General features: G+C 70.4%; 398 protein-coding genes, 1 tRNA gene and 3 pseudogenes (2 of these 402 running past the window's edge). 213 read left to right on the top strand and 189 right to left on the bottom strand.

Features of this window, described 5'->3' with window-relative positions:
* Positions 1 to 285 carry the 5' portion of a helix-turn-helix domain-containing protein gene (locus FZO89_RS07825; RefSeq protein WP_149104089.1) on the bottom strand. 24 nt of this gene lie to the left of the window's left edge, so only the first 285 of its 309 coding nucleotides appear in the window; its start codon is at positions 283 to 285; its stop codon lies beyond the left edge, outside the window.
* A gap of 482 nt (positions 286 to 767) precedes the next feature.
* Between FZO89_RS07825 and FZO89_RS19040 the strand changes: the two genes are divergently transcribed.
* The 4 genes from FZO89_RS19040 to FZO89_RS07845 all read left to right on the top strand — a co-directional run bounded on the left by FZO89_RS19040 (position 768) and on the right by FZO89_RS07845 (position 4,622).
* Positions 768 to 965, top strand: a complete 198-nt coding sequence (locus tag FZO89_RS19040; RefSeq protein WP_149102725.1) for a carbon storage regulator — start codon at positions 768 to 770, stop codon at positions 963 to 965.
* Positions 966 to 1,256: 291 nt separating this feature from the next.
* The gene (locus tag FZO89_RS07835; protein WP_187471086.1) at positions 1,257 to 2,963 is read left to right on the top strand and encodes a caspase family protein; all 1,707 of its coding nucleotides are present in this window, start codon (positions 1,257 to 1,259) and stop codon (positions 2,961 to 2,963) included.
* A 1-nt stretch (position 2,964) separates the two neighbouring features.
* Positions 2,965 to 3,861, top strand: a complete 897-nt coding sequence (locus tag FZO89_RS07840; RefSeq protein WP_149102727.1) for a lipase family protein — start codon at positions 2,965 to 2,967, stop codon at positions 3,859 to 3,861.
* Between the two features lie 11 nt (positions 3,862 to 3,872).
* Positions 3,873 to 4,622 carry a hypothetical protein gene (locus FZO89_RS07845; protein WP_149102728.1) on the top strand — a complete coding sequence of 250 codons (750 nt, stop codon included), beginning with the start codon at positions 3,873 to 3,875 and terminating at the stop codon, positions 4,620 to 4,622.
* A gap of 526 nt (positions 4,623 to 5,148) precedes the next feature.
* On the opposite strand, the gene FZO89_RS07850 is transcribed toward FZO89_RS07845, so the two are convergent.
* A complete protein-coding gene (locus FZO89_RS07850; RefSeq protein WP_262378701.1) occupies positions 5,149 to 6,270 on the bottom strand; it encodes an IS3 family transposase in 1,122 nt (373 codons plus the stop codon).
* 412 nt (positions 6,271 to 6,682) lie between these two features.
* Here FZO89_RS07850 and FZO89_RS07855 point away from each other — a divergent pair, with 412 nt between their 5' ends.
* The gene (locus tag FZO89_RS07855) at positions 6,683 to 7,663 is read left to right on the top strand and encodes a DNA cytosine methyltransferase (protein ID WP_149102730.1); all 981 of its coding nucleotides are present in this window, start codon (positions 6,683 to 6,685) and stop codon (positions 7,661 to 7,663) included.
* Position 7,664: 1 nt separating this feature from the next.
* Here FZO89_RS07855 and FZO89_RS07860 read toward each other — a convergent pair whose 3' ends face one another.
* The 5 genes from FZO89_RS07860 to aceE form a co-directional block, all read right to left on the bottom strand.
* On the bottom strand, positions 7,665 to 8,831 hold the full coding sequence (locus FZO89_RS07860; RefSeq protein ID WP_149102731.1) for a restriction endonuclease: 1,167 nt from the start codon (positions 8,829 to 8,831) through the stop codon (positions 7,665 to 7,667).
* On the bottom strand, positions 8,831 to 9,256 hold the full coding sequence (locus tag FZO89_RS19025) for a very short patch repair endonuclease (RefSeq protein WP_149102732.1): 426 nt from the start codon (positions 9,254 to 9,256) through the stop codon (positions 8,831 to 8,833). The genes FZO89_RS07860 and FZO89_RS19025 overlap by 1 nt, the downstream gene beginning before the upstream one ends.
* 24 nt (positions 9,257 to 9,280) lie before the next feature.
* Entirely contained in the window at positions 9,281 to 10,411 is a 1,131-nt protein-coding gene (locus tag FZO89_RS07870; protein WP_149102733.1) for a response regulator, read from the bottom strand.
* 14 nt (positions 10,412 to 10,425) lie between these two features.
* Positions 10,426 to 12,681, bottom strand: a complete 2,256-nt coding sequence (locus FZO89_RS07875) for a sensor histidine kinase (RefSeq protein ID WP_149102734.1) — start codon at positions 12,679 to 12,681, stop codon at positions 10,426 to 10,428.
* Positions 12,682 to 12,918: 237 nt separating this feature from the next.
* Positions 12,919 to 15,612, bottom strand: coding sequence for a pyruvate dehydrogenase (acetyl-transferring), homodimeric type (aceE, locus tag FZO89_RS07880; RefSeq protein ID WP_149102735.1), 2,694 nt, complete (start codon positions 15,610 to 15,612; stop codon positions 12,919 to 12,921).
* A 283-nt stretch (positions 15,613 to 15,895) separates the two neighbouring features.
* Here aceE and FZO89_RS19045 point away from each other — a divergent pair.
* The 6 genes and pseudogenes from FZO89_RS19045 to FZO89_RS07905 all read left to right on the top strand — a co-directional run.
* Positions 15,896 to 17,761, top strand: a pseudogene (locus FZO89_RS19045) (SpoIIE family protein phosphatase); the annotation flags it as partial.
* Between the two features lie 96 nt (positions 17,762 to 17,857).
* Entirely contained in the window at positions 17,858 to 18,292 is a 435-nt protein-coding gene (locus FZO89_RS18645; protein ID WP_222928146.1) for an ATP-binding protein, read from the top strand.
* Entirely contained in the window at positions 18,289 to 18,678 is a 390-nt protein-coding gene (locus FZO89_RS07890; protein ID WP_149102736.1) for an STAS domain-containing protein, read from the top strand. The genes FZO89_RS18645 and FZO89_RS07890 overlap by 4 nt, the downstream gene beginning before the upstream one ends.
* A 199-nt stretch (positions 18,679 to 18,877) precedes the next feature.
* Positions 18,878 to 20,686 (top strand): sensor histidine kinase, encoded by a 1,809-nt coding sequence (locus tag FZO89_RS07895; RefSeq protein ID WP_149102737.1) that lies wholly within the window; start codon positions 18,878 to 18,880, stop codon positions 20,684 to 20,686.
* Positions 20,683 to 21,123 carry a response regulator gene (locus FZO89_RS07900; RefSeq protein WP_149102738.1) on the top strand — a complete coding sequence of 147 codons (441 nt, stop codon included), beginning with the start codon at positions 20,683 to 20,685 and terminating at the stop codon, positions 21,121 to 21,123. The genes FZO89_RS07895 and FZO89_RS07900 overlap by 4 nt, the downstream gene beginning before the upstream one ends.
* A 6-nt stretch (positions 21,124 to 21,129) precedes the next feature.
* Positions 21,130 to 21,519, top strand: coding sequence for a response regulator (locus FZO89_RS07905; protein ID WP_149102739.1), 390 nt, complete (start codon positions 21,130 to 21,132; stop codon positions 21,517 to 21,519).
* 488 nt (positions 21,520 to 22,007) lie between these two features.
* Here the strand turns inward: FZO89_RS07905 and FZO89_RS07910 are convergent, their stop codons facing one another.
* From FZO89_RS07910 to rsgA, 3 genes are all read right to left on the bottom strand, one after another.
* Positions 22,008 to 22,508, bottom strand: a complete 501-nt coding sequence (locus FZO89_RS07910; protein WP_149102740.1) for an REP-associated tyrosine transposase — start codon at positions 22,506 to 22,508, stop codon at positions 22,008 to 22,010.
* 248 nt (positions 22,509 to 22,756) lie between these two features.
* Positions 22,757 to 25,099, bottom strand: a complete 2,343-nt coding sequence (locus FZO89_RS07915; protein ID WP_425480431.1) for an NADP-dependent malic enzyme — start codon at positions 25,097 to 25,099, stop codon at positions 22,757 to 22,759.
* Positions 25,100 to 25,190: 91 nt separating this feature from the next.
* Positions 25,191 to 26,327, bottom strand: a complete 1,137-nt coding sequence (gene rsgA, locus FZO89_RS07920; protein ID WP_262378573.1) for a ribosome small subunit-dependent GTPase A — start codon at positions 26,325 to 26,327, stop codon at positions 25,191 to 25,193.
* A gap of 280 nt (positions 26,328 to 26,607) precedes the next feature.
* Here rsgA and FZO89_RS07925 point away from each other — a divergent pair, with 280 nt between their 5' ends.
* From FZO89_RS07925 to FZO89_RS07935, 3 genes are all read left to right on the top strand, one after another.
* On the top strand, positions 26,608 to 27,876 hold the full coding sequence (locus FZO89_RS07925; protein WP_149102742.1) for an aminotransferase class I/II-fold pyridoxal phosphate-dependent enzyme: 1,269 nt from the start codon (positions 26,608 to 26,610) through the stop codon (positions 27,874 to 27,876).
* 217 nt (positions 27,877 to 28,093) lie between these two features.
* A complete protein-coding gene (locus FZO89_RS07930) occupies positions 28,094 to 28,750 on the top strand; it encodes an SGNH/GDSL hydrolase family protein (RefSeq protein ID WP_149102743.1) in 657 nt (218 codons plus the stop codon).
* A complete protein-coding gene (locus tag FZO89_RS07935; RefSeq protein ID WP_149102744.1) occupies positions 28,743 to 29,438 on the top strand; it encodes a class I SAM-dependent methyltransferase in 696 nt (231 codons plus the stop codon). The genes FZO89_RS07930 and FZO89_RS07935 overlap by 8 nt, the downstream gene beginning before the upstream one ends.
* 123 nt (positions 29,439 to 29,561) lie before the next feature.
* Here FZO89_RS07935 and FZO89_RS07940 read toward each other — a convergent pair whose 3' ends face one another.
* Complete coding sequence (locus tag FZO89_RS07940) at positions 29,562 to 30,332, bottom strand: polysaccharide deacetylase family protein (RefSeq protein WP_149102745.1); 771 nt, start codon at positions 30,330 to 30,332, stop codon at positions 29,562 to 29,564.
* 99 nt (positions 30,333 to 30,431) lie between these two features.
* On the opposite strand from FZO89_RS07940, the gene grxD reads away from it, so the two are divergent.
* Positions 30,432 to 31,358 (top strand): Grx4 family monothiol glutaredoxin, encoded by a 927-nt coding sequence (gene grxD / locus FZO89_RS07945; RefSeq protein WP_149102746.1) that lies wholly within the window; start codon positions 30,432 to 30,434, stop codon positions 31,356 to 31,358.
* Between the two features lie 285 nt (positions 31,359 to 31,643).
* Here the strand turns inward: grxD and FZO89_RS07950 are convergent, their stop codons facing one another.
* Positions 31,644 to 32,189: a DUF924 family protein gene (locus tag FZO89_RS07950; RefSeq protein WP_149102747.1), complete on the bottom strand. Its 546-nt coding sequence runs from the start codon at positions 32,187 to 32,189 to the stop codon at positions 31,644 to 31,646.
* Between the two features lie 413 nt (positions 32,190 to 32,602).
* Positions 32,603 to 33,379 carry an AMP nucleosidase gene (locus tag FZO89_RS07955; RefSeq protein ID WP_149102748.1) on the bottom strand — a complete coding sequence of 259 codons (777 nt, stop codon included), beginning with the start codon at positions 33,377 to 33,379 and terminating at the stop codon, positions 32,603 to 32,605.
* Positions 33,380 to 33,485: 106 nt separating this feature from the next.
* On the opposite strand from FZO89_RS07955, the gene FZO89_RS07960 reads away from it, so the two are divergent.
* The 4 genes from FZO89_RS07960 to FZO89_RS07975 all read left to right on the top strand — a co-directional run bounded on the left by FZO89_RS07960 (position 33,486) and on the right by FZO89_RS07975 (position 37,669).
* Positions 33,486 to 34,871, top strand: a complete 1,386-nt coding sequence (locus FZO89_RS07960; RefSeq protein ID WP_149102749.1) for an amidohydrolase — start codon at positions 33,486 to 33,488, stop codon at positions 34,869 to 34,871.
* Complete coding sequence (locus FZO89_RS07965; RefSeq protein ID WP_149102750.1) at positions 34,868 to 36,172, top strand: amidohydrolase family protein; 1,305 nt, start codon at positions 34,868 to 34,870, stop codon at positions 36,170 to 36,172. Before FZO89_RS07960 ends, FZO89_RS07965 begins: the two co-directional genes overlap by 4 nt.
* 153 nt (positions 36,173 to 36,325) lie before the next feature.
* Entirely contained in the window at positions 36,326 to 37,267 is a 942-nt protein-coding gene (locus FZO89_RS07970; RefSeq protein WP_149102751.1) for a DegV family protein, read from the top strand.
* Positions 37,268 to 37,327: 60 nt separating this feature from the next.
* A complete protein-coding gene (locus tag FZO89_RS07975; RefSeq protein WP_149102752.1) occupies positions 37,328 to 37,669 on the top strand; it encodes a hypothetical protein in 342 nt (113 codons plus the stop codon).
* 19 nt (positions 37,670 to 37,688) lie between these two features.
* On the opposite strand, the gene FZO89_RS07980 is transcribed toward FZO89_RS07975, so the two are convergent.
* Both FZO89_RS07980 and FZO89_RS07985 read right to left on the bottom strand, forming a co-directional pair.
* On the bottom strand, positions 37,689 to 38,582 hold the full coding sequence (locus FZO89_RS07980) for a helix-turn-helix domain-containing protein (RefSeq protein WP_149102753.1): 894 nt from the start codon (positions 38,580 to 38,582) through the stop codon (positions 37,689 to 37,691).
* Between the two features lie 23 nt (positions 38,583 to 38,605).
* Positions 38,606 to 40,051: a ThuA domain-containing protein gene (locus FZO89_RS07985; RefSeq protein ID WP_149102754.1), complete on the bottom strand. Its 1,446-nt coding sequence runs from the start codon at positions 40,049 to 40,051 to the stop codon at positions 38,606 to 38,608.
* A gap of 131 nt (positions 40,052 to 40,182) precedes the next feature.
* Between FZO89_RS07985 and FZO89_RS07990 the strand changes: the two genes are divergently transcribed.
* A complete protein-coding gene (locus FZO89_RS07990) occupies positions 40,183 to 40,875 on the top strand; it encodes a Dph6-related ATP pyrophosphatase (RefSeq protein WP_149102755.1) in 693 nt (230 codons plus the stop codon).
* 12 nt (positions 40,876 to 40,887) lie between these two features.
* On the opposite strand, the gene FZO89_RS07995 is transcribed toward FZO89_RS07990, so the two are convergent.
* From FZO89_RS07995 to FZO89_RS08020, 6 genes are all read right to left on the bottom strand, one after another.
* Entirely contained in the window at positions 40,888 to 42,678 is a 1,791-nt protein-coding gene (locus FZO89_RS07995; protein WP_149102756.1) for a methyl-accepting chemotaxis protein, read from the bottom strand.
* A 114-nt stretch (positions 42,679 to 42,792) separates the two neighbouring features.
* A complete protein-coding gene (gene fghA / locus FZO89_RS08000; protein ID WP_149102757.1) occupies positions 42,793 to 43,629 on the bottom strand; it encodes an S-formylglutathione hydrolase in 837 nt (278 codons plus the stop codon).
* Between the two features lie 121 nt (positions 43,630 to 43,750).
* Positions 43,751 to 44,860 (bottom strand): S-(hydroxymethyl)glutathione dehydrogenase/class III alcohol dehydrogenase, encoded by a 1,110-nt coding sequence (locus tag FZO89_RS08005; protein WP_149102758.1) that lies wholly within the window; start codon positions 44,858 to 44,860, stop codon positions 43,751 to 43,753.
* Between the two features lie 15 nt (positions 44,861 to 44,875).
* On the bottom strand, positions 44,876 to 45,151 hold the full coding sequence (gene frmR, locus FZO89_RS08010) for a formaldehyde-responsive transcriptional repressor FrmR (protein ID WP_149102759.1): 276 nt from the start codon (positions 45,149 to 45,151) through the stop codon (positions 44,876 to 44,878).
* Positions 45,152 to 45,442: 291 nt separating this feature from the next.
* Positions 45,443 to 48,160, bottom strand: a complete 2,718-nt coding sequence (ppc, locus tag FZO89_RS08015) for a phosphoenolpyruvate carboxylase (RefSeq protein WP_149102760.1) — start codon at positions 48,158 to 48,160, stop codon at positions 45,443 to 45,445.
* A gap of 251 nt (positions 48,161 to 48,411) precedes the next feature.
* Positions 48,412 to 49,776, bottom strand: a complete 1,365-nt coding sequence (locus FZO89_RS08020; RefSeq protein WP_149102761.1) for a glutamate--cysteine ligase — start codon at positions 49,774 to 49,776, stop codon at positions 48,412 to 48,414.
* A 287-nt stretch (positions 49,777 to 50,063) separates the two neighbouring features.
* On the opposite strand from FZO89_RS08020, the gene FZO89_RS08025 reads away from it, so the two are divergent.
* Complete coding sequence (locus FZO89_RS08025) at positions 50,064 to 50,759, top strand: VIT1/CCC1 transporter family protein (protein ID WP_149102762.1); 696 nt, start codon at positions 50,064 to 50,066, stop codon at positions 50,757 to 50,759.
* A gap of 3 nt (positions 50,760 to 50,762) precedes the next feature.
* Here FZO89_RS08025 and FZO89_RS08030 read toward each other — a convergent pair whose 3' ends face one another.
* The gene (locus FZO89_RS08030) at positions 50,763 to 51,335 is read right to left on the bottom strand and encodes a hypothetical protein (RefSeq protein ID WP_149102763.1); all 573 of its coding nucleotides are present in this window, start codon (positions 51,333 to 51,335) and stop codon (positions 50,763 to 50,765) included.
* A gap of 81 nt (positions 51,336 to 51,416) precedes the next feature.
* On the bottom strand, positions 51,417 to 52,022 hold the full coding sequence (yihA, locus tag FZO89_RS08035; RefSeq protein WP_149102764.1) for a ribosome biogenesis GTP-binding protein YihA/YsxC: 606 nt from the start codon (positions 52,020 to 52,022) through the stop codon (positions 51,417 to 51,419).
* A gap of 148 nt (positions 52,023 to 52,170) precedes the next feature.
* On the opposite strand from yihA, the gene FZO89_RS08040 reads away from it, so the two are divergent.
* From FZO89_RS08040 to FZO89_RS08055, 4 genes are all read left to right on the top strand, one after another.
* Positions 52,171 to 53,067, top strand: coding sequence for a c-type cytochrome (locus FZO89_RS08040; RefSeq protein WP_149102765.1), 897 nt, complete (start codon positions 52,171 to 52,173; stop codon positions 53,065 to 53,067).
* Between the two features lie 54 nt (positions 53,068 to 53,121).
* Positions 53,122 to 53,748 carry a thiol:disulfide interchange protein DsbA/DsbL gene (locus tag FZO89_RS08045; protein ID WP_187471088.1) on the top strand — a complete coding sequence of 209 codons (627 nt, stop codon included), beginning with the start codon at positions 53,122 to 53,124 and terminating at the stop codon, positions 53,746 to 53,748.
* A gap of 62 nt (positions 53,749 to 53,810) precedes the next feature.
* On the top strand, positions 53,811 to 54,659 hold the full coding sequence (locus tag FZO89_RS08050) for a thiol:disulfide interchange protein DsbA/DsbL (RefSeq protein ID WP_149102767.1): 849 nt from the start codon (positions 53,811 to 53,813) through the stop codon (positions 54,657 to 54,659).
* Between the two features lie 34 nt (positions 54,660 to 54,693).
* Complete coding sequence (locus FZO89_RS08055) at positions 54,694 to 55,434, top strand: endonuclease/exonuclease/phosphatase family protein (RefSeq protein ID WP_149104091.1); 741 nt, start codon at positions 54,694 to 54,696, stop codon at positions 55,432 to 55,434.
* A 126-nt stretch (positions 55,435 to 55,560) separates the two neighbouring features.
* Here the strand turns inward: FZO89_RS08055 and FZO89_RS08060 are convergent, their stop codons facing one another.
* Complete coding sequence (locus tag FZO89_RS08060; protein ID WP_149102768.1) at positions 55,561 to 58,449, bottom strand: TonB-dependent receptor plug domain-containing protein; 2,889 nt, start codon at positions 58,447 to 58,449, stop codon at positions 55,561 to 55,563.
* A 220-nt stretch (positions 58,450 to 58,669) separates the two neighbouring features.
* On the opposite strand from FZO89_RS08060, the gene plsB reads away from it, so the two are divergent.
* Positions 58,670 to 61,294: a glycerol-3-phosphate 1-O-acyltransferase PlsB gene (plsB, locus tag FZO89_RS08065; protein WP_149102769.1), complete on the top strand. Its 2,625-nt coding sequence runs from the start codon at positions 58,670 to 58,672 to the stop codon at positions 61,292 to 61,294.
* A gap of 29 nt (positions 61,295 to 61,323) precedes the next feature.
* On the opposite strand, the gene FZO89_RS08070 is transcribed toward plsB, so the two are convergent.
* Positions 61,324 to 61,530 carry a YdcH family protein gene (locus tag FZO89_RS08070; protein ID WP_149104092.1) on the bottom strand — a complete coding sequence of 69 codons (207 nt, stop codon included), beginning with the start codon at positions 61,528 to 61,530 and terminating at the stop codon, positions 61,324 to 61,326.
* Between the two features lie 148 nt (positions 61,531 to 61,678).
* On the opposite strand from FZO89_RS08070, the gene bamE reads away from it, so the two are divergent.
* Positions 61,679 to 62,260, top strand: coding sequence for an outer membrane protein assembly factor BamE domain-containing protein (gene bamE, locus FZO89_RS08075; RefSeq protein ID WP_149102770.1), 582 nt, complete (start codon positions 61,679 to 61,681; stop codon positions 62,258 to 62,260).
* Positions 62,261 to 62,351: 91 nt separating this feature from the next.
* Here the strand turns inward: bamE and adhP are convergent, their stop codons facing one another.
* Positions 62,352 to 63,380: an alcohol dehydrogenase AdhP gene (adhP, locus tag FZO89_RS08080; RefSeq protein ID WP_149102771.1), complete on the bottom strand. Its 1,029-nt coding sequence runs from the start codon at positions 63,378 to 63,380 to the stop codon at positions 62,352 to 62,354.
* Positions 63,381 to 63,520: 140 nt separating this feature from the next.
* On the opposite strand from adhP, the gene ttcA reads away from it, so the two are divergent.
* The 4 genes from ttcA to FZO89_RS08100 all read left to right on the top strand — a co-directional run bounded on the left by ttcA (position 63,521) and on the right by FZO89_RS08100 (position 67,089).
* Entirely contained in the window at positions 63,521 to 64,456 is a 936-nt protein-coding gene (gene ttcA / locus FZO89_RS08085) for a tRNA 2-thiocytidine(32) synthetase TtcA (RefSeq protein WP_149102772.1), read from the top strand.
* Positions 64,457 to 64,606: 150 nt separating this feature from the next.
* Complete coding sequence (locus FZO89_RS08090) at positions 64,607 to 65,512, top strand: recombination-associated protein RdgC (protein ID WP_149102773.1); 906 nt, start codon at positions 64,607 to 64,609, stop codon at positions 65,510 to 65,512.
* Between the two features lie 113 nt (positions 65,513 to 65,625).
* Positions 65,626 to 66,408 carry a M48 family metallopeptidase gene (locus FZO89_RS08095; protein ID WP_149102774.1) on the top strand — a complete coding sequence of 261 codons (783 nt, stop codon included), beginning with the start codon at positions 65,626 to 65,628 and terminating at the stop codon, positions 66,406 to 66,408.
* Positions 66,409 to 66,570: 162 nt separating this feature from the next.
* Entirely contained in the window at positions 66,571 to 67,089 is a 519-nt protein-coding gene (locus FZO89_RS08100) for a hypothetical protein (protein WP_149102775.1), read from the top strand.
* A 75-nt stretch (positions 67,090 to 67,164) separates the two neighbouring features.
* On the opposite strand, the gene FZO89_RS08105 is transcribed toward FZO89_RS08100, so the two are convergent.
* Both FZO89_RS08105 and hemH read right to left on the bottom strand, forming a co-directional pair.
* Complete coding sequence (locus tag FZO89_RS08105) at positions 67,165 to 68,034, bottom strand: alpha/beta fold hydrolase (protein ID WP_149102776.1); 870 nt, start codon at positions 68,032 to 68,034, stop codon at positions 67,165 to 67,167.
* Entirely contained in the window at positions 68,034 to 69,026 is a 993-nt protein-coding gene (gene hemH, locus FZO89_RS08110) for a ferrochelatase (RefSeq protein ID WP_149104093.1), read from the bottom strand. The genes FZO89_RS08105 and hemH overlap by 1 nt, the downstream gene beginning before the upstream one ends.
* Positions 69,027 to 69,174: 148 nt before the next feature.
* Here hemH and FZO89_RS08115 point away from each other — a divergent pair, with 148 nt between their 5' ends.
* The 5 genes from FZO89_RS08115 to FZO89_RS08135 all read left to right on the top strand — a co-directional run bounded on the left by FZO89_RS08115 (position 69,175) and on the right by FZO89_RS08135 (position 72,563).
* Positions 69,175 to 70,092, top strand: a complete 918-nt coding sequence (locus FZO89_RS08115; protein ID WP_149102777.1) for a lipid-binding SYLF domain-containing protein — start codon at positions 69,175 to 69,177, stop codon at positions 70,090 to 70,092.
* Between the two features lie 128 nt (positions 70,093 to 70,220).
* Positions 70,221 to 70,463, top strand: coding sequence for a Sec-independent protein translocase subunit TatA (tatA, locus tag FZO89_RS08120; RefSeq protein WP_149102778.1), 243 nt, complete (start codon positions 70,221 to 70,223; stop codon positions 70,461 to 70,463).
* A 24-nt stretch (positions 70,464 to 70,487) separates the two neighbouring features.
* The gene (tatB, locus tag FZO89_RS08125; protein ID WP_149102779.1) at positions 70,488 to 71,099 is read left to right on the top strand and encodes a Sec-independent protein translocase protein TatB; all 612 of its coding nucleotides are present in this window, start codon (positions 70,488 to 70,490) and stop codon (positions 71,097 to 71,099) included.
* A complete protein-coding gene (gene tatC / locus FZO89_RS08130; protein ID WP_149102780.1) occupies positions 71,083 to 71,853 on the top strand; it encodes a twin-arginine translocase subunit TatC in 771 nt (256 codons plus the stop codon). Before tatB ends, tatC begins: the two co-directional genes overlap by 17 nt.
* Positions 71,850 to 72,563 (top strand): RDD family protein, encoded by a 714-nt coding sequence (locus tag FZO89_RS08135; protein ID WP_149102781.1) that lies wholly within the window; start codon positions 71,850 to 71,852, stop codon positions 72,561 to 72,563. The genes tatC and FZO89_RS08135 overlap by 4 nt, the downstream gene beginning before the upstream one ends.
* A gap of 333 nt (positions 72,564 to 72,896) precedes the next feature.
* On the opposite strand, the gene FZO89_RS08140 is transcribed toward FZO89_RS08135, so the two are convergent.
* Both FZO89_RS08140 and tfpB read right to left on the bottom strand, forming a co-directional pair.
* On the bottom strand, positions 72,897 to 73,814 hold the full coding sequence (locus tag FZO89_RS08140; RefSeq protein ID WP_149102782.1) for a hypothetical protein: 918 nt from the start codon (positions 73,812 to 73,814) through the stop codon (positions 72,897 to 72,899).
* 134 nt (positions 73,815 to 73,948) lie between these two features.
* Positions 73,949 to 75,760, bottom strand: a complete 1,812-nt coding sequence (gene tfpB / locus FZO89_RS08145) for a type IV pilus assembly ATPase TfpB (protein WP_425480434.1) — start codon at positions 75,758 to 75,760, stop codon at positions 73,949 to 73,951.
* Positions 75,761 to 75,844: 84 nt separating this feature from the next.
* Between tfpB and glyQ the strand changes: the two genes are divergently transcribed.
* The 5 genes from glyQ (at position 75,845) to FZO89_RS08170 (ending at position 85,411) form a co-directional block, all read left to right on the top strand.
* On the top strand, positions 75,845 to 76,753 hold the full coding sequence (gene glyQ, locus FZO89_RS08150) for a glycine--tRNA ligase subunit alpha (RefSeq protein WP_149102784.1): 909 nt from the start codon (positions 75,845 to 75,847) through the stop codon (positions 76,751 to 76,753).
* Complete coding sequence (locus FZO89_RS08155) at positions 76,750 to 77,403, top strand: glutathione S-transferase family protein (protein WP_149102785.1); 654 nt, start codon at positions 76,750 to 76,752, stop codon at positions 77,401 to 77,403. The genes glyQ and FZO89_RS08155 overlap by 4 nt, the downstream gene beginning before the upstream one ends.
* Entirely contained in the window at positions 77,400 to 79,532 is a 2,133-nt protein-coding gene (gene glyS, locus FZO89_RS08160; protein WP_425480435.1) for a glycine--tRNA ligase subunit beta, read from the top strand. Before FZO89_RS08155 ends, glyS begins: the two co-directional genes overlap by 4 nt.
* Before the next feature lie 163 nt (positions 79,533 to 79,695).
* Positions 79,696 to 81,480: an autotransporter assembly complex protein TamA gene (locus tag FZO89_RS08165; RefSeq protein WP_149102786.1), complete on the top strand. Its 1,785-nt coding sequence runs from the start codon at positions 79,696 to 79,698 to the stop codon at positions 81,478 to 81,480.
* Position 81,481: 1 nt separating this feature from the next.
* Complete coding sequence (locus FZO89_RS08170; protein ID WP_262378574.1) at positions 81,482 to 85,411, top strand: translocation/assembly module TamB domain-containing protein; 3,930 nt, start codon at positions 81,482 to 81,484, stop codon at positions 85,409 to 85,411.
* A 286-nt stretch (positions 85,412 to 85,697) separates the two neighbouring features.
* Here the strand turns inward: FZO89_RS08170 and FZO89_RS08175 are convergent, their stop codons facing one another.
* The 12 genes from FZO89_RS08175 to oleC form a co-directional block, all read right to left on the bottom strand.
* Positions 85,698 to 86,267, bottom strand: coding sequence for a type 1 glutamine amidotransferase domain-containing protein (locus tag FZO89_RS08175; protein WP_149102787.1), 570 nt, complete (start codon positions 86,265 to 86,267; stop codon positions 85,698 to 85,700).
* A gap of 161 nt (positions 86,268 to 86,428) precedes the next feature.
* Positions 86,429 to 89,041, bottom strand: a complete 2,613-nt coding sequence (locus FZO89_RS08180; RefSeq protein WP_262378575.1) for a TonB-dependent receptor plug domain-containing protein — start codon at positions 89,039 to 89,041, stop codon at positions 86,429 to 86,431.
* Between the two features lie 251 nt (positions 89,042 to 89,292).
* A complete protein-coding gene (locus FZO89_RS08185; RefSeq protein WP_149102788.1) occupies positions 89,293 to 90,384 on the bottom strand; it encodes a toxic anion resistance protein in 1,092 nt (363 codons plus the stop codon).
* 4 nt (positions 90,385 to 90,388) lie between these two features.
* Positions 90,389 to 91,144, bottom strand: coding sequence for a hypothetical protein (locus FZO89_RS08190; RefSeq protein ID WP_149102789.1), 756 nt, complete (start codon positions 91,142 to 91,144; stop codon positions 90,389 to 90,391).
* Entirely contained in the window at positions 91,141 to 96,480 is a 5,340-nt protein-coding gene (locus tag FZO89_RS08195) for a DNA repair ATPase (RefSeq protein WP_149102790.1), read from the bottom strand. Before FZO89_RS08195 ends, FZO89_RS08190 begins: the two co-directional genes overlap by 4 nt.
* Before the next feature lie 110 nt (positions 96,481 to 96,590).
* A complete protein-coding gene (locus tag FZO89_RS08200; protein WP_149102791.1) occupies positions 96,591 to 98,573 on the bottom strand; it encodes a flotillin family protein in 1,983 nt (660 codons plus the stop codon).
* Positions 98,574 to 98,615: 42 nt separating this feature from the next.
* Entirely contained in the window at positions 98,616 to 99,233 is a 618-nt protein-coding gene (locus FZO89_RS08205) for a hypothetical protein (protein ID WP_149102792.1), read from the bottom strand.
* A 368-nt stretch (positions 99,234 to 99,601) separates the two neighbouring features.
* A complete protein-coding gene (gene ubiB, locus FZO89_RS08210; protein ID WP_149102793.1) occupies positions 99,602 to 101,278 on the bottom strand; it encodes a ubiquinone biosynthesis regulatory protein kinase UbiB in 1,677 nt (558 codons plus the stop codon).
* Positions 101,275 to 101,925, bottom strand: coding sequence for a ubiquinone biosynthesis accessory factor UbiJ (locus FZO89_RS08215; protein ID WP_149102794.1), 651 nt, complete (start codon positions 101,923 to 101,925; stop codon positions 101,275 to 101,277). The genes ubiB and FZO89_RS08215 overlap by 4 nt, the downstream gene beginning before the upstream one ends.
* A gap of 102 nt (positions 101,926 to 102,027) precedes the next feature.
* Entirely contained in the window at positions 102,028 to 102,186 is a 159-nt protein-coding gene (locus tag FZO89_RS08220) for a DUF1328 domain-containing protein (RefSeq protein ID WP_149102795.1), read from the bottom strand.
* Positions 102,187 to 102,833: 647 nt separating this feature from the next.
* Positions 102,834 to 103,829, bottom strand: a complete 996-nt coding sequence (gene oleD / locus FZO89_RS08225; protein WP_149102796.1) for a 2-alkyl-3-oxoalkanoate reductase — start codon at positions 103,827 to 103,829, stop codon at positions 102,834 to 102,836.
* Positions 103,826 to 105,595: an olefin beta-lactone synthetase gene (gene oleC / locus FZO89_RS08230; protein ID WP_149102797.1), complete on the bottom strand. Its 1,770-nt coding sequence runs from the start codon at positions 105,593 to 105,595 to the stop codon at positions 103,826 to 103,828. The genes oleD and oleC overlap by 4 nt, the downstream gene beginning before the upstream one ends.
* 116 nt (positions 105,596 to 105,711) lie before the next feature.
* Here oleC and FZO89_RS08235 point away from each other — a divergent pair, with 116 nt between their 5' ends.
* Positions 105,712 to 106,131 (top strand): YkgJ family cysteine cluster protein, encoded by a 420-nt coding sequence (locus FZO89_RS08235; RefSeq protein WP_149102798.1) that lies wholly within the window; start codon positions 105,712 to 105,714, stop codon positions 106,129 to 106,131.
* A 159-nt stretch (positions 106,132 to 106,290) separates the two neighbouring features.
* On the opposite strand, the gene FZO89_RS08240 is transcribed toward FZO89_RS08235, so the two are convergent.
* A complete protein-coding gene (locus FZO89_RS08240) occupies positions 106,291 to 107,223 on the bottom strand; it encodes an alpha/beta fold hydrolase (RefSeq protein ID WP_425480436.1) in 933 nt (310 codons plus the stop codon).
* 70 nt (positions 107,224 to 107,293) lie between these two features.
* On the opposite strand from FZO89_RS08240, the gene FZO89_RS18485 reads away from it, so the two are divergent.
* Together FZO89_RS18485 and FZO89_RS08245 are read left to right on the top strand one after the other, a co-directional pair.
* Positions 107,294 to 107,920, top strand: coding sequence for a biliverdin-producing heme oxygenase (locus tag FZO89_RS18485; protein ID WP_187471090.1), 627 nt, complete (start codon positions 107,294 to 107,296; stop codon positions 107,918 to 107,920).
* Positions 107,917 to 109,644 (top strand): GAF domain-containing protein, encoded by a 1,728-nt coding sequence (locus tag FZO89_RS08245; RefSeq protein WP_187471091.1) that lies wholly within the window; start codon positions 107,917 to 107,919, stop codon positions 109,642 to 109,644. The genes FZO89_RS18485 and FZO89_RS08245 overlap by 4 nt, the downstream gene beginning before the upstream one ends.
* 22 nt (positions 109,645 to 109,666) lie before the next feature.
* Here FZO89_RS08245 and FZO89_RS08250 read toward each other — a convergent pair whose 3' ends face one another.
* Positions 109,667 to 110,689, bottom strand: coding sequence for an NAD(P)-dependent oxidoreductase (locus FZO89_RS08250; RefSeq protein ID WP_149102801.1), 1,023 nt, complete (start codon positions 110,687 to 110,689; stop codon positions 109,667 to 109,669).
* Between the two features lie 94 nt (positions 110,690 to 110,783).
* Between FZO89_RS08250 and FZO89_RS08255 the strand changes: the two genes are divergently transcribed.
* The 7 genes from FZO89_RS08255 to cobA all read left to right on the top strand — a co-directional run bounded on the left by FZO89_RS08255 (position 110,784) and on the right by cobA (position 120,485).
* A complete protein-coding gene (locus tag FZO89_RS08255) occupies positions 110,784 to 111,359 on the top strand; it encodes an ANTAR domain-containing response regulator (RefSeq protein WP_149102802.1) in 576 nt (191 codons plus the stop codon).
* Positions 111,360 to 111,364: 5 nt separating this feature from the next.
* Positions 111,365 to 112,435, top strand: a complete 1,071-nt coding sequence (locus tag FZO89_RS08260) for a CmpA/NrtA family ABC transporter substrate-binding protein (protein WP_262378576.1) — start codon at positions 111,365 to 111,367, stop codon at positions 112,433 to 112,435.
* Positions 112,436 to 112,880: 445 nt separating this feature from the next.
* The gene (locus tag FZO89_RS08265; RefSeq protein ID WP_187471186.1) at positions 112,881 to 114,050 is read left to right on the top strand and encodes a nitrate/nitrite transporter; all 1,170 of its coding nucleotides are present in this window, start codon (positions 112,881 to 112,883) and stop codon (positions 114,048 to 114,050) included.
* A gap of 13 nt (positions 114,051 to 114,063) precedes the next feature.
* Positions 114,064 to 116,520, top strand: a complete 2,457-nt coding sequence (gene nirB / locus FZO89_RS08270; RefSeq protein ID WP_149102805.1) for a nitrite reductase large subunit NirB — start codon at positions 114,064 to 114,066, stop codon at positions 116,518 to 116,520.
* Positions 116,521 to 116,522: 2 nt separating this feature from the next.
* On the top strand, positions 116,523 to 116,891 hold the full coding sequence (gene nirD, locus FZO89_RS08275) for a nitrite reductase small subunit NirD (protein ID WP_149102806.1): 369 nt from the start codon (positions 116,523 to 116,525) through the stop codon (positions 116,889 to 116,891).
* Positions 116,891 to 119,659: a nitrate reductase gene (locus FZO89_RS08280; protein ID WP_149102807.1), complete on the top strand. Its 2,769-nt coding sequence runs from the start codon at positions 116,891 to 116,893 to the stop codon at positions 119,657 to 119,659. The genes nirD and FZO89_RS08280 overlap by 1 nt, the downstream gene beginning before the upstream one ends.
* Before the next feature lie 79 nt (positions 119,660 to 119,738).
* Complete coding sequence (gene cobA / locus FZO89_RS08285) at positions 119,739 to 120,485, top strand: uroporphyrinogen-III C-methyltransferase (RefSeq protein WP_187471188.1); 747 nt, start codon at positions 119,739 to 119,741, stop codon at positions 120,483 to 120,485.
* Positions 120,486 to 120,513: 28 nt separating this feature from the next.
* Here cobA and FZO89_RS08290 read toward each other — a convergent pair whose 3' ends face one another.
* Entirely contained in the window at positions 120,514 to 120,759 is a 246-nt protein-coding gene (locus FZO89_RS08290; protein ID WP_149102808.1) for a hypothetical protein, read from the bottom strand.
* A gap of 219 nt (positions 120,760 to 120,978) precedes the next feature.
* Here FZO89_RS08290 and FZO89_RS08295 point away from each other — a divergent pair, with 219 nt between their 5' ends.
* Positions 120,979 to 121,719, top strand: a complete 741-nt coding sequence (locus FZO89_RS08295) for a UPF0149 family protein (protein WP_149102809.1) — start codon at positions 120,979 to 120,981, stop codon at positions 121,717 to 121,719.
* Positions 121,720 to 121,800: 81 nt separating this feature from the next.
* Here the strand turns inward: FZO89_RS08295 and FZO89_RS08300 are convergent, their stop codons facing one another.
* The 3 genes from FZO89_RS08300 to FZO89_RS08310 all read right to left on the bottom strand — a co-directional run bounded on the left by FZO89_RS08300 (position 121,801) and on the right by FZO89_RS08310 (position 126,585).
* Positions 121,801 to 122,817, bottom strand: coding sequence for a 3-oxoacyl-ACP synthase III (locus tag FZO89_RS08300; protein WP_149102810.1), 1,017 nt, complete (start codon positions 122,815 to 122,817; stop codon positions 121,801 to 121,803).
* A gap of 459 nt (positions 122,818 to 123,276) precedes the next feature.
* Positions 123,277 to 123,585 carry a DUF4156 domain-containing protein gene (locus tag FZO89_RS08305; protein ID WP_149102811.1) on the bottom strand — a complete coding sequence of 103 codons (309 nt, stop codon included), beginning with the start codon at positions 123,583 to 123,585 and terminating at the stop codon, positions 123,277 to 123,279.
* Positions 123,586 to 123,729: 144 nt separating this feature from the next.
* Positions 123,730 to 126,585, bottom strand: coding sequence for a M16 family metallopeptidase (locus FZO89_RS08310; protein WP_149102812.1), 2,856 nt, complete (start codon positions 126,583 to 126,585; stop codon positions 123,730 to 123,732).
* A 132-nt stretch (positions 126,586 to 126,717) separates the two neighbouring features.
* Here FZO89_RS08310 and FZO89_RS08315 point away from each other — a divergent pair, with 132 nt between their 5' ends.
* From FZO89_RS08315 to FZO89_RS08325, 3 genes are all read left to right on the top strand, one after another.
* The gene (locus FZO89_RS08315; RefSeq protein ID WP_149102813.1) at positions 126,718 to 127,440 is read left to right on the top strand and encodes an SDR family oxidoreductase; all 723 of its coding nucleotides are present in this window, start codon (positions 126,718 to 126,720) and stop codon (positions 127,438 to 127,440) included.
* Between the two features lie 16 nt (positions 127,441 to 127,456).
* Positions 127,457 to 127,960 (top strand): tRNA (cytidine(34)-2'-O)-methyltransferase, encoded by a 504-nt coding sequence (locus FZO89_RS08320; protein ID WP_149104098.1) that lies wholly within the window; start codon positions 127,457 to 127,459, stop codon positions 127,958 to 127,960.
* A gap of 448 nt (positions 127,961 to 128,408) precedes the next feature.
* A complete protein-coding gene (locus FZO89_RS08325; RefSeq protein ID WP_149102814.1) occupies positions 128,409 to 128,972 on the top strand; it encodes an OmpO family porin in 564 nt (187 codons plus the stop codon).
* 314 nt (positions 128,973 to 129,286) lie between these two features.
* Here FZO89_RS08325 and FZO89_RS08330 read toward each other — a convergent pair whose 3' ends face one another.
* The 5 genes from FZO89_RS08330 to FZO89_RS08350 all read right to left on the bottom strand — a co-directional run bounded on the left by FZO89_RS08330 (position 129,287) and on the right by FZO89_RS08350 (position 132,635).
* A complete protein-coding gene (locus FZO89_RS08330) occupies positions 129,287 to 130,327 on the bottom strand; it encodes an NAD(P)H-dependent glycerol-3-phosphate dehydrogenase (protein WP_149102815.1) in 1,041 nt (346 codons plus the stop codon).
* Between the two features lie 3 nt (positions 130,328 to 130,330).
* A complete protein-coding gene (gene secB, locus FZO89_RS08335; RefSeq protein WP_149102816.1) occupies positions 130,331 to 130,864 on the bottom strand; it encodes a protein-export chaperone SecB in 534 nt (177 codons plus the stop codon).
* A 55-nt stretch (positions 130,865 to 130,919) separates the two neighbouring features.
* Entirely contained in the window at positions 130,920 to 131,357 is a 438-nt protein-coding gene (locus FZO89_RS08340) for a rhodanese-like domain-containing protein (protein WP_149102817.1), read from the bottom strand.
* A 328-nt stretch (positions 131,358 to 131,685) separates the two neighbouring features.
* Entirely contained in the window at positions 131,686 to 132,102 is a 417-nt protein-coding gene (locus FZO89_RS08345; RefSeq protein WP_262378577.1) for a hypothetical protein, read from the bottom strand.
* Between the two features lie 65 nt (positions 132,103 to 132,167).
* On the bottom strand, positions 132,168 to 132,635 hold the full coding sequence (locus tag FZO89_RS08350) for a YiiD C-terminal domain-containing protein (protein ID WP_149102818.1): 468 nt from the start codon (positions 132,633 to 132,635) through the stop codon (positions 132,168 to 132,170).
* A gap of 71 nt (positions 132,636 to 132,706) precedes the next feature.
* On the opposite strand from FZO89_RS08350, the gene FZO89_RS08355 reads away from it, so the two are divergent.
* From FZO89_RS08355 to FZO89_RS08370, 4 genes are all read left to right on the top strand, one after another.
* Positions 132,707 to 133,510 carry a uroporphyrinogen-III synthase gene (locus FZO89_RS08355; RefSeq protein WP_149102819.1) on the top strand — a complete coding sequence of 268 codons (804 nt, stop codon included), beginning with the start codon at positions 132,707 to 132,709 and terminating at the stop codon, positions 133,508 to 133,510.
* A gap of 14 nt (positions 133,511 to 133,524) precedes the next feature.
* Positions 133,525 to 134,499, top strand: a complete 975-nt coding sequence (locus FZO89_RS08360; RefSeq protein WP_149102820.1) for a uroporphyrinogen-III C-methyltransferase — start codon at positions 133,525 to 133,527, stop codon at positions 134,497 to 134,499.
* A 91-nt stretch (positions 134,500 to 134,590) separates the two neighbouring features.
* A complete protein-coding gene (locus tag FZO89_RS08365; RefSeq protein WP_149102821.1) occupies positions 134,591 to 135,844 on the top strand; it encodes a heme biosynthesis protein HemY in 1,254 nt (417 codons plus the stop codon).
* A 140-nt stretch (positions 135,845 to 135,984) separates the two neighbouring features.
* Positions 135,985 to 137,235, top strand: a complete 1,251-nt coding sequence (locus FZO89_RS08370; RefSeq protein ID WP_149102822.1) for an MgtC/SapB family protein — start codon at positions 135,985 to 135,987, stop codon at positions 137,233 to 137,235.
* Between the two features lie 122 nt (positions 137,236 to 137,357).
* On the opposite strand, the gene FZO89_RS08375 is transcribed toward FZO89_RS08370, so the two are convergent.
* Both FZO89_RS08375 and FZO89_RS08380 read right to left on the bottom strand, forming a co-directional pair.
* Positions 137,358 to 139,229 carry an ATP-binding cassette domain-containing protein gene (locus tag FZO89_RS08375; RefSeq protein ID WP_149102823.1) on the bottom strand — a complete coding sequence of 624 codons (1,872 nt, stop codon included), beginning with the start codon at positions 139,227 to 139,229 and terminating at the stop codon, positions 137,358 to 137,360.
* Between the two features lie 62 nt (positions 139,230 to 139,291).
* Positions 139,292 to 140,569 carry an acetyl-CoA C-acetyltransferase gene (locus FZO89_RS08380; RefSeq protein WP_149102824.1) on the bottom strand — a complete coding sequence of 426 codons (1,278 nt, stop codon included), beginning with the start codon at positions 140,567 to 140,569 and terminating at the stop codon, positions 139,292 to 139,294.
* Positions 140,570 to 140,651: 82 nt separating this feature from the next.
* Here FZO89_RS08380 and FZO89_RS08385 point away from each other — a divergent pair, with 82 nt between their 5' ends.
* Entirely contained in the window at positions 140,652 to 141,551 is a 900-nt protein-coding gene (locus tag FZO89_RS08385) for a hypothetical protein (RefSeq protein ID WP_149102825.1), read from the top strand.
* Between the two features lie 106 nt (positions 141,552 to 141,657).
* Here the strand turns inward: FZO89_RS08385 and FZO89_RS08390 are convergent, their stop codons facing one another.
* The 8 genes from FZO89_RS08390 to FZO89_RS08425 all read right to left on the bottom strand — a co-directional run bounded on the left by FZO89_RS08390 (position 141,658) and on the right by FZO89_RS08425 (position 150,328).
* Positions 141,658 to 142,287 (bottom strand): superoxide dismutase family protein, encoded by a 630-nt coding sequence (locus FZO89_RS08390; RefSeq protein WP_149102826.1) that lies wholly within the window; start codon positions 142,285 to 142,287, stop codon positions 141,658 to 141,660.
* A 49-nt stretch (positions 142,288 to 142,336) separates the two neighbouring features.
* Positions 142,337 to 142,921 (bottom strand): superoxide dismutase family protein, encoded by a 585-nt coding sequence (locus tag FZO89_RS08395; protein ID WP_149102827.1) that lies wholly within the window; start codon positions 142,919 to 142,921, stop codon positions 142,337 to 142,339.
* Between the two features lie 443 nt (positions 142,922 to 143,364).
* On the bottom strand, positions 143,365 to 144,771 hold the full coding sequence (gene ntrC, locus FZO89_RS08400) for a nitrogen regulation protein NR(I) (protein ID WP_149102828.1): 1,407 nt from the start codon (positions 144,769 to 144,771) through the stop codon (positions 143,365 to 143,367).
* 9 nt (positions 144,772 to 144,780) lie between these two features.
* Positions 144,781 to 145,857, bottom strand: coding sequence for a two-component system sensor histidine kinase NtrB (locus FZO89_RS08405; RefSeq protein ID WP_149102829.1), 1,077 nt, complete (start codon positions 145,855 to 145,857; stop codon positions 144,781 to 144,783).
* Positions 145,858 to 146,060: 203 nt separating this feature from the next.
* Positions 146,061 to 146,615 (bottom strand): Csu type fimbrial protein, encoded by a 555-nt coding sequence (locus FZO89_RS08410; protein WP_187471092.1) that lies wholly within the window; start codon positions 146,613 to 146,615, stop codon positions 146,061 to 146,063.
* The gene (locus FZO89_RS08415) at positions 146,612 to 148,996 is read right to left on the bottom strand and encodes a fimbria/pilus outer membrane usher protein (protein ID WP_149102831.1); all 2,385 of its coding nucleotides are present in this window, start codon (positions 148,994 to 148,996) and stop codon (positions 146,612 to 146,614) included. Before FZO89_RS08415 ends, FZO89_RS08410 begins: the two co-directional genes overlap by 4 nt.
* Positions 148,984 to 149,754, bottom strand: a complete 771-nt coding sequence (locus tag FZO89_RS08420; RefSeq protein ID WP_149102832.1) for a fimbrial biogenesis chaperone — start codon at positions 149,752 to 149,754, stop codon at positions 148,984 to 148,986. The genes FZO89_RS08415 and FZO89_RS08420 overlap by 13 nt, the downstream gene beginning before the upstream one ends.
* Before the next feature lie 49 nt (positions 149,755 to 149,803).
* Complete coding sequence (locus FZO89_RS08425; protein ID WP_187471093.1) at positions 149,804 to 150,328, bottom strand: Csu type fimbrial protein; 525 nt, start codon at positions 150,326 to 150,328, stop codon at positions 149,804 to 149,806.
* A gap of 397 nt (positions 150,329 to 150,725) precedes the next feature.
* Between FZO89_RS08425 and FZO89_RS08430 the strand changes: the two genes are divergently transcribed.
* Together FZO89_RS08430 and FZO89_RS08435 are read left to right on the top strand one after the other, a co-directional pair.
* Positions 150,726 to 151,181, top strand: coding sequence for a hypothetical protein (locus FZO89_RS08430; protein WP_149102834.1), 456 nt, complete (start codon positions 150,726 to 150,728; stop codon positions 151,179 to 151,181).
* Between the two features lie 171 nt (positions 151,182 to 151,352).
* Positions 151,353 to 153,092, top strand: coding sequence for an EAL domain-containing protein (locus FZO89_RS08435; protein ID WP_149102835.1), 1,740 nt, complete (start codon positions 151,353 to 151,355; stop codon positions 153,090 to 153,092).
* Here FZO89_RS08435 and FZO89_RS08440 read toward each other — a convergent pair.
* The 4 genes from FZO89_RS08440 to flgA all read right to left on the bottom strand — a co-directional run bounded on the left by FZO89_RS08440 (position 153,086) and on the right by flgA (position 155,785).
* Entirely contained in the window at positions 153,086 to 154,339 is a 1,254-nt protein-coding gene (locus FZO89_RS08440; protein WP_149102836.1) for an ATP-binding protein, read from the bottom strand. The two genes, FZO89_RS08435 and FZO89_RS08440, sit on opposite strands and share 7 nt — an antisense overlap.
* On the bottom strand, positions 154,336 to 154,683 hold the full coding sequence (locus FZO89_RS08445) for a flagellar protein FlgN (protein ID WP_149102837.1): 348 nt from the start codon (positions 154,681 to 154,683) through the stop codon (positions 154,336 to 154,338). Before FZO89_RS08445 ends, FZO89_RS08440 begins: the two co-directional genes overlap by 4 nt.
* Position 154,684: 1 nt before the next feature.
* Positions 154,685 to 154,990 (bottom strand): flagellar biosynthesis anti-sigma factor FlgM, encoded by a 306-nt coding sequence (flgM, locus tag FZO89_RS08450; RefSeq protein ID WP_149102838.1) that lies wholly within the window; start codon positions 154,988 to 154,990, stop codon positions 154,685 to 154,687.
* A gap of 87 nt (positions 154,991 to 155,077) precedes the next feature.
* Positions 155,078 to 155,785, bottom strand: coding sequence for a flagellar basal body P-ring formation chaperone FlgA (gene flgA, locus FZO89_RS08455; protein WP_149102839.1), 708 nt, complete (start codon positions 155,783 to 155,785; stop codon positions 155,078 to 155,080).
* A gap of 664 nt (positions 155,786 to 156,449) precedes the next feature.
* On the opposite strand from flgA, the gene FZO89_RS08460 reads away from it, so the two are divergent.
* The 50 genes from FZO89_RS08460 to FZO89_RS08705 all read left to right on the top strand — a co-directional run bounded on the left by FZO89_RS08460 (position 156,450) and on the right by FZO89_RS08705 (position 204,603).
* On the top strand, positions 156,450 to 157,370 hold the full coding sequence (locus FZO89_RS08460; protein ID WP_149102840.1) for a chemotaxis protein CheV: 921 nt from the start codon (positions 156,450 to 156,452) through the stop codon (positions 157,368 to 157,370).
* Between the two features lie 79 nt (positions 157,371 to 157,449).
* Positions 157,450 to 157,812, top strand: a complete 363-nt coding sequence (gene flgB / locus FZO89_RS08465; protein WP_149102841.1) for a flagellar basal body rod protein FlgB — start codon at positions 157,450 to 157,452, stop codon at positions 157,810 to 157,812.
* Between the two features lie 22 nt (positions 157,813 to 157,834).
* On the top strand, positions 157,835 to 158,242 hold the full coding sequence (flgC, locus tag FZO89_RS08470) for a flagellar basal body rod protein FlgC (RefSeq protein WP_149102842.1): 408 nt from the start codon (positions 157,835 to 157,837) through the stop codon (positions 158,240 to 158,242).
* 26 nt (positions 158,243 to 158,268) lie between these two features.
* Positions 158,269 to 158,940 carry a flagellar hook assembly protein FlgD gene (locus FZO89_RS08475; RefSeq protein ID WP_149102843.1) on the top strand — a complete coding sequence of 224 codons (672 nt, stop codon included), beginning with the start codon at positions 158,269 to 158,271 and terminating at the stop codon, positions 158,938 to 158,940.
* 50 nt (positions 158,941 to 158,990) lie between these two features.
* The gene (gene flgE, locus FZO89_RS08480) at positions 158,991 to 160,211 is read left to right on the top strand and encodes a flagellar hook protein FlgE (protein WP_149102844.1); all 1,221 of its coding nucleotides are present in this window, start codon (positions 158,991 to 158,993) and stop codon (positions 160,209 to 160,211) included.
* Between the two features lie 103 nt (positions 160,212 to 160,314).
* Positions 160,315 to 161,061 (top strand): flagellar basal body rod protein FlgF, encoded by a 747-nt coding sequence (locus FZO89_RS08485; protein WP_149102845.1) that lies wholly within the window; start codon positions 160,315 to 160,317, stop codon positions 161,059 to 161,061.
* A gap of 23 nt (positions 161,062 to 161,084) precedes the next feature.
* Positions 161,085 to 161,870 carry a flagellar basal-body rod protein FlgG gene (gene flgG / locus FZO89_RS08490; RefSeq protein ID WP_149102846.1) on the top strand — a complete coding sequence of 262 codons (786 nt, stop codon included), beginning with the start codon at positions 161,085 to 161,087 and terminating at the stop codon, positions 161,868 to 161,870.
* 8 nt (positions 161,871 to 161,878) lie between these two features.
* Positions 161,879 to 162,643: a flagellar basal body L-ring protein FlgH gene (locus tag FZO89_RS08495; protein ID WP_149102847.1), complete on the top strand. Its 765-nt coding sequence runs from the start codon at positions 161,879 to 161,881 to the stop codon at positions 162,641 to 162,643.
* 151 nt (positions 162,644 to 162,794) lie between these two features.
* A complete protein-coding gene (locus FZO89_RS08500; RefSeq protein WP_262378705.1) occupies positions 162,795 to 163,841 on the top strand; it encodes a flagellar basal body P-ring protein FlgI in 1,047 nt (348 codons plus the stop codon).
* A gap of 232 nt (positions 163,842 to 164,073) precedes the next feature.
* Positions 164,074 to 165,162 (top strand): flagellar assembly peptidoglycan hydrolase FlgJ, encoded by a 1,089-nt coding sequence (flgJ, locus tag FZO89_RS08505; protein WP_149102848.1) that lies wholly within the window; start codon positions 164,074 to 164,076, stop codon positions 165,160 to 165,162.
* A gap of 3 nt (positions 165,163 to 165,165) precedes the next feature.
* Positions 165,166 to 167,049, top strand: a complete 1,884-nt coding sequence (flgK, locus tag FZO89_RS08510) for a flagellar hook-associated protein FlgK (RefSeq protein ID WP_262378579.1) — start codon at positions 165,166 to 165,168, stop codon at positions 167,047 to 167,049.
* A 9-nt stretch (positions 167,050 to 167,058) separates the two neighbouring features.
* Positions 167,059 to 168,261, top strand: a complete 1,203-nt coding sequence (gene flgL, locus FZO89_RS08515; protein WP_149102849.1) for a flagellar hook-associated protein FlgL — start codon at positions 167,059 to 167,061, stop codon at positions 168,259 to 168,261.
* 156 nt (positions 168,262 to 168,417) lie between these two features.
* Positions 168,418 to 169,554 carry a flagellin gene (locus FZO89_RS08520; protein ID WP_149102850.1) on the top strand — a complete coding sequence of 379 codons (1,137 nt, stop codon included), beginning with the start codon at positions 168,418 to 168,420 and terminating at the stop codon, positions 169,552 to 169,554.
* Positions 169,555 to 169,860: 306 nt separating this feature from the next.
* Complete coding sequence (gene fliD / locus FZO89_RS08525) at positions 169,861 to 171,201, top strand: flagellar filament capping protein FliD (RefSeq protein WP_149102851.1); 1,341 nt, start codon at positions 169,861 to 169,863, stop codon at positions 171,199 to 171,201.
* A gap of 1 nt (position 171,202) precedes the next feature.
* A complete protein-coding gene (gene fliS / locus FZO89_RS08530) occupies positions 171,203 to 171,595 on the top strand; it encodes a flagellar export chaperone FliS (protein WP_149102852.1) in 393 nt (130 codons plus the stop codon).
* Positions 171,592 to 171,873 carry a hypothetical protein gene (locus tag FZO89_RS08535; RefSeq protein WP_149102853.1) on the top strand — a complete coding sequence of 94 codons (282 nt, stop codon included), beginning with the start codon at positions 171,592 to 171,594 and terminating at the stop codon, positions 171,871 to 171,873. The genes fliS and FZO89_RS08535 overlap by 4 nt, the downstream gene beginning before the upstream one ends.
* On the top strand, positions 171,870 to 172,430 hold the full coding sequence (locus tag FZO89_RS08540) for a PilZ domain-containing protein (protein ID WP_149102854.1): 561 nt from the start codon (positions 171,870 to 171,872) through the stop codon (positions 172,428 to 172,430). The genes FZO89_RS08535 and FZO89_RS08540 overlap by 4 nt, the downstream gene beginning before the upstream one ends.
* A gap of 89 nt (positions 172,431 to 172,519) precedes the next feature.
* A complete protein-coding gene (locus FZO89_RS08545) occupies positions 172,520 to 173,152 on the top strand; it encodes a response regulator (protein ID WP_149104102.1) in 633 nt (210 codons plus the stop codon).
* A gap of 202 nt (positions 173,153 to 173,354) precedes the next feature.
* Positions 173,355 to 174,746 (top strand): RNA polymerase factor sigma-54, encoded by a 1,392-nt coding sequence (gene rpoN / locus FZO89_RS08550; protein ID WP_149102855.1) that lies wholly within the window; start codon positions 173,355 to 173,357, stop codon positions 174,744 to 174,746.
* Positions 174,746 to 175,150, top strand: coding sequence for a response regulator (locus FZO89_RS08555; RefSeq protein ID WP_149102856.1), 405 nt, complete (start codon positions 174,746 to 174,748; stop codon positions 175,148 to 175,150). Before rpoN ends, FZO89_RS08555 begins: the two co-directional genes overlap by 1 nt.
* Complete coding sequence (locus FZO89_RS08560) at positions 175,147 to 176,613, top strand: sigma-54 dependent transcriptional regulator (protein ID WP_149102857.1); 1,467 nt, start codon at positions 175,147 to 175,149, stop codon at positions 176,611 to 176,613. Before FZO89_RS08555 ends, FZO89_RS08560 begins: the two co-directional genes overlap by 4 nt.
* 83 nt (positions 176,614 to 176,696) lie before the next feature.
* Positions 176,697 to 177,047: a flagellar hook-basal body complex protein FliE gene (gene fliE / locus FZO89_RS08565; protein ID WP_149102858.1), complete on the top strand. Its 351-nt coding sequence runs from the start codon at positions 176,697 to 176,699 to the stop codon at positions 177,045 to 177,047.
* Between the two features lie 135 nt (positions 177,048 to 177,182).
* Positions 177,183 to 178,859, top strand: a complete 1,677-nt coding sequence (fliF, locus tag FZO89_RS08570) for a flagellar basal-body MS-ring/collar protein FliF (protein WP_149102859.1) — start codon at positions 177,183 to 177,185, stop codon at positions 178,857 to 178,859.
* Between the two features lie 19 nt (positions 178,860 to 178,878).
* Positions 178,879 to 179,865 carry a flagellar motor switch protein FliG gene (gene fliG, locus FZO89_RS08575; protein WP_262378706.1) on the top strand — a complete coding sequence of 329 codons (987 nt, stop codon included), beginning with the start codon at positions 178,879 to 178,881 and terminating at the stop codon, positions 179,863 to 179,865.
* A 53-nt stretch (positions 179,866 to 179,918) separates the two neighbouring features.
* Positions 179,919 to 180,500 carry a FliH/SctL family protein gene (locus tag FZO89_RS08580; RefSeq protein ID WP_187471189.1) on the top strand — a complete coding sequence of 194 codons (582 nt, stop codon included), beginning with the start codon at positions 179,919 to 179,921 and terminating at the stop codon, positions 180,498 to 180,500.
* Positions 180,497 to 181,897: a flagellar protein export ATPase FliI gene (gene fliI / locus FZO89_RS08585; protein ID WP_149102861.1), complete on the top strand. Its 1,401-nt coding sequence runs from the start codon at positions 180,497 to 180,499 to the stop codon at positions 181,895 to 181,897. The genes FZO89_RS08580 and fliI overlap by 4 nt, the downstream gene beginning before the upstream one ends.
* Positions 181,898 to 181,901: 4 nt before the next feature.
* A complete protein-coding gene (gene fliJ, locus FZO89_RS08590) occupies positions 181,902 to 182,354 on the top strand; it encodes a flagellar export protein FliJ (RefSeq protein ID WP_149102862.1) in 453 nt (150 codons plus the stop codon).
* The gene (locus tag FZO89_RS18770) at positions 182,351 to 183,553 is read left to right on the top strand and encodes a flagellar hook-length control protein FliK (protein WP_262378581.1); all 1,203 of its coding nucleotides are present in this window, start codon (positions 182,351 to 182,353) and stop codon (positions 183,551 to 183,553) included. The genes fliJ and FZO89_RS18770 overlap by 4 nt, the downstream gene beginning before the upstream one ends.
* 606 nt (positions 183,554 to 184,159) lie before the next feature.
* Positions 184,160 to 184,657 (top strand): flagellar basal body-associated FliL family protein, encoded by a 498-nt coding sequence (locus tag FZO89_RS18490; protein ID WP_187471094.1) that lies wholly within the window; start codon positions 184,160 to 184,162, stop codon positions 184,655 to 184,657.
* Complete coding sequence (fliM, locus tag FZO89_RS08605) at positions 184,657 to 185,661, top strand: flagellar motor switch protein FliM (RefSeq protein WP_149102864.1); 1,005 nt, start codon at positions 184,657 to 184,659, stop codon at positions 185,659 to 185,661. Before FZO89_RS18490 ends, fliM begins: the two co-directional genes overlap by 1 nt.
* A complete protein-coding gene (gene fliN / locus FZO89_RS08610; protein WP_149102865.1) occupies positions 185,658 to 185,990 on the top strand; it encodes a flagellar motor switch protein FliN in 333 nt (110 codons plus the stop codon). Before fliM ends, fliN begins: the two co-directional genes overlap by 4 nt.
* Positions 185,991 to 186,205: 215 nt before the next feature.
* A complete protein-coding gene (gene fliO, locus FZO89_RS08615) occupies positions 186,206 to 186,592 on the top strand; it encodes a flagellar biosynthetic protein FliO (protein ID WP_425480462.1) in 387 nt (128 codons plus the stop codon).
* Positions 186,589 to 187,431 carry a flagellar type III secretion system pore protein FliP gene (gene fliP / locus FZO89_RS08620; protein WP_149102866.1) on the top strand — a complete coding sequence of 281 codons (843 nt, stop codon included), beginning with the start codon at positions 186,589 to 186,591 and terminating at the stop codon, positions 187,429 to 187,431. Before fliO ends, fliP begins: the two co-directional genes overlap by 4 nt.
* A gap of 9 nt (positions 187,432 to 187,440) precedes the next feature.
* Complete coding sequence (locus FZO89_RS08625) at positions 187,441 to 187,710, top strand: flagellar biosynthetic protein FliQ (RefSeq protein WP_149102867.1); 270 nt, start codon at positions 187,441 to 187,443, stop codon at positions 187,708 to 187,710.
* Between the two features lie 7 nt (positions 187,711 to 187,717).
* A complete protein-coding gene (fliR, locus tag FZO89_RS08630; RefSeq protein ID WP_425480437.1) occupies positions 187,718 to 188,506 on the top strand; it encodes a flagellar biosynthetic protein FliR in 789 nt (262 codons plus the stop codon).
* Between the two features lie 4 nt (positions 188,507 to 188,510).
* Positions 188,511 to 189,683: a flagellar biosynthesis protein FlhB gene (gene flhB / locus FZO89_RS08635; RefSeq protein WP_149102868.1), complete on the top strand. Its 1,173-nt coding sequence runs from the start codon at positions 188,511 to 188,513 to the stop codon at positions 189,681 to 189,683.
* Positions 189,680 to 191,755, top strand: coding sequence for a flagellar biosynthesis protein FlhA (gene flhA / locus FZO89_RS08640; RefSeq protein ID WP_149102869.1), 2,076 nt, complete (start codon positions 189,680 to 189,682; stop codon positions 191,753 to 191,755). Before flhB ends, flhA begins: the two co-directional genes overlap by 4 nt.
* A gap of 432 nt (positions 191,756 to 192,187) precedes the next feature.
* The gene (locus tag FZO89_RS08645; RefSeq protein WP_149102870.1) at positions 192,188 to 194,056 is read left to right on the top strand and encodes a flagellar biosynthesis protein FlhF; all 1,869 of its coding nucleotides are present in this window, start codon (positions 192,188 to 192,190) and stop codon (positions 194,054 to 194,056) included.
* On the top strand, positions 193,968 to 194,936 hold the full coding sequence (locus tag FZO89_RS08650; protein WP_425480438.1) for a MinD/ParA family protein: 969 nt from the start codon (positions 193,968 to 193,970) through the stop codon (positions 194,934 to 194,936). The genes FZO89_RS08645 and FZO89_RS08650 overlap by 89 nt, the downstream gene beginning before the upstream one ends.
* The gene (locus FZO89_RS08655; protein WP_149102872.1) at positions 194,933 to 195,700 is read left to right on the top strand and encodes an RNA polymerase sigma factor FliA; all 768 of its coding nucleotides are present in this window, start codon (positions 194,933 to 194,935) and stop codon (positions 195,698 to 195,700) included. Before FZO89_RS08650 ends, FZO89_RS08655 begins: the two co-directional genes overlap by 4 nt.
* Positions 195,701 to 195,746: 46 nt before the next feature.
* Positions 195,747 to 196,139 (top strand): chemotaxis response regulator CheY, encoded by a 393-nt coding sequence (cheY, locus tag FZO89_RS08660; protein WP_149102873.1) that lies wholly within the window; start codon positions 195,747 to 195,749, stop codon positions 196,137 to 196,139.
* Positions 196,136 to 196,762 carry a protein phosphatase CheZ gene (locus FZO89_RS08665; RefSeq protein ID WP_262378582.1) on the top strand — a complete coding sequence of 209 codons (627 nt, stop codon included), beginning with the start codon at positions 196,136 to 196,138 and terminating at the stop codon, positions 196,760 to 196,762. The genes cheY and FZO89_RS08665 overlap by 4 nt, the downstream gene beginning before the upstream one ends.
* 4 nt (positions 196,763 to 196,766) lie before the next feature.
* Complete coding sequence (locus tag FZO89_RS08670) at positions 196,767 to 198,596, top strand: chemotaxis protein CheA (protein WP_149102874.1); 1,830 nt, start codon at positions 196,767 to 196,769, stop codon at positions 198,594 to 198,596.
* A gap of 7 nt (positions 198,597 to 198,603) precedes the next feature.
* Positions 198,604 to 199,344, top strand: coding sequence for a flagellar motor protein (locus tag FZO89_RS08675; protein ID WP_149102875.1), 741 nt, complete (start codon positions 198,604 to 198,606; stop codon positions 199,342 to 199,344).
* 5 nt (positions 199,345 to 199,349) lie between these two features.
* A complete protein-coding gene (gene motD, locus FZO89_RS08680) occupies positions 199,350 to 200,369 on the top strand; it encodes a flagellar motor protein MotD (RefSeq protein WP_149102876.1) in 1,020 nt (339 codons plus the stop codon).
* A gap of 1 nt (position 200,370) precedes the next feature.
* Entirely contained in the window at positions 200,371 to 201,144 is a 774-nt protein-coding gene (locus FZO89_RS08685) for a ParA family protein (RefSeq protein WP_149102877.1), read from the top strand.
* Positions 201,141 to 201,827 (top strand): chemotaxis protein CheW, encoded by a 687-nt coding sequence (locus FZO89_RS08690; RefSeq protein WP_149102878.1) that lies wholly within the window; start codon positions 201,141 to 201,143, stop codon positions 201,825 to 201,827. Before FZO89_RS08685 ends, FZO89_RS08690 begins: the two co-directional genes overlap by 4 nt.
* 58 nt (positions 201,828 to 201,885) lie before the next feature.
* Positions 201,886 to 202,236 (top strand): STAS domain-containing protein, encoded by a 351-nt coding sequence (locus FZO89_RS08695; RefSeq protein ID WP_187471095.1) that lies wholly within the window; start codon positions 201,886 to 201,888, stop codon positions 202,234 to 202,236.
* Positions 202,233 to 202,601, top strand: a complete 369-nt coding sequence (locus tag FZO89_RS08700; protein ID WP_149102880.1) for a response regulator — start codon at positions 202,233 to 202,235, stop codon at positions 202,599 to 202,601. Before FZO89_RS08695 ends, FZO89_RS08700 begins: the two co-directional genes overlap by 4 nt.
* Position 202,602: 1 nt before the next feature.
* On the top strand, positions 202,603 to 204,603 hold the full coding sequence (locus FZO89_RS08705; protein ID WP_149102881.1) for a chemotaxis protein CheA: 2,001 nt from the start codon (positions 202,603 to 202,605) through the stop codon (positions 204,601 to 204,603).
* A 1,052-nt stretch (positions 204,604 to 205,655) separates the two neighbouring features.
* Here the strand turns inward: FZO89_RS08705 and motB are convergent.
* Positions 205,656 to 206,519 carry a flagellar motor protein MotB gene (gene motB, locus FZO89_RS08710; RefSeq protein ID WP_149102882.1) on the bottom strand — a complete coding sequence of 288 codons (864 nt, stop codon included), beginning with the start codon at positions 206,517 to 206,519 and terminating at the stop codon, positions 205,656 to 205,658.
* Between the two features lie 12 nt (positions 206,520 to 206,531).
* Entirely contained in the window at positions 206,532 to 207,392 is an 861-nt protein-coding gene (motA, locus tag FZO89_RS08715; protein ID WP_149102883.1) for a flagellar motor stator protein MotA, read from the bottom strand.
* Positions 207,393 to 207,596: 204 nt separating this feature from the next.
* Between motA and FZO89_RS08720 the strand changes: the two genes are divergently transcribed.
* The 13 genes from FZO89_RS08720 (at position 207,597) to FZO89_RS08780 (ending at position 226,804) form a co-directional block, all read left to right on the top strand.
* Positions 207,597 to 208,115, top strand: a complete 519-nt coding sequence (locus tag FZO89_RS08720) for a chemotaxis protein CheW (protein ID WP_149102884.1) — start codon at positions 207,597 to 207,599, stop codon at positions 208,113 to 208,115.
* Between the two features lie 59 nt (positions 208,116 to 208,174).
* On the top strand, positions 208,175 to 210,475 hold the full coding sequence (locus FZO89_RS18985; protein WP_149102885.1) for a methyl-accepting chemotaxis protein: 2,301 nt from the start codon (positions 208,175 to 208,177) through the stop codon (positions 210,473 to 210,475).
* A 149-nt stretch (positions 210,476 to 210,624) separates the two neighbouring features.
* Complete coding sequence (locus tag FZO89_RS08730) at positions 210,625 to 211,773, top strand: OprO/OprP family phosphate-selective porin (RefSeq protein ID WP_149102886.1); 1,149 nt, start codon at positions 210,625 to 210,627, stop codon at positions 211,771 to 211,773.
* 173 nt (positions 211,774 to 211,946) lie between these two features.
* A complete protein-coding gene (locus FZO89_RS18990) occupies positions 211,947 to 214,193 on the top strand; it encodes a methyl-accepting chemotaxis protein (protein WP_149102887.1) in 2,247 nt (748 codons plus the stop codon).
* 478 nt (positions 214,194 to 214,671) lie between these two features.
* Positions 214,672 to 216,873 (top strand): methyl-accepting chemotaxis protein, encoded by a 2,202-nt coding sequence (locus FZO89_RS18995; protein ID WP_149102888.1) that lies wholly within the window; start codon positions 214,672 to 214,674, stop codon positions 216,871 to 216,873.
* 150 nt (positions 216,874 to 217,023) lie between these two features.
* Entirely contained in the window at positions 217,024 to 219,183 is a 2,160-nt protein-coding gene (locus FZO89_RS08745) for a putative bifunctional diguanylate cyclase/phosphodiesterase (protein WP_187471096.1), read from the top strand.
* Positions 219,176 to 220,051 (top strand): CheR family methyltransferase, encoded by an 876-nt coding sequence (locus tag FZO89_RS08750; RefSeq protein ID WP_149102890.1) that lies wholly within the window; start codon positions 219,176 to 219,178, stop codon positions 220,049 to 220,051. The genes FZO89_RS08745 and FZO89_RS08750 overlap by 8 nt, the downstream gene beginning before the upstream one ends.
* Positions 220,048 to 220,638, top strand: a complete 591-nt coding sequence (cheD, locus tag FZO89_RS08755; RefSeq protein WP_149102891.1) for a chemoreceptor glutamine deamidase CheD — start codon at positions 220,048 to 220,050, stop codon at positions 220,636 to 220,638. The genes FZO89_RS08750 and cheD overlap by 4 nt, the downstream gene beginning before the upstream one ends.
* A gap of 1 nt (position 220,639) precedes the next feature.
* Positions 220,640 to 221,680: a protein-glutamate methylesterase/protein-glutamine glutaminase gene (locus tag FZO89_RS08760; protein ID WP_149102892.1), complete on the top strand. Its 1,041-nt coding sequence runs from the start codon at positions 220,640 to 220,642 to the stop codon at positions 221,678 to 221,680.
* A 64-nt stretch (positions 221,681 to 221,744) separates the two neighbouring features.
* The gene (locus tag FZO89_RS08765) at positions 221,745 to 222,923 is read left to right on the top strand and encodes a methyl-accepting chemotaxis protein (protein ID WP_149102893.1); all 1,179 of its coding nucleotides are present in this window, start codon (positions 221,745 to 221,747) and stop codon (positions 222,921 to 222,923) included.
* Positions 222,924 to 222,980: 57 nt separating this feature from the next.
* Positions 222,981 to 224,795 carry an ATP-binding protein gene (locus FZO89_RS08770; RefSeq protein WP_149102894.1) on the top strand — a complete coding sequence of 605 codons (1,815 nt, stop codon included), beginning with the start codon at positions 222,981 to 222,983 and terminating at the stop codon, positions 224,793 to 224,795.
* Between the two features lie 130 nt (positions 224,796 to 224,925).
* Positions 224,926 to 225,990, top strand: a complete 1,065-nt coding sequence (locus FZO89_RS08775) for an HDOD domain-containing protein (RefSeq protein WP_187471097.1) — start codon at positions 224,926 to 224,928, stop codon at positions 225,988 to 225,990.
* Between the two features lie 52 nt (positions 225,991 to 226,042).
* Positions 226,043 to 226,804 carry an isocitrate lyase/PEP mutase family protein gene (locus FZO89_RS08780; RefSeq protein WP_149102896.1) on the top strand — a complete coding sequence of 254 codons (762 nt, stop codon included), beginning with the start codon at positions 226,043 to 226,045 and terminating at the stop codon, positions 226,802 to 226,804.
* Between the two features lie 18 nt (positions 226,805 to 226,822).
* Here FZO89_RS08780 and FZO89_RS08785 read toward each other — a convergent pair whose 3' ends face one another.
* Genes FZO89_RS08785 through FZO89_RS08795 form a run of 3 tightly spaced genes read right to left on the bottom strand, consistent with a single transcriptional unit; the run spans position 226,823 to position 229,439 of the window.
* Positions 226,823 to 226,954: a DUF2474 domain-containing protein gene (locus tag FZO89_RS08785; protein WP_149102897.1), complete on the bottom strand. Its 132-nt coding sequence runs from the start codon at positions 226,952 to 226,954 to the stop codon at positions 226,823 to 226,825.
* The gene (gene cydB, locus FZO89_RS08790) at positions 226,954 to 227,955 is read right to left on the bottom strand and encodes a cytochrome d ubiquinol oxidase subunit II (protein ID WP_149102898.1); all 1,002 of its coding nucleotides are present in this window, start codon (positions 227,953 to 227,955) and stop codon (positions 226,954 to 226,956) included. Before cydB ends, FZO89_RS08785 begins: the two co-directional genes overlap by 1 nt.
* A complete protein-coding gene (locus tag FZO89_RS08795; protein WP_149102899.1) occupies positions 227,952 to 229,439 on the bottom strand; it encodes a cytochrome ubiquinol oxidase subunit I in 1,488 nt (495 codons plus the stop codon). Before FZO89_RS08795 ends, cydB begins: the two co-directional genes overlap by 4 nt.
* A 466-nt stretch (positions 229,440 to 229,905) precedes the next feature.
* Between FZO89_RS08795 and FZO89_RS08800 the strand changes: the two genes are divergently transcribed.
* The 6 genes from FZO89_RS08800 to FZO89_RS08825 all read left to right on the top strand — a co-directional run bounded on the left by FZO89_RS08800 (position 229,906) and on the right by FZO89_RS08825 (position 235,715).
* Positions 229,906 to 230,124 carry a hypothetical protein gene (locus tag FZO89_RS08800; protein WP_149102900.1) on the top strand — a complete coding sequence of 73 codons (219 nt, stop codon included), beginning with the start codon at positions 229,906 to 229,908 and terminating at the stop codon, positions 230,122 to 230,124.
* Positions 230,121 to 230,624 carry a hypothetical protein gene (locus FZO89_RS08805; RefSeq protein WP_187471098.1) on the top strand — a complete coding sequence of 168 codons (504 nt, stop codon included), beginning with the start codon at positions 230,121 to 230,123 and terminating at the stop codon, positions 230,622 to 230,624. Before FZO89_RS08800 ends, FZO89_RS08805 begins: the two co-directional genes overlap by 4 nt.
* A 112-nt stretch (positions 230,625 to 230,736) precedes the next feature.
* Positions 230,737 to 233,454 (top strand): DNA ligase D, encoded by a 2,718-nt coding sequence (gene ligD, locus FZO89_RS08810; protein WP_149102901.1) that lies wholly within the window; start codon positions 230,737 to 230,739, stop codon positions 233,452 to 233,454.
* 68 nt (positions 233,455 to 233,522) lie between these two features.
* Positions 233,523 to 234,443, top strand: coding sequence for a non-homologous end joining protein Ku (gene ku, locus FZO89_RS08815; RefSeq protein WP_149102902.1), 921 nt, complete (start codon positions 233,523 to 233,525; stop codon positions 234,441 to 234,443).
* Between the two features lie 17 nt (positions 234,444 to 234,460).
* A complete protein-coding gene (locus FZO89_RS08820; RefSeq protein ID WP_149102903.1) occupies positions 234,461 to 235,471 on the top strand; it encodes an SDR family oxidoreductase in 1,011 nt (336 codons plus the stop codon).
* A 22-nt stretch (positions 235,472 to 235,493) separates the two neighbouring features.
* Entirely contained in the window at positions 235,494 to 235,715 is a 222-nt protein-coding gene (locus FZO89_RS08825) for a PspC domain-containing protein (RefSeq protein ID WP_149102904.1), read from the top strand.
* 73 nt (positions 235,716 to 235,788) lie between these two features.
* On the opposite strand, the gene FZO89_RS08830 is transcribed toward FZO89_RS08825, so the two are convergent.
* The 5 genes from FZO89_RS08830 to glnA form a co-directional block, all read right to left on the bottom strand.
* Entirely contained in the window at positions 235,789 to 236,586 is a 798-nt protein-coding gene (locus tag FZO89_RS08830) for an N-acetylmuramoyl-L-alanine amidase (RefSeq protein WP_149102905.1), read from the bottom strand.
* Between the two features lie 845 nt (positions 236,587 to 237,431).
* The gene (locus FZO89_RS08835; RefSeq protein ID WP_149102906.1) at positions 237,432 to 238,820 is read right to left on the bottom strand and encodes an ammonium transporter; all 1,389 of its coding nucleotides are present in this window, start codon (positions 238,818 to 238,820) and stop codon (positions 237,432 to 237,434) included.
* Positions 238,821 to 238,842: 22 nt separating this feature from the next.
* Positions 238,843 to 239,181 (bottom strand): P-II family nitrogen regulator, encoded by a 339-nt coding sequence (locus FZO89_RS08840; RefSeq protein ID WP_149102907.1) that lies wholly within the window; start codon positions 239,179 to 239,181, stop codon positions 238,843 to 238,845.
* A gap of 36 nt (positions 239,182 to 239,217) precedes the next feature.
* On the bottom strand, positions 239,218 to 239,922 hold the full coding sequence (locus FZO89_RS08845) for a TorF family putative porin (protein ID WP_149102908.1): 705 nt from the start codon (positions 239,920 to 239,922) through the stop codon (positions 239,218 to 239,220).
* A 429-nt stretch (positions 239,923 to 240,351) separates the two neighbouring features.
* Complete coding sequence (gene glnA, locus FZO89_RS08850) at positions 240,352 to 241,761, bottom strand: type I glutamate--ammonia ligase (RefSeq protein WP_149102909.1); 1,410 nt, start codon at positions 241,759 to 241,761, stop codon at positions 240,352 to 240,354.
* A 343-nt stretch (positions 241,762 to 242,104) separates the two neighbouring features.
* Here glnA and FZO89_RS08855 point away from each other — a divergent pair, with 343 nt between their 5' ends.
* From FZO89_RS08855 to FZO89_RS08870, 4 genes are all read left to right on the top strand, one after another.
* Positions 242,105 to 242,899, top strand: coding sequence for an undecaprenyl-diphosphate phosphatase (locus FZO89_RS08855; RefSeq protein WP_149102910.1), 795 nt, complete (start codon positions 242,105 to 242,107; stop codon positions 242,897 to 242,899).
* Positions 242,900 to 243,121: 222 nt separating this feature from the next.
* Positions 243,122 to 243,484 carry a DUF1428 domain-containing protein gene (locus FZO89_RS08860; protein WP_149102911.1) on the top strand — a complete coding sequence of 121 codons (363 nt, stop codon included), beginning with the start codon at positions 243,122 to 243,124 and terminating at the stop codon, positions 243,482 to 243,484.
* 45 nt (positions 243,485 to 243,529) lie between these two features.
* Positions 243,530 to 243,916, top strand: coding sequence for a VOC family protein (locus FZO89_RS08865; RefSeq protein ID WP_149102912.1), 387 nt, complete (start codon positions 243,530 to 243,532; stop codon positions 243,914 to 243,916).
* Positions 243,917 to 243,974: 58 nt separating this feature from the next.
* Complete coding sequence (locus FZO89_RS08870) at positions 243,975 to 244,571, top strand: YceI family protein (protein ID WP_149102913.1); 597 nt, start codon at positions 243,975 to 243,977, stop codon at positions 244,569 to 244,571.
* Positions 244,572 to 244,586: 15 nt separating this feature from the next.
* Here the strand turns inward: FZO89_RS08870 and FZO89_RS08875 are convergent, their stop codons facing one another.
* Genes FZO89_RS08875 through FZO89_RS08880 form a run of 3 tightly spaced genes read right to left on the bottom strand, consistent with a single transcriptional unit; the run spans position 244,587 to position 246,530 of the window.
* The gene (locus FZO89_RS08875; protein WP_149102914.1) at positions 244,587 to 245,858 is read right to left on the bottom strand and encodes an RNA polymerase sigma factor; all 1,272 of its coding nucleotides are present in this window, start codon (positions 245,856 to 245,858) and stop codon (positions 244,587 to 244,589) included.
* A 48-nt stretch (positions 245,859 to 245,906) separates the two neighbouring features.
* A complete protein-coding gene (locus tag FZO89_RS18495) occupies positions 245,907 to 246,083 on the bottom strand; it encodes a hypothetical protein (RefSeq protein ID WP_187471099.1) in 177 nt (58 codons plus the stop codon).
* 48 nt (positions 246,084 to 246,131) lie between these two features.
* On the bottom strand, positions 246,132 to 246,530 hold the full coding sequence (locus FZO89_RS08880; protein WP_149102915.1) for a VOC family protein: 399 nt from the start codon (positions 246,528 to 246,530) through the stop codon (positions 246,132 to 246,134).
* A 153-nt stretch (positions 246,531 to 246,683) separates the two neighbouring features.
* On the opposite strand from FZO89_RS08880, the gene FZO89_RS08885 reads away from it, so the two are divergent.
* Entirely contained in the window at positions 246,684 to 247,493 is an 810-nt protein-coding gene (locus tag FZO89_RS08885; RefSeq protein ID WP_149102916.1) for an META and DUF4377 domain-containing protein, read from the top strand.
* A gap of 135 nt (positions 247,494 to 247,628) precedes the next feature.
* Here the strand turns inward: FZO89_RS08885 and FZO89_RS08890 are convergent, their stop codons facing one another.
* The 10 genes from FZO89_RS08890 to FZO89_RS08935 all read right to left on the bottom strand — a co-directional run bounded on the left by FZO89_RS08890 (position 247,629) and on the right by FZO89_RS08935 (position 255,573).
* Positions 247,629 to 248,243 (bottom strand): YbhB/YbcL family Raf kinase inhibitor-like protein, encoded by a 615-nt coding sequence (locus FZO89_RS08890; RefSeq protein ID WP_149102917.1) that lies wholly within the window; start codon positions 248,241 to 248,243, stop codon positions 247,629 to 247,631.
* 57 nt (positions 248,244 to 248,300) lie between these two features.
* A complete protein-coding gene (locus FZO89_RS08895; RefSeq protein WP_149102918.1) occupies positions 248,301 to 249,308 on the bottom strand; it encodes a YheT family hydrolase in 1,008 nt (335 codons plus the stop codon).
* Positions 249,305 to 250,039: a lysophospholipid acyltransferase family protein gene (locus FZO89_RS08900; protein WP_149102919.1), complete on the bottom strand. Its 735-nt coding sequence runs from the start codon at positions 250,037 to 250,039 to the stop codon at positions 249,305 to 249,307. Before FZO89_RS08900 ends, FZO89_RS08895 begins: the two co-directional genes overlap by 4 nt.
* A gap of 165 nt (positions 250,040 to 250,204) precedes the next feature.
* Positions 250,205 to 250,621: a hotdog fold thioesterase gene (locus FZO89_RS08905; protein ID WP_149102920.1), complete on the bottom strand. Its 417-nt coding sequence runs from the start codon at positions 250,619 to 250,621 to the stop codon at positions 250,205 to 250,207.
* 11 nt (positions 250,622 to 250,632) lie between these two features.
* Positions 250,633 to 251,253 carry a YkvA family protein gene (locus FZO89_RS08910; RefSeq protein WP_149102921.1) on the bottom strand — a complete coding sequence of 207 codons (621 nt, stop codon included), beginning with the start codon at positions 251,251 to 251,253 and terminating at the stop codon, positions 250,633 to 250,635.
* 130 nt (positions 251,254 to 251,383) lie between these two features.
* A complete protein-coding gene (locus tag FZO89_RS08915) occupies positions 251,384 to 251,566 on the bottom strand; it encodes a hypothetical protein (RefSeq protein ID WP_149102922.1) in 183 nt (60 codons plus the stop codon).
* A gap of 270 nt (positions 251,567 to 251,836) precedes the next feature.
* Positions 251,837 to 253,825 (bottom strand): phospholipase D family protein, encoded by a 1,989-nt coding sequence (locus tag FZO89_RS08920; RefSeq protein WP_149102923.1) that lies wholly within the window; start codon positions 253,823 to 253,825, stop codon positions 251,837 to 251,839.
* On the bottom strand, positions 253,822 to 254,409 hold the full coding sequence (locus FZO89_RS08925) for a YceI family protein (RefSeq protein WP_149102924.1): 588 nt from the start codon (positions 254,407 to 254,409) through the stop codon (positions 253,822 to 253,824). Before FZO89_RS08925 ends, FZO89_RS08920 begins: the two co-directional genes overlap by 4 nt.
* A 5-nt stretch (positions 254,410 to 254,414) precedes the next feature.
* On the bottom strand, positions 254,415 to 254,891 hold the full coding sequence (locus tag FZO89_RS08930) for a SixA phosphatase family protein (RefSeq protein WP_149102925.1): 477 nt from the start codon (positions 254,889 to 254,891) through the stop codon (positions 254,415 to 254,417).
* 46 nt (positions 254,892 to 254,937) lie between these two features.
* Positions 254,938 to 255,573 carry a ParA family protein gene (locus FZO89_RS08935; protein ID WP_149102926.1) on the bottom strand — a complete coding sequence of 212 codons (636 nt, stop codon included), beginning with the start codon at positions 255,571 to 255,573 and terminating at the stop codon, positions 254,938 to 254,940.
* 252 nt (positions 255,574 to 255,825) lie between these two features.
* Between FZO89_RS08935 and FZO89_RS08940 the strand changes: the two genes are divergently transcribed.
* From FZO89_RS08940 to FZO89_RS08960, 6 genes are all read left to right on the top strand, one after another.
* Complete coding sequence (locus tag FZO89_RS08940; protein ID WP_149102927.1) at positions 255,826 to 257,313, top strand: AAA family ATPase; 1,488 nt, start codon at positions 255,826 to 255,828, stop codon at positions 257,311 to 257,313.
* Positions 257,314 to 257,458: 145 nt separating this feature from the next.
* A complete protein-coding gene (locus FZO89_RS08945; protein WP_262378586.1) occupies positions 257,459 to 258,136 on the top strand; it encodes an ABC transporter ATP-binding protein in 678 nt (225 codons plus the stop codon).
* Positions 258,117 to 259,088: an HlyD family secretion protein gene (locus FZO89_RS18805; RefSeq protein WP_262378587.1), complete on the top strand. Its 972-nt coding sequence runs from the start codon at positions 258,117 to 258,119 to the stop codon at positions 259,086 to 259,088. Before FZO89_RS08945 ends, FZO89_RS18805 begins: the two co-directional genes overlap by 20 nt.
* Positions 259,085 to 260,080: an HlyD family secretion protein gene (locus FZO89_RS18810; RefSeq protein ID WP_262378588.1), complete on the top strand. Its 996-nt coding sequence runs from the start codon at positions 259,085 to 259,087 to the stop codon at positions 260,078 to 260,080. Before FZO89_RS18805 ends, FZO89_RS18810 begins: the two co-directional genes overlap by 4 nt.
* Complete coding sequence (locus tag FZO89_RS08955; protein WP_187471100.1) at positions 260,077 to 261,387, top strand: efflux RND transporter periplasmic adaptor subunit; 1,311 nt, start codon at positions 260,077 to 260,079, stop codon at positions 261,385 to 261,387. Before FZO89_RS18810 ends, FZO89_RS08955 begins: the two co-directional genes overlap by 4 nt.
* Positions 261,384 to 262,634: an ABC transporter permease gene (locus FZO89_RS08960; RefSeq protein ID WP_149102928.1), complete on the top strand. Its 1,251-nt coding sequence runs from the start codon at positions 261,384 to 261,386 to the stop codon at positions 262,632 to 262,634. Before FZO89_RS08955 ends, FZO89_RS08960 begins: the two co-directional genes overlap by 4 nt.
* Positions 262,635 to 262,686: 52 nt before the next feature.
* On the opposite strand, the gene FZO89_RS08965 is transcribed toward FZO89_RS08960, so the two are convergent.
* The 3 genes from FZO89_RS08965 to FZO89_RS08975 form a co-directional block, all read right to left on the bottom strand.
* Entirely contained in the window at positions 262,687 to 263,712 is a 1,026-nt protein-coding gene (locus FZO89_RS08965) for a hypothetical protein (protein WP_149102929.1), read from the bottom strand.
* A gap of 55 nt (positions 263,713 to 263,767) precedes the next feature.
* Complete coding sequence (ggt, locus tag FZO89_RS08970; protein WP_149104109.1) at positions 263,768 to 265,465, bottom strand: gamma-glutamyltransferase; 1,698 nt, start codon at positions 265,463 to 265,465, stop codon at positions 263,768 to 263,770.
* A 92-nt stretch (positions 265,466 to 265,557) separates the two neighbouring features.
* Positions 265,558 to 266,211 (bottom strand): tetratricopeptide repeat protein, encoded by a 654-nt coding sequence (locus tag FZO89_RS08975; protein ID WP_149102930.1) that lies wholly within the window; start codon positions 266,209 to 266,211, stop codon positions 265,558 to 265,560.
* 448 nt (positions 266,212 to 266,659) lie between these two features.
* On the opposite strand from FZO89_RS08975, the gene FZO89_RS08980 reads away from it, so the two are divergent.
* Both FZO89_RS08980 and FZO89_RS08985 read left to right on the top strand, forming a co-directional pair.
* A complete protein-coding gene (locus tag FZO89_RS08980; protein ID WP_149102931.1) occupies positions 266,660 to 268,246 on the top strand; it encodes a Tle-like phospholipase domain-containing protein in 1,587 nt (528 codons plus the stop codon).
* A gap of 129 nt (positions 268,247 to 268,375) precedes the next feature.
* Positions 268,376 to 269,041, top strand: a complete 666-nt coding sequence (locus FZO89_RS08985; protein WP_187471101.1) for an ankyrin repeat domain-containing protein — start codon at positions 268,376 to 268,378, stop codon at positions 269,039 to 269,041.
* A 324-nt stretch (positions 269,042 to 269,365) separates the two neighbouring features.
* Here the strand turns inward: FZO89_RS08985 and aceA are convergent, their stop codons facing one another.
* Positions 269,366 to 270,703, bottom strand: a complete 1,338-nt coding sequence (aceA, locus tag FZO89_RS08990) for an isocitrate lyase (protein WP_149102933.1) — start codon at positions 270,701 to 270,703, stop codon at positions 269,366 to 269,368.
* A gap of 123 nt (positions 270,704 to 270,826) precedes the next feature.
* Positions 270,827 to 272,476 (bottom strand): malate synthase A, encoded by a 1,650-nt coding sequence (gene aceB / locus FZO89_RS08995; RefSeq protein WP_425480439.1) that lies wholly within the window; start codon positions 272,474 to 272,476, stop codon positions 270,827 to 270,829.
* Between the two features lie 102 nt (positions 272,477 to 272,578).
* On the opposite strand from aceB, the gene FZO89_RS09000 reads away from it, so the two are divergent.
* The 3 genes from FZO89_RS09000 to FZO89_RS09010 all read left to right on the top strand — a co-directional run bounded on the left by FZO89_RS09000 (position 272,579) and on the right by FZO89_RS09010 (position 275,318).
* Entirely contained in the window at positions 272,579 to 273,547 is a 969-nt protein-coding gene (locus FZO89_RS09000; protein WP_149102935.1) for a LysR family transcriptional regulator, read from the top strand.
* 128 nt (positions 273,548 to 273,675) lie between these two features.
* Positions 273,676 to 274,776: a hypothetical protein gene (locus tag FZO89_RS09005; protein ID WP_149102936.1), complete on the top strand. Its 1,101-nt coding sequence runs from the start codon at positions 273,676 to 273,678 to the stop codon at positions 274,774 to 274,776.
* A 38-nt stretch (positions 274,777 to 274,814) separates the two neighbouring features.
* On the top strand, positions 274,815 to 275,318 hold the full coding sequence (locus FZO89_RS09010) for a hypothetical protein (RefSeq protein ID WP_149102937.1): 504 nt from the start codon (positions 274,815 to 274,817) through the stop codon (positions 275,316 to 275,318).
* A gap of 138 nt (positions 275,319 to 275,456) precedes the next feature.
* Here FZO89_RS09010 and FZO89_RS09015 read toward each other — a convergent pair whose 3' ends face one another.
* Positions 275,457 to 276,641, bottom strand: a complete 1,185-nt coding sequence (locus FZO89_RS09015) for a phospholipase effector Tle1 domain-containing protein (protein ID WP_187471102.1) — start codon at positions 276,639 to 276,641, stop codon at positions 275,457 to 275,459.
* On the opposite strand from FZO89_RS09015, the gene FZO89_RS18500 reads away from it, so the two are divergent.
* Positions 276,634 to 276,849, top strand: a complete 216-nt coding sequence (locus FZO89_RS18500; protein ID WP_187471103.1) for a hypothetical protein — start codon at positions 276,634 to 276,636, stop codon at positions 276,847 to 276,849. The two genes, FZO89_RS09015 and FZO89_RS18500, sit on opposite strands and share 8 nt — an antisense overlap.
* Here the strand turns inward: FZO89_RS18500 and FZO89_RS09020 are convergent.
* From FZO89_RS09020 to FZO89_RS19000, 3 genes and pseudogenes are all read right to left on the bottom strand, one after another.
* Positions 276,843 to 277,484 (bottom strand): hypothetical protein, encoded by a 642-nt coding sequence (locus FZO89_RS09020; RefSeq protein WP_149102939.1) that lies wholly within the window; start codon positions 277,482 to 277,484, stop codon positions 276,843 to 276,845. The two genes, FZO89_RS18500 and FZO89_RS09020, sit on opposite strands and share 7 nt — an antisense overlap.
* A gap of 139 nt (positions 277,485 to 277,623) precedes the next feature.
* Positions 277,624 to 278,604, bottom strand: a complete 981-nt coding sequence (locus tag FZO89_RS18815) for an isoaspartyl peptidase/L-asparaginase family protein (RefSeq protein WP_262378708.1) — start codon at positions 278,602 to 278,604, stop codon at positions 277,624 to 277,626.
* 462 nt (positions 278,605 to 279,066) lie between these two features.
* Positions 279,067 to 279,567 (bottom strand): annotated as a pseudogene (locus FZO89_RS19000) (cyanophycinase); the annotation flags it as partial.
* Positions 279,568 to 279,672: 105 nt separating this feature from the next.
* Between FZO89_RS19000 and FZO89_RS09030 the strand changes: the two are divergent.
* The 3 genes from FZO89_RS09030 (at position 279,673) to FZO89_RS09040 (ending at position 284,452) form a co-directional block, all read left to right on the top strand.
* Entirely contained in the window at positions 279,673 to 280,251 is a 579-nt protein-coding gene (locus FZO89_RS09030) for an RNA polymerase sigma factor (RefSeq protein ID WP_149102940.1), read from the top strand.
* Between the two features lie 4 nt (positions 280,252 to 280,255).
* Positions 280,256 to 281,314, top strand: a complete 1,059-nt coding sequence (locus tag FZO89_RS09035) for a FecR family protein (RefSeq protein WP_262378589.1) — start codon at positions 280,256 to 280,258, stop codon at positions 281,312 to 281,314.
* Positions 281,315 to 281,392: 78 nt separating this feature from the next.
* Complete coding sequence (locus tag FZO89_RS09040) at positions 281,393 to 284,452, top strand: TonB-dependent receptor domain-containing protein (protein ID WP_343195894.1); 3,060 nt, start codon at positions 281,393 to 281,395, stop codon at positions 284,450 to 284,452.
* A 66-nt stretch (positions 284,453 to 284,518) separates the two neighbouring features.
* Here FZO89_RS09040 and FZO89_RS09045 read toward each other — a convergent pair whose 3' ends face one another.
* From FZO89_RS09045 to FZO89_RS09060, 4 genes are read right to left on the bottom strand one after another with little or no spacing between them, the layout of a single operon-like run.
* Positions 284,519 to 285,121, bottom strand: a complete 603-nt coding sequence (locus FZO89_RS09045; RefSeq protein WP_149102942.1) for a lysophospholipid acyltransferase family protein — start codon at positions 285,119 to 285,121, stop codon at positions 284,519 to 284,521.
* Positions 285,122 to 285,155: 34 nt separating this feature from the next.
* Positions 285,156 to 285,560, bottom strand: a complete 405-nt coding sequence (gene arfB / locus FZO89_RS09050; RefSeq protein WP_149102943.1) for an alternative ribosome rescue aminoacyl-tRNA hydrolase ArfB — start codon at positions 285,558 to 285,560, stop codon at positions 285,156 to 285,158.
* Positions 285,557 to 286,333 (bottom strand): pseudouridine synthase, encoded by a 777-nt coding sequence (locus tag FZO89_RS09055; RefSeq protein WP_149102944.1) that lies wholly within the window; start codon positions 286,331 to 286,333, stop codon positions 285,557 to 285,559. Before FZO89_RS09055 ends, arfB begins: the two co-directional genes overlap by 4 nt.
* A 22-nt stretch (positions 286,334 to 286,355) precedes the next feature.
* Positions 286,356 to 287,669, bottom strand: a complete 1,314-nt coding sequence (locus FZO89_RS09060; protein WP_149102945.1) for a sialidase family protein — start codon at positions 287,667 to 287,669, stop codon at positions 286,356 to 286,358.
* 210 nt (positions 287,670 to 287,879) lie between these two features.
* On the opposite strand from FZO89_RS09060, the gene FZO89_RS09065 reads away from it, so the two are divergent.
* From FZO89_RS09065 to FZO89_RS09075, 3 genes are all read left to right on the top strand, one after another.
* A complete protein-coding gene (locus tag FZO89_RS09065) occupies positions 287,880 to 288,257 on the top strand; it encodes a putative signal transducing protein (protein WP_187471104.1) in 378 nt (125 codons plus the stop codon).
* A gap of 102 nt (positions 288,258 to 288,359) precedes the next feature.
* Complete coding sequence (locus FZO89_RS09070; protein WP_149102947.1) at positions 288,360 to 290,717, top strand: Tex family protein; 2,358 nt, start codon at positions 288,360 to 288,362, stop codon at positions 290,715 to 290,717.
* Positions 290,718 to 290,886: 169 nt separating this feature from the next.
* Positions 290,887 to 291,060, top strand: a complete 174-nt coding sequence (locus FZO89_RS09075; protein ID WP_149102948.1) for an oxidoreductase-like domain-containing protein — start codon at positions 290,887 to 290,889, stop codon at positions 291,058 to 291,060.
* Between the two features lie 7 nt (positions 291,061 to 291,067).
* On the opposite strand, the gene FZO89_RS09080 is transcribed toward FZO89_RS09075, so the two are convergent.
* Genes FZO89_RS09080 through FZO89_RS09095 form a run of 4 tightly spaced genes read right to left on the bottom strand, consistent with a single transcriptional unit; the run spans position 291,068 to position 292,594 of the window.
* Complete coding sequence (locus FZO89_RS09080) at positions 291,068 to 291,430, bottom strand: carboxymuconolactone decarboxylase family protein (protein ID WP_149102949.1); 363 nt, start codon at positions 291,428 to 291,430, stop codon at positions 291,068 to 291,070.
* A 53-nt stretch (positions 291,431 to 291,483) separates the two neighbouring features.
* On the bottom strand, positions 291,484 to 291,852 hold the full coding sequence (locus FZO89_RS09085; protein WP_149102950.1) for a rhodanese-like domain-containing protein: 369 nt from the start codon (positions 291,850 to 291,852) through the stop codon (positions 291,484 to 291,486).
* Positions 291,849 to 292,202 (bottom strand): ArsR/SmtB family transcription factor, encoded by a 354-nt coding sequence (locus FZO89_RS09090; RefSeq protein ID WP_149102951.1) that lies wholly within the window; start codon positions 292,200 to 292,202, stop codon positions 291,849 to 291,851. Before FZO89_RS09090 ends, FZO89_RS09085 begins: the two co-directional genes overlap by 4 nt.
* 2 nt (positions 292,203 to 292,204) lie before the next feature.
* The gene (locus tag FZO89_RS09095; RefSeq protein WP_149102952.1) at positions 292,205 to 292,594 is read right to left on the bottom strand and encodes a rhodanese-like domain-containing protein; all 390 of its coding nucleotides are present in this window, start codon (positions 292,592 to 292,594) and stop codon (positions 292,205 to 292,207) included.
* 106 nt (positions 292,595 to 292,700) lie between these two features.
* On the opposite strand from FZO89_RS09095, the gene FZO89_RS09100 reads away from it, so the two are divergent.
* The 6 genes from FZO89_RS09100 (at position 292,701) to trxC (ending at position 299,568) form a co-directional block, all read left to right on the top strand.
* The gene (locus FZO89_RS09100) at positions 292,701 to 293,969 is read left to right on the top strand and encodes an NAD(P)/FAD-dependent oxidoreductase (RefSeq protein ID WP_149102953.1); all 1,269 of its coding nucleotides are present in this window, start codon (positions 292,701 to 292,703) and stop codon (positions 293,967 to 293,969) included.
* A 26-nt stretch (positions 293,970 to 293,995) separates the two neighbouring features.
* Positions 293,996 to 294,199, top strand: coding sequence for a YgaP family membrane protein (locus FZO89_RS09105; RefSeq protein WP_149102954.1), 204 nt, complete (start codon positions 293,996 to 293,998; stop codon positions 294,197 to 294,199).
* 19 nt (positions 294,200 to 294,218) lie between these two features.
* Positions 294,219 to 295,289 carry an efflux RND transporter periplasmic adaptor subunit gene (locus FZO89_RS09110; RefSeq protein WP_149102955.1) on the top strand — a complete coding sequence of 357 codons (1,071 nt, stop codon included), beginning with the start codon at positions 294,219 to 294,221 and terminating at the stop codon, positions 295,287 to 295,289.
* A gap of 1 nt (position 295,290) precedes the next feature.
* Entirely contained in the window at positions 295,291 to 298,536 is a 3,246-nt protein-coding gene (locus FZO89_RS09115) for an efflux RND transporter permease subunit (protein ID WP_149102956.1), read from the top strand.
* Positions 298,537 to 298,654: 118 nt separating this feature from the next.
* Positions 298,655 to 299,131, top strand: coding sequence for an OsmC family protein (locus FZO89_RS09120; protein WP_149102957.1), 477 nt, complete (start codon positions 298,655 to 298,657; stop codon positions 299,129 to 299,131).
* Positions 299,128 to 299,568, top strand: a complete 441-nt coding sequence (trxC, locus tag FZO89_RS09125) for a thioredoxin TrxC (protein ID WP_149102958.1) — start codon at positions 299,128 to 299,130, stop codon at positions 299,566 to 299,568. The genes FZO89_RS09120 and trxC overlap by 4 nt, the downstream gene beginning before the upstream one ends.
* A gap of 73 nt (positions 299,569 to 299,641) precedes the next feature.
* Here the strand turns inward: trxC and mnmG are convergent, their stop codons facing one another.
* Positions 299,642 to 301,579, bottom strand: a complete 1,938-nt coding sequence (gene mnmG / locus FZO89_RS09130; RefSeq protein WP_149102959.1) for a tRNA uridine-5-carboxymethylaminomethyl(34) synthesis enzyme MnmG — start codon at positions 301,577 to 301,579, stop codon at positions 299,642 to 299,644.
* Between the two features lie 470 nt (positions 301,580 to 302,049).
* A complete protein-coding gene (locus FZO89_RS19005) occupies positions 302,050 to 302,736 on the bottom strand; it encodes a hypothetical protein (protein ID WP_149102960.1) in 687 nt (228 codons plus the stop codon).
* Positions 302,737 to 302,860: 124 nt separating this feature from the next.
* Here FZO89_RS19005 and FZO89_RS09140 point away from each other — a divergent pair, with 124 nt between their 5' ends.
* From FZO89_RS09140 to FZO89_RS09155, 4 genes are all read left to right on the top strand, one after another.
* Positions 302,861 to 303,826 (top strand): pyridoxal-phosphate dependent enzyme, encoded by a 966-nt coding sequence (locus tag FZO89_RS09140; protein WP_149102961.1) that lies wholly within the window; start codon positions 302,861 to 302,863, stop codon positions 303,824 to 303,826.
* Positions 303,823 to 304,440: a YdcF family protein gene (locus FZO89_RS09145; RefSeq protein ID WP_149104112.1), complete on the top strand. Its 618-nt coding sequence runs from the start codon at positions 303,823 to 303,825 to the stop codon at positions 304,438 to 304,440. The genes FZO89_RS09140 and FZO89_RS09145 overlap by 4 nt, the downstream gene beginning before the upstream one ends.
* Positions 304,441 to 304,560: 120 nt before the next feature.
* Positions 304,561 to 304,986: a ketosteroid isomerase-related protein gene (locus FZO89_RS09150; RefSeq protein WP_149102962.1), complete on the top strand. Its 426-nt coding sequence runs from the start codon at positions 304,561 to 304,563 to the stop codon at positions 304,984 to 304,986.
* A gap of 40 nt (positions 304,987 to 305,026) precedes the next feature.
* The gene (locus tag FZO89_RS09155) at positions 305,027 to 306,073 is read left to right on the top strand and encodes a glycoside hydrolase family 16 protein (protein WP_149102963.1); all 1,047 of its coding nucleotides are present in this window, start codon (positions 305,027 to 305,029) and stop codon (positions 306,071 to 306,073) included.
* Here the strand turns inward: FZO89_RS09155 and FZO89_RS09160 are convergent.
* From FZO89_RS09160 to bioB, 6 genes are all read right to left on the bottom strand, one after another.
* Entirely contained in the window at positions 306,070 to 306,666 is a 597-nt protein-coding gene (locus tag FZO89_RS09160; protein WP_149102964.1) for a hypothetical protein, read from the bottom strand. The two genes, FZO89_RS09155 and FZO89_RS09160, sit on opposite strands and share 4 nt — an antisense overlap.
* Positions 306,667 to 307,317: 651 nt before the next feature.
* Positions 307,318 to 308,262 carry a malonyl-ACP O-methyltransferase BioC gene (gene bioC / locus FZO89_RS09165; RefSeq protein ID WP_149102965.1) on the bottom strand — a complete coding sequence of 315 codons (945 nt, stop codon included), beginning with the start codon at positions 308,260 to 308,262 and terminating at the stop codon, positions 307,318 to 307,320.
* Positions 308,259 to 309,035, bottom strand: a complete 777-nt coding sequence (gene bioH / locus FZO89_RS09170) for a pimeloyl-ACP methyl ester esterase BioH (RefSeq protein ID WP_149104113.1) — start codon at positions 309,033 to 309,035, stop codon at positions 308,259 to 308,261. Before bioH ends, bioC begins: the two co-directional genes overlap by 4 nt.
* A gap of 8 nt (positions 309,036 to 309,043) precedes the next feature.
* Positions 309,044 to 310,045, bottom strand: a complete 1,002-nt coding sequence (locus FZO89_RS09175; protein ID WP_149102966.1) for a multidrug resistance efflux transporter family protein — start codon at positions 310,043 to 310,045, stop codon at positions 309,044 to 309,046.
* A complete protein-coding gene (gene bioF, locus FZO89_RS09180) occupies positions 310,042 to 311,391 on the bottom strand; it encodes an 8-amino-7-oxononanoate synthase (RefSeq protein ID WP_187471105.1) in 1,350 nt (449 codons plus the stop codon). The genes FZO89_RS09175 and bioF overlap by 4 nt, the downstream gene beginning before the upstream one ends.
* Complete coding sequence (gene bioB, locus FZO89_RS09185) at positions 311,279 to 312,385, bottom strand: biotin synthase BioB (protein WP_149102967.1); 1,107 nt, start codon at positions 312,383 to 312,385, stop codon at positions 311,279 to 311,281. Before bioB ends, bioF begins: the two co-directional genes overlap by 113 nt.
* 49 nt (positions 312,386 to 312,434) lie before the next feature.
* Between bioB and FZO89_RS09190 the strand changes: the two genes are divergently transcribed.
* Positions 312,435 to 313,172: a ComF family protein gene (locus tag FZO89_RS09190; protein WP_149102968.1), complete on the top strand. Its 738-nt coding sequence runs from the start codon at positions 312,435 to 312,437 to the stop codon at positions 313,170 to 313,172.
* Positions 313,173 to 313,716: 544 nt separating this feature from the next.
* Here the strand turns inward: FZO89_RS09190 and ubiA are convergent.
* Both ubiA and FZO89_RS09200 read right to left on the bottom strand, forming a co-directional pair.
* Positions 313,717 to 314,619, bottom strand: coding sequence for a 4-hydroxybenzoate octaprenyltransferase (gene ubiA, locus FZO89_RS09195; protein ID WP_149102969.1), 903 nt, complete (start codon positions 314,617 to 314,619; stop codon positions 313,717 to 313,719).
* Between the two features lie 51 nt (positions 314,620 to 314,670).
* Positions 314,671 to 314,883, bottom strand: a complete 213-nt coding sequence (locus tag FZO89_RS09200; RefSeq protein ID WP_149102970.1) for a hypothetical protein — start codon at positions 314,881 to 314,883, stop codon at positions 314,671 to 314,673.
* Positions 314,884 to 315,168: 285 nt separating this feature from the next.
* Here FZO89_RS09200 and FZO89_RS09205 point away from each other — a divergent pair.
* Both FZO89_RS09205 and FZO89_RS09210 read left to right on the top strand, forming a co-directional pair.
* Positions 315,169 to 315,245 (top strand) — tRNA-Arg (locus tag FZO89_RS09205).
* 72 nt (positions 315,246 to 315,317) lie between these two features.
* A complete protein-coding gene (locus FZO89_RS09210) occupies positions 315,318 to 315,545 on the top strand; it encodes a hypothetical protein (protein ID WP_149102971.1) in 228 nt (75 codons plus the stop codon).
* A 588-nt stretch (positions 315,546 to 316,133) separates the two neighbouring features.
* Here FZO89_RS09210 and FZO89_RS09215 read toward each other — a convergent pair.
* From FZO89_RS09215 to FZO89_RS18830, 6 genes and pseudogenes are all read right to left on the bottom strand, one after another.
* Positions 316,134 to 316,661, bottom strand: coding sequence for an outer membrane beta-barrel protein (locus FZO89_RS09215; protein WP_149102972.1), 528 nt, complete (start codon positions 316,659 to 316,661; stop codon positions 316,134 to 316,136).
* Between the two features lie 411 nt (positions 316,662 to 317,072).
* Complete coding sequence (gene pdeM / locus FZO89_RS09220; protein ID WP_149102973.1) at positions 317,073 to 317,711, bottom strand: ligase-associated DNA damage response endonuclease PdeM; 639 nt, start codon at positions 317,709 to 317,711, stop codon at positions 317,073 to 317,075.
* Positions 317,704 to 320,520 (bottom strand): annotated as a pseudogene (locus FZO89_RS09225) (ligase-associated DNA damage response DEXH box helicase); the annotation flags it as partial. The gene pdeM and the pseudogene FZO89_RS09225, both read right to left, overlap by 8 nt.
* An 80-nt stretch (positions 320,521 to 320,600) precedes the next feature.
* On the bottom strand, positions 320,601 to 322,325 hold the full coding sequence (locus FZO89_RS09230) for a cisplatin damage response ATP-dependent DNA ligase (protein ID WP_149102975.1): 1,725 nt from the start codon (positions 322,323 to 322,325) through the stop codon (positions 320,601 to 320,603).
* On the bottom strand, positions 322,325 to 323,314 hold the full coding sequence (locus tag FZO89_RS09235) for a ligase-associated DNA damage response exonuclease (RefSeq protein ID WP_262378590.1): 990 nt from the start codon (positions 323,312 to 323,314) through the stop codon (positions 322,325 to 322,327). The genes FZO89_RS09230 and FZO89_RS09235 overlap by 1 nt, the downstream gene beginning before the upstream one ends.
* A gap of 14 nt (positions 323,315 to 323,328) precedes the next feature.
* The gene (locus FZO89_RS18830; protein ID WP_262378591.1) at positions 323,329 to 323,496 is read right to left on the bottom strand and encodes a hypothetical protein; all 168 of its coding nucleotides are present in this window, start codon (positions 323,494 to 323,496) and stop codon (positions 323,329 to 323,331) included.
* 54 nt (positions 323,497 to 323,550) lie between these two features.
* Here FZO89_RS18830 and FZO89_RS09240 point away from each other — a divergent pair, with 54 nt between their 5' ends.
* The 5 genes from FZO89_RS09240 (at position 323,551) to putP (ending at position 329,376) form a co-directional block, all read left to right on the top strand.
* The gene (locus tag FZO89_RS09240) at positions 323,551 to 324,831 is read left to right on the top strand and encodes a putative DNA modification/repair radical SAM protein (protein ID WP_149102977.1); all 1,281 of its coding nucleotides are present in this window, start codon (positions 323,551 to 323,553) and stop codon (positions 324,829 to 324,831) included.
* Between the two features lies 1 nt (position 324,832).
* Complete coding sequence (locus FZO89_RS09245) at positions 324,833 to 326,368, top strand: UdgX family uracil-DNA binding protein (RefSeq protein WP_262378592.1); 1,536 nt, start codon at positions 324,833 to 324,835, stop codon at positions 326,366 to 326,368.
* 302 nt (positions 326,369 to 326,670) lie between these two features.
* On the top strand, positions 326,671 to 327,060 hold the full coding sequence (locus FZO89_RS09250) for a YciI family protein (protein WP_149102978.1): 390 nt from the start codon (positions 326,671 to 326,673) through the stop codon (positions 327,058 to 327,060).
* Between the two features lie 97 nt (positions 327,061 to 327,157).
* The gene (locus tag FZO89_RS09255; RefSeq protein WP_149102979.1) at positions 327,158 to 327,589 is read left to right on the top strand and encodes a DUF1801 domain-containing protein; all 432 of its coding nucleotides are present in this window, start codon (positions 327,158 to 327,160) and stop codon (positions 327,587 to 327,589) included.
* Positions 327,590 to 327,888: 299 nt separating this feature from the next.
* Positions 327,889 to 329,376 carry a sodium/proline symporter PutP gene (putP, locus tag FZO89_RS09260; protein ID WP_149102980.1) on the top strand — a complete coding sequence of 496 codons (1,488 nt, stop codon included), beginning with the start codon at positions 327,889 to 327,891 and terminating at the stop codon, positions 329,374 to 329,376.
* Positions 329,377 to 329,699: 323 nt separating this feature from the next.
* On the opposite strand, the gene FZO89_RS09265 is transcribed toward putP, so the two are convergent.
* From FZO89_RS09265 to FZO89_RS09280, 4 genes are all read right to left on the bottom strand, one after another.
* Complete coding sequence (locus FZO89_RS09265) at positions 329,700 to 330,776, bottom strand: DUF5694 domain-containing protein (RefSeq protein ID WP_149102981.1); 1,077 nt, start codon at positions 330,774 to 330,776, stop codon at positions 329,700 to 329,702.
* A gap of 291 nt (positions 330,777 to 331,067) precedes the next feature.
* Entirely contained in the window at positions 331,068 to 331,850 is a 783-nt protein-coding gene (locus FZO89_RS09270) for a hypothetical protein (protein WP_149102982.1), read from the bottom strand.
* Positions 331,851 to 332,125: 275 nt separating this feature from the next.
* Positions 332,126 to 334,276, bottom strand: coding sequence for an NHL repeat-containing protein (locus tag FZO89_RS09275; RefSeq protein ID WP_262378593.1), 2,151 nt, complete (start codon positions 334,274 to 334,276; stop codon positions 332,126 to 332,128).
* The gene (locus tag FZO89_RS09280; RefSeq protein ID WP_149102983.1) at positions 334,273 to 335,442 is read right to left on the bottom strand and encodes a class I SAM-dependent rRNA methyltransferase; all 1,170 of its coding nucleotides are present in this window, start codon (positions 335,440 to 335,442) and stop codon (positions 334,273 to 334,275) included. Before FZO89_RS09280 ends, FZO89_RS09275 begins: the two co-directional genes overlap by 4 nt.
* A gap of 247 nt (positions 335,443 to 335,689) precedes the next feature.
* Between FZO89_RS09280 and FZO89_RS09285 the strand changes: the two genes are divergently transcribed.
* From FZO89_RS09285 to FZO89_RS09305, 5 genes are all read left to right on the top strand, one after another.
* Positions 335,690 to 336,649: a TerC family protein gene (locus FZO89_RS09285; protein WP_149102984.1), complete on the top strand. Its 960-nt coding sequence runs from the start codon at positions 335,690 to 335,692 to the stop codon at positions 336,647 to 336,649.
* A 93-nt stretch (positions 336,650 to 336,742) separates the two neighbouring features.
* The gene (locus FZO89_RS09290; RefSeq protein WP_149102985.1) at positions 336,743 to 337,534 is read left to right on the top strand and encodes a rhomboid family intramembrane serine protease; all 792 of its coding nucleotides are present in this window, start codon (positions 336,743 to 336,745) and stop codon (positions 337,532 to 337,534) included.
* Between the two features lie 330 nt (positions 337,535 to 337,864).
* Positions 337,865 to 339,028, top strand: a complete 1,164-nt coding sequence (locus tag FZO89_RS09295; RefSeq protein ID WP_187471106.1) for a glycoside hydrolase family 18 protein — start codon at positions 337,865 to 337,867, stop codon at positions 339,026 to 339,028.
* 219 nt (positions 339,029 to 339,247) lie between these two features.
* A complete protein-coding gene (locus tag FZO89_RS09300) occupies positions 339,248 to 340,246 on the top strand; it encodes a serine hydrolase domain-containing protein (protein ID WP_425480463.1) in 999 nt (332 codons plus the stop codon).
* Positions 340,247 to 340,486: 240 nt separating this feature from the next.
* Positions 340,487 to 341,389 carry an SDR family oxidoreductase gene (locus FZO89_RS09305; protein ID WP_149102988.1) on the top strand — a complete coding sequence of 301 codons (903 nt, stop codon included), beginning with the start codon at positions 340,487 to 340,489 and terminating at the stop codon, positions 341,387 to 341,389.
* 188 nt (positions 341,390 to 341,577) lie between these two features.
* Here FZO89_RS09305 and FZO89_RS09310 read toward each other — a convergent pair whose 3' ends face one another.
* The 9 genes from FZO89_RS09310 to FZO89_RS09350 all read right to left on the bottom strand — a co-directional run bounded on the left by FZO89_RS09310 (position 341,578) and on the right by FZO89_RS09350 (position 354,267).
* Complete coding sequence (locus FZO89_RS09310) at positions 341,578 to 341,883, bottom strand: antibiotic biosynthesis monooxygenase family protein (protein WP_149102989.1); 306 nt, start codon at positions 341,881 to 341,883, stop codon at positions 341,578 to 341,580.
* Positions 341,884 to 342,006: 123 nt separating this feature from the next.
* The gene (locus FZO89_RS09315; RefSeq protein WP_149102990.1) at positions 342,007 to 344,298 is read right to left on the bottom strand and encodes a phosphoketolase family protein; all 2,292 of its coding nucleotides are present in this window, start codon (positions 344,296 to 344,298) and stop codon (positions 342,007 to 342,009) included.
* A 77-nt stretch (positions 344,299 to 344,375) separates the two neighbouring features.
* A complete protein-coding gene (locus tag FZO89_RS09320) occupies positions 344,376 to 344,570 on the bottom strand; it encodes a hypothetical protein (RefSeq protein ID WP_149102991.1) in 195 nt (64 codons plus the stop codon).
* Between the two features lie 55 nt (positions 344,571 to 344,625).
* Positions 344,626 to 345,861 carry an acetate/propionate family kinase gene (locus FZO89_RS09325; RefSeq protein WP_149102992.1) on the bottom strand — a complete coding sequence of 412 codons (1,236 nt, stop codon included), beginning with the start codon at positions 345,859 to 345,861 and terminating at the stop codon, positions 344,626 to 344,628.
* Positions 345,858 to 348,605 (bottom strand): heavy metal translocating P-type ATPase, encoded by a 2,748-nt coding sequence (locus FZO89_RS09330; protein ID WP_222928104.1) that lies wholly within the window; start codon positions 348,603 to 348,605, stop codon positions 345,858 to 345,860. Before FZO89_RS09330 ends, FZO89_RS09325 begins: the two co-directional genes overlap by 4 nt.
* Positions 348,602 to 349,123, bottom strand: coding sequence for a heavy metal-responsive transcriptional regulator (locus tag FZO89_RS18835; RefSeq protein ID WP_425480464.1), 522 nt, complete (start codon positions 349,121 to 349,123; stop codon positions 348,602 to 348,604). Before FZO89_RS18835 ends, FZO89_RS09330 begins: the two co-directional genes overlap by 4 nt.
* Before the next feature lie 305 nt (positions 349,124 to 349,428).
* Entirely contained in the window at positions 349,429 to 350,841 is a 1,413-nt protein-coding gene (locus FZO89_RS09340; protein ID WP_149102994.1) for a bifunctional enoyl-CoA hydratase/phosphate acetyltransferase, read from the bottom strand.
* Positions 350,838 to 353,600, bottom strand: a complete 2,763-nt coding sequence (locus FZO89_RS09345; protein ID WP_222928105.1) for a cation-translocating P-type ATPase — start codon at positions 353,598 to 353,600, stop codon at positions 350,838 to 350,840. The genes FZO89_RS09340 and FZO89_RS09345 overlap by 4 nt, the downstream gene beginning before the upstream one ends.
* Positions 353,593 to 354,267, bottom strand: a complete 675-nt coding sequence (locus FZO89_RS09350; protein WP_149102995.1) for a hypothetical protein — start codon at positions 354,265 to 354,267, stop codon at positions 353,593 to 353,595. Before FZO89_RS09350 ends, FZO89_RS09345 begins: the two co-directional genes overlap by 8 nt.
* A 280-nt stretch (positions 354,268 to 354,547) precedes the next feature.
* Between FZO89_RS09350 and FZO89_RS09355 the strand changes: the two genes are divergently transcribed.
* Positions 354,548 to 356,248: a M28 family metallopeptidase gene (locus FZO89_RS09355; RefSeq protein WP_187471107.1), complete on the top strand. Its 1,701-nt coding sequence runs from the start codon at positions 354,548 to 354,550 to the stop codon at positions 356,246 to 356,248.
* Between the two features lie 302 nt (positions 356,249 to 356,550).
* Here FZO89_RS09355 and prpF read toward each other — a convergent pair whose 3' ends face one another.
* From prpF to prpB, 6 genes are all read right to left on the bottom strand, one after another.
* Positions 356,551 to 357,735, bottom strand: a complete 1,185-nt coding sequence (prpF, locus tag FZO89_RS09360; protein WP_149102997.1) for a 2-methylaconitate cis-trans isomerase PrpF — start codon at positions 357,733 to 357,735, stop codon at positions 356,551 to 356,553.
* Positions 357,736 to 357,855: 120 nt separating this feature from the next.
* On the bottom strand, positions 357,856 to 358,257 hold the full coding sequence (locus FZO89_RS09365; RefSeq protein ID WP_149102998.1) for a rhodanese-like domain-containing protein: 402 nt from the start codon (positions 358,255 to 358,257) through the stop codon (positions 357,856 to 357,858).
* A gap of 377 nt (positions 358,258 to 358,634) precedes the next feature.
* A complete protein-coding gene (locus tag FZO89_RS09370) occupies positions 358,635 to 359,099 on the bottom strand; it encodes an SRPBCC family protein (RefSeq protein ID WP_149102999.1) in 465 nt (154 codons plus the stop codon).
* A 242-nt stretch (positions 359,100 to 359,341) separates the two neighbouring features.
* Positions 359,342 to 361,960 carry a Fe/S-dependent 2-methylisocitrate dehydratase AcnD gene (gene acnD / locus FZO89_RS09375; RefSeq protein WP_149103000.1) on the bottom strand — a complete coding sequence of 873 codons (2,619 nt, stop codon included), beginning with the start codon at positions 361,958 to 361,960 and terminating at the stop codon, positions 359,342 to 359,344.
* A 165-nt stretch (positions 361,961 to 362,125) separates the two neighbouring features.
* Positions 362,126 to 363,283: a bifunctional 2-methylcitrate synthase/citrate synthase gene (prpC, locus tag FZO89_RS09380; protein WP_149103001.1), complete on the bottom strand. Its 1,158-nt coding sequence runs from the start codon at positions 363,281 to 363,283 to the stop codon at positions 362,126 to 362,128.
* A 192-nt stretch (positions 363,284 to 363,475) separates the two neighbouring features.
* The gene (prpB, locus tag FZO89_RS09385; RefSeq protein WP_149103002.1) at positions 363,476 to 364,375 is read right to left on the bottom strand and encodes a methylisocitrate lyase; all 900 of its coding nucleotides are present in this window, start codon (positions 364,373 to 364,375) and stop codon (positions 363,476 to 363,478) included.
* 110 nt (positions 364,376 to 364,485) lie between these two features.
* Here prpB and FZO89_RS09390 point away from each other — a divergent pair, with 110 nt between their 5' ends.
* From FZO89_RS09390 to FZO89_RS09420, 7 genes are all read left to right on the top strand, one after another.
* Positions 364,486 to 365,730, top strand: a complete 1,245-nt coding sequence (locus FZO89_RS09390) for a citrate synthase family protein (protein ID WP_149103003.1) — start codon at positions 364,486 to 364,488, stop codon at positions 365,728 to 365,730.
* Positions 365,731 to 365,999: 269 nt separating this feature from the next.
* Positions 366,000 to 366,794, top strand: coding sequence for an ABC transporter ATP-binding protein (locus tag FZO89_RS09395; protein WP_425480465.1), 795 nt, complete (start codon positions 366,000 to 366,002; stop codon positions 366,792 to 366,794).
* Complete coding sequence (locus FZO89_RS09400; protein ID WP_149103004.1) at positions 366,794 to 367,543, top strand: MlaE family lipid ABC transporter permease subunit; 750 nt, start codon at positions 366,794 to 366,796, stop codon at positions 367,541 to 367,543. The genes FZO89_RS09395 and FZO89_RS09400 overlap by 1 nt, the downstream gene beginning before the upstream one ends.
* 277 nt (positions 367,544 to 367,820) lie before the next feature.
* A complete protein-coding gene (mlaD, locus tag FZO89_RS09405; protein ID WP_149103005.1) occupies positions 367,821 to 368,375 on the top strand; it encodes an outer membrane lipid asymmetry maintenance protein MlaD in 555 nt (184 codons plus the stop codon).
* Positions 368,372 to 369,043, top strand: a complete 672-nt coding sequence (locus tag FZO89_RS09410; RefSeq protein ID WP_149103006.1) for an MlaC/ttg2D family ABC transporter substrate-binding protein — start codon at positions 368,372 to 368,374, stop codon at positions 369,041 to 369,043. Before mlaD ends, FZO89_RS09410 begins: the two co-directional genes overlap by 4 nt.
* A complete protein-coding gene (locus FZO89_RS09415) occupies positions 369,043 to 369,330 on the top strand; it encodes an STAS domain-containing protein (protein WP_149103007.1) in 288 nt (95 codons plus the stop codon). The genes FZO89_RS09410 and FZO89_RS09415 overlap by 1 nt, the downstream gene beginning before the upstream one ends.
* A 36-nt stretch (positions 369,331 to 369,366) precedes the next feature.
* Positions 369,367 to 370,464 carry an MlaA family lipoprotein gene (locus tag FZO89_RS09420; RefSeq protein ID WP_149103008.1) on the top strand — a complete coding sequence of 366 codons (1,098 nt, stop codon included), beginning with the start codon at positions 369,367 to 369,369 and terminating at the stop codon, positions 370,462 to 370,464.
* Between the two features lie 18 nt (positions 370,465 to 370,482).
* Here FZO89_RS09420 and FZO89_RS09425 read toward each other — a convergent pair whose 3' ends face one another.
* Positions 370,483 to 371,628: a M23 family metallopeptidase gene (locus FZO89_RS09425; protein ID WP_149103009.1), complete on the bottom strand. Its 1,146-nt coding sequence runs from the start codon at positions 371,626 to 371,628 to the stop codon at positions 370,483 to 370,485.
* A gap of 97 nt (positions 371,629 to 371,725) precedes the next feature.
* Complete coding sequence (locus FZO89_RS09430; RefSeq protein ID WP_149103010.1) at positions 371,726 to 373,054, bottom strand: DNA recombination protein RmuC; 1,329 nt, start codon at positions 373,052 to 373,054, stop codon at positions 371,726 to 371,728.
* A 140-nt stretch (positions 373,055 to 373,194) separates the two neighbouring features.
* Between FZO89_RS09430 and FZO89_RS09435 the strand changes: the two genes are divergently transcribed.
* The gene (locus tag FZO89_RS09435) at positions 373,195 to 374,322 is read left to right on the top strand and encodes an alpha/beta hydrolase (protein ID WP_262378594.1); all 1,128 of its coding nucleotides are present in this window, start codon (positions 373,195 to 373,197) and stop codon (positions 374,320 to 374,322) included.
* Positions 374,323 to 374,427: 105 nt separating this feature from the next.
* Here FZO89_RS09435 and FZO89_RS09440 read toward each other — a convergent pair whose 3' ends face one another.
* The 7 genes from FZO89_RS09440 to FZO89_RS09470 all read right to left on the bottom strand — a co-directional run bounded on the left by FZO89_RS09440 (position 374,428) and on the right by FZO89_RS09470 (position 379,112).
* Positions 374,428 to 374,910, bottom strand: a complete 483-nt coding sequence (locus FZO89_RS09440; RefSeq protein ID WP_149103011.1) for a GNAT family N-acetyltransferase — start codon at positions 374,908 to 374,910, stop codon at positions 374,428 to 374,430.
* Positions 374,911 to 374,967: 57 nt separating this feature from the next.
* Positions 374,968 to 375,498, bottom strand: coding sequence for a GNAT family N-acetyltransferase (locus tag FZO89_RS09445; RefSeq protein ID WP_149103012.1), 531 nt, complete (start codon positions 375,496 to 375,498; stop codon positions 374,968 to 374,970).
* Positions 375,499 to 375,677: 179 nt separating this feature from the next.
* Complete coding sequence (locus FZO89_RS09450) at positions 375,678 to 376,043, bottom strand: hypothetical protein (RefSeq protein ID WP_222928106.1); 366 nt, start codon at positions 376,041 to 376,043, stop codon at positions 375,678 to 375,680.
* Between the two features lie 209 nt (positions 376,044 to 376,252).
* The gene (locus FZO89_RS09455) at positions 376,253 to 376,813 is read right to left on the bottom strand and encodes a YdeI/OmpD-associated family protein (RefSeq protein WP_149103014.1); all 561 of its coding nucleotides are present in this window, start codon (positions 376,811 to 376,813) and stop codon (positions 376,253 to 376,255) included.
* A 195-nt stretch (positions 376,814 to 377,008) separates the two neighbouring features.
* Complete coding sequence (locus FZO89_RS09460) at positions 377,009 to 377,803, bottom strand: alpha/beta fold hydrolase (protein ID WP_149103015.1); 795 nt, start codon at positions 377,801 to 377,803, stop codon at positions 377,009 to 377,011.
* A 224-nt stretch (positions 377,804 to 378,027) separates the two neighbouring features.
* On the bottom strand, positions 378,028 to 378,489 hold the full coding sequence (locus FZO89_RS18515; protein WP_187471108.1) for a GNAT family N-acetyltransferase: 462 nt from the start codon (positions 378,487 to 378,489) through the stop codon (positions 378,028 to 378,030).
* Positions 378,490 to 378,695: 206 nt separating this feature from the next.
* On the bottom strand, positions 378,696 to 379,112 hold the full coding sequence (locus FZO89_RS09470) for an OsmC family protein (RefSeq protein WP_149103017.1): 417 nt from the start codon (positions 379,110 to 379,112) through the stop codon (positions 378,696 to 378,698).
* Positions 379,113 to 379,303: 191 nt separating this feature from the next.
* On the opposite strand from FZO89_RS09470, the gene FZO89_RS09475 reads away from it, so the two are divergent.
* Complete coding sequence (locus tag FZO89_RS09475) at positions 379,304 to 379,651, top strand: hypothetical protein (protein WP_149103018.1); 348 nt, start codon at positions 379,304 to 379,306, stop codon at positions 379,649 to 379,651.
* A gap of 48 nt (positions 379,652 to 379,699) precedes the next feature.
* Here the strand turns inward: FZO89_RS09475 and FZO89_RS09480 are convergent, their stop codons facing one another.
* The 9 genes from FZO89_RS09480 to FZO89_RS09530 form a co-directional block, all read right to left on the bottom strand.
* A complete protein-coding gene (locus FZO89_RS09480) occupies positions 379,700 to 380,065 on the bottom strand; it encodes a hypothetical protein (RefSeq protein ID WP_149103019.1) in 366 nt (121 codons plus the stop codon).
* Between the two features lie 404 nt (positions 380,066 to 380,469).
* Positions 380,470 to 380,898 (bottom strand): hypothetical protein, encoded by a 429-nt coding sequence (locus FZO89_RS09485; RefSeq protein ID WP_149103020.1) that lies wholly within the window; start codon positions 380,896 to 380,898, stop codon positions 380,470 to 380,472.
* 564 nt (positions 380,899 to 381,462) lie between these two features.
* Positions 381,463 to 381,777, bottom strand: coding sequence for a hypothetical protein (locus tag FZO89_RS09490; RefSeq protein ID WP_149103021.1), 315 nt, complete (start codon positions 381,775 to 381,777; stop codon positions 381,463 to 381,465).
* A gap of 58 nt (positions 381,778 to 381,835) precedes the next feature.
* Positions 381,836 to 382,156: a hypothetical protein gene (locus tag FZO89_RS09495; protein ID WP_149103022.1), complete on the bottom strand. Its 321-nt coding sequence runs from the start codon at positions 382,154 to 382,156 to the stop codon at positions 381,836 to 381,838.
* Positions 382,157 to 382,690: 534 nt separating this feature from the next.
* Positions 382,691 to 383,383 carry an alpha/beta fold hydrolase gene (locus FZO89_RS19050; RefSeq protein ID WP_149103023.1) on the bottom strand — a complete coding sequence of 231 codons (693 nt, stop codon included), beginning with the start codon at positions 383,381 to 383,383 and terminating at the stop codon, positions 382,691 to 382,693.
* A gap of 1,325 nt (positions 383,384 to 384,708) precedes the next feature.
* The gene (locus FZO89_RS09505; RefSeq protein ID WP_149103024.1) at positions 384,709 to 385,032 is read right to left on the bottom strand and encodes a hypothetical protein; all 324 of its coding nucleotides are present in this window, start codon (positions 385,030 to 385,032) and stop codon (positions 384,709 to 384,711) included.
* A gap of 4,412 nt (positions 385,033 to 389,444) precedes the next feature.
* Positions 389,445 to 389,855: a DUF6228 family protein gene (locus tag FZO89_RS19055; RefSeq protein ID WP_222928107.1), complete on the bottom strand. Its 411-nt coding sequence runs from the start codon at positions 389,853 to 389,855 to the stop codon at positions 389,445 to 389,447.
* A gap of 840 nt (positions 389,856 to 390,695) precedes the next feature.
* Positions 390,696 to 390,956, bottom strand: a complete 261-nt coding sequence (locus FZO89_RS09525) for a hypothetical protein (protein ID WP_149103027.1) — start codon at positions 390,954 to 390,956, stop codon at positions 390,696 to 390,698.
* A 74-nt stretch (positions 390,957 to 391,030) separates the two neighbouring features.
* Positions 391,031 to 391,405: a DUF4180 domain-containing protein gene (locus tag FZO89_RS09530; RefSeq protein WP_149103028.1), complete on the bottom strand. Its 375-nt coding sequence runs from the start codon at positions 391,403 to 391,405 to the stop codon at positions 391,031 to 391,033.
* Between the two features lie 1,419 nt (positions 391,406 to 392,824).
* Between FZO89_RS09530 and FZO89_RS09535 the strand changes: the two genes are divergently transcribed.
* Entirely contained in the window at positions 392,825 to 393,832 is a 1,008-nt protein-coding gene (locus tag FZO89_RS09535) for an integron integrase (RefSeq protein WP_149103029.1), read from the top strand.
* A gap of 300 nt (positions 393,833 to 394,132) precedes the next feature.
* On the top strand, positions 394,133 to 395,077 hold the full coding sequence (locus tag FZO89_RS09540) for an SMP-30/gluconolactonase/LRE family protein (RefSeq protein WP_149103030.1): 945 nt from the start codon (positions 394,133 to 394,135) through the stop codon (positions 395,075 to 395,077).
* Here FZO89_RS09540 and FZO89_RS09545 read toward each other — a convergent pair.
* Positions 395,040 to 395,516, bottom strand: coding sequence for an Lrp/AsnC family transcriptional regulator (locus FZO89_RS09545; RefSeq protein WP_149103031.1), 477 nt, complete (start codon positions 395,514 to 395,516; stop codon positions 395,040 to 395,042). The two genes, FZO89_RS09540 and FZO89_RS09545, sit on opposite strands and share 38 nt — an antisense overlap.
* A gap of 156 nt (positions 395,517 to 395,672) precedes the next feature.
* Between FZO89_RS09545 and phhA the strand changes: the two genes are divergently transcribed.
* The 4 genes from phhA (at position 395,673) to FZO89_RS09565 (ending at position 401,635) form a co-directional block, all read left to right on the top strand.
* The gene (phhA, locus tag FZO89_RS09550; protein WP_149103032.1) at positions 395,673 to 396,563 is read left to right on the top strand and encodes a phenylalanine 4-monooxygenase; all 891 of its coding nucleotides are present in this window, start codon (positions 395,673 to 395,675) and stop codon (positions 396,561 to 396,563) included.
* A 319-nt stretch (positions 396,564 to 396,882) separates the two neighbouring features.
* A complete protein-coding gene (locus tag FZO89_RS09555; protein WP_149103033.1) occupies positions 396,883 to 398,085 on the top strand; it encodes an amino acid aminotransferase in 1,203 nt (400 codons plus the stop codon).
* A 611-nt stretch (positions 398,086 to 398,696) separates the two neighbouring features.
* Positions 398,697 to 400,859 (top strand): TonB-dependent receptor family protein, encoded by a 2,163-nt coding sequence (locus tag FZO89_RS09560; protein ID WP_149103034.1) that lies wholly within the window; start codon positions 398,697 to 398,699, stop codon positions 400,857 to 400,859.
* Between the two features lie 56 nt (positions 400,860 to 400,915).
* Positions 400,916 to 401,635 (top strand): 2OG-Fe(II) oxygenase, encoded by a 720-nt coding sequence (locus FZO89_RS09565; protein WP_149103035.1) that lies wholly within the window; start codon positions 400,916 to 400,918, stop codon positions 401,633 to 401,635.
* 180 nt (positions 401,636 to 401,815) lie between these two features.
* Here FZO89_RS09565 and FZO89_RS09570 read toward each other — a convergent pair whose 3' ends face one another.
* The 3 genes from FZO89_RS09570 to FZO89_RS09580 all read right to left on the bottom strand — a co-directional run bounded on the left by FZO89_RS09570 (position 401,816) and on the right by FZO89_RS09580 (position 404,531).
* Positions 401,816 to 402,256, bottom strand: coding sequence for a response regulator (locus tag FZO89_RS09570; protein ID WP_149103036.1), 441 nt, complete (start codon positions 402,254 to 402,256; stop codon positions 401,816 to 401,818).
* Positions 402,253 to 403,251: a sensor histidine kinase gene (locus FZO89_RS09575; protein WP_149103037.1), complete on the bottom strand. Its 999-nt coding sequence runs from the start codon at positions 403,249 to 403,251 to the stop codon at positions 402,253 to 402,255. The genes FZO89_RS09570 and FZO89_RS09575 overlap by 4 nt, the downstream gene beginning before the upstream one ends.
* 173 nt (positions 403,252 to 403,424) lie before the next feature.
* The gene (locus FZO89_RS09580; protein ID WP_149103038.1) at positions 403,425 to 404,531 is read right to left on the bottom strand and encodes a PA0069 family radical SAM protein; all 1,107 of its coding nucleotides are present in this window, start codon (positions 404,529 to 404,531) and stop codon (positions 403,425 to 403,427) included.
* Positions 404,532 to 404,594: 63 nt separating this feature from the next.
* On the opposite strand from FZO89_RS09580, the gene cls reads away from it, so the two are divergent.
* The 3 genes from cls to FZO89_RS09595 all read left to right on the top strand — a co-directional run bounded on the left by cls (position 404,595) and on the right by FZO89_RS09595 (position 407,332).
* The gene (cls, locus tag FZO89_RS09585) at positions 404,595 to 406,034 is read left to right on the top strand and encodes a cardiolipin synthase (RefSeq protein WP_149104121.1); all 1,440 of its coding nucleotides are present in this window, start codon (positions 404,595 to 404,597) and stop codon (positions 406,032 to 406,034) included.
* A 237-nt stretch (positions 406,035 to 406,271) separates the two neighbouring features.
* Positions 406,272 to 406,547: a hypothetical protein gene (locus tag FZO89_RS09590; RefSeq protein WP_149103039.1), complete on the top strand. Its 276-nt coding sequence runs from the start codon at positions 406,272 to 406,274 to the stop codon at positions 406,545 to 406,547.
* Positions 406,548 to 406,579: 32 nt separating this feature from the next.
* Complete coding sequence (locus FZO89_RS09595) at positions 406,580 to 407,332, top strand: pyridoxine 5'-phosphate synthase (RefSeq protein ID WP_149103040.1); 753 nt, start codon at positions 406,580 to 406,582, stop codon at positions 407,330 to 407,332.
* 9 nt (positions 407,333 to 407,341) lie between these two features.
* Here FZO89_RS09595 and FZO89_RS09600 read toward each other — a convergent pair whose 3' ends face one another.
* The 11 genes from FZO89_RS09600 to dnaA form a co-directional block, all read right to left on the bottom strand.
* Entirely contained in the window at positions 407,342 to 407,752 is a 411-nt protein-coding gene (locus tag FZO89_RS09600) for an ExbD/TolR family protein (RefSeq protein ID WP_262378595.1), read from the bottom strand.
* Between the two features lie 314 nt (positions 407,753 to 408,066).
* A complete protein-coding gene (locus tag FZO89_RS09605) occupies positions 408,067 to 408,483 on the bottom strand; it encodes an ExbD/TolR family protein (RefSeq protein WP_149103041.1) in 417 nt (138 codons plus the stop codon).
* Positions 408,484 to 408,498: 15 nt separating this feature from the next.
* The gene (locus tag FZO89_RS09610) at positions 408,499 to 408,927 is read right to left on the bottom strand and encodes an ExbD/TolR family protein (protein WP_149103042.1); all 429 of its coding nucleotides are present in this window, start codon (positions 408,925 to 408,927) and stop codon (positions 408,499 to 408,501) included.
* Between the two features lie 29 nt (positions 408,928 to 408,956).
* Positions 408,957 to 409,703 carry a MotA/TolQ/ExbB proton channel family protein gene (locus FZO89_RS09615; protein ID WP_149103043.1) on the bottom strand — a complete coding sequence of 249 codons (747 nt, stop codon included), beginning with the start codon at positions 409,701 to 409,703 and terminating at the stop codon, positions 408,957 to 408,959.
* Between the two features lie 73 nt (positions 409,704 to 409,776).
* Complete coding sequence (locus FZO89_RS09620) at positions 409,777 to 410,445, bottom strand: energy transducer TonB (RefSeq protein ID WP_149103044.1); 669 nt, start codon at positions 410,443 to 410,445, stop codon at positions 409,777 to 409,779.
* A 137-nt stretch (positions 410,446 to 410,582) separates the two neighbouring features.
* Positions 410,583 to 411,779, bottom strand: a complete 1,197-nt coding sequence (locus FZO89_RS09625) for a tetratricopeptide repeat protein (RefSeq protein ID WP_149103045.1) — start codon at positions 411,777 to 411,779, stop codon at positions 410,583 to 410,585.
* Positions 411,780 to 411,854: 75 nt separating this feature from the next.
* Positions 411,855 to 412,646 (bottom strand): M48 family metallopeptidase, encoded by a 792-nt coding sequence (locus FZO89_RS09630; protein ID WP_149103046.1) that lies wholly within the window; start codon positions 412,644 to 412,646, stop codon positions 411,855 to 411,857.
* Positions 412,647 to 412,807: 161 nt separating this feature from the next.
* A complete protein-coding gene (gene gyrB, locus FZO89_RS09635) occupies positions 412,808 to 415,255 on the bottom strand; it encodes a DNA topoisomerase (ATP-hydrolyzing) subunit B (protein ID WP_149103047.1) in 2,448 nt (815 codons plus the stop codon).
* Between the two features lie 148 nt (positions 415,256 to 415,403).
* A complete protein-coding gene (gene recF, locus FZO89_RS09640) occupies positions 415,404 to 416,537 on the bottom strand; it encodes a DNA replication/repair protein RecF (RefSeq protein WP_149103048.1) in 1,134 nt (377 codons plus the stop codon).
* Positions 416,538 to 416,658: 121 nt separating this feature from the next.
* Positions 416,659 to 417,759: a DNA polymerase III subunit beta gene (dnaN, locus tag FZO89_RS09645; RefSeq protein ID WP_149103049.1), complete on the bottom strand. Its 1,101-nt coding sequence runs from the start codon at positions 417,757 to 417,759 to the stop codon at positions 416,659 to 416,661.
* Between the two features lie 653 nt (positions 417,760 to 418,412).
* Positions 418,413 to 419,735, bottom strand: coding sequence for a chromosomal replication initiator protein DnaA (dnaA, locus tag FZO89_RS09650; protein WP_149103050.1), 1,323 nt, complete (start codon positions 419,733 to 419,735; stop codon positions 418,413 to 418,415).
* A 204-nt stretch (positions 419,736 to 419,939) separates the two neighbouring features.
* Between dnaA and rpmH the strand changes: the two genes are divergently transcribed.
* The 5 genes from rpmH to FZO89_RS09675 all read left to right on the top strand — a co-directional run bounded on the left by rpmH (position 419,940) and on the right by FZO89_RS09675 (position 425,534).
* Complete coding sequence (gene rpmH, locus FZO89_RS09655) at positions 419,940 to 420,080, top strand: 50S ribosomal protein L34 (RefSeq protein ID WP_149103051.1); 141 nt, start codon at positions 419,940 to 419,942, stop codon at positions 420,078 to 420,080.
* Positions 420,081 to 420,133: 53 nt separating this feature from the next.
* A complete protein-coding gene (rnpA, locus tag FZO89_RS09660) occupies positions 420,134 to 420,568 on the top strand; it encodes a ribonuclease P protein component (RefSeq protein ID WP_149103052.1) in 435 nt (144 codons plus the stop codon).
* Between the two features lie 13 nt (positions 420,569 to 420,581).
* Positions 420,582 to 422,318 carry a membrane protein insertase YidC gene (gene yidC / locus FZO89_RS09665; protein WP_149103053.1) on the top strand — a complete coding sequence of 579 codons (1,737 nt, stop codon included), beginning with the start codon at positions 420,582 to 420,584 and terminating at the stop codon, positions 422,316 to 422,318.
* A 648-nt stretch (positions 422,319 to 422,966) separates the two neighbouring features.
* The gene (gene mnmE, locus FZO89_RS09670) at positions 422,967 to 424,307 is read left to right on the top strand and encodes a tRNA uridine-5-carboxymethylaminomethyl(34) synthesis GTPase MnmE (RefSeq protein WP_149103054.1); all 1,341 of its coding nucleotides are present in this window, start codon (positions 422,967 to 422,969) and stop codon (positions 424,305 to 424,307) included.
* Between the two features lie 171 nt (positions 424,308 to 424,478).
* Positions 424,479 to 425,534, top strand: a complete 1,056-nt coding sequence (locus FZO89_RS09675) for a TonB family protein (protein WP_149103055.1) — start codon at positions 424,479 to 424,481, stop codon at positions 425,532 to 425,534.
* Between the two features lie 98 nt (positions 425,535 to 425,632).
* Here the strand turns inward: FZO89_RS09675 and FZO89_RS09680 are convergent, their stop codons facing one another.
* From FZO89_RS09680 to FZO89_RS09710, 7 genes are all read right to left on the bottom strand, one after another.
* Positions 425,633 to 426,802, bottom strand: a complete 1,170-nt coding sequence (locus FZO89_RS09680; RefSeq protein ID WP_149103056.1) for an ABC transporter permease — start codon at positions 426,800 to 426,802, stop codon at positions 425,633 to 425,635.
* A complete protein-coding gene (locus tag FZO89_RS09685) occupies positions 426,799 to 427,557 on the bottom strand; it encodes an ABC transporter ATP-binding protein (protein ID WP_149103057.1) in 759 nt (252 codons plus the stop codon). The genes FZO89_RS09680 and FZO89_RS09685 overlap by 4 nt, the downstream gene beginning before the upstream one ends.
* A 127-nt stretch (positions 427,558 to 427,684) precedes the next feature.
* Positions 427,685 to 429,202, bottom strand: coding sequence for an alpha/beta fold hydrolase (locus FZO89_RS09690; RefSeq protein WP_149103058.1), 1,518 nt, complete (start codon positions 429,200 to 429,202; stop codon positions 427,685 to 427,687).
* A complete protein-coding gene (locus tag FZO89_RS09695) occupies positions 429,199 to 429,399 on the bottom strand; it encodes a helix-turn-helix transcriptional regulator (RefSeq protein ID WP_149103059.1) in 201 nt (66 codons plus the stop codon). The genes FZO89_RS09690 and FZO89_RS09695 overlap by 4 nt, the downstream gene beginning before the upstream one ends.
* Positions 429,396 to 429,992 carry a hypothetical protein gene (locus FZO89_RS09700; protein ID WP_149103060.1) on the bottom strand — a complete coding sequence of 199 codons (597 nt, stop codon included), beginning with the start codon at positions 429,990 to 429,992 and terminating at the stop codon, positions 429,396 to 429,398. Before FZO89_RS09700 ends, FZO89_RS09695 begins: the two co-directional genes overlap by 4 nt.
* 152 nt (positions 429,993 to 430,144) lie before the next feature.
* Positions 430,145 to 431,335, bottom strand: a complete 1,191-nt coding sequence (locus tag FZO89_RS09705; protein ID WP_149103061.1) for a hypothetical protein — start codon at positions 431,333 to 431,335, stop codon at positions 430,145 to 430,147.
* Positions 431,336 to 431,413: 78 nt separating this feature from the next.
* The gene (locus FZO89_RS09710; protein WP_262378596.1) at positions 431,414 to 432,178 is read right to left on the bottom strand and encodes a ferredoxin--NADP reductase; all 765 of its coding nucleotides are present in this window, start codon (positions 432,176 to 432,178) and stop codon (positions 431,414 to 431,416) included.
* Positions 432,179 to 432,266: 88 nt separating this feature from the next.
* Between FZO89_RS09710 and FZO89_RS09715 the strand changes: the two genes are divergently transcribed.
* The 4 genes from FZO89_RS09715 to FZO89_RS09730 all read left to right on the top strand — a co-directional run bounded on the left by FZO89_RS09715 (position 432,267) and on the right by FZO89_RS09730 (position 436,799).
* Positions 432,267 to 433,226 (top strand): ABC transporter ATP-binding protein, encoded by a 960-nt coding sequence (locus FZO89_RS09715; protein WP_149103063.1) that lies wholly within the window; start codon positions 432,267 to 432,269, stop codon positions 433,224 to 433,226.
* A gap of 91 nt (positions 433,227 to 433,317) precedes the next feature.
* Positions 433,318 to 434,118, top strand: a complete 801-nt coding sequence (locus FZO89_RS09720; protein WP_149103064.1) for an ABC transporter permease — start codon at positions 433,318 to 433,320, stop codon at positions 434,116 to 434,118.
* Complete coding sequence (panE, locus tag FZO89_RS09725; protein ID WP_149103065.1) at positions 434,118 to 435,056, top strand: 2-dehydropantoate 2-reductase; 939 nt, start codon at positions 434,118 to 434,120, stop codon at positions 435,054 to 435,056. The genes FZO89_RS09720 and panE overlap by 1 nt, the downstream gene beginning before the upstream one ends.
* A gap of 177 nt (positions 435,057 to 435,233) precedes the next feature.
* Complete coding sequence (locus FZO89_RS09730; protein ID WP_149103066.1) at positions 435,234 to 436,799, top strand: OmpA family protein; 1,566 nt, start codon at positions 435,234 to 435,236, stop codon at positions 436,797 to 436,799.
* An 89-nt stretch (positions 436,800 to 436,888) separates the two neighbouring features.
* Here FZO89_RS09730 and FZO89_RS09735 read toward each other — a convergent pair whose 3' ends face one another.
* Positions 436,889 to 438,058, bottom strand: a complete 1,170-nt coding sequence (locus tag FZO89_RS09735) for a hypothetical protein (RefSeq protein WP_149103067.1) — start codon at positions 438,056 to 438,058, stop codon at positions 436,889 to 436,891.
* Between the two features lie 142 nt (positions 438,059 to 438,200).
* On the opposite strand from FZO89_RS09735, the gene FZO89_RS09740 reads away from it, so the two are divergent.
* The 5 genes from FZO89_RS09740 (at position 438,201) to FZO89_RS09760 (ending at position 445,171) form a co-directional block, all read left to right on the top strand.
* A complete protein-coding gene (locus FZO89_RS09740; RefSeq protein WP_149103068.1) occupies positions 438,201 to 438,728 on the top strand; it encodes a hypothetical protein in 528 nt (175 codons plus the stop codon).
* Between the two features lie 85 nt (positions 438,729 to 438,813).
* A complete protein-coding gene (locus FZO89_RS09745; protein WP_149103069.1) occupies positions 438,814 to 439,353 on the top strand; it encodes an ECF-type sigma factor in 540 nt (179 codons plus the stop codon).
* Positions 439,354 to 439,357: 4 nt separating this feature from the next.
* The gene (locus tag FZO89_RS09750) at positions 439,358 to 442,186 is read left to right on the top strand and encodes a serine/threonine-protein kinase (RefSeq protein ID WP_149103070.1); all 2,829 of its coding nucleotides are present in this window, start codon (positions 439,358 to 439,360) and stop codon (positions 442,184 to 442,186) included.
* 127 nt (positions 442,187 to 442,313) lie between these two features.
* Positions 442,314 to 442,835: a copper resistance protein NlpE gene (locus tag FZO89_RS09755; protein WP_149103071.1), complete on the top strand. Its 522-nt coding sequence runs from the start codon at positions 442,314 to 442,316 to the stop codon at positions 442,833 to 442,835.
* A gap of 383 nt (positions 442,836 to 443,218) precedes the next feature.
* Positions 443,219 to 445,171 carry a YadA-like family protein gene (locus FZO89_RS09760; RefSeq protein WP_149103072.1) on the top strand — a complete coding sequence of 651 codons (1,953 nt, stop codon included), beginning with the start codon at positions 443,219 to 443,221 and terminating at the stop codon, positions 445,169 to 445,171.
* A gap of 82 nt (positions 445,172 to 445,253) precedes the next feature.
* On the opposite strand, the gene FZO89_RS09765 is transcribed toward FZO89_RS09760, so the two are convergent.
* The gene (locus FZO89_RS09765) at positions 445,254 to 446,057 is read right to left on the bottom strand and encodes a TatD family hydrolase (RefSeq protein ID WP_149103073.1); all 804 of its coding nucleotides are present in this window, start codon (positions 446,055 to 446,057) and stop codon (positions 445,254 to 445,256) included.
* Positions 446,058 to 446,247: 190 nt separating this feature from the next.
* On the opposite strand from FZO89_RS09765, the gene hrpB reads away from it, so the two are divergent.
* Together hrpB and FZO89_RS09775 are read left to right on the top strand one after the other, a co-directional pair.
* A complete protein-coding gene (hrpB, locus tag FZO89_RS09770) occupies positions 446,248 to 448,761 on the top strand; it encodes an ATP-dependent helicase HrpB (RefSeq protein WP_149103074.1) in 2,514 nt (837 codons plus the stop codon).
* Between the two features lie 476 nt (positions 448,762 to 449,237).
* The gene (locus FZO89_RS09775; RefSeq protein ID WP_149103075.1) at positions 449,238 to 449,597 is read left to right on the top strand and encodes a hypothetical protein; all 360 of its coding nucleotides are present in this window, start codon (positions 449,238 to 449,240) and stop codon (positions 449,595 to 449,597) included.
* A gap of 105 nt (positions 449,598 to 449,702) precedes the next feature.
* On the opposite strand, the gene FZO89_RS09780 is transcribed toward FZO89_RS09775, so the two are convergent.
* From FZO89_RS09780 to FZO89_RS09795, 4 genes are all read right to left on the bottom strand, one after another.
* A complete protein-coding gene (locus FZO89_RS09780) occupies positions 449,703 to 450,803 on the bottom strand; it encodes a hybrid sensor histidine kinase/response regulator (protein WP_187471111.1) in 1,101 nt (366 codons plus the stop codon).
* A 61-nt stretch (positions 450,804 to 450,864) separates the two neighbouring features.
* On the bottom strand, positions 450,865 to 451,467 hold the full coding sequence (locus tag FZO89_RS09785; protein ID WP_149103077.1) for a pseudouridine synthase: 603 nt from the start codon (positions 451,465 to 451,467) through the stop codon (positions 450,865 to 450,867).
* Positions 451,468 to 451,672: 205 nt separating this feature from the next.
* On the bottom strand, positions 451,673 to 452,563 hold the full coding sequence (locus tag FZO89_RS09790) for a class I SAM-dependent methyltransferase (protein ID WP_149103078.1): 891 nt from the start codon (positions 452,561 to 452,563) through the stop codon (positions 451,673 to 451,675).
* A gap of 66 nt (positions 452,564 to 452,629) precedes the next feature.
* Entirely contained in the window at positions 452,630 to 453,529 is a 900-nt protein-coding gene (locus FZO89_RS09795) for a LysR substrate-binding domain-containing protein (RefSeq protein WP_149103079.1), read from the bottom strand.
* Between the two features lie 99 nt (positions 453,530 to 453,628).
* Here FZO89_RS09795 and FZO89_RS09800 point away from each other — a divergent pair, with 99 nt between their 5' ends.
* Complete coding sequence (locus FZO89_RS09800; RefSeq protein WP_149103080.1) at positions 453,629 to 453,844, top strand: hypothetical protein; 216 nt, start codon at positions 453,629 to 453,631, stop codon at positions 453,842 to 453,844.
* A 186-nt stretch (positions 453,845 to 454,030) separates the two neighbouring features.
* On the opposite strand, the gene FZO89_RS09805 is transcribed toward FZO89_RS09800, so the two are convergent.
* Positions 454,031 to 455,154, bottom strand: partial view of an NADP-dependent isocitrate dehydrogenase gene (locus FZO89_RS09805; protein ID WP_149103081.1) — the 3' portion only. It continues 1,111 nt past the right edge of the window; 1,124 of the gene's 2,235 nt are visible here — the last part of the coding sequence; its start codon lies beyond the right edge, outside the window; its stop codon occupies positions 454,031 to 454,033.

Here is a 455,154-nt window from a genome sequence, read left to right on the forward strand (position 1 = left end):
TTTCAGCCGGCTTGCCAACTCCTTCCGCTCCTTGGGCGAAAGTTGCGAAAGTGCAAGCACGATGTCAGCTGTTGGCTCATCTTCCGCGACCAGGAAAGCCATCGGCACCCTCAGAGTTTCCGCCAGCTGAGCGAGCCCGTCCAGATCAACCCCACTGGCCTGTGTCTCGTAGCGATTGATCCGGCTGCTGCCTCGCTCTTTCGTGAGCCCCATCAGAGCACCCAGCGCACGCTGACTACGGATTCCGCGCAGGTCGCGAGCCTGCTTGATCCGAGCAGAGAAGATGGCGCGGGGCGAAGCCTTCGGCACGGGCAGAGTAGCCTTCTGATCAGTCGCAACAGCATGCCCTCGTCCCACTCCTCGCGGCAGACTCTTCATGAAATGTAGCACTTCTAGCGGCAGCTGCCGTGGAGCGCCAGTACGCGCATCCGTCAGTTCGCTGTGGCGCCTATGTGCCCACTTTCCGAATCAGAAAAGTCCTACGGTTCACTGGCCGAACGCCCGATAGAAGTTCAATGGGGCTTGGAACAAGCTGATCCTGCCCCGGCAGCACGGCCTTTGCACCGGCAACGGATGCCGCTCAGCGAGGAATAAGGCCGCCGCCTTGAGCAAGCGGTAAAGCTGGGCCGGGGCATCTTTCTCCTTGTCGTCTTTCGTTCGTGATCGAACACCAGCCCATCCGTTTCTGAGGGCAGCGCGGACCACGCTCCCTAGATTTTCCGCACTACGTCGGTACACTCATAGCTCTTGTGGACCAAGGAGTGGTCATGCTCATCCTGACGCGTCGAGAGGGCGAAGCGATCCAGATCGGAGATGGCATCCGTCTGCAGGTCACTTCTGTCAGAGATGGCAAAGTACGGATTGGAATCGAAGCGCCGCCCGACGTACTTGTCCTACGCGAGGAGCTACTACCTATCTCTGGGGATCAGGACGACGGACTCTTGAGCAACTGCGCCACCAAGTAGGGGCTCTTCGGGACGGCAGCGAAGAACTGCGCTTTGTGAATCAGTGTGGCGTCTGTCGCGCCCGCACCACGCCTGTGGTTTGACTTGGTCAACCAGTGGCTTCTTTCGGCCAAAAGCGGTCATCTGGTTACGTGCCCCGAAACGTCGGTGAGGCGGCGCGCCCAAGGCTTCGCGTCAACGGTCAGACACCGCCAGCAGCGACATGGCATGCGTTCGGAGAACCCGGGCGCTTCGGCCGCTGCCCCTCTCGCTTTCCGTTTGCTTCCATGCAGGCATTCAGGGAGATCAAGGATGGGTCGAGCCATTGTACTGATAGGAGTCAGCCGGACGGCCAATCCTGGTCAGTTCCCTGATCTTCCCGGTGTTCGAGACGCCATCAGGCGAATGCGGGAGTGGGCGCAAGGCCAGCAGTTCGAAGCGATCGAGGAAGTTACAGAGGAAACAGTGGGCCGCGTCACCGCCATCGCCATCAACGACACGATCGACGAAATTATTCGCAGCGACCAGAACCTCGAACAACTCGTCATCTACTTTTCAGGTCACGGAATCATCAACGCGACCAACGAGTACTGGCTTCTTTCACTGGCCCCAAGCAATAGCAACGAAGCCGTCAACGTCAGTGGCAGCCTGTTGCTCGCAGAAGCCGGGCACATACCGCACGTAGTCTTCATCTCCGACGCCTGCCGGACACCTGCAAGCACAACTCAGCTTGGCCGCATCACCGGTAGCCTGATCACGCCGAATCGACCGAACCCAGACACCCAGCAGTACGTCGACGTCTTCTATGCGACTCGGCTGGGAGCGCCAGCGATCGAAATCGCAGCCGAAGCGGCATCCTACGTGGCGGTCTATACGTTGGCTTTGGAGATGGCGCTCGGCGGGGGCGTCCCTCAGCTGATCGAGCAAGGGTACGTTCGCCCGCGGCCATTAGGCGACTGGCTCAAGACGAACGTGCCGAGACTTCTCGCCAGAATGAAGCCAAGAAGCCTCCTGTCCCAAGGCCCCGAGGCTCGGATCTGTTCGCCGCCAGAAGCGTGGGTGGCGCAATTCACCGGGTCAGCCGCGACAGGACGGAAGTTCGAAGCGGCGGAGTACTTGGCCGCCATCTCTTACGAGCTAGAACTCGCCGAATCCTCGATGGCAGCGGTAACGCCGCGGAGAACGCCAGGAAAGCCCGCATCCGTCGCCGCTTTCGAACTCATGCGATCGCTCACCGGCCTTCGTGCACACGAACTCAATGCATGGGACCCAAAAGATTCAGGCGTGGTGGTCATTGGCGATCTCCTGCACAGCGTGACCTGTGCCGCCAGGGACGTGCAACTCACGATGACGCAATCTGATTCGGTCTTTGCCGCACGTGGTACGAGGCAGGGCCAACTGCTGGTGGAGTTCGCGGACGGCAGCGGCGTGCTAGTCCCGTTGATCAACGGCTATACCGGTGTGGTCCGCATCGAAGGCGGGTGCCTGCGCGAAGTCCATTACGAGCCCGCAAGCAGGTCGATGGTGCGAGCCAGCCGAGAAGAACTACAGTTGCCGCGCTCGATCCTCTATCGGGCTGTCGCAAGTGGAGAGCTCAACCTGGACGAGGAAGCAACCCTCACCGTATCGCGCCTGCTGACTTCGTCGACTTTCTTTGATCCCGCATTATCGGCGTGTGCGGTGTATGCGTATCAAGGTGCCTCGAAACTGACGCATATCCGAAAGCTGCAACGTCACCTTCTGGATCGCGGGGCGGGTATATTCGATCTGGCCATGATGGCGAGGGACCTGCTGAAAGCAGACGAGTCCCCGAACATGAGCCTTAGCCTGCCCATGTTGTCGCAAGGGTGGGCTTACCTGGACGCATTGGTGCCGCGCTTCCCGGGGGCATTGCGGCGTCTCCAAGAACACACTAGGGATTCGCTGTGGTGCCACTACGAGCGACAGGGCGTGAGCGCGATCAGATGCTGGTTAGACCGCGAGGGATACCACACGCACATGCCTTCTGAAGGAGCATGAGATGAAGCGATTGATCTTGATCCATGGGAGATCCCAGGAGGACAAAGACGCACTGGAGCTGAAGACGATTTGGGTGACGGCATGGCAAAATGGGCTGGCGAAAAGCAATCTTGCGCTTCCGATCTCCGAAGACCGCATTCGCTTCATTTACTACGGGAACACCCTGAGGGACATGTGTGAAGGACTACCCGCGTCGAAGGCCGCTGATGTGATCTATCGTGGCGCGAACGCAGGCGCCGACGATCGGGAACGGCTTCAGGAGCTTCTTCTGGCGTACCTGACAGGGCTGGGGATCGAACCTGCACAGGTCGATGCAGTGCAACGAAGGGTGACCGGCAACGAAGTAGTTGAGCGCGGGCCGCAGAACTGGGCATGGGTCCAGGCCGTCATTCGGACGATCGACGCACATGTACCCGGCGCGGGTACTCTGATCGCCATGATCACCAATGATGTTCATCAGTATTTGAGCAAGGATTCCTTCCGATCAGTGATCGAGGACGGGATCATTGCTGCGCTATCGGAAGAAGAGGAGAGCGTGATCGTTGCGCACTCGCTGGGAACGATCGTTGCCTACAAGCTATTGCATCGGTTGAGCCAAAGCGGGGCATGGAAGGTGCCAGTTTTTGTTACCCTCGGCTCCCCCTTGGCGATCAATGCGATTCGTGAGCGCCTTAGACCCATCAGGCATCCTTCCTGCGTCAGTCAGTGGTACAACGCGCGCGATCCAAAAGATGTCGTGGCCTTGTATCCGTTGGATCGCGATCATTTTAAGGTAACTCCTGAAGTAGATGACAGTAGCCATGTCAGCAACTGGAAGAACAACCGGCATGGAATTGAGGGATACCTAGACGACGAACGTGTGGCGCGTCGCATCGTCGACGCACTGAGCGAAGGGTAGGCTCGCCGACGATGACGGGTCTTGATCGCTCGGAGGCGAAGTTGGTGCTGTCCGAGGACGCGTGTGATCTATTGCGCAGCCTAGAGCGAAATGGAATAGCCCCTTCCCTAGCGATCCGTTTGGCCGCGGCCATTCAGGGCATTCGCGACGAGTTCCCGGAACCGGATCAGGTCGCTATTGACGAGGGAATTGGGGTCGTCGTGAAGCTCATGTGGGCCAATCAACATTGGCAGTTGTTCTTCGGAGCGCCGGCGTCCGACGAGATTGCCGATCGCCTGCAAGTGACATCCCGACGAGCAGTCGAAGGCCTGCTTCAGACGGGTTTGTGGTCGTTGCTGTGCTACATACTGTGGGTGTGCAACCTCTCTCTCGGGCCAAGGGACGGCAATAGAACCGACGCCACGCATTGGGCGTACTATTTGGAGAAGATCAATACCCGTATCTTCAAGGCCGGCACGTCGATTCCTACGCCAGATGAGCTCGGTGCAGCACTTGATCTGCTTTTCATGGTGTTCGATCCGCTAGATGCGGAAGCGCTTGGCAATGACGATCTGAGACGCTTGGTCCAAGCGCGCGAGGAGATCACTGGTTTCCAATCGCCAACGGCAACCCTCTTCGACTGGATTCGCGAGACTCGTCCGCGTACGGGAATAGCGGCCGAAGACATTGCAATCGTGACGCAGCGACTCATTCAAGATATCAACAGCTTGGGCTCGCAGATGTCCGAGACAGGGCACGCGACTGGCGCACCAGACAGCTGAAGGCGGGTTTGCGGGGGCAGAGGTCCCTCCCCGTTGACGGTCTCGCATGACATTCGACCATGCAGCCGTAGCGTCAAAGCACCTGCGTTCGGCCACCCCGACCTCGCTCTTCGGCAAGGGTCGTGGCCGATGGCTTTCGTTACCGGATCTAGATGCTCAATGAGGCCGCGAATGGAGTCGTAGGATGCCGTCGTTGAGGTGGCAAAATCCACTTCACCGTTGCCATCCTTCTCGACCCGCTCGTGCGCCCGCACGAACAGCGCGCCTCCGGTCCACAGATCAAACTGCGGTAGGGGCCGGACCAGCCCAATAGCCGAGAGCGTCCGCTTGGGGTCGAAATCTGCCGTTCGTCGGCAATCCGGAAATCTGAAATGCGTACCGAAGTAGTCGCGATTCTTCGATCTGAGCGAGCTCGGACGCGGTGGTTACAAGACCGAACCAGTCGTTAGAGCCCGCGTTCTTCGACCGGACGTCAAGAAGAACTCATCTGCGCGGCCGGCACCGTCCGGCAAGCACGCATTGGCGTCTACTTAATCGAGTGCAGTTCGGCGAACTGTAGTGGAGAAAGCCCCTGCAAGCTCGTGTGGGGGCGGCCAAAGTTGTACCTGACACGCCAATCGTCCAGCATCCGCTGTACCTCAGCGAGGCTCCGGAACTTGTAACAGTCAAGGACCTCTCGCCTCAGCGTTGCGTTGAAGCTCTCGGCAATGGGGTTGTCTTCGCAATGTCCCGGGCGGGAGTAGCGCCGGCGGACTTGGTAACGATCAGTCCAGTGCAGATAAGTGGCACTTTTGAACTGTCCCCCGTTGTCGCTTCGGATCGTGCCGGGCACGCGGCCCTGTAGTCTGGCCAGCTCCAGGGCTTCTACTGTCGCTGTTGCCGTCGCCTTCGGCAGAACGCGACAGATCACACCCTCGCGGCAGTAGTCATCAAGGGCGGAAAACACAAAGAACCGCCTGCCAGATGGCAGTACGTCCATCAGGAAGTCCATTGACCAGATCTGGTCGCGGTGGCCGGCCGGCTTGATCTTCCTGACAACTCTTTCAGGAAGTGGAGCGGGCTTCTTGCGCCACCGCCGCTGCAGCATCGCCTGGTAGTAGAGCATTCGGGCATGTCCTCGCGTGCAGTTCTCGTCGCGAAGCAGCACGTGGAACATTCCCCGGAATCCGTCTCCCGGGTTCTCCGCCAGGTATTTTCGCATAACGGCCACTAGCCGCTTGTCGCCCTCTTGTGCCACGCCCTGATGGCCAACAGAATGGGCAAGACCGCAAGCAGCGTTGGCGTCGGTTCGAGATAGATTGAAGACAGCCTGCAGAGATGCCGAGTACAGGGACCGTCGCTTGCGACGAGTCTCCAGACTCCTTATGAGCTTGGTCGTCGCGCGAAGCTTATGTTCGAGTTGCAGGATTCGACGGTTTAGGTAGTCGTTCTCCTGCTCAAGACCACGGACGTGAGCCAGCCACTTGGCTGTTAGACCGACGTACGGTTTCCAATGAGTGAACGCCCCAGCGGATATGTCGTATCTTCTGGCGACGGAGGCCATGGACTCTCCGCAATCGTAGTCCAGCAGCATTCGTGCAACCTTCTGATGGCTCAGCTTCTTGAAACGACCCACCTTGGCTGGTCGACGCACGTTCGTTGGGGTCATGATGAACACCTCTGCACCTAGCTGCGGTTCCACCCGAGCGTGCGCCTTGGAGCCGGCGAATGCCAACCGCCCTACTCTTTCCCGACTGACTTGCCTCACACAGACGCCGATTCGCGCGGTCCCGGCATGGTCGGCGATGCGGCCCCAGACGACCGTCCCGACCGTGGTGCCGGGCACGCAGTCCGGAGGGGGGGGGGGGCTGTGCTCCAACCAAAGTTTGTCCTCTACCCCTTTTCGCCGGCTCAGTCGGGGGTATGATGCCGGCCGAGACCGCAAACACCACGCCAGAATCTCTATTTCTGATGTGTCCGCTTGACGGGAGCTTACCTACCCGTGTCTCTCCCGGGTTAGGACCTGGCGGGTTCGGAGCAAACTCATCCATACTTGCGTACTGGCTAGCAGGGTAGTGGATATGGCGACTTTTGTGGATCTATTCTGTGGTGCAGGCTTCGGGGCACGCGGTGCGGTGCGCGGAGGTGGTGTCCCTCTACTTGGTCTCGACGCCTGGAGTCTCGCCACGCAGACCTATAAGGCCAACTTTCCGCAGGCAGATGTTCTTACTGAGAAGATCGAGATCGTTTCAGCCAGTGAACTTGGAACGAAGTACAGACCTGATGTCCTGCTGACCTCGCCAGAGTGCACCTCGCACTCAATCGCCCGTGGCGCAAAGCCCGCTTTGGAGAAGAGCCGAGAGACCGCTATTGGCATTGTCCCGTGGGCCAAGGCAATGAAGCCACGCTGGGTGATCGTGGAAAACGTCAATCGGATGAGAAAGTGGGATCGTCATGATGAGCTCGTGCAGAGCATCGAGGCGCTCGGCTACTCGGTCAGTGATCTGTTTCTGAACTCCGCCGACTTCGGTTCTGCGCAAGCTCGCAAACGCATGTTCCTCGTATGTGACAAGGATGGAACCAAGGTGACCCGGGAGGATCTTCTCGGATTAGTGAAGCCTCAGCGAAAGACCGCTGAGAGCGTCATCAACTGGAATGCCAACTATCCGGTCGCGCCACTGCGGAAGCCCGGACGGGCCAAGGCCACGCTGGAACGGGCAGAGCGGGCCATCAAGAAATTAGGTCGCGGCGTCCCCTTCCTCATCGTCTATTACGGATCCGACTACGCTGGAGGCTGGCAAGCGTTGGACGTTCCGCTTCGCACAGTTACCACCGTGGATCGCTTTGGCCTTGTGACGTGGCAAGGCAGAACCGCTTACATGAGGATGCTTCAACCCGACGAATTGCTCGCCGCGATGGGAGGTTCAACAGACCATGTTCTTCCGCATGGCAACCGGCGGGAGAAGGTCAAGCTTTGTGGCAATGGTGTGTGCTCCGACGTGATGACTCCGATTTTTCTATGGATTTCGCAGAAGCAAGCCAAGCGAACGGAATTCCACTGAGTCAGTTGGTCGAGGCGATGCCGTCTAGCCAAGCGTCTACCTGCACCGGGGTTTGCAGCCCAGCATTACGCAGCAGGGCAACGATGTCCCTCCCTGCGGTGAGAATCACCGGGTGGCCATCATCAACGACCTCCTGGTATGCCTGCCGATCTACATGAGAGGTCGTTATCAACACACCGAACTCACGATGCTTGATTCTACTTATCAGGCGTGACACTTCCCTGACCCCAACTGCATTCGTCGCCCCGTAGCATTTCGCTTCGAGCGCAAAGTCCACGTGTATCGAAGCTGCGCCACAGCCTAGCCGTAGCTGTCCTATCCCGTCACGACCGCCATCCCTCCATGGCCGCGTCAGATCCAGTCGCGACACGCTTGGCAACAAGAACCGCGTCAGTGCACCGGCGCATGCTTCGAAGCCAAGAGGATTGTTCTTGTAGCGCTTGCGTATGACTTCGAGCAGAGTTTGATCGTCGGCGGTTCTGGGGAGCTGCTCCGCTCTACTGCGGACAATTGCGGAGCGGGGCGCCATCAGCGGCCTGATGCCACCCGTCGCAAGCCAAGCACTCCAGGCCGTTGGCGCCATTCCATTCATGCTGCCTTGGCCTGCTGCATGGACCCATGCACGCGAAATCACTGCCTCATCCAGGATAGTAAAGACCGCCTTGTAGTTCTGGAATCGCTGCCCTTCTGATGTCTTCCATAGTGCAACGAGGTCTTCGGTCGCCTCCATAACAGGGCTTCCCGGTACCGCAAGTCCGCGAAATCGGAAGGCTCTTCCAGTTGCTTCCGTGGTGAAGACTAGTATCGGCGGCACCAAGTGGCGCTGGCCAAGATGCGCCCAATCGAAAATCTGGCGCAACAACTGGTTTCCAAATCTGGGCGTCTCGTGCAGTAGCTGACCGGGATGGCGATTGTCACCGTAATAGATAAAAGTACCGGTCTCCTCATCCAGCTGATCTGGCCATTCCGGCTCAGCCAAGTTCGATGTCAATACAAGAACAGTAGGGCGGGCCCTGGTGCCTCTATAACGGAAGCCACCCTGCCGGCTCACACCCACCAGCGGGACCAATGGATCTGCCATACCGCCGCGGTCGGTCTTGTAGCCTGCGTAGACGGCATCAACGATCAGGTCAACTTGACTCAACTGTGCGCCGCTAAAACCGGTCATTAGTCAGCTCCCCTTACGTTGCCTAACAACACAGCGATACGGTTTGCACATTCCGCGGGTGAGGCTTCGATCTCATGTTCCCAAAAACGCAGCACACGCCAGCCGCATGCTTCGAGCCATGCCGCCTGCTCTGCATCACGTTCGCGATTGCGATCGAGCTTTTGCTTCCAGAAGTCTCCGTTGTTCTTAGGAATTGTTGAATGGCGGGGACAGCCATGCCAGAAGCAACCGTCCACGAAGACCGCGAGTCTTGACGCAATGAAAACCATATCCGGCCTAGTGTGGCCAATCCTGTAATGCAACCTGTAGCGGAGGCCATGTGACCAGGCCGCGCGTCGAAGAGCAATTTCGGGGGCCGTGTTCTTTCCCTTTATGCGGGACATTAGTCGCCGTCGTTGACTAGTGGTGGACAACACGGCTGGCATCCTAGTTCTGCACCGTAGCGCCTCTCACTCAGGCGTAATCCGCGTAAGGAATCTTTGCAGCGCGAGATCCGCGTCGACGTCTGGAGTCCCGATCCTCCCCATATACCTTACTAATTTCGCCTGCAACGATTCAGCAAAAGGACTGTCCAAAGAGGCAACCCTTTCGTACTCACATGGCTCCCCAGTCATTACCTCAGGCGCTACGGCAATGAGCGCTTGAAGATCAATAAGTAGATCTGGAAGAAAGCTAGTACCCGGGAGATACTTGAATCGATCCACCGGGCTCGAATTGTCTCGGATATACTTAGTCAGCTTACCTTTCACTCCGTTTGAAATGCCCAGCTTTTCAGCGAGAGCTGCCGCGGCGCCTTCACCGGCTTGCGTATCAGCCAACTTTTCGCATCTAGCGAGAAGAATATGCTCGGCTTTATCCTGAGCATGATCACAGGACGGCGTAAGAGCGACATAATACTCGGCGTCGCCATTACGGCTCTTCTGAAAAATGTCTCCGAAGAGAAAATCTGTTGAAATAGGCGGGTAGATGTACAACTCAACTGCATGAATAGTATCGATCTTCGGGGCGCCATTGGCCCCTTCGATCTCCAAGAACTTTCGAACAACGTCGCCAGATAACAGGTTCGCAAGCCTGCGCGCCAACAAGAAAACTAAATCAGCAGCGTTATCCTTATCTAAATCATTAATCCATATTTTTTCCGCGGATTCCCACATGAACACACGCTGCTCTTCTTCAATGTGTCTAATCAAGCTCGGAAGCTTAGTTGCCAGAACTTCTCTAATCATCTGCCGAAGATGTTCCCACTCTGACCTGGTAACGACTTTAACGAAGGGAGATGTTAGTTCTTTTACTTTATGAGGATACCCTGTGTGGAAGATCACCGGCATGAAGCGACACTTCTTCAGCTCTTCAAAAACCCTTTCTCCCGCGAGTGATTCTTGATTGGAGGCAGCATCATCTTTTAGATCGAGGATTACGAGATCAAATCTCTCCTTCTTTAGAAGGTCTACGGCCTCAGAGAAACTGCTGCATGGAATACAGCTAATGAAGTCTGGTTCTGCAACTGTTTTGTTCCCCTCGATCACCTCCCTGACATCGTCTGCCTCTAAGTCATCAACAATTAGCACCCTCCATTCCATGGCAACCTCTCTAGTCAGACGCGCTTTGTCAGAGTAATTCGAAAAGCAGCCCCACCCTTCGCAGATGAATCGAGTAGCTCTAGCTCGCCACCGTAGTAGTCTTTTATTATCTCGCCAACGATCGCAAGGCCAAGCCCCATTCCATCCTTTTTGGTTGAAAAGTAAGGGTCAAAAATGTGCACCCTGTCTTGCTCTGAGATTCCTGGACCTGTATCAGAAAATATGATCTCAACGCAGTCCTGCGCAGTACGTGTTACTGAAACTTCAATCTTTCGTTGATCTGCACTTACAAACTGCAACCAGTAGATACTGTTCTGCAGCAAATTCACAATCACTTCTTGCATCTCGGCCTCATCGACCCGGACGAGAGTTTGCGTTTCAGGAAGCGACGTCACAACACCTAGTCCTGCAAGCTGGCTGGCACACACTCCGAATGCGTCTTCAATAATCTTCTCGAGATAGAGCTGCTTTGGACGTCCGCGCTTGCGACCACCGAAAGGCTCAATGCGCCGAAACACAGTCGCGAGCACATCACTTTGCGCGGCAATTACGCTGAGCCGTGCTGCCAGCTTCTCGAGAAGGGATTTTCCGGTCAGACGCCCCTCGGCAATATCTTCTTGCGCAAGCAGCGCCTCCTTCCTGATCTTGGCTAGCGGAAGTCTCCCGTCATGGAGCAGAACATCAATCAGTTGCCCTAGAGTTGCGAGCGCGTGATATCTGGCAACAACCGCTTTCAACCCTTCGACCTGCTCATTGAACGTCCGCTCGACAGTATCAATTAGCTCTTTGGCCACCTCATCCCTCGGGCTGACATTATCTAGGTGCTGCCGGATAGGGGCGAGGTCAAGAGGAGCAAACAAATTCTGAGATGATTCGCTGCTATTTCCTGTGTTTGTTGATCTCTTGGATCTCCTTCGAAGATCTTCGATCTTGGTAAGAATTGTCTTCATTACCTCTCGAAGATCTGCATAGCTTTGATTCTCGTCGAGCCCTTCTCGGTTAGATTGATCTTTAAGGCCAGGATTTTGGTCCCCAGTAATGGATATGTGTCCGACAATTTGGTTGTTTGACAGTCGCTTGGTTGGATTTTGAACTCGACGAATGTCGAGTCGCAGCCAGTCATTATTGGGCTCTCCGTAAGGCAAAACCCGGAAACCGTCGCGATAAATGTTTATCCCTGCAAATGCATCGAGATCAGCGCGTATGTTCTGCAAGTTCAACTTAGTTTGCTGGACAACATTTCCAAGATCATTACGATCCCAGACCCTGATTTCGATCTGAAGCGGGCCGCATACAGGCAACCTTCTGGTCCAGTCATCGTCTCCTGAGGTTTGAGCGCTCTGCGTCGCAGCCCTCGTTTTTTTATAAGCGTCTTCGTCCAGATACTGAAGACCGTTGGCTCCTTGTCTGACAAAGCCGCCGGTGAGAATAACTGTCTCTCCAGTCGCTTTTACTTCGAGCCTAAGATTGCACCGGCCTTCAGCATCCACCTCGCCTTTCACGATGTAATGCGGATAGTTCAATGCAGATGGAGGTGTAATCTCTGCGGAGAACTCGGAGAACCCATCAGGGGCTTGAAGAAAGATCTTAAAATCCTTGCTCTCCTTGAAAGGTGAGATCAATCGTGACAACCCGCGTTGAACCAAACGAAATCGTTGCACATCCCATGCGTGAGATAGGAAGTTCATTCTAAGCAGAGTGCCCTGATCTGAAGGGGGGCATTCAAGCGGGACTTCATGCTCAGGCCAAACCGCATCAAGACCCACATCGCTTCGAATTAGTTCGGGATCTCGCTCCTCTGTGAGGATTAGTACTTCATCGAGATACTTCTGCTCGTCTTCGAACTGGGTCCAATCGAAGATTCCATAGATCTCTCGGCTTGATCCCTGAGCCCGCGTTATTAGCTCTAGCTCTGAAGCAAGTCTCATCGCAGCAAAGCGACCAATTCCTTTCTCGCCGAGCACCCTGCGGCTCTTTAATCCAGAGTTCGTCACCTGCCGCTTTCCAGCGGTTGCAGGCTCCATCCAGGCCCCTCGCACCACGTCCAAGCTCATGCCCAATCCATCGTCGAATATTTCGATTCGACCTTCCCCAGGCAGTAGCGGCCCAACGAAATTGATGAGTACTCGACTGGCCTCAGCGTCATAAGCATTCTTCACAAGCTCGATCACTGCCACCGCGTCATTGCTGATGAGCTCGCTACCTAGAGTTTTCATAATCCGCGCCCGGGGGCGGAATGATGACTCGTGAGGTTTAGTGACGTCTTCCATTTCCTCTCCTTACCTACCTACCCTAGGTGCGGGAAGTGACTACCTAAAAGTATTCGAGCTGGACAGTTGCCCTCACTACCTCATGCGGTGCTAAGCCATCAAGCTTCGCGCCATAGCTCTGGAGGATGCGACAACAAACAAGGTGCACCCTACTCCTACGCCCAAAGTCGAAATTCGGGCAGTTGTCCTCTATCCCGATAAAAAAGGCGACCTTGCAGTCGCCTTTTCTATCTGGGCTTAGACTCCCAACGGATTCGGCTTCTCCTGATCCAGCTTGTACAGCTTGATCGCCCTGGCCGCATCCTTCGCCGTCATCTTCCCGTCCTTCGCCAGCGCATCGATCGCGGCGTGGGCGATGTAGTAGCGGTCCACCTCGAAGTGGCGGCGGAGATTCGCGCGGGTGTCGCTGCGGCCGAAGCCGTCGGTGCCCAGCACGGTGTAGGTGCGCGGGATGAAGGCGCGCACCTGGTCGGTGAAGTTGCGCACGTAGTCCGTCGCGGCGATCACCGGGCCGGCGGGGCGGCTTTCGATGCACTGCGTGACGTAGGCCTTGCGCGGCTTGTCCTCGGGGTGCAGGCGGTTCCAGCGCTCGGTGTCGTAGCCGTCGCGGCGCAGCTCGGTGAAGCTGGGGCAGCTCCAGATGTCGGCGGTGACGCCGAAGTCCTTGTCCAGCAGTTCGGCCGCGGCGATGGCCTCGCGCAGGATGGTGCCGCTGCCCATCAGCTGCACGCGCAGCTCGCCCTTCTTGGGCTTGGCGCCGGCGTCCTTGAGCAGGTACATGCCCTTTATCACGCCCTCGGCCGCGCCTTCGGGCAGGTCGGGGTGGCTGTAGTTCTCGTTCATCAGGGTCAGGTAGTAGTACTCGTCCACCTGCTCCTCGATCATGCGCTTCATGCCGTGCTGCAGGATCACCGCCACTTCGCCGGCGAAGGTGGGGTCGTAGCTGCGGCAGTTGGGGATGGCGCCCGACAGCAGGTGGCTGTGGCCGTCCTCGTGCTGCAGGCCTTCACCGTTCAACGTGGTGCGGCCGGCGGTGCCGCCGAGCAGGAAACCGCGCGCGCGCATGTCGGCCGCCTGCCAGGCGGCGTCGCCCACGCGCTGGAAGCCGAACATCGAGTAGTAGATGTAGAACGGCAGCAGCTGCAGGTTGTTGGTGCTGTAGCTGGTGGCGCAGGCCATCCACGAGGCGAACGCGCCGGCCTCGGTGATGCCTTCCTGCAGCACCTGGCCGGTGGCGTCCTCGCGGTAGTACATCAGCTGGTCGCGGTCGACCGGCTTGTACTTCTGCCCGGCCGGCGCGTAGATGCCGATCTGGCGGAACAGCCCTTCCATGCCGAAGGTGCGCGCCTCGTCGCAGACGATGGGCACGGTGCGCGGGCCCACCTGCTTGTCGCGCAGGATGATGTTGAGTGACTGCACGAAGGCCATGGTGGTGCTCATCTCGCGCTCGCCGGTGCTCTTGGTGAGGCGTTCGAACACCTCGAGCTTCGGCGCCACCAGCGACTCGTCCGACTTGCGCCGGCGCTGCGGCACGAAGCCGCCCAGGGCCTTGCGGCGCTCGAGCAGGTATTGCACCTCGTCGGACTTCTCGCCCGGGTGGTAGAACGGGATGTTGCCGTCCTTGAGCAGGTCGTCGTCGACCGGGATCTTGAAGCGGTCGCGGAACGCGCGCACGGCCTCGTCGTCGAGCTTCTTGGTGTTGTGGGTGGGGTTGAGCGCCTCGCCGGCGCTGCCCAGGCCGTAGCCCTTCACCGTCTTGGCCAGGATCACGGTGGGCTGGCCCTTGGTCTGCATGGCGTTGGTGTAGGCCGCGTAGACCTTGTGCGGATCGTGGCCGCCGCGGTTGAGGCGCCAGATGTCGTCGTCGGAGAGGTTGGCCACCATGGCCGCGGTCTCTTCGTACTTGCCGAAGAAGTTCTCGCGCGTGTAGGCGCCGCCGAAGGCCTTGCAGTTCTGGTACTCGCCGTCGACGGTCTCCATCATCAGCTTGCGCAGCAGGCCCTGGTGGTCCTTGGCCAGCAGCGGATCCCAGTAGCTGCCCCAGATGGTCTTGACCACGTTCCAGCCGGCGCCGCGGAACTGGCTTTCCAGCTCCTGGATGATCTTGCCGTTGCCGCGCACCGGGCCGTCGAGGCGCTGCAGGTTGCAGTTGACGACGAACACCAGGTTGTCGAGGCCTTCGCGGCCGGCGATCGAGAGCGCGCCGAGGCTCTCGGGCTCGTCGGTCTCGCCGTCGCCGATGAAGCACCACACCTTGCGGTCGGTCTTGGGCATCAGGCCTCGCGATTCGAGGTACTTCCAGTTGCGCGCCTGGTAGATGGCGGCGATCGGGCCCAGGCCCATCGACACCGTGGGCACCTGCCAGAAATCAGGCATCAGCCACGGGTGCGGATACGAGGAGATGCCGCGGCCGTCGACCTCCATGCGGAAGTGGTCGATCTGCGATTCGCTGATGCGGCCCTCGAGGAAGGCACGGGCGTAGATGCCGGGCGAGCTGTGGCCCTGGGTGGCGATGAGGTCGCCGGGGTGGTCGCCCTCGGGGCCGCGGAAGAAGTGGTTGAAGCCGACGTCGTAGAGCGTGGCCGAGCTGGCGAAGCTGGCGATGTGGCCGCCGAGGTCGCCGGGCTTGCGGTTGGCGCGCACCACCATCGCCATGGCGTTCCAGCGGATGATCGAGCGGATCTTCCACTCCAGCGTCTGGTCGCCGGGCATCTTCGGTTCGAGATGCGTGGGGATGGTGTTGATGTATTCGGTGGTGGGCGCGAACGGCAGGTGGGCGCCGGCGCGGCGGGTGAGTTCCACCATGTCCTGCAGCAACTGGTGGGCGCGCTCGGGGCCGGTGTGGTCGATGACCGCCTTGAGCGATTCGATCCACTCGCGGGTCTCGGTGGGATCGGGGTCGTTCTGCAGCACGTCGTTCAGCCAGTTCATCGCTTGCTCCGCCGCGGCCCGCTGGCCGCGCTGTGTTTTGGGGGAGTTAGAGTCCCGATTCTAGCAGCCGGCCCCGGCGCGCCCGTGGCCGGCGCAGCGGGCGCGGGCGGGGCGGGAGGCCGCTTCGGCGGGCGCCGGCGGACGGGTGCGTACGGACCGCCGCGGCGGGCGCGGCGCGGACTATGATCGGCGCCACGGGCATCCGCCGGAGGACCCGGGCATGGACAGCGAGCACCCCCGCGGCACGGACCCGTTGCGCTGGCACCACAGCCTGCGCACGCGGATGTCGCTGTGGTCGGGCCTGCTCAACGCGGTGCTGGTGCTGGCCACCACGCTGGCCTTCTACGCCGGGGCGCGGCTGCTGATCGTGCACAACGCGCGGATCGAGGCGCGGGCGCTGACCGGGCAGACCGCGCGCAACCTCGAGGCGATCATCGAGACGGTGCAGGTGAGCGGGCGCACGCTGGCCGCCGGCGCCACCGGCATCGGCCGCGAGCCGCTGCACCTGCGCTCGCTGCTGCTGGCCAGCCTGGCCGGCGATCCGGACATCGCCGGGGCGATGGTGATCGTCGAGCCGGGGCGGCTGACGGGCGAGGATCCCGGCTTCACCTGGTACATCCGCCGCGAAGGCGCGGGGGTGGTGGAACAGTCGGTGGAATCGCTGGGCTACGAGTACGCCACGATGCCGTGGTTCGTGCGCACGATGGCCGCGCCGCAGCCGTGGTGGTCGGAGCCGTACGCCAACGAGGCCACCGCCGGGGTCGACTTCACCACCTACAACCTGCCGCTGCGCCTGCCCGGCGACAGCGGCGTCGCGCCGGCGCTGGGCATGGTGAGCCTGGACGTGCCGGTGTCGCGCCTGCTGCGCGACATCCTCGACGGCCTGCCGGAGACCGCGGGCATCGTGCCGATGCTGTTCTCGCCCGAAGGGCTGGCGGTGGTGCACCCGCGCGACGACGTGCGCATGCGCATGTCCCTGCGAACGCTGGTCGCGCAGGGCCGCGCCGACCTGGCGCCGCTGGTGGAAGCGCAGGAGCGGCGGCAGCCGGTGGAGTTCGAGCACCGCGACGCAAGCGGCGAGGACTTCATCACCTTCGGCATGCCGGTGGGCGACAGCGGCTGGACCTTCGCCACCTCGGTGTCGGAGCTCTACATCCTGCGCCAGCTCAAGCAGATCGCGCTGTGGGTGGCGCTGATCGGCCTGCTGGCGTTGCTGCCGGCGCTGGTGCTGGTGCGCCGCTATACCGGGCGGCTGCTGCAGCCGATCGAAAACCTGACCGAGTCGGCGCGGCACTTCGCCAGCGGCGAGTTCGACTACCCGCTGCCGCATACCGGTCGGCGCGACGAGGTCGGGGTGATGGCGCGCGCGTTCAACGTGGCGCGCGGATCGATCAAGCGCCAGCTTCGCGAGATCGAGGACATGGCGGGGGCGCGGCAGAAGGTGGAGAGCGAACTGGGGATCGCGCGCCAGATCCAGCAGGCGATGCTGCCGCCGCCGCGGCTGTTCGAACGCGACGGCGTACGCGTCGACGTGCACGGCGTGCTGGAACCTGCGAAGGCGGTGGGCGGCGACTTCTTCCACTACGGCGATTTCTACGGCGTGCTGTGGTTCGCGATCGGCGACGTCTCGGACAAGGGCGTGCCGGCGGCGCTGTTCATGGCCCGCACCGCCACCGTGCTGGAAGGACAGGTGCGGCGCCACGCCTCGCCGGCCGCGCTGCTGGCCTCGGCCTCGCGCCGACTGGTGCATGGCAACAACACCTGCATGTTCGCCACGGTGCTGTGCGGCCGCCTGGACATCGCCAGCGGGCACTGCGTGCTGGCCAGCGCCGGGCACGATCCGCCGGTGCTGCTGCACGCGGACGGGCGCGCCGAGCCGCTGGCGCTGGAGACCGGGCCGCCGCTGGGCTTCGAACCCAGCCACGAGTACCCGCAGTACGCCTGCCGGCTGCCCGAGGGCGCGACCCTGCTGGCGTACACCGACGGCGTGACCGAGGCCTTCGACGCCAACGACGAGGCCTACGGCAGCGAACGCCTGCTGCAGGCGCTGGCGCCGGGCGAGGACGCCGCGCACACCTGCCGTCGCCTGCTGGCCGATGTGCAACACTTCGCCGGCGACGCGGCCCAGTCCGACGACATCACCGTGCTGGCGATCCGGCGCACGCGCGTTTCCGCCGCGACCACCACGCCGACGGAAGGGGAGACGGCGACCGCGGCGGATGCACCGCCCGCCACCCCGAAGGACCTGCCCTTGGACAAGACGATCGCCGCCGATCCCGCGCACATCGCCGAACTGACCGCGGCGGTGGAATCGACCCTCGCCGAGGCCGGGGTGGACGACGCCCGCATCCACGACGCGCGTCTGATCGTCGAGGAACTGGCCTGCAACGCGCTCACCCATGGCGCCGTGGAGACGGAGCCGCAGCTGCGCCTGCGGCTGCAGCTCGAGGCGGCGCGGCTGGTGCTGGAACTCGACGACAACGGCCTGCCGTTCGATCCGACCACGGCCCCGCCGCCGGACCTGGATGCCGACCTCGACGAACGTCGCGTCGGCGGCCTCGGCCTGCACCTGGTGCGGCAGCTCGCCGACAGCCTCGACTACCAGCGCCGCGAGGACCACAACCTCGTGCGCGTGACCCTGCGGCTGGACGCCGCGCCCGACCGCGAGGATCCCGCATGAGCACCCTGAACATCCGCATCGACCCGGCGCGCCGGGACGTGCAGACCGTCGCCGTCGGCGGGCGCCTCGACACCCACACCTACCTGCAGCTGGACGAGGCGCTGGCGCCGCTGCTGGAGGATCCGGCGATCCTGTCGCTGGTGCTGGACCTGCACGGGCTGGAGTACATCTCCAGCGCCGGCGTGCGTTCGATCTTCCGCGCGCGCAAGGCGCTGGCCGGGCGCGCCGGCCGGGTGCTGGTGGTCAACCCGCAGCCGCAGATCCAGAAGGTGTTCGACCTGGTCAAGGCGGTGCCGCTGCACGAGATCTTCTCCTCGGCCGCCGAGGCCGACGCCTATCTCGATGCGATGCAGCGCAAGGTGCTCGACGGCGACGACGACGCCTGAGCGGCGGGCGTCTTCGCGTCGCCTATACGCCCGCATGGGCAGGATGGCCGGCTTTCCCGGGCTGGCGCGTGGTCCCGTCCCGCTCCCGGCACCTGCTTGCCCTCCCGCACGGCCTCGGCAATGATCCCCGGCACAGGGGAGCGAGGCGCCAGGGTCGGTGCCCGGGCCCCGTGTGCCCGCCCCGATCCCACTCCATCCGATGCCCGCTTCCGTATTGCCGCAACCGCTGTCGAACTGGCGCCTGCCTGCGCTGGGCCTGGTGATCGTGGCGATCGTGGTCACGCCGTTCCTGATCCTGCGCAAGGCGGCCGACGACATCGATGCCGCCTGGGAGATGGTGGTGCACACCCACCAGACCGAAGCCAGGGTGCATGCGCTGGCCGGCGACATGCGCAACATGGAAGCCGGCGCGCTGTCGCTGGCCGCCGGGGTCGACAACGCGATGCTGCGCGCCCGCGTCAACCAGAGCCGTGCCCGCATCCTGCCGACCCTGCAGCAACTGCAGGCGCTGACCAGCGACAACCCCGGGCAGCAGGAACGCATCGCCGAACTGCAGACCAGCATCCTGCTGCGCAAGGCGCACGCCGACCGGATCATCGATGCCGAGGTGGAGGACGTGACCGCCGCCGACATCGACGCGATGGTGGGGCGCTATCCGATCCACGACCTGATCGACGGCATCGTGGCGGAGGAACAGCAACTGCTGGCCACCCGCCAGGCGCGCGCGGAGCACGTCGAACGGCGCGCACGGCTCGCGACCTGGGCGGCGATGGCCGGCCAGTTGCTGCTGCTGGGCGGCGTGCTGGTGTACTCGGCGCGCCAGATCGCGCACCGGCTGCGCGCGGAAACCGATGCCCAGCGCGCCAGCGCCCGCGCCAGCGTGGTCCTCGACACGGTACGAGAGCCGATCGTGGCGATCGATGCCGCGCAGCGCGTGGTCATGCACAACGTCGCGTTCGCCGAACTCTACGGCGTGCAGGGCGAGGCGCGCGGCCAGCCGCTGACCACGCTCGGCGATGGTGCGTGGAACGACGAGCGCACGCTGCGGCGGCTGGCCGACGTGCTCGCGCGCGGCCGCGAACTGTGGGACCACGAGCAGCTGCAGCGCACCGCCGACGGCATCGAGCGCACCATGGTGATCAACGCCCGGCGCATGCCGCTGCCCGACAGCGACGACGCGGTGGTGCTGGTCACCGTGAGCGACATCAGCGTGCAGAAGGCCAGCGATCGCCAGATCCGCGAGCTCAACCGCCAGTTGCAGGGCAAGATCGAGCAGGTCTCGGACGTGAACCGCGAGCTCGAGGCCTTCAGCTACTCGGTCTCGCACGACCTGCGCGCGCCGCTGCGCCACATCGCCGGCTTCGGCGACAAGCTCGGCCGCCACCTCGGCGACGACATCGACGACAAGTCGCGCCATTACATCGACGTGATGGTGTCCTCGGCCAAGCGCATGTCGACGCTGATCGACGACCTGCTGGTGTATTCGCGCCTGGGCCGCAGCGCGCTGCGGTTGCAGACGGTGGACATGCAGTCGCTGGTGGCCGAGACCCGGGCGATGCTCGACGCCAACAACGCCACCGAGGCCCCCGATCACCGCATCGAGTGGCGCATCGCCCCGCTGCCGGTGGTGGTGGGCGACGAGAACATGCTGCGCCAGGTGTGGCTGAACCTGCTGGGCAACGCGGTGAAGTACAGCCGCGGCAGCGAGCCGGCGCGGATCGAGATCGGCTACGGCCGCGACGACGACGACGCGCACCACTTCCAGGTGCGCGACAATGGCGCCGGCTTCGACATGCAGTACGCCGGCAAGCTGTTCGGCGTGTTCCAGCGCCTGCACGCGGCCAGCGAGTTCCCGGGCACCGGCATCGGCCTGGCCAGCGTGCGCCGCGTGCTCACCCGCCACGGCGGTCGCGCCTGGGCCGAGTCCGAACCCGGCCAGGGCGCCACCTTCCACTTCACCCTTCCCGCCGCGGGCGACCAGCCCGCTTCCAACGAGAGCAAGCCATGAGCGAACTGCGCACCATCCTGCTGGCCGAGGACAGCCCCCACGACGCCGAGATGGCGATCGACGCGCTGCGCGAGGCGCACCTGGCCAACCCCATCGTGCACGTCGAGGACGGCGTCGAGGCGCTGGACTACCTGCTGCGCCGTGGCAAGTGGGCCGACCGGCCCGACGAGGACCTGGCGGTGCTGCTGCTCGACATCAAGATGCCGCGCATGGACGGCCTGGAAGTGCTGACCGAGCTGCGCAAGACCGACCGCTTCAAGGCGTTGCCGATCGTGGTGCTGTCGTCCTCGCGCGAGGAAAGCGATCTCGCCCGCAGCTGGGACCTGGGCGTGAACGCCTACGTGGTCAAGCCAGTGGACGTGGACCAGTTCTTCGACGCGGTGCGCACGCTCGGCCGGTTCTGGGCGGTGCTCAACGAGCCGCCGCGGAAGGGCTGAGCGCCGATGGCGGCGGTTCCCGGCCCCGGCCCGGACGGATGGCGCGTGCTGCTGGTCGACGATTCGCGCGACGATGCCGAGCTGGCCGAATTCGCGATGCGCAAGGGCGGGCTGGCGGTGGATTGCCGCCGCGTGCACGGCGCGGGTGCGCTCGCCGACGCGCTGCGTGCGTTCGTGCCGCACGCGGTGGTGTCGGACGTGAACCTGCCCGGGTTCTCCGGCGCGGAGGCGCTGGCGCAGGTGCGCGCGCACGATCCCGCGCTGCCGTTCGTCTTCCTCACCGGAGGGCTGGCGCCGGGCGACGAGGCGCCGGCGGCCGACGGGATGCTGCTGAAGGACGATCTGGACGCGCTGCCGGGCGTGTTGCGGCGTTTGCTGGGACTCACGGCTTCGTAGGCGCCGCCGGCCTGCGCAAGCCCGCGGTGCGGCGCGATGGCCCCGGGTGCGCTGCGCTTACCCGGGCTACGACATCCGGGCCACGACTCATCGCGTAGCCCGGATAAGGCCAAAGGCCGCATCCGGGGGTGAAGTGACACGGCGTGAATCATCGCCCCGACAAGGTGGAACTGCCGATTCCCGGGTGCGCTGCGCTTACCCGGGCTACGACATCCGGGCCACGACTCATCGCGTAGCCCGGATAAGGCCAAAGGCCGCATCCGGGATCGGCGGAAACGCGACCCCGCCACCCTGCCCGAGCTGGCTCGATCGCCCGCAAGAGCACGCGGGGACCGCCCCCCGGGTGCGCTGCGCTTACCCGGGCTACGCACCGATTGCGTAGCCCGGATAAGGCCAAAGGCCGCATCCGGGGGTGAAGTGACACGGCGCGAATCATCGCCCCGACAAGGTGGAACTGCCGATCCCCGGGTGCGCTGCGCTTACCCGGGCTACGGGTCGTGTTCTCCCATGTGGGCCGGCGTATCGGGTTTGCCGCCCCAGTCTTCGGGCAAGCGCCCGAGCCGCACGTGGCGGTGGAAGCTCGAATGCGGCCACTCGGCGACGCGTGCGACCAGCCCGTGCTTCAGCGGGTTGGCATGCACGTAGTCGACGTGTGCCGCCAGGTCCCGCTCGTCGCGGATGGTGTGTTCCCAGAAGCGCGCCTGCCACGGCGTGGATGTCGCCGCGAGACCTTGCGTGAATCCCTTCTTGATCTCGCGCCACAGGCCGGAATAGTCGCCATCCCCGTCGCGCATGGTGATCACCGCATGCAGGTGGTCCGGCAGCACGGCCACCGCGACAACTTCGTGCGCGATCCGCTCGCGGGCCCTGCGCCAGGACGCCCCGAGGAGATCGATGTGGCGCACCAGCAGATCGCCCCGCCGGTCGCGCAAGGTGACCGTGAAGAAGAAGGTTCCGCCCGGGATGCGATTGCGGCGATAGCGCACCATGCATCCACGCTCGCATGGCCTCGGGGCCACGTGCATCGCGCGATGCGTGCCCGGTCGGTCGGGTTTTGGCCCGTGATCGGGTCGGAGATTTCCCCGGGTGCGCTGCGCTTACCCGGGCTACGATCGCCGCGTAGCCCGGATAAGGCCGAAGGCCGCATCCGGGGTTGCGGTGATGCGGCACGCTGATTCGACGCGATGCGGTGGGACCGGCGGGTCCCGGATGCGCTGCGCTTATCCGGGCTACGGGGCTACGGGCCGCGTTCGGCGAGCATCTGCTTGCGGATCTGTGCCTCGACCGCGGCGATGGCGGTCATGTTGACCACGCGGCGCGGGGTGGAGGTCTGGGTCAGCACGTGCGCGGGCTTGCTCATGCCCATCAGGATCGGGCCGAGGGCGACGCCCTCGGTCATCATCCGGATCATGTTGTAGGTGATGTTGGCCGCGTCCAGGTTCGGCATCACGAACAGGTTGGCGCGCCCCTCGAGCGTGGTGTTGGGGAAGATGCGGCGGCGCAGGCCATCGTCCCAGGCGGTGTCGCCCTGCATCTCGCCGTCCACCTCGAGCTTCGGCGCGCGCCGCAGCAGGATCTGCCGCACCTCGCGCATCTTGCGCGCGCTCGGGTCGTCGTGGCTGCCGAAGTTCGAATGCGACATCAGCGCGATCTTCGGCTCGATCCCGAACAGCTTGAGCCGGTACGCGGCCTGGATGGTGCTCTCGGCGATCTGCTCCGGCGTCGGGTCCGGCTGCACGTGGGTGTCGACGAAGAACCACAGGCCGCGGTCGTTGACCACGCCGGTCATCGCCGAGGTGCTCTGCACGCCCGGGTCGAGCGGGAACACGCTGCGCAGGTAGCCGAGCTTCTTGTGGAAGCGGCCGACCAGCCCGGTGATCATCGCGTCGGCCTCGCCGCGGTCGACCATGATCGCGGCGATCAGGGTGGTGCGCGAACGCAGCATCGCCTTGGCCGCGTCGGGCGTCACGCCGCGGCGCTCGGTGAGCGCGTGGTAGTGGCGCCAGTAGTCGTTGAAGCGCGGGTCGTCGTTGACGTTGGTGATCTCGAACTCGTCGCCCTCGCGCAGGCGCAGGCCGAGGCGCTCGATGCGCATGGCGATGACCTCCGGCCGGCCGACCAGGATCGGGAACGCCAGGCCCTCGTCGACCACGGTCTGCACCGCGCGCAGCACGGTCTCCTCCTCGCCCTCGGCATAGACCACGCGCTGGCGGTCGCTGCGCGCGCGGTCGTAGACCGGTTTCATCACCAGGCCGGTGCGGTAGATGAACTGGCCGAGCTTCTCGCGATAGGCGGTCATGTCCGCGATCGGGCGGGTGGCGATGCCCGACTCCATCGCCGCCTGCGCCACGCACGGCGCCAGCTGCATCAGCAGGCGCGGATCGAACGGGCGCGGGATCAGGTAGTCGGGCCCGAAGCTCGGGATCTCCTCGCCGTAGGCGGCGCCGAGGTCGCTGGCCTCGCTCTTGGCGAGCGCGGCGATCGCGCGCACGCAGGCGAGCTTCATCGCCTCGTTGATGCCGGTGGCGCCGACGTCGAGCGCGCCGCGGAAGATGTAGGGGAAGCACAGCGCGTTGTTGACCTGGTTCGGATAGTCCGACCGGCCGGTGGCGATGATGCAGTCCGGGCGCACGGTCTTGGCCGCCTCGGGCAGGATCTCCGGGTACGGATTGGCCAGGGCGAGGATGATCGGTTTGTCCGCCATCGCCGCCAGCATCTCCGGCTTGAGGATGCCGCCGGCGGACAGGCCGAGGAACACGTCGGCGCCTTCGACGATCTCCGCCAGCGTGCGCTTGTCGGTATCGCGCGCGTAGCGCGCCTTGTCGGGGTCGAGGTTGGGGCGACCGCTGTGGATCACGCCGTCGCGATCGTAGGCGAGGATGTTCTCGGGCTTCAGCCCCAGCGCGACCAGCATGTCGAGGCAGGCGATGCCGGCGGCGCCGGCGCCGGCGGTGGCGAGCTTCACGTCCTCGATCCGCTTGCCGGCGATCTCCAGCGCGTTGACCACCGCCGAGCCGACGATGATCGCGGTGCCGTGCTGGTCGTCGTGGAATACCGGGATGTTGAGCCGCTCGCGCAGCTTGCGCTCGACGATGAAGCACTCGGGCGCCTTGATGTCCTCGAGGTTGATGCCGCCGAAGGTCGGCTCGAGGCTGGCGATGATGTCGACCAGCTTGTCCGGATCCTTCTCGTCGACCTCGATGTCGAACACGTCGATGCCGGCGAACTTCTGGAACAGCACGCCCTTGCCTTCCATCACCGGCTTGCCGGCGAGCGGGCCGATGTCGCCCAGGCCCAGCACCGCGGTGCCGTTGGAGATCACCGCCACCAGGTTGCCGCGCGCGGTGTAGTCGCTGGCCTTGCTGGGATCGGCGGCGATCTCCTCGCAGGCGTAGGCCACGCCCGGCGAGTAGGCCAGCGCCAGGTCGCGCTGGGTGAGCATGGGTTTGGTCGCGACCACCTTGATCTTGCCGCGCGGCGATACGCGGTGGTAGTCGAGCGCGGCCTGGCGGAATTCCTGCTCGCTTTCGGTATTGCGTGACTGCTCGTCGGACATCTTGGCGGGCCGTGTGCGGAACATGGATTCTAGCCGCTCGGGGCAGAGGCGGCCGGACGCGGCGCGCGCTGGCTCGTTGTGCGGTGCAATGCCGCCTGGCGAACGCTGCGCCTGGTCAGTGCCTGCCGGACCTGTCGCCCGGACCCTTGCCCGGTTTCCTGCCCGGCCCGCGCGTTTCGGCCTGCTGCGCCAGTCGCGACGCCAGGCGGTCGGCGGCGCCAGCCACCTCGTCGCGCAGCTTGAGGTAATTGGCCAGGCGCGCGGCGTCGAGCGTGCCGGCCTCGACCGCGGCGCGCAGCGCGCATCCGGGTTCGCGCTGGTGGCGGCAGTCGCGGAACCGGCACTGCTGCGCGAGTGCCTCGATGTCGCCGAAGCCGCCGTCGGCCATCGCTTCCTCGCCGGTGGGCTTGAGTTCGCGCATGCCGGGGGTGTCGATCAGGCACGCGCCGGAGGGCAGCGCGATCAGCGCGCGATAGGTGGTGGTGTGGCGGCCGCGCGCGTCGTGCTCGCGCACCTGCGCGGTCTTCATCTTCTCCGCGCCGAGCAGGGTGTTGGTGAGCGTGGACTTGCCGGCGCCCGACGAGCCGACCAGCACCGCGGTCGCGCCCGGCGACAGCCAGGGATCGAGCGCGGCGACGCTGGCCGGGTCCTTGGCGTTGACCACCACCACCGCCGCGTTCGCCGAACCGCTGGTGGACGCGTGCTGGGTGGCGATGCCGGCGAGCGCGGCGAGCGCGGCGTCGACGTCGGCGCCGGGCAGGTCGGCCTTGGTCAGCACCACCACCGGCGCCACGCCCTCGGCCTGCACCAGCAGCAGGTAGCGCTCGATCCTTCGCGGGTTGAAGTCGCCGTCGAGCCCGCACACGATGAGCATGGCGTCGATGTTGGCGGCGATCAGCTGCTGGCCGTAGTGCTCGCCGGCCACGCCGCGCTTGATCGCGCTGCGCCGCGGCAGCAAAGCGACGATGCGCTTGCCCTCCTCCACCAGCACCCAGTCGCCGACCACGGGCCGGTCTTCGGCCGCGATCCGGCCCTTGCGGTAGCCCGAGGGGCGTTGCCACTCCGGCAGCGATTCCACGGGAAACGCGCGGTCGGTTGCGTCCGCAACCACGTAGCCGGAGCGATGCTGCTCGATCACCCGCGCCGGCCGCGCCTGCGGATGCGCCGCCATCGCGTCCGCCCAGGGGCCCGGCCCGGGCGCGCCGACCCACGGCCAGCCGATCGCGCGCAGCGCGTTGGCGGCGGGAATCAAGCGCGGGCGCGGCGGATCGTCATGGCGCGATTCTAGGGCGTGGGCCGCGGATTGGCGTGACAGGTAGGCGCGCCGCGCCGGATTCTTCGCCACCGGAAAAAGCGGACCGCACCGCGACATGCCGGCGGTGCCCGGGGAGCGCTCGCTCCTGAACGCCGCGATACGGTCACCTGCCCGGGTCCTGCGCGCGCGGTCACGGAATGGGCCGCCGCACGCCCGGGACCGCACGACGGCGTATGATCCGCGGTTTCGCGGCCTGCCGCCGCCCACGTGCCGTGCCATGTCCGCCCCGAGCCTGCCCACCCGCGAACGCCTGTCCGAAGTCCGCTACGAGATCCGCGGAGAGCTGGCCCGGCGCGCCCGCGAGCTCGAGACCCAGGGCCGCACCCTGATCAAGCTCAACATCGGCAACCCCGGCGCGTTCGGGTTCCGCGCGCCGGAGCACCTGCAGCGCGCGATCGCCGACCACATCCACCAGACCGATCCCTACACCCACCAGCAGGGCCTGCCGGAGGCGCGCGAGGCGATCGCCGCGCACCACGTCGCGCGCGGCACGCCCTACGCCTCGCCCGAGCGCGTGTTCGTCGGCAATGGCGTCAGCGAGCTGATCGACATCTCGCTGCGCGCCCTGCTCAACCCGGGCGACGAGGTGCTGGTGCCCTCGCCGGACTACCCGCTGTGGTCGGCGGCGACGATCCTCAACGATGGCCGGCCGGTGTTCTACCGCTGCCACGAGGGCAACGGCTTCCTGCCCGATCCGGTGGAGATCGAGGCGCTGGTATCGGCGCGCACCCGCGCGATCGTGCTGATCAATCCGAACAACCCGACCGGCGCGAACTATCCGCGCGAGCTGCTCGAGCGCATCGTCGCGATCGCGGCCCGGCACAACCTGCTGCTGCTGTGCGACGAGATCTACGATGGCGTCCTCTACGACGACCACGCGTTCGTGCCCGTTGCGCCGATCGCGGGAGACGTGCCGTGCCTGTCGTTCGGCGGCCTGTCCAAGGTGCACCGCGCCTGCGGCTGGCGCGTGGGGTGGGCGGTGCTGTCGGGCGATCCGAAGCGCAGCGCCGAGTTCCGCCACGCCATGGACCTGCTCGGCGCGCTGCGGCTGTGCGCGAACGTGCCGGGGCAGTTCGCGATCGAGGCCGCGCTCACCGGCGCCGACACCATCACTCCGCTGTGCCGTACGGGCGGGCGCCTGTACGAATCGCGCCGCGCGGTGATCGACGCCTGCGCGGCCAGCGCGCACCTGAAGCTGGTGGCGCCGGCGGGCGCGCTGTACGCGTTCCCGGGCGTGGTGGGCGATGCCGCGCAGGGGTTCGACGACCACGCCTTCGCGCTGGAGATGCTGGAGGGCGAGGACGTGCTGATCGTGCCGGGCGGAAGTTTCAACGTGCCCTACCGCAACCACTTCCGGGTCACCCTGCTGCCGCAGCCGGACGTGGTGCGCGAAGTGTTCGCGCGCATCGACCGCGTGCTCGAGCGACGCGCGCAGGCCCACGCAAGGGTGGTGCCGCTGAAGAAGAAGGCGCGGCCGGCGGCGTGAGGCTGGTCCGGCTCCCTCTCCCGCTTGCGGGAGAGGGCTGGGGTGAGGGCCCGGCAGCACCGTGTTTCTTCCGGCTCGCCGTGCCTGATTGGGTTGGCGGGCGCGCAAGGACGGCATCGTGCGGCGGACGGCCGGCTTCCGGCCGACGCTACAATCGCGGTCCGTAGCTACTCCCGCCAGACCAGGGTGGGATGCACCCGACCGACCGGCTTCCCGCATGATCGACCAGCCAGTTTCGCCGCAGACCCGGGATGCCGCGCCGCTGCGATATCTCGCATTGGGCGACAGCTACACCATCGGCGAGGGCATCGACGAGGCCGGTCGCTGGCCGGTGCAGCTGGCGCGCGCACTGCGCGACGACGGCATCGCGCTCGCCGACCCGCTCCTCGTCGCCGCCACCGGCTGGACCACCGACGAGCTCGACGCGGCGATCGATGTCGCTGCCCCGTCGGACACGTACGACCTCGTCTCGCTGCTGATCGGGGTGAACAACCAGTACCGCGGTCGCGGCGTCGGGGAATTCCGTGCGCAGTTCGACGCCCTGCTCGCGCGCGCGACCGGGTTCGCCGGGGACCGCGCCGGACGCGTGCTGGTGCTGGCGATCCCGGACTGGGGCGTGACCCCGTTCGCGATCCAGTCGGGCCGCGACCGCGACGCGATCGCGGGCGACCTCGATGCCTTCAATGCGGCCGCGGAGGAGGCCTGCGCGGCCCGCGGCATCGCCTTCGTCGACATCGCCCCGATCAGCCGTGAGCGCGGCGGCGAGGTGGAGATGCTCGCCGACGACGGCCTGCACCCCTCGGCCGCGATGTACGCGCACTGGACGCGGCTGGCGCTGCCGGTCGCGCGTCGGTTACTGTCCGCGCATGGATGACCACGACGTGCGGCCGCTCGACGCCGCCACCGCAAAGGGAATTGCGCGCGCGTTCCTGCCGCAGCGCACGCTCGGCAACCGCCACGACTACTACTACACGCTGGCCAAGCTGCGCACCGATCCGCTTTATCCCGGCGTGCTGGCCGCGTTGCGCGGCAGCCGCGCACCACTGCTCGACCTCGGCTGCGGCCTGGGCCTGCTCGCCCACGCGCTGCGCGGCGACGGCCAGGCGATGCCGTACGTGGGGGTCGACATCGACGCGCCCAAGATCGAGCAGGCGCGACGCATCGCCAGCCGCACGGGACTCGCCGACGTGGCCTTCGACGTGGTCGACCTCGCCGCCGGCTATCCGCCGCACGCGGGCAGCGTGGCGATCCTCGACGTGCTGCAGTTCCTCACCCGCGAGCAGCAGGCGACCCTGCTCGACGCGGCGATCGCGATGCTGGTGCCCGGCGCGACCCTGGTGATGCGCGCCGCGCTCGACGACGGCGGCGCGCGCATCCGCCGCACCCGCGCCGGCGACCGCTTCGCCGCGCTGGTCGGCTGGATGCCCGACCGGCCCAAGCACTACCCGGAGGTCGGGGAGCTGCGCGCGCGGTTCGATGCCGCCGGCCTGTCCGCCGACATCCGTCCGTGGTTCGGCAATACCCCGTTCAACAACTGGCTGGTCGTCGCCCGCCTTCCGTAGGCGCGGATCCGGCTGCATCCCGACGCGGACGCAGGCTCCCGGCGGGATGCACGCTGGCCCGACACCGGCAGGTTGCGCACGGGCGCGATTCCCCCCCTGCCGCGGTTGCGCCTGGAGGCGCTCCTACGGGTCGGGCAGCACGGTCCGGTAGCCGCGCGCATCCAGCCGCTGCAGCAGTTGCGCGATCATCCCAGGGTTGCGTCCGTGCGCCGCGCCCTCGTGCAGCAGCACGATCGCGCCGGGCGCGAGGTCGCGTTCGATCTTGCCGAGCACGCGTTCTACGTCGCCATCGAGCGCATCGAATCCGCGTGCGCTCCAGCCCACGCGTGCAAGGCCCGCCTCGTGCAGCGGCGCCGACACGAACGGGTTGGCATGCCCGACCACGGCGCGGAACCAGCGCGGCGCCGTGCCCGTGATCGTCGCCAGCGCCTGCTGTCCGCCTTCGATCTCGGCGCGCATCCGCCGCGGGCCCAGCGCCCAGAACCGCGCCTGCGGATGGGTCAGGCTGTGGTTGCCGATGCCGTGGCCGCGCGCGACGATCTCGCGCACCAGGCCGGGCCGCGCGGCGGCGCGTTCGCCGACCAAAAAGAACGTGGCCTTCGCGCCGTGCGCATCGAGCAGGTCGAGGATCGCCGCGGTGTCGTCCGAGGGGCCGTCGTCGATGGTCAGCCACACGGATCTGTCGGCCGTCGGCAGCCGCGAGAGCACCGGCCCGTACAGGGCCACGTTGGGTGCCAGCACGCCCCACAGGCAGATTCCGTGCGAGGCGAGCATCAGCGGCAGCCCCAGCGGCCAGCCCCAGCGCCACCACGCCCACGCCACCAGCAACTGCGAGAGCAGCAGCAGGGGCAGCCAGGCATGCGGGTGGCGCGGCGGGCGGTGCGGGACGTCCATGCGCGGATGATGCCACCCCGCGCCGCGCGCAACGCCGTGTTGCGGCCGTCGCCTGCGCGATCGCGTTACCATGGTCGACCCCGCGCCAAGGATTCCGCCATGTCCCTCGACCCCGCCGTGCGTGCCCGCATCGATGCGCTGCTGCAGGCCAATCGCGCCGTGCTGTTCATGAAGGGCGACCCGTCCGCGCCGCAGTGCGGTTTCTCGGCCAAGGCGGTGTCGGCGCTGGAATCGCTGGGCGCGGAGTTCACCCACGTGAACGTGCTGGCCGATCCCGAGATCCGCGAAGGCATCAAGGCCTACGGCGACTGGCCGACGATCCCGCAGCTGTACGTCGATGGCGATCTGGTCGGCGGCAGCGACATCATCGGGCAGATGGTCAACAGCGGCGAGCTGCATACCGCGCTCGGCCTGCCCGCGCCCGACCGCACCCCGCCGTCGATCACGATCACACCGGCCGCGCTGAAGATGCTGCGCCAGGCGATCGACGATGCCGGTGGCGAAGTGGCGCTGCAGGTCGACATCGACCGCGCGTTCCGCACCCGCCTCAACCTCGCCCCGGCCGATGCCGATGCCGTGGCCCTCGACGTCGAGGGCGTGCGCGTGCAGTTCGACCTGGCCGGCGCGCGTCGCGCCGAAGGGATGACCATCGACTTCGCCGACGACATGCGCGGCAAGGGCCTGGTGATCGACAACCCGAATGCGCCCAGGCCGGTGTCCCGCATCTCCCCGGCGGAAGCGGATGCGAAGATCCGCGCCGGCGAACTGCTGCTGGTCGACGTGCGCCCGCCGGAAGAACGCGCGATCGCCTCGGTCCCGGTGCCGTTCCGCACCTTCGACGACGGCCGCGCCGCGATCGAGGCGCTGCCGAAGGACACCGCGATCGCCTTCCTCTGCCACGGCGGCACCCGCAGCGGCCACGCCGCCGAGGAATTCCAGGCGCTGGGCTTCCGCAACGTGCACAACGTCGAGGGCGGAATCGTGGCGTGGTCGCGGACGGTCGACGATTCGATCCCCGAGTACTGATCCGCCGGTATCCGGGGCGGCGTCGGCTGCGGCCGGCGGCCGTGTGAGCGTGCGCTCTGCGTGTGCCTGAAGGCGTACTGCAAGACTGTTCTATTGTGCGGCTTCAGCCGCGATCCTGCGACGCTGCATATCCGGACGGTGGCGGCGCGGCCACCCGCGGCGTGGCGCCCCTGCGGGCGCTTGTGCTGGACATCCCCGCAGAAGCGGCTCCAGCTCGACGCCTGCATTCGAAATGGTCGAGTCCGGTAACGCTCCGGCACCGGCCTCGCGCAGGAACCCGGCGTGTCAGAACCCGCCGCCGGCATCCAGCCAGGCCTGCTCCTGCGGCGTATTGATCCGACCCAGCACGTGGTTGCGATGCGGAAAGCGGCCGAAGCGCTCGATCACCTCCAGGTGCGCGCGCGCGTACTTCGCGTAGCCGGCGTCGCCCAGCGCGTCGAACAGGGCGACCGCGCGGTGCTGGTCGTCGAGCGCCTCGGAATGTTCGAACGGCAGGTAGACGAAAGCGCGCAGTCCGGCATCGACCTGCGCGTCGAGCCCCGCGTCGACCGCACGGCGGGCGTAGTGCAGCGCCAGCGGATCGGTCGCGAACGCGTGCGCGCTGCCGCGGAACACGTTGCGCGGGATCTGGTCGAGCAGGATCAGCAGCGCCAGCGCCCCTTCGCCGCTTTCCATCCAGTCGTCGTGTTCGCGGCGCGCGGCGGCGAAGTGCGCGTCGAGCAAGCGTTCGCGGCACTGTCCGTCGAACGCCGCACCACCGTTGAACCACCTGTCGTAGCCGGCCTCGCGCCAGAAGGCGATGACCTGCGGGATCCCGTTCGCGTTGTCCATGCGGCGATGATAGCGGCGACCGGCCGGAGGCGCGCGACCGCCCGGCGCGGGACCGCGCCGCGGGCGCTTCGGGCACCGGCTTCCGGTCCCGGGTGCGCTTCGCTTGCCCGGGCCACGCGTCGAACCGTAGCCCGGATAAGGCCGAAGGCCGCATCCGGGAACCACGCATCGAGGCCGGCTTCCTGCGTCCCGGGTGCGCTTCGCTTACCCGGGCTACGTGTCGAACCGTAGCCCGGATAAGGCCGAAGGCCGCATCCGGGAACCGCGCATCGAGGCCGGCTTCCGGTCCCGGGTGCGCTTCGCTTACCCGGGCTACGCGTCGAACCGTAGCCCGGATAAGGCCGAAGGCCGCATCCGGGAACCGCGCATCGGGGCCGGCTTCCTGCTCCCCGGGTGCGCTTCGCTTGCCCGGGCTACTCGTCGAAGCGCAGGTGCCGCACGGACTTGCCGTGGCGGCGGATCAGGCGCAGCGCCTCGATCCCGATCTGGATGTGGCGCTCGACGAACTCGGCGCTGACGATCGCGTCCGAGGCCTCGGTCTTGACCCCTTCCGGCACCATCGGCTGGTCGCTCACGAGCAGCAGCGCGCCCGAGGGAATGCGGTTGGCGAAGCCGGCCGCGAAGATCGTCGCGGTCTCCATGTCGATCGCCATGCAGCGCATCGCGCGCAGGCGCTTCTTGAACGCGTCGTCGTGTTCCCAGACCCGGCGGTTGGTGGTGAACACGGTGCCGGTCCAGTAGTCGTGGCCGAGGTCGCGGATCATGGTCGAGACCGCGCGCTGCAGGGCGAACGCCGGCAGCGCCGGCACCTCAGGCAACAGGTAGTCGTTGGAGGTGCCCTCGCCGCGGATCGCCGCGATCGGCAGCACCAGGTCGCCGAGCTGGTTCTTGCGCTTGAGCCCGCCGCACTTGCCCAGGAACAGCACCGCCTTGGGCCCGATCGCCGACAGCAGGTCCATCATGGTGGCCGCGTTCGGGCTGCCCATGCCGAAGTTGATCATGGTGATGCCGTCGGCGGTCGCGCTCGGCATCGGCCGGTCGGTGCCGACGATCTGCGCGCCCGTGAGCCGGCTGAAATGCCCCAGGTAGCCGCCGAAGTTGGTCAGCAGGATGTGTTCGCCGAACTCCTCGAGCGGCACGCCCGTGTAGCGCGGCAGCCAGTTGCCGACGATGTCCTGCTTGTCTTTCATGCGCGCCTCCCTTTTTGCGGCATTCTGTCACGCACCATGACCTTTGGCGGCTTGGCTCGCGCCGCGCGAGCCGCTACCGTCGGACGATTCTCCCGGGGACCCCAGCATGATCCGACCCTTGACCGCCGCGCTGTGCGTGGCCCTGTTCGCCGGCTGCGCCACGACGCCTTCGGGCGACGCGCCATCGCCGGCTGCCGAAGCGCGACCCGGCTCCGGCCAGGAAGCCTACGCCAGCACCTATCGCCCGATCGCGGCCCCGCCGGTGCTGATCACCGGCGCGACCGTGCTCACCGGCGACGGTCGCCGCCTCGAGGGCGCGGACGTGCTGATGCAGGACGGCCGGATCACGGCGGTTGGCAGCGGGCTGACGGCGGGCGCCGATGCGGTACGCGTGGACGGCAACGGCAAGTGGGTGACCCCGGGCCTGATCGACGTGCATTCGCACCTGGGCGTGTATCCCAGCCCCGGCGCCAGCGCGCACAGCGACGGCAACGAGGCCACCGCGCCGGTCACCGCCCAGGTCTGGGCCGAACACTCGGTGTGGCCGCAGGACCCGGGCTTCGGCGCGGCGCTGGCCGGCGGCGTCACCGCGCTGCAGATCCTGCCCGGTTCGGCGAACCTGGTGGGCGGGCGCGGCGTGACCCTGAAGAACGTCGCCGCCACCACCGCGCAGGGCATGAAGTTCCCCGGCGCCCCGCACGGGCTGAAGATGGCCTGCGGCGAGAATCCCAAGCGCGTGTACGGCCAGAAGGGCGGCCCGGCGACGCGCATGGGCAACGTCGCCGGTTACCGCGCGGCCTTCATCGACGCCCAGGACTACGCGCGCAAGCGCGGGAAGGACGCCGCGACCAAGCGCGACCTCAAGCTCGAGACCCTGGCCGGGGCGATGGACGGCGACATCCTCGTCCACATCCACTGCTACCGCGCCGACGAGATGGCGCAGATGCTGGACCTGGCGAAGGAGTTCGACTTCAAGGTCGCCGCCTTCCACCACGGCGTGGAGGCCTACAAGCTCGCCGACCGGCTCGCCGCCGACGGCGTGTGCGGCGCGCTGTGGGCCGACTGGTGGGGCTTCAAGATGGAGGCCTTCGACGGCATCCAGGAGAACATCGCCCTGGTCGACCGCCCCGCGAACGGCTGCGCGATCGTGCATTCGGATTCGGACGAGGGCATCCAGCGGCTCAACCAGGAGGCGGCGAAGGTGATGGCCAATGCGCGCCGCGCGGGCATCGAGATCGCGCCCGAGCGCGCGATCCGCTGGATCACGCAGAATGCGGCGAAGTCGCTGGGCGTGCTCGACCGCACCGGTACGCTCGAGGCCGGCAAGATGGCCGACGTGGTGCTGTGGAACGGCAATCCGTTCTCCGTGTACGCGCATGCCGAGCAGGTGTACGTCGACGGCGCGCGCCTGTACGACCGCGCCGATCCGTCGCTCAAGCCGACCACCGACTTCATGCTCGGCCAGCCCACCGCGCAGGGAGGTGTGCGATGAACCGCCTCGCCATGCTGTTCGCGCTGCCGCTGGCCTGCGCGCTCGCCGCGCCGGCCGCGTCCGCCCAGGACGTGCTGATCCGCAACGCCACCGTCCATACCGCGACCGAACGCGGCACCCTGCAGGGCACCGACGTGCTGGTGCAGGGTGGCCGCATCGCCGCGATCGGCAGCGGCCTGGCCGCGGGATCGGCGCAGGTGGTCGATGCCGGCGGTCAGCCGCTGACGCCGGCGCTGTTCGGCGGCATCACCGGCATCGGCATCGAGGAAGTCTCGGGCGAGGCGTCGACGCGGGATGCGTCGCTGGCCCTGGGCGAGAACGCCAAGGACATGACGGTGCGGCCGGAATTCGACGTCACCCTGGCCTACAACCCCGAATCGATCCTGCTGCCGGTCGCGCGGGTCGAAGGCATCGGCTTCACCTTGCTCACCGCCGGCAGCACGGCAGGCGGCTCGATCATCGGCGGCCAGGGCGCGGTGGTGCGACTGGACGGCAGCCCCGACCCGGCCGGGCCGAAGCTGCTGTTCGTCTCGCTCGGCGCCGGCGCGTCGAACCTCAGCGGTTCCTCGCGCGCAGGGCAGTGGATGCTGCTCGACCAGATGGTCGACGAGGCCCGCGGCCGACTGTCCGGCGACTCCGGCTTCGCCCTGCTGACGCCGGCCGGCCGGGCCACGCTCAAGCGTTACCTGGACGGCGACGGCCGCATCGTGGTCGAGATCGACCGCGCCGCGGACATCCGCCAGCTGTTGCGCTGGTCGCGCAGGCACTCGCTGAAGATCGCCATTTCCGGTGGCGCCGAGGCGTGGAAGCTCGCCTCCGAGCTCGCCGCCGCGGACGTGCCGGTGTTCGTCGATCCGCTGGTCAACCTGCCGGGGAATTTCGACCGCCTCGGCGCCACCCTGGAAAACGCGGCGCGGCTGCGCGCCGCCGGCGTCCAGGTCGGCTTCACCCAGTCGGGCGACGCCTCGCACAACGCGCGCAAGGTACGCCAGCTGGCCGGCAACGCGGTCGCCAACGGCCTGCCCTGGGAAGACGGCCTGGCCGGACTGACCCGCGTGCCGGCGCAGGCCTTCGGCGTCGGCGACCGGCTCGGCACGATCGCGGTGGGCCGCAGCGCCGACCTGGTGCTGTGGACCGGCGATCCGCTCGACGTCGCGCATACCGCGCGCCAGGTGTGGCTGGGCGGCCGTGCGATCCCGATGCGTTCGCGCCAGACCGAACTGCGCGACCGCTACCTGCGCGCCGAGCCCGCGGCGGAAGCCGGAGCGTTGCCGCGCGCATACCCGGCGCGGGTGGAATAGAAGCGCGCGCCGCGACCGGCGCACCGAACCACGGCGGCCCCGCGCGAAGCGGGGCCCGACCGCGGGGGCGCGCCGGGGCTTCTTCCGCCCTTCAGCCCGGCCCTGAGACAATCCGCGCAGGCACGCTGGCCCTGATGGGCCGTAGGAGGACGCATGCGCATCGGGATCGTCGTCGACTCGACCTGCGACCTGCCGCCCGCCTACCTGGCGTCGAACGACGTCGGGATCCTGCCGATCTCGGTCCGGATCGGCGACGAACTGCGGGTCGACTACCGCGACGAGGCCGACACCCTGGCCTTCCTGCATTCGCACATCGCCGAACGCGGCGCCAGCGCCGAGACCATTCCCTTCGGCGTCGAGCAGATCCGCGACCTGTTCCTGCAGCGCCTGGTGGTCGACTACGACCACGTGTTCTGCATCACCGTGACGAAGACGCGCAGCCAGATCTTCGAGAACGCGCAGCAGGCCAGCTACGCCATCCTCAACGACTACAGGCCGGTGCGTTCCGCCGCCGGCCACAACACCCCGTTCGCGCTGCGCGTGATCGATACCCAGAACCTGTTCTCGGCACAGGGCGTGCTGCCGGTGGAGGCGGTTCGCCTGCGCGCGGCCGGCGACGGCCCCGGCCGCATCCGCGCGCGCCTGGAGAACCTCGCGCTGCACACCTACGGCTACCTGGTGCCGCGCGACCTGTACTACATCCGCAACCGCGCCCGGCACAAGGGCGACCGCAGCGTCAGCCTGTTCAGCGCCGCGCTCGGCACCGCGCTCGACATCAAGCCGGTGCTGCGCGGCTGGCGCGGCGACACCGGGCCGGTGGCGAAGCTCAAGGGCTTCGACCCGGCGGTGCGCGCGTTGTTCGAGTTCGCCGCGCGGCGCGTGTCGGCCGGCCTGCTCACGCCGACGCTGTGCCTGTGCTACGGCGGCGAACTGGACGAGATGCGCGCGATGCCGGCCTACGAGGCGCTGCGCGCGGCCTGCGCCGACCGCAACATCGAGGTGTTCGAGAGCGTGATGAGCCTGACCGGCATGGTCAACGTCGGCAAGGGCGCGGTCTGCGTCGGCTTCGCCGCGGAACCGCACGAATTCGGCTGACACGCGGCGTCCACGCTGCCGGCTGCTAGCCTGAGCCCCTTCCCGCCGCAACGAGACGCCATGGCCATCCGTTACCACATCCGACTGCCCGAACCCGACAGGCTCGGCGCCAGCGGCGAATTCGCGTTCCGCTCGAAGGGCGCGGAAGGACTGGCCGAGGAACTGCAGGCCGCCCTGCGCAGCGATGCGCTGTTCCAGCGCTGGCGCGCGACCCAGGAGGACCCGGATGCGGTGGATCCGGCGCTGGGGGCGGTCGACCCTGCGGCGAAGGTAAGCGGCGAGCAGCACGACCTGCACATCGACCTCACCGCCGAGACCGCGATCGCGGGCAGCGTATTCAGGCAGCGCATGCGCCTGCTCGCCGGCAGCGGGTGGGAGCTGCGCAACGTCACCGCGGGTTGAGCGCTGGGCTCAGTGCGCGTCAGGCGGCCCGGTGCGTCTGGCCGGACGCACGGTAGTTGCACAGGTACGCCCGGCTCGCGTCGTCGACGAAGAATTCGTTCAGCGGCGCCTGCGCGCGCTTCCAGTCCGTCGGCGCCATACCCGCGAAGCGACGGAATTCGTGGTTGAAGTGCGCCTGGTCGTAGTATCCGCAGGCCAAGGCGATTTCAGCGAGCGGACGTCCCGCTCGCAGCGGCGGCAGGCTGCGCTGGAACCGGACCATGGACGCCAGCTGCTTCGGGCTCAGCCCCGTCAGGGCGCGGAAGCTGGCCTGCAGCTGCCGCGGTCCCACGCCGAGGTCCTCGCAGGCCTGCGACAGGCGGCCGTCGCCCGGACCGCGGAAGATCGCGGCCACGACCCGGTCGACCACCGCGAAGGCACGGCTGTCGCGACGCTTCTCGTGCAGGCGGGCACCGAGGAAGGCCTCCATCTCCGCGACGAAACGGTCGAAGCAGCGCGTGTCCTGGATCCGCGCTTCGACCGCATGGAACGCCGTACCGAACAGCAGGCGCACGTCGATCGACTGGTCGCGCAGCGTGTCGATCGGCTCGCGGGTGAACACCGAGAACCCGTGCGGATGGAACTTGATGCCGAAGTACAGCGGCTCGCCCTCGGTGACGACGTCGTACGGTCGCGTCATCTGGCCGATGAGTTCGGTCGCCGGATTGCGGTGGTAATCGACCCCGTTCCCGCTGCGCAGCACCGCGCCGCCCAGGTTGAAGACGATCTCCTGGCAACCGTCGGGAAAGGTCCGGTCCTGGAGCCGCTGCGGCACGGGCGAGCGCAGGCACCAGTAGCAGGCCACGAACGGCGCCAGCCGCCGCCCGGGCAGCGCCTCGACATACTGCAGGCCGACCGCGGGGGCTTGGGACACGCAGGCACCGGATGCGACGGGACCTAGCGATTGTAGACCGCCAGTTCGTACAGCGAATATCCCCATTGCGGCACCTTGCGCCGGTGCCCGAGCATGCGCACATGGCGCGCTTGCACAGTCGGAAACCGGATCTCGTCGTGCCCGCCGTCGCCGTCGGACTCGGTGAACACCGTGCGCCAGCCGCGCGCGGGATCGTCGCTGACCTGGATCTCGTAGCGGGTGGCGAACGCCTCGTCCCAGTGCAACGCGACCGTGTTGAACGCGAGCGTCCGCCCCAGGTCGACCATGGCCCACGACGGATCGACCGACGCGCTCGCCCAGCGGGTGGCCGGATCGCCGTCGACGAGGTGGCCCGCGTCCTTGACGTCGTCGCGCGCCTCGACCGACGACACCTGCGCGCGCACGCCGTGGTAACGGGCGAGGTCGCCGTGCCGCCGCGCGTCGACCGCCACCTTGAACGCGACCGTCGACGCCAGCCCACGCGAACCACGCACGGCGACGGTCACGGTCGCGACGCCTTCGCGCCCGCGCACGTCCAGGTCGAGCCGCCCCCGCCGGTCCAGGTGCACGTCGACCACGTCGTCGCCGTCCACGCCCGCGAGCGAGAATTCCAGCGGCCCGGTCTCGCGGTCTGCGGCCAGTCGCGCCAGGTCCAGGGCGCCCTCCACGCGACCCGCGTCGGCATCCACGCGCATGTCGCGAACCGGCTGCACGACCGGATAGCCCGCCAGCCAGCGCACGCCGTTGCGCAGCAGCGCACGGTAGCCGGGGTTCCGCTTGGCGCGCAGGTCGTGTCCCAGCACCAGGCTCATGACGCGACCGCTGCCCCAGCGACGCTCCCACATCACGGGATGGTTCTCCGCCCGCGCGATGACCTGGAGGTCGCGGTCGCCCGGCTGGAAGTAGTACAGCTCGTCGGTGGCCTCGAAGTCGCCGAGTGCGGCCGAAACAGGATGACGCCGCGCGGGCCTGAACGCGTAACCGTAGTACCAGAATTCCATGTTCTCGGTCACCACGTCGAAGGTCCCCGGGTCCTTGGTCGGGCCACCGATGAACAGGCCGCCGATCATCTCCTCGTAGAAGTCCGCATTGAGGAAGCTCAGGATCCCGCTGTGCAGCGTCAGCAGCGCCTTGCCGCCGGTGACATGGTTGCGCAGCGCCTCGAGCTGCGCAGGCGTGGGCGTAAGGAACAGGGAGTTTGAAACCACCACCTCGTACGGAGCCAGGCGCGCCTCGTCCAGCACCGACAGGTCCCCGACCACGTCCACATGGACGCTGTCCTCCAGGATCCGTGCGACTTCCTCGTTCTGGAATTCATGCACCCAGGGCGGGTACTGCTGGGCATGCGGCAGGCTGGGCCCGCTGCCGGTCAGCACCAGCACTTTCGGCCGCGTGTCCGCGGCGCGCGCCTGCGACAGCGCCAGCAACGCGAGCAGGGCAAGCATCATCGGGCGCTTGAAGGGGGACATGGATTCGGGGGATAAGGGCGCATGGCCCGACAACCTTGCACATCCCCACGCACGCGCGCTTGTAGGAATGCGCAGGCAAGCGCTGCGCGCCGTCCCGGCGACCGCCGCGGGGCCCTCATGGCGGTCGCTGCATGGTGACGGCCTCGGGACCACGCGTCCTGCTCGCCTGGAGCGGCGGCAAGGATGCAGCCTGGACCCTGCACGCGCTGCGCCAGCGCGGCGACGTGGAGGTGGTCGGCCTGCTGAGCACGCTCACGCGCGACGACGATCGCGCCTCGATGCAGGGCATCCGCCGCGACGTGCTGCGGGCGCAGGCGCGGGCGTGCGGGCTGCCGCTGCTCGAGGTCGACCTGCCGGCGGCCTGTCCGAACGAGGCCTACGAGGCCGCGATGACCGGCGCGCTGGCGGAGGCGTCCAGGCGCTGGCCGGACCTGCGCACGGTGGCCTTCGGCGACCTGTTCCTGGCCGACATCCGTACCTGGCGCGAGCAGCGCATGGCGCGCATCGGCTGGCGGATCGAGACGCCGCTGTTCGGACGCGACACGGCCACGCTGGCGCGGGAGATGATCGATGGCGGACTGCATGCGACGTTGTGCTGCGTGGATACGCAGCAACTCGACGCGTCCTTCGCCGGGCGTGCATTCGACAAGGCCCTGCTGCTGGCCCTGCCGGCCGGCGCCGATCCGTGTGGCGAACGCGGCGAATTCCACACCTGCGTGCACGCGGGACCCATGTTCAACGCGCCGCTTGCGCTGGCGCAGGGGGCCACCGTCGCGGTCGACGGACGCTTCGCGCGCACCGACTTCCGCCTGGCGAACGATTGACGCCTGCGGGCTTCAGTCCAGCGTGTAACCCACGCGGAAGCCGCCCCAGTGGCGCCCGCCGACGAACACCGGCACCGACAGGTCGAACATGATCTGCCCGGTGTCGCGGCGATACACCTGCAGCCGGTAGGGATCGGTATGCGCGCCGACGCTGCGGCCGACGCGGTCGGAGAAGATGCGCTTGGTGCGGTTGCCGACCAGGTCGCGCGCCGGGTCGCCGGTGAGCGGTTGGCAGAAGCGGTCGTTGTGGGTGGGCACGTAGCCGTCGGGATTGGCGCTGATCGCGAACACGATCCACGGATGCGCGGCGGCCACCGCTTCCTGCAACGGCGGCAACAGTTCGTCGCAGAGTTCGTCGAACGCGGTTTCGTACTTCGCGGGCTCGACCCCCGCGATCGGCACGTATTCGCGCGAGAACAGGGCCTCGTCCCCGATCCAGCCCTCGGCCACCGCGTCCTCGAAGGTGGCGCCGATCGCGGCGGCGGCGTCGCGCGCGAGTTCCAGCACGCGCGCATGGCGGGGCTCGCGCAGCGGATCGGGCGGCAGCCGGAACAGTCCGACGCAGTCGTGCAGCGCGCCGGCGCCGGCACCCAGCGCCTCGCTGCGTTCGGCCACCTTGGCCGCATGGTCGAGGTTGCTGCGGCCGAGCTCGGCGACCCGTCCGACCGCGCGGTCGATGTCGGCGATCGCCACGCCCTGCTCGGCGATGCCGCCGGCGACCGTCTCGATCGCGGCACTGGCGCGACCGAGCAGTTCGCCGATGCCGCCCAGGACCTGCTCGGTGCGACGCGCGGAGGCGGCGCCCTCGCCGAGGGCCTCGCCGTTCTCGCCGATGATCCGGCGCACGTCGCGGGCGGCCTCGGCGGCGCGTTCGGCAAGGCGCCGGATCTCGGTCGCGACCACCGCGAAGCCGCGTCCGGCGGGGCCGGCATGCGCGGCCTCGATGCTGGCGTTGATCGACAGGATGTTGGTCTGGAACGCCACCATGTCGATGACTTCGATGACGTCGTTGGCGCGCGAGGAACTGAGCTGCACCGCGGCCATGGCTTCGGCCAGCGCGTGCGCCGCGGCCGCGCCCTCGCGCGCGCTGTCGTCGGCGCTGGCCGCGACCGAGGTCACCGCGCGCAGGTCGCCGCCGATGCGGTCGAGCCCCTCGAGCAGTCCGCGCGTGGAGGCGACCACGGTGTCGAGCGCGTCCACCTGGGCCTTCGACTGGCGCACCAGTTCGTCGTTCTCGGCCACCACGTGCGGAACGTCTGCCGCCACCTGCAGCGACAGGCCCACGGCCTGGCGGATCGCCTCGGCCAGGTTGCCGAAGCCGGCGGCGAGCCGGCGGGCCTCCGGTTGCCCGGCATCGGCGGCGTCGACGGCCAGTTCCAGTTCGCAGGCGGCCAGACGGTCGCCGACCAGGGCCAGCAGCTGCGCGGAGCGGGCCTCGTCGCCAGCGGGTGGCGGGGCGGTGGCGCGGACGGAGCGTTCGCGCCACAGCGCGGCCGAATCTGCATCGGGCAGGGAGAGCATCCAGCCGCCGCCGTCGCGATCGTGCTGGTAGCAGACCCGGCGCGCAGGATCGGCGCCGGGCGCCACCCAGACTCCTTCGTCGCCGGTCAGGTCGCCCGGCGCCAGGCCCCAGACGCAACTGCAGGACAGCGTATCGAGGTCCACGCCGGCGAGATCGAGCAGGTCGATGGCGGCACGGTTGAGCGCCTGCACGCGGCCGTCGCGGTCGAGCCGGATCAGCGCGACGGGCGCGTCGGGCAACACCGGCAGGCAGGCGACGCTACGGTCCTCGAACGCTGGCATGTCCCCTCCGGAGGTTGCACCCTGCCGGTAACGGCCGCCGGCCGCCGGAGTTGAGGTTGCCCGCCGGAGCGCGGCGGGCGGGCCGCTTCCCGTGAACCCTGTCCAGGGGGCGGCTCAGGCCTGCAGCGCCCTCGCGTGGTGGGCCAGATGCTCGCCGACGAAGCTGGCGATGAAGTAGTAGCTGTGGTCGTAGCCCGGGCGCATGCGCAGGGTGAGCGGATGGCCGGCGGCCTCGGCCGCCGCCTGCAGCAGTTGCGGGCGCAGCTGGGTGTCGAGGAATTCGTCGCCGCCGCCCTGGTCGATCAGCAACGGAAGCTTCTCCGGCGCCGACTTCACCAGTTCGGTGGCGTCGTATGCCTTCCAGGCCTCGCGGTCGGGGCCGAGGTAGGCGCCGAACGCCTTCTCGCCCCAGGGCACCTGCGTGGGCGCGACGATCGGCGAGAACGCCGAGACGCTGCGATAGCGCCCGGGGTTTCGCAGGGCGGCGACCAGGGCACCGTGCCCGCCCATCGAATGCCCGCTGATCGAACGGCGGTCGTCCACCGGCAACTCCGCCTCGACCAGCGCCGGCAGTTCGTGGACGACGTAGTCGTACATGCGGTAGTGGCGCGCCCAGGGCTGCGCGGTGGCGTTGACGTAGAAGCCGGCGCCCTTGCCGAGGTCGTAGCCCTCGGCATCGGGCACGTCGTCGCCGCGCGGGCTGGTGTCGGGCGCTACCAGGATCACGCCGTGCTCGGCCGCATACCGCTGCGCGCCGGCCTTGGTGATGAAGTTCTGCTCGTTGCAGGTCAGGCCCGAGAGCCAGTACAGGACCGGCAGCCGCGCGCCGGGCCCGTCCGCCTGCGGCGGCAGGTACACGGCGAAGTCCATCGTGCAGCCGAGCACCTGCGACCGGTGCCGGTACACGTCCTGCCAGCCGCCGAAGCAGGCGCGGTGTTCGATGCGTTCCATGGGATTGGGGATTGGGGTTTGGGGTGGGGTTTGGGATTGTGCGCCCGATGCAAGGGACCCGGAGAAGGTCGGGCTTCGCGTGCCGAATCCCGAATCCCCAATTCCGAATCCCCTCGGTCGTTCAGTAATGAACGACCGACCGGATCGACTTGCCCTCGTGCATCAGCTCGAACGCGTCGTTGATCCCGTCGAGCGGCATGGTGTGGGTCACGAACGGCGCCAGTTCGATCTCGCCCTTCATCGCGTCCTCGACCATGCCGGGCAGCTGCGAACGCCCCTTCACGCCGCCGAACGCGGTGCCCATCCACTTGCGCCCGGTCACCAGCTGGAACGGGCGGGTCGAGATCTCCTGGCCGGCGCCCGCGACGCCGATGATCACGCTCTGGCCCCAGCCGCGGTGCGCGCACTCCAGCGCCGCGCGCATCACGTTGACATTGCCGATGCATTCGAACGAATGGTCGACGCCCCAGCCGGTCATCTCGACGATCACCTGCTGGATCGGCTGGTCGAAGTCCTTCGGATTGACGCAGTCGGTGGCGCCGAACTGCTTCGCCATGTCGAACTTGGACGGGTTGGTGTCGATGGCGATGATGCGCCCGGCCCTGGCCTGGCGCGCGCCCTGGATCACCGCCAGGCCGATGCCGCCCAAGCCGAACACCGCGACCGAATCGCCCGGCTGCACCTTGGCGGTGTTGTGCACCGCGCCGATGCCGGTGGTCACGCCGCAGCCGAGCAGGCACACGTGCTCGGGATTGGCGTCCGGGTTGACCTTCGCCAGCGAGACTTCGGCCACCACCGTGTATTCGCTGAAGGTCGAACAGCCCATGTAGTGGTACAGCGGCTGGCCCTCGAAGGAGAAGCGCGAGGTGCCGTCGGGCATCACGCCCTTGCCCTGGGTGGCGCGCACCGCGGTGCACAGGTTGGTCTTGCCGCTGGTGCAGAACAGGCACTGGCCGCACTCGGCGGTGTACAGCGGGATCACGTGGTCGCCCGGCGCCACGCTGGTCACGCCCTCGCCCACCTCGACCACGATGCCCGCGCCCTCGTGTCCGAGCACGACCGGGAACAGGCCCTCGGGGTCCTCGCCCGACAGGGTGAACGCGTCGGTGTGGCAGACGCCGGTGTGGGTGATCCTGACCAGCACCTCGCCGGCCCTGGGCGGGGCGACGTCGATCTCGACGATCTTCAGGGGTTCGCCCGCGGCGAAGGCGACGGCGGCACGTGATTTCATGGAGATCTCCTGCGGCTACTTCAGATAGGAACGGACCAGCGCCACGGCGGCATCGATGCCCGCCTCGCGTCGCTTGCCCGGCGTGTCCGGCTGCGCGAATTCCTCGCGCAGGTGGCTTTCCAGCACCTCCGACATCAGGCCGTTGACCGCGCCGCGCACGGCGGCCAGCTGCTGCAGCACCGGCGCGCAATCGGCGCCGGATTCCAGCGCGCGCTCGAGCGCATCGAGCTGCCCGCGGATGCGACGCACGCGGGTCAGGGCCTTCTTCTTTTCCGCGGGGGAATGCGGCACGCGAGCAACCGGGCGCTATAGTGGGGGGTAGTATATCAGGCTGGCCGGTACATGCAGCTTCCGGCTGTCCGTGGGCGCGCCGACGCACGGGACGAGGCACGGGACGAGAGGAGAATCGGGTGGACGGCTTGCGCGCATAAAGCGCCCGGGCAGGCGCAGCGCAGCCGGTGAACCGCTTCGCAGCGCCGTTACGGCCACGGTCGCGCCGGATGGGGTGGAGCGGCGGGCACATCCATCCCGGATGCGGCCTTCGGCCTTATCCGGGCTACGCGGATCGACACGCGTCACGCATCAACCGGTGTTCTGGACCCCTGCCGAAATGCCGTTGACCGTCGACACCAGCGCGCGCAGCAGGCCCTCGTCCTCGCGACCGCCGTCACGCCAGCGCTGCAGCAGTTCCACCTGCAGCAGGCTCAGTGGATCGACGTAGGGATTGCGCAGGCGGATCGACAGCCGCAGGCGGTAGTCGTCGGCGAGGATGCGGTCGCGCTGCTTGAGCAACAGGATCGCGTCGCAGGTGCGCAGGAACTCCTCGGCGATGCCGGGGTGGAAGGTGTCGTGCAGCGGGCCGGCGAGTTTCGAGTAGCGCTCGAAGATCGCGAGGTCGGACTTGGCCAGCAGCATCTCGACATCGTCGAGCACCGCGGCGAAGAACGGCCAGTCGCGCGCCATCTCGGCCATCGCGTCCTGGCCATGGCGCTGCACGCCCTGGCACAGCGCATGGCCGATCCCGTACCAGCCGGTGAGGCCCGATCGGTTCTGCGACCAGGCGAACACCCAGGGGATCGCGCGCAGGTTGTCGATGCCGCCGTCGCGGCGGCGCGAGGGACGCGAGCCGATCTGCAGGCGCTCGATCACGTCCACCGGGGTGGCGGCGCGGAAATAGTCGGGGAATTCCGGATGCTCGTGCACCAGCGCGCGGTAGTGCGCGCGCGAGGTCTCGGCCAGCGACCTGGCCATCTCGCGCCAGGCGTCCTCGCGCGGATCGCGCGGGCGCGGACGCAGGGTGGCGCGCAGCACCGCGCCGGTGGTCTGCTCGAGGTTGCGCAGCGCCAGCGCGCGGATGCCGTACTTGCGGTGGATCACCTCGCCCTGTTCGGTGACGCGCATCGAGCCGTTCACCGAGCCGCGCGGGGCGGCGATGATCGCGCGCTCGGTCTTGCCGCCACCGCGGCTGACCGAACCGCCGCGGCCGTGGAAGAACATGATCCGTACGCCGAAGCGGTTGGCCAGTTCGGTCAGTTCCACCTGGGTGCGCTGCAGCGCCCAGCGCGAGGCGAACAGGCCGCCGTCCTTGGCGCTGTCGGAGTAGCCCAGCATCACCGTCTGCTCGTCGCCGCGCGCGGCCAGGTGGGCGCGATAGGCCGGATCCTCGAACAGCGACTGCATCACCGCCGGCGCGGCCTTGAGGTCGTCGACGGTTTCGAACAGCGGCGAGACGTCCAGGGGCACGATGCCGTCCTCGACGCAACCGGCCACGCGTGCCAGCGCCAGCACCGCCAGGGCGTCGGCGGCGCTGCGGCTCATGCTGATGATGTACAGGCCGATCGCGGCGACGCCGTGGCTGCCCCGCAGCTCGAGCACGGTGCGGAACACGTCGAGCGTGGACGCCAGCACGTCGCCTGGCGCCGAAGGCGCGGAGGGCGGCTTGTCGAGCAGCGCCTGCAGGCGCGAGGTGCGGTCCGAAGCCTCGCGCGCGGCCCAGTCGGCGTCGCCCAGCAGGTCGGCGAGCGCCGCATCGTGGACCGCGGAGTCCTGCCGCAGGTCGAGCGCGGCGAGATGGAAGCCGAAGGTGCGCGCGCGCCAGAGCACGCGCTGCAGGGCGAAACGTCCGGCGTGCTCGCCGCGGTGGTGCAGCAGGCTGGCGTCGATCAGTTCGAGGTCGGCGATGAACTCCTGCGCGCCGGCATATCCGGCCGCGTCCGATTCGGCGGTCAGCGCGAGGCGCGCCTTCATCAGGTCGATCAGGCGCCGGTACGGCATGTCGGCCAGGCGCGGCCGCAGCCTCGCCGCCGCCTGCGGCAGCCGGGCGACGTAGTGGTCGATGCGCGCGAGCACCGCGGCATCCACCTCCACCCGGCCCAGCGACTGGGTGAGCATGTTGCCCAGCGCGCGCAGGTCGGCGCGGTATTGCGCGATCGCCTGCGCCCGCTGCGCGTCGAGCGCGGCGCGGATCGTGCCGGCGTTGACGTTGGGGTTGCCGTCCATGTCGCCGCCCACCCAGGTGCCGAAGCGCAGCACCTGCGGCAGGCTGATGCGCCGGCCGTATACCGCCTCGACCGCGTCGGCGAAAGCCTCGTAGTACACCGGCACCACGCGGTAGAGCATGCGGGCCAGGTAGTAGCCGACGTGTTCCACCTCGTCGGCGACGGTGGGCTTGTGCGCGGGCGTGTCGCTGGTCTGCCAGCCGGCGGTGAGCGACAGGCGGATGCGCTCGATGTCAGCGCGGCGCTCCACCGGCGTACGCGTGCGATCGATGTCGTCCACCAGCCGCTCGACGATCTCGCGTTCCTTTTCCAGCATCACCCGGCGTACGGCCTCGGTGGGGTGCGCGGTGAACACCGGCTCGACCCACAGCCGCGGCAGCGTGGCGACGAGTTCCTCGAAGCTGACGCCGTCTTCGCGCAAGCCGCGCAGCACCGCCTCGAAGCCGCCGGGCTGCGGCTGGTCGCTGCTGCGCTCGTAGTCGCGGCGACGGCGGATGCGGTGCACGCGCTCGGCCAGGTTGATCGCACCGAAGTAGGTCGAGAACGCACGCACCACCGCCTCGGCATCGGCCAGCGGCACCCTGGCCATCTCCGCGGCCAGCGCATCGACCGGCAGGCCCTGCTCGCGGCGCGCGATCGCGGCGCGGCGGATGCCTTCCACCTCGGCCAGCAACGCAGGCGACCCCTGCTCGGCCAGCACCTCGCCGACCAGCGTGCCCAGCTGGCGCACGTCGTCGCGCAGCAGGGCATCGGTCTCGGCGAATTCGAGTTGGTCGCGCAGCGGGCCGTCTGGGATATTCATCCGCAAGACGTTAGCGCGTTTCCTGCCGCAGTGCAGCATCCGTTGCCGGCGCAACCGTCTGCCATGGCCTGGTACAGCGCCTGCAAGGACGTGTCATCCCGCTCTGTCGGTCATCCGATCTGCGTCATCCCGAGCGCAGGGAGGGATCCGGTCTCCGGTTGCCCTGTCGCCGAACACGAGATCACTCGCTGCGCCCGGGATGACATCCTTTCCGGTTTCCGGAGCGACTCCCTGCCAAACTGCGCGCGTGATCAGTACGCGAACTCGCGGAACACGTGGTCGATGTCGCCCTGCCATGGCCCGTGGAACAGCGCCAGCTTGCGCTCGGCCGGGGTCTGCCCGGCGTCGACCACTTCCAGCAGCGGCGTGAGGAACTCGCGTTCGTCCTCGCCGCCGGCGTTGCGGCGCGCGCGACGCGCGAGGCCGGCGGCGGCGATCTCCAGCGCCGCGCGCGACAGATCGCGCACGCTGCCGCCGCGGAACGGCAGGCCCAGCGCATGCCGGGGCACGCCGTCGCGCAGGGCGTGGCGCTCCTCGCGGCTGAAGTCCTTGACCAGGTCCCAGGCGGCGTCGAGCGCGGCATCGTCGTAGAGCAGGCCGACCCAGAACGCGGGCAGCGCGCACAGCCGGTTCCAGGGCCCGCCGTCGGCGCCGCGCATCTCCAGGTACTTCTTCAGCCGCACTTCCGGGAAGGCGGTGGTCATGTGGTCGTTCCAGTCGCGCAGGTTCGGCAGCACGCCGGGGAGCACGTCGAGCCTGCCGGCGAGAAAATCGCGGAACGACTTGCCGGCGGCGTCGATGTATTCGCCGTCGCGGTAGGAGAAGTACATCGGCACGTCGAGCAGGTAGTCGACGTAGCGCTCGTAGCCGAAGCCGTCCTCGAACACGAAGTCGAGCATGCCGGTGCGGTCGGGATCGGTGTCGGTCCAGATGTGCGAGCGGTAGCTGAGGTAGCCGTTGGGCCGGCCTTCGGTGAACGGCGAATCAGCGAACAGCGCGGTGGCGATCGGCTGCAGCGCGAGCGAGACCCGGAACTTCTTCACCATGTCCGCCTCGTCCGCGTAGTCGAGGTTGACCTGGACCGTGCAGGTGCGGGTCATCATGTCGAGGCCGAGCTTGCCCACCTTCGGCATGTAGTCGCGCATGATCCGGTAGCGGCCCTTGGGCATCCACGGCATGTCCGCGCGTGCCCACTTGGGCTGGAAGCCCATGCCGAGGAAGCCAAGGCGCAGTTCGTCGGCCACCGCCTTGACCTCGCGCAGGTGGCTGCCGACCTCCCGGCAGGTTTCGTGGATGTCCACCAGCGGCGCGCCCGACAGCTCGAGTTGTCCTGCCGGTTCGAGCGTCACCGAAGCACCGTCCTTGAGCAGGGCAATGGTGTGGCCGTGTTCCTGCACCGCCTGCCAGTCGTACCGGGTCAGGCCCTCGAGCAACGCCTCGATGCCGCGCTCGCCCTCGAACGGCGGCGGCCGCAGGTCGTCGAAGCGGAAGCCGAACTTCTCGTGCTCGGTGCCGATGCGCCAGTCCCCGAGCGGCTTTTCGCCCGATGCGAGCACCGCGACCAGCTGGTCGCGGTGGGTGATCGGCGTGTCGCCTGCGTGGCTGGGACTCGACATGGGGCGCTCTGGCGGGAGGAGGCGCCCGGCCCGGACGGCCGGCGTTCGCGAGGCGGCACTATAGAACGCCGTTGCGCCGCGCGGCGTACCGGCGCTGGAACGCAGGCGCGCCACCGATGGGCGCGATGCGGCGCGGCACGCTGCGCCGCAAGCAGCCTTCGCGACAGGCTCTGACTCGACCGGCGCGACCTGGCGCTGCGCATGCGGATGCATGCGCTTCGCATTCCGTCGCGGCGCGGCCGGATGCGACAGAATCCGGTCTCCGCCGCGAGCGCCGGAGCGCCACGATGACCAGCCGCCACCCCGAACGCCATCGCAGCCACCGTGCCGGCTGGCTGCGCGCGGCGGTGCTCGGCGCCAACGACGGCATCGTCTCCGTGGCCGGCGTCGTGGTGGCCGTGGCCGCCGCGGGCGCGCTGCACGAGACGGTGCTGATGACGGGGGTGGCCGCCACCGTCGCCGGCGCGATCTCGATGGCAGCGGGCGAATACGTTTCGGTGCAGTCGCAGGCCGACACCGAGGCCGCCGACATCGCGGTCGAGCGTCGCGAACTGCGCGACGAACCCGCCGCCGAACTGGACGAGCTGGCGGCGATCTACCGGCGAAGGGGGCTGGAGCCCGCGCTCGCTCGGACCGTGGCCGAGCAGCTCACCCGGCACGACGCGCTCGCCGCGCATGCACGCGACGAGCTCGGCATCACCGAGACCTTGCGCGCGCGTCCGCTGCAGGCGGCGTTGTCGTCGTCGGTCGCTTTCTGTGCGGGCGCGGCACTGCCGGTGCTCGCGGCGCTGCTGGCACCGCCCTCGCGGGTGCAGCCGGTGGTGGCGGCCGCGACCCTGGTCGCGCTGCTGCTGTCGGGCGCGACCGCCGCCCGGCTCGGCGGCGCGCCGGCGGCGCGTGGCGCGTTGCGCGTCGGTTTCTGGGGCGCACTGGCGATGGTCGCGGCGGCGCTGATCGGGCAGTTGTTCGACGCACGCGCCTGAGCCCTACAGCGGCCGCAGGAACACCTGGAACGCGAGGTCGCGGGTGCCGCCGGCGTCGAACAGTTCGATCCAGCCGGGCGGATTGTCCGAGGCGATGAACCAGGCCTTGGCGGCGGGATAGGGGTCGCCGTGCGGACCGGGCAGGACCCCGCAGTCGTACTTGCCCTTCACCCGCAAGGTCACCGCGTAGGTCCCCGGACCGACCAGCGGCGGATTGGTGAATTCGACCATGCGCATGCCCACTGTGGGCGTGGGGATCGAGTCGAACAGATATCCCGGCAGTTCCTCGTAGGCCACCACGGACCCGTCCGGCATGCCGCCGGCAGTCTTCTCCAGGGTGACGCGAACGTCGGCCTTCGGCTGGCAACTCAGCGGCAGCATGACGTGGCTGATGTAACCCGTCTGCACCACTTCGAACGACTGCGCCAGTCGCTGCTGCACCGAGCCGCCCAGGGCCAGCCATCCGCCGGCGACGTCGAGATTCACCTGTTCGGCCTCCAGTTCCGGCGGCGCCGCCACCGCCGCCGTCGTGACCGCCAGCCATATCGCCAGCATCATCGCGGTTCGCCTGAGCATGGGTTTCCTCCGCGGCGGCGACAGGCCGCCTCGTCCCTACATACGCAGTCGGGTGCTCCCGGATGCCAGGGGAACGACCGGCTAGAGCTCCAGCCAGCCCGCGACCACCGCCCGCAGCTCGTCGACACCGGCCCGGGTCTCGCCCGAGAACGCCTGCACGCCGATGCTGTCGCCGTAAGCCGCAGCCAGCTGCCGCCGCACCGCCTGCACGGTATTGCCCGCGGCCCCGCGCGAGAGCTTGTCGGCCTTGGTCAGCAGCGCGTGCGCCGGCAGCCCGCGGCGCATGGCGTAACCGAGCATCTGCAGGTCGTAGTCCTTGAGCGGGTGGCGGATGTCCATCACCACCACCAGCCCGCGCAGGGCGAAGCGGTCCTGGAACCACTGGTCGATGAACGCCTGCCAGTGCTCGCGCAGGGCCAGCGGCACCTTGGCGTAACCGTAGCCGGGCAGGTCGACCAGGTACTTGCCCTCGTGCGGCGGCAGCGCGAAGTACACCAGCTGCTGGGTGCGGCCCGGGGTCTTGGACACCCGCGCCAGCGCGTTCTGCTGGCACATCGCGTTGAGCGCGCTGGACTTGCCGGCGTTGGAACGGCCGGCGAACGCAACCTCGGCGCCACCGTCGGGCGGCAACTGCTTCGGGGTGTGGGCAGCCAGCAGGTAGCTGGCACGCGCGAACGGGTTCGACATCGGCGTCCATGGGGCTCGGGGCCGGCATAGCTTCGCACGGGCACCGCGCCGACGCGGTTTGACCGCCCCGGTGGCGCGCCGCGATAATCCCCGGCCTTGTGGCCGCGCGTATCCGGGCCGCACTCCCCGATTCTCCGGAGCCCAGCCAATGCGCCACGCTCGCGCCTACGGTTTCGCCGGTCTCGTCGCCCTTGCGGCCGGCGCCGTCGCGTTCGCCCAGTCCGTCGTCGAACCGCTGCCGGAGAACCCGCCGGTGGAGGTCGCGCCGCTGGATGCCAGTGCGCTGGCCGCCCTGGCCAAGACCCGGGCCGGCGACGCCGAGCGTGGCGCCACCCTGGCCGGCACCTGCGCCGCCTGCCATGGCCTCGACGGCAACCCGCCGGAAGGCCTGCCGTATCCGCGCATCGCCGGCCAGAGCGAGCGCTATGTCTCCCAGCAGCTGGCCCTGTTCAAGAGCGGCGAGCGCAACACCGGCCTGGCGGCGGCGATGATCCCGTTCGCCACCCCGCTCTCGGCACAGGACATGCGCGACCTGGGCGCGTTCTTCGCCACCAAGGCCGCCGGTGCCGGCATCGCCGACGACGCGGCCGTGGCCGAGGGCCCCTACCAGGGCATGAAGTTCTACGAGATCGGCGAGCGCCTGTACCGCTCCGGCGACGGCGCGCGTGGCATCCCGGCCTGCATGGCCTGCCACGGCCCGGCCGGTGCCGGCAATCCGGGCCCGGCCTACCCGGCCGTCGCCGGCCAGGAGGCCGCCTATGTCGACCGCCGCCTGCAGGAGTACCGGGCCGGCACGACCAGCCAGCAGGACCGTCACCTGTTCGACATCATGGCCGCGATCGCCGCGCCGCTGACCGACCAGGAGATCCAGGCCCTGGCCAGCTACCTGCAGGGCTTGCACGAACGCCCCGACGCCGCCACCCTGGCCGCGATCGAGGCCGCGGGCCCGGTCGCGCCCGCGGCGCCGGCACCGGCTCCCGCGGAAGCGCCTGCCGACGAAGGCGTCGAGGCCCCTGCGCCCGAGGCCGGCGCGCAGGGCTCCTGAGTCCGGGGCCGGCGCCGCCGCCAGCCCATGCCACGCCCCCCTCCCCGCCCCGCCATGCTGCGTCGCCTGCTCCTGCTGTGCCTTTGCGCGCTGCTGCCGTTGTCGGCGCTGGCGCAGGCTCCGGTGGAAGGCACCGACTACGTCCGGATCGCGGACGGCGCACGCTGGAAGCCCGCGCCGGGCACGGTCGAGGTGGTGGAGATCTTCGCCTACCCCTGCGGCCACTGCGACCAGTTCCGGCCGATGCTCGCCGCCTGGAAACGCGGTGCCGGCAAGGACGTGCGCCTGCATCACCTGCCCGCGGCCTACGATCCCGGCAACGCCTACGCGCGCGCCTACTTCGCGCTCGAGGCCCTGGGGCGGGCGGCCGAACTGCATCCGCGACTGTTCGACGCGATCCACCGCGAGGGCAGCCTGCCGGCGCGCGGCGCCTCGACCGGCGAGATGGTGGCGTTCCTGGCCGCGGAAGGACTCGACCCGGAACGGGTGGCAGCGGCGATGGCTTCGCCCGCGACTGACGAAAAGATGAACGCCGCACGCGCGTTCGCCGTGCGCAGCGGCCTGCAGGGCACGCCGACCCTCATCATCAACGGCAAGTACCGCGTGCAGGCGCGCACGCTGCGCGACAGCCTGCGCATCGCCGACGCCCTGATCGCGATGGAACGCGCAATTCCGCGCTGAACGCCGCGTCCGTCACGGCCTGCGCTGTACGCTTCGTCCTCCACGTGCCAGGAAAACCGCCGATGAACCTTCGCGCCGCCTCCCGCCTCGTCCTGATGCCTGCCGCCCTGGGGTGGCTGCTCGCCGCCTGCCAGCCGCAGGCGCCGGAGGAAGCCGCTGCCGCACCGGCGGCGCAAGCGCCCGCCGCGTCCGCCGAGGCAGTCGCCGACGAGCCCGCGCTCGACCCGGCGGCGCCCGCCGACCAGGCGACCGCCGATGCCGCACCCGAACAGCCTGCCGAGACCCCCGCGCCCGGCGAGGCGCCGGCTGCGCCCCCCGCACCCGCCGCGGGCGGAGTCCGCTTCGCCACCGAGGGCGAGCACTACGACCTGATCCCGGGCGGGCAGCCGTTCGAACCGCTCGAAGGCAAGATCGAGGTGGTCGAGGTGTTCAACTACGTCTGCCCGGCCTGCGCGATGTTCCAGCCGCTGGTGAACACCTGGAAGGCGCGGCTGGGGCCCGACGTACGCTTCACCTACGTGCCGGCGCCGTTCGGCGGCAACTGGGATCCGTACGTGCGCGCGTACTACACCGCCGAAGCCATGGGCATCGCCGACAGGTCGCACGACGGCATCTTCAAGGCGATCCATGTCGACCGCAGCCTCAAGGGCGAGCGCGGCACCGATTCGGCGCAGGACATCGCGAAGGTCTACGCCCAGTACGGCGCCGACCCGGCGCAGTTCGCCAGCACCATGGCCAGCTTCACCGTGAACGCGAAGTTCGGCCGCGCCAAGCAGTACATCGCCCAGCAGCGCGCGAACTCGACCCCGACGATGATCGTCAACGGCCGCTACCGCATCAAGGCGCGCAACTTCGAGACAATGCTGGAGAACACCGACCGCGTGATCTCGCAGGTACGCGCCGGCGGCTGATGTCCCCAATCGCATGTCGACGCAACTGCTGAAGCTGCTCAGCGCGAACATCCAGGCAGGCTCCAGCACGCGCCGCTACAGCGACTACGCCACGCGCAGCTGGTCGCACGTGCTGCCCGCCGGCGGCAAGCGCACCTCGCTCGACGCGATCGCGCAGCTCGCCGGCGAGCACGACATCGTCGGCCTGCAGGAAACCGATCCGGGCAGCTGGCGGTCGGGTTTCACCAACCAGACCCACTACCTGGCCGAGCGCGCCGGCTTCGACTACTGGAGCCACCAGCCCAACCGTCGCGTCGGCAGCGTCGCGTCCAGCGCCAACGGGCTGCTCAGCCGGCTCGAGCCAGTGGAGGTGGTGGACCACTCGCTGCCCGGCAGGATCGCCGGGCGCGGGGTGCTGCTCGGCCACTTCGGCAACGGCCGCGAGGGCCTCACGGTGGCGGTCGCGCACCTGTCGCTGGGCGCGCAGTCGCGCAAGGTCCAGCTCGACTTCATCGCCGAACTGCTGCAGGACCACCCCAACGCGGTGCTGATGGGCGATTTCAACTGCGTCATCGACCGCCCGGAGATGGCCCACCTGTTCCGCAGCACGCGCCTGCAGCCGCCCGCCTGCGCGGTGCACACCTTCCCGAGCTGGAAGCCCCAGCGCGCGATCGACCACATCCTGGTCACCGATACCCTGCGCTGCGAGGGACTGCGCGCGGTGCCGGCGGCCTTCTCCGACCATCTCGCGCTGTCGGTGAACCTGGAAGTGCCGGAGTCGGCGCTGCAGCGTTGAGCGGGCGCCACGCGGCGTCGGCCGGTCGCGACTGGCGGCGCTGGCGCCGCCAGCTGCGGGATGCGCGGACCGGAGAAGGAGGGCGGCGATCGGCGCCGCCGCCCTCCCCGTTCGCGGCGCGCCGCGTCAGAACCCGAAGCCCACCCGCGCGTACCAGAAGCGCCCCGGCAGGTCGTAGGTCGAGGCGTCGTAGCCGTTGAGCGAGCAGCTCAGGCAGATCGGCGGATCCTTGCCGAAGACGTTGTTGACCCCGAGGGTGATGCGGAAGTCCTTCATCCACGCGTCGGTCGCCCACGCCAGCTGGGCGTCGTGGTACGTGGTCGAGCCCAGCGCGTTGGTGTCGCTGGCGCTGTCGTCGCAGATGTCGAAGCCGTTGGCGCCGCCGCACGATTCGGTCAGCCGGTCGATGTAGCGCGCGCTCCAGGCCGCCGACCAGCCGCCCCGGCTCCAGTTGGCCGACAGGGTGGAGGTGCGTTCCGGGATCGCGCTGTTGTTGATCTCCACGCCCGGCGCGCGCGGTTCCGCCTGCCCGGCCTCGTTGACCAGTTCGTACTTCGTCACCCAGGTGGTCTTCCAGTCGAATCCGAGCCGGCCCCAGGCCTGTTCCGGCAGGCGCCAGCCGACGTCGAAGTCCCAGCCGTCGGTCCGGATCGTGCCGACGTTGCCGAGGATGTTGTCGAAGCGGACGATCTGGCCGCGATCGTTGCGCTCGTAGAAGCCGCACGAGACCGGATCGCGGCCGAAGATGCAGCGCTCGAGGATGGTCTGCGCGTCCAGCGCCTGGATCGCGCCGTCGATGGTGTGGCGGTAGAAGGTCACGCCCAGGTCGAGCCGGTCCGACCAGGCCGTAGCGTCGGCGAACGACGGACTCCACACGCCGCCCAGCATCAGGCTGCGGCTGGTTTCCGGTTCCAGTTCCGCATTGCCGGAGGTGATCACCGAGATCTGCGGGTTGCTCTGCTCGTAGCCCGGGGGCACGCCGTCGGCCACGCATTCGGGCGTGGTCGAGGCGGCGTTGTTGCACGGATCGACCAGGGTCGCATCGAAGCGGCTCAGGGTGCCGTAGAGCTCGCCGATCGACGGCGCGCGGAAGCCCTCGGCGAACGAGCCGCGCAGCAGGAACTCGTCGGCCACCTGCCAGCGCAGGCCGATCTTGCCGGTGTTGGTGCCGCCGAAGTTCGAATAGTCCGACCAGCGGCTGGCGAGGCTGAGGTCGAGGCTCTTGCCGAGCCAGCCGTCGCGCACCAGCGGCACCAGGAACTCCACGTAGGCCTCGCGCACGTCGTACTCGCCGCTGGTCGGGCCCGAGGGCACGCCGTTGTACTCGCCGGCCACGGTCAGCGGATCGGGCCGGTACTCGCCCTCGTATTCGCGGTACTCGACGCCGGCCGCGAACGAGATCGCGCCGGCCCAGCCGTCGAACATCTCGCCGGTGAGGTTGGCCGAGAACAGGCTCAGCGCGTTGCTGCTCCGGTCGCGCACCACCGGCTGGATCCACGCCAGCATGTCCGGCGTGATCGTGCCCGGCCCGCCGAACAGGTTGAGCGGCACGCAGCCGCTGATCGCCGCGCAGGCGGCCGGGTCGCCGAGCGCCTCGTTGATGCGGCGGATGTTGTAGCTGCCGGTGTTGGTCTGGTCGGCCTTGCTCTCGCTGCGCATCACGTTGACGTCCCAGTCCCAGGACCTCGCGCCGACGTCGAACAGGCCGTTGAGGCCGGCCGAGGCGTACCAGGTCTCGACCTCCTGCTCGAACCGGCGCGGGCCGCCTTCGACCGGCCGCCGGCCGAGCAGGAACAGGTTCGGCGCGTCGCCCATCGTGGTCAGGTCGAAGCCGAAGGGGTTGTAGGGATTGGCCGCGGAGATCACCAGCGTGCGTTCGGCGTAGTCGTTGTAGACGCCGGCATCGGTGCCGAGGAAGAACGGCTCGGGCGCGGCCTGGTTGGCGGACTCGCGCTCGTTGTAGAGCACGCGCACGTAGCCGCCGAGGGTCGGGGTGAAGTCGAACTGCGCCTGGCCGAACACCGACTTGCGCTCCGACGGCGTCAGCAGCAGGTTGTAGGGCGAGAAGTTGAAGCGGTCGGCGGTGCCGAAGCAGTGGAAGCCGTCGGTGCGTTCGCAACCGGTCTGGGTGGGATCGAAGGCCGGATCGGTGTCGCCGGTGTTGGGGGTGAGGTCGTACACGACGCCGGTATTCGGATCCTGGAACACGAAGCGCCCGGTCGGCGTGGCGGAGCTGCCGTTGGCCAGCCCGGTGCCCGGCACCGGCACGCCGGCCGGCCCGTACTCGATCGAGGAGATCTCGTCCTGCCGGAAGTACGAGGCGCCCACGAACCAGCGCGCGCGTTCGCTGCTGCCGCCCCAGCCCAGGTCCGCGCCCCAGGTGTCGCCCCCGGCGAGGTCGGAGTAGTCGCCGTAGTGCAGCTGCACGCTGGCGCCGTCGACGTCCTTGCGGGTGATGATGTTGACCACGCCCGCGATCGCGTCCGAGCCGTAGATCGACGACGCGCCGTCCTCCAGCACCTCGATCCGCTCGATGATCGACAGCGGGATGGTGTTGAGATCAACCGCCGAGCCCACGCCCGAGGCCGAGGATTCGTTGACCCAGCGGATGCCGTCCACCAGCACCAGCACGCGCTTGGCGCCGAGGTGGCGCAGGTCGACCGTGGCCGCGCCGGCGCCGACGCCGCCGCCGTCGGGCGGGAAGCCGAAGTTGCCGGAGGAATTGAACTTGGTGTTGAGCGCGGCGCCGCTGGCGGTGAGGTTCTGCACCACCTCGGCCACGGACGAGAAGCCGCTGCGGTCGATATCCTCGCGGGTCAGCACCTGCACCGGCACCTGGCCCTCCATCTCGGCGCGGCGGATGCGGGTGCCGGTGACCTGGACGGTGTCGAGGGTGCGTGCGCCGGGTTCGGGTTCGGGTGGCGGCGCGTCCTGCGCGGCGGCACACAGCGGAAGGGCGGACAACAGCAGGCACAGCCGCACGCAGGCGGCCAGCGGGTGGCGTTGGGGCGACATCGATCTCTCCTTGAAAGTGGTGCAACGGAACAACCGGAAGACCGCACGCCCCCTCGTGCGATGCGCTGGTTGTAAACAAACCGTAAACACCAGCAAACCGCTTCGTGCGGACTTGCGGATGCGCATCACGTTTTGCGGCCCGCTGCCGGAGATCCATTCAGCTGCCCTTGACATCGCCACCCCTCGCCGCGGTGCCGACCCCACCCCGCGCACGGGCATAATGAAAACGATGCCCACGCAGCCGAACCTGTTCGAGGCCCCGCCCCCCGGCGGCGACGGCCCCTCCCCCGGCGACCAGGCGGCCGCCGCGCGCGCCGTGCCGCCGCGCGTGGCCGCGCTGCGCAGTGGGCGGCCGTGGTGGGCGAAGCTGGCCGGCTGGGTGCTCAGGCCCTGGATCGCGCTGAAGATCGAGCCGCAGTCGCCGCCCGACCTGGTCGACCCGCGCCCGGTCTGCTACGTGCTCGAGGACTACGGCCTGTCGAACGCGCTGATCCTCGACCGCGCCTGCCGCGAGACCGGCATGCCCGGGCCGCTGCGGCCGCTGCCGGGGGACCCGCTCGGGCGCAAGCGTGCCTACGTGGCGCTGTCTCGGCGCAACGCCGGCGGCGCACTGGCGCTGGCCACCGGCCAGGCGCCGCCGAAGAAGACCCATTCCGAATCGCTGGCGCGCCTGCTGGAGGCGCACCGCGAGGATCCGGCACTGGACGTGCAGCTGGTGCCGGTGTCGATCTTCGTCGGGCGTTCGCCGGACAAGGCCAGCGGCTGGTTCTCGGTGCTGTTCTCGGAGAACTGGGCGATCGTGGGCCGCTTCCGCCGGCTGTTGTCGATCCTGCTCAACGGCCGCGACACCCTGGTGCAGTTCGCCACCCCGGTGAGCATCCGCGACCTGCTGGCCGAGGACCTGCCGCCCGAACGCACGGTGCGCAAGCTCTCGCGCGTGCTGCGTACCCACTTCAACCGCCTGCGCGAGGCGATCATCGGTCCCGACCTGTCGACCCGGCGCCTGCTGATCGACAAGGTGCTGGCGTCGCAGCCGGTCAAGGAGGCGATCGCAGACAAGGCGCGACGCGACGGCAGCTCGCCGGAAGAGGCGTGGAAGGCCGCGCACGCGATGGCCTACGAGATCGCCGCCGACTACTCGCACCCGGTGGTGCGCTCGGCCTCGTTCCTGCTGACCGCGGTGTGGAACCGGATCTACCGCGGCGTGCTGGTGCACCACCTCGACCAGCTCAAGGCGGTGGCGCCCGGCAACGAGGTGGTCTACGTACCCAGCCACCGCAGCCACATGGACTACCTGCTGCTGAGCTACCTGCTCTACACCAAGGGCATCGTGCCGCCGCACATCGTCGCCGGGATCAACCTCAACCTGCCGGTGATCGGGCCGCTGCTGCGCCGCGGCGGCGCGTTCTTCATCCGCCGCTCGATCCGCGGCTCGGCGCTGTACTCGGCGGTGCTGGCCGAGTACGTGGCGCAGCTGATCGCCGGCGGCTATTCGATCGAATACTTCGTCGAGGGCGGGCGTTCGCGCACCGGCCGGCTGCTCCAGCCCAAGGGCGGCATGATCGCGATGACCCTGCGCGCCTACCTGCGCCAGCCCTCGCGCCCGGTGCTGTTCCAGCCGGTGTACATCGGCTACGAGAAGCTGATGGAGGGCAACAGCTACCTCGACGAACTCAGCGGCAAGCCCAAGGAGAAGGAATCGATCTGGGCGTTGCTGTGGAGCATTCCCAGGGTGCTGCGGCAGAACTACGGCCAGGTGGTGGTGAACTTCGGCGAGCCGATCCCGCTGGCCGCCCTGCTGGCCGAGCATGCGGCCGACTGGGACGGGCAACCGCTCGACGACGAGGACAAGCCCGACTGGCTGTCGCACACGGTCGACGCCGCCGCGCAGCACATCCAGGTCAACATCAACCGCGCCGCCGACGTGAACCCGATCAACCTGCTGGCGCTGGCGCTGCTGTCCACGCCCAAGCACGCGATGGGCGAAGGTGACCTGCTGGCGCAGATCGAGCTGTCGAAGACGCTGCTGGCCGAGGTGCCGTATTCGGAACGGGTCACCGTGACCCCGCATTCGCCGCGCGAGATCGTCGCCCATGGCGAGGAGATCGGCGTGCTGCGCCGGGTGGCGCATCCGCTGGGCGACGTGTTCAGCGTCGGCGACGACGACGCGGTGCTGCTGAGCTATTTCCGCAACAACGTGCTGCACCTGTTCACCGCCTCGGCGTGGATCGCCTGCTGCTTCCAGCACAACCGCCGGATGTCGCGCAACACGCTGCTGCGGATCGGCCGCGCGGTGTATCCGTTCCTGCAGGGCGAGCTGTTCCTGCCGTGGGACGAGGACGGCTTTGCTGCGCGCATCGACCGCACCATCGAGGTGTTCGTGCGCGAGGGCCTGCTCGAGCGCGCGAGCGAGGACGACGGCGGCATCCTGGCGCGCAATGCCGGCCAGTCCGACGAGGTGTTCCGCCTGCGCGCGCTCGGGCACCCGCTGCAGCAGGCGTTCGAGCGCTACTACATCGCGATCTCGGTGCTGGCCAAGAACGGCCCCGGCGCGCTCGGCGCCGGCGAGCTCGAGAGCCTGTGCCAGCTCGCCGCGCAACGGCTGAGCCTGCTGTACGCGCCGGCCGCGCCGGAGTTCTTCGACAAGAGCCTGTTCCGCGGTTTCATCCAGAAGCTGCGCGAGCTGGAGCTGGTGAAGCTGGACCAGAACAGCAAGCTGGTGTTCGACCAGCGGCTGGAATCCTGGGCCAAGGACGCGAAGGTGATCCTCGGCCGCGAACTGCGGCACACGATCGAGAAGGTCAGTCCGGAAGCGGCGAAGCCGGAGCCAGACGCAGGCACGTAGGCGGAATACCGGGCCCGATCGGGCCAGTGCTACGCGGGCTCGTCGGGAATCAGCGCGCTTTCCAGGCGGGCGATCGCGTCCTTGAGCTGGAGCTTGCGCTTCTTCAGCCGCTTGATGGTCAGCTCGTCGCTGACGATGGTCGCCTGCAGGGTGGCGATGGCGGTATCGAGGTCGCGGTGCTCCAGCCGCAGGTCGGCCAGCTTGCGGGACAGTTGGGCGGGATCGGCAGGCTGCATCGCCACGGAAGCTTACACGCCCGTGTGGCGCGACGCCGCAGCCGCGGGCAGAATGGGCCCGCGCGTCGGGGGCAACGCGCGCAGGGAGGATCCCGAACCCCTGGCCACGCATCGCGGCGGGCCCGGCCGCCATGGACGGAGCAGACGAATGGACAACAACGCAAGGCGCAACGGACTGTGCACACTGGGCCTGATCGCGCTACTGGCCGCGGGCGGCGCGTTCGCACAGGACAGGTTCGACGGCTATCTTTGCTGCAACATGCGCAGCGACGGCAGCTGGATCAGCGACAGCAACTACGCGGAGAACGGCAAGCGGGTGATTCCCGCAGGCACGCCGGTGAAGGTGACCGGTTACGGCCGCTACCGGGTGAAGGTCGAGATCGACGGCGAGCGCCAGGCGATCGGCAACGACTACAGCCGCGACCTCGACAACGCCGGCTTCGCGCGCCGCTACGTGGTGGTCGAGGACCCGAAGCCGACCATTGCCGGCTGGCCACCCAAGGTGCGCGAGGCGGTGCAACGCTCGAAGGTGACGCCGGGCATGACCCGCGCGCAGGTGCTGGCCTCGCTGGGCTATCCGATCAGCAGCGAGAACCCGGACCTCGACGCCGATCTGTGGCGCTATTGGCTCGACAGCTTCAGCGAATTCCAGCTGCATTTCGACGCGAAGGGAAGGGTCAGCGGCATCACCACCGACCCGTCCACGCAGAACCGCGTCTGGACGCCCTGACCTGGCATCGGCGCTGACCTGGCGCCCCGCCCGACCACCGTGGCGGGGCGGCTGTCGGGCCGGGTTTCGCACCTGGAGCGTCGGCGCCCGCTCAGGCCGCCATGTCCAGCACGATGCGGCCCTCGATCTCGCCCTTGTGCATGCGCGCGAAAATGTCGTTGATGTTCTCGAGCCGGTCCGCGGCCACGGTCGCGCGGACCTTGCCCTGCGCCGCGAATTCCAGCGATTCCTGCAGGTCGAGCCGGGTGCCGACGATCGAGCCGCGCACGGTGATGCCGTTGAGCACCATGCCGAAGATGTCGAGCGGGAAATCGCCGGGCGGCAGGCCCACCAGCGACATCGTCCCGCCCCGCCGCAGCATGCCCGCTGCCTGGGCGAAGGCGCTGCGCGAGACCGCGGTGACCAGCACCCCGTGGGCGCCGCCGATCTCCTGCCTGAAGAATGCCGCCGGGTCGGTGTCGCGGGCATTGACGGTGACCGTGGCGCCCAGGCGTTCGGCCAGCCGCAGCTTGGCGTCGTCCACGTCCACCGCGGCGACGTTCAGGCCCATGGCCTTGGCGTACTGCACCGCCATGTGGCCGAGTCCGCCGATACCGGAGATCACCACCCAGTCGCCGGGCCGGGTGTCGGTGACCTTCAGGCCCTTGTAGACGGTCACGCCGGCGCACAGCACCGGCGCGATCTCGACGAAGCCGATGCCGTCCGGCAGATGGCCGACATAGCCGGCATCGGCCAGCACGTATTCGGCGAAGCTGCCGTTGACCGAGTAGCCGGTGTTCTGCTGCGACTCGCACAGCGTCTCCCAGCCGCCGAGGCAGTGGGTGCAGTAGCCGCAGGCCGAATGCAGCCAGGGCACGCCGATGCGGTCGCCCTCCTTCACGTGGACCACGCCGTCGCCGACCGCGACCACGTGGCCGACGCCTTCGTGGCCGGGGATGAACGGCGGGCTGGGCTTCACCGGCCAGTCGCCCTGCGCCGCATGCAGGTCGGTGTGGCAGACGCCGCAGGCGGCCACCTTCATCAGCACCTGGCCGGCGCGCGGACGCGGCACCTCCACTTCCTCGATGACCAGCGGCCGGTCGAAGGCGCGCACCACCGCGGCTTTCATGGTCCTGTCCATTGCGCACTCCGATGTCCGGGAGGGTCAGCCTGCGCGTGCGGCCTCGCGAACGCCTTGATTCGGATCAAGAAAGCCCGGCAAACGCGCCGCGCGGCGGTTTCGTACAGGCGTGGCGGGGCAGGCACCGGTAAAATCGCGCCATGAGCACCGTCCTTCCCCTGCCCACGCCGACCCTGCGCCATGCCGGGCGCCGCGACGCGCACGAGGTCAACAAGCTGGCCAAGCGCCTGCGCCACCAGGTGGGCAAGGCGATCGCCGATTTCGGCATGATCGAGGACGGCGACCGGGTGATGGTGTGCCTGTCCGGCGGCAAGGACAGCTACACGATGCTCGACATCCTGCTGCAGCTGCAGCGCAAGGCGCCGGTGTCGTTCTCGATCGTCGCGGTCAACCTCGACCAGAAGCAGCCCGGTTTTCCGGAGCACGTGCTGCCCGACTACCTGCGTTCGCTCGGCGTGGACTTCCATATCATCGAGCAGGACACCTACTCGGTGGTCAGCCGGGTGGTCCCGGAAGGCAGGACCATGTGCTCGCTGTGCTCGCGCCTGCGGCGCGGCGCGCTCTACACCTGGGCGGCGGAGAACGGCATCACCCGGATCGCGCTGGGCCACCACCGCGACGACCTGGTGGCCACCTTCTTCCTCAACCTGTTCTTCCACGCAAAGCTCTCGGGGATGCCGCCGAAGCTGCTCTCCGACGACGGCCGCCACGTGGTGATCCGGCCGCTGGCCTACGTGCGCGAGGACGACATCGCCGCGTACGCGCAGGCGAAGGCGTTCCCGATCATCCCCTGCAACCTGTGCGGCTCGCAGGAGAACCTGCAGCGCAGGCAGGTGCAGAGGATGATGGCCCAGTGGGAGCGTGAAACGCCCGGACGGATCGAGACCATCGCCCGCGCCCTGGGCGCCATCCGTCCCTCGCAGCTGAGCGATCCGAACCTGTTCGACTTCCTCTCCCTGGGCGGCCGCGACGGCGCCGCGCGAGCCGATGCGCGCGCGTGGCTGACGGGCGAGCCTCGAGCCACGTCCGACCCTGGCGACGCCCAGGCCATGCCGGCATCGACGTCGTCATCCTGACGCAAGCCGGAGTCCGGCGCCGCCCGTACCTGCTGCAGTCACGATCCCCACAGCACTATCCCCGGGCTCGGCGTTGCCGGAGCGACGGCACCGGGCTTCCTGGCGCCCAATCACCAATCACGAATCACCAATCACGAATCACGGATATCCATGTTCTTCAGAAACCTCACGCTGTTCCGCTTCCCCACTTCGCTCGACCTTTCGAAGCTCGATGAACTGCTCGCCGACCATCCGCTCAAGCCGGTCGGCGCGCTGGAACTGTCCTCGCGCGGCTTCGTCTCGCCCTTCGGGCGCGAGGGCGAGGCGTTCTCGCACCGCATCGGCGATGCGGTCTGGCTCACCGTCGGCGGCGAGGACCGGCTGCTGCCGTCCTCGGTGGTCAACGACATGCTCGCCAAGCGCCTGGCCGAGGTGGAGGAAAAGCAGGGCCGCCGGCCCGGCAGCCGGATGCGCAAGCAGATGAAGGACGACCTGGTGCACGAACTGCTGCCGCGCGCCTTCGTGCGGCCTTCGCGCACCGACGCCCTGCTCGACCTCGACCACGGCGTGTGCGCGGTGGACACCTCCAGCCGCAAGGCCGGCGAGGCGGTGGTCTCGGAGATCCGCCACGCGCTGGGCAGCTTCCCGGCGCTGCCGCTCAACGCCGAGGTCGCGCCTCGCAGCGTGCTGACCGGCTGGATCGCCGGCGACCCGCTGCCCGACGGCCTGTCGCTGGGCGAGGAATGCGAGCTCAAGGATCCGGCGGAGCACGGCGCGGTGGTCAAGTGCCAGCGCCAGGAGCTGCAGAGCGACGAGATCTCCAAGCACCTCGAATCGGGCAAGCAGGTCACGCGGCTGGCGCTCACCCTCGACGACCACGTCTCGTTCGTGCTCGGCGAGGACCTGGTGGTGCGCAAGTTCAAGCTGCTCGACGGCGCGGTGGACCAGCTCGAATCGACCGAGCGCGAGGACGTGCGCGCCGAACTCGACGCGCGGTTCGCGCTGATGGCGGCCGAGTTCGCGCGCCTGTTCACGGTGCTGGAGAAGGCACTGAAGCTGTCGAAGGCCGACGCGTGAGCCACCCGGGCGCGACCGACCCTGCGCAACCGGCGCTGGAAGAGGAGCCACCGGCGCGCACCGGATCCTCGACCGTGCGTGTGCGACGCGTCCGCAACCGCTAGCATTCGCCCATGCTCTCCCTGTTCCGGCTGTCGCCTCCCGCACCCCGCAAGCCGTCGGGGCTGCAGCGCGACACCGTCGCCTTCGTGCTCTCCGACGGCCGCCGCATCGACGTGCTGCGCGTGCGCGATCCGCGCGCCAAGCGCCTGCGCCTGAGCGTGGGCGAACGCGGCGCGCGGCTGACCCTGCCGATGCGGGCGAGCCTGGTGTCGGGCGAGCGCTTCCTGCACGAGCACCGCGACTGGCTGACCGAACAGCTGATGCAGCTGCCCGGCGACGCGCTGCCGCTGGTGCGCGGGGAAACGGCCACGTTGCCGTTACGCGGCGGCCGGGTGGCGCTGCACTGGGAAGACGGTCGCGTCGCCCGCGTGGTCCGCGAAGGCGATGCGGCGACGATGCAACTGCCGGCACGCGCCGGCAGCGCCGCGATCAGCCGCGCGCTGCGCGATTTCTACGAAGCCGAGGCCCGCGCCGACATCGGTGGCTGGCTGCCGGCCTATCTGCCGGGCCTGCCGCGACCACCGGCGCGGATCCGGCTGCGGGTGCTGTCCTCGCAGTGGGGCTCGCTGGCGCCCGACGGCACGCTGACCCTGGACCTGGCGCTGGTGCTCGGGCGTCCGTCGGCATTCCGCTACGTGCTGGTGCACGAGCTGTGCCATCTGGTCCACGCCGACCATTCGCGCGCGTTCTGGCGGGAGGTGGAGGCGCGGTGCCCGGACTGGAGGGAGGAGCGCACCTACTTCCATGCCGAAGGTCGGCGGCTCAAGGCGGCGCTGCACACCCTGCTGGGCTGATACCCGCCGCGGCCGTTGTGCCCGGTCCGCGCGCGCTGCAGGCTTGCCACAGGCTAGCGGCTGCTGGTGAACGGCGGCGCGGCGCGGTTGGCCGCCCTGCCGCGTCCTCGCCGTTAACCGCCATGACCCGAGGCGCCTGCCGCAGGGCGCAGAGGGGGTGCGATGAGCGTTGTCCGGAACCGTGTGACCCGCCTGTGCACGGCCATGCTGGCCGTGGCCTCGCTGCTGCCCGGGTGCCAGCGGGCCGGCAATTCGATCGCGGAGACCGCGATCGAGCGCGCCACCCGGGGATACGGCGACGCCGCGGACACGGCGCCGGGCCACAGCGGCGTCCGCGCCCCGGCGGGCGCCGATTCGCTGGCGCTGCCCGGCCACTTCCCCGAGGATGTCTACCTGCCGGACGGCTACCGCGTGAACAGCGTGATGGACCTGCAGGACGTCAGCGTGCTCAGCCTGAGCGCCCCGGGCGAGGTCGGGCCGCTGTTCGTCGCTGCGCGCGACGCGATGCAGGCACAGGGCTGGACGCAGACCCTGGCGGCGCAGCACTCGGTCGATACCGCGATGCTGGCCTTCGAGAAGGACGGCGGCGACGGTGCCCGCAGCGCAACCCTGTCGTTCAACCGCAACAACGGCGACGAGCGGGTGATCGTCGGCGTGCAGTTGCGGCAGCGCCGGCACTAGCGGCCAGGCCCGCGCCCCTGCCTCCGGAGCCAGGGGCGTCCGATCCCGCACCCGGCCCGAATGCCGGCAGGCGACTCAGTCGCGCCGCAGCAGGAAGTCCCCGATCGCCGCGGCCACCGCCTGCGGCTGCTCCATGTGCAGGTGGTGCCCGCCCGGCAGGACCACCAGTTCGCCACGCGGCAGCAGGGCGGCGTGCTCGCTGCGGCGGGGCTCGGGCAGGTAGGGCTGGGGCGGATCGGCGTGGATCACCCGGGTCGGGCATTCGATCCCGGCGATCAGGGCGCGCACCTGGGCTTCGGTCATGCGCAGCATGGTCGGCAGGGTCAGGCGCGGATCGCTGCTCCATTCCCATCCGGCACGGGTGTCGTCGACCAGCACCTCGCGCACGCCGCGTTCGACCAGCAACCGCGCCGAGGCCTCGTCCATCGCGCCGGTCAGCGCCAGCGTACGCGCGCGCACCGGCGCATCGAGGTCGGTGAACACGCGCAGGCGCTTGCCCGCCAGGGCCCGCCCGGCGGCGACCGCGTCGCGCAGGCGTCGCACCGTGTTCTCCGGGAGATCGGGCAGTGCCCCCAGCGCCTCGATCGCGACCAGCCGTTCGACCCGCTGCGGGCAAGCCGCCGCCACCAGGCTGGCGATGCCCGCGCCCATCGAGTGGCCGAGCAGGGCGAAACGCTCCCAGCCCAGCGCATCGGCGGCATCGAGCACGCTGTGGACCGCAGCGGCGAACGAATAGTCGGCGCCCGGCGGCAGGTGCGCGCTGCGGCCGTGCCCGGGCAGGTCGATCGCGACCAGTTCGAGGCCGGGCAGGTGCGCGGCCAGCGGTACGAAGCTGGCGGCGTTGTCGAGCCAGCCGTGCAGGGCGAGCACGCGCGGCTGGCCGGGCTCGCCCTGGCGCAGGCCGTGCAGGCGCCCGAGCGGGATCTCGAGGGTGGTTTCGCGCATCAGGCCGCGGCGTCCCGCCAGGCGGCGAGCTCGCGCCGCACCAGCGCGGCCAGCGCGTCGGCATGCGCCGGGGCATCGTTGAGGCAGGGGATGTAGCGCATCGCGCGGCCACCGGCCTCGACGAAGACCGCGGCGTTCTCCATCGCGATTTCCTCCAGCGTCTCCAGGCAATCGGCGGCGAAGCCCGGGCAGACCACGTCGACCTCGCGCACGCCCTCGCCCGCCAGCGCGCGCAGGGTGTCGTCGGTCGCCGGTCCCAGCCAGCGTTCGCGGCCGAAGCGCGACTGGTAGGCGAGCAGGTATTCGTGTGGCGCGAGGTCCAGCGCGCGCACGAGTTCGGCGGTGCTGGCCTCGCATTGCGCCTGATAGGGATCGCCCGCGTCCACCAGCCGCTGCGGCAGGCCGTGGAACGAGAACAGCAACCGCTGGCCCCGGCCGTTCGCCTGCCAGTGCGCGCGGATGGAATCGGCGACCGCGGACACCCAGCCCGGGTCGGTGGCGTATTCGCGCACCACCCGTGCGGCCGGCGCACCCGGGGTCGCTTCGACCAGGGCCGCCACGGTACCGGTGGTGGTCGACGAATACTGCGGGTACAGCGGCAGCACCAGCACCCGGCGCACGCCTTGCGCGCGCAGTTCGCGCAGGCGCGCGGGCAGCGCCGGCTCGCCGTAGCGCATCGCATGCGCCACCGCGAACTCCGGCAGCCGCGGCTGCAACGCGGCCGCCAGCCGGCGCGTGTGCACGCCCAGGGGCGAACCGCCCTCCATCCAGATCTCCGCGTACTTCTTCGCCACCCGCTTCGAACGCAGCGGCAGGATCACGCCGTAGAGCAGCGGCCACCACAGCAGCTTCGGGATCTGCACCACGAAAGGATCGGAGAGGAATTCGCCCAGGTAGCGCTTCACCGCCGGCGCCGTCGGCGCTTCCGGCGTGCCGAGGTTGACCAGGAGCACGGCGGTATCGGGCGCGGCGGCGGCGGCGGAGGTCGTCATCGCCATAGGATGGCAGGCCGCGCCGCGCTTGGCACCGTCGGCCGCCATGACGCAGCGATCCGCCGGCACAACTCATCCGCGATTCATCGCCCCGTCACTAGCCTGAGCCGTCGCCGCGACGCGGTGTCCAAGCCCCCCGGAGTTGCAGATGCCTCGTTCCCGCCCGACCCGTACGCCGAGCAAGACACCGATCGCCGCCGTGCTGCTGCTGACCCTGTCGCTGGCCGCCGGTGGCGCGGTCGCCGGCCCGGAGGAAGACGCGCGCGCGCAGAACGCGCTGCGGGTGCTGACCGAGGTGCAGGCGATCCCCGAGTCGGCGATTCCCGACAAGCTGCTCGACGAGGCGCGGGCGATCGTCGTCATCCCCGACACGCTGAAAGTCGGCCTGGTGCTGGGCGGTCGCCGCGGCCACGGCCTGCTGTCGGTGAAGTCGCCCGACGGTACCTGGTCCAGCCCCAGCTTCGTCAAGATCACCGGCGGCAGCATCGGCTTCCAGGCCGGCGTGCAGTCGTCCGACGTGGTGCTGGTGTTCCGCAACGACCGCAGCCTGGAATCGATCGTCAACGGCAAGGTCACGCTCGGCGCCGATGCCGGCGTGGCGGCCGGTCCGGTGGGCCGCAACGCCGCCGCCGCCACCGACGGCCAGCTCAAGGCCGAGATCTGGTCGTGGTCGCGGGCGCGCGGCCTGTTCGCGGGGGTGGCGCTGGACGGCGCGGTGCTGCAGATCGACAACGACGCCAACCGCGAGGTCTACGGCGACAACACCACGCCGCGGATGATCTTCGAGGGTCGCGCGCAGCAGCCGCCTTCGGATGCGGTGGTCGCCTTCCGCGACCAGCTCGAGGAAGCCACCTCCGCGGCCCGCGCCGCGCGCGGCACCGAAGGGGCGCCGGCGACCACTGCCACCGCCTCCGCCACGGCCGCGGCCACGGCACCCGCTCCCGGCGACGGCGTCCAGACCGCTCCGATCGTCGACGACACCGCCCCGCGGGACCCGCAACCGCAGCCGTTCGTGCCGGTCGACGACAACCCGGCCCTGGTGGAGCCGCTGCCGGAAACGCCCTGAGCGCGTATCGGCGCTGAACCGGAAACGCCCTGGACGCACGCTTCGGGCCTGAACGCGCACCCGCGCACGACCGCCGCAGTCGGCGTGGAGTATCCTGAGCGTTCCTCACGGTTTCCCGGGAACAGGCAATGGGTAGTTTCAGCATCTGGCATTGGCTGATCGTGCTGGTCGTGGTGCTGCTGGTGTTCGGCACCAAGCGCCTGCGCGGCGCCGGCCGCGACCTCGGTGAGGCGGTGAAGGGCTTCAAGAAGGGCATCTCCGACGAGGACAAGCCGGCCGGCGAACTCGACCACCAGTCGACGTCCGAGCCGCAATCACGCGAAGACACCGTGTCGGGCAAGCCCCGGCAGGACGACACCGTCTCGCGCTGACGCCGCGGATCCGCGGCTGCCGCCATGTTCGACATCGGATTCACCGAACTGCTGCTGATCGCGGTGGTCGCACTGGTCGTACTCGGTCCCGAGCGCCTGCCGAAGGCAGCGCGCTTCACCGGGTTGTGGGTGCGGCGCGCGCGCGCGCAATGGTTCTCGGTGAAATCCGAACTCGAGCGCGAACTGGCCGCGGAGGAACTCAAGCGCAGCCTGCATGACGCGAAGCAGGCCGCCGCGCGGCTGCAGGACACGATGCGCGAAACCGAGGACGAGGTGCAGGCCAAGGTCCGCGAGGCCGAAGCCGAGGCGCGGCGCGAGATCGAGAGCCTGCGCCGCCAGACGAGCGCTGCTCCCCGCTCCTCGGGCGGCGCATCGTCGTCGTCGGACCCGGCGCTGGAAGATGCACCCGCGCGCCGTTTCGACGCACCGCCCGGCACGGCGGAGCTGCCGGCCCCGCAGGACGCCGCAGACGGTGCCACGCCGGCCCCGCCCCCCGCGGACGCATCGCCCACCGCAGCGGATTCGCCCCACGCTTCGTCCGCATCCGCGCCACCGGCCGATGCGCCGCGCCAACCCGACCTGCCCGGCGTCACGCCGGCCACCGAGACGGACCCGGACGATGGCCGCCGACGCTGAACACGACGACGGCGGCAGCAGCCTGATCGAGCACCTGGTCGAGCTGCGCTCGCGCCTGCTGCGCGCGATCGTCGGCCTCGGGATCGCGCTGGTCGCGCTGCTGCCGTTCGCCAACCGGCTCTACGGCTGGTTCGCGCAACCGCTGCTGGACAAGCTGCCAGAGGGCGCGCAACTGATCGCGGTGGAAGTGGCCTCGCCGTTCTTCGCGCCGCTGAAGCTGGCGTTCTTCGCCGCGGTGATGGTGACCATGCCGTGGCTGCTGTACCAGGCCTGGGCCTTCGTCGCGCCCGGCCTGTACCGGCGCGAGAAGAAGCTGGCGCTGCCGCTGCTGGTGTCGGCGGTGGGACTGTTCTACGCCGGCTGCGCGTTCGCGTTCTTCCTGGTGTTGCCGACGGTGTTCGGGTTCCTCACCGCGGTCACGCCGGACGGCGTGGAGATGATGACCGACATCAACGCCTACCTGAACTTCGTGCTGGTGATCTTCCTCGCCTTCGGCATCAGTTTCGAGCTGCCGGTGGCGCTGGTGATCCTGGCGCTGCTGGGGTGGGTGACGCCGGCGCAGCTGAGCGAGTGGCGTGGCTACGCGGTGGTCGGCATGTTCGTGCTGGCGGCGATCATCACCCCGCCCGACGTGGTCTCGCAGCTGATGCTCGCGATCCCCATGTGCCTGCTGTACGAGGCCGGGATCATCGCCGCACGCATGGTCGCACCGAAGCCGGATCCCGACACCGCCGATACCGCGGACGACGCATGAGCGCGGAGCCGCCGCGGCTGTCGGTCGCGCCGGCCGCGTTCCTGCAACGCTACGCGGCGTGGTCGCTGGACATGGCGCTGCTGCTGGCGGTGGCGATCCTGGCGTGCGGCACGCGCATCCGCGACGGCGCCGCGCGCATCGACACCGCGTTCGATGGGATCGTGCGTTCGATGGCCCAGGCCATGGCCGACCTGCTGCTGCACGGCGCGACCCCGCTGGACCTCGCGCGCGGCTGGCTGGACGATCCGCGCCAGCGCGCCGCGATCGCCGCGCTGTCCGACGCCGTCGCCGCCACCGTGTTCCCGCCGCTGCTGCTGGCCGCGCTGCTGGCGCTGGCCTGGTTCGCGGCATTCGAGGCCTCGGCATGGCAGGCCACGCCCGGCAAGCGCGCGCTCGGCCTGCGCGTGGTGGACACGGGCGGCAGGCGCATCGGCATCGCGCGCGCGGCCGGGCGCCACCTCGCCGGCGCGCTGTCGTGGATCACGCTCAACCTCGGCCACCTGCTCGCGCTGGTGCCACCGCGACGCCAGGCCCTGCACGACCGCGTCGCAGGCACCCATGTGACGCGGAATGCGAACATCGGCGAACGGCTGCCGGCGTGGGCGATCGCGTGGCTGGTCCTGCAGGTGGTGGCGACCGTCGCCGTTACGGCGTGGCTGCTGCTCGCCGCACAGGCATCGATGCAGCGCGCCTTCGAGGCGTTGCTGTAGGCACTGCTCCAGGCCCGGCCGGTGTCCTCCCGCAGCGCGCAGCTTGACCGGCATGGCCGCTTGCCCTCACCCCGACCCTCTCCCGCAAGCGGGAGAGGGGGCAGGAACCCCACGGACCGCAAGGACCGCAAGGATGCTGTTGATTTCCTTCTCCCGCTTGCGGGAGAAGGTGCCGAAGGCGGATGAGGGCGCGCCAGCGGCGCGGCACCTCGCTTCGCCGCCTCCCTCCGTGCCCGCAGCCGCGGAAGCCGGATCACCAGGCCAGGGCCACGGCCTCTCGTCCCGCCAGGCCGCGCTTCGGGCAAGCCGGCCACGCGTCCCGATAATGCCAGCTCAGAGTTCGACCTGGTTGTCCGGCAGCGGCGGCGGCGCCACCGGCTCGGCGCAGATGTCGCGCCACATGTGGTACATCACGCCGAACATCACCACGTACATCAGCATGATCATGCCCAAGTAGACCGGCGCCACCAGCAGCATCGCCAGCACCGGGTGCACCAGGCCGCCGACCAGCGCCAGCAGTCCGCCGACCAGCGCCACCACCAGGATCAGCGCGAACAGCGCCACGATCGACAGCACCGCCATCACCACGATCGGCAGCAGGTTCTTGAGCGAACCGGCAAGACCGTCGCCGACCGCCGCCAGCACGCCGCGACCGCCGAGCGCGACCTGGCCGAACCCGATCGCGTAGGCGCCGCCGAGGAACAGACCGGCCAGCAACCCGAGCGCCATTACCATGCCCAGGCCGGAGGGCGGCGCGGGGATGTCGTCCGGCTGCACCGGCTTGCCACCCGATTCCATGCTCAGCTGCATCAGCTCCATGTACCACGCCGGCAGGCCTTCGCCGAAGGCGCCGACGATCGCGCCGAAGACCAGCAGGTAGAGCACCGTCATCAGCAGTCCGAAGCCGATCAGCCGCAGCGCCCCGCCACCCGCCTGGAACGCTCCGAAGACCGACATCGCACCCACCGGCCGGCCGTGTTCGGCGGCATCGATCACGCGCAACACGCCGCCGATCAGCAGCGGGAACACGATCATCGAAGCGAGCGTGGTCAGTCCCATCACGGTCAGCAGCGCATCCGGGCCGGCGCCGAACAGCGACGGCGCGGCCAACTGCACGACGCTCGGTATCAGCGCCACCAGCGCCACCAGCGCGATCGCGCCGATCACCGCCTTCGGGTTGTTGCGCCCGAGGTTGACCGCCCGTGCCAGCCACGACCAGCCGTATCCCGGTCCCATCGTCCGTGTCGACATGACTACCCGTTCCGAACTCGATGTGGCGCGCGCCACGACGGCGACATGCTACTGCATCGCCAAGCGTCGCCGAGCTCGCCGACGCCAGGAACCGCCCGGCGGCCCGTCGCGTCGTGCCCGGAATGCCGCCGCACTCATTCCTGCGGCGGCAGCACCGTCAGCACTTCCTCGACCGTGGTCACGCCCTGTGCCACCTTCTCCGCGCCGGCCATGCGCAGCGTACGCAGCCCCTCGCCAACGGCTGCGCGGGTGAACGCGGCCAGCTCCATGTCCGGGCGGATCAGCGCACGCAGCAGCGGTGTGACCGGCATGAGTTCGTAGATGCCGACGCGGCCCAGGTAGCCGGTGTTGCGGCATTCCAGGCAGCCCACCGGGCCGTTGACCGTGGTCGGCACCGGCGGCGCGTGCGGCCCGGGCAGCAGCGAATGCCAGGCCTCGGGGCTGAGCTTCTTCGGCGCCTTGCAGTGCGGGCACAGCGTACGCAGCAGGCGCTGGGCGAGGATGCCGTTGAGTGTGCTGGCGATGAGATAGTGCGGCAGGCCGAGGTCGAGCAGGCGGGTGATCGCGGACGGCGCGTCGTTGGTGTGCAGGGTCGAGAGCACCAGGTGGCCGGTGAGCGAGGCCTGCACCGCCATCTGCGCGGTGTCGAGGTCGCGGATCTCGCCGATCATGATGATGTCGGGGTCCTGTCGCAGCAGGGTGCGCACGCCCTGGGCGAAGGTCAGGTCGATCTGGTGGTGCACCTGCATCTGGTTGAGCTCGACCGCGATCATCTCGATCGGGTCCTCCACCGTGCACACGTTGACGTCGCTGGTGGCCAGTCGCTTGAGCGTGGAGTACAGGGTGGTGGTCTTGCCCGAGCCGGTGGGGCCGGTGACCAGGACGATGCCGTGCGGGCGGTTGGTGAGTTCGTGCCAGGTCTCGGCTTCGTCCTGGTCGAAGCCGAGCTGCTCGATGCTCTTGAACGCGGTATCCGGGTCGAAGATGCGCATCACGCACTTCTCGCCGAACGCGGTGGGCATGGTGGACAGGCGCATCTCCACCTCGCGCCCGCCGGGCGAGCGGGTCTTGATGCGCCCGTCCTGCGGGCGCCGGCGCTCGGCCAGGTCCATGCGCCCGAGCACCTTGATGCGGCTGACCACCGCGGTCATCACCGGCGGCGGCATTTCGAACACCTTGTGCAGCACGCCGTCGATGCGGAAGCGCACCCGGCCCACGTCGCGCCGCGGCTCGAGGTGGATGTCGGAGGCGCGCTGCTCGTAGGCGTACTGCAGCAGCCAGTCGACGATGTTGACGATGTGGTGGTCGTCGGCGTTGACGTCGCCGGCGCGGCCGAGTTCGACCAGCTGCTCGAAACTCGGCGCCTGCGACGACTTCTCGCCGCCACCGTCGGCCTGGGCGCCGCGCACCGAACGCGTGACGCCGTAGAACTCCATGGTGTAGCGGTGCAGGTCGAGCGGGTTGGCGACCACCATCTCGATCTCGCGCCGCAGCAGGCGCTGCACGTCCGCCAGCCAGTCCAGCGCCATCGGCTCGCTGGTGGCGATGCGGGCGCGGTCGGGCGTCACCTCGACCGGCAGGATGCGGTGGCGCCGCGCGTAGGCATGGGACACCAGCTCGGTGACCTCGGCGACCTTGATCTTGGTCGGATCGATGCGCAGGTAGGGTTTGCCGCTGGCCCGCGCCAGCCACTCGGTCAGCGTTTCCAGCCCCAGCTCGCTGCCCGGCCGCTGCGCCGAGGGCAGCTTGAGGTTGGCCAGCAGCACCAGCGGGTGCACCGCATCGAGCCCGCGCACGTGGCGCGCGCTGGCGCGGGCATGCTCGGCATCCTTCGGAGCGAGCATGCCGTCGGCGAGCAGCGCCGCGATCACCGCCTCCAGCGCCAGCTTGCCCGGAGGCAGGCGCGAGGTTGGCGGGACTGGGCGCGTGGCGAGCGGTTCGTTCAACATGGCTCCGTGCCGGAAAGCCCGGCCGCTGCGAGGTCCGCCGCTATACTAGCGCGCCCGCGAAAGCCCGGATCCGACGCCCCGATGACCGGCCCCACGTTCCAGGAACTGATCACCCGCCTCAACGCGTACTGGGCGGCGCAGGGCTGCGTGCTGATCCAGCCGCTGGACCTCGAGGTCGGCGCCGGCACCTTCCATCCCGCCACCTTCCTGCGCGCGCTCGGGCCCGAGCCATGGAACGCGGCCTACGTGCAGCCCTCGCGCCGCCCCACCGACGGCCGCTACGGCGAGAACCCCAACCGCCTGCAGCACTACTACCAGTACCAGGTGGCGATGAAGCCCAACCCGGACAACATCGTCGAGCTGTACTTCGGCTCGCTGAAGGAACTGGGCATCGACCCGCAGCTGCACGACCTGCGCCTGGTCGAGGACAACTGGGAATCGCCGACGCTCGGCGCCTGGGGCCTGGGCTGGGAGGTCTGGCTCAACGGCATGGAAGTCACCCAGTTCACCTATTTCCAGCAGGCTGGCGGGCTGGAATGCAAGCCGGTGCTGGGCGAGATCACCTACGGCCTCGAGCGGCTGTGCATGTACCTGCAGAACTGCGACAACGTCTACGACCTGGTGTGGACCGTCGGCCCGCAGGGCGCGGTGACCTACGGCGACGTGTTCCTGCAGAACGAGCGCGAGCAGAGCGCCTACAACTTCGAGCACGCCGACGTGGCCGAACTGTTCCACCGCTTCGATGCCTGCGAGGCCGAGGCGTTGAAGCTGGTCGAACTCGGGCTGCCGCTGCCCGCCTACGACCAGGTGTGCAAGGCCAGCCACAGCTTCAACCTGCTCGACGCGCGCCGCGCGATCTCCGTCACCGAACGCCAGCGCTACATCCTGCGCGTGCGCAAGCTGTCGCAGGCGGTGGCGCAGGCCTATTTCGAGCAGCGCGAGGCGCTCGGTTTCCCGGGCCTGAAGCAGCACGCGCAGGCCGCGACATGATCCTGATCGGCATGTACGACTCCTCGTACACGCGGCGCGTGGCGATCGCCATGTCGCTCTACGGCATCGCGTTCGAGCACCGCGCCTGGTCGGTCGGCCGCGACTTCGACCGCATCCGTGAATACAACCCGCTAGGTCGCGCGCCCACGCTGGTGCTCGACGACGGCGAAGTGCTGACCGAGTCGGCGATGATGCTGGACTACCTGGACGACCGGGTCGGGCCGGCGCAGGCGCTGATGCCGGCCACCGGCCGCCCGCGTCGCGACGCGCAGCGGCTGATCGCGCTGGCCACCGGCGCGATCGACAAGGCGATCCTGATCGCGCTCGAGCGCATCTTCCGCCCCGAGGAGATGCACAGCGCCGCCTGGCTGTCGCGCTGCCGTACCCAGGTGGAAGGTGCGCTGGGGGAACTCGAGAAAGCCTGCGCGGCACGCGTCGACCATCCCTGGCTGGTCGGCGAGGCCATGACCCACGCCGACGTGGCGGTGGCCTGTTACGCCACCCACGTGCGCGAGGCGATTCCGCTCGACCTCGCGCCATGGCCGGCGTTGCGCGCGCACGTGGAGCGCTGCGAGGCGCTGCCGGTGTTCCGCGACCATTACCTCCCGTTCGACGCTCCCGTCCCGACATCGCAGGCCACCACCGCATGACCACCGCGCAGATGGCAACGCTGCTGATCGAACTGGGCACCGAGGAACTGCCGGTCAAGGCACTGCCGGGCCTGGCGCAGGCGCTGTTCGACGGCGTGCTCTCGGCGCTGGAAAAGCGTGGCGTGGCGGTCGAGCGTGGCGCGGCGAAGCCGCTGTACACGCCGCGGCGGCTCGCGGTGCTGCTGCCGGGCGTGGCGGTCGAGCAGCCGCAACAGGCCTCGGAGGTCTTCGGCCCTTACGTGAACATCGCGCTCGACGGCGACGGCCAGCCGACGAAGGCACTGCTGGGCTTCGCGGCGAAGGCCGGCGTCGAGTGGACCGCACTCGAACGCGCCACCGATGCCAAGGGCGAGCGCTTCGTGCATCGCGCGGTGACCTCCGGCGCGCAGACCGCCGCGTTGCTGCCGGAGATCCTGCGCGAGGCGATCGCCGGCATGCCGATCCCCAAGCCGATGCGCTGGGGCGGCCACGATTTCGCCTTCGCGCGGCCGGTGCACTGGCTGGTGATGCTGCTGGGCAAGGACGTGGTCGACGGCGAGGCGTTCGGCATCCGTGCCGACCGCTTCAGCCGCGGTCACCGCTTCCTGCACGACAGACAGGTCTGGATCTCCACGCCGGACGACTACGTCGAGGCGCTGCGCGGGGCGAAGGTGCTGGTGGACGCGCAGGAGCGGCGCGCGCGCATCGTCGCCGAAGTGGAGGCGGCGGCGAAGGCGGCCGGTGGTTCCGCGCGCATCGACGCCGACAACCTGCAGCAGGTGGTGTGCCTGGTGGAGTGGCCGAAAGCGGTGTCCTGCGCGTTCGAGGAGGAATTCCTCGCGGTGCCGCAGGAAGCGCTGGTGGCGACCATGGAAGCCAACCAGAAGTTCTTCCCGGTGCTCGACGACGCCGGCCGGCTGACCTCGCGCTTCATCGGCATCGCCAACATCGAACCGAAGGACGATTCGGAGATCCGCAAGGGCTACGAGCGCGTGATCCGCCCGCGCTTCGCCGATGCGAAGTTCTTCTTCGTCGAGGACATGAAGCAGGGCCTGGATTCGATGAACGCGGGCCTGGCGAGCGTGACCTACCAGGCGAAGCTGGGCACGGTGGCCGACAAGGTCGCGCGCGTGGCGGCGCTGGCGGAAGCCATCGCGCCCCAGGTCGGCGTGAACGCGGCGCTGGCCCGGCGCGCGGCGCTGCTGTCGAAGGCCGACCTGCAGTCGCGGCTGGTCAACGAGTTCCCCGAACTGCAGGGCATCGCCGGACGCCACTACGCGATGCAGGATGCCTCACTGTCCGACCTGTCGCACGAGGACCGCGTGGCCGTGGCCAACGCCCTCGACGAGGCCTGGCAACCGCGCTTCGCCGCCGACGACATCGCGCTCTCTGCGCTGGGCAAGGTGCTGGCGATCGCGGAGCGGCTCGATACGCTGGCGGGCGGTTTCGCCGCGGGACTGAAGCCGACGGGCAACAAGGATCCGTTCGCGTTGCGGCGCAATGCGCTGGGGTTGGCGCGGACGGTGATCGAGAGTGGGCTCGAACTCGACATCGTGCAACTGATCGACCGGGCCGTCGATCACTTGCCCGAGTCAGCAAAGTCAGAGCCTGCTTCCGGCACGGAGAGAATGGCGCCGACCCTCTACATTTACGACTTCATTCTCGACCGGCTGAAAGGTTATTACGCCGAAAAGGGCGTGCCCGTGCAGCAGTTCAATGCCGTCGCTCAGCTGGAGCCAAGATCGCTCTACGACCTGGACCGCCGCATCGACGCCATCGGCATCTTCGCCCAGCTGCCCGAGGCCGAGGCGCTGGCGGCGGCCAACAAGCGCATCCTCAACATCCTGCGCAAGGCGGACGAGGAGATCCCTGCGATCGAGGACAAGGCGCTGCTTCAGGAGCCCGCCGAACTCGCGCTGGCCGAGGCGGTGGAAGCCGTGTACGCCGAGACCGGCCATGCGCTGGCGAAGGGCGACTACGTCGACGCGCTCGCCCACCTGGCGCGGCTGCGGCCGCGGGTCGACGCATTCTTCGACGCGGTGATGGTCAATGTCGAGGACGCGGCCCTGCGCAGCAACCGCCTCGCCCTGCTCAAGCGCCTCGCCGACCGCCTCGGCAGCGTCGCCGCGATCGAGCACCTGTCCGCCTGAGCCGACGCGGGCGGGAGGGCCGCGCAGGTCCGTAGATCGAAGGCTCCCTCCTGTCAAGACGCGACACGCACCGGCGCACCGGCCAATGCGTGCAATGCCTGGACAGTCGCAGCGACGACCCTCGTTAATCGGACCTTGACCGTGGCTCCGGTATCCTCCGGCGATGCGCCTCCCCCACCGCATCCTCGCCATCGCCGCGCTGTGTCTGTTCGCGGCCGGAACGGCACGGGCGGTCGAGGTCGGCACGGTGGAGATCCTCGGCCTGGACGAGGAGATGACGCAGAACGTGCGCGTCTCGCTGTCGCTGGTGGAGGCGGCGGGCCAGGACCTCAGCGGCCGCCGCATGGCCTACTTGGTGCGCGAGGTGGAGGACGAAACGCGCGAAGCGCTGGAACCGTTCGGCTTCTATTCGCCCACGATCGAGGTCGAGCGCAGCCGCGCCAACGGCAGCGTCTCGGTGACGGTCCGGGTCGATCCTGGCGAGCCCGTGCGGGTGCGCAACTCGGACATCGCGATCCTCGGCGAGGGCGGAAGCGACCGCTACCTGCAGGCCGATGTCGACGAGTTCATCCCCTCGCCCGGCGCGATCTTCAACCATGCCGACTACGAGGCCAGCAAGATCCGCATCAGCCGCCGCCTGACCGAGCGCGGCTACTTCGACGCCGACTTCTCCTCGCGCCGGGTCGAGGTGACGCGCGCCGAACAGGCCGCGGACATCGAGCTGGTCTGGACCAGCGGCGACCGCTACGACATGGGCCCGACCATCTTCGAACAGGAACGCACCATCGTCGGCGACGACCTGCTGGAGAATCTGGTCTACTGGGAAGAAGGCGAGTACTACCACCAGGGCCGCCTCGACCGGCTGCGCACCTCGCTCACCCGGCTCGACTACTTCGGCAACATCGAGATCACGCCCGATCCCGCCAACGCGGTCGACAAGCGGGTCCCGGTGACGGTCAGGCTCACCCCGGCCAAGCGCAGCATTTATACCGCCGGCCTGAGCTACGGCACCGACAGCGGCGCGGGCGTGCGCCTGGGCGTGGAACGACGCTACGTCAACCTGCGCGGCCACAAGGCGCTGGCGCAGCTGGACTACGCGCAGAAGCGAAAGACGCTCACGCTGCAGTACCGCATCCCGGCCTTCGCCTGGCGCGACGGCTGGTACACCTTCAGCGCGCAGGCCTACGACGAGCAGACCGACTACATCGACACCCGCCGGGTCGAGTTCGTCGCCAGCCGCAGCGGCCAGTTCAACCGCTACCTGAACCTCGTCGCCTCGGTGCACGCGCTGCGCGAGCGCTGGCTGTACGCGGAGGTCGGCAGGGACGGCCTGCAGGAGGCGCCGGACTACCGCTATGCCACGTTCACGTTCCCGTCGCTGCGCGCCGAGTACGTCAACGTCGACGACCGGGTCTTCCCGCGCAGTGGCGTCGGCGGCTCGCTGACCCTGCGCAGCGGCGTGGAAGGCGCCGGCTCCGACGCCAATTTCGCGCAGTTGCATGCCCGCGCATCGACCTTCAAGGGCATCGGAGAGAACAGCCGCCTGATCATCCGCGGCGAGGCGGGATACACCTGGACCGATGCGCTGGTGGACCTGCCGCCGAGCCTGCGCTTCTACGCGGGCGGCGATCGCAGCATCCGTGGCTACGAATGGCGCGAGGTCGGCCCGCGCATCGACACCGACGAGGGCCGCTACGCGATCGGCGCGAAGAACGTGGTGACCGCGAGCATCGAGTTCGAACACTATTTCCTCGGTCCCTGGGGAGCGGCGGTGTTCGTCGACGGGGGCAGCGCGTTCGACGGCACCTCGCCGGACTGGCACACCGGCGTCGGCATCGGCGCTCGCTGGCGCTCGCCTGTGGGGCCGCTGAAGATCGACCTCGCGCGCGGCCTCGACCAGCCCGACTCGCCGTTCACCGTCGGCCTCAGCATCGGCGCGGAGTTCTGACGTGGCCTTCCGCCGCAGGCCACGACTGCCCGACGACATGCCGCCCGAGGAACGCGAGGCGCGCATCGCCGAGTTGCGCGAACGCCGGCGCAGGCGCATGCGCGTGCTGGCGATCCGCAGCGCGATCGGGACGGGCGCGCTGGTGCTGCTCGTCGCGGCCCTGCTGTACTGGCTGCTGTCGACGTTCGGCGGTCGCGATTTCCTGCTCGCGCGCATCGCCGCCGCCCTGCCCGAAGGGACCGAGCTGACCTGGTCGCGCGCGGAAGGTCCGGCGTCCGGCCCGCTGGTGATGCACGACGTGCGCTACGTGCAGCGCAGCTGCCCCGATGTCGATGGCGAAGCCGTGGCCTACGGCCGGTGCGCCGTTCCTTCGGTCCTGACCTTCACCGCCAGGCGCGTGGTGCTCGATCCCGAAATCACGCCGCTGATCGGCAAGCGCCTGCGCCTGGACGCGCTGGACGTCGAAGCCGCCACCCTCGACCTGCCGCGCAGCGACGAGCCTTTCGAGATGCCGACCTGGCCGGAGGTGCTGCCGCGGATCGAGCTGCCGCTGTCGCTCGAATCGGACGCGATCCGGGTCGACGGGCTGCGCGTGAGCAGCGCCGGCGCGCCGGTGATCGACATCGCCACGATCCGCGGCGGGCTCGATGCGCGCCCGGGCGAACTGATGGTGCGCGAACTGGTCGTCGACAGCGATCGCGGCCGCTTCACCGTCGATGGCGACTACGCACCCGACGACCACTACCGCACCGATCTCACCGCCAGTGCCCTGCTGCCGGCGCCGTTCCCGCGCCCGCGGCCGCGCATCGGCCTGGTCGCGCGCGGCGATCTCGATGCGATGGACGTGGCCGTCGTCGGTCACGTGCCCGACCCGCTGCGCGCCAACCTCACCCTGCGCGGCAAGCGCTGGACGCTGCGCGCGGACTCGGATGCGCTCGACCCCGGCCTGCTCTCGGGCGCCGGCGAGCCGGGCACGCCGATCGCATTCTCGCTTTCCGTCGACGGCAACGGTGGTGCCGCCGACCTCGAGGGCGAGTTCACCCAGGGCACGCTGCACGCGGTGCTGCAGCCCTCGAAGCTGAGGCTCGAAGACCAGGTGCTGGACCTGCAGCCGCTGGTGGTCGACATCTTCGAGGGGCGCATCACCGCCAATGGCCATGGCGATTTCCGCGAACCGCGCGCGGCCAGCTTCAAGCTCGCGGTCAATGCGCGCGACCTGCGCTTCGGTGGCGCTCCCGGCACCGCGGACCCCGAGCCGGCCACGCCTGCGCCGGTGATCGGCGTCGATGCCGACTTCGGCATCGCCGGCCGCAGCGACGACTGGACCGCCACCGGCCAGGCGACGATCGCGCGTGATGCGCTCGATGCGACCGTCGATTTCACCGGCCGAGGCGACCTGGAGCAGATCGCGGTCGAAACCCTGCGCGCCAGCATGCCGACCGGCACGCTCGATGCCGCCGGGGAAGTTGCCTGGGCACCGGCGCTGGGCTGGGACATGGAGGCGGTGCTGGCCGGCTTCGATCCCGGCTATTTCGCCCCGGGCTGGGACGGCGCGGTCGACGGCAGGCTCGAAAGCACCGGCGTCACCCGCGACGACGGTGGCCTCGATGTCGCGGTCGAGGCGCGCGAACTGGGCGGCACGCTGCGCCGCCGTCGCCTCGGCGGCAACGCGATGTTCGCGATGCAGGGCCCGGCGACCGGCCGGACCCGCACCGACTACGAAGGCGAGGCCGCGCTGACGCTCGGCGACAGTCGCGTCGATGCGAGCGGGTTCCTGCGCGACACGCTCGAACTCGATGCGCGTTTCGCTCCGCTCGATCTCGCCGACCTGCTTCCCGACGCCGCCGGCACCCTGCGCGGCGCCGTGCGGGCGCGCGGACCGCGCAACGCACCGGACATCGAGGCGGACCTCACCGGCAACGGCCTGCGCTGGGGCGGTTACGCCTCCACCACGCTGCGCGCGCAGGGGCGGATGCCGTGGTCGGGCGGGAACGGCGCGCTGGTGGTGGACGGCAGCGGCGTCGAGGCCGGCATCGCGCTCGACACGGTGCGCATCGAGGCGAGTGGCGCGGTCGAGGACCTGCGGCTCGATGCGCGGGCGCGCAGCGAGGCGCTCGGATCGCTCGCACTGCAGGGCAGCGCGCGCCGCCGCGGCGCGAACTGGAGCGGCGAACTGACGACCCTGCAACTGGAGCCGACGCGTGGCGCGAGCTGGCGACTCCAGGCGCCTGCCCGCTACGCGCAGGACGGCGGCAACTGGACGCTCTCGCGCAGCTGTTTCGGCGCGTCCGACGGCGGCTCGCTGTGCGCCCAGGCCGACTGGCCGCGACGCGGGGTCAGCTTCGCGGGCACGCAACTGCCGCTGGCGCTCGCCACGCCCTACCTGCCCGAGCGCGAGGGCGGCCGCCCCTGGCTGCTGCGCGGCGAGATCGCTCTCGATGGCCAGCTGCGACCGGCCGGCGGCGCCTGGCAGGGCAACCTCGCCGTGCGCTCGGCCGAGGGCGGGTTGCGCAACAGCGAACGCGCGCGTCGCGACCTGCTGCAATACCGCAACCTGCGGCTCGATGCCGACTTCACGCCGGCGCGCATCGAGGCCTCGCTGGCCACCGTGCTCAACGAGGACGGCCAGGTCCGCGCGCGCATCGCCACCGGCTGGGACGCGACCTCCCCGCTGTCGGGCGAGATCGTCGCCGACACGGACGAACTGACCTGGCTGGAACTGTTCTCGCAGGACATCGTCGAGCCCACCGGGCGTCTCGAAGCCAATATCGACCTCGCCGGTACGCGCGCGCAGCCGGTGCTGGGCGGGCAGGCGCGGCTGAGCGCATTCAGTACCGAAGTGCCTTCGCTCGGCATCGTGCTCGAGCAGGGTGACGTGCGCCTGCTGGCGCAGCCCGACGGCAGTGCGCGCATCACCGGCAGCGTGCGTTCCGGCGATGGTCTGCTCGCGATCGAAGGCGGGCTCAACTGGCGCGACACCTCGGCGCCGCTGCTGCTCGAACTCACCGGCGAGGACGTGCTGCTTTCGGACACCCGCGACCTGCGCATCGTCGCCGATCCCGACATCGAACTGCGCTATGCCGCCGCGCAGCCGCTGTCGGTGTCCGGCACGGTCACGGTCACCAGCGCGATGCTGGAACTGGAGCGGCTCGACCAGGGCGCGTCGATCTCGCCCGACGTGGTGGTGCTCGATCCGGTGGACCCGGAAGCCACAGGCGCCTCGCCGTTGCTGCTCGACCTGACCCTGGCGATGGGCGACGACGTGCGGCTGCGCGGCTTCGGCCTCGATGGCACACTCGGCGGCAGCATGCGCGTGCGCGCGCAGCCCGGGCGCGAGATGACCGGCAGCGGTACGCTCGAAGTCGGTGGGCGCTACAGCGCCTACGGCCAGAAGCTGGAGGTCACCCGCGGGCGGCTGAGCTTCAACGGACCGGTATCGGACCCCCTGCTCGACATCCGCGCAGAACGCGAGATCGAGGCGCAGGACATCACCGCCGGCATCAACGTCACCGGGCGGGCCTCGGCGCCGCAGGTGCAGGTCTGGACCGACCCGGCCACCGACGAATCGCAGGCGCTGTCCTACCTCGCGCTGGGTCGCCCGCTGTCAAACCTGTCGAGCAACGAGGGCCGCCAGCTGGATGCGGCTTCCGCCGCGCTCACCGCCGGCGGCAGCATGCTGGCCGGGCAGCTCGGCTCGAGGCTGGGACTCGACAATGCCGGCGTGTCGGAATCGCGCGCGCTCGGTGGCAGCGTGCTCGGTATCGGCAAGCAGCTCTCGCCGCGGCTGTACGTCGGCTTCGGCGTCTCGCTGCTCGGCACCGGGCAGGTGCTCACCCTGAAGTACCTGCTGCGCAAGGGTTTCGACGTCGAGATCGAATCGAGCACGCTGGAGACGCGCGGCTCGGTCAACTACCGGCACGAGCGCGACTGAGCGCAGCGACGCGCAAGGCATGCCTTGCGGTCGTGCGAGCGCGACCTGCCCGTTGTCCGGGACGTCGAATCATGCTCCCCCCGTGGCGGGGCGCCATCCACGCAACCCCGGACGACGGCAGCCCGGACGCTATGCATTCGTACCCGGCGCAGCCGACTCGCGATCCAAGTCCACGCTGGCCGACGTCGCTACCAGGCGATATGCGCAGCAAACGGCAGCCGCGCAAGCGGCCGCCGTTCGTTCGGCGAATCAGGCAGGCGCCGCCGCACGGCGCCACCCTGCGGGTTCAGGCGGCGGAGCGCTGCTGTCCGCGGTGCTTGCCCTCGTCGATCTCCTCGATGAGCTTGGCGCAGAACGCCGGCAGGTCGTCGGGGGTGCGGCTGGTGACCAGCCCCTGGTCGACCACCACTTCCTCGTCCGTCCACTTCGCGCCGGCGTTCTCGAGATCCTTGCGGATGTTGGGGACCGAGGTGACGGTGCGACCCTCGAGCACGCCGGCATTGGCCAGCACCCAGGGCCCGTGGCAGATCGCGGCCACCGGCTTGCCGGCCTTGAAGAACTCGCGGGTGAAGGCGAGCGCCTTTTCGTCGATGCGCAGCGTATCGGGATTGAACAGTCCGCCCGGGATCACCAGCGCGTCGTACCGACCGGCCTCGGCGTCGGACAGCTTCACGTCCACCGCGACCTGTTCGCCCTTCTCGAAGTGCTTGAACCCCTGCACCTTCCCGGCCTCGGGCGAGACGACGTCGACGGTCGCGTCGTGCTCCTTCAGCGCGCGCATCGGTTCGAGCAGTTCGGACTGTTCGAAACCATCGGCGGCGAGGATGGCGACGCGCTTTCCGGTGAGATGACTCATGTTCGTGCTCCGTTGGGGGATGGAACCCGAAAGGCTAGTCGCCAGGGCGCTCACGCGACGCGAAGGAAGCGTGCACGACAGGTCAACGCGCCGGCGCGGATCGCGGATGCGCGCGGCGGCCGCTGGAACGCGGACCGCCGCCGCACCCGCGTGCTGCCGTGTCAGAACCTCCAGCCCACGCGCGCGTAGTAGAAGCCGCCGTTGAATCCGTAGGGCGAATGCACCGGATAGGCCGCGCCGGCGATTCCGCCCCAGGGGTTGTCGTCCGGGGTCTCGTCGAACAGGTTCTGCGCGCCGACGTTCAGGTACACGCCGTTGGCGAACTTCCAGCCGACCTCGGCATCGACGATCACGGCGCTGTCCCCGTCGATCGGCAGCCCGCCGTCCTCGGCGCTGATCACGCCGCTGTCGAGGTGGTCCTCGAACCAGGCGCCGTAGTAGCTCAGACGCAGGTTGGCGTGGAACACCTCGCGCTGGTGCAGCACGCTGAAGTAGCCCTTGGTGGTGGGCAGCGATTCCTCGATCTTGTACACCCGCGCCTCGTCGATGAAGTCCGGGTTGTAGCGGTCGACCTCTGTGCGGTTCCAGTTGGCGGCCAGGGAGAAGGTCGTGGCCGCGCCGAACAGTTCGCTCTGGTAGCTGGTCACCACGTCCAGGCCGGTGGTGGTGGTGTCGAAGGCGTTGCCGAAGTAGGTCACCTCGCTCAGCGAGGCGGCTTCGGGCGCGCCCGATTCCACCAGCTGCTCGCGCTCCTCGTCGGTGAGGGCGAAGTAGCGGCTCAGCGCGATCCGGTCCTCGGTGCGGATGCGGTAGGCGTCGGCGGTGAACAGCCAGGGCCCGCTGTCGAAGACCAGGCCCAGGGAGAGGTTGGTCGATTCCTCCGGCGCCAGCGGTTGCGCGCCCTTGAGCTGGGCGATGATGTTGGTCGGCGGCAGGGTGGCGACGTCGCGCAGCTCGGTGCCGACGAAGGCGGTGGTGATCTGGCTGACGTTGGCCTGGCCCGGCGTGGGCGCGCGGAAGCCGGTGCTGGCCGCGGCACGCAGGGCGAACACGTCGCTGACGTCGTAGCGCGCGGTGAGCTTGCCGTTGGTGGTGGTGCCGAAATCGTCGAAGTCCTCGTAGCGCAGCGCCGCGGCAAGCAGGAAGCGGTCGGTGAGCATCGCCTCGAGGTCGACATAGGCGGCCCAGTTGCTGCGGCTCCAGGTGCCGGCGGTGCGCGGACTGAAACCGTTGAAGCCGTTGGAACCGATCGCGAAGCCCTGCTCGGTCAGCGGGCCGATGGCGGTCGAAGGCGCGTCGCCGGCGCGGGTCTCGAACTCCTCCTCGCGCCACTCCAGGCCGGCGGCCAGCCGCAACGGCTCGCTGGTGAAGCCGGTAGCGATGTCCTTGCCGATGTCGAAGTTGAGGCCGGTTTCGGTCTGGACGTTGCCGCCGGGACGGAAGAAGTAGCCGGCGGGCTGGTCCGGGCCGAGCGAGGCGTTGACCGAGTTGTAGATGTAGAAGTCGATCTCGTTCCTGCCATAGGTCGCGCTCACGTCCCACGACCAGCCATCGCCCCACATGCCGCGCAGCCCACCCACCACCGACATGTCCTCGAGTTCACCGCCGAAGCGCGGGGTGAAGCCGCCGGGGAACAGCGACAGGAACGAGAAACAGTCGCCCGGCAAGGCCCCCACCGCCGCGCTCACTGCGGTGTACGGCACCAGGTTGCCGTCGGGATCGCGCAGGGCGATGGTCGGGCAGGTCGCGCCGCTCGGCGATCCGACCAGCAGCGTCTGCCCGCCGTCGTTGGTGTAGACGCCGGAGCGGCCGGTCGGGCTGCGGTAGTAGAAGCCACCATCGATCTCGCGCTGCGCGTAGTTGCCGAACAGGTAGGCCTCGACGCTCTCGCCGGTGATCCCGAGGTTGGCGACGAACTTGGCGTCCTCCTTGACCTCGGGCGAGCCCCAGATCTGCGCCGGCACCGGCACGCCCGGGTAGCCCGCGGCGATCGCCTCGGCCGCATCGTCGCGCTGCACGCTGCGCGAGGTGGGATCGGCCTGGCGCCATTCCGCGGTGAGCGTGGCGAAGCCGCTGGCCGTCAGCGGCAGGCCGATCTGCGCGCTGTAGACCTGCGAGAAGCCGTCGCCCTCGTAGTACTCGCCGGCGAACGCCTCCACCGCACCGCCCTCGTCGAGACGCTTGAGGCTGAAATTGAGCACGCCGGCGATCGCGTCGGATCCGTACTGCGCCGCCGCGCCATCGCGCAGCACCTCGACCTGCTCCAGCGCCAGCGGGGGGAAGACCGAGATGTCCGGCCCCTGCGAGCCATCGGAAAGGCCGTGCCCGAGGAAGGTGATCACCGCCGAGCGGTGGAAGCGCTTGCCGTTGACCAGCACCAGGGTGTTGTCGGGCGGCAGGCCGCGCAGGTTGGCCGGACGCACCAGGCTTGCGGCATCGTCGATCGGAATGGTGCTGACGTTGAACGAGGGCACCACCACGCGCAGCTGGTCGAGCGCGTCGGTCGCGCCCTGGTTGCGGAATTCCTCGCCGCCGATGATGTCGATCGGCACGGCCGAGGACGAGACCGTGCGCGGCTTGTTGCGCGAGCCCAGCACCGAGACGGTGTCGAGCGTGGTCGCTTCGGATCCGGCGGCGCCCTCGTCCGGCGGCGGCGGAGTCTGCGCCAGGGCGGTGCCGCCGGCGGCCAGGGTGGCGAGAACCAGGGCCGACCGGACTGCGGCGGCGAGAACGGTGGTCGGAATACGCGGCTTGCACTCTCCTGCGAGCATCATGGGCAGTGTCCTTGAGCGTGTGTGGCGTCCCTGCCCCCCCGACCGGGACGGGAGGCCACGACGGCCTCCGGCTCAAGCATTAACGAGATTGCAACATTCCGATGCGGTGGGCATCACGCTTCCACCGGACGCTCCGGGTCCATATCGTCTGGTTCTCTGTCTGCCCCTGGCCTGGCTGCTGAAATGGGCGGCCACTGCGACGGCCAATCAGGAGGGTGTGCCGTGCGGTCAGGCCGGCGCTAGGCGCCCGCCTACGCCGGACCCGCCAGCCGCTTCTGCACGTCCTCGCGCAACTGCGCCAGCTCCACCTCGGCCTGCCGGCGCTGCTGCATGCCCTCGCGGTGGATGTTGCGGACTTCCTCGACCGTCTGGATCAGCTGCTCGTGCACGTGCCGCAGGGTCGCGACGTCAATCACCGCGCGCTGGTTGGCCTTGGCGGTCTCGACCGACGTCTGCCGCATCAGGTCCGCGTTCCTGCGCATGATCTCGTTGGTGGCATCGTCGATGGCGTTGGACAGTTCCACCGCGTTCTTCTGTTCGTCGAGCGAGAGCTGGATCGCGAACTGGCGCTTCCACGACGGGATGGTGATGTTGCGCACCGCGTTGAACTTCTCGATCAGCTGGATCGCATTGGCCTGGATGATGCGGATCATCGGCAGCGACTGGTCGGCCGCGTGCTGCATCACGGCCAGGTCGCCGACGCGCTTGTCGAGCAGGCGGATCGCGTTCTCGATCTCGGCGCGGCGGGTGCGCGAATCGGGATCCTCGAGGCCGGCGAGCTTCTGCTGCTCCTCCACCAGTTCCGCCAGCCGCAACTTGCCGGCGGCGACGTGCAGCCCGAGCGCACGGCGTTCGTCGAGGACGATGTCGTACATGCGGTCGAACTCGCCCACGCGCTGGCCCTGCGTGCCCTGCTGGCGGGCGACGTCCTGTAGCAGCTGCTCGATCTGCCGGTTGGTGTCGCTGAACTTCTGCACCAGCCCGCCCTTGGACACGCGCAGCCGGTCGATCAGTCCGCCGATCACCGGCAGCTTCGACTTGCCGGCGAAGCTGTCGAGGTTGAGCGAACGCGCGATCCGCACCACTTCACCGAGCTTGTCGCCGGCCGCGTCGAGGTCGCGGTTGCGCACCTGGTCGAGCAACTGGCTGGAGAACGCCGAGGTCTTGCTGGCGGCGTCGCGGCCGAAGACGTGCAGGTTGCCCGGGGTGATGTCCTGCAGCGACTTGCCGATCTCGGCGATCGCGCCGCGGTCGGCTTCGACCAGGCCCAGGCCCTTGAGCGTGGATTCGTCGAGCACGGCGGAGGCGGGCACGAGGGCGCCGGCGGAGGGATCCTGGTTCATGCGTCTACTCCCGTGCTTGCGGTGGTGCGGGTTGGGGATCGAGTGTACCGGCCATCGCCGCGACTTCGGACTCGATGGCGGCCTGGGCGTCGGCCGCCGCGAGCGCGCGGCGGCCGCCGGCGAGCGCGGCGTCGCCCAGTGCGTGCTGCCGCCAGGCGGGCAGCAGCACGTCCCGGATGCGCTGGTAGCGCGCCAGCAGCTCGAGGGACTGGTCGCGCAACAGCGCGAGCTGGTCGGCGCCGATGGACCAGGACGCCTGCACGGTGTCCAGCTGCTGCAGGCGTTGCTGCAGGCGCTGTCGCGGAGAGGCCACGATGCCCTGCGTCGCGCCGGCGTCCGGATGCGCGTCGAGCCATCCGCGCGCGGTCGCGATGGTGGCGTCGATGCGGGCGACCGCCTGGCGCACCTCGGACTGCAGCGCCTTCTGCATGACCACGCGGTTGCGCAGCGCGCCCGCCTCCCGGTCGGCCTGCGCAAGCAGCACGCCGAGGCGGTCGCGCAGCTGCGCGGCTTCCGTTTCGGCATGCACGTCACGCCCCATCAGGCGCCCGATCAGGCCGATGCCGCGACGCGACGCGCGCGGATCGTCCGCGAGCATCGCCCGCCGCAGTTCTTCCAGACGCATCACCAGCGCTGCCGCGGGCGCATGGTCGAGCGCATCGGCCAGGCGCGCTTCCAGCGCCTGGTCCAGCGCGGCGGCGCCATAGCCGACCACGGCCAGCGCATCTTCCAGGTCGACCGGCGGCGCGTCTGCGCTCACGAGGCGTCCGGCTTGCCGTCGGCGCGGAAGCGCAGCTGGCGCAACAGCTCCTCGAGTTCGATCTCCTGCGCGCTCTTCGCCCGCGGACGCCTGCCCACCGGCACCGGCGCTTCGGCGAGCTTCGCGCGCAGCAGGTCCAGGATCCGCACCAGCGCCGAGTTGAGCTGGGCCTGGTGTTCCTGTCCCTGCGAGAGATGGACCAGCACCGGTTCGAACGCGCCGCGCATGGCATCGGGCAGCGCCTGCAGCCATTGGCCCGCGTCGACGCCGTCCGCGTCGGCGCGGCGGCGGACCGCGATACCCTCGCGCAGCGAAGCCAGCAACTGCTCCCACGGCACCTCCGGCGCCGTCTGCGGCGGCGCATGGGCAGGCGCGTCCCGCAACGCCGACAGCCCCTCGGCGATGTCGGCCAGCTGTGCCACCACGCGCGCACCGGTGTCGGCATCCTCGCCGCCCATCGCCTTGTTGCGCAGGAAGTCGCGCTTGATCGCCGCCCAGCGCGCCGCCTGCGCCTCGTCCAGGGTGCCGCGCAGTTCCGCGAGCTTGAGCAGGTTCTCCTCGGCGCCGGTGGTCAGCAGTTGCGCCTCGCCGACATAGTGGTCTGCGATCAGCTGCTGCAGCTCGGCGGCGTTCATCACCGGCGAGATCTTCTCCGCCAGCTTGTTCATGTTGCGGTAGCTGCCCTGCAGCCGGAACGGTGGCTCGCTGCGGTAGCGATCGGCCTGCGCCGCGCTGGCGATGTATTGCTGGTTGACCTGGTAGACCACGTCGCGCACCTGCATCAGCCGCTGTAGGGTGGCCACGATCTCGTTGACCTCGGCGCCGCTGTAGGCGTGGCCGAGCGTGCTGGTCGACACCTCCTTGCCCAGCGCCCTGTCGACCAGCAGGTAGAGGTCGCCCAGGTCGCGGGTGGCCAGCGGCGCCAGCACCGGGTTCGAGGTCAGGCTGTTCTCGATGTAGCTCAGGCGGAAGGCCTCCTCCATGCCGCCGAGCACGTCGCCGAGGTTGTAGATGTCGGCGCGGTTGGCGAGCATGTCGGGGATCTTGAACACCTCGCCCGACTCGGTGTACGGATTGCCGGCCATGACCACGCAGAACTTCTTCCCGCGCATGTCGTAGGTCTTCGTGCGCCCCCTCCACACGCCTTCGATGCGCCGGGTGCCGTCGCACAGCGAGATGAACTTCTGCAGGAACTCCGGGTGGGTGTGCTGGATGTCGTCGACATACAGCATGGTGTTGCTGCCCATCTCCAGCGCCAGGTTGAGCTTTTCCAGCTCCTGGCGCGAGGTCGCGTCGGGCGCCTGCGCGGGATCGAGCGATCGCACCGCGTGGCCGAGCGCGGGACCATTGATCTTCATGAAGACCAGCCCGAGCCGGCTGGCGACGTATTCCATCAGCGTCGTCTTTCCGTAGCCGGGCGGGGAAATCATCATCAGCAGGCCCATCAGGTCGCTGCGCTTGTCTTCGCCCACCGTGCCCATCTGCTTGGCGAGGTTGTCGCCGATCACCGGCAGATAGACCTCGTTGATCAACCGGTTGCGCACGAACGAGCTCAGCGGCCGCGCCCGGAATTCCGACAGCCGCAGCGCCTCGCGCTCGCGCGTGGCGATCGCGTGGCGCACGGCCTGGTAGCGTTCGAAGCCGGGCACGAACGTCTCGCGGTGCGCCCGCCAGCGGGCGAGGAACCCGTCGATCGACACGGTCTGCACGCCGCCCTCGACGAGGGGATGCTCGCCCAGCAGGCCATCGACCTTCGCGACCAGGATCGCGTCGACGACGCGGTGGCGCAGTTCGTGCCCGGCCAGCTTCAACGCGATCGCCTCCGGCACGTAGCCCGACAGGGCGGCGAGTGCCGGATCGCGCACCATCGCCTGCAGCCATTGCGCGACCAGCGCCCATTGCGCGGCGGGACGCCCGGCCTGCTGCCGCAGCGACCGCTCGAATCCTTCCGCCATGCCAGCCGACTGCAGCTGTTCGTCCAGCGCGCCGAGCAGACTGCGCGCGTAATGGCTGAAGGCGAAGGTCGGCTCGCCCTCGCGCAGTTCGGCGAGCAGGTAGTCGGCGCCGGCCTGCCCCGATGCGCCGGCGAGCGGCAAGCCGGCTTCCGCGACGAAGGCATCGAGCGCCGCGGCGATCTCGCCGCGCAACGCGTCCAGCCCGTCGCGCGTGCCGAAGATCCTGCGCACGGCTTCGGCGCCGACGGTGCGCTCCGGCCACTGCAGCGCGTCCTCGTGCCCGCGGTGCCGCTGCCAGAACAGCAGCGCCAGCGCGCGTGCCGCAGGCGCGTGCGCCAGGGTGCCCGCGCCGGTGTACAGCGGCACCAGAGCGCGCAGCAGCCGGACGGCATCGTGGTCGTGGATGCCCTTCTCGTAGCCCTCGCGATAGCGCGGCGCGGCGAAATCGCGCACCAGCCTGTCGAGCGCAGCCGGATCGGCCAGCGCGTGCTCCAGCGACGCCAGGTCGAGGCCGTCGCGTCCGTGCACGGCGGCGTCCAGGATCAGGCCGGCCAGGTACTCGGCGCGCGACAGCGCCGGCGACTCGGAATCGAGCGAGACCTGCCACCAGTCGCGGGCCGCCTCGAGCTCCGGGTCGTGCAGGGCCTCGTAGTAGTCGGTGCCGGTCAGGTGCAGCGCCATCGCATCCCCGCGCGGCAGCAGGGTCAGGTCCAGCTGCTGGGTGTTGACGCTGAAGCGGTGGCGCGGGCCGAGCCGGATGACGTGGCCACCATCCTCGAACAGGTCGCTGCGGTCGCGCAGCGCGCGCACCGCCTGGTCGCGCACGCCCTTGAGCCGGGCCTCGACGTCGTCGGCCTTGACGCTGTCGCGATGCTGGCGCAGGCGCCCCGCCAGTTCGCGCAGCTTGAGGATCAGCGGGTCGCCGGCGAAGAAGGCGTTGAGCTCGTCGAGCGTCTCGAAGCGCTCGGTGCGGCGGCCGAGTCCGTCGAGGATCCGCATCGCGGCGTCGTGCACCGCCTGGGCCCTGCGCTGGCGTTCGTCGAGCAGCGCCTGCTTGCGGGCCTCGAACGCTTCCAGCAGTTCCTCGCGCTTGGCGATGATGTCGCCGAGGAACTGTTCGTGCTCGCCGAACTGCCCTTCCAGTTCCTCCAGCTGCACCAGCAGCCGCGAGAGCTGCTCGTCGGCGCGCTCGGGGTCGGTCGCCAGACCCAGCGCGCTGGCGATCGACTGCGAGAACAGCGAGAACTGCGCCCCGAACTGGGCGACGGCCTCGGCCGATCCAAGCGTGCGCCGCTTCTGCTCGGCGCGCGCCCGGGCCTGGTTGAGCCGGGCGTAGATCGCCGAGATCGCCTCGACCACGCGCGTGCGCTGGTTCGCATCGTCGACCTTGAGCCCGGCCATCAGCTCCGACAGCAGGTCGAGCTCGGCCGACATCGCCTGCATGTCCCGGATCTGTTCGGACAGCAGTTTCGCGGTCTGCGCCTGCTGCACGGCCGAATCGAGCGCCTGCAGCCGCTGGTTGAACGGCGCCAGCGCCTTGTCGCCGCCGAGGAACTCGCCGGTCGCGGTCCCGATCCGGTCGCGCTCGCGTTGCAGCGCCTCGCCCATCGCATCGATGGCGGGCACGTCGACATAGCGGTACTCGCGCAACGTGAGCAGGTGGCCGCGCTGCCGCGCGATCTCGCCCAGCGCGCCGGTGAACTCGTCGATCGCAGTCCAGTTCTCCGGCTGCAGCCGCGCCAGCAGCGCCCTGTGCGCCGATACCGCCTCCGCCATCGCCGCCGCGGACTGGCGGCGGATACCCTCGACCTTCTCGTACTCGTCGAGCACCGATTCGCCGGTGGCGCTGATCTCGTACAGCAGGCCGGCGACGCCATCGCAGTGCGCGTCGTCGATCCAGTGGTGCGCGTCGAACAGGCGCCGGGTGCCGTGCACCAGCAGCTGGTAGCGCTGTGGCGAGACGCGCGGGTTGTCGATCTCGCGGCTGAGCTCGAACAGGTCGGAAATGCCGCGCACCAGCGCCGCATTGCCGATCCGCCCCATGAAGCTGGTGCCCGGCGGCCGCTGCGCCGCGAACTCGTCGCTGCTGAACGGCGTGCGCCAGACCTGCATCGGGTGGATCCGTGTGGGCGCATCGCCCTCGGCATGGAACAGCACCATGCCGCCATCGCGCAGGAACGCGTAGCCGTGGCCGAACAGCGGGTTCTGCAGTTCGCGGCGGATGGTGTTGTAGACGAACAGCGCCGAGCGCCCGGCCTCGCGCTCGTAGAACACGTACATCACGTCCTCGCCGTTGGGCGAGCGGATCGCGCGCTTGTAGCGCATGCCCTGCATCGCGGCGTCGAAGGCCTTGTGCTCACCGTTCTGCAGGTAGTAGCCGCCGGGGAAGATGATCCCGTGGTCCTCGGGCAGCTGCACGCAGGCCTGGACGATGGCGTCGTTGCGCACGACCGTGCCGGTGAGGGTGTTGAAGATCAGCCCGCGCCACGCGCTTTCGCGGTACGGCAGGATCTTCAGCAACAGCAGGCTGCCGACCCGGGCGAAGTCCACCACCGCGTCGTCGAGCGACTGGGTACCGTCCTCGACCGGCTCGCTGAACACGCCCTGCCCGGTCTCGGTGTTGTTCTCGACCTTGATCGTCAGGTCGCCGCCCGTGGTCTCGACGAACACCGTGTCGAGGATGTTCAGGTGCGGGAAGCGTCCGGTGACCATCAGGTCGCGCGTGGCGCGGGTCCATTCGAAGTCGAACGGTGGCGGCAGGCTGATGTCGCGCTCGCCGCGCGAGTCGATCCAGGTGAGCTCGCCCGCATTGGAGATCGCCCAGCGGAACACCCGCACGTCGTCGCTGCGCTCGCCGATCTGGAATGCCGCCAGCAGCTTGCCGTCGCGCTTGATCAGCTGCAGCAGGCGCGCATGCTTGTAGTACGCGTAGAGCTCAGTGAAATCGCGGACGAAACCCGGATCGGCGAGGAAGCTGCCGGCGTGGTCGACCGGGGCGACGTCGAAGCCTTCGCCACCTTCGACCAGGCGGTACAAGCCGAACACGTCCTCGATCCGGGTGGTCGTCTTCAGCCCGATGTAGACGTTGTAGCCGAACAGCAGCAGGTCGTCGCCGATCTGGACGATGTCGCGGCCGACGCAGTTGTTCTCGGTACGCACGCGGAAGCGGCCCACCACCTCCATGCGGCTGTCGCCGAACTCCTGCAGGCGCTTCGCATTGAGGCCGTCGGCGATCGCGCGCAGGCGCGCGCCCTGCTCGACCAGGCGCCGGCGCAGTACCTCGTAGGCGCCGCCGCGCGCGACCGCCTCGTCGACCGCGGTGGCGGCGCTTGTTGCGGCGACGTCTGTCGCCGCCTGCTCATCCTGCGTGGGATCGGTCATCACCGCGGGTCATCCTGCCTGTGGTCGCGCGGCACGCGTGCGTCCTCCGCGTGGCAGGGGCGCGCCTGCCTCGGCCGCAGCGCGTCCGCGCCGTTCATCGCCAGCGTGGCTCATTCGCCGGACACGGTCGCGGCGCCCTCCGTCTTCGACGCCTTGCCGCGGTCGATCCCGAGGTACTTCTGCATCAGTTCCTGCACCACCGGGCTCTTGTCGGCGAGGCCCTCGATCGACTTGCCCAGCGAGATCGCCCGCACCAGGCTGTCGAACATGCCGCCGTCGCCGCCGACCATGTCGATGTCGGCGTTGCGCAGCGCGGTGGCGATGATTTCGGCGTTCTCCTTGGAGATCTCCTTGCCGGCCTCGATCGACGCCAGCGCCTGCTTGAGGCTGGTGTCGAGCGCCATCCGGTACTCCTCGTGGCCGCGCGCGTCGTCGCTGAGCGCGTCCAGGGCCTGGAACTTCCGGGTCAGGCCTTCGGCCTCGGCGAACAGCTTCTTCCCGACCACGGTCGCTTCCGCCAGGCCGATCGATTCGGTGGCGGCCGCCCGGGCGCGGCCCATCTGCTCCTCGCCCTGCGCCTGCGCGCCGAGCTTTTCCGCCAGCACCTTGGCCTCCGTGGCGCCCTGCTTGAGGTTGGCGTCGGCCATCGCATCCACCACGCGCGCCTCGGCGATGCCGACCTTCTCGATCGCCACCGCGCCGGCCTCCTTGACCTGCGCATCCGCCAGGCCCGGCGCCGCGCGTTCGGCGCGCACGCCTTCGGCCAGCAGCTTCTTGGCCTCGGCCTGGCGGTTGGCCGCTTCCAGTTCCGCCTGGGCCAGGGTGGTGACCTCGACCGCCCTGTGCCGGGCCGCGGTCTCGCCCGCTTCGGCCCGCTTGACCTGCTCCAGCAGCGCCTGCTGCGCCTTGGCCTCGGCCTCGAGGATCGCGATCTGCTTCAGGCGGTCGGCCTCGGATACCTCGCGCACTTCCTTGATGCGCTCTTCCTCCTGCGCCACGGTCTTGTCGATCGCGATGCGTTCGCGGGTGATGTTGGCCACGTCCATCTTGCCCTGCTCGACCACCTTGTCGCGCTCCACGCCCTGCAGCTGCACTTCGCGGTCGGTGGTCACCTGCTCGAGCTGGCGGGCGCGGGCAACGCGCTCGGCCTCGATCGCGACGGCGCGCTGCCGGTTCTGCTCGGCCACCTCCACCTCGCGCATGCGGTTCTGGTCGCGGATGTCGATCAGCTGCTGGGCTTCGATGCGGGCGGCCTCGGCCAGCTGGCGCTGCTCTTCCTGCACCTTCTGGGTTTCGGCGGTCTCGCGCGCTCGGATGGTCTCGATCTCGCGCTGCTGGCGCGCCTCGGCCTCGGCCTGCTGGCGTTCCAGCGCCAGCGTCGCCTCGCGGGTCTCGACGTTCTTCTTGGTGATCGCCAGGTGCTCGTTCTGCGACAGCTCGTTGGTGATCACGTTCTGCGACGCGGTCAGCTGGGTGATCTTGCGGATGCCCTCGGCGTCGAGGATGTTGCTCGGGTCGAGCAGCGACTTCGGGGTCTGCTCGAGGTAGTCGATCGCCACGTCCTCGAGCACGTAGCCGTTGAGGTCGTTGCCGATGACCTTGATGATCTCGTCGCGGAACTCCTGGCGCTTCTCGAACAGGTCGGTGAAGTCGAACTTCTTGCCGACCGTCTTCAGCGCCTCGGAGAACTTGGCGTTGAACAGTTCGTTCACGGCGTGCTTGTCCGAGGCGCGGTCGGCGCCCAGCGCCTTGGCCACGCGCAGCACGTCGGCCTGGGTCTCGTTGACCCGCAGGTAGAAGGCGACGGCGATGTCGGCGCGCATGTTGTCGCGGCAGATCAGGCCTTCCTTGCCGCGACGGTCGACCTCCAGCGTGATCAGGCTGATCCGCATCAGCTCGGCGCGGTACAGCACCGGGATGATCAGCGCACCGGTGAAATGCACCTTCGGCTCGGAGCTCATGTCGTTGACGATGAGCGCCGTGCCCTGGTCGACCTTCTTGTAGAAGGACTTGAAGATGATCGCCAGCACGACCAGCAGGAAGACGACGCCGATCGCGCCGATCAGGAAGGGGCCCAGCAGTGCGAGTTCCATCGGTGCAGCTCCAGTCGGATCGTGTCCGGTTGCGTTGTCGGGTTACGGATTGCGGTAGTCGCGCTCGGCCACCACCCGCCAGGTGTTGGTCGGCGCATCGTGTTCGATCAGCACCACGCGATCTCCACGGGAGATTGGCGCGTCGCCCTCGTGGCGTACCTGCAGGACCAGCCCTGCGCCGCCGTCGTCCAGGTCGGCCATGCCGTGGACCGCGTCCACCGTCGGGGTACGCACGGTGGCGATCCGCCCGGCCAGGGACGCCTGCGGCGCCGGACGCAGCCGCAGCACGAAGCGCCGCAGCGGGCGCAGCACGAACGCGGTGAGCAGGATCGCCGGCACCGGCGCCAGCAGCAGCACGCCGGTACCGAGGCCGTAGCGCAGCAGGTCGGGCAGCGGCGTCAGCAGCAGCAGGTGGACGAAATAGGTGATGATCCAGGCGAAGAACGCCAGCACGCTCAGCACCAGCAACGACGGCAGGCCGTCGAGGCCCAGCCTGGACACCATGCCGCCGGCTTCGCCGCCGTCGCCGAAGTCCAGGTCCAGCGTGTCCATCCCGGCGATGCCGATCGCCGCCACCACCCAGAACAGCGCCAGGCCGCCGAGCAGGATGCTGTAGGCGAGCGTGGGATAGCCCAGGCTGGTTGTCAGGAAAAGCGTCACGTCCCCGGTCCCCCATGTGCCGCGGCATTCGATGCCGTCCGGCGTCCCTTCCGTCGGTACCGCATGCCGTCTAGCGGCGCGGTCCGGCCATGCATGATGCCAGTTTCCGCCGTCGTTCGATCCCATGACGCGGCGTGGGACCGGATGTGACCGGATCCGGGGAACAACCAGCGCGTGGCGCCGCAGCGCGTGGCGAAACCAACGCGCGACGCCGGTCGCCCCGTTGCACGGGGTACGGCCGGGGCCGCGCGGCGGGTGGGGTGGGCACGCATTCGCCCGGGCACGTTCCTTACGCAGGGCGGATGTCGCCCGACGGCGACCCTGGCCGCCCGGCGACGCCCGCTTGACGGCCCCGCGGGGATCCCGCTCTAGCGCCTTCGCGGCAACGCCGCCAGGATGGCCCAGAGGCCACCGATGCCGGCCACCCAGGACGACAGCGGGACCCCGCCCAGCGACGGGCCGCCGGCTTCGAGCGCGAACAGCACCGCCGCGGTGATCAGCAGGCCCACGCCGAGGATCGCGGCGACCACGCGCCGCTGCATCGCCTCGAGCGTGCGCGTGATCGCGACGATGTCCTGCGAGCGCATCTTCAGTTCGTGCCGGCCCTCGACCTGCTGCTGCAGCCAGGCATGCAGCAGCCGCGGCACCTCGGGTGCGCGGGTGACGATCTCCGGCAGCCGCTTGCGGAATTCCGAAGCGAGTTTCTGCGGGCTGTAGCGTTCGACCAGGATCCGTTCGAGCACAGGCCGCGCCACCGCCCAGATGTCGATCTTCGGGTCGAGCAGGCGTCCGATCCCTTCGATCGTCAGCAGGGTCTTCTGCAGCAGGATCAGTTGCGGCTGCAGGGTCAGTTCGTAGCGCTGCGCGGTGCGGAACAGCTTGCCGAGCACCTCGCCCAGCGAGATCTCCGACAGCGGGCGGGTGAAGTACGGCTCGCACACCGCGCGCGCGGCGGCTTCCAGCTCGTCGATGCGGATCGTCGCCGGCATCCAGCCGGCCTGCACGTGCAGTTCGGCGATGCGGCGGTAGTCGCGGTTGAAGATCGCCATGAAGTTTTCGGCGAGGTAGTACTGGTCCTCGCTGGAGAGCTGGCCCATGATCCCGAAGTCCAGCGCGATGAAGCGCGGGTTGGCGCGGCGCGCGGGGTCGGTATCCACCCAGATGTTGCCGGCGTGGGCGTCGGCGTGGAAGAAGTTGTCGCGGAACACCTGGGTGTAGAACACGCGCACGCCTTTTGCCGCGAGCGCCTTGCGATCGATGCCCGCGGCGTCGAGCGCGACGATGTCGTCGCTGTTGATGCCGCGCACGCGCTCGAGCGTGAGCACGCGCTGCGCGGTGTGGGTCCAGATCGGTTCGGGCACGTAGAGGTCGGGCGAATCGAGCCAGTTGCGGCGCAGCACCGAGGCGTTCGCGCCTTCGCGCTGCAGGTCGAGCTCGGCGGCCAGGGTGTTCTCGATCTCGGCCACGATCTCGCGCGGGCGGATCTTGTCGGCGTTGGGATGGGTGCGGTCGACCAGGCCGGCGAGGCTGCGCAGCAGGGCGATGTCGCCCGCGATCTGCTTCTCGATGCCGGGCCGCAGCACCTTGACCACCACCTCGCGCGCGGGCGCGTCGGCCACCGGGTGCAGGGTGGCCGCGTGCACCTGCGCGATCGAGGCCGAGGCCAGCGGCACGGTCTCGAACGAGGCGAACAGCGTGGCGACCGGCGCATCCAGCTCGTCCTCGACGATCGCGCGCGCGGCGTCGCCGTCGAACGGTGCGACCTGGTCCTGCAGCAGCGCCAGCTCGTCGACCATGTCGGGCGGCAGCAGGTCGCGGCGGGTGGAGAGGATCTGGCCGAACTTGACGAAGATCGGTCCGAGCTCCTGCAGCGCCAGGCGCAGGCGCGCGCCACGCGACTGCGCGGCGATGGCCGCGGACGCGCGCGGCACGAACGGCCGCATCAGCTTGAGCCAGCGCTCGGCCGCGGTGTCGTCGAGCAGGTCGTCGAGCCGGTAGCGCAGCAGCACGCGGCCGATGCGCGCGGCGCGCAGGACGGTGTTCAAGCCGCCGCCCCGGTCCGGCCGGCGATGCGGGCCACGCGCGCGGCAAGGCGGTCGACGTCGTCGCGCATCGCGTCGACATCGTCGAGGAAGGCGTCGATCTCGGCCCGCGCCACCACGTCGCGCGATTCCTCGGTCACGTACTCGGCGGCGCTCTGCGCGAGGTTGCGGCCAAGCACGCGCGCCTGCGCCAGCGCGCCGCCGAACGCGCTGGCCACCTGCACGCCGATGACATCGCCGAAGACGGCGACGAACGGTTGCTGCCAGTCGGGATCGAAACGCTCGGCCAGCCGCTGCAGCTGGCGCGCCAGTTCCGCATCGCCCGACACGCGCACCTTGCCGATGGCGGGCGCGTCGTCGCGGCGCAGGAACGGCAACTGCGAGAGCACGCCGGCGATCGTCGCCCGCACCGCGAGGTCGGGCTCGGCCGCGGCATCGACCGGGCCGACCGCGAGGCGTTCGCCCTGCACCCGCAGCTGCAGCGCGAGCGGCGGGGACTCCAGGGTGAGCTCGACGCGGCGACCATCGAGCCGGGCCAGCGCGTCGCGCATGTCGGGGTCGAGCGCGAGGGCGCGATTGAGCGCCGCTTCCAGCGCGCGCCCGGCGATGGGCTTGATCGCGTCGAAGGGGGAGGGCGGGAACGAGGCCATGCGGCATTGTAGCGGCAGGGTCGAGGCGGCGAAGCAACAAGAAGGCCCGCCGATCGGCGGGCCCTTCTGTGTCTCGCTGTGTCTCGCCTGCGTGGCGTCGGGCTATACCCGCTTGCCGCGCAGCAGCGACACGATCGCCAGGATCACGAACACCACGAACAGGATCCACGCGATGTTGGTGGCGGCGCCGGCCACGCCACTGAAGCCGAGCACGGCGGCGATGAGCGCGATGACGAAGAAGATGACGGCGTATCTGAGCATGGAAGCGGTCTCCGTGGCGACGGCCGGGGGCCGGTTGGATTGAGGGTGCGGGGGAACGCTACGCGAGCCCCGGTCGCGGCCGGGTGAGCGCCGGGTGAGGTCATCGTGAAAGCAGGCACATGCGCGAGACGGGCCGCGACCGCTGCGGGGCCTGCTCGAACGTCACCGTCGGCACGAAGCCCGAAGTCGCGCGTCGCCGGTTCCATCGCGTATCGCGCCAGGTTGGATCCTGCATGCAACGCCGGAACGCGCCGCCGCGCGCGAAGAACCCGATGCGCGTGTGGTCCGGGTCACTCCCGCTGCAGGGATGCCCACAGGCGTTGCAGGCCTTCGGCGATCGTCACCCGCGGCACGTAACCGAAGTCGCGCGTGGCGGGTGCCATGGAGTACCGCGCCAGGCTGGATCCCGCTTGCGACGCCGCAGAACGCGCCGCCGCGCGCGAAGAACCCGATGCGCGTGTGGTCCGGGTCACTTCCGCTGCAGGGATGCCCGCAGGCGTTGCAGGCCTTCGGCGATCGTCACCCGCGGCACGTAGCCGAAGTCGCGCGTGGCGGGTGCCATGGAGTACCGCGCCAGGCTGGACCCGCTTGCGACGCCGCAGAACGCGCCGCCGCGCGCGAAGAACCCGATGCGCGTGTGGTCCGGGTCACTTCCGCTGCAGGGATGCCCGCAGGCGTTGCAGGCCTTCGGCGATCGTCACCCGCGGCACGTAGCCGAAGTCGCGCGTGGCGGGTGCCATGGAGTACCAGTGCGTCGTACTCAACTGCTCGGCCAGGAATCGCGTCATCGGCGGTTCCCCGCCCAGCCGCAACAGCGGCCACAGCGCCTCGCAGGCGGCGCCGACCGCGTACGCCACACCGAACGGGATCGAACCGTCCACCTGCGGCGCGCCCGCCGCGGCGAGCAGCGCGTTGACGATCTCGCGCGTCGGCTTCGGCTCGCCGTTGCTGATGAAGTACGCGCGTCCCGCGCACGCAGCGCCGGGGGCGAGGTGCTCGAACGCATCGAAATGGGCCTGCGCGGCATTGTCGATGTAGGTGGTATCGATCAGGTTGTGGCCACCGCCGACGAAGCGCAGCCGCCCCGCTTTCGCACGCTCGACCAGCCGCGGCAGGATCTGCTGGTCGCCGGGGCCCCAGATCAGCCGCGGACGCAGCGCGACCGTGGCCAGGTCGGCATCGTTCGCCGCCAGCACCGCTTTCTCGGCGATGGTCTTGGTTTCCGCGTACGGGGCCTTGAAGCCCTCGCCGTAGGGCACGGTGTCGGCGGTGCCGCCTTCGACCGGATGCGTGGCGCGATGGGTGACGCTCGGCGTGGACGTGTACACCAGCTTGCCGATCCCGTGTGCGCGACAGGCGTCGAGCACGTTCTGCGTGCCGGTGACGTTGGCCGAGTAGTAGCTGTCGCGGCTTCCCCAGGCACCGGCTTTCGCGGCGTTGTGGAAGATCGCATCGACCCCGGTCGCGGCGGCGAGCACGGCATCGCGATCGGCGAGGTCGCCGCGCAGCTGGTGCACGCCGAGCGCATCGAGCGCGGGGTAATGGCCGCGGTTGAAGCTGGCGACCTCGTGGCCGCGTTCGACCAGGCCGCGGCACAGCGCCTGGCCCAGGAATCCGCCGCCTCCGGTGACGAGGATCTTCATCGTGCGCTCCGGGCAGCGGCCCATGCCGCGAGCTTCTCGCGGCCGATCTTGGCGTTGTGGCGGATGTCGACGGGAAAGCCCGGATGGAACGCGAAGGCATCGATGCGCGCCGTATGCGCGAATCCCGCACCGATCGTCCGCAACTCGCGCTCGATGCGCGCATGCTGCGCGGCGGCGATGCCGGCGGCGACCTCGACGCAGAGCACCGCGCGCTGCGCGCCATGCGCGCCGATCCCGACCAGCGCGGTGCGGCGTACGTCCGGATGGGTGTTGAACACCGGCTCCACCTGCTCGGTGTACAGCGGCCCGTCAGCGGTCTCGACCCGCTGCGACTTGCGGCCGCAGAACCAGAGGCGGCCCTCGGCGTCGAAGTAGCCCAGATCGCCCATGCGGTGGACGACGCGGGCGGTCGCCACCGCATCGACGCCACCCCCGCCGCCAGGCGAGGACGACGGCGTCTCCCGGATCTTCGCCAGCCGCGTCTGCGCATCGCGGTTGAAGTACTCGTCGGTGGCGCTCGGCCCCGCGACGGTGATTTCCCCGACTTCGCCCGGCGCCGCCGGCAGCGCGTCCGACCAGGCCTCGATCGGCCCGTCGTCGATGGCGATGATGCGCACCTCGTTCGGCGGCACCGGTCGGCCGACGCATGTCCCCGCGCCGCGCTCGGTGCGCTCGCGCAGCGCCAGCAGTTCCCGGCCTTCGATCACCGCCACCGGCAGGCATTCGGTCGCGCCGTAGGGCGTCCAGAAGCGCGCCTCCTCCGGCAGCAGTTCGAGCATCCTCGCCACCACCTCGGGCGGCACCGGCGCGCCGGCCGAGGTCACGCGCCGCAGCGTCGGCAGCGGCACGCCGTGGTCGGCCAGCACCCGCATCAGCGCCGGGGAGCCGAACAGCTGGTCGACGCCGAAGCGCGCGATCGCCGCGTGCAGCTTGCGCGGATCGGCCTGCGCCGGGCGGGTGGGATCCATGTCGGGGATGATCGAGGTCAGGCCGAGCGCGGGATCGAACAGCGCGAACGGCGGGAAGGTCGGGAAGTCGATGCCACCGGCCGCGATCCCGAACGCGTCGCGCAGCATCTCGATCTGAGCGACGAAATGGCGGTGGCGGTAGACCACGCCCTTGGGCACGCCGGTGGAGCCGCTGGTGAACAGGATCGCGGCGACGGCGTCGGGTTGGGTGTCCACCCGTTGCGAAGCGCGCCCCGCACCCTCGCGCTCGATCCGCGCCAGCGTCGCGTCGGCCAGCAGCGCGAACCGGCCGGTGGTGATGCGTACCCGCGCCGACCGCGCCCAGCCCAGCAGCACGCGCGCGAGCTGCGCCAGCGGGATGCCGACGAAGGCCTCCGGCCGCGCCTCGTCCAGGCACTGCTTCAGCGCGCGCCGGTCGATGCCCGGATCCACCAGCACCGGCACCGCGCCGGCCTTGAACAGGGCGAACATCAGCACGAAGAACTCGGGGGTCGGCCGCACCATCACGACCGTGCGGGTGCCGGCGGCGATCCCGCGCGCAGCCAGGCCGGCGGCGATCGCATCGCTGCGCGCGTCCAGTTCGCCGTAGGTCAGCGAGACTGCGTAGCGGCCGTCGCGGCCGGGGCAGCGCATGGCGACGCGGCCCGGCGCCTGCGCCGCCAGCCGCGGCAGGGCGGCAGCGATGTTGCAGGGCGGGGGCGCGGACCCGGCCGATGCCCGGTCGACATCAGGCGCCGACGCCACGGCTCTCCCGGGGGGCGCCGGGCCGGTCGAGCCGGCGATCTGTTCCTGCACCATGCGCGGGTTCCGCGTTCGCGAAAGGCACATTATCGCCCCGGGGCCCTTGCGCACGGCCGCGGCGCCGGGACAATGGCGCACCCTCCCCGCTCGCGCCGCGCAAGGCCCGGCTTCCCATGCACCCCTGCCTGACCTGTGGCGCCTGCTGCACGCAGTACCGCGTCGCCTTCCACTGGATGGAATCGGACGAGGCCGGCGACGGCGGCGTGCCTGCGGCGCTCACCGAGCGGCTCGACGGGCATCGCCTGTGCATGCGCGGCACCTATTCCGATCCGATCCGGTGCGTGGCGCTGGACGCGCAGATCGGCGTGTACTCGCGTTGCACGATCCATCCGCACCGGCCGTCGGTCTGCCGCGAGGTCGATGCCTCGTGGGAACACGGACGCGCCAGCGACCAGTGCGACCGGGCGCGCCTCGCGCACGGCCTTCCGCTGCTGGGTGCCGACGACTGGCGCTGGCGCGATGCGGCCGGCGGGGGCCGGGATCCTGACGACGGCAACGCGCCGACCGTCGACCTGCCGCCGCTCGCCGCTTGACCCGCCGCGCGTCTGCGCGCCCTGCGCTGCCTCAGGGGCCGGCAGCCGCCATGCCCGGGCGCGACCCACGCAGCCGGCAAGGCCGTCTGCGGTCGCGGCCGCCATCGATCCGACTGCTGGATCCTTCGCGCGCGCAGGGGCTTGCGCCAGCGGGCGCGCCTACAGGGGATTGCGATCGAGGAAGGCGCGGATCGCGGGCACCAGCACCTCGTGCCTGTCTTCGAGCACGTAGTGGCCGGCGTCCTCGAAGGCATGCACCTCGGCCTGCGGCAGCGCACGACGGAAACGCTCGAGGAAATCGCGGTCGAACACGAAGTCCTTCAGGCCCCAGCCGAGGAATGCGGGACGGTCGGCGTACTCGCCCAGGCGCCGGCCGGACTCGGCCACCAGCGGCCAGGCCCGGTCTTTTTCCGACAGGGGGATGTCCTGCATGAAGCGCACGGTGGAAATGCGGTGCTTCCAGTTGTCGTAGGGCGCGACATAGGCGCGGCGTACCTCGCGCGGCATCGTCCGCTCGACCCCGAACCGGGCCGCGCCTGCGGAGAAGGCGTTGAAACCGCGGATCAGCAGTTCGCCGACGTGGTAGTCGCGGCCGAGCGCGATCTGCCACGGCATCGGCTTGCCCGCCGGCATCGGGAACCCGGCGGTGTTCAGGACGACCAGGCGCCTGACCTGCGCCGTGTGCGACAGCGCCCAGCCGAAGCCGATCATGCCGCCCCAGTCGTGCACGGCCAGCGTCATCGGCCCATCGACGCCGAGATGGTCGAGCAGCGCCGCCAGGTCGTCGACGCGCGACTGCAGGGTGTAGTCGTAGCGCGGCAGCGCGTCGGCATCGTCGTCGGGCTTGTCCGAGAGCCCCATGCCGACATGGTCGGGCACGATCACCCGGTAGCGGTCGCGCAGCCCGTGGACCAGGTGACGCCAGTAATAGCCCCACGACGGATTGCCGTGCAGCGCGACCACCACTTCGCCGCCGCGCGGACCCTCGTCCAGGTAATGCAGGCGGATCCCGGGACGGACCTCGAAACGATGGCTGGCGAAGTCGTAGTCGGGGAAGGACACGGCGCGGGACAGGTTCGTGAAGACGCGCATTGTAGCGATGGCGAGGATTCGGGCGCCGTGCTCATCTTCCTGAACACGTTGCGAAGGGCGCGGCGCGTCGATGCGCGGTTGGGCCGGTATCCTGCGCCGCATCATCGGATCGAGCGCCCCGGGCACCACCCCCACATCGGACCAGGGCACGGCGCGGATGCGCCTGCGCGAGGCCACCGCCGACCTGCACGCACGGGTGGACGCGCTGTTCCCGCGCGGCCTGGATTCGGTCGCCACCTACCGCCGCTACGTGCTGGGCATGCACCGCTTCGCCACCGACTTCGAGATCGCAGTCGCGGCGCGCCCGCGCCATTCGGAATGGCTGGCCCGCGACCTGTCGTCGCTGGCGCTGGCGCCGCTCGCGGCCGAGGGCGTGCGCGGTCCGGCCTCCGGCGCGGCCACCCGGCTGGGATGGTGCTACGTGATGGCCGGCAGCGGCATGGGCGCGCGCGTGCTGTTGCGCGATGCCCGGCGGCTCGGCTTCGACCGCGGGCGCGGCGCCGGCTTCCTGGCGCGCCACGCGGTCGCGGAGGACTGGTCCGCGCTGCAGGCGCGGTTGTCGGCGCTCGATGCCGACGACGCGCCACGCATGGCCCAGGCCGAGCACGGCGCGCGGACCGCCTTCGCACTGGTCCGTGCCTGTTTCGAGCGCAGCTTCGACCTTGTTCCCGTTGCCGCCGACAAGGAGCACGCATGACCCCCGAACTCGAACGCGCGCTCGACGCCTGCGCCAGCGAGCCGATCCACCTGCCGGGCGCGATCCAGCCGCACGGATACCTGATCAGCTGCCAGCTGCCGGACTGGTCGATCCACCATGTGTCGGCCAACATCGAGGCGCTCACCAGCGCGCCGCCGGAAGACATGCTGCGTCGCTCGCTGCGCGAGTTCATCACCGACGACGTGATCCAGACCATCGCCGAGACGATCGGGTTCGCCGAACCCGGCGCGCAGGCGCAACGCGCGGCGGTGGCGAACATCGGTCCGATGGCCGCGCTGTGCGAGGTCAGCGTGCACGTCGCGCAGGGACTGGTGCACATCGAGATCGAACCGCACGTGCGCGGCGCCGGGGAGCGCTCGCCGACCGTGGTGGCGCAGGCGATGATCACCCGGGTCGCGCAGGGCGGCGACGACGAAGGCTTCCACCAGCGCGTGGCCGAGCAGGTGCGCCTGCTCACCGGCTACGACCGGGTCATGGTGTACCGCTTCCGCCACGACGATTCCGGCGACGTGGTGGCCGAGTCGCGCGACTCCGCGATGCCGGCCTACCTCGGCCTGCGCTATCCCGCCTCGGACATTCCGCCGCAGGCGCGCCGGCTGTACCTGCACAACCGCATCCGCGTGATTCCCGATGCGAACTACACGCCGGTCCCGGTGCTGCCGGACCGCAGCGCGCGCGGCGAGCCGCTCGACCTGGGTCAGCTGTCGCTGCGCAGCGTGTCGCCGGTGCACCTGGAATACCTGGCCAACATGGGGGTTGGCGCGTCGATGTCGATCTCGATCATCGCCGGCGGCCGCTTGTGGGGGCTGGTCGCCTGCCACCATCGCGGCGTGCGCCATCTCTCGCCCGGCGTGCGCGCCGCCGCCGACCTGTTCGGCCTGTTCGTCTCGATGCGCGTCGCCGCGCGCGAACAGCAGGAAGCGGCCGCGATGGAGGACGGCGCGCGTGCCGTGCGCGACACCCTCGCGCTGCGCCTGGCGCACGCCAGCGACCCGCGCCTCGCCATCGCCGCCGAGCTCGACCTGCTGCGCCGCGCGGTCGCCTGCGATGGCGTGGCCCTGCTGCAGTCCGGCCGCTGGTATGGCGCCGGACGCACGCCGCCCGCCGAGCGTATCCCCGACCTGCTGGCCTGGCTGGCGCGCGAGGCGCATCCGGCGGCCCCGGCGATGACCGACCGCGCCGAGGACTGGAGCCCGGGCCCCGAGGCCGCCGACGGCATCGCCGGGGTGTTCGCCCTGCCGCTCGATCCAGGCAGCGACGAGTGGCTGCTGTTCTTCCGCTGCGAGCAGATCGAGGACGTGCGCTGGGCCGGCCGCCCGGACGAACCGTTCGTGGTCGCGGGCGACGGCAGTCGGATCGGTCCGCGCGCGAGCTTCGCCGCGTGGCGCGAGACCGTGCGCGGCAGCAGCGCCCCCTGGAGCGACGCCGACGCGCGCATCGCCCGCCGCCTGTGGCTGGTGCTGCGCGAGCACTACCGCCGCCCCGGTCCGCACGCGGAGGTCGGCGACCTGCGCGGCCACCGCAGCCGGCTCGACGTGCGCGACCACGGCAAGCGGCTGCTGCAGCTGTCGGAACTGCTCGACGGGCTGGTGCACGTCAGCCCGGTCGAGACCGCACGGCTGTCGGCACGGATCGCGAAGCTGGAAGAGGAATTGCAGGGGCTGGTGTCGTCCGCGAACCTGGCGGGCAGTTCCAGCCGCTAGGATCCCGACGACCGCACGGCGATCACGCGCCCGCGGGTCGGCTTGCGCCCGGCGCGTCGCCGTCGTCGGCGGCGACGCCGGCATGGAGCTCGCACGGCCATTCCATCCCCTGCAGCGCCTGCGCGAATCGCGCGGAAGCGGGCTCGCGGAAGCCGTCGCCCGGACGCAGCCACACCACGTGCCTGCCGGCGCGCGCATGCGCGGCCACCCACGACAGGCAATCCGCCGGATCCGGCTGCGCCGGCTCGCGCGGCGCATCCTTGCGCGCCAGCGCCAGCACCGCCTCGCCGACGCCGGCATCGACCAGCAGCACGTCGGCCAGGTTCATCGCCCGCAGCGCGCCGAGGGTGAGCCGGGCGGGATCGCCCGGCCCGGTGCCCACCAGGCTGATGCGGCCGCCGACCGGGGCGATGGCTGCCGGATCGAGCATCGCCGCGAAGGCCCGCTCCGCCTCCTCCGCGCGGCCGGCGCGAAGCAGCGCGGGCACGGCGCCGTCGATCACCGCATCGAACCAGCGCCGGCGCCGGTTCAGGTCGGGCAGCCGTTCGCGGATGACGTCCCGGTGGCGCGCGAACAGCCCGGCCAGCGCGCCGAGCGAGGGATCGAGTTCGATCTCGAGCCGCTCGCGAAGGCGCCGCGCCAGCATCGGCGCCGCGCCGCCGGAGGAGATCGCCAGCTGCAGGGGCGCGCGGTCGATCACCGCCGGTACCTGGAAGCTCGACAGCCGCGCGTCGTCCACCACGTTGGCGAGCGTGCGCCGCGCGGTGGCCTGCGCCGCCAGCGCGGCGTTGAAGGCGCCGTCGTCGGTGGCGACCACGAGCAGCCAGGCGGCGTCGATCCAGGCCGGGTCGAATTCGCCCTCGGCGCACTCGATGCGCCCCTCGGCCTCCCAGCCCCGGAGCGTGGGATGCAGTGCGCGGGCATGCACCCGGACCCTGGCACCCGCGTGCAGCAGGGCCTCGATCTTGCGCACGGCGACCTCGCCGCCGCCCACGACCAGCACCTCGCGTCCGGCGAGATCGGCGAACAGGGGGTAGAGCGGCATTGCGTCTCCCTTGGCAAACCTCGGCGCCAGCGCTTATGTTGCAAGGCAACATAGCGCCAACCCCTCCCCGCCGCCAGCCAGCCGCCGCCCGGGCATGCCACGGATCCTGCTGATCAACGACACCGCCAAGCCGATCGGCGACCTGCGCGACGCGCTGGTCGACGCCGGCCACGAGGTGCTGGGCGTGGTCGACGGCGTGAGCGCACTGCTCAAGGCGGTGGAGGCCCACCTGCCGGACGTGGTGATCCTCGACGTCGATTCGCCGTCGCGCGACGCGCTGGAGCAGCTGGCGATGCTGCACCGGCACGCGCCGCGCCCGGTGGTGATGTTCTCGGCCAACGGCGACGAACAGCTGATCCGCGCCGCGGTCGGCGCCGGCGTCGCCGCCTACGTCGTCGATGGGCTCTCGCCATCGCGGCTGCACCCGATCATCCAGGTCGCGCTGGCGCGCTTCGAGCAGGAATCGCAGCTGCGCCAGCAGCTCGAGGGCGTGCAGCAGCAGTTGCAGGACCGCAAGCTGATCGACCAGGCCAAGGGCCTGCTGATGGAGAAACGCGGCATGAGCGAACGCGATGCCTACGCCGCGCTGCGGCAACAGGCGATGCGGCAGAACCTGAAGCTGGCCGACGTGGCGCGGCGGATCCTGTCGATGGCGGACCTGCTGGGATGACGTCCATGACCACCGCAACCCCCCGCCCGCTGCGCATCGGCTTCATGCCGCTGGTGGACTGCGCGCCGCTGGTGGTGGCGGTGCGGCTCGGGATCGACCGCCGCCACGGCCTGCGGCTGGAACTGCGGCGGCAGGGCTCGTGGGCGGCGGTGCGCGACAAGCTGCTGTCCGGCGAACTCGATGCCGCGCACGCGCTGGCCGGCATGGTCTACGGGATCGAGACCGGCATCGGCGGGCCGCAGGAGCAGATGGCGGTGCTGATGGTGCTCAACCAGAACGGGCAGGCGATCGTGCTCGCGCCCGAAGCCGCGCAGCGGTTGCGCGCCGGCGTGCCGCTGCGCGAGGCGCTGGACGTGCCCGCGCGACGACCGGTGCTGGCGCAGACCTTCCCCACCGGCACCCACGCGATGTGGCTGTACTACTGGCTGGCGGCGCAGGGCGTGGACCCGCTGCACGAGGTCCAGGCCGTGACCCTGCCGCCGCCGGAAATGCCCGCGGCGCTCGCGCGCGGCGAGATCGAAGGCTATTGCGCCGGCGAACCGTGGGCGGCCCAGGCCGAAACCCTGGGCGCCGGCGCGCGCGTGATCCGCAGCGGCGAACTCTGGCCCGGGCACCCGGAGAAGGTGCTGGCCTGCCGGCGCGCGTTCGCCGCGCTCGAACCCGACACCGCCACCGCGCTGACCGCGACCGTGCTCGAAGCCTGCCGCTGGCTGGACGAGGATCCGCGCCATCGCGCGCGGGCCGCGCAGTGGCTGGCCGACGACGGCGCCATCGACCTGCCCGTCGCCTGCCTGTCCGACTGCCTGCTGCTGCCGACCGGCGACGACCGCGCCAGTCGCCTGCGTTTCCACGGCGACGGCGAGGTCAACTTCCCCTGGCTGTCGGACGGGCGCTGGTTCCTGCACCAGTTCCGCCGCTGGGGCTGGCTGCCGCCCGACGCCGGCGGCGACGACGCCCTGCTGGCCGAGATCCACCGGCTCGACAGCTACCGGCTGGCCGCGCTGCAGGTCGGGGTGCCGCTGCCACGGGGCGATACGCGCGCGAGCCTGCTGTTCGACGGGATGCGCTGGGAGTAGGGGCTCCCCACTGAAGCGGGGCGCGGCCGAGTCGCGTTTGCACCAAATTGGTGTTTACATAGCACCATGTCGGTGCGCCGCATCTCCCGCAGGTCTGGTGCCCGCCAGGGCGACCTCGCACGGCACCGGGTCAAGTCATTGATCTGACACATTTCCCGCCCGACGGCCCGCCCCGGACCTCGATTGGCACGCATGTTGCGTTGCAATAACCGTCGGGCGCAAAGCCGCGTCCACGACAACCCGATTACGACCCGAGGCCAACGGCGGCCGAAGGTCGCCGACAACGGCGTCTCTCCGGCCCCCACCGGAGGACGCCGTTTTTCGTTTTCGCCCTTCCTTTTCCGGCGGCCCGCGCGGGTGTGGTTGTACCCGGCAACGGCGGCCTCCTCCCACGGAGAGTGCGCGGATGAATCGTTCCTTCTGGCAGGCCGGGCACACGCCCACGCTGCTGTCGGCCTTCCTCTATTTCGACCTGAGCTTCATGGTCTGGTACCTGCTCGGACCGATGCAGGTGCAGATCGCCGGGGCGCTGCTGCTCGACACCCAGCAGCGCGCGCTGATGGTGGCGGTGCCGATCCTGTCGGGCGCGGTGCTGCGCCTGTTCCTAGGCCTGCTGGCCGACCGCATCGGCGCGAAACGCACCGGCCTGCTGGCGCAGGCGCTGGTGATCGCGGCGCTGATGGCGGCATGGACGCTGGGCGTGCACAGCTTCGGCCAGGCGTTGCTGCTGGGACTGATGCTGGGCGTGGCCGGCGCCTCGTTCGCGGTGGCGCTGCCGCTGGCGTCGCGTTGGTATCCGCCCGAGCACCAGGGCACGGCGATGGGCATCGCGGGCGCCGGCAATTCCGGCACCGTGCTCGCCGCGCTGTTCGCACCGCTGCTGGCGACGATGTTCGGCTTCCGCAACGTGTTCGGCCTGGCCTGCATTCCGCTGCTGGTGGTGCTGGTGGTGTTCGCGGTGTGCGCGAAGGACGCGCCGGTACCGGTCGCACGCAAGAGCCTTCGCGACTACGCGCACGTGCTGGTCGGCAACCGCGACTCGTGGTGGTTCATGTTCTTCTATGCGATCACCTTCGGCGGCTTCGTCGGCTTCGCCAGCGCGTTGCCGGGCTACTTCCACGACCAGTTCGGCTTCGAGCCGAAGATCGCCGGCTGGGCCACCGCGGCCTGCGTGCTGGCCGGCTCGGTGATGCGCCCGATCGGCGGCGTGATCGCCGACCGCATCGGCGGCACGCGCACGCTGCTGGCGGTGTACCTGTCGGTGGCCCTGCTGGTGGGCGGCGCGGCGCTGGGGCTCGGCGGCACCGCCGGCGTGGTGCTGCTGTTCGTCCTGACACTGCTGTGCCTGGGCGCCGGCAACGGCGCGGTGTTCCAGCTGGTGCCGCAGCGCTTCGGCCGGGAGATCGGTCTGATGACCGGACTGATCGGCATGGCCGGCGGCGTCGGCGGCTTCGTGCTCGCCGCGGGGCTTGGCGTGATCAAGCAGCACGGCGGCAGCTACGCGCCGGGACTGTGGCTGTTCGCCGGCATCGCCCTGCTCGCCTGGGGGCTGCTGCGCAGCGTCACCCACCAGTGGCGCAGCCGCTGGATGGCGCTCGGCACCGCACGCATCTGACCGGGATCCCACGATGAAGAAGCCACGCCTGGTGGTGGTCGGCAACGGCATGGCCGGCATCCGCACGCTCGAGGAACTGCTCAAGCTGCAGCCGGACATGTACGAGATCACGGTGTTCGGTGCCGAGCCGCACCCGAACTACAACCGCATCCTGCTCTCGCCGGTGCTGGCCGGCGAGCAGGACTTCGACGAGATCGTGCTCAATCCGCTGTCGTGGTACGCGGACCATGGCATCACCCTGCACCTGGGCAAGGAGGTCACGCGGATCGACCGCGTGCGCCGCAAGGTCATCGCCAGCGACGGCACGCAGGCCGAGTACGACCGCCTGCTGCTGGCGACCGGCTCGGTGCCCTTCATCCTCCCGGTGCCCGGCAAGGACCTGAAGGGCGTGATCGGCTACCGCGACATCCACGACACCCGCACCATGATCGATACCGCGAAGGTGAAGACGCACGCGGTGGTGATCGGCGGCGGCCTGCTGGGGCTGGAAGCGGCGAACGGGCTGAAGTTGCGCGGCATGCAGGTCACCGTGGTGCACCTCGCGGGGTGGCTGCTGGAACGCCAGCTCGACCCGGTGGCCGGCGCGCTGCTGGAAAAATCGCTGTCGCAGCGCGGGCTCGATTTCCGGCTCAACACCTCGACCACCGAGATCCTCGGCAACGGCACCGGCGAAGTCGTCGGCGTGCGCTTCTCCGACGGGGAAGAGGTCCCCGCCGACCTGGTGGTGATGGCCGCCGGCATCCGCCCCAACACCACGCTGGCGCAGGCGGCGGGCATCCACTGCAACCGCGGCATCGTGGTCAACGACACCCTGCAGACCTTCGATCCGCGCGTGTACGCGGTGGGCGAATGCGCCGCGCATCGCGGCATCGCCTACGGGCTGGTCGCGCCGCTGTTCGAGCAGGCCAAGATCTGCGCCAACCACCTGGCCACCTACGGCATCGGCATCTACAAGGGCTCGTCGGTATCGACCAAGCTCAAGGTCACCGGCATCGACCTGTTCTCGGCCGGCGAGTTCATGGGCGGCGACGGCACAGAGGAGATCGTGCTCTCCGATCCGGCCGGCGGCCTGTACAAGAAGCTGGTCATCCGCGACGACAGGCTCATCGGCGCCTGCCTCTACGGCGACACCGGCGACGGCGCCTGGTACTTCCGCCAGATCAAGGACGGTAGCCCGATCGGCGATCGGCGCGACACGCTCGCCTTCGGCGAGACCGCGCTGGGCGACAGCGGCACCGGCGGCCAGGACCGTGCCGCGAGCATGGCCGACGCCGACGAAGTCTGCGGCTGCAACGGCGTGTGCAAGGGCACGATCGTCAAGGCGGTGCGCGAGCAGGGCCTGTTCACCGTCGACGAAGTGAAAAAGCACACCAAGGCCGCGAGTTCCTGCGGCTCGTGCACCGGCCTGGTCGAGCAGATCCTGATGAACTGCCTGGGCTCGAACTTCCAGGAAACACCGAAGACCAAGGCGGTGTGCGGCTGCACCGACCGCACCCACGCCGAAGTGCGCCAGGCGGTCCGCGAGCACCACCTGGTGAGCCACGCGCAGGCCTACGCCTTCATGGAATGGCGCACGCCCAACGGCTGCGCGACCTGTCGGCCGGCGATCAACTACTACATGCTCTCGACCTGGCCGCGCGAGGCGGTGGACGATCCGCAAAGCCGCTTCATCAACGAACGCGCGCACGCCAACATCCAGAAGGACGGCACGTTCTCGGTGATCCCGCAGATGAAGGGCGGGGTGACCAATGCGTCCGAGCTGCGCCGCATCGCCGACGTCGCCGACAAGTACGCGGTGCCGATGGTCAAGGTCACCGGCGGCCAGCGCATCGACCTGCTGGGGGTGAAGAAAGAAGACCTGGTGGGCGTGTGGAAGGACCTCGGGATGAAGTCCGGCCACGCCTACGGCAAGTCCATCCGCACGGTGAAGACCTGCGTGGGCAGCGAGTTCTGCCGCTTCGGCACCCAGAACAGCACGCAGATGGGCATCGACCTGGAAACGATGCTGGCCAACATGTGGAGCCCGCACAAGGTCAAGCTGGCGGTGTCGGGCTGCCCGCGCAACTGCGCCGAATCCGGCATCAAGGACGTAGGCATCATCGCGGTGGATTCGGGCTGGGAACTGCACGTCGGGGGCAACGGCGGAATCAAGACCGAAGTCGCGCGCTTCCTGTGCAAGGTCAGGACCGCCGAGGAGGTGAAGGAATACACCGGCGCGTTCCTGCAGCTCTATCGCGAGGAGGCCTACTACCTCGACCGCACCGTGCACTACATCGAGCGCGTCGGCCTGGACTACGTGAAGCAGAAGGTGGTGGAGGACGCGGCCAACCGCCGTGCCCTGTTCGAGCGCCTGCTGTTCGCACTCGAAGGCCTGCCCGATCCCTGGGCGGCACGCATCGCCGGCAGCACGCCGCGCGAATACGCGCCGCTGAAACTCGCGCGGCCGATCGCCGTCGCACTGGAGGACTGAGCATGGCCGGCATCGACGCCTGGGTGCGCGTGTGCGCGATCGACGAGATCCCCGTGCTCGGCGCGCGCGTCCTGCAGTGCGAAGACGGCGACGACATCGCCCTGTTCCGCCCCGCCGCCGACCGCGTGTTCGCGCTGGCCGACCGCTGTCCGCACAAGGGCGGCCCGCTGTCGCAGGGCATTGTGTCCGGCGACAGCGTGACCTGCCCGCTGCACGGCTGGAATATCGCGCTCGACAGCGGCCAGGCCTGCGCGCCGGACGTGGGCTGCGCGCGGCGCTACGCGGTGGAACTGCGCGACGGCGTCGTGTGGCTGTCGCTGGTGTCGATGGCGCAGGTCGACGCCGGCGCCGCCGAGGCGGCCGCCGCCTGATGGACGGCACCGGCGCCGCGGGCCTGCCGGTCGAACGCCGCAGCACGCGTTCGACCTGCTGCTACTGCGGTGTCGGCTGCGGCGTCATCGTCCACAGCGAACACGACGCGTCCGCTAGCGAACGCATCGTGTCGGTGGAGGGCGATCCACGGCATCCCGCCAACTTCGGCCGCCTGTGCAGCAAGGGACTGGCGCTGGCCGACAGCGCCCGCAGCGTGCAGGGCCGCGTACTGCAGCCGCAGCTGCGCGGCACGCGTAGCGAACCGCGCCGCCCGGTCGACTGGGGCCTGGCGCTGGACACCGTGGCCGAGCGCCTGTCGCGCATCGTCGAACGCCATGGCCCCGATTCCGTCGCCTTCTATCTCTCCGGCCAGTTGCTCACCGAGGACTACTACGTCTTCAACAAGCTGGCCAAGGGCCTGCTGCGCACCAACAACATCGACACCAACTCGCGCCTGTGCATGTCCAGCGCGGTCACCGGCTACAAGCTCGCGTTCGGCGCCGACGGCCCGCCCACCTGCTACGAAGACCTCGAACACGCGAAGACCGTGCTGTTCGCCGGCAGCAATGCCGCCTACGCGCATCCGGTGCTGTTCCGCCGGCTGGAAGAGGCGAAGGCGCGAGATCCTGGCGTGCGCTGGATCGTGGTCGACCCGCGCCGCACCGACACCGCGGCGATGGCCGACCTGCACCTGGCGATCCAGCCCGGCACCGACGTGGCGCTGTTCAACGGCATGCTCCACCACCTGGTGTGGGAAGGGCTGCTCGACCAGGGTTTCATCGACGCGCACACCACCGGTTTCGGCGAGCTCAAGGCGCTGCTGCGCGACTACACGCCGCGCATGTCGGCCGAGATCTGCGGCGTGCCGGCGCAGGACCTGGTCACCGCCGCGGAGTGGTTCGGCCGCAGCCCGGCGGCGCTGTCGCTGTACTGCATGGGCCTGAACCAGTCCGCGCACGGCACCGACAAGAACCTGGCGCTGATCCACCTGCACCTGGCCACGCGCCAGCTCGGCCGCCCGGGGGCCGGACCGTTCTCGCTCACCGGGCAGCCGAACGCGATGGGCGGGCGCGAGGTCGGCGGCATGGCGACGATGCTGGCCGCGCACCGCGAGATCACCGATGACGCGCATCGCGCCGAGGTCGAAACGTTGTGGCAACTCGCGCCGGGCAGCCTCTCGCCGCGTCCGGGGCTGGCGGCGGTCGAGTTGTTCGACGCGCTGCACAGCGGCAAGGTCAAGGCGGTGTGGATCGCCTGCACCAATCCCGCGCATTCGATGCCGGACATCGCCCGCGTGCGCGAGGCGCTGCGGCGCGCCGAGTACGTGATCGTGCAGGAGGCGTTCGCCGACACGGATACGGTGCCGTTCGCCGACGCGCTGCTGCCGGCCGCCACCTGGGGCGAGAAGGACGGCACGGTGACCAATTCCGAGCGCCGCATCTCGCGCGTGCGCGCGGCCGTCGCGCCGCCCGGCCAGGCGAAACCGGACTGGTGGATCGCGCGCGAGGTCGCGCGCCGGATCGAGGCGCGGCTGGCCGCGCCGGGCGCCGCGCCGCTGTTCGAGGCCGACGCGCCCGAGCGGCTGTTCGACGAGCACCGCGCGCTGACCGTCGGCCGCGACCTCGACATCGGCGGGCTCGACTACGCGCGACTGGAACACGACGGCCCGCAGCAGTGGCCGTTCCCCGCGGGACACGCGACCGGCGAGGCGCGCCGCTACGCCGACGGTCTGTTCGCCACCACCGATGGTCGCGCGCGCTTCCACGCCACGCCCTACAAGCCGGTGGCCGAACAGACCTCGGCGCGTTTCCCGCTGCGCCTGCTCACCGGCCGCCTGCGCGACCAGTGGCACGGCATGTCGCGCACCGGACGCGTGCCGCAGCTGTTCGCGCACAGCCCCGAACCCGGCCTGCGCATGCATCCGGACGATGCCGCGCGGCGTGGCCTCGAGGCCGGCGCGCTGGTGCGCATCGCCAGCAAGCGCGGTGAACTGGTGCTACCGCTGGAGCTGTCCGACGAAGTCGGCTCGGGCACGGTGTTCGCGGCGATGCACTGGAGCGGGCAGCACCTGTCCAGCGGCGGCATCAACGAGGTCAGCCTGCCCGCGGTGGACGCGCGCTCACGCCAGCCCGAGCTCAAGCACGCGGCGGTGCGGGTGGAAAAAGCGGAGTTCGGCTGGCACCTGCTGGCTGCGCGCCGCGGCGATGCGCTGGCGATGCGCGCGGCGCTGCAGCCGTTGCTGAAGGACTGCGGCTACGCCGGCGTGTCGCTGCACGCGGATCCCGCATCACAGGACGGCAGCGCGTGGCTGGTCATGCGCGCCGCGGCGACGGAGGCGATGCCGTCGGCATGGATGGAATCGCTGGAAAACGCGCTCTCGCTCACGCCGGGTGCGGACACGCTGGAATACCGCGACGCGCGCCGCGGCCTGCTCAAGCGCGTGGCCTGGCGCAGCGCGCATGAGGCGAACCTCATCGACGGCCTGCTCTGGGCCGATGCGCAGCCCGGTGGCGAGGCGCTGCTGCGCGCCGCGCTCGCCGGCGGCCCCTGGCAGGGGCCGCGGCTGGCTGCGTTCTCCGCATCGGCCGCCTTCGCGCGCGACCCGGTGGTGTGCGTCTGCCGCCAGGTCACCGAGTCGGCGATCCGCACTGCCGTGCAGGGCGGCGCCGACGTGCCTGCGCTCAAGGAGCGGCTCGGCTGCGGCACGGTCTGCGGCTCCTGCCTGCCGCAACTCGCGCGCCTGGCACGCGAATCGACCCATGCGTGACGTCCCGTCCACCCCGGAGACCCCGATGAGCATGCCCGCCAGCAACGACCCGCACGCGCCGCGACGCATTCCCGCCGACGTGGTGCTGCTGTCGGCAGGTCCCGGCGATCTCGAACTGCTCACCCTCAAGGCGGTGCGCGCACTGCAGGCGGCCGAAGTACTGCTGCTCGACGAACTGGTCGATCCGGGCATCGTCGAACTCGCGCCGCATGCGCGCGTGGTGCGCGTGGGCAAGCGCGGCGGCTGCCGCTCCACGCCGCAGGCCTTCATCTGCCGGCTGATGCGCCGCTACGCGCTGCAGGGCCTGCGCGTGGTGCGGGTGAAGGGCGGCGACGCGCTGCTGTTCGGCCGCGCCGGCGAGGAGATCGCATTCCTGCGCGCCGCCGGCGTGCCGGTGACGATCATCAACGGCGTCAGCGCGGCGTTCGCCGCCGCCGCCGCGCTGGGCGTCTCGCTCACCCATCGCGAACACTGCCACGGCATCAGCTTCGTCACCGCCCACACCGCCGACCATGGCGAACCCGACTGGGCCGCGCTGTGCGCCACCGGCACCACACTCGCGATCTACATGGGCATGCGCCGCATCGGATCGCTGGCCCGATCGCTGCTGCGGCACCTGCCGTCAGACACGCCCGCGGCAGTGGTCCTCGCCGCGAGCCAGCCCGGCGAACGGCGGCTGCTCACCACCTTGCGCGAGCTCGCCGCCGAAGCCGCCACCCTCGCCTCCGGACCGCCCGGCGTGATCCTGGTCGGCGCTGCACTGGGCGAAGCGGTGCCCGTGGCGCTGCCGGTCGACCCGTCACGCCACGCTGCCCGCCTGGCGTGACACGGCACCGCCGCGTCCGGCCGACAGGTCAGGTGCCGAGATGCTCGCGGCGGATCCCGGCGATCCTCGTCGCCACCTCGCTGTCGACGCCGTCGGCCTCGGCGCGGTCGAGCACATTCGCCAGCACCCGCTTCTCGTCCTCGTCGAGCCGGTGGTCGGCCAGCGCCATGGCCAGCAGCGACTCGAGCTCGGCCAGGTCCAGGCGCCCGTCATTGCTGAACACGGGCGTCGTGGCCAGCGCGAGCTGCAGGTGCGGCGGAAGACGTTCGGGCATTGCAGGCATCCTTGTGCGGTTGGACAGGCGGAGGCGAACTTAGCACGTGCCATGCGGAAGGCGCCGCGATCCGGAGCGCGGGCACGCAGGGACCGCGACCCGGCGACGAGCCACCCTCCCGCGCCGCGGATACGTTGCCCGACCTGTACGCATCGACGGGGGCCCGGGTCCACGGTCGCCAGGGACTACCATGCACGCCTGTCCCCAACGGCACCCGCCATGTCCACCTCCGCCCCGCCCCCGCCCTTCCTCGACGACGACCGGATCGAGCGCCTGTCCGAACTGCTCGAGCAGCGCGCGGTGCCGTTCAAGGGCTTCAACCTCGAGGCACTGGACGGATTCCTCTCGGCGCTGGTGGTCTCGCCCTCGCCGGTACCGCAGGACGAATGGGAACCGGTGGTGTGGGGCGGCAAGCCGCCGCGCTGGGACAGCCCCGAGGAGGCCACGCAGGTGCAGCAACTGCTCGCGGCCCACTGGAACATGTGCGCCGCGCGCGTGCGCCACGACGACGACAGCCTGGCCGACCACCTGGCGCCATTGATGTGGCTGCCCGAGGATCCGGAGCTCACCGGCGAGGAGGCCCTGCATGAGGACGAACTCGACGTCGGCCACGACTGGGCGCTGGGCTTCTTCGAAGGCGTGGCGCTGCGCGAGTCCGAATGGGACCGCTGGCTGGACGACAACGACTGGATGGAGGAGATCTTCGACTTCCTCGACCGCCTCGCCAGCGGCGACGTCATGGATCCGGACGACCCGACCGCCGCGGCCACGCCGCTCGCCTACCGCGAACGCCTGTCGATCGTTTCCAGCCTGCCCGGCATGCTGGCCGACCTCAACCACCACCGGGTGGACGCGCTGACCCCGCGCGAGCCGATCCGCCGCGACCCGGCGCCCGGCCGCAACGACCCCTGCCCCTGCGGCAGCGGCAAGAAGCACAAGCGGTGCTGCGGGGCGCATTGAGGCGACCGGCGACGGCCCCTCCCGCATAAGACAAGGGCCGGACAGGCCGGCCCTTGCATCAGACCATCATGGCCAGCGGTCCTACCAGACCACTTCGGCCATCGAGCAGTTCAGGCCGGAGCCGATGCCCAGCAGGGCCACGCGGTCGCCCTTCTTCAGCCGCCCCATCTCGCGCAGCTTGCTGAGCACGATCGGCACCGAGGCCGGGCCGATGTTGCCGTGCTCGCCGAAGATGGTCATGACCTTCTTCGGGTCGATGCCGATGGCCTTGGTGAAGGCGGCGGTGTGGACCTTGCTCACCTGGTGGATCACGAACTGGTCGAGTTCCTCCACCACCCAGCCCAGCGCCAGCTTGGCGGCGCCGAAGGTCTTCTGCGACAGCTTGATGCCCTCGATCAGCAGCATCCGGGTGTCGGTGACCATGCCGTCGAGGTTGCCGCGGCACAGCTTGTTCCACTCGGTCGCGGCGCGGGTCACGCCGCCGCGGTAGCGCGGCGCGCCAGGCGCGAGTTCGGCGCGGGCCAGCACCATCGCCGCGGCGCCGGAGCCCAGGGTGAGCGTGGCCAGTTCGTTGCGGAACTGCTCTTCGGTGGCCTCGGCGCTGGTCAGGCGCTCCAGGGTCTTCTCGTAGGCCAGGTCCGCGGTCTCGCCGTCGACGATCAGGGCGTAGTCGATCTCGCCGCGCTCGATCATGCGGCTGGCGATGTCCATGCCGTTGATGAAGGCCAGGCAGGCGTTTGCGACGTCGAAGTTCTGGCAGGTGTCGGGCAGGCCGAGGTTGCCGGACACGATGCTGGCCGTGGACGGCTCCAGGTAGTCGCGGCTGACCGAGGTGTTGACCAGCAGGCCGACCTTGTCCGGGTCGATGCCGGCATCGGCCAGCGCCTTGACGCCGGCGAGCGTCGCAACCTCGGACGCCTGCACGCCTTCGTCCCACAGGTAGCGCGAATGGATGCCGGCGATGTCGCCCAGCACGTCGGTCTTGATGCCGAGGCGGTCCAGGGTCGGCTTCAGGCGGGCGTTGATCTCCGCGGAGGAGAGCCGACGCGGCGCGTCGATGTGGGCCAGGCCGGCGATCGCGACGTGTTGGAAGAGCATGGGCGTGGCGCCGGGGGACAAGACGGAGCCGTATAGATTAGCGCCTTCGGGACCTCGGCGCATGGAACTGGCTGAACCGGATGCCGGGCAGGCCGGAACGGCCGGTTCAGGAGCGCGGTCGGGGTCGCGGCGACTCCGACCCTCCCCCCATCCCTCTCCCGCAAGCGGGAGAGGGAGTTACACCCGATGCCCTGTCCTTCCCCCGCTTGCGGGACATTGCGCCTTACGGGTGCAAGGTGCCGAAGGTAGATGGGTGCGCGCCGCAGGCGCGACCGGTATCGCAGCGGCTCTGGGCCCTCACCCCAGCCCTCTCCGAGCGGGAGCAGGCGGGGTCCCGCTTTTCCTTTCCCCGCTTGCGGGGGGAAGGTGCCGAAGGCGGATGGGGGACCGCGCCGCAGGCGCGGTGCGGGATCGCAGCAGCTCCCCGCCTCTATACCCCAAGCCCTCTCCCGGCAGCGGTCAGCGGGCGCAGCGCCAGGCGGCGAAGCGCTGGCTGCCGCCGGCCGGCTCGGCCAGCGGATGGATGGTGTCGGCCTGCAGGCCCGGGGCTTCGTTGCGGGCCAGGGTCTCGAGCTCGTCGCGAACCTTGATCGGGTTGCGCTCGATGAAGGCGATGCTGTGCTTGACCGACACCTCCACTTCGCCCTGCTTCTCGCAGCCGGTCGGCGGGCCGGAGACCACCTTCACGGCGCTGGCGCCGGGGGCCATGTGCACCCAGGTGCAGGCGGACAACGCGGACAGCAGAACGGCGGACAACAGGACGCGCATCGGGATCACCTCGGTGGGGTAGGCGCTACGCCCGCCATTGTGGCGGGCATGGCGGCGGGGCGGTGCGGGTCGCGACAAGCGGGTAACACCTCCATTCATTCTCCCGGGCCGCGCGCGCGGCCTGTTTGTCGTCGCAGCCTTGGGTCACTCGCCGACGGGCTTGCCGTCGGCGTCGATCACCCGGGTTTCGCCCAGGTCCAGCGCGCGCACCGGCGCCTCGATCTGCTCCAGGTCGCCCACCACCACCCAGGTCAGGGCCTGCGGCCGGATCGTCCTGGCGGCTTCGGCCACCTGCGCCGGGGTGATCGACTCGACCTCGGCCTTGCGCCGGAACACGTAGTCGTCCGGGCGGTCGAAGCGGACGATGCCGCCGATGGTGTTCATCACCGACCACGCGGTTTCGTAGGCGCCGGGCAGGCTCAGGGTCTGGATCGCGCGCACGCGTTCGACCTCGGCCTCGCTCGGAGGCTGCGCCCCGCTCGCGAACTGCGCGACTTCTCGCTGGATCTCGGCCAGCGACTCGCCGGTCTTGTCGATCTGCACCGGCGCCGAGACCATCCAGCGGCGTTGCCCCAGCGCGCCGCCCAGCGAGCTGCGGGCTCCGTAGGACCAGTGCTTGTCCTCGCGCAGGTTCATGTTCAGGCGCGCGGTGAAGTCGCCGCCGATCACGCCGTTGGCCATCTCCAGCCGCACCGCATCCGGATCCTTGGTCGACGGCACCACCTGCGCGGCGAAGATGTTGGCCTGCACCGCGCCCGGCTGGTCGATCAGGAACACCCGCGGCGCCTCCGGCAGCGCGACCTGCGGCAGGTCCACCGCCTCCGGCGCGACGCCGTCACCCGTCCAGTCGCCGAAATGGCGCTCCAGCGCCGGCACGATCTCGGCCAGCGTGGTGTCGCCCACGACGATCAGGGTGGCGTGCTCCGGGCGCACCCACTGGCGATGGAAGGCCAGCAGGTCGTCGCGACCGAGCGCGGCGATCGAGGCTTCGGTGCCGCTGCCGGGCGCGCCGTAGGGGTGGGTTTCGCCGTAGAGCAGCGCCGGCAGCACCCGCATCGCCATGCCCGCCGGCTGCGCCTTCTGCTGGCGGATGCCGGCGATCCAGGTGGCGCGGATGCGTTCGATCTCGGCCGGGTCGTAGTTCGGCCGCCGCACCATGTCCGCGAACAGCGCCAGCGACGGGTCGAGGTTTTCCTTGAGCGCCGACAGGTAGGCATTGCCGCCGTCCTGCGAGGCGCCAGCGCCGAGGCTGGCGCCGAGCGCTTCGGCGCGGCTCGCGAACTCCAGCGAGCCGATCCCCGCCGCGCCCTCGTCGAGCAGGTCCATCGAGAAATCGGCCACCCCCTCCTTGCCGGCTGGATCGGAGGCGTAGCCGCCGTTGAACTCGTAGCTGACCTGCACCACCGGGATCTCGTGGCGCTCGGCGAGGATCACCCGGGTGCCGTTCTCCAGGCTCGCGCGCTGCAGCGGGGGGAACTTGAGCTCGGGGAAGCGGGTGGTCTTCGGCACGCCGAGGCTGCGGTCGACCACGCTCGGCGTGGTGGCGTACTTCGGATCCGGATCCGGGAGGTCGAACGGCGCCGGCGTGACGGCCGGCTCCTCGGCCAGCGCGGTGCGCTCGCCCGGTTCGACGACGATGGTGTGGCTGCCCTCGCCCAGCCAGTGCGCCCCCACCGCCATCAGGTCGCGGGCGCTGGCCGCCTCGACGTTGGCCAGCTGCTCGCGGAAGCAGCCCGGATCGCCTTCGTACACGGTGCATTCGGCCAGCACGTCGGCCTTGCCGCCGAAGCCGCCGATGCGCTCGATGCCGCGGATGAAGCCGGCACGGATCATGGTGCGGGCGCGCTCGAGCTCGTCGGCGCTGGGGCCATGCGCGACCAGCCTGGCGATCTCCTCGTCGATGATCGCCTCCACCCGTGCCGGGTCGACGCCCTGCTTGACCGTGGCGACGATGTAGAAGTTCGAACCCAGTTGCGAAGGCCCGGCCATCGCGCTGATGTTGTCGACCAGTTTCTCGCCGTGCAGCAGGCGCGTGTCCAGCCGCGAGGATTTCGCGCCGCCGAGCACGTAGCCCAGCATCTGCAGGTGGTCGAGTTCGACGCTGCCGGCCGGCGGCACGTTCCAGACGCGGTAGATGCGCGGCTGCGGCACCTTGTCCTGCATCACCTCGCGGGTGGTGGCCGCGCGCTTGCCCACGTCGGTGTCGGGCTGGGCCATCGTCGGGCCCGCGGGGATGTGGCCGAAGTACTTCGCCACCTTCTCCTTCGCGGTCGCGACGTCGATGTCGCCCGCCAGCACCAGCACCGCGTTGTTGGGGCCGTACCACGCGTTGAACCACTGCTTCACGTCGTCCAGCGACGCCGCGTTGAGATCGTTCATCGAGCCGATCACGCTGTGGCCGTACGGATGCGTGGCCGGATACAGCGCGCGGGTCAGCTTCTCCCAGACCTGGCCGTAGGGCTGGTTCTCGCGCTGGCGCTTCTCGTTCTGGACCACGCCACGCTGTTCGTCGAGCGCGGCCTGGTCGATCGCGCCGAGCAGGTGGCCCATGCGGTCGGATTCCATCCACAGCGCCATGTCCAGCGCGGTGGTGGGCACGTTCTGGAAGTAGTTGGTGCGGTCGGTGTTGGTGGTGCCGTTCTGGTCGGTGGCGCCCACGGCGCGGAACGGGTCGAAGAACTCGCCGTCGTGATGCTCGCTGCGCTGGAACATCAGGTGTTCGAACAGGTGGGCGAAGCCGCTGCGGCCGGCCGGCTCGTCCTTGCTGCCGACGTGGTACCAGATGTTGACCGCGACGATCGGCGCCTTGCGGTCGGTGTGCACCACCACCCGCAGGCCGTTGGGCAGGGTGAAGGTTTCGAAGGGGATGTCGACCGAGGTCTCGTTCGCCGCGGCGACGACCGGAAGGGCGGCCAATCCGCCGCCCAGCGCCAGGCCGAGGGCGATCGACAGCAGGGCGCGGCGCGCGGGACGGCGGAACGAGGCGAGGACGGTCGGCATTCGGGAAATCCTGATGCGGTTGGATGCATGGCATGGTAGTCGAGCCGGCGCAGCCGCCCCCGGGCCGAAAGTCCCGGCAACGGCCGCCCGGCGATGACGCCACCTGCACCCGCGCCGACGGAGACTGCGCCCATGCCCGACCGCCACGCCCTCGTCACCGGCGCCAACCGCGGCCTCGGCCTGGAGTTCGTCCGCCAGTTGCTCGCCGCGGGCGATCGGGTGGTCGCCGCCTGCCGGCGCCCGGGGAAGGCGACCGCCCTCAACACCCTGGCCGGCGAACATCCCGGGCGGCTGCACGTACTGCCGCTGGACGTGGCCGACCCGAAGTCGCAGCTGGAGCTCGCGCGCGAACTGCCGCTGGTGCTGGGCGAGGACGACGCCGGCGCGCCCGGTCGCCTCGATCTTTTGATCAACAACGCCGGCGTGCTGCACTCGGGCGAGCGCTTCGGCGCGCTGACCGCGGCGAACTTCGAGGACAGTTTCCGCACCAACGCCCTCGGCCCCCTGCTGCTGACCCAGGCGCTCGCGCCGCTGCTGTGCGACGGGGCGAAGGTCGCGAACCTGTCCTCGGAACTCGGCTCGATCGCCTCGACCAGCCGCTTCGGCACGCCCAGCTACAACCTCAGCAAGGCCGCGCAGAACATGGCCACCGTGCTGCTGGCACGGGCCCTGGCCGAACGCGGGATCATCGTGGTCGCGCTGCATCCCGGCTGGGTCCGCACCGAGATGGGCGGAGCCGGGGCCGAACTGGAGCCGGCCGAAGCGGTCGCAGGCCTCCTGCGGACCGTCGCCGGCGCGACCGCCGCCGACAGCGGGCGCTTCCTCGACCGGAGCGGTGCGCCGGTGGAATGGTGATCCTGCCCGCGGGTACCTGCGCGAGAATGCGCGCAACGCCGCCACCCGCCACCCCGTGTTCGACCTGCTGCTCCACCAGCCCGAAATCCCGCCCAATACCGGCAACGTGATCCGCCTGTGCGCCAACACCGGCGCCCGGCTCCACCTGGTGCGGCCGCTGGGCTTCGATCTCGACGACCGCCAGTTGCGCCGCGCCGGGCTCGACTACCACGAGTACGCCACGTTGCGGGTACACGACTCGCTCGAGGCGGCGCTCGCCGCGATCGCCCCGCCGCGCCTGTTCGCGCTGAGCGCGCGCAACAGCATGCGTTACGACGCACCCCGCTACGCGGCGGGCGACGCGTTCCTGTTCGGCTCCGAGACGCGCGGCCTGCCCGACGGGGTGCTCGCGCGCATCGCGCCGGAGCGGCGGCTGCGCCTGCCGATGCAGCCGGGAAACCGCAGCCTCAACCTGTCCAACGCGGTGGCGGTGGTCGCGTTCGAGGCCTGGCGGCAACTCGGTTTCCCGGGCGGGACCTGAGCCGGCCGACTCGATCGCGCAGCCCGGAGCTCCGACCCCGCGATCCTGCGACGCCGACTTCCGGGGACGGAGGGGCTCTCCACGCGGGGCGTTCCGCGAGCGGCCACCCGGGTCATGGGTCGGATCGCAACGCCGCCAAGCCTGCCGTTGCGCACGCTCGCATCAGCGGGGCCGGGGGCCGACCTGCTTCCGGTCGCAGCGCCCCGACCGCGCCTGCCCGTGGCGCCAGCCTGGGACGGCAGTCCGCCCGACTCCTTCGGCGCAGCTCCGGACCAGATCGAACCGGAAAAGTTCCTGAACCTGCCAGTACAGTATTCAGTCCCGGTTGCGCCGGGTTGTCGAGAATGCGCGTGCCGCCCCGGGTGGAACCGTTTTCCCCGACGGTGAGCCCCCTCCCTCTCCACCCGGGCGGCTCCTCACCTACAAGAAACCAAAAGGCATTTCCCCGATGAAGCGCGTGTCCCTCCTGGGCCTGGCCATTGCCGCTGCCCTGCCGTTTGCCGCCTCCGCCGCCGAAGGCGTGTCCTACAACTACGTCGAGGCCGGCTATGCGGCCACCAACCTGAGCGACGGCCTGCCCGACGCCGACGGCTTCGGGGCCCGGGCCTCGATCGCGTTCCATCCCAATTTCCACGTGTTCGGCGATTACACCAACCAGGAATTCGACGACACCGGCTTCGACGCCGACCAGTGGCGCGTCGGTTTGGGCTACAACCACGAGATTTCACCGCGCGCCGACCTGCTGACCCGCGTGGCCTACGAGAAGGTCGATTTCGGCAGCGCCGGCGACGCCGACGGCTGGAGCGTCGAGGCCGGCGCCCGCGGCGCGTTCACCAGCAATTTCGAGGGCTACGCCCTGGCCGGCTACCAGGACGGCGACGAGATCGACGGCGACTTCTACGGCCGCCTCGGCGCCACGGTGAAGTTCAACCGGAACTGGGGCCTCAACGGCGACGTGAAGGTCAGCGACGGCGACACCGCCTGGTTCGTCGGCCCGCGCTTCACCTGGTAAGGCTGGAAAGCATCGCTGTCCGACCCCATCTCCACAGCGCAAGACGCGACGTCGTCCCTCCCCTCTCTCCCGACGTCGCGACATGGCCCGGCCGGCAACGGCCGGGCTTTTTTTTGGTCCTTGTCCAATGTGAGGGGGCCTGGCCCGGTTGTCGGCAATTTGGCACGGGCTTGCGGCCGGGGTCGTTCCGGGCCGGGTAGCAATCCCCGGGCATCCGGGCGCGGCGTCCATCCGAAGTCCCGACCGGGACATCTCCATCGCGGACCATTTCTCCCTCACGTGGGAGAAGAACCTTTCCTATGGTCCGCTGCCTGCTAGGCGGCCGGGGCGGAGTCGAACAGGGCCTGCGGGTATTCCGCCTTGCGCTGGCGCGCCATCAGGCGGACCAGCCCCTCGGCCGGGGTGATGTCGCCGTGCAGCACGGCGCGGACGCTGCTCGAGATCGGCAACTCGATGCCGTGGCGCTCGGCCAGGCGCATCACCTCGTCGGCGGTCTGCACGGACTCGACCACCTGCCCGATCTCGCGCACCGCCTCGTCCACGCTCTTGCCGCGGCCCAGGGCCAGGCCCAGGCGCCGGTTGCGCGAGAGGTCGCCGGTGCAGGTCAGCACCAGGTCGCCGAGGCCGGCCAGGCCCATCAGGGTCTCCGGGCGCCCGCCGATCGCGGCGTTGAGCCGCAGCATCTCGTTCAGGCCGCGGGTGATCAGGCCGGTGCGGGCGTTGAGGCCGAGTTCCATGCCGTCGGCGACGCCGGTGGCGACCGCCAGCACGTTCTTCATCGCGCCGCCGAGTTCGGCGCCGCGCATGTCGCTGCCGGTGTAGGCGCGGAACTCCGGGCCGTGCAGCACGTCGGCGACCTGCTGCACGAAGGCCGCATCGTCGCCCTGTACGGTCAGTGCCGTGGGCAGGCACTGCGCAACCTCCTTCGCGAACGAAGGACCGGTCACCACCGCCAATGGGACGTCGTCGCCCAGCACCTCGGCCGCGACCTCGTGCAGGAACCGTCCGGACCCCGGTTCGAAACCCTTCGCCGCCCAGGCCACGCCGGCATGCGCCGGGCGCAGCGGCGCCAGCGCGTGCAGGGTCTGCGTGAAGGCGTGCGAGGGCACCACCACCAGCACCAGGTCGGCACCATGCAGGGCGGCGGCGAGGTCGGTGGTGGCGCGCAGCGACGCCGGCAACGGAATGCCGGGGAGGTAGCGCGGATTCTCGTGGCGCCGGTCGATCGCCTCGACGATCGCGGCGTCACGGCCCCACAAGGTGGTGGGAAAGCCGTGACGCGCGATCAGCGCCGCAAGCGCGGTGCCCCAGGAACCGGCACCAAGGACCGCGACCGAATCGGCCGGGGTCGTCATGGCTCAGGCGTTGCCGGCCGTCTCGCTGCTGGCCAGGTCGCCGTTGCCGGCGCCCTGCTGGGCCTGGCGCTGGCGCAGCCCTTCCGCATACAGCGCGTCGAAGTTGATCGGCTGCAGCAGGAACGGCGCGAAGCCGCCGGACTGGATCAGGTCGCCGATCAGCTGCCGCGCGTACGGATACAGCACGTTGGGGCACTGGGTGCCGAGCAGCGCATCGGTCACGTTCGGCTCGAAGCCGGTCAGGCCGAACACGCCCGCCTGCTGTACTTCGACCATGTACACCGAATTGCCCTCGCCCTCGCCCGCGGTGCAGGTCAGGGTGACGCCCAGCACCACCTCGAACACGTTCTCGCCCAGGCGCTGGACGCGCTGGTTGAGGTTCATGTTGATCTGCGGCGCGTTCTGCTCGTTGAACACGTGCGGCGCCTTGGGCGACTCGAACGAGACGTCCTTGACGTAGATCTTCTCGACGCTGAACTGCGGGCCATTGGGCTGTTGCGCGGGCACGGCGCCGCCGTTGGGGGCTTGCTCGGACATCCTGGGACTGCTCCGGTATCTGGTTCGGAAAGAGGGCGATTATCGCACTTCGGGCTCAGCCACGCCCCTTGGCCAGCGGCAGGTCGGCCTGCTGCCAGCCGCCGATGCCGCCGTCGAGCACGAAGACCCGCTCGAAACCGGCCTTCTTCAGCCGCTTGGCGGCGTCGCCGGCGGTGAACCCGGTCTTGCACACCAGCACCACCGGCAGCGCCCTGGCCGCGGCGAGCTTCTTGTTCTCGGGATCGAACTGGCTCATCTGCACGTTCTTCGAGCCGGGGATGTGGCCCTTGTCGAAATCCGCGATCGGGCGCAGGTCCACCACCAGCGCGTTGTCGCGGTTGACCAGCGCGGTGACCTCGGCCGGGCGCACCGTCTTGAACGGACGCAGCAGGCCGAAGATCTCGTTCAGGATGATGCCGCCCGTGAGCCCGACGAAGATCAGCGACAGCATCTGTTGGCGGCCGGCGAAGGCCAGCAGTTCCTGGAAGTCCACGGCGGATCGGGGTGCGGGAGGGGACGGGATTGTCGCACAGGGGCGGGGGTTGGGCGGCGTTGGCCGCTCCCTCGGCGGCCGGATGCGTCGCGCCCGGTCCGAACTGGTCGCCGGTGTCTTTCGACACGCCTTGCCTGGGCATGCCATGGGAATCAAGAGCTTCCGTCCGCCTCCGGCGGCCGGGTTCATTTCTTTTGATAAGCGTCAAAAGAAATGAACCCGCTCGCCTGCGGCGAGCGGAAGCTCTTACCGTTCAATCCTTTGGACCGATCTGATCCGGCGACCGCCGCCTCGATCGAAAGAGAACGCGATCAGCCCGTCGACCCGCTCACTCCCCCGCCCAGAAATCCGGCAAACCCCCGGTGATCCACCACGCCTTCTTCTCCGCGTCGTAGCGCCACTGTTCGGTGTAGCGCATCGTGCGCTCGGCCATGGTGTGGCGGTTGACGACGCCGATCTCGATCTCGCGCAGCGCCTCGGTCTCGCCCGGACTGGAAGCGAGGTCGCGATAGTGCGACACCTGGATCTGCTTGTAGCGTTCGAACTCCAGTGCGCTCATCGGGTTCGCATCGCGAAACGCGGGATCGACCAGGTTCCACGCGCCCTCGAAGTCGCCCCAGCGGATCGCCGCGGAAAAGTTGTACTGGGCACGCTCGAGCGCCGACATCTGGCTGCCGGTGCTGGCGCAGCCCACCAGCAGCAGCGCGATCGCGCAGGCCATCCACCATTGTCGCGATTGCCGCATCGACCTGCTCCCCGGTTTCGATGACGCCATGCTAGCAGTCCGCCGGAAGTACCGCGGCCAGCGCCTCAGGCCGGCCTGAGGATCGCGGCATAGCGCGAGCGTGCCCGGGTGGCGATGCCGCCGTCGGGCAGCAGAACGTGCGAGTCCAGCGTGGCCCGTGCCCGGCCGCGGCTGCGCAGGGTGGCCAGGAAGACGTCCCAGGACGCGTCGCCGTCGAGCCACGCCTCGGCGCGCAGGTCCGCGAGCAGGGGGGTGAGGTAGCGCACCTGGGAGTCGGCGACATAGACATCGGCACGCAATCCCGCCTGTTCGATCTTCATCGCGGTCAGGCCCCAGGCGGCGAGCGTCATCAGCGACACCAGGCTGCCGCCGAAGGCGCTGCCCTTGTCGTTGACGTTGGCCGCGAGCGGCGCCTCGAGCCGCAGGCGGTCGTGCGTGCAACCGGTGATGCGCAGCCCGATCGCGCGCGCCGGCGGCATGGCGAGGAGTTGCGCTTCCATGGCGCGCAGGGCGTCGTCCGGGAGTTCGGTCATGTGCGGAAGCATCGTCAGGAGGGGGAGCGGGCCGCTTGCGGCGTGCGGGGCCAGGCACCAAGCTGGCGAACATGTCGCCGGATGCCGCCACGCCGAAGCTGCGCGAATGCTACGTGATCTCGCTGCGTCCCGTCGGCGGCCACGCGCCGATGCGTCGGGCCGCCGCCGCGCACGGCGCGCGCGTGCTGGCGCTGTCGCCATGGCGGATCGAGCCGCGCCGCGATGCCGTCGCGCGCGCGGCCCTGCGCGAGGCACTGCAGGGCGACATCGTGCTGTTCACCAGTCCGTCGGCAGTGCGCGCGGCGGCCTCGCTGCAACGCCTGCGTGCACGGCGCGGACAGGCCTGGCTGGCGGTGGGCTCGGGTACGGCCGCGGCGCTGCGACGCGTCGGCATCGCCGACGTGGCCGCACCTTCGCGCATGGACAGCGAAGGCCTGCTGGCGCTGCCCGCGCTCGGCGCGGTGCGCGGACGCAGCGTCGGCCTGGTCACCGCGCCGGGCGGACGCAACCTGATCGCGCCGACGCTGGCGCGGCGCGGCGCGCGCGTGCTGCGCGCCGAGGTCTATGCGCGCGTGCCGCTGACGCCCACGCCGCGGTCGCTTGCGCGCCTGCGCGCGCTGGAGGCACCGGTCTGGCTGGCGCTGAGCAGCGGTGAAGCCCTGCAACGCCTGCTCGATGCGCTCCCGGTGGACCTGCTGTCCCGGCTCCGGCGTGCGCGTGTATTGGCGGCCAGCGAACGGCTGGCGCAACTGGCGCGCGCCTCGGGCTTCGCCGACGTGCGCATCGCCGCCGACGCGCGCCCGCGTTCGCTGCTGGCGGCCGGGGCCGGCCCCGCACGACGTTCCAAGGCATCGGATAGCATGCGCAGCTCCTGACGTCCCCCGTGTCGATGAGCGATACCCCCACAGTTCCCGCCGCATCCCGCAGACGCACCGGATCCGCCATCGCGTGGGTGCTGGTGCTGGCCCTGCTGGGGGCGGCCGCGTTCGCCGGCTGGCAGCGCTGGGAGGCGGTGCGTGAGGCCGGCATGCGGGCGGCCGACGCGGACCGCCAGCGCATCGGCTCGCTCGAGGAGCGGATCGCCACCCTGCGTCGCGACCAGCGCGCGCAGACCGCCCGGTTGCAGCAGGCCGAGGCGACCAACCGGCTGTTGCGCGAGGAAGTGATCGGGCTCGGCCAGCGCGCGGCCCTGGTCGAGGAAAGCGTGCAGCGCCTCGCCGATCCCGAACGCGATGCCGCGCAGGCGCTGCGCCTGGACGAAGTCGAACTGCTGCTGGCGCAGGGCCAGCAACGCCTGCAGCTCGCGGGCGACCTCGACGGCGCCCGCCAGGCCTACGCGCTGGCCGCGCAACTGCTCGACGGGATCGCCGATCCTGCCTGGCTCGACCTGCGCCAGGCGCTGACCCAGGAACGCGCGGCCCTGGACGCGCTGGGTGAAGACCCGAAGGCCGTGGCCGCCGGCCGGCTCGAGGCGTTCGCGGCGGCGCTGCCGTCGCTGCCCCGGGAGGCGTCGGCGGCCAGGGCGGCGCCGGCATGGTGGGAGCGCGCGTTCTCGAAGGTCGTCGACGTGCGACCCAGCGCCGCAGCGGTCGCGGTCGATCCGGCTGATCGCGCGGCCGGCCTGGCCGCGCTGCAACTGGAACTGACCCTGGGCCAGGCCGCGATCGAGCGTCGCGACGAGGCCGGCTATCGCGCAGCGCTGTCCCGCGTCGATGGCTGGCTGCTGCGGCTGTGGCCGGATTCCGCCGAGCGCGCAGATCGGCGCCGGGCGCTGCAGGCGCTGCGCCAGCGCCCGCTGAGGGTCGAACTGCCCGCGCTCGGTTCCACGCTCACCCAGCTGCGGCAGCAGCGCAGCGCCCGCTGAGCGCGCGTTCAGCCACTGCACACGGCCTCAACGCCGTCCGCGCGAGGCTGGGGCACGGGCCGACGGGGCCAGCCGAACGAAGGAGCCCACGATGAACCTGTTCCGCAACCTGCTGCTGTGGCTGGTGCTGGCCCTGGCCGGCGCCCTGGTGGCGCAGCTGCTGCTGTCCCAGGACCCGGGCTACGTGCTGGTGCGCTGGCGCGGCTACGACTACACCACCACCGTGCTGGTGGGCATGGCGCTGCTGTTCGCCGCGGCGTTCGCGCTGTGGCTGCTGTGGACGCTGCTGTCGCTGCCGTTCCGCGCCTGGGGCAGGCACCGCGACACCCGGGCGCGCACCCGCGTCGGCGACGGTTTCGACGCCCTGCACCAGGGTCACTGGTCGCGCGCCGAGAAGCTGCTGGCGCAGGCGGCCGAAGACGAGCGGGTGGAGGCGGCCGCGCGCATCGGCGCCGCGGAAGCCGCACTGGCGCGCGGCGACGCGGCCGCCGCGCGCGCGCACCTGGAAGCGTTCGGCGAGCGCCACCCCGCGTCGCGCGCGATCGCGACGGCCGAACTCGCGCTGCGCGACCAGCGCCCGACCGATGCGCTGGTCGCACTCGACGCGCCCGCCGCGCAACCGCTGCCGCCGCGGGGACTGGCCCTGCGCGCCGAGGCGCTGGGCAGCAGCGGGCAGGCGGCGCAGGCCTGGGGTCTGCTCGGCGCGTTGCGCCAGCAGCATGCCTGGCCCGAGGCGGTGCTGGCCGAACGCGAACTGGCCTGGGCGGAAGCTTCGTTGCGCGAGGCGCCGGATGCCAATGCGCTGGCCGAGCGCTGGGACGCGCTGCCCAAGCCGCTCAAGGCCGAACCGGCGGTGGTCGGCGCCTACGCATCGCGCGCCGCGGCGTTCGGCTGGGATGACGCGGCAACGAAGAGCATCGAGCACGCGCTCGACACCCGCTGGGACGAGGCGCTCGCCACCCGCTACGGCCTGCTGACGGTCGGTCGCATCGAGCACCGTCGCGCCCAGGCCGAAACCTGGCTCAAGGCCCACCCCGCGAGTCCCGCCCTGCTGCTGACGCTTGCTCGCCTGGCGCAGGCCAGCGGCGACTGGCCGCGATCCGAAGCCTACCTCCACCGCGCGCTGGCGCAGGGCGGTGGCGCGGACGCCTGGGAAGCGCTCGGCCATGGCTATGCCGCCGCCGGCGACGACGCCCGCGCCCGCCAGTGCCATGCGAACGCGCTTGCGGCCGCGCGCAGCGAAGCGGTGACGCCGCTGCCGGCGCGCGATCTGCACCAGCAGATCGCCGACGAAGCGGTGTTCGAGGACCGCGACGAACATGGCGTGCCGAGGCTGCGGGGCTGAGCCTGCCGCCCCCGATGCCGCGGCAGGACGACGTCGCGCGTCCTGCCCGGTAAACGCGGGCCGCCACGCCCGTGCATCGCACGGGACAGGCCGCGTCCCGCTGCCCGCGAACGCATCGGGGGCCATGGCATAGTGCGGCGATGCCCGAGGCCGCCGACCTGCCCCTGCTGTCCCTGACCACTGCGCTCGGCGCCGGCCTGCTGATCGGCCTGCTGTACGAACGCCGCAAGGACGGCGACCCGGCGATCGCGGCAGGCCTGCGTACGCACACGCTGGCCGCGCTGGCCGGCGCTATCGCGCTGTGGATCGGGCTGCCCGCATTCATCGCCATCCTGCTGCTCGCGGGTACCTTCGCCGCGCTGAGCTACCTGCGTACCAGCCAGACCGATACCGGCATCACCGCCGAGATCGCGCTCCTGTGCAGCGTGCTGCTGGGCGGCCTGGCGATGCGCGAACCCGGGGCCGCGGGCATGCTCGCGGTGCTGATCGCGATCCTGATCCAGGCCAAGGCGCGATTGCACCACTTCAGCCGCGAGGTGATCAGCAACCGCGAGATCGCCGACGGCCTGGTGCTGCTCGCGTTCGCGCTGATCGTGCTGCCGCTGCTGCCGGACGAGCCGATCGGGCCCTACGGCGCGCTCAACCTGGCCACGGTGTGGAAGCTGGTGGTGCTGGTGATGGCGGTCGGTGCGCTCGGCCATGTCGCGCTGCGCCTGATCGGCAGCCGCTGGGGCCTGCTGCTGTCGGGTTTCTTTTCCGGCTACGTGTCCTCGACCGCGGCCACCGCCGGCTTCGGCCAGCGCGCGAAGTCCGAGCCGGCGCTGCTGCATGCCGCGACCGGGGCGACGATGCTGGCCAACCTCGCCTCGCTCAGCCTGTTCGTGCCGATCCTGCTCGCGGTCGCGCCCGCGCTGCTGCCGGTCGTCGCCCTGCCCCTGCTCGCGGCGGGCGCCGTGCTGGTTGCCGGTGCGCTGCTGGGCGTACGCCGCAACGGCCGCAGCGAAGCGCCGCCGCCCTCCGCGGAGACGCGCATGTTCCGTATCGGCCAGGCGATCGGACTGGCGGCACTCATCGCCGGCGTGCTGGTGGTCTCGCACGTCGCCGCGCACTGGCTGGGGCCGAACGCGGCGCTGGCCACCGCGTTCCTCACCGCGTTGGCGGAGCTGCAGGCCGCCACCGCGACCGTGGCCACGCTGTTCCGCGACGGCACCATCGACACGCGCCAGGCGCAGTGGGCGGTGGTCGGGCTGGTCGCCGCCAGCTCGATCGCCAAATCGGTGGTCGCCTTCGTCAGCGGTGGCCGCGCGTTCGGCCTGCGCATCACCGCCGGATTGCTCGCGGCCACGGCCGCGGCGGCCGCGGTGGCGCTGCTCGACGTGTTTCCTTCCTAGACGGTGCGGCAGTCGCCCCGACGCCGTAGCCCGGATAAGCGCAGCGCATCCGGGGAGTGCGCGCGGGGTCCCGGATGCGCTGCGCTTATCCGGGCTACGGGACGGCTACGGCGGGCACAACCTCATTCGGCCTCGAGTTCCTGCCATCGCGCATAGGCGGCGTCGAGTTCCACCTGCAGTTGCGCGAGCGCCAGGTTCGCGGCGGTGATCGCGCCGCCATCCTGCTGGAAGAACGCGGGCCGGGCCATCGCCGCGGTGCGCGAGGCGATCTCGCCTTCGAGCTGCTCGATGCGCGCCGGCAGCTGCTCGAGTTCGCGCGCCTGTTTGAACCCGAGCTTGCGCCGGGCCGGCGCGGGCGCGGCCGAAGAAGCGGCGGCTTGCGCCACTGCCGCATCGGGGGCGATGGATTGCGTGGCCGCGGTCGGCCGCTGCCGCAACCAGTCGGCATAGCCACCGACGTATTCGCCCAGCCGGCCCTCGCCCTCCAGCACCATCGTGCTGGTCACCACGTTGTCGAGGAAGTCGCGATCGTGGCTGACCAGCAGCAGGGTGCCGCGGTAGTCGGCCAGCAGTTCCTCCAGCAGTTCGAGCGTCTCCACGTCGAGGTCGTTGGTCGGTTCGTCCATTACCAGCAGGTTCGACGGCTGCGCGAACAGCCGCGCCAGCAACAGGCGGTTGCGCTCGCCGCCGGACAGGCGCGTGATCGGCGCGCGCGCGCGCTCGGGTGTGAACAGGAAATCCTGCAGGTAGCCGACCACGTGCCGGCGACTGCCGTTGATCTCGATGAAGTCCTGCCCTTCGGCGACGTTTTCCAGCGCGTTGCGGGTGTCGTCGAGCTGGCTGCGGTGCTGGTCGAAATATGCGACCTGCAGACCGGTGCCCAGCCTCACCTCGCCATGTTGCGGCACCAGTTCGCCGAGCAGGATCTTGAGCAGCGTCGACTTGCCCGAGCCGTTGGGGCCGATGATGCCGATGCGGTCGCCACGCAGGATCGTGGTGGACACGTCGTCCAGCAGCACACGCCCGTCGTAGGACTGGGTCACATGGCTGGCCTCGATCACCTTCTTGCCGGAGTTGCGCGTGCTGGCGACTTCCATCCTCACGTTGCCCGACAGCTCGCGCCGCTGCGCGCGCTCGCGACGCATCGCCTTCAATGCGGTCACCCGGCCCTCGTTGCGGGTGCGGCGGGCCTTGATGCCCTGGCGGATCCACACTTCCTCCTGCGCCAGCAGCTTGTCGAAGCGCGCGTTCTCCTGCGCCTCGGCATGCAGGCGCTCCTCGCGGCGGCGCAGGTAGTTGTCGTAGTCGCCCGGCCAACTGGTGACGCGGCCGCGGTCGATCTCGACGATGCGCGTGGCCAGCGCGCGCAGGAAGCTGCGGTCGTGGGTGACGAACACGATGCTGCCGGCGAACGACTTGAGGAAGCCCTCGAGCCAGGCGATCGCCTCGATGTCGAGGTGGTTGGTGGGTTCGTCCAGCAGCAGGATGTCGGGGTTTCGCACCAGCGCCTGCGCCAGCAGCACGCGGCGCTTCATGCCGCCCGACAGCGCGCCGAAGTCGGTCTCTTCGGGCAGTTCCAGCCGCGCCAGCACCTGCTGCACCCGGCTGTCGAGGTCCCAGCCGTGCTGCGCCTCGATCTGCGCCTGAGCCTCGCCCATCGCCTCCATGTCGCCGTCGTGCAGCGCATGGTGGTAGCGCGCGAGCAGGCGCCCGAGGTCGCCCAGGCCGAGCGCGACCACGTCGAACACCGTGCCCTGCGTGTCCTGCGGCACTTCCTGCGCCATGCGCGCGACCACCACGCCGCCCTGAACCCGGATCTCGCCGTCGTCCGGCCGCAGTTCGCCGGCCATCAGCCGCATCAGCGTGGACTTGCCGGCACCGTTGCGACCGACGATGCACACCCGTTCGCCGGGTTCGATGGTCAGGTCGACGTGTTCGAGGAGGAGCGGCCCGCCGACGCTGAAGTCGACGCGCTGGATCTGGAGGAGAGGCATGACGCCATTCTACCGGCGCGGGGATACGCCCCGCGCCGGGTACGTGTACGGAGCGCGGCGCGTCAGCGCTCCAGAATCGCCACCACGCCCATGCCGCCCGCGGTGCAGATCGACACCAGGCAGCGGCCGCCGCCGCGTTCCTTCAATTGCTTGGCCGCGGTGGCGACGATGCGCGCGCCGGTGGCGGCGAACGGGTGGCCGGTGGCGAGCGAGGAACCGAGCGGGTTGATCTTCGCCGGATCGATCCGGCCCAGCGGCGCCTCCAGGTGCAGCCGGCTGCGGCAGTAGTCCTCGCTCTCCCAGGCGCGCAGCGTGCACAGCACCTGCGCGGCGAAGGCCTCGTGGATCTCGTAGAAGTCGAAGTCCTGCAGCGACAGGCCGTTGCGCGCCAGCATCTCGGCCACCGCCACGGTGGGCGCCATCAGCAGGCCTTCGCCGTGCACGAAGTCGACCGCGGCCACCTGCACGTCGCGGATGCGGCACAGCACCTCGTGCCCGTGCGCGGCGGCCCAGTCCTCGCTCGCCAGCAGGCAAGCGGCGGCGCCGTCGGTGAGCGGGGTGGAGTTGGCCGCGGTCAGCGTGCCGCGGCCGGAGGCCTTGTCGAACGCGGGCTTGAGCGTGGCCAGCTTTTCCAGCGACGTGTCCGGGCGCAGGATGTTGTCGCGCGAGACGCCGCGGAAGCTCACCACCAGGTCGTCGAAGAAGCCGCGTTCGTAGGCCGCGGCCAGCTTGTGGTGCGAGGCCACGGCGAGTTCGTCCTGCGAATCGCGCGAGATGTTCCATTCCTTGGCCATGTCCTCGCAGTGCTCGCCCATCGACTTGCCGGTGCGCGGCTCGGCCACGCCGGGGAAATCGGGCTTGAGCTCGCGCAGGCGGAAGCCCTTGAACGCAGCGATCTTGTCCTTCGTGGTCTTCGCCGCATTGGCCGCGAGCAGGCGCCGGCGCAGCGACTTGCCGTAGACGATCGGCACGTCGGAGGTGGTGTCCGAGCCGCCGCCGATGCCGGACTCGATCTGGCCGGTGGCGATCTTCGTGGCGATCAGGTTGACGCTGTCGAGCGAGGTGCCGCAGGCGCGCTGCAGGGTGATGCCGGGGGTGAGCGCGGACAGGCCCGACGAGAGCGCGGCCTCGCGGCCGAGGTTCCAGTCGCTGCTGTGCTTGATCACCGCGCCCATCGCCACTTCGCCGAGCTGCTGCCCGTGCAGGCCGAACTTCTCGACCAGGGCGCCGAGGGTGCGCACCGACATGCCGAGGTTGCCCACGTCCGAATAGGCGGTGTTCTGGCGGCAGAACGGAATGCGGACGCCACCCAGCACGGCGACGGGACGACCTTGCAGCATCGCGGGAACCTCTTTGTCCGGTGCGGCCCGTCACGCACGACGGGCATAATCGCGAGTCTAACGTACCGTTGCGAATGGCCCGATGAACGAGGATCACAGTGCCGCCGCTGCCGTGCGCCCCGACGCGGGCAACGTCGCCGGCGTCCTCGCGCTGGAACTCGCGCCTGGCAGCGCGCCCGCGGTCGATGCGCTGCCGCAGGCCCAGGCCGCGCGGGTGGTCGCGCTGCTGGGCCGCGACCTGGCCGCGCTGGTGCCCGGGGTGCGCACGCTCGACCTGTGCCTGGCCGCGGCGCACTTCGATCCGGCCGAGGCCCTGCGTCCCGGCTGGCCGCTGCACCGACGGCTGTTCGAGCTGCAGCAGCGCGCGCCGGGCGGCGATGGCGCGGCGCGGTTGATCGCGTTCGGTGCCGATGCCGGTGGCGCGATCCCGCAGCCGCTGGCCGCCGATGCGTCGCTGCGCGGCGGCAGCCTGCGCGTGCTGCCGTTCCTGCTGCGTGGCGATGCGGGGGTTGCGCAGGCGGTCGGGGAGGCGTTCGAGGCGCGGCTGCTGGACAGCGGCATGGCCCGGGCCGACACCGCGCTGCTGCTGCAGGACGCGTTCGGCGCGAGGATCGAACACGCGCGCTGCCTGACCGTGCACGACCTCGCGGCGATGGTCGCGCTGCAGTACGAACACCTGGGGCTCGACCCGCTGTGGCCGCTGATCGAGACCGCGCTGCTGTCGCCGGAGCGCGAAGCGGTGCTCGATGCGCCGCCCGAGCCGCTGGCGCGCTACGTCGGCGGCGAGGTGCGGATCGCACTGTTCGCACCCGCGGCCTGGCGGGTGCGCCAGCGGCCTGGCACGGACGACCACGACCGCCTGCGGCGACTGTTCGCACAGTTCGAGTCGCGCCAGCGGCAGTTCGCCGCGGTGCTGGGCGCGCACGGCATCGACGTGACCTTCGTCGATGCCGCCGCGGACGTGGACGCCGCGACGCTGTAGAAGCGCAGGAGCGGTTCGGGCCTCGACAGGCTGCGTCAGGCCGCGTCGGCGAGACCCCGGCATGCGGGATCTCGCCAGCAGGCGCGCCCGGCGGAACGCGCCGGGCCTAGGTCCCGAAGATCACCCCGCAGGCCAGGCGCGCGCCGGCGTTGCCGGTGGGCTGGGTGGCGTAGTCGTCCGGATCGGCATGCACGATCACGCCGCGGCCGATGACCTCGGTGGATTCGCCGTCGCCCAGGGTCGCACCGCGCAGGAGGGTGTCGACCGCGGCCACGCCCTGGTCGTTGGCGACGATGTTGTCGCTGTCGCCGGCATGGTGCTCGCCTTCGCCGACGCGGCCGTGCGCGGTAGAGGCCGGATTGAAGTGGCCGCCGGCGCTGCTGCCGTCCGGGGCGCTGCAGTCGCCGTTCTCGTGGACGTGGAAGCCATGCTCGCTGCCCGGCGCGAGGCCGCTGACCTCGCCGGTGATGCGGATGCCGCCGTCGACGATGGCGAACTCCAGGCGGCCGGCGACCTCGTTGCCTTCGGTCGGCGCCAGCGTGGCGCTGGCCGTGGTCGAGACCATGTTGTGTACTTCGCCCGGCGGCGTGGTGTCGGTGGCCTCCATGCCTGCCGCCGGAGACTCGGGCGCCGGCGCCGGTGATGGCGTGGCGGCGACTTCGTCCTCGGGGGCCTGCGGCTGGCAGGCGGCGAGCAGCAGGGCGGCGGGCAGGATCAGCAGCTGGGCCTTGCGCATGACGCGTGTCTCCTCGTGGGGCTCGAGGGTCCGCAGCCTAGTGGGCGCTTCATTCACCCGCGGTGATGATGCCGCATGCCACGCGTGCGCTGATCGCACCCGGGGTGGCGCCCAGCACCAGCAGCGAGCGGCGCAGGATGTCGTTGTCGGCGCCGCTGCCGAGCACCGCGCCGCGCACCAGCAGGTCGACCGTGGCCACGCCGTCGGGGCCGGCGACGATGCGGCCGGGTTCGGCGCCGACCGCGCCATCCTGGCGGGCGCCGGCCAGCGGATCGTAGTAGCGCCCCGCGCTGCGCGCGTCGACCGCGCTGCAGTCGCCGCGTTCATGCACCTGCAGCCCGTGGGCGCCGTTGCGCACCAGCCCGCCGACCTGGCCGCGCACGCGCACCCCCTCGGCGGCCTGGGTGAGCAGCATGCGGCCGCTGACCAGGCTGCCGGAAGCCGAGGCCAGGTTCGCGACCGCCTTGGACACGGTGCCGGTCTGCGCGATCTCGCGCGGCGGCGGGGCCGACGCAGGCGTGGGCCCTGCCGCTGAGCGCGGCGCGGACGCGCACGCGGACAGCAGCAGCGCAGCGGCCATCGCGAGCGCGGCGGAACGGGATCGAACGGACGTCGCGTGGATGGTGTCGGGCATGGGGGGTCGGTCGGCCCGGGACGCGCGGATTTCACGGCGTCGGGCACGCAATGCGTGGGCGTTGGAGCGTAGCGGGGAATCCGGGGCCGGCCAAGGCGCGCGGCGTGGCGACGGTTTGGCTGGATGCAGGTTTCTCTACGAGTGCGCGCGGTCGCGGACGCACGGCGCATTTGCTAGACATGCGGGCCTGGTCGGGTTGCGATGGTCCCACGTGCGGACAGGCGGTGGCGTAGCCCGGGTAAGCGAAGCGCACCCGGGGAGCTGCGGGCCTGCGGGCCGTCCCGGGTGCGCTGCGCTTACCCGGGCTACGTGTGAAGGTCGATGCCAGCCCGCGGTCGCGATCCGCCATGTCTGTGTCGGGGCGACGTCACGACGCATCGGGCCGGATTGCCGCGCGTCCCGGGTGCGCTGCGCTTACCCGGGCTACGGTGAAGGGTCGTCGCTCAGCCGCGGCGCGGGCGGCGGCTGGCGCCGAGCTTGCGGGTGACGGTGTTGCGGCCGAGCCCGAGCCGGGTCGCGGCTTCTGTGCGGCGGCCGCCGGTGTGTTCCAGCGCGGCCTCGAGCAGGGCGTGGTCGAAGCGCTCGCGGGCGCGGGCGTGCAGGTCGGCCGTGCCCGCGGCCAGCTGTTCGCGGGCCCAGGCCTTGAGCGCGCCGTCCCAGTCGGCGCTGGCCTCGTCGCCGGCCTGGAGCATGCCGTCGAGGTCGGAGGTGGTGATGGTGTCGGCCGGCGCCAGCGCGGCCAGGCGCCAGCACAGGTTCTCCAGTTCCCGCACGTTGCCCGGCCAGCCGTGCTGCAGCAGGCGATCGAGCGCAGCCTTGCCGAAACGCTTGGGCGGCGCGACGAATTTTTCCGCGGCCTCGTGCAGGAAGCGTTCGGCCAGCGCCGGCACGTCGCCGCGGCGCTCGCGCAGCGGCGGCAGGCGCAATCGCACCACGTCGAGCCGGTGCAGCAGGTCGGCGCGGAAGCGGCCTTCCTGCACCAGCGTTTCCAGGTCCTGGTGGGTGGCGGCGATCACGCGCACGTCGACCCGGATCAGCTCGCGCCCGCCGACGCGGAAGAACTCGCCCTCGGCCAGCACCCGCAGCAGCCGGGTCTGCAGCGAGGCCGGCATGTCGCCGATCTCGTCCAGGAACAGGGTGCCGCCGTGCGCCTGTTCGAAGCGGCCGATGTGGCGGCGGGCCGCGCCGGTGAACGCGCCGGCCTCGTGGCCGAACAGTTCGCTTTCCAGCAGTTCGGCCGGGATCGCGGCGGTGTTGAGCGCGACGAACGGTTGCCGGGCGCGCGGCGACTCGCGGTGCAGCGCGCGCGCCACCAGTTCCTTGCCGGTACCGGTCTCGCCGGTGATCAGCACCGTCAGCGGCGCCTGCGCCAGGCGCCCGATCGCGCGGAACAGCTGCCGCATCGCCGGCGAGTCGCCGACCAGCACGTCGCCCGCGGGCTCGACCTCCGGCGCCATGCCGGCGGCGGCCTCGGCGCGCTCGCCGAGCACGCGCGCGGCCAGTTCCACCGCCTCGTCGAGGTCGAAGGGCTTGGACAGGAATTCGTGCGCGCCGCCGCGGAACGCGCCGGCGGTGCTGGCCACGTCGGTGTAGGCCGACATCACCACCACCGGCAACTGGGGATGCGCCTGCTTGATCTTCTCCAGCAGTTGCAGGCCGTCGTCGCCGGGCATGCGCACGTCGGTGAACAGCAGCTGCGGCGCCGGCCGCGACCTGAGCGCGTCGAGCGCCGCCTGCGCCGAATCGAAGCCCGACACCTCGTAGCCCGCGTCGCTGAGCGCGGTCGCCAGCACGAAGCGCACCGAGCGGTCGTCGTCGACCACCCACACCGAAGCAGCGTCATCCGACATCGATCCTCCTCATGGCGTCGTCCCGGTGGTGGCGGTGCCGCCCGCGGCAGCGCCTTCGTCCTCGGCCAGCGGCAGCAGCAGGGTGAACACGGTATGCCCCGGGCGCGAACGGTAGGCGAGCGAACCGCGATGCTCGCGCGCGACCTGCTGCGCCATCGCCAGCCCGAGGCCGCTGCCGTCGGCGCGACCCGACACCAGCGGCAGGAAGATCTGTTCGGCCAGCGCCTCGGGCACGCCGCGGCCGTCGTCGACGATCTCCATCCGCAGCGCCAGCGGATGCACCTGCTCGCCGATGCGCACCCCGAACTCGGCGCGCGTGCGCAGGCTGACGTTGGCCGCGCCGGCCTGGATCGCGTTGCGCACCAGGTTCCACACCGCTTGGGTGAGGCGGTCCGGGTCGCCGCCGAGCAGCGGCAGGCTGGGGTCGTAGTCGCGCACCAGGCGCACCGCCCAGCCGGCTTCCTGTTCGGCCAGTCGCACCACCTGCTCGAGCACGCCGTGGATGTTCAACGGCTGGTGCGGCTGCGGCGGCGCCGGCGACATCAGCTGGTCGACCAGTTGGGTGAGCCGCTGCACCTCCGACGCGATCAGCGCGACCAGTTCGCGCGAGTCCGCGTCGGCGGCGCGGCGGCCGAGCAGCTGGGCCGCGCCCTTGAGCCCGGCCAGCGGGTTGCGGAGCTCGTGCGCCAGGCCCTTGAGCGCGGCCGACAGCGCCAGCGGCAGCGCGCGCGTGGGATCCTCGCCGGGGAACTCGTCGACCGGGTGGGCCTCGAGCAGCAGGCCGCCGTCGGCCTCGCGGCTCAGCCAGACGTCGGCGAAGCGCGGCTCGCCGCCGAGGAAGGCCAGCGCCACCCGCCGCAACCGACGCGGTCCCTCGACATCGTCCTTCGCCTGCAGCGCCTGGCGCAGGCTGTCGCCTTCGGCCTCCAGCGCCACCAGCGGCTGGTCGGGCAGGCGCTTCTGGCTGACCCCCAGCCAGCGCGCGAACGCCTGGTTGCAGACCGTGACCCGGCCGTGGCGATCGGCCCGCAGCACCGGCGTGACCAGGGCGTCGAGGGCGGGATCGAAGGCGATGGGCGGCGACATTGCACCAATATAGTGCAACTTGCGCCGCGCCGGCAGTGCGCCGCGGTCGGCGCTTCCGCGGCGGCCCCCGCCTCGCATCAGGCTTGCGACGGCGACCCGGCGCGGCCGCGCGCCGATAACGCAAGCGCGGCGACGGTGTCGCGCCACCCGAGGCTGGCCCGGAACCGCGGTGACCGGCCGCCACCCGGGCGCCGCGGTGGTCTTCAGAACACCACGGCCACGGTGATCGTGTCGCTGTGCAGGCCGAGGTGGGGATCCTGCCCGGCCGGGATCCGGCCGTACACGGGGAAACTGCGCGGCGTCGGCTGCCCGCTGAAGATCCCGCCCACGCCGCCGCCGACGGTCTGGGTGCCGCCGCTGCCGTTGCCCCAGACGGTGGCGCGCGCGGCGGTGGTGTACAGGTTGTACTGCAGGATCGAGGCCGGCGCCTGCCGCAGCGTGCGCGCCGCGTACGTGCCCGAACTGCCCTGGCTGAGCGAGATCGTGACGAACACGCCGAACAGCGCCTCGCCGAAGGTGGTCGGGTCGCAGTCGACGCGGATGCTGCCGCTGCTGTCGATCGGCGTGGCGGTGGTGATCGGATCGTAGGGGCCAAAGCTGATCGGCGTGGCCGAGATCATGCAGTCGCCGGCCTGCGCGGCGCCCGCGCCGGCCAGCAGCACGGCCAGCAGCGCAGTACGCGCAGCGCGCTCGGGTGCGCCACGCGTGCGACGCGATGCGGCGCGGCAGCGGAGATGGGCGACGTCGATCCTGCTCATGGTTCCCCTCGTGTCGTCGGCGTGCATTCGATGACCCCCAGATCGCGGATGCCGGCGCCGCTTGGCGGGGGGATCTCGATCCGGCACCACGCGCGCGCGCCATCGCTGTCGACGCTGGCCCGGTAGCGGCCGGGCGGCAGCCGTTCGAAATAGAAGCGCCCTTCCGAGCCCAGCGGGCTGCGATGCTCGGCGCCCTCGTGCTCCAGTTGCAGCAGGCCGAAGGCGACCGGGCGCGTACCCTGCGCATCGCGCACCGCGATCCGTCCGGACACGGCGTGCAGCGGACGCGCCTCGAGGGTCGCCACGCTGCCGGTGTTGCGGAACACGGACAGGCTGCCCGCCTCCCGCACGATCTCGTAGGCCAGCGGCACCTGCGCCGGATCGAGCGCGATCCGGTTGGCGTAGTAGGGAATCAGGCCGCGCACCAGCAGGTCGCCGCGCGCATCGGTGCGGCCGACCTCCAGGTTCTCGCGCAGGATCGGCACCCCGGCGACGTCCGGCACGCGCACCAGGGCGAACCCCGTCTCCAGCGGCGGCGTGGCGTAGGCGCGCCCGCCGATGGCGACCAGGGCGCCGTTGGCCAGCAGGCGGCCACCGGTGCGGCCGCCGAAATGGTCCATCTGCAGGGCGTAGCGGCCATGCCGTCCCTGGTACTCGACCTGGCCGAAGCCGCTGTCGCCGAATCCGTCGTGCTGCAGGCTGACGTCGTAGCCCCAGCCGGTGTCGACCGGCCGCGAGCGACGGGCGTCGATGCCGTAGCCCCGGTTGCGGCTGTCCGCGGCGCCGTCGATGCCGCGCAGTCGCTGGTCGCGGACGTTGAACGCCAGGCTGTCGCGGGCCAGCGCGATGTTGAGGCTGAGCAGGGCGGAGGTGTCCTCGAACAGCCCCTGGCTCCGCTGCACCATGAACAGCATCTGCACCCACGAGGACACCCGCCATGTGGCGCCGAAGCTGGTGTTGCGCTCCGCGCCCAGCCCCTCGCGCCGCTGCCGGCCGTGCCCCAGCTGCAGCGACAGCTGCGTCAGCGGCGACCAGGACAGGTTGGCGTAATCGTCTTCCCGCAGCCGCGCACCGAGCAGGTCGAACGGCGAGCCGAGGTTGCGGTACGCGGCGCTGAAACGGCGCGCGCCCAGCGACAGGCCCATGCGCGGGCCGCCATAGCTGTAACTGAGCGAGACGCCATCGCCGGCGCCGGCCACCTCGTCGCGGCTGCGCGCCAGCGCGACGCCGAACTCGCCGAGGTCGGTGCGCAGGGTCGCGTCGACGCCGACGTTGGCGAAGGCGTCGTCGCCTTCGCTGCGCGCCCCGAGCGTGAGACGGTCGCTGACGCCGCGCCGGTACCAGCCCTGCCATGCGGGCGTGTCGCCGTAATCGTCGTCGAGGCCGCCGCCGCCCCGCACCACGCCCAGGCGCAGGGCGTAGTCCGACAGCCCCGGCGCCAGCAGCGCGCTGCCGCCGTAGTAGGTCGCGGTGGACAGCTCGCGACGGTTGCCGAAGGGATCGCGGATCACCACCCGCACGTCGCTGCGCCCCGGCGGCACGCCGAGGTTCTGCAGGTTGATCGGCCCGGCCCCGACCTCGCGGCGCCCGATCAGCGCCCCGTTGGCGTACACCTCGACCACCCCCGGGGTCTCGATCACGCCCTGGTAGAACGGCTGCGGGAAGGTCACCAGGTAGGGATCCTGGTCGAACGCCCGGGCCACGCCGATGCCGCCGAGCAGGGTCCCGCCGCCGAGGGGATCGCCCGCCACCGCGACCTGGTCGCCGAGGGTCCAGCGCCGCAGATGCGCGGTCTGGTCGAGCTCGATCCGGCTCAGGCCCCGGCGCCAGCCGTTGTCGGGATCCCAGAACGCGGTGCTGCGCAGCGCCGCCGGGCCGCGCCCGGCCGCGGCGTCGAGGAACACGCTCTCGAGGCCGGCATCGCGCCCGCCCTGCGCGTCGCCGACGCCGACCGCGTAGTTCACGAAGGCCGTCCATGGCTGCGCCGCGGGATCGGCGCGATCGCGCGTGCGCAGGTCGAGGGTCTGCGCCGGCATGTCCTCGGCGCGCTGGGTCAGGTCCACGCGCAGGTTGTCGCGGTCGACCCTCACATCGATGCCGCGACCCAGCGCCGCGGCCTCCACGAAGCCGCGGCCGCCGACCTGCTCGGCCGCCAGGGCGGTGGGGTCCAGGCCCGCGGCCAGCAGCGCCTCGCGGTCGATCAGGACCCGCCCGTCGCGGATTATCACCGCGGCGACACCGCTGCAGCGGGTGTTGAGGCACAGGTCCAGCAGCAGGATTTCGTCCTGCGCCTGGGCCCGCGCGCCCGCGGCCGACGCCCACAGGAGCACGAGGGCGAGGGATGTCAGCCGGTGGTGGCGGCCCGCGCTCAGCCGCCGCATCGCCGGGGGCTGGCCGGCAGCGGCGCGACGACGGTGGCGTCGGTTTCCGGGAGGTGCAGTTCGACCCGCGCCGCGCGCGCGCAGGCCTGGCCGGGAACCGGGTGCACCGGCAGCGGCAGTTGCGCCCCCGCCAGCACGTATCCCACCGCCAGCGGGGTTTCCTCCAGCGTCCGCCCTGCGGCATCGAGCAGGCGCAACCGGGCTTCCTGCGGCGGCAGGTAATGAGCGCCGGTGTTGGCCAGGGTCAGGCGCAATCCGTCGGCACCGAACGAGGCGCCTTCCAGTGTCGCGGCGGTCGCCGGCGTCGGCGCCGGCGGTCGCACGAACACCGGCACGCTGAGCCTGGTCAGCACTTCGACCTGCACCCCGTCGGTGCCGCCGCCGGGCAACTGCTGCAGTTCGATGCGGTAGGCGCGCTCGGTCGCGGTCTCGGGTTCCAGCGTGCCCACCCGCAGCCGCGCCTGCTCGCCCGGCTGGACGGTGAAGACCAGCGGATGCACGACCAGATCGTCGCTGGGCTGCAGTTGCCAGCTGCCGTCCGCGGCCATCGCCCACTGCTGGACCGAGGCTTCGAAGCTCAGCGGCCGCGTATCGGCGTTGCCGAGCACGAGGGTCTCGATCGAGCGCGCCCGGTCGAGATGGACGCGGGTCGGGTTCAGGGTGAACTCGGCCGCCGCCGCGCTGCCGGCGGCCATGACGGCGAGCGCCATGCAGGCACGCGCAAGCGCGCGCCGGGCGCGGAATGGATGCAAGCTCAACGACGACCCTCCCGCAACGACGCGGGGCTGCCGGGCAGCCCCGCGGGGTTCAGAACGTGACCGAAACCTGCACGGTGTCGGTGTAGCTGCCGATCGCGGCGTCCTGGCCGGCGGGGATACGGCCGTAGGTGGTCAGCGTCACCGGCGTCAGCGACGAGGTGAACGTCGGCACCGCCTGGCTGTTGGTGGCGTCGCAGCCCCAGGCGGTGGCGCGCCCGGCGTCCTGGTAGATGTCGTAGCGCAGGCGCAGCGTGGCGCCGCCGGTCATCTGCCGCAGCGGACTGGCGCAGGTCGAACCCGTGGCCGGGTTGGCGCCCTGGTTGAGCGCGGCGACCGCGGTCGAGGTGCCGCGCGTGCAGCGGACGCTGACGCTGCCGTTGGCGTCCCGCGGCGCGGTGGCGTTCGCATCGGCCGGATCGTAGGCGCCGAACGCGATGTTGGTGGCGCTGACCGTGCAGCTGGAGGCCACGTTCGCGGTCACCTGGAAGTTGGCCGTCTGCGGCGACGGGCCGGCGAAGGCGCTGCCGGCGGCAAGGGTGCAGCACAGGGCGACGGACAGGCGGGTCTTGGACATGGGCATGGTTCGCACTCGGATAGGAAGGAAACGGACCGGCGGCGCACCACCGGCGTCTTCGGACATCGCCGGGACACCGGAGCAAATTCAATGCCAAACCCCACGATAACGGCCGCCCCAGGCCTGGATGGAGCCATCAAACTGTGACGGACCACCCGCATTCGTTGTAACCCAGTCGCCATCGAATGGGAAGGCCGAGGGCACAGACTTTAGTAGACGACGGTCACACGAGGGACTTTCACGTCGCTTGCTGACGCCATGCGTCAGCATCGCCACAGCGCCCGACGCGCTCTCTGCAGCGGTCATGCTGCCCCGCCGGACGTGACGCCCCGCCCAGTTCCGGGCGCGGGCCGGTGACCAGGCAACAGCCTGCGCGAGTGCGGCCGTTATGCAGGACATGCGCCCACACCTCACCCTGACGGTCGTCCTCGCCATGGCCGGCCTCGCCGTGCTCGCCCACGCCCGCGACGGCAGCTTCGCCGTCGGCGTGCAGGTGGTGGACCGCCGCGCCGTGCCCGCCCTGCTCGATGCAATCCCCGTGCCGCCGCGGGCGCAGGAGTTCGCCGCGGGCGAGCACGGCCGCAGCTACGCCTATCCCGGCACGGCCGGGTCCGCCGCGGCGTTCTACGAGACGGCGATGGCGCAGCGCGGCTACCGGTTGCTCGCCAGGCGCAGCGAAGGCGGGGGGGTGCGGCAGGTCTGGGCCGACCAGCGCACGCGTGTCTCGGTCGACCTGGACCAGGCGTTCGGCGCCTCGCCCCTCACCCGGATCCGGATCGGCGCCTCCGCCGCCGCGGGGACGGTCGCGGCGGAAGCCCCGCGACTCGCGACGGCTCCCGCGGACCGTCCCTGAGGTCCGACACCGCACGCGGGCGCGCCGCAACCATCGCAGTGCCCGCCGGCCGGGACCTGTGCCGGCCCGACCGATGCCGCGCGGCCAAATCGCGACCGTGGCCGCATTCGCCTGCACGGGCTCGCGACGCCGTGCAGTGAAGCGTCGCAGTCGACGGGATACCCTTCGGCCATGAATGTCGGCTACCACGAACCCAGCGGCGTCCCGGTCGACCCGGTGACCTCGCTGTACCGGCTCGGCGCCGGCGGTCCCAGCCTGACCGCCGCGCTGGCCGCCGCGCGCGCCAGCCGGCGCAGCGTCGCGCTGCTGCACGTGGACATCGACATGCTGCAGCTGGTCAACGTCAACATGGGCGAGGCGGTCGGCGACCAGGTGCTCGCCGCGGTCGCGCAACGGCTGCGCAAGGCGATGCCGCAGGCGGCCTCGTTGTGGCGGCTGTGCAGCGACGAGTTCATCGCCTGCATCCCCTATCGCGAGGGCGAGCCGAACGGCGAGGCGCTGGCCGACCTGTTCCGCGACGCGCTCGAGGGGCCGCTGTCGATTCCCCCGTACACGCTGCCGGTGACGGTCTCGATCGGCATCGCGGTGTTTCCGGAACACGGCGCCGACGCCGCCGCGTTGCTGGCCAGCGCCGAGCGCGCGCTGCGCCAGAGCAAGCGCGCCGGGCACAACAACGTCGGGCTCTACTCGGGGACCCAGGCCAAGGCGGCGTCCGAGGGCGGGTTCGCCGACCGCTTCGTGCAGGCGCTCGAGAACGACGAACTGCGCCTGTACTACCAGCCGCAGGTCGCGGCCCAGGATGGCGGCCTGGTCGGATTCAGCGCGTTGCTGCGCTGGGATTCCACCGACAACGGCCTGCTGCGCCCGAACCGCTTCCTCGGCAGGGTCGAGCGTGCGGGCCTGTCGAGCCGGCTCGGGCTGTGGGTGGTCGACGCGGCGATGCAGCAGCTGGTGTCCTGGCGCGAGCGCGGCCTGGACTATCTGGCGCTGTCGATCCACCTCGACGGCATGCTGCTGGCGCGCGCCGACTGCCTCGACGCGATCGGCGAACGCCTGCACCGGCACCAGCTGCGGGCGAGCTCGTTCGAGTTCGAACTGCCCGAGGGCGCGCTGGCGCTCGATGCGTACCGCATCCACGACACCCTCACCGGCCTGCGCGCCCTGGGCGCGACCCTGACCGTGCAGGACTTCGGCAAGGGCGGCCTGGGTTTCGCGGCGCTGGCGCAGTATCCGCTCGACCGGCTGCAGATCGGCCGCAGCTTCATCCGCAACGTCGCCAGCGATCCGCGCAGCGCCGCGATCGTGCGCGGCATCATCGCCATGGGCCATCGCCTGGGCATGAAGCTCACCGCCAAGGGGGTGGAGACCGAGGCCGAACTGGGCTTCCTGCGCCGCAACCACTGCGACTTCTTCCTCGGCCACCTGTTCAGTCCGCCGCTGCCGGCGGAGGTGCTCGATCCGCTGGTGCAGCGCCGGTTCCTGCTGCCGTCCGCATTCGCCGACACCCATCCCGAGCGCACCCTGCTGCTGCTCGACGACGAGGACAACGTGCTGCGTTCGCTGGTGCGGCTGTTCCGTCGCGACGGCTACAAGGTGCTGACCGCCAACAGCGTGCGCGAGGCCTTCGACCTGCTGGCCAGCAACAGCGTGCAGGTCATCGTCTCCGACCAGCGCATGCCCGACATGAGCGGCACCGAGTTCCTGGCCAAGGTGCGCGACCTGTACCCGGATACGGTGCGCATGGTGCTGTCGGGCTACACCGACCTGGCCACGATCACCGAGGCGATCAACCGCGGCGCGATCTACCGCTTCCTGACCAAGCCCTGGAACGACGACGAACTGCGCGGCCACATCGAGGCCGCGTTCCGCTCGCACGAGCGCAATGCCGAAGGCGACTATCCCGGCTACTGATCCTGCGCGTCGGCGGCGACCGGCTGCACCACCGGCAGCACCACGCGGAACGTGCTGCCGACGCCCACTTCGCTGGCGACCTCGATGCGGCCGTGGTGCTTGGACACGATGCGATAGGCGATGGCGAGGCCGAGCCCGGTGCCGCGGCCGATCGGCTTGCTGGTGTAGAACGGATCGAAGATGCGCGGCAACGCCTCCGGCGGGATGCCGCAGCCGCTGTCGGCGATGCTGATCCAGGCCTCGCCGTCCTCGGCGCCGGTGGCGATGTCGATGGTGCCGCGGTTGTCGATCGACTGGCCGGCGTTGATCAGCAGGCACATCAGCACCTGGTTGATCTCCGACAGGTGGCATTCCACCAGCGGCAACTCGCCGTAGTGCTTTTCCACCCGCACCTTGTACTTGAGGTCGTTCCAGACGATGTTGAGGGTGGACTCGAGGCCCTTGTGCAGGTCCGACGGACGCATCGGATCGCCGCGGCCGAGATAGGAGAACTCCTTCAGGTCCTGCACGATCTTGGTCACGCGCTCGATCCCCTCGCGCGACTCCGCCAGCAGCTTGGGCAGGTCGCCGAGGATGAAGTCGATGTCCAGGCGCTCGCGCTGGGCGCGCACGTCCTCGCGGGCGGCGGCCGGGTCGGCGGACTGGAGCGCCGCGTCCTGCGCTTCGATCAGCGCGAACAGCGCGCCGATGTATTCGTGCAGCGTGCCGAGGTTGGAGTGGACGTAGCCGATGGGGTTGTTGATCTCGTGCGCGACGCCGGCGGCGAGCAGGCCGATCGAGGCCATCTTCTCCGACTGCAGCAGCTGTTCCTGGGCGCCGGCCAGCCGGTGATGCGCGGCCTGGAGTTCGTCGTGGCGCTGCTGCAGTTCCGCCTGGCGCGCGTTGCGCTGGCTGACGTCGTCGAAGGTCACGAGATGGAGGGCGACGCCGTCGCCCATGCCGAGGCCGTTGCGCACCACGATCTCCAGCACGATGCCGGAGGGCACGGTGACCTCGCCGGCCCACCGGCCGCTGTCGCGCGCCTGGTCCCAGGCGCCCGCGGGCAGCAGCGCCAGCAGTTCCCCGGCGCCCTGGCCCGGCAGCGCGCGCTCGGCCAGCGCCCGGGCGGACGGATTGGCATGGAGGATCCGGCGCTCGCCGTCGAGCAGGATCACGGCATTCTCCGTGGTGCGGAACGCCCAGTGGATGTCGCCGTCGCCGGACGGTGCGGTGTGCTCGCCTTGCCTGTCGTTGCCCTGTGCGCTCATCCCACTCCCAGACAGCGCGCCTGGGATCTGGCGCCCGGCTGTCCACGCGAATCGTACACGCCGGTGGATTCGACGCGGCCGATGTGGCGCAGCGCCCAGCCCACCTCGCGGCGGCGCCGCGACAGCAGCACGCCATTGGCCTGGTTCTGCAGGCGCAGCGCCTCCAGGCGTTCGGCGGCGATCACCCCGGGCTGCGCCGACTCGGCGCGCCGCAGCGCGCTGAGCTTGTCGGCCGTCGATGCCAGCAGGGCGTCGACGTCGTTCTCCAGCAGGGCCCTGCGCTCCGCGTCCAGCGCCCGTTCCAGCGCCTCGAGCGGATGGTCGGTCGCGACGGCGGCGTTCATGCTAGCCCCCGAGCTGGCGCTCGAGATCCAGCATGCGGGTCGCCACCGCCTGCGCGTCGACCTGGTAGCTGCCGTCGGCGATCGCCGCGCGCAACGCGTTCACGCGCGCAAGGTCGATGCCGGCCGGGCCGGTGCCGAGCTCGCGCTCCAGCGCCTGCAGTCCTTCGGCCTCGCCGGTGAGGCGGATGCTCTCGGCAGCGGCCACGGGGGCGCTGCGTTCGGCGCCGGCGCGCGCCGCGGGAAGCGGCCGGCTGGCCGTCTCGGGTGGTCGCGCGATCGGCCCGGTGCCGTCGATCTTCTGGGTCATGGCGTGCTCCTGGGGATGCCTGTTCGAGCACTGTAACGGCACCCCCCGGAGGAACTTGAACCCGGTCGCACATTGGCCTTTCGAGGGTCATGGCAGCAGTTCGACCACGCCCTCGGCGACCAGCCGCCCGCGCAGGACCCGGCGCGAGGAGACGTTCTCCACCCCGATCCGGCCCCCGGCCTGCGCCGGTCCCAGCGCCCGGCCGGGCATCCGCACCTCGACGCCGCCGGTGCGCGACACCAGCACCACCGGATCGCCGCGGCGCAGCGGGGTTCCCAGCGACAGGTCGTCCTCGGTCGGGACCACGCCGGGACCCATGGCCCGGCTGGGCACGCGGCCGACAAGGGTCGCCGGGTCGACGAAGGTGGCGCCGCCCTCGGCGCCGATGTCGCGCCGCTGCACCACCAACTGGTCGGCGGTGATCGGCACGCCGGCGGCCGCCGGACTGCGCAGCACCACCACCTCGGCCTCGCGGCGGACGCGCACCGGCACGTACAGTTTCCAGCCCGGGCTGTCGTCGCAGCGGACCTGGGCGGTGGTCGGGCCGGTGGCCACCGCCTGCAGCGGCTGCTGGCAGCGCCTGAGCCGCAACGAATGCGCCAGCACTGCCTCGGCGGATTGCGCGTCGCCTGCCCCGAGCGCGTTGATCGCCGCTTCGGAAATCGAATCCAGCGACTGCATGTCCTGCGCGGCGCCCGGCGCAGGCCAGGCGGCCCACGCGAGCGCCAGCACGATCGCTACCCACACAAGGCGGGGTGCGGCGACTCGTGACGGATGGGACTCGGCGACGGGCATGGTCACTCCTGTGGATCAGCTCTTATCAGGGGGGGGTGCAAGTGCCGTGCCTTAAGCGATTCGTCGCTTCGGAAGGGCGCCGTAGCCTGGCGCCCGGAGATCGCTCTTCCCTCGGTCAGGGCCGCTTTGCGGTCCGGCCCGGCGCAGTGCGCCGGGCGTTCGCGCGGATGCGCGGCATGCCGCGCATGCCATCCACGCTCACCCTGCCCTGACTCGGGCGCGCGCCATCCATGGCGCGCTCGTCGCGACCACCGGCCGCCGAGGTTCGGCTCGCCAATCCGTGCTTTCCCGCCTTCGGCAAGAAGCCCCCTTGCTCATCTCGGCCCCGCCAGGCGCGGATTTCCGTCCTGGCGCACGTGCCCGAAGGCGGAGAGCTGCAGCCTCCAGCCGCAGGGACGCGGGGGGAGATGGCGCAAGCGGCACATGGATGTGCCGCGGCCGCGAGTGCGGACATGGATGTCTGCCCGAGCGGTGCGCCATCTCCCCCCGTGGCACTGCGGCCCATCCGGAGGCAGTCAGCCCCACGGCCCCAGCCCCCCGGGGGAACACTGGATCCCTGCGTTCGCGGGGATGACTCGGCTTTCGGTGGTGGGCCGGCGAACCAACGGGATCCCGGATCCAGACACCCCTCAAGATCCGCGCGCCGCGGCCGACACCCTGTTCCATGAGCCAGGACCTGCTTGACCGTATCGACCAGCGCACCCGGCTGGCCGGCCACAACCGGCTGGCGCTGCTGCTGTTCCGGCTGGGGAGCCGTCAGCTTTTTGGCGTCAACGTGTTCAAGGTCAAGGAAGTGCTGCAGCGGCCGCCGCTGTTCACCCTGCCGCAGTTGCCGAAGGCCTTCGCCGGCGCCGCCGACGTGCGCGGGCGCAGCGTGCCGGTGCTGGACCTCGCGCGCGCGATCGGGCACGACGGCGAAGGCGCCGGCGAACCGCATTACCTGGTGGTCACCGAGTTCAACCGCTCGGTGCAGGGTTTCCTGGTGGCCGGGGTCGACCGCATCGTCAACATCGCGGTCGAGCACATCCAGCCGCCGCCCGAACTCGGCGGCGACTGCAACTACCTCACCGGCGTCGCCCGCCACCAGGGCGAGCTGATCCAGCTGATCGATGTCGAAAGCGTGCTGGCCGAATCGGCCCCGCGCGGCAGCGACCTGGGCACGCTCGGCCCGCTGCCTGTGACCGGCGGCCCGCGCGAGGTGCTGGTGGTCGACGACTCGCGCGTGGCCCGCAACCAGATCCGCACCGTGCTCGAGCAGCTCGGGCTGGAGGCGGTGCTGCTGTCCGACGGCCGCCAGGCCCTGGACCACCTGCAGGCGCTGGCCCGCAACGGCGAACCGCCGGGCGAGCGCTATGCGATGGTGATCTCCGACATCGAGATGCCGGCGATGGACGGCTACACCCTGACGACGGAAATCCGTCGCGACCCGGCCCTGCGCGGGATGTTCGTGCTGTTGCACACCTCGCTGTCCGGGGTGTTCAACCAGGCCATGGTCGAGCGCGTGGGGGCCGACGATTTCGTGCCCAAGTACTCGGAAAACGAGCTGGCGCAGCGCGTGACCGCGCGGATCAACGCCCTGCGCTAGGCCGGCAGGGCCGGTTCCGGGGCGCGGCTGGCACGCCGCTTGCCTGCCTTCCAGGGCGTATCCGCCCCCGGAGGGCTCCATGTCCGATTTCCTAGGCATCCACGGCACCGCGCTCGCCCTGCGCGAGCAGCGCCTGCAACTGCTCAGCGCCAACATCGCCAACGCCGACACCCCGGGCTACAAGGCCCAGGACCTCGACTTCAACAGCGCGCTGGCGTCCGCCCTGCACCCCGGCACCGCCGCGGGCGGCGACGCCATCACCACCGCCGCCGAAGCGGCGCGCTACGCCCGCCTCTCCACCCAGCCGAGCCTGGACGGCAACACCGTCGACGGCGACCGCGAGAACGCGGTCTACGCCCAGGCCACGCTCGAGTACCGGGCCTCGATGTCGTTCGTCGAGTCCAAGGTGCGCGGAATGCTGACCGCGATCACCGGCCAGTGACCGCCGTGAACGGAGCCCGCCCATGAGCAACCTCCCGATCTTCGACGTCGCCGGTTCGGCGATGAACGCGCAGTCGGTGCGCCTGTCCACCATCGCCTCCAACCTGGCCAACGCCAATTCGGTCAGCGGCAACCCCGACGAGGTGTTCCGCGCCAAGCAACCGGTGTTCTCGGCCACGCCGATCGACGGCAACCCGGCGCTCGCGGGCGTGCGCGTGGATGCGGTCAACGACAGCACCGCGCAGCCGCTCAAGCGCTACGAACCCGGCCATCCGCTCGCCGACGCCGAAGGCTACGTGTACGCGCCCGACATCGATCCGGTGGCGCAGATGGTGGACCTGATCTCCGCCTCGCGCAGCTACCAGGCCAACGTCGAGGTCTTCAACAGCGCCAAGGAACTCGCCATGGCCACCCTGAACATGGGCCGCTGAGTGCGCGCCCGCCACGAGGACACCCGATGACCACGATCGCCAACGGCACCGACTACGCCTCGCTCGGCCTCGGCCAGCAGCAGGCGCCGCGCAGCACCGCGCTGGGCCAGGCCGACTTCCTGCACCTGATGACCGAGCAGCTCAAGAACCAGGATCCGCTCAAGCCGCTGGACAACAACCAGTTCCTCGGCCAGCTGGCGCAGTTCTCCACCGTGCAGGGCATCGAGGGGATGCAGGGCGCGATGGCGGCGATGGCCAGCGTGATGGAATCCGACCAGACCCTGCGCGCGGCCGCGCTGGTGGGCCGCGAGGCGCTGGTCGGGATCGAATCGGTCGACCTGGCCGCCGGTGCCGGGCTGCGTGGCGAGATCTCCGCGCGCTCGGCCGGACCGGTGACCCTGGACGTGGTCGACGCCAACGGCAACCGCGTGCGGCGCATGACCCTGGAGGCCGGCGCCGCCGGCGCCACGGCCTTCGAATGGGACGGGCGCGACGAAGCCGGCAATGCGGTCGCCGCCGGTACCTACAGCTTCCGCGCCGTCACCGGCGGCAGCGATCCGTCGGCCGTCGACGCCGACCTGCTCGACGTGCGCGCCAGCGCGCGCGTGGACAGCGTCTCGATCGAACCCACCGGCCTGTTCCTCAACCTCGCGGGCATGGGCGGCGTGCCGCTCTCCGCGGTCCATCGCATCGGCTGACCCCGGCACCGCCCGTCCGCGCGCATGCCGGACCTTCCCAGGAGCACACCATGAGTTTCCTCATCTCGCTGAGCGGCATGAACGCGGCCTCGGCCGACCTCAACATCACCTCCAACAACATCGCCAACGCCAACAGCACCGGCTTCAAGCAGTCGCGCGGCGAGTTCGGCGACGTGTTCGCGGTGTCCGGCTACGGCCTGTCGAACAACGCCATCGGCGCCGGCACCCGTCTGCAGCGCGTGGCGCAGCAGTTCGCCCAGGGCAACGTCGACTACACCGGCAAGTCGCTGGACATGGCGCTGAGCGGCGAGGGCTTCTTCACCCTGTCCGGCGGCGCCGGGCTGTCGTACACCCGCGCCGGCAATTTCGGCGCCGACCGCGAGGGCTACGTGGTCAATCCCACCGGCCAGCGGCTGCAGGTGTTCCTGCCCAACGCCAGCGGCCAGGGCTTCGACACCGGCCGCATGTCCGACCTGCGCCTGGCCACCGGCGACGCCCCGCCGCGCGCCACCGGCCAGGTCGATGTCGGCCTCAACCTGCCCGGCAATGCCAGCCCGCCGGCGGCGACTCCGTTCGATCCGAACGATCCGGAGAGCTACAACCACACCACCTCGTTGACGGTGTACGACTCGCTCGGCGCCTCGCACTCGCAGTCGATGTACTTCGTGCGCACCGCCAATCCGAACGAGTGGACCGTGCACACCCAGATCGACGGCGTCGACGTCGGCGCCCCGCAGACCCTGCAGTACTCCGATACCGGCGCCCTGGTCGTGCCCGCCGACGGCGAGATCGCGCTGCCGGCGTTCACCCCGCCCGGCGGCGCGGCGGCGATGGACATCACCCTGGAATTCGACGGCTCCACCCAGTACGGCGACCGCTTCGGCGTATCGGCGCTGGTCCAGGACGGCCATGCCACCGGCCGCCTGAGCAGCATCGAGATCTCGGAGGAAGGCGTGGTGAGCGCGCGCTACAGCAACGGCGAGTCGAATCCGCTGGGCCAGGTGGCGCTGACCAACTTCGCCAACCCACAGGGCCTGCAGCCGATCGGCGACAACGCCTGGGCCGAGACCTTCGGCTCCGGCCAGGCGCTGCGCGGCGCCGCCGGCACCGCCGAGTTCGGCCAGATCCAGGGCGGCGCGCTGGAGGCCTCGAACGTCAATCTCACCGAGCAGCTGGTGAACATGATCACCGCGCAACGCAACTTCCAGGCCAACGCACAGATGATCCAGGCCCAGGACCAGCTGACGCAGACCGTCATCAATATCCGCTGACGCGGCGGGATTCGGGAGACGGGATTCGGGATTCGGACAGGCGCATCGACGCGCCCCGGAGCCCCCCAAATCCCGAATCCCGTCTCCCGAATCCCGGATCCTCATGGACAAGTCCCTCTACATCGCGATGACCGGCGCCAGCGCCACCCTGCGTGGCCAGGCCGCGGTCGCGCACAACCTCGCCAACGTCGACACCACCGGCTTCCAGGCCACGCTCAGCGGCACGGTCGCCTCGCCGGTCGAAGGCCCGGGCTTCGCCTCGCGGGTGGCGACGGTGCAGCGCACGCTGGGCGTGAGCGATGCCCCCGGCGCGCTCACCACCACCGGCAACCCGCTCGACGTCGCACTGCAGGCCGGCCACTGGCTGGCGGTGCAGGACCGCAACGGCGGCGTCGCCTACACCCGCGCCGGCGACCTCCAGCTCAACCAGAACGGCCTGCTGACCACCGCCAGCGGGCTGCAGGTGCTCGACGCCGGCGGCGCGCCGATGGCGCTGCCGCCCTCCGATGCGATCGAGATCGGCGGCGACGGCACCGTGTCCGTGGTGCCGCAGGGCCAGCCGATGGCGACCATGGCCGAGGCCGGCCGCCTGCAGGTGGTCGCGGCCGCGACCCGCGACATGGTCCGCGGCGACGACGGCCTGATGCGCCCAGCGCCCGGCGTCCAGCCGCCAGCACCCGCCGCCGGCAGCGTGCTGACCGCCGGGGTGCGCGAGGGCAGCAACGTCGATGCGGCCGGCAGCCTGGTGTCGATGATCGAGCTCGCCCGCCAGTTCGAGATGCAGGTACGGGTCTTGCACAGCGGTGACGAGACCTCACGCGCCGCCAACACCCTGCTGTCCTCGCGCTGACGCGCCCACCGGAGTAACCCGCCATGACCCAGGCTCTATGGATCGCCAAGACCGGCCTCGACGCGCAGCAGACGCGCATGGCGGTCATCTCCAACAACCTCGCCAACACCAACACCACCGGCTTCAAGCGCGACCGCGCCAGCTTCGAGGACCTGCTGTACCAGACCACCCGCCAGCCCGGCGGCGCCACCTCCGAACAGACCACCCTGCCCACCGGGCTGTCGGTCGGCACCGGCGTGCGCGTGGCCGCGACCTCGAAGGAGTTCGCCCAGGGCAGCCTCGGCCAGACCGGCGGCGCGCTGGACGTGGCGATCAACGGCCGCGGCTTCTTCGAGGTGCTGCTGCCCGACGGCAGCACCGCCTACACCCGCGACGGCAGCTTCCAGATCAACGCCCAGGGCGAGCTGGTGAACAACTCCGGCTTCCCGATCCAGCCCGGCCTGCAGCTGCCCGAAGGCGCGCAGGCGGTGACCATCGGCGCCGACGGCACCGTGAGCGTGCAGCTCGCCGGCCAGCCCGAGGCGGTGCAGGTGGGCGCGCTGACCATCGCCGACTTCGTCAATCCCGCCGGCCTACAGGCCAAGGGCGAGAACCTCTACATCGAGACCGGCGCCAGCGGCCCCGCGCAGAGCGGCGCGCCCGGCGAGAACGGCATGGGCCTGCTGGTGCAGGGTTCGCTGGAAGGCTCGAACGTCAACGTCGTGCAGGAGCTGGTCTCGATGATCGAGACCCAGCGCGCCTACGAAACCAACGCCAAGGCGATCTCGACGATCGACTCGATGCTGGGCTTCCTCAACAACAACCTGTGAGCACGCCGATGAAAGCGCTCCTGATCCCGTGCATCGCGCTCGCCCTGGCAGGATGCGCCACCGCGATGGGCGATGCGCGCCCGTTCGCCGCACCCGTGGTGGCCGCCGGCTACGCGCCCGGCTACGCGGCGCCTGCGCACGGCGTGGCGGGCCAGCCCGGCCATCCCGGCGCGGCGTCGACGACCGTCGCGGCCAGCGGCGACGGCGGCGGCTCGATCTACGCCAGCGCCAATGCCGGCGGCGGCAGCCAGCGCGGCCTGCGTCTGTTCCAGGACAGCAAGGCGCGCGGCGTCGGCGACCTGCTGACCATCGTGCTGGTGGAGAACACCCGCGCCAAGACCAATGCCCGCACCTCGGTCACCAAGGACAGCGGCGTCGGCATGGCCGCGCCGACCCTGTTCGGCCAGAGCGTCACCTACAACGGCCGGCCGCTGCTGCAGGCCGAGATCGAAGGCTCGCGCGACTTCGCCGGCGCCGGCGACAGCGCCCAGAGCAACCAGCTCGCCGGCGACATCACCGTCAGCGTGGTCGAGGACCTCGGCAACGGCAACCTGCGCGTCGCCGGGCAGAAGCAGGTGCGCCTGAACCAGGGCGACGAGCTGGTCCAGATTCAAGGCCTGGTGCGGATGGCCGATATCGGTCCGGACAACCGCATCACCTCCGACCGCGTCGGCGAGGCCCAGATCCTCTACGGCGGCCGCGGCACCCTGGCGCGTTCGAACGCGATGGGCTGGCTCGGCCGGTTCTTCAATTCCGCTGCATTCCCGTACTGAGGGCCGCGCCATGTTCCGGTTGGATTCGATGAAGGCGTGGTGGGGGCAGGCGGGCGCGCATGTTGCGCCGCGTCGGTGGAGAAAGGCCCCGGATGCGGCGTTTGGCCTTATCCGGGCTACGGTCGCGGGGCTCGCACTGCTGGTGTTCGCGATGCCGGCGCAGGCGGAGCGGATCAAGGACTTGGCCCAGGTGGCCGGGGTGCGCGGCAATCCGCTGGTCGGCTACGGCCTGGTGGTGGGACTGGACGGCAGCGGCGACCGCACCAGCCAGACGCCCTTCACGGTGCAGAGCCTGAAGACCATGCTCGACCAGCTCGGCGTGACCCTGCCTCCGGGCGTGAACCCGCAGCTGAAGAACGTGGCCGCGGTCGCGATCCAGGCCGAGCTGCCGCCGTTCGCCAAGCCCGGGCAGACCATCGACATCACCGTGTCGTCGATCGGCAACGCCGGTTCGCTGCGCGGCGGCAGCCTGCTGATGGCACCGCTCAAGGGCGCCGACGGCCAGGTCTACGCGATCGCCCAGGGCACCCTGGTGGTCAGCGGCTTCGGCGCCTCGGGCCGCGACGGCTCGCGCATCTCCACCAACGCGCCCAACGGCGGCAGCATTCCCAACGGCGCGATCGTCGAGCGCGCGGTGGCGGGCGCCGCGCCGACCGGCGTGGTCACGCTCAACCTGCACGATTCCGACTTCACCACCGCCGCGCGCATCGTCTCGGCCATCGACGGCGCCTTCGGCCCCGGCCGCGCGCGCGCGCTCGACGGCGTCACCATCGAGGTCACGCCGCCGGCCGGCGACCGCATCGCCTTCCTCTCGCGGCTGGAGACGCTGGACGTCAGCCCCGGCGCCGCCGCGGCCAAGGTGATCGTCAACGCCCGCACCGGCACCGTGGTGATGGGCGGCGAGGTCACGGTGATGCCGGCGGCGGTCTCGCACGGCTCGCTGACGGTCTCGGTCACCGAGAGCGTCCAGGTCAGCCAGCCCGGGGCGTTCGGCCGCGGCGGCACCGTGGTCGCGCCGCAGTCCACGCTCGAGGTCAGCCAGGACGGCGGCCGCATGTTCCTGTTCGAAGGCGGCTCGTCGCTGGAGTCGATCGTGCGCGCGGTCAACGCCGTCGGCGCGGCGCCGGGCGACATCGTCGCGATCCTCGAGGCGCTCAAGCGCGCCGGCGCGCTGCGCGCGGAGCTGGAAGTCATATGAAGCCGGGAATCGGGAATGGGGAATCGGGAATCGGCAAGGGGCCGGTTCCCGTTCGCATTTCCGACGCGTGGCCGGGGCACGGCGCTTGCATCCGTGCCCACATGCACTGGTCCGCCGCCATCTCGACCGCACTCAGCCGGAAACCGGTGGCCGCCGGTAGCCCGCTTTTCCGAATCCCGAATTCCGGCTTTCAACAGACGAACGTCTGGTCATCCCGAATCCCGGCCTTCTGATGCGCCTGCCCGCCGCCACCGCGATCGAACTCTCGCCCTCGCAGGCCACGCCGCGCGCGGGCATCGAGAAGGCCGCGCGCGAGCTGGAAACGCAGTTCGCGCAGATGCTGATCAAGACCATGCGCAGCGCCTCGCCCGACGGCGGCCTGGGCGGCGATACCCGCTACCGCGACATGTACGACCAGCAGCTGGCGCGCGAACTGTCGAAAGGCCGCGGCCTGGGCCTGGCGCCGATGATCATGCGCCAGCTCGAGCGCAGCGCCGGCGGCACTGAACCCGCGCCTGCGGCGCCGGCGGCGATGCCGCTGCGGATCCACGGCCAGCCGCCCGGGATGCTGCCGCTGTCGGGCGCGTCCGGCATGCTGCCGCTGGCGCCGACGCGCAGCGGCGTCTCGATGCCGGGCCTGGACGTGCAGGCGTACGCGCCGCCACGCCCGGCGCAGCCCGACCCCGCTTTCGACCTGTCTTCCGCGGCCGCGGTGGCCGACGCGCCGCTCGACGCCAGCTCGCCCGAGGCCTTCGTGCAGTCGATCTGGCCGCAGGCGCAGAAGGCCGCGGCCGAACTCGGCGTGCCGGCCAGGGCGCTGGTGGCGCAGGCCGCGCTCGAGACCGGCTGGGGCCGCCGCTTCGCCGGCCGCGAGAACACCTCGTCGCTCAACCTGTTCGGGATCAAGGCCACCGGCGGCTGGCAGGGCGAGCGGATGAGCGCGCGCACCCACGAATTCGTCGGCGGCAAGCGCGTGGACGAACGCGCCGACTTCCGCGCCTACGGCTCGGTCGCCGAGAGCTTCGCCGACTACACCCGGCTGATCGGCCGCGACCGCTACGCCGCCGCGCGCGGCACCGGCGACGACGTGCACCGTTTCGCCAGCGCGTTGCAGAAGGCCGGCTATGCCACGGATCCATCGTACGCGGCCAAGATCACCGCGATCGCCAACGGCGCCACCCTGAACCGCGCGCTGGCCGCGATGCCGGCGCGCCAGCCGTCGCCGGTGCAGTACGCAAGCGCGGCGCCGGCGCCCGCCGCCGACCGGTCCGATGCCGTCACCACCACCGCCTCGGCCGCCGCCGCGGGCACCAGGGGATAAGCCATGACCGGGATGCTCAGCTCCGGCACCTCCGCGCTGCTCGCGTTCCAGCGCGCGCTGGGCACCGTCAGCCACAACGTCGCCAATGCCTCGACCCCGGGCTACAGCCGCCAGCGGGTCGAGCTGGCCGCGCGCGCCGGCCATCCCGAGGGCAGCAGCTGGGTCGGCCAGGGGGTCGACGTGGCCGGCCTGCAGCGGCTGGCGGACGGCCTGGTGTTCGCGCGCCAGGTCGACAGCAGCGGCGAACTCGGCCGGCTGGGGCAGCTGTCCTCGCTGTCCGCGCGCGTCGACGCGCTGGTCTCCGACCCCGCTACCGGACTGTCGTCGCAATGGTCGGCGTTCTTCACCGCCGCCGACGCGGTTTCCGCCGAACCCGGCTCCAGCGTGGCGCGGCAACAGCTGCTCGCCGCCGGCGAACAGCTCGCCGGCCGCTGGCGCTCGCTCGACGGCCAGCTCTCGGCGCTCGAGCAGGAATCGGGGCAACGGCTGCAGAGCACGATCTCCGATGCCAACCAGCTCGCCAGCGAGATCGCCGGCCTCAACCGCGCGATCCTCGACGGCGGCCGCAACGTCTCGCCCGACCTGCTCGACGCGCGCGCGCTGCGCGTGGAACAGCTCGCGGGCCTGGTCGGCGCCGAAGCGATCGCGCAGGACGACGGCTCGCTCAACGTGTTCACCGCCGGCGGCCAGCCGCTGGTGCTCGGCGCGCAGGCGATGAAGCTCACGACCGTGGCCGACCCGCTGCGCCCCGATCGCCAGCAGATCGCGCTCGACGGCCCCAGCGGCAAGGTGCGGCTGCCGTCGTCGAGCGTGTCCGGCGAACTCGGCGGCGTGCTCGAGTTCCGCGACCGGGTGCTGGATCCGGCGCGCGCCGAACTCGGCCGGCTGGCCACCGTGTTCGCCACCTCGTTCAACGCCGCGCAGCGCGCGGGCGTCGACTACACCGGCGCGCCCGGCGCCGACTTCTTCTCGCTGTCGCCGCCGCGGGTGGACGCGCATACCGGCAACACCGGCAGCGCCACCATCGCCGCGCGCGTGGACGATGCCGCGGCGCTCAAGGGCCAGGACCTGGTGCTGCGCTACGACGGCGCCTGGTCCGCCAGCCGCGCCGATACCGGCGAGGCGGTGGCGTTGTCCGGCAGCGGCACCGCGGCCGATCCGTTCCGGGTCGCCGGCGTGTCGTTCGAGATCTCCGGCACGCCCGCGGCGGGCGACCGCTTCGCGCTGCGCCCGGTGGCCGATGCCGCCGCCAGCCTGCGCGTGGCACTCACCGATCCGGCCGGGATCGCCGCGGCTTCGCCGCTGCAGGCCGCCACCGACAGCGGCAACCTGGGCAATGCACGCGCGGCGTCGGCGCAGGTCACCGATGCCACGGCGTTCGCCGGCTTCGCCGGCGCCACGATCGAATTCATCGACGCCAACCAGTACACCATCGACGGCGCCGGCCCCTACGCCTACACCGCCGGCGCCGCGATCGCCGCGCCCGGTGGCGGCTGGTCGCTGTCGCTGGAAGGCGCGCCGGCCGCCGGCGACGCCTTCACCCTGGCGCGCACGCCGCCGCGGTCGACCGACAACGGCAACGCGCTGGCGCTGGGCGCGCTCGACCAGCGCGCGATCCTCGACGGCGGCAGCCAGTCGCTGACCGCCGGCCTGTCGCAGCTCACCGCACGCGTCGGCACCGACGCCCGCCACGCCAGCCTCGGGCTGGAGGCGCAGAGCGCGATCCACGCCCAGGTCACCGCTGAACGCGATTCGGTGAGCGGCGTGAACCTCGACGAGGAAGCCGCCGACATGATGCGCTTCCAGCAGGCCTACCAGGCCGCGGCGCAGGTGATCAGCACCGCCGATGCCATGTTCCAGACCCTGCTGTCGGCCGTGCGCCGCTGAGGATCCGCCATGACCGCTCTCCGCATTTCCACCGCCGGCCTGTACGCCCAGGGCCTCCAGGGCATGCTGCAGCAACAGCAGCGGGTCGCACGTACGCAGCAGGAACTGGTCGGCAACACCAGGCTGCTGCGCGCCGCCGACGATCCCGCCGCGATGGCGCGCGCCCAGCAGCTCGACCATGCGCTGGCCTCGCTCGGCCAGCAGGATCGCAACGCCGGCCTGGTCCAGCACCGCCTGCGTTCGCAGGAGTCGGCCCTGGCCGATGTCGGCACCCAGCTCAACCGCGCGCGCGAACTGGCGATCCAGGCCAACAGCGGCGCGATGTCGGCGCAGGACCGCGCCTCGATCGCCGCCGAGCTGCGCGCGGTGCGCAGCGAACTGCTGGCGATCGCCAACCGCGACGACGGCAACGGCCGCCGCCTGTTCGCCGGCTCGCGCGACGGCATCATTCCGTTCGCCGACAACGGCGGCACGGTCTCGTACGCCGGCGACGACGGCCGCAACGCGGTCGAGGTCGCGCCGGACCAGTGGGTGGCCGACGGCGACCCGGGCAGCGAGGTGTTCCTGCGCGTGCGCACCGGCGACGGCATCGTCCGTGGCAGCGCCGCCAGCGGCAACACCGGCAGCGGCGTGCTGCAGTCGAGTGCGGTCGCCGACCATGCCGCCTGGGGCGGGCAGCCGCTGCGGGTGGAGTTCACCGCGGCCGACAGCTGGCGCGTGCTCGACCCGGACGGCGTCGAACTCGCCACCGGCAGCTATGCCGACGGCGCCACCATCTCGGCCGGCGGCATGCAGCTCAGCCTCACCGGCGCGCCCGCGGCCGGCGACGTCTTCACCGTGGAACCCGCGCCCACGCGCGACATCTTCGCCACCCTCCAGGGCCTGGTGGACACGCTCGAGGCGCCCGCGGCGACCGCCGCCGAATTCGCGCGGCGCGACAACCTCGTCGGCGCCGCGCTCGGCGATCTCGCCACCGCCCAGGACCACATGCTGGCGCTGCGTTCGGGCACCGGTTCGCGCCTGGCGGCGCTGGACACCGCGGAGGATGCGCGCGGTGCCGGCGACCTCACGCTGCAGCAGTCGCTGTCGGAACTGCGCGACGTCGATTTCGCCGAGGCGGCGAGCCGCCTCACGCTGCAGTTGACGGCGCTCGAAGCGGCGCAGAAGACGATGCTGCAGGTGCAGCGGCTGTCGCTGTTCGACCGCATGTAGGAATTCCTCCCTTGGGTCGCGCCCGGCCCTAAAGCTTGACAGGCCGGCGCCGTTACCCATCACAGCAGCGGCGAGGACCAATCCCGGTCAGCACCCTGCGAACACCGGCCCAGCCTTCTCGTCGCCGCCGGACCCAACCTTCCAGGAGATGTTCAAATGTCGTCTGTCATCAACACCAACGTGATGTCGCTGAACGCCCAGCGCAACCTGACCGCGTCCGGCGCCGACCTCGCCACCAGCCTGCAGCGCCTGTCGTCCGGCATGCGCATCAACAGCGCGAAGGACGACGCCGCCGGCCTCGCCATCTCGCAGCGCTTCACCACCCAGATCCGCGGCATGGACCAGGCCGCCCGCAACGCCAACGACGGCATCTCGCTGTCGCAGACGGCGGAAGGCGCGATGGCCGAGATCGGCAACAACCTGCAGCGCATCCGCGAGCTGGCCGTGCAGTCGCGCAACGCCACCAACTCGGCTTCCGACCGCGCCGCGCTGAACGCCGAAGCCCAGCAGCTGAAGGCCGAAGTCGACCGCGTCGCCGGCACCACCAACTTCAACGACGTCAAGCTGCTCGACGGTTCGTTCCAGAACCAGAGCTTCCAGGTCGGCGCCAACCAGGGCGAGACGATCGACATCGCCGCCATTGCCAATGCGCAGTCCAGCGCGCTCGGCGAATGGTCGAGGACCGAACAGGCCACCGTGACCAGCGGCGCCCTGACCGCCGGCACCGTGAGCGGCCTGACCGTGGCCGGGCAGACCGTTGCCGACACCACCGTCACCGCCGACGCCGCTGGCGCGACCTTGCTGGCCGCCGCGATCAACGCTGCGCTGGCGGATGGCGACGTGACCGACGTCGTCGCCACCACCGATGGCGCCAACGTGGTGCTGACCGCCAGCGGCGGTGCCGACATCGTCATCGGCGGCACGGTCACCAACTCCGGTTTCACCGCCGCGACGACCTCGGCCACGGAAACCGACATGACCGGCTTCGCCGACCTCGACATCTCCACCGCCGCCGGCGCCGACGACGCGATGCTGGCGATGGACGCCGCCCTGGGCGCGATCAACACCGCGCGCGCCGACATGGGTGCGGTGCAAAACCGCTTCACCTCGGTCGTGGCCAACCTGTCGACCACGTCGGAAAACCTGTCGGCCGCCCGCAGCCGGATCCAGGACGCGGACTTCGCCAAGGAATCGGCGCAGCTCTCGCGCAACCAGATCCTGCAGCAGGCCGGTACGGCGATGCTGGCCCAGGCCAACCAGTCCACGCAGGGCGTGCTCAGCCTGCTGCGCTGATGGTTCGCACGGGGCGCGGCCACGGCCGCGCCCCGTGCATTCCCGGCACCGCCTGGCGCGCGGGCGCGTCACCGGCGCGTCGCACCAGGCGTTGCCCCATCTCTCTTCCGGCTGTTCGTTTTCCCTGCAGGCGCTGCGCCAGCCGCGTCCACGCCAGCGCCGCTGCTGGCGCAGCGCCTGCAGGATCCTTGTCCCACCGCCCCACCCCGCATCCCTTTCCGTCGAGGAGCACGCCATGCATCGCCAGCGCCCTGAACGCCCGGCCCATGCCGCCGCCTCGACCCGCACCACCCGGCGCGCATCGCGATGAGCACCACCATCGGCACCGCCGGCAAGCTCGACGTCCCGACCATGGTCGCGCAGCTGGTCGCCGCCGACCGCGCGCAGCCCGATGCCCGCATCGACCGCAGCGAGCGACAGGTCAACGCCCAGATTTCGGCCATCGGCGCCCTGCGCAGCGCGTTCTCCGCGCTCGGCACGGCCGTCAATGCATTGACTTCCAGCGACAACCTGCAGGCGCGCAAGGCGATCCTGCCGCCGGAAGCCAATTTTTCCGCGACCACGTCGGCCGGCGCGGCCGCGGGTCGCTACCAGATCGAGGTGCTGGCACTGGCCAGTGCGCAGAAGCTCACCTCCGGCGCGTTCGCGGCGGATGCGGCGGTCGGCACCGGCACGCTCACCATCAGCGCCGGCGACACCTCGATCGAAGTCCAGGTCGCGGCTCCGGACAACACCCTGGCCGGCATCCGCGACGCGATCAACGCCGCGGCCGGCGGCAGGACCGTCACCGCCAGCATCGTGACCGGTGACGACGGCCCGCACCTGGTGCTCAACGCGGTCGATACCGGGACCGCCGGCGCGCTGACCGTCACCGCGAGCGGTGGCGACGGCGGGCTGTCGGCACTGGCCTACGATCCCGAGGGCACCTCCGGCCTCACCGAACTGCTGCCCGCCGCCGATGCGAAAGTCCGCATCGACGGCATCGAGCGCACCAGCTCGTCGAACACCATCACCGACGCGATCGACGGAGTCGGCCTGACCCTGACCGAGGCCGAGCCGGGCACGGTGCGCGAGCTGCGCATCGAGGGCGACGCCAGCCTCCAGCGCAACGCGGCCAAGAGCTTCGTCAGCGCCTACAACGCCGCGCTCGGCACGATCGCGCAGACCACCGCATACAACACCGGCACCCGGGTGGCCGCCGCGCTCAACGGCGACTCGATGGTGCGCAACGCCACGCGCGAACTGCGCGACGTGGTCGGCGACAACGTCACCGACCTCAAGGCGATCGGCATCACGATCAACAAGGATGGCACGCTCAAGCTGGACGAGGCCGCGTTCGACAAGGGGCTGGCCGCGGATCCCGAGGCGGCGGCACGCGTGTTCGCCGGCGACGAGGGCATGGTCGGCCGGCTCGATGCCGTGGTCGACCGCCTGGTCGAGGCCGACGGCCTGCTCGAGAGCCGCAGCGACAGCCTCGCCGAGCGCAGCAAGGCGCTCGCCAACCAGCGCAGCGCGCTCGACTTCCGCATGAGCCAGGCCGAAGCCCGCTACCGCACCCAGTTCACCGCGCTCGACGTGCTGCTGAGTTCGCTCCAGACCAGCAGCGACTTCCTGACCCAGCAGCTCGCCCGACCCTCCACGGACTGACATGAACGCCCGCAACCTCGCCAACCAGTACCGGCAGACCAGCGTGTCCAGCGCGGCGCTGGAAGCCAGTCCGCACCGGCTGATCGCGCTGATGCTCGCCGGCGCGCGCGAACGTGCGCGGCTGGCGGCCGCCTGCCTGCAGCGCGGCGACCTGCCGCGCAAGTCGCAGGCGATCAGCGACGCCAGCGCGATCATCGGCGGGCTCAACGGCGCGCTCAACCTCGAGGCCGGCGGCGAGATCGCCGACGGGCTGCAGGCGCTGTACGACTATGCGCAACGGCGCCTGCTCGCGGCCAACGTCGAGAACGATGCGGCGCCGCTGCATGAGGTCGACGCGCTGCTCGGCGACATCGAATCGGCCTGGCTGGCGATCGCGCCCGCGGGGGCCGCATGATCCCCGTGCTGCCGGTGGACGAGGTCCGCGCGGCGATCGCGGGCGACGCCTGGGAGCGCGCGACCGCGCTGCTGCAGGCGCACGACCGGGCCGTGGTCGCGGCGGTGTCGGCGGTCGACTTCAGCACCCAGCCGCAGGCGCCGTGGCGCGCCCTGCTGGCCGCGCAGCAGGCACTGGCCGCCGAAGTACAGGCCGCGCGCGACGAGGTCGGCCGCACGCTGGACAAGCTCGGCCAGGACCAGCGCGGCGCACGTGCGTGGGCGCGGGCGCTGGCATGAACACCCGCGCTGCCGCCGAAGCCCTGCTGTTCGGCGACACCCTGGCCTGCGAGGAACTGCGCCCGGCGGCATTCCTGCCGCGGCCGCGGCGCACCGATCCCGCGCTCGCCGCCAGCGGCGAGGCCCTGCTGCGCACGCTTGCGGTGGTGGAGGACGGCCCGCGCGCCGAGGAACCCGACGCCGGCGACCACGCCCTGCACCGCATCGAAGCCAAGCTCGACCTGCTGACCACCCTGGTGGCGGGCCTGGGCCGACACGACGACGACGACCCGCCGTGCAGCCTGCGCTGGTCGGCCCGCGGCGCCTGCCTGGTGCTGGCCGATCCGCCGGCACCTGGAAGCAGCGGCCTGTTCCGGGTCCGTCCCGCGGACTGGCTGCCGTCGGCGCTGCTGCTGCCGGCCACCGAAATCGCCCGCGAAACTGACGCCGAGGGCGTACGCAGCTGGCTGCGCTTCGATGCGCTGCCACCCCTGCTCGAAGCCGCGCTCGAACGCCACCTGTTCCGCATCCATCGCCGCGCCGTCGCCGAAAGCCGTCGTCCGCACCCGGGCGGCTGAGTACCCTGTCACACTTCGGGCCGTGCTGCCGCGCGCAGCGGCCCGGCGCCGCTATGGTGGCGGTAGCGAGCCGAGGGGGCGATGCGTTGCTGCGAGTTCTGATCTGCGATGACCACACGCTGGTGCGCGCCGGCCTGCGCCGGTTGCTGGAGTCGTTCGCGGACATCGAGGTGGTGGCCGAAGCCAGCAGTGCCGACGAGGCGGTGCTGCGCACGCGCGAGGCGCTGCCCCACATCGTGCTGCTCGACCTGTCGATGCCAGGGCGCAGCGGCTTCGACGCCCTCGCCGAATTGCGCCGGACCGCGCCCGATTGCGCCGTGGTGATCATGTCGATGCACGACGACGCGCTGCACGTGCGCGAGGCGCTGGCACGCGGGGCGATGGGCTTCGTGGTGAAGGAGGCCGCGCCGGCCGAACTCGAGATCGCGATCCGCGCCGCCGCCGCCGGCCGCACCTACCTCAGCCCGCAGGTCTCGGCACCGCAATTGCATGCCTACCGCAACGGCGGCCGCGCGGAGGGCGACCCCGAGGCGCTGCCCCGCCGGCAGCGCGAGATCCTGCAGGCCCTGGGCGCCGGCCGCACCACCAAGCAGATCGCCAGCGACCTCGGCATCAGCGTCAAGACCGTGGAAACCCACCGCGCGCGGATGATGGAGGCGCTCGGCTGCCGCAACGCCGGCGAGTTGCTGCGGGTGGCGCTGCGCCTGCACGACCGGCCCTGAGCCGGACTGACGCAAAGCGTCGCTTCGCGTCACCTTCTTCCCGCAGCGCGTCGGAAACATGACGCGATGTCGGGGCCGCCCCGACAAGGGCACGGGAAAGCCCTGATCCGGACCCGGGTCCGCCCCGATTCGGGAACCGTCACGCGCGCCTCACGATGCGCCCCATGGTCGACAGCGGGTCGGCCGACGGGAGACGGGTTCGATGAAAGGCAACATGCGTACCGCGATGGTCCAGGGCGTCAACCTGACGCCGCAGCTGCTGCAGTCGATCCGGCTGCTGCAGCTGACCGCCCCGCAGCTGGAACAGGAGCTGCGCCAGGCGCTGGAGCGCAATCCGTTGCTGGAACAGGACGAGGCCGCCGAGGAAGCCGAGGCCGACGAGGCCCCCGAGGCCGCGATGCTCGAAGCCGCGGCCTGGGACGAACTGCCGGAACCGGCGTTCCTCTCCGGCGGCAGCATCGGTGGCGGCGACGACGACGCCACCTTGCGCATCGCCGACGGCGAATCCAGCGACCCGCGCCTGCGCCTGCTGCGCCTGCTGTCGCTGCACTGGGACGCGCGCGACCTCGACATCGCCGCCTGGTGGCTCGACCGCTGCGACGACCGCGGCTACCTCGAACAGCCGCTGGACGAACTGCTCGCCGCCGCGCGCGCCGCCTTCCCCACCCGCGCCGACGACGTCGGCGTGCTGCGCCAGCGCCTGCTGCACGGCGACTGGCCGGGCATGGCCGCGGCCGATCCCGGCGAATGCCTGCGCGCACAGCTGCACGCGCTGCCGGAAGACGCCACCCGCGGCCTGGCGTTGCGCCTGCTGGCGGAACACCTCGACCTGCTCGCCGCGCACGACCATGCCGCCATGGCCGCCGCGACCGGCGCCGGCGCCGACGCCGTCCGCGCGGCGCTGGGCATGATCCTGGGCCTGCGCCCGCACCCGGTGCAGGCGCCGGTCGCCGACGACCACGGCCACGTCGTCCCGGACGTCGTCGCCTGGCGCGGCGGCGGCGCGTGGCGCGTCGCGCTCAACCGCCGCGGCGCGCCGCAGCTGCGCATCGCCGCGCATTGCGAACGCGCGCTGGCCGGCAGCGACCATGCCGCGCTGCGCGGCCTGCTCGACGAGGCGCGCTGGCTGGTGCGCGGCGTGGCCATGCGCAACGACACCCTGCTGCGGACCGCGCAGGTGCTGGTCGAGCGCCAGCGGGACTTCCTCGACCAGGGTCCCGAGGCGATCCTGCCGCTGACCCTGCGCGAAGTCGCCGACGCCATCGGCGTGCACGAGTCCACCGTCTCGCGGATCGTCAGCGGCAAGTACATCCAGACCCCGCGCGGCACCTTCGAGCTCAAGCGCCTGTTCGCGGTGCGGCTGGAAGGCGCGCAGATCGCCGGCACCGCGGTCAAGGCCATGGTCCGGCGCCTGATCGATGCCGAACCGGCCGCCGCCCCGCTGGCCGACGACGTGATCGCCGGCCTGCTCGCCCGCCAGGGCGTGCGCATCGCGCGCCGCACCGTGGCCAAGTACCGCGACCAGCTGGCGATCGGCCCGGCCCGCGCGCGCCAGCGCCTGGCCCCGCGCCAGGCCCGTCAGGAGTACGTGTGATGCGACAGATTTCGGTACTGCTGGTCGACGACCATGCCGGCTTCATCTCCGCGGCCATGCGCCACTTCCGGCGCCTGCCCTGGCTGACCGTGGCCGGCACCGCCGGCAACGGCGTCGAGGCCATCGCCCAGTGCGAGGTGCTGCGCCCGGACGTGGTGCTGATGGACCTGGCCATGCCAGAAATGGGCGGCCTGCAGGCCACGCGCCTGATCAAGGCCCAGGACAACCCGCCCTACATCGTCATCACCAGCCACTTCGACGACGGCGAGCACCGCGAGCACGCGCTGCGCGCCGGCGCCGACGCCTTCGTCAGCAAGCTGGCCTACATCCACGAAGTGCTGCCGCTGCTCGAGGCCCTCGCCGGCGCCGGCGGCAACGGCAACGACACGGAGGCCTCGGCATGAGCGAGTCCCGCATCCTCGTGCTCGACCGGGACGGCAGCCGCGCCGAGCGCGTGGCCACCCTGCTCGAGTTCATGGACTTCACCCCGCGCCTGGTCGACGACGCGGCCGACCTGGACCTGTCGCGCGCGCGCGCCAGCGACTGGGTCGCGATCGTGGTCGGCGACGTCGGCGACGGCGACTCCTGGCAGGTGTTCGCCGCGTGGCTCGCCACCCAGGCGCTGCACCCGCCGGTGCTGGAACTGCCGGGCCACGCCGCCGGCGCCGCCTGGCGCGCCCACCTGCACCCGCAGTCGGTGTGGCCGCTGGCGTTCCCGATCCGCCGCACCCAGCTGCAGGAGGCCCTGCGCCGCGCCAGCCTCAAGCGCCTGGACGACGACGCCCGCCGCGAGGTGCCGACCTTCGGCCCGACCGGCCGCAGCGCCGGCGTGCTCCAGCTCAACCGCATGATCGACCAGGTCGCGCCGCACGACACCACGGTGCTGGTGCTGGGCGAGTCCGGCACCGGCAAGGAGGTCGCCTCGCGCGCCCTGCACGCGCGCTCGGCGCGACGCGACAAGCCGTTCGTGGCGATCAACTGCGGCGCGATCCCGCCGGACCTGCTGGAGAGCGAGCTGTTCGGCCACGAGAAGGGCTCGTTCACCGGCGCGCTGACCCAGCGCAAGGGCCGCTTCGAGATGGCCGAGGGCGGCACCCTGCTGCTCGACGAGATCGGTGACATGAGCCTGCCGATGCAGGTCAAGCTGCTGCGCGTGCTGCAGGAGCGCTGCTTCGAGCGCGTCGGCGGCACCACCACCATCAAGTGCGACGTGCGCGTGATCGCCGCCACCCACCGCAACCTCGAGGACCGGATCGCCAACGGCGAGTTCCGCGAGGACCTGTTCTACCGCCTCAACGTGTTCCCGATCGAGATGCCGGCGCTGCGCGAGCGCGGCGAGGACCTGCCCGACCTGATCGCGGCCATCACCCGCCAGCTGGCCGAATCGGGCCGCGGCCAGGTGACCCTGGCCTCCGACGCGATCGACGCCCTGCGCCACTACGCCTGGCCGGGCAACGTGCGCGAGCTGAGCAACCTGCTCGAACGCCTCGCGGTGCTGCACCCGGGCGGCACCGTGCGCGCGGCCGACCTGCCGGCGCGCTACCGCGCCGCGGCCGCCGCCGCGGGCGAGGCCTTCGACCCGCCGGCCGCGACCGCGCCGCCGCCCGCGCCGGTCGTCGCGGAGCCGGCGCATGCCGCGATCGCACCCGACCCGTCGCAGCTGTCGGCCACCACCACGCTGCCGCCGCAGGGCATCGACCTGCGCGGCCACATGGCGGAGATCGAACTGGAACTGCTGCGCGCGGCGCTGGACCAGGCCGGCGGCGTGGTCGCCCATGCCGCGCCGCTGCTGGGCCTGCGCCGCACCACCCTGGTGGAGAAGCTGCGCAAGTACGGGATCGACCGCGACGTTTCGGCGGCGGCCTGAGCCGGTCGTCCGCGGCGGCTTTCCGACGCGGCCGTGGCACGGGACTTGCCTGATCCACAGCAGACCGACCGGCAGCCCACGCGATGACCGACGCCATCTCATCGATCCTTTCGCAGATCCGAGCGCACGAGATGCGCACCGGTGCGGCGCGCGGCGACGTCGCTCCCTCGAACGCGATCGACGTCGGCGGCGCCGGCAGGGCGGCGGCAGCGCCCGGGTTTGCCGAGACCCTGTCGAACACCATCGACAAGGTCAGCGCCACCCAGGCCAATGCCGGCGCCCTGCAGCATGCGTTCGAACTCGGCGACCCGCGCGCCGACCTGGCCCGGGTGATGGTGGCCATGCAGCAGTCGCAGGTCGCGTTCCGGGCCACGGTCGAAGTCCGCAACCGCCTCGTGCAGGCCTACCAGGACGTGATGAACATGCCGATCTAGGGCCGGGATTCGGAATTGGGGATTCGGGATTCGCAACGGCGAAGCCCATACCCGCAACCACGAAGCCCGATCCCGCTCCCGTAATCCGCCGCTACCAGTTCCCCATCCCCAATCCCGAATCCCGAATCCCAGCCCATGTCCGTGATCGCACTTCCCAAGGCCTCCGCCAACCTGCGCGACCTCGGCCGCCTGCAGGACATCCCTGCGGTGCGCCAGCTCGGCCTGCTGGCGCTGGTGGCGGTGGCCATCGCGCTCGGCCTGTGGCTGTTCTTCTGGAGCCAGAAGCCGGACTTCGTCCCGGTCCAGGCGGGGCTGGACGCCAAGTCGACCGCCGAGGCGTCGGAACTGCTGCGCGGCGCGCAGATCCCGTTCAAGCTCGACCCGGCCACCGGCGCGCTGGCCGTGCCGCTCGACCAGGTCGGCGCGGCGCGGATGGCGCTGGCCGCCGCCGGGCTGCCGGCCAGCGAAGGCAACGGCTTCGAATCGATGCAGGGCGACCAGGGCTTCGGCACCAGCCAGTTCGTCGAGAGCGCGCGCTACCAGCACGCGCAGGAGATCGAACTGGCCCGCACCATCGCCAACCTGCGCCCGGTGCGCGAGGCGCGCGTGCATCTGGCCCTACCCAAGCCCAGCGCGTTCACCCGCCAGAAGGAGCCCGCCAGCGCCTCGGTGGTGCTGCAGCTGCGCAGCGGCAGCACCCTCGAGCAAGGCCAGGTGAACGCGATCGTGCACCTGGTGGCCTCCTCCATCCCCGGGTTGCCGCCGGAAGGGGTCACCGTGGTCGACCAGTTCGGCCGCATGCTCTCCAACGCCGATCCGCAGAGCGACGACGCGATCGGCGCCAAGCAGTTCGACCAGCAACGCCGGCAGGAATCGGTCTACGTGCAGCGCATCGAGGAACTGCTCGAGCCGATGACCGGCCCCGGCCGGGTCAGCGCCAAGGTCAGCGTGGACATGGACTTCGCCCAGACCGAGGAGGCCAGCGAGCGCTACGGCCCGCAGCCGGCGATGGTGCGCAGCGAGCAGATTTCCGAATCGGGCGCGATCGGAAGCGCCGGCGACGCAGTGGCCCAGGGCGTGCCCGGGGCCGCCAGCAACAACCCCGACGCGGCCGACCTGGCGGCGCCCGTGGCGGCCGAGGCCGCCGCCGGCCCCGGCAGCCGCAGTTCGGTGCGCAACTACGAGCTCGACCGCACCCTGACCCACACCCGCCAGGCACCGGGCCGGATCCGCCGCGTCACCGCCGCGGTCCTGGTCGACAACATCGCGCCCGCGGCGGCGGCGACCGCTGGCGCGGCCGCCGGCGCGGGTGCGGCGGCCGAGGGTCGCGCGCTCAACGCGGCCGAGATCGCGCGCATCGAGACCCTGGTGCAGCAGGCGATCGGCTTCGATGCCGAGCGCGGCGACGTGGTCTCGGTGGTCAACGCACCCTTCGCACGCGGCGGCGCGCTCGACGCGCCCGAGGAAGGCCTGCCGTTCTGGCAGCACCCGCGCGCACGCGAGCTCGGACGGCTGGTGTTCGGCGGACTCGCGGTGCTGCTGCTGATCTTCACCGTGCTGCGCCCGGCCTCGCGCCAGCTGCTCGCGGGTCGCACCGCGACCGCCACCGTGGCCCCCGTCGCCAATGCCGACGACGACCCGCCGGTGAGCCTGTCGGCACCGGCGCAGGCGCAGGTCTCGTCGGCGCCGCTCGCGGCACCCGCCTCGTCGATGAAGCTCGACGACAAGCTCGAGATCGCGCGCACCGCGGTCAGCACCGACGCCAAGCGCGTCGCCCAGGTCGTGCGCGACATGGTGGAATCCGATGGCTGAGCAATCCCAGGGCGTCGCGCTGACCGGCGTCCAGCGCGCGGCGATCGTGCTGCTCTCGCTCGGCGAGCAGCAGGCCGCCGAAGTGCTCAAGCACATGGGCGCCAAGGAAGTGCAGAAGCTGGGCGTGGCCATGACCTCGGTCGGCGGCATCAGCCGCGACGCGGTGGCGCGCGTGTTCGACGAGTTCGTCGACGTGCTGGCCCAGCCCAGCGGCCTGGGCAGCGGCGCCGACGACTACGTGCGCGCGGTGCTGACCCAGGCGCTCGGCGAGGACCGCGCCAGCGGCCTGATCGACCGCATCCTGCTCGGCCGCAACACCTCCGGGCTCGACACCCTGAAGTGGATGGAGCCGCGCGCGATCGCCGAACTGGTGCGCAACGAGCACCCGCAGATCATCGCCATCGTCATGGCCCACCTCGACGGCGACCAGGCCGCCGAAGTGCTCAAGTGCCTGCCCGAGCGCGTGCGCGTCGACGTGCTGCTGCGGCTGGCGACGCTCGACGGCATCCCGCCGCATGCGCTCAACGAACTCAACGACGTGATGGCGCGCCAGTTCGCCGGCAACCAGAACATCAAGTCGTCCTCGGTCGGCGGGGTCAAGGTCGCGGCCAACATCCTCAACTTCATGGACTCGGGCCAGGACGAGGTGCTGCTCGGCGCGATCGGCGAGATCGACGGTGAACTCGGCACCCGCATCCGCGACCTGATGTTCGTGTTCGACAACCTCGCCGAGATCGACGACCGCGCGATGCAGGCGGTGCTGCGCGAGGTCTCCAGCGAGCAGCTGGCGCTGGCCCTGCGCGGCGCGGACGCCAGGGTGCGCGAGAAGATCACCGGCAACATGTCGCAGCGCGCGGCCGAGATCCTGGTCGAGGACATGGAGGCGCGTGGCCCGGTGCGGCTGGCCGAGGTCGAGGGCGCGCAGAAGGAAATCCTGGCCGTCGTGCGGCGCATGGCCGACAACGGCGACATCCAGCTGGCGGCCAAGGCCGAGGTGCTGGTGTGAACGGCACCGGCGCGCTGCGCGCCGACGACCCGCGCCTCGCCGCCGGCGGGGCCGTGCGCTGGAACGCGCCCGGACTGGTCTCGGTGCCGGTGGCCACGCCCGCCGAACCGGTGCCGGCCCCGCCGAGCGTCGAGGAACTGCAGGCGCTCGAACGCGCGGCGCGGGAAGAAGGATTCGCGCGCGGCCACGCCGAAGGCGTCGCCGCCGGACAGGCCGACGTGCGCCGCATGGTGGCGCAGATCGAAGGCGTGCTCGACGGCTTCACCCGCCCGCTCGCGCGCCTCGACGGCGAGGTGGCGGAGGCGCTCGCCGACCTGGCGGTGCGCATCGCCGGCCACCTGGTGGGGCGCGCCTACCGGGCCGACCCGACCCTGCTCGCCGACCTCGTGCGCGAGGCGCTGGAGGCGGTCGGCAGCGACACCCGCGAACTCGAACTGCGCCTGCACAACGACGATTTCGGCGTGCTCGCCCCGCACCTGGCCGGCCTCGACGGCGTGCGCCTGGTGGTGGACGGCGCGCTGGGCCGCGGCGAACTGCGCCTGCACAGCGAAAGCGTGCGCATCGACGGCACCATCGCCTCGCGCCTGCAGTCGGTGCTCGAGGCGACCCTCGCCGCCGGCGAGGCCCGGCCATGAGCAGCGTCGCCGCCGCGCACTGGCAGGAGGCGCGCAACCTGCGCCTGGCCGCGCGCCTGCAGGCCGCCGACCCGCAGCCGCCGTCGCTCGGGCTGGCGCGCGAGGGCGTGCTGCGCCGCGCCGTCGGCCTGACCCTCGAAGCCTCCGGCTGCAGCGCGCCGCTGGGCTCGCGCTGCCGGGTGGAGACCGCCGGCGGCCGCTGGGTCGACGCCGAGGTCGTCGGCTTCGCCGGCGACCGCACCTACCTGATGCCCACCGCCGATCTCGAAGGCCTGCTGCCGAACGCGCGCGTCGTGCCGCTGCGGCGGCGCGGCGAAGTCGCGGTCGGCGAGGGCCTGCTCGGCCGCGTCATCGACAGCGACGGCGTGCCGCTCGACGGCCGCGGCCCGGTGCGCGCCGAACAGTGGGTCGGCCTGGCCGGCACCGCGATCAATCCGCTGATGCGCGAACCGATCACCCAGTCGCTGGACGTGGGCGTGCGCGCGATCAACGCCCTGCTGCCGATCGGCCGCGGCCAGCGCATCGGCCTGTTCGCCGGCTCGGGCGTCGGCAAGTCCACGCTGCTCGGGATGATGACCCGCTTCACCGCCGCCGACGTGATCGTGGTCGGCCTGATCGGCGAACGCGGCCGCGAGGTGCGCGATTTCGTCGAGAGCACGCTGGGCGAGGAAGGCCTGCGCCGCGCCGTTGTCGTCGCCACGCCCGCCGACCGGCCGCCGCTGGCGCGCCTGCACGGCGCGCTGCGCGCCACCGCGATCGCCGAGTACTACCGCGACCAGGGCCTGCACGTGCTGCTGCTGATGGATTCGCTGACCCGCTTCGCCCATGCGCAGCGCGAGGTCGGCCTGTCGGTCGGCGAGCCGCCGACCACCCGCGGCTATCCGCCCAGCGTGTTCGCCAAGCTGCCGCAGCTGGTGGAACGCGCCGGCAACGGCGCCGACGGCCGCGGCTCGATCACCGCGTTCTACACCGTGCTCACCGAGGGCGACGACCAGCAGGAACCGATCGCCGACGCCGCGCGCGCGATCCTCGACGGCCACATCGTGCTCACCCGCCGCATCGCCGATGCCGGCCAGTACCCGGCGATCGACGTCGAGGTCTCGGTCAGCCGCGTCATGCAGGAAATCACCGACCCGGCCTGGCGCGAACGCATCCGCAGGCTCAAGCGGCTGATGGCCGCGCATTCGGCCCAGCGCGACCTGATCGCGATCGGCGCCTACCAGCGCGGCAGCGACCCCGCGGTCGACGAGGCGGTGGCGCGCTGGCCGGCGATCCAGGCCTTCCTCGGCCAGGACGTGGCCGAGGCCTCGGACGTGGCCGCCAGCCGCGCCGCGCTTGCCGCATTGCTCGACGACGGCCCGGCCGCCGTCGCCCCGAACCGCCCGCAGGAGGCCTGAACCGATGCGTTCGCAACGGCTCGATCCGCTGCTCAGGATCATGCAGCAGCGCCAGGACTCGGTGGCCCGCGAGGTCGCCGACCGCGAGCGCACGCTCGGCGAACAGGAGCAGCGCCTGGAAGCGCTGCGCCGCTACGCCGAGGAATACGCCGCGGCACCCGCCGCGACCTCGATCTCGCCGGCGCTGCTGGTCAACCGGCTGGCGTTCCGGGAACGGCTGAACGCGGCCGTCGTGCAGCAGGCCGGGATCGTCGACCACAACCGCCAGCTCAGCGACGTGGAGCGTGCGCGGCTGATGCTCGCCAGCCGCGAGACCAAGGTGCTGGAGCAACTGGCCGACAGCTATCGCGCGCAGGAATCCAGGGTCGCCGAACAGCGCGTCCAGCGCGAGATGGACGACCTCGGCGGTCGCCGTGCGCGCGTCGCCGCGCTGGCCGACGAAGGATCCAAGCCATGAGCGGCGCCGGCGTCCCTTCGCTGGCCGCGGCCGCCGGCGCGCCGCCGGTGCCGCGCGGCGGCGCGCGCATCGACGCCGGAACACAGGCCGATCCCCGCCCGCAGGCGTCTGCGCGTCCGCCGGTCCGCGGCGAGCGCGGCAGCGGCGCGGATCGCAACTCCGGAGCCGGCGAACCGGCGGCCGACGCGGGCCGTCCGGCACGGCCGTTCGCGGACATGCTGGTCGCCAATCCGCCGGCGGGACCGGCGGCGACGCCTTCGGGCGCGGCCGATCCTGCCGGATCCGAGGAGGCGGACGAGCCCTCGCCCGGAGACCTGCTCGCCCTGCTCGACGGGCACTGGTTCGGCGCGCGCATGCCGACGCCTGCGGCCAACGCCGCAGCGGCACCCGCGATCGCGCAGGCTGGCGGCGGGCCACCGGGCCTGCCCGCGGGTGCTGCGGCCGCGCTTGCGATCGCGCTCGCTCCCGCCGCGCCCGGGGGTCCGGCTGACGCCGCACCGCCTTCGGCCGGAGCGCCGACCGGCAGCGTGGCGGGAACGGCCGCAGGCGCTGCCGGCTTCCCGGCCGTCACGGCAGCGGCGGATCCGGGCACCGCTACGGCGGCGGGTGGCTTCGTCGCCGCCCTGGCGGTCGCCACGGCGGAAGCGCCCGCGGCACGCGAGACGGGCGCCGCGGCAGAAGCCGGCATCGCCATCGAACTCCCCGACACCGGCCTTTCCGGACCGGCACCGCTGGCCGCGACCCGGTCGTCGCCGGGCCCGGCGCCGTTGCCGCTGCCGCTTCCGATGCCCGCCGATCCGGCCACCGGTTTCGACGACGGCTTCGGCACGCGCATCGCGTGGATGGCCGAGCAGCGGGTCGGCCATGCCGAGATCCGCCTCAACCCCGAACACGTGGGGCCGATCGACGTGCGCGTGCAGCTGGACGGCGACCAGGTGCGGGCCGAGTTCCACAGCGCCCACGCCGAAGTGCGGCAGGCGATCGAGGCCAGCCTGCCGCGCCTGCGCGAGCTGCTGGGCCAGCATGGGCTGCAACTGGGCCAGGCCGACGTGGGCCAGCGCCAGGCGGGCCAGGAGGGCGGCGCGTCGCGCAGCGGTACCGCGGCACGCGCGGGCGGCGACGCGCTGTCCGGCGACGACGCACCGGCGCCGGCACAGGCGCACGTGCGCCTGCGCGGCCTGCTCGACGAGTACGCCTGACGTTCCGGTCTCGTCCGGCCCCGGGTGCGCTGCGCTTACCCGGGCTACGCGGAGCCGCGGCGTAGCCCGGATAAGGCCGAAGGCCGCATCCGGGGAAGCGGAAGCGTCACGCCACCCGATCATGCGTCCCGGGTGCGCTGCGCTTACCCGGGCTACGCGGGGCCGCGGCGTAGCCCGGATAAGGCCGAAGGCCGCATCCGGGGAAGCGGAAGCGTCACGCCACCCGATCATGCGTCCCGGGTGCGCTGCGCTTACCCGGGCCACGCGGGGCCGCGGCGCAGCCCGGATAAGGCCGAAGGCCGCATCCGGGGAAGCGGAAGCGTCACGCCACCCGATCATGCGTCCCGGGTGCGCTGCGCTTACCCGGGCTACGCGGGGCCGCGGCGTAGCCCGGATAAGGCCGAAGGCCGCATCCGGGGAAATCGCAGGCGCGGCGCGACTCGGCCGGTCCGCCCCGGGTGCGCTGCGCTTGCCCGGGCTACGCGAGGGGCGGACGGGGCCCGTCAAGGGTCCGGCGCGCCGACGGGGCGGCGTCCGTCAAAACGCCGTCATCGCCGCGGCACGCGGATTGCATCCCTCCGGCATCCACCGCCGGAGTCCACGTTCGTGCCAGCCCCCGCCACCGCCACCCAGTCCGCCGTCCCCGCCAAGCCCAAGCGCCGGCTCTGGCCCCTGCTGCTGATCCTCGTCGTGGTGCTCGCCGGCGCCGGCGGTGGCGGCTGGTGGTGGTGGCAGGGCAAGCAGCACGCGCAGGCCGAGGCCGCGCCGGCCAAGCCCGCCCGCCTGCCGGCGCAGTACGTCGCGCTGGAGCCGTCGTTCGTGGTCAACCTCGCCGATACCGATGCGGTGCGCTACCTGCAGGCCGACGTGCAGCTGGTGACCCGTGACCAGGCCACGCTCGACGCCCTCGGCGCGCACCTGCCCTCGATCCGCAACCGCCTGCTGCTGCTGTTCGGGCAACAGCAGGCGCGCCAGCTGGCGCAACGTTCGGGCAAGGAACGCCTGCAGCAGGCCGCGCGCGACGAAGTGCGCGCCCTGCTCAAGGCCGAGGGCGCGGCCGACGAGATCGAAGCCGTGATCTTCACCAGCCTGGTCACCCAGTAATGAGCGCCGACCTGCTGTCCCAGGACGAGATCGACGCCCTGCTGCACGGCGTCGACAGCGGCGTGGTCGAGACCGAGCCGCCGCCCGCCCCGGGCGAGGCGCGCAGCTACGACTTCGCCAGCCAGGACCGCATCGTCCGCGGCAAGCTGCCGACGCTGGAGATGATCAACGAGCGCTTCGCGCGCACGCTGCGCATCGGCCTGTTCAACCTGCTGCGGCGCTCGGCCGACCTGTCGGTGCGCGGCATCGACCTGGTGCGCTTCGGCGAGTACATGCACTCGCTGCAGGTGCCGACCAACCTCAACCTGGTGAAGATGAAGCCGCTGCGCGGCACCGCCATCGTCACCTTCGAGCCGCGGCTGGTGTTCACCGTGGTCGACAACTTCTTCGGCGGCAACGGCAAGTTCCACACCCGCATCGAGGGCCGCGAGTTCACGCCCACCGAGATGCGCGTGATCCAGCTGCTGCTCAAGCAGACCTTCGCCGACCTGGTCGACGCCTGGGCGCCGGTGATGCCCGTGGAGTTCGAGTACCTCAACTCCGAGGTCAACCCGCACTTCGCCAACATCATCAGCCCGCGCGAGTACATCGTGGTCAGCCGCTTCAACGTCGAGCTCGAGGGCGGCGGCGGCGAGCTGCACGTGTCGATCCCGTACGCGATGCTCGAGCCGATCCGCGAACAGCTCGACGCCGGCGTCCAGAGCGACCGCATCGAGAAGGACGAAGGCTGGACCCGCGCGATGCGCACCCAGCTGCAGGACGCGCAGGTCGAACTGAGTTCGGCCATCGCCCATCGCCAGATCAGCCTGCGCGAACTGTCGCGGCTGCGGGTGGGCGACGTGATCCCGATCGAGCTGGCACGCAGCGTGCAGCTGCAGGTCGAACAGATGCCGCTGTTCACCGGCGAGTTCGGCATCCACAACGGCAAGAACGCCATCAAGGTCACGCAGGTGCACGCCGCGCGGACCGTTCCCACCCTCGACTCCCTGGGCAAGACGCCATGACCAGCAACGACGCGGCCCTGGCCGCATTCGATCCGCTCACCGCCGAAGCCGGCCCCGGCCTCGGCGCCGACCTCAACCTGGACGTGATCCTCGACGTGCCGGTGTCGCTGTCGCTCGAGGTCGGACGCACCCGCATCCCGATCCGCAACCTGCTGCAGCTCAACCAGGGCTCGGTGGTCGAACTCGAGCGCGGCGCCGGCGAACCGCTGGACGTGTACGTCAACGGCACCCTGATCGCGCAGGGCGAAGTGGTGGTCGTGAACGACCGCTTCGGCGTGCGCCTGACCGACGTGGTCAGCCCGGCCGAACGGATCAAGCGACTGCGATGAGCGCGACCCCTCTGCACGTCGCGGCGTCGCTGCCTGTGGCGGGGGCCACCGTGGCCGCCTTCACCGGAGCGCCGGTAGCGACCGATCCGGCGCAGCCGGCTCCGACGGAGACCGGCGCGATGCCCGCTTCCGGCGCCGACGACGCCACGGCCGCCGCGCCCGCGACCGCGGCGGAGGCCTTCGCCGCCCGCGCCGGCGCGACCGACAGGCCCGCCATCCCCGCGACGACCACCGCGCAGGCCGGCGTGCCGGTCACCACGCCGCAGTCGCCGGCCAACGCCGGCACCCTCGGTGGCGCGGTGTTCGCGCTGGTGCTGGTGGTCGGGCTGATCCTGCTGCTGTCGAAGCTGGCCAAACGCATGCCGGGGCTCGGCGGCGCCAGCGCCAACCCGGCGCTGCGCATCGTCGGTTCGCTCGCGCTCGGACCGCGCGACCGCCTGGTGGTGGTCGAGGTCGGCGACACCCAGCTGCTGCTCGGCGTCGGCGCCGGCGGCACCCGCACCCTGCACACCCTCGACCAGCCGCTGCCCGCGGTCGCCGCGAAATCCGCGCCGGCACCGTTCGCGCAGCTGCTCGCCCAGCATTTCGGAAAGAAGCCATGATCCGCCTGTCCGCCCTGTTCCGGGCCGTGTCCGCCCGCGCCGCGTTCCCGGGCTGGCTGCTGGCCGCCTGCCTGGTGCTGGCGGCAGCGCTGGTCCCAGCCACCGCCGCGGCGCAGGCCGCGCCCTCCGGCGCCGCACCGGTGGCCGCGCCCGCCGCGCCGGCGCAGCCGCTGCCCTCGGTCGACGTCGGCAACATCGGCGGCCAGCCGGTGAGCATGCCACTGCAGGTGCTGGCGCTGATGACCGGCATCACCCTGCTGCCGGCGGCGCTGCTCGGGCTGACCGCCTTCACCCGCATCATCATCGTGCTGGGCCTGCTGCGGCAGGCGCTGGGCACCGGTCAGACCCCGAGCAACCAGGTGCTGCTGGCGCTGGCGCTGTTCCTCACCGCGATGGTGATGATGCCGGTGTTCGACCAGGCCTGGGCCAACGGCATCGCGCCCTACCTCGACGATTCGATGGACTTCCGCGCCGCCTGGGCCGCGACCTCCGAGCCGTTCCGCGGCTTCATGCTGGCGCAGGTGCGCGAGACCGACCTGATGACCTTCGCCGGCCTGTCGCAGACCGGCCCGTACGCGACGCCGCAGGACGTGCCCTTCGGCGTGCTCGCCGCCTCGTTCCTGACCAGCGAGCTCAAGACCGCGTTCGAGATCGCGTTCCTGATCTTCATCCCGTTCGTGATCATCGACCTGGTGGTGGCGAGCGTGCTGATGTCGATGGGCATGATGATGCTCTCGCCGATGCTGATCTCGGCGCCGTTCAAGATCCTGCTGTTCGTGCTGGTCGACGGCTGGGTGCTCGTCGTCGGCTCGCTCGCCGCCAGCTTCAACCCGGTCTGAGGCGCGACGATGACCCCCGAAACCGCATTGGGCGAGATTTCCCGCGGCCTGCAGATGGCGCTCGTGCTCGGTGGCCCGCCGCTGGTCGCGGTGCTGGTGGTCGGCGTGGTCGTCGGCGTGATCCAGGCCGCCACCCAGATCAACGAGCCGACCATCCCGTTCGTGGTCAAGGTGGTGGGACTGGTCGCGGTGCTCGCCGCCACCGGGCACTTCCTGCTCGGGCGCATGGTCGCGTTCACCACCGACCTGTTCCACCGCATCCCGCACCTGATCGGTTGAAGCCACGGTGGAAACCGTCTCGCTCGCGTCGATGGCCGGGGTCGACCTGTTCGGCATGCTCGCCACCGTGCTCTGGTACGCGCTGCGCATCGGCGCCGCGCTGCAGGTGCTGCCGGTGATCGGCGGCCGCGGCATCCCGGCGCGGGCGCGGCTGATCACCACGCTGGCGCTCTCGGCGGCGTTGTCGACGGTACTGCCGCCGCCACCGCCGATGGGGGTGGACGCGGCCACCGCGCTCGGCGTGCTGCGCGAGTTCACCGTGGGCGTGGCGATCGGCCTGATGCTGCGGCTGGCGTTCGAGGCCGGGCAGCTGGCGGGCGAATTCGTCAGCCAGGGCATGGGCCTGTCGTTCGCGACCATGGCCGATCCGCTCAGCGGCGCCTCGTCGCCGGTACTGTCGCAGTGGTTCTACCTGGCGTTCGCGCTGCTGTTCTTCACCGTCGACGGCCACCTGGCCCTGGTCGGCCTGCTGGCCGACAGCTACGGCGGGCTGCCGATCGGCGCCGCGCTGCCGGACGTGCAGGCGCTGCTGTCGGCGGTGCCGGCGTTCTTCGGTGCCTGCCTGCGCGCCGGCGCGCTGCTGGCGCTGCCGGTGATGATGGCGCTGCTGGCGGTCAACATCGCCTTCGGCGTGCTCGCCCGCGCCGCCTCGCAGCTCAACCCGATGGCGATCGGCCTGCCGGTATCGCTGCTGGTCGGCCTGCTGCTGCTGATGCTGCTGATGCGCGAGCTGGAATCGCCGGTGCGGCAGCTGTTCGAAGACGCATTCGCCGCCGCGCGCGCACTCACGGGCTGAGGCGATGAGCGAGGAAACCCAGAAGGAGGACCGCACCGAACAGCCGACCGAGAAACGGCTGCGCGATGCGCGCGAGAAGGGCCAGGTGCCGCGTTCGCGCGAACTGGCCAACGTCGCCGTGCTCGGCTGCGCGGTGCTGGCGCTGAAGGCGACCAGCGGCAGCATCGGCGCCGCCTCGCGCGACTGGATGCGCGGCGCGCTGACCATCGACCCGGCCCTGCTCGACGCCCCCGACCGGCTGCTGCCGCACGCGGCGTCGCTGTTCGCCGGGCTGGTGTTGCCGCTGCTGCCGCTGGTGTTCGCCGCGCTGCTGGCCTGCGCGCTGGCGCCGTTGGCGATGGGCGGCATCCGCTTCGCCGGCAAGTCGCTGCAGCCGGACTTCTCGCGGCTGAGCCCGATGAAGGGCCTGGCGCGCCTGTACGGCGCCGAGAGCCTGGCCGAACTGCTGCGCTCGCTGCTGCGCGTGGGGCTGATCGGCGGGGTCGGGGCGTGGGTGGTGTGGCGGGCGTTCTCGACCCTGCTGTCGATGCCGCAGGCCTCGCTCGAGGCCGCGGTGGCCGGCGGCGTGGACCTCGCGCTGACCGCGCTGCTGGCGATGGTCGGCTCGCTGGCGCTGCTGGCGGCGATCGACGTGCCCTGGCAGCACCACCAGCACCGCAGCAAGCTGAAGATGACCAAGCAGGAACTGCGCGACGAGGCCAAGGAGGCCGAGGGCAACCCCGAGCTCAAGGCGCGGGTGCGCCAGGTGCAGCGGCAGATGTCGCAGCGGCGGATGATGGAGGCGGTGCCCGGCGCCGACGTGGTGGTGATGAACCCGACCCACTACGCGGTGGCGATGAAGTACCAGCCCGGCATGCGCGCGCCGACCGTGGTGGCCAAGGGCGTCGACGAGATGGCGCTGGCGATCCGCGCGCTGGCGCAGAAGCACCGGATCGCGATCGTCGAGGCGCCGCCGCTGGCACGCGCCTTGTATAGGCAGTCGCAGGTCGACCAGGAAATCCCGGTGAAACTGTACGCCGCCGTCGCGCAGGTGCTGTCCTACGTGTACCAGCTTCGCGCCTGGGTGCCGGGACGCGGGCCGATGCCGGCGATGGCCGAGGTCGACGTCGGCGCCGACGGCGCGCCCGACCCGGTCGATGCCGCTTCCGTCGACGGCGACGGAAGCCCGGCGCGATGAGCGCCGCCAGCCCCGGCCGCGGCGCCGGGATCCTCGCCAGCCTGCGCAGCGGCGCCGCGGCGCCGATCGTGGTGATCGCGCTGCTGGCGATGGTGATCGTGCCGCTGGCGCCGATCGTGCTCGACGCCCTGTTCACCATCAACATCGCGCTGTCGCTGGTGGTGATGCTGGCGGTGGTGTACGTGCGCCGGCCGCTGGAATTCTCGATCTTCCCCAGCGTGCTGCTGATGGTCACGCTGCTGCGGCTGGCGCTCAACGTCGCCTCCACCCGCGTGGTGCTGCTGCACGGCCACCAGGGCGAGGCCGCCGCCGGCCATGTCATCGAATCGTTCGGGCAGTTCGTGATCGGCGGCAGCTACGCGGTCGGCATCGTGGTGTTCGCGATCCTGACCATCGTCAACTTCGTGGTGGTCACCAAGGGCGCCGGGCGCATCTCCGAGGTCTCGGCGCGCTTCATCCTCGACGCCCTGCCCGGCAAGCAGATGGCGATCGACGCCGACCTCAACGCCGGCCTGCTCAGCCGCGAGGACGCCAAGGCCCGGCGCCAGGAAGTGCGCGAGGAAGCCGACTTCTACGGCTCGATGGACGGCGCCAGCAAGTTCGTCCGCGGCGACGCCATCGCCGGCATCCTGATCCTGGCGATCAACCTGGTGGGCGGCATCCTGATCGGGATGCTGTCGCACGAGATGAGCTTCGGCGACGCCGCCCAGACCTACACCATGCTCGCGATCGGCGACGGCCTGGTGGCGCAGCTGCCGGCGCTGCTGATCGCGGTCGCCACCGCGATGCTGGTCACGCGCTCGACCGGCGAGCAGGAGATGGGCGAGACGGTGTCGAAGCAGGTCTTCGGCCACCAGCGCGCGCTGACCGTGTCCGCGGTGCTGATGGGCCTGATCGGCATCGTGCCGGGCATGCCGAACGTGCCGTTCCTGCTGCTGTCGGGCATCCTGGGCTGGGCGGCGTGGAAGCTGCGCAAGGGCGCGGCGGACGCGGCGGCCCCCGAGGCCGGAACGGCGGGCGCCGACGCCCCCGCGGCGCCGGCGGCCGAGCTCAGCTGGGACGAGATCCGCCCGGTGGAACCGCTGGCGCTGGAGGTCGGCTACCGCCTGATCGCGCTGGTCGACCAGGCCCAGGGCGGACAGCTGCTGGCGCGGCTCAAGGGCGTGCGCCGCAAGCTCACCCAGGACCTGGGCTTCCTGATCCCGGCGGTGCACGTGCGCGACAACCTCGAACTCGCGCCGGGACAATACCGGCTGCTGGTGCACGGGGTGCCGGTCGCCACCGGCGAGCTGGTGCCCGATCGCGAACTCGCGCTCGATCCGGGCCGGGTGTTCGGCCCGCTCGACGGCATCCCGGGCAAGGATCCCGCCTTCGGCCTGGACGCGGTCTGGATCGTGCCGAGCCAGCGCGCGCATGCCGAATCGCTGGGCTACACCGTGGTCGACGCGGCCACGGTCGCGGCCACCCACCTCTCGCACGTGGTGCGCGAACGGGCGGCCGACCTGCTCGGCCACGACGAGGTGCAGCAGTTGCTGACCGCGCTCGGCCGCAGCGTGCCCAAGCTGGTCGAGGACCTGGTGCCGAAGCTGCTGCCGCTGTCGGTGGTGGTCAAGGTGCTGCAGTCGCTGCTGGCCGACCGGGTGCCGGTGCGGCAGATGCGCCAGATCGTGGAAACCCTGCTCGAGCATGGCGCCCAAACCCAGGATCCGGCCGCGCTCACGGCGGCGGTGCGCATCGCGCTGGGCCGCTTCATCGTGCAGGAACTCAACGGGATGGCGCCGGAGCTGCCGGTCTACACCCTGGCGCCGGCGCTCGAACGCGTGCTGCAGGACTCGGCCACCGGCCAGGGCGCCGCACTGGAACCGGGACTGGCCGAGCGCCTGCACCAGAACCTCGGCGACTGCGTCACCCGCCAGGAGAGCCGCGGCGAGCCCGCGGTGCTGCTGGTGCCCGGCAGCGTGCGCGCCTCGGTCGCGCGCCTGGTCCGCCACAGCGTGCCGTCGCTCGCGGTCCTGGCCTATGCCGAGGTGCCGGAAGACAAGCGCCTGCGCCTGGTGGGCGCCGTAGGCTGACACGCCCCCCGTCCCGCAACGCGTCGCCCGGGCAAGCGAAGCGCACCCGGGAGGATCTCCTCCTCCATCGGGCCTCGCCTCCCGGCAACCCGGATGCGGCCTGCGGCCTTATCCGGGCTACGCGGTTCCGCCGCACCCACGTAGCCCCGGTAAGCGAAGCGCACCCGGGGCGGATCTCCTCCTCCATGGGGCCTCGCTTCCCGGCAACCCGGATGCGGCCTGCGGCCTTATCCGGGCTACGCGGTTCCGCCGTACCGCGTAGCCCGGGTAAGCAAAGCGCACCCGGGGTGGATCTGGCCGCGCGTCGGCGTCCCGACAGGCACGCCCGGTCCCGGGCGCCAAGCTTCCGACGCGCCCGCCCGGGAGTTCAGGCCCGGGTCTTGCAGGAAGGGGGCAGGCACCTGCCGCCACCACCCGACCCGGGCCAACACCATGCGAATCAAGCGTTTCACCGCTCCCGACATGCGCACCGCCCTGCGCATGGTCCGCGACGAACAGGGAGCCGATGCGGTGATCCTGTCCACCCGCGCCAGCGCCGACGGCGCCGGCATCGAGGTGGTCGCCGCCACCGACTACGACGAGGCCCTCGTGGCCCAGGCGCTGCGCGCGGCCGCGCCCGCGAGCGGCGCGCCTGCCCGTCCCCAGGCGGCTGCCGCGCCGCCGCGTGCCGCCGCCTCCGCATCTCCGGCCCCCGCTGCCGGCGACGGCGCGACCCGCGACAGCCTGATCTCGCGCGCCCGCGCCGTGTTCCGGATCGGCGATGCGCCGACCCTGGCCGAACTGACCGGTGGCGCCCCCGAAGCGGCACCGGGCGCTGCACCCGCCGCTGCCCATGCGCCCGCCCCCGCGCGATCCGTCGCCGCGCCGGCATCGGCCAGGCCGCCCGCCGCGACGATGCCGCCTGCGCCGACCGCGCCCGCCACGACGGCACGGCCGCCGGTCCCCGCGACCCCCACCCCGGCGCCGGCCGCGACATCGCCTGCCGCCATCCCGCCAGCGGCGGTCCCGAGCCGCTTCGAGGCGATGATGGCCGCACTCGACGCCGCGCCGATGCCCGCGCCCCGTGCCGAAGCAACTTCAATCCCGTCCGCCGCCGCGGATTTCGAACCTGCCGCGCCTGCCTTCCTCGCGCCGCGCGCCCCGATCGCCGAAGCCACCCCCGCCGCGCGCCCCGCCCGCGAGGACGAGGCGGAGGACTTCGGCCCGCTGATGCCGGACTTCCCGATGCCGCTGCGCCCGGAGCCGGTGACGGACGCCGCCGCCAGCGCGCCGCGCGAATCCATCGCCGCGCAACTCCCGGACGCAACGCGTCCGCCGGCCGAGAACACCGACGGCGAACGCACCCGCGACGCCATCGCGCCGCGCGCCCTGCAGGCCGTCGTCAGCCCCGAGCTCGACCCCGCCATCGTGTCGATGCGCGAGGAGATGGCGCGGATGCGGCAGATGATGGAAACGCAGATGGAGCAGCTCTCGCTCGAGCGCCTGCGCGGCTCGCCCGCGCGCGCGGCCGTGCTCGAAGCGCTCGCCGGCTACGGCTGCGACGAATCGCTGGCGCGCGAAGTGGCCGCGCAGATCGACCCGCGGCTGCCGGTGGATGCGATCCACGGGCCGATGTTCGAAACCCTGGCGCGGATGATCACCGTCACCCGCAGCGAACCGCTGGAAGACGGCGGCGTGATCGCCCTGGTCGGCCCGACCGGCGCCGGCAAGACGACGACGGCGGCCAAGCTCGCCGCGCGCTTCGCCGCCCGCCATCGCGCCCGCGACGTCGCCCTGGTCACCACCGACTGCGAGCGCGCCGGCGCCCGCGAACAGTTGCAGGCCCATGGCCGCCGCCTCGGCATCACCGTGTGCGAGGCCGAAGGGCCCGAACGCCTCCAGGACACGCTGGCGCAGCTGGTCGACTACCCGTTGGTGCTGGTCGACACCACCGGCCACGCGCCGCGCGACCGCGCCGTGTTCAGCCAGATCCTGTGGCTGCGTGCCGCGCGCAAGGTGCGCAGCCTGCTGGTGCTGCCCGCCAATGCCCACCCCTACGACCTCGGCGAGGTGATCCGCCGCTACCGCCCGGCCAAGCCGGAAGGCGTGGTGCTGACCAAGCTCGACGAAACCGGGCGCCTCGGCTCGGCGCTCTCGGTCCTGGCCCGCCATGGCCTGGGACTTGCCTACACCACCCAGGGCCAGCAGGTGCCGTCGGACCTCGACGCCGCCGATGCCACCCGCCTCGTCCAGTCACTGGAGAAAACCCGCCGTGCTGCCGATAACCCCCTCGCCACCGAGGATCGCCATGCAGTCGCCTGACCCCCACCTGCCCCACGCCCTGTCCAGCGGCCCGGAAGGCGCCGACGCGCCCGCGGGCCCGGTCCGGGTGATCGCCGTCGCCAGTGGCAAGGGCGGCGTCGGCAAGACCTCGGTCTCGGTCAACCTCGCCACCGCCCTGGTCAACGCCGGCCAGCGCACGCTGCTGCTGGACACCGACCTGGGCCTGGCCAACGTCGACGTGATGCTGGGCCTGACGCCCACCTTCACCCTGGCCGACGTGTTCGCCGACCGCTGCGAGCTGCGCGACACGGTGATCGAATGCCCCAACGGGCTGATGATCGTCCCCGCCGCGTCGGGCAAGCGCCACATGACCGAACTCCAGCCCAGCCAGCACGTGGGCCTGGTGCATGCGTTCTCCGAACTCGACCTGGACCTGGACGTGATGGTGGTCGACAACGCCGCCGGCATCGCCGACGGCGTGCTGACCTTCTGCCAGGCCGCGCAGGACGTGATCGTGGTGGTCTGCGACGAGCCGGCCTCGGTCACCGACGCCTACGCCCTGATCAAGGTGCTCAGCCGCGAGCGCGGCGTCAGCCGGGTGCAGGTGCTGGCCAACCAGGTGCAGGACCATCGCGAAGGCAAGCAGCTGTTCGAGAAGCTCGAGCGCGTCAGCGCGCGCTTCCTCGACGTCACCCTCAACTACCTCGGCGCGATCCCGCGCGACGAATGGCTGCGTCGCGCGGTGCAGCGCCAGGAAGCGGTGGTCGACGTGTTCCCGTCGGCGCCCTCTTCGGTCGCGTTCCGCGACATCGCCCGGCGTTCGCGCCAGTGGCAGTCGCCCAGCGGCGCGCGCGGACACGTCGAGTTCTTCCTCGAACGCCTGGTCGCCCCGGCGGCGACGCGGGGGGCCGCGGCATGAACGCCACCGCCACCGCGCAGTACCGCGCCAACCAGCAGGGCAGCGCCGCCGAAGTCGTCGAGAAGCACGGCGAACTGGTGCGACGCATCGCCCACCACCTCGCCGCGCGCCTGCCGGCGAGCGTGGAGATCGACGACCTGATCCAGGCCGGCATGCTCGGCCTGATCGACGCCGCGCGCAATTTCCAGTCCGACCAGGGCGCGGCGTTCGAGACCTACGCCTCGATCCGCATCCGCGGCGCGATGATCGACGAGATCCGCCGCGGCGACTGGGTGCCGCGCTCGGTCCACCGGCGCTACCGCGACATCGTCGCCGCCACCCGCGCGATCGAGCAGAGCACCGGCCAGGCCGCCACCGCGCAGCAGGTCGCCGCCGCGCTGGGCGTGTCGCTGGACGAATACCACGGCATGGTCGAGAACGCCGCGCGCGGGCAGCTGGTGAGCCTGGACGCGCACATGGACGAACACGATGGCGAGCCGCGGCTGGCCCGCCACGCCAGCGCCACGCCCGAACGCGAGTTCGAGCAGGGCGCGTTCCGCGACGCGCTGGCCGAAGCCATCGACGGCCTACCCGAACGCGAGCGCCTGGTGCTGTCGCTGTACTACGAACAGGAACTCAACCTGCGCGAGATCGGCGCGGTGCTCGGCGTCAGCGAATCGCGCGCCTGCCAGATCCATGGCCAGGCCGCGGTGCGGCTGCGCGCGCGGCTCGCCGACTGGCGCCGCGACGGCGGCGACGAAGACGACGACGACTACCTGCCCTGAGCGCAGCGACGCGCAACCACACACACGCAACCCGAAAGAGGTCCGCATGGACAAGAACATCCGCATCCTGATCGTCGACGACTTCTCGACCATGCGTCGCATCGTCAAGAACCTGCTCAACGACCTGGGCTTCTTCAACACCACCGAGGCCGACGACGGCAGCACCGCCCTGATCGAGCTGCGCAAGGGTCCGTTCGACCTGGTGATCACCGACTGGAACATGCCCGGCATGCCCGGCATCGACCTGCTCAAGGCGATCCGCGCCGACGCCGCGCTGGCGAAGACGCCGGTGCTGCTGGTGACCGCCGAGGCCAAGCGCGAGCAGATCATCGAGGCCGCGCAGGCGGGCGTGAACGGCTACGTGATCAAGCCGTTCACCGCCGCCACCCTCGGCGACAAGCTCGGCAAGGTGTTCGAGCGCCTCGGGGCCGCGGCGTGAGCGCGGCGCCCGCCGCCATCGCGCCGGGCGCCGGTGCGATCGATGAGCGCGCCGCGCTGATCGAGTGCCTGCATGCCGCGCTCGCGGCGCTCGAGGACCAGGACGACCAGGCCTGGCGCAGCAACGTCGACGAGCTCATCCAGTGGCGCACGCAGCCGCTGGTGCAGGGGCTGGTCAAGCTCGCGCGCGAGCTCGAGCAGGCGCTCGGCACCGGCACCGGCGGCGGTTCGCTGCCCGAGGCCTGCCTGCGCCTGGAGCACGTGGTCAAGGTCAGCGAGGAGGCCAGCCACCACACCCTGGACCTGATCCAGGAGTGCCGGATCCTGCTCGGCACCCTGCCCACCACCGATGCCGATGCCGAAGCGGCCACGGTTTCGGCGGTGCGCGCGCGGCTGTCCGAGATGACCGCGGCCCAGGGCTACCAGGACCTCACCGGACAGATCATCCGCCGCGTGGTGGAGCTGGTGCGTACCGTGCACGAAGGCCTGGGCGAATACGCGCCGGGCGCCGACCGCCCGCTGCAGCTCTCCAGCCACGGCTACGGCCCCTCGATCCAGGGGCTGGACGCGCCGGCCGCGACCCAGGACGACGCCAACCACCTGCTCTCGTCGCTGGGCCTGTAGGGTCATGTCGTCCGTCGCCTCCGACATCTGCGCCGACTTCCTGGTCGAGGTCGGCGAGATCCTCGACCAGCTCGGCGAGCAGATGGTCGCGCTCGAGCGCGCGCCCGCCGACCGCGAGTGCCTGAACGCGGTGTTCCGCGGCTTCCACACCATCAAGGGCGGCGCCGGCTTCCTCGACTTCACCACCATGGTCTCGGTGTGCCACGCGGTCGAGGACCGCCTCAATGCGGCGCGCGACGGCAGTGCGCCGCTCGACGCGGCGGCGTTCGACGGCGTGCAGCAGGGCATCGACCTGCTGGTGGACATGCTCGGCTGCATCTCCGGCGGAATCGAGCCGACGCCGGCGCCCGAAGCGCTGCTGGCCGCGTTGCGGGACGGCGCGAACATCGCGGCCGCGCCGGCGCCGGCACCGGTCGCCGTCGTCGCGGCCGCGCCGGCCGCCGACGATTCCATCGACGACCTCGATTTCGAGGCGCTGCTCGACAGCCTGCACGGCACCGGCGGCGTGCCCGGCGAGTCCACACCGCCAGCCCCCGCGCCGGCACCGGCACTTGCGCCTGCGCCCGTACCCGCGCCTCCGCGACCCGCCCCCGCGGCACCCGTGGCGCGCGCGCCGGCGGGCGCACCCGCCGCGCACGACGCCGACGTCACCGTGCGCGTGGACGTGCGCCGGCTCGACGCCATGGTCAACCTGGTGGGCGAACTGGTGCTCGCGCGCAACCGGCTCAAGACCCTGCGACCGCGCCTGCGCGACGACGACCTCGACCGCGCCGTCGCCTCGCTCGACGTCGCCACCTCGCGCCTGCAGGGCGCGGTCATGACCGCGCGCATGCAGCCGGTGGGACGCGTGTTCGCGCGCTTCCCGAAGCTGGCGCGCGACGTCGCCCGCCAGTTGCAGAAGCAGGTGCAGCTGGACGTGGTGGGCGCCGACACCGAACTCGACCGCAACCTGGTCGAGGCCCTGGCCGACCCGCTGGTGCACCTGGTGCGCAACGCCATCGACCACGGCATCGAGATGCCCGAGGCGCGCCGCCGCGCCGGCAAGCCCGAGCAGGGCCTGGTGCGCCTGAGCGCGCAGCAGGAAGGCGACCACGTCGCCATCGAGGTGCGCGACGACGGCGCCGGGATCGATCCCGACAAGATCCGCCGGATCGCGGTCGAGAAGCGCCTGGTGGACGACGACGACGCCGCGCGCCTGTCCGCGGATGAATGCCTGCAGCTGCTGTTCCTTCCCGGCTTCTCCACCCGCGACGAGGTCAGCGACCTGTCCGGCCGCGGCGTCGGCATGGACGTGGTCCAGTCGCGCATCCGCGAGCTGTCCGGCACGGTGCAGATCCATTCGGAGATCGGCGCCGGCTCGCGCTTCGCGATCCGGGTGCCGCTGACGCTGGCGATCCTGCCCACCCTGCTGGTCGAGGTGGCCGGCGACGTCTACGCGCTGCCGCTGGTGCGCGTGGTCGAGGTGCTGTCGCACGATCCGGGCAAGGCGCTGTGGATCGACGGCCAGCGCGTGCTCGACCTGCGCCAGCAGCCGCTGCCGCTGCTGGGCCTGCGCGACTGGCTGGGGATGGAGCCGGCGCCCTTGCCGGACTCGACCTGCGTGGTCCTGCAGTCCGGCGAACAACGCTACTGCCTGGCCGTGGACCGGGTGCGCGGGCGCGAGGAGGTGGTGATCAAGGCGCTGCCGTCGACCCTGCGCGGGCTGCCCGGCTATGCCGGCGCCAGCCTGATCGGCGACGGCCGCATGGCCCTGATCCTGGACGTCGACGCGCTGCTCGGCAGCGGCCTGCGCGTGCCCGGCCTGCGTTCAAGTAAGCCCGCCGTCGACCGTTAACCAGGCAATGGACAGACTCAGTCTCATCGGCGCCGTGCTCGCGATCGTCGCGCTGGTCGGCGGCAGCATCCTCAAGGGCTCCGGCCTGTCCGGCCTGTGGTCGCCGGCGGCGTTCGTGATCGTGATCGTCGGCACCATCGCCGCGATCCTGCTGCAGACCTCGATGCCCACCTTCATGCGCGCCCTGAAGATGGTGGCCTGGGTGTTCAAGCCGCCGGCGCACGACCATGCCGCGGTGATCGCCCAGATCGTCGAGTGGTCGACCACCGCGCGCAAGCAGGGCCTGCTCGGGCTGGAGGCGCAGGTCGCGCTGCAGTCCGACCCGTTCCTGGGCAAGGGCCTGCAGATGGTGGTCGACGGGGTCGAGCCCGAATCCATCCGGCAGATGCTGGAGATCGAACTGCACGGCCAGAGCGCGCGCGACCTCGCCGCCGCCAAGGTGTTCGAAGGCATGGGCATCTACGCGCCGACGCTTGGCATCATCGGCGCCGTGCTCGGCCTGATGGCGGTGATGAAGAACCTCGCCGACCCGAGCAAGCTCGGCCACGGCATCGCCGCCGCGTTCACCGCCACCATCTACGGCATCGGCGCCGCCAACCTGGCGCTGCTGCCGGTCGGCAACAAGCTCAAGACCCTGGTCAACGCGCAGACGCTCGAACGCGAGATGATCGTCGAGGGCCTGATCGCGATCGCCCAGGGCGAGAACCCGCGCAACATCGAAGCCCGGCTCAGCGGCTACGTGCACTGACCGCCATGGCACGCCGGCACCAGCACGAGGAACACCAGAACCACGAAGCCTGGGCCGTGCCCTACGGCGACCTGGTGACCCTGCTGCTCGCCTTCTTCGTCGTGATGTACGCGATCTCCTCGGTCAACGAGGGCAAGTACCGCGCGGTCTCCGACGCACTGTCGTCCGCCTTCGGCGGCCCGCCGCGTTCGATCACGCCGATCCAGCTGGGCCAGACCCAGCTGCGCGGATCCTCGTTCGACCGGCCGTCGCTGATGACCCCGGGGGCGAAGACCGGCCCGACCGCCACCAGCCCGGTGAGCAACGTGCGCATCCGCCAGATGCTGGACATGCCCACCGGCGCCTCGGGCGCGGGCGGGCGCACCCCGGAAGAGCAGCGGGCGGCCGAGGCGGCGGCGATGGACGCGAGCCTGCGCGGCGAATCGCAGCTCAACTCGCTGGGGCGACGCATCCAGCATGCGCTGGCCGAGCTGGTGCGCCAGGAACTGGTCACGGTGCGCCGCGGCCGGACCTTCCTCGAGGTCGAGATCCAGAGCGACATCCTGTTCGCCAGCGGCGTCGCCGCCCCCAGCCCGGTCGCGACCGCCACCGTGCGCAAGCTGGGCGCGGTGCTGCGCGACGAAGCCAACGCGGTCCGGGTCGAGGGCTACACCGACGACCTGCCCATCAGCACCGCGACGTTCCCGTCCAACTGGGAGCTGTCGGCGGCACGCGCGGCCAGCGTGGTCCACGTGCTCGCCGGCGAGGGCGTCGATCCCGGCCGCCTGGCCGTGGTCGGCTACGGCGAGCACCAGCCGGTGGCCGACAACGCCACCGCCGAGGGTCGCAATGCCAACCGGCGCGTGCTGCTGGTGATCCTGGCCGCGCCCGACGGCGTCGACGCGATTCCCTCGGACGGCCCGGAGATCGCGGTGGACCTGCCGCAGGCCGCGCCGGTCGACCCGGCCGCGGTCGAAGCCGAGGCGGTATTGCCCGCCGCGGTCGCGGCATCGGCCGTCCCCGCCTCCCATGCCGGAGCGTACTGACATGCAGGTCTGGGCGATCGCGAACCAGAAGGGCGGCGTCGGCAAGACCACCACCAGCCTGTGCCTGGCGCGCGGGCTGGCGCAGGGCGGGGGGCGGGTGCTGCTGGTCGACCTCGATCCGCACGCCTCGCTCACCCGCGCATTCGCGGTGCCGACCGATCCGCCGCCCGCCGGCACCCACGACCTGTTCACCGGCACCAGCGCCAGCCTGGCCGCACTGGCGCGACCCACCGACATCCCCGGCGTGCAGCTGGTGGCCGCGCAGCCCGCGCTGGCCACGCTGGAACGGCGCGGCTCGACCCAGCCCGGCCTCGGCCTGGCGCTGGGACGCGCGCTGCACGCGGTGCATGCCAGCTACGACCACGTGCTGCTCGACTGCCCGCCGACCCTGGGCCTGCTGATGGTCAACGCGCTGGCCGCGGCCGACCGCCTGGTGGTCCCGACCCAGACCGACCCGCTGGCGCTGCACGGCCTGGCCGACATGCTCCGCACCGCCGCGATGGTCGAGCGTTCGCGCCGGCGGCCGTTGCCGCAGCACGTGCTGCCGACCCTGTTCGACCGGCGCACGCGCTCGGGCGTGCAGAGCCTGGAGCGGCTGCACGCGCAGTACGAAGGCCGGGTGTGGCCGGACGCGGTGCCGATGGACACCCGCCTGCGCGACGCGCACGGCCTCACCAGCGAAGCCGGCTGCGGCGGCCGCGGCGCCGACGCCTATGCGCGCGCGCTCGACTGGCTGCTGGCGCAGGTCCAGGCGCCGCAGAGGCAGGCGGCATGAATCCCGATGGTGCCAACGACGTGAACGACTACCTCGACGCCCTGCTCGACGACTCGGCGCCCGTCGCCGAACCCGCTGCCGCGCCGGCGACAGCGCCGGAGCCTGCGGCCGTCGCCGCGCCCGAGCCCATCCCCGCGCCCGTGCCTGCACCCAGGCCCGAACCCGCCAACCCGACGCCCTCGCCAGCGCCGTCCTCCGCCGCGCCGGCCGCGAAACCCGCCGCGACACCGGGGCGCGCCGTGACCGGCGTGCAGCCGGGCCCGATCACCATCGCCGCCAGCTCGCGCTGGTTGCGGGTGATCGTCGGCGGCGACAGCTATGCGCTGGAACTGCTGCGGGTGCAGGAAGTCGTCCGCGTCGTGCCGATCGTGCCGATGCGCGGCGCCATGCCCGCGGTCCTGGGGGTGATGAACCTGCGCGGGCGCATCGTGCCCGTGTTCGACCTGGGACTGTGGCTGCGCGCAGGACGGGTGGAGCCCGACGAACAGAGCCGGATCGTGGTCGTCGAACGCGACGACGAACTGATCGGCGTGCTGGTCAGCGCGGTCGAGGACGTGGTGACGCTCGGCCGCGACCGCATCGAGCCGCCGCTGCCCGGCAATGCCCCCGGCGTGGTCCTCGGCGTCGCCCGCGTCGGCGCCTGCCCGACCGTGCTGTTCGACGCCTACGCGCTCTACGGCTGATGCGCGGCGCGCTCAAGTCGCGCCCGCCGACGCCGTTAATCCTCACGACTGCATCGACGTGGCCAAGTCCATGAACCATCTCACGCTCCAAACCGACCTCGGGATCGAGCGCGTCGCCGACCTGCACGCGGCCTTGCAACCGCACCTGGAGGACGACGTGCCGCTGCAGCTCGCCGGCGACCGCGTCGAGCGCGTGCATGCCGCCGGGCTGCAACTGCTGCACGCCTTCGTCCGCGACCGCGCCGCGCGCGGCCAGAGCACCACCATCACCCAGGCATCGCCGGCGCTGGCCGCGGCCGCGCGCCAGCTCGCGCTCGCCGTCAGCCTCGGCGTCGACGGAACCGAACCGGAACGCAGCGACATGCACCCCACCGCAACCACCCTTCCCGCCACCGGAGCAACGGCATGAGCGCCAAGCAACTGCTCGTGGTCGACGACTCGACCTCGATGCGACAGATGGTCGCCTTCGCCCTGACCTCGGGCGGCTACGACGTGCGCGAGGCCGAGGACGGCCAAGCCGCGCTCGACATCGCGCGCACGCAGTCGTTCGACGCGGTGGTCACCGACGTCAACATGCCGCGCATGGACGGGATCTCGCTGATCCGCGAACTGCGCCAGCTGCCGGCCTACCGCTTCACCCCGCTGCTGATGCTCACCACCGAGTCCGGCGGCGACAAGAAGATGGAAGGCAAGGCCGCCGGCGCCACCGGCTGGCTGGTCAAGCCGTTCGATCCCGAACAACTGGTCGCGACCCTGCGCAAGGTCCTCGCCTGAGATGGACATCACCCGCTTCCATGCCGCGTTCTTCGAGGAGAGCCGCGAAGGCCTCGATGCGATGGAGAGCGGCCTGCTCTCGCTGGAATCCGGCGGCGCCGGCGCCGACCCGGAGACCATCAACGTCATCTTCCGCGCGGCGCATTCGATCAAGGGCGGCGCGGCGACGTTCGGCTTCTCCAGCGTCACCGACCTGACCCACCTGCTGGAAACCCTGCTCGACGAGGCACGCGCCGGACGTCGCGTGCTGGACCCGGTGGCGATCGGCGCCCTGCTCGCGTCCGTGGATGTGCTGCGCAGCCTGCTCGGCGCCTGCGAACACGGCAGCGCGATCGACGCCGCGGCGCTGGCCGCCGCGCGCGCGGGGCTCGACGCCCTGCTCGCCGGCGACGGTCCCGCCATTTCCGCCACCACCGCGCAGACCGATGCGGCATCCGCCGCCGGTGACTGGCGCATCGGCTTCGCCCCGGCGCCGTCGCTGTTCCTCAGCGGCAACGACCCGCTGCGGATCCTGCGCGAGCTCGCCAGCCATGGCGAACTCGGGGTCGAGTGCCTCGATGCGCGACTGCCGGCGTTTTCCGAGATGGACCCGTTCGAGGCCTACCTGGCCTGGAACCTGACCCTGCCGGCCAGCGTGCCGCGCGCGGCGATCGACGAGGCGTTCGCCTGGGTGGTCGACGACTGCGAACTCGAGATCGCGGCCGCTTCCGCCGCGACGGCCGCTTCCGCCGGCCCCGCCGGCCCGGACCCTGCCGTGCCCACGGCAGCGGTGGCGGCCGAGGTCGCGGTGCCTTCCGGGCGCCGCAGCAGCGACAACGACAACTCGATCCGCGTCGCCGTGGCCAAGGTCGACGCGCTGATCAACCTGGTCGGCGAACTGGTGATCACCCAGGCGATGCTGCGCCAGCGCTCCGAACACCTCGACCCGGTCGCCAACGAGGCGCTGATGTCGGGCCTGGTGCAGCTCGAGCGCAACACCCGCGACCTGCAGGAATCGGTCATGGGCGTGCGCATGCTGCCGGTCGACTTCGCCTTCAGCCGCTTCCCGCGCATGGTCCGCGACCTGGCGACGCGGCTCGAGAAGAAGGTGAACCTGCGCACGCACGGCGAAGCCACGGAACTGGACAAGGGCGTGATCGAGAAGATCGTCGACCCGCTGGTGCACCTGGTGCGCAACGCCATCGACCACGGCCTCGAGCTGCCCGCCGACCGCCGCGCCGCCGGTAAGGACGAGACCGGCACGGTGACCCTCAGCGCTGCCCACCAGGGCGCCAACATCGTCATCGAGATCGGCGACGACGGCCGTGGCCTCGACCGCGACCGGATCCTGCGCAAGGCCGCCGAGCGCGGCATCGCGATGCCCGACAACCCGACCGATGCCCAGGTCTGGGACCTGGTGTTCGCGCCGGGGTTCTCGACCGTCGACAAGCTCACCGACCTGTCCGGCCGCGGCGTCGGCATGGACGTGGTCAAGAAGAACATCGCCGCCCTCGGCGGCCAGGTCGAGATCCGCAGCCGCACCGGCCAGGGCACGACCGTGGCGATCCGCCTGCCGCTGACCATGGCCATCGTCGACGGCATGTCGGTGGCGGTCGGCGACGAGGTCTTCATCGTGCCGCTGGGCATGGTGATCGAATCGCTGCTGCCGACCGCGGCCGACGTGCGCACCATCGCCGGCGAAGCGCGCGTGCTGCGCGTGCGCGAGGACTACCTGCCGCTGCTCAACCTCGCCGACCAGTACGGGTTGCCGGCGGCCGCCCGCGACCAGGGCGGCGACGCGCCGCCGCGGATCGCGGTGGTGGTCGAGGCCGACGGCCGCCGGCTGGCGCTGGAGGTCGACGAACTGCTCGGCCAGCAGCAGGTCGTGGTCAAGAATCTAGAGAGCAACTACCGCCGGGTCCCCGGCGTCTCCGGCGCCACCATCCTCGGCGATGGCCGGGTCGCACTGATCGTCGACGCCGGCGGCCTCGCCCAGGCCGCGCCGTTGCCGGTCGCCGCCTGACGCGCCCTCCAGCCTCCCCGTAGCCCGGGTAAGCGAAGCGCACCCGGGACCGCCCCTCGATCGAACGGCCGCACATCCCGTCCACCGAAGCGGCCGTTCGCACACGCGGCGCCCCGGATGCGGCCTTCGGCCTTATCCGGGCTACGGAGATCCCGATTGCGTAGCCCGGGTAAGCGCAGCGCACCCGGGGCCACCGCTGCGTCGCTCCGGCAAGGCGCTCCGCATCGGAATCCCTTCTTCAGACCGTGCGCCTCTTCCGAGGCACGTGAACCACGCCCCGGCGTCTTGACCGCGCTCGATCCGGACACCGTGCCCCTCGTCCATCGATGCGAGTGGTGGACGGCTCGGTTCCGGATGCGGCCTTCGGCCTTATCCGGGCTACGGAGATCCCGATCGCGTAGCCCGGGTAAGCGAAGCGCACCCGGGGCCACCGCTGCGTCGCTCCGGCAAGGCGCTCCGCATCGGAATCCCTTCTTCAGACCGTGCGCCTCTTCCGAGACACGTGAACCACGCCCCGGCGTCTTGACCGTGCTTCGATCCGGACACCGTGCCCCCGCCCGTCGATGCGATGGTGGACCGCGCGGCGCCCCGGATGCGGCCTTCGGCCTTATCCGGGCTACGGAGATCCCGATCGCGTAGCCCGGGTAAGCGCAGCGCACCCGGGGCCACCGCTGCGTCGCTCCGGCAAGGCGCTCCGCATCGGAATCCCTTCTTCAGACCGGGCACCTCTTCCGAGGCACGTGAACGACGCCCGGCGTCTAGACCGTGCTCGATCCGGACACCGTGCCCCTCGTCCATCGATGCGATGGTGGACCGCGCGGCGCCCCGGATGCGGCCTTCGGCCTTATCCGGGCTACGGAGATCCCGATCGCGTAGCCCGGGTAAGCGAAGCGCACCCGGGGAGGCGCCAAATGGCGTGGCGCTCCGCACGAAGTCCCGCGACGCACCGCGCTTCACCACGCATGATCCGACCCGCGCGCCGCATCCATCCTTGCGGCCATTGGCGCACGGGAAGTCCCGGATGCGGCCTTCGGCTTGTCCGGGCGACGCGCTCAGGGCGCGCCGTGGACTTCGGCGGCGTTGCGCTCGGCCGCGCTGTTCAGCACCACGATGCTGATCCGGCGGTTCACCGGGTTGTCCGGATCGGTGCGGTCGAACGGCACCGAGGACGCCAAGCCCACCACGCGCGAGAGCTTCTCTTCCGCCAGGCCGCCCGCCACCAGTGCGCGCCGCGCTGCGTTCGCGCGTTCGGCCGACAGCTCCCAGTTGCTGTATCCGCTGCGACCCGAATAGGGCGTGGTGTCGGTGTGGCCGGAGATCGCCACCCGGTTCCCGACCCGGTTGAAGTAGCCGGCCAGCTCGAACAGGATGGCGCGGGTGTAGTCCTTGAGCGTCGGCGAGCCGAGGTCGAACATCGGCCGGTTGTGCGCGTCGACGATCTGGATGCGCAGGCCCTCGGGCGTGATGTCGATCAGCAGCTGGTCCTTGAACGGCGCCAGCGCCTGGCTGCTGGCGACGGCTTCCTCGAGCGCGCGCTTGAGCGCCTCGAGGTTGCGGCGGTCGGTCTCGTCGCCGGCGCGCTGCGCGGCCGCGGGGTCGCCGCTCGGGCCGGCCTGCGGCGGCTTGCGGACGTGGTCGAACATCTTGATCGGCGCGTCGCCCGCGCCGCCGGGGCCGTTGCTCCCGGGCGCCATGCTCGCGGCCCGGCCCTCGACCGCGCTGGGATTCTTGAAGTAGTCGGCGATGCCGCCGAGCTGTTCCTGCGGCATCGTGGCCACCAGCCACATCACCATGAAGAAGGCCATCATCGCGGTCACGAAATCCGCGTACGCGACCTTCCAGGCGCCGCCGTGGTGGGCGTGCGCCCCGCGCTTCTTCTTGCGGACGATGATGATCGGTTGCAGCGCGGCGGCCATGGCGGTGCTCCGTCAGCCCTTCGCGGCCTTGAGGTCGGCTTCCAGGTCCTGGAAGCTCGGGCGCACGTCGGAGAACAGCAGCTTGCGCGCGAACTCGATCGCCACCGCCGGGGCATAGCCGCGCAGCGAGGCCACCAGCGCCATCTTCACCACCTCGAACGCCTTGCCTTCCTCCTGCGCGCGCTTCTCCATCGCCGAGGAGACCGGGCCGACGTAGCCGTACGCCAGGAAGATGCCGAGGAAGGTGCCGACCAGGGCCGAGGCCACCTTCTGCCCGATCTCCGCCGGCGGCGCGCTGCCGACGATCGACATCGTGTTGATGATCCCCAGCACCGCGGCGACGATGCCGAAGCCCGGCAGCGCGTCGGCGACCTTCTGCACCGAGTTCGCCGGCTCCAGCGCCTCGTGGTGGTGGGTCTCCAGCTCGTACTCGAGCAGCGATTCGAGCTCGTGCGGGTTCATGTTGCCGCCGACCATCAGCCGCAGGCAGTCGGTGATGAAGTCGAGGATGTGGTGGTCGGCGAGGATCTTCGGGTACTTCTGGAAGATCGCGCTGTCCTTCGGGTTCTCGATGTGGTTCTCGATCGCCATCATCCCGTCGCGCCGCATCTTCTGCAGCAGCTCGTAGATCAGCTTCAGCAGCTCGACGTAGTCCACGCGCTGGTACCTCGGCCCCTTGAGCAGGCCGAGCGTGCCGCTCAGCGCCGCCTTCATGACCTTAGGCGGCGTGGCGATGACGTACGCGCCCAGGGCGGCGCCGCAGATCACGATGATCTCGTTCAGGTGCCACAGCGTCAGCAGCTTGCCGCCGACCATCATGAAACCGCCGAGCACGCTCGCGATGACCACGAGGGCTCCGATGATCAGGTACATGCTGGCGATCCGTGTTGGGCTCGCGTGGATAACGGCCCGCAACGTCCCGGCTTGAGCCTGTGGCACCACGCCGCGGCACGCCGGCGACGCGGCCCCGGCTAAAGAAACCGCGCGCCGGGCCGACATGGACGGAGTAGCCACCCGCCTGCCGCCGATCCCGGTGCGCAGCGGTTCCGACCTTCCGCCTCATCAGGACCGCCCTCCATGTCGCACCCGACCGAAACCGTCACCGCCCCCCGTGCCGCCGGCACCACGCACGCCGGCGAAGCCGGCAACGACGAGTTCCTGACCTTCGTCCTGGGCGAGGAGGAATACGGCGTCGACATCCTGCGCGTGCAGGAGATCCGCAGCTACGACGCGGTGACCCGCCTGCCCGACGCGCCCGACTACATCAAGGGCGTGATCAACCTGCGCGGCATCATCGTGCCGGTGGTGGACATGCGGCTGAAGTTCCGCCTCGCGAAGGCCGAATACAACGCGCTGACGGTGATGATCGTGCTCAGCGTGGGCGGCCGCGTGGTCGGGATGGTCGTCGACAGCGTGTCCGACGTGGTGCGTCTGGGCGGCGAACAGATCCGCGCGGTGCCGGAGATCGGCGCCACCATCGACCGCCAGTTCCTGACCGGCATCGGCACGCTCGACGAGCGCATGCTGATCCTGCTCGACATCGAGCGCCTGATGGGCCACGAGGACATGGGTCTGGTGGCCGCGCAGGCCGCCTGAACCAGGGCGACCGCATTCCGCGCCCGCGCCGCGGGCGCCGCACTTCCGGATCCGACGCCATGCGCAACAACCTCCCCGTCACCCGGCGCGAATTCGTGCTGGAAGGCGACGACCTGCTGGTCTCGCGCACCGACCTGCGCGGCACCATCGTCTACGTGAACCCGGAGTTCGTGCGCGTCAGCGGATTCACTGAAGCCGAGCTCATCGGCCAGCCGCACAACCTGATCCGGCACCCGGACATGCCGGTCGAGGCGTTCGCCGACTTCTGGCGCACGCTCAAGGCCGGGCGGCCCTGGGTGGGCATGGTCAAGAACCGGCGCAAGGACGGCGACCACTACTGGGTGGTGGCGCACGTCACGCCCTACCACGAGGGCGCGGAGCACGTGGGCTACATGTCGGTGCGGCGCAAGGCCGGCCGCGCCGAGATCGCCGCGGCCGAACGCGACTACGCCGCGATGCGCGCCGGCACGACCCCGCTGCGCATCCGCCACGGCGCGCTGGCCGCACCCGACCGCCTGCGCGCACTCAACCCGCTGTGGCGTCTGTCGCTGCGGCAGCGCCTGCTGCTGGCGGCCGCCGGCGTCGGCGGGCTCGGCGCGGCCCTGGTGCTGCTCGCTTCGGCGGGCATGTCGCTGCCGGCGCTGCTCGCGATCGTCGCCGGCGCCACGGCCGCGGCCGGCTACTGCGCCTGGTGGCTGTCGTCGGATGTGCTCGGCCGCCTCGATGCCGCGGTCGCGCACCTGCGCGACTTCGCCAGCGGCGAATACACGCACTCCATCGCCATCGACCGCGACGACGAGGTCGGCCGCGTGCTGCTCGGGCTCAAGTCGATGCAGATCCGTCTCGGCTTCGAGATCGAGGACCGGCGCCGCGAGGCCGCGCAGATGGCGCGCGTGCGCAGCGCGCTCGACGCCGCCTCCACCAGCGTGCTGGTGGCCGGCCACGACCACGCCATCGTCTACGCCAACCCCGCCGCACGCGACATGCTCGCTGCCGCCGAAGCGGACCTGCGGGGCGTCGTCCCCGGTTTCTCCGCGGCGTCGCTCGACGGCAGCGCGCTGCATGCGCTCGACCACGCGCCGGAGGCGCAGCGCGAGCGCCTGTCGACGCTGGCGGCGCCGCATCCCTACCGCATCGCCTTCGGCGCCCGCACCTTCGACGTCACCGCCACGCCGGTGGTCGATGCCCGCGGCGCGCGCCTGGGCACCGTCGCCGAATGGCGCGACCGCACCGTGGAGCTGGGCCTGGAGCGCGAGGTCGAGACGGTGGTCGCGGCCGCCGCGGACGGCGACTTCAGCCGCCGTCTCGACCTGCACGGCGCCACCGGCTTCGTGCACGCGGTCGGCACCGGACTGGGGCGCCTGATGCAGGCCACCGAACGCAGCCTGCGCGAGACCGCCGGCGTGCTCGACGCGCTGTCGCACGGCGACCTGCGTCCGCGCATCACCAGCGACATGGGCGGCCTGTTCGGCGAGATGAAGTCGAGCACCAACGCCGCCGTCGACCAGCTCGCGCAGCTGGTGGCCGACATCCAGGGCGCCACCCGCACGATCGGCGAGGCCGCGGCGGGGATCGCCGAAGGCAACACCGACCTGTCCACCCGCACCGGCCAGCAGGCGGCGAGCCTGCAGGAAACCGCGAGCTCGATGGAACAGCTGACCGCGACCGTGCGCCAGAACGCCGAGAACGCGCTGCGCGCCAACGGCCTGGCCGCCGGCGCCGGGGAAGTCGCCGAGGACGGCGGCAAGGTGGTCGCCGACGTGATCGCGACGATGGCCGCGATCAGCGAATCCTCGCGCCGGATCACCGACATCATCGGCGTGATCGACGGCATCGCCTTCCAGACCAACATCCTCGCGCTCAACGCCGCGGTGGAAGCCGCGCGCGCGGGCGAGGAAGGCCGCGGCTTCGCGGTCGTGGCCTCCGAAGTGCGCAGCCTGGCATTGCGCTCGGCCGACGCGGCGCGCGAGATCAAGGCGCTGATCGCAGACTCCGCGACCAAGGTCGAGCAAGGCGCGGGCCGCGTCGACCAGGCCGGCCGCACCATGACCGAGATGGTCACCGCGGTCGGGCGCGTCACCGACATCATGGCCGAGATCAGCAGCGCCTCGCGCGAGCAGTCGGTTGGCATCGAACAGGTCAACCACACCGTGACCCAGCTCGACGAGGCCACCCAGCAGAACGCGGCCCTGGTCGAGCAGGCCTCGGCCGCGGCGCGCAGCCTGCAGGAGCAGGCGGCCGGACTGGCCTCGGCGGCGGCGCGCTTCCGCCTGGACGAAGCGCCCGGCATGCGCGCGCAGCAGGAACGGACAGCGCCCGTGCGCTCCGGTGCGACCCGCCGCGCACGGGCGCTCGCCTAAAGCTCCGCCGGCCACGGCCGAAAACTAGGGAGGCCGGCACATCGTCGTGCCGGCGGCGGCCGCCAGGCGGCCGCATCCCAGATCCTTCCGGCGCAGCCGCGCCAACCACCCAACTCGCCCGGCGCCAGCGCGCCAGGCAGGAGCCGCTCGTGCGCATCCAGATCCTGATCCTCGCTTCCGCCCTCGCCGCCGCCGGCGGCGCCCACGCCGCCGACTGGCGCGACATCTCGTTCAAGGCGCCCGCCGGTGCCCTGGGCGAGTTCGGCTTCACCGCCAACTGGGCCTACGACCACAACGGCTTCGGCCACCTCGGCCAGGGCATCGACGCGGACGCGTTCGCCGACGACAGCCATTTCCGCCGCCGCGAAGTGGGCGTGTCGCTGAAGCGCAAGGACGTCTACGAGCTGACGGTGCAGCGCGACCTCGAGTCGGAGACGTGGATGGACGTGACCGTGAAGCTGCATTCGAAGGGGCTGCTGGGCCGCGACCTCGGCGCGTTGCGCATCGGCCAGTTCAAGACCCCGGTCGGCTTCGACGCCGTCGGCGCCTCGCGCACCACGCCGTTCCTGGAACAGGCGCTGCCGGTGCAGGCCGCGTACGCCGGGCGCCGCGTCGGTGCCGAATGGTCGCTGCAGCGGCCGGCATACCTGGCCAGCGTGGCCTGGTTCGACGGCAACGACCTCGAGGGCGGCAATGCCGGCAGCACCCTCGCCGGGCGCGCGGCCTGGGTGCCGCGCAACGACAAGGGCGATGTGCTGCACCTGGGCATCGCCGCCAGCCGCGAACGTCCGGACAGCGGCACGACGCGCCTGCGGGCGCGCCCCGAGGTCGCCCTCACCGACGTGCGCCTGGTCGATACCGGCAGCCTCGCCGGGGTCGAGTCGATCCAGCGCACCGGCCTGGAGGGCCTGTGGATCCGCGGCCCATGGTCGCTGCAGGGTGAAGTCCTCGACGTGCGCGCCAACCGCGACGGCGGGCTCGCCGACGTTTCCGGCAACGGCGCCTACCTGTTCGGCAGCTGGGTCGTGACCGGCGAATCGCGCGGCTACAACGGTTACGCCACCAACGTGGTGCCGGCGGCGACCTCCGCGCTCGAGGTGCTGCTGCGCTACAGCCAGCTCGACCTCGACGACGGCGCCATCCGCGGCGGTCGCCAGTCCGACTGGACCGTCGGCGTGAACTGGTACCTCGGCCGCAACGTCAAGCTGCAGGCCAACTACGTGTTCGCGTATGCGCGTCGCGCCGGCGTGCTGCGCGATCCGGAAGCCTTCGGCCTGCGCGCCCAGGTGCACTTCTGAGCCGAGCCGGCATCGCCCGCCCCGCCGGCTGAGCGTCGGTACGTTCAAGGTCGGGGCGGTCGCGCCGTTATCCGGAGCAGGACACGGGCCGTACGCGGCCCACGCCGCAAACCCTCATGCCACCACCGTGCGCCCCTGGCGACCGGTCCATCGATCGAACCAGGATCCACGACATGTTCAAGTCACTCAGCATCGGTAAACGCCTGACCATCGGCTTCGCCGCGCTCGCACTGCTGATCGTCGCCATCGGCGGTTTCGCAGTGCTGCGCATGGGCAAGATGCAGGAGGAAGTCCTGCACCTCACCCACCACTCCGTGCCCGCGATCCGCGACCTGGGCAGGATGGCCACCTCGCTGGCCGAGTACCGCGTCAGCGAACGCGGCCTGGTCAGCAGCGCCGGCGATCCCGCCAAGCTCGAGGAATACCGTGGCGAACTGGCAGCCGGCCGCGAGCAGTTCAAGGCGCTGGCAGAAGGGTATGCGGCGGCTATCGGCGAGGCCGGCACCGACGAGGCGTACGAGGATGCGATGTCCAAGACGGCCTTGTATTTCGAGAACAGCCAGCGTCTGGTGGATGCGCTGCAGGTGGGCGACCTCGCTCCCGCCTCTGCCGCGGCCGATCTACGGCAGGCAGCGGCCGACGCGATCGGAGTCGTCCTGGAGAACCGGCAGAAGGCGCTGGACGTCGCGGTCGCGACCCAGGAAGCCGACTATGCCGCCAGCCTCACTGCGATCGGCATCCTTCTCGCGCTAGCGCTGGCACTTGCCATCGCCGCCGCGATACTGATCACGCGATCGATCGTGCGTCCGCTGGCCGAAGTGATGGTTGCTGCCGACGCGGTGGCCCGCGGCGACCTCGAACGCCCAATCACGGTGGTCGAGCGCAGCGAGGTGGGCTCGCTCGCATCGTCAATGCGCGAGATGGTCGCCACGCTCAAGCGCTACACCGCCGCGCAACGCGAGATGCACGAAGCGCACGATGCCGGCACGATCAGCCACGCGATGCCTGCATCGGAGTTCCCCGGCGCGTACGGCACCATGGCCGCCGGGCTCAACGACCTGGTCGCTTCGCACCTCGCGGTGAACTTGCACGTCGTCGACACCGTCGCGCTGTATGCCCGCGGTGACCTGTCGCGCGATCTCGACCGGCTGCCGGGCGAGAAGGCGAAGATCACCACGACCATCGACGCGGTCAAGCAGTCGATGCTCGACAGCAATGCCGAGGTCCGGCGGCTGGTCGAGGCGGCCGTGGCCGGCGACTTCTCCCAGCGCGGCGACAGCGCCCGCTTCGAGTTCGCCTATCGCGAGCTGATCGAGAACCTGAACCAGCTGATGTCCAGCGCCGACGCGGGCCTGGGCGAGATCGGCAGCCTGCTCTCGGCGGTCGCCGAGGGCGACCTGTCGCGGCGCATCGACGCCGGTCTGGCCGGCCGCTTCGCAGACGTCGCCAGCGACGCCAACCGCACCGTCGACCGCCTGGCCGACATCGTCGGCCAGATCCGCAGCGGCAGCGATGCGATCAACTCGGCCGCGTCCGAGATCGCCGCCGGCAACGACGATCTCTCGCGCCGTACCGAGCAGCAGGCCGCCTCGCTGGAAGAGACCGCCTCGTCGATGGAGGAACTCACCTCCACCGTCCGCCAGAACGCCGACAACGCCCGCCAGGCCAACCAGCTCGCCATCGGTGCGGTCGACGTGGCCTCGCAGGGCGGCGAGGTGGTGGGCAAGGTCGTGCAGACCATGTCCGCCATCTCCGACTCCTCCAGCCGCATCGCCGACATCATCGGCGTGATCGACGGCATCGCCTTCCAGACCAACATCCTGGCGCTCAACGCCGCGGTCGAAGCCGCGCGCGCGGGCGAGCAGGGTCGCGGCTTCGCCGTGGTCGCCGCCGAGGTGCGCTCGCTGGCCCAGCGTTCGGCCGGCGCGGCCAAGGAGATCAAGCAGCTGATCACCGACTCGACCGACAAGGTCCGCCACGGCAACGAGCTGGTCGACCAGGCCGGCCGCACCATGGGCGAGATCGTGACCAGCGTGAAGCGGGTCACCGACATCATCGCCGACATCTCGGCCGCCTCGCAGGAGCAGAGCGCGGGCATCGAGCAGGTCAACCAGGCCATCACCCAGATGGACGAGAGCACCCAGCAGAACGCGGCGCTGGTGGAAGAAGCCACCGCGGCGGCGCGCAGCATGGAGCAGCAGGCCGGGCAGCTGGTGCAGACGGTGGCGGTGTTCCGGGTCCAGGACGGGCAGGCGGCACGCAGCGTTCGCAGCGAACCGGCCCCGGCGGCCTCGAGCGTGGTCGCCCTGCCCAAGCGGGCGCCGGCGGCCCCGCCGCGGGCCAAGCCCGCGCCGCGCGGCCGCGCCAAGGCGGCCCCGGTGGTCGCCGCCGAAGCCGCGGGCGAGTGGCAGGAGTTCTGATCGTCCACCGCATCTGTACGGCAACGGGGCGCTTCGGCGCCCCGTTGCTTTTCGCCTTCACGATCGAATGGCGAAAAAATCGTACCCGTGTGAAGTATTTGTGACGACATGCCGTTCCGCCGCCTCCATTCCGCGCGGCAGCCGCCGTTACCGGGAGCGCACTCCCGCTCACGTTTCTGTTGTTGGCAGAGCGGGTCGAATACTTTCCCGGCCGCAACCTACAGTCCGCCGCGGCAATGCCGATACAGGTCGCATGAGAATTTGTCTGGAAATGCCGCCCCCGTCACCCCCGGAAATCTTATAAGGCTTTCGCTGCTCGACGCACCGACAGCCTCATGTTTTGGGCCAGATACCCGCACCGCGGCTTTTCGCGGCTGTACATCACGCCTATTGAACGCCAGCGCCATTCAGGCCGCTCTGCGCCGCAGCTCCCAAATTCTCAGTTTGATCGTTAGTTGACCCAGCCCGGTAGAAACCAATGAAATCCAAGAATCTGACTATTTCCAACCAGCTCGCCATCGGCTTTGGCGCTGTGGTGCTGATCATGCTCGTCATCGGCGGCATCAGCCTGCACAGCCAGTCGGAGATGAATACCGCAAGGGAGATCAGCGAGCACACGTTCAAGGTGCTGGCGACCGGCGAAACGATGCAGGCAAATGCGCTGAATATCGAAACGGGTACGCGCGGTTACCTGCTGTCGGGCGACAAGGCGCACCTGAAGCCGTTCATCGAAGGTCAGACGGGATTCGAAAGGAGCTATGCCGACGCCAAGCAACTGACCGCGGACAACGCCAAGCAACAGGCACGCCTGGTAGACCTCGACAAGGCTTATCGACAGCTGCTGGCGGCTGAACAGGAAGCCATCGCGGGACGCGAAGCCGCCACCAGCACGCAGGACGTCGTGCCCTTGTTCCAGCAGGGCCGCGACCGCGCCGCCATGGGCGAAATCCGCTCGCTGCTCGGTGACTTCGCCAACGAAGAAACGGCGCTGCTGGCCACGCGCAGCGCCGCGCTGAACGCGGCACGCGCCCGCGGCAAATGGTCGGTGCTGATCGGCAGCCTGATCGCGGTGCTGGTTGCGGTGGGCATGGGCCTGATGATCCGCCGTCAGTTGGTCAAGCGGATGGGCCTGGCGATACATGTTGCCGATGCCATCGCCTCGGGCAAGTTGGACAACACTATCGACACACAGTCGCGCGACGAAACCGGGCGCTTGCTGATCAGCATGAACAAGATGCAGGAGCAACTGCAACGCTTTGCCTCTGCGCAGCAAACGATGCAGGCCGAGCATGATGCCGGCGATATCGAGCATCGCATCGACGCGGCGGCCTTCCCCGGTGCCTACGGCCAGATGGCCGAACAGACCAACAACCTGGCCGCATCCCACATCGCGATGAACGCCCGCGTGATCGAGATCGTCGGGGCCTATGCCAGCGGCGACCTGTCAAGCGACATGGACCGCCTCCCGGGCAAGAAGGCCGAGATCACCGCTGCGGTGGACGCAGTCAAGATCGGTACGCTGGCCGTCAACGCCGAGATCAAGCGCCTGGTGGATGCGGCGGTAGCCGGCGACTTCAGTCAGCGTGGCGACGCCCAGCGCTACCAGTTCGTCTACCGCGACATGCTCGAGGGCCTCAACACCCTGATGACCAGTGCCGACCACGGCCTGGATGAGATCGGCTCGCTGCTCGCCGCGGTCGCCGACGGCGATCTGGGTCAGCGCATTACCGTTTCGCTCCCTGGCCAGTTCAGCCGGGTCGCCGACGACGCCAACCGCACCGTCGACCGCCTGGCCGACATCGTCGGCCAGATCCGCAGCGGCAGCGACGCCATCAACTCGGCCGCGTCCGAGATCGCCGCCGGCAACGACGACCTCTCGCGCCGCACCGAACAGCAGGCCGCCTCGCTGGAAGAGACCGCCTCGTCGATGGAGGAACTCACCTCCACCGTCCGCCAGAACGCCGACAACGCCCGCCAGGCCAACCAGCTCGCCATCGGTGCGGTCGACGTGGCCTCGCAGGGCGGCGAGGTGGTGGGCAAGGTCGTGCAGACCATGTCCGCGATCTCCGACTCCTCCAGCCGCATCGCCGACATCATCGGCGTGATCGACGGCATCGCCTTCCAGACCAACATCCTGGCGCTCAACGCCGCGGTCGAAGCTGCGCGCGCCGGCGAGCAGGGCCGCGGCTTCGCGGTCGTGGCCGCCGAGGTGCGCTCGCTGGCCCAGCGCTCGGCCGGCGCGGCCAAGGAGATCAAGCAGCTGATCACCGACTCCACCGACAAGGTCCGCCACGGCAACGAGCTGGTCGACCAGGCCGGCCGCACCATGGGCGAGATCGTGACCAGCGTGAAGCGGGTGACCGACATCATCGCCGACATCTCGGCCGCCTCGCAGGAGCAGAGCGCGGGCATCGAGCAGGTCAACCAGGCGATCACCCAGATGGACGAGAGCACCCAGCAGAACGCGGCCCTGGTGGAAGAAGCCACGGCCGCGGCGCGCAGCATGGAGCAGCAGGCCGGGCAGCTGGTGCAGACGATCGCCGTGTTCTCGGCGCAGGGCGCATCGCGGATCGCGCCGACGAAGGGCCGTGGCATCTCGCCTGCGGCCGCGGGCCAGGCACGCGTCGCGCGGCACGCTGTCGCCGAGGCACCGTCCGCAAAGGCCGAAGCCTTGGCCTGACCGTCGACGACCTTCCCTTCACGCTCCTCTCCCGCATCGCGTCCGGACCACAACCTCATGCTCTCCCCCATCACCAACCGCACTGCCGCAGGCCCGTGGGCGCCTGCCGCCTCAGTGGAACCCGGCGTTCCGGCAGCCGATGATTCGTCGGTGCAGCCGCCCGATCCGGAGCGCGACGAGGGGTTCGCGGCCGTCCTGGCCGTGGCCGCCGACCTGCTCGGCTGCCCCTGCGCGATGCTGTGGGTGGCGGACGGTGCGCAGCTGCGTCTGGCCGCCACCCGGGGCCTGCCCCTGACACCGGTCACCGCCGGGACCCGGCTGGGTTCGGTGGTGGACGCCGCGACGCCATTCGCGGTGGTCGCAGACGCCCGCAGCGACCCGCGCCTGCACGACGACGTCCTCGTCGCCGGCCCCGCCGCCCTGCGCTTCCTGGTGGCGACCGCGTTGCTCGGCCCCACCGGCGAGTTGCTCGGGGTACTGGCCGCCGGCGACCGGCGTCGGCACGACGAAGCAGCCGAGGCGAGCATGGTTCGGCTCCGGTCGCTGGCGACACTGGCCGCGCGCCTGTTCGGCGGCAGCATCCTGGCGCGTTGCCGCCAGGTGGCCGAAGCCGGCTTCAGCGCGATCGTGGTCGCCGACGAACGGGGCACGACGCTCTTCGCCAACGCGGCCGCGCGCGACCTGCTCGGTCCCGGTGCCGCCAGCGGGCAGCCGCTCGACCTGCTGGTTCCCGCATCGCTGCAGATCGAGCCCGACGCGGTCGCGCACTGGCTGTACGGCGCGACCGGGACTCCCGAGGGCAAGGTGCCCAGTGCGCGCGAACTGAGGATCCGCGATGCCTTCGGCGAACTGCGTACGGTCGAAGCGGTCCGCTGCGACTGGCACGACGCCAACGCCCGCGGCATCGCCCTGGTGCTGCGCGACATCACCGACAGCGGCGCCGCGTGGCGCGAGCCGCGTTCGGGACGACGCGATGCCCTGACCGGCCTGCCCAACCGCGAAGCCCTGTTCGCGATCATCGATTCGTTGCGCGGCCATGGTGCCAGGCTCGGCGTGGCGCTGCTCGGGCTGGACAATTTCCGCGCCGTCAACGAGACCCTCGGCCACGTCGTCGGCGACACCGTGCTGCAGGTGGTGGCATGCCGGCTGATGGCCTGGCTGCCCGCCGACGCCCACCTGGCCCGCTTCGGCAGCGACGAGTTCGCGATCGTGTTTCCGGCGCAGGCCGACGGCGCGGATTTCGAGCCGCGCCTGCAGGCGCTGCTGCGCGAGGTGGCGCGGCCGTGCGAGATCGAACACCAGGGCGTGCATGTCGAAGCCTGCATCGGCCTGGCCTTCGACGAGACCGAGGATCCGGCCGCGGCCGCCTACGACGAATGCGACAGCAGCGGCCTGCTCGCGCTCGCCGCGCTCGCCCTGCGCCATGCCAAGCGCGGCGGCACCATGCAGCTGTGCCGGTTCTCGCCGTCGATGCGCGAGGAAGCGGTCGACCGCAGGCACCTGGACCTGGAACTCCGCCGCGCGTTCCGCGACAGCGAGTTCGAGCTGCACTACCAGCCGCAGATCGACCTCGCCAGCGGTCTGCCCTCGGGTGCGGAAGCGCTGTTGCGCTGGCGGCACCCCGAGCGCGGCCTGCTGATGCCGGTGGCCTTCATCGAAGCCCTGGCGCGCAGCGCGATCGCACCGGCGGTGGGAACCTGGATCCTGCAGCAGGCCTGTCGCGACGCCGCCGGCTGGCCGGTGCTGCACGGCCGCCGGCTGAAGGTCGGCGTCAACCTGTTCCCCGCGCAGTTCAACGACCTGGCCCTGGTCGACAAGATCGACGCCGCGCTCGCGGCCAGCGGCCTGCCGGCCGCCCAGCTCGAGATCGAGCTGACCGAGACGATCGCGCTGCGCGACGACGGCGTCGCCGAGAAGACCCTGCTGCAGCTGCGCAAGCGCGGCATCCGCGTGTCCTACGACGACTTCGGCACCGGCCATGCCTCGCTGTCGATGCTGCACCGGCTGCCGGTGGACCGGGTCAAGATCGACCGTTCCTTCGTCCGCGACCTGGTCGGCAGCCGTGGCGACAAGGCCATCGTCCGCTCGATCACGCTGATCGCGAAGAACTTCGACATGCAGGTGATCGCGGAGGGCGTGGAGTCCGCCGACCAGGTCGAGCTGCTGCGCGAGTTCGGCTGCCACGAAGTGCAGGGCTTCCTCTACTCCAGGGCGCTGGCGCCACAGGTGTTCGAACACTGGCTGGCCGCACAGGACGGGCCGCCGGGCGACGCGCCGGCCCTGCCCGCACCGGAGCACGACCATGGCTGAGCTCCTTCGCGACACCCGCGCGCGAACCGTCGAGGACCGCACGTTCGCCTTCGACGACCGCGACTTCCGCCGCGTCTGCCGCATGATCCACGACCGCGCCGGCATCAACCTGGGCGACCACAAGCGCGACATGGTCTACAGCCGGCTGGTGCGGCGGCTGCGCGCACGCGGCATCGACCGCTTCAGCGACTACCTCGACGCGGTCGACCGCGACGGCGGCGAGGAAGCCCAGCATTTCGTCAATGCGCTGACCACCAACCTCACCTCGTTCTTCCGCGAGGCGCACCACTTCCCGCTGCTGGCGACGCAGCTGCGCGCGGCGCACCGCGGCGGAGCGCCGCTGCAGGTCTGGTGCTGCGCCGCGTCCACCGGCGAGGAACCCTATTCGCTGGCGATCACCGCGTGCGAGGCGTTCGACACCCTGACCCCGCCGGTCCGGATCCTGGCCACCGACATCGATACCGCGGTGCTGCAGTCGGCGGCGCGCGGCGTCTATCCGCTCGAGCGCATCGAGGCGCTCGAGGCGGCGCGCAAGCGCCGCTTCTTCCAGCGTGGCAGCGGCGCCAACGCCGGCCTGTGCCGGGTGCGGCCGGAACTGCGGGCACTGGTCGAGTTCCGCCCGCTGAACCTGCTCGACGCCGACTACGGCCTCAAGCGCGGCGCCTGGACCGCGGTGTTCTGCCGCAACGTGATGATCTATTTCGACAAGCCGACCCAGTACGGCGTGCTCCAGCGCATGGCGCCGCTGCTGGCGGACGATGGCCGGTTGTACGCCGGCCATTCGGAGAGCTTCAACCACGCCGCCGACCTGGTCTCTCCCTGCGGACGCACCGTTTACCGGGCGGCGCCCAGGGCCGGTGGCGGATGAGCGCCGTCACGGCCGCCGCGCCCACCGGCGGATACTTCGACGCGGCGCTGCAGTCGCAGGCGATCCGGCTGCTGCCGGCCGACTACCTGGTGACCGACCAGCCGGTGGCGCTGGTGACGCTGCTCGGTTCGTGCGTCGCCGCCTGCCTCTACGACCCCGCGCTGGGACTGGGCGGCATGAACCACTTCATGCTCCCGGGCGGGCAGACCAACGACGCCTCCTGCGCGCGCTACGGCGCCAACGCCATGGAGCTGCTGATCAACGACCTGCTCAAGCGCGGCGCGAAGCGGCAGCGCCTGCAGGCCAAGGTGTTCGGCGGCGGCAACGTGCTCAGCGGCTTCCACAGCGACCCGATCGGCACCCGCAACGCAAGCTTCGTGATCGACTACCTCGCCGCGGAGAAGATCCCGGTGCTGGCGAAGGACCTGGGCGACAACCAGGCGCGCAAGGTCGGCTTCTTCGTGCAGACCGGGCGCAGCTTCGTCAAGCGCCTGCCGGCCACCCGCGACGAGGTGGTCGACGCCGAGCGCGCGCTTTACGGCCGACTCGCCCGCGCGCCGGCAGCCGGCACCGTGGAGCTGTTCTGACATGGGCGCCCGGCCGGTCCGCGTGCTCATCGTCGACGATTCGGCGCTGGTGCGCGCGTTGATGTCGGAACTGCTCGGCGTCGATCCGGGCATCGAGGTGGTCGGCACGGCGGCCGACCCCTTCATCGCCCGCGACAAGATCAAGCAGCTCTCGCCCGACGTGCTGACCCTGGACGTGGAAATGCCGCGCATGGACGGGCTCACGTTCCTGCGCAACCTGATGCGGCTGCGGCCGATGCCGGTGCTGATGGTCTCGTCGCTGACCGAGGCCGGCGCCCAGGTGACGCTCGACGCGCTGGCGCTGGGCGCGGTGGACTTCATCGCCAAGCCCAAGATCGACGTCGCCCGCGGCCTGGCCGAGTACGGCTCGGTGCTCGTGGAAAAGGTGAAACAGGCGGCGAAGGCGCGCGTGGCGCGGATCGCGCCGCCCGCCACCCCCGGCTACGACGGGCCCATCGCCTACCGCACCACCGACCGCCTGCTGGCGATCGGCGCGTCCACCGGCGGCACCGAGGCGATCCGCGAGGTGCTGGCGCAGATGCCGGCCGACGCGCCGGCCACGGTGATCGTGCAGCACATCCCGGCCGCCTTCAGCGGGCCGTTCGCCGAACGGCTCGACCGCCACAGCCGGATGACCGTCGCCGAGGCCGTCGACCAGCAGCCGCTGCTGACCGGGCACGCCTACGTCGCGCCCGGTGGACGCCACCTGCGCGTGGTCCGCAGCGGCGCGCGCTGGATCTGCCGCCTCGGCGACGACGATCCGGTCCGGCGCCACCGTCCCAGCGTCGACGTGCTGTTCCAGTCGGTGGCCGCGCATGCGGGACGCAACGCCAGCGCGGCGCTGCTCACCGGCATGGGCGACGACGGGGCCGCCGGGCTGCTGGCGCTGCGCCGCGCCGGCGCCCGCACCATCGCCCAGGACGAGGCCACCAGCGTGGTCTGGGGCATGCCCGGCGCCGCGGTCGGGATCGGCGCCACCGACGAGGTGGTGCCGCTGGAGCAGGTGGCGCACCGGCTGCTCGCGGTGCCGGGCGACCGCTAAAGCCAGCCCCCGCGCGGCCGTTACCTAGGCCGACCGCATCAACGCTACTTATTACGGGACCGACATGGATTCGCGCGTACTGATTCGCTTGGCAGCGCCGCTGGCGCTCACCCTTGTCCTGGTCCTGGCCCAGGCGCTGGAACTCGCTCCGGCAGTGCGCTGGGGCGCGCTGGCGGCCATGACCCTGGCCTGGCTGGGCTTCGCGTGGACGGTGATGCGTCCTTCCGCCGGCGATGCCGCGCTGCTGGGCGAACAGGGCCGGCTGCTGGAGGAACTGCGCAGCTTCATCGGCGCCGAGGTCCAGGGCTCGCGCGACGAGATCGAGCGCACCCGCGAACTGATCCGCGAATCGGTCGCCAAGCTCGGCGGCAGCTTCGAGGCGGTCAACCGCAAGTCGCGCCAGCAGAGCGAGGTCGCCTCGCGCATCATCGACCGCCGCGCCGACGGCGACGGCAGCGGCTCGGACGTGCATCGCTTCGCGCTGCAGGCCAGCCAGCAGATGGAGCAGCTGGTCGAGGCGCTGGAAGCGGTCAGCGGCCAGAGCGGAGCCACCGTGACCCACATCGACGCGATGGCCGAGCACCTGGACGGCATCTTCTCGCTGCTCGAGGACGTCAAGTCGATCGCCGACCAGACCAACCTGCTCGCGCTCAACGCCGCGATCGAGGCCGCGCGTGCCGGCGAAGCCGGTCGCGGCTTCGCGGTGGTCGCCGACGAGGTGCGCAACCTGTCCGAGCGCTCGACCGCGTTCAACGAACAGATCCGCAAGCTGGCGCACAGTTCCAAGGATTCGATCGCGCGGGTCCGCGACACGGTCAGCACGATGGCCTCGCGCGACCTCGACCGCAGCCGCGTGGCCCGGATCGAGGCCGCCGCGATGCTCGAACGCGTCGACGGCATCAACCGCAACCTCGGCACCGGCATGCGCGAGATCGCCGAATGCAGCAAGTCGATCGACGGCTCGGTCGCCGAGGCGGTGCGTTCGCTGCAGTTCGAGGACATCGCCACCCAGGCGCTGGGCGCGGCCAACGTGCACCTCGACCGCCTCGGCGCGATCAACCGCGAGGCCACGGTGCTGCAGGACCTGCTGCACCGCAGCGGCGGGCAGGCCAGCGTCGAACTGCGCCGGGCGCTGTCGCAGATCAGCCAGCGGATCGCGCAGATGCGCGGCGAATGGGAGCGTCCGCCGCACAAGCCGGTGACCCAGCAGTCGATGGATGCCGGCAGCGTCGAGCTGTTCTGATCCGCGCGGTCGCACCAGGGTTGCGGTCGCCCTGCCCGGGCCGTTAGCGTGGCCGGCATGCCCGATACGGCACCCGCATACTCGACCCGACCAGGCTGGGCCCTGCTCGGCGAATTCACCCGCCTGCTGCTGCTGGCGGTCGTGCTCCCGGTCCTGGTGCTGGCCGGGGTGCTGCTGTGGCAGGCATCGGTGTCGGTGCGCGAACAGAGCGCGACCCGGCTCTCGGCTGCCGCGAGCTCGGGCGCGCAGGAGCTGGAGGGTTTCCTGCAGGTGCACCTCGCGGCGATGCAGGTGCTCGCGGACCGTCGCAACAGCGAGGGCGACGTCGCCGACGTCGCACGCTGGAACGTGGACCTGGGCCGGATCAAGCGCCATTACCCGGCCTTCTCCACCCTGCTGGTCACCGACGCGGACGGCGTCGTGGCGACCAGCGAGCCGGCGCTTCCGGACGCTGTCCGGCCCATGTCGGTCGCCGACCGCGAGTACTTCCTGGCGCCGCGTCGCAGCGGACGGGGTCATGTCTCCGATGCGTTCCGCGGCCGCGGCCTCGGCAACGACGCGCTGATCGCGGTCTCGGTGCCGTTGCTGTCGGAAGGGCGTTTCGCCGGCGTGCTCGAGGGTTCGATCCTGGTCGACTCCCTGGTCCTGCGCCGCGGCGGCCTGGACGAACACGGGTTCGAGCTGCTGCTGCTCGACCGCGCGCTGACCGTGGTGCAGGCGAGCGACGGCATGCCGCACCTTCCCCTCGACGCCCTCGGCGCCTCGGCGCTGGATCGCGATCTCGCCCGCCTCGCGCGCACCGGCGGCGGCATGCAGCAACTTCGCGGGGTCCTGCGCAACGGCGGCGACGCGTTCGCGCTCGCCGCGCCGCTGGACAACGGCTGGCGGCTGGTCCTGCTGCAGCCGCGCGACGTGCTGGAAGCCGAACTGCGGGGCGCCGGGCTTGCGGTGGTCGCCCTGCTCGCCCTGGTATTCGCCGGCGTGCTCGTGCTGGTGGGGTCGAAGCTGCGCCGCCTCGGCGGCAGCGTCCGCGGCATGCTCGAACGCATGCAGCAGTTCGCGCTCGACGGCGGCTCGACCCAGATCGTGCCCGCCAACATGCCGCAGGAACTGCTGCCGGTCGCCGATGCGATGAACGCGCTGGCCGAACGCGCGCGCGCCTCCTATGCCGAGGTCAACCTCAGCCTGCAGGAGCAGCGCCGCCTGCGCGAGGAACTGCAGGCGATGGCGCAGCGGCTGCTCACGGTGCAGGAGGACGAGCGCCGCACGCTGTCGCGTGAACTGCACGACGACATCGGCCAGTCGATCACCGCGATCAAGCTCGCCGCGACCTCGTTGACCGACGAATCGCTCGGCGGCGACCCGCAGGTGCGGCGCGAGATCCTCGACGAGGTCATCGCGATCGCCGACCAGACCGTGCTCAAGCTGCGCAACCTGTCGCTGCTGCTGCGTCCGCCGCAACTCGACTCGCTCGGGCTGGAGGCGGCGCTGCGCGGCCAGGTCGCGCTGCTGTCGCGCAACAGCCGGCTGTCGATCGGACTCGAGGTCGCGGCCATCGACGGGCGCCTCCCGGCCACGGTCGAGCTCGCGTGCTTCCGCATCGCGCAGGAAGCACTGACCAACGTCGCGCGCCACGCCGGCGCCAGCCATGTCGAGGTCGCCGTGGAGGTCGAGGACGACGGCCAGCAACGCGCACTGGTGCTGCGGGTGTCCGACGACGGCCGCGGCATCGATCCCGCGCGCCCGGGTGGGCTCGGGCTGCTGACGATGCGCGAGCGCGCGGCGCAGCTCGGCGGCAGCGTGACGATCGCGCCGCGTCCCGGCGGCGGGACCGTGGTCCGCGCGACGCTGCCGATCGCCGGGAACGGGTGACCGCGGGGCCGCGAGAGGCGGTTTTCGCACCGGAAATGTGCGCGTGGTGCAAGAACGCGCAGTGCGCGCTACGGCCGGCGGCGGGCGCACGGTATCTTTGCCGGTCCAGGGGACCTTGAAGGTGAATGCAGTGCAGATCGTAGTCGTCGGAGGCGACGCCGGCCATGTCGCGGGCGTCGCGCAGGAGCTGTCGGAACACGACCTGGAATGGCACCTGGCACACGCCGCCAGCGCGGCCGACGTGCCTTCCGCCGATGGCACCGGCGCCCCGGACGTGCTGGTCTGCGCATCGCGCGTGGGCAGCAGCGACGGGCTGGCGGTACTCGCCGACCTCGGTCGCCGACACCCCGGCGCGGTGCGCATCCTGCTGGTGGAACCGGGCGACGACCGCGACCTGCTCCAGGCCTTCACCACCAGCCACCGGATCCTGGTCGAGCCGCTCGATTCGCTGGCGCTGATCGAGGCGGTGGAAAGCGTGGCCGAGCTGCGCACCCTGCTCGACGATCCTGCGCTGAAGCAGGCGATCGAACGGGTCGGCACCCTGCCCGCGGCGCCACGCCAGTACCTGGCGCTGACCGCGCTGCTGCGCGATCCCGACAGCACCGCCGGGAAGATCGCCGAAGTCGTCGCGCAGGATCCGACCGTCGCCGCGCGGGTGCTGCGGCTCTCGAACTCGGCCTACTACTCCGGCGGCCGCGAGATCACCGACCTGCGCTCGGCGGTCACCCGCCTGGGACACAACACGCTGCGACAGCTTGTCCTCGCCAGCGAAGTGTTCTCCGCCGGGCCCGAAGCCGACGAACTGCGCGATCGCGCGCTGCGCATCTCGCAACTGGCCGGCAAGCTGCTGGCCGGGCCGAGCGCCGACCTCGCGTCCACCGCGGGCCTGCTGGCCGAGGTCGGGCTGCTGCTGCCGCGCACGGCGGGCATCGACACCGCCACCACTCCCTACAGCACCACCGGCGCCTACCTGCTGGGGCTCTGGGGGCTGCCGGGTCCGATCGTCGAGGCGGTGGCGTTCCACGACCGCCCCTCGCGCGTACGCGGCAGCTTCTGGGTGACCGGCGCGGTGCACGTGGCGGCGGCGCTGGTCAACGGGCGCGAACCCGACGAGGCCTACCTGCGTTCGGTCGGGCAGTTCGACCGCCTGCCGCGCTGGCGGGCGATGGTGGAGGCGCCGGCCGAAGCGGACTGAGCCGGCGCGCCGGACCGCCTCGTTCCGCCCGGACGAGCTGACGGAGCTTGCGATGAACAGCCCCACCGACAAGCGCGATGCGTTCCGCAGGATGCACGAGACGGGCTTCTTCCTCCTGCCCAACGCATGGGACCGCGGCAGCGCCGTGCGACTCGCGGCGGCCGGGTTCCGCGCCATCGCATCGACCAGTGCCGGCGCCGCGTGGGCGGCGGGCCGGCAGGACGGTGAACTCGGGCTGGAAGACGTCCTCGATCACCTGCGTCTGCTCGTAGACGCGGTGCCGCTGCCGGTCAACGCCGACTTCGAGAACGGATTCGCCGATGCCGCGGACGACGTTGCGCGCAACGTCGCGCGCGCGGTCGACACCGGCATCGCCGCGCTCTCGATCGAGGACTGGTCGGGCAGCGCGATGTACGACACCGCGCAGGCGGTGGAGCGGCTGCAGGCCGCGCGCGCCGCGATCGATGCGATCGACCCGCGGGTGATGCTGGTGGGCCGCAACGAGAACTTCCGGGTGCCCGACATGTCCGCGTCGGCCAGCATCGCGCGCGCGGCCGCGTATGCCGACGCCGGCGCCGACTGCCTGTTCGTGCCGTTCCTGCGCGACCCGGGCGCGGTGGTCGAACTCGTGGCCGCGGTCGCACCGAAGCCGGTGAATGTCGTCGTCCACGACTACGACCCGGGCATCCTCGAACTGGCCGCGCTCGGGGTGCGGCGTTGCAGCGTCGGCGGCAGCCTGGCCAGACGCGCATGGACCGCGGTCGACGATGCCGCGCAGATCCTGCGCCACTACGAAACGCGCGCGACCGCCTGAACCCTGCGTCGCCCAGCGCTAGCCGAGCAGCCACAGCCGCAGCAGCCACGCCACCAGGCCGACGCTCGCCAGGCCGCCCAGCCACAGCGCGACGAACCACGCCAGCCGCTTCCACAGCGGTCCGGGTTGCGTCTGCGTGGGCCCGCGCATCAGTGGTAGCCCTCGTGCCCGACCTTGCCGCGGAACACCCAGTAGGCCCAGCCGGTGTAGGCCAGGATCACCGGGATCAGCACCACCGCGCCGACCAGCATGAAGCCCAGGCTGGCGTCCGGCGCGGCCGCGTCCCAGATCGTCAGCGCGCGCGGCACCACGAACGGGAACATGCTGATGCACAGGCCGATGAAGGTGAGCCCGAACAGGCCCAGCGTCAGCAGGAACGGAGCCAGCTCGCGCCGCCGTCGCAGCGCGCGCCAGAACGCGTAGCCCAGGATCGCGGTCAGCAGCGGCACCTGCGCGGTCAGCAGCACCACCGGGTACTGGGTCCAGCGATGGTGGTAGTCGAACTCCAGCCCGAGCGTGGCCAGGCTGACCGCGACGATGCCGGCCAGCAGTCCGACCGCCAGACGCGGCGCGAGGCGCCAGGCGTGCGCCTGGGTGGCCCCTTCGGTCTTCCACACCAGCCACGTCGCCCCGAGCAGGGCATAGCCCACCACCACGCTGGCACCGGTGAGCAGCGAGAACGGGGTCAGCCAGTCGAGCCAGCCGCCGCCATAGGCACGGTCCTCCACCGCGATCCCCTGCAGCAGCGCGCCCAAGGTCACGCCCTGCGCGAACGCGGCCGTCGCCGAGCCCACGGTGAACGCCACGTCCCACCAAGGCCGGTGCGCCGGGTCGCGCCAGCGCGCCTCGAACGCCACGCCGCGGAACACCAGCCCCAGCAGCATGGCGATGATCGGCGGATACAGCGCGGTCAGGATCACGCCATAGGCCAGCGGGAACGCCGCCATCAGCCCGCCGCCGCCGAGCACCAGCCAGGTCTCGTTGCCGTCCCACACCGGCGCGATCGAATTGATCGCCTGGTCGCGTTCGCGCCCCGCCGGGAACACGGGAAACAGGATGCCGATGCCCAGGTCGAAGCCGTCCATCACCACGTAGGCGAAGACCGCGAACAGGATCAGAAGCGCCCAGGCGGTGGCAAGGTCGAAGCTCATCGCCGCTCTCCGTCGGCGATGCGTTCGGCCGGGCCCGGGGTGATGCCGGCGGTGCGGATCGGCCCTTCGTCGCCGTCGGGCGCGGGCTCCTGCGCCTGCACGCCCTTGGCCATCAGCTTGAGGATGTACCAGGCGCCGAAGCCGAACACGATGAAGTACACCACCACGAACGCCAGCAGCGAGGCGCCCACCGCCGGCGCGTCCAGCGGCGAGGCGCTCTCGACCGTGGTCATCAGGTTGTAGACGGTGAACGGCTGGCGCCCGACCTCGGTGGTGACCCAGCCGGCGAGCACGGCGACGAATCCGGAAGGCGCCATCAGCAAGGCCGCGCGGTGCAGCGCGGGCCAGTCGTAGAGTTTCCTGCGCATGCGCGCCAGCAGGCTCCACGCCCCCAGCGCCAGCATCGCCATGCCGAGTGCGACCATGATCCGGAACGACCAGAACACGATCGGCACCGGCGGCTGCAGCGACGGGTCGATGGTGTCGAGTCCGTCGAGCGGCGCGTCCAGGTCGTGCTTGAGGATCAGCGACGACAGCTTCGGGATCTCGACGGCATAGTCGACACGACGCTCGGCCTGGTTCGGCAGCCCGAACAGGATCAGCGGCGCGCCTTCGGGATGGCTGTCGTAATGGCCTTCCATCGCCATCACCTTCGCCGGCTGGTGTTCGAGCGTGTTGAGTCCGTGCAGGTCGCCGACCACGATCTGCACGGGCGCCACCAGCGCGGCCATCCACATCGCCATCGAGAACATGGTGCGCGCGCCGACGATCGAGGGTGGCAGCGCGGGATCCTCGCCGGGCACGTCGGCGGCAGCATCGCTGGACCGCTCGCGCGCCTGCGCGCGCCGGTGCTGCAGGAGGTGCCATGCGCCGACGCCGCCGACCGCCAACGCGGTGGTCAGGTAGGCGCCGGTCACCGTGTGCACCAGGCGGTAGGGAAAGCTGGGGTTGAAGATGATCGCCCACCAGTCTTCTGGCACGAACTGGCCGGCGGCATTGGTTGCGAAGCCCGCCGGCGTGTGCATCCAGCTGTTCGCGCTGAGGATCCAGAAGGCGGAGATGAAGGTGCCGATCGCGACCATCAGCGTAGCCAGGAAGTGCAGCCGCGGCCCGACCCGGTTCATGCCGAACAGCATCACCCCGAGGAAACCGGCCTCGAGGAAGAACGCGGTCATCACCTCGTAGGCCATCAGCGGGCCGATCACCGGCCCGGCGCGGTCGGAGAACACCGCCCAGTTGGTGCCGAACTGGTAGGACATCACGATGCCCGACACCACGCCCATCGCGAACGCGACGGCGAAGATCTTCACCCAGAACCGGAACAGGTCGAGGTAGACCTGCCGGCCGGTCCTGAGCCACAACGCCTCGAGCACGGCGAGATAGCTCGCCAGCCCGATCGAGAACGCCGGGAAGATGAAGTGGAAGCTGACCGTGAACGCGAACTGGATCCGCGCCAGCAGCACGGCGTCAACGTCGGCGAACATGGCGCCCCCGGTTGCGGGAAGAGCAGTGCACGGATCGCGCTGCGCCCGCCTCGTCCCGGCCGCGACGCGCGCCGATCGCCGCGGCGGTGGGGAAGTCGGCTGGCGATGGTCGGTGGCGCGTGGCCGACATGTCCCTCGCTCGGTGCGGGTCGACGCATGCGCGACTGCGCAGCGTTGCGGTGAAAGGCGGACGGCACGCCGCATGAAGCATGGGACAGGCGCGTCGTCGAAGGTCGATGACGATGATACGCCCGGGCGGCTGTCGCGCCTTGCGTCACTTTGACCCAGGTGAAGACGACACGCCGTGAAAGACGCGTGTGCTGCACCGGCGGCGCAGCCGGTGGGCCAATGCGCGATGCATGCGCCGAAGAGCCTGCGAGCCGCCGCGGCCGGCCGGTGCTTCACGCAACCGTGCCGCCACGCGGCGCAGACTGGCGCCGTTCCTCGCGAACCGATGGAGGCTCCGATGGCCAGGTGCGATGTCTGCGGCAACGACTACGAACACACCTTCACCGTGCAGTCCGCGCAGGGCGATGGCGTGTTCGATTCCTTCGAATGCGCGATCCATGCGCTCGCGCCGCGCTGCGCCCACTGCAGTTGCGCGGTGATCGGCCACGGCGTGGGCCGGGGCGGCAAGGTCTACTGCTGCGAACACTGCGCAGGCCATGCAGGGGGACACGCATGAGCACGCGCCGGATCTACAGCGCGCCGGATCTGGCGCGCGCGGAAGAGGCGGTCGCCACCGCGCGCCAGGCCGGCCTCGACGACGAGGCGCTTTCGCTGGTGGCCCGCTCGGACATCGAGGTCGGCGCCATGCCCGACGACATGAAGCAGGCCGACACCGACATGCTGCCGGCCGCCGCGCGCGGCGCCGGCCTTGGCGCGGCGGCCGGCATGGTCGCGGGATTGGCGGCGCTGACGTTCCCGCCACTCGGCCTGACCCTCGCGGGCGCCCTGCTGGGCGGCGGCGCGGCCGGCGCGCTGGTCGGCACCTGGGCCTCGGCCCTGGTCGGTTCGTCGGTCCCGGAGACCGAGCGCCGCCGCTACGAGGAGGAAATCGAGGCCGGCCGCGTGCTCGTGGTGGTGGATGCCGAAGATCCGCAGCACGCCATGCTGGGATCGCAGTTCGACGCGCTCGGACTCGTGCACCTCGAGGTCGACGGCAGGGAAACGCCGCAGGCCTGAGGCCCGGGTGCGTCGGTGATCCGCCGCCGCTTCTGGCGTTGTTGCGGGCGGCGTGCGGATCGCAGCGTGCGGCTGCACAAGCCGCACACGCCGCGCCTGCGACGCTCGCGCCATGGCGCTCGAGGACTACCGCCGCAAGCGACGCTTCGGGCAGACCCCCGAACCCGACGACCGTGCGCCACGCAAGGCGCGCGGAAGGCCGATCTTCGTGGTCCAGCTGCACCACGCCAGCCGTCGCCACTACGATTTCCGGCTGCAGGTCGGCGACGTGCTGCGCAGCTGGGCGGTGCCGAAGGGGCCGAGCTTCGATCCGGCGATCAAGCGCATGGCGGTGGAAGTCGAGGACCATCCGCTGGATTACGCCTCGTTCGAGGGCGAAATTCCCAAGGGCCACTACGGCGGCGGCCACGTCGCCCTGTTCGACCGGGGCACCTGGACCACCGATGGCGATGTCGCCGCGCAACTGGCCAAGGGCCACTTGCGCTTCGAACTGCACGGCGAGCGGCTCAAGGGCGGCTGGCACCTGGTGCGATCGGGCAAGCCGGCGCGGCAGCCACAGTGGCTGCTGTTCAAGCAGCGCGATGCCTGGGCCGGGCCCACCGAAGCCGACGACCTGCTCGACGGCGTGACACCGCCGCCGGAAGCGGATGCGAAGCGGGCCGGCAAGGCCGTGAAGACGTCATCGGTGAAAGCGTCACCCGCGAAGGTGTCGCCGGCGAAGCCGAAGAAGCAGGCGAAGAAGGAGCCCGCTGCCAAGCCGACGGCACGCAAGCCTGGCACCGGTGCAACGCGAGCGCGTGATCTCCAGGCGCAAGCACTGGCGCTGCCGAAGGCCCGACGCAGGAAGCTGCCGGCGTCGGCGCCGGTGGCCCAGCTGGCGCGCCTGGGGGAGCACCCGCCCGAGGGCGAAGGCTGGTTGCACGAATTGAAATGGGACGGCTACCGGCTGCTGGCCACGATCCACTACGGCGTGGTGCGGCTGTGGTCGCGCAATGGCCTGGACTGGAGCACGCGGGTACCCGAGGTCAGCGATGCGCTGGCCACGCTCGGCCTGCGCGAGGCCCTGCTCGACGGCGAGCTGATCGCTGCGCAGGGCCGGCGCGAGGATTTCAACCGGCTGCAGCAGGTGCTGTCCGGCGAGCGCCAGGGACGCCTGCGGCTGGCGCTGTTCGATCTCGTGCACGTGGAGGGCGTCGACCTGTCGGCATCGCCGCTGCTGGAACGCAAGCAGTTGCTCGAACGCCTGCTGCAGCGCGCGCCGGAAGCGCTGTCCTACAGTTCGCACGGCATCGGCGATGGCCGCGCCGCGTTCGATGCCGCGCTGGCGGCGGGCTTCGAGGGCATCATCTCCAAGCGTGTCGACGCCAGCTACCACCCCGGCCGCGGCGACGACTGGCGCAAGAGCAAGGCGCTGGCCAGCGCCGAGTACGCGGTGGTCGGCTACACCCCGCCCAAGGGTAGCCGCCGCGGCATCGGTTCGCTGCTGCTGGCCACGCCCGATGCCGAACACGGCTGGCGCTACGTCGGGCGCGTCGGCAGCGGCTTCAGCGATGCCCAGCTCCAGGCGCTGGGCGAGCGTCTGGTGGGCAAGGGGCGCGACGCGGAGACGGTGTACGTGCCCGGGCACGACACCGACCTGCGCCAGGCGAAATGGCTGCCCAGGCCGGCGTTCGTGGTGGAAGTGTTCAACCGCGGCACGGGTGGCCGCGGCCTGCTGCGCCAGGCGAGCTTCAAGGCCCTGCGTCCCGACAAGCCGGCCTCGGCGCTGACGGATGCCGGTGGCGACCGCATCGAAGATCCCTCAACGGAGGATCCACCGGTGGCGACGAGAACGAAGAAGGCGGCGAAGGCAGCGAAGGCAGGCAAGGGCAGCAAGCCCGGCAAGGCGAAGCGCACGCCGGCAGCCGGGACGAAAGCCGGGCCCCCGCCGAAGAAGAGCACTGCGCGCGGGCGGTCCCGGACCTCGCCATCGCGCACCCCACCCGACCTCTCCAGCCCGGACAAGGTGCTGTTCCCGGACGACGGCATCACCAAGCAGCAGCTCGCCGACTACTACGCCGCGGCGATGGACTGGCTGCTGCCGGAGATCGAGGGCCGGCCGCTGTCGCTGGTGCGCTGCCCGGGCGGGCTGCGTGCGCAGTGCTTCTTCCAGAAGCACGCCACGCCTGGCATGGACCTGGTGTCGAAGATCCCGCTGAAGGAATCCGATGGCGGGCGCGAGGACTACCTCTACGTCACCGATGCGGCCAGCGTGATGGAACTGGTGCAGTTCAACACCATCGAGTTCCATCCCTGGGGCGCGCACGTGGACGACGTGGAGCATTGCGACCGGCTGGTGTTCGACCTCGACCCGGACGAGGCCATCGGCTGGCGCGAGGTGGTCGCCGCCGCGCGCCAGCTGCGCGGCTTCCTGGAGCAGGCGGGGCTGGAAGCGTTCCTGCGCACCAGCGGCGGCAAGGGCCTGCATCTGGTCGTGCCGCTGTCGCCACCCGCGCCATGGCCCAAGGCGCGCGCGTTCGCGCAGGCGGTGGCCGAAGCGGCGCGCGAGGCAGACCCGCTGCGCTATGTCGCCACCGCCAGCAAGCAGCGGCGCAAGGGCCGGATCTTCATCGACTGGCTGCGCAACGGCCGTGGCGCCACCAGCGTCGCCAGTTTCTCGGTTCGTGCCCGCGCCGGGGCGCCGGTGTCGATGCCGCTGCGTTGGGAGGAACTGGGCAGGGTGCAGGCCGGCAACGCCTGGGACATCGGCAATGCGATCGCCCGGCTCAGGCGCCTGCGTCGCCATCCCTGGGACGGCATCGACGCGGTCCGCCAGTCGCTGCCGGACTGAGCGCCTGCACAGGGCGACGACACCCGGCGGGGCAGGCTGTCGGCCCGCCTTCCCGCGCGAGCAATGCCATGGCACGTCCCATCTGGACCGGCAACCTCAGCTTCGGCCTGCTCAACGTGCCGGTATCGCTGATGTCCGGCACCCGCAGCCAGGATCTCTCCTTCCGCATGCTCGATTCGCGCGATCGCAAGCCGATTCGTTTCGAGCGCGTCAATGCCGATACCGGCGAGGAAGTGCCGTGGAAGGAGATCGTCAAGGCCTTCGAGTACGACAAGGGCAGCTACGTGGTGATCGAGAAATCGGACATCGCCTCGGCCGCGCCCGAATCTCACGAATCGGTGGAGATCGAGGCCTTCGTCGACGAGGACGCGATCGACGTACGTTTCTTCGAGAAGCCCTACGTGCTGGTGCCGGGCAAGAAGGCCGAGAAAGGCTACGTGTTGCTGCGCGAGACGCTGCGCAAGTCGAAGAAGATCGGCGTGGCGCGGGTGGTGATCCGCACCCGCGAGTACCTCTCGGCGGTGATGCCGCAGGGCGACGCGCTGATCCTGATGCTGATGCGCTACCCGCAGGAACTGGTCGACCCGGCCGAGTACAAGATCCCCGAGGGCAAGGCCGGCGACTACCGTGTGAGCGCGAAGGAGCTGGAGATGGCCACGCAGCTGGTCGACTCGATGGCCGCGAAGTGGAATCCCGAGGATTACCACGACGAGTTCCGCGAACGCCTGGCGGACATCATCCGCCGCCGGATCAAGGACAAGGGCGCGACCACCGAGGTGCTGGAGGAAGCCGAACCCGACGAGGGCGCGGCGACCAACGTGGTCGACTTCGTCTCGCTGCTGCAGAAGAGCCTGTCGGACAACAAGCGCACCCCGGCGAAGAAGACGGCGCCGAAGAAGGCTGCTGCCAAGGGGCCGGCCAAGGCGAAGAAGAAGGCACCGGCGAAGAAGGCGGCCAAGGCGGCGCCACGCGCGCGCAAGCGCGCCTGACAGGGAGACGCAAGCAGATGGCAAGCAGCAAGAAGCCCGCCGGTCAGGCGAAGAAGGATGCGAAGGCCGCGGGACGCACCGCGGCGGGGCAGCGCAGGCTGCAGGCGAAGATCGACCGCAAGGACGCGCGCAAACCCGACGCGCCCGAGCGCAAGGCCGCGATGCAGGCCGGCGCGCGCCGCCAGCCGGTGCGCATGCCGGCGCAGCACATCGACAAGCCCGGCCACGAGAGCGAGCTCGACCTGGCCCCGAAGTTCGAAGCCCCCGGCTACGCCGGCAGCGGCAAGCTCGAAGGCATGAAGGCGATCGTGACCGGCGCCGATTCCGGCATCGGCCGCGCGGTGGCGGTGCTGTTCGCGCGCGAGGGTGCGGACGTGGCGATCTTCTACCTCGACGAGCACGACGATGCGAAGGAAACCGCGCGCTGGGTGGAAAAGGAAGGCCGGCAGGCCATCCTCGTGCCTGGCGACGTGCGCGATCCCGCGTTCTGCAACCGCGCGGTCAAGCGCGTCGCCAAACGTTTCGGGCGCATCGACGTACTGGTCAACAACGCCGGCTTCCAGCTGCATGCGGAGCGGCTGGAGGACATCAGCGACGCGCACCTGCAGGAAACCCTGCAGACCAACGTCGCCGGCTACCTGCAGATGGCGCGCGCGGCGCTGCCGCACATGGAACAGGGCGCGTCGATCATCAACTGCGGCTCGGTCACCGGCCTGTTCGGCAGCCCGAAGCTGATCGACTACTCCACCACCAAGGGCGCCGTGCACGCCTTCACCAAGGCGCTGGCGGCCAACCTGATCCCGCGCGGCATCCGCGTCAACGCGGTCGCGCCCGGGCCGGTGTGGACGCCTTTCAATCCGGCCGACAAGCCGGCCGACGAAGTGGGCGAATTCGGCAAGGACAGCGCCATGGGGCGTGCCGCGCAGCCGGAGGAACTCTCACCCGCGTTCGTGTTCCTGGCCTCGCCGTTGATGTCGAGCTACGTCAATGGCATCGTGTTGCCGGTGATGGGCGGCCCGAAAGGCTGACGAGGATTCCAGGGAGGGGGGCATGGACAGGAAGCTGACGCGATCGGAGCACCGGTTGATCGGCGGTGTCTGCGGCGGGATCGCCGAATATTTCGGCTGGTCGCCGCCGGCAACCCGGGTGCTGTACGTGCTGGTTTCCGTCCTTTCCGCGGCGTTTCCAGGCATCCTGGTCTACATCCTGTTGTGGATCTTCCTGCCGCCCCCGCCTCCCGGTTTCCGCCTCGAGGATTACCGCGTCCAGTAGGCGAACAGCTTCCGGCCTGCATTCCGGGTCATGCCCCTGCTGCAGGGTTCGTGGTCCACGCGAGTTGGGATGGTCACCGGCGCGGAGGCTCCAGGTCCTGTCTGCTCGCGGCCGCCTCCGCCGGTGGCGAGACCGGCGAGCGCCGCCAGGTCAGCGCATGCAGGATGCGCAGGTCTTCCTCGTCGAGCTGCTTGCCGTTGTCGCCGCGGAAGCGCATGCGGTAGGCGTGGATCGTCGCCTCGGGCCTGTCGGTGGAGTAGCCGATCAGGCGCAGGGCATCGATCGGATCGAATCCGGGCGGCGGTGGCGGCGCGTCGGGGTCGGGCCAGATGCCGAAACCGGCATCGAACAGCCGCTTCCACGGGAACAGCGGGCCGGGGTCGATCTTGCGTCCCGGCGCGAGGTCGGAATGGCCGATCACCGCGCTCTTGGGGATGCGATGGCGGGTGGTGAGGTCGTCGAGCAGGCGCAGCAGCGCGGCCACCTGCGGTTCGCTGAATGGCTCGGTGCCATCGTTGTCGATCTCGATGCCGATCGAGGCCGAGTTCAGTTCGTGGATCGTGCCCCAGCTGCCGGCACCGGCGTGCCAGGCGCGGTGGTCGTCGGCGACCAGCTGGTAGATGCGTCCGTCGTCGCCCACCAGGTAGTGCGAACTCACCCGCCCGCCGCTGTTGCGGGTGCGCAGCGTGCGCAGGCTCTGTTGCACCGAATCCTGCTCGGTGTAATGCAGCACGATCACCTGCGCGCGACGTGAATCGAAGTTGTCCGAAGGCACCCAGGTGGCCATCGGGTTGCGTGGCGCACCATGCTGGCAGGCGGCGAGTGCGAGCGTGCAGGCGCACAGGATCGCGAGGCGGATTCGTTTCGACATGCCCGCATTGCATCGCCTGCGCGCCGCGATTGCAAGCTTGGTGGGGCGGCTTGCCACCGTTCGGCGCCCGTGCTCTGCGTGCGCGTCCGCTCATTGCGCGTGGTTGCAAGGGCGATTGCCTGTCGACGGCCCGCCTGCGTGATCCGCGTCGTGGCGACCTGACGGACCCCGCCGCGGCCAGCGGGCCTCTGCGGCGAATGTCCCCGGCATCCGCCTGCGGATGCGGCGCGGGGACTCAGGGTGAGCCGCGCCGCGGCGACGGTCGCGTGCCATTCCCGCCTGGCCGCCAGTCTTTCGACCGGACCCTTGTCAACTCGACCGACCCCGTTGACATCTCGACCGACCACCCGTTGACATCTCGACCGACCACCCGTTGACATCTCGACCGACCACCCGTTGACATCTCGACCGACCACCCGTTGTCATTTCGACCGCCACCATTGTCATTTCGACCGAAGGGAGAAATCCCGGGACGTGGACCAGATCTCTCCCTGCGGTCGAGATGACAGGGCGCCCGCCGTTCGAATCCATCCTCCCTGATTTCGCCGCAGAGCCTGCCATGCCCGCGGGCGCGGAGTGCTTTGGATTCGCCCTGGCGGCCGCGACCCAATCCGGAACGCCGGGTGCGGGTGTCCTTGGGTGCGAAATCAAGGAGGAGCAACGGCCGCAGGCCGTTGCCGGGGGACATTCTTACGCAAGGGCACCCGTGCCCGGCGCCGCGATCGACGGCCGAACTCCTCGGCAGCTTTTCCCGATTTCGCCTTCCCTTCGTGTGGCGAAAAAAAGGCGGGCAGCTTGCGCTGCCCGCCTGCACCTCGTGGGGGAGGTGTGGATGACGCCTGCGATCAGCTCTCGTACGCCGATTCGCCGTGGGTGGTGATGTCCAGGCCTTCGCGTTCGGCTTCCTCGCTCACGCGCAGGCCGAACACCAGCTTCGCCACGAGGAAACCCACCGCCGAGACGATGGCGATCCAGACGATCGTCATGACCACGCCCAGCGTCTGGGTGGCGACCTGCGCGCCCATGTCGAAGTCGTCGCCGCCCAGGCCGCCCAGGCTCGGGGCGTAGAACACGCCGGTGAGGATCGCGCCGATGATGCCGCCGATCGCATGCACGCCGAACACGTCGGCAGTGTCGTCGACCTTGAGCAGCTTCTTCAGCCCCGTCACGCCCCAGACGCAGACCACGCCGGCGATGAAGCCGATCGCGATCGCACCGAGCGGGCCGACCAGGCCGGCCGCGGGGGTGATGGCGACCAGGCCGGAGACCGCGCCCGAGGCCACGCCCAGCGCCGAGGCCTTGCCCTTGGTCACCTTCTCGGTCAGCGCCCACGCCAGTACGGCTGCGGCGGTGGCCACCAGGGTGTTGATGAAGGCGAGCGCCGCACCCGCGGTGGCTTCGAGGTTGGAGCCGGCGTTGAAGCCGAACCAGCCCACCCACAGCAGCGACGCACCGACGAAGGTCAGGGTGACGTTGTGCGGCTTGAGCGCCTCGCGGCCGTAGCCCACGCGCTTGCCGACGAAGTACGCGCCGACCAGGCCGGCGATGCCCGCGTTGATGTGCACCACGGTGCCGCCGGCGAAGTCCAGCGCGCCCCGCTCGAACAGGAAGCCGCCGGTGGCCCACACCATGTGCGCGACCGGCAGGTAGCCGAGCGTGAACCAGATCACCGAGAACAGCAGCACCGCCGCGAACTTCACCCGCTCCGCGAACGCGCCGACGATCAGCGCGCCGGTGATGCCGGCGAAGGTCGACTGGAACGCGACGAACACGTACTCGGGCAGGCTCACCCCATCGGTGAATGTGGCCGCAAGCGTGTCGATGGTGACGCCCTTGAGGAACAGCTTGTCGAGATTGCCGATCCAGGGTCCCTCGCCGGAGAACGCCAGCGAGTAGCCGTAGATGATCCACAGCACCACCAGCAGCGAGAACACCGAGATCACGTGGATCAGCACCGACAGCACGTTCTTCGAACGCACCATGCCGCCGTAGAACAGCGCCAGGCCCGGCACCACCATCAGCAGCACCAGCAGGGTCGAGGTCAGCATCCAGGCGACGTCGCCCTTGTCGACCACCGGTTCGGCGGCGGCTTCGGCGACGGCCTCGGCCACCGGCGCGGTCGCGTCCTGCGCGAGTACATCGAACGTGCCGGTCAGTCCGGCCACGCCCACCAGCAGGGCCAGTCCCAGCACCTGCACACGGGTCTTCCACCCGGAGAACGAAAGGAATTTCATGGAATGAGCCTCCACAGGTGGGTTAGAGCGCGTCCGCGCCGATTTCGCCGGTGCGGATGCGGATGACCTGGTCGAGCGCGACGACGAACACCTTGCCGTCGCCGACCTTGCCGGTGCCCGCGGACTTGGTGATGGCCTCGAGCGCGGCATCGAACACCTCGTCGGAGACCGCCGCCTCGATCTTGAGCTTGGGCAGGAAGTCGACGACGTACTCGGCGCCGCGGTACAGCTCGGTGTGGCCCTTCTGCCGGCCGAAGCCCTTGACCTCGGTGACCGTCAGTCCCGAGACGCCGGCTTCGCCGAGGGCTTCGCGTACCTCGTCGAGCTTGAACGGCCGGATGATGGCGATGATCAGTTTCATGGAACGCCTCCTCTTGGAATCTGGGGGTCGCGTCGCTCAGAACGACTTCGACAGGGACAGCACGAAGGTCTCGTCGGGACCGATCAGGTCGTTGTCGTTGTAGGACACGCCCACGCCGAAGCCGCTGTCGAAGGACTTGTCGACGCCGACCTTCCAGAACGCATAGTTCGCCGTGCCACCCACGCCCTTGATCCACTGCTTGCCGACCGCGGCGGTGGTGCTCCAGCCCTCTCCGAACTCGAACTTGCCCGACACGTCGAGGTTGGTGCTGCCATCCGAGTCGGGGATGCCGAACAGGTCGGTGACCGAGTACCAGTACTTGGCGCTGAGGAACTTGTAGCTCACGCCGAAGTAGAGCTCGAGCGTGTCGGCGTCGGTGAAGCCGGCCGGATAGTCGCCCGGGTACCAGTAGTAGTTGGCGCCGACGTCGTAGCCGAAGTCGCTCTCGCCGAACGAACCGGCGTAGCCGAAGAAGCCGTCGAGTTCGACCTGGCTGGAAACGTCCGGATCGGCATCCGACAGCCAGCTGATGCTGCTGCCCCAGCCGCCGACGTAGAAGCCGCTCTCGTGCGACCAGGTGACGCCGGCCTGCAGGGCCGGTTCCTCGTTGGTCTGGGTGATGCCGCGGAACAGGTAATCGCTGACGACCGTCACCGATCCGGACACCTCGGCCGCGGCGTTGCCGGACACCAGCAGCGCGGCGGACAACAGGGTTGCAACTGCGATCTTGCGTGACGACATGACAGGCTCCTCATTCTGGAAAAAATGGAAAAGCCCTCCCCGGTCTTGCGTGTTGTCTGCTCACCCGGATCGGCATCCCCATGCCTGGCCGGGCCCCGGCGGACGCTCTGTGGCGCCCTGTCCGGTCGTATTGCTCCCGTCTCCCTCTTCGACGTATCGATGATTCCCTGCGGTTGAACAGTCGCGGTCCGCGTGGGGGAGGACCGCACGTCCGGCGATCACGCCGGACGCGGAAAAGCGGTGGGGCGACCGGAGCGTTCCGATCGCCCCGCTTCGATCAGGCGCCGTCGTACAGCTGGTACTCCGGCGGGCGAGGACGGGACGCTTGCGCGGCGTGGCCGCGCGTCCCGGTCGAACGTCCGTCGCGCTGCGACGGGCCGGACATCCGCCCACCCGAAGCCATCACACCGGACGTCGACACCCGCATCGTCAGACCCCGTAGTACATCTGGTATTCGAGCGGATGCGTCGCCGCGCGGAACTTGGTGACTTCCTGCATCTTCAGGTCGATGTAGCCGTCGATGAAGTCGTCGCTCATCACGCCGCCCGCCTTGAGGAATTCGCGGTCGGCGTCGAGCGCGGCCAGGGCCTGGTCGAGGCTCGAGCACACCTGCGGGATCAGCTTCTCCTCTTCCGGCGGCAGGTCGTACAGGTCCTTGTCGCTGGGGCCGCCCGGATCGATCTGGTTCTTGATGCCGTCGAGGCCGGCCATCATCAGCGCGGTGAAGGTCAGATAGCCCGACTGCAGCGGATCGGGGAATCGCACCTCGATGCGGCGCGCTTTCGGGTTGGACACCCACGGGATGCGGCAGGATGCCGAGCGGTTGCGCGCCGAGTAGGCCAGCATCACCGGCGCCTCGAAGCCCGGCACCAGGCGCTTGTAGCTGTTGGTGCCGGAGTTGGCGAACGCGTTGATCGCGCGCGCGTGCTTGAAGATGCCGCCGATGTACCACAGCGCCATCTGCGACAGGCCGCCGTAGCCGTCGCCGGAGAACAGGTTCTGCCCGCCCTTGGCCAGCGACTGGTGCACGTGCATGCCGCTGCCGTTGTCGCCGACGATCGGCTTGGGCATGAAGGTCGCGGTCTTGCCGTTGCGGAAGGCGACGTTGCGGATCACGTACTTGGTGGCGAGCAGCTCGTCGGCCTTCTTCACCAGCGAGTTGAACTTGGTGCCGATCTCGCACTGGCCCGCGGTCGCGACCTCGTGGTGGTGGACCTCGACCTCGATGCCGATCTGCTCGAGCGTCTTGACCATCTCCGCACGCAGGTCGTGCAGCGAGTCGGTCGGCGGCACCGGGAAGTAGCCGCCCTTCACGCCCGGGCGGTAGCCGCTGTTGCCGCCCTCGTACTCCTTGCCGGTGTTCCAGGCCGCTTCCTCGGATTCGACCTGGAAGAAGGTGTTGCCCATCTCGTTGGCGAAGCGCACCGAGTCGAAGATGAAGTATTCGGGCTCCGGGCCGAAGAAGGCCTGGTCGGCGATGCCGCTGGACTTGAGGTAGGCCTCGGCGCGCCGGGCGATGCCGCGCGGGTCGCGCGAGTAGCCCTGCATCGTCGCCGGGTCGAGGATGTCGCAGGTCAGGTTGAGGGTGGGATCGGCGTAGAACGGGTCGAGGTAGGCGGTGGACGCGTCGGGCAGCAGGATCATGTCCGACTCGTTGATGCCCTTCCAGCCGCTGATCGACGAGCCGTCGAACATCTTGCCGTCCTCGAACAGCGAGGGCTCGACGATGCTCGCCGGGAAGGTGACGTGCTGCTGCACGCCGCGCATGTCCACGAAACGCAGGTCGACGAACTCGACCTTGTGGTCCTTGATCAGCTTTTCGACATTCTCGAGCGACATCGGTGACGACCTCAGGGTTTGCGAAGGAATGGGTACTGTGACGCAAGGCGCGTGCCAAGGTTGGCGCATTCGCAAATCATTGATTTCAAATGGATGTGCAATGCAGCATCCGCCAGGGCGCACGGTTTCGGTGAAGATTCTGTGACGGTTGCACCAAATTGGGGAGCCCGCGCGTGCCCCGTCCGGAGCCGGGCCGGGCGCGGCAGGGCGGGCGGCGCGCCCCGGTCGTGAACGCGCTGCGCGTCCCGCATCCACCATCCTGCGCGGCCCGCCCGGCGGGCACGGGCGCCGGGCGCACCGCCGCTTTGCGTTTATCCTCCCAGCTTCGCAACGAAGGGCTCGCATGTCCGATCCGCTGTCCGCCCTGCTGCTGGGCATCCTCGAAGGGCTGACCGAGTTCCTGCCGGTCTCGAGCACCGGCCACCTGCTGATCGCGCAGCACTGGCTCGGCGCCCGCTCGGACTTCTTCAACATCGTCATCCAGGCCGGGGCGATCCTGGCGATCACGCTGGTGTTCCGCCGGCGCATCTGGGACCTGGCCACCGGCCTGCACGATCGGGCCAACCGCGACTACGCGATGAAGCTCGCGGTCGCGTTCCTGGTCACCGCGATGGTCGGCCTGCCGGTGCGGCTGGCCGGCTGGGAACTGCCGGAGACGGTGTCGCCGATCGCCTGGGCGCTGATCCTGGGTGGCGTGTGGATGATCGTCGCCGAGCGCCTGGCCGAGCGTCGCGGCGACGGCACCGACGTCACCTGGACGGTGGCGGTGCTGGTGGGGCTGGCGCAGGTGGTGGCCGGCGTGTTCCCCGGCACCTCGCGCTCGGCCGCGGCGATCTTCATGGCGATGCTGGCCGGCCTCGGCCGGCGCTCCGCGGCGACCGAGTTCGTGTTCCTGGTCGGCATCCCGACCATGTTCGCGGCCAGCGGCTACGCCTTCCTCGAACTGTGGAAGGACGGGGCGATGGGCGGCGAGGCCTGGGGCGACGTCGCGCTGGCGTTCGCGGCCGCCACCGCCACCGGCTTCGTGGTGGTGAAGTGGCTGCTCGGCTACATCAAGCAGCACCGCTTCACCGGTTTCGCGGTCTACCGGATCCTGCTCGGCGGCGCCCTGCTGCTGTGGCTGCCGGCGGGGGACTGAGGCACGCGGCAGCGCACTTGCGTCCTGCCCGGGCCGACAGCGGCGGGAGGCGCATCGCGATACCCCATCCTGGCCCCTGCCGTGGGCGCCCCACCCCATCCCGGGGACAGCGGACCGACGAACTGCAGCCGCGTTGTCGATCTGCGGACCCATCATTCGTCGACATCCCGAACGCCGCGGCTGCGCGCCCGCTGCCACGGCGTTCCCGAACGGAGCGACGACATGGCCTACATCGACGGATTCCTGATTCCGGTCCCGAAACGCAACCTCCCCGCCTATCGCGCGATGGCACGCAAGGCCGGCAAGGTCTGGATGGAATACGGCGCGCTGCAGTACCTCGAATGCGTCGAGGACGACGTGCCGCCGGGCCAGCTGACCTCGTTCCCGCTGGCGGTGCAGCGCAAGCGCGGCGAGGTGGTCCTGTTCTCGTTCATCGTCTACCGCTCGCGCCGGCATCGCGACGCGGTGAACAGGAAGGTCATGGCCGACCCGCGCATCGAGGCGATGTCGCCCGGCCGGATCAGGATGCCGTTCGACCACGCGCGCATGGTCTGGGGCGGGTTCGAATCGATCGTCGCGTTGTAATCCATCCACGAGAAGCAAACGCCGGCCCGGCCGGAAGGAGACCCGATGTCCGCAGCAAACAGCGTCAACTGGTTCGAACTCTACGTGCAGGACATGCCCCGCGCCCGCGCGTTCTACGAAGCCGTGCTGGGTACCACCCTCGAATCGCTGAAGGTGCCCGGGGACGACGATGGCCTGGAGATGTGGGCCTTCCCCGGCGACATGGAGCACTACGGCGCCAATGGTGCGCTGTGCCGCATGCCCGGCGTGCCATCGGGACCCGGCGGCACCCTGGTCTACTTCGGCTGCGACGACTGCGGCGTCACCGGCGCGCGCGTGGCCGGGGCCGGCGGCCGCGTGCATCGCGAGAAGATGTCGATCGGCGAATACGGCTTCATCGTGCTGGCCTTCGACACCGAAGGCAACCTGTTCGGCCTGCACTCGATGCAATAGCGGCGACAGCCACCCCCGGCGCGCGGGTTCCGCTGCGCGCCTTTCCCGAGGAGCCCACATGCGAGGTCCTGCCTTCGCCACTTCCGTCCTGCTGCTGGCCGCGCTTCCCGCGACCGCGGCGGACACCGTCTACGAGATCGATCCGGCGCACACCTTCCCCAGCTTCGAGGCCGATCACCTGGGCGGGCTCTCGGTTTGGCGCGGCAAGTTCAACACCACCCGCGGCACGGTGGTGCTCGACAGGGCCGCGAGCAGCGGACGGATCGAGGTCGTCGTCGACACGGGCAGCATCGACTACGGCCTCGACGCGATGAACGCGGAGGCGCGCGGCGCCGGGTTCTTCGATACCGCGACCTGGCCGGAGGCGACCTACGCCGGCACCCTGGCCGGCTTCGCCGATGGCAGGCCGACGCGCGTGGACGGGGAGCTGACGCTGCGCGGCGTCACCCGGCCGGTGACGCTGGAGATCCGCAGCTTCAAGTGCATGCCGCATCCGCTGCACCGGCGCGAGCTGTGCGGGGCGGATGCGTTCGCCACCATCCGGCGCGACGAGTTCGGCATGTCCGCCGGCAAGGATTACGGATTCGACATGGCCGTCGACCTGCGCATCCAGGTCGAGGCGGTGGCGGTCGAACCCGGGAAGACGACGCGGTAGCGAGCCGCCACGGTTTCAGCCGGCGGCGGCGCTTTCGGCGCGTGCCAGCAGCAGCGACCGTTCGCGCGCGTTGCGGGTCATGCCGGCGGCGCGTTCGAACTCCCGCCGCGCCTCGTCGAAGCGGCCGAGGCGATGCAGCAGGTCGCCGCGCACCGCGGGCATCAGGTGGTAGCTGCGCAGCGCCGGCGCGTCGGCCAGCGCATCCACCAGCGCCAGCGCCTCCTCCGGCCCGGAACGCATCGAGACCGCGACCGCGCGGTTGAGTTCGATCACCGGCGAAGGCGCGACCTCGGCAAGCACGTCGTACAGCAGCACGATCCGCGTCCAGTCGGTGCCGTCCACGCTCGGTGCGCGCGCATGGCAGGCCGCGATCGCCGCCTGCAGCGTGTACGGCCCCGGTCCGGCACGCGCCGCCAGGCGCTCGGCCTGCGCGAGCGCGAGCAGGCCGCGATCGATCGCCTCGCGGTCCCAGCGCGCGCGGTCCTGGTCCTGCAGCAGGATCGGTTCTCCCGACGGCCCGGTGCGCGCGGCGGCGCGCGAGGCCTGCAGTTCCATCAGCGCGAGCAGGCCGAAGGCTTCGGCTTCACCGGGCGCGAGCCCCACCAGCAGGCGTCCCAGACGCAACGCCTCGGCGCACAGCGCCGGCCGCATCCAGTCGTCGCCGGCGGTCGCGGCATAGCCTTCGTTGAACACCAGGTAGACCACGCCGAGCACCGCCGACAGCCGCTCGGGCAGTTCCTCCCGGCGCGGCACCTCGAACGGCACGTCGGCCTCGCCCAGGGTGCGCTTGGCGCGCACGATGCGCTGGGCGACGGTGGCCTCGGGCACCAGGAACGCGCGCGCGATCTCGTCGGTGGCCAGGCCGCACAGCAGGCGCAGGGTCAGCGCGGTGCGTGCCTCCAGCGACAGCAGCGGGTGGCAGGCGACGAAGATCAGGCGCAGCAGGTCGTCGCCGATGTCGTCGTCGAACGCGGCCTCGCGCGCTTCGTGCAGTTCGTCGTGCAGGCCGTCGAGCTCCTGCGCGATCTGCGCATGCTTGCGGGCCTGCAGCTGGTAGCGGCGCAGGTGGTCGATCGCGCGGTGCTTGGCGGTGGCCATCAGCCATGCGCCCGGGTTGTCAGGCACGCCCGAGGCGGGCCAGCGCTCCAGCGCGGTGACCAGTGCGTCCTGCGCCAGCTCCTCGGCCAGGTCGAGGTCGCGCACCATGCGCATCAGCGCCGCGATCACCTTCGGCGATTCGGTGCGCCAGACGGCGTCGATGCGGCGGTGCAGGTCGGACTCGGCCATGGCCGCGTATCAGAGCACCGCGGTCGCGCGGGGCGCAAGTCGCGCACGTCATGGCACGCGCTCCGCATCGGCGGCGCGTGCGGGCTGGTCGCCTGCCGTGGAATGCGCCGGCATGCCGGGTGCCGGACCGGGAACATGGGCGGGCGCTGGCGCGGCCTCCGGCGGCGCGCGGCGCATTTGCGGCACGAAGGTCTCCAGGCCGCGCCGCGCCAGCAGGCCGATCATGCTCATAGCCCCGGCTCCGGCCATTCCACTATCCGGCTCCCCCGCTCCTCACGTCGGCATCTCACGCATGTGGATCAGTTCCCACGCGTGGCCGTCCGGATCCACGAAGCCGTGGCCGTACATGAAGCCCCGGTCCTGCGCGGTGCGATGCGCCTGTCCGCCGGCGGCGACCGCCTTGCCGACCAGGGCATCGACCTCCTCGTCGCTGTCGCACGACAGGCACACCAGCACTTCGGCGTGGGTGCGCGCATCGACGATGGCGCGGTCGGTGAAGGTGGCGAAGAACGGCTCCACCAGCAGCATCACGAAGATGTCGTCGCCGACGATCATGCAGGTGGCGTTCTCGTCGGTGAACTGCGGGTTGAAGCCGAAGCCGAGCGCGGTGAAGAACGCGACCGAAGCATCGAGGTTCCCGACCGGGAGATTGACGAAGATCTTGCGTGCCATGGGCGCTCCTGCGGGGCCGACGGGGCGGGCGCGTCGTCGCACCCTCGTACGGACGACGAACCCGGGCGCCGCCGATCGACATCGCATCTCCGCTTCGGCTTGATGGCGAAAGGCGTAGGCTTGGCCGCGACGTCCGACCAAGGAGGCATCGCCATGCGTCCCCTCGTCCTGATTCCGCTCGCCGTCGCACTCGCGGCGTGTGCGCCCTCCAATCCCCCGCCCGCGTCCCCGCCCGCGGCGACTGCGGTCGCACCCGCCCCGGCGTCCGCCGCGGCCCTCGACGCGCAGGCGCTGGCGGCCGCGCACTGGCGCCTCACCGGGGCGGTGGACGCGGCCGGCCGCCGCATCGATGCGCTGTTTCCGGGTCCCGACCAGCGGCTGCAGCTGGATTTCGCGGACGACCGGCTTTCGGTCAGCGGCGGCTGCAACCGGATGACCGGGCCTTACGCCCTCGTCGGCGAACGGTTCGAGGTCGGCGCGCTCGTCCGGACCAAGAAGTTCTGCGGCGGCGGCGCGCTGATGGCCGCCGACGAGGCGATCGGCGCGCGTCTGGCCGGCGCCGGCTCGCTGGTGCGCGGCGAGGGCGACACCCTGGTCCTGACCACTGCCGGCGGCGACCGCCTGACCTTCAGCGGCGATCCCACCGCCGCCGCCCGCCACGGCGGCGAGGGCGAGCGCGTGTTCCTCGAGGTCGCGCCGCAGCGCGTGCCCTGCCCGCACGCGATGATCCCCGACCACCGCTGCCTGCACGTGCGCGAGCTCGGCTACGACGCCAACGGCCTGCGGCGGGGCGAAGGCGAGTGGCGGTTCCTCTACCAGGAGATCGAGGGCTACACCCACACGCCCGGCGTGCGCAACGTGCTGCGCGTGGACCGCTTCGACGTCGCCGATCCACCGGCGGACGGATCGTCGGTCGCCTGGGTGCTGGACATGGTGGTCGAATCGGAGACGGTGTCGCCATGAGGCCGGATCGCGCGATTCGATCCTGTCCGTTGACGACGTTTGCCGCGACCACTTCCGCGTGCCGTCGCATCGTCCCGGTCGCCCGGCGACGCTGCATTGGCGAAGCGGCGCCGGGAGCGAAATCGGCCGACGCGTTCAGGCGCCCGCGCGCGGGTGCAGCGAATAGCTGCCCCAGGTCGCCGCCTCGGCGAGCACGTGGCCCTGCATGGCGCGCAGCACCTGCCCTGCGGTGAACGTAGTCGCGAGTTCGAGCCTGTCCACGTCGAGCGCGAACACGCGGAAGAAATAGCGGTGCACGCGCAGGTCGTTCGAGGGCGGATACGGACCGTCGTAGCCGAAATACTCGCCACCCAGTTCGTCGTCGCCCGCGAACCAGCCGGTGTAGTCGTTCAGTCCCTGGCGTGCGCCGGCCGGGCCCGGCGGCGAGGCCTTGCCGCCCTTGCTCACGCCGTCGCTGGCGCTGCCGGCGGCGATCCCGTGCACGTCAGCCGGAATGTCGGCCATCGCCCAATGCACGAAGTCGCCGCGCGGATGCGCGACCGGGATCTCCACGCCGTCCTTGCCGGCCAGCGAGGGATCGGTCGGTGCGTCGGTGTCGATGCACAGCAGCGCGAACGAGCGCGTGCCTTCCGGCGCATCCTCCCACGCCAGGTGCGGGTTGCGGTTGCCGCCGAAGCCGTCGGGCGCGCCCATCGCGAATTCGGCCGGGATCGCGCCGCCGTGGGCGAAGCTGTCGCTGCGGATCTTCATCGGACCACCTCCTGAAGGACCTGTCTTTTCAGGATAGCCCAGCCGCGCGCGCCCCGATCAGGCGATGACCGCCGCGGCCAGGCGCTCCGCCGTCCAGCGTTCGGCGTAGCCGCCTAAGCGTGCGTCCTCGAGGAAGCCGCAATGCCCGCCCCAGGGCACGATCTCCACGCGCGCGAGCGCGGGCAGGGCCAGCGCGTGGAACTCGTCGAGCGGGATCACCGGGTCGTCGGCCGCCATCAGGATGTGGGCCGGGACCTGCAGCGCCTGCAGCCGGTCGCCGGCCACCGAGTAGCCGTCGAAGTAGTTGTCGATGCTGCCCAGGTCGGTGTGCCGCAGCACCAGCCATTCGGTCAGTTCGCGCATGCCCAGGCGCAGGGTGGCGTCGTCGAAGCCCACGCGCTCGGGGAACAGCGCGCGCTTGCGCATCAGCGAACTGCGCCACTTGCGTTCGAAGTAGCGCATGTAGAACCACAGCCCGTGTTCCATCCGGTGCATGGTCCGCGCCGGGTCCAGCACCGGGCACACCGCGGCCACCCGCGCCAGCGCCAGGCCGGCTTCCGGCGCGCGCAGGGCCAGGCGCAGCGCGAAGTTGCCGCCGAGCGAATAGCCGGCGACCACCAGCGGCCGCGGCGCGAAGCGCGACGCGACGTCGCGCGCGGCGTGCACCACTTCCTCGATCCGGCAGGAATGGAAGATGTCGGGGTTGAGGTGGTGGGTGTCGCCGTGGTCGCGGAAGTTGAGCCGGAACACCTCGAACCCGCGCACCAGCAGCTGCGCGGCGGTCAGGCGCATGTAACTCGATTCGGCGCTGCCCTCCCAGCCGTGCAGCAGCAGCGCGAGGCCACGCGGCTCGGTGCCGGGCACCACGCTGTGCAGGCCGTGCAGGCGCACGCCGTCGCCGCCGTCGAGCAGGTGCTCGGTGGTGACCGCGCCGGTCCTGGCCAGCGCCTCCGCCCCGAGCCTGCGCCGCCACGGGCTGGTCGCGAGCACGGTCTGCAGGTGCGGGCTGCGCAGCCAGCGCGGCGGCGCATAGGCCGGCGCGAGCGGGCCGCCGTCGGGGGTCACGGCGCCATCGCCGCGACGATCCGCTCGCGCGCGGTCTCGGCGATGCGGCGGCGGCCCTCGGTGTCGCCTGGCGCGATCGGTTCGAGGAACACGACCTCCGCCGGCCGCGCCGGCTCGCCCAGCAGCCGCAGGAAGTTGCCGAAGAAGCTCTCGCCGGGCGCGAACGCGACCACGGTCTGCGCATCGCCGTGTTCGCCATAGCGCAGCGCCACCGGTTGCACCGGCACCCCGGCCTCGACCGCGGCCAGGAAGATGCGCGCGTGGAACGGACCCACCTCGCGCCCGTCGCGGGTGCGGCCTTCCGGGAACACGCCCACCGCGCGGCCGTCGCGCAGCCGAGCCAGCATTTCGTGCAGCACGCCGCCGAGCGATTCCTGGCTGCCGCGCTGGTGGAAGATGGTTTCCGCGCGCCCCGCCAACCAGCCGACCAGCGGCCAGCCGGCGATCTCGCGCTTGGCGACGAAGCCCATCATCCGCTGGCTGTGCAGGGCGACGATGTCGAGCCAGCTGACGTGGTTGGCGACGAACATCACCGCACCCGGGGCCGGGTGGCCGATGCGGCGCGCGCGGATGCCGAACACCCGCATCAGCCCGCCCGACCACAGCCGCACCGCGCGCTGGTGCAGGCGGCTGCCGCCGGCCAGGCGCAGGTTGCCGAGCGGCGGCGCCATCATCAGCAGGGTCAGCGGCAGGTGCACCAGCAGGTGCCACAGCAGGAAGGGGATACGCATCGCGTAACGGAAGACACGCACAGGGCAATCCAGCCAGCAGGACCGGGAATTCGATCCGCGCACGATACCCAATGGCGGCGGCCATCGGCCAGCGCAGACTGGCGCGAGCGCTGCATCGACGAGGCGGCGCGCGGTCGCGCGACTGCGGAACACGCGCTGCGGCGATCAGCCGCGCGGCACCACCGCCAGCGTCAGCCGGGAAATGCAGACGAGCCTGCCGGCTTCGTCCTCGATCCGGATTTCCCAGACCTGGGTGCTGCGGCCCACGTGCAGCGGCCGTGCGGTGCCGGTGACGATGCCGCTGTGCACCCCGCGCAGGTGGTTGGCATTGATCTCGATGCCGACCACGCCATGGCCGTCCGGCGCGCACAGCCCGCCGGCGCTGCTGCCGAGCGTCTCGGCCAGCAGCACCGAGGCGCCGCCATGCAGCAGGCCGTACGGCTGATGGGTGCGCGCGTCGACCGGCATCGTGCCGCGCAGGAAGTCCGCGCCCAGTTCGGTGAAGACGATACCCAGCGGCTCCATCGCGGTGTTCCGCGACATCGCGTTGAGCTGGTCGAGGGATACGCCTGCGCGGAACATCCGCGCCGGGCTCACCGGAACTTGAACAGGCTCGGGCGCCAGGCGCGCGAGTAATTGGCCTTGCCGTAGCCGCTGCTGCTGCCGTAGCCCATGCCGAACTCGCCACCGCCTTCGCGGCTGCGGCGCGCGTGCATGCGTTCGACCAGCTCGTCGCGGCGGCTCTCGAGCCAGTCGGCGCGGCCGACGGCGGCCGGATCGATGCCGCGCTTGGTCGCCTCGCGCTCGCGGTAATCGCAGAAGTCGTCGTAGGCGTCGAGCTCATGCTTGAGCTCGCGCACGCACAGCTCGATCATGATCGCGTCGTCGAGGAAGCCCAGCACTTCGACGTGGTCCGGGATCACGTCCTTGGGGTCGGCGAAGTACACCAGCGCCGACAGTACGTGCTGCTTGTCTTCCTCGTCGAGGTGCCAGCCCTCGTCGCGGACCATCGCGATCATGTCGTCCAGGCGGACCAGGCGCTCGCGGATGAAGTCGGGCGTCTTGACCTTCTGCGCGCCTTCCAGCAACCCCGCCGCGGCGGTGACGATCTCCTCGGCCGACTTGTGCTCCGCCGCCTTGTGCGCGGCCTTCAGCGCGGCGGTGAAATGCTCGAGATCCTGGTCGTTGAGGTCGATGGTCAGCGAAAGCGACATGGCGGGGTCCGGGGCGGGGAGAAAAGAGGTGCAGCCTAGGCCGCGCGCGGCGCGCGCGTCAATCGCGCGAAGCGGTGCGCGGCCCGCGTCTCCGGTGCCCCAGGCGGCGACGGATGCGTCGCCGCACGCATCATGCGAAGCGGAAGCGGGTGTCGCCCGAGGCCGGGGTGTAGCGCTTGTCGGTGGCGTAGCCGCTGCTGTTGCCGTAGCCGACCCCGAAGCCGCGCTCGCGACGCTCGGAGGCGGGCAGCGGACGGAGGGTGCGCGCAAGGGTCAGGGTCTGGAGGGCGGGGGTGCGGGGCGAAACGTTCATCGTGGTCCTCGGGGGGCGTTGTGTTCGGGTGTGTTGGTAAAGTAATACACTAAACGGGTTCCTGCATGGGCCGGAAGTCATGGTCTTGCAAAAACTTCCGCTTCCTGCCGGAACCTGTTGATTCGGATGGGATGCGAGGGCCACCGGTTGCATGCCGGAGGCATGACTGACGACCTATCCGGCACCCGGCGGGAGCGGCGGCGACCCCGGCCGGCGAGACGGCAGCGGCGGTGCGCGAGGACCGAGGGGCGGCACGGGGCCGACCGCGCGCTAGAGGATGGGCGCGAGCCCGGCGCCGAAGGCCGTGAAGATGCGCGTGAGCAGGGTGCGGAAACCGAGGTTGACTTCGGGGAAGTCGCCCACCGGCTCGTGGCAGTCGCGGAAATCCGGATCGAACGGGGACAGCGGCAGCGGACAGGCCGGCCCGGGCTGGAACTCGTAGCTGGTCGCGTATCGCATCGGCCACAGGTCGAACACCGGCAGGTGCTCGGACACCTTGGCCAGCGAGTACTCGAGCCCGGAGAACACCGGCGGCTTGTCGCGGCGCGCGATCACCCACGCATTCGCCGGGGCGATGTCCCGGCGGATGCTTTCGGCCAGCGCGCGCGCGAAGGCGGGGTCGTCGATGATCACCGCGCTCTCGGTGTTGTAGTCGTCGCCGCGCGGATCGAAGTTGTGGGTGCCGACCACGCCGATGCGCCCGTCGATCACCAGCGACTTCGCATGCAGGCCGAAGCGCACGCCGGCGCGCTTGAGCGGCACGCGTTGCTGCACGCCGATGCCGGCGTAGCGCAGCGCGGCGTATTCACGGCTCAGCGGCGGCTCGCGGCGCCCGTCGTCACCGCCGCCACTGCCGCGTCCACTTCCGCTGCCACCCACACCCCCTCCCGGATCACGCGGAGCCGCGGCGTCGGCCGGCGCCCGCGGTTCGCCGATGTTGACGCTGCCGTCCGCATTCCACGAGATCTCGACCGCGCCGGTGGCTTCGAGATCGATCGGCGCGTCCTCGGGAAACGGCTTGAACTCGTGGATCTCGAAGCCGAAGTCGCGCAGGTAGCGGCGCTTGTACTTGTAGGACAGCGCGTAGGTGATGAACGAATCGGTCGCCGCCAGGCTGTTGGTGGAGACGATCACCCGCGGCGGCGACGTACGCTCGTGCATCCGCTCGAACATCGCCTGCGCCGGCTTCGACAGCACCAGGTAGGGGGTCTGCAGCAGCACCTCCTGCTGCGCCGATTCGATCAGCCCGTGCAGCAGCGGCGAGGCCTGCACCCCGTTCGCCGCGGCCTCGCGGTCGCGGCGGTGCTTCTGCGGCGGATCGGCGATGAAGACCACCTCGCCCACCGCGAGCGCCGCATCCGCCAGCCCCTGTCGCACCAGCACGGCATCGTCGGCCGCGCGCGACATCGCCGCGACCCGCTGCGGATCCTCGTACGGCCATGCCGGCAGCGGCGGGGCGCCCTCGCGCAGCAGGTGGCGGCCGACGTCGTCCAGCCGCTCCACCGGCACGCTCAGCGGCGCGTTCCAGAAGGCCTCGAAGCTCGCCGCCATCTCGGCGCTGGCCGGGCCGCTGACCAGCACGTCGCGGTCGCGGAAGTTGTACTCGGGATTCCAGTCGTAGTAGTCGTCCTGGTAGTTGCGCCCGCCGGTGATCCCGACGATGCCGTCGACCAGCAACAGCTTGCCGTGCATGCGCTGGTTGAGCCGGCGCCAGCAGCAGGCGGCGGCCCAGGCGTACATCGGGTAGCTGATGCGCGCGCGCGACAGCACCGGGTTGTAGACCCGCAGCTCGAAGTTGACGTGCGCCGAGGCGAGCGCGGCCAGGGTGTCGACCTGGCGCAGCGCCGACAGCTGGTCCACCAGCAGGCGCACGCGCACGCCGCGGCGCACCGCCGCCAGCAGTTCGTCCAGCACCAGGTGGCCGGCGTCGTCCTCGTCGAAGATGTAGGTCTGCAGGTCGATCGTGCGCCGGGCGCCGCGGATCAGGTCCAGGCGCGAGACCAGCGCATCCTGGCCGTAGTCGAGCAGCAGCGCGTAATGCCTGGGCTGCTGCGGCGTGCTCTGCGCCCAGGCGCGTACGCCGAGTTCGCGCAGCGGCGAGGGCCGGGCGCAGGCATCGGCCGCATCGCATTCGACCACGGTCGAACGGGCCTCGGCCGCGATCCGGGCGGCCTGGTCGCGCTGCAGGGTCGACAGGCTGCCGCAGGCGCCGCAGGCCAGGGCCAGCAGCGCCGCGCAGACGCGCATCGCCGGGGTCATGGCGCCTTCGGCGGCGGCCGGGTACGGATGTGCAGCGTGAACACCACCCGGTCGGCGAGGGCGAAGGCCCAGCGGTCCATCGCGTAGTCGCTGCGGTAGACCACGCCGCTGGCGACCACGTCGCAGTCCAGGGTCGGCCGCTCGCAGGTCGCCGGCTCGAGGGCGAAGACCTCGCGCCGGCGCACGCCGCGGATCGTCAGCGCGCCGCCCAGCAGGCCGCCGTCGCGCAGCAGTTCGTCGGTGTACGGGTCGGACACGAATTCCACCCATGGGTGCTGGTCGGCGTCGAAGAAGCCCTTGCCCCGGGTGACCTTGGAGTACTGGGGATGATCGAGGATCTCCACATCGCGCGTGGGCAGGTGCAGACGCACCTGTCGGCGCTGCTCCGAGACCTCGACGATTTCGCCGCGCCAGTCGGGGAAGCGCCCTTCCAGCGACTGGCCCCAGCGGGTCTTGAGGGTGAAGCCGATGCGCGACTGGGTGGTGTCGATCTCGGCGGCCGGCGCCGCCGGCGCGGACAGCGCGGCCCAGGCACCCAGCAGCACCAGCCATCGCGCCCACCGCGCGGTCCGCGAGACCGCCATCGGACCTACGGCCACCAGAACGCGGACAGGGTGGCGATGCCGGGCTCGATCGCGGCCTCGGCCGGCAGCGACAGCACCGCGATCGCGGCCGGCGGCATGCCGCGGTACTCGCCCGACTGGCCGCTGTGCAGCAGCGCCACCAGCCGCTCCAGGCCGGGGTTGTGGCCGACCACCATGAGGCGGTCGGCATCGCGGTGGCCGTCGACCAGCCCCGCCAGCGTGCCCGGCATGGCCTCGTAGATCGCCGGCTCCAGACGCTTGTCCAGATTGCCCACGACCTCCACCACCGCGTCGAGCGTCTCGCGCGTGCGCCGCGACGGCGAACACAGCACCCGGTCGGGCACCAGCGCCTTGTCGCGCAGCCAGGTGGCGACCGCGTCGGCCTCGGCCAGGCCTTCGGCCGACAGCGGACGGTCGAAATCCGCCTGCCCGGGCTGGGGCGGCTCCGCATGCGCGTGCCGCAGCAGGATCAGTTCACGCATCGAAGCCTTCCTCCCGGTGGCGTCGCACAGCGGCCCTGGCGCGCGCTCAGGCGCGCTTGAGCCACTTCAGCAGCGGCTGCCAGTCCGCCTGGTGTTCGCGCACGTGCGCCGAGTTGTAGTCGAACAGGCTCTTGCCGAAGCCGACCAGCATCACGTAGGCCTGGCTGTCGCGCAGTTGCGCCACCAGCGGATACGGCCACTGGTTGAGCAGGTCCATCGCCTGCTGCGAGGCATTGGTCCAGGGCCGCAGCCGGTTGCCGACCAGGCCCACGCGCAATTCGCCCTTGCGCACCCGCGGGTGCTTGGCCAGCGCATTGAGGAAGGGCACGGTCGCGTCGATGTCCAGCGCCGAGGGCAGGACCGGCACCACCAGCGCGTCGGCGTGCTCGAGGTAGGTTTCCAGCGCATCGGCGTGGGCGCCGGCCGGCGCGTCGACCACCACCCGGTCGGTGCCCTCGGGGATCGATTTCCATGCGGTCCGGTGGCGGCTGGCCCCGTCGATCGGCAGGACCGCGCTTTCGAGGGTGGCGCGGCGTTCGCACCAGCGCGTGGACGAGCCCTGCGGATCGGCGTCGACCAGGACGGTCTTGCGGCCCGCGAGCGCGGACTCCGCGGCGAGGTGTGTCGCGATCGTGGTCTTGCCGACACCGCCCTTGGAACTGGCCACCAGCACGGTCTTCATCCACTGCCTCCGCCTTGGGAACGAGTCGCGAGCGTACACCGGCGGCGTGGCGGCCGCGAACCGGTCGCGAGGGGCGCCCCGGACCGCAGCACTCCCGGCGCGATCTTCACAAGCCGCGGGTCAAAAGCGCGCGAAGCCATGCCCCGCGCCGGCAGCGAGGGGGCGGAACCGGGGTGGCCTCGTTCGCCCCGGTCGGCCCGGCGGCGCGCGCGTGTCTGCTATCGTCGCCCGGCCCCAGCTTCGGCCCCGTGCATGAGCGACCTGCAGGACCTCGTGGCGCTGATCCGCGCCGATACCCCGCTGATCGTGGTCGAGACTCCCGACGAGGCGCGCGTGGTGGACCTGTTCCGGCAATCGCTCACCCACGTGTGGCGAGCGCTGTACCGCTGGTCGATCACCGAGGGCCTGCGCCGGCTGGACCTCGACCGCGAGGATCCCGCGGAGACGCCGCCCGACGCGGGCGCCACCCTCGCCGCGATCCGCAACGCCGGCCAGCGCGGCGTCTACCTGCTGCTCGACTTCCACCCCTACCTCGGCTACGCCGGCACCCGGCGCCAGCTGCGCGAGATCCTGCAGCGGCGCGGCTGCCTGGCGCACACCGTGGTCCTGGTCGGGCACAGGATCGAACTGCCCGGCGAGCTCGATGCCCGGGCCGCGCGCCTGCGCCTGCGCCTGCCCGACGCCAATGCCCTGCTCAAGCTGGTGCGCGAGGAGATCGCCGCCTTCCAGCGCGTGAACGAGGGTCGCCGGGTCGAGGCCGACGACGCGGTGGTGCGCCGGATCGTGCGCAACCTGCAGGGCCTGGACGCGATGGACGCGCGCCGCATCGCCCGCCACCTGATCCACGACGACGGCGCGCTCGGCCCCGGCGACCTGCCGGCACTGGCGCGGCTGAAGTTCGAGCTGCTCAACAAGAGCGGCCACCTGCACTACGAATACGACACCGCACGCTTCGCCGACGTCGCCGGCGCCCGCCGGCTCAAGCGCTGGGTGGAACAGCGCCGGCGGGTGTTCGTCGACGGCGAGGCGCCGCCGGGGCTGGATCCGCCGAAGGGCCTGCTGCTGCTCGGGGTGCAGGGCTGCGGCAAGTCGCTGCTGGCCAAGGCGGTGGCCGGCGGCTTCGGGGTGCCGCTGGTGCGGCTGGACTTCGGCACCCTGTACGCCAAGTACCACGGCGAGACCGAGGCCAACCTGCGCGCCGCGCTCGCTTCCACCGAACAGCTGGCGCCGTGCGTGCTGTGGATCGACGAGATCGAGAAGGGCCTGGCCGCCGGCAGCGCCGACGGCGACGGCGGCGTGTCGCGGCGCGTGCTCGGTTACCTGCTGACCTGGATGGCCGAACGCAAGTCGCAGGTGTTCCTGGTCGCCACCGCCAACCAGGTGCACGACCTGCCCGCCGAGCTGCTGCGCAAGGGCCGCTTCGACGAGATCTTCTTCGTCGACCTGCCCGATGCCGACACCCGCGCGCATGTGTTCGAACTGCACCTGCGCCGGCGCGAGATCGATCCCGAGCGCTTCGACCTGCTCGCACTGGCGCAGGCGGCCGACGGTTTCTCCGGCGCCGAGATCGAACAGGCGATCGTCGCCGCGTTGTATGTCGCCCACGCCGACGCGCGCCCGATCGACGGCGCGCTGCTGCTGGAGGAAGTCCGCGCGGCGCGCCCGCTGTCGGTGATGATGGGCGAACAGGTCGCCGCACTGCGCGCCTGGGCCGGCAGCCGCACGGTGCCGGCGGACTGAGGCGCCGGCGCGCGATGAAGGAATACCGGCTGCCGGAAGCTGCCTGATCGCATGCATCCCCGTGTCTTGCCACAGCCCTGTCGCCATTGTCCTGGGCGCGCTAACATCTTCGTCGAGAACGTTTTGATTCAGGGATGATCGAACTGTGATCGAGCTGCAGGACGTGCACCGTCACTACGCGATGAGCGGCCAGACCGTGCATGCGCTGGCAGGTGTCGACCTGGAGGTCGCGTCCGGTGAGTTCGTTGCCATCACCGGTCAATCGGGCTCCGGCAAGTCCAGCCTGCTCAACATCCTCGGCTGCCTCGACCGTCCCAGCAGCGGCCGCTATCTGATCGAGGGCCATGACGTGGCCCTGTTCGACGACGAGACCGGGAGCGACATCCGCAACCGGCGCATCGGCTTCGTGTTCCAGAGCTTCCACCTGCTGCCGCGGCTGAGCGTGCTGGAGAACGTGTTGCTGCCGCTGCGCTTCCATCGCCAACCGCCGGCCGACGCGGCGCGCCACGCCGATGAACTGCTGGAGCGCGTGGGCCTGTGGCCGCGTCGCGACCATCGTCCCGGCGAACTGTCGGGCGGGCAGATGCAGCGCGCCGCCATCGCCCGCGCGCTGTTGCTCAGGCCGGCGCTGCTGCTGGCCGACGAACCCACCGGCAACCTCGACTCGAAGAGCGCCGCCGACGTGCTGGAACTGATCAGCGAAGTGCACCGCGACGGCCAGACCGTCGTGCTGGTGACCCACGACCACGACATCGCGAATCGCGCGCCTCGGCAGGTACGGCTGCGCGACGGCAGGATCGAGCATGACTCGGCACTGCATTAGCCTGACGCTGCTGCTGTGCACGGCGCTCGCGGCGCCGGCGTGGGCGGTGGTGCTGACCGGCGAGGTGCGCGCGGTCGACGCGCAGGCCGTCATCACCCCGCAGTCCAACTCCTCTCCCGTAGTCATCCGCTACTTCGTGCCCGACGGTGAGCCGGTGAAGCAGGGCGAGGTTGTGCTGCGGATCGACCCCGGGCAGTCGGCGGCGATGATCCCCGACCTCGAGGCAAAGATCGAACAGGCGCGCGCCCGCGGCGACAAGGAGATCGCCGAACTCGAGGTCAAGGCGGTCGACGCCGAGCTGGCGCTGGTCGACGCCGAGGCCGAGCTGGCGACGGCGCGGATCGATGCGAAGATCCCGAAGGGCCTGGTCTCCGACCTCGACCACGACCGCTACCAGGGCGAGCTCGACCGCACCACGCGCGAAGTCGCGCTGCAGCGCAGGCTGCTGGCCGAGGCGCGCGACGCGGTCCGCCGACGCCGCGAGGACAGCCGTCTCGAAGTCGACAAGCTGGTGATCCAGCGCGACTACCACGCCGCGCTGGTGCGCACTGCGGAAGTGCGCGCGGACCGCGACGGCATTGTCGTGCACGGATTCAACAACAACTGGCTCGGCGGTCGCATCGACGAGGGCTCCTCGACCATGCCCGGCAGCCGCGCCGGAGAGGTGGTCGGCGCCGGCGGCACGCTCGCGGTACGCGCGTGGGCGCTTCAACCCGACCGCCAGGGACTGCGCCGCGGACAGCCGGTGCGGCTGAGCTTCGACGCCCTGCCCGGCATCGTCGTCGACGGCCGCATCGACGGCATCGGCGGCGCGCCGGATCGCCGTCCCGAGTGGGGCCGCGGCCTGTACTTTCTCGTCGACATCGCATTCGACCCGGGTGAGCTGCCACTGATGCCGGGCATGAGCGTGCGCGTGGTCGCCGACGCGACGGACGCGGGAGCCGGGCGATGAGCGCGCGCCGCGCCTGCGCGCCCCTGTTCGCGCTGCTCGCGACCGCGCTGGCCGCACCCGCGTCGTCCGGCGACGTGCTGCGCATCGACGGCGAGGTCTACGCGCTGCGCGCCGCGCAGCTGATACCCCCGGTGGTCGATCGCCTGTGGCAGCTCAACATCACCCAGCTCGCGCCCGATGGCGCGCCCGTCAAGCAGGGCGACCCGGTCCTGGCCTTCGACAGCAGCCAGCTGACGCGTGACCTCGCCGAGAAGCAGAGCAAGCTGCAGGAGAAGCAGCGCGAGCTGGAAACGCTGCTGCTCGATCTGGCGGAGCGCGAGCGCACCGAGCGGCTCGCCACCGCCGAGGCCCGCGCCGCCCTCGAGAAGGCGCAGCGCAAGACCGGGCAACCGCGCGAACTGATCGCAGCGATGCAGTACGACAAGCTGGTCGCGGAGCGGCGCCGGGCCGAACGTCGCATGGCGCTGGCGCTGGCACGCGAGCGTCTGGCTGCCGAGCAGCGCCGGCAGGAGCGCCGTCTCGCCGAATCCGAGGTCGCGCAGTTGCAGGCCGATGTCGACCGGCTGCAGACGTCGATGGCGCAGATGACCCTGCAGGCGCCGCGCGACGGCGTGATGATGCACAAAAGCAACTGGAGCGGCGAGAAGTTCGACGTCGGCTCGCAGGTCTGGCGCGGCCAGACCATCGCCGAGATTCCGGACGCCTCCACCCTCGCGGTGCGCGCGCAGCTGCCCGAGCGCGACCTGCGGCGCGTGTCCGTGGGCACGTCGGCACGGATCGTGGTCGAGGGCGGCGGCGGCAGCACGCATCGCGGCAAGGTCAGCCGGATCGGACGCGCGGTGCGCAGCAAGTCGCAGGTCCAGCCGATTCCGGTGATCGACGTCGAACTCCGCCTCGACGATCCCGCGGCGAAGTTGCGCCCCGGCCAGGCGGTGCGGGTGGAACTCGCGGCCACCACCACCGCGACCGCATCGGCGGGCGTGCCACGATGAAGCCCAGGCCGCAGGCCTCGGGCCGCCTTGCCGCCCTGGTACCGGCGGCGTTGGTGCTGGCGCTGGCCGCCTGTGGCGGCGACACCACCCCGGCGGCCTCGGAAATCGTGACCCGGGGCGAGCTGCTGCTCGCCGTAGAGGGCGAGGGCGAACTGCGTTCCAGCAAGCCGACTCCGCTGAACGTCCCGGGCCGCAACTGGGCCACGCGCCAGGTCGAATGGATGCTGCCGGAAGGCAGCGTGGTGAAGAAGGGCGACCTGCTCGCGCGCTTCGTCGCGCCCGACGGCAAGCAGGAACTGGATCAGGCGCTGGTCGACCTGCAGCGCAACGCGTTGGCACGCATCGCCAAGGAGGGGGAGCTGCGGGCGGGGCAAGGCCGGGTCTCGGTGGACCTGTCGCAGGTCGCGATACAACTCGGCATCGCCCAGCGCTACGCCGATGCCGACCTCGACGCGTTTGCGCGCAACGAGGTGCTCGACGCGATCGAGGACAGCCGCTACCTGGGCGCGAAGCAGGACACGCTGGAATGGCGGCGCGCGCAGTCGGGCTCCCGTGGCGGCGCGGAGCTGGCGGTGCTCGACGCGCAGCGCGCGACGTTCGAGCTCAATGCGAAGACGCGGCAGGCCGACCTCGACGCGCTGGAACTGCGCGCGCCCAACGACGGCGTGCTGCTGCTGACCCCGAACTGGTCCGGCGACAAGCCGTTGGTCGGCGCGTCGATGTTCGCCGGCATCGAGTTCGGCAGCCTGCCGGACACCTCGGCGATGGAGGTGCAGATCGACCTGCCGCAGATCGAGGCGCAGGGTGTCGCCGTCGGCAACGAGGTGGAGCTGCATCCGCTCGGGCGCCCGGACCAGCGCTTCTCCAGCAAACTGTCGTGGGTCGCGAGCGCTGCCAAGACCCTGGGGCGCGAGAGCCCGGTGAAATACCTGTCGATGCGTGCGCCGGTGCCGGCCGAGGCGGTGAAGAAGCATGGCTTCGTGCCCGGGCAGCGCTTCGCCGCGAACGTGGTGCTGGCGCGCGAGCCGGCCGCGCTCGGCGTCGCCAACGTCGCCATCGAGCAGCAGGACGGCAAGCAGTGGGTACTGGTTCGTCGGGGTCGCGACTTCGAGCGCCGCGAGGTCGAACTCGGTGTGCGCGGCACCGCGCGCTCGCAGGTGCTCGAGGGGCTAGAGGACGGCGACGAGGTGCTGCTTTCCGCAGGCGGCCGGACGCTGCCGATCAGGGGCGGCGACGCGGAAGAAGTCGCGCACGAGGCCGCCGCCGCGGATCGGGCCGCCGACGACACCCGCGAGGATGCACGATGACCCCGTTGCTCGCGAAGCTGCCTCCCACATGGCGCGAGGCGATCGAAGAACTCTGGCGCCGCCGCCTGCGCACCCTGCTGACCCTGCTCGGCCTGATCTTCGGCGTCGGCGCGATCGTGGCGATGCAGGCGGTCGGCGAGGGCAGCCGGCGCGAGGCGTTGAAGCTGGTCGAGAGCCTCGGCCTGCGCAACCTGATCGCGGAGGCCAAGCCCCAGGACGACGCGACGCTCCGCGAGAACCGCGCCCGCAGCCTCGGCCTCACCGTGTCCGACGCGCAGGCAGCGCTGGCGGTGGTGCCCGGCGCGGAGAAGTTCGCTGCGGAAAAGCGCATCCGCACCCACTCGGTGTTCAGCGACCACGGCAGCAGCGACGCGCAGGCCAGCGGGGTCAGCCCCGACTGGTTCGAACTGTCGTCGCTGCAGGTCGCAGGTGGTCGCGCGCTCAACGCGGGCGACGACGAGACGCTGGCTGCGGTGGCGGTGCTCGGCCACCAGGCCGCGGCCAGCCTGTTTCCCGACGCCGATCCGGTCGGGCAACTGCTCAAGGTCAACCATGTCTGGCTGGAGGTGGTCGGCGTGCTCGCAGACCGCGACCTCGGCAAGGACGACTTCGAAGGCGTACAGCTGGGTTCGGAGAGCAATCGCGTGTTCGTGCCGCTCTCCAGTGCGCAGGCGCGCTTCCGCTTCGAGCCGCGCGAAGACCCGATCGACCGCTTTCTGCTGCGGCTCGACGCACCGGAGAAGCTGGCCGCCGGCGCCGGCGTGCTCGCCGCGGTGCTCGACCAGCGCCACGCCGGTATCGCCGACTACCAGCTGGTGGTGCCGCAGCAGCTGTTCCAGCAGCACCAGAAGACCCAGCGCATCTTCCAGGTGGTGATGGGAGCGATCGCCGGGGTGAGCCTGCTGGTCGGCGGCATCGGCATCATGAACATCATGCTCGCCAACGTGCTGGAGCGACGGCGCGAGATCGGCCTGTTGCGCGCGCTCGGCGCACGCAGGCGCGACGTGGTCGCGCAGTTCCTGCGCGAGGCCAGCGTGATCTGCATCGCCGGGGCGCTCCTCGGCCTGCTGTTCGGCGCGATGCTGGCCTACCTGATCGCGACCTTCGCGGGCTGGCAGGTGGCGTGGGCTCCGGTGCCGATCCTGCTGTCGGCAGCGTTCTGCTCGCTGGTCGGCCTGGCCTTCGGCGTGTATCCGGCGCGGCAGGCCGCGCAGCTCGATCCGATCGCCGCGCTGCGGCACGAGTAGCGCAGCGCAGAAGCGCGATCCCGCCGCGATGGCACGCGACGGCCTGCCCGCCTCAGCGCCGCGGCGGCTGCCAGCCCGGCGGCGGGTCGGGCGTCACGCCCGCCTCCTGGAGCACGCGTTCCACCAGTTGCTGTTCGGTGCGGATGGACGGGTCGGCGAGCAGCCGCGCGAACTGCGCCGCGCCACCACGCGGCTGCTGCTGCGCGATGCGGCCCCATTCGAGCATGCGCCAGTCCATGCGGCGCAGGCGCGCGTCGATGTCCGCGCGCTCGGCGGGCGTGGTCGCGAGCGTACGCAGCATGCCGAGGCCCGCCTGCTCGTCGGCGACGCTGGAGGGGGTCTCGGCGAGCAGGGTCGCCACGTGGCGGCAGTCGTCGCGGCGTGCCGGCAGCGCGCGCAGCATGTCGGCGCCGCAGGCTTCGGCCAGGGTCGCGTAGGCCGGCATCGCGATCGCGGCCCACAGGCCAGTCGCCGAGATGGCCGCAGCCTCCTCGGCGTCGAACGCCTCGCCGGCGCTCAGCGCCGCCTGCTCCGCGGCGGTCGGCGGATGCCGGCGCCAGGCCGAGGCGATCCAGCGCACGCCTTCGTACATGCGCGCGTCGGCGCGGGTGGCGTTGCGCGCGGCCGCCAGCAGGGCGTCGGCGGTGAGGTCCGCGTACAGCAGCGGCATCAGGTTGCCCGGGTCCGCCGCCTGCCAGCGGCGGGCGGCCTCGCGACGCGGCTCCGATCCGGCGGGCGTGGCCGCCACCAGCAGCTGGTGGGCGATCGGGTCGTCGCCGGCCTTCGCGGCCGCGGTGCGCAGCCAGGCATCGACCTGCGGGTCGCGCGGCGCCCGTCGCGATGGCGCTTCGCCGTCGGGCGCGCGCACCTGCGGCGCGTTGGCGGCGGTTCGCAGCACCGCCGCCAGGGCCAGTTCGCGGGCGCCGCCTCCGCGCGCCAGCGTACCGGCCAGCCGTGCGGTGTAGGTCTGGTGCGCGGCGGCCTGCGCCAGTGACGCGGGATCCGCGTCGTCCTCCCACTCCTGCGCATGCGCGACAGGCAGGAGCAGCAGCGCGGCCATCAGCAGGACTCGGATCATGGCGTGGGTTCCGGCGGGAATCGCGACAGGATAGCCGCGTCGCATCCACGCCGCGTCAGTAGCCCGCCGCCTGCCCGTCCTTGCGCGACTCGCTGGCGCCGATCCAGCCGCCCTGCGGATTGACCATGATCGCCTGGTAGCCGCCGTAGGGGCCGTCGGCGAAGCGCACGCTGTGCCCCTTGCGCATCAGCGCGCGCACGGTTTCGTAGGAGAAGCCGGTTTCCAGGTCGAGCTCGCCGCCGTCGGCCATCGCGGTCGCCTGCCCCGCCGGATCGGTGGACCCGTCGTGCTGGATGCGCGGTGCGTCGCCGGCCTCCTGCAGGTTCATGCCGAAGTCGATCAGGTTGAGCAGGATCTGCACGTGGCCCTGCGGCTGCATCGCCCCGCCCATCACCCCGTAGCTCAGCCAGGGCTTGCCGTCCTTCGTGACGAAGGCCGGGATGATGGTGTGGAACGGGCGCTTGCCGGGCTCGAAGCTGTTGGGGTGGCCGGCCTTGAGCACGAACTGCTCGCCGCGGTCCTGCAGGATGAAGCCCAGCCCCGGCGGCGCCATGCCGCTGCCCATGCCGCGGTAGTTGGACTGGATCAGCGAGACCATCATGCCGTCGGCATCGGCGGTGGCGAGGTAGATGGTGTCGCCTTCGTCGAGTTGCGCGGGCGTGCCGGGCTGTACTTCCTGCAACGCGCGGTCCATCGAGACCAGCTTGCCGCGCTCGCGCGCATATGCCTTCGACACCAGTTTCGCCACCGGCGCCGGGTGGAAGGCGGGATCGGCGTACCAGCGCGCGCGATCGGCGAAGGCCAGCTTCTTGGCTTCGGTGAACAGGTGCACGTGTTCGGGGCTGCCGAAGCCGAATCCCTTCAGATCGTAGGGTTCGAGCAGGTTGAGGATCTGCAGCGCGGCGATGCCCTGGCCGCTCGGCGGCAGTTCCCAGAGGTCGTAGCCGCGGTAGTTGGTGCTGACCGGATCGACCCACTCGCCCGTGTGCGCCGCCATGTCTTCGTAGGACAGGAATCCGTCGTTGGCCTTGAAGTAGGCGTCGATGGTGCGGGCGATGCCGCCCTTGTAGAACGCGTCGCGGCCGCCCTCGGCGATCGTCGAGAGGGTGTTGGCGAGGTTCGGGTTCTTCCAGGTCTCGCCGGTGCGCGGTGCGCGGCCGTCGATGGTGAACTGTTCGGCGAAGCCCGGCCATTTCGACAGCCGCGGCACCGAGCGGTCCCAGTAGTACGCGATCGTCTCGTGCACGGGATGGCCCGCGCGCGCGTAGGCGATCGCGGGGGCGAGGTTCTGCGCCATCGTGCGCTTGCCGAAGCGGCCGTGCAGCGCGAACCAGCCGTCGACGGTGCCCGGCACGGTGACCGGCAGCGGGCCGTGCGGCGGAATGTCCTTCAGGCCGCGGCGTTCGAACTCCGCCAGCGTCAGCAACCTTGGCGAGCGCCCGGAACCGTTGTAGCCATGCAGTTTGCCGGTCTTCGGATCCCAGACGATCGCGAACAGGTCGCCGCCGATGCCGTTGCCGGTCGGCTCCATCAGCCCCAGCGCGGCATTGGCCGCGATCGCGGCATCGACCGCGCTGCCGCCTGCCTTCATCACGTCGAGCGCGATCTGGGTGGCCAGCGGATGCGAAGTCGCGGCCATCGCGTGCGGGGCATACACCTCGCTGCGGGTGGCGAAGAGCTTGCCTGTGATGCGGTCGGCGGCGGAGCCGGCGGCCCCCGCCAGCACTGCGGCCGCGCCGAAGGCGGTGATCAGGAGGGTCTTGCGCACTGTTGCCACCGTCCGGCTATGTCGAATCGCAATACCTTAGCGCGTCACGCGCGTGATGGACTCCGCGCCGCGATCACTCAGGGCCAGGCTGGCGGGTCCTGGCGCCATGCCTCGAGCACCTCGGCCAACGTGGCGCGGTCGGCTTCGCTCCAGTCCGGCAACAGGCCGGGCAGGGCCGCGGGATTGCTCCAGCGATCCGGATACGTGCGTACCGCTGCGGCATACCACGCGACGGCCTCGTCCCTGCGGCCGAGCTTCCAGAGCGCCAGCGCGAACGTCGGCGGCACCCACGACGGGTGGACGATACGATCGGCATGGGCCTGCGTCCACAGCGACAGCGCGGCATCAAGCTGGCCGACGCGGTACAGATCCCAGGCCTGGTTCCACTGCAGCGTACGGCGACGCATGCTGCCTTCTGCAAGCTGCATGGCGCGCGCGTACAGGGCAAGGCCTGTGTCCGTGCGCCCGGAGGCCATTGCCAGGTGCGCGAGTTGCGCCGCCGACTGGCCGGCGTTGCGACCGCCGCGCTCCATCAGACGCACCAGGCGCTCGATGGTCGCCTCGTCTTCGCCTTCGATCGCAATGGGGACGGTGACGCTGTCGTCCTCGTCGAAATAGAACTCGGCCGGCCCGGGCAGCGATTGCGCCGCGGCGGCGGAAGAAAGGCCCGCGAACAGCGCGAACAGAACGAACGTGCACGCGTGCGTGAACGCACGTGTCTTCGGTTTCATGACTGGAAGTCCCCTGTGTACTGCAACTGCCTCCCGTCGCAATTGTACTGGCGCAGCATCCGGAGCGCAGAAACGGGGTCACGCTCCGCGCCGATGTCGCAGCAGCGCGGCCGTGCGGAAGGTGCTCGCAGGAGCCTGCCGATGCAAGCACCGGCCTCCGACGGTTCCCCTCTCCTGCCCGCCCGGGGCGGCGCCCGGGCGCGACGACCACAATGAACGCCCGCGGGATACCCGTCTCGCGAGAAGGGGCGACGCATGGTCGGGGGACGAATGAAGGTCTCCGACACCGGAGACCGGCCGCACGGCAACGATCCCTCTCCGGCAGGGCTCCGGCCCGGCCCACGCTGTGCCGCAGGGCGGTTACGGCCAACGCCCCTCGGGCACGCCCTAGCTGACCTCGGCCCTCCGGCGCGCTAGGTTTGCCGTACCGTTTGGTACGGAGACGGCCATGGGCGTCGACATCTCACCTGTCCTCGATTCCGGTTCCCGCTGGCAGCCGCCGGCGACGACCCTGCCCTCGACGACATCCACCGCGTCGCCCGTGAGCTACGCCGGCTATCGTCCGGAAACGAGCTACCACCCGCAGTTGCAGCCGCCGGGCACCTCCCCCACCGGCAGCCTGCCGCCCTCCACCGCCGGCGGCACCTACGGCATTCCTTCCGGCAGCACACTGAACGACGTCGCCAGCGGCACGCAGGCCCAGCCGTTCGACGTGACCCTGTCGCAGCTGGCGACCGCGGTCTACGGCACCCGCGGCGATCCGCCGGAAGGCTGGAGCGCGGTGAGCGATGCGCAGCTGCAGGAGATGGGCGTGGCCGACCCGCAGGCCTGGCGCCTGCAGTACCTGGGCGCGAACGACAGCGTGCCCAACAACGCCCAGGAGTTCCTCGCCGAGGTCTACACCGACGGCGAGGGCAACTACGTGCTGTCGTATCGGGGTACCGCCGAAGGTGCCGACGACTGGGACAACAATTTCCGCCAGGGCCTGGGCTACGAGACCCGCGACGGCGACAAGTTCAGCGTCACCGCGGTCAACACCGCGGTCGAGTTCGCGCGCGTGTTCGGCGACAACCCGGGCGGCGAGTCCAGCAACCTGGCCATCACCGGCCACTCGCAGGGGGGCGGGCTGGCCTCGGTCGGCTCCCTGGCCAGTGGCGTGCCGGCGGTCACCTTCGACGCCTCGGGCATCCATCCCAACACCTTCGACCGCATCGGCATCGACCCGCAGCGCGCGCGCGACCTGGCCGAAGGCGGCCAGATCCGCGCCTACTCGCTGCGCGACGACGCGCTGACCAACGCCCAGGACGCGTGGCTCACCGGCATCGTCGCACCGGACGCGATCGGCACCCAGATCGTGGTCGCCCCCGCCAGTGCCGACGAACACAACATGTTCACCAACTACGGGCCGATCGAGGGCTTCTCGCCCGGGCAGAGCGAACTGATCAACACCGGCGTCGAGGCGGCGCGGCACACGCCGTTCCTGCCGATCAACCCGGCCACCGGCCTGGTGACCGGCGGCGTGAACCTGGTCGGCGACGTCGCCTACGCGGCCATCAGCCACAGCCCCAACGCACTGACCGCCGGCATGGTCGAGCACCAGCCCTGGCAGCCGGGCTACGAGAATCCCTCCAACTTCGGCCGCGACGTTCAGAACCTGCTGCCCGACGAGTTGAAGGACGACTACGCGCGCAACGTGCACGACTTCGCCACCGACATCGACGGCGTGGTCGCCGGCGACTTCGCCGATGGCCAGTACGTGCAGGGCGGCGCCAGCCTGGCCGGCGACTTCGCCGAGGGCTTCTTCAACTCCACCGGCGATACCGTCGACCGGTACGCGGATTCGCTGGCCACCAGCATCGACGAGAACGTGGATGGCTGGGTCGGCGACGTGCTCTCGGGTACCGTGGACGTCGGCGGGGATGCGGTCGAGTTCGTGGCCGATACCGGGGGCCAGGTGGTCGAGTCGCTGGCCGACGGCGCCGGCTGGGTGGCGCAGGGCGCCACCAATCTGGTCGGTGGACTGTTCGGGCGCTGACCGGCCACGGCCGGGAGCCACGGCTTGCGTCCGGGTATGATCGGCGCTGAAATGGCGCGTATGCGCCGCTTCCCCGCGATCGCGTCCGCGATCCTCCTCTGCTACGCCACGGGATGCGCCCGGCCGTCCATGAGCAACGACGCCTTCTCCAGTCCCGAACTGTCCGTGCTGGCCGACGCGGTGGCGCGCGGCGACACGACCGAGATCCGGCGCCAGCTCGAACGCATCGAGGTCGATACGCCCGGCAGCGACGGCAGCACGCTGCTGATGGCCGCGATCAAGGCCGGGAACCAGGCGAGCGTCGAGGCGCTGCTCGAAGGCGGTGCGGATCCGAACCGGGTGGGTCCGCGCGGCGACACGCCGGTGCATGCAGCCGCGTTCTCCGGCAACGCCGACCTGCTGCGCACGGTGCTGGCGCGCGGCGGCGACGCGAACGCGCGCAACCCGCATACCGGCGCCACGCCGCTGGTGCAGGCGCTGCTCTCACCGGAGGCGAAGCAGTACGCCGTGCTTCTGGAAGCCGGCGCCGACCCCGACATCGCCGACGACAACGGCGATACGCCGCTGCACGTCGCCGCACGCACCAACAATGGCGACGCGATCCTGGCCCTGCTCGAGGGCGGCGCCTCGCCGCTGGCGAAGAATGCAGGCGGCGCCAGCTTCCAGTCGTATTACTTCGGCTACAACCGCGCGATCCTCAACGATCGTGCGCTGGGCGAGCGCAAGGCCGTGGCGGACTGGCTCGAGGCCAACGGCGTGCCTCTGGAAACGGCGGTGAGCGAGGCCGACCGGTAGGCGCACGACAGGCATCGCGCCCGCTGCGCCGCAGCCGCACTACCCGCAACCGCGCCTTCGGCGCGCCCCCATCCGCCTTCGGCACCTTCCACCCGTAAAGGGCGCAATGCGCCGCAAAGCGGGGGAAGGGACAACGAGCTCCCTCTCCCGCTTGCGGGAGAGGGGTGGGGTGAGGGTCGTGGCCGCCGCCGCGATTGCCTTGCGCCTTCGGCGCGCCCCCGTCTCCTTCGGCACCTTCCCCCGCAAAGCGGGGGAAGGGTCAGGGCAAAGGATCAGGGAATCCTGGCGGCCGGCGCGCTCTCCTTGGACGGCCCTTTGCGACCCTCAGGCCGCGGCGGCGTGCGAGCGTTCGAACTGCTCCTCCTCGGTCGAGCCCTTGAGCGCGGTGACGCTGGAGCTGCCGCCCTGGATCACCGTGGTCACGTCGTCGAAGTAGCCGGCGCCGACTTCCTGCTGGTGCGAGACGAAGGTGTAGCCCTTGTCGCGCGCGGCAAACTCGGGTTCCTGCACCTGCTCGACGTAGTGGCGCATGCCCTCGCCGCGCGCGTAGTCGTGCGCGAAGCGGAAGGTGTTGAACCAGTTGATGTGGATGCCGGCCAGGGTGATGAACTGGTACTTGTAGCCCAGCGCCGAGAGTTCGTCCTGGAAGGAAGCGATCTGGCGGTCGTCGAGGTTTTTCTTCCAGTTGAAGCTGGGCGAGCAGTTGTAGCTCAGCAGCTTGCCCGGATGCTTGGCATGCACCGCCTGCGCGAACTCGCGGGCGAAGCCGATGTCGGGCGTGCCGGTCTCGCACCACACCAGGTCGGCGTACGGCGCGTAGGCCACGCCGCGGCTGATCGCCTGCTCCAGGCCGTTCTTCACCTTGTAGAAGCCCTCGGCGGTGCGGGTTCCGGTGACGAACGGACGGTCGTTGGCGTCGAAGTCCGAGGTCAGCAGGGTCGCGGCCTCGGCGTCGGTGCGCGCCAGCACCACGGTCGGCACGCCGAGCACGTCGGCCGCCAGTCGCGCCGACACCAGCTTCTGGATCGCCTCCTGGGTGGGCACCAGCACCTTGCCGCCCATGTGCCCGCACTTCTTCACCGCCGCCAGCTGGTCCTCGAAGTGCACCGCCGCCGCGCCGGCGCCGATCATGTTCTTCATCAGTTCGAAGGCATTGAGCACGCCGCCGAAGCCGGCCTCGCCGTCGGCGACGATCGGCAGGAAGAAGTCGATCGCATCCTCCTCCTTCATCTTCCCGTCGCAGATCGCCTTCCACTGGATTTCGTCGGCGCGCTGGAAGGTGTTGTTGATCCGCCGCACCATCGTCGGCACCGAGTCGTAGGCGTACAGCGACTGGTCCGGATACATGGTCTCCGACGTGTTGCCGTCGGCGGCCACCTGCCAGCCCGACAGGTACACCGCCTCCAGCCCGGCCTTGGCCTGCTGCATCGCCTGGCCGGCGCTGATCGCGCCGAAGGCGTTGACGTAGCCCTTCTTCGCGCCGCCGTTGACCAGCGTCCACAGCTTCTCGGCGCCGCGTCTGGCGAGCGTGTGCTCCGGCTGCAGGCTGCCGCGCAGGCGCACCACGTCGCCGGCCGAGTACGGGCGTTCGATGCCGGCCCAGCGCGGGTCGGTGTTCCATTGCTGCTGTAGCTCGGTGATCTGTTGCTTCTGCGTGGACATGGGGATCTCCGGTGGAGCAGTGATTCGTGGATTGGTGATTGGTGATTCGGAAGAGCGGAGGGCTGGCGTTCGCGGCGGGATCGGCTTTTCCAATCACCAGTCACGAATCACCCTCACCGCTCCTCAGATCCGCTCGTAAGCCGGCAGCGTCAGGAACTCCTCGAGCGTGGCGCGATGGGTCAGTTCCTCAAGCAGCGCGATCGCCTCCTGCACGCGGCCGGCGCCCGGAATCGGCTGGCCAGCCAGGCGCGAGGGCAGGTTGAGCAGCACGCGGTCGAACAGCGCCTCGTCGATCACGGTGCCGTCGTGCAGGTGCAGCGGGGTGTTGCCGCCATCGGCCGCATGCAGCCACTGCCACAGCTGGGTGCGCGCGATCTCGGCGGTGGCGGCATCCTCCATCAGCCAGTGGATCGGCACGCAGCCGTTGCCGTCGAGCCACGCGGCGAGGTAGCGCACGCAGACCTCGACGTTGTTCTCGAAGCCGATGCGGGTGATCGTGCCCAGCGACGGCACCAGCAGGTCGCGGCCGGTGACGATCACCTCCTCGCGCCCCAGGTGCTGCTGGTGCGGGCCGGGCATGCGCTCGTCGAACACCTCCCGCGCCAGCGGGATCAACGCCGGGTGCGCGACCCAGGTGCCGTCGTGGCCGGCGGTCACCTCGCGCAGCTTGTCCGCGCGCACCCGCGCCAGCGCCTGTTCGTTGGCTTCCTCGTCGTTGCCGATCGGGATCTGCGCTGCCATGCCGCCCATCGCGTGCGCGCCGCGGCGATGGCAGGTCTGGATCAGCAGTTCCGAGTACGACTTGAGGAAGGGCTGGGTCATCGTCACCTGGCTGCGCTCTGGCAGGACCCGGTCGCGGTGCGCACGCAGGGTCTTGATGTAGGAAAAGATGTAGTCCCAGCGCCCGCAGTTGAGGCCGACGATGCGCCCGCGCAGGGCGTGCAGGATCTCGTCCATCTCGAATGCAGCCGGCAGGGTCTCGATCAGCACCGTGACCTTCATCTGCCCTTGCGGCAGGCCGAGCTCATGCTCGATGTGCGTCAACACCTCGTTCCACAGCGCCGCCTCTTCCATCGACTGCAGCTTGGGCAGGTAGAAGTACGGGCCGCGGTCCTTCGCCGCCAGCGCCGTGGCGTTGAGCCAGGCGAACAGGCCGAGGTCGAACAGGGCGGCGGACATGCGCTGGCCCCGTCCTCCCTGGTCGGGGCCGGCGTCCACCAGCACGTGCTTCTCGTCCAGGTGCCAGCCGCGCGGGCGCACGATCAGCACTGCGCGCTCGTCCTCGGGGCGCAGCGCGTAGCGCTTGCCGTTGTCGGCGGTGAATTCGAGCGTGCCGGCGATCGCCGCGCGCAGCGCACGCTGGCCGGCGACGAGGTTGTCCCAGGTCGGCGCGGTCGAATCCTCGAAGTCGGCCATGTAGCAGTTCGCGCCCGAGTTCAGCGCGTTGATCACCATCTTCGGGTCGACCGGCCCGGTGATCTCGACCCGGCGGTCGAGCAGTGCCGCCGGCACCGGCGCCACGCGCCAGTTGCCGTCGCGGATCGCGCGGGTGTCCTCGCGGAAATCCGGCAGGGCGCCGGCGTCGAATCCCGCCTGGCGACGGCGGCGTTCCGCGAGGCATGCCTGCCGCGCCGGTTCGAACCTGCGGTGGAGCTCGGCCAGGAAGGCCTGCGCGCCGTCGTCGAGCAGGTCGGCGACAGCGGCGGGATCGGACAGTTCGATGCCGGGGGCGATCCGGGAGGGCTTCAGGACGGCGGACATGGCGGGCTCCATTGGATGTTGCAGTGCAGCGCCACCATCCGCCCGACCCAATTATTTGACAAGACAGTTTTTACAATGTAATTCATAAGTTTTACAAATACGTTAGCCGAATCAATGCCTTCCAACGGCAATGCACCCCCGCGATTCGCCTACAAGGCCGACCGGCTCAAGCCGTTGCGCGCCTTTTGCCAGACCGTCCGGCTGGGCTCGGTGTCGCGCGCGGCCGAGGCGCTGTACGTCAGCCAGCCTGCGGTAACCCTGCAACTGCAGGCGCTGGAGCGGGAACTGGGCGAGAAGCTGTTCGAGCGCAGCGGCCGGCGGTTGGCGCCGACCCGCGCCGGGGAGGCGCTGTACGAACTGGCGCGGCCGCTGGTGGACGGCATCGACACCCTGCCCACCGCGTTCCGCAGCCAGCTCAAGGGCATGGACGCGGGCGAGCTCAACATCGCCGCCAACAGCTCGACCATCCTCTACCTGCTGCCGCGGATCGTGGAGCGCTTCCGCCAGCACCACGCCGACGTGCGCCTGAGCCTGCACAACACCGTCAGCGCCGACGGTACCGACCTGCTGCGCGCGGACGCGGTGGACCTGGTGGTCGGCTCGATGCACGACGTGCCGGCGGACCTGGTGTACGAACCGCTGCACCGCTTCGAGCAGCGGCTGGTGCTGCCGCCGGGACATCCGCTGGCGGACAAGGCCGACCTGACCCTGGCCGACATCGGCCGCTACGGCCTGATCCTGCCGCCCAAGCGGCAGATCACCTGGCGCCTGGTCGACCTGGTGTTCCAGCAGAACCGCGTGCCCTACACGGTCGCGCTCGAGGTCGGCGGCTGGGAGGTGATCAAGCAGTACGTGGCGATGGGCATGGGCATCAGCATCCTGTCCTCGATCTGCCTGACCGAGGCCGACCGCGGCCGCCTCGTCACCCGCCCGCTCGACGCCTTCTTCCCCGCCCGAAGCTACGGCGTGGTGATGCGCAAGGGCAAGCTGCCGTCACCGCAGGCGCGCGCCTTCATGGACCTGATCCAGCCCGACCTGTTCGTGCGCCGCGACTACTACGACAGCGGGCATTCGGAGCGCTGAGGGCGCGCCCCCCTATTTACTTTTGCCGCGCAGCGGGCGGAAGATGCCGCCGCACCGGCTGCATGCCGAGGGGGCTCGGGCCCGGACGGTGCGGGGACTGTTCCATGCCCGACGGGAGCGGGCGTCCGATGAATATCCGTCTGTTGGCATCCATCGTGCTGCTGTGCGGCGCGCTGCCCGCGATCGCGGCCAAACCCACCCTGCCGGCCACTCCGATCCGGACCTCGCAACCGGCCGAGATCATTCTCGTCCAGCAGGAGCTTGCGGCCGAGGTTCCGGGGACCGCGGACGCGGTCGGCATGCAGTTCGGCCTGATTGGCGCCCTGGTCGGGACCGCGGTCAGCAACGCCCAGGTGAAGAATGCCGAGGAGCGCGTCGGCGAGCTGCGCAACGTTCTGCTCGACTACCCCTTCAATGCGCGCATGGAAGAAACCCTGCAGCGCAAGCTCGCCGAGCACGCGATCCTCGGCGACCAGGGCATCACCGTGTTGCATGCGACCTGGGACGGCGACAGCGCAAGCATGGCCAATCCCGTCGAGGATGCGCTGGTGCTGGTACCGGGCTACGCGATCCTCAGCAGCTTCGAACAACTGTCGGTGAAAGTGGCGCTCAGCCACGTGCAGCGCACGGCACGCGCGGGGAAGAAGCCGAAGCAGAAGATCCTGTTCACGCGTAACTACGCCTTCAACTTTCCACTGTCGACCCTCGCGGGCGACGGCGCCGACGAGAGTGCCGCGCGCTGGGTGGCATTCGGCCGCCAGCCGCTGGAGGCGCTGCTCGATACCGGCATCGACCAGGTCACCGACATGCTGGTGTACGACCTGTCGACCGAGGGCCGCGACGAGGCCGAACAACCGATCCGCGGCATGAGCGGCACGGTGGGCGGCCAGGAGTTCAAGGGACGCGTCGTCCGCGAGGGCGACCGCTGGCTGTGGTTGCGCTCCGGACCCGGTGCCCTGCGAACGCTGACCGGGCAACATCCGGTCGATGAAACCATCGTGGCCGCGATGCCGGTTGCCGCCGCGCCTGCCTCACCTGCGGAGGTCGGGAGCGACACACCTGCCCCTGCAAGGGACCCGGCACCGGACGACGTGGCACCGCCTCCCGCAGAGCAACCGCGCGCTGGCGAGGATATCGGCGAGACCGTCCCGGTATCTGCAGAGGAAGACGCCACGATCGATCCGGTCATGGACACGCCAGCCGAAACCCCGGACGAACCCGGGCAGTGATCTCGGCCCGGATTGCCTCTGCACGATGCGCGAACGGCTTGGCGCTCGGCCTGCTCGCCGGCTGCAGCAGCGTTCCGCTGGAGCGCAGCGCCATGCAGCCTGCGCAGCTGCTTCCCCTCGCCACGCTCGCGCCACCGGTTTGCGCGTACCGACTCGATGCCGTCAGCGACCGGCGTGCGGCCGGCACCGCTGCGGGAAGCCTCGGCGCACACGCCTTCTCGCTCGACGACGCGGCGGACCTCGTCCGGCAGCGACTGATGGCGAATGGCTTCAGGGACGACCCGGCCCTGCCCGCGCTCTCGCTGGAGATCCGGCAGCTGTACATCGCGGCGAACCAGTCCTCGAAAGTGCCCGTCGCGGTCTACCGCGTCTCCGTCGATGGCGGACCGCCCACCATCCTGCGCTCGCACGCGGCATCGGTGAACTGGAACGGGACCGAGGCCGAGAGCCAGCGCGCCATCGCACGCGCGCTGGACGACGTGGATCTGCAGCTGCGGCAGATGCTCGACGCACGCTGTGGATCGCGGCACGCTGCGGACTGATCCGTCCTGTCCGGCAGTCGGGCGCAGGCGACGACGGCGGCTGCGGATATCCGTAGCATCCGGGGCCGGAAGAATCGATCTTCGAACGACGTGGCGCCTAGAGGCGCATGGCCGCCTGCGTCGACACGAGAGGATGATTCAGCGCGGCATTTCCAGTGGCGCAGGCGCGCGCCCGTGCACTTCGTTGCGTGTCTGGTCTTCTTCCCGCAACCGCGCCTGTCCTGCCGCAAGCCAGGCCTGCCCTGCTTCGCCGTGGAGGAAGTCGCGCGACAGCAGGCCGATGGCGGGACCATCATCGCGTTGCGCCGCCTGCAGCAGGCGGTCGACCATCGCGCGCTGGTCGATGGAGGTCGACTGGCCTGCTTCGAGTCCCGGGACGGGCGCGATCGCCACCCGTTGCCACGCCAGTCCCGCGGCGAGGGCCTCGTTGCGCGGCTCGGCATCGCGGCAGTCGATCCGGCACAACGGCGGCGGCGCCAGTTCTTCCTGGTGCACGCGCGTGCCGTCGCGGTCGAACTCGGAGGTCCGATAGAAGAACTGGTGCTGTTCGGAGCGGTGGATCACGTTGAGCGCCGGCTCCACCGGTTCCGGGCGCTTGACCAGGAACGGCTGGTCGCTGAGCGCGTTGAGGTAGTCGATCATCAGGTTGCCGCTGCGGATCGAGAGACCGTTCTGCTGGTAGCCGCCGCCGATGTCGCTGTGCGCGCCGGCGACGAGGACGTTGAGGAAACGGCCGTCGAAGGTGGTGCCCATGTCGGTGATCCGCGTGCCCTGGAACAGGTTGCGGCGCTCGTCGTCGGCGGTGATCTGGAATCCGGACACGACCGACGCCGCGGGCCGACGGTCGTGGTCGCGCGGCACGCCGGTACCGACCGGGTCGAACAGGCCGATGGCCTGCACGACCGTGCCGGGTTCGCGCAGAGGTGGCTTCGTGAATTCCACGCGGTCGATCAGGCCATCGCGTCCACGGACCACCTTGGCGCCTTCCGGGTCCTGGATTCCGCGCTCCTCGACCAGTCGGGTGAAGCCCGCGGCCTGTTCGGCGCCGCGGCTGAAGCCGATGGAGGCGAGGCGGATGTCGGCATCTGGGTTCTTTTCGATCCAGCGGGCGGCTTCGGTGAGGAACTGGAGGTACATCTCCTCCAGCCGCGCCGTGTAGGTACGACCCGAAATCAGGTCACGCGTGCCCGCCAGGCCGCCCTGGGTGCCGACGCCCTCGACATAGCCCGCACGGATGCTGTCGACTCCCTGGCGGCGGAGGTCGTTCGCCTGCCGATAGATATGCGCGACGTTGGTATGGTTCTCCGGAGCATCCTTGAACATGCTGTTTCCGGTTCCATCGAACGCGGCAAGAAAAAGCCTGTCCGTCGGCGACTCGCGCTTCAACAGAACCGGCGCAGCGAAGGATGAAAGATCCTCGCTCGCGCGCCGGAAGCTAGCCATGTCGTCGGCTGTCGCCTGGATCGTGGCGACGCCATCAGGATGCCTTTGCCCACCCATCGTCGACCTCCTTGTCGATCCGGATCAATAGGTTCGACTCCACGCCAGGAGCAGCTCATCTCGATGGCCGCTATGCGGATTCCCCGATTGCTGGAGCGCTTTAGTCGGGATGAACGCGCGCATGTAGACGTTGATGGTGCGGTCGTTCACCTCGAGCACAATCTCGGGATTCAGGATGGACACGCCTTCCCGGACATCTTCACGCGGCACGTCGTGGAGGATCAGCTGGTCCCTGAAAATCTCGCCGATATCGACCTCGGCCTCGTGCGAGGTCCCGTCCTTCGAGCGCCACCGTACCTGCGCCGGCGGCGGAAAGTTGAGGATTCCAAGATATCCGCCCCCCAGATTGTCCGGGTAGCGATCTCCCAGGGATTCGGAGGACAAGGCCAGCTCGCCGTCCGGGTCCGCGGTGTGGTCGAATCCGTTGTAACGGACACGACAGCCATAGGTCGAATAGCAGAACGCCCCGAAGTTATGCTGCACGAACTTCAACGGCCAGTCGGCAACGGTGTTGTCCGGCCGCGCGGGTTCTTCGGGTGGCACGTCCTGTGTCGTCATCGCCATGCCCTGGCATCCTGTGGTCGCCAACGATGCGGCCATCACGGCCGCCGCGATCGGGTGGAGCGGGCGGCGCGCCTTGCGCCGCGGGGCGGGTTGCCCGTCCATGCGAACCTCCGTTGTCCTCCCGCGGCGCGACGGCCGGCGGGCTCCTTCCTGCACCGTAGCGCAGGCCCCGGCGGGATTCAATCCACCGGTCCGACCGGGCCCGGCCGGTGGTCGCGCGACCGCGCCGGTCGCGCTGCACTCACGGCGTCGGCAGCGCCTCTTCCGGCCAGATCGCCACGTGCGGCACGCCGTCGGCGCCGATCCAGCCGCGATACATGCCCGGGCTGTTGAACGGGAAGGCGACGTTGCCATCGGCGCCGAGCGCGATCGCGCCGCCGTCGCCGCCCGCCGCAGGAATGTCCTCGTTGATCACCGCATCGGCCGCGCGCCGCAGCGGCGTGCCGGTCAGGCGCACGCGTGCGCAGATCTCGTGCGCCGCGGCGGCGCGGATGTAGAACTCGCCCCAGCCGGTGCCCGACACCGCGCAGCGCGCGTCGGCCCACGTCCCCGCGCCGATGATCGGCGCGTCGCCGACGCGGCCGTAACGCTTGTTGGTCATGCCACCGGTCGAGGTGCCTGCGGCGAGGTGGCCCTGCGCATCGAGCGCGAGCGCACCGACGGTGCCGAAATAGGCCTTGCCGGGCAGCTCCGGCGGCGTGGCCGCCGACTGCGCGGACGCCTCCGCCGCGAGCGCCTTCTGCAACTGCTGCCAGCGCTTCTCGGTACGGAAATACGCGGGCTCCACCAGCGCGATGCCCTGTTCCCGCGCGAACGCCTCCGCACCCTCCCCCACCATCATCACGTGGCGCGAGCGCTCCATGATCGAGCGTGCCAGCAGGATCGGGTTCTTCACCCGACGCAGGCCCGCAGCCGCCCCGGCCTGGCCGCTGGCGCCATCCATGATCGAGGTGTCGAGCTCGTTGCGACCGTCGTGGGTGAACACCGCGCCGCGTCCGGCATTGAACTGCGGCGTATCCTCGAGCACGGTGATCGCGGCGGTCACCGCGTCGAGCGCGGGTTTGCCCGATCGCAGCTGCGCGTGGCCCGCGCGCAGCGCCGCGGCCAGTGCGTCGCGCGCGGCTTGCTCTTCTTCCGCCGTGATGTCGTCGCGGTCGACGCCCGCGCCGCCGTGGATCACCAGCACCGGTGCGTCCAGCGCCACCAGCACGCCGTCGCGCACCGCGTAAGCACGCGTGGACGCGGGTCGCTCGATCCGCCCCGACGGCAGGTGCAGCACCGAATCGACGCCGACGCCCGCCACCTCGATCCGCTCCACACGCATCGGCTGGCTGTCCTGCTGCCCGCGTGCGAACCCGCCGCGCACCACGGTCGCGCCCGCGCCCGGCGCGGTGGCGAACACGCGCGCGCGGCCGTCGCCATCGACCGCCATCGCGGCGTCCTCGTCGACACCCAGGCCCAGCAAGGCGCGCCCGTTCGACAGCGTCTCGGCCTTGGCCAAGAAGGCGAGCAGGCGGCCGAGGCGGTCGCGTTCGCGGAAGTGGGTATCGGTTATGACGCCCTCGAGTGCGTCGATGTGCAGGAAGCCGGTCTCGATGGTGTTGGCCTCGCCCAGCGGGTCGGCCAGCGCGCGCGGGCTGACCTGGCTGCCGCCGTCCATCGCGCCGTACAGGAATTCGCCGAGGATCGCGAGCCCTGCGCTGGTGCCGCCGAGCGGCTTGCCGGCGCGCACGTGGGCGTCCAGCGCCTCGGCCACCGGCGTGCCTTTCCAGTAGCGCACGTAGCGCGACTGGTCGCCGCCGGCGATGAAGATGCCGTCGGCCTTGCGCAGGCTGGCGAGGACGGCGGGATCGTGCGCGGCGTCGCGACCGGAGAACACGAAGGTCTCGACCGACGCCACGCCGCCGACCTCGTCGTGGAACTCTTCGCCGATCTCGCCGCCCATCGACGCGCGCAGCACCACCACGTGGCCGTTGCCGGCCTTGCCCAGGAACCAGCGCAGCGCATCGTGGTTGCGGTCGCCGCCGCCCATCAGCAGCAGGCCCGGCGCGGGCGTGCCCGGCCTGGGCAGCGCGGGATCGCCAATGAGGTGGCGCTGGAAGTCCGCCGCGCGCGAAGGTGCCGCATGCAGCACCAGCAGGGAGGCCGCCAGCAGCAGCATCGATCCGATCGCGCGTGTCGTCATCGTGGTCCTTCGTCCCGTTCGCGGGCCCGTGCGGGAGGAGGACGAACAGTGGCGGCAAATCCCCCGCCCGGCAACCACCGGCCGCGATCGGCTATGGTGCCGGCCATGCCCAAGGCGCTGGACGACTGGTTCATCCGCGAGATCCTCGTCCACGAGGCGCCGCTGATGCACTACCTGTTGCGCTCCGCGCCCCGCCGCGAGGAGGCGAGCGACCTGCGCCAGGAGGTCTACGCGCGCGTCTACGAGGCCGCGGGCAAGGCGCTGCCGCAGCAGCCGAAGGCCTTCCTGTTCGCCACCGCGCGGCACCTGCTGGCCGACCGCGCGCGCCGCGCCAAGGTGGTCTCGATCGAGCCAGTGGGTGATTTCGAGCCCTTGCACGTCCTGGTAGACGACGTGTCGCCGGAACGGTGGTGCGGCGGACGCCAGGTGCTCATGCGCCTGGCCGACGCCTTCGACCGCTTGCCGGACCGCTGCCGCGAGGTCGTGTGGCTGCGGCGCGTCGAACACCTGTCGCAACGGGAAGTGGCCCAGCGGCTCGGCATCAGCGAGAAGACCGTGGAAAAACACATCGCCAAGGGCATGCGCCTGATCGCCGGATCCTTCTACGGCGGCGACGACGTGCCGCGGCCCGCGGCGCGCGGCCGGCCACCGGTGGACGCGGATGGACAGCAGCAGGCCGACTGAGGCCGTGCCCACGCGCAGCGAGCAGATCGAGCGCGTTGCGGCGGAGTGGCTGGCGCGTCGCGATGGCGGGGCCTCGGGCGACGGCGACGATGCCGCACTCGAGGCCTGGCTGGCGCAGGACGTGGCGCACCGGGTCGCGTACCTGCGCCTGCAGGCGGCCTGGGAGCACACCGGGCGGCTGGATGCGCTGGGCGCCGGGCTGCGCGGGGCGGGGGTGCCGCCACGCGGGTTCTGGGGATCGCATGCGGGCGACGAGGTCCGGCCACGTCCCGACCCCGCCGCCGCACTCGATGGCTTTGCGTTCGCGGCGCGTCGGCCGCGCGGCGGATCGCGCGGCCGTTTCGCGGCGGTCGCCGCGCTTGCGGCCTGCGCGCTGGCGGTGGGCTGGGGTTGGCACGCGTTCGCGCCGGTCGAAGCGGTCTCGCATGCCACCACGCTCGGCGTCGTGCGCACGGTGCCGCTGGCGGACGGTTCGAGCACGACCCTGGCCAGCGACAGCCGCATCGACGTGCGCCTGTCCCGGCGCGAGCGCCGCATCGACCTGCACCGGGGCGAAGCCTACTTCGAGGCGGCGAAGGATCCGGGGCGGCCCTTCGTGGTCGATGCCGGCGAGCGGCGGGTTGTGGCGGTGGGCACGCGGTTCTCGGTGCGTCGCGACGGTCCGGACCTGCGCGTGGTGGTCACCGAGGGCATGGTGCGACTGGAATCGGACCCGGTGGCGGGTCAGGCGCGTCCGCCGACGCTGCTGCCCGCCGGCAGCGTGGCGATCGCCCGACGCGACGGGGTGCTGGTGCGCTCGATGCCGCTGGCCGAGGCCGCGCGCCTGGTCGACTGGCGCAGCGGCCTGCTGCTGTTCCGCGATACCCCACTGGCCGAGGCCGCCGACGAGTTCAACCGCTACAACGCGCGCAAGATCGTGATCGGCGACCCGGCGGTCGGCGACCTGCGCATCGGCGGCAGCTTCCGCTGGGAGAACGCCGAGGGGTTCGTGCGCCTGCTCGAACAGGGATTCCCGGTACGCGCCGAGTACCGCAGCGACCGCATCGTCCTGCACAGCCCGTAGCCCGGCGGGGGATTTGCGCGACTCGTTCGTCCTGAACACGCATGGGGCGCGATCCGCGCGCCGCCCGGGGGAATCCGCTTGAAACCGTCACGTCCGTTGCGCGTCCTGCTCCTGTCCCTGGCCTGCTCCGCGGCGCTCGCCGCCCACGGCCAGGCGCCCGTCGACGCGCGCGTGGACATCGCCGCCGGCGACCTCGCCGCCGCGCTCGACGCCTGGGCCAGCCAGTCCGGGGTCCAGCTCGTCTACCGCGCCGACCAGCTCGAGGGCGTGCGCACCGCCGGCGCCCGCGGACTGCCCGCCGACCAGGCACTGGACCGGCTGCTGCGCGGCAGCGGATTCGCCGCGCGTCGCGATGCGTCCGGCGCGGTGCTGGTGGTGCAGCAGCCGGTCCTGGCGCAGGCCTCGCCGGTGTCGGCGCCGGTCGCGTCGCCAGCGGCACCCATGCAGCCCGCACCCGAACCGCAGGTGGCCGAACTCGACACGGTGCAGGTGACCGGTTCGCGCATCCCGCGCGCCCAGGTCGAGGGGCCGGCGCCGATCACGGTGATCACCTCGGAGCAGATCCAGGCGGGCGGCTTCACCAGCGTGCCGGACGTGATGCAGTCGCTGACCCAGAACGGTGGCCAGACCCAGAGCCAGCAGTCCGCCGGCGCCGCCGACTTCTCGCCCGGCGCGCAGCAAGTCGACCTGCGCGCGCTCGGCCCGAACCACACCCTGGTGCTGGTCAACGGCCGCCGCATCGCCGACTTCCCGCTGCCGTTCGGTGGCCGCAGCAACTTCACCGATGTCTCCAGCCTGCCGTTGGGCATGATCGACCGGATCGAGGTGCTCACCGGCAGCGCCTCGGCGATCTACGGCTCGGACGCGATCTCCGGCGTGGTCAACTTCATCCTCAAGAAGCAGGCCGACGGGCTGACGGTCGATTACCGTTTCGGCCAGACCGAGCGCGGCGACGCCGAGAACTTCAGGCTCAACGTCTCGGGCGGCTTCTCGCGGGGCGGCCTCAACGCGGTGCTGGGGATGGAGTACCGCAACCAGCGCCCGTTGTGGGGCTTCGATCGCGCGCAGCAGGATTCCACGTTCGACGCGCCGAGCGCCAGCTCGCGATTGCCGCAGCGCAACTTCCTGCGCACCGACTGGTGGGACGACTACCTCGATCCGGGCCAGGACACCTGCGACTCCCTCTCGCACCTCAACGAAGGCAGCATCGGCTACCACGAACGCGCGCGCTACGGCTGGTTCTGCGGCAGCGACCGCTCGGTGGCCTACCGCACCGTGATCAGCGACCGCGAGGGCGTCAATGCCTACGGCTCGCTGAGCTATGCGTTCGCCAACGGCAGCGAGTGGTTCGCCGACCTGCAGGCCGGCCGCCACGAGCTGTCGTTGTTCCGCGCCCCGCGCAGCTGGTCGCTGATGATGCCGGACGGCAACGAGGAGGGTTACTTCTACAACCAGGCCACCGACCAGATCGAGTACTGGCAGCGCCAGTTCACCCTCGAGGAGATGGGCGGCCTGCGCAGCGGCATGGTCAATACCGTGCAGCGCACCTTCGGCGTCACCACCGGCTTCAAGGGCACGCTGTGGAGCGACTGGGACTACGAGGCGGCGCTGAGCCATTCGCAGTACCGGTCCGAGATCAGCTGGCCGCAGATCGTCGCGGCGCGCGCGAACGACCTCTTCCTCGGTCCGCAGCTGCCGGGCGAGTACGAGTGGCGTGGCGTGGCCTATCCGATCTTCGACGCCGACCCCACGCGCCTGTACACGCCGCTCACGCGCGCCGAATACGACGGCATCTTCGCCCACACCACCTACCGTCCCGAATCGGAAACCCAGACGCTCGCGTTCACCCTGACCCGGACCGACCTGTTCGAACTCCCCGGCGGCGGCGCCGGCTTCGCAGCCACCGCCGAACTCGGCCACCAGAGCTACGACCTCAACCCCGATCCACTGGCCACCCAGTACTACTACTACAGCTGGAAGGATTCGGATGGGCAGGGCAGCCGCGATCGCTGGGCGCTGGCGAGCGAGTTGCGCATGCCGGTGCTCGAGCGCCTCGACCTGAGCCTCGCCGGCCGCTTCGACCAGTACCGCTTCGCCGGCCGCGATCCCAACCGGTTCACCTGGAGCGCGGGGCTCGAATGGCGGCCGCTCGACAGCCTGCTGGTACGCGGATCCTACGGCACCGCCTTCCGCGCGCCCGACCTGCATTACGTGTTTTCCGGGCCGGGCAACGACGAGACTTCGGTCGACGACTACTGGCGCTGCGCGGTGGAGGAACCGGACGAAAGCATCGACGACTGCAGCTACAGCGGCGAGGGCATCATCCGCAGCCGTGCCGGCAACCGCGACCTCGAACCCGAGACCAGCGACTCGTGGACCGCAGGCATGGTCTGGTCGCCGGCGCCCTGGTTCGACCTCTCCGTCGACTGGTTCGACATCGACATGCGCGACCAGGTGCAGGACCTGCGCGTGAGCGAGGTCATGCTCAACGAACGCGACTGCCGCCTCGGGACGATCGACATCGGCTCGCCGCTGTGCGTGGACACGCTCGCGCGCATCACCCGGCTCGACGACGGCAGCCTGTACGGCGTGCACGTGAACCCGATCAACGTCGCGCGCGAGACCACCAGCGGCATCGATGTCAGCGCCAACCTGCGCTGGGACACGCGCGCCGGCATCTTCCGCCTCAACGGGGGTTACACCCGGGTGCATGCGCACGACATCCAGGTCTACCCGGACGAGCCGGTGGTCGACATGTTCGCGATCAACAGCGGCTACGACATTCCGCGCACCAAGGCCAGCCTGCGCCTGTCGTGGGAACGCGAAGCGTGGTCGGCATCGGTCCAGGGACGGCGGCTGGGGCGCCTGCCCAACGACGATTCCTACTACGAGATCTGGTCGCCCGAGGACGGGACCGACGCGTGGATCCCGGCCACGTACCGTTACAACGCGAACCTGCAGTACGCGTTCGACGAACATGCGCGGCTGTCGCTCACCGTGGTCAACCTGTTCGACAAGGCGCCCCCGTACGATCCGACCTACACCGGCTATCCGTACTACGACATCTCCTGGTTCGACACCGAAGGCCGCAGCTTCTACCTGCAGTACACGCACAAGTTCGGCGGCGGCGCGTTGTAGCTCTCCAGCCCTGCGCCACGGGCGCCCGCGTCGTGCGGGCGCCTTCTTGCGGCAGGTCGGACGCGCTCACAACGTACCGCGGTTCCTGCCTATCCACGGCCGGTACCAGTCGCGCAGCGTGGCGATGTCGGCCGCCATGTCGCCGCTGGTATGGAACAGCGCGCCGATGCCGATGGTCCTGTCCGGATAATGGAAATAGGCCGGCAGGACCGGCACCTGCGCCTCGTGCGCGATCTTCCAGAAGCCGCTTTTCCAGCGCTCCACGCGTTTGCGCGTGCCCTCGGGGGTGAGCGCGTACCAGATGCGGTCGCTGCCGCGGATCATTTCCACCGCCTGCCCGACCGTGCCCTGCGGCGCGCTGCGGTCGATCGGGATCACGCCCAGCCTGCGCAGCAGCGGCCCCAGCGGCCACCAGAACAGCTGCGCCTTGCCCAGCACCCGGACCTCGAAGCCGAGCGCGAGCTTGGCCGCGAATCCCCAGAGCCCGTCCCAGTTCGAGGAATGCGGCGCGACGATCAGCACCAGCTTCGGCACGTCCGGCAGCGGGCCGGCCACGCGCCAGCCGCCGAGCCGCAGCACGCTGCGACCCAGCCACCGGGTGAACGCATTCGGCTTCACCCGCGGCGCGTTCGGCGGCAGCGGCGGGACCACCTCGTTGCTTGCGGTCATGCGCCCCCCACGCAATGCCCTGTGTGGCGACCCCTCAGTCCCATTCCTGGCGGCCGCGCGACTGCTTGATCGTACTACGCTGGCGTTTCTCGCCGAGCCGGCGTTCCTTGGCGCCGCGCGAAGGCCGGGTGGCGATGCGCGGCTTGGGCGCATGCAGGCCGGCTTCGACGAAGGCCTGCAGCCGCTCGCGCGCGTCCTGGCGGTTGCGCTCCTGGGTGCGGAAGCGCTGCGCCTGGATCACCAGCACGCCGGCGTCGGTCATGCGCCGGTCGCGCCTGGCCAGCAGCCGAGCCCGCACCGGCTCGGGCAGCGAGGGCGAGTTGGCGACGTCGAAGCGCAGCTCGACCGCGGTCGCGACCTTGTTGACGTTCTGCCCGCCGGCGCCGCTGGCACGCACGAAGCGTTCGACCAGTTCGTCTTCGGGGATCACCAGGCTCATGCTGCGGTCCCGGGGGTGGCGGCGGAGTCGAACAACACCAGCGCCCTGGCGAACTCCAGGTCCGGCGGCGCGTCGACCTCCATGACCTCGCCCGTATGCGGATGCGGGAACCGCAGCCGCTGCGCGTGCAACAGCATGCGGTGGATGCCGAGCATGCGGAAATGCCGGTTGTGGCGGCCGTCGCCGTGGCTGGTGTCGCCGATCAGGTGGTGCGAGGCGTGCTTGAGGTGGCGCCTGATCTGGCGGAAGCGGCCGGTCGCGGGTTGCGCGCGCAGCAGCGCGTAGCGCGAGGTGGCGAAGCCGCCCGAGGGCAGCTCGAGTTCGCAGGTGGCCAGCCGTTCGAAAGCGGTGAGCGCGGGCTTCTTGAGCGGCTTGCCGGGGCCGCCGTCGAGCGGGTGGTCGATGGCGAAGCGTTCTTCGGGCCAGCCGCGGCAGACGGCGAGGTAGTGCTTCTCCAGCCCGCCCGCCATCAGGGCCTTGCCCAGCGCGGACGCGGTCTCGCGGTCGAAGGCCAGCAGCAGGCAGCCGCTGGTGGCGCGGTCGAGGCGGTGGACCAGGAAGACCTGTCGCCCGAACTGCGCGCGCAGCCGGTCGGCGAGGAAGTCGTGTTCGCCGCGGGCCAGCCCGCTGTCGTGCACCATCAGGCCCGCAGGCTTGTCGACGACTGCGAGCCAGGCGTCCGCGTACCGCACCGGGATCGGAGGCGGCGCCGCATCCGGGTCGGAAGGCGGCGACAGCGCGGGTGGCGGCTCGATCGCGGCGGATGCGTGCATGGCATCGACCCCCGGGGCGTCGTCATCCACCGCCGACAAGGCGTACACCCTTGAGGTTCGGCTGGCCCGCGACGACGTCGGTCCAGACGACGTGGGCCACGCCACCCATCACCGCCAGCTGCGGGAAGCCGGTGCCGCGGCCCTCGCCGGCCACCTTCGCCACCTCGACCCGCTCGTGTTCGGTGGCCAGGTCGTGGCTGCGGCGCGACAGCCACAGCGACTGGCGCCCGCCTTCCTCGCGCATCCACAGCACCCAGGCCTGCCGCGCATCGAGCGCGACCGCAACGCGACCGAGCACCGGCTGGCCGCGGTCGAGCGTCACCACCGCGGCGAACGCATCGCCGGCGTCGCTGCTGGCCGCGAGCCGGACCTCCGGCTCGCCGTCGGCCTCGGTGTACCAGGCGACCACGACCGCGTTGCCCGCAGCCGCGACATCCGGGCCGTTGACCGGGCAGGCCGGCATCGTCCAGCCGTCGGCGTGCACCGGACGCGGCGTGCTCCAGGCGCTGCCGTCATGGCGCGTGGCGAGGATGTCGCGCACTTCGTCCTCGCTGCGGCCGCGATAGACCAGCAGCGGCCCCTTCGCAGTCTGCGCGACCGCCGTCTGGCAGCAATCGCACACCCGCGCATCGATCACCGCGTCGGCGCTGCGCTGCAGCGTGGCGTCGAACACCGCGGCGCGCAGCGTCATCGCGCCCTGCGCGCCTTCGGGGCTGTCGTGGCCTTCGTGGCCGCCGTGGGCATTGCCGGTCTCGCGACCATCCAGCCAGGCCAGACCCAGCGCGCCATCGCCCTGGGCCCACATCGAGACGAAGCCGTGCTCGGTCCGGGTGCCGTCGTCGTGCGGCATCACCGGGGCGGCCCAGTTGGCGCCGCCATCGCGCGAACGCGTCAGCACCACGTCGTAGGCGTAGGGGGCGTCGCCGCTCTTCTGCAGCCAGTGCGCCCACAGCGCGCCATCCGGCGTCGCCGCCATGTGCGGGATGTCGGCCCAGTTCACGAACATGCTGTTGCCGACCGCGATCGTGGTCATCGCGTGCATCCAGCGCCCCCAGTCCGGTGCCCAGGTGCTGAACTGGAAGATGTGGCGACGACCCTTCTGCGAGTTGATCCAGCCCAGCAGCAGCTTGTCGTCGGGCGTGGCCGCCAGGCTCGGCGACGCGGAACCCGGCAGGGTCGGCGGCAGCGGCCAGTCCTCGATGCGGCTCGGCGCGGCGACGTCGCCTTCGACGGCGGGCGCCGGCGGGCTGTCGGCGCCGCCGCAACCGGCGATGGCCAGGGCCGCCGCCAGGCATGAGGCGCGGAAAGCGTGCGGGAGGAGCGTCTGGATGTTCATGCGCATTGCCCTTGCGGCCCTTGGGCCTGGTCTGGTCGTCCTCCGGTCCGGCCATGGTCCGGTGCGGACGGGGTGCGTTGCGGTCCTGCGCACGCGGCACGCATGGATCGCAGGGTTCGCCGCGAGACCGGACACGCATGTTCACCGCGGAACCCGCGCACTAGCGTAGCCTGTCCCCACGCGCGAAGCATCCGCGCCACGGCGCCCCGCATGTTCACCACCGTCGCCAGCTACCTCGACCCGATCGAAGCGCAGATCGCGCGCGGCCTGCTCCTGTCCGAGGGCATCGAGGCGCACGTCGGCGACGAACACCTCGCGCTCGCGAACTGGGAATGGCGACTGGCGATCGGCGGCGCGCGCCTGCGGGTAGCCGATGCCGACGCCGTGCGCGCCCGCGCGATCCTGCGCGCGATGGAGGAAGGTGCGTACGCGATCGACGACGAGGCGGCGCCGCTCGATGCCGCGCTGCGCGCGCCCGACCGCGAATCGGTCTCCAGCCGGCTCGCCTGGCTGGCCCTGGTCCTGCTGAGCGTGCCGCTGCCGTGGCGCCGGCGCCAACCCGACGACTCGGCGGTGCGCGACGCCTGACGCGCGACGCCACGCGCCCCCGGTTGTCAACGGGTACCGGTTCGCGCCCGTCGTTGCCACAATCGCGCTTCCGCGGCATGTCGCCGCCTGCCGCACGATGCCATGACCGACGTTTCGCCCGCGCTCGCGCGCAGGATTTCGCAGACCATCGCCGACGAGATCGGCGCCAGGCCCGCGCAGGCCACCGCCGCCATCGCCCTGCTCGACGAGGGGGCGACCGTGCCGTTCATCGCGCGCTACCGCAAGGAAGTGACCGGCGGGCTCGACGATACCCAGCTGCGCAACCTCGAAACGCGCCTGGTCTACCTGCGCGAACTGGAACAGCGACGTGCGGCGATCCTCGCCAGCATCGACGAGCAGGGCAAGCTCGACGACGCGCTGCGCGGCGAGATCGAGGCCGCCGACAGCAAGGCGCGGCTGGAAGACCTGTACCTGCCCTACAAGCCCAGGCGTCGCACCCGCGCGCAGATCGCGCGTGAGGCCGGGCTGGAGCCGCTGGCCGACGGCCTGCTGGCCGATCCGTCGCGCGTGCCGGAAGCGTACGCCGCCGATTTCGTCGATGCCGGCAGGGGTGTCGCCGACACCAGGGCCGCGCTGGAAGGCGCGCGCGCGATCCTGATCGAACGCTGGGGCGAGGACGCGGCGCTGATCGGCGAACTGCGCGGCTGGCTCGAGGCGAAGGGCGTGATCCGGGCGAAGGTGGTCGAAGGCAGGGAGGCCGCCGGCGAGAAGTTCCGCGACTACTTCGACCATGCCGAGCCGCTGGCGAAGATCCCCTCGCATCGCCTGCTGGCGCTGCTGCGCGGCCGCCGCGAGGAATTCCTCACCCTCGACCTCGAACCGGGCGCCGATGCCGAGGCCGGACACCTGTACGCCGAAGGCCGGATCGCGCTGCACGCCGGCATCGCCGATCGCGGCCGCCCCGCCGATGCCTGGCTGCGCGGCGCCTGCCGCCTGGCATGGAAGGCGAAGCTGCACCTGCATCTGCTGATCGACCTGTTCGCGCAGGCGCGCGAGAAGGCCGAGGCGGAGGCGATCGCCGTGTTCGGCGACAACCTGAAGGACCTGCTGCTGGCCGCGCCGGCCGGCGCGAAGGCGGTGCTGGGGCTCGACCCCGGCCTGCGCACCGGCGTGAAGGCGGCGGTGGTCGATGCCACCGGCAAGCTGGTCGCCACCGAGACCATCCATCCGCACGAGCCGCGACGGCAGTGGGATGCCTCGCTGGCGACGCTGGAGACACTGTGCCGCGCGCATGGCGTGCAGCTGATCGCAATCGGCAACGGCACCGCCTCGCGCGAGACCGACAGGCTCGCCGGCGAGCTGCTCGGGCGCGCGCCGGAGCTGCGGATGCAGAAGCTGGTGGTGAGCGAGGCCGGCGCTTCTGTCTATTCGGCGTCCGAGCTGGCGGCGAAGGAATTCCCCGGGCTGGACGTGTCGCTGCGCGGTGCGGTCTCGATCGCACGGCGGCTGCAGGACCCGCTGGCGGAACTGGTGAAGATCGAGCCGAAGGCGATCGGGGTCGGCCAGTACCAGCACGACATCGACCAGTACCGGCTCGCGCGCGCGCTCGATGCGCGGGTCGAGGATTGCGTGAACGCGGTGGGCGTGCACGTGAACACCGCGTCGGGCGCGCTGCTGGCGCGCGTGGCCGGACTGACGGCGACGGTCGCGGAGAACATCGTCGCCCATCGCGATGCGCATGGCCCGTTCCGGTCGCGCCGCGAGCTGCTCCAGGTGCCGCGCCTGGGCGAGAAGACGTTCGAGCAGTGCGCGGGCTTCCTGCGCATCGCCGACGGCGACCAGCCGCTCGACGCCTCCGCGGTGCATCCCGAGGCCTACCCGGTGGTCGAGCGCATCCTCGCCGCCACCGGCCGGCCGATCCGCGCGCTGCTGGGCGACGGCGCCTTCGTGCGCGCGCTGCAGCCTTCGCGGTTCACCGACGCGCGCTTCGGCGAGCCGACCGTGCGCGACATCCTCGCCGAACTCGAGAAGCCCGGCCGCGACCCGCGCCCCGAGTTCCGCGCGGCGAAGTTCGCCGACGGCGTCGAGGACATCCGCGACCTGCGCGCCGGCATGGTGCTCGAGGGCGTGGTCAGCAACGTCGCCGCGTTCGGCGCCTTCGTCGACATCGGCGTGCACCAGGACGGGCTGGTGCACATCTCGGCGCTGGCCGACCGCTTCGTGAAGGATCCCCGCGAGGTGGTGAAGGCCGGCGACATCGTCAAGGTGAAGGTGCTGGAGGTGGATGTCGCGCGCAAGCGCATCGCCCTCAGCTGCCGCCTGGACGATGCGCCCGCCCCGCGCGACACCCGGACGAGCGACGGCCCGCGCGATGGACAAGGGCGCGGCCCGGGACGCGGCGCACGCAACCCGCGCCCCGCCGCCGGCACGCCCCGCCAGGGCGCCGCACCGGCGGACAACGCGCTGGCGGAAGCGTTCGCGCGCGCGCGGCGCGGCTGAGCCGCGCGATGCGCCGGCCCGGGCCACCTGGCAGCGCTTGCATCCGCGCCCGGCGCAGCGTGACGCGCGACGCGTTCGCGGTCACGACCGCACCACTACGCCGACCGTACAATCGGCAGGCCATGGCGCCGATCCGCGCACCGACGCGCAGCCAGCCGCGACGTTGAACATGCCCGCCCCTCCCGCCGACGATCCGCGCCCCGAGCCTCCGGAGCCGCCGCTGCCCGGCGATTGCTGCGACGGCGGCTGCGATCCCTGCATCCACGACCTCCATGCCGAGGCGCTGCGGCACTACCAGGAACGCCTCGCGCGCTGGCGCGAACGCCACCCCGACGCGGAATAGCGTTGGTTCAGGCGGCCTGCGCCGCGGCGGAGAACTCGTCGAACGCAGCCTGCGCGTTCGCCGCGTACATCAGCGACGGCCCGCCGCCCATGTACACGGCGACGCCGAGCATCTCGCGGAACTCCTCCGGCGTCGCCCCGAGGCGGACCAGCGCCTTGGCATGGAACCCGAGGCAGGCATCGCAGCGCGCGGCCACCCCGATCGCCATCGCGATCAGCTCCTTGGTCTTCTCGTCCAGCGCGCCGGCGGCCAGCGCCGCCTTGCTGAGCGCGCCGAAGCCCTGCATGACGTCGGGATTGTGGGTGCGCAGCGGTGCCAGGTTCTTCGACACGGTGCGGGTCAGTTCGGCGTAGGAATCGACGCTGGTCATGGGATTCTCCGGTTGGGGGTTGGAAGGCGCCTGGATGCGATGGCGGCCACGATTCAATGCCCGCGCACGACCGGCAGGCCGCTGGCGGCCCACGCCGCCATGCCGCCGTCGACGTTGACATACCGGCGCCGCGGGTCCTTCGACAGGCTGGCCTGCGCGAGTCGCGAGCGCATGCCGCTGTGGCAGACCAGCAGGATTTCGGACGTCCCCTCGGGCAGCGCGAGCGCGTCGATCGCCGCCACGCCACGTGCGCGAATCCGGCCGAGCGGCACGTGGATCGCGCCGTCTGCGTGCCCGGCGGCGAACTCGCCCGGCTCGCGCACGTCCAGCATCGCCGCGCCCCGGTTCAGGACTTGCACCGCTTCGTCCGGTCCAACGTGCGGCCCGCCTGCTCCGAACAGGGCCTTCAGGAAGGCGATCATGTGCGCCCCTTCCTGGCTCGCGCCGCTGGCGGACCGCAGTAGATGCCATGCAGGGTTTCCATGACCGCGGCGGCCGGTCCCGGCATCAGCGCGTAGTAGATGGTCTGCGCCTCGCGCCGGGTCCGCACCAGCCCCTCCTCGCGCAGGACCGCCAGGTGCTGCGACAGCGCCGACTGGCTGAGGTCGAGCAGTTCGTTGATCTCGCCGACCGAGCGCTCGCCTTCGGCGAGCAGGCACAGCACCTGCAGGCGGCGCTCGTTGGCCAGCGCCTTGAGCAGTTGCGCGGCATCTCCGGCATGGGCCTGCATCGCGACGAGGTCGAAGGCGGGGGCGGGTTTCCTTGCGGGCATGCTCATGCGTTCGTGGTGGGCAGGCCGGCATTGCGCCATGCCTCGAAGCCGCCGGCAAGCGAATGCACGTCGCTGAAGCCCAGTTGCTGCAGGCTTTCGGCCGCCAGCGCGGAGCGGCCGCCCGTCCGGCAGTACAGCACCAGCGGTCGATCCGGCAGCGCCAGCGATTCGCTGGCGGTGCAGCCCATCGCCGGATGCGCATGGATCTGGAACTCGAGCACGCCGCGCGGCAGGTTCACCGCGCCGGGCAGGTGGCCCTGCGCGTACTCGTCGGGTTCGCGCACGTCGATCAGCACCGCATCGCGCGCCGGCGATGCGGACAGCTCGCCAGGGTCCAGTTCCCGGATGCGGGACCGCGCTTGGGCGACCAGTTGTTCGACGGACAGGGTCATCTCGGCGTGCCTCATTAAATCAGTTGCATCTAATATAAGATATTGCTAATGTACTTGCAAGCCGGCGGTACCGGCGCGGCAGTCCCCGATCCCGGGAGGGAGCGACATGGCACATATCGTGGTGTTGGGCGCAGGCATCGGCGGCATGAGCGTCGCCTACGAGCTGCGCGGCACGCTGGGCAAGGGCCCGGCGATCACCGTCGTCGGCGAGGGCGACCTGTTCTCGTTCACGCCGTCGAACCCGTGGGTCGCGGTGGGCTGGCGCAAGCCTTCCGACGTGCAGATCCAGGTGCCGACGTACCTCGCGCGGCACGACATCGCGTTCGAGGCGGTCGGCGCGGACAGGGTGGAACCGCAGCACGACCGCGTGTTGCTGCGCGATGGCCGCCATCTCGGGTACGACCATCTGGTGATCGCCACCGGTCCGCGGCTGGCGTTCGACGAGGTGCCGGGCCTCGGCCCGGACGGCCACACCCATTCGATCTGCACCACGCCGCACGCCACCGCGGCATGGGAGGCCTACCAGGCCTTCCTCGACGACCCCGGCCCGGTGGTCGTCGGCGCGGCCGCCGGCGCCAGCTGCTTCGGACCGGCCTACGAGTTCGCGATGATCCTCGACCGCGACCTGCGCAAGCGCAAGCTGCGCGACAGGGTGCCGATCACCTACGTCAGTCCCGAGCCGTACATCGGCCACATGGGCCTGGGCGGGGTCGGCGACTCCAGGGGGCTGATGGAATCGGAATTCCGCCAGCGCCACATCCGCTGGATCGTCAACGCGAAGATCACCGGCGTGCGCGAAGGCGAGATGGACGTCACCGAGATGGACGAGGACGGCCAGCCGAAGAAGTCGCATGCGCTGCCGTTCCGTTACTCGATGGTGCTGCCTGCCTTCACCGGCGTGGACGCGGTGCGCAACGTCGAGGGCCTGTGCAATCCGCGCGGCTTCGTGCTGATCGACAGGAACCAGCGCAATCCCGCGTATCCGAACGTGTACTCGCTGGGCGTGTGCGTCGCGATCCCGCCGGTGGAAGCCACGCCGGTGCCGACCGGTGCGCCGAAGACCGGTTTCATGATCGAGTCGATGGTCACCGCGGTGGCCCACAACATCCGCTCCGCACTCGCCGGCGAGCCGGCCACCGCAGAGGCGACGTGGAACGCGATCTGCCTGGCCGACATGGGCGATACCGGCGTCGCGTTCGTGGCCCTGCCGCAGATCCCGCCGCGCAACGTCACCTGGGCCAGGGTCGGCAAGTGGGTGCACCTGGCCAAGATCGCGTTCGAGAAGTACTTCCTGATGAAGATGAAGTCCGGCAACACCGAGCCGGTCTACGAGAAATACGTGCTGAAACTGCTCGGCATCCTGCGCACGCGCTGACCACCCCACTCACCAGGAGTCATGACATGAACCTCGACCGTGCCGTCCTCGCCTTCGCAGGCGTGATGATCCTCGCCAGCCTCGCGCTCGCCCACTTCGTCTCGCCGCTGTGGCTGTGGCTCACCGTCTTCGTCGGCGCGAACCTGCTGCAGGCCAGCGTCACCGGCTTCTGCCCCGCGGCGATGGTGCTGCGCAAGCTTGGCCTCGCCAGCGGCTGCGCATTCAAGTGAGCAGGGCCTGGGCCGGAACATGAACACGCATCTGCGCATCGCCCTGGCGGGCCTGCTCGCCGCCACGCTGGGGGCCTGTGGCGGTGGCGGCGAAGCGCTGCCGCCGCCGCCCGCGATCGAGGGCCTCGACACCCTGGTCGTGCAGTCCGGCGACGGCAGCGGCGGGCGGGCGTGGGACGGCGTGGTCGAGGCCGTGCGCCAGGCCACGCTGACCGCGCAGACCAGCGGCCGCGTCACCGCGGTGCTGCGCGATGTCGACGACCGCGTCGCCGCGGACGAAGTGCTGGTGCGCCTGAGCGCGGTGGAACAGCAGTCGGGCGTCGACGCCGCGCGCGCGCAGCTGCGGGCCGCAGAGGCCGGCGCCGCCGAGGCCGAAGGCAACTACCGCCGTTACCTCGAGCTGTCGCAGGGCCAGTACGTGTCGAAGTCGCAGCTCGACCAGATGCGTGCGATGCGCGATTCGTCGCTCGCCGCGCGCGATGCCGCGCGCGCGCAGGTGGCCAATGCCGGCCAGCAGAGCGCCTACACCACGGTGCGCGCGCCCTACGCGGGCATCGTCAGTTCGCGCGACGTGGAACCCGGCGAAAGCGTCGGCATCGGCCAGCTGCTGATGACGGTGTTCGCGCCGGACGCGCTGCGCATCGAGGTCGGCGTGCCGCAGTCCGATGCCGACGCGATCCGCGCCGACCCGACCGCGAAGGTGACGTTCGACGACGGCCGCAGCGTCGAAGCGTCCGCCGTGACCGTGTTCCCCAGCGCGGATCCGTCGACGCACGCGGTGAACGTGCGCGTGCAGCTGCCGCCGCTCGATCCGGTCCCGCAACCCGGGCGCACGGCCAAGGTCGCGTTCCCGGCGGTGAAGGCCGCGGCGCATCCCCGCATCCCGGCCTCGGCGCTGGTGCGTCGCGGCGAAGTCGACGCGGTGTACGTGCTGGCCGAAGGCCGGCTGTCGCTGCGGCAGGTACGGCTGGGCGCACGCAGCGGCGACGACATCGACGTCATCGCCGGCCTGAAGGCGGGCGAGACCATCGCCTCCGACCCGGTCGCCGCGATGCAGGCACTGGTCGCCGCGCGCACGGACGGGGACTGACATGTCCTCCCACGACGCCCCGCGCCTCGGCATCTCCGGGCGCATCGCGCGCACCTTCCAGGCCAATCCGCTGACGCCTGTGCTGGCGCTGCTTGGCCTGCTGCTGGGCGCGGTCGCGGTGATGGTCACTCCGCGCGAGGAAGAGCCGCAGATCGACGTGACCATGGCCAACGTCATCGTGCCCTTCCCCGGCGCCGACGCGCGCGAGGTCGAGCAGATGGTGACCTTCCCGCTGGAACAGAAGCTCTCCGAGATCGAGCAGGTCAAGCACACCTATTCGGTCAGCCGGCCGGGCATGGCGGTGCTGACGGTCGAGTTCGAGGTCGGCGTGAAGCGCCAGCCCGCGCTGGTGCGGCTGTACGACAAGGTGTTCTCGAACCAGGACTGGATGCCGGCCGGCCTCGGCGTCGGCCCGGCGATCATCAAGCCCAAGGGCATCGACGACGTGCCGGTGATGGCGCTGACGCTGTGGACCGACGATCCCCAGCGCAGCGCGCTGGAGCTGGCCGCCGTCGCCCATACCCTGGAGACCGAACTCAAGCGCATCCCCGGCACCCGCGACGTGTTCACCATCGGCGCGCCGGACCGCGCGGTGATGGTGGAACTCGACGCGGCCCGGCTGGCCAGCCACGGCCTGGCCGTCGACGACCTCGCCGACGCGCTGCGCGCGGCCAACCTCGCGCGCCAGGCGGGCGAACGGGTCGGCGCCGACGGCGTCACCCAGGTGACGTCGGGACAGTTCCTCGCCGATCGCGACGACGTCGCCAACCTCGTGCTGGGCATGGCCGGCGGACAGCCGGTGCGACTGGCGGACGTGGCCGACGTGCGCGATGCCGCCGATGCGCCTGCGAGCTACGTCTGGCACGGCGCCCCGCCCGGCCGGGACGGCCCCGCCGCCGGGGTGGCGCCGGCGGTGACGCTGGCGATCGCCAAGAAGCCCGGCAGCAACGCCGCCGACATCACCGGCGCCGTACTGCGCCGGATCGAGGCCCTGCGCGGCCAGCTCATCCCCGACGGCGTCCAGGTCGAGGTCACGCGCGACTACGGCATGACCGCCAGCGACAAGGCGCGCACCCTGATCAAGAAGCTGGGGTTCGCCACCGCATCGGTGGTGCTGCTGGTCCTGTTCGCGCTCGGCCGGCGCGAGGCCGTCGTGATCGGCAGCGCGGTGGTGCTGACGCTGTCGGCGACCCTGTTCGCATCGATGGCGATGGGCTTCACCCTCAACCGGGTCTCGCTGTTCGCGCTGATCTTCTCGATCGGCATCCTGGTCGACGACGCGATCGTGGTGGTCGAGAACATCCACCGGCACATGGCCCAGGGCGGCAGAACCCTGCGCGAGGCGATTCCCGCGGCGGTGGACGAAGTCGGCGGCCCGACCATCCTCGCCACGTTCACCGTGATCGCGGCGCTGATGCCGATGGCCTTCGTCACCGGGCTGATGGGTCCGTACATGCGGCCGATCCCGATCAATGCCTCGGTCGGCATGCTGCTGTCGCTGCTGATCGCGCTGGTGGTCACGCCCTGGCTGTCGCTCAAGCTGCTCGCGCGCCATGCCGCGCAACCGGTCTCGCCGGAGACCGGCCACGGCCACGCCCAGGGCACGATGGCCGCGCGCCTGCACCGCCTGTTCGAGCGGGTGATGCATCCGTTCCTGGCCACAGAGGGCGGCGCCCGCCGGCGCGCGTTGCTGTTCGCGGCGATGGCCGCGCTGGTCGCGCTGGCGGCCGGCCTGGCGGTGGCAAAGCTGGTGGTGCTGAAGATGCTGCCGTTCGACAACAAGTCGGAGCTGCAGATCGTCGTCGACCTGCCCGAGGGTCGCACGCTGGAGGACACCAGTGCGCTGCTGGCAGAACTGTCGGCGGTGCTCGACCGCATGCCCGAGGTGCGGCACTACCAGGGCTACGCCGGCACCGCCGCGCCGATCAATTTCAACGGCCTGGTGCGCCAGTACGACCTGCGCAGCGGCGCCAACGTCGGCGACCTGCAGGTCAACCTGGTCGATCGCCACGACCGCGACCGCAAGAGCCACGACATCGCCGCCGCGTTGCGCCCCCTCGTGGCGGGGATCGGTCGCCGCCACGACGCATCGGCCAAGGTGGTGGAGGTGCCGCCGGGGCCGCCGGTGCTGTCGCCGATCGTGGCCGAGGTCTACGGCCCGGACTACGCGCAGGCGCGACGCATCGGCCTGGCGCTGGAACAGCGCTTCCTCGCCACCGACGGCATCGTCGACGTCGACACCAGCGTGGAGGCGGACGCGTTGCGCGAGGTGCTCGCCATCGACCGCGTGCGCGCGGCGCGGCTGGGCGTGCCGCAATCCGCGATCGCCGACACCATCGCCGCCGGCCTCTCCGGCATGGACGCAAGCCACCTCATCGACGGCGGTTCGAAGTATCCACGCCCGATCCGGCTGCGCCTGCCGGTCGCAGGGCAGGCGACGCTGGACGGGCTGCTGTCTTTGCGCGTGCGCGGCGGCGACGGCCAGCTGGTGCCGCTGTCGGAGCTGGTGCAGGTGCGCCAGGCGCGCTGGGACGGCGCGATCCACCACAAGGACCTGCTGCCGGTGGTCTACGTGACGGGCGACGAGAGCAGCCGCATCGACAGCCCGCTGTACGGCATGTTCGACCTGGTCGGGCAGGTGTCCGAGCACGCCGTCGGCGGCCAGGCCCTGTCGCAGTTCTTCATCCGCCAGCCGGTCGACGCCAGCGGCTTCGCGATCAAGTGGGACGGCGAATGGCAGATCACCTACGAGACCTTCCGCGACATGGGCATCGCCTACGCCGCCGGCATGGTGCTGATCTACCTGCTGGTGGTCGCCTACTTCCGCAACTACCTGGTGCCGCTGGTGATCATGGCGCCGATCCCGCTGACCGTGATCGGGGTGATGCCGGGCCACGCCCTGCTCGGCGCGCAGTTCACCGCCACCAGCATGATCGGCATGATCGCGCTGGCCGGCATCATCGTGCGCAATTCGATCCTGCTGGTGGATTTCATCAACCACCTGGTCGAACGCGGGCATTCGCTGGAACGCGCGGTGGTGGATGCCTGCGCGGTGCGCGCGCAGCCGATCGCGCTGACCGCGCTGGCGGCGATGGCCGGCGCGTTCTTCATCCTCGACGATCCGATCTTCAACGGCCTGGCGATCGCGCTGATCTTCGGCATCCTGGTCTCGACGGTGCTCACCCTGCTGGTGATTCCGGTGCTGTACTACGCCCTGTTGCAGCGGCGCCAGGCGACATCCGCATGAACGCATTGCGCCATGTACCATCCGCTCCACTCCGGCGGACGCGTCCGCCGGCTGCAGCGACGGGCGCCGCGATGGCGGAGTGCGCGCGTGCCACCGACCTTCCTGCGCGAGGCCAGCCATGAGCATCGACAGTCCCATCCGGATCACCCTGGAGCAGGAAAGCGACTACGCGTTCCGCATCGTCTTCGACGACACCGCGCTCGCCCCGCTGCTTGCCGACGAGCCCTCGCCGCTCGGCCACGATCGCGGGCCGAATCCGTCGCGCCTGCTGCTGGCGGCGGTGGCCAACTGCATGGCCGCCAGCCTCCTGTTCTCGCTGCGAAAGTTCAGGAACGCCTCGGCGACGCTGAAGGCGCGGATCAGCGCCACGCCGCAACGCGACGCCAACGGTCGCTGGCGCATCCCGACGGCGCATGTCGAGCTGCAGTTGTCGGGTCCCGCCGCCGACTACACGCAGCTGCCACGCATCCTCGCGCAGTTCGAGGACTTCTGCGTGGTCACCCAGAGCGTACGTGCGGGCATCGACGTGCGTGCGACCGTCGTCGACGCCGACGGCGTGGTGGTCCACGGCGGACCCGCGGCGGCAGTGCCATGAACGGGCCGCTGCAGGTGCCCTGCCCGCAGTGCGGCGCGCTGAACCGCGTTCCCGCCGCGCGCATCCACGACGTCCCGAACTGCGGCCGCTGCCGCAAGCCGTTGTTCACGGGACGGCCCCTGGTGCTGGACGCCACCGGCTTCGACCTGCATGCCTCGCGTTCGGACCTGCCGCTGCTGGTCGATTTCTGGGCCCCCTGGTGCGGCCCGTGCAAGGTGATGGCGCCGCATTTCGAAACCGCGGCGACGCAGCTCGAACCCGCCATGCGCCTGGCCAAGGTCGACACCCAGGCGCATCCGGATCTCGGCGCCCGGTTCGATGTCCGCAGCATCCCGACGCTCGCCCTGTTCCAGCGCGGACGCGAGCTGGCGCGGATGTCCGGCGCGATGCCGGCGGGCGAGATCGTCCGCTGGGCGCGGGCGCATGCCGCCGGCTGACCCGCGCGAACGACCCGTCCGCTCGCCACGCCCGTGAGCGACCGCGCCTATCGCGGAATGGCGCGAGGCCGGCTCAACGCACAGCCGCCCGCGACGCTTCCGCGCCGGGGCTTGCGCCACGCCCCGGTCGCGACAGATGCACCAGCAACAATGAGACTGCCGCGGGCGTCATCCCCGGGATGCGCTGCGCCTGGCCCACCGTTTGGGGACGCACGCGTTCGAGCTTCTGCGCGGCTTCCGCGGACAACCCGCGGACCTGCGCATAGTCGAAACCGGCGGGGATCGCCGTGTCTTCGTTGCGTTGCGCGCGCGCGATCTCGTCGCGCTGGCGCTGCAGGTAGCCGGCGTACCTGGTTTCGATCTCGACCTGCTCGGCGACGTCGGCATCGACCGGTGAATCGGGTGCGAAAGCCGGTAGCGATACCAGCCTGGCGTGATCGAGCTCCGGGCGACGCAGCAGGTCGAGCGCGCTGTTCTCGCGACTGAGTTCGATGCCGAGCACGGCGACGGCCTCGCGACCGGCGGCGTTCGCCGGCGAGGCCCATAGCCCGCTAAGGCGCGAGGTCTCGCGCGCGATCGCCTCGCGCCTCGCCTCGAAGCGCGCCCAGCGCGCGTCGTCGACCAGCCCCAGCTCGCGGCCGACCGGCGTCAGCCGCAGGTCGGCGTTGTCCTCGCGCAGCTGCAGCCGGTACTCGGCGCGCGAGGTGAACATGCGGTACGGCTCGGACGTGCCGTGGGTGATCAGGTCGTCGACCAGCACCCCGAGATAGGCCTGGTCGCGACGCGGCGACCAGGGCTCGCGCCCGCGCACGTGGCGCGCGGCGTTGACGCCGGCGAGCAGGCCCTGCGCGGCCGCTTCCTCGTAGCCGGTGGTGCCGTTGATCTGGCCGGCGAAGAACAGGCCGGAGACGGCCTTGGTCTCGAGCGAGGTCTTCAGCCCGCGCGGATCGAAGAAGTCGTACTCGATCGCATAACCGGCGCGGGTGATGTGCGCGTTGCCGAAGCCGGTGATCGAGCGCACCAGCTCGAGCTGCACGTCGAACGGCAGCGAGGTGGAAATGCCGTTGGGATAGATCTCGACCACGTCCAGGCCTTCGGGCTCGACGAAGATCTGGTGGCTGGCCTTCTCGGCGAAGCGCACCACCTTGTCCTCGATGCTGGGGCAGTAGCGCGGGCCGATGCCTTCGATCTGGCCGGAGTACATCGGCGAGCGGTGCAGCGCGCCGCGGATGACCTCGTGGGTCCGTTCGGTGGTGTGGGTGATCCAGCACGGCACCTGCGGGGGATGGTCGTCGCGCGATCCCATGAACGAGAACACCGGGCGCGGATCGTCGCCGGGCTGCGGCTGCATCACCGAATAGTCGAGCGTGCGGCCGTCGATGCGCGGCGGCGTGCCTGTCTTCAGGCGATCGACCACGAACGGCCGCTCGCGCAGCCTCAAAGCCAGCGTGGTCGCGGGCGGATCGCCCATGCGGCCGGCCGCGTACTGCGTTTCGCCGATATGCACCTTGCCGGCGAGGAAGGTGCCGGCGGTCAGCACCACCGCGGGCGCTTCGAAGCGCAGGCCGGTGTTGGTGATCGCGCCGCGCACCGCGTCGCGCCCGCGGCCATCGGGCTCGATGACCAGGTCGTCCACCGCCGACTGGAACACGGTGAGGTTGGGCTGGTGTTCGACCGCGCGGCGGATGAAGGCGCGGTACAGGGCGCGGTCGGCCTGCGCGCGCGTCGCGCGGACGGCAGGCCCCTTCGAAGCGTTCAACCGCCGCCACTGGATGCCGGCGGCATCGGCCGCCCTGGCCATGACCCCGCCGAGCGCGTCGATCTCCCGGACCAGGTGGCCCTTGCCGATGCCGCCGATGGCCGGGTTGCAGCTCATCGCACCCACGGTCTCGATGCTGTGGGTGAGCAGCAGCGTGCGTGCGCCGGCGCGCGCGGACGCGAGCGCGGCCTCGGTGCCGGCGTGGCCGCCGCCGATCACGATCACGTCGTAGCGATGGAACTCTCTGCTCATGGTGTCCCGTTGGCCGGCGCGGTCCGCCGCCGGGAAGGCGCCCGATTGTTCCGGGCCCGGCCACCGCCACGCAAGCGTGGTGCCGGGCCGTGGAGGAAGTTGGCACGCTTCATGCGAACCATCTTCCTGCACCCGGGGTGGCAAGCGTCAAGGGGGGCGCGGCCGGAGATTGGAACAGGGCTGGCCATGCACAACCCGGGGAAGCAAAGGGGCCGGATGTCGGGGGACATCCGGCCCCATTCTTTTGCGTGGGCACCGCGGACATATGGGGGCGGAGCCCGGCGCCTCGAGGAACGAGGCGCCGACGCCCGGCGGGAGCGGAACAGGGGGGATCCGGTATCCCCCGCCGGGTGTCGACAAGCGGAAACGCTTTTTTTGTCTTTCCGGACCTGATACGTCGGAATCCGACGCAACCGGTCAGTTCGGGTAGCTTGAACGTCCCCGGGGCCCAGCGCAAGGGGGAACGGAACCTATTCTTCCTGTTGCGATGCCGCCCGTCGGGGGGCCGGACGCTCCATCCGGCGCTCCATCCGCGGCGCGCTGCGCGGCGCGGGTTGGGCCCGGGGGGCCGAGATCTGCTGCGGTCGCGGCAAGGCCCGGGGCTCGGCCCGGGGCGCGGGCGCCGGCGCCATCGGACGCGACGGCAACCGCTGGATCGCCCGCGGCTGCGGCGCCGGCCTCGCCGTGGGCGCCCGCATCAACGGCTGGCCGGAATTGCGGCGGATCGGCTGCGGGGCCATCTGCGAATGCTGCGGCTGCGCCTGGGGACTGCTGCGGCGACGGGGCGGCAGGTTGCCGCCGGTGCCGCGCTCGACCGTCTGCGGCGGATCCGGATCCTCAGGCTGGTAGGGGGGACGCGGGCGATGGGGCCGGTAGTAGTAGTGCGGCCAGCCGTAGTAGCTGTAGTACGGCGAGTATCCGTAACGGCTGCCATAGCCGTAGCGATACGGGGACCCGTAACCGTAGCCGTAGCCCACGCCGCCGTACCATCCACCATGGCCGTAGCCGAGCGAACTGTAGGGGGCGCCGTAATAGGTCGAGGACGCGGGGCTGCCGTAGTAGTAGTCGCCGCCGCCGTACCCACGGGAGTAATAGTCGCTGGCGCAGCCCGACAGCGCGGCCGCGGCCACCAGACCGATCAAGAGCTTGCGGAACATGGCGAATCCCCCGTTCTACGAGGCTGCAGCATCGGCCCGGGGCATTGAATCCGTGCTTAACCCTCCCGATCGGCGCATTGTGCTACCTGAACACGGCGGACCCCGATCGGCTAGGCTCTGTGCCATGCCTGCCGACACGCCGCTGCCGCATTTCGACGACGTGCTGGATGCCGCGGCCCGGATCGCGCCGCATGCGCGCACCACCCCGGTCCTGCGCGCCGGCGCCCTCGATGCCCACGCCGGCTGCCGCCTGCTGTTCAAGGCCGAATGCCTGCAGCGCGCCGGCGCGTTCAAGTTCCGCGGTGCCTGCAACGCGGTGTTCTCGCTCGAAGACGACGCTGCCACGCGCGGCGTGGTCACCCATTCTTCCGGCAACCACGGCGCCGCGCTCGCCCTGGCGGCACGGCTGCGCGGGATTCCCTGCCACGTGGTCGTCCCCGAGGGCGCGGTGCGTTCGAAGCTGGCGCTGATCGCAGGCCAGGGCGCGATCCTGCATCGCTGCGAGGCGACCATCGCCGCGCGCGAGGCGATGTGCGCGCAGGTGCAACGGGCCAGCGGCGCGACCCTGGTGCATCCCTACGCCCACCCGCGGGTGATCGCGGGCCAGGGCACGGCCGCACTGGAGCTGCTGGGCGAGGCAGCGGACCTGGACGTGGTGGTGGTTCCGGTGGGCGGTGGCGGGCTGGCTTCGGGCACCGCGATCGCGCTGGCCGGGTGTGCGCCGAACGTGGAGCTGGTGCTGGCCGAACCGGCGGGCGCGGCCGACGCCCTGCAATCGCTGGAGCGCGGAGAGCGGGTCACCGACATCGTGCCCGATACGATCTGCGACGGCCTGCGCGGCACCCTGGGCGAACCGAACTTCCGCATCCTGCGCGATCACGGCGCGCAGGTGCTGGCGATCGACGACGACGCCACCGTCGCCGCGATGCGGCGGCTGCTCGAACACCTGAAGCTGCTGGTCGAACCGTCCTCTGCGATTGCGCTGGCTGCGGTGCTCGCGCATCCGCAGCGGTTCGCCGGACGGCGGGTGGGCATCGTGCTGTCGGGCGGCAACGTCGATCCCGACCGGCTGCCGTGGGCAGGCCGGTGAGGCGCCGGCGCGCGCCTTCCGCCGGACCGCGGCCGCTGCGCCTGCTGCTGCGCCTGCTGCTGCTGTGCGCGCTGTGGCTGGGCGCCGTGGCGGGGTGGATCTACTGGGTGGGCGAACGCGACCAGGCGGCGAAGGCAGACGCGATCATCGTGCTCGGCGCCGCCGCCTACGACGCGGTGCCCTCTCCGGTGTTCGAGGCGCGGATCGAACACGGCCTCGACCTGTTCCGCAGCGGCTACGCCGGCACCCTGATCTTCACCGGCGGCTACGGCGGCGGCGGCGCGCGTTTCGCCGAATCGCAGGTCGCGCGCCGCCACGCGATCCGCCAGGGCATCCCCGCCGACGCGATCCTGATCGAATCGAGCTCGCAGACCACCTACCAGAACCTGTACGAGGCGCGCCGGCTGATGCTGGAACACGGCCTGCAAAGCGCGATCGTGGTCAGCGATCCGCTGCACATGGCGCGCGCGCTGCGGCTGAGCCGCGGCCTGGGCATCGACGCCCTCGGTTCAGCGACGCCGAGCACGCGTTTCCGCTCGTTCCGCACCCGCTGGGAGTTCCTCGCGCGCGAGGTCTACTTCTTCCATCGCGACCTGTTCGTGCGCCCGCAATAGCCTCCGTCGAGACACGGGTCCTCGATATGCGGGCCCGGCGCGGCCGCACGGTACGCGCAGGTGCGCCGCGCTATCATCCCGGACGCGCGGATGGACGCGCGTCCCAGGGGGATCCGCGCCATGCGCATCGACGGCAACCGCCTCCACGACCGCGGCACCGAACTGGTGCTCGCCTACTACGCCGCGTTCAACCGCGGCGATCGCGAGGCCATGCTGGCGCTGCTCACCGAGGACGTGGCGCACGACCTCAACCAGGGTCCGCGCGAGACCGGGCGCGATGCGTTCGCCGCGTTCATGGCGCGCATGGACCGCTGCTATCGCGAGCAGCTGCACGAGATCGTGGTGATGGCCACCGTCGACGGCGCGCGCGCCGCGGCCGAATACGTGGTCCACGGCGAATACCTGGCCGACGACGAGGGCCTGCCGCCTGCCCGCGGCCAGCGCTACACCCTGCCCGGCGGCGCGTTCTTCGACATCCGCGACGGCCGCATCGCGCGGGTGAGCAACTACTACAACCTCGAGCACTGGCTGACGCAGGTGCGCTGAGCCGCCTGCCATCCGCCGCACCGACCCGGAGGAAAGGTTCATGCCTCACGCCATCGCTCCGCGGCTGCGCACTGCCCTGCTGTTGGCCTGCCTGGTGCCGGCCGGCTGCGCTGCCAGCGGACTGCCGCGCGCCGGGATCGAGGCGCGGTCGGCGGCAGCCGCCACCGGCGTCCTGGTGTGGGCGGACGAGTTCGACACCGCCAACACCGCCGACTGGACCTTCGAGACCGGCGGCCACGGCTGGGGCAACAACGAACTGCAGTACTACACCGGCGGGCAGAACGCCTTCATCCAGTACGACACGATGGCCGGCAGCAACGTGCTGGTGATCGAGGCGCGGCGCGGTGCCCCCGCCGACGCCAGTTGCTGGTACGGCGCCTGCCAGTACAGCTCGACCCGCATGATCACGCGCGGCAAGCGCGAGTTCCGCCACGGCCGCGTCGAGGCGCGCATCCGGTTGCCGCAGACCCAGGGCATCTGGCCGGCGTTCTGGATGCTGGGCTCGAACCTGGGCGAAGTCGGCTGGCCGCAGAGCGGCGAGATCGACATCATGGAGCACGTCGGCTTCGAGCCGGACCTCACCCACGGCGCGCTGCACGGCCCGGGCTATTCGGGCGACACGCCTTTCAGCGGCACCCACGACCTGGGCGAACGCGCCGACGCCGGCTACCACGTGTACGCGATGGAATGGGACGGCGCGGGCGTGCGCTGGTTCGTGGACGGGCAGCCGTTCTACAGCGTCACCCGCGCCCAGGTCGAGGCGCGCGGCCCGTGGGTGTTCGACCAGCCGTTCTTCGTGCTGCTCAACGTCGCGGTCGGCGGCAACTGGCCGGGCAGTCCGGATGCGACCAGCGTGTTCCCGCAGCGGATGTACGTCGACTGGGTGCGCGTCTACCAGCCCGGGCAGCGGCTGCGCCGCAACGGCGGCCAGCCGTTGGCGCCGCCACGCGCGAATGCGGTGCCGCCGGCCGAGGTGCCGCAGGCCGGTGTCCCACGGGCGGTGGTCCCGCAGGCGGCGACCCCGCGGACGCCGGTGCGCAAGGCCATGCCGGGCCGCACGCAACCTGCACGCAGCTTCGAACGCTAGAGCTCGCCGCCGTAGCGGTCCAGGCCCTCGCGCAGCAGGTAGCGTGTCGCCGCGACCCGCTCGCCGACACTGAAGCCGTCGAGCACGTCGACCAGTTGCCGGAACGCGGTGCAGCGCGCGTCGCGGCTGGCGCTGTCGCGGCCGGTGCTGGAAAGCCCGAGCATGAATCCGTCGTGCAGCATCATGCCGGTGACGGTGGCGGCCTTGAGCGCCTGCTCGCCCACCGCGGGGTCGTAGGCCTGCGGCTGCCCCTGCAGGCCGTTCACCGCCACCGCGGTCACCGCCTCGACGAAGCGGATCCGGCTGGTTTCGCCCAGCGCGTTCGCGGCACGCTGCAGGCCCACGAGGCTGCGGTCGGCGTCGGGTTCGAACAGCGCGCACAGGCCACGGGCCTCGTTGTCGTTGCGCGAGGCCGCATGCACCGCCTTGAACAGGCGGTCGACGTCGGCATCGGGCGCGCGCAGCAGTACGTCGTTCGCGCCGGCGATCACCTGCATCGGATCGATTCCCGACAGGTCCACGCGCGAGGATTGCGCGTGCGCGCCGGCGAGCGGGATCAGGGCCAGGCAAAACGCGGCGATCACGGGCTTCATCGATGGCATCTTCGGCGACGGGGAGCGCCGCGAGTCTATGCGGCATGGTCTGAATCGCGGCCGTGCCGCGCGGCCGCACCGCCCCTGGCGCCCATTGCCCGCCAACGCGTCACGCGGCGTAGCCCGGATAAGGCCGAAGGCCGCATCCGGGTTCGCGGGGGGGGCGTGCGATGCGGCGTGGAGATTCCCCGGGTGCGCTGCGCTTATCCGGGCTACGGATGGGCAGCCGGTAGCCCGGATAAGGCCGAAGGCCGCATCCGGGTTCGCGGAGGCGTGGCGTGCGATGCGGCGTGGAGATTCCCCGGGTGCGCTGCGCTTACCCGGGCTACGGATGGGCAGCCGGTAGCCCGGATAAGGCCGAAGGCCGCATCCGGGTTCACGGGGGCGTGGCGTGCGATGCGGCGTGGAGATTCCCCCGGGTGCGCTGCGCTTACCCGGGCTACGGATGGGCAGCCGGTAGCCGGGATAAGGCCGAAGGCCGCATCCGGGCTCGCGGGGGCGTGGCGTGCGATGCGGCGTGGAGATTCCCCCGGGTGCGCTGCGCTTACCCGGGCTACGGATGGAGCACCGGCAGGCGTAGCCCGGATAAGGCCGCAGGCCGCATCCGGGTCGCGCGGCGGGACGTGCGACGCGGCGCGGAAGTTGCCCGGTTCAGTCGCGCCGGCGCACGCGGATGCGGTCGGCGGGGAAGCTGGCGAGTTCGCCTTCGCGCCCGCGGATCGGTGCGCCCGGCTCCGGCGCCCAGGCCAGCGCGGTGATGACCTCCCAGCTGGCCGGCAGCAGGGCGGCCTGCGCATCCGCCAGGCCGGCGCCGCGCAATGGCTCGTAGGCGGCCGCGGCGGCGGCGAAGCGCGCGCGTCCGGTGAGCGTGTGGCGGCGCGCGTGCAGCGCATTGGTGGCGCCGATCGCGCGCAGGTCGCGCATCAGCGCCGGCAGGTCGGCGTGGCCACGCATCAGCAGGTCGCGGTCGAGCACCGGATCGCGGAACCCCGCATGCATGAGCGCATCGCCGAACTGCGCGATCGAGGCGAACGGGCTGACGTGCGGCGCCTCGTCGTCGGCGCGCGCGAACGCCTCGCGCAGCTCCCACAGCGTGTCCGGGCCGAAGGTGGAGCACAGCAGCAGCCCGCCCGGCCTGAGCACGCGACGGAATCCCGCGAACGCCGCCGGCAGGTCGTCGATCCACTGCAGGCACAGGTTGGAGAACAGCACGTCGACGCTGGCGTCGGCCAGCGGCAGCGCGCGCAGGTCGGCGCAGACGCGGTCGACCGGCATGCGCAACGGGTTCCAGCCGCTGCGCGGTTGCACCTGGCGCAGCATCGGCAGCGCGAGATCGAGCGCGACGATCCGCGCCTTCGGCCAGCGTTCGCGCATCGCCTGCGCCGCGTGGCCCGGACCGCTGCCGACATCGAGCACCAGCCCCGGCGACCAGCGCGCGTCGCGCCCCGGCACCAGGGCGAGCAGGTCCAGCGATTCGAGCAGGCGCGCCTCGATCTCGCGCTGCAGCGCAGCCGCCGACGCGTAACCCGCCGACGCGCGCGAGAACGAGCGGCGCACCTGGCGGGCGTCGAACAGCGGCGGCGTTTCGCGGCTCATCGTGCGTCCGCCTCCACCGCCGCGGCCAGGCCATCGAGCGCGGATGCGACCGCATCGGCGTGGGTCAGGAACGGCGCGTGCCCGGCATGTTCCACCACCACCACCTCGGCCCGCGGCACCTGTTCCGCGGCAGCGCGCATCGCGCGCGGATCCACCAGCCGGTCGCGTCGCCCCGCCAGCCACAGCGTCGGCATCGCCAGCATCGGCAGCACGCCGCGCAGGTCGCAGGTTTCCAGCATCTCCAGGCCGTCGGCCAGCACGTGCGCGGCCGGTTGCCCGCGCGCGAACACCTCCTCGCGCAGCACGCGCATCTCGTGGCGCGCATCGTCCGACCCGAACGCTTCCAGCGCGATGAAGCGGTCGAGCGTGGCGCGCCAGTCGCTGCGCAGGCCGAGCGCGAAACCGCGGAAGATCTCCGGCGACATGCCCAGCGGCCAGTCGTCGCCGCGTACGAAGCGCGGACTCGCGCACAGCATCGCCAGGCCCGCCACCGCACCGGGCCGCGTCGCCGCCGCGTGCAGCGCGAACAGCCCGCCCAGCGACCAGCCCGCCCACAGCGCATGCGGCACCCGCGCCACGATGGCATCGACCACCGGTTCGAGCGCCAGCGGCAGGGTGCTGTCGCGGCCGTGGCCATGCCCGGGGAGGTCGACCAGGTGCAGGGTGAAGCGCGGTTCGAGCCGTTCGGCCAGCCCGCCGAACACGCCCGCATGCATCGCCCAGCCATGCAGCAGCACCAGGTCCGGCCCGCGACCGCGGGTCTGGATGTGCAGCGCGCCGCTCACGCGCCCTTGTCCGTGCGCAGCGCCTTGACCGAACCGCTGCCTCCGGCGGAGCGCGCGACCACCCAGGCGAACGCGGCGATGCCGGCGACCACGATCGCCGCGCCCAGCAGGGTGCCGCCGCTCGGCCACGGCTCGCCCAGCAGCAGCACCCCCAGCAGCACCGCGAACAGTACTTCCGCGCCCTGCATCGCCTCGACCGCCCCCAGCGCCAGCGGCTGGTCACGGACCATGCCGGTGGCCTGGAAGAACAGGATCGTCGCGATCACGCCCGCCGACAGCGCCACGCCGGCCGCCAGCCACACCTGCCCCGCCGACGGCGGTCCGGCGACGAACGCGGCATACGCCGCGACCATGAGCCACAGCGGCTGGCTGGCGAGGGTCAGGCCGAACACGCGCTGGGTGGCGCCCAGCGATTCGCCGCTGCGTTCCAGGTGCAGCAGCAGCAGGCGGTTGCCGAGCGGATACGCGACCGCCGACACCAGCACGCAGCCCAGCGCGATCCACGCCGCACGGTCGAGCGCGCCGCTGGCGTGCCCGAACTGCATCAGCAGCACGCCGGCGAGGATCATCGCCGCCACCGCCAGCCCGGCGCGCGGGATCCGTCGGCGCGCGTCGCGGTACAGCAGCGGCGCGCACAGCATTCCCGCGATCACGGTGAACTGGAACGAGCCGGCGACCAGCCACGACGGCCCGCTCGAGGCGGCGAATGCCAACAGCACGTAGAACAGCACGAAGCCGATTCCCGCGCAGCGCAGCCAGGCCCAGGGATGCGCCGCGATCGCGCGCAGCACCGGCCGCGTGCCACCCTGGAAGCGCATCAACGGCAGCATCAACGGCAGCGTGATCAGGTAGCGCAGGCAGGCCAGCCACGCCCAGTGGCCGCCCTCGCTGGCACTGGCGCGGTTGAGCACGTAGGTCATGGTGAAGAACAGCGCCGACAGCAGCGCCACGCCGACCGCCGCCAGCGCGACGCGGCCGTGTGCGTTCGAAGCGGTCATGCGACCCGACTGGACCCGGTGTCGGCGGCGCGGTCGCGGGCGACCGCCAGCGCGTCGGCCAGGGCCTCGGCCTGCGCCGGTTCGTGCGCGGCGGTGAAGGCGATGCGCAGCCGCGCCTGACCTTCCGGCACCGTCGGCGGACGGATCGCGGCGACCCAGTAGCCGTCGCGTTCGAGCGAGGCCGACATCGCCAGCGCCTGCGCATTGCTGCCGCAAAGCACCGGCTGGATGGGGGTTTCGGACGGCATCAGCTGCAGGCCGTGGCCTTCGGCGCGGCCGCGGAAGCGTTGCACCAGCTCGACCAGGCGCTCGCGGCGCCAGTGTTCGCGCCGCGCCAGCTTCACCGCCGCCAGCGACGCCGCGGCCTGCGCCGGCGGCAACGCGGTGGTGTAGACATGGGGACGCGCGGTTTCGGCCAGGTGCCCGACCAGGTCCGCATCGCCGGCCACCGCCGCGCCGTAGCTGCCCAGCGCCTTGCCCAGCGTGACCAGCCGCAGCGGCACGCCCGACGCATCCAGCCCCGCCGCCGCGACCGAGCCGCGACCTTCCGGCCCGAGCACGCCGACACCATGGGCGTCGTCGACATACAGCAGCGCCTGCTGCACGCGCGCGGCGATCGCCAGTTCGCGCAGCGGCGCGAGGTCGCCATCCATGCTGAACACGCCATCGGTCGCGACCATCGCCGCGCACTCGGACATGCTGCGCAGCTGCCGCAGCGCGCCTTCCACGTCGCCGTGCGGATAACGCCGCAGGCGACACCCCGCCAGGCGCGCGGCATCGATCAGGCTGGCGTGGTTCAGGCGGTCCTGCACGCACAGGTCGTCGTCGCCGAGCAGCGACTGCAGCACCGCGAGGTTGCCCAGGTAGCCGTTGCCCAGCAGCAGCACGCGCGGCACCTCCAGCCATTCGGCCAGTTCGCGCTCGAGCGCGCCATGCACGGCATGGTGGCCGCAGACGAGGTGCGAACCGAGGCCGCCGGCGCCTTCGCGCGAGGCCGCGTCCTGCAGCGCGCCGACCACGGCGAAATGCTGCGACAGGCCGAGGTAGTCGTTGCTGCAGAAATTCAGCAGGGTGCGGGTGGCGCCCTGCGCATCGACCACATCGCAGCGCGCGCCGTCGCGGCGCAGCACCTCGCGGCGCGTGCGCAGCCCGGATTGCGCGGCGCGCTGTTCGCGCTGCGCGGCCACGCGGGCATGCAGGTCGGGACGTTCCACTGGCATGGCTTGGCTCCCCTCAGCCGCGGCCCCCCGCCGCGCAGGCACCGGGCCGGGGGTCGACGCCGCCTGCGTCGGGCCCGGCCACGATGTCGGCATGTACGGTACCACCGTGGTCGTGTCCGTCGGCATCCACCGCCACCGGCATCGGCGTCAGGCCCAGGCGGGCGAACAGCGCCTGGTCGCGGGCGGTGTCCGGGTTGCCGGTGGTCAGCAGCTTCTCGCCATGGAAGATCGAGTTCGCCCCGGCGGTGAAGCACAGCGCCTGCAGCTCGTCGCTCATCGATTCGCGGCCTGCCGAAAGGCGCACCATCGAGCGCGGCATGAGCAGGCGCGCGACCGCGATCGTGCGCACGAACTCGAACGGGTCGAGCTCGGCGGTCCCGTGCAGCGGCGTGCCCGCGACCTGCACCAGGCGGTTGATCGGGACCGAGTCCGGATGCGCCGGCAGGCTGGCCAGGGTGCGCAGGAAACCGGCGCGCTGCGCCCGGGTCTCGCCCATGCCGACGATGCCGCCGCAGCAGGTCTTCATGCCGGCGTCGCGGACGTGGCCGAGGGTGTCGAGCCGGTCCTGGAATTCGCGGGTGCGGATGACGTCGCCGTAGAAACCGGGGTCGGTGTCGAGGTTGTGGTTGTAGTAGTCGAGGCCGGCCTCGCGCAGCGCCTGCGCCTGCCCGCCGCTGAGCATCCCCAGCGTGGCGCAGGTCTCCAGGCCCAGCGCCTTCACCTCGCGGATCATGGCGGCGACCTTGGGGATGTCGCGGTCCTTCGGCGAGCGCCAGGCCGCGCCCATGCAGAAGCGCGAGGCGCCGGCGTCGCGCGCCTGGCGCGCCTTCGCGACCACCGCTTCGGTCGACATCAGCTTCGTCGCCTCGACCCCGGTGTGGTAGCGCTGCGCCTGCGGGCAGTAGCCGCAGTCCTCCGGGCAGCCGCCGGTCTTGACCGACAGCAGGGTGCTGACCTGCACCTGCGCCGGGTCGAAATGGCGCCGGTGCACGGCGGCGGCGCGGAACAGCAGTTCGGGGAACGGCAGGTCGAACAGCGCCTCGACCTCGTCCTGGCGCCAGTCGTGGCGCGGGGCGGCGTCGGGCAGGGGCGCGGAACGGAGCGGGCTGACGGCAGGCATCGGGGTTCCCTGACAGACGGGCGGGCGCTGGCCGGCCAGTCTGGAAAGCATGTCCAGACCTGTCAACCGAATCCAGGCCACGGCGGTTGACGGCTGGTGGCGCCGCCTGGGCATCGGCCTGTGCCCGCCGCGCTGCCTGGCCTGCCGCGAACCGGCGCCGGCAGGCGCCGACCTGTGCCAGGCCTGCCAGGCGGAGCTGCCGTGGAACCGCAACGCCTGCCCGCGCTGCGCAGTGCCGCTGCCGGAGGCCGGCATGGCCGACACGCCCTGCGGCGCCTGCCAGCGGCGACCCTCGCCCCTGCAGCAGGCGCACGCCGCCTTCGTCTACGGCGCGCCGCTGGACCGGCTGCTGCCACGCTTCAAGTTCCACCGCGACCTCGCCGCCGGCCGCCTGCTGGCCGACGCCATGGCCACGTGCTTCGCCACCCTGCCGCGGCCGGGCGCGCTGCTGCCGGTGCCGCTGCACGCCGGGCGACTGCGCCGCCGCGGCTACGACCAGGCCTTGGAGCTGGCGCGGCCGCTGGCCCGCACCCTGCGCCTGCCGCTGCTGGACGGCGCCCTGGTGCGCACGCGGGCGACGGCCCCGCAGTCGGAACTGGACGCGGCTTCGCGACGGCGCAACCTGCGCGGGGCATTCGCGGTACGCGGCGGCGCGCGTCTACCGGCGCACGTGGCCCTGGTCGACGACGTGATGACCACCGGCGCCACCCTGCACGCGGCAGCCTTCGCGCTGCGCCGCGCGGGCGTGGCGCGGGTCGATGCCTGGGTGTGCGCGCGGGTGCCGTAAGCCGGCCGAGAATCGACCGGTCGTCCACCCGCACGCCCGTGAAGCACACCGTAGCCCGGGTAAGCGCAGCGCACCCGGGACCACCGGCGACGGCGTCCCGTCCGCGGGGGAACGCCCGGGCCGGCGGACGTAGCCGGCGGGCCCGGGGGAACCTTCCCGGATGCGCTTCGCTTATCCGGGCTACGCAACTACGCCGACGCGCCCCGTAGCCCGGGTAAGCGCAGCGCACCCGGGACCACCGGCGACGGCCCCCCGTCCGCGGGGGAACGCCCGGGCCGGCGGACGTAGCCGGCGGGACCGGGGGGCCTTCCCGGATGCGCTTCGCTTACCCGGGCTACGCAATTACGCCGACGCGCCCCGTAGCCCGGGTAAGCGCAGCGCACCCGGGATCGCCGGCGACGGCGGCCCGTCCGCGGGGGAACGCCCGGGACGGCGGGCGTAGCCGGCGGGACCGGGGGGCCTTCCCGGATGCGCTTCGCTTATCCGGGCTACGCAACTTGTCCGCACCCGCGCCGCGCACCTGCCGTAGACGGCGTGGCTGTGCTCAGCGCAGCGCGTAGTCCGCCGCGATCCCGAGGAACACCGCCATCCCCACCCAGTGGTTGTTGAGGAAGGCGCGGAAGCAGGCTTCGCGATCGCGGTGGCGCGCGAGCATGAACTGGTACGCAACGAACAGCGCGGCGACGCCGAGCCCGGCCCAGTACGGCGAGCCCATCGCGGCCTCGCGCCCGACCAGCGCCAGCGCGGCGAAGGCGAGCGTGTACAGCACGCCCTGCGCGACCAGGTCGAGTTCGCCGAACAGGATCGCGGTCGATTTCGCGCCCATGCGGATGTCGTCGTCGCGGTCGACCATCGCGTACCAGGTGTCGTAGGCGGTCGCCCAGAAGATGTTGGCCACGTACAGCACCCACGCCACCGGCGGCACTTCACCCTGCACCGCGGCAAAGCCCATCGGGATGCCCCAGCCGAAGGCCATGCCCAGGTACACCTGCGGCAGGTAGGTGTAGCGCTTGAGATAGGGATAGCTGGCGGCCAGGACCACGCCGACCACGCTCAGCGACACCGTCAGCCGGTTCATCGTCAGCACCAGCGCGAACGCCACCAGCATCAGCACCGCGAACACCAGCAGCGCCTCCCGCCCCGATACCGCGCCGGTCGCCAGCGGCCGGTGCTTCGTGCGTTCGACCGCGCCGTCGAGCCAGCGGTCGGCGTAGTCGTTGACCACGCAGCCGGCCGAGCGGGTCAGCCACACGCCGGCGCTGAACACGAACAGCGTCCACAGCTGCGGCACCCCACCCGACGCAAGCCACAGGCCCCACCAGGTCGGCCACAACAGCAGCAGCCAGCCGATCGGGCGGTCGCCGCGGACCAGTTGCCAGTAGAGCGGCAGGCGTTCGCGCCAGTGCGGCCGCGAGGCCGCCGGCGGCGAGTGGCGTTCGTAGGACATGCGCGCAGGTTACCAGCGGCCGTCGCCGCGAAGCCGCTCCCTCACGCCGTGTCAGGGCTTGAGGCGGCTGTCCAGCCGCTGCATGCCGGCAAGCCCGGAGAGCGCGTCGGCAACGCTGCGCGCGCCCGGCGCCTTGTCTCCGATCGGCTCGACCAGGACCAAGCCCGACTGCGCGCGGCATCGACGAGTGCGGCATCGTCGACAGCCACGGGGCGCGAGCATCGCGACCAGCAGCAGGCGCCGCGTGGCGGCGGGCAGTGGCATCCGTCGATCCGGGCTCGGAGGCGGCCCGGTATCGTTGCACCTCGCGGCATGCGGGCCGTGCCTCGCGGACGGCAGCGAGGCGTCGACGCGGCAACAAGGCAGGGCTGTACGGGACCGGGCGCGACGGTTCGACCAGGGCCGGCCCGTGCGGCTGGCCGCCCACCCCGGTTGAGTGACATAATCGCCGGCCGGTCGCCAGCCGCCGACGCGGCCTTGCGGCGTTGCCAGACCGGCATCGACGTCGTCACCCCGGGACGCCCACGGCGCCCGGACGCTACACACAACGCGCCTGTAGCTCAGCCGGATAGAGTAGTGGCTTCCGAAGCCATTGGTCGGGGGTTCGAATCCCTCCAGGCGCGCCAATCCTTCGCATCGAAGCGCTGGCTGCTCCCGTTCACGCACGCGTCGCGTCGGCTGCGCTCAAGTACGCCGCGATGACGAACAGACCCACGCCGCCGCCCTGGAAGAAGAAGAACCCGGTCAAGCCGGCAGCGCGCACGCGCCTGACCGAAGCGCAGAAGGACCTTGCCCGCGAACGCGCCGAAGCCGCCGGGCGGCGCTATCCCAACCTGGTCGACAACATGTGGGCGGCGACGCAGGTCCAGCAGGAGCCACCGGCGGCCGCGCGCGACGCGGACGAGGACGACGCAGACGACCGCTGACGCAACGCCCACGACGCCACGCGGCCCTCGATCGGAGTAGCCCGGATAAGCGCAGCGCATCCGGGACGAACCGGGTACCGCCCACCGGGTACCGCCCGGAACGCGCACCTCGCCAGCTGTCCTGGACGAGGTCCGGCAATTCGGGGCGGGTCCGGTGCGTTTGCGGCTACGAACCTACGAGGCTCGGGATTCCGAGTGGCCGTCGCCATCGAGCTGGACGTAATCGATCGCGGTCGAAATGGAGCGGCAACGCAATGCGCACCACGCAGGCGAGCTCCGGGCAGGCGACGGCGTCGAACCACAGATGGAAGGCAGTCGCAGGGGCGCGTGTGGATGCGCGATGCCATTGCCGGTGCATGCCCAGCGCATCCACCACGCGTAGCCCGGATAAGCGCAGCGCATCCGGGACGAGCCGGGTACCGCCCACCGGGTACCGCCCGGAACGCGCGCCTCGCCAGCTGTCCTGGACGAGGCCCGGCAATTCGGGGCGGGTCCGGTGCGTTTGCGGTCCCGGGTGCGCTGCGCTTACCCGGGCTACGAGCCTGCGAATCACGCGCGCAGGGACGGCTGTGATCGGCCCGCGAGAGCTCAGAAGTCGAAGCGGGCCTGGACCTGCGCGGCGTCGACGTCGAGGTCCTCGACCTCGGTCCGGGTGTACTCACCGCGCAGCGAGACCAGGTCGTTGAACCGGTATTGCAGGCCGACGCCGTAGACCGGATCGCGGCCGTCGTCATCGCCGGTGCCGGTGAGGCCGGGGATCGGCGTGTCGAGTTCCCAGCGTTGCATGCCGCCCTTCACGTAGCCCGAGAAATTCTCGGTGAACGGCAGGATGCCGACCGCGGTGAAGTAGGCCGAGGCGAGTTCGAGGTCCGCGCCAGCGGCGCCGGGCGACAGCTGGCCGAAGTCGGTGTAACCGGCCTCGAGTGCGAAGTTGCGGTGGAACTGGTAGCCGCCGAAGACGGAGAACGCGGTGTCCTCGTCGTCGTAGGCGCGCTCGTCGACGAGCGCCTGGCCGGCGCCGGCGCCGGCGTAGAAGCCGCTGTCCTGGGCCTGGGCGACGGACGCACCGGCGAGCAGCACGGCGGCAACGGTGGTGGTGAGCAGCTTGGAACGCATTGCAATCTCCTGAAGTGGGGGAACGGGCGCCAGGCCCGTCGCCGCGTGGTCATCGGGCAGAGCCCGTCCGCGCCGGCGTGGTCAGGAGATGGGCGTTCCAAATTGCGCACCAAAGGTCTCGTTTATGGATTCTTTATCCCGCGAGAGGCACCAATCGTTTTGGTGCGAGGGCGTCTGGTTGCGGGCGGATCGCGCGGTCCGCGTCCGGCCTGTCCGGGGCGGGCCGTGTGGCTCCCCAGGCCGGCGACGTTCTTCCCTGGCACGCCGAGCGGTGGCGTCCGCGAAACCCGGGTGCGCTTCGCTTACCCGGGCTACGGGCGGGTCGAACAAAGGTGCGTAGCCCGGATAGGCGCAGCGCATCCGGGTGACGGTGCGAGGTACGACGTCGCAATGCGACGTGGCCGCGCGTCGCTATGCCAGCCGCACCAGCTGCCGTCCGTTGCACAGCACGCTGCCGGCGCTGTCGGCGCGCGGCACCGGGTGGCCACCGGTGAACGCCGAGAACGCGGGCAGCACGGTAATCCCGGGCCGCAGCCAGAACAGCGGATGGCGCCCCAGCGGCGGCAGTCGCAGCACCGGGTGCACGTGGCCGCAGAGCACATGCCGGTCTGGCACCAGTTTGTGCGGCGGCGCGTGGCGGAATTCGAATGGTGGTTCCACGTGGCCCTCGCGCGCGCGCGCCACGCCGGCCACGTCCGCATCGAACGCGCGGTCGTGGTTGCCCGGCACCACCGCCATCGCCACCTCGCGATGCGCTTCGCGGAACGCGCGCCACGCCGCATCGACCGCGGCATGCCGCCGCGCGTGCAGGAAGTCGCCGAGGATCCACAGCGACGACGCGGACGTGAGCGCGAGCAGCGCGTCGAGCCGCGCGAGGTCGTGCGCGGTGCCGCCGCTGGGCACGGCGATGCCGGCGGCGCGGAAGGTGTCGCCCTTGCCCAGGTGCAGGTCGGCGACCAGCAGGCGGTCGCGCGCAGGCCAGTACAGGGCGCGGTCGGCGAGCAGGCGGACGGGTTCGCCGGCGAGGGTCAGGTCGAGGGTGTCAGGCATCGCGGGGTGGGCGCGGTGCGGTGGCGGGCGTGGAGGGCGGGGTGCGTCCGGGTTGGCGTGGGGTCCCGGATGCGCTGCGCTTATCCGGGCTACGCGGAGCGTGGCGGTGTTCCAGGCGTTCGGCGGCGCGCTGCACGCGGGTGCGCCAGTCCTCGCTTGTGAGGGTGCCGCGCATCGCTTCGGCCCACAGGGGAAACGACAGCGGGGTGAGCGTCTTCGGCTGGCGCAGGTCGAGCGTGGCGGCGTGGCAGCGCGCCAGTGTCGCCTGCAGGGCGCGCACTTCGAGCTGGGCCTCGAACACCTCGCGCTCGGCCTGTTGCAGCAGCAGGTGGCCGGGGTCGTGCCGCTGCAGCACGTCGAACAGCAGGCCGCTGGAGGCCTGCAGCTGGCGCAGGCTGCGCAACGCGCGCCCGGGCAACGACGGCGGCAGCAGCCCGGCCACGCGCGCGATCTCGCGGAACTGGCGGCGCGCGAGTTCGGCGAGGTTGGCGCCGGACTGCAGGTCGTCGTGCAGGCCTTCGGGCGAGAGCAGCGCGCGCAGGATGTCGACGCCGATCGCCGGCTGCGCCTGCGCGGTCAGCGCCAGGCCGTAGTCGTTGACCGCGAACGCGAACGTGTTCGGCGCCAGCCGGCTCCAGCGCAGCGCGAGCAGCGCCGCCAGCCCCTCGTGCACCCCGCGCCCGGCGAAGGGATAGACGAACAGGTGCCAGCCTTCGCGCGTCTTCGCGAATTCGGCGAGCAGCGTGCCCGGCGCCGGCAGCGCCGACAACTTCTCCTGCAGCGCGAGCAGCGGCGCCAGCGCGCGCAGTTCCGGACCGTCGCGCGGACCGGCCAGCACCTGCGCCACGCGCGCGCCGAGTTCGCCCGACATCGGCATGCGCCCGCCCTGCCAGCGCGGCACCATGCCGTCGCCCTTCTTCGCGATGCGCACGTACGCGGCCATGTCCTGCAGCCGCACCAGCTCCAGGGTGCGGCCGGCGAACTGGAAGCGGTCGCGCGGGCGCAGGCGCGCCAGGAAGCCTTCCTCCACGCTGCCCAGGGTGGCGCCGCGCAGCAGCTTCACCTGCAGCGCGCCGTCGCTGGTGATGGTGCCGATCGACAGGCGGTGGCGCAGCGCGATGCGGCGGTCGTGCACGCGGTACATGCCGTCGTCGTCGCGCACCACGCGCCGGTATTCGGGATAGTGCTGCAGCGCCTGGCCGCCCTGGACGATGAAGGCGAGCACCGCGTTCCACTGCAGGTCAGTGAGCGCCGCGAACGCATGCGTGCCGCGTACTTCGTCGCGCAGCGCGTCGGCCTCGAACCCGCCGCCCAGCGCCAGGGTGACGCAGTGCTGGGCCAGCACGTCGAGCGAGAGTTGCAGCGGCACGCGCGATTCGACCTCACCCGCGGCCAGCGCCTCGCGCGCGGCGGCGTACTCGGCCAGTTCCAGCGCGTGCGTGGGCACGCAGACCACGTGCCCGGCTTCGCCCGGGCGATGGCGCGCGCGGCCGGCGCGCTGCAGCAGCCGGGCCATGCCCTTGGGACTGCCGAGCTGGATCACCTGGTCGACGGCGGGGAAATCGACTCCGAGGTCGAGGCTGGAGGTGGCGACCACGCACCGCACGCTGCCCTCGCGCAGGCCCTGTTCCACCGCGGCGCGCAGCTTGGGGTCGAGCGAGCCGTGGTGCAGGGCCAGGGTTTCCGGCGCGTCGAGCCAGGTGGCGGCCAGCGCGCGATGCCAGAGTTCGGCCTGCGCCCGGGTGTTGGCGAACAGCAGCGTGGTGCCGGCGGCCTGCAGCCGCGCGGCCACGCGCTGGACCTGCGACAGGCCGAGGTGGCCGGCCCACGGGAACCGTTCGCCGGCCTCGGGCAGCAGGGTGTCCAGGGTCAGGCTGCGCGGTTTGGCCGCCTGCACGATCGCCGCGCCGGGGGCGTGCGGCAGCAGCACGTCGCGCGCCTGTTCGAGGTTGCCGAGCGTCGCCGACAGGCCCCAGGTGCGCGCCTGTGGCGACCAGGCGCGCAGCCGCGCCAGCGCCAGCTGCAGCAGCACGCCGCGCTTGTTGCCGAGCAGTTCGTGCCATTCGTCGACCACGATCGCGCGCAGGCCGGAGAGTTGCGCGGCGGTGTCCGGATAGCTCAGCAGCAGCGCCAGCGACTCGGGCGTGATCACCAGCGCATCGGCGCGGCCCTGGCGCGCCAGGCGCTTGTCGCGCGCGGTCGCATCGCCGGTGCGCATCGCCACGGTCCAGTCCAGGCCGAGCGCGGCGATGGGTTCTCGCAGGGCGCGCGCGGTGTCGCTGGCCAGCGCGCGCAGCGGGGTGATCCAGAGCAGGCGGGTGCGGCCAACCGACGCCACCGCTGCCCTCTTGTCATTTCGAGCCGCCGTCCCGTCATTTCGAGCCGCCCTCTTGTCATTTCGAGCGAAGCGAGAAATCTGCTTTCCGGAGGCCCCGGGATTCCTCGCTTCGCTCGGAATGACAGTCGGGGAGAGGCGCGGGGTTGGATCTGGTTGCGCCTTCGGTGCGTCTGCGGCCCGTGACTCTGGTTGGCGTGACTTCTGTGCCGTCGACGCGCTTGCTGTCGGAATTCTCGACGCGATTGCCGTTTGCTTCTTCAGCGCGCTTGCCGCTTGAACTTTCGAAGCGCGCGTCGATCGCGCCCTCGCGGTCTTCGCCTGCGCGGCTTCCCTCGCCGCTTGCGCCTTCGCCGCCTCCGCCAGCGCATCGAGCAACGGCCCGCCGAGCGCGGCCAGGGTCTTGCCGCTGCCGGTGGGCGTGACCAGCAGGCCGGACTCGCCACGCCGCCAGCGGCGCCAGGCTTCGCGCTGGAACGGCGCCGGCTTCCAGCCCTGCGTCGCGAACCAGGCGGCGAGCGGCGCATCGAACGACGCCCGCGTCGCGGTCGGCTTCATCGCGCAAGCGCCTTGAGCGTGTCGAGCCGGTCGGCCTCGGCCGCGGGCTTGTCGTGGCGCCAGCGGAGGATCCGCGGGAACCGCACGGCGATCCCGGACTTGTGCCGCGCCGAGCGGTTCACCGCCTCGAAGCCGAGCTCGAACACGTGCTGCCCCGGCACCGAGCGCACCGGGCCGAAGCGCTCGAGCGTATTGGCGCGGATCCAGCGGTCGAGCTTCAGGATCTGCGCATCGTCCAGGCCGCTGTAGGCCTTGGCCACCGGCACCAGCACGTCGCCGTCCCACAGGCCGAAGGTGTAGTCGGTGTACAGCGTGCTGCGGCGGCCGTGGCCGGATTGCGCGTAGATCAGCACGGCGTCGACGGTGAGCGGATCGATCTTCCACTTCCACCAGTCGCCGCGCCTGCGCCCGGACTGGTAGGCCGCGTCCGCGCGCTTGAGCATCAGCCCCTCGACGCCCCGCTCGCGCGCCTGCGCGCGCAGCTGCGCGGCGTGCGTCCAGTCGCGCGCCTCGACCCGGGGCGAGGCGACGATGCGCGGATCGTCGTGCGTGGCCAGCAGCGCCTCCAGCGCCGCGCGGCGTTGGTGCTGCGGGCGTTGCCGCCAGTCGACGCCGTCGAGTTCGAGCAGGTCGTACGCCTGCACCCGCACCGGCGTGTCGGCCAGCGTCTTGGCGCCAGGCTTGCGTCGCTGGATCCGGGTCTGCAGCGCGGTGAACGCCAGCGGCGCCTCGTCGTCCGCGCGCCAGGCAAGCAGTTCGCCGTCGAGCACGCAGTCGCGCGACAGCGAGGCCGCGGCGGCCTCGATCTCGGGAAAGCGGCCGTCCAGGCGTTCCTCGCCGCGCGACCACAGCGCCACCGCGCCGTCGCGGCGGATCATCTGCAGGCGGATGCCGTCCCATTTCCATTCCAGCAACCAGTCGCGCAGCGGACCGAGCGCGCGTTCGATCGCGGCCGGATCGTTGGCGAGTACCGACGCGCCGGGATCGACATCTTCAGGTTGGGCCTCCCTGGCATCGACTTCATCGACCGGCGCCCCCCGCGCCGCGTCCGGGTCTCCGCGCAACACCGCCTCCAGCGGCGTGGCCAGGAAGAACGGATACGGTTGCTGGCGGTCGCTCGCCAGCTCGCCGGGCGAGAGCAGCATCTCCAGGAACGCCGGCGTCGGCGCCCATTCGCCGAGCATGCGCTGGGCGATGCGGGCGATGTCGATGCCGCTCATCTCGGCCAGCGCCTGCTGCACCAGCCGCTGCGACACGCCCACCCGCAGCGCGCCGGTGAGCAGCTTGTTGAACAGCAGCCGCTCGTCGAAGGCGAGCGTGCGCCAGGCCTCGACCACCACCGCGCGGCGCACGTCCTCGTCGCGGTTGGCGACCGGCAGCAGGCGATGTTCGATCCAGTCGGCCAGGGCCACGTCCCGCGCGTCCTGCGCGGGATCGTCGAGCAGCAGGGCGAGCGTTTCGGCGAGGTCTCCGACCTGGTCGTAGCTGTCGTCGACCAGCCAGTCGGGCAGGCCGGCCTCGGCGGCGATCCATCCGCGCAGCTCGCGGGTGTTGGCGATACGCCGCTTCGCGCCCGCGACCTTGCCGCCGGCCAGCAGGTGCAATGCCCAGGCCGCATCGCGCGGCGGCGCCTCGCGGAAATAGCGCACCAGCGCCGCGCGCTTGTCGAGCGTGGCGGTGCTGCGGTCGAGTTCGCGGTAGAGGGTGGCGAAGCGGCGCATCAGTCCTCGTCCCCGTATCCGGTGCGGAACGCACCCGCATCGAGGCCGTCCTCGCACAGCTTGCGCACGATGGCGTCGGTGCTGCCATGGGTGGCGATCACCCGGGTGGCGCCGGTTTCGCGCACAGTGCGGATCAGGTCGGGCCAGTCGGCGTGGTCGGAGACCACGAAGCCGCGGTCGTAGTTGCGACGGCGGCGGTTGCCGCGGATCCGCATCCAGCCCGAGGCGAAGCCGGTCTGCGCGCGGCGGAAACGGCGCATCCACGCGCTGCCGGCGGCCGAAGGCGGCGCCAGCACCAGTCTTCCGGCGAAGTCCGCACCCCTGGCGAGTTCGGAGACCGTCTCGGTCGGGGGCAGGGCCACGCCTGCGCGCCGGTAGACCTCGACGCCGGTGGCGATCGCGCCATGCAGCAGCACCGGCGCGTCGACATGCGGCGCGAGCTCGGCCAGCACCCGTTGCGCCTTGCCCAGCGCGTAGCAGAACAGTACCGCGGCCACGCCTTCCACCTCGCAGTCTGCGCGCCACTGCGCGATCTCGCGCGCCACCTCGCCTGTGTCCGGCCAGCGGTACACGGGCAGGCCGAACGTCGCCTCGGTGATGAAGGTGTCGCAGGGCACGACCTCGAACGGCGCACAGGTGGGATCGGGCTGGCGCTTGTAGTCGCCCGAGGCGACCCACACCCGCCCCCGCGCCTCGATCCGCACCTGCGCCGAGCCGAGCACGTGTCCGGCCGGATGCAGCGACACCCGTGCCCCGCCGAGTTCGAACGGCTCGCCGTGTCCGCGCGCGTGGTAGCGCTGCGCGCCCAGCCGCCATTCCAGGATCGGCAGGCTCTCGCGGGTGCAGTGGTATTCGCCCATGCCGGCGCGGGCGTGGTCGCCATGGCCGTGGGTGATCACCGCGCGCGGCACCGGCCGCCACGGATCGATGTGGAAGTCGCCCGCCGGGCAGTACAGGCCTTCGGGACGCAGTTCGACCAGGTCGCGCACGCGCACCTCTGCGCTCAGGTACCGGCGCGCGCGCCGTGCGGCGGCGCGATGATGGGAAACAGGCGGGCGTGGCGGGTGGGCATCGGGTCGGCGTGCCGGGGCGTGAGGCATCGAGACTGGACCAGCGCGCGTGCAGGCCGGGCGAACGGGTGCGGCCTGAACATGCTGATCGGCGTGTTCATGATCGGCGCCTTCCCGTCTCACGGATTGAGACAGGCGACCGCCAGCCTCCCCGGATGGAGACTGCCCGCAAGCTGGCCATCCTCGCCGATGCCGCCAAGTACGACGCCTCGTGCGCGTCCAGCGGCGCGGGCAGGCGCGATTCCAGCCGCAGCGGCGGCATCGGTAGCACCGAGGGCATGGGCATCTGCCACAGCTACACGCCCGACGGGCGCTGCGTGTCGCTGCTGAAGATCCTGCTGACGAATTTCTGCGTCTATGACTGCGTCTATTGCGTGAACCGCGTATCGAGCAACGTGCCGCGCGCCCGGTTCGCGGTCGACGAAGTGGTCGCGCTGACCCTGGATTTCTACAGGCGCAACTACATCGAGGGCCTGTTCCTCTCCAGCGGCATCATCCGCAACGGCGACTACACGATGGAGCAGCTGGTGGAGGTGGCGCGCCGGCTGCGCGAGGAGCACCGCTTCGCCGGCTACATCCACCTCAAGACGATTCCCGAGGCCTCGCCGGAACTGCTGGCCGCCGCCGGTCGCCATGCCGACCGCCTGTCGATCAATGTCGAGCTGCCGACCGAATCCGGCCTCGCGCAACTGGCGCCGGAGAAGAGGATGCCGGCGATCCGCGGCGCGATGGGCGAGCTGCGCTGGCGGATCGAGGAATCGAAGCAGGACAAGCACGCCGCGATCGGCATCGGGTCCGTCGGCGGCAAGCCGAAGCGGCGCGCGCCGCGCTTCGCGCCCGCGGGCCAGAGCACGCAGATGATCGTGGGGGCCGATGGCGCGGACGACCGCGCGATCCTGTCGATGGCCGACAACCTCTACGGCAATTACCGCCTGCGCCGCGTCTACTACTCCGCGTTCAGCCCGATCCCCGACGCCAGCCGCGCCCTGCCGCCGCGCGCACCGCCGCTGCTGCGCGAACACCGGCTCTACCAGGCCGACTGGCTGCTGCGCTTCTACGACTACCGCGTGGACGAGATCGCCGACGGCCGCGGCGACGGCATGCTCGACCTCGACGTCGACCCCAAGCTCGGCTGGGCGCTGCGCCATCCCGAACGCTTCCCGGTGGACCTCAATCGCGCGCCGAAGGAACTGCTGCTGCGGGTCCCCGGGCTGGGCGTGCGCAACGTCAAGCGCGTGCTGATGGCGCGACGCCACGGGCGACTGCGCGTGGCCGACCTGGCGCGGCTGCGCGCGCCGATGTCGAAGCTGCTGCCGTTCGTGCAGCTGGCCGACCACCATCCGCAGCGCGCGCTCGACGACCCGCAGGCCCTGCGCGCGCGGCTGGCACCGCCACCGCGGCAGGCGTCGCTGTTCGAAGCCGCCACGACCGCCTGACGTGGCGCGATGGTCGGCGCGGATCGAGCCCTGCTGGGATGCGGAGGCGTGGCGCACGGTGGCGCGCGCCGCCTTGCGCGCGCAGGTCCCGCCGCAGGACCTCGACTGGATCGAGGGCGATCACGCCGCCAGCCTGCTCGCGGCGCCCGACGTCGTCGGCGCGCCGGTCCTGGTCGACGCGCCACGCGCGCCGAAGGCGCTGTTTGAACTCGCGCCCGCGGTGCTGTGCCATCGCGACCCGCAGCGCCTGGGCCTGCTGTACCGGCTGCTGTGGCGCACCGGGCATGGCGAGCCTGCGCTGCTGTCCAATCCCGCGGATGCCGACGTGCAGCGCGCGCAGGCACTGGCCCAGGCGGTGCGCCGCGACGCGCACAAGATGAAGGCCTTCGTGCGCTTCCGCGCGGTGCCCGGAGACGAGGGCGCGTTCATCGCCTGGTTCGAACCCGAACACCGCATCGTCGACAGGGTCGCCCCGTTCTTCGCGCGCCGCTTCGCCGGCATGCGGTGGGCGATCCTCACGCCGTACCGCAGCGCGGCCTGGGACGGCGCCACGCTCGCGTTCGGCGACGGCGGCGCGCGCAGCGACGCGCCCGACGACGATGCGCGCGAGGAACTCTGGCGCACCTACTACGCGCACATCTTCAACCCGGCGCGGATCAACCCGCGGATGATGCGCCAGGAGATGCCGGTGAAGTACTGGAAGCACCTGCCCGAGGCGCAGCTGCTGCCTTCGCTGCTGCAGGGCGCCGGCGCGCGCGTGCGCGACATGGCCGCGCGCGAGGCGCAGGCACCGCGGCGCAGGATTCCGCAACGACATCCGACGCAAACCGGGGGCAGGGGCGAACTTCCCTCCGGTAACGGCCGCAGCAGCGGGATTCGGGAGCGGCTCGACTCCGGTCCCGGTCCTGATCCGGGCACCGGTCCCGGGCAGTCGCTCGACACGCTGCGCGCCGCAGCCCGCGCCTGCCGCGCCTGCCCGCTGTGGGAACCGGCAACGCAGACCGTGTTCGGCGAGGGTCCGGCCGATGCGCGCGTGCTGCTGCTCGGCGAGCAGCCGGGCGACAGCGAGGACCTCACCGGGCGCCCGTTCACCGGCCCGGCGGGGCAGTTGCTGGACCGCGCGCTGGGCGAACTGGGCCTGGACCGCGCGCGCTTCTACCTGACCAATGCGGTGAAGCATTTCCGCTTCGAGCGGCGCGGCAAGCAGCGCCTGCATCGCAATCCGGAAGCGGCGCACGTCCAGGCCTGCCGCCCGTGGCTGGCGCGCGAACTGGAGCAGGTGCGGCCGGAGGTCGTCGTCTGCCTGGGTGCGACCGCGGCGCTGGCGCTGTTCGGCCGCGGCTTCCGGCTGATGGAGGATCGTGGCCAGTGGCGCACCCTGCGCGACGGCACGCGCGCCTTCGCCACCGTGCATCCGGCCTGGATCCTGCGCCAGCGCGACCCCGCCGCGCGCGAAGCCGCCTACACCGGCTTCGTCGCCGACCTCGCGCAACTCGCCGCCCCAGACGATTCCACGGATCCACCCACCCCGCCGTAGCCCGGGTAAGCGCAGCGCACCCGGGGCAATCCCCACCCCTCACCGAAACCCCACGCCTCCCGGGCCCGGATGCGGCCTGCGGCCTTATCCGGGCTACGCCGGCCCCGTAGCCCGGGTAAGCGCAGCGCACCCGGGGCAATCCCCACCCCTCACCGAAAACCCCACGCCTCCCGGACCCGGATGCGGCCTGCGGCCTTATCCGGGCTACGGCCGCCCGCGTTCCCGCGATCGCGCCATGTCCCGCACTTCCGCCCATCCACGGTTCGCGTTAGCGTCCGCGCACCCCCTTCGAGACCGCATGCATGACCCAGGACAGCGACCAGCAGGAGTTCCTCGTACTCTCGCGGGGCCAGTGGGATCGCGATGCCGGGCCCGAGGCGATCCAGGTTTCGATCGACGCGTTCTATCCCTGGCTCGAAGCCCATATCGCCGCCGGGCGGATGAAGACCGGCGAGCGACTGGCGCGCGCCGGTGCGACGGTGTCGCGCAAGGGCGTCGCCCTCGACGGCCCGTTCGGCGAAACCAAGGAGCTGGTGGGCGGTTACTGGTTCGTGGTCGCACCCACGCTGGAGGAAGCCGCGGCCCTGCTCGCCACCAGCCCGACCCTGGCGCACGGCCTGTTCTACGAAGTGCGGCCGCTGGAACCCGAACGTGCGAGCGCCTTTGCGCGGACCAGCGAGACGCCCGACTGAGGGCGCCGCCCGGGGGCGGGCGATGTCGGCCGACGGCGAGTCGTTCGAGGAAGCACGACCTCGATGCCTTACCGCAAGAAGCCCACGAGCCAAGGCCATGACGACCAAGTCCCCCCGTTCGACACCCACCCGCCACGCCACCGCCGCCGACACCCGCGCCGCGGTCGACGCGCTCATGGCCACGCTTGCGCATCCGTACAAGCCCGGCATCGAGGCGCTGCGCGAGGCGATCCTCGCGGTCGATCCCGCGATCGCCGAAGGCGTGAAGTGGAACGCGCCCAGCTTCCGCACCGGCGAGTACTTCGCCACCTTCCACCTACGCGCGAAGACCGGGATCGTGCTGATCCTGCACCTGGGCGCGAAGGCGCGGGTACTGCCCGGGGACGGGCTCGCCATCGACGATCCCGAGGGCCTGCTGGCATGGCTCGGCAAGGACCGCGCCCAGGTCGTGTTCGCCTACGACGCCGACGCCCGCAGGCGCATTCCCGCGCTGCAGGCGGTGCTGCGGCAGTGGATCCGCGTGGTGTGATGCGCGCACCGACGCGCATGGGCTGACGGCGCCGGATCACGTTCCGCACCCTCCGGCTTGACGTCCGGCAAGGCCGGTCGGGCGCCCGAGCGTCGCTCGGCGGGGGACGTGGCGTTCCTTCGCTGTGCTGACGCGGGAGGTCTCCGTGGGCGGATCGCTTTCTCCCTTCCCCGGGCGAGCAAGGCGCCGGAGGCCACCGTCCCGCCACACCCCGGTCGCAGAAGCAGAATGGCCACGCGGTTTTCCGTCGCGGCGGCTTTCGTCCACACTCTGCGGCTGCCACGCCACCGGATGCCGCCATGGCCTTCAGCTCGCCGCTGTTCATCACCTTCGCCGCCTACCTGCTGCTGATGGTCGGGATCGGCTTCGTGGCCTGGCGACGCACCCGCACTTTCGACGACTACATCCTCGGCGGGCGTTCGCTGGGCAGCTACGTCACCGCGCTGGCGGCCGGCGCCTCGGACATGAGCGGCTGGCTGATGATGGGCCTGCCCGGCGCGCTGTACCTGGGCGGCGCGTCGGAGGCGTGGATCGCGATCGGGCTGGTGATCGGGGCCTGGTGCAACTGGAAATACGTCGCCGGCCCGCTGCGCGTGTACACCGAGCGCACGCGCAACGCGCTGACCCTGCCGGACTACTTCACCCACCGCTTCGAGGACGGCAGCCGCCTGCTGCGCATCCTCTCGGCGCTGGTGATCCTGGTGTTCTTCGCCATCTACTGCGCCTCGGGCATCGTCGCCGGCGCGCGCCTGTTCGAAAGCATGTTCGGCCTGCCGTATGCGCAGGCGATGCTGTGGGGCGCGGCGGCGACCATCGCCTACACCTTCATCGGCGGCTTCCTCGCGGTGAGCTGGACCGACACCGTGCAGGCGACGCTGATGATCTTCGCCCTGCTGCTGGTGCCGGTGTTCGCGATCCTCGGCGTCGGCGGGCCGTCGCAGGCGCTGGCGCTGGTGGAACAGGTCGATCCCGCGCGCCTGCAGTGGCTGGGCGCGGGCGGCGGCATCGCCATCGTCTCCGCGCTCGCGTGGGGCCTGGGCTACGCCGGCCAGCCGCACGTGCTGGCGCGGTTCATGGCGGCCGACACCCTGGCCACGATCCCGCGCGCGCGCCGCATCGCCATGACCTGGATGGTGCTGTGCCTGGCCGGCGCGATGGCGACCGGCTTCTTCGGCATCGCCTGGTTCGCGGCGAACCCGGGCGTGGCCGGGCCGGTGGAGGCGAACCCGGAGCGCGTGTTCATCGCGCTGTCGGAACTGCTGTTCAACCCGTGGATCGCCGGCGTGCTGCTGTCGGCGATCCTGGCCGCGATCATGAGCACGCTGTCGGCGCAGCTGCTGGTGTGCTCGAGCGCGCTGACCGAGGATTTCTACCGCGGCTTCGTGCGCCCGCGCGCGGGCCATCGCGAACTGGTGTGGTTCGGCCGCGCGATGGTGCTGGCGGTGGCGCTGCTGGCGATGTGGATCGCGCGCGATCCCGACAGCCGCGTGCTCGGCCTGGTCGCCTACGCCTGGGCGGGATTCGGCGCGGCGTTCGGGCCGGTGGTGGTGCTGTCGCTCACCTGGAAGCGGATGACCCGCGATGGCGCGCTGGCCGGGATGGTGCTCGGCGCGGCCACGGTGATCCTGTGGAAGCAGACCGGCAGCCCGCTGTACGAGATGGTGCCCGGGGTGATCGCGGCGACGCTGGCGATCGTGGCCGTGAGCCTGCTCGGCAAGGCGCCGACGCAGGACGTGCAGGCGCGGCACGAGCAGGTGCGGCTGTCGTTGCGCGAGAACGGGTATTGAAGTGGCGCGGCGTCCCGGATGGGGCCGTTGGCCTTATCCGGGCTACATGGCTACGTAGCCCGGATAAGCGAAGCGCATCCGGGGAACCATCAACCCGACGCCCGCGCTCGATCTCCCGGACGCGAGACGCCACGACGACCAGACCTTGGTGCCTCGTCCGGACACGCGATGCGTGTCGGGGCCCTGGTGATCGCGGGCGTCCCGGATGCGGCCTTCGGCCTTATCCGGGCTACATGGATACGTAGCCCGGATAAGCGCAGCGCATCCGGGGACAGGCGAAGCGCATCAGGGAGCTCCATCACCGCATCCGACCACCCCTCCGCTCACTCCCCGCCGAGGATCTCCGCGGCATCCACCACCTCCACCCCCTGCAACTGCGACAGCAGCCGGTCGAGCCAGGCCTTGTGCGAGGCGCCGACGATCGACAGCACGCGGACGCCCGGCCGCTCGCGGAAGGTGGCGCCGATGTTCGCGACCATGCGCAGGTTGCGCAGGTCCCAGCCGGCGACGTACTGGCGCCCGAAGCGCTGCGGCGAACCTTCCTTCAGCGCCAGCGCGAAATCGCAGGCCATCGGCATGCGCTGGTAGTCCGCGCCGTTGGTGTGCCGGTACAGCGGCAGCAGGTCCGGCGCCTCGCGCAACGCCTGGTCGCGCGCGCGCAGCGCCCTGCATTCGGCAGGCGCGCTGTCCCAGGCGCCGCGGATCGCCTTGGCGAAGCCGTCCATGTCGTCGATGCGCAGGTTGTCGCCGGTGTGGTCGTCGGTCGGGAACACGCGCTGCAGGCCCAGACGCACGGCCAGCGCCGCGCCGATCGAGGTGTTCTCGTTGGCCGAGGCCGCACGCTTGCGCAGCGTTTCGACCAGGGCGGCATCGAGGCCGTCGCCTTCGCCGCGCTCGGCCTCGGGCAGGTGCAGCCATTGCACCAGAGCCGAGATGGGGTCGCCGGCGGCGAGGAAGGTCGCGGCCAGCCGGCGGCGCCGTGCGGCCGAGGGCGCGTCGGGCCAGGCGTCGAGCTGGGTCTGCACGGCGGCGATGGCGGCGGGCACATCGAGGCCGGTGGCGGCGCGCGCGGCGGCAGTGTCCGGGCAGTAGCTTGCGCCGCCTTCGGGATCGTAGACCGCAGGGTGCCGCGCCATCAGGTCGCAGGTTTCGCCGGGCATCGCCTCGATGGTGATGACCTGCGGCGCGAATGCTTCGAGCCGCTGCAGCAGCGGCTCCAGCGCGCCCGGCGCAAGGTCGCCTGGTTCTCCCTGCGCCAGATGCACGGTGCCGAGTACCAGCACGCGGGTGGGCTCGCCGGAGAAGGGTGCAGCGGACGTCGGCGCCGGGGTGGATTGCGCGAGCGCCGTCCCCGCGGGCGCGACGGCGAGCAGCAGGGCGGGCAACAGCGAACGGTGCATCACGGCCTCCGGGCGATGGCGCGGCGCGGAGGCATCCGCGCGGCGGCGCCATCAGACGCGAACACCGGCAGGCGTGCATGTCCGGATGGTCATGGTGACGATCGGGGCGGGAGCGGGTTTCGTGCGCGGGTGTCGTGTACGAACCTGGTTGTTCGCGGGTGCGATTGACGGTTCGCGTGCGGGGTGGAGGGGCGCGGTGTCCCGGATGCGCTGCGCTTATCCGGGCTACGGCTCTTCCTTCCCCCGCTGTGCGGGGGAAGGTGCCGAAGGCGTGCGGCTCGAAGATGCGCCTCAGAAATCCCAACGCGCCGACAGCGTCACCGGCACCGACACCCGGCTGCCGGTGTCGTTGATGCCGGCCAGGCCCAGGCCGCCGACCGCGCTGTCGTCGTCCTTCAGGTCGCCGACGTAGCGCACGCCGCTGGCGAGGGTGACGCTGAAGGTTTCGGACACCGGCATGATCACGCCCACGTCCAGCCCGCCGGTGGCCTGCCAGCCGGAGTCGTAGAACGGCGCATCGGCGATGGTGATGCCGGCATCGGGAATCTCGAACGTCGCACGGATCTCGTCGGTGCGGGTCGCGCCCAGGCGCGCGCCCACGTACGGACGCGCGGTGCCCGCGGTGCCGAAGTAATGGCGGTAGCCGACTTCGGCCGACAGCGCCTCGTAGTCGCCGAAGGTGCCGTACACCGGCAGCGTGGTGTCCAGCGCCGGCACGAACGCGCCGCCGACCTGCACCATGCCCTCGTCCGCGCGCGTCTGCCGCAGCTGGCCGAAGATCTCGCGGCGTTCGTCGAAGGCGTAGGCGAACTCGACGCCGTAGGTGGTGGCGAGGTCGTAGATCCGGTCGTGGCCGCGCGACTGGATGCGCAGCTCGGCGTCGACGCCGGCAAGTGCAGGATTCAGCGGGCCGAGGTCGGGCACCGCTGCGGTCGCGCCGTCGTGCACGTCGCCGCCGAGCGGCATGTCGACGCCGCCGAACAGCGACATCGAGAATCGGCCCGCCTCGGGCCCGGCGGCCTGCGCCGTGGTGGCGAACAGCGCGGTGAAGGGAAGGACGAGCCAGGTACGCATGTTGCAGCTCCGTTGAAGGGTTGGGGTGCGACGGCATCGCTGGCGATGCTGCCGATGCGACGCTAGGCAGCGCGCCGTTACCCAGCCGTCAACCATCGGCTTGTACGAAAGCTGTACAGCGCGGCGATGCGACCGGCGCCGCGCTTTTCCGTGCGCATGCACGGGAACTGACGGTTGCGCAGAGCTGCGCCACGTGCCGGCCCAGCCGCATCCGGGCCGGCCTCGCGTCGACGCGAGGCCATGCATCGTTTGGCGCGATGCACGCGCCGGGGCGCTCAGTCCGCCAGCAACCGCAGCGGCAGGTCGGTCGCGCCGATCGCGCGATTGCCGGCCGCGTCCACGGCGACCGCGCGCACGAGGTAGTCGCCGGCGGGCAGCGCCGCCGGATCCCAGCGCGCCTCGGCGACCTCGTCGCCGCGCACCAAGTTGCTGGCCACGTACAGGAAGCGCGTTCGCGAAGCGCCGTGCACGGTGATGCCGCTGTCGGCGGCGTAGGCGATGCGCACCGCGTCGGGATGCGCCGGCATGCGCGAGAAATCGAGGTTCATCGGCGGCGCCTCGAAGCCCGGCACGGGCGTGCCATCGGGGCGCAGCACCTGGTAGCCGATGCGGTGCAGGCCGAGCCGCCGCCGCGGCAGGTTGCCGTCGACCTGGTCCCAGGCGTCGACCACCACCTGCACCCCGCCGCCTTCGCGCGGCACCAGCACGCGGCCGTCCTCGCGCGCGGTCAGCGGCATGCCCGCATCGTCCAGCAGCGACACGCCCTCGATGCGCGGCGGCACCGTGTCGCGATAGCCGTGGAAGCCGAGCCGGATCGCATTGTGCTGGTGCCCGTACGGGCCGACGATCAGGTGCGTGTGTGCCTGCGCATTCACCGTGCCGAGCGCATCGCCCGCGCGGAAGCGCGTACCGCGCATGATCCGCACCCGCGACGGCCTGCCGTCCTCGTCGTGTTCGAACAGGAAGCGGCCCGGATCGAGGCTGCGGCCCTGCGGCGTGCGCCCGGCACGCAGGTGCACGTAGGACAGTTCGTCGATCGAGATGCCCTCGGCCTGGCCGCCGAAACTCCATGCCGCCAGCGGGCTGGTCACCTTGCCGTCGGCGATCGACAGCACGCGTGCGCCGACGTCGCCGCGCACGTCCAGGCCGTTGTGCAGGTGGCTGCGGCTCTCGCCGCTGAAGTTGCCGCGCACCTCGCCCAGGGTGCCGACCACCTCGTGCCAGCCATCCTGCGGTGCGAACGGCCAGCGCTGGCGCGTCGGCGGCAACGCGCGTGCAGGCGAGGGACCGACCGGGCCGTCGGCAAGCGCCATCGATCCCGCGTCTGCCGCATCCCGCCGCGACAGCCGGTGCAGGCGGTGGCCCGCCGCATCGGCCACCAGCAGGCTGCCGTCGGCGTCCAGCCACAGCGCCGACGGCCGCGCGAACCACTGCCGCGGCACGCTGCCGGAGAGCACGCGCGCGTTGCCGTCGCGCGAGACCTGCACGATCCGCCCCGGCGAGAGTTCGCCGACGTAGACCTGTCCGTCGTGGGTGGCGGCCAGCGACAGCGGCCGTCCGTGCAGCGCCTCCGCGTGCCAGGACGATGCGCGCCAGGTGTGCGCGGCGCCGTCGCGGTCGATCCAGCGCAGCGCGCGGTTGCCGGTGTCGGCGATCCACAGCGTGCCGTCGGCGGCCAGCGCCAGCGCGGTTGGCGTGTCGAACCGCGACGGATTGCCCGCGCCGCCGGCGAAGCCCGGCCCGTCGCCGCCGCCCAGCGTGCGCACGCGGCCATCGCGTTCGATCACGCGGATGCGGTCGTTCCAGGTATCGGCGACGTACACCCGCCCGGCCGCGTCCACCGCCACGCCCATCGGCGCGCGGAACTGCGCCAGCGCGCCGTCGCCGTCGCGGAAGCCGGCGATGCCGGTGCCGGCCAGCGTGGTGACGCGGCCCTGCGGCGTGACCTTGCGGATCGCGTGGTTGCCGGTGTCGGCAACGAACAGGTTGCCCAGCCGGTCGACCGCGAGCGCTGAGGGCGTGTGGAACTTCGCCGCCGCCCCGATGCCGTCGGTGAAGCCTTCGCTCGATCCGGCGAACGTGGTCACCCGGCCGTCGGGCGAGATCCGGCGGATGCGGTTGGCCTCGCCGCCGTCGGCCACGAACAGGCTGCCGTCGGGCCCGCGCACCAGCCCCCAGGGCTCGTCGAAGCGCGCGCCCAGCACGTGGCCGTCGCGCGCGCCGCGGTGGCCGTCGCCGGCAATCGGCTCGATGCGCGGCTGCCAGTCGAACGCGGTGGGCGCCAGCGACGGCGGGGGTGGGCGCAGCCAGTCGCGCAACGTTGGCCAGAAGAACGTCGCCGCCAGCGCCAGCGCGGTGAGCGCCGCGACCGCGACCAGCGCTCGGCGCGTCCGGTTCGACGCAGTCCGCGCGATTCTCCGGTTCAATCCAGCACGCGGCAGAACACCGCCTTGAGGTAGCGCGATTCCTGCACGTGGGCGAGGAACGGATGGTCGGCGCCGGCGCCGGACACCTTCAGCACCTGCACCGTGCGCCCGGCGTAGAACGCGGCGCGGCGCAGCATGTCGAGGAACTGCTCCTCGCTCACCAGGCCGGTGCAGGAGAACGTGGCCAGCAGCCCGCCGGGCTTCACCACGCCCAGCGCCAGCTTGTTCATGTCGAGGTACTTCTTCAGCGCGTTGATCACCTGGTCGCGGTCGCGGGTCATCTTCGCCGGGTCGAGGATCACCACGTCGAATTGCTCGCCGCCATTCGCCGCGTCGCGCAGCCAGGGGAAGATGTCGGCCTGGACGAAGCGCGGGCGCACGTTGTTGAGTTTCGCGTTGCCCCTGGCGATCTCGAGCACCGCCTCGTCGATGTCGATGCCCACCACCTCGCTGGCGCCGCGCGCGGCCGCGTACACGCCGAAGCCGCCCGTGTTGCAGCACAGATCGAGCACCCGCTTGCCGGTGCAGCGGCGCGACAGCCACTCGCGGTTGTCGCGCTGGTCGGCGAAGAAGCCGGTCTTGTGCGCGCCCGCAGGGTCCGCGCGGAAGCGGATGCCGTTCTCGACGATCACCGCCGGCGCCGCCGGCTGGCTGCCGCCGTAATCGAACGATTCCTGCTTCTGCACGTGCTCGTCGGCGAAGCTGTGGAAGCGGCAGCCGGGGAACTGCTCGCGCAGCGCAGCCTGGATCCACTCGCGATGGCGGTACATGCCGGCGCTGAAGAACTCGACCACCAGCAGGTCGTCGTAGCGGTCGACCACCAGGCCCGACAGCCCGTCGCCCTCGCTGTGCACCACGCGCCAGGCGTTGGTGGTTGCGTCGAGGTCGAGCACCTCGCGGCGAAGCTGCACCGCCTTCGCGATCTTCGCCGCGAACCAGGCCGCATCGACCGCGACATCGGGATCGGTCTCGAGGATCCGCAGCGCGATGCGCGAATGGCCGTTGTAGAAGCCGCGTCCGATCCACGCGCCGTCGATGCCGACGATGTCGACGATGCTGCCGGGCTTCGGCCGTGGCGTGGGCTTTTCCACCAGCTTCTGGAAGATCCAGGGGTGGTTGGAACGCCAGGCGTTCCGGAGGCGGACGGTGGGAATGGCATCGCTCATCGCGCCAGTGTATCCGCCCGCTTGACCGGGCCGGGCGCACGCCGCCAGAATGCGCGTCGAAGGGGAGTAGCTCCCAGCGCGACGGCCGTCATTTCGAGCAGCGATGCTCCGGTCCCGCGGCAGCCCGACCGGGCTGTGAGCAAGACCTTCGCCGCATCGGCGAAGGTGGGTCCCCGGAATCCCGTGCACGGAATCCGAGCCGCCCGCGCCTGCGGCCGTCCTCCACTCTCCTGCACGGAACTCCTCGATGGAAACGATCGGCAACGTCTGGCTGTGGGCCGGTTTCTCCGGCCTGGTGCTGCTCGCGCTCATGGTCGACCTGGTGCTGATGCGCCATGGCGGCGCGCACAAGGTCACGTTCAGGGAGGCGGCGTGGTGGAGCCTGGGCTGGGTGGTGCTGGCGCTCGCGTTCAACGCCGCCCTGTGGTGGTACGTGGGCCAGGACGCGGGGCCGGACGAGGCCCGCCGCATCGGCCTGGAGTTCCTGACCGGCTACCTGGTCGAGAAGGCGCTGGCGGTCGACAACATCTTCGTGTTCCTGATGCTGATGACCTACTTCGCCGTGCCGGAGGAGCAGCGCCAGCGGGTGCTGGTGATCGGCATCCTGGGTGCGATCGTGCTGCGCGCGATCCTGATCTTCGCCGGCGCGGCGCTGATCGCGAACTTCCACTGGATGCTCTACGTGTTCGGCGTGTTCCTGCTGCTCACCGGCATCAAGATGTGGTTCGCGGCCGGCAAGGCGCCCGACCTCGAAAACAATCCGGTGCTGCGCTGGCTGACCGCGCACGTGCCCTTCATCCGCCGCTATCACGGCAGCGCGCTGTGGCTGGGCAGCGGCCGCCGGCGCAAGTTCACCCCCCTGTTCATCGTGCTGGTGATGATCGGCATCACCGACGTGATCTTCGCGGTGGACTCGATCCCGGCGATCTTCGCCATCACCACCGATCCGTTCATCGTGCTGACCTCGAACGTGTTCGCGGTGCTGGGGCTGCGCGCGATGTTCTTCCTGGTGGCCGGCATGGCCGAGCGCTTCCACCTGCTGCCCTACGGGCTGGCGATCGTGCTGGTATTCATCGGCGCGAAGATGCTGCTGGTCGACCTGTACAAGATCCCGGTGCTGTGGTCGCTGGCGGTGGTGGCGGCGATCCTGGCGACCACCATCGCCCTGAGCCTGGCGCGCCCGCCGCGCGCCGCGGCCGGCCACTGAGGCGGGGTGGCCGGCCGGGACGGGCGCCGTTGCGGCGGCGCCCGCCGCAGCGGCTCCCCTTGCATCGGCGCAATCCGCCGCCACCTCCCGACGATGTACCTGCCCACGCCCGACGACGCGCACGACCCCGAGGCCCAGCGCGCGGCCGACAAGCGCCGGCTGGCCTCCGCGGCCAAGGGCAGCGTGGTGTTCGTGCTGGCGCTGGTGATCGTGTTCGGCCTGCAGGGCCTGGGCGACTACCGCGCGTTCGCGGTCGCGCCGCGCGCGCTGGACGGGCTGTTGGGCCTGCTCACCGCGCCACTGCTGCACGGCTCGCCCGAGCACCTGGTCGCGAACGCGACGGCGCTGCTACTGCTCGGCACGCTGGCGCTGGCGGTGTATCCGCGCGCCACGCTGCGCGCGCTGCCGCTGATGTGGCTGGGCTCGGGCCTGGGCGCGTGGCTGCTGGGCGATGCGGGCTCGTTCCACCTCGGCGCCAGCGGGCTCACACACGGCCTGATGTTCCTGGTGTTCGTGCTCGGGTTGCTGCGCCGCGACCGGCCCTCGATCGCGGCCGGCATGATCGCATTCCTGTTCTACGGCGGCATGCTGCTCACCGTGCTGCCGCAGGAGCCGGGCGTGTCTTGGCAGTCGCACCTGGGCGGGGCGCTGGGCGGCAGCGTCGCCGCGTTCCTGTTGCGCCGCGCCGACCCGGTACCGCCGCGCCGGCGCTACAGCTGGGAGATCGAAGAGGAAGAAGCCGAGCGCGCCGCGCAGGCCGAGCGCGACACCTACGAGCCGGGCTCGCCGCGGGACGTGCCGGTGCTGTGGCATCGCGATGCGCAGGAAGACGCGCGCGAGGAAAAGCGTGGCGTGGTGCTGCGGTTTCCGCCGCGGGAGCGGTAGCCCTCGTCGCACTCGTCCCTCGCGCCCTGGCTTGTCATTCCGAGCGCAGCGAGGAATCTGGCACCGCGTGGCGCGCAGGGCTTGCGTTACGCACAGATTCCTCACTGCGCTCGGAATGACAGCGGGATGGTTCGGAATGCCAGATCGCGTAGCCCGGATAAGGCCAACGGCCGCATCCGGGTCCCACGTCAACGGGACGACCCCCTCGATCGCGTATCGCCCCGTCGTCGCGCGAAGACGTGCGCATCCGGACCACACCCGTCACGCAGTCGCGGCCCGAGACGGTGCGGATCGTGTACGGTGTCGCCTCCCCGATGCGGAGAGGACGGCATGCGGCGATCCTGGTGGCTGGACATGGCGGCGATCGTGTTGCTCGCCGCGACCTCGAGCGCGGCGATGGCGTCGGAACCCGGCGAATCGGTCACCGCGAACACGTCGCCCGCACCGCGCCTGATCGCCTACCTGCTCGATCGCGACGCCCCGCTGCCACCCGTCGATGCCGGCAAGCTCGATACCGTCGTGTACTCCTTCGCCGTGGTCGACGCCGACCACCGCGTGCACCTGCCGCGCGAAGGCATGGCCGAGCGCCTGACCAAACTGGCCGAACGCCGCGACGGCGCACCACGCGCCGACGTGCTGCTCGCCATCGGCGGCTGGGGCGCGGACCACTTCTCCGAAGCCGCCGCCACGCCGGACGCGCGTCGCACCTTCGCCGACACCGCCGTCGCACTGGTGCGCACGCACGACCTCGACGGCCTCGACATCGACTGGGAATACCCCGCCCTGCCCGGCCCCGGCATCAGCCACTCGCCGGCCGACCGGGACACCTTCCCCCTGCTGCTGCAGGCGCTGCGCGAGGCGCTCGACGCGCTGTCGGCGCAGACCGGCCGCCGCTACCAGCTGACCATCGCCGCCGCCGACGGCGAGGCCGCGGGCGGCCTCGACCTGCCGCGCATCGTGCCGCTGGTCGACGCCATCCACCTGATGACCTACGACTTCTTCGGCGCCGGCAGCGCGCGCACCGGGCACCACGCGGGGCTGTACCGCTCGGCGGGCGCGAGCGGCGCCAGCGATCGCGACACTACGCGCGCGGTCGACGAATTCCTCGCCGCCGGCGTGCCGCCGCACAAGCTGGTGCCGGGCGCGGCCTTCTACGGCAAGGCCTTCCGCACCACCACCGCGGATAACGCCGGCCTGCACCAGCCGTTCGCCGGCGAGGTCGCGTTCGTGACCTGGGCCGAACTGCAGCGCGGTTACCTCGACACGCCCGTGTTCGAACGCCATCGTGATCCGCAGGCGCAGGCCGCGTGGCTGTGGAACGCGGGTACGCGCAGCTTCGTCAGCTACGAGAGCCCGGACGCGATCCGCGCCAAGGCCGCCTACACACGCCTGCGTGGCCTGGGCGGGATGATGTTCTGGGAGCTCGGCGGCGACGATAAACGCGGCACGCTGCTCGAGGCCGCGCATCGGGGGCTGCGTGGCGGAGACGACTGAGGACGAGATAGGCGGTCGGGGTGTCATCGTGTTGGCGTGAGGCGGTCCCGGATGCGGCCGTTGGCCTTATCCGGGCTACGCGGGCGGCTGGCGGCGCGGGGCCGGCGCCGCGCGCACTGATCCGGGGCGGTGCGGCCGCGCCGCTACAATCGGCCCATGCGCACCGCCGCCCTGCTGCCCTCCTGCCTGCTCGCGGCCTGCACCAGCGGAGGCGGCACGATGCAGTCCACGGCCGAACGGGTCGATTCGATGATGGCGGCCTACGACGGGCAGGTGCCCGGCGCGGCGCTGCTGGTCGTGCGCGATGGCGTGCCGGTCGTGCGCAAGGGCTACGGTCTGGCCGACCTGGAGCGCGGCATCGCCGTCGGCCCGGACACGAACTTCCGCCTGGCCTCGGTGAGCAAGCAGTTCACCGCTGCGGCGATCCTGCTGCTGGCGCAGGACGGCGCGCTGTCGCTGGACGATCCCGTCCGCCGCTGGCTGCCGTCGCTGCCCGCCGCGGCCGACGGCATCACCGTGCACCACCTGCTCAGCCACACCTCGGGCCTGGTCGACTATGAGGACGTGATGCCGGACGCGATCGAGGGCCAGCTGCACGACGCCGACGTGCTGCGCCTGCTGGAGACGCAGGACCGCCTGTACTTCGCGCCCGGCAGCGACTACCGCTACAGCAACAGCGGCTATGCGCTGCTCGCGCTGGTCGTCGGCCGGGCCTCGGGCCAGGATTTCGCCACGTTCCTGCGCGACCGCATCTTCCGGCCGTTGGGCATGGACAACACGCTCGCGTTCGAGGACGGCGTCTCCACCGTCCCCCGCCGCGCCTACGGCTACAGCGCGTCCGGCGACGGCTGGACCCGCACCGACCAGAGCAGCACCAGCGCGGTGCTCGGCGACGGCGGCATCTACTCGTCGATCGACGACCTGGCGAAATGGGACGCCGCGCTGCGCGACGACCGCCTGCTATCGGACGCCTCGCGCGCCCTCGCCTTCACCGCGCACACCGCCACCGACGAGGCCAACGTGGACGGCTACGGATACGGCTGGCGACTCCACGGCGAAGGCGCGGACCGGCTGCTCTGGCACTCGGGCGAAACCATCGGCTTCCGCAACGTGATCCTGCGCTGGCCGGAGAAAGGTTTGACCGTGGTGCTGCTCACTAACCGGAATGATCCGGAGCCGTATGCGCTGGCGCGGCGGATTGCGGCGGAATTCCAGTAGCCGAGGGCCAAGGCGGAGGGCAAGTGCCCGACGCCCGTGTACGCGCCGACCACTTCTCCGCGCAGGCGCGTGCCGCTGGCGCGACGCTTCGGTCAGGGCCTGACCCGCGATCCCGACGTACGGCCGCGCTCCTGCTTGACCTCGAGATTGGTTGAGGTACTAGCCTCTTCGCGACGGTGGACGAGGTTGCGACCCGGTCCGCCCTGTTTCGAACCAGCAACCTCTCTCGGAGACGTCCACATGGCGGGACGCATCACCAAAGCGGATCGCATCTTGGTCACGGGTGCGACAGGAAAGGTCGGCCGGCACCTGGTCGACGAGCTGCTGGCGGCGGGCGTGGCGGTGCGGGCGCTTCTCCGCGACCCTGACAAGGCATGGTTACCGGAAGGCGTCGAGCTTGCCCGCGGAGATCTGAAGGAGCCGGATACGCTCGAGCCTGTGCTGCAGGGGGTGGACGGCGTCTTCCTGTTGTGGCCGTTCTTCGGCTCCGCAGGTGCGTCGGGTGTGGTGGAGGCGATCGCCAGGCACGTGCGGCAGGTGGTGTACCTGTCGTCCATGGGCGTGCGCGATGAGCTCAGCCCTGAACAGAATGGCGTCTGGGGCGAACTGGAGCACCTGATTGTCCAGTCCGGTCTGGAATGGACCTTCCTGCGGGCCGGAGGTTTTGCCGGGAACGCGCTGGAGTGGGCGGCCCAGATCCGCGGCACCGGCGTCGTGCGGCGGCCCTACGGCCGTGCGGTTCGTTCCTCCATCCATGAAGCTGACATTGCGGCCGTTGCAGCGCGGGTTCTGACGGAGCCGGGTCATGCGGGCGCGAAGTACCTCCTGACTGGTCCAGAACAGCTGACCTTCGCCGAGCAGGTGCGAATCATTGGTGAAGCGATCGGTCGGTCCACCCGCTGGGAAGAGATTCCGGCAGACGTCGCAAGGCAGCAGCTGCTGGCTGAATTGGGCGATCCAGACTTTGTGGACGGCGCACTCGCGTACTGGGCGGGCCTGGCCGACCAGCCAGAGCCAGTGACGCATACCGTCGAACAACTCGCCGGAAGGCCGCCCCGCACTTTTCGTGAATGGGCTGCCGATCATGCGGAGGCTTTCACGGCGCGACCGGAAGACCCCGATGGCCACGCGATGGCGAAGTAGTGGATAACGTCACAGACGGAGTTCGCACCCGCGGGCAGGCATGTCGAGGCGATGGCGTTAAACCCTGACGACGCTTTCGGCATCGGTCAACAACCGATACAACACGCATCAAAGCGCGTCTGAGGCGCGTCAAAGGGGACGGAGGTGATTAATGCATCGAATCCCTCCGCCGCGTTGGTCGTCGCAGGTCAGGATGTGGAGAGCACCTCGTAATGCGTCACGGTCGGCTCCCTCTCCAGCAGGTAGTCGTCGTCTTCCGCGTAGTAGCGCGCCTGATCGTAGTCCGGCCCGGCGAAAGCGCGGATGGCATCCAGCGAATCCCAAAGCGTGATGAGCAGGAAATGCGTGATGTCCCCCTCGGTACGACGTAGCGCCTGCACACCGCGATTGCCCGGGGTGGACGCGTAGTCGTTCAAGCCGGTGCGGAGCAGGTACGCGTGATATGCGTCGGCTTTCCCGGTGGGAACGCGGCCGTGCCAGGTTCTCGCAATCATGAAGCCTCCTCGAGCTGTGGCGCGGGGTATGGCACCCGATTCTAGCGTCGTCGGAAAGACCGGACCCTGCCCGCCGACGTCAACCGGCCGCACCAACGAGGCCTCCAGTGCCGACCCTCCGCGCTACCCGATCACTCCCACCGCCGCATCCACTGCATGCGCAGCGGTGCAGCGATTGGCGAGCAGCATCCCGGGGACGTCGAGCGTGCCGCCGCGACTAATGTAGCCCAGCGCCTTTGTCCTCGCCGACCCATCATCGATCCGCCGCAGCAGGCCGAGCATCGGCTCCGGCCGGGTATGGGTCAGCAGCACCCGCGGCAGCCCCGGCGGGAACAGCGCGTGCAGCCGGGCGTCGTCGAGCACGAACTCCTGCTCCAGCTCATCGCGCGGCATCCGCAGCCGCCCGGGTTCGATGATCGCGCTGACACATGCCTCCAGTCCGCGCCCGGCCAGGTGCGCGCGCGCCTTCAGCGCTTCCTCCAGCTGGTAGGCGCCGATGGCGACCAGCTGCACCTGCGCATGTGCCGGGTCGCCGGCCACATGCGCCGCCCCATCGCGCACCAGCGCCTGCGCCGCCTCGGCGTCGAAGCGGTGCGGCACGTCGCGCTTGGAGACGATCAGGCAGGCCAGCTGCCCGCGGCCGGCGTAGACGTCGCGCAATGCGGCGACCGCGGTGTTGCCGTCCACCGGGAACAGCACGCGCGCGGTGTCGGACATTTCGCCCAGCAGGGCTTCGCCGATGGTCGGGTCCTGGTGCGACTGTTCGTTCTTGGAGTTCTCCCAGGTGTGCGAGGTGACGATCAGCGGCACCGGCAGCCAGCCCGGCGGCTGGTCGGCCTCGCGCTGGTGGCGGGCGAAGATGATCTCCTGGCGCATGAGCCCGAGCATCTTCATCGCGAAGGCCTCGTAGCTGACGATCAGGTTCAGCCCGCCCTTGTTGCCGAGCGCGGCGGCGGCCACGGCTTCCTCGTTGAGCGCGGTGATCACCGAGCCGTGCAGGTCCTCGGCCACGCCGGGCTCGGGTTCGTTCACCCGGTGCCGCAGCAGCGCCAGGGTGCCGCCCATCTTGTTGCTGGCCAGTTCGTCGGGATTGCCCACGCGGATGCGCAGGCCGGGGTTGGCGCGCACGCATTCGACGAACCAGTCGTCGAGCGCGCTCATGGCGCTGCCGGTGCTGCCGGGCGCGGCCCATTCCGGTTCGGGCAGGGTGGGTGCGGGCGGGTGTCGGTGTGCCATCGGGTGCGCGCTTTCCGGCGCGCGGCCTTGTGCAGCGTGGGTGGCGAAGGCGGCGAGCGCGGCGTCGAGGTCCGCCGGCGGTACGTGCAGCAGGGCGGCGCTGTCGTTGAACACGGCGCGCGTCTCGGCATCGTGGTGCGGGTTGCCACGCAGCGGCAGGTTGTGCGCGGCGTTGGTGCCGGCACCGGGGAAGCCGAAGCCCTTCTCGGTTTCGGCGATCACGTAGGGCAACGGCGCGGGATAGGTGCGGGCGGGATCGGCGGCGAAGGCACGCAGCGCGTCCTCGCTCTCGACGATGGCGCAGGCGATGGCGGCCGGGTCGCGGCCATCGACGATCACCGGCTCGAATCCGTTGTGGCGCACGTCCTCGGCCAGCCAGTCGGCGCCGCCTTCCTGCACGATCTGGGTGCGCTGCTCGATGCGGCGGCCGTTGAGGATCATCACCGGGATCGCGAAGCCGCTGTCGCTCGAACGCCACCAGCGCGGCGCCCAGTCCGCGCCGCGTTGCTCCTCGAACGCGCCGTCGCTGAGGAAGGCCACCAGCGATTCGCCCGGCAACGGCATGTGCACGTACTGCAGGCCGGCGAAGCCCAGGTAGCCGCCTTCCGACACCGCGCCGGCGGTGTTGGCGCCGGCATGGCTGCCCAGCGGCACGGCGGGGCGGCCGTTGGCGTCGATGGCGTAGGAGTAGAAATCCGCGCACAGCTGCGACAGGCCTTCGGCGCTGCGGTCGTAGCGGCCGCGCTGGTTCGGCGAGACGTCGCCGGTGAGCGCGTTCACCGCCTCGATCGCGGCCACGCAGTGGCCCTGACCCATGATCCAGCCGCGGGTGGTGGCGGTGAGCGCGTTGGCCAGCAGGTAGGCAACGAAGGCCGGCACAATGTTGAGCGCGCCGCCGGTGTGGCCTTCGGGCACGGGCTTGAAGTCTTCGGCCGCCAGCGGTGTGCCTTCCGGATCGAAGCGGCGCGCATAGGTCATGTGCGCGACCACGCTCATCGCCACGCAGGCGATGCGGTCGGCGGCGGCGAACAGGGCCCAGCCCGTGTCGTGGTCGGCGATGCGGCCGTCGGCGACCAGCCGCGCCAGCAGCGCGTCGACCCGCTCGACGGTGGCGACGCGGTGTGCGATCGGGCCATGGCCAGCGAGCCAGCGGGTGCGCGGGGTGTCGGGGTGGTCCATGGGTCTTGCCTCCTTCGGTGTTGCGGATGGGGCATCGCGCGAGCCTGCACGACAGGCACGGCGTCGCCATGCGGCGCTCAGAAGCGCACCTTGTCGAGGATCACGAGCACGGCGACCAGCGCGGCCATCAACACGAAGATCACGCCGCCCCAGGCCATGGCGACGCCGCCGCGGCGGCGCAGCGCCAGGTTCAGCAACGCGACCGCCGCCAGCGGCACAAGCACCAGGGCCAGCAGCAGTGTCCACAGTTCGACTTCGAGCCCGAGCAGCATGGCAGGTGCCTCCGGTCGTGCATGTGATCGCCGCCGCGGGGCACGTGCGGGCGCGTCAGGCCGCCTGTCCGCGCACCACCGCGATGGCGTCGCGCGCCGCGATCCATTCCTCGTTGGTCGGTTCCACGCCGATGCGGACGCGGCTGTCGCCAGTGGAGATGATGGGCGCATGCGCCCGGTTCGCGCCTTGATCCAGCGCAATTCCCAGGAACGCCAGGTCGCGGCAGATGCGCTCGCGCACGAAGGCGTTGTGCTCGCCCACGCCGGCGGTGAACACCAGCAGGTCGAGCCCGCCGAGCACCGCGGCCATGGCGCCGATCTCTCGCACGATGCGGCGCACGTACAGCGCCAGCGCCAGGCGGGCGCGTTCGCCGGGTTCGCCTTCGTCGCCCTCGTGGCGCACGATCACGCGCGGTTCGGACGAGATGCCGGACACGCCGAGCAGGCCGGAGCGGTGGTAGAGCGTCTGCGCCACCTCCTCCAGCGACAACTTCTCGATCTCCATCAGGTACAGCAGCGCGCCGGGGTCGAGCGCGCCGGTGCGGGTGCCCATCATCAGCCCGTCGAGCGCGGAGAAGCCCATGGTGGTGGCGACACTCTGCAGGCCCTGCATCGCGCACAGGCTGGCGCCGCTGCCCAGGTGCGCGACCACCACGCGTCCCTTCGCGAGTTCGCCATGGCGCTCGGGCAAGGCGGTGGCCATGTATTCGTACGACAGGCCGTGGAAGCCGTAGCGGCGCAGACCGCGCTGCCAGGCGTCCCAGGGCAGCGGCAGGAGTTTTTCCACGTCGGGCAGGGTGTGGTGGAAGCCGGTGTCGAAGCAGGCGACCTGCGGCAGTTCCGGGTTCTCGCGCAGCAGGATGTCGATCGCCTCCAGCGCGAAGGGCTGGTGCAGCGGCGCGAGCGGGATGTAACCCTCGAGGTCCTGCAGCACGCCGGCGTCGACGCGCACCGGTTCGAAGTAGCGGCTGCCGCCGTGCACCACGCGATGCGCGACCGCGGCGAGGCGACGGCCGTCCAGCCGCGTGACCACGCCTTCGCGGATACGCTGCAGCGCGGCCAGGTGCGGATGCTCGCCAGCGAGATCCACCGGCGCGGGATCGATGCCGGTCTCGCCGTAGGTCGGCGACGGGCCGCCGATGCCCTGCACCTTGCCGTTCCACGCGGGCTTGCGCGGCAGCGGATCCATGCCGGCATCGAACAGTGCGAACTTGATGCTGGACGAGCCGCAGTTGAGCACCAGCACGAGGTCGCCGCCGATGGCGTCGCGGTCGTCGATCTTCGAACTCATGCCGCAGCCTCCCGCGGCGAACCCGCGATTGCAAGCCGCTGGCCGCGCAGGCGCAGCGCGTTGCCGACCACCGAGGCCGAGCTCAGGCTCATCGCCAGCGCCGCGATCATCGGCGACAGCAGCAAGCCGGTGAATGGATACAGCACGCCCGCCGCGATCGGCACGCCCAGGCCGTTGTAGGCCAGCGCGAACCACAGGTTCTGGCGCATGTTGCGCACGGTGGCCTGCGACAGCGCGCGCGCCGTCGCGATGCCGCGCAGGTCGCCCTTGACCAGGGTGACCTGGGCGCTGTCCATGGCCACGTCGGTGCCGGTGCCCATGGCGATGCCGACATCGGCGCGCGCCAGCGCGGGCGCGTCGTTGATGCCGTCGCCGGCCATCGCCACCACACGCCCTTCCGACTGCAGGCGTTCGATGAGTTTGAGCTTGTCCTCGGGCCGCACCTCGCCGTGCACCTCGTCGATGCCCAGGCGCGCAGCCACGGCGTTGGCCGTGGTCAGGCCATCGCCGGTGGCCATGACGATGCGCAGGCCGGCCGCGTGCAGCGCGGCCAGGGCATCGGGCGTGCTGGCCTTGACCGGATCCGAGACCGACAGCAGCCCGGCCAGCGCGCCGTCGACGGCGAGGAACATCACGCTGGCACCCTCGCCGCGCAACGCCTCGGCACGCGCGGCCAGCGGCGCCGGATCGATCCCGGCCTCGCGCATCAGCGCGGTGTTGCCGAGCGCCAGCGATTGGCCTTCGACGCGGCCGCGCACGCCGATGCCGGAGCTCGATTCGAAATCGTCCACCGGCGCCAGCGCCATGCCGCGCTCGCGCGCGGCGGCGACGATCGCGTCGGCCAGCGGATGCTCGCTGCCCTGGTCGAGGCTGGCGGCCAGGCGCAGCACCTGGTCGGCGTCGAAGCCGTCGGCGGCGTGCGCCTCGCCAAATGCGGGGCGGCCTTCGGTGAGGGTGCCGGTCTTGTCCACCACCAGCGTGTCGACCTCGCGCAGCCGCTCGATCGCCGCGGCATCGCGGAACAGCACGCCGCGAGTGGCGCCGCGCCCGGTGGCGACCATGATCGACATCGGCGTCGCCAGCCCCAGCGCGCAGGGGCAGGCGATGATCAGCACCGAGACCGCGGCGATCAGGCCGAAGACCCACCCCGGTTCCGGACCGAACAGGCCCCAGCCGAAGAATGCGACGACCGCGACCGCAACCACGCCCAGCACGAAGCGCCCGGCGACCACGTCGGCCAGCCGCTGCATCGGCGCCTTGGAGCGCTGCGCCTGCGCCACCATCTGCACGATCTGCGAGAGCAGGGTGGCTGCGCCGACGCGTTCGGCGCGGATCACCAGGGCGCCGGCGGTGTTGAGGGTGGCGCCGATCACGCGGTCGCCCTCGGCCTTGCGCACCGGCAGCGGTTCGCCGGTGAGCATCGATTCGTCGATGCTGCTGCCACCTTCGACCACCACGCCGTCGACCGGCACCTTCTCGCCCGGGCGCACGCGCAGGCGGTCGCCGACGTGCACGTGTTCGAGCGGGATGTCTTCCTCGGTGCCGTCGTCGCGCAGCCGGCGCGCGGTTTTCGGTGCGAGCTGGAGCAGGGAGCGGATCGCGGCGGAGGTCTGCGCGCGCGCTTTCAGTTCCAGCAGCTGGCCCAGCAGGGTGAGCGAGATGATCACCGCCGCGGCCTCGAAGTACACCGACACGCGCCCCATCGACGCGAACGCGGCCGGGAACACGCCCGGCGCCACCGTGGCGACCACGCTGTAGAGATACGCCGCGCCCACGCCGAGCGAGATCAGCGTCCACATGTTCGGGCTGCGGTTGCGGATCGACTGCCAGCCGCGCATGAAGAACGGCGCGCCGGCCCACAGCACCACCGGCGTGGCCAGCACCAGTTCGATCCAGCTTTGCGTGGCCATGCCGAACAGGTGCAGCCGGTGGCCGAACATGCCCAGCACGAACACCACGGCGGTCAGCGGCAGGGTCCACCAGAAGCGGCGCGAGAAATCGCGCAGCTCGGGGTTGTCGTCTTCCTCCAGACTCGGCATCTCGGGCTCGAGCGCCATGCCGCACTTCGGACAGGTGCCGGGGTGGTCCTGGCGTATCTCCGGGTGCATCGGGCAGGTGTACATCGTGCCTGCGGGAAGCGATTCGGGGGGCGATTGCGGCGCGCCGGCATGACTGGCATGACTGGCGGGGCTGCCGTGGTTGCCGCAGCACGATGTGGGTGCGGTGGCCTCGGCGTAGCGGGCGGGATCGGTGGCGAACTTCCCGGCGCAGCGCGCGGAGCAGAAGCGCCAGGTGCGGCCGGCATGTTCGACGCGGTGCGGGGAGTCGGGCTTGACCGTCATGCCGCAGACCGGGTCGCGGTCGTTCGCGGGCTCGTCGGGTTTGTCAGCGCGGTCCTCGTAACGGGAAGGATCGGCGGCGAACTTCGATGCGCAGCCGGCGCTGCAGAAGCGCCAGGTGCGGCCGTCGTGTTCGAGGCGGTGCGGGGAGTCGGGCTTGACCGTCATGCCGCAGACGGGGTCGCGGTCGTTCGCGGGTTCGTCGGGTTTGTCCGCGCGGCCCTCGTAACGGGAAGGATCGGCGGCGAACTTCGATGCGCAGCCGGCGCTGCAGAAGTGCCAGGTGCGGCTGTCGTGTTCGACGCGGTGCGGCGAGTCTGCGCTAACCGCCATGCCGCAGACGGGGTCGCGCAGGGCGGTCGCTGGCGTCGGTTCGTGTGGCGCTTGCGGGTGCAGGGGGGTCATTGGGCGTCCTCCCCGGCCAGCGCATTGAGGATCGGGCAGGCCTCGGCGCGGCCGTGGCCCGGGCACGCGGCGACCAGGGTCCTGAGGCCGTCGCGCATGCGTTCGAGTTCGGCGATGCGGGCCTCGACGTCAGCCAGCCGGCGCTGCGCGGCGCGCTTGACGGCGGCGACGTCGCTCGACGTTGTCATCTCGACCGCAGGGAGAGATCTTCGGGCCCGGGCGGGGATCTCTCCCTTCGGTCGAGATGACAGCTGGGAGCCCGGAGATGCCGGCGGGATATCCGGTGACGACGGGGCGGCGCAGCCTTCGCCCAGCGACAGCAGTTCGCGGATGTCTTCCAGCGAGAACCCGAGCGCCTTGGCGCGGCGGATGAAACGCAGCCGCTTCACCTCGGCGCTGCCGTAGCGCCGGTAGCCCGAGGCCAGGCGGCCGGCGGGCGCGAGCAGCGCGCTGCGCTCGTAATAGCGCACGGTGTCGATGGCGACGCCGGCCTGCTGGGCGAGTTGGCCGATGCTCATGCTGGACATGGGCGGTCTCCGGTGGGGAGGACGGCCAGTCTGCACCCTGGACCCGGGTCCAGAGTCAAGGCCGCGTCAGGAGGTAGCCCGGATAAGCGAAGCGCATCCGGGGTCGCGCAGGGTTTCCCGGATGCGCTTCGCTTATCCGGGCTACGGGGCCGTTCCTTCTCCCGCTTGCGGGACATTGCGCCCTTCACGGGTGGAAGGTGCCGAAAGGCGGATGTGGGCGCGCCGCAGGCGCGGGTGCTTGTGTCGGTACGGTCCCGGATGCGCTTCGCTTATCCGGGCTACGGCGGGGACGGGAGTCAGGGGGGGGCGGTGCGGTAGCGGTGGGCGAGCATCAGGGCGATGGCGCACGAGGCCATGCGCGCTTCGCGGGGGTCGGCGCGACTGGTGAGGACGACCGGCACCTTCGCGCCGAGCACGATGCCGGCGCTGGCGGCGTCGCCCATGAACATCACCTGCTTGGCCAGCATGTTGCCGCTTTCCAGGTCCGGCACCACCAGGATGTCGGCCTGGCCGGCGACCTCGGAGACGATGCCCTTGGTGCGCGCGGCGGCGATCGAGACCGCGTTGTCGAAGGCCAGCGGGCCGTCGAGCACGGCGCCCTCGATCTGGCCGCGGTCGGCCATCTTGCACAGCGCTGCGGCGTCGAGCGTGGCCGGCATCGACGGCGTCACCGTCTCCACCGCCGCGAGGATCGCGACCTTCGGCAGTTCCACACCGATCACGTGCGCCAGATCGATCGCATTGCGGACGATGTCGGCCTTCTGCGCCAGGTCCGGCGCGAGGTTGATCGCGGCATCGGTGACGATGAACGGCCGCGGGTAGTGCGGAGTCTGCAGCACGAAGCAGTGGCTGACGCGGCGCTTGGTGCGCAGCCCGGTGGCCGAGGCCACCACCGCGCCCATCAGCTCGTCTGTGTGCAGGCTGCCCTTCATCAGCGCCTCGACCTTGCCTGCGCGCGCGAGTTCCACCGCGCGCGCGGCGGCGGCGTGGCTGTGCGGCGCGTCCTCGATCTCCAGTCCGGCAAGGTCGACGCCGGCCTCGGCCGCGGCAGCCTCGATCCGGGCGCGCGGGCCCACCAGCACCGGCACGATCAGGCCGGCATCGCGCGCATCGAGCGCGCCCGACAGGCTCAGCGCATCGCAGGGATGCACCACCGCCACCCGGATCGCCTCGAGCGGCGCGACATGCGCCAGCAGCCGCGCCAGGCCATCGTTGCCCGCGGCATCGAGCCGGATCTCCGGCAGCGCGGTGCGCGGGCGTTCGATGCGCACGTCGGGCGCGATCACCTCGGCCTCGCCCTCGATCGCGATCGTGCCGTCCGGGCGGGTGCAGGCGCAGGCCAGGACGACGCCGCGGGTCGCGGGATCCAGCGCCGTGACCGTGACCTGGATGGCCAACTGCTCGCCGGGCTTCAGCGGCGCGAGGAAACGCAGGTCCTGCCGGCGGTGGATCGTGCCCGGGCCGGGCAGGCGCGTGCCCAGCAACGCCGCGATCATCGCCCCGCCCCACATGCCGTGCGCGATCACCGCGCTGGCGCCATTCGCGGCGGCGGGCGCGTCGACCGGGGGCTGCGGGCCGGCGTCGCCCGACAACACCGCGAACAGCGCGACGTCGTCCGCGGTGAGCGTGCGCTCGATGCGCGCGGTCTGCCCGACCGCGAGTTCGTCGAAGGTGCGGTTGCGCAGGATGCGCAGGTCGTCGTCCGTCATGTCGCTCGCTCGTCTGCGGGCACCGGGCCCAGTTCCTCGAACACGCCGATCCGGCGCAGCAGCGCCTTCTCCACTTCCAGCAGGCCCATCAGCGCCGCACCGGAGGCCACGATCACGATACCCTCGAACAGCGGCAGCGGCCGGCTGCCGAACAGCACGTGCATCCACGGCAGGTAGGTGAAGGCGAGCTGCGCCAGCACCACCGCCACGATCGCCCACAGCACCGCCGGCGTGCCGCGCAGCCCGCGCAGCGAGAACGAGGTGCCGTGCAGGTAGCGCACGCTGAACAGGTAGAAGATCTCCATCACGCAGAACATGTTGACCACCATCGTGCGCGTGGTGGCGACGTCGTGCCCGCGGCCCTGTGCCCAGGCGAAGATGCCGAACGCGCCGACGCTGAACAGGATCGACACCAGCACGATCCGCCACAGCATGAACGCCGACACCAGCGGCGCGTCGCGACGGCGCGGCGGGCGCGCCATCAGCCCGGATTCGGGCGGCTCGAACGCGAGCGCGAGGCCGAGGGTGATCGCCAGCACCATGTTGATCCACAGGATCTGCGGCGGCGTCATCGGCAGCACCCAGCCGAACACGATCGCCAGGATCACCGCCAGCGCCTCGCCGCCGTTGGTGGGCAGCGTGAAGGCGATGACCTTGCGGATGTTGTCGTAGACCGCGCGCCCCTCGTGCACCGCGGCCGCGATCGAGGCGAAGTTGTCGTCGGCCAGGACCATGCCGCTGGCCTCCTTCGCCGCCTCGGTGCCCTTGCGGCCCATCGCCACGCCGATGTCGGCCTGCTTGAGCGAAGGCGCGTCGTTGACCCCGTCGCCGGTCATCGCCACGGTGTGGCCGCGCGACTGCAGCGCGCGCACGATCCGCAGCTTGTGCTCGGGCGTGGTGCGGGCGAACACGCTGGCGCGCCCGGCCAGTTCGGGCAGTTCGGCGTCCGTGACGCCCTCGAGCTCCTGCCCGGTGACCACGCGCACGTCGTCGGCCAGGCGCAGCTGCTCGGCGATCGCGGCGGCGGTGGCGGCGTGGTCGCCGGTGATCATCTTCACCGCGATGCCGGCGGCGCGGCAGTCGGCGACCGCGCGGATCGCCTCCTCGCGCGGCGGGTCGATGAAACCGACCAGGCCGGCGAACACCAGTTCGCCGATGTCGTCGAGCACGAAGCGCTCGGGCACGCGTTCGAGCCGGCGCCAGGCGAAGCCGAGCACGCGCTGGCCCTCGCCGCCGGCGGCATCGATCGACTGCTGCCAGAACGCGGCATCCAGCGGCCCGGCGCCGCCGTCGCGGCCGGCCTGCGCCGTGCACAGCGCCAGCACCTGCTCCGGTGCGCCCTTCACGCACACCAGCGCGCCGGCGCCTTCGGCGTCGGCGTGCAGCGTGGCCATGAAGCGGTGCGCGGCGTCGAACGGCACCTCGTCCAGCCGCGGGTGCGCGTTGCGCATCGCCGCGCCGTCGAACCCGGCCTTGCCGGCCAGCGCCAGCAGCGCCGCCTCCATCGGATCGCCGTCGATCCGCCAGTGGCCGTCGCCGTCGGCATGCAGTTGCGCGTCGTTGCACAGCAGGCCGATCCGCGCCACGCGCTGCGCCGTGGCCAGTGCGGCATCGCCGCCGTCGCGGGCCACGAGCACGCCGGTCGGCGCGTAGCCGCCGCCCTGGGCCTCCACCCGCCCGGCGACGGTGGCGATGCTGCGCGCGGTCATCTCGTTGCGTGTGAGCGTGCCGGTCTTGTCCGAACAGATCACGGTGGTCGCGCCCAGCGTCTCCACCGCCGGCAGCCGGCGCACGATCGCGTTGCGCGCGGCCATGCGGCGCACGCCGATGGCCAGGGTGATGGTGATCACCGCGGGCAGGCCTTCGGGGATGGCGCCGACGGCGAGCGCGACCACGATCATCAGCGCATCGAGCCAGCCGTAGCCGCGCACGAGCACCGCGAACAGCAGCAGCGCGGCGGAGGCGACCAGCGCGACCGTGGTGAACACCTTGCCGAAGCGCGCGATCTGCTGCAGCAGCGGCGTGGTCAGCGACTCGACCTCGCCGAGCAGGGTGCCGATGCGGCCGATCTGGGTCTGCGGGCCGGTGGCCACCACCAAGGCGGTGGCCTGTCCCGCCGCCACCAGGGTGCCCGAGTACAGCATCGAGGTGCGGCTGCCGAGGTCGGCGCCGGTGGCGACCGGTTCGACCGACTTCTCGATCGGCACCGATTCGCCGGTGAGCACCGATTCGTCCACGCGCAGGCCGCGTCCGCGCAGCAGGCGGGCATCGGCGGCGATGCGGTCGCCGGCTTCCAGCAACAGCACGTCGCCCGGCACCAGGGTTTCCACCGCCACCTGCTCGCGGGCACCGCCGCGCAGCACCCGCGCCGATGGCGCCAGCATCGAGCGCAGTGCCGACAGCGCCTGCTCGGCGCGTCCTTCCTGCACGAAGCCGACGATGGCGTTGACCAGCACCACCGCGGCGATCACGCCCGCATCGACGTAGTGCGCCAGCACCGCCGCGACCACCGCCGCGGCGAGCAGGAACAGGATCAGCGGATCGTCGAGCTGGCGCAGAAGGCGCCGCCAGCCGGGTGTGCGCTGCGGCGGTGGCAATGCGTTCGGGCCATGCGCCTGCAGCCGGCGCGCGGCGATGTCGGGCGCCAGCCCCCCCGGATCGGCCTCGAGTTGTCGCAGGACCTCGACCGCGTCGATCGCGTGCCACAGCGTGGCGGGCTGCGCCAGCGCCGGGGCCGCGCTCGTCGCGGGATCAGCCACCACGCCTGCGTGCGCCCTTCTTCGCTGGCGCGGGCTTGCGGGCGGCGGTCTTCTTCGCGGCGGGCTTGCCGGCTGCGGTCTTGCGGGCGGCCGGTGACTTCGCGGCTGCCTTCGCCGCCCGCTTCGCCACCGGTTTCCTGGTAGCCGGGACCGTTGCGGCAGGCTTCGCCGCGGCCTCGCCGGCCTGCGCCCTGCGTGCCGCCGAGGTCCGGGCCGGAGACGGCGTCAGGGTCGCCAGGCCCGCCTCCCAGTTCGAGACGAGTCCGTCCCAGGCCTGCGCGAGGTCGGGCACCGCGCCCACGGAGACCCCCGCGCCGGACCACGCCCGCGTGAGTTGCGCCTGCCAGTCCTGCAGCGCCTCGACCACGCCACGGACGAAGCCGTCCTGCACGCGCAGCGCCAGCTGGTTGATCGCCTGGTTGTCGCCGACGCGTTGCTCGGCCTGGCGCCAGAACGCCTCCACCGGCAGCGCCGACAGCCCCTGCCAGTCGCCGCCGCGCAGCAGCTTGCGGAACTCGGCATCGAGCTCGGCGGCGCCTTCGCCGGCCGCGCGGGTGCCCAGTTCCATCCATTCGCGCCCACTGTCCTGGAGCAGGCGGCCAAGCCGCAGCTGCAGATCGAGATTGGCTTTCCACAGCTGCATCGGCAGATCGGAGGCATTGCCCATGTCGTCACCTCGTGCGTCGGGAGATCGGAGGGTGGTCGCAGGTCGCGCCTGCGGTATGCGCATCCGCACGCGGCGCAACGTACTCGTTCAAGCGCCGTGCCGGTGCGAGGATCGCGCTCGCCGCGCCCGACCGCATTGACCCGGATCAACGCGGCGCGCGGTGCACGCCGGCCCATCATAGGCGTGGCATGTTGCCGCAGCGTGTTTCCTGGCGCCGGCGTGTTGAAGCATGCCCGCCGCCGGTGCTAGCGTCCGGGCACTTGTACAAGGCTCGCCATCGATGAACCCCCGCCTGACCGCCGCCCTCGTGCTGCTGTGCCTTCCGCTCGCGGCTTGCCAGCGCGACCCGTCCCCCGTCGACGCGGCACCGTCCCCGGCCTCGCCCGCGGAAAGCGCTGCGGCCCCGGCCACCCCGCCGCCGCCCAACGACACCCCCGCCGGCCAGCGCATCGAGGCAGACGTGCGCGCGCTGGCGGACGACGCGATGGAAGGTCGCGAGACCGGCACCCCCGGCTTCGATCGCGCCGCGGAGTACGTGGCCGGGCGCTATGCGGAGATCGGCCTGACGCCCGCCGGCGACGACGGCACGTTCTTCCAGCCGGTGCCGCTGCTGCGGGCGACCGTGCTCGACGACGGCGCGAGCCTGGAGATCGTGCGCGGCGGCAGGCGGACCGGGCTGGAGTATCGCGGCCAGTTCCTGCCGATGCCCAACCACAACGCGCCCGAGGCCACGCTCGAAGCCCCGGCGGCCTTCGTGGGCCAGGCGGTGCATGCACCGGAGCTCGGACACGATGATTTCGCCGGGGTCGACCTGCGCGGCGCGATCGCGGTGATGTTCGGCGGCGCGCCAGCCAGCTTCGGGAACACGCACCGCGCCTTCCATTCGTCCATGCGCGAGAAGCTGCGCAACGTGGTGGAGCGCGGCGCGGTCGGCGTGGTCTACGTCAACACCGCCGACGACGAGGTGCGCCATCCCTGGGCGCGCGCGGTGCAGAACGCGGGCAAGCCTTCGATGCGGCTGCGCGACGCCGGGGGTCGTGGCATCGACACCTGGCCGCAACTGCAGGCCGGCGCGGTGGTCAGCGCCGCGGCGGCGGATGAACTGTTCGCCGGCGGCGACCGCACCGCGGCGCAACTGTTCGACGCCGCGCGCGAGGGCACGCTGAAGGGCTTCGCGCTGCCGGGGACGCTGCGGCTGGCCGGACGCACGAAGATCGAACCGCTGGACTCGCGCAACGTGGTGGCGCGCATCGCCGGCAGCGATCCCACGCTGGCATCGGAGCACGTGGTGTACACCGCGCACCTGGACCACATCGGCATCGGCGCGGAGGTCGACGGCGACGGCATCCATAACGGTGCGATCGACAACGCGCTGGGCGTGGCGATCCTGCTCGAGGCCGCGCGCGAGCTCGCGGCCGGCCCGGCGCCGAAGCGCTCGATGGTCTTCGTCGCGCTGACCGCGGAGGAGAAGGGGCTGCTGGGCGCGGAATGGTTCGCGCGCGAGCCGTCGGTCGACGGCGCGCTGGTCGCCAACATCAACATGGACATGCCGATGCTGACCGCGCCGACCACCGACGTGGTGCCGGTCGGCGTCGAGCATTCGTCCCTGAGGGACGCGCTGGACACCGCGGCGAAGGACGTGGGCGTGGCGCTCTCGCCCGATCCGTTCCCCGAGGAAACCGTGTTCGTGCGCAGCGACCAGTACGCCTTCGTGCGCGCCGGCGTGCCGGCGGTGTACCTGATGGGCGGCGTGGTCGGCGCGCGTCCCGACCAGGACCCGAAGCTGGCCGCCACCTGGTTCCTGCGCAACTGCTACCACCAGCCCTGCGACGAGGTCGACCTGCCGATCCAGTACGGCGACGCCGCGCGCCTGGCCACGCTCAACGCGCGCATCGGCCGGATCGTCGGCGACGCGGCGCAGCGACCGCGCTGGAACGACGGCGACTTCTTCGGTGAGCGGTTCGGGCGGGCGAACCGGTAGTCAAACCCCGTGCGGTGGGTCGGAGGCCGGAACGGACGGCCCGACGCGACCTGAGCCGCCCTCACCCCTGCCCCTCTCCCGTCGAACGGGAGAGGGAGGTCGCTCCCGAGTCCCCCGCGAACGGAAGCGAGAGGTCATTCCCGAGTCGTCGGCGAACGGAAGCGGGACGTCAATGCCGTTTCCGTCGGACGCGTCCGCCGGGCGCGATGCATGGATGTTCCCTTCTTCCGTTCTACGGGACATTGCGCCCTTCACGGGTGGAAGGTGCCCCGAAGGGGCGGATGAGGGCGCGCCGACGGCGCTCAGCCCAGCGTGTCCGCAGGCACCCGCACCGCACCCTCCATCAGCACCCGCGCCGAGCGCGACATGACCGCCTTCGTCACCGTCCAGCGGCCGTCGACCTGCGCCACCGCCGCACCCACGCGCAGGGTGCCGGAGGGATGCCCGAAGCGCACGGCCTCGCGCAGCCCCCCGCCCGCGGCGAGGTTCACCAGCGTGCCCGGGATTGCGGCAGCGGTGGCGATGGCGACCGAGGCGGTGCCCATCATCGCGTGGTGCAGCTTGCCCATCGACAGCGCGCGCACGTTGAGGTCGATGTCGCTGGCGGCCACCGGTTTGCCGCTGCTCGACACGTAGTCTTTCGGCGGGGCGACGAACGCGAGCTTCGGCGTGTGCTGGCGCCTGAGCGCTTCCTCCGGCGTGCGGACCAGGCCCATGCGGAGCGCGCCGGCGACGCGGATGGCTTCCAGCTTCGCCAGCGCCGCCGGGTTGTCGTTGATCGCCGGCTGCAGTTCGGTGCCGTCGTAGCCGAGATCTGCGGCGTCGACGAACACGGTGGGAATGCCGGCGGCGATCATCGTCGCCCGCAGCGGGCCGATGCCGGGCACGTCCAGCGTGTCGACCAGTTGGCCGGTGGGGAACATCGCGCCGCCGGCCTCGCCCTCGTCGGACGGAGCGAGGAACTCCAGCATGATCTCGGCCGCGGGGAAGGCCACGCCGTCGAGTTCGAAATCGCCGGTTTCCTGCACCTGGCCGTCGACCACGGGCACGCGCGCCACGATGGTCTTGCCGATGTTCGCCTGCCAGATGCGCACCGTGCAGGTGCCGTTCTCCGGCACGCGCGCCGGATCGAGCAGGCCGCCCGCGATCGCGAACGGCCCGACCGCCGACGACAGGTTGCCGCAGTTGCCGCTCCAGTCGACGAAGGCCGAATCGATCGACACCTGGCCGTAGAGGTAGTCGACATCGTGGTCCGCCACCGTCGCCTTCGAGACGATCACGCACTTGCTGGTGCTCGACGTCGCCCCGCCCATGCCGTCGGTGTGCTTGCCGTAGGGATCGGGCGAGCCGATCACCCGCAGCAGCAGCGCGTCGCGCGCGGGGCCGGGCACGCGCGCCGCCTCCGGCAGGTCCTGGAGGCGGAAGAACACGCCCTTGGAGGTGCCGCCGCGCATGTAGGTGGCGGGGATGCGGAGCTGGTCGGTCATGGCGAAGCGTTCCATGGAAGGTTCATCGGTCCGGCGCGCGGGTGCGGAGCGTGGGTTGCGACGCATCCTGCGCCGGACGATCCAGTACGCGGCGTGCCGGGCAAGGGCGGTTCTCCGGCATCACGCCCGCGAAGGCCGCGGCGCGACCTCGCCGCCCGCATCCTTCCAGGCGTGGAACCCGCCGGCGACATGGGCCACGTCGGCCAGCCCCATGTCCTGCAACGTCGCGGTGGCCAGCGCCGAGCGCCAGCCGGACTGGCAATACAGCACGAAGCGCCGCTGCTCGCCGAACACCGGCTTGAAGTAGGGACTATCCGGATCGACCCAGAACTCGAGCATGCCGCGCGGCGCGTGGAAGGCGCCGGGCACCATGCCCTCGCGCTCGAGCTCGCGCACGTCGCGGATGTCGACGAACACGACGCCCGGGTCGCCGAGCAATGCCCTGGCGTCCGCGACCGGAAGGGTGGTGATGCGCGCGTTGGCCGTCTCGACCAGCTGTTTGACGCCCTGCTTCAGTGCCATGTCGTTGTCTCCTGGTGCAGGACGTTCATTGGTGCGGGTCTTTCATTGGCGCGGATACTTCGTCGGTTCGGGTGTTTCGTCGATGTGAAACTCGCCGGTGGCCGCGCCATCAAGCCCCCTGTCATCCCGAGCGTAGCGAGGGATCTCTGCAGTCCGAGACAGACCCCTCACTACGCTCGGGGTGACATTCGGAGATGACCCGCGCGATCCACTTCAGGCGGCCGGCCCTCGCTCTCCTCGGCGGGACATGCGGGACATGGTCGCCTCGATCACAACCCCTGTCATCCCAAGCATAGTGAGGGATCTGCTGCAGCCCCGGCCAGACCCCTCGCTGCGCTCGGGGTGACATCGGAGAGGACCCGTGTATTTCCACTTCCTCAAGCACCATCCGGAATCTCGGGCTCGACCAGCCTCGCCAGCATGTCCAGCGATTCCTGCCAGCCCATGTAGCAGAAATCCACCGGGATCGCGGCCGGGATGCCTGCCTGCTCGATCTGCAGTTCGGTGCCGGCGATGCTCTTCTTCAGGATCACCGTCACCTGCATCTCGCCCGGCAGCCCGGGATTGTCGAAGGTATCGGTCTGGCGGATGCGTTCATTGGGCACCAGCTCTACGTAGGTCACGCGGAAGGAGTGGCTGGATCCGGTGCCGAAATTTGTGAACGACATCCGGTAGCCGCCGCCGACGCGCGGGTCGAACGCGTGCATGGTCGCGGTGAAGCCGTTCGGCGGCAGCCACTTGACCATTGCGCCGGCATCGAGGAACGCGCGGTAGACGCGCTCGGGCGGCGCGCGCAGGACGCGGTGCAGGCGGACGGTGCCGGTAGTGGTGGAATCGCTCATGCTCGTCTCCTTGCGGGTGGATGTCTTGCCACGACGAACCTGCATACCCACGTTCGACATCGCCGTGCGATGCCCCATTAAGGGGCGTCGCCTCCCCGCGTAGCCCGGATAAGCGCAGCGCATCCGGGGCGGTCGTCCGGTGCGTCCATAGAACGCACCACCTTCGTCATCCCGCGATCCGACATGCGCGACCGGAGACATGCGCGGGGTCCCGGATGCGCTGCGCTTATCCGGGCTACCGGTTACGCCGCCTTCGCCTGGGCCAGGAAGTCCTGGGCGAAGCGCTGCAGCACGCCGCCGGCTTCGTAGATCGACTGTTCCTCGTCGGAATCCAGGCGGCAGGTCACCGGCACCTCCACCGCCTCGCCATCCTTGCGGCGGATCACCAGCGTCATCGACGACCCCGGCGCGCGCGCGCCGACCACGTCGAAGGTCTCGCTGCCGTCGATACCGAGCGTCAGCCGCGTGGTGCCGGCTTCGAACTCCAGCGGCAGCACGCCCATGCCCACCAGGTTGGTGCGATGGATGCGCTCGAAGCCTTCGGCGACGATCGCCTCCACGCCCGCCAGGCGCACGCCCTTGGCCGCCCAGTCGCGCGAACTGCCCTGGCCGTAGTCGGCGCCGGCGATGATCAGCAGCGGCTGGCGCCGCTGCATGTAGGTCTCGATCGCCTCCCACATCCGCACCACCTCGCCCTCGGGCTCGATCCGCGCCAGCGAGCCCTGCACCACGTTGCCCTCGGCGTCGCGCACCATCTCGTTGAGCAGCTTCGGGTTGGCGAAGGTCGCGCGTTGCGCGGTGAGGTGGTCGCCGCGATGGGTGGCGTAGGAATTGAAGTCCTCCTCCGGCAGGCCCATCGACGCCAGGTACTCGCCGGCCGCGCTGGCGGCCTGGATCGCGTTCGAAGGCGAGAGGTGGTCGGTGGTGATGTTGTCGCCCAGCACCGCCAGCGCGCGCAAGCCGCGCAGCGTGCGTTCGCCGGCGAGCGCGCCCTCCCAGTACGGCGGGCGGCGGATGTAGGTGGATTGCGGGCGCCAGTCGTACAGCGGGCTCACCCGCTCGCCGCTGTCGACCTGCAGCTTGAACATCGGCCCGTACACCTGGCGATACTGTTCCGGCTTGACGCTGGCCTTGACCACCGCGTCGATCTCGGCGTCGTCCGGCCACAGGTCCTTGAGCGTGACCGGCTCTCCCTCGGCATCGAACCCCAGCGCATCCTTCTCGATGTCGAAGCGGATGGTGCCGGCGATCGCGTAGGCGATCACCAGCGGCGGCGAGGCGAGGAAGGCCTGCTTCGCATGGGGATGGATGCGGCCGTCGAAGTTGCGGTTGCCCGAGAGCACCGCCACCGAATACAGGTCGCGCTCGACGATCTCCTTCTGGATCGCGGGATCGAGCGCGCCGCTCATTCCGTTGCAGGTGGTGCAGGCGAAGCCGACGATGCCGAAGCCGAGGCGTTCGAGCTCGCCGAGCAGGCCGGCTTCCTCCAGGTACAGCTGCACCGCCTTCGAGCCCGGCGCGAGCGAGCTCTTGACCCAGGGCTTGCGCAACAGCCCTTTCGCGTTGGCGTTGCGCGCCAGCAGGCCGGCGGCGATGACGTTGCGCGGGTTTGAGGTATTGGTGCAGCTGGTGATCGCCGCGATGATCACCGCGCCGTCGGGCATCAGGCCCTGCGCTTCGCCGGCCACGCCGGCGTCGCGCTTGCCGGCGTCGGCGATGCCGCGCTCGGCCAGCGCGCTGGTCGGCAGCCGCCGGTGCGGGTTCGACGGGCCGGCCATGTTGCGCACCACGCTCGACAGGTCGAAGTGCAGGGTTCGCTCGTAGCGCGCCTGCGCCAGGTCGTCGGCCCACAGGCCGGCGGCCTTCGCGTAGGTTTCCACCAGTGCGACCTGCGCGTCCTCGCGGCCGGTCAGGCGCAGGTAGTCGAGGGTGTTGTCGTCGATGAAGAACATCGCCGCGGTCGCGCCGTACTCGGGCGCCATGTTCGAGATCGTGGCGCGGTCGCCGACGGTCAGCGCCGCCGCGCCCGGTCCGCGGAACTCGAGATAGGCGCCGACCACCTTCTGCTGGCGCAGGAATTCGGTCAGCGCCAGCACCACGTCGGTGGCGGTGATGCCCGGCGCGGGTCTGCCGGCGAGTTCCACGCCGACCATGTCCGGCGTGCGCATCCACGAGGCGCGACCGAGCATCACGTTCTCGGCCTCGAGCCCGCCGACGCCGACCGCGATCACGCCCAGCGCGTCGACGTGCGGGGTGTGGCTGTCGGTGCCGACGCAGGTGTCCGGGAAGGCCACGCCCTCCTGCACGTACACCACCGGCGACATCTTCTCCAGGTTGATCTGGTGCATGATCCCGTTGCCCGGCGGGATCACGTCGACGTTGCGGAACGCACGCTTCGTCCAGTCGATGAAGTGGAAGCGGTCGGCGTTGCGGCGGTCCTCGATCGCGCGGTTGCCGGCGAAGGCATCCGGATCGCTGCCGCCGCATTCCACCGACAGCGAGTGGTCGACGATCAGCTGCACCGGTACCACGGGATTGACCCGGGCCGGATCGCCGCCCTGCTCCGCGATCGCGTCGCGCAGGCCGGCCAGGTCGACCAGCGCGGTCTGGCCGAGGATGTCGTGGCAGACCACGCGCGCCGGGAACCAGGGGAAGTCGAGGTCGCGGCGGCGTTCGACCAGCTGCACGAGGTAGTCGTCGATGCGCGCGGGATCCGCGCGACGCACGATGTTCTCGGCGTGCACGCGTGCGGTGTACGGCAACGCCGCCCAAGCGCCGGGACGGATCGCCTCGACGGCTTCGCGCGCATCGAACCAGTCGAGTTGCGTCCCGGAAAGAGGCTTGCGATGCTGGTTGTTCATGGCGATTCGGTTCACTGCTGTCTTTCGATGTTCCCTTCTCCCGCTTGCGGGAGAAGGTGCCCGAAGGGCGGATGAGGACGCGCCGGAGGCGCGGCAGACGCATCGCGACCTGCTGCCCTCACCCCTGCCCCTCTCCCGCAGGCGGGAGAGGGAAAAGACAAGGGCTCAGCCGCGCTGGTCGATCGGCACGTAGGCCTGGTCCTCCGGACCGGTGTAGTTCGCGCTCGGGCGGATGATCTTGCCGTCGATGCGCTGCTCGATCACGTGCGCGCTCCAGCCGCTGGTGCGCGAGATCACGAACAGCGGCGTGAACATCGCGGTGGGCACGCCCATCATGTGGTAGCTGACGGCGCTGAACCAGTCGAGGTTGGGGAACATCTTCTTGGCGTCCCACATCACGCTTTCGAGCCGCTCGGCGATGTCGAACATCTTCCTGCTGCCGGCTTCCTCCGACAGGTCCTTCGCCACCTGCTTGATCACCTGGTTGCGCGGATCCGACACCGTGTACACCGGATGGCCGAAGCCGATCACCACTTCCTTGCGCGCCACCCGCTCGCGGATGTCGGCCTCGGCCTCGTCCGGATTCGCGTAGCGCTTCTGGATCTCGAACGCGACCTCGTTCGCGCCGCCATGCTTCGGACCGCGCAGTGCGCCGATGCCGCCGGCGATCGCGCTGTACATGTCCGAGCCGGTGCCGGCGATCACGCGGGCGGCGAAGGTGGAGGCGTTGAACTCGTGCTCGGCGTAGAGGATCAGCGAGGTGTGCATCGCCCGCACCCAGCTGTCCTTCGGCGGATGGCCGTGCAGCAGGTGCAGGAAGTGGCCGCCGATGGAGTCGTCGTCGGTCTCCACGTCGACGACGCGGCCGTTGTGGCTCCAGTGGTACCAGTACAGCAGCATCGAGCCGAGGCTGGCCATCAGCCTGTCGGCGATGTCGCGCGCGGCGGGGTGGTTGTGGTCCGCCGGTTCCGGCAGCACGCAGCCCAGCACCGACACGCCGGTACGCATCACGTCCATCGGGTGCGCCGAGGCGGGCAGCTCCTCCAGCGCGGCCTTGACCGCGGCCGGCAGCCCGCGCAGCGACTTCAGCTTCGCCTTGTAGCCGCGAAGCTCGCTCGCGCTCGGCAGCGTGCCGTGCACCAGCAGGTGCGCGATCTCCTCGAACTCGGACGTGGTCGCGAGGTCGAGGATGTCGTAGCCGCGGTAGGCCAGGTCGTTGCCGGTGCGGCCGACGGTGCACAACGCGGTGTTGCCGGCGGCGGTGCCGGACAGCGCCACCGACTTCTTCGGCTTGAACGGCGTGGCGGGATTGGCTTGGCTCATGGGGTGCTCCTGGGACGGCCTGTGTGCATTGCGCGCGCCGGCGGCGATGTCCGCTTGCCGCGGGGCGCTGCGTTGGAAGGAAGGAAGCGGCCCGCGGGCCGCGCCGCAACGTGCCGGAGGGCACCGGACACGCCCCCTTCGTGTCCGGCCCGCCGGCCGACCACGCGCCCTTGCGCGTCGGTCGCGTCGCGCTCATGGCTTCCGGAACAGCGCGTCGAGCTTGCGCTCGAAGGCGTGGTAGCCGATGCGTTCGTACAGTTCCTCGCGCGTCTGCATCATCCCGACCACCGCCTGCTGGTGGCCGTCGCGGCGGATCGCCTCGTATACGGTCTCCGCGGCCTTGTTCATGGCGCGGAACGCGGACAGCGGGTAGAGCTGGATCGCCACGCCGGCCGACGCCAGTTCCTCGCGCGTGAACAGCGGGGTCTTGCCGAACTCGGTGATGTTGGCCAGCACCGGCACCTGCACCGCATCCACGAACCGGCGGTACGTCTCGAGGTCGTAGGCGGCCTCGGCGAAGATGCCGTCCGCCCCCGCCTCCACGCAGGCGACGGCGCGGGCGATCGCGGCGTCCACGCCGTCGACCTGGATCGCATCGGTGCGCGCGATCAGGAAGAAGTCCGGATCGGTCTTCGCATCCGCGGCGGCCTTGACCCGGTCGACCATCTCGCCCTGCGACACGATCTCCTTGCCCGGGCGATGGCCGCAGCGCTTGGCGCCGACCTGGTCCTCGATGTGGCAGGCGGCCGCGCCGGCCTTGATCAGCGACTTCACCGTGCGCTCGATGTTGAATGCGCTGGGGCCGAAGCCGGTGTCGATGTCGACCAGCAGCGGCAGCGGGCAGACGTCGGTGATGCGGCGCACGTCGACCAGCACGTCCTCGAGCGTGTTGATGCCGAGGTCGGGCAGGCCCAGCGACCCCGCGGCCACGCCGCCACCCGACAGGTAGATCGCGCGGTAGCCGGCCCGCTGCGCGAGGAGGGCGTGGTTGGCGTTGATCGCGCCGACCACCTGCAGCGGCGATTCGGCGGCGAGGGCGGCGCGGAACCTTGCACCCGGTGACGCGGGGACGGCGGCGGGATCGTGGCTCATCGGCGGCGGGTCTGGCGGCGGGATTCCCGGATGCCGCGCAATGTGGCACTCTTCTTCGGGTTGATCAATCTTGATCGGACAGATCAACCTGTTTTCCGACGAGCCTGCCGATGCACACGCCTGCCGACGCCGAGCTGATCCCCGCCCCCGAGGCCTGTGCCGTACTCGGGATCAGCGCGTCGACGCTGTACGCCTACGTCAGCCGCGGCCTGATCGAGTCGCGGCCCGGCCCCGACCATCGCAGCCGGGTGTACCTGCGCCGCGACGTCGAGCGCCTCGCGCAGCGCAAGCAGGCCGGGCGCGGCGCGGCGCGGGGGGCGGCGCAGAGCCTCGACCGCGGCCTGCCGGTGATGGAAACCGCGATCTCGCTGATCCGTCCCGACGGGCCCTGCTACCGCGGCCGCCCGGCGGTGGCGCTGGTCCGCGCCGGGGCCACGCTGGAGGATGCCGCGCGCCTGCTGTGGGATTGCGGCGAACTCGATCCCTTCGACCCGCCGCCCGCCGAGGGCTGGCCGGCGCGGGTGGCGCCGCTGGCCACCGACGCGACGCTGCCGCCGCTGGAACGGGCGATGGCGGCGATCCCGCTGCTGGCCGTCGACCAGCGCCATACCCTCAACGCCGCACCGGCGATCAAGCGCCGCATCGCCGCCACCCTGTTGCGCCAGAACGCCGCGCTGCTGGTCGCCGGCACGCCCGACGCGCGCCCGGTGCACCAGTTGCTGGCCGATGCCTGGCGGCCGGGCGATGCCGCGTTCGCCGAACTCGTCCGCGCCGCCCTGGTGCTGTGCGCCGACCACGAGCTCAACGTCTCCGCCTTCGCCGCGCGCGTGGTCGCGTCCACCGGCGCGCACCTGCACGCCACCGTCTGCGCAGGCCTGGCCGCGCTGTCCGGACCACGCCATGGCGGCGCCACCGCGCGTGCGTACGCCCTGCTCGCCGATGGCGCCGAGGCACGCTCGCCAGGGGCCCTGGTCCACGAACGCTGGCAGCGCGGCGACGAACTCCCCGGCTTCCACCACGTGCTCTATCCCGATGGCGACCCGCGTGGCGCCGAACTGCTGGCGATGCTGCGCGCGCGCTGCGCGGACAACCCGCGCATGGGCGAGGTCGAGGCGCTGGTTGCCGCGGCGGCCGAGAGCAGCGGCCGGCTGCCCAACATCGACGGCATGCTCGCCGCGCTCTGCCATGTGCACGGACTCGGGCCGGCGCCGGCGCTGGTGCTGTTCGCCGCCGGCCGCCTGGCGGGTTGGCTCGCCCACGCCCAGGAGCAGCAGGACCGCGGCCGCCTGATCCGGCCGCGCGCGCAGTACGTGGGGGTGGTGCCGGAGGCGGCGGACGACCCGCCGCCGGGCTGACCGGGAGGCCGGCGGGCCGAGACTTCCAGCCTGGTCGCCTCGACGCTCTGCAACCAGCCCCGCACGAGCTCGGCGCCGTCCTGGGCCATCGGCGGGCCCGACCTGGGCCGGTTGCCGCGTGTCACCCCGGCCTCGCACACCCCCACCATCGGCACACTTACCCGCGCCGGCATTCCTGTACCTTCCGGTTCAGTGACTCCGGCCAGGTTCAGCCGCCGTTGGCGATGCTGTCGCGCTTGCCGGTCCTAGCGGACTCCCCTGTGTCCCCCATGCCCATCGACGCCAACGACGCCCCCGCCGTGCGCCTTGCCGGGGTCCGCCTGGACCGCGGTACCCGGACCATCCTGTCCGGCCTCGACCTCGAGGTGCCGCGTGGCAGCATCACCGCCGTGCTCGGGCCTTCGGGCAGCGGCAAGTCGACCCTGCTCGCGGCGCTGACCGGCGAACTGGTGCCCGCCGCCGGCACGGTCGAGGTACTGGGCCAGCCGGTGCCCCGCCAGCAGCGTGCGCTGCTGGCGTTGCGCAGGAGCATCGGCGTGCTGCTGCAGGGCAACGGCCTGCTCACCGACCTCACCGCCGCCGAGAACATCGCCCTGCCGCTGCGCACCCACACCCGGCTGCCGCGCGCGGTGATCGACCGGCTGGTTGAGATGAAGCTGCATGCGGTGGGCCTGCGCGCCGCCGCCGACGCCTATCCGCGCGAACTGTCCGGCGGCATGGCGCGCCGGGTCGCACTGGCGCGCGCGATCGCACTCGACCCGCCGCTGATGATCTACGACGAACCGCTCACCGGGCTCGACCCGATCGCCTCGGGCGTGATCATCAACCTGATCTCGGAACTCAACGACCGCCTCGGCCTGACCAGCATCATCGTCACCCACCATGTGCACGAGACCCTGCCGATCGCCGACCGCGCGGTGGTGATCGCCAACGGCCGCGTCGTCTATTCCGGCACGCCCGGCGAACTGCAGGCGAGCGGGGATCTCCTGGTGCAGCAGTTCCTGCAGGGCAAGCCGGACGGGCCGATCGCGTTCGACAGCAGCCCGCGCGCGGAGGCGGCGTGATGGCGCTGGCCCAGGCCATCCGCTCGGTCGGGCGCGGCGGGCTGTTCTCGCTCTCGGTGCTGCGCGCGTCGAAGCCCACCGCCGACTTCTTCACCGAACTCGTGCGCGAGATCTACAAGGTCGGCGCGCGCTCGCTGCCGATCATCGCGGTCGGCGGCGCCTTCGTCGGCCTGTCGCTGACCCTGCTGGGCTTCCGTGCGCTCGAGACCTACGGCGCTTCCAACCAGGTCAGCGTGCTGATCGGCCTGGGCCTGTACCGCGAACTGGCGCCGGTGCTGACCGCGCTGCTGTTCGTCGGTCGCGCGGGCAGTTCGATCGCGGCCGAACTGGGCCTGATGCGCGCCACCGACCAGATCACCGCGCTCGGGCTGATGGGCATCGACCCGGTGGCCAAGGCGGTGGCACCGCGCTTCTGGGCGGCGGTGCTGACGGTGCCGCTGCTGGTCGGCTTCTTCGCCAGCTTCGCGATCGCCGCCAGCTGGTTCCAGGCGGTGCAGGTGCTGGGCATCGACAACGGCATGTTCTGGCAGACGATGAAGGATTCGGTCGATTTCCACGACGACTTCGTGCCCGCCTTCGTCAAGGCGGCGGTGTTCGGCGGCACCGCGGCGCTGGTGGCCTCGTACGTGGGTTACCACGCCGAGCCGACGATCGAGGGCACCTCGGTGGCGACCACCCGCGCGGTCGTGAACGCCTCGCTGCTGGTGCTGATGTTCAACTTCGTGCTGTCGGCGTTCCTGTTCCGATAGCCGAAGAGCCCGCCCATCCCGCTTCATTCATGACCACCGTGGCCCATTCACACCCATCGCGGTTCATTCAGACGAGCCCCCCGACAATGCCCACTCGCCGCCACCCCGGCATCTGCCGCCGTCGCCCCGGCATTTGCCGCTGTCATCCCGGCATTTGCCGCTGTCATCCCGAGCGCAGCGAGGGATCCCGTTTTCCGCATCGGCATGGCCGGATCCCTCGCTGCGCTCGGGATGACAGATATGCGCGGGACGACCGTCAGGTTCCGGAGATCCATTCATGAGCACACGCGGACCCCGTCTCGAATTCGCCGTCGGCGCCTTTCTGGTGCTGGCGCTGGGCTCGCTGCTGGTGCTGGCGATCGCCTCCACCAACGGCCGGTTCGGCTTCGCCCGCGACAGCTACGAGCTGGTCGCGCGTTTCACCCAGGTCGGCCAGCTGCGCCCGAACGCGCCGGTCAAGATCGGCGGCGTGACCGTCGGTCGCGTGGCGGGGATCGACCTCGATCCGCTGAAGTTCGATTCCATCGTCACGCTCGCCATCGACAGCCGCTTCGCCGAGATCCCGATCGACACCTCGGCCGGCATCCTCACCGGCGGCCTGCTCGGCGAGAGCTACATCGGCCTGCAGCCGGGCGGCGACCTGGAGTCGCTCAAGCCCGGCGAGGAGATCGCATTCACCACCCCGGCCGTCGACCTGATGCAGATGGTCGGCAAGTACATGTTCAGCGGCGGCGGCGAAGACGAAGCCGCGCCTCCGCCCCCCACGTCCGGCGACGTTGCGCCCGCCGCATCCCCCGAGACACCCGCTCCCGAAGAAGGAACGACCCCATGAACACCCCCATCCGCAAGTTGCTCGTGCTCGCGCTCGCTGCGAGCCTGTCCGCCGCCGCGCCGGTGCTGTCCTTCGCCCAGGCTCCGGCAGCCGCCCCGGCCCCCGCCACCATGCAGGGCTCCCCGAGCGAACTCGTGCTCGAGAACACCCGCCGCGTGCTGGAGACGATCGAGGCACGCCGCTCCGAGTTCGCCGCCGACCGCGCCGCGCTGCAGCGCTTCGTGAGCGGCGAGTTCGAGACCATGTTCGACCGCGACTATGCCGCGCGCCAGGTGCTCGGCCGCCACGGCCGCGGCGCTTCCGATGCCGACATCAAGGCCTTCGGCGATGCCCTCGCCGACAACCTGATGCGCCGCTACGGCTCCTCGCTGATCGACTTCAACACCCGCCTGCAGGTCCGCATCAAGTCCGAGACGGCGCTGCCGCGCGGGCTCGGGGTGAAGGTATCGAGCGAGCTGGTGCGCCAGGGCGGCGAGCCGATCCCGGTCGACTACCTGATGCGCCGCGCCGGCAGCGGCTGGCGCGTGTTCGACGTGATGGTCGAGGGCGTGTCGTTCGTGCAGACCTTCCGCCAGCAGTTCGACGCCGAGTTGCAGCGCAAGTCGATCGCACAGGTCACGCAGCAGCTGCGCAGCGGCCAGCTGGCGGTGGACGCGAGCACCGACTGATGGCGACAGCGGCCACCGTGCGTCGCGACGGCGACGCGCTCGCATTCGCCGGCGCGCTGACCCGCGAGGCGGTGGCCGCGCTGTGGCCGCAGGCGCTGGGCCTGTTGCCGCAGGCGCAACGCTTCGATCTGTCGGCGGTGTCGTCGGTCGACAGCGCCGGCCTTGCGCTGCTGGTGGAACTCGCGCAACGTAGCGGTGGCGTGTCCGTCGCCGGCGATCCTCCCGGACTCGACGGCCTGCGACGCGCCTACCGCCTCTCTCCCGCCCTGTCCTTCGCGCAGGCATGACGCCCGCGCGCTGATACGTCCGACGGATCGCCAAAGATGACGCCGACCCCCCGCCTGCGCCTGTCTGTCCTCCTGCTGCCGTTGCTGCTCGCCGCCTGCGCCGGCAGCGGCGGCACCCGCGATGCCGCGAACGATGCGGTGACGATCGCGCCCTCGGAGAGCCCGGTCGCCGGCGCCGCCACCTTCGGCGAGTCCGGCGAACCCGCGCCCACGACGCCTGCCGCGGGCGAGCTGTCCGCGGCCCCGGCGCCACTTTCCGGCGGGGTCATGCCAGCCGCCGATGCCGACGGTTCGACGGACGCCGCCATGCCCGCCGGCGAGCCCCCCACCCAGGCCGAACTCGACTACGCCGCGATCTACGGGGCGACGCCCTACGATCCGGTCGCCGATCCCACCCTGCCCGCACCGGCGCAGCTGCCCGCCAGCTACGACCCGTGGGAGAAGTGGAACCGCAAGGTCCACCGCTTCAACAACGCCGTCGACCGCACCATCGCCACACCGCTGGCGCGCGCCTACGTCAAGGTGGTGCCGCGTCCGGTGCGGCTGGGCGTGGGCAACTTCTTCAACAACCTCGGCCAGCCGGTGAGCGCGCTCAATGCGCTGCTGCAGGGCCGGCCGGGACAGGCGGGGCAGTCGCTCGGCCGCTTCCTGCTCAACAGCACGCTCGGTATCGGCGGCCTGTTCGACCCGGCCTCGGCCGCCAACATCCCCAACCGCAGCGAGGACTTCGGCCAGACCCTCGGCGTCTGGGGCTGGAAGAATTCGCGTTATGTCGAACTGCCGCTGTTCGGCCCACGCACCCTGCGCGACACCTTCGGCCTGGTCGGCGACGCGCCGCTGTCGCCGATCCGGCAGGTCGAGGACGACGGCACCCGCATCTTCCTGCAGGGCCTGCAACTGGTCGACCTGCGCACCCAGCTGTTCGCCCTCGACGGCATGCGCGAGGGCGCCACCGACGAGTACGCGCTGGTGCGCGATGCCTGGTTGCAGCGCCGCAACTACCAGATCCAGGCCGACCGCCGCAGCCCGCAGGAGGACGACGACGAACTGCCGGACTACCTGCGCGAAGACCACGCCAATCCGACCGTCCCGGTGGACGTGATGCCGGTGGTGCCGCTGTCGCCGACGCCCTGACCGGCGCGTCGCGGAAGATCAGTCGGGAAACCGCAGCACGCTGTTGTCGGCGGGACGCTCGTGCCGGCGCACCGCGGTCGCGGGATCGGCACGCGGCGTCCACGGCCGCTCGCCCAGCGCTTCGATGTCGGCATAGCGCCCGAGCACGCTGAACCCTTCGAACGCGAACGGCAGTCCCTCGGCGCCGAGCAGCGAGGCGGCGTCGGCCACGTGGAAATGCAGGTGCGGCCAGTTGCCGCTGCCGCTGTAGCCGACTTCGCCGATCACCTCGCCGCGCCGCACCCGCCGCCCGGCCTCGACCTTCAGGCTGCCCGGGCGCAGGTGCTCGTAGACCGCGTGGCGGCCGTCGCCCAGCGCCAGTACCACGTAGTTGCCGCTGCCTGCCGACAGCGGATGCCGGCCGTTCTGCGAGATGCGCGCGGCTTCCGGATAGTCTCCGCGCACCGCGGCCACGGTCGCATCCGCCACCGCCAGCACGGCTTCGCCATGGGCGTGCGCGTTACGCACCACGTCCGCATCGCCGGTGGCCAGGCGGCCGTCCGCATCGAGCTTGACCAGGTCGATCGCGAAACGCCCGGGCAGGGTCGCGCGTCCTTCCACCGCGTAGAACACGCGGCGATGCCCGCGCGGCCAGGCCGGGTCGAACACCGCCGCCCAGGGTCCGCCGCGCAGCGGCGGGCCGAGCACAGGCGCGGGACGTGGATCGGGCGCGACCCCGCCACCGTCCGCGTGGGCGATCGCGTCCGTGCCGTCCACCCGGTAACTCACGCGATGGTGCAGGCGTGCCGGCACCGCGTCCGGCGCCAGGTCGAGTTCGAGGTACAGCACCTTGCGCGCACCGGGGGCGATCGCGGTGGAGTCGGTGGCTCCGGCGACCGGGACCGCGGCCCCCAGCCTGGCGGCAAGCGTCGTCCCCGTGTACGACGCCAGCGGGAGATCGTCGTCGCCACGCACGTCGATCGCCACCGGCACCAGCGGTTCGCGGGAGAAGTTGGTCAGATGCAGTTCGTAGAACAGGCGCACGCGCCCTTCCGACGCGACCGGCGCCGGCGCCAGCGGCACCCGCAGTTCGAACGACTCGCGCTCAGCGGCTGCGTGGCCGGCCAGCGCCAGCCATGCGAGCACGACTCCGGCGAACCGGATGCAGCTGCGGCGTCCACGCATGCCGGGTCTCCCGCGATGGCCTGCCCTGGAGTGTCGTGCGAAGGGCCGGCGGTTTCACGTGCCGGAAGTCGGTCCGCCGCGTCCGCGCAAAGGCGCCTCAGTCGTCGGCATCCAGCAGCGGCGGCGCGTCTTCGGTGCCGGGCAACGACTCCACGCCCTTGAGCTGGCGTTCGATCGCGCGGGTGCGCACGCCGGCCTGCTTGATGCTGTTCTGCACGGTGTCGAGCTGCGAGTTGGCCTTCTCCAGCACCGTGGCGAACTTGCCGAACTCCGACTTCACCGTGCCCAGCAGCTGCCACACTTCGCTGGAACGCTTCTCGATCGCCAGCGTGCGGAAGCCCATCTGCAGGCTGTTGAGCAGCGCCAGCAGCGTGGTCGGCCCGACCAGGGTGACGCGGAACTCGCGCTGCAGCACCTCGAACAGGCCCGGCCGGCGCAGCACTTCGGCGTACAGGCCCTCGGTCGGCAGGAACAGCAGCGCGAAATCGGTGGTGTGCGGCGGCGCGAGGTACTTGTCGCGGATCCGTCGCGCCTCCAGCTTCACCTGCCGCTCCAGCCCGATGGATGCGACATTCACCGCGTCGACGTCGACGCGGTCCTGGGCATCGAGCAGGCGCTCGTAATCCTCGCGCGGGAACTTGGCGTCGATCGGCAGCAGGATCGGCGTGTCGTGGCTGCCCGGCAGGCGCACCGCGAATTCCACCCGCTCGCTGCTGCCCGGCACGGTGGCGACGTTGCAGGCGTACTGCTCGATCGTCAGCACCTGTTCGAGCAGCGCGCCCAGCTGTACCTCGCCGAAGATGCCGCGGGTCTTGACGTTGGTCAGCACGCGCTTGAGGTCGCCCACGCCGGTCGCCAGCTGCTGCATCTCGCCCAGGCCGCGCTGCACCTGTTCCAGGCGCTCGGACACCAGCCGGAACGACTGCCCGAGGCGCGTTTCCAGCGTCGACTGCAATTTTTCGTCCACGGTCGCGCGCATCTGTTCGAGCTTCTCGGCGTTGTCGGCCTGCAGCCGCTGCAGCTGCTGTTCGAGCGTGGCGCGCATCTCGCCGATGCGCTGTTCGTTGCGCTGGGTCAGCTCGGCCAGCCGCTGCCCGAGCGCGGACTCGAAGCGCTGGTGCAGTTCCGCGGTTTCGGAGCGCGCCTTGCGCGCGTCGTCGGTCAGCGCCTCGCGCAGCACGTCCAGGCGCTGGTCGGTGCGGGTGGCGAGGTCGTCGAGCCGGCGCCCGAACGCATCGATCCGCTGCTCCTGCGAGGCGGAAAGGCTGTCGAGCTGCTGGCGCAGTTCCGCGCGGCCGTCGCGCTGTTCCTCGCGCAGCGCCTGCTCCAGGCGCGCCTCCGGGCGGCGCAGCAACAGCACGACCAGCAGCGCCAGCGCCACCAGTCCCATCCCGCACAACAGCCAAAGCAGCGTCTCCTGGTCCATGCCGGCAGTTTAGCCGGGCGGCGTCTCAGGGCATGCGCCGCGAGAGCTGGGCTGCGACGCCGAGCGCGCCGGTCCCGTCGCGCTGCAACCGGAAGCCCGGTGGACGTATCTGCTGTGGGAAAGGACTGGAGGAAACGATCTTGACCGCCCGCACCGTGCGCATCCGCTTCGCCATCGCCACGTTCCTGCTCGCCTGCGCCGCCCTGGCGGCCGCGCCCACGCGCGCGCAGGCCCCGCAGGCAGCGGCCGACGATGCCGCCCGCGCGCGGGCCGTGGTCGAGGACCTGATGCGCATCCCCGGTCCCGACGGCGTGCAGGAGACCTACAGCACCCCGATCCACGGCGTCGAGCAGTGGATCAGCATCCGCGGCCAGGACCGCGCCAATCCGGTGATCCTGTTCGTGCACGGTGGCCCGGCGTCGCCGACCATGCCCAGCCTGTGGCAGTTCCAGCGCCCGCTCGAGGAATACTTCACGATGGTCCACTACGACCAGCGTGGCGCGGGCAAGACGTATCGCGAGGACCATTCGGACGCGGTCGCGCGGACCATCCGCATCCAGACCTACGTCGACGACCTGGTCGCCGTCGCCGAGCACGTGCGTGCGCGGCTCGGCAAGGACAGGCTGGTCCTGATGGCGCACAGCTGGGGCACGATCCCGGCGATGCACGCCGCGCTGGCGCGCCCCGACCTGTTCCACGCCTACGTCGGCGTCGGCCAGGTGATCAACGTGCGCGACAACGAGCGCATCAGCATCGAGTACGGGCTGGCCGAGGCGAAGCGCCGCGGCGACGACGACGCCGTGCGCGAGATCGAGGTGCTGCTGCCGTACCCGGGCGACCAGCCCCTCACCCGCGAGCGCATCGTCGCCGCTCGCAAGTGGCCGCAGCACTACGGCGGCATGGCCGCGCACCGCGATGCGACCAACCTGTGGTTCTACGGCGCCGCGCGCCTGTCCCCCGACTACGACGCGCAGGATCGTACCGCGATCAACGCCGGCAGCCTGTTCACCCTCGAACGGCTGCTCGACGAGTTCGTGCAGGTGGACTTCAAGCCGGTGCGCACGTTCCCGATCCCGGTGGTCATGTTCATGGGCCGCCACGACTACACCACGCCCTCGCAGCCGACCGCGGAATGGCTGTCGCGCGTCGACGCGCCGTACAAGCGTGGCGTGTGGTTCGAACGTTCCGCGCACATGATCCCGTGGGAAGAGCCGGGCAGGACCCTGCTCAGCCTGCTCGACACCGTGCGGCCGCTGGTGCGCGAGTAGCGGGCAGGCGCTCGTTTCGTGCGCATGGGGGCCCGGGCGACCGCGCCGCGGTCGCACAATGCCCGCGGCGCTGGCCTGACCCGCGGCGTGACCGCGCAGGTCGCGCTAGGCCTGCAACGCGAGACGGTAGAAGCGCGTACCCGGCAGGTGCGCATCGTTGTAGGGCGCAATCTCGACGAAGCCCAGGCGATGGTAGAGGGCCTGGGCCGATGCCATGCTGGGCAGGGTGTCCAGGCGCAACTCCTCGTAGCCGGCCTCGCGCGCCGCGGCGATCATCGATTCGACCAGTCGCCGCCCCAGGCCCCAGCTGCGGAAGGCCGGCCGGACATACAGCCGCTTCATCTCCGCCACGCGCGTGTCCAGCGGCCGCAGCGCAGCGCAGCCGGCGACGCCGCTGTCCGCACTGGCGATCAGCAGTGCGCCGCGCGGCGGCACATACGGCTGCGGCAGCGCCGCAAGCTCGGCGCTGAATCCCTGGTACTCCAGGTCCGTGCCGATGGCGTGCGCGTACTCGCGGAACAGGCTTCGCGCGATCGCGACCAGTTCCGGCTGGTCCGCCTGCTGCAGCGCGATCCCGGTCGATGTCATCGCGGCCGGCTCCCGTGCAGCAAGGCGGGGCGACCGCGCACTCGCCCCGGTGAACGCTCAGGCACCCAGCACCCTGCCCATGATGTGATCATCGTAGTCCTCGTTCCCCACCCTGAACCTGCGCTCGCCCAGCCGGGTGAACCCGGTGCGCTCGTAGAAGCGGATCGCCGACGCGTTGTGCGCGTACACGCCGAGCAGCAACCGGCGTGCCCCCGCGCCCGCCGCATGTGCGATGGCGGCCGACACGAGCTGCGTGCCGAGGCCGCCGCCACGGAACCGGTCCAGCAGGTAGATGCGCTTGAGCTCGAGATCGCCGGTGGTATCGGGCAGTGGCAACTGCGCCGGCGCCAGCACCATGTAGCCGACGGGCGCCCCACCCGGACGGCATTCCAGCAGCCAGGCCGCATGGTCGCCGCTCGCCAGCCACGCCGCATACTGCTCCACCGAATGCGCGTGCCGGCAATGCGCGACGATCGCCTCGCCATCGAGGATGCCCGCGAAGGTCTCGAGAAAGGTCGCGCCCCCCACCAGCGCCAGCGCGGACTCGTCGCCCGGGGTACACCGCCTGAGGCGGGTGTCGTTCGTCATCGTTTCGCTCACCCTGTATCGCCTGATGGTCGCCCGTCATGCCGGTGTCCTTCCCGTCCCCCCATGCCGGCGGCAGCCGTGCCGGGAGGCATGCCGCCAGGGACCTGCGTGCCCGGGTGCGGTGCCCCCGCGGCAGGCGGATGTCGCATCGAGCCCGGTCGCACAGGCGAGTCCTGCCGCTAGCAGGCACCGGCGCGTACGAAATCCATCGTCCAGTTGGTTTCCCAGGTCGCCCCGCCGTCGCTGGAGAACGCCTGCTCCCACCTCGGCCGCGCCGGGTCGGTGGCGAACCAGTGGAAGCGGATCCGGATCGGCACGCCATCGAAGGTGTCGTCCGCGAAGAAGGTGCCTACACCGTTCTCGAACGTGCCGACCACGGGCACGTCGATCCGCCCGGGCGCCCTGCCATCCAGCCACCAGATGGCCCACTGCCGTTCCCGTGAATCGAACGAACGCAGCGCGAGCGCCCGATAGGTTCCTTCCGGCAGGTGGAGCACGTTGTCCTCGACGTTGCCGTAGCCGCCGAGCACTTTGCGCGTCGACATTTGCCCGTCGAACTCCACCCATTCCGTGCATCCCGCAAGCCGTTCCCGCAGCCGCCGATGCTTGACGCGCCAGTCGCCGACGGCGAAATCGAAGTCCTGCGGTGGCTGCTCGCTCTGCAACGATGGCATGTGGGCGCTCACTTGGTGTGGAGAACGATGGGAGCGCGGTACCGCGGACGCGGCACCGCTCGAATGGTTGCGGCCGCGTCCTACAGGCGGCGGCCTTCGGCGCAGGCTTCGATCAGCGAGGCCAGTCGGCGGCTGCGTGTGCCGGCCTGCTTCGCGCTGACCACCCACCACGTGATCTTCTTCCGGTAGCCGGGTGACAGCGCCTCGAAGTATCGCCACGCGGCCGCGTGACCCTTGAACTGCTTCAGCTCGGCCGTGGAGAACGCGACCTCCGGCTGCTCGTAGGACGCAGTCCGCGACTTCGCTTCCGTGCGCGCCGCATAGGCCTGCAGGCCGGCGGGCGTCATGCGGCCCAGCTTGTGGAGCGCCTCGGCCTTGCGGATATTGACCGCGCTCCAGTTCGAGCCCGGCTTCCTGGGGGTGAAGCGGATCCTGTATCTCAGGTCGTCGACCCGGTGGCGCACGCCATCGATCCAGCCGACGCACAGTGCTTCGTCCACGGCCTCGGACCAGGTCAGGCCGGCGGCGCCGCTGCCGGTCTTCATGAAGCCCACGACCAGCTCCGATGAAGTCGGTGCATGCCTGGCGAACCATTGCCGCAGTTCCACTGCGTCCTTGAAGTAGATGGGCGCGGTCGTCATTGCGCTGGCCTCGAGAACACGCATCACCGGCTGTCATTGAACGACCGATGGCGTGCCCGATCAAGATGACCGATGGCATGGGAACGGGCGTCCGTCGCGCTCATGCCGAAGGGTCCGACCCCGAATCCGGAGAGGCCGCCCAAAGGTGCGACAGGTACGCGCCTGCGGCCGACGGGCCTTCCATGGCCCGCGCCGTCAGGCTGCGGGCGCGACCTTTTCCGGCGCGAGGAGAAAGTCGTGGACGATGCGTCCGATGATCTCCGGACGATCCTCCAGCGCCGCGTGCCCGGCGAACGGAATGTTCCCGAACGATGCGCCCGGAATCCGGTCCCGGGCCTGCGCCGCCTCCGACAGCGACAGGAGGAAATCTCCGTCGCCCCGCAGGATCAGGGTCGGACAGGCGATCCGGGAGATCGCGTCCTGCGGGTAGCCCGCCGGACCCGGGTCGGTCCAGAGACCGACGCAGGATTCCACCAGCCGGGCGAAATCGCCCTGCGGATTGAGTGCCGCGTACCTTCCCGGTGCATCGGGGAACATCTCCGCCCACGTCGTCGGCGTCACGCTTGCGAGCATGTCGAACGACGGGTCCTGCCGCGAGATCCGCCATTGCGCTCCGATCGTGACGAGCGCCCGCACCGCCGGATTGCCCGCCGCGATCCGGTAGGCGACGATGCCGCCGTCGCTGCAGCCCAGCAGCGAGTACTCCTCCAGGCCCAGATGCGCGATGAGGGCCTGCACATCCGCCTGGTGCTGGCGGTACGTGAGGGGCCTGGTTCCCAGCGACGATCTTCCGTGGCCGCGCATGTCCACCGCGACGATGCGGAACGAACCGGAGACCAGGTCGAATATCGGTATGAATTCCTCCATGCTGCCGAGACCGCCATGCAGCAGGATGATGGTCGGCCCTGGGGACGTGTCCGTGGTCTCGTAGTAGATGCGCGCATCGTCGAGCTCGAGGAACTCCCCGCCCTGATGATCGAGTCTGGTCATGCTGTGAAGTCTTCTCCCTGATCAGCACGTCATCGCAATGACGCGCGCAGCAGGATGGCCGGGGCCATGGGACGAGTGGAGCCCTGTACCGAACCGGTCCTTGTCACAATGCGACGTTGCCTTAAACGATGAGACGCAACGCCCCCGCGTCCCGCCGGTCTGCAGGCCAAGGTCCCGCTCGCGCGAAGGGTCGATCGACTGCCTTTGCATGACGGGCCCCTGCATCAATCGTCCGATTTCCGGATCGGCAGCACCATATCCACGCGATGCATGCCTGGGCCCCAACCGTCCCGAATGGTTCCCGTCGTGATCGCCCCGAACCTGGCGAAGAACGGCGCGGACTTGTGGCTCGCTGCGATGTCCACGACATCCAGCCCGGCCGCACCGGCGAGCGCCCGGACTCTGGCCATGACGGCTGACCCGATACCCAGACCCTGGAATCGGGGATCGAGCATGATCCAGCTCAAGCCCGCGCGCCGGGTGCCAGTGCCCCCGAGCCCGAAAGCGCCGGCCACCTGCCCATTGACGATGCAAAGCTCATAACCGGCCGGATCCTTGTCAAGGAAGGCCGCATAGTCATCGCGTTCGTTCGGCGCAAAGAATTCGGAGCAGTTCGCATCGAAGATGCCCAGGCATGCCGCTCTGCCGCTTCGCGAGTACGGCCTGAAGGTGACGTCAGCCGTCATGTGCCTGCGCGATGGATGGCGTGTGAGTGCTGTGCCTGCGCCGAACCCCGCCGCGGAGCGGAGTCGGCCGGGACGGCTTGTTCCCGGAACGCCTGGAGACGCAAGCGGAACTGCAAACGTAAACGTTCCACAACACTGTCTTTCGTCATGACGACCGATGCCCGCGGCAAGCCGGGCCGCGACGCGGCATCGGCTGGAATGAATGCTCAGGTCGCATGCCCATGCCATGCGACCCGCCGGACCGGACATCCGGCCCTGAGCGTATTGTGGACTTCGGCCAGGCGGTCCGTTTCCTCGAGCAACCGTTCGATCTGTTCCGGCGTGGCCGACGACTCCACCCTTGCCGAATAGACCATGGAGTGCGCCGCCAGGCCCACGCCGTCGAACCGCGCGGACGCGACCACCTCGCACCCCGTGACCACGATGCCCAGACGGGCAGCCTCCCGGTAGAGATCATTGCAGTAGCAGGTGGCCAGTGCCGCCATCAGGAACTCGCCCCCGTTGACGCTGCTCCCTTGCCCAGACGCCTTGGCCGACACCGCCAGTGGCTGGGCTGTCCCGTCGGTACGAAGCCGGACCTCGTGCTCGCTCGGGGCGTTGCGGATGTGGGCTGAGATTTCCATGCGCCAGCTTACCTCCGTACGGCCACAAGCCCGCCGCGAAGCGGTTTCGGCTTGAATGAATTGTTAGGGCTCATCCCACGTACCCAGACAGCGCGCCACAGTACGCCACGGATCGACATACAACGAACTGGGCAGTGGCGAACCCAGCGCAGCAGGCCAGTAGGCCGGCGGCAAATGCTGTCCAAGGACGCATGACGCCGACGCGCGATAACGGCGGCTATGACAGCGGCGATGCCAAGACCGGGCAGCGAGAACAAGTGGCCGAGGCCAAGCAGGCCTTCGGGCTGCGGCAAAGACGCTTGGTACGCCCAGTAAAAGAGGAAGGACGCGGCAAGTGCCACAGCGGCACCGGTTGCAAGCAAAGGCGGTGCTTTGGCGATCTGCACCAAGCCTACGAGACCGAACCAGGCAATCAGGTAGTACCAGATACCCGCATAAATCCGGTCACCAAGAATGAACGTTGCCAGCAGCAAGGCGAACCCAGTCCCAAAAGCCATGAGGCAATCTATCCGCCACGACAATGTGCGCATGAGCCCTAACGCCTGAGTTAAGCCGCGCCGCGAAGCGGCGTCGGCTTGGACAAATTGTTAGGCGCCAGCTGTGGGAACCACCGGCTGGTGTCCTGCGGCGCTGACCCATTGGTGCACCTGATCCAGGCAAGATTCTAAGGCGGCCGCGATAGGGCCCGCAGGCACATGCTCGACGTGGGAGAACCGTTCTCGTTCGTGGTGCAAAGCTCGGTACTTCTTGCCGCCCCGTTTGACCAAGCATGCTCCCACATTTGCGCCCGACGACTCATCAGCGGCCGCCCAGAACTCATAAATGTCGCCGCCAGAATCCTGGAATAGAGCGCGGATGATATGTGCATCCCAGCGCTCGAAGCTTTCACACATCAGGCCACGAGCCGTTGCCCAGTCCTCTAGCTCGCGGTGAACCTGCGACTCCTTGTTCATGGGATTGGAATGCCCATATGGCGCCTAACCCCTGGATTAAGCCGACCCGCGAAGCGGGGTCGGCTTGAATGAATTGTTAGGCCGCTGGCCCGAGGCGGAATGATGCCGTAAGCAAGAAAATGCCGATTAGAGCGGTTGAAGCATCTCCTAACCATGGGTGAAGTAGGAGCCAGATAAGGACCGCCGGGATAAGGAATACAAAGAAGAGCAATGGATCTAGTCCAATTCTCACGCCTTTAGCGCAGTGTGGGCACATTTTTTCTTCGTAAGGCGATTCATAGATTTGGAGAAAACGCTGACTGATCTGGCGCAATGGGGACACTTCATTGTGGCTTGTTGTCTATGCAGCGGCCTAACGCCTGAGTTAAGCCGCGCCGCGAAGCGGCGTCGGCTTGAATGAATTGTTAGATGCGCTCTCTGAGGTTGCAGAAATTGTTTGAGAACTGCTCATTGGGCCGATCTTTCCTGCCTGAGATGTCTGGTGCATAGACGGAGATGAGATACAAGTCACCCGACTCAAATGAAAGATCTTCCAGATCGCAGGATGTGCTGCCACCTTCGTTGAAGTTCACAGTGACTCTCTCTCGCTTGGGACCGCGTAGTTGCTCAATTACGTCAAACACAATCGTTCGAGTAGCCACGTCCAGAAACAGCGTTCCATTTTCCACGTAGAAGCCGCGACCATGGCCCGAGTTCTTCGTTGCCGATGCGACACGGCCCTTGAAAACTAACTGGTCGCGCACTTCCTCGGGAGTTCTTGGTTTGCTGCAGCCGCAAGCGTAGGCGGGCGAAGCCACAAGAGAAAACACCACGAGGGCGATGAAGTTGCGCATAGCATCTAACACCTGAGTTAAGCCGTGCCACGAAGTGGCATCGGCTTGAATGAATTGTTAGGCCGCAGACCGACTAAAGTGAACTGCATAAGTCATGGCCCTGTGAGTAGAGACGATTGCAATGGGTCAATGCAGATTTTCGTTGCCGAGCTGACAGGGCGTGAGGATTCTTTCTTGTCATCTCCGCTAGAAGGCTCATGTACCCCATGGAAATTAAACCTCGATCGCGAGCCTCTATCCTCTCAAGGAGCGCCAATTCCATTGACGTGGAGCGATCGGTCACGAAGTGATCGGGGAACCCATGCATAGAAGGGTGAGAAGTGGCCATATTGCACGCAGCAACGTCTAGAAGCTGCGTATCGCTCATAGGTCCCAGGAGCGCCTCCAAGTCTCTGTCGCTTACGTTCCACGTGTCCGGTTGCCCGCGGCACAAGGATTCAATCCAGCGCGGTGGTGCACAGCCGGAAATGAAGATCACGAGCGCGACGGTAACCAAGAACTGGCCATGCGGCCTAACGCCTGAATTAGGCCGTGCCGCGAAGCGGCATCGGCTTGAATGAATTGTTAGGCGGCAACCGCGTCTTGCCAGACGATGCCGCCCGTGACCTTTGATTCCGCATGTGCAACCGCTTGAGCAATTGTGCTGTAGCCGGGCGAGTCTGGCCAAGTTGGCTCAGAGGTCTCAAGGGCGTGCCGGAACCGCGCGTAGTACAGAAAGCCGCCTTGGCCCAGAGGCTCAGGCGTCTCTCCAGGCTCCAGTGCGCAGTCAGCCTCCCCGAGCTTGTACCAGTAGTCGTAGTCAAGCGCGACGATGTCGACGGGCGTATCAACCGACCCGCCGTAAAGCCATGAACCGACCCGGATGATACGAAGTGTCATTGCCGCCTAACGCCTGAGTTAAGCCGAACCTCGAAGCGGTTTCGGCTTGAACGAATTGTTAGGATTCAAGCTCGGCAAGCCGTGCATGCACCCTTTCCGCGTCGATGTAGCGTCGGACGACATCACCATTCTTGCATAGAAGTTTCCACGTGCTGAGTGCACCGATCATGGCTCCAGCGAACACGGCCCCTAAGAGAGAGACAACTCGTGGTGCATCTATGAGCTGGGGATTCTGAAGCATCCAGAGGGCAATGACAGTCAAAGTACAGAAGGATACGGCGTTGATGGCGAACGCCTGCCAAGACCACTTCTTTTGAGTGGTCTCGTCGAGGGCGGTCAGTAGTTGTTTCAGCAGCTTTCGTTCTTCAACTTCGGTCACTGCGGTCTGTCTCCTGAGCCCTAACGCTTGAGTTAAGCCGCGCCGCGCAGCGGTGTCGGCTTGAACGAACTGTTAGACCGCGCATTCACTGTGCCTGAGCACTTGTAACGTACAAACTGTTTGCCTGGCACAGACGTGTCGTCAACTAGCTGCCGCCCATCTTGAGACAGCTTGAACTTTGCAGTGAAAAGCCACGTCTCTCCCTCGCCGGATAGCTCGGAGATCAGGGCAATCTCAGTGTCTCCGCGAGTCACGACGGCTCTGATTGGGCCTTCGCTTTCCCAGTAAGATATGCGCCGCGGCGCAATGCGAAGAATCATATCGTCCGCGTCCGAGCCGCAAGAGTCAGGGCTTCCGGCCCAGTAGCCCAAAAATCGATCTGGAACAGTGGCTCCGTCACTACCCGCTAAAACTGAGAGTGGCAGCAGTAATGCAGCAATTGCTAAGGCAGTCCTCATTGCACTCTCCAGCGGTCTAACGCCTGAATTAAGCCGACCCGCGAAGCGGGGTCGGCTTGAATGAATTGTTAGCACCCTAGCCGAGGAGCCTAGCAAAGGCACCAACAGCGCGGGCGCAGTCTTTTGGCGCCGTCTGCAGCAGGAGGTGAGGCCCCGCGATGTCCACGGTGGTGCATTGCGGAACTTCCGAGAGAATATGCCGGCCAGCGGCCGGAGAAAGCAATCTGTCGTGGCTAGAGCGCAGGTAGAGGACAGGCACAGCAATTGAGCCAAGACTGGCCGATACATTGGCTCGCATGGCCGCGGCGGCACGGAACCTGAGTACGGCAGGACTTACAGCTAGCAGAGCACTCCGCAGTGACGCCTCCAGTTGCGGCGTAGCCCAACGGCCAAACAGCAGCCATGACAGAAGAGAAACTGGTACGGCGCGCACTGGCGCGATGCTAGTTAGCGCCGCGAAGGGCGATAGTAGCGGTGTTGGAGATTTGGCAAAGGTTGTGGAGAGAACCAGCCCAACGAGATTGGGCGGCGGATCTGCCGCGATGGAGAGCGCGACGGGGCCAGAGAATGATTCGCCCAAGAGGACAAATGGTGTGGCTGCCGGTAGTTGAGCCCTGACAAGTGCTTCGAGTGCGACGTAGCCGAGAGCCTCGTCGGGCGGATACGGAACGACAGTGACCGACTCGAATGCTGGGCCCACAGACGCCACAAACTCTGCGTGGAGGGTTGCAGTGCCGTCTAGGCCAGGAAGAACCACAAGTGCGGTCATGTTGGTTCTAGGGTGCTAACGCCTGAATTAAGCCGACCCGCGAAGCGGGTTCGGCTTGAACGAATGGTTAGGGCTCAATCCGCGTGAACTCGGGGATGGCCGACGAGAGAACACTAACGCAGTCCACTTGCCCAACCACCAGGAACTCTCGGATGCCCTGCATACCTCCGCTGATGAAACCCGACCTTTGCGACTCAAAGTCACGCCATCCGCCCGATTGAACCTCCCAGAGCCAACCGTCAGGACGCCTGGGGCCCCAGTACTCTACCAAGTCTCCCTCTCGTAGGACCCGGAATCCAGACAGCCCTTTGAAGGTCAGATAGCTCGGTGGTACGTCACCGAAGTGCAAAGTTATCCGCAGCGTCCAGAGGTCATAATCTAGTCGTCCGAGCTCCGGCACCGAGGCTGCAGAAGCGAAGATCGGCACTGCACACGCAATGAACTCTGACATTGAGCCCTAACGCCTGAGTTAAGCCGACCCGCGAAGCGGGGTCGGCTTGAATGAATTGTTAGGCGGCGGCACTAGTCACCATCTCCTGCGCCGCCCCCACCAGGGTTGCTACCACTGCAACCACAGATCCCAAGGCCGGGACCATCTGGGGCGCCACCATCCGATGGAGTGTAGAGCGGGTCTAGTGTGCTTGGCGATGTGGCGCCAAGGGACTGAGAGTGAGCGAAAGCCATGCAAACGACTGCGCCAATGATTGGCACGAGCCAAATGAAAGCCAGCTGCAGCGAACGTTGCGATGAAGAGAGTACTGGTACGCGGAGAACAACCACCGAAGCAACGGCATTGAGGAGCACAACGATCGCAATCACTAAAAACGTCAGTTCCATCAGCGTCTCCAGAGCCGCCTAACGCCTGAGTTAAGCCGCGCCGCGAAGCGGCGTCGGCTTGAACGAATTGTTAGGCCACACACCAGTGACACATATCCATGCGTCCTGCCTGGCTATGGCCGGCTTATCGTCAGTGACTTGAAACTGCCACCACTCACCCATGCAAGAACTTGTCTCCTTGCGGCAAAGCATGTGCTTGCCGGAAGGAGCCACAAACCATTGCTCTACAGGATAGTCCAACCGGCCGGCAGGAAAGTTGGGGCTTGAATCTGCGAGCGCCACAAGACGATCGGCGTCTGGTGGTGGAGCGGCAGCCAACTGCCATTGCTCGGCTGTCCCAGATCCACAAAGTGAAGGAAGACTACTGACTGGAGAGGTTGAGCAAGCAGAAAGAGCAATTGCCACTACGAGAAGCATGAGTTCTTTCATGTGGGGCCTAACGCCTGAATTAAGCCGCGCCGCGAAGCGGCGTCGGCTTGAATGAAATGTTAGGCGGCATACCAGTCTCTAGTTGTCCAGAGGGAGTATGCCGCGAGCAGAACGAAATAGCTGGGGACAGTAATCCAACGCATAGAGTTGCGCTGCCCCGTGACCAGTGCCAGTCCACAGATCAAGAATGGAATAGCTAACATGGCATTGAAGATGCTGGCAAAGAGTTCCAAATTTCCCGGGTCTGGGTGTGAGCGCTTAGCCAAGTCAGTCTGGTAAAGCGCAATAGAGCTTGCAAGCAAGACGCCGCAAACAAGCAGCCAGAATGCGCCGACAGCCTTGGTTTTTACTTTTGCTTTCCGGTAAGCACTACTGACAGTCATTTCTGCCGCCTAACACCAGGTTTCTGCCGCCTAACGCCTGAATTAAGCCGCGCCGCGAAGCGGCGTCGGCTTGAATGAATTGTTAGGCGGCACGTGCCACCAATGGGACAAATCGATAGTACAACCAAGCCTCCGCTGCTGTGCCGGCTACCACCCCAAGAATTGGAAGTGCAACGGCGAGCCAACTTGAAGGCGCAGAGTCTAGAAGACTGATAGCGACTAGTACGAAGATCAAAGGGATGAATCCCAGAACCAAGAAGTGAAGCGTAGATTGAAACCAGGGGACGCTCACCATCTTTCCGCAGGAAGCGCAGGCCGTCTTGCGGGCTGGCCCAAGACCCAACTTGGCCCAGAACCCGAGACAGTGCTGCTTGCAATGTGGGCACTGCTGAGGATGCATGTTGTGCCGCCTAACGCCTGAATTAAGCCGACCCGCGAAGCGGGGTCGGCTTGAATGAATTGTTAGGCATCGCTGCCGGGAAGCCTGTTCTGCAGGTCCTCTACTTGCTGCTGTAGCTTAAGCACTGGACCGTAAGCCGCCAGAAGAATGCCGACTGCGAATGGCAAAAGAAGCCAGCTGTGTGGGCCGAACGTAGAGCTTTGGACAATGATTGTCCCAGTGAAGACGGCGATAGCAACGCCGACGATGCCGGTAATCTTTCCGAGGGAACTAGACTTCATACGTCCTCCTGACTGCCTAACGCCCGAGTTAAGCCGACCCGCGAAGCGGGTTCGGCTTGAACGAATAGTTAGGGCGCCGGCGACGAAACTGCCGGGCCCCCTTACCGGAACTGTACGCCAACCGGTCGCCATGTGGGGCTTGCCCAGGGACAGTTCGGGAATGACGCGCCCCGTGGAATGCCGGCAGCCAGCGGCTTGCGCCTACGAACGATCGGGAACGAAGCTGCTGCGTGCCGACCTGTAGCAGCAGGCTTGCGCGAGTAAGGTACCGCTGCCGTGACCACATACAGATCATGGGAGGCCTGACCGAGCGGCCTAACACCTGAGTTAAGCCGCGCCACGAAGTGGCGTCGGCTTGAATGAATGGTTAGGCCTCACGGAGCAGCCCGCTGGAAGCCGTGAGAATCCCGAGCCACGCGAAAGCTGCCACCAGCGCTAGCAACCAGAAGAAGCCTTGCTTGAGCAAACGTACGGCGGGAGCATCTTGACCACGAAACCAAGCGAGATAACACAGTGGAAAGAAGCAAAGCGTAATCGCAAGCGGCGGCAGTAAGAAGGCCAAGCCCGCTGCTAGGCTTGGGTGGTGTGTGCCCAAGCTCCTCAGATACAGAAGCTCTGCGGCGAAGAGAACGATCGCCAAGATCTCCACAACGATCAGCGGCCGTTTGACTCGTTCAATAGCGCGGATTGCTGACATGAGGCCTAACACCAGAATTAAGCCGACCCGCGAAGCGGGTTCGGCTTGAATGATTTGTTAGGCGGTGCTGCTAGTGGCAGTACGACAAAGCATCGACGTCGCTTTCCCACCGCCCGTTGACTTGCACGAATTGATAAGCGACGCCTGAGCATGGCGCGCAGCTTACCGCACGGTACTGGCCTGACACTCCCTGATACCAGCGGACCAGTGTGCCTGGTGACTCAGAAATCGAGGCGAGCATAGCGGTAGCCTCTGGCGGTGTAGGGACGGGTGACCAGCCCTTTGAGGCGGGAGCTAAGCTCTCGCACCTCTGGCCGATTGACGCGCAGCCAGTCAATCCGAGAATCGCCAGAACGAAGAGGAGCTTCATGCGCCGCCTAACACTTGAGTTAAGCCGCGCCACGAAGTGGCGTCGGCTTGAACGAATGGTTAGGCGGCAGTGTCTGGACAGGCCGGTAGGCAACACGCCCCAACCACGAGCCGGTCTTTGCCGCCAACTCTGGAGCATACGACGCTAGCGCCAGGACAAGAACCGGAGCTGCCGCTAGGTAAGCAAGGACACCAGTAACCCGGAACCGTAGAGCATAGAAGGCTCCACAGCTTGCACACTTATACTCATTGGTTGTGCGCCCAATACGTTGCTCTGCGTCCACATGAGGAACACGCACGCGATCTCGGTCCGTGTCGATCATGGCCCTACAGGATGTGCATGCGAACTTGACCATGCCGCCTAACACCTAAGTTAAGCCGACCCGCGCAGTGAAGTGGACCAGGTGGCAAGCTTTACCTGCCGCCTGGGCCGCGTAACGAAGCGGGTTCGGCTTGAACGCATTGTTAGGCGCCGGGGTATCCCGAAGGCGCGGCTCTAATCTAGTTGCAGATAGTTGTGTTACCAATGATCTGACAACTCGTACCATCCGACCTGATGATGGAGTTACCAACCCTCTGAGATGAGGATCCATCAGAATTGATCCGAGTGTTACCAATCTGCTGCGACGAGGATCCATCTGAGTTGATACGAGTGTTGCCGACTCGTTGGGAGCTGCTGCCGTCGGACCCGATGATTGTGTCACCTACTTTCTGGTAGGAAGTTCCATTGTCACAGATCACAGAGTTCCCGACTTGCTGGCAGCTCTGTCCGAACGCCACGGCCGGCCCGAGTGCTACAAGCATGACGGACAGAGATACGCAGTATTTGGTCGCAAGGTTCATTACATTTCCCCCATATCTGGCAGAAGAGGCGCTGCCAGTCCGCCTAACACCTGAATTAAGCCGACGCCACTTGTGGCGTTCGGCTTGAATGAATTGTTAGGCCATGCTTGGCTATTGCGCCGCGGCCGCTTGATCTGGCTTAGAAAAACGAGTTACACCATTGCTATCTATCAACTGGAACTCTGGGTGCCCTTGATATGTCGTGACCATAGCTCCGGCACCATTACGATGGAGGACAAATAGCGACGCCCCCGCATCTGGATTTGCGACAACCTTGAAGACCTCGGCGCTGCCGTCAGCGGAGTCAAGGGTGAGCACAGCTTCTCCCCCCTCATCTACGGTCAGGTAACCGCCACGCTCATTTCCATCGGGACCGAACAGCAGGAGACCAGAGGCGGGGGCAACACGCTTGCCTACCTCACCGCGGACGACCGGATCAGGCACTGGTGCTCCAAGTACCACGCGGGCGTTACCCGAAGGGTCTTGAATGATCAGTCCTCTAGCAGTAATTACCCTGTCGGTGCTAGCGGCGCGGTTTGAGCTCGTGAGCGCCCAGGAGGAGATCGCAATTGCTGTGAGTGAGAGGGCCAAGTTCAGTGCGACTACGGTACGGGACAATTTTTCTCTCCTCGCGCTGATGCTCGGTGTAGGGCCTAACTCCTGAATTAAGCCGACCCGCGAAGCGGGTTCGGCTTGAATGAATTGTTAGCCGCCGCGCCCGGATGACGCAGCCACCGCTCGCACCTCGAAGACCAACCCCTGTTCAAGCCGCGGACTTGGTACAACACGGCCCTCGAAGTCTCCGCGTAGCGGGTCCGAACCCGGGGCCAGAGTATCAGCTAGCGCCGAACTGAACGATGCGACGCTGACCGCGTCCTCGGGTGCTTGGGACGCGGTGAGGTACAGAGCTTTGCCCGGACAGGCCGGGTCTGTAATTAAGGAGTGGTGCCTGTCCATGCGGGCCTCACCACTGACTTGCAGAAGTTGGCCGCGGTAAGCCTCAAGGTCTGCTGCAGCTTCACATACCGTCGTTGGCTTTGGCGCCTCGCTCTTGCAGCCACCCAAAACGCAGGCGGCTAGCAGTGCAACGTATGCTTCGACGTGTTTCATAGGCGGCTAACGCTTGAATTAAGCCGACCCGCGAAGCGGGTTCGGCTTGAATGAATGGTTAGGGCGCCGGCGACGGAACGGCCGGGTCCCGTTGCCGAAACTGTACCCCAAACCGCAGCCACGGCAGGCCTGCCCCAAGCACGCTCGGGAACGCCATTGCTGCGCGCAATGACGCCGGCCAGCGGGCTGCGCCTACGACCGATCGGGAATGAAGTTGCGGCGCGCCCAGCTGGTGCAGCAGGCTTGCGCTAGTAGAGTGCAGCTGCCATGACCACACACAGATCATGGGATGCTCGACCGAGCGGCCTAACACCAGAATTAAGCCGACCCGCGAAGCGGGTTCGGCTTGAATGATTTGTTAGGCCGCAGCATGCGACGACAGACAGGGGGCGTGCAAGGCCTTTGCTCTGGATGCGTCCTAGGCTAGGACTGTGAGCGCGCGGCGAGGAACTAGCTGCAGGGAATTTACCGAAGCCAGGGCGTGCCCCGCGATGCGGGCTGCCCACTGCCTAGCCGGCGGCCAAGCACCCGGAGACCAGCAACCGGTCGGCGGATCTGTCCCGTGCGGTGACAGGCCGACCGGAGCATAAGGATGCTCTGCGACGCGATACGCTGGCCGAGCAGGTGCAAGTGCTACTGCTCGCCTTTGCTCTTTGCGGCCTAACGCTTGAATTAAGCCGACCCGCGAAGCGGGTTCGGCTTGAATGAATTGTTAGGTGCCACCGAAGAACCCGTGAGCACCCGCTGCGATATTTGGCAGCTGACCGAGCTCGGTTGTAAGCGAGGCGGAAACACGCCACTCCTCCGGAGCCCCCGCAAGGCCAAGAATAGCGACCAAAAAGGTGACGATGCCGAGTGAGGAGCAGTGGGCCGAGAGTGAGAACTCTCCCTCCAATGATTCCCATCGCTCCTCGCCGCTCCAAGGACGCTCGCACGCCGCCAATCGGGCGAAGAGGCGAGCAAGCCCCAATCCGTCCGTGTACGCATAGACCGTCTGCGTGGCTTGGAGAGAAGAGCCCCGGAGCTCCACTGTGAAGTAGTCGTCCTTACCAGAGGAAAGGAAAGCCAGCTCCCGATCTGACGAGTTTGAGTGGATTGAGAACAGGGGAGTCTCCAGTGGCACCTAACACCTGAATTAAGCCGACCCGCGAAGCGGGTTCGGCTTGAATGAATTGTTAGGCCTCATCCCCGACGCGCGCAAGTTTGTACGCAGCGACAAGGCCAAGACCGCATATGAGCAGCAACCACATGGATGAGCCATGGCGGTACGCCAATACCGGTGCGACGTACCGGATGGTGCCTTTAACCGGAACTGCAACCGATTGATCCTTGGACGGACCGAGACCGCCCGCGATAACTAGTCTCTCTTGCCGCATGCTCCAAGTTGCGAGAAGCCCAAAGCAGACGGCCCAAAGCACCCAGATGGCGTGCTTGCGAGATACGGGGTTCTCGGGGCGCCGGAGAACAGCAATGAGCAATCCCGGTATGAGCAGCGCAAGGGCTGCGAGCACCCACGGGTCCGAAAGGATCGCTTGAATGTATGGCATGAGGCCTAACGCCTGAGTTAAGCCGCGCCGCGAAGCGGCGTCGGCTTGAATGAACTGTTAGGCCCCACCTGCATTGCCCGGAAGGACGTGCTTGCAGTAGCGCCACTCGCTAACCTCTTGATCATCCACGTATGCATCAGGCTTTGGCAAGAATGCCTGAAAGCAGTCTTCGATGCCGAGTTCCACGGCCGATAGCCGTGCGTACTCGCCGCCGCCAGAACTCCACAAGTAGAGAGCTGCGCCTGACTCGTACAGCGAGCGAACGTCGGCGATGACATTCGGCATTGGAATGCGCTTCGTACCGACTGAGCGTACCAATGTGTCATCGACATCTACAAAGATCACACGCTGTCTCATGTGGGGCCTAACAGTTGAATTAAGCCGCGCCACGAAGTGGCGTCGGCTTGAATGAATGGTTAGGCCACGCGCCCGTTGAGCGCCGCCGCCATAGCTACTGCATCTGTACGATGCAGGAAGAGGTAAACGAGTTTGCAGCTGCCGAACTCACGTTCGAGCTCGAGCATCCTGACCGGGTGGTTGCCGAGCCTGAAGCGCCGCGTCGCCGTCGCAGTTGGCGAAAGCTCGTACACCCCGTAGCTACGCGTCAGCGTCAACGTACCGTCCGCGCGCACGTCGGTGGGTGAAATGGCGCGTCGAGCGAGATCTTCTGCTGTCATCGAGATATTCACCACGTGGGGCCTAACGCCTGAATTAAGCCGAACCGCGAAGCGGTTTCGGCTTGAATGAATTGTTAGGCGGCACCCGACTGTACTGCCGATGCCGCCAACCACGCCAGCGCGTCCGGCTGGCTATCGAAGGCGCGGAACTGTGGGTGACGACGCGCCTCCAGCAAGAACTCACGGAATCTCTCCGGATAGTATCCATCTGGGTCAAAGACAGCAGCAGTACGCAGGCGGAAATTTACAAGTCTCTGCACGAATTCCCCGGCGAAGCCGGTGGGGAGCTGAAAGAACTCCGAGGGCAGTGCTCCAGCATGTATGAGCAGCAAGTCAGTGTCAGCGTCACTACAGGCATAAGCCAGTTCCATTGAATCTCGGACGTCCGTGATGCCGGCGATGCACTCTATGACGCCTGGATCAGAATTTTGGACTAGCTGAAACTTCATGTGTGCCGCCTAACACCTGAGTTAAGCCGCGCCGCGTAGTGGAGCAAAGCACATGGCAAGCTGTACCTGCCATGTGCTTTGTGTAACGAAGCGGCGTCGGCTTGAACGAACTGTTAGGCGGAACGCTACGACGAAAATCGGGGTGCGGCAAGCTCTTGGCTTGGGATGTGGCCGGAGCCAATGGCGTCCGGGTGCGCCGGCCCGGGACCTGTCCCCGGACCTGGCCGGAGCCGGCGATGGGCGGTCCGACCGCGACGCTGAGTCCAGCCATCCGAAGGCGGCCGCGACGCACTGCCCCGGCGCGCTTGCGACCCACTGCCCGAAGCCAAAAACGATGCTGAAAGCACATTGGCCGATCAGGTCGCGAAGAAGAGCGGGGGAACGACACTGCAGCGTGCCGCCTAACGCCTGAGTTAAGCCGCGCCGCGTAGTGGAACAAAGCACATGGCAAGCTGTACCTGCCATGTGCTTTGTGTAACGAAGCGGCGTCGGCTTGAACGAACTGTTAGGCCGCAGCATGCGACGAGAACCGCGGCCCCGCAAGACCCCCGCTTTAGGCGGCTCTTGGCCTAGAACCAAGGCAAGAACCCGACCAATCCTAGGCGCAGCCTTTGCGGCCCAAAAGTCCCCGCCACCAACAGGACCAGCGCCCCACCACCACAGAGCCAGTAGGCAAACCCTGGCCCGCCGCCTGAGTAGGCAAGCCAAGCAGCTGCAGCCAATGCAAAGCCGAGCGCGATACAGATGATTCGCGCAAAGAAATCCAAGCGAGGTGTCACATGCGATGTGCTTTTCATGCGGCCTAACACCTGAGTTAAGCCGACCCGCGAAGCGGGTTCGGCTTGAACGAATTGTTAGACCGCGCGCCCACAGTTCTAGAGCATTTGTAACGTACAAACTGCTGACCTGGCACAGACGTGTCGTCAGTCAGCTGACGCCCATCTCGCGAGAGCTTGAACGTTGCAGTGGAAAGCCATGTCTCTCCCTCACCTGATAGCTCAGAGATCAGAGCGATCTCAGCGTCTCCGCGAGTCACGACGGCTCTGATTGGGCCTTCGCTTTCCCAGTAGGAAATATGCCGCGGCGCAATGCGTAGAACCATATCGTCCGCGTCCGACCCGCAAGAGTCAGGGCTTCCGACCCAGTAGCCAAGAAAGCGATCTGGAACAGCGCCGCCGCCATTGCCCGCAACAACGGAGGTTGGCAGCAGCAATGCAGCGATTGCCAAGGCAGATTTCATTGCACTCTCCAGCGGTCTAACTACTAATAGACCCCACATTGGGGTGTAGCGCCGACTCTGCTCCGGCATCGGGATGGAGTCAATCAGGGAAATCCTACGGAAATCATCGCCTTGGGACGATGGCGACGGGAGTGGGTGGGTGCGAGCATGGCCTGGATATCCGGCAAGGAGGCCGATCAATGCGATATGGCGGCAAGGAGACCGGCGTATCCCGGACGGACGCTGCAGTGGCGGCGCCGCGCCTGTTGGACGAAGTTCGTGCCCGGATGCGGCTGAAACACTACAGCTTGCGCACCGAACAGGCTTACCTGTACTGGATTCGCCGGTATATCCGCGCTTGCGGGATGCGTCACCCGCGAACGCTCGACGGCAAGGTGGTGGAGGCCTTCCTGTCCCGGCTGGCCTCGCAGGACCATGTCGCCGCGAGTACCCAGAACCAGGCGCTGTCGGCGATCCTGTTCCTGTATCGCGAGGTCCTGGCCATGGACCTTCCGTGGATGGCGGACGTGGTGCGGGCTCGACGTCCACCGAGGCTGCCGGTGGTGCTATCACTGGAGGAGACCGACCGGCTCCTGTCGCAGCTGTGCGGTCGCGACGGGCTGATGGCCGGGCTGCTGTATGGCAGTGGGCTGCGGCTGATGGAATGCCTGCGCCTGCGGGTGAAGGATGTCGACTTCGCACGCAACGAGATCACGGTGCGCGAGGGCAAGGGCGGCAAGGATCGGCGGACGATGCTGCCGTCGCGCCTGCGTGATCCGCTGCAGCGCCAGCTCGATGCGGTGCGCATCCTGCATGCGGAGGACGTGGCCCAAGGCTTCGGCGAGGTCGCGCTTCCGCATGCGCTGGCGCGCAAGTATCCGTCTGCCGCCACCGCGTTGCAGTGGCAGTACGTGTTTCCCGCCGCGCGTCGCAGCCGCGACCCGCGGGACGGACGCATCAAGCGCCATCACCTCGACGAGAACGTCCTGCAGCGCGCGGTCAGACGCGCGTCCGGGCGGGCCGGCATCGCGAAGCCGGTCACGCCGCACACGCTGCGCCACAGCTTCGCCACCCATCTGCTCGAGGCGGGCTACGACATCCGCACCATCCAGGAACTGCTCGGCCACAAGGACCTGGCGACGACGCAGGTCTACACGCACGTCCTGAACCGCGGCGCCGGCGGTGTGCTGAGTCCGCTGGATCGTTGAGGCGCGGGCATCGCCCGGCGGATGCCGGCCACGCGCACGTGGCCGCGACGGCATGCGCCATGCGCGTACTGCACTGCGGGTGCGCATCGCGCGCCGGGTCATTGCATGACGCGTGTGCGATGCGGCCGGCCACTGATCGACCAGGGCGATGTCTCGGTGGAACGTTGCGAGGATGGCATCTTGACCCGAGCCTGTCCTGATGCCGCACCATCAGAAGGCGTCGCTCGTCATGAGCGTTTTCGCGTGCCGTGGCAAGCCGTGCGCATGCTAGCGTCGCCTGCCATGCATCCCGTCCGTCCAATGCCTGCGCTCGCCTTCTGCCTCGCCGCGACCGTCGCAGCCGCCCGGCTCGACGCGTCCGCGGATCGACTGTACGTGGCCCGCGACCACGTGGGCGACGGGGTTTTCACCGCCGGCATCGAGGGCCCTGCCAGCGGGCCGGATGGCGCGTTGTACGTGGTCAACTTTTCACGCGAGGGCACGATCGGCCGCATCCCTGCCGGCGATGGCGCCGCGCGCGCCGAATTGTTCGTCGAGCTGCCCGAGGGCCGGACCGGCAACGGCATCCGCTTCGATGCGCAGGGTCGCATGTACGTGGCGGACTACACCGGGCATGCGGTGCTGCGGATCGATCCGCGCGACCGCTCGGTCGCGGTGCACGCCCACGATCCGCGCATGCACCAGCCCAACGACCTGGCGATCGCGCCCGACGGCACCCTTTATGCCAGCGATCCGCGCTGGTCGCGGGGCGATGGCCAGCTCTGGCGGATCGACCGCGACGGTCGCGTGCATCTGCTCGAAAGCGGCATGGGCACCACCAACGGCATCGAGGTCTCGCCCGATGGCCGGCATCTGTACGTCAACGAAAGCGTGCAGCGCCGTGTCTGGATCTACGACATCGATGCGGACGGCGAAGTGTCGGGCAAGCGCCTTCTGCTCACGTTCGCCGACCACGGCCTCGACGGCATGCGCGCCGACGAGGCCGGCAACCTCTACATCGCGCGCTTCGGTGCAGGCACCGTGGCGATCGTCTCGCCGCGCGGCGAGGTGCTGCGCGAGGTGGCGCTGGCGGGCCAGAGGCCGACCAACGTCGCGTTCGGAGGCGCGGATGGCCGCAGCGTGTTCGTCACCCTGCAGGATCGTGGCGCGGTCGAAACCTTCCGCAGCGCGTACCGGGGTCGCGAGTATGGTGCAATGCCTGCACCGGTCAGCCCGACGGCAGGGGCAGCCCCCGGAACGCCTTGACCGTGCGCAGCACGAAGCTGGAATTGACGTCCGCCACGCGCGCATCGGCCAGCAGGCGGTCGAGCAGGAAGCGCGAGAAGTGTTCGAGGTCGGCGACGACCACGTGCAGCAGGTAGTCCATGTCGCCGGTCAGCGCATGGCAGGCGACCACGTCGGGCCAGTCGTTGACCCGGGTCGCGAACGCGGCGACCGACTCGGCATCGTGCCGGGCCAGCTGCACCCGGACGAAAGCCTGCAGTCCCAGGCCGAGGCGGTCGCCATCGAGTTCCGCGCGGTAGCCCGCGATCACCCCCTCCCGCTCCAGCCGCTGCACCCGGCGCAGGCAGGCCGAGGCCGACAGGTGCACGCGTTCGGCCAGGTCGGCATTGGTCTGGCGGCCCGCCTGCTGGAGTTCCGCCAGCAGAAGGAGGTCCGTGCGGTCGAGTTCGATGGCGGTCATTTCATGCGCATCCGGTCCAGTTCTCGCAATTATCTTGCGCCCTTCGTCCTGCGCGGTGCAACTTCGCAAGCCCGTTGCGCCGCCCGGCGGCTATCGTGCAGTCGATGGCCCGCCCGCGCCGGCAAGACCGTTCGGGCCCCTACCCAGGAGACACGCATGTCCGCACCCCCGCGCCGCGTCGAGAACCTGCACACCGACAAGGGCAAGGTCCCGGTTTATGCCACCGGCATCGTCGAGCAGCCCTGGGACGACTACGACGCGGCCGACCACGCCACCTGGGCGACACTGTTCGCGCGCCAGCGCGAGGTGCTGGTAGGTCGCGCCAGCCGCGAGTTCCTGGAGGCGCAGGACGCGATGGGCATGACCCCGCACGCGATCCCGAAGTACGCCGAACTCAACGCGGTGCTGGCCGACGCCACCGGCTGGCAGCTGATCGGAGTGGAAGGCCTGCTGCCGGAACTCGATTTCTTCGACCACCTCGCCAACCGCCGCTTCCCGGTGACCTGGTGGATCCGCAAGCCCGAACAGATCGACTACATCGAGGAACCCGACCTGTTCCACGACCTGTTCGGCCACGTGCCGTTGCTGATGAACCCGGTGTTCGCCGATTACATGGAGGCCTACGGGCGCGGCGGGGTGAAGGCGCACGGCATCGGGCCGGAGGCATTGCAGAACCTGACCCGCCTGTACTGGTATACGGTCGAGTTCGGCCTGATCCGCGAGGCCGGCGAACTGCGCATCTACGGCAGCGGCATCGTCTCCTCGAAGGGCGAATCGCTGCACGCGCTGGAGAGCGCCGCGCCCAACCGCATCGGATTCGACCTGGAGCGGATCATGCGCACCCGCTACCGCATCGACAGCTACCAGAAGACCTACTTCGTCATCGACAGCTTCCAGCAGCTGATCGACGCCACCGCGCCCGACTTCACCCCGGTGTACGCCCGTCTCGCCGAACAGCCCTCGATCGCCGCGGGCACGGTGCTGGACGGCGACCTCGTGTACCAGCGCGGCAGTGGCGAAGGCTGGGCCAGCGACGGCGACGTCTGAGCGCACGGGGCGACGCCCCACGCATTGCACATCGCCGCCTTGCCTGCCATCCGTCTGCCGGGCCGGGCCCGGCGCGCTGCGGCTTGCGTCGACCGCCTGCCTGCCTGCCGCGCGCGCGTCCGTCCGATCCCGGGCCGCTTCGCCTGCCTGGCGCCCGCTCAGGCAGGTCGTGCGATGCGGGCGCCTGGCGGGTTGCTGGTCATGGTTCCCGCTGCAACGACCGCGGCCGCGACTTACGGAAATGCTAGAGTTGCGCGGCTTTTCGCCGCGTGTTCTTCCGGCGGGCCTCCCTCCCCTCCCTTCGATGACGACTGCCGCCGTGTCCTTCTTCGCGAACGTGGAACTGGTTCCTGGTGATCCCATCCTCGGCCTGACCGAGGCCTACAACGCCGATGGCCGCAGCACCCGGGTCAACCTCGGCGTGGGCATCTACTACGACGAGGACGGCCGCATCCCGGTGCTGCGCGCGGTGCAGCAGGTCGAGCGCCAGCTGGCCGAGCAGAGCAAGCCGCGCGGCTACCTGCCGATCGACGGCCTGCCCGACTACACCCGCGCCACCCGCGAACTGCTGTTCGGCGCCGACGCCGCGCTGATCGCCGAAGGCCGCGCCACCACCACCCAGACCGTCGGCGGCAGCGGCGCGCTGCGCGTGGGCGCGGAACTGCTGAAGAAGTCGCTGCCGGCCGCACGCATCGCGATCAGCGACCCGAGCTGGGAGAACCATCGCGCGGTGTTCGGCGCGGTCGGCTTCGAGGTGCTGGACTACACCTATTTCGATGCGAGCACGCACGGCCTCGACTTCGACGGCATGCTTGCCGACCTCGCCGCGCTCGAGTCCGGCACCGTGGTGCTGCTGCACGCCTGCTGCCACAACCCCACCGGCGCCGACCTCACGCCGGCGCAGTGGGAGCGGGTGATCGCGCTGCTGCACGAGCGCAACCTGTTCCCCTTCATCGACATGGCCTACCAGGGCTTCGACCGCGGCATCGCCGAGGACGCGCTGGCGATCCGGCTGCTGGCGGCATCGCCGATCCGCAACTTCGTGGTCGCCAGCTCGTACTCGAAGTCGTTCTCGCTCTACGGCGAACGCGTCGGCGCGCTGACCGTGGTGGCGGACGACGCCGACGAGGCGAAGCGCGTGCAGTCGCAGGTCAAGCGCCTGATCCGCGCCAACTACTCGAGCCCCTCGACGCACGGCGCGGCGCTGGTGGCCGGGGTGCTCAACGATCCCGCGCTGCGCGCGCAGTGGGAGGAGGAACTGGGCCGGATGCGCACCCGCATCCATGCGCTGCGCCGCGGCCTGGTGGAACAGCTTGCCGCGCAGGGCGCGCCGCAGTACGACTTCATCCAGCGCCAGGCCGGGATGTTCTCGTACTCGGGCCTGTCGCGCGCACAGGTCGAGCGGCTGCGCGAGGAGTTCGGCATCTATGCCGTGGGCACCGGCCGCATCTGCGTGGCGGCGCTGAGCGCGAACAACCTCGACTACGTGGCGCGCGCGGTGGCGGCGGTCAGCCGCGGCTGAAGCGCGCGCATCGCTGTGCCAGGCCGCAGTTCCCTGCCCGTTCGCCTTGGCTGCGCGCCGCGGGTCCCGGCCCCGTCGACGGCTCGCGTCCATCGCCGGGCACGCGAGAACCCCGCTGCTCCGCAACGTGGAGCGACAAGGTCGGAGCCTGTGCGGGTAATGAGATGCACACGTGTCGTCGCGATCCGCGCACGCTTCGGCGCACGGCGCGCGCAGCTTGCTTCCTGCACGCGGCAGGGCGGGTTACCTTCGCCGGCCAGCAGCGAGATCCCCATGTCCTTCCCCCTTCGCATCCTGCTGCCGGTTGCCGTTGCCCGTGGCGCATGCGCAGGCCACCGGCAGGCCCTGTGCCTCCGGATGGCGCACGCGCTTCGCGCGGTGGACCGCCCGACCGCGGGCCGGAGCGGTCGTTGCGACGACATCCGCACGCGGGCCTGCTTCGACGGTCTCCCCTCGCCGGAGCAGGTCCGCGGCGCGGAACACGCGGATCGTTTGCGCCCGGTCCGCCGACAGCGCGTCGAATGTCGCCAGCGCCACGCATGTCGCGTACCGCACGCGACCCGCACGTTTGCGCATTGCATGCATCGGCCGCGCGCTCGGGTGGCGAGCCGATGAGCGGCTTGTTCCTCGCCCGCCCTCGCGTGCTCGCGTGCGCCGTCCTGTCCGTACTCGCGGCGGCGCCGCCTTCGGCCGTCGCCCTCGATGGCGCGGACGCGGTGACGCTCGACCGCGTCGAGGTCACCTCGGCACGGCTGCAGGGCGTGGCGCCGTTCGACGTGCCCGCGTCGCTCAGCACCGTCGAAGTCGACGGCACCGCCGCGCGCCCCGGCGTGAGCGTGTCCGAAGCGCTGGTCGGCGTACCCGGCCTGGCGGCGCGCGAACGCCAGAACCATGCGCAGGACACGCAGCTGTCCATCCGCGGCTTCGGCGCGCGCTCGACCTTCGGCGTGCGCGGCCTGCGCCTGTATGCCGACGGCATTCCCGCGACGATGCCGGACGGCCAGGGCCAGGTCTCGCACTTCAACCTGGCCGGCGCGCAGCGCATCGAAGTGCTGCGCGGCCCGTTCTCCGCGCTGCATGGCAATTCCTCCGGCGGCGTCGTGCAACTCTGGAGCGCCGAGGGCACCTCGCCGGCGAACGGACACCTGCAGGCCAGCCTGGGGCGCGACGACAGCCGCATGCTTTCGGCCAGCGTGCGCGACGCCGGCAGCAAAGGCGACCGCATCGGCTACGCGCTTGCCGCGAGCCGCTTCGACACCGACGGCTGGCGCGACCACAGCGCCGCACGCCGCACCTCGTTCAACGGCAAGCTGCACGCGGACCTGCCCGGGGAAGGCCGGCTGCAACTGGTCGCCAACCACTTCGACGCGCCCGACGCACAGGATCCGCTGGGCCTGACCGCCGCGCAGGTGCAGGCCGATCCGCGCCAGGCCACCGCGGTGGCGACGCAGTACGACACCCGAAAATCCGCGCGCCAGGACCAGCTGGGACTGCGCTACGAACAACCCATAGGCGGTGGCCACGGGTTCGATGCGATGGCCTACGGCGGCCAGCGAGCGATCGAGCAGTACCTGTCGGTGCCGGTCGGCGCCCAGGGCAATCCGCTCAGTTCCGGTGGCATGATCGACCTCGACAACGACTACAGCGGGCTCGACCTGCGCTGGCGCTGGAGCGGAACGCTCGCCGGTCGCGCGTTCGAGCTCACCGCAGGCGCGAACGCCGACCGCCAGCGCCAGCATCGCCGCGGTTACGAGAACTTCGTCGGCGACGCGCTGGGCGTGCGCGGCGCGCTGCGCCGCGACGAGCGCAACCGGGTGGAGAACCTCGACCGGTACGCGCAGGCGTGGTGGCGTTTCGCCGAACGCTGGTCGCTGCTGGCCGGCGCCCGTCACAGCGAAGTGCGCTTCCGCTCCAGCGACCGCTACGTCACCGCGACCAATCCCGACGACAGCGGTCGCGTCGACTATTCCGAGACCACGCCGGTGCTCGGCCTGGTGTTCGCGCCGCGCGAGGACTGGCGGCTGTACGCCTCCGCCGGCCGTGGCTTCGAGACGCCGACCTTCAACGAACTCGGCTACCGCGCCGACGGCGGCGCCGGCCTCGCGTTCGACCTGGCGCCCGCCACCAGCACCAACGTCGAGCTGGGCACGAAGTGGCGCAACGCGCGCGGCATGCAGGTCGAGGCCGCGCTGTTCCGCGCCGACACCGACGACGAGCTGGCGGTGGCGCGCAACGTCGGCGGGCGCAGCAGTTTCCGCAATGTCGGTCGCGCACGACGCGAGGGTGCGGAGCTGTCGGCCGTGTTGCCGCTGGACGCGGCCTGGACCCTGGCGCTGGCCTGGACCTGGCTCGACGCGCGCTTCCGCGACAGCTTCCCGATCTGCACCGGCGCCGGCTGCACCGATCCTTCCGTGCTGGTGCCTGCCGGCAACGCGATCCCGGGCACCGCGAGACAACAGGCGTCGGCGCGACTGCAGTGGCAGCCGCGCACGTGGCGGCTGGCGCTGGAGGCGGTGGGTTCGGGCGCGGTGGTGGTCAACGACAGCGGCAGCGAACAGGCGCCGGGTTACGTCGTCGCCAACGTCGAGGCCGCGCGCGAATGGCGCCTGTCGCATGGCGCGCTGCGCATGTTCGCGCGCGTCGACAACCTCTTCGACCACGCCTACGTCGGTTCGGTGATCGTCAACGAGGGCAATGGCCGCTACTACGAACCGGCGCCCGGCCGCGGCCTGCTGCTGGGGCTGCGCTGGCAGTGGCAGGCGGGTACGGACTAGCGGGGTGCGGCGAGGGGTGGCGGGCGTCGCCTGCCTGCCGCCGCTAGAATCGGTCCATGGACACGCCTGCCGACTTCATCGAGGTCTATCCCGGGGCGCTCGATCCGCAGGCCTGCGCCGCGATCGTGGAGAGGCTGCGCGCGAGCGATGCGCTGCAGCCCGGCCAGGTCGGCGGTGGCGTGTATCCCGAGCTCAAGCGCAGCCGCGATCTTTCGATCAGCGAGCGCGGCGACTGGGCGGATGTGACGCAGGCGCTCAACGTCGCCGTCTATGGCGGCCTGATCGCCTACCTGCGCAGGTATCCGCAGGCGCTGATCGCGCCGCTGATGCTGCAGCAGCCCGATGGCCGGGGCGGGCTGCGGCGGCTGTCGGCCGAAGACATCGCCGCGCTCGACGACCGTGCGCTGGGCCAGCTCGCGCGCACCTGCCTGCGGCCAGGCGCGATCAACCTGCAGTGGTATCGCGCCGGCGAAGGCGGTTATCCCTACTGGCACTGCGAGCTGTATCCGCGCGCGCCCGATGGCGAGACCCTGCACCGCCACCTGCTGTGGACGATCTACCTCAACGACGGCTTCGCCGCGGGCGAGACCGAGTTCCTGTTCCAGCAGCGCAGGGTCGCCCCGCGCAGCGGCGACCTGCTGATCGCACCCACTGCATTCACCCATACGCATCGGGGCAACCGCCCCGAGGGCGGCGACAAGTTCATCGCCACCAGCTGGATCCTGTTCCAGCGTGCGGAGGCGCTGTACGGCGGCAATCCGACGAATCCCGCGTAGACGCGGCTCGGCCTGCCAGCCGGCGCTGGCCGGACATTCGCGTCGGCCAGCGCACGCGCCTTTCGTCTCACCGCGGCCGCGATCGGGTGCGCGCCATCGTTGCCGTTGCCGTTGCCGAAGTGCGGTGTGCAGCGGACGCGCGGTGGCGGGGACGCTGCGGCGTTCCCGCGCGCTGGCGCGTCAGCCGGTGACGCGCGGCTGGTTGAGCACCAGCCAGTACAGCCCGATCTGCTTGACCACGTCGACGAACTGTTCGAAGTTGACCGGCTTGCGGATGTACCTGTTCACGCCGAGCGCGTAGGTCGCCTCGACGTCGAAGGGTTCGTCGCTGGTGGTCAGCACCACCACCGGCAGCGAGCGGGTACGCGCGTCGCCGCGGATCGCCTGCAGCACCTCGCGCCCGTCGAGCTTGGGCAGGTTGAGGTCGAGCAGCACGATCGCCGGCAGCTGCAGCGGATCGCGCCCGGCGTGAGGCCCGCGCGCGAACAGGTAGTCGAGCGCTTCGGCGCCATCGCGCACCACCACCAGCTGGTGGCCGATGCTGGCCTGCGCGAACGCGATGCGGGTCAGCTCGGCATCGTCCGGATTGTCCTCGATCAGCAGGATGTCGCTCTGGCTCATGGCATCGGGTCCTGGCCGCGCCCGGAGGCTGCCGGCAATTCGATGAAGAAGCTGCTCCCTTCGTCCGGTTGCGAGCGCGCCCACATGCGACCGCCGTGGCGCTGCGCCACCTGCTGTGCGATCGCGAGGCCGAGTCCATGGCCGGCGCCCTGCTCCGCGCCGTGGAGACGCTGGAACGGGAGGAACAATTTGTCAGCATAACGCATGTCGAAACCGCAGCCGCGGTCGTGGATCGCCAGGCGCAGGCGGTCGTCCTCGACGGCGCCCTCCACCTTGATGTCCACCCGTTCGCGTCCGGCGGAGAACTTCCAGGCATTCTCCAGCACCTGCCGGAGCAGGGTCTTGAGCGCGTGTTCGTCGCCGTGGGCGAACAGCGCCGGCGGAACCTCGATGTCCGCCATCCGCCCGGGCTGCTCGTCGCGCAGTTCGGAGAAGACCCATTCGCACAGCAGGCTGACGTCGACCTCGTCCTCGCGCAGCGGCTGCCGCGCCGCGCGCAGCAGTTGCAGCAATGCGTCGACCAGTCGCTCGGCGCGCACCGTGGCGGCGCGTATGCGCGCAAGGTCGGTCCTGCCGGCATCGCCGACGGCGCCGGATTCGTCGAGCTTCGCCGCGAATCCGGCGATGCTGCGGAGCGGCGCGCGCAGATCGTGGGAGATGCCGTGGGCAAGATGATCCTGCATTCGCGCGGTGTCCTGGTGCCGGTGCAGGGCCTCGCCGACCACCTCGCACTGCAGCAGGATCGCAGCCGGATCCGCCCCGTCGCCGGCCAGCGGCTCGAGGCTGACGCGCCAGTCGCCCTCCCCTTCCACCTCGCGGGCACGGGACGCGACGGCGGGTCGTGCCAGCCAGTCGGCGATGTCCTGGCGCGTACGCGGGTCGAACAGGTGCTCGTGCGCACGCGTGCCGACCAGTTCGTGCGCCGGCCGGTCCAGCAGCCGGCACAGCGCGGCGTTCGCCGCGAGCCACTCTCCCTCGGGCGACAGCAGTGCCATGGCGCTGCCGGCTCGCGCGAACGCCTGGCGATACGGCGGAAGGGAATCAGCCGCCACGATCGCTCACGATGTCGCGGGGAACAGGCGCATGGTCGACAGTCTACGGAATCACGATGTGCAGGGCCGGTGCAGGATACGTGAACCGCGACTGGTCCGCGCCCCCGTGCCCTCGCTCAGAACAGCTCGCCCTGCGGGCCCGCGCCCTCTGCACCGGGTGCGCGGAACCGGGTCGCATCGAGCGGTGGCAGCCGGCCGAAGCCGAGCTTGCGCCGCACCCGTTCGAAGCGCGCGGCCACCAGGTCGGCGAACGGTCCCTCGCCGCGCATGCGCTTGCCGAAGGCACTGTCGTAGTCGCGCCCGCCACGCATCTGCCGCACCAGGCTCATCACGTGCCGTGCGCGTTCGGGGTGGTGCAACTGCAACCACTCGCGCCAGATGTCCTTGAGCTCGTGCGGCAGCCGCAGCAGCACGTACCCCGCGGCGCCCGCCCCGGCCTCGCGCGCGGCCTCCAGGATAGCCTCGAGTTCGCTGTCGTTGATCATCGGGATCACCGGCGCCACCATCACCCCCACCGGCACCCCGGCCTCGGCCAGGGCGCGCATCGCCCTGAGCCGTGCATGCGGCGCCGAGGCCCTGGGCTCCATCTTCGACGACAGCCGGTTGTCGAGCGTGGTCACCGAGAAGTACACGGTCGCCAGGCGCTGCTGCGCCAGCGGCGCCAGCAGGTCGAGATCGCGGGTGACCAACGCGTTCTTGGTGATCAGGCTGAAGGGATGGCGGCACTCCGCCATCACCTCGATCAGCGAACGCGTGATCCGGTAGCGCCGTTCGATCGGCTGGTAGGCATCGGTGTTGATGCCCAGCGCGATCGGCGCGCAGCGATAGCCCTTGCGCGAGAACTCGGCGCGCAGCCGCTCGGCGGCATTGGTCTTGGCGAACAGCCGGGTCTCGAAATCCAGCCCCGGCGACAGGTTGAGATAGGCGTGCGAGGGCCGCGCGAAGCAGTACACGCAGCCGTGCTCGCAGCCCCGGTAGGGATTGACCGACTGGCCGAAGCCGATGTCGGGCGAGTCGTTGCGGCTGACGATGCCGCGCGCGCGCTCCTCGTGCACGCGGGTGTCGGGGTGCGGTTCGGGATCGGTGTCGTCGCGCGCCTGCAGCGAATCCCAGCCGTCGTCCTCGGCGTGGGTGGTGGCGACCTCGTAGCGGCCCGGGACGTACGAGGCGGCGCCGCGCCCCTTCAGCGGCGCGGTGACCGGTGCCCGCGCTTTCGTCGGCATCGACATCCGGATAGCCTACCCCCGCGGCGTCGCAACGGCCGCGACGACGGAGCCGGCGTGCCGATATTCGATCTGCTCGGGCGGGGCTGGGACGCGCTCGCCGGGGTGCCCTACCTGCGGCTGTACCTGAGCCTGGGCTGGGCGCTGTACCTGGTGCTGCTCGGCGGCTGGATCGTGCTGCAGAAGCGCGAACCGGTGGCCACGCTCAGCTGGCTGCTGGGCCTGGCGCTGCTGCCCTATATCGGCCTGCTGGTCTACCACGTGTTCGGGCCGCAGAGGATCCGCCGCCAGCGGCTGCGCCGCGCGCGCGTGCGCGGCGACCTGCCGCCGCAGGCCTTCGCCGAGGACGACGAGGTCGCCGAGCTGGCGCGCATGGCGCGCGCGACCAGCGAGCTGCCGATGACCACCGCCAGCGACGTACGCCTGCTTGTGGATGGCGCCGCGAAGTACGCGGCGCTGCTGGCTGACATCCGCAGTGCCCGCGCCCACGTGCACCTGGAGTACTACATCTGGGATCCCGACCGCAGCGGCGGCGCGCTGCGCGATGCGCTGGTCGAGCGCGCGCGCGCGGGCGTGCGCGTACGGCTGCTGCTCGACGCGCTCGGGTCGGCGCGGGCGCAGCGGTTCTTCGGCGAACTGGTCGCGGCCGGCGGCGAGCTGGCGTGGTTCCACCCCACCCGCTTCGGCCGCGTCTGGCAACGGCCGTGGACCAACCTGCGCACCCACCGCAAGATCGTGGTGATCGACGGCCGCATCGGCTACACCGGCGGCATGAACGTCAGCGACGACCAGGACGAGACGCTCGGCGACAGCGCCTACCGCGACCTGCACCTGCGCCTGGAGGGCAACGTGGTGCGCGAACTGCAACAGGTGTTCGCCGAGGACTGGGCCTACGCCACCGGCCAGCGCGACTTCATCGGCGAGGTGGCCAGGCAGACGCCGGCGATGCCGCGCGGCGCCGTCCGCGCGCAGGTGATCACGTCCGGGCCGGACTCTTCCTGGGAGGCGATCCACCGCGCCCACGTCGGCGCGATCCACGCGGCGAAGCACCGCGTCTGGCTGACCACGCCCTACTTCGTCCCGGGCGAGGCGGCGATGATGTCGCTGACCTCGGCCGCGCTGGCCGGGCTCGACGTGCGCCTGCTTGTGCCGCGCATGAGCGATTCGCGCCTGGTGACGCTGGCCGCGCGCTCCTACTTCGGCCCGCTGCTGGTGGCGGGCGTGAAGGTATACGAGTACGGGCCGCGGATGCTGCACACCAAGTCGCTGCTGGTCGACGACACCCTGGCGCTGATCGGCAGCGCCAATTTCGACCATCGCAGCTTCCGGCTCAACTTCGAAGTCTCGGTGCTGTTCGACGATGCCGGGATCGCGGGCGCGCTGGCGCGGCTGGTCGAGGGCGAGCTGGCGCATGCGCCGCGGGTGCGCCAGGGCCGTCATCGCGGGCTGCTCACCGCGCGCCTGCCCGAGGCGCTGGCGCGCCTGATGTCGCCGCTGCTGTAAGCGGGGAGCCGCGGCTGCGCCCGCACCCGCGCAGCCGCGCACCCGCCGCCACCGGGACACGCGGGTCAGCGTTGCCGCCGGCGCGGCGAGGGGCGCGGCCCTCCGCCGGTGTCCGGAAGCGGCGGCCCGTTTGTGATGGTGCGGGAATGACCAGCGGTGGCTGGCGCCCCCCGGGCGGCGTGCGCCGACGCGGGTTGCGGGTAGACTTGGCCGGATTCCACGCAGCGGAGCCTGCCCATGCCCTGGTTGTTCCTGTTGCTCGCGGTCGCGGCACTGGCGATCGCCTTCATGGCGTCCTCGATCGCGGTGGTGGTGGTGTCGCTTCTGGCGGCCCTGGTGCTGCTGGGGCTGTGGATCCTCGGCCTGCTCGCGCAGCGCATCGACACCCAGAGCCGGGACGACACCCAGATGCTGGATCCGCGCGAACTGCAGCGGCTGCGCGAGGTCGCCGAGGCGCGCCGCGCGGGCACCGCGTCCGTCGCGCCGACGGCGGACGAACCGCGGATGCCCTGAGCGGTGGCGCTGGCCATCCGGGGCGAGGCCGCATGAGCTGCCGGCTCAGCGTCAACCTCAACAAGATCGCGGTGCTGCGCAACTCGCGCGGCGGTCGCGAACCCGACATCCTGCAGGCCGCACGCGCCTGCCTCGACGCCGGCGCCCATGGCATCACCGTGCACCCCCGCCCGGACGCGCGACATGCCCGACACGACGACGTGCTGGCATTGGCCGGGCTCACCCGCGACTACGGCGTCGAGTTCAACCTGGAAGGCAATCCGTTCGCGCAGGCACGGGACGGCTACGTCGGTTTCCTGCGCCTGTGCGAACTGGCGCACCCGGCGCAGGCCACCCTGGTGCCGGACGACGACGCCCAGCTCACCTCCGACCACGGCTTCGACTTCACCCGCGACGCCGCCGCGTTGCAGCCGCTGGTCGCCCGGCTCAAGGCGCTCGGCTGCCGGGTGAGCCTGTTCGCGGATGCCGGCAGCGAGGTGGCCCGGGCGGCCGCCATCGGTGCCGATCGGGTCGAGCTCTATACCGGCCCTTATGCCGAGGCCTTCGCCGCGGGAAACGCGGCTGCTGCGTTGCCGCACTACGCCAGGACTGCGCGGCAGGCGGTAGCGGCAGGGATGGCGGTCAATGCCGGCCACGACCTCGACCAGGCCAACCTCGGCGCCTTCCTCGCTGCAGTGCCCGGCGTGCAGGAGGTGTCGATCGGCCACGCACTGATCGCCGAGGCCCTGTACGCGGGCCTTGCGACCACGGTGTCGCGTTACCTCGCCATCGTCGCCGGTCGCTGAGCGGCGCCGCTACCTGCGCACGAAGCCGATGTTGTCCAGGCCGGCGTTTCGCGCCGCAGCCAGGACCTGCGCCACCGCCTGGTAGTCGCAGTCGCCGCTGGCGTCGATCCGCAGCAACGGCTTCGGCCCGCTGCCGACGGCGGCTGCGGCCGTCATCAGCGTCCGCAGCTCTGTGCGGTCGGCGGGGTCGCCGTTCCAGAACACCTGGCCGGACGGGTCGATCGCAAGGTCGATCGGTGCCGGCGGATCGACCGGTGTCGGGGGCGACGCCTGCGGCAGGTCGAGGTCGATCTGGTGCGACAGCGCGGGCGCGGTGACCATGAAGATGATCAGCAGCACCAGCAGTACGTCGCACAACGGAATGATGTTGATCTCGGCCATCGCGGGCGTCGCCCGGTCGGCCTGCTTTCCGAACGCCATGGCACACCTCCTGCGCGGGTGGACACGCCTCGACGCTACCCCTGCGCACAGGTTTCGGCAATCACGACGAAGGTCGCAAGGCTGTGGTGCTGGCGTGCGCGCTGGCCGACGCCGGGCGTCGCGGGACTTGAAGGCGCAGCGACCCCGGCCGGCGGGCGTGCGCCGCCCCACCGTGCCGCCACCAGAGCCGGCAATGCGACACGTCCGGCACTCTCCCGGCGTACCCGCGACAGAAAAAAACGCCGCCCGGAGGCGGCGTCGAATCGTAGCGGTAAGCGTCCGGCGCGCTGCAGGCGACGCCGGGCGGTGGTGCGTTACTTCTTGACGAAGCCGATCTTCTGCATGTGCGCGTTCTTGGCCGAGGCCAGGACCTTCGCCAGCACGCCGTACTCCGCGTCCTCGCTCATGTCGATCTCCAGCGTCGGCTGGTTGGTGACGTCGCGCTGGACTTCGGCATCCATCATCTGACGCAGTGCCGTCACCGGCGTCGGGCTGTCGTTCCAGTAGATCGTGCCACCGGCGTCGATCCGCAGCCGGATCGGCTCCGGCGGTTCCACCGGGTTGTCGGGCGGATTGAGCGAACGCTGCGGCAGGTCGATGTCGATCGGGTAGGACACCTGCGGCGCGGTGACCATGAAGATGATCAGCAGCACCAGCATGATGTCGCACAGCGGAATGATGTTGATGTCGGCCATCGGCGCGCCATCGCCACCACCGGATGAAAAAGCCATCGTGGGTTCTCCCGATCAGTTCTTTTCGCGGGCCGAGACGAAGCCCACCTTGCGCATGCCCTTGGCCTGCGCGAGGTTGACCACCTCGTTGACGATCCGGTACGGCGTGGTCGCATCGCCGCGCACGTTGACGGGTGGTTGCGGCGTCTTCTGCGCTTCCACCGCCAGCGTGCTGTCGAGCAGGTCCATCGTCACCGGCTGGTCGTTGAGGTAGAGCGTGCCGTTGGACGTGATCGCGACCGTCAGCGGAGGCGCCGGTGGCGCCTCGTCCGGACGCTCGTCGAGGTTCGCCTGCGGCAGGTCGACCTTGACCTTGTGCGCCATCAGCGGTGCCGTGACCATGAAGATGATCAGCAGCACCAGCATCACGTCGACCAGCGGCACGATGTTGATCGTGGCGTTGACCTTGTCGTGACCGCCGTCTCCGCTTGAACTGAAGGCCATGTCTGCTCTCCGTCAGTCTGCGTCGACGCTCAGCGACCCGCGTCGCCGACGCGCGCGCCGGTGGCGAAGAAGTCGTGCAGGTCGTGGGCGAAGGTGTCGAGCTTGTTGTTCGTGCTGCGGTTCAGGCGCACGAAGAAGTTGTAGCCCAGCACCGCCGGGATCGCGACGCCGAGGCCGATCGCCGTCATGATCAACGCCTCGCCCACCGGACCGGCGACCGCGCCGATGTCCGCCTGGCCGGTCATGCCGATGGCGATCAGCGCGTTGTAGATGCCCCACACCGTGCCCAGCAGGCCGACGAACGGCGCGGTGGCGCCGACGGTGGCGAGCACGGTCAGGCCGGCTTCGAGGCCCAGCGATTCGCGGGTGACGGCCTGGCGCAGCGCGCGGTCGACGAATTCGGAGCGGCTCAGCGTCTCGGCCAGGCGCGAAGCATCGTGGCGTTGATGGTGGGCTGCAGCCTGGGCGGCATCGAGCGCGACCTTGGAGAACGGCTCGCTGCGCGGCTGCTCTTCCATGAAGCGGATCGCATCCTGCGCGTTCGGGGTTTCCCAGAACGTCGCGATCACGCGGTCCGAGTTCTTCTTCAGCCGGATGTTCTTGATGAAGTTGTAGATGATCCAGTAGATCGAGAGGACCGACATCAGCACCAGGACCAGGAACACGATCCAGTTGACGACCGTCATGTGCTCCATCAGGTTCATGAAGCCCATCTGGGTCAGTGCTTCGGCGTTGTTGCCTCCGGTCACCGGGGCGGCGGTGGTTTCCTGCAGCATGACGCTTACCTTCTAGATGTTGTTGAGTGTAGGAAGTGGAGCGGGTTGTAGCGGATGGAAACTGTGTAGCCGGTCAGCCGCCGAGATTGAAGTCGACGGGGACGCGCACGCGCCCGGCTGCCGGCTGGCCGTTGACGATCGACGGGTTGAAGCGCCACCTGCGGGCGGCCTGCATCGCAGCGCGGTCGAGGTCGCGGTTGCGGCTGGAACGCTCGACCGAAACGTCGGTGACGTTGCCGTTGGCATCCACGCTGATCACCAGGATCACCGTCCCCTCGATGCCCGAGCGCAGCGCGGACGGCGGGTACCGTGGCGGATTCATGTTCTTGGACGAGATGTCGACGCTGGCACCGATGTCAGGCGACGGCGCGGGCGGGGCCGGTGGGGCCGGCGGCGGCGCAGGCGTGTCGACCGGCGAGGGTTCGTCGAACACCACCGGCGGATCCTCCGGCGGCGGCGGCAGCGGCGTGGGCTGCGGCGGCACCAGTTCCTTGATCGGCTGGGGCTTCGGCGGCTCCGGCGGCGGCGGCGGCGGCGGCGGGGGCGGCGGCGGCGGCTCGATGATCACCACGCGGGTGGCGTCGTCGTCCTGCTGTTCGGCTTCGGGCGGGGTGGCGGGAGCCAGCATCAGCAGCAGGGCCGCGGCATGGATGGCCACCACCAGGGTGAATCCGGTGATTCGCGCCCAGTCCAGACCTTCGTCTTCGTCTTTCTTGTCGGTCGTCGGCAAGCGGTCGGTCATGCGTTGAACTCAAGTCTGGGCCGGACGCCGCAGCGTCCGGGGTCGTGTCGTGCCGCCACCGGTTTTCGGCGACGGGAACTTCCAAGCTTATACCAATCCGATGGCGCGATACCAACCGGTTTCCCTTTCCGTTTGCATCATTCGCTGCGGGCGAGGATCCCTCGCGCTTCCTCGGGCGACTTGACACCCTTGTCGAGGGCCGCCTGGGCGGCCTGCTTGGCCTGCGCGAGGCGTCCTTCGTTGGCCTGGAGCTTGGCCAGGTTGAGATAGGTCTCGCCGTTGGGCGCCAGCGGCGCGGCCTTTTCGTAAGCCGCGATCGCCTGGTCGATCTGCTGCGGCTCGCCGAAGTAGTGGGCCTGCGCCAGCGCCACGTAGGTCTGGTAGTCGGGCTTGAGGATGTTCTTCTGCAGCCCCTCGTTGATGACCTCGATCGCCTTCTGCTGCCCGTCGTCCAGGCTCAGGTAGGAGGCCATCAGGTTGCGGTATTCGCGCTCCTCGGTCAGCTCGCCCTTGGCGCGCAGCGCTTCGTACACGGCCGCGGCCTTGTCGTACTGTTCGGTCTGCAGGTAGGTGGCGGCGAGGTTGAGCTGCGAACGCTTGTCGTCGGGGGTGTTCGAGGCGATCTGCTCGGCCAGCTTCGCCGCCTCGGCGCCCTGGCCGGACTCGGCGTAGGCGGCCATCAGCAGCTGCTGCCATTCCGGCTTGGCCTCCGGCGACTCGACCAGCGGTTTCAGGGTCGCGATCGCCTCCGGGTAGCGCTCCATGCGCAGCAGGATGTTGCCCTTGAGCGCGGCGATCTGCGGATCCTGGCTGCGGGTTTCGGTCTGCAGCCGCTCGATCGTCGCCAGCGCCTCGTCGTTGCGGTCCTCCTGCGCGTGCAGCTGCGCGACGATGCTCATGACCTCGTAGTGTTCGTTGTTGCTCAGGCCGTCGAATTCCATCGCGCGCTGCAGATAGTCCAGCGCCTTGGTGTCGTCGTTGCCGATCATGAGCGCGCCGGCGATGCGCGCGGCCAGGGACTTTTCGTAGGCGTTGGACTTCTCGTCGGCGATGACCTCGTCGGCGAGTGCCTGGGTCTGGGCCACGTCCTGCGCTTCATAGGCGTCCGAAAGCTTGCCCAGGCGGGTACTGCTCGCGCGCGAAGAGGTCTTGGTCTCCGGCTCCTCGCGGGTCGCCTCCGGATAGCGCTCCCCCGACTCGCCCTTCTTCGCGCGTTCGGCGCGACGCTCTTCTGCCCGGCTCGTATCCTGCGCCAGCGCGGCGGTCGTCGCCAGCATCAGGCCGGTCGCCATCATCGCGGTCAGCAGGCGGGTCGGAAGTGTCTTGTCGGACATGGAGATCACCTTCTCTTTATTCGTGCCGCCAGCGGCGGCAATGGGATGGAATGGGGGGTCGGCGCGGCGCCGGGATCAGCCGCAGTTCGGCCGGCGGCCGCCGGCGCGCGCCTGTTCATAGGCCGGCACGAGCTGGTTGGCGCGCGCCTGCAGTTCGGCGATGCGGTTCTGCGGGTCGGGGTGGGTGGACAACCATTGCGGCGGCCGCCCGCCGCCGGCGGCCATCATGTTCTGCCACAGCGCGACCGCCGCGCGCGGATCGAAGCCGGCCTGCGCCATCAGCCGCTGGCCGACGACGTCGGCCTCGCTCTCCTGGGCGCGGGAGCCGGGCAGCAGGAAGCCGGTCTGCGCGAGCATGCCACCGCCCTGCGTCGCGAGCTGGCCGTAGTCGCCGGCGAGCGCGCCCAGCAGCTGCACCGCGCCGGAGGCGCCCATCTGCCGGGTGATGCGCTCGTCGTGGTGGCGCTCGATCACGTGGCCGATCTCGTGGGCGACCACGGCAGCCAGCTGGTCCTGGTTCTTCGCCACGCCGAACAGGCCGGTGTTGATGCCGACCTTGCCGCCCGGCAGGGCGTAGGCGTTGGGCTCCTTCTCGGCGAACACCGCGCTCTCCCACGCCATCGAGCGCTGGTTGGCGGGCAGCTGCCGCACCAGGGCGTCGACCACGCAGCGCACGTAGGCGTTCTGTCCGGCGTTGGTGCTGAGCGGGCCCTTGCGCTTGGCGTCCACGAAGGCCTGGGCGCCGAGCTGGTTCAGTTGCTCCTGCGAGACGGCGCCGACGTACTGGGTGCGGCCGGTCGACGAGGTCGTGGTCGCACACGCTGCAAGCAGCGTGACGATGACCAGCATTGCGATGGCGTGCCTCATGGTCCGGACCCTGTTCCGCGTTTCGCCGCGAGTGTGGCGGCGGTCGTCTTAAGTTTTCGTCAACCTCGCGCCGGGCGCGAAGCGCCGGCGGGGGTGTGCAGGGTCCGCTGCGTGCAGGCTCCATCCGCGCCCGCGAACGGGCGCAAGGCGCGGCGTCGGCGCTAGATGTCGAGGTTCGACACCTTGAGCGCATTGTCCTCGATGAACTCTCGACGCGGCTCCACCACGTCGCCCATCAGGGTACTGAAGATCTGGTCGGCGGCAACCGCATCCTCGATCCGCACCTGCAACAGCCGGCGCGTGTCCGGGTTCACCGTGGTGTCCCACAACTGCTCGGGATTCATTTCGCCCAGACCCTTGAAGCGCTGGATCTGGCGTCCCTTCTTGGCCTCCTCCAGCAACCACGCCTGCGCCTGGGCGAAGCTCGAGACCGGTTGGGCGCGGTTGCCGCGCATGATCTGCGCGCCTTCGCGAACCAGCCCGTGCAGCAGCGCCGCCGCCTCACGCAATGCCCGCAGCTCGCCGCCCTCGAACGCCGACAGCGGCAGGACCTGGATCATCTCCACACCCATGTGTCGGCGACGTGACAGCAGCGCCGCGGGCTGGCCCTCGCGCGCCGACTGCCATTCCAGCGCGTAGCGCGGGCGGCCGAGGCCATCGCGGTTGAGGCGCTTTTCCAGCGCCTCGAGCTCGTGGCGCTCGTCGGTGTTGGCGCTCAGGGTCTCGGGCTCGAGCGGGGTGAAGTCGATCAGCGCTTCCAGCAGCAGCGGGTCGTAGCGGTGCGCGTTGCGGGCGATCGCATCGCGCGCGCCGGCGTAGGCCAGCAGCAGCTTCTCCAGCGCCGCGCCCTCGATCGGCGGCTCGCCGTTCGCCGGCACCAGCGAGGCGCCCTCGACCGCGTTGCCGGCGAGGTAGGCGTCGAGCGCCGCGTCGTCCTTGAGATAAAGCTCGGTCTTGCCCTGCTTGATCTTGTACAGCGGCGGCATGCCGATGTAGACGTGCCCGCGCTCGAGCAGCTCAGGCATCTGCCGGTAGAAGAACGTCAGCAGCAGGGTGCGGATGTGCGAGCCGTCCACGTCGGCGTCGGTCATGATGATGATGCGGTGGTAGCGCAGCTTGTCCGGGTTGTACTCGTCCTTGCCGATGCCGGTGCCGAGCGCGGTGATCAGGGTGCCGACCTCGGCGCTGGCGAGCATGCGGTCGAAGCGCGCGCGCTCGACGTTGAGGATCTTGCCGCGCAGTGGCAGCACCGCCTGGTTCTTGCGGTTGCGGCCCTGCTTGGCCGAGCCGCCGGCCGAGTCGCCCTCGACGATGAACAGTTCCGACAGCGCCGGATCCTTCTCCTGGCAGTCGGCGAGCTTGCCGGGCAGGCCCGCGATGTCGAGCGCGCCCTTGCGGCGGGTCAGGTCGCGGGCCTTGCGCGCGGCCTCGCGCGCACGGGCGGCATCGACGATCTTGCCGGCGATCGCACGCGCCTCGTGGGGGTGTTCCTGCAGGAACTCCTCCAAACGCGCCGCGAACGTGCTGTCAACGACCGGCCTCACATCGGAACTGACCAGTTTTTCCTTGGTCTGGGAGGAAAAGCTGGGATCGGGCACCTTGACCGAGAGGACCGCGATCATGCCTTCGCGCATGTCGTCGCCCGACAGCGTGACCTTGGCCTGCTTCGCGATCCCGCTCTGCTCGATGTAGTTGGTGAGCGTGCGCGTGAGCGCCGAGCGGAAGCCGATCAGGTGGGTGCCGCCGTCCTTCTGCGGAATGTTGTTGGTGAAGCAGAACATCGTTTCCTGGTAGGCGTCGGTCCACTGCAGGGCGACGTCCACGGTGATCCCGTTCTGTTCGCCGCTCACCGAGATCACGTTCGGGTGCAGCGGCGTCTTCAGCTGCGCCAGGTGTTCGACGAAGCTGCGGATGCCGCCTTCGTACTGGAACACGTCGCGGCGCCCCTCGCCGCGCTCGTCGGCCAGGGTGATCTTGACCCCCGAGTTGAGGAAGGACAGCTCGCGCAGGCGCTTGGCGAGGATGTCGTAGTGGAATTCCGTGTCGGTGAAGATCGACGTCGCCGGCCAGAAGCGCAGGGTGGTGCCGCGGCGCGTGGAAGCGTCCAGCCGCTTGAGCGGATACACCGGCTCGCCCAGCGCGTATTCCTGCTGGTGATGGAAGCCGTCGCGCCAGATGTCGAGGGTGAGCTTGGACGAGAGCGCGTTGACCACCGAGACGCCGACGCCGTGCAGGCCGCCCGAGACCTTGTAGCTGTTGTCGTCGAACTTGCCGCCGGCATGCAGCACGGTGAGGATCACCTCGGCCGCCGAGCGGTTTTCTTCCTTGTGGATGTCGACCGGGATGCCGCGACCGTTGTCGGACACCGCCACCGAGCCGTCCTCGTGGATGGTCACGTGGATGTCGTCGGCATGTCCGGCCAGCGCCTCGTCGATCGAGTTGTCGACCACCTCGAACACCATGTGGTGCAGGCCGGTGCCATCGTGCACGTCGCCGATGTACATGCCGGGCCGCTTGCGCACGGCCTCCAGGCCGCGCAGCACGGTGATCTTGCTGGAGTCGTAGGTCTGGCCGGAGTCGCCGCCAGGGAGTTCGGTATGTTCGGTCATTCGCACCACCGTCGAGGCGGCGCGGCGCGCGGGACGCGGCCACGCTCCACGACACATTAGTTATAGGGACTGAGGCACGAATTATAGCGTTCGCAGGGCCGGATTGGGGCCGGGGACCGCCCTCGGCACGGACCGGTTCGAGCTGCCTTCACGTGGCGGAAGGGCGGCCGCCGGACATGGGCTCCGGGGCGGCAGGCGCAACGTGACCGTGTTCCACGTGGAACACGGCCGGCAGCCAGCCGGCGTCGGCCAGCCCGGGCACCGGATCGGTTCCGGTCACGAAGACCTGGGCGCCGCTGTGTCGCAGCCGCGCAAGAAGGCGTTGCTGATGGGGGCGATCCAGCTCGGAGGCCAGGTCGTCGAGCAGAAACACCGGCCAGTGGCCGCGCCGGTCGGCGAAGTCCTCGGCCTGGGCCAGCAGGCAGGCCAACGCGGTCAGCTTGGCCTGGCCTCGCGACAGGGCCTCGCCGGCCGGCCGCGCGTCGTGCTCGACGCGCCAGTCGGCCCGATGCGGCCCGACGGAGGTGAAGCCCGTGGCGAGATCGCGATCGCGCGCCAGCAGCAGGGCGTCGGCCAGGGAGAGCTGGTCGCGGCGCCAGCCCGAGCGGTAATGGAGACGGCCTTCTCCCAGCTGTGGCAGCAACTCCCGGGTCAGCGTGCCGAAACGCGGCTGCAGGCGCTCGACGTAGGCCCGCCGCTGCAGGTCCAGGCGCTCCGCGGCAGCCGCGAACTCGGCGTCCCAGGCTTCCAGCTGGGCACGCGGCGCGCGCTGCTTCAGCAATGCGTTGCGCTGCTTGAGCGCGCGGGCGTAGCGACGCCAGATGGGCTGGAACGAGGTGTCCTCACCCTGTTCCACGTGGAACAGGCCCCAGTCGAGATAGCGGCGTCGCGCTTCGCCTCCCGCAGTGACAAGCGCATGGCTCCCCGGCTCGAACGTGATCGCGGCCAGCGCGGCGCAGAGGTCGCCCAGCTGCTGCACGCTTTCGCCATCGAGGCGGCCGGTCCAGGCCTGGCCGCTGTGGCGCAATCCGGCCCGGCGCCGGACGCCCCCGGTCTCTTCCCACTCGGCGAACACTTCGAGCGCGTCGGCCCCGGTCCGGATCAGGCCGTCCCTGACGCGGCCACGGAAACTGCGGCCGTAGGCCAGCAGGTGGATGGCCTCGATCACACTGGTCTTGCCGGCACCATTGGGGCCGAGCACGAGGTTCAGGTCCGGCCCCGGGGACAGCTCCAGGGGCAGCAGGTTGCGCACGCCTCCCGCGGTGAGACGGGTCAGGCGCATGAAAGTCCTGGTCTCGGCGGGCACATGCGCATACGGTCCGGCACGCGCTCGGCGGCGAAAAACGACTTCGCCCGGTGTGACCCGGGCGAAGCAGGGGGTTCCACGTGGAACGTCGCCATCATCAGAGGCGCAGCGGCATCACCACGTGACGGCACTTCTCGCTTCCGGCTTCGCGCACCAGGGCCGATGAATTGGCATCGCGCAGCTGCAGCACCACATGCTCGTCGCGGAGCGCGCTGAGGGCATCGAGCAGGTAATTCACGTTGAAGCCCACAGCCAGTCCGTCGACCTTGGTGTCGGCTTCCACCTCTTCCTGCGCTTCCTCCTGCTCGGGGTTGTGGGCGTTGATCCGCACCAGTCCCGGCGACACCTCGAGCCGCACGCCGCGATACTTCTCGTTCGAGAGGATCGCCGCGCGCTGCAGCGAGGCGCGCAGCGCCTCACGGTCGATCCGCACCTCGCGGTCGGCGCCGATCGGGATCACCGCCTCGTAGTCGGGAAAACGGCCGTCGATCAGCTTGCTGGTGAAGGTGACATCGTCGCGCTTGACCCGGATATGGTTGCGACCCATCTCCAGCACCAGGGTGCGGTCACCCCCCTCGAGCAGCCGCTGCAACTCCTGCACGCCCTTGCGCGGGACGATGATCTGGCGCTTGTTGGCCACCGCCTCGTCCAGGCCCGTCTCGCACAGGGCGAGGCGATGGCCGTCGGTGGCGACGCAGCGCAGGCGCTTGTCGGCCAGGTCGAACAGCAGGCCGTTGAGGTAGTAGCGTACGTCCTGCTGCGCCATCGCGAACGCGGTGCGCTCGATCAGCTCCTTCAACGCGGCTTCCGGGACGCTCACGCGCTCGGTGGCCTCGACCTCGTCGACCGAGGGGAAATCGTTCGCCGGCAGGGTCGACAGGGTGAAGCGGCTGCGCCCGGCCTGCACGGTCACCTTGTCGCCGGTCTGCGAGACGGTGACCTTGCTGCCGTCGGGCAGGGCGCGGGCGATGTCGAACAGCTTGCGCGCCGGGATCGTGGTCTCGCCATCCTGGGCATCATCGACCGCGCTGCGCGAGACCATCTCGACCTCGAGGTCGGTGCCGGTCAACGACAGCTGGCCACCGGAGACCTGGGTCAGCAGGTTGGCCAGCACCGGCAGGGTCTGCCGCCGCTCGACGACGTTGACCACCTGGGCAAGCGGTTTCAGGAGGGCTTCGCGTTGCAGGCTGAAACGCATGCGTTGGGTTCCTGTAGCAAGGCTCTTTAATGGAAAGAACTACAAAAGCGGTGGTGCTTGGGGGGCCTGCACAGTGGGCACAAGTGCTTCAACTGTTTGATTTTATTGAACTTTCAAGGTGCCCCGGGGTGTGGGTAAAGTGGCCTGCCCGGTGCAGGCAGGCTGTGGATCATTCCCGACGCCCAGGATTGTCCACAGGTTGTGCGAGTACTGTCCACGGACACCACAACATCTAGTGTAGCGAAGGTTTCGGATCGCGGGGTCGTGCCTTTCGGGCGGCTGGCGGCAGGCGCTTCGGGCCCCTGTCATGCGAGTCCTGCGGAAGGGGTCTGGCGGCATCCGCCGCGCGGACCTTCCAGTCGCGGGATCGCCGCGTGCCTGGCGCTGCGCGCACTCGGCAACCAGGGGCCCAGGGCGCGAACGCCCGGCGCGGATGCACTTGCGCTTGCGTGCCCGCCCGGGATCCGTGCAGTGCCGCAGCCTCGTGGCTCGCCACGAATTGCCGCCGGGCTAGGATCTCGAATCGTGTCGTCGTGCCGGCCCCTGCCACCGGGCGCCTGCCTGCGACGCTTGCGCCTGGTTCGCCCGCGCATCCATCGGGGTTCGCAGTGCGTGCGGGTCGCGAGAGCGCACCGGTCCTGCCGCCGACCCGCCTACTCGCTGAGCTTGCGGATGAGCTTGTCCCAGTCTTCGCGCAACTTGCCGTCGGTCTCCATCAGGTTGCGGATCTGGCGACAGGCGTGCAGCACCGTGGTGTGGTCGCGGCCGGCGAAGGCATCGCCGATCTCGGGCAGGCTGTGTTCGGTCAGTTCCTTGGCCAGCGCCATCGCCATCTGCCGCGGCCGCGCCAGCGAGCGCGTGCGGCGCTTCGACAGCAGGTCCTTGATCTGCAGGCCGTAGTAGTCGGCGACCACCTTCTGGATGTTGGGGATGCCGATCGACTGCTGCTGCGCGCGCAGCAGGTCGCGCAGCGTTTCCTGCGCGAACTCGACGGTGATGGTGCGGCCGGTGAAATTGGCGCGCGCGGCCAGCGAATTGAGCGCGCCCTCCAGGTCGCGCACGTTGCCGTGCATCTTCTTCGCCAGCAGGAACGCCACCTCTTCGGGAACCGCCGTGCCGCGCTCGTGCGCCTTGGCCAGCACGATCGCCGCGCGGGTCTCGAAGTCCGGCGGATCGATCGCCACCGACAGCCCCCACGACAGCCGCGATTTCAGCCGCGGCTCGAGGCCGTCGACTTCGCGCGGATAGCGGTCGCAGGTCATGATGATCTGCTGGCGGCTCTCGAACAGCGCGTTGAAGGTGTGGAAGAACTCCTCCTGGGTGCGGTCCTTGCCGGCGAAGAACTGGATGTCGTCGATCAGCAGCGCATCGACCTGCTGGAACTGGCGCTTGAAGCGATCCGTGGTCTTTTCCTGCAGCGAGCGGAAGAACGCGCTGTAGAACTGCTCCGAACGCAGGTACAGCACGCGCGCGGCCGGGTTGGCCTGGCGCATGGCGTTGCCGGCTGCGAACATCAGGTGGGTCTTGCCCAGGCCGGTGCCGCCGTACAGCAGCAGCGGGTTGTGCGCGCGATCGCCGGGCCGGAGCGCGGCCTGCCAGGCGGCGGCGCGACCGAGCTGGTTGCTGCGGCCCTCGACGAAGTTGTCGAAGGTGTAGTGCGCATCGAGATGCCCGGCGAATGCCTCCATCGGCGCGGCGGCCAGGGCGGGCGCCGCCGGCGCCGCTGTCACGGCGGCGGCGCGCGGCAGCGAACCGATCTCCAGCGCCACGTCGCCGCTGCCGGAGAAGTGCGCGAGCAGTTCGCGGATGCGTCCCAGGTACCGGCTCTGCACCTCGTCGCGCACGAACGCGTTGGGCGCGTACAGCACGGTCCGGCTGTCGTGGCTGCGCGCCTGCAGCGGCCTGAGCCAGGTGTGCACATCCTCGGCCGGCAGTTCGGCTTCCAGGCGTTCGAGGCAGCGGGGCCAGGCATCCATATCGGTCGTGACGGCGAAAACGGGAGCGGCCGGCGCGCGATGCGGGCCGGTCGTCGGGTGGCGAGGGGAGGGCAGACTACCACCCGCACCCGGGGTGCGCACTGGCGGACCGGAGGTTCCGGGCGTGGCGCGGCTTGACCGTTGCGGTACGCGGCCGCTAGAATCTCCGGTTCTTTCCGCCCGCTGCATTGTCGTAGACCCGCCATGGCCACCAAGCGCACCTACCAGCCCAGCAACCTCAAGCGCAAGCGCGACCACGGCTTCCGTGCCCGCATGAAGACCGCCGACGGCCGCAAGATCCTGGCCCGCCGTCGCGCCAAGGGTCGCAAGATCCTGTCGGCCTGAGTCGCGGCGAGCCCGCGCCCCGGCCCCACGTCCGGCCGGAACCCCTCTCGTCCATGATCGATGCCCGCTTCCCGCGATCGGCGCGGGTGCGTGCGCGCGCCGACTTCGACCGCATCTTCCGCGACGGACGCCGCGTCGCGCTGCCCGCGCTCGCCCTGCACTGGCTGGGCGAACCCAACCCCGCGCGCCTGGGCCTGGCCGTCTCGCGCAAGGTCGATCCGCATGCGGTGGGACGCAACCGGATCAAGCGCATCCTGCGCGACCATTTCCGCCACCTGCGTCCCGCGCTCGCGGCGGGCGCCTACGTGATCGTCGCCCGACCGCCGGCCGCAAGCGCCGCGCCGATCGCATTGCGCGAAGCCTTCACCGCGCTGCTGCGACGCGCCGGTGCGTTGCCGCACCCTGCCGCGGGCGGCACAATGCCGGCCGCGGATTCCCGCCCGGCATTCCCGCCTTCCCCTGTTGCGCCGTGCTCCGACGGCGAATGAGCCTGCCTGTCCGATGAACCAGACCCGCACCTTCCTGATCCTCGCCTGGCTGATGGTGGCGGTGCTGCTGTGGATGGAATGGAACAAGGAACAGGCCGCGCCGCCGGTCGAGGCGGTGGGCACGACGGTGCCGGCGCAAACCGCGCAGGGCGCCGGCGCGGTGCCGTCGACGCCCTCCACCCCGGCGGCCGATACCACGACCGCTGGTGCGGTCCCGGCCGCCCCGGCCGTGTCGCAGGCGCCGGGTGCGGTCGAGAGCACTGCCGCGCCGGCCCCGGCCAGCGCCATCGAGGTCGAGACCGACGTATTGCGGCTGCTGGTCGATGGCGGCAGCGTGCTGCGCGCGGAACTGCTGCAGTATCCGCAGAGCCGCGACGAGGACAGCCCGCCGGTGGTGCTGTTCGACAGCCAGCCGGCGCGCTTCTACGCCGCGCAGAGCGGCTGGGTCAGCGCCGGCGGCGCAGCCCCGAACCACCAGCAGGGCTTCGTGCCCGATACCGCCGAACGCTCGCTGGCGCTGGCGCCGGGGCAGGACGAGCTGGTGGTCCCGTTCGTCTGGCGTGGTCCGGACGGGGTGAGCATCCATCGCAGCTATGTGCTGCGTCGCGGTCATTACGCCATCACCGTGCGCGACGAGATCCGCAACACCGGCGCGCAGCCGTGGCAGGGCTTCGCCTACCGCCAGCTGCTGCGCGGCACGCCGGACGTCAAGCGCGGCATGACCAACCCCGAATCCTTCAGCCTCACCGGCGCGACCTGGTACGGCGACGAGCAGGGCTACCTGCGTCGCTGGTTCAGCGATTACGAGGACGGCGCGGTCAATGCCAGCGACAGCAACACCTGGATCGCGTTCGTGCAGCACCACTTCTTCAGCGCATGGCTGCCCGACGGGCCCGGTGGCGCCAGGAACCAGATCCTGCTCGACACCGACGCCGGCAGCGGCGCGCCGCGCTATCTGATCCGGGAGATGGCGGCCACGCCGATGGTGGTCGCGCCCGGCCAGCAGGCCGACAGCGCCGCGCGGCTCTGGGTCGGCCCCAAGCTGGTCGGCCAGATCCAGGCGCAGCAGGTGCCCGGTCTCGACCGCGTGGTCGACTACAGCCGTTTCTCGATCATGGCCTGGCTGGGCGAGGGCCTGTTCTGGGTGCTGGCGAAACTGCACGGCATCTTCGGCAACTGGGGCTGGGCCATCGTCGGCCTGGTGGTGCTGGTGAAGATCCTGCTGTTCCCGCTGGCGACCGCGCAGTACAAGTCGATGGCCAAGATGCGCAGGTTCCAGCCGCGCGTGCAGCAGCTCAAGGAGCGCTACGGCGACGACAAGCAGAAGTTCCAGGTCGCGATGATGGAGCTGTACAAGAAGGAGAAGATCAACCCGGTCGGCGGCTGCCTGCCGGTCCTGCTGCAGATGCCGATCTTCTTCGCGCTGTACTGGGTGCTGCTCGAATCGGTGGAGCTGCGCCACGCGCCGTGGATCGGCTGGATCCAGGACCTGACCGCGCGCGATCCGTGGTTCATCCTGCCGCTGATCAACATCGCGGTGATGTGGGCCACGCAGAAGCTCTCGCCGATGACCGGCATGGATCCGATGCAGCAGCGGATGATGCAGATGATGCCGATCGTGTTCGGCGTGATGATGGTGTTCTTCCCGGCCGGCCTGGTGCTGTACTGGGTCACCAACGGCGGCCTGGGCCTGCTGCAGCAGTGGTACATGCTGAAGAAGTACGCCGATCCCGTGCCGGCCAAGGCCTGACTGGGCCAGAGAAGCGCAAGAAGCCCGCCCCTCCGGCGGGCTTTTCTGGTTCTTCTTCACTGCGGGGACCTCGCCAAGCTGTCGGAGCTCGACCCGGGGTTGTGGCGGGGCCGTTCCGGGCCCGGGATTGCTACCCGGCCCGGTCAGCCCGCCGCGTGCTCTGTTCTCGCGCCAGGCGCCAGGCGTTCACGTGGATGCGTGGCAGTGCCGCCTAAACGGCCGCGCTCGCCCAGGGTTGAGCCGCCGCTCAACCGTCGACCCACATCCTATCGGCCCATCATTGGCGCAGTTTCGATGAAGCGGGCCACCGGGCCATCGCGGTTGCAGAAGCGGTGAGGCGCGTCCTGGTGCCCGGGGATCACGGCAAGCAAAACATGGATGTTTTGCGCGTGAGTCAGGGCAGGATGCCCTGACCGAGCAAAAAGCGATCCCCGGGCGCCAGGACGCGGCGTCCTTCCGAAGACCCGACAGGAATGGTCCAGCGCGGATTACCTCCCCACACCCGGGCGAAGAGCGACCTTTTGCCATGCGTGTTCGCAGTGCGATCGGCGTCGGGTACTGCAGGGCGCTTCCCGGAACGGAGGGCGAACGCGTTACGCTTTTCCCGATTCCCGATTCCCGATTCCCGATTCCCGATTCCCGATTCCCGTGACCGCCAACCCCACCGACACCATCGTTGCGATCGCCACCGCGCCCGGCGCGGGCGGCGTCGGCATCGTGCGGCTGTCGGGCCCGGCCGCGCACGCCATCGCCGCGACGCTGTGCGGTCGCGCGCTGCGTCCGCGGCATGCGCACCACGTCCGCTTCCGCGACGACGATGGTGCGATCCTCGACGACGGCATCGCGCTCGCCTTCGTCGCTCCGGCCAGCTATACCGGCGAGGACGTGGTCGAACTGCAGGCGCACGGCAGCCCGCCCGTGTTGCGGCAGCTGGTCGCGCGCTGCTGCGCGCTGGGCGCGCGGATCGCGCGCCCCGGCGAGTTCAGCGAGCGTGCCTGCCGCAACGGCCGCCTCGACCTCGCCCAGGCCGAAGCGGTCGCCGACCTGATCGCCGCCGGTGACCTGCGCGCCGCACGGGCCGCGAGGCGCTCGCTCGAAGGCGGGTTCTCGGTGCGTGTCGAGGCGCTGGCGGCGACCCTGCTCGCGATCCGGGTACACGCCGAGGCCGCGATCGACTTCGCCGACGAACCGCTCGATACCCTCGGCGGCGAGGCGCTGCGCGCGCAGCTCGCCGATGCGCGCGCGCAGCTCGACGCCCTGCTCGCCGCCGCCGAACGCGGACGCAGGCTGCGTGATGGCCTGCACGCGGTGATCGTCGGCCCGCCGAACGCGGGCAAGAGCTCGCTGCTCAACGCGCTCGCCGGCAGCGATCGCGCGATCGTCACCGAACTCGCCGGCACCACCCGCGACCTGCTGCGCGAAACGCTGCGCATCGATGGCGTCGAGCTGACCCTGGTCGACACCGCCGGCCTGCGCGAGGACGGCGACGCGATCGAGCGCGAGGGCATGCGTCGCGCGCGCGACGAACTGCGACGCGCCGATCTGGCCCTGGTGGTGCTCGACGCGCGCGATCCGGGCGCCGGCCTGCGCGCGCTGGGCACCGACCTCGACGACGTGCCGCAGCGCATCGTCGTGCACAACAAGGCCGACCTGCTGGAGGCGCACGCTGCCGCATCGCCGGAAGACGCCATCCTCGCGTCGGCGCGCACCGGCGCCGGGCTGGATCGGGTGCATGCGTGCCTGCGCGCGGCGGCCGCGGGCGAGGAATCCGGCGAAGGCGCGTTCACCGCGCGCGCGCGCCATGTCGAGGCCCTGGGCCGGGCACGGCAGGCCTGCGCCGACGCCGCGCCCGCGCTCGAGCACGAGCAGCTGGACCTGGCGGCCGAAGCGCTGCGCATCGCCCACGACGCGCTCGGCGAGATCACCGGGCGCACCCAGCCCGACGACCTGCTGGGGCACATCTTCTCGACCTTCTGCATCGGCAAGTAGCGCGATCGTGGCGGGCCTTCGCGTCCCCCACGCACAGGAATTCGCAAACTACGTCACAGTTTCCGGGCGAGACCCCCCTCAGACTTCCCGCCACGGCCCGGCAGGTTGACAAACGCCGCGGGCTGTCGCGTCCTAGAGGCGCACGTGATCCGTCATCACAGGGGAAAATCGATGTTCACCAACACCACCGCGACCGGCCGGAGGGGGCTGCGTCGGCTCTCGATCGGGATTGCGTTCGCCCTGGGCCTGGGCGTGCTGCTCGCGTCCTGCAAACAGGAGGCGCCGAGCACAGACGGTGCCGCGCCACCGGCCGCGACGCCCGCCGATCCCACGCCCGCGACTCAGCAGGCGCCTGCCGAGGCGGTGTCGGCCGAGGTCTCGGCAATGAGCGCCGAGCAGTTGCGCGAGGCCGCGTCCAAGGCCTATCAGGAAAGCCGGCTGTACGCGCCGGGCGGCGACAACGCGATGGAGTACTACCTCGCCCTGCGCGACAAGCAGCCGGCCGACGCCGGCGTGTCGAGCGCGCTGGTCGACCTGTTGCCGATGACCGTGATCGCCACCGAGCAGAGCCGCGACCGGGGCGACTTCGAAGAAGCCCGGCGCCTGCTAGCGCTGATCGAGAAGACCGATTCGGCCTACCCGGCGGTCGAGCGCCTCAAGACCACGATCGCCAGCGCCGAGACCGAAGCCGAGCGTCGCGCCGAGCAGGAACAGCTCACCGCCGAACAGGAAGCGCAGCGCCAGCAGGAACTGGAGCGCGAGCGCCAGGAACAGCAGCGCCTGGCACAGGAGCAGGCCGCGCGCGACCTGGCCGCGCAGCAGCAGGCGAGTCAGGAAGCGGCGCGCCAGGAGGCTGCGCGCCAGGAGGCGGCGCGGCAGGAAGCCGCGCGCCAGGAAGCGGCGCGCCAGGAGGCCGCGCGGCAACAGGCCGCGGCGACCCAGCCGGCGGCCAACCGTCCCGCCGCCACCGCGAGCGACCTGCGCGCGATCAGCACGCCGGCGCCGCGCTATCCGCCCGACGCCCTGCGTTCGGGCACCGGCGGCGAGGTGCAGCTGGAGTTCACCGTCGCCGTCGACGGTTCGGTGAGTGCGGCGCGCGTGGTCCGCGCGACGCCGGCGCGCACCTTCGACCGCGAGGCGCTCAACGCCGTGAGGCGCTGGCGCTTCGAGCCGGTGCCGGCCCCGGTTACCACCCGGCGCACGATCAACTTCAGTCCATCCGACTAGGCGCGTCGCCGCGAAGTAAAAAAAGCCCGGCGCAAGCCGGGCTTTTTCCATGCGGATCGACTCGCCGATCCTCCGGCGGTGCCACGGCACGCGTGGCCTCAGGCCGAGATCGCCAGCTTCTCGCGGTGGTACAGGCGCGCGGCCACCAGCCACAGCGCCAGCCCCAGGCCGAAGCCCGCGGCCAGGTACACCGCCCACTCCTGCGGCGTGATCGCTTCGCTGCGGACCAGCTTGAGGATCATCTGGTTCTGCGCGAGGAACGGCACCGCGAACTGCCACAGCTGGTTCTTGATCGGGTTCACCATCAGCATGATGGTCGGGATGATCGGCAGGAACATCAGCACGCTCATGTAGCTCTGCGCTTCCTTCACCGACTTCACGCTGGCCGCGATCAGCGTCAGCAGGGTGGTGCCGATCAGCACCATCGGCAGCAGCACGAACAGCAGCTGCGCCATCACCGGCAGCGACACGTCGACCAGCTGCATCGGCCCCGGCGCGAGCTGGAAGGCGAACTTCAGCGACAGCACGATCAGCAGCAGCGAGAGCATGCCGAACAGGCAGGCGGCGAGGATCTTGCCGCTCATGATCGCCGCGCGCGGGGCCGGCGTAGCCAGCAGCGGCTCGAGCGACTGGCGCTCGCGTTCGCCGGCAGTGACGTCGATCACCAGCGCCGCGCCACCGAGGAAGCTGAGCAGGATCAGCAGGTAGGGCAGGAACGCCAGCATCATGCCGCGCCGCGCCTCGGGCGTGGCGACGTCGCGCTGGCCGACCTGGAGCGCGAAGCCGGCCTCGGGGCTGACGCCGCGGTTGATGCCCCGCAGCGCGCCGACCGTGCGGCTGTACTCCAGCAGTACGCCGCGCAGGCGGTTGACCGGAATCTGCGAATCCTGGCGCGAGCTGTCGTAGATCAGCTCGACCCTGGCGCTGCGGCTGCCGCGCCATTGCTCGCCGTACTCCGGATCGATCTTCAGCACCACGTCCCAGGCCTGGTCGCGGACTTCCCGGTCCGGATCCTCCGGTGCCGGCTGCGCCTCGATGTTGCGGCCCTTGAGGAACGCGATCAGGTTCGGCGCATGCTCGGCGCCGATCACCGGCAGCTCCAGGGTCGACTCGAGCTGGGTGCGCATCTTCTTCTCGGCCAGCGCGCCCATGCCCAGGATCAGCGCCGGGATCACGATCGGGCCGAGGAACAGTCCCAGCGCCATGGTCTTGCGGTCGCGGAACAGGTCCAGCAGTTCCTTCTTCGCGACGGTCCAGATCGCCTTCATGCGCGTGCTCCCGTGTTCGCTTCGGCTTCGAGGTCGGCAAGGCGCACGAACACGTCCTCGAGATCCGACAGCCCGGTCTGCTCGCGCAGTTCGTCGGGCGAACCGATCGCACGCACCTCGCCGTGGGCGATCACCACGATGCGGTCGCACAGCGCGGCGACCTCCTGCATGATGTGGCTGGAGAAGATCACGCAACGGCCTTCGTCGCGCAGCTCGCGCAGGAAGCCGCGCAGGCCGCGGGTGGTCATCACGTCGAGGCCGTTGGTGGGTTCGTCGAGGATCACGTTGCGCGGGTCGTGCACCAGCGCGCGCGCGATCGCGGTCTTGGTGCGCTGGCCCTGGCTGAAGCCTTCGGTGCGGCGATCGAGGAAATCCTCCATCACCAGGGTCCTGGCCATGTCGGCGGTGCGCCGGGCGATGGTCGCCTCGTCCAGGCCGTGCAGGCGGCCGAAGTAGGCGATGTTCTCGCGCGCGCTCAGGCGCTTGTAGACGCCGCGCGCATCGGGCAGCACGCCCAGGCGCTGGCGCACCGCGGTCGGATCCTTCGCCGCGTCGATGCCGTCGACCTCGATCCGGCCCTGGTCGGGCGCCATCAGGGTGTAGAGCATGCGCAGGGTGGTGGTCTTGCCGGCGCCGTTGGGGCCGAGCAGGCCGGTGATCTCGCCGTCGCGCGCCTCGAAGCCCACGCCCTTCACCGCATGCACGGTGCCGGTCTTGGCCTTGAAGGATTTGTGCAGGTTGTCGAGGAGGATCATATGTACGCCGGGATTGGGGATTGGGGATTCGGGACTGGGAAAAACACATTTCGCGTGCGACTGGGGCGGCTCGTGCGGGAACGGGTCTCCTTTCGAATCCCGAATCCCCAATCCCCAATCCCGGCCGTCATGGCTCCCAGCCGTAGTTGCCTGCGAACGGCGGCTGCGCGCTCAGGCGATCGAGGCATTTGGCGTCGAGCGACTTCGCGTCGGCGGTTTCGACGAACTGCGCGAACAGCTTGGGCATGCAGCCGGTGCCGAGCACGCTGTGGCCCTGGCCGGGCAGCACCAGGTGGCGGCCGTTGGGCAGGGTTTCGACCACCTCGTCCCCGTATCTCGGCGGGGTGACCGGGTCGAGCTCGCCGCTGATCGCGAGCACCGGCACGTCGCCGGACAGCGGCGCGCGGAAATTCTCGCTGCGGCTGCCCTTCGGCCACACCTGGCACTGCTGCTGCATCAGATCCACCAGCAGGTTGCCGAGCACGGTGTCGGCATCGGCCGTGTCGCTGCGGAATTCCGCGGCGTCCTCGCTGCAGCTCACCGACAGGCTCATCCCCATGGCGATCGAATCGCCCATCTCCGAGGCCAGCATGCGCGACTGAGCGAGCAGGCTCTCGTAGCGCTGCTGCGAGGCCTCGTGCAGCAGCAGCGGCAATGTGGCCGCCATCGAGGGCTGGTAGGCGTACATGCGCAGCAGACCCACGAGGTGGCCGAACCGCGGCACTTCCTCGCGCCATTCGCCCGACACCGGGTCGCGGTAGCGCACCGGCGCGATACCGCCGGCCTGCAGCCGTTCGCGCACCAGGGTCAGTTGCTGGCGCGGATCGCCGAGATTGGTCAGGCAGGCCTCGTTGGCGCGGCAGCGCTGGAACTGCGCGTCGAGCGCGTCCTCGAGATTGCGGGCGTGGTCCTGCCCGAGCACCAGCGAGTTCGGGGCCACCGAGTCGAGCACCAGGCTGCGGGTGTGCTGCGGGTAGGCCGCGGCGTACTGCTGCGCGACCCTGGTGCCGTAGGACACGCCGACCAGGTTCACGCGCTCGACGCCGATCTTGCCGCGCACCAGGTCGAGGTCGCGGATGTGGTCGCCGGTGGTGTAGTAGCGCAGGTCGGCGGTCTTCTGCAGTTCGTCGCGGCAGGCCTCGGTGACACGCGCCACCGCCTCGGGCGTTTCGTTCGCAGGATCCGCCAGCGTCTCCTCGTCCATGAAGCCGGGGCAGAGCAGCGGATTGGACCCGCCGGTGCCGCGCGCATCCACCAGCAGCACGTGGCGGTTGCGGCGCACGTCGGAGAACGCGTTCGCCACCATCGGGAAACTCTCGATCGCCGATTGCCCCGGGCCGCCGGCGATCATGTAGATCGGGTCGGCCTCGGCCATGCCCTTGGCCGGCAGCAGTGCGATCGCGAGTTCGATCTGGCGGCCATCGGGCGCGTCGTGATTCTCGGGCACGGGAAGGGTCGCGCACTGCGCTTCGACCGAACTCCCGCCCGGCGCGGCCAGGGCGCAGGGCTCGAAGGCGATCGCGCCGTAGTGCAGCTTGCCCTGCGCGTCCGCGCGCGGACCGGCCTGCTGGCGGGTGCCGCCATCGCACCCGGCGAGCAGCAGCGCACCGGCGAGCAGGGAGAGGGAAAACGGCGCGGGCTTCATGCGGATGCCTCCGGAAGGAAAATCGATTCGATGCTGGCGTCGAACACGGCGGCGATCCGGAACGCCAGCGGCAGGCTCGGATCATACTTGCCGGTCTCGATCGCGTTGACCGTTTGCCTCGATACCTCGAGACGCTCGGCGAGCTGCGCTTGTGACCAGCCGCGCGCCTCGCGCAATTCGCGGACCCGGCTCCTCACTCGTAGCGCCGCGTCAGGGCAACGCGGATCAGCGAGTAGGCGACGGCCAGCACCGGGAACGCCCAGAGTGCGGCATGCCCTGCGATCTGCAGCATGCCGGCCGCGTGCAGGATGCCCGCAGCCGCGGCCAGGAGGCAGAGCAGTCCGGCCGCCAACGAGACGGAAACGAGTTCGACCCGCTGCTGCAATTCGTCCAGCATGCGCACGTAGCGGACGAAGGCGATGCAGGCCCAGAGCACCAGCAGGATGGGAGCGCATGCGATGGCGATGCGCATCGCACCCGCGGGCGTCTGCGCCAGCACCGCCGGCCAGCGATCCACGGTCCACATGTACAGCGCCAGCGGCGGCACGCCTTCCAGCAGGATGCGCCATACCTTCTCGCGCGGGTAGATGTCGAGCAGGCTCGGCGCCCACCACAGCATCAGGGCGGTGGCCAGGCCGCCGGCGCTGATCGCCAGCACGAGCTTGAGGACGGGATCGGCGCGATCGATCCCGGGCCACGGCAGCAGTGCCAGCAAGAGCAACAAGCCGCTCACCGCCGCAAGCAGGGCATACAACCGGCGTTTGCGGGTGAGCAGGCTGGGCACGGGCATGTCGTCAAGCTCCCCTGGTGGCCGCAGCAGCGGGGGTCGACGGGCCGCCCGAGGGGCATGCGGGAGTGATCATCGGGAGGATGTGTGTCAAGGACGCTTGACAACAGGGTGTCGGTTCCCCTTTCCGAAGTCAAGCATCCTTGACAATCCTGTTAGCGGTCGCCGGCGCCGCCCGTGCGCCGCCCCAGTTCCTCGAGATATTCGCCCAGCAGCTGCGCCGTCACCGGATCCGCTGCGCGGTCCAGCGAGCCGTGTGCGGCCACGATTGCGTCGCCGGCATCGGGCGCGCCGGTCTGCACGGCCAGTTCCGCATCCAGCCATGCGCGCATCGGCGCCAGGTCGGTGACGCCGCCCTCGCAGAGCGGTCGCCAAGCCGCCAGCAGCGCCGCATTGCGCAGGTTGCGGGCGACATGGCCGGCCAGCGCGATGGCGAGATGGGGCCGGAACGCTTCGGGCAGCGTGTTGAACTTGGCGGTCACCCGCTGCGCGGCAGCGGCCGCGGCGACGTCGTCACCGCGATCCATCGCCCAAGAAAGCCGCAGGATGTCGCCGTTGACGGCAAGCATGGGCGAAGCGGATGCCGGCAACGGCCCGGGCACCAGTTCCCCGGGCCAGTCCCGCGGCCGCACGCCGGCCATGTTCAAGGCCAGCAACTGGGCGATACGCTGTTGCAGCGCGGCGTCCGGCGAACGCCGCAACAGGTCGAGCAGGCCGCGGCCGTCCGAGCGCCAGCCCTGGCTGCGGAATGGCGCCAGGTTCGCCAGGCCCAGCAACAACGCGCTGCCCGCCGTCCCAAGCAGGAACGACGCGAGCACGCGACCCTCGCCCGCCAGCGGCAGCAACGCGAGTGCGAACGCGGCGGTCGCCAGGTTCGCCAGTGGACCACCCAGCAGGTAGAGCGCCTGGTCGGTCCGCGACAGCCCGCGATCGCCGACCGGCAGCAGGGCCGCAAATCCGCTGATGCCCGCGACGCGGGACCCGTGACGGAACCGCCAGCCGGATCCGCCGCGATCCCAGCGCAGCGGGCCGATGCCGAACGCGATCGGCCGCATCCCGCGCGCAAGGCCGCACAGCGCGTGACCGGCTTCGTGCAGCACGATGTGCGGCCAGGCCATCAGCACGGCGAAGGCCAGCACCCACCCCCACGACACCGCCGGAAGCGCATTCCCGAAAGGCAGGCCCGCCCGAGCCACGCCCCAACCCGCGATTCCGCCGACGAACGCAGACAGCAGGAAGAACATCACGCACTTCAGCAGCGCCTTGCCCCGAGGCGGTGGCGGTGGCGCGGCAGGCGGATGGAACGCCGCGAGATCGGGGGCGACGTCGTCGCGGTCGACGTTCATTTGCTGCGGACCGGGCTGCCGCGTCGCAAGCGTGAACCGCGAGCGCTGCGCGGAGGCGGGACGATGCGGGCCACCTGCCTACTTGCTGCTGACGTACTTTTCGCGACGAATCTGCGGCACCGCCAGACCCGCCTCCTTGAGCGCCTCGAAACAGGCGTCGACCATGTTCGGGTTGCCGCACAGGTAGGCGACGTCGCCGGCGGGGTCGGGTGCGAATTCGGCCAGGAACTGCTGCACGTAGCCGTGGCGCACGTCGGCGTGCGCGTGCGCCGAGCCGGGCGCGGGCAGCTCGCGCGAGAAGCACGGCACGAAGCGGAAGCCCGGGTGCGCTTCGGCGAACGCGCGGAACTCGTCGCCGTACAGCAGTTCGGCCGGAGTGCGTGCGCCGAACAGCAGCACCACCTCGGCGCCGCGCGTCGCGATCGCCTGCGCCAGCAGCGGCAGCATCGAGCGGTACGGGGTGACGCCGGTGCCGGTGCCGATCAGCAGGTAGCGCCGGTTGACGTCGGCCGGCATCAGGCAGAAGCGGCCGAACGGCCCGCTCGCCTGCACCGTGCCGCCTTCGTCGAGCCCCTCGAACAGCGCCGTCGCCGCGCCGCCGGGCACGTAGCTGACCGCAATCTCCACCGCATCGCCGGGCGCGAGCGCGTGGTCGTGGATCGTCGCCAGCGAATACGAGCGCTTGGTCGCGGTGCCGTCGGCGTATTGGAAGTGCACCTGGATGAACTGCCCGGGGACGAAATCCAGCGGCTGGCCGTCGTCGCGGGTGAAAGTCAGGTGCGCGACCGACGGCGCGAGCATGCGCCTGCCGACGAGCTTGAGCGGAAACTGGACGATGGCCAAGACCGGAATGGGACGCTCTGGCCCGGGAGCGGGCCGATGGGGCGCCTATACTAGCGGTTCGCCGCGAAACGCGGCCGAGGCCCACGCGATGATCCCTGCTTCCGACACGGTTCCGGGCGCCCCCGCGCTGCGGATCCGCGACCTCCGAAAGACCTACGACAACGGCGTCCAGGCGCTCAAGGGCGTGTCGCTCGACGTGCTGCCGGGCGATTTCTACGCCCTGCTCGGCCCCAACGGCGCCGGCAAGAGCACGCTGATCGGCATCGTCTCGTCGCTGGTCAACAAGACCGCCGGCGAGGTGTCGCTGTTCGGCGTCGACCTGCACGCGCAGCGCGCCGCGGCGATGCGGCTGATGGGCCTGGTGCCGCAGGAGCTGAACTTCAACTTCTTCGAGAAGCCGCTCGACATCCTGGTCAACTACGCGGGCTTCTACGGCATCCCGCGCGGCGAAGCGCTGGTGCGCGCCGAGGAGGAGCTCAAGCGCGCGTTGCTGTGGGACAAGGCGCGGACCATGGCGCGCACGCTCTCGGGCGGCATGAAGCGGCGGCTGATGATCGCCCGCGCGATGATGACGCGCCCGCGCCTGTTGATCCTCGACGAACCCACCGCCGGCGTCGACATCGAGATCCGCCGCGGCATGTGGCAGACGCTCAAGGAGATCAACGCCGCCGGCACCACGATCATCCTCACCACCCACTACCTCGAGGAAGCCGAAAGCCTGTGTCGCAACCTGGCGATCATCGACCACGGCGTGATCGTCGAACAGGGGCCGATGCGCGCATTGCTGGCGAAACTCGATGTCGAAGGCTTCCTGTTCGACATCGACGGCGAGCTGCCGCGGGAACTGCCGCAGATCGAAGGCGCGACCCTGCACGCGACAGACGACCACACGCTCGACCTCGACATGCCGCGGGCGATGGATCTCAACCGCGTGTTCGCCGCATTCGAGGCCGCCGGCATCCGCGTGCGGTCGATGCGCACCAAGTCGAACCGGCTGGAGGAACTGTTCGTGCGCCTGACCGGCAACCACGCGCAGCAGGCGGCGTGACAGACCAGCGCTCCGCAACCCACGCAACCCGAACGTACCTCCTCCCGACCTCCCCGCGCCGCGCGTGGGGCGGGGCCATGAAAGCGAAGGCATGAACACGATCTCCACCACACCGCCCACCATCGCGCGCAGCAACTGGATCGCGCTGCTGACCATCATGCGCCGCGAGGTGATGCGCATCCTGCGCATCTGGGGCCAGACCCTGGTGCCGCCGGCGATCACGATGACCCTGTACTTCCTGATCTTCGGCGGCCTGATCGGCTCGCGCATCGGCGACATGGGCGGCTTCAGCTACATGGAGTTCATCGTCCCCGGGCTGGTGATGATGAGCGTGATCCAGAACAGCTACGGCAACATCTCCTCGAGCTTCTTCGGTGCCAAGTTCGGGCGCCACGTCGAGGAGCTGCTGGTCAGCCCGATGCCGGGCTGGGTGATCCTGGGCGGCTACGTCGCCGGCGCGGTGCTGCGCGGGCTGATGGTCGGCGTGATCGTGCTGGCGATCGCGATGTGCTTCACCCGGGTGCAGATCCCGCACCCGCTGGTCACGCTGGCGACGGTGCTGCTGGGCGCGACCATCTTCTCGCTCGCGGGCTTCGTCAACGCGGTATACGCGAAGAAGTTCGACGACGTCGCGATCGTGCCGACCTTCATCCTCACCCCGCTCACGTACCTGGGCGGCGTGTTCTATTCGGTGAAACTGCTGCCGCAATGGGCCGAGACCGCGACCCACTTCAACCCGGTGTTCTACATGGTCAACGCCTTCCGCTACGGCCTGCTCGGGGTGAGCGACGTGCCGGTGTGGATCGCGTTCGCGCTGATGCTGTTCTTCGTCGCCACGCTCGGCACGCTCGGCCTGTGGCTGCTGCACAAGGGCGTCGGGCTGCGCAGCTGATGCGCATACTGGTGCTCGGCGCCGGTGGCACCGGCGGCTACTTCGGCGGACGCCTGGCGCAGTGCGGGGCGGACGTGACGTTCCTGGTGCGCCCTGCGCGCGCCACGGCGCTGCAACGCGACGGCCTGCGCATCCGCAGCCCGCTTGGCGATGCCGACGTCGCCGTGCGCACGCTCACCGCCGACACGCTGGCCGATGCCGCCGCGCGCGCGCCGTTCGACCTCGTACTGCTCGCCTGCAAGGCCTACGACCTGGAGCCCGCGATCGACGCGGTGGCGCCGGCGATGGCCGCGACCACCACCCTGCTGCCGATCCTCAACGGCCTGCTGCACTACGACGCGCTCGATGCGCGCTTCGGCCGCGGGCGCGTGCTCGGCGGACTGTGCTTCATCAGCGCCACGCTCGCCGACGATGGCGCGATCGCGCACCTGGGCCGCCCGGCCTCGATCACCTTCGGCGAACGCGAGGGCGGCGGCAGCACGCGCGTGGCCGGCTTCGCGGCGCTGTGCGCACGGGCCGGCATCGACCACCGGGCGAGCGGCGACATCGCGCAGGAGCAGTGGAACAAGTTCAGCTTCCTCGCCGCGCTCGCCGCCGGCACCTGCCTGATGCGCGCCAGCGTGGGCGACATCGTCGCGGCCGATGGCGGTGCGGCCTTCATGGCCGCGCTGCACGACGAATGCCTGGCTGTCGCCTCCGCCGAAGGGCGGCCGGTGCCGGACGGGGCGCGAGGCATCGCGCGCGCCAGCCTGCTCGAAGGCGCATCCGACGTGAAGGCCTCGATGCTGCGCGACCTCGAAGCCGGCCGCCGGGTGGAGGCGGCGCACATCGTCGGCGACATGCTGCATCGCGCACTGGCCCACGGGATCGATGCGCCGCGCCTGCAGGCGGCGTGGGTGCACCTGCAGGCTTACGAAGGGCAGCGCGCAGGCGCCTGAGCAAGGCCATCGTTGTGTGCACTGCGCGTGCCGGCGCCTCCCCGACATAACGCACCAGTCCATGTCCGCGGCACGCGCTGCCGGTTTGAGGCGCAGCCTTGCAGGGTGCGCCGGAGCCCGACCTCGGCGCCACGAGGGTCGTGTAACCTCCGCGATCCAGTCCAGAGGGAGCAGCAGATGCGGAAGGAAACACTGGTGGCGTGCGCGCTGGCGATGGCCTTGTCCGGATGCGGCGGACCGCCAGCGTCCGACGTGGCGGATCCTGCCGCCGACGCGAATGGCGTGGTCGCAGCATCGGCAACGGAAGAGACCGAAGCCGAAGCAGGTGCCAACGCCGGCGACACCGCAGGGGACGTCGAGGCCACAACCGCATCTGCCAACAGCGTGCTGGATCGGGACGGCAATCCGGTCCCCCTGGTCGCGTTCGACATCGACAGCGTGCCGGTCAGCAGCGCGGCCTTGGGTGAGCTGCCCTTCTTCTCGATGCCCGCGGGCTACGGACCGCAGAACCGCCCGCACGTACGCGCGTACGCGCGCTTCCCTTTCCGGATCGGCGAAGGTCTGCACTGGGTCGAGGGCGCCAGCTGGAACGCCAGGATCACGGTCGATGACGACCAAGGCCGCGACAAGGAATTCTCTGCCCGCGAACTGCGGCGCAACCTGGAATCGGTGCTGGCGCAGGCCGGTGCGCAGCCCGTGTTCGAGGGTCCGCTCAACCGCAACGCCTACTACGGCGCCGCGCTCGAGCAGGAGATCGGCGGTGGATTCATCGAGGGCGTCAACATGGACCACGACGCGCCGACCAGCGTGCACGTCATCCGCCAGGCCGACCGCAATATCTGGGTGCAGCTCACCACCACCAGCAACGAGGCCGGCCTGGTCATCGTCGAGGAGCGGCCGTTCGTGGCCACCGCGCGCTGGACGGATGAGTTCCCGTATCTGTCCACGCCCGCGGGTTACGACGAGGGCAATCGGCCCAAGCAGCGCGACTTCGACATGTATCCGTTCTGGACCGGCAGCGACTTCGAGGAAGTCGAGGGTCGCACCTGGGCCGGCCAGGTCTCCTCGCGCGGGCGGACCCACTCGATGCACGAGGTCAGGCGCAACCTCGAGGCGATGATGGCCGAGGTCGGCGGCACCCTGGTGTTCGAAGGACGCATCCCGAAGGAGCCCTCGGAGCGCTACGACTTCGACCTCAAGAGCCCCTACAGCGACGGCACCGGATTCAGCTGGCACGACTACGACTCGCGGGTGTACCGCGTCGACCTGCCGACCGGTCGCCAGGTCTGGGTGCATGCCAGGCTCGAGTACAACAGCGCCGGCTGGGTGGTGGTGGAGCGCGAAGGCTTCGTGCAGACCGCCGCGATGCTGCCGGCCGATGCGCTGAAGCGGCAGCTCGACGCCGACGGGCGGGTGGCGATCCAGGTCAACTTCGCCACCGACGAGGCCGACATCCTGCCGGAGTCGCAGCCGCAGATCGACCAGGTGCTGGCGCTGCTGCAGGCCGATCCGGCGCTGGCGCTGTCGGTGGAGGGACACACCGACGACACCGGCACCGTGCAGCGCAACCGCAGCCTCTCCGAAGCCCGAGCGGCCGCGGTGGTGGCCGCGCTCACCGGCCGGGGCATCGAGGCCTCGCGCCTGTCCGCGGCCGGCTTCGGCCAGGACCGGCCGGTGGCCGACAACGCCACCGACGAAGGCAAGGCGAAGAACCGGCGGGTGGAACTGGTGAGGAAGCCCTAGGCGCCGCTGACTGCCACCCGCCATGGCGGGTGGCGTGTCATGCGCGGCGGCGCCGGAAGTCCTCGTCGAGGCCCTCCGCTCGCGCGCGTTCAGCGGCGCAGCGTCAGGTAGCTCGCGTACCACTGCATCGGATCGTCGGTGTTGTTGTCCTGGAACAGCGCGCTGCCGCGGCCGTCGCCGTTGAGGCCCAGCCCGAGCAGGTGGTGGTCGCTGTTGGTGAAGGTGAACTCGAAGCCTTGCAGGGCGTCGATGCGGGCGCCGCCGGGCAGGGGCTGGCGGCTGCGGTCGGTGCCGGCCAGGCCGCCCCGGCTCGCCACCTGGCTGTTGGGGATCCAGGCGTACTGCACGGTGACCCGGTAGCCGCGGTACTGGCCCGAGTTCTGCCGGATCGCCCGGCTCGTGGCGCGGGTGCCGGCGACCACGCTGCCCGTTTCCAGCAGGCCCGGCAGCGGGACCAGCATGCTCGCCGCCATCGCGCCCAGGCTGGCCTCGAGGCCGCGGAAATCCAGGCCCTGGTCGTCGGTGAGCGAGACCCGGGCGATGTTGCGTTCCGGGTCCAGCCAGACCGCGACGTTGCGCAGGTTGGCGTCGCTGCCGTCGGCGCGGCGGAACTCGAACCCCGACAGCACCAGGGTCGAATCGCGTGGCGCCTGGCCGGGCAGGCGGATGTCGAACTTGCCGCCGCCGTCGGCGGTCACCTGCTGCACCTTCGCGCCGGGCAGCGAGGTCAGCAGGACCCGGCCGCGGAACGGGTCGTCGCCGTTCTGGTCGGCCAGGGCCAGGCGCGCGAACCGCTCTTCGCCCAGCACCCCGATCCGGCGCAGCTTGTGGTCGCCGTTGAGGAAGCGCAGTTCAAAGCCCGCCATCGCCCAGCCGCCGGGCAGCGGCTTGTCGAGCGCCGCCGGGCCGTTGTCGCGCAGGCCCTGGATCTGGGCCCGATGCAGTTCGAGGTGGCCGCGTGGCGGGGGCGCCTGCACCTGCGCCTGCGCCGGCACGACCACGCGCCGGTTCGGCTGCGCAGGCACCACCACCCGCGCACCCTCACGCTGCGAACGCTGCGGCGGTGCGACCTGCACCCCCGATCGTTGCGCCGGCGGCTTGACCTGCACCCCGGTCCGCTCCGGCGGTGGAGTCACCTGCACCCCGGACCGCTCGGCCGGAGGCGTCACCTGGACCTGGGCGGCCGCGGGTGCCCCTCCGCCCAGGCACAGCAGCAGGGCGATGGAGAGGGTGGACGAACGCAGCGGCGGGACGCGCATGGGAAGCTCCGGCAGAGGGATGGACACCAGCGCATCCGCAAGTCCTGGTCGGCGACTGCCACGCCCGCGCTGGCAGTCGCGCGCCGCGTTGCGCGGATGCCCCCTCAGCCACCCCTGTTCCGGGGGTCGGGGAGGGATGCCGATGTACCGGATCGCCGCACCGAGCCTGCTGTTCGTCCTGGCCGCCTGTTCGGCGCCTTCCCCCGACAAACTGGCCGACAGGGCCGCCGAACAGGCTGCGGCCGCTGCGGTCGATGCCGCCAGCGACGGCAGGGTCCGGTTCGACCCGGCCGAGGGCACGCTGCAGGTGGAGGACGACGACACGCGCATGCAGTCCGGCGGCCCCGCCGGCATGGCGCGGCCGGACTGGTGGCCCGCGGACGTCGACCTGCCGCAGGCGCATGTGATCCGCCAGGTGGTGCGCAGCGGTTCCGACCAGCTGCTGGTGGTGACCGTGCCGCAGGCCGGCAGCGCGATCCACGGGCAGATCGAGCAGGGCATGCATGGCCACGGCTGGACCACGGCCAGCGCGTCGCAAGCAGCCGACGGTGCCGGCATGGCGATGTTCCACAAACCGGGCCGCGAGGCCACCGTGATGGTGATGCCCGCGCGCAGGGCCGGCGACGCGACCACCCTCACCTATCGCCTGCGCCAGGCCGGCACCCGGTGAGTCGATGACGGGCGGCCACCGCGCCGCGGCCCCAGGTTGGCTACCCTGTGGTCCGGGCTCGCGCCCGGGCACGGGGTTGCCTCGCATGGGAAACGAGATCACGCAGTTGCTGGAGCGGGCGGCCGCCGGCGAACCGGCGCAGCTGTCCGAAGTCTTCGAGCGGCTCTATCCGCAGCTGCGGCAGATCGCGGCGGCGCGCCTACGTCCGGGCGAACGCACGCTGACGCCGACCGTGCTGGTGCACGAGCTGTACCTGCGCGCGACGTGCGGCGAACCGCTCAACGCCAGCAGCCGGCGCCACTTCTTCACCACGGCGGCCAAGGCGATGCGCTGGATCCTGGTCGACCACGCGCGGCGACGGGCGGCGGGCAAGCGCGGCGGCGACCTGCTGGAGGTGACCCTGACCGAATCGCTGCCCGGCGCGCCGGCGTCCGACGTGCTCGGGGTGCACGAAGCGCTGGAGGCACTGGGCGAGATCGCTCCGCAGCAGCGCGACATCGTCGAGCTGCACTACTTCGGCGGCCTGGAGTTCGCAGAGATCGCCGCCGTACTCGAGGTGTCGGAACGCACCGTCTACCGCCAGTGGCAGCGGGCCCGCGCGTTCCTGCACGCCCAGCTGGACTGACGCCGTGGACCGCCAGGCACGCGAGGCATGGAAGGCGGCCGACGCCATCCTCGATGCGCTGCTGGACCTGCCGCTCGACCAGCGCGAGGCGCACCTGCAGGCCCTGGCCCCGGCGCCCGAAGTCGCGGCTCGGGTGCGCAGGCTGCTGGCCGGCAGCGCCAGCGAAGGGCCGCTGGACCGACCCCTGCCTCCTCTCGACCCCCTGGAGGCACTCGAACCGGCCACGGAGCCGTCGCTGGAAGGACGGCGCCTGGGCCGCTGGCGGCTGCAGGAACTGCTGGGCGAAGGCGGCATGGCCGTGGTCTATCGCGCGATCTCGGCCGCGCCGCCGCTGGGCCAGCAGGCGGCGTTGAAGATCCTCAGCCTGGCGGCGCTCGCGCGCGGCGGGCGCGAGCGCTTCCTGCGTGAACAGTCGGTGCTGGCGCGTCTGCGCCATCCCTACATCGCCGCGCTGTACGAAGCCGGCGTGGACGACGACGGCACGCCGTGGCTGGCGATGGCGCTGGTGGAAGGCCAGCGCATCGACCAGTGGTGCCAGGCGCGCGGCCTGGGCCTGTCGGCACGCCTGGACCTGGTCGGGCAGGTGGCCGAGGCGCTCGAGTACGCGCATCGCAACCTGGTCGTGCATCGCGACATCAAGCCGTCGAACGTCCTGGTCGACGAGGACGGCCTGGTCCGGCTGCTGGACTTCGGCATCGGTCGCGAACTGTCGTCCGCGGCCACCCGCACCATGCAGCACGCGCTGACCCCGGAATACGCTGCGCCCGAGCAGTTCGACGGCCAGGACACCGGCACCGCCGCCGACGTCTACGGCCTGGCCGCGCTCACGTACCGCCTGCTCACCGGCAGCGCGCCGCACGACGCCCTCGTGGTGCGCGCCCATTCGCCGGAGCGGCCGTCCACGCGCGCCGCGCATGCCCCCGCCGGCAGCCTGGAACGCGGGTTCGCCCCGCGCCTGCGCGGCGACCTGGACGCGATCCTGCTGCGCGGCCTGGCCCAGGACCCGGCGCAGCGCTATCCCAGCGTGGAAGCCCTCGTCGCCGACCTGCGCAATTACCGCGCGCGGCGTCCGGTGCGCGCACGCGCCCCCAGCGCCGGTTACCGGCTGCGCCGGTTCGCGCAGCGCAACCGCTGGCCGCTGGCGGCGGGTGCGGTCCTGGCCCTGTCCCTGCTGGGCGGCGGCCTGGGGGTGTTCTGGCAGGCGCAGCGGGCGGAACGGGCCGCGCAAGAGGCGCAACTGCAACTGCGCTACCTCGATTCGCTGCTGCGCGAGATGGCGCCCTCCACGGCCGAAGCCAGGCAGCCGGACCGCTCGCGCCTGATCGCATCGGCCGCGGCGCATGCCCGCCAGGATCTGGCCAGCCAGTCCGCGGCGCTGGCCACGGTGCTGCTGACCCTGGCGGAGATCGCGCAGGCCGCGGGCGAGCACGGGCATTCGGCGCAGCTGGCCGCGGAAGCAGCCGGACTGCGGGACGGGCTCGACGGGCGCGACAGTCCGGGCTTTGCCGAGGCGCTGGTGGTCCGCGGCCGCGCGCTGTGGTCCGACCGCAACCTGGGCGGCGATCCCGAGGCGCTGGCGGAACAGGCGCTGGCGATCCTCGAACGCAAGGCCCCGGACTCCGAAGCGCACATGCGTGCGCTGCTGCTGCAGCAGCAGCTCGACCAGGGCCTGGACCGGGCCGCGCGCGCCAAGGCCACCGGCGACCGCATGCTGGGCTGGTGCCGGGCGCGCGACCGGCAGCCGGTCGAGTTGTGCGGCGAGGTGCTGCTGGCGGTCGCCTCGCTGCAGGACCGCCAGGGCTACGTGCGCGAAGCCGAGCGCACCTATACCGAACTGATCGAACTCGAGGCCATGCGCGCCGGCGGCGACCACGCGCGGACCCTGCAGGTGCGCACGCGGCACGCCCGCGCGGTGCTGCGGCTGGGCGACGCGGCGCGTGCGGCCGCGCTGCTCGAACCGGTGCTGGCCGCGCAACTGCGCATCTACGACGGCACCACGCCCGAACTCGCCGCCACCCGCGGCGCGCTGGCCGAATCGCTGACCACCCTGGGCGACTTCGCCCGCGCGCGCGAACTGCACGAGGCGCAGCTGGCCGAGCTGGTCGACCAACGCGGCAGCGGCCATCCCGACGTGGCCGCGTACCTGGGCAACTTCGGCGTATTCCTGATGAAGGCCGGCGACTTCGAGGGCGCGCTGGCGCGTCTGGCCGAATGCGCCGCCGGCTACGCCACGCTCGGCGGCCCCGACCATGCCGGTGTGCACGTGTGCAACGGCAACCGCGCCGACGTCCTGCGCGAGATGGGCCGTGCGGCCGAAGCCGAACCGCTCAGTCGCGCGGCGCTGAAGGGGATCCGCGATGCGTTCGGCGAGGATTCGCCGCTGCTGGCCCCACGCTACAGCAACCTCGGCCGTGTGCTGCTGGCGCTGGGCCGCGACGACGAAGCCCTGCCCGTGCTGGACCGCGCCCGCGCCGCCTACGCCGCACGCGGCAACCCGATGGCCGCGCTGATGCGCCTGCACGCGGTGGAAGCCAGGGTCCGGAGCGGGCGGGTGCCGCCCGCGCGTGGCTGGGACCAGGCGCAGGCGGCGCGGCGGCAGCTCGAGGCCGGGTTTCCGACACGCAACCCGATGCGCATCGCGATGCTGGCGCCGCTGGCCCGGATCGCCTGCCGCGCGCCGCTGCAGCTGCCCTGCGCCGCGCAACGCGACGAAGCCCTGACCGCGATGGCCCAGCCGACGAGTCCGGCCGACGCCCGCCGCCAGATCGACCTGGCGCTGCAGGCTACTGCGCAGGCGGCTGCGGGCACCCGGTTCGCCGGCACCGGGCAGTAGGCGAGCAGGCCGGCCGGCGCGGGGCGGGTCGGCGTCCGGGCAGTGGCAGTCGTCCGCGCCGGAGCGCGGATGCATCCAGGTACACCGGCCATCGGGGCCGGCGCTGCACAACCCGGGAGGGAATGCGATGAACGGCAAGGCCACGATCCTCGGCGTCCTGGCGGCGGTCGCCGCGGGACTGCCCGCGGCCCCGGCAAGGGCGCGCGATGCCTGCCTGGTCGGCAGCTGGAGCCCGGTGGGCAATGGCGCGGCGGAGTGGGTGCAGCGACAGGCGCCGGGGATGAAGATGATGGTCACCCAGCAGGTGGCCACCCTGCGCCTGGGCGCCGATGGCCACTACAGCCTGCAGTCGCAGGTGCGGGCCGAAGCCGGCAACGAAGGCCGGAGCGCGCGCAGCGACGGCACGTTTTCCGCCCGCGGCAGCTGGAGCAGTGCCGACGGCAAACTGACGCTGGCGCCCACGGCATCGACCACCGACGGCAAGGTGGAACTGGGCGCGGGCAACGGGCCGACCACCGGCTTCGCCCTGCCGAAGTCGGGCGCGCAGGCCACGATCCACGAGTACGCCTGCAAGGGCGACGTGCTGGAAACCCGGATGCCGATTCCCGGGGTCGCCGACCCGATCGTGCAGCGCTACCGCAGGCAGTGAGCGCAACGCGGCGCGGCGCGGGCGGACCGCGTTGTTGCCGGTCGGCATGGCCGGGGCGCCGTGCGCCGGGGCGGAGTGGGGGCTGGCGACGCGGCCGATGACGCCGCCGCCGCGCCGCCGCTCATCGATGGCGGGCACTGCGCGTTCGCATACGGGTCCGGACCGCGTTGACCTGGGCGCCGGTGGCGGCGCGGTTTCCTGCCCGGCGCAGCGCGCGCCGATCCGCGAGGCGGGGAGGTGTGGACGCGTCCGCCACCGAAGGATGGCAGCCGGAGCGTCCGCTTGACGGATGTCCTGTGCAGGCGCGGATCGCGCCGCGGCCGCGTCGCGGCCGCCACGGGCCAGGCCGGCCGCTTCCGGCCCCTGCATACGGGAACATGCACATGAAGATCTCCAGCACGCGTCGTCCGCTGACCGCGGCCCTGCTCATCGTCCTCGGCCTGGCGGCGGGCGCCGCGGCGGCCGGCGAAACCTGCGAGCTGAGTAGCGGTGGCCCCGGCGGCGCCGTCGCCGACCCCAGTGTCGATGCCTTCGCCTGTGGCCAGGGCGCGCAGGCGACGGCCGCGAACGCCACCGCCGTGGGCGCGGACGCCACCGCCACCGGGTTCGCCGCCGTTGCCGTGGGCCTCGCCAGCGAGGCGACCGCGCAGGCGTCCACCGCGGTCGGCGCAGGCGCCGAAGCCAGCGGCTACATGAGTTCGGCGAGCGGTGCCGGCTCCACCGCGAGCACCGCCGGCAGCGTCGCCTCGGGAAGCTACTCGGTCGCGAGCGGCAACGGTGCGGTCGCGCTCGGCGGCTGGGTGGACAGCAACGGCGACAACGTCGTGAACATCGACGAGCGCACCACGGCCAGCGGCTGGGACGCCACCGCCATCGGCAACCGTGCCCAGGCCAGCGGCACCGAGAGCACCGCGCTGGGCGCGCGCAGCCAGGCGGCCGGGGCGAACTCCCTTGCAGGAGGCGTCGCCAGCGACGCCTCCGGGGCAAACAGCACCGCGCTTGGCCATGGCAGCATCGCCAGCGGCGACCTGAGCGTCGCCAGTGGCGCCAACAGCGAGGCGACCCAGGAGGCGAGCAGCGCGTTCGGCGTCCAGAGTGCGGCCACCGGCATCGGCGGCACCGCCGTCGGCTTCGCCAGCCAGAGCAGCGGATTCCATTCGCTGGCCAGCGGCGGCTACGCCGTCGCCAGCGGCGATTCCGCGACCGCGATCGGCTTCCAGAGCGTGGCGAGCGGGGCTGGCGCCAACGCCATCGGCGTGTTCGCCACCGCCAGCGGCCAGCAGAGCACGGCGATCGGCACTGCCAGCCAGGCCAGCAACCGCGAAACCGTGGCGTTGGGCAACGCCAGCGTGGCGAGCGGCGAGGGCGCGACGGCCATCGGCTACGCCGCCTCGGCCGTCGGCGCAAACGCCACCGCCACCGGCTACTTCAGCAGCGCCGCCGGTAGCCAGGGCGCCGCCTTCGGGACCGGCAGTTCCTCTGCAGGCAATCAGAGCACGGCCATCGGCGCGTTCTCGAGCGCGGGGGCCGACACCGCCACCGCGCTCGGCCACACCAGCCTGGCCAGCGGCTTCGGCAGCACCGCCCTGGGCAACAGCAGCCAGGCCACCGCCACCGGCAGCGTCGCGCTGGGCTACGGTTCGGTGGCCGACCGCGACGGCAGCGTGTCGGTCGGCACCACGGTCAGCCAGCGCCAGATCGTCAACGTCGCCGCCGGCACCCAGGGCACCGACGCGGTGAACCTCGACCAGCTGCAGGCCACGCTGGCCACGGCCAACGCCTACACCGATACCGCGGTCGCCACCGGCGGCACGGCCGCCAATGCCTACACCGACAACCGCGAAGTGGCGATCCGCGCCGACATGGAAGCGGGCGATACCGCGGCCGTGGACGCGGCCAACGACTACACCGACACCCGCGAAACCGCCATCCGCAGCGATCTCGACGCCGGCGACGCCGCCACCCTCAGCGCCGCCAACAGCTATACCGACACCCGCATCGCCGATCTCGTCGGCTTCGATCCCGGCGCGCTCAACGGGCGCATGGACGCGCTCGAGGACAGCTTCGCCGACCTCGACGGACGCCTGCACCGCCAGGACCGCCGCATCGACCGCCAGGGGGCGATGGGCGCTGCGATGCTCAACATGGCCATCAACGCCGCGGGCAGCAACAGCCCGCGCGGGCGGATCGCGGTGGGCGCCGGCTTCCACGGCGGCGAGCAGGCGTTGTCGATCGGCTACGGCCGGCGCATCGGCCAGCGCGCCTCGTTCTCGCTCGGTGGCGCGTTCAGCGGCGGCGAACGTTCGGGCGGCATCGGTTTCGGCGTCGATCTCTAGGCGTTCAGGCGCAAGCACTCACCCCCGGCTCGCTCCGCACGGCCGGGGTGGGGCTCGCGCAGGTCTGCCGATCGTGGTGGCGTCAGTCTGCGCCCGGTGGCGGGAGACGGAAGAAGGCAGCCGCCGTCGCCGCACTGGCGGCGGCGGTGGTCGCCACATCCTCGCCGCGGTCGCGCGCCAGTTCCTCCACGATGTGCGGCAGGAAGGCCGGTTCGTTGCGGCGCTCCTTCGGCATCGGCCGGAGCGTGCGCGGCAGCAGGTAGGGCGCGTCGGTTTCCACCATCAGACGGTGGGCCGGGATGTTCTTCACGATCTCGCGCAGGTGCGCGCCACGGCGCTCGTCGCACAGCCAGCCGGTGATGCCGATGTGCCAGTCCTGGTCGAGGTAGTCGAACAGCTCCTCGCGCGTGCCGGTGAAGCAGTGCACCACTGCCGGACCGAGCCTGCCGTCGAACCCGCGCATGATCGCCATGAAATCGGCATGCGCGTCGCGCTGGTGCAGGAACAGCGGCTTGCCGGTGTCGACACCGATCTGCAGCTGGCGTTCGAAGGCCTTGCGCTGCGCCGGGCGCGGGGAGAAATCGCGGAAGTAGTCGAGACCGGTTTCGCCCACGGCCACGACTTCGGCATGCGTATGCAGCGCGCGCAGTTCGGCATCGCACTCGTCGGTGTACTCGACCGCGTGGTGTGGGTGCACGCCGGCGGTGGCGGACAGCACGCCCGGATGCGCCTGCGCGAGCGCCAGCGCCCGCGGCGAATGCGCGCGGCTGGCGCCGGTGACGACCATGCGCGCAACGCCGGCCTCGCGGGCACGCGCGAGCACCGCGTCGCGGTCGCGGTCGAAGCTGTCGTGGGTGAGGTTGGCGCCGATGTCGATGAGGTGCACGGGATCGGGATCGTGATGGGTGATTCGATATGGTCGCTGGCCTTCATGCGGGCAGCGATCGCGGACGGCAAGGGCGCATCGCAGCAGGGCTGCGTGGGCTCGCCGCAGGCAGGATCCCTGCGTCCCGTTTCCGTGTGAACCCGGCGACCGACCGCGGAGTTTACCGGTTGCCGGCTCGTACACTGCGCGCGTGAGCGCAACCGCCTTTCCCATTTCCCCGCTGCTGCCCGAGATCGTGCGCAGCCTCGACGCCCATTCGCGCCTGGTGCTGGAGGCGCCGCCCGGGGCCGGCAAGACCACGCAGGTGCCGCTGGCGCTGCTCGACGCGCCGTGGCTCGCCGGCCGCAGGATCGTGATGCTCGAGCCGCGCCGCGTCGCCGCGCGCAGCGCCGCGATGTTCATGGCGCGGCAGCTGGGCGGCGAGGTCGGCGACTCGGTCGGCTACCGCATCCGCTTCGAGACGCGGGTGTCCGCACGGACCCGGATCGAGGTGGTCACCGAAGGCATCCTCACCCGGATGCTGCAGGACGATCCGATGCTCGAGGGGATCGGCGCGCTGCTGTTCGACGAATTCCACGAACGGCACCTGGCCGGCGACCTCGGGCTGGCGCTGGCGCTCGACGTGCAGTCGGGCCTGCGCGAGGACCTGCGGATCGTGGCGATGTCGGCCACGCTCGATGGCGAGCGCCTGGCGCAATGCCTGGACGCGCCGCGCCTGTCCAGCCAGGGCCGCAGCTTCCCGGTGGCGATCGAGCATTTTCCCGCGCGTCGCGACGAGGCGCTGTTGCCGCAGGTGCGGCGCGCGGTCGAACACGCGCTCGCGCGGCATCCCGGCGACGTGCTGGTGTTCCTGCCGGGGCGGCGCGAGATTTCACAGCTCGAGGCGGCCCTGGCGCAGGCGGGCAGCGGCGCGCAGGCAACCGGTGTCGAGGTGCTGGCGCTGCACGGCGATCTCCCGGTCGAGCAGCAGGCGCGCGTGCTGCAGCCGGCCGCGGACGGCCGCCGGCGCGTGGTGCTGGCGACCAATGTCGCCGAATCCAGCGTCACCCTGCCGGGCGTGCGCGTGGTGGTCGACAGCGGCCTGGCGCGCGAGCCGCGCTACGACCCCAACAGCGGCTTCTCCCGACTCGATGCGGTGGCGATTTCGCAGGCGTCGGCCGACCAGCGTGCGGGCCGCGCCGGTCGCGTCGCGGAGGGTTTCGCCTACCGCCTGTGGCCGGCGTCGCAGCGGCTGGAGCCGCAGCGACGGCCCGAAATCATGCAGGTCGAACTGGCGGGACTGGCGCTGGAACTCGCCGCCTGGGGCGATGCCGACCTGCGCTTCGTGGATCCGCCGCCATCGGGTGCGATGGCGGCGGCGCGCGAACTGCTGCAACGGCTCGACGCGCTCGATGCGCAGGCGCGCATCACTCCGCACGGGCGGCGCATGCTCGCGCTGGGCACCCATCCGCGGCTGGCGGCGATGCTGCTGGCGGCGCGCGACGATGGCGAGCGCGCACTGGCCTGCGACCTCGCCGCGCTGGTGGAGGCGCGCGATCCGCTGCGCGCGCGCAGCGACGGCTGGCGCGAACGCTGGCTGGCGCTGGCCGCGTTCCGCAGCGGTCGCGCCGGCGGCGACGCGCATCGCGGCACGCTGGCGACGGTCGATGCCGCAGCGAAACAATGGCGCCGTCGTGCGGGCGCGAAGGCGCCGCCGCGCGCCGACCTGCCGGCGCACGCGCTCGGCGACCTGCTCGCGCATGCCTTCCCCGACCGCATCGGCCGCGTCCATGCGCGCGATCCGCAGCGTTACCAGCTCGGCAACGGGCGCATGGCGCGGCTCGCCGACGACAGCACGCTGCGCGGCGAGCCGTGGATCGTCGCCAGCGAGCTGCGCCTCGAGGCGAAGGATTCGCTGCTGCTGCGTGGCGCGGCGGTCGACGAGGCGCGGCTGCGCGAGGATTTCGCCACGCATTTCGTCGAACGCGACGAGGTGCGCTGGGACGCGGGCAGGCGCGCGCTGGTGGGCGAACGCGTGCGCCGCTTCGACGGCATCGTGCTCGATGCGCGTCCCGCCGGGCGCGTCGATCCGGTGCTGGCGGCGCAGGCCCTGAGCGATGCGGTGGCCGCGCTCGGACTCGATGCCCTGCCCTGGAGCGAGGGCCTGCGGCAGTGGCGCGCGCGGGTGCAGTCGCTGCGCGCCTGGTTGCCGGAGCTCGGCCTGCCGGACCTCTCCGACGAGACGCTGCTGGCCACGCGCGACGACTGGCTGCGGCCGTTGTTCGCCGGCGCGACGCGGCTCGATGCGCTGTCGGCCGAGGCCTTCGGCGAGGCCCTGCGCGCGCGGCTCGACTGGGCGCTGCGCCAGCGCGTCGAGCAGCTCGCCCCGGCGCGGATCGCCGTGCCTTCAGGCCAGGAGCGGCGGATCGAATATGCGCTGGGCGCCGACGGCGCGCCGCAGGCGCCGGTGCTCGCGGTCAAGCTGCAGGAACTGTTCGGGCTGGCCGAAACGCCGCGCATCGCCGACGGCCGGATGCCGCTCACCCTGCACCTGCTCTCGCCCGCCGGGCGGCCGCTGCAGGTGACGCAGGACCTGCGCGGATTCTGGGAACGCACCTATCCGGAAGTGCGCAGGGAGATGAAGGGCCGGTATCCGCGGCATCCCTGGCCGGAAGATCCCTGGAACGCCACGGCCACGCATCGCGCGAAACCGCGCGGGACGTGAGCGGCGCTACCGGCCGCTTCATTGATATCGCCCGTGGCGACGGTGGCGGTGTGCGGCTCGTCGGGTTCAGTGTGGCGCGGCCAGGCAAAGCATGCGCCGCTTGAAACGGCATGCACTTTCCTTCTCCCTCCGGGAGAAGGTGCCCCAAGGGCGGATGAGGGGACGGCGAAGAGCCGACAACCGAACCATCGTGGCTTCGCCGTCCCCTCACCCCAACCCCTCTCCCGGAGGGAGAGGGGCTTCAAAGCCGACCGCCGCCAAGGTCAAACCATCGACGTTCCCGGCAACGCCGGGGGTCTCCCCCAGAACGAGTGAACGGCGCGATCCGCCGCGTTATCGGCATCGCCCGTGGCGACGACGGTGCGGGTATCTGGCTGCCGGTGGTGAGGTGTCGCGCGCCGCGCGCTCACGCCGTGGCGACGTTCGCTGCCGCAGACTGTTGCCGCATCGCACCCCGCCTTCAGGACCCACCCCCCATGAGCAGACTCGATTCGTATTCCGGCAAGGTGATGGACCTGGTGGGCCAGGTCGGCGACAGCCTCCGCACCTCGCTGCCGGACAGCACCGGCAAGTGGCTTCAGACCGGCGCCGCGCTGGGCGTGGCCAAGACCGGCACCCGCGTGGTCGGCAGCTTCATCCGCCGCAATCCGGCGGTGGCCGTGGCCGCCGCGGTGGGCGCGGGGGCGCTGTGGTTCCTCGCCCATCGCCACCGCGCCAGGCAGCAGGCAGAGGGCGAGGTGATCGAAGGCAAGGCCCGGCGCATCGAGCCGCGGCGTTCGCCGCGCAAGGCGGCCCCGCGCCGCAGTTCGCGCACGAAGACCAGTACCGACGAATAGCCGTCCCGGCGAGCTCCGGATCGCCCCGAGGGCGCACGCGTTCCGCAGCCTGCGAGGCTTGCCGGCCACGCAAGCGCGACCATTCGGGTCAGGCCGGCACGCGGGTCAGGCCGGCGCTTCCGGAAGTTCGAGGATGAAGCGGGCGCCGCCGCCCTCGCGGTCCTCGTAGCGCAGGTCGCCACCGCTGGCGCCGATGATCTGCCGCGCCAGCGACAGGCCCAGTCCGGTGGAATCGGCGTCGGTGGCGGTGTCGCCCGACCCGATCCGGAAGAACGGGGTGAACAGCGACGACTGCTGGGCCGGCGGGATGCCCGGGCCCCGGTCCTCGACCCGCAGCTGGCGGAAGCCGGGCGCACCGGGCTGCACCGACAGCTCGATGTCGCTGCCCGGCGCGTACTTGATCGCGTTGCTGATCAGGTTCTCGCACACCTGGCGCAACACCAGCGGATCGACCGCCACGTCCACCTCCTGCACCGACCCGATGCGCAGGCGCGCGCCGCGGTCCTCGAGCTGCAGCGCGTAGCGCTGGTCCACCCAGCGCACCATCTCGCCCAGGCATGCGCGCGACGGTGCCAGCGCGTCGCGCGATCGCGCCGACGCCTGCGTTTCCAGATAGCGGCGGATGTAGCCCAGCGCATCCTCGGCGCTGTCGCGCACCATCTGCAGGTAGCGCGGTACGCGGTCCTCGCGGGTCTGCCCGGTGATCAGCATGTCGCTGGCGAAGAAGATGCTGGTCAGGGGATTCTTCAGGTCGTGCGCCACCAGGTTCACCAGCTCCTGCCGCTCGCGCGCCACGCGCTCGAGGCGGTCGCGGGTGAGCTTCAGGCCGATGTGCGCCTGCACGCGGGCCAGCAGTTCCTCGGGCATGAACGGCTTGGTGACGTAGTCGACCGCGCCCGAGTCGAAGGCGCGCAGCAGCAGGTCGCGGTCGTGGGCGGCGGTCAGGAACACCACCGGCACCCCGGACCAGGCCGGGTTCTGGCGCAGTTCCTCGAGCAGGTCGAAGCCGTCCATGCCGGGCATCATCATGTCCAGCAGCATCAGGTCGGGCAGTTGCTGCTGCAGCCGCTGCAAGGCGTCCTCGCCGCTTTCGGCGGTGTACACCGAAAAGCCCTGGCGCGACAGCAGCGCGCTGATGATGCGCAGGTTGGACGGCTGGTCGTCGACCACCAGCACCCGTCCGGCGTTGTTTTTCGCGTTCGGCATGGTGCTCCGGCTGTCCCCTGCGACCGACGGGTTGCCGGCCACGGCCCCCGGACCGGAAACGTTAGCAGACCGGTCGACCGCCGGGAATCGGCGCGCTTGTCGCGCCACCGCCAGTGATGTCCTGGCCATCATCGACGGGGCGCCACGCGCCGGGCGCGAGCCCTCCGAGCGCATGTGCGCCGATCGCGACCCGCACCAGCCGCAGCGTCGGCAGGCCGACCGCGGCGGTCATGCGCCGCACCTGGCGGTTGCGGCCTTCGCCGATCGCCAGCCGCAGCCAGGCGTCGGGCACGGTCTTGCGGAACCGCACCGGCGGATCGCGCGGCCACAGCGCCGGCGGCTCGACCACCTCCGCCTGCGCCGGGCGCGTGCGCCCGTCGGCAAGCTCGATGCCGCCGCGCAGCGCGTCGAGCTGGGCGGCCGACGGCGTGCCCTCCACCTGCACCAGGTAGACCTTGGCCAGCTTGTGGCGGGGATCGGTGATGCGGTGCGCGAGCGCGCCGTCGTCGGTCAGCAGCAGCAGTCCTTCGCTGTCGTGGTCGAGCCTGCCGGCGGGGTACACCCCCGCCGGCAGGCCGAATCCCGCCAGCGTGGGGCGCGGCGGCGTACTGCGGTCGGTGAACTGGCAGAGCACGCCGTGAGGCTTGTTGAAGGCGATGAGCACGGCGGTGATTCGTGGGTGGGTGACTGGCGATTCGATCGTCCTTGCGGCGCACCCGGCGCACCGCTGTCCGGGCGTCGCGCCGAAGTGGGTCAAGTGCGGTGCTGGGGAGGCCTCGGCATTGCAAGGCGTACGTCCGCAAGGGCGAGAACGCGCGCGTCGAAGTGTCTCGCCCGCGCGCGCGGTGATGGTCCCTCGGGTGTGATGGTTACTCGCGGGCGGGCTTCACGAACCGCAACGTCATCCGGTCGCTCTCGCCGATCGCCTGGTACTTCTCCGCGTCCGCGGCGTCGTGGTTGTTGCCGGGCGGCAGTGTCCACACCCCGTTGGGATGGTCCTTCGTGTCCTTCGGGTTGGCGTTGACCTCGCTCTTGGCGTCGAGCTCGAAGCCCGCGGCCTCGGCCATCGCGATCACCTGCGCCTCGCCGACGTAGCCGCTCCTGTCGTCCGCCGGCACGTCGGCCTTCGCGCGATGCTCGACCACGCCGAGCACGCCACCGGGCTTGAGCACGTCGAAGAAGCCCTTGAACATGCCCTCGGCCTGGCCGCTGCCACGCCAGTTGTGGACGTTGCGGAAGGTCACGACCAGGTCCGCGGTGCCCGGCTCACCGAACTTCGGCGCGGCCGGATCGTAGGCCACGATGGTGGCCGCGTCGAACCGGGTCGGTGCATCGGCGAACATCTTCTCGAGGCCGTCCCTGCCGCGCTGCTGGTAGTCGCGGCCGCGGCCTTCGGGGAGGGCCGCCGGATCGACGATGGCGGCGACATAGTTGCCGTCCTTGCGCAGGTAGGGCGCGAGGATCTCGGCGTACCAGCCGCCGCCGGGGGTGATCTCGACCACGGTCTGGTCCGGCTTCAGGCCGAAGAACGACAGGGTTTCGGCCGGATGGCGATAGACGTCGCGCGCGCGGTTCTCCTCGCTGCGCCATTCGCCGGCGAGGATCGCCTGCATCGCCGCATCCGCAGCGGCGGCCGGTTCGGTCTGTGCGGGCGGCGCGGGCGGCGTATCGGCGGCGGTCGCGCTGAGTGCGGCGCTGGCCAGGGCGAGGGCGAGCAGCGAGGTCGCCAGCGTGGACGGGAAGGACGGGGTGCGGCGCATCGGGGATCTCCGGACGGAAACGAACGCGCAGCCTGCCACATCACCGCGTACGCCGGCGTGGTGGCGTCACGGCGCCGGGTCCGCGGCATGCTGCGCGTGTTCGCGCGCTTCCTCCAGGAGCCACTCGCGGAATACCCGGAAGCCGGAATGCGCGCGCGAGCGTTCCGGATACACCAGCCAGTGCCCGCTGCCGGTCCGCAGCCTCCGGTCCGACAGCGCCACCAGCTGGCCGGAATCCAGCAGCAGCCGCGCGCGGGTGGTCCGGCCCAGCGCGACGCCGACCCCCGCGAGCGCGGCGCGATGGTGCGCCTCGGTGTCGTCGAGCATCGCCACATAGCGCGTGGGCGGCGTCTGCCCGACATGGGCGAACCAGCGGTTCCACTGTCCGTCCGGGTCCCCCACCAGCGGCCATTGCGACAGCGGCGCGGCGCCGACGCCGCCCATGCGTTCGACCAGCGCCGGGCTGGCCATCGGCACCAGCCATTCGTCGAACAGCGGCTCGGCGACGGTGCCGGGCCATTGGCCGCGACCGATGCGCAGCGCCGCGTCGACCTCGTGATCGCGCGTGAAGTCGGCCACCGACTCGGTCGACTGCAGGTTGATCTCGACCGTCGGGTGCGCGGCGAGGAAGGCGCCCAGCCGCGGCACCAGCCATGCGGACGCCATCGACGGCAGCACGCTGATCGTGAGTACGTTCCCGCGTGCCGCGGCGAAGGGATGCAGTGCGTCGGCGATCGCGTCCAGGTGCGGCGCGATGCGGTCGAGCAGGCGCTGGCCGTCGACGGTCGCCGACACCCCGCGCGCGCCCCGGACCAGCAGCGGGTAGCCCAGCCGCTCTTCCAGCGCGCGCATCTGGTGGCTCAGCGCGCTGACGGTGAGGCTCAGCGATTGCGCGGCGCGGGTCAGGTTGCCGTGGCGGACCGCGGCGACGAAACCCTGCAGCGCATGCAGTGGAGGTCGTGACATGCCTTGAAAATCGTTCAAGCCTGGTTTGCGGAAGTTTCGCTTTTCCGCCCGAGATCATGCACCTATCTTTTAAACCACTCAAGGCAAAAGAGGTGCCGCATGAACATCTACGCCGGCCTGCTGTTCAACCAGGGCCACATTTCCGACCCGGGGCTGGCGCGTTCGCTGGCCCGGACCCCGCCCGTGCCATCGGCGGATGCTCCGCCCCCGGGGGCCCGCACCGGCCCGACAGCACCCGGGTCCGCGCGTCCACGCCTGCAGCTCCGACGGCGCTGGACGGAGCTGCAGGCGAGCCTGCTGTGGCCGTTGCGGTGAAGTCGCTTCCCGACTGCGTCGCGGGTCGCTTCCACTCAGGGGCAGGTGCCCGCGCGCGGGGCAGGCGACGGCGACGAGTCCGGTGGCGCTGCGCCGCGCGGATCGGCAGGCGATCGCGCGCTCCGCCTGCCGCGCCGGCGCCGGGCGCCACCACCGGCGCCGCCACCGGTACGGCCCGACCGGACCTCACTGCGTCGACAGCGTCCCGAGGATCGCGTTGAAGGTCTCGCTCGGGCGCATCGCCGCCGCCACCCGCGCCGGGTCCGGCCGGTAGTAGCCGCCGATGTCGATCGCGCGTCCCTGGACGGCCTTGAGCTCGGCCAGGATGTCCGTCTCCTTCTCCGCCAGCGACTGCGCCAACGGTGCGAACCGCGCCTTCAGCCCAGCATGCTCGTCCTGCGCGGCCAGCGCCTGCGCCCAGTACAGCGCGAGGTAGAAATGGCTGCCGCGGTTGTCGAGTTCGCCGACCTTGCGCGCGGGCGAGCGGTTCTCGTCGAGGATCCGGCCGTTGGCCTCGTCCAGCGCCTTCGCCAGCACCGGCGCGGCCGAGTTCAGCCAGCGCTGGCTGATGTGCTCGAGCGACGCGGCCAGGGCCAGGAATTCGCCCAGCGAATCCCAGCGCAGGTAGTTCTCCTCGAGGAACTGCTGCACGTGCTTGGGCGCGCTGCCGCCGGCGCCGGTTTCGAACAGCCCGCCGCCGGCCATCAGCGGCACGATCGAGAGCATCTTCGCGCTGGTGCCCAGCTCCATGATCGGGAACAGGTCGGTGAGGTAGTCGCGCAGCACGTTGCCGGTGACCGAGATCGTGTCCTGTCCCTGGCGGATGCGTTCGAGCGACAGCCGCATCGCCTCCACCGGCGGCAGCACGCGGATGTCGAGCGCGTCGAGCGTGTGGTCCTTGAGATAAGCCTCCACCTTGGCCAGCACCTGCGCGTCGTGGGCGCGGTCGCGGTCGAGCCAGAACACCGCCGGCGTCTGGCTGAGCGCGGCGCGGTCGACGGCGAGCTTCACCCAGTCGCGGATCGCCGCGTCGCGGGTACAGCACATGCGCCAGATGTCGCCGGCCTCGACCGCATGCTCGAACACCGTGTTGCCGGCGCTGTCCAGCACGCGGATGCGGCCTTCGCCCGGGGCCTGGAAGGTCTTGTCGTGGCTGCCGTACTCCTCGGCCTTCTGCGCCATCAGGCCGACGTTGGGCACGCTGCCCATCGTCGCCGGGTCGAACGCGCCGTTGGCCTTGCAGTCCTCGATCACCGCCTGGTAGATACCCGCGTAGCAGCGGTCGGGGATCACCGCCTTGGTGTCCTGCA

Source organism: Luteimonas viscosa, from assembly GCF_008244685.1.
Classification (GTDB): domain Bacteria; phylum Pseudomonadota; class Gammaproteobacteria; order Xanthomonadales; family Xanthomonadaceae; genus Luteimonas; species Luteimonas viscosa.

Coding starts and splice junctions, on each gene's coding strand:
- FZO89_RS08405 (WP_149102829.1), bottom strand. CDS start 145,857: ATGTCGCCGCCCATCGCCTTCGATCCCGCCCTCGACGCCCTGGTCACG.
- FZO89_RS07855 (WP_149102730.1), top strand. CDS start 6,683: ATGGCGACTTTTGTGGATCTATTCTGTGGTGCAGGCTTCGGGGCACGC.
- FZO89_RS08890 (WP_149102917.1), bottom strand. CDS start 248,243: ATGAAGATCCGCAGCGACAGCTTCGCCCACGGCGGCGCGATCCCGGCC.
- FZO89_RS08920 (WP_149102923.1), bottom strand. CDS start 253,825: ATGACCCCGGCGATGCGCGTCTGCGCGGCGCTGCTGGCCCTGGCCTGC.
- FZO89_RS08255 (WP_149102802.1), top strand. CDS start 110,784: ATGCCACGGATCCTGCTGATCAACGACACCGCCAAGCCGATCGGCGAC.
- FZO89_RS09255 (WP_149102979.1), top strand. CDS start 327,158: ATGACGACCAAGTCCCCCCGTTCGACACCCACCCGCCACGCCACCGCC.
- FZO89_RS08195 (WP_149102790.1), bottom strand. CDS start 96,480: ATGACCGATCCCACGCAGGATGAGCAGGCGGCGACAGACGTCGCCGCA.
- FZO89_RS09800 (WP_149103080.1), top strand. CDS start 453,629: ATGAACATCTACGCCGGCCTGCTGTTCAACCAGGGCCACATTTCCGAC.
- FZO89_RS08310 (WP_149102812.1), bottom strand. CDS start 126,585: ATGCCGACCGTCCTCGCCTCGTTCCGCCGTCCCGCGCGCCGCGCCCTG.
- FZO89_RS18770 (WP_262378581.1), top strand. CDS start 182,351: ATGAGCGGCGCCGGCGTCCCTTCGCTGGCCGCGGCCGCCGGCGCGCCG.
- FZO89_RS09315 (WP_149102990.1), bottom strand. CDS start 344,298: ATGGACCACCCCGACACCCCGCGCACCCGCTGGCTCGCTGGCCATGGC.
- FZO89_RS09615 (WP_149103043.1), bottom strand. CDS start 409,703: ATGCTGCAGGAAACCACCGCCGCCCCGGTGACCGGAGGCAACAACGCC.
- FZO89_RS09620 (WP_149103044.1), bottom strand. CDS start 410,445: ATGACCGACCGCTTGCCGACGACCGACAAGAAAGACGAAGACGAAGGT.
- FZO89_RS07970 (WP_149102751.1), top strand. CDS start 36,326: ATGCGCATCGGGATCGTCGTCGACTCGACCTGCGACCTGCCGCCCGCC.
- FZO89_RS08880 (WP_149102915.1), bottom strand. CDS start 246,530: ATGGCACGCAAGATCTTCGTCAATCTCCCGGTCGGGAACCTCGATGCT.
- FZO89_RS18805 (WP_262378587.1), top strand. CDS start 258,117: ATGACTCGGCACTGCATTAGCCTGACGCTGCTGCTGTGCACGGCGCTC.
- FZO89_RS09295 (WP_187471106.1), top strand. CDS start 337,865: ATGCGGCGATCCTGGTGGCTGGACATGGCGGCGATCGTGTTGCTCGCC.
- FZO89_RS09575 (WP_149103037.1), bottom strand. CDS start 403,251: ATGGCACTGCTGTCGCCCGAGGGAGAGTGGCTCGCGGCGAACGCCGCG.
- FZO89_RS08555 (WP_149102856.1), top strand. CDS start 174,746: ATGCGACAGATTTCGGTACTGCTGGTCGACGACCATGCCGGCTTCATC.
- FZO89_RS08090 (WP_149102773.1), top strand. CDS start 64,607: ATGTTCTTCAGAAACCTCACGCTGTTCCGCTTCCCCACTTCGCTCGAC.
- FZO89_RS09055 (WP_149102944.1), bottom strand. CDS start 286,333: ATGCACGCATCCGCCGCGATCGAGCCGCCACCCGCGCTGTCGCCGCCT.
- FZO89_RS09460 (WP_149103015.1), bottom strand. CDS start 377,803: ATGACCAGACTCGATCATCAGGGCGGGGAGTTCCTCGAGCTCGACGAT.
- FZO89_RS08500 (WP_262378705.1), top strand. CDS start 162,795: ATGCCGGCGCAGGCGGAGCGGATCAAGGACTTGGCCCAGGTGGCCGGG.
- FZO89_RS07860 (WP_149102731.1), bottom strand. CDS start 8,831: ATGACCGGTTTTAGCGGCGCACAGTTGAGTCAAGTTGACCTGATCGTT.
- FZO89_RS09310 (WP_149102989.1), bottom strand. CDS start 341,883: ATGATTGCGAGAACCTGGCACGGCCGCGTTCCCACCGGGAAAGCCGAC.
- FZO89_RS08295 (WP_149102809.1), top strand. CDS start 120,979: ATGTCCACCTCCGCCCCGCCCCCGCCCTTCCTCGACGACGACCGGATC.
- FZO89_RS09630 (WP_149103046.1), bottom strand. CDS start 412,646: ATGAGGCACGCCATCGCAATGCTGGTCATCGTCACGCTGCTTGCAGCG.
- gyrB (WP_149103047.1), bottom strand. CDS start 415,255: ATGACCGAACATACCGAACTCCCTGGCGGCGACTCCGGCCAGACCTAC.
- FZO89_RS09775 (WP_149103075.1), top strand. CDS start 449,238: ATGAGCAGACTCGATTCGTATTCCGGCAAGGTGATGGACCTGGTGGGC.
- FZO89_RS09395 (WP_425480465.1), top strand. CDS start 366,000: ATGCCCATCGACGCCAACGACGCCCCCGCCGTGCGCCTTGCCGGGGTC.
- FZO89_RS09240 (WP_149102977.1), top strand. CDS start 323,551: ATGGAGACTGCCCGCAAGCTGGCCATCCTCGCCGATGCCGCCAAGTAC.
- FZO89_RS08940 (WP_149102927.1), top strand. CDS start 255,826: ATGAGCGACCTGCAGGACCTCGTGGCGCTGATCCGCGCCGATACCCCG.
- FZO89_RS08845 (WP_149102908.1), bottom strand. CDS start 239,922: ATGTCGTCACGCAAGATCGCAGTTGCAACCCTGTTGTCCGCCGCGCTG.
- FZO89_RS07940 (WP_149102745.1), bottom strand. CDS start 30,332: ATGGACGTCCCGCACCGCCCGCCGCGCCACCCGCATGCCTGGCTGCCC.
- FZO89_RS08025 (WP_149102762.1), top strand. CDS start 50,064: ATGACCAGCCGCCACCCCGAACGCCATCGCAGCCACCGTGCCGGCTGG.
- FZO89_RS08955 (WP_187471100.1), top strand. CDS start 260,077: ATGAAGCCCAGGCCGCAGGCCTCGGGCCGCCTTGCCGCCCTGGTACCG.
- FZO89_RS19040 (WP_149102725.1), top strand. CDS start 768: ATGCTCATCCTGACGCGTCGAGAGGGCGAAGCGATCCAGATCGGAGAT.
- fliN (WP_149102865.1), top strand. CDS start 185,658: ATGACCAGCAACGACGCGGCCCTGGCCGCATTCGATCCGCTCACCGCC.
- FZO89_RS07905 (WP_149102739.1), top strand. CDS start 21,130: ATGGCGGCGGTTCCCGGCCCCGGCCCGGACGGATGGCGCGTGCTGCTG.
- FZO89_RS07955 (WP_149102748.1), bottom strand. CDS start 33,379: ATGAAAGACAAGCAGGACATCGTCGGCAACTGGCTGCCGCGCTACACG.
- FZO89_RS08855 (WP_149102910.1), top strand. CDS start 242,105: ATGTCCGATCCGCTGTCCGCCCTGCTGCTGGGCATCCTCGAAGGGCTG.
- FZO89_RS09015 (WP_187471102.1), bottom strand. CDS start 276,641: ATGTTCAAGGATGCTCCGGAGAACCATACCAACGTCGCGCATATCTAT.
- FZO89_RS09070 (WP_149102947.1), top strand. CDS start 288,360: ATGACCGACGTTTCGCCCGCGCTCGCGCGCAGGATTTCGCAGACCATC.
- FZO89_RS07990 (WP_149102755.1), top strand. CDS start 40,183: ATGGTGACGGCCTCGGGACCACGCGTCCTGCTCGCCTGGAGCGGCGGC.
- hemH (WP_149104093.1), bottom strand. CDS start 69,026: ATGACGACCTCCGCCGCCGCCGCCGCGCCCGATACCGCCGTGCTCCTG.
- bioB (WP_149102967.1), bottom strand. CDS start 312,385: ATGCCTGCCGTCAGCCCGCTCCGTTCCGCGCCCCTGCCCGACGCCGCC.
- flgG (WP_149102846.1), top strand. CDS start 161,085: ATGACCCAGGCTCTATGGATCGCCAAGACCGGCCTCGACGCGCAGCAG.
- FZO89_RS09580 (WP_149103038.1), bottom strand. CDS start 404,531: ATGCCGACGAAAGCGCGGGCACCGGTCACCGCGCCGCTGAAGGGGCGC.
- FZO89_RS08655 (WP_149102872.1), top strand. CDS start 194,933: ATGAACGCCACCGCCACCGCGCAGTACCGCGCCAACCAGCAGGGCAGC.
- FZO89_RS09090 (WP_149102951.1), bottom strand. CDS start 292,202: ATGCCCGCAAGGAAACCCGCCCCCGCCTTCGACCTCGTCGCGATGCAG.
- FZO89_RS09700 (WP_149103060.1), bottom strand. CDS start 429,992: ATGCCCGTGCCCAGCCTGCTCACCCGCAAACGCCGGTTGTATGCCCTG.
- flgB (WP_149102841.1), top strand. CDS start 157,450: ATGTCCGATTTCCTAGGCATCCACGGCACCGCGCTCGCCCTGCGCGAG.
- FZO89_RS08785 (WP_149102897.1), bottom strand. CDS start 226,954: ATGCGCGGGCCCACGCAGACGCAACCCGGACCGCTGTGGAAGCGGCTG.
- FZO89_RS09000 (WP_149102935.1), top strand. CDS start 272,579: ATGCCTTCCAACGGCAATGCACCCCCGCGATTCGCCTACAAGGCCGAC.
- FZO89_RS08200 (WP_149102791.1), bottom strand. CDS start 98,573: ATGGAACTCGCACTGCTGGGCCCCTTCCTGATCGGCGCGATCGGCGTC.
- FZO89_RS08030 (WP_149102763.1), bottom strand. CDS start 51,335: ATGCTCAGGCGAACCGCGATGATGCTGGCGATATGGCTGGCGGTCACG.
- FZO89_RS18495 (WP_187471099.1), bottom strand. CDS start 246,083: ATGATCGGCCTGCTGGCGCGGCGCGGCCTGGAGACCTTCGTGCCGCAA.
- fliI (WP_149102861.1), top strand. CDS start 180,497: ATGAGCAGCGTCGCCGCCGCGCACTGGCAGGAGGCGCGCAACCTGCGC.
- FZO89_RS09535 (WP_149103029.1), top strand. CDS start 392,825: ATGCGATATGGCGGCAAGGAGACCGGCGTATCCCGGACGGACGCTGCA.
- FZO89_RS08060 (WP_149102768.1), bottom strand. CDS start 58,449: ATGTCGCCCCAACGCCACCCGCTGGCCGCCTGCGTGCGGCTGTGCCTG.
- FZO89_RS08875 (WP_149102914.1), bottom strand. CDS start 245,858: ATGGCCGAGTCCGACCTGCACCGCCGCATCGACGCCGTCTGGCGCACC.
- ubiA (WP_149102969.1), bottom strand. CDS start 314,619: ATGTCCTACGAACGCCACTCGCCGCCGGCGGCCTCGCGGCCGCACTGG.
- FZO89_RS08235 (WP_149102798.1), top strand. CDS start 105,712: ATGCACCCCTGCCTGACCTGTGGCGCCTGCTGCACGCAGTACCGCGTC.
- FZO89_RS09150 (WP_149102962.1), top strand. CDS start 304,561: ATGCGCATCGACGGCAACCGCCTCCACGACCGCGGCACCGAACTGGTG.
- FZO89_RS07870 (WP_149102733.1), bottom strand. CDS start 10,411: ATGGAATGGAGGGTGCTAATTGTTGATGACTTAGAGGCAGACGATGTC.
- FZO89_RS08835 (WP_149102906.1), bottom strand. CDS start 238,820: ATGAAATTCCTTTCGTTCTCCGGGTGGAAGACCCGTGTGCAGGTGCTG.
- tatC (WP_149102780.1), top strand. CDS start 71,083: ATGGCCGCCGACGCTGAACACGACGACGGCGGCAGCAGCCTGATCGAG.
- FZO89_RS08860 (WP_149102911.1), top strand. CDS start 243,122: ATGGCCTACATCGACGGATTCCTGATTCCGGTCCCGAAACGCAACCTC.
- FZO89_RS08690 (WP_149102878.1), top strand. CDS start 201,141: ATGAATCCCGATGGTGCCAACGACGTGAACGACTACCTCGACGCCCTG.
- FZO89_RS08675 (WP_149102875.1), top strand. CDS start 198,604: ATGGACAGACTCAGTCTCATCGGCGCCGTGCTCGCGATCGTCGCGCTG.
- fliP (WP_149102866.1), top strand. CDS start 186,589: ATGATCCGCCTGTCCGCCCTGTTCCGGGCCGTGTCCGCCCGCGCCGCG.
- ku (WP_149102902.1), top strand. CDS start 233,523: ATGGCACGTCCCATCTGGACCGGCAACCTCAGCTTCGGCCTGCTCAAC.
- glyS (WP_425480435.1), top strand. CDS start 77,400: ATGACCACCGCGCAGATGGCAACGCTGCTGATCGAACTGGGCACCGAG.
- FZO89_RS07895 (WP_149102737.1), top strand. CDS start 18,878: ATGCCCGCTTCCGTATTGCCGCAACCGCTGTCGAACTGGCGCCTGCCT.
- FZO89_RS09780 (WP_187471111.1), bottom strand. CDS start 450,803: ATGCCGAACGCGAAAAACAACGCCGGACGGGTGCTGGTGGTCGACGAC.
- FZO89_RS08760 (WP_149102892.1), top strand. CDS start 220,640: ATGGGCGCCCGGCCGGTCCGCGTGCTCATCGTCGACGATTCGGCGCTG.
- FZO89_RS07835 (WP_187471086.1), top strand. CDS start 1,257: ATGGGTCGAGCCATTGTACTGATAGGAGTCAGCCGGACGGCCAATCCT.
- flgL (WP_149102849.1), top strand. CDS start 167,059: ATGACCGCTCTCCGCATTTCCACCGCCGGCCTGTACGCCCAGGGCCTC.
- prpF (WP_149102997.1), bottom strand. CDS start 357,735: ATGACCGACCAGCTCCGCATCCCCGCCACCTACATGCGCGGCGGCACC.
- FZO89_RS09160 (WP_149102964.1), bottom strand. CDS start 306,666: ATGAAGCCCGTGATCGCCGCGTTTTGCCTGGCCCTGATCCCGCTCGCC.
- FZO89_RS08245 (WP_187471091.1), top strand. CDS start 107,917: ATGACCCCCGAACTCGAACGCGCGCTCGACGCCTGCGCCAGCGAGCCG.
- FZO89_RS08980 (WP_149102931.1), top strand. CDS start 266,660: ATGGGCGTCGACATCTCACCTGTCCTCGATTCCGGTTCCCGCTGGCAG.
- glyQ (WP_149102784.1), top strand. CDS start 75,845: ATGACCGGCCCCACGTTCCAGGAACTGATCACCCGCCTCAACGCGTAC.
- FZO89_RS09790 (WP_149103078.1), bottom strand. CDS start 452,563: ATGCGCCGCACCCCGTCCTTCCCGTCCACGCTGGCGACCTCGCTGCTC.
- motB (WP_149102882.1), bottom strand. CDS start 206,519: ATGGCCGCCGCGCTGCAACCGATCATCATCGTCCGCAAGAAGAAGCGC.
- FZO89_RS09330 (WP_222928104.1), bottom strand. CDS start 348,605: ATGACCCCCCTGCACCCGCAAGCGCCACACGAACCGACGCCAGCGACC.
- tatA (WP_149102778.1), top strand. CDS start 70,221: ATGGGTAGTTTCAGCATCTGGCATTGGCTGATCGTGCTGGTCGTGGTG.
- FZO89_RS09525 (WP_149103027.1), bottom strand. CDS start 390,956: ATGACAGCAGAAGATCTCGCTCGACGCGCCATTTCACCCACCGACGTG.
- FZO89_RS09340 (WP_149102994.1), bottom strand. CDS start 350,841: ATGACGGACGACGACCTGCGCATCCTGCGCAACCGCACCTTCGACGAA.
- cheD (WP_149102891.1), top strand. CDS start 220,048: ATGAGCGCCGTCACGGCCGCCGCGCCCACCGGCGGATACTTCGACGCG.
- FZO89_RS09210 (WP_149102971.1), top strand. CDS start 315,318: ATGACGAACAGACCCACGCCGCCGCCCTGGAAGAAGAAGAACCCGGTC.
- nirD (WP_149102806.1), top strand. CDS start 116,523: ATGGCCGGCATCGACGCCTGGGTGCGCGTGTGCGCGATCGACGAGATC.
- nirB (WP_149102805.1), top strand. CDS start 114,064: ATGAAGAAGCCACGCCTGGTGGTGGTCGGCAACGGCATGGCCGGCATC.
- FZO89_RS08985 (WP_187471101.1), top strand. CDS start 268,376: ATGAGCAACGACGCCTTCTCCAGTCCCGAACTGTCCGTGCTGGCCGAC.
- FZO89_RS08520 (WP_149102850.1), top strand. CDS start 168,418: ATGTCGTCTGTCATCAACACCAACGTGATGTCGCTGAACGCCCAGCGC.
- FZO89_RS07985 (WP_149102754.1), bottom strand. CDS start 40,051: ATGTCCCCCTTCAAGCGCCCGATGATGCTTGCCCTGCTCGCGTTGCTG.
- FZO89_RS09455 (WP_149103014.1), bottom strand. CDS start 376,813: ATGACGACCGCGCCCATCTACTTCAAGGACGCAGTGGAACTGCGGCAA.
- FZO89_RS08305 (WP_149102811.1), bottom strand. CDS start 123,585: ATGCGCGTCCTGTTGTCCGCCGTTCTGCTGTCCGCGTTGTCCGCCTGC.
- FZO89_RS08240 (WP_425480436.1), bottom strand. CDS start 107,223: ATGCGCGTCTTCACGAACCTGTCCCGCGCCGTGTCCTTCCCCGACTAC.
- FZO89_RS09445 (WP_149103012.1), bottom strand. CDS start 375,498: ATGACGAACGACACCCGCCTCAGGCGGTGTACCCCGGGCGACGAGTCC.
- FZO89_RS08260 (WP_262378576.1), top strand. CDS start 111,365: ATGACCACCGCAACCCCCCGCCCGCTGCGCATCGGCTTCATGCCGCTG.
- FZO89_RS08770 (WP_149102894.1), top strand. CDS start 222,981: ATGCCCGATACGGCACCCGCATACTCGACCCGACCAGGCTGGGCCCTG.
- dnaN (WP_149103049.1), bottom strand. CDS start 417,759: ATGCGTTTCAGCCTGCAACGCGAAGCCCTCCTGAAACCGCTTGCCCAG.
- FZO89_RS08100 (WP_149102775.1), top strand. CDS start 66,571: ATGAGCGTTGTCCGGAACCGTGTGACCCGCCTGTGCACGGCCATGCTG.
- plsB (WP_149102769.1), top strand. CDS start 58,670: ATGAAAACGATGCCCACGCAGCCGAACCTGTTCGAGGCCCCGCCCCCC.
- FZO89_RS09565 (WP_149103035.1), top strand. CDS start 400,916: ATGGACACGCCTGCCGACTTCATCGAGGTCTATCCCGGGGCGCTCGAT.
- ppc (WP_149102760.1), bottom strand. CDS start 48,160: ATGAATATCCCAGACGGCCCGCTGCGCGACCAACTCGAATTCGCCGAG.
- FZO89_RS08765 (WP_149102893.1), top strand. CDS start 221,745: ATGGATTCGCGCGTACTGATTCGCTTGGCAGCGCCGCTGGCGCTCACC.
- FZO89_RS09270 (WP_149102982.1), bottom strand. CDS start 331,850: ATGCGTACCTGGCTCGTCCTTCCCTTCACCGCGCTGTTCGCCACCACG.
- FZO89_RS08105 (WP_149102776.1), bottom strand. CDS start 68,034: ATGCGCGAAACCACCCTCGAGATCCCGCTCGGGCGCCTGCACGGCCTG.
- FZO89_RS09625 (WP_149103045.1), bottom strand. CDS start 411,779: ATGTCCGACAAGACACTTCCGACCCGCCTGCTGACCGCGATGATGGCG.
- FZO89_RS09475 (WP_149103018.1), top strand. CDS start 379,304: ATGACGCCGACGCGCGATAACGGCGGCTATGACAGCGGCGATGCCAAG.
- FZO89_RS08325 (WP_149102814.1), top strand. CDS start 128,409: ATGAAGCGCGTGTCCCTCCTGGGCCTGGCCATTGCCGCTGCCCTGCCG.
- FZO89_RS09530 (WP_149103028.1), bottom strand. CDS start 391,405: ATGAAGTTTCAGCTAGTCCAAAATTCTGATCCAGGCGTCATAGAGTGC.
- secB (WP_149102816.1), bottom strand. CDS start 130,864: ATGTCCGAGCAAGCCCCCAACGGCGGCGCCGTGCCCGCGCAACAGCCC.
- FZO89_RS09440 (WP_149103011.1), bottom strand. CDS start 374,910: ATGACATCGACCGGGATCGCGCTGCAGCAGGCGGACCAGCCGGAACTG.
- FZO89_RS08870 (WP_149102913.1), top strand. CDS start 243,975: ATGCGAGGTCCTGCCTTCGCCACTTCCGTCCTGCTGCTGGCCGCGCTT.
- yihA (WP_149102764.1), bottom strand. CDS start 52,022: ATGTCGAACCCGTTCGCGCGTGCCAGCTACCTGCTGGCTGCCCACACC.
- FZO89_RS09065 (WP_187471104.1), top strand. CDS start 287,880: ATGTTCACCACCGTCGCCAGCTACCTCGACCCGATCGAAGCGCAGATC.
- FZO89_RS09290 (WP_149102985.1), top strand. CDS start 336,743: ATGTACCTGCCCACGCCCGACGACGCGCACGACCCCGAGGCCCAGCGC.
- FZO89_RS18810 (WP_262378588.1), top strand. CDS start 259,085: ATGAGCGCGCGCCGCGCCTGCGCGCCCCTGTTCGCGCTGCTCGCGACC.
- FZO89_RS08910 (WP_149102921.1), bottom strand. CDS start 251,253: ATGTCGCTTTCGCTGACCATCGACCTCAACGACCAGGATCTCGAGCAT.
- bioC (WP_149102965.1), bottom strand. CDS start 308,262: ATGAGCCGCGAAACGCCGCCGCTGTTCGACGCCCGCCAGGTGCGCCGC.
- FZO89_RS08930 (WP_149102925.1), bottom strand. CDS start 254,891: ATGCGTGAACTGATCCTGCTGCGGCACGCGCATGCGGAGCCGCCCCAG.
- FZO89_RS08345 (WP_262378577.1), bottom strand. CDS start 132,102: ATGCGGCAATCGCGACAATGGTGGATGGCCTGCGCGATCGCGCTGCTG.
- FZO89_RS09190 (WP_149102968.1), top strand. CDS start 312,435: ATGTCCAGACCTGTCAACCGAATCCAGGCCACGGCGGTTGACGGCTGG.
- FZO89_RS07935 (WP_149102744.1), top strand. CDS start 28,743: ATGGATGACCACGACGTGCGGCCGCTCGACGCCGCCACCGCAAAGGGA.
- FZO89_RS08540 (WP_149102854.1), top strand. CDS start 171,870: ATGAACACCCGCGCTGCCGCCGAAGCCCTGCTGTTCGGCGACACCCTG.
- FZO89_RS09690 (WP_149103058.1), bottom strand. CDS start 429,202: ATGAAGCCCGCGCCGTTTTCCCTCTCCCTGCTCGCCGGTGCGCTGCTG.
- FZO89_RS08135 (WP_149102781.1), top strand. CDS start 71,850: ATGAGCGCGGAGCCGCCGCGGCTGTCGGTCGCGCCGGCCGCGTTCCTG.
- FZO89_RS07890 (WP_149102736.1), top strand. CDS start 18,289: ATGAGCACCCTGAACATCCGCATCGACCCGGCGCGCCGGGACGTGCAG.
- FZO89_RS09370 (WP_149102999.1), bottom strand. CDS start 359,099: ATGAGCGATTCCACCACTACCGGCACCGTCCGCCTGCACCGCGTCCTG.
- FZO89_RS09590 (WP_149103039.1), top strand. CDS start 406,272: ATGCCCTGGTTGTTCCTGTTGCTCGCGGTCGCGGCACTGGCGATCGCC.
- FZO89_RS08700 (WP_149102880.1), top strand. CDS start 202,233: ATGAGCGCCAAGCAACTGCTCGTGGTCGACGACTCGACCTCGATGCGA.
- FZO89_RS08410 (WP_187471092.1), bottom strand. CDS start 146,615: ATGAGCAGGATCGACGTCGCCCATCTCCGCTGCCGCGCCGCATCGCGT.
- FZO89_RS09110 (WP_149102955.1), top strand. CDS start 294,219: ATGAACACGCATCTGCGCATCGCCCTGGCGGGCCTGCTCGCCGCCACG.
- FZO89_RS09425 (WP_149103009.1), bottom strand. CDS start 371,628: ATGCGTGGACGCCGCAGCTGCATCCGGTTCGCCGGAGTCGTGCTCGCA.
- flgE (WP_149102844.1), top strand. CDS start 158,991: ATGAGTTTCCTCATCTCGCTGAGCGGCATGAACGCGGCCTCGGCCGAC.
- FZO89_RS08095 (WP_149102774.1), top strand. CDS start 65,626: ATGCTCTCCCTGTTCCGGCTGTCGCCTCCCGCACCCCGCAAGCCGTCG.
- FZO89_RS09545 (WP_149103031.1), bottom strand. CDS start 395,516: ATGACCGCCATCGAACTCGACCGCACGGACCTCCTTCTGCTGGCGGAA.
- FZO89_RS09175 (WP_149102966.1), bottom strand. CDS start 310,045: ATGACCGCTTCGAACGCACACGGCCGCGTCGCGCTGGCGGCGGTCGGC.
- FZO89_RS19005 (WP_149102960.1), bottom strand. CDS start 302,736: ATGTTCCGCAAGCTCTTGATCGGTCTGGTGGCCGCGGCCGCGCTGTCG.
- FZO89_RS07995 (WP_149102756.1), bottom strand. CDS start 42,678: ATGCCAGCGTTCGAGGACCGTAGCGTCGCCTGCCTGCCGGTGTTGCCC.
- mnmG (WP_149102959.1), bottom strand. CDS start 301,579: ATGAGCAGAGAGTTCCATCGCTACGACGTGATCGTGATCGGCGGCGGC.
- FZO89_RS08180 (WP_262378575.1), bottom strand. CDS start 89,041: ATGATGCTCGCAGGAGAGTGCAAGCCGCGTATTCCGACCACCGTTCTC.
- FZO89_RS08840 (WP_149102907.1), bottom strand. CDS start 239,181: ATGAAACTGATCATCGCCATCATCCGGCCGTTCAAGCTCGACGAGGTA.
- FZO89_RS09720 (WP_149103064.1), top strand. CDS start 433,318: ATGAACACGATCTCCACCACACCGCCCACCATCGCGCGCAGCAACTGG.
- FZO89_RS19050 (WP_149103023.1), bottom strand. CDS start 383,383: ATGACCGCACTTGTGGTTCTTCCTGGCCTAGACGGCACTGCAACCCTC.
- FZO89_RS09600 (WP_262378595.1), bottom strand. CDS start 407,752: ATGGCGTTCGGAAAGCAGGCCGACCGGGCGACGCCCGCGATGGCCGAG.
- FZO89_RS09685 (WP_149103057.1), bottom strand. CDS start 427,557: ATGATCCTCCTCGACAACCTGCACAAATCCTTCAAGGCCAAGACCGGC.
- FZO89_RS08440 (WP_149102836.1), bottom strand. CDS start 154,339: ATGAGCGCACAGGGCAACGACAGGCAAGGCGAGCACACCGCACCGTCC.
- FZO89_RS09250 (WP_149102978.1), top strand. CDS start 326,671: ATGACCCAGGACAGCGACCAGCAGGAGTTCCTCGTACTCTCGCGGGGC.
- FZO89_RS09605 (WP_149103041.1), bottom strand. CDS start 408,483: ATGGCTTTTTCATCCGGTGGTGGCGATGGCGCGCCGATGGCCGACATC.
- FZO89_RS09735 (WP_149103067.1), bottom strand. CDS start 438,058: ATGCGCGTCCCGCCGCTGCGTTCGTCCACCCTCTCCATCGCCCTGCTG.
- FZO89_RS08750 (WP_149102890.1), top strand. CDS start 219,176: ATGGCTGAGCTCCTTCGCGACACCCGCGCGCGAACCGTCGAGGACCGC.
- FZO89_RS09610 (WP_149103042.1), bottom strand. CDS start 408,927: ATGGCCTTCAGTTCAAGCGGAGACGGCGGTCACGACAAGGTCAACGCC.
- FZO89_RS09410 (WP_149103006.1), top strand. CDS start 368,372: ATGAACACCCCCATCCGCAAGTTGCTCGTGCTCGCGCTCGCTGCGAGC.
- prpC (WP_149103001.1), bottom strand. CDS start 363,283: ATGAGCCAAGCCAATCCCGCCACGCCGTTCAAGCCGAAGAAGTCGGTG.
- FZO89_RS09505 (WP_149103024.1), bottom strand. CDS start 385,032: ATGACTGTCAGTAGTGCTTACCGGAAAGCAAAAGTAAAAACCAAGGCT.
- FZO89_RS08360 (WP_149102820.1), top strand. CDS start 133,525: ATGAGCGATACCCCCACAGTTCCCGCCGCATCCCGCAGACGCACCGGA.
- FZO89_RS08435 (WP_149102835.1), top strand. CDS start 151,353: ATGAATGTCGGCTACCACGAACCCAGCGGCGTCCCGGTCGACCCGGTG.
- FZO89_RS07965 (WP_149102750.1), top strand. CDS start 34,868: ATGAACCGCCTCGCCATGCTGTTCGCGCTGCCGCTGGCCTGCGCGCTC.
- bioF (WP_187471105.1), bottom strand. CDS start 311,391: ATGCCGACGGACACGACCACGGTGGTACCGTACATGCCGACATCGTGG.
- FZO89_RS09230 (WP_149102975.1), bottom strand. CDS start 322,325: ATGCGCCGCTTCGCCACCCTCTACCGCGAACTCGACCGCAGCACCGCC.
- ligD (WP_149102901.1), top strand. CDS start 230,737: ATGGCGCTCGAGGACTACCGCCGCAAGCGACGCTTCGGGCAGACCCCC.
- FZO89_RS09075 (WP_149102948.1), top strand. CDS start 290,887: ATGCCCGCCCCTCCCGCCGACGATCCGCGCCCCGAGCCTCCGGAGCCG.
- FZO89_RS08380 (WP_149102824.1), bottom strand. CDS start 140,569: ATGCTGCAAGGTCGTCCCGTCGCCGTGCTGGGTGGCGTCCGCATTCCG.
- putP (WP_149102980.1), top strand. CDS start 327,889: ATGGCCTTCAGCTCGCCGCTGTTCATCACCTTCGCCGCCTACCTGCTG.
- FZO89_RS08885 (WP_149102916.1), top strand. CDS start 246,684: ATGCGTCCCCTCGTCCTGATTCCGCTCGCCGTCGCACTCGCGGCGTGT.
- FZO89_RS08820 (WP_149102903.1), top strand. CDS start 234,461: ATGGCAAGCAGCAAGAAGCCCGCCGGTCAGGCGAAGAAGGATGCGAAG.
- FZO89_RS09060 (WP_149102945.1), bottom strand. CDS start 287,669: ATGAACATCCAGACGCTCCTCCCGCACGCTTTCCGCGCCTCATGCCTG.
- phhA (WP_149103032.1), top strand. CDS start 395,673: ATGTCCGCACCCCCGCGCCGCGTCGAGAACCTGCACACCGACAAGGGC.
- FZO89_RS09320 (WP_149102991.1), bottom strand. CDS start 344,570: ATGCTGCTCGGGCTCGAAGTCGAACTGTGGACACTGCTGCTGGCCCTG.
- FZO89_RS09300 (WP_425480463.1), top strand. CDS start 339,248: ATGCAGTCCACGGCCGAACGGGTCGATTCGATGATGGCGGCCTACGAC.
- FZO89_RS09415 (WP_149103007.1), top strand. CDS start 369,043: ATGGCGACAGCGGCCACCGTGCGTCGCGACGGCGACGCGCTCGCATTC.
- tatB (WP_149102779.1), top strand. CDS start 70,488: ATGTTCGACATCGGATTCACCGAACTGCTGCTGATCGCGGTGGTCGCA.
- FZO89_RS08185 (WP_149102788.1), bottom strand. CDS start 90,384: ATGAACCAGGATCCCTCCGCCGGCGCCCTCGTGCCCGCCTCCGCCGTG.
- FZO89_RS18835 (WP_425480464.1), bottom strand. CDS start 349,123: ATGAGCATCGGCCAACTCGCCCAGCAGGCCGGCGTCGCCATCGACACC.
- FZO89_RS07925 (WP_149102742.1), top strand. CDS start 26,608: ATGTCCGCCCCGAGCCTGCCCACCCGCGAACGCCTGTCCGAAGTCCGC.
- FZO89_RS18830 (WP_262378591.1), bottom strand. CDS start 323,496: ATGAACACGCCGATCAGCATGTTCAGGCCGCACCCGTTCGCCCGGCCT.
- FZO89_RS08560 (WP_149102857.1), top strand. CDS start 175,147: ATGAGCGAGTCCCGCATCCTCGTGCTCGACCGGGACGGCAGCCGCGCC.
- flgC (WP_149102842.1), top strand. CDS start 157,835: ATGAGCAACCTCCCGATCTTCGACGTCGCCGGTTCGGCGATGAACGCG.
- FZO89_RS08220 (WP_149102795.1), bottom strand. CDS start 102,186: ATGCTCAGATACGCCGTCATCTTCTTCGTCATCGCGCTCATCGCCGCC.
- FZO89_RS09755 (WP_149103071.1), top strand. CDS start 442,314: ATGAACGGCAAGGCCACGATCCTCGGCGTCCTGGCGGCGGTCGCCGCG.
- FZO89_RS08215 (WP_149102794.1), bottom strand. CDS start 101,925: ATGGCCTCGTTCCCGCCCTCCCCCTTCGACGCGATCAAGCCCATCGCC.
- arfB (WP_149102943.1), bottom strand. CDS start 285,560: ATGAGCCTGGTGATCCCCGAAGACGAACTGGTCGAACGCTTCGTGCGT.
- FZO89_RS09005 (WP_149102936.1), top strand. CDS start 273,676: ATGAATATCCGTCTGTTGGCATCCATCGTGCTGCTGTGCGGCGCGCTG.
- FZO89_RS09430 (WP_149103010.1), bottom strand. CDS start 373,054: ATGGACCAGGAGACGCTGCTTTGGCTGTTGTGCGGGATGGGACTGGTG.
- FZO89_RS09020 (WP_149102939.1), bottom strand. CDS start 277,484: ATGGACGGGCAACCCGCCCCGCGGCGCAAGGCGCGCCGCCCGCTCCAC.
- FZO89_RS09200 (WP_149102970.1), bottom strand. CDS start 314,883: ATGCCACTGCCCGCCGCCACGCGGCGCCTGCTGCTGGTCGCGATGCTC.
- FZO89_RS09265 (WP_149102981.1), bottom strand. CDS start 330,776: ATGCACCGTTCGCTGTTGCCCGCCCTGCTGCTCGCCGTCGCGCCCGCG.
- FZO89_RS08330 (WP_149102815.1), bottom strand. CDS start 130,327: ATGACGACCCCGGCCGATTCGGTCGCGGTCCTTGGTGCCGGTTCCTGG.
- acnD (WP_149103000.1), bottom strand. CDS start 361,960: ATGAACAACCAGCATCGCAAGCCTCTTTCCGGGACGCAACTCGACTGG.
- FZO89_RS08645 (WP_149102870.1), top strand. CDS start 192,188: ATGCGAATCAAGCGTTTCACCGCTCCCGACATGCGCACCGCCCTGCGC.
- FZO89_RS08685 (WP_149102877.1), top strand. CDS start 200,371: ATGCAGGTCTGGGCGATCGCGAACCAGAAGGGCGGCGTCGGCAAGACC.
- oleD (WP_149102796.1), bottom strand. CDS start 103,829: ATGAAGATCCTCGTCACCGGAGGCGGCGGATTCCTGGGCCAGGCGCTG.
- FZO89_RS09595 (WP_149103040.1), top strand. CDS start 406,580: ATGAGCTGCCGGCTCAGCGTCAACCTCAACAAGATCGCGGTGCTGCGC.
- FZO89_RS09350 (WP_149102995.1), bottom strand. CDS start 354,267: ATGGGCAATGCCTCCGATCTGCCGATGCAGCTGTGGAAAGCCAATCTC.
- trxC (WP_149102958.1), top strand. CDS start 299,128: ATGAACGGGCCGCTGCAGGTGCCCTGCCCGCAGTGCGGCGCGCTGAAC.
- flgJ (WP_149102848.1), top strand. CDS start 164,074: ATGCGCCTGCCCGCCGCCACCGCGATCGAACTCTCGCCCTCGCAGGCC.
- FZO89_RS07845 (WP_149102728.1), top strand. CDS start 3,873: ATGACGGGTCTTGATCGCTCGGAGGCGAAGTTGGTGCTGTCCGAGGAC.
- FZO89_RS09215 (WP_149102972.1), bottom strand. CDS start 316,661: ATGCGTTCCAAGCTGCTCACCACCACCGTTGCCGCCGTGCTGCTCGCC.
- FZO89_RS07915 (WP_425480431.1), bottom strand. CDS start 25,099: ATGTTCCGCACACGGCCCGCCAAGATGTCCGACGAGCAGTCACGCAAT.
- FZO89_RS08385 (WP_149102825.1), top strand. CDS start 140,652: ATGAACGAGGATCACAGTGCCGCCGCTGCCGTGCGCCCCGACGCGGGC.
- fliE (WP_149102858.1), top strand. CDS start 176,697: ATGACCGACGCCATCTCATCGATCCTTTCGCAGATCCGAGCGCACGAG.
- FZO89_RS09450 (WP_222928106.1), bottom strand. CDS start 376,043: ATGTCGACGCGCAAAGTGCTCGGCGGCTACGGCAACGTCGAGGACAAC.
- fliD (WP_149102851.1), top strand. CDS start 169,861: ATGAGCACCACCATCGGCACCGCCGGCAAGCTCGACGTCCCGACCATG.
- adhP (WP_149102771.1), bottom strand. CDS start 63,380: ATGGACAGGACCATGAAAGCCGCGGTGGTGCGCGCCTTCGACCGGCCG.
- FZO89_RS08720 (WP_149102884.1), top strand. CDS start 207,597: ATGTCGCACCCGACCGAAACCGTCACCGCCCCCCGTGCCGCCGGCACC.
- FZO89_RS08650 (WP_425480438.1), top strand. CDS start 193,968: ATGCCACCCGCCTCGTCCAGTCACTGGAGAAAACCCGCCGTGCTGCCG.
- FZO89_RS09730 (WP_149103066.1), top strand. CDS start 435,234: ATGCGGAAGGAAACACTGGTGGCGTGCGCGCTGGCGATGGCCTTGTCC.
- FZO89_RS08705 (WP_149102881.1), top strand. CDS start 202,603: ATGGACATCACCCGCTTCCATGCCGCGTTCTTCGAGGAGAGCCGCGAA.
- FZO89_RS07910 (WP_149102740.1), bottom strand. CDS start 22,508: ATGGTGCGCTATCGCCGCAATCGCATCCCGGGCGGAACCTTCTTCTTC.
- recF (WP_149103048.1), bottom strand. CDS start 416,537: ATGCGCCTGACCCGTCTCACCGCGGGAGGCGTGCGCAACCTGCTGCCC.
- FZO89_RS08900 (WP_149102919.1), bottom strand. CDS start 250,039: ATGCGTATCCCCTTCCTGCTGTGGCACCTGCTGGTGCACCTGCCGCTG.
- prpB (WP_149103002.1), bottom strand. CDS start 364,375: ATGAGCCACGATCCCGCCGCCGTCCCCGCGTCACCGGGTGCAAGGTTC.
- FZO89_RS08315 (WP_149102813.1), top strand. CDS start 126,718: ATGCCCGACCGCCACGCCCTCGTCACCGGCGCCAACCGCGGCCTCGGC.
- FZO89_RS09480 (WP_149103019.1), bottom strand. CDS start 380,065: ATGAACAAGGAGTCGCAGGTTCACCGCGAGCTAGAGGACTGGGCAACG.
- cheY (WP_149102873.1), top strand. CDS start 195,747: ATGGACAAGAACATCCGCATCCTGATCGTCGACGACTTCTCGACCATG.
- FZO89_RS08280 (WP_149102807.1), top strand. CDS start 116,891: ATGGACGGCACCGGCGCCGCGGGCCTGCCGGTCGAACGCCGCAGCACG.
- FZO89_RS08165 (WP_149102786.1), top strand. CDS start 79,696: ATGCGCCTCCCCCACCGCATCCTCGCCATCGCCGCGCTGTGTCTGTTC.
- FZO89_RS09365 (WP_149102998.1), bottom strand. CDS start 358,257: ATGGCACTGAAGCAGGGCGTCAAACAGCTGGTCGAGACGGCCAACGCG.
- fghA (WP_149102757.1), bottom strand. CDS start 43,629: ATGGAACGCATCGAACACCGCGCCTGCTTCGGCGGCTGGCAGGACGTG.
- flhA (WP_149102869.1), top strand. CDS start 189,680: ATGAGCGCCGCCAGCCCCGGCCGCGGCGCCGGGATCCTCGCCAGCCTG.
- FZO89_RS08415 (WP_149102831.1), bottom strand. CDS start 148,996: ATGCGGCGGCTGAGCGCGGGCCGCCACCACCGGCTGACATCCCTCGCC.
- fliM (WP_149102864.1), top strand. CDS start 184,657: ATGAGCGCCGACCTGCTGTCCCAGGACGAGATCGACGCCCTGCTGCAC.
- FZO89_RS09745 (WP_149103069.1), top strand. CDS start 438,814: ATGGGAAACGAGATCACGCAGTTGCTGGAGCGGGCGGCCGCCGGCGAA.
- FZO89_RS07840 (WP_149102727.1), top strand. CDS start 2,965: ATGAAGCGATTGATCTTGATCCATGGGAGATCCCAGGAGGACAAAGAC.
- FZO89_RS08115 (WP_149102777.1), top strand. CDS start 69,175: ATGCCTCGTTCCCGCCCGACCCGTACGCCGAGCAAGACACCGATCGCC.
- FZO89_RS09080 (WP_149102949.1), bottom strand. CDS start 291,430: ATGACCAGCGTCGATTCCTACGCCGAACTGACCCGCACCGTGTCGAAG.
- FZO89_RS08805 (WP_187471098.1), top strand. CDS start 230,121: ATGAGCACGCGCCGGATCTACAGCGCGCCGGATCTGGCGCGCGCGGAA.
- FZO89_RS08830 (WP_149102905.1), bottom strand. CDS start 236,586: ATGTCGAAACGAATCCGCCTCGCGATCCTGTGCGCCTGCACGCTCGCA.
- FZO89_RS18985 (WP_149102885.1), top strand. CDS start 208,175: ATGCGCAACAACCTCCCCGTCACCCGGCGCGAATTCGTGCTGGAAGGC.
- FZO89_RS09675 (WP_149103055.1), top strand. CDS start 424,479: ATGTTCACCAACACCACCGCGACCGGCCGGAGGGGGCTGCGTCGGCTC.
- FZO89_RS09325 (WP_149102992.1), bottom strand. CDS start 345,861: ATGAGTTCGAAGATCGACGACCGCGACGCCATCGGCGGCGACCTCGTG.
- FZO89_RS08780 (WP_149102896.1), top strand. CDS start 226,043: ATGAACAGCCCCACCGACAAGCGCGATGCGTTCCGCAGGATGCACGAG.
- dnaA (WP_149103050.1), bottom strand. CDS start 419,735: ATGGATGCCTGGCCCCGCTGCCTCGAACGCCTGGAAGCCGAACTGCCG.
- FZO89_RS09100 (WP_149102953.1), top strand. CDS start 292,701: ATGGCACATATCGTGGTGTTGGGCGCAGGCATCGGCGGCATGAGCGTC.
- ntrC (WP_149102828.1), bottom strand. CDS start 144,771: ATGTCGGATGACGCTGCTTCGGTGTGGGTGGTCGACGACGACCGCTCG.
- FZO89_RS09540 (WP_149103030.1), top strand. CDS start 394,133: ATGCCTGCGCTCGCCTTCTGCCTCGCCGCGACCGTCGCAGCCGCCCGG.
- FZO89_RS09680 (WP_149103056.1), bottom strand. CDS start 426,802: ATGAAGGCGATCTGGACCGTCGCGAAGAAGGAACTGCTGGACCTGTTC.
- rnpA (WP_149103052.1), top strand. CDS start 420,134: ATGATCGATGCCCGCTTCCCGCGATCGGCGCGGGTGCGTGCGCGCGCC.
- FZO89_RS08045 (WP_187471088.1), top strand. CDS start 53,122: ATGCTGCGTCGCCTGCTCCTGCTGTGCCTTTGCGCGCTGCTGCCGTTG.
- FZO89_RS08935 (WP_149102926.1), bottom strand. CDS start 255,573: ATGAAGACCGTGCTGGTGGCCAGTTCCAAGGGCGGTGTCGGCAAGACC.
- FZO89_RS08960 (WP_149102928.1), top strand. CDS start 261,384: ATGACCCCGTTGCTCGCGAAGCTGCCTCCCACATGGCGCGAGGCGATC.
- FZO89_RS08300 (WP_149102810.1), bottom strand. CDS start 122,817: ATGCTCTTCCAACACGTCGCGATCGCCGGCCTGGCCCACATCGACGCG.
- FZO89_RS09285 (WP_149102984.1), top strand. CDS start 335,690: ATGGAAACGATCGGCAACGTCTGGCTGTGGGCCGGTTTCTCCGGCCTG.
- FZO89_RS08795 (WP_149102899.1), bottom strand. CDS start 229,439: ATGTTCGCCGACGTTGACGCCGTGCTGCTGGCGCGGATCCAGTTCGCG.
- FZO89_RS08535 (WP_149102853.1), top strand. CDS start 171,592: ATGATCCCCGTGCTGCCGGTGGACGAGGTCCGCGCGGCGATCGCGGGC.
- FZO89_RS08350 (WP_149102818.1), bottom strand. CDS start 132,635: ATGACCGAACTCCCGGACGACGCCCTGCGCGCCATGGAAGCGCAACTC.
- FZO89_RS09470 (WP_149103017.1), bottom strand. CDS start 379,112: ATGGAAATCTCAGCCCACATCCGCAACGCCCCGAGCGAGCACGAGGTC.
- FZO89_RS09400 (WP_149103004.1), top strand. CDS start 366,794: ATGGCGCTGGCCCAGGCCATCCGCTCGGTCGGGCGCGGCGGGCTGTTC.
- FZO89_RS08475 (WP_149102843.1), top strand. CDS start 158,269: ATGACCACGATCGCCAACGGCACCGACTACGCCTCGCTCGGCCTCGGC.
- FZO89_RS08355 (WP_149102819.1), top strand. CDS start 132,707: ATGTCGCCGGATGCCGCCACGCCGAAGCTGCGCGAATGCTACGTGATC.
- FZO89_RS18995 (WP_149102888.1), top strand. CDS start 214,672: ATGAAATCCAAGAATCTGACTATTTCCAACCAGCTCGCCATCGGCTTT.
- FZO89_RS08155 (WP_149102785.1), top strand. CDS start 76,750: ATGATCCTGATCGGCATGTACGACTCCTCGTACACGCGGCGCGTGGCG.
- FZO89_RS08290 (WP_149102808.1), bottom strand. CDS start 120,759: ATGCCCGAACGTCTTCCGCCGCACCTGCAGCTCGCGCTGGCCACGACG.
- FZO89_RS08485 (WP_149102845.1), top strand. CDS start 160,315: ATGGACAAGTCCCTCTACATCGCGATGACCGGCGCCAGCGCCACCCTG.
- FZO89_RS08365 (WP_149102821.1), top strand. CDS start 134,591: ATGAACCTGTTCCGCAACCTGCTGCTGTGGCTGGTGCTGGCCCTGGCC.
- panE (WP_149103065.1), top strand. CDS start 434,118: ATGCGCATACTGGTGCTCGGCGCCGGTGGCACCGGCGGCTACTTCGGC.
- oleC (WP_149102797.1), bottom strand. CDS start 105,595: ATGGTGCAGGAACAGATCGCCGGCTCGACCGGCCCGGCGCCCCCCGGG.
- aceE (WP_149102735.1), bottom strand. CDS start 15,612: ATGAACTGGCTGAACGACGTGCTGCAGAACGACCCCGATCCCACCGAG.
- FZO89_RS19025 (WP_149102732.1), bottom strand. CDS start 9,256: ATGCCAGCCGTGTTGTCCACCACTAGTCAACGACGGCGACTAATGTCC.
- FZO89_RS08020 (WP_149102761.1), bottom strand. CDS start 49,776: ATGTCGAGTCCCAGCCACGCAGGCGACACGCCGATCACCCACCGCGAC.
- FZO89_RS08445 (WP_149102837.1), bottom strand. CDS start 154,683: ATGAACGCCGCCGTCGCGACCGACCATCCGCTCGAGGCGCTGGAACGG.
- FZO89_RS08375 (WP_149102823.1), bottom strand. CDS start 139,229: ATGCCTCTCCTCCAGATCCAGCGCGTCGACTTCAGCGTCGGCGGGCCG.
- FZO89_RS08005 (WP_149102758.1), bottom strand. CDS start 44,860: ATGAAATCACGTGCCGCCGTCGCCTTCGCCGCGGGCGAACCCCTGAAG.
- FZO89_RS07900 (WP_149102738.1), top strand. CDS start 20,683: ATGAGCGAACTGCGCACCATCCTGCTGGCCGAGGACAGCCCCCACGAC.
- FZO89_RS08905 (WP_149102920.1), bottom strand. CDS start 250,621: ATGTTCCGCGCAGGCGTATCCCTCGACCAGCTCAACGCGATGTCGCGG.
- mlaD (WP_149103005.1), top strand. CDS start 367,821: ATGAGCACACGCGGACCCCGTCTCGAATTCGCCGTCGGCGCCTTTCTG.
- FZO89_RS08370 (WP_149102822.1), top strand. CDS start 135,985: ATGCCCGAGGCCGCCGACCTGCCCCTGCTGTCCCTGACCACTGCGCTC.
- FZO89_RS08250 (WP_149102801.1), bottom strand. CDS start 110,689: ATGCCGCTCTACCCCCTGTTCGCCGATCTCGCCGGACGCGAGGTGCTG.
- FZO89_RS07950 (WP_149102747.1), bottom strand. CDS start 32,189: ATGGACAACGCGAACGGGATCCCGCAGGTCATCGCCTTCTGGCGCGAG.
- FZO89_RS09490 (WP_149103021.1), bottom strand. CDS start 381,777: ATGACACTTCGTATCATCCGGGTCGGTTCATGGCTTTACGGCGGGTCG.
- flgA (WP_149102839.1), bottom strand. CDS start 155,785: ATGCCCGTCGCCGAGTCCCATCCGTCACGAGTCGCCGCACCCCGCCTT.
- motD (WP_149102876.1), top strand. CDS start 199,350: ATGGCACGCCGGCACCAGCACGAGGAACACCAGAACCACGAAGCCTGG.
- FZO89_RS08070 (WP_149104092.1), bottom strand. CDS start 61,530: ATGCAGCCTGCCGATCCCGCCCAACTGTCCCGCAAGCTGGCCGACCTG.
- FZO89_RS07875 (WP_149102734.1), bottom strand. CDS start 12,681: ATGGAAGACGTCACTAAACCTCACGAGTCATCATTCCGCCCCCGGGCG.
- FZO89_RS18515 (WP_187471108.1), bottom strand. CDS start 378,489: ATGACGGCTGACGTCACCTTCAGGCCGTACTCGCGAAGCGGCAGAGCG.
- FZO89_RS18990 (WP_149102887.1), top strand. CDS start 211,947: ATGTTCAAGTCACTCAGCATCGGTAAACGCCTGACCATCGGCTTCGCC.
- FZO89_RS08395 (WP_149102827.1), bottom strand. CDS start 142,921: ATGCCCGACACCATCCACGCGACGTCCGTTCGATCCCGTTCCGCCGCG.
- FZO89_RS09760 (WP_149103072.1), top strand. CDS start 443,219: ATGAAGATCTCCAGCACGCGTCGTCCGCTGACCGCGGCCCTGCTCATC.
- FZO89_RS08425 (WP_187471093.1), bottom strand. CDS start 150,328: ATGTCCAAGACCCGCCTGTCCGTCGCCCTGTGCTGCACCCTTGCCGCC.
- FZO89_RS09095 (WP_149102952.1), bottom strand. CDS start 292,594: ATGACCCTGTCCGTCGAACAACTGGTCGCCCAAGCGCGGTCCCGCATC.
- FZO89_RS08430 (WP_149102834.1), top strand. CDS start 150,726: ATGCGCCCACACCTCACCCTGACGGTCGTCCTCGCCATGGCCGGCCTC.
- FZO89_RS08965 (WP_149102929.1), bottom strand. CDS start 263,712: ATGATCCGAGTCCTGCTGATGGCCGCGCTGCTGCTCCTGCCTGTCGCG.
- FZO89_RS09705 (WP_149103061.1), bottom strand. CDS start 431,335: ATGAACGTCGACCGCGACGACGTCGCCCCCGATCTCGCGGCGTTCCAT.
- FZO89_RS09140 (WP_149102961.1), top strand. CDS start 302,861: ATGCCTGCCGACACGCCGCTGCCGCATTTCGACGACGTGCTGGATGCC.
- rpoN (WP_149102855.1), top strand. CDS start 173,355: ATGAAAGGCAACATGCGTACCGCGATGGTCCAGGGCGTCAACCTGACG.
- FZO89_RS08040 (WP_149102765.1), top strand. CDS start 52,171: ATGCGCCACGCTCGCGCCTACGGTTTCGCCGGTCTCGTCGCCCTTGCG.
- FZO89_RS09030 (WP_149102940.1), top strand. CDS start 279,673: ATGCCCAAGGCGCTGGACGACTGGTTCATCCGCGAGATCCTCGTCCAC.
- FZO89_RS09740 (WP_149103068.1), top strand. CDS start 438,201: ATGTACCGGATCGCCGCACCGAGCCTGCTGTTCGTCCTGGCCGCCTGT.
- FZO89_RS09280 (WP_149102983.1), bottom strand. CDS start 335,442: ATGAGCGATGCCATTCCCACCGTCCGCCTCCGGAACGCCTGGCGTTCC.
- FZO89_RS08975 (WP_149102930.1), bottom strand. CDS start 266,211: ATGAAACCGAAGACACGTGCGTTCACGCACGCGTGCACGTTCGTTCTG.
- FZO89_RS09570 (WP_149103036.1), bottom strand. CDS start 402,256: ATGAGCCAGAGCGACATCCTGCTGATCGAGGACAATCCGGACGATGCC.
- FZO89_RS09105 (WP_149102954.1), top strand. CDS start 293,996: ATGAACCTCGACCGTGCCGTCCTCGCCTTCGCAGGCGTGATGATCCTC.
- FZO89_RS08495 (WP_149102847.1), top strand. CDS start 161,879: ATGAAAGCGCTCCTGATCCCGTGCATCGCGCTCGCCCTGGCAGGATGC.
- fliF (WP_149102859.1), top strand. CDS start 177,183: ATGTCCGTGATCGCACTTCCCAAGGCCTCCGCCAACCTGCGCGACCTC.
- FZO89_RS08825 (WP_149102904.1), top strand. CDS start 235,494: ATGGACAGGAAGCTGACGCGATCGGAGCACCGGTTGATCGGCGGTGTC.
- FZO89_RS08670 (WP_149102874.1), top strand. CDS start 196,767: ATGTCGTCCGTCGCCTCCGACATCTGCGCCGACTTCCTGGTCGAGGTC.
- FZO89_RS07960 (WP_149102749.1), top strand. CDS start 33,486: ATGATCCGACCCTTGACCGCCGCGCTGTGCGTGGCCCTGTTCGCCGGC.
- FZO89_RS09485 (WP_149103020.1), bottom strand. CDS start 380,898: ATGCGCAACTTCATCGCCCTCGTGGTGTTTTCTCTTGTGGCTTCGCCC.
- FZO89_RS08915 (WP_149102922.1), bottom strand. CDS start 251,566: ATGAACGTTTCGCCCCGCACCCCCGCCCTCCAGACCCTGACCCTTGCG.
- rpmH (WP_149103051.1), top strand. CDS start 419,940: ATGGCCACCAAGCGCACCTACCAGCCCAGCAACCTCAAGCGCAAGCGC.
- FZO89_RS09305 (WP_149102988.1), top strand. CDS start 340,487: ATGGCGGGACGCATCACCAAAGCGGATCGCATCTTGGTCACGGGTGCG.
- FZO89_RS08865 (WP_149102912.1), top strand. CDS start 243,530: ATGTCCGCAGCAAACAGCGTCAACTGGTTCGAACTCTACGTGCAGGAC.
- FZO89_RS07850 (WP_262378701.1), bottom strand. CDS start 6,270: ATGACCCCAACGAACGTGCGTCGACCAGCCAAGGTGGGTCGTTTCAAG.
- aceA (WP_149102933.1), bottom strand. CDS start 270,703: ATGTCCACGCAGAAGCAACAGATCACCGAGCTACAGCAGCAATGGAAC.
- FZO89_RS08460 (WP_149102840.1), top strand. CDS start 156,450: ATGAGCCAGGACCTGCTTGACCGTATCGACCAGCGCACCCGGCTGGCC.
- FZO89_RS08050 (WP_149102767.1), top strand. CDS start 53,811: ATGAACCTTCGCGCCGCCTCCCGCCTCGTCCTGATGCCTGCCGCCCTG.
- grxD (WP_149102746.1), top strand. CDS start 30,432: ATGTCCCTCGACCCCGCCGTGCGTGCCCGCATCGATGCGCTGCTGCAG.
- glnA (WP_149102909.1), bottom strand. CDS start 241,761: ATGTCGCTCGAGAATGTCGAAAAGCTGATCAAGGACCACAAGGTCGAG.
- FZO89_RS18485 (WP_187471090.1), top strand. CDS start 107,294: ATGCGCGGTTGGGCCGGTATCCTGCGCCGCATCATCGGATCGAGCGCC.
- FZO89_RS08800 (WP_149102900.1), top strand. CDS start 229,906: ATGGCCAGGTGCGATGTCTGCGGCAACGACTACGAACACACCTTCACC.
- FZO89_RS09795 (WP_149103079.1), bottom strand. CDS start 453,529: ATGTCACGACCTCCACTGCATGCGCTGCAGGGTTTCGTCGCCGCGGTC.
- FZO89_RS07930 (WP_149102743.1), top strand. CDS start 28,094: ATGATCGACCAGCCAGTTTCGCCGCAGACCCGGGATGCCGCGCCGCTG.
- FZO89_RS08390 (WP_149102826.1), bottom strand. CDS start 142,287: ATGCGCAAGGCCCAGCTGCTGATCCTGCCCGCCGCCCTGCTGCTCGCC.
- FZO89_RS09715 (WP_149103063.1), top strand. CDS start 432,267: ATGATCCCTGCTTCCGACACGGTTCCGGGCGCCCCCGCGCTGCGGATC.
- FZO89_RS09420 (WP_149103008.1), top strand. CDS start 369,367: ATGACGCCGACCCCCCGCCTGCGCCTGTCTGTCCTCCTGCTGCCGTTG.
- flgK (WP_262378579.1), top strand. CDS start 165,166: ATGACCGGGATGCTCAGCTCCGGCACCTCCGCGCTGCTCGCGTTCCAG.
- pdeM (WP_149102973.1), bottom strand. CDS start 317,711: ATGCCTGACACCCTCGACCTGACCCTCGCCGGCGAACCCGTCCGCCTG.
- flgM (WP_149102838.1), bottom strand. CDS start 154,990: ATGACCCAGAAGATCGACGGCACCGGGCCGATCGCGCGACCACCCGAG.
- FZO89_RS08140 (WP_149102782.1), bottom strand. CDS start 73,814: ATGTCGACACGGACGATGGGACCGGGATACGGCTGGTCGTGGCTGGCA.
- FZO89_RS09120 (WP_149102957.1), top strand. CDS start 298,655: ATGAGCATCGACAGTCCCATCCGGATCACCCTGGAGCAGGAAAGCGAC.
- FZO89_RS08175 (WP_149102787.1), bottom strand. CDS start 86,267: ATGAGTCATCTCACCGGAAAGCGCGTCGCCATCCTCGCCGCCGATGGT.
- cydB (WP_149102898.1), bottom strand. CDS start 227,955: ATGAGCTTCGACCTTGCCACCGCCTGGGCGCTTCTGATCCTGTTCGCG.
- fliJ (WP_149102862.1), top strand. CDS start 181,902: ATGCGTTCGCAACGGCTCGATCCGCTGCTCAGGATCATGCAGCAGCGC.
- yidC (WP_149103053.1), top strand. CDS start 420,582: ATGAACCAGACCCGCACCTTCCTGATCCTCGCCTGGCTGATGGTGGCG.
- FZO89_RS08925 (WP_149102924.1), bottom strand. CDS start 254,409: ATGGCGGTCTCGCGGACCGCGCGGTGGGCGCGATGGCTGGTGCTGCTG.
- fliS (WP_149102852.1), top strand. CDS start 171,203: ATGAACGCCCGCAACCTCGCCAACCAGTACCGGCAGACCAGCGTGTCC.
- bamE (WP_149102770.1), top strand. CDS start 61,679: ATGGACAACAACGCAAGGCGCAACGGACTGTGCACACTGGGCCTGATC.
- FZO89_RS08625 (WP_149102867.1), top strand. CDS start 187,441: ATGACCCCCGAAACCGCATTGGGCGAGATTTCCCGCGGCCTGCAGATG.
- motA (WP_149102883.1), bottom strand. CDS start 207,392: ATGTACCTGATCATCGGAGCCCTCGTGGTCATCGCGAGCGTGCTCGGC.
- FZO89_RS09085 (WP_149102950.1), bottom strand. CDS start 291,852: ATGATCGCCTTCCTGAAGGCCCTGTTCGGAGCAGGCGGGCCGCACGTT.
- FZO89_RS07975 (WP_149102752.1), top strand. CDS start 37,328: ATGGCCATCCGTTACCACATCCGACTGCCCGAACCCGACAGGCTCGGC.
- FZO89_RS09115 (WP_149102956.1), top strand. CDS start 295,291: ATGTCCTCCCACGACGCCCCGCGCCTCGGCATCTCCGGGCGCATCGCG.
- FZO89_RS09560 (WP_149103034.1), top strand. CDS start 398,697: ATGAGCGGCTTGTTCCTCGCCCGCCCTCGCGTGCTCGCGTGCGCCGTC.
- FZO89_RS09045 (WP_149102942.1), bottom strand. CDS start 285,121: ATGACCGCAAGCAACGAGGTGGTCCCGCCGCTGCCGCCGAACGCGCCG.
- aceB (WP_425480439.1), bottom strand. CDS start 272,476: ATGGAGCCCGCCATGTCCGCCGTCCTGAAGCCCTCCCGGATCGCCCCC.
- FZO89_RS09355 (WP_187471107.1), top strand. CDS start 354,548: ATGAACCCCCGCCTGACCGCCGCCCTCGTGCTGCTGTGCCTTCCGCTC.
- flhB (WP_149102868.1), top strand. CDS start 188,511: ATGAGCGAGGAAACCCAGAAGGAGGACCGCACCGAACAGCCGACCGAG.
- ttcA (WP_149102772.1), top strand. CDS start 63,521: ATGAGCACCGTCCTTCCCCTGCCCACGCCGACCCTGCGCCATGCCGGG.
- FZO89_RS09155 (WP_149102963.1), top strand. CDS start 305,027: ATGCCTCACGCCATCGCTCCGCGGCTGCGCACTGCCCTGCTGTTGGCC.
- FZO89_RS09390 (WP_149103003.1), top strand. CDS start 364,486: ATGCACACGCCTGCCGACGCCGAGCTGATCCCCGCCCCCGAGGCCTGT.